The sequence below is a fragment of the Pseudomonas sp. GW821-FHT09E04 genome, assembly GCF_059416185.1.
The window spans coordinates 337,320-798,692 of sequence record NZ_JBWKOR010000001.1 but is presented as its reverse complement, the minus strand read 5'-3'; the positions used below and the strand labels follow the sequence as shown (position 1 = coordinate 798,692).

At 60.0% G+C, this 461,373-nt stretch carries 382 protein-coding genes, 4 tRNA genes, 2 pseudogenes and 2 riboswitches (2 of these 390 running past the window's edge); of the genes and pseudogenes, 177 read left to right on the top strand and 211 right to left on the bottom strand.

Annotated features, from left to right (window positions below):
- On the top strand, positions 1-6,964 hold the 3' portion of the coding sequence (locus AC07N4_RS03555) for a filamentous hemagglutinin family protein (protein ID WP_493064959.1). Its footprint begins 5,531 nt before the window's first position; only the last 6,964 of its 12,495 coding nucleotides appear in the window; its start codon lies off the left edge, out of view; its stop codon occupies positions 6,962-6,964.
- Positions 6,965-7,013: 49 nt separating this feature from the next.
- Here the strand turns inward: AC07N4_RS03555 and AC07N4_RS03550 are convergent, their stop codons facing one another.
- The 3 genes from AC07N4_RS03550 to AC07N4_RS03540 all read right to left on the bottom strand — a co-directional run bounded on the left by AC07N4_RS03550 (position 7,014) and on the right by AC07N4_RS03540 (position 8,685).
- Positions 7,014-7,355, bottom strand: a complete 342-nt coding sequence (locus tag AC07N4_RS03550) for a type II toxin-antitoxin system RelE/ParE family toxin (RefSeq protein WP_096820007.1) — start codon at positions 7,353-7,355, stop codon at positions 7,014-7,016.
- Complete coding sequence (gene relB, locus AC07N4_RS03545) at positions 7,288-7,482, bottom strand: type II toxin-antitoxin system RelB family antitoxin (RefSeq protein WP_096820227.1); 195 nt, start codon at positions 7,480-7,482, stop codon at positions 7,288-7,290. Before relB ends, AC07N4_RS03550 begins: the two co-directional genes overlap by 68 nt.
- Before the next feature lie 255 nt (positions 7,483-7,737).
- The gene (locus AC07N4_RS03540) at positions 7,738-8,685 is read right to left on the bottom strand and encodes a SphA family protein (protein WP_493064958.1); all 948 of its coding nucleotides are present in this window, start codon (positions 8,683-8,685) and stop codon (positions 7,738-7,740) included.
- 211 nt (positions 8,686-8,896) lie between these two features.
- On the opposite strand from AC07N4_RS03540, the gene AC07N4_RS03535 reads away from it, so the two are divergent.
- The 11 genes from AC07N4_RS03535 (at position 8,897) to AC07N4_RS03485 (ending at position 19,305) form a co-directional block, all read left to right on the top strand.
- Positions 8,897-9,931, top strand: coding sequence for an AraC family transcriptional regulator (locus tag AC07N4_RS03535; protein WP_192558185.1), 1,035 nt, complete (start codon positions 8,897-8,899; stop codon positions 9,929-9,931).
- Between the two features lie 57 nt (positions 9,932-9,988).
- On the top strand, positions 9,989-10,876 hold the full coding sequence (locus AC07N4_RS03530) for a Dyp-type peroxidase (protein WP_493064957.1): 888 nt from the start codon (positions 9,989-9,991) through the stop codon (positions 10,874-10,876).
- A gap of 16 nt (positions 10,877-10,892) precedes the next feature.
- Complete coding sequence (locus tag AC07N4_RS03525) at positions 10,893-11,861, top strand: Gfo/Idh/MocA family protein (RefSeq protein WP_493064956.1); 969 nt, start codon at positions 10,893-10,895, stop codon at positions 11,859-11,861.
- A 95-nt stretch (positions 11,862-11,956) separates the two neighbouring features.
- Positions 11,957-12,703: a GntR family transcriptional regulator gene (locus tag AC07N4_RS03520; protein WP_493064955.1), complete on the top strand. Its 747-nt coding sequence runs from the start codon at positions 11,957-11,959 to the stop codon at positions 12,701-12,703.
- 1 nt (position 12,704) lies between these two features.
- On the top strand, positions 12,705-14,435 hold the full coding sequence (locus tag AC07N4_RS03515) for a fumarate reductase/succinate dehydrogenase flavoprotein subunit (protein ID WP_493064954.1): 1,731 nt from the start codon (positions 12,705-12,707) through the stop codon (positions 14,433-14,435).
- Between the two features lie 25 nt (positions 14,436-14,460).
- Positions 14,461-14,706 carry a 4Fe-4S dicluster domain-containing protein gene (locus tag AC07N4_RS03510; RefSeq protein WP_007959413.1) on the top strand — a complete coding sequence of 82 codons (246 nt, stop codon included), beginning with the start codon at positions 14,461-14,463 and terminating at the stop codon, positions 14,704-14,706.
- 110 nt (positions 14,707-14,816) lie between these two features.
- Complete coding sequence (locus AC07N4_RS03505; protein ID WP_493064953.1) at positions 14,817-16,220, top strand: ABC transporter substrate-binding protein; 1,404 nt, start codon at positions 14,817-14,819, stop codon at positions 16,218-16,220.
- 220 nt (positions 16,221-16,440) lie between these two features.
- On the top strand, positions 16,441-17,223 hold the full coding sequence (locus AC07N4_RS03500; protein ID WP_493064952.1) for an ABC transporter permease: 783 nt from the start codon (positions 16,441-16,443) through the stop codon (positions 17,221-17,223).
- On the top strand, positions 17,223-18,071 hold the full coding sequence (locus AC07N4_RS03495; RefSeq protein ID WP_493064951.1) for an ABC transporter ATP-binding protein: 849 nt from the start codon (positions 17,223-17,225) through the stop codon (positions 18,069-18,071). Before AC07N4_RS03500 ends, AC07N4_RS03495 begins: the two co-directional genes overlap by 1 nt.
- Positions 18,068-19,030, top strand: a complete 963-nt coding sequence (locus AC07N4_RS03490) for a HEAT repeat domain-containing protein (RefSeq protein ID WP_493064950.1) — start codon at positions 18,068-18,070, stop codon at positions 19,028-19,030. Before AC07N4_RS03495 ends, AC07N4_RS03490 begins: the two co-directional genes overlap by 4 nt.
- Entirely contained in the window at positions 19,027-19,305 is a 279-nt protein-coding gene (locus tag AC07N4_RS03485) for a DUF971 domain-containing protein (RefSeq protein ID WP_493064949.1), read from the top strand. The genes AC07N4_RS03490 and AC07N4_RS03485 overlap by 4 nt, the downstream gene beginning before the upstream one ends.
- A gap of 22 nt (positions 19,306-19,327) precedes the next feature.
- On the opposite strand, the gene AC07N4_RS03480 is transcribed toward AC07N4_RS03485, so the two are convergent.
- Both AC07N4_RS03480 and AC07N4_RS03475 read right to left on the bottom strand, forming a co-directional pair.
- Positions 19,328-20,065: a TorF family putative porin gene (locus AC07N4_RS03480; protein WP_493064948.1), complete on the bottom strand. Its 738-nt coding sequence runs from the start codon at positions 20,063-20,065 to the stop codon at positions 19,328-19,330.
- Positions 20,066-20,167: 102 nt separating this feature from the next.
- Positions 20,168-21,922 (bottom strand): amidohydrolase, encoded by a 1,755-nt coding sequence (locus AC07N4_RS03475; protein WP_493064947.1) that lies wholly within the window; start codon positions 21,920-21,922, stop codon positions 20,168-20,170.
- Positions 21,923-22,025: 103 nt separating this feature from the next.
- Here AC07N4_RS03475 and AC07N4_RS03470 point away from each other — a divergent pair, with 103 nt between their 5' ends.
- The 8 genes from AC07N4_RS03470 (at position 22,026) to AC07N4_RS03435 (ending at position 30,882) form a co-directional block, all read left to right on the top strand.
- Positions 22,026-22,943, top strand: coding sequence for a LysR family transcriptional regulator (locus AC07N4_RS03470; RefSeq protein ID WP_493064946.1), 918 nt, complete (start codon positions 22,026-22,028; stop codon positions 22,941-22,943).
- 172 nt (positions 22,944-23,115) lie between these two features.
- On the top strand, positions 23,116-23,733 hold the full coding sequence (gene lexA / locus AC07N4_RS03465) for a transcriptional repressor LexA (protein ID WP_102621788.1): 618 nt from the start codon (positions 23,116-23,118) through the stop codon (positions 23,731-23,733).
- Positions 23,733-24,350, top strand: a complete 618-nt coding sequence (imuA, locus tag AC07N4_RS03460; RefSeq protein WP_007959433.1) for a translesion DNA synthesis-associated protein ImuA — start codon at positions 23,733-23,735, stop codon at positions 24,348-24,350. The genes lexA and imuA overlap by 1 nt, the downstream gene beginning before the upstream one ends.
- Positions 24,351-24,357: 7 nt before the next feature.
- On the top strand, positions 24,358-25,773 hold the full coding sequence (locus AC07N4_RS03455; RefSeq protein WP_493064945.1) for a Y-family DNA polymerase: 1,416 nt from the start codon (positions 24,358-24,360) through the stop codon (positions 25,771-25,773).
- A complete protein-coding gene (locus AC07N4_RS03450; RefSeq protein ID WP_493064944.1) occupies positions 25,770-28,847 on the top strand; it encodes an error-prone DNA polymerase in 3,078 nt (1,025 codons plus the stop codon). Before AC07N4_RS03455 ends, AC07N4_RS03450 begins: the two co-directional genes overlap by 4 nt.
- Before the next feature lie 294 nt (positions 28,848-29,141).
- Positions 29,142-29,828: a CsgG/HfaB family protein gene (locus AC07N4_RS03445; RefSeq protein ID WP_162130490.1), complete on the top strand. Its 687-nt coding sequence runs from the start codon at positions 29,142-29,144 to the stop codon at positions 29,826-29,828.
- Between the two features lie 29 nt (positions 29,829-29,857).
- Positions 29,858-30,226 carry a DUF4810 domain-containing protein gene (locus tag AC07N4_RS03440; RefSeq protein WP_096819990.1) on the top strand — a complete coding sequence of 123 codons (369 nt, stop codon included), beginning with the start codon at positions 29,858-29,860 and terminating at the stop codon, positions 30,224-30,226.
- Complete coding sequence (locus AC07N4_RS03435) at positions 30,223-30,882, top strand: DUF799 domain-containing protein (protein WP_493064943.1); 660 nt, start codon at positions 30,223-30,225, stop codon at positions 30,880-30,882. Before AC07N4_RS03440 ends, AC07N4_RS03435 begins: the two co-directional genes overlap by 4 nt.
- 109 nt (positions 30,883-30,991) lie before the next feature.
- Here AC07N4_RS03435 and AC07N4_RS03430 read toward each other — a convergent pair whose 3' ends face one another.
- From AC07N4_RS03430 to AC07N4_RS03400, 7 genes are all read right to left on the bottom strand, one after another.
- The gene (locus AC07N4_RS03430) at positions 30,992-31,651 is read right to left on the bottom strand and encodes a flavin reductase family protein (protein WP_493064942.1); all 660 of its coding nucleotides are present in this window, start codon (positions 31,649-31,651) and stop codon (positions 30,992-30,994) included.
- An 11-nt stretch (positions 31,652-31,662) separates the two neighbouring features.
- Positions 31,663-33,150 (bottom strand): amidohydrolase family protein, encoded by a 1,488-nt coding sequence (locus AC07N4_RS03425; RefSeq protein WP_493064941.1) that lies wholly within the window; start codon positions 33,148-33,150, stop codon positions 31,663-31,665.
- The gene (locus AC07N4_RS03420) at positions 33,147-34,343 is read right to left on the bottom strand and encodes an amidohydrolase family protein (RefSeq protein ID WP_493064940.1); all 1,197 of its coding nucleotides are present in this window, start codon (positions 34,341-34,343) and stop codon (positions 33,147-33,149) included. Before AC07N4_RS03420 ends, AC07N4_RS03425 begins: the two co-directional genes overlap by 4 nt.
- 283 nt (positions 34,344-34,626) lie before the next feature.
- Complete coding sequence (locus tag AC07N4_RS03415) at positions 34,627-35,679, bottom strand: extracellular solute-binding protein (protein ID WP_493064939.1); 1,053 nt, start codon at positions 35,677-35,679, stop codon at positions 34,627-34,629.
- Positions 35,680-35,694: 15 nt separating this feature from the next.
- Positions 35,695-36,483 carry an ABC transporter permease gene (locus AC07N4_RS03410; protein ID WP_064597101.1) on the bottom strand — a complete coding sequence of 263 codons (789 nt, stop codon included), beginning with the start codon at positions 36,481-36,483 and terminating at the stop codon, positions 35,695-35,697.
- Positions 36,480-37,397, bottom strand: coding sequence for an ABC transporter permease (locus AC07N4_RS03405; RefSeq protein WP_273537002.1), 918 nt, complete (start codon positions 37,395-37,397; stop codon positions 36,480-36,482). The genes AC07N4_RS03410 and AC07N4_RS03405 overlap by 4 nt, the downstream gene beginning before the upstream one ends.
- 1 nt (position 37,398) lies before the next feature.
- The gene (locus tag AC07N4_RS03400; RefSeq protein ID WP_096819984.1) at positions 37,399-38,484 is read right to left on the bottom strand and encodes an ABC transporter ATP-binding protein; all 1,086 of its coding nucleotides are present in this window, start codon (positions 38,482-38,484) and stop codon (positions 37,399-37,401) included.
- 151 nt (positions 38,485-38,635) lie between these two features.
- On the opposite strand from AC07N4_RS03400, the gene AC07N4_RS03395 reads away from it, so the two are divergent.
- The 4 genes from AC07N4_RS03395 to AC07N4_RS03380 all read left to right on the top strand — a co-directional run bounded on the left by AC07N4_RS03395 (position 38,636) and on the right by AC07N4_RS03380 (position 42,244).
- Positions 38,636-39,325 carry a GntR family transcriptional regulator gene (locus tag AC07N4_RS03395; protein ID WP_096819983.1) on the top strand — a complete coding sequence of 230 codons (690 nt, stop codon included), beginning with the start codon at positions 38,636-38,638 and terminating at the stop codon, positions 39,323-39,325.
- A 130-nt stretch (positions 39,326-39,455) separates the two neighbouring features.
- Entirely contained in the window at positions 39,456-41,567 is a 2,112-nt protein-coding gene (locus tag AC07N4_RS03390) for an ATP-binding protein (protein ID WP_493064938.1), read from the top strand.
- Between the two features lie 141 nt (positions 41,568-41,708).
- Positions 41,709-41,951: an HP1242/YdcH family protein gene (locus AC07N4_RS03385; RefSeq protein ID WP_096819982.1), complete on the top strand. Its 243-nt coding sequence runs from the start codon at positions 41,709-41,711 to the stop codon at positions 41,949-41,951.
- 107 nt (positions 41,952-42,058) lie between these two features.
- Positions 42,059-42,244, top strand: coding sequence for a hypothetical protein (locus AC07N4_RS03380; RefSeq protein ID WP_096819981.1), 186 nt, complete (start codon positions 42,059-42,061; stop codon positions 42,242-42,244).
- Positions 42,245-42,321: 77 nt separating this feature from the next.
- Here AC07N4_RS03380 and AC07N4_RS03375 read toward each other — a convergent pair whose 3' ends face one another.
- The 4 genes from AC07N4_RS03375 to AC07N4_RS03360 all read right to left on the bottom strand — a co-directional run bounded on the left by AC07N4_RS03375 (position 42,322) and on the right by AC07N4_RS03360 (position 47,384).
- Positions 42,322-43,338 (bottom strand): SMP-30/gluconolactonase/LRE family protein, encoded by a 1,017-nt coding sequence (locus AC07N4_RS03375; RefSeq protein ID WP_493065198.1) that lies wholly within the window; start codon positions 43,336-43,338, stop codon positions 42,322-42,324.
- Between the two features lie 56 nt (positions 43,339-43,394).
- Positions 43,395-44,540 (bottom strand): sterol desaturase/SRPBCC family protein, encoded by a 1,146-nt coding sequence (locus AC07N4_RS03370; protein WP_493064937.1) that lies wholly within the window; start codon positions 44,538-44,540, stop codon positions 43,395-43,397.
- 110 nt (positions 44,541-44,650) lie between these two features.
- The gene (locus AC07N4_RS03365) at positions 44,651-45,514 is read right to left on the bottom strand and encodes a LysR family transcriptional regulator (RefSeq protein ID WP_493065197.1); all 864 of its coding nucleotides are present in this window, start codon (positions 45,512-45,514) and stop codon (positions 44,651-44,653) included.
- Positions 45,515-45,665: 151 nt separating this feature from the next.
- Positions 45,666-47,384 carry a hydrogenase maturation protein gene (locus AC07N4_RS03360; protein WP_493064936.1) on the bottom strand — a complete coding sequence of 573 codons (1,719 nt, stop codon included), beginning with the start codon at positions 47,382-47,384 and terminating at the stop codon, positions 45,666-45,668.
- A 298-nt stretch (positions 47,385-47,682) separates the two neighbouring features.
- Here AC07N4_RS03360 and AC07N4_RS03355 point away from each other — a divergent pair, with 298 nt between their 5' ends.
- From AC07N4_RS03355 to AC07N4_RS03310, 10 genes are all read left to right on the top strand, one after another.
- A complete protein-coding gene (locus tag AC07N4_RS03355) occupies positions 47,683-48,189 on the top strand; it encodes a sigma-70 family RNA polymerase sigma factor (protein WP_096819977.1) in 507 nt (168 codons plus the stop codon).
- Positions 48,186-49,136, top strand: a complete 951-nt coding sequence (locus tag AC07N4_RS03350; protein ID WP_493064935.1) for a FecR domain-containing protein — start codon at positions 48,186-48,188, stop codon at positions 49,134-49,136. The genes AC07N4_RS03355 and AC07N4_RS03350 overlap by 4 nt, the downstream gene beginning before the upstream one ends.
- 91 nt (positions 49,137-49,227) lie before the next feature.
- Positions 49,228-52,149, top strand: a complete 2,922-nt coding sequence (locus AC07N4_RS03345) for a TonB-dependent receptor domain-containing protein (RefSeq protein ID WP_493064934.1) — start codon at positions 49,228-49,230, stop codon at positions 52,147-52,149.
- 269 nt (positions 52,150-52,418) lie between these two features.
- Entirely contained in the window at positions 52,419-52,895 is a 477-nt protein-coding gene (locus AC07N4_RS03340; protein WP_096819974.1) for an antitoxin Xre/MbcA/ParS toxin-binding domain-containing protein, read from the top strand.
- The gene (locus AC07N4_RS03335; protein WP_192558160.1) at positions 52,892-53,395 is read left to right on the top strand and encodes an RES family NAD+ phosphorylase; all 504 of its coding nucleotides are present in this window, start codon (positions 52,892-52,894) and stop codon (positions 53,393-53,395) included. The genes AC07N4_RS03340 and AC07N4_RS03335 overlap by 4 nt, the downstream gene beginning before the upstream one ends.
- A 118-nt stretch (positions 53,396-53,513) precedes the next feature.
- Positions 53,514-56,168 (top strand): TonB-dependent receptor, encoded by a 2,655-nt coding sequence (locus AC07N4_RS03330; protein ID WP_493064933.1) that lies wholly within the window; start codon positions 53,514-53,516, stop codon positions 56,166-56,168.
- A gap of 114 nt (positions 56,169-56,282) precedes the next feature.
- On the top strand, positions 56,283-58,133 hold the full coding sequence (locus AC07N4_RS03325) for an extracellular solute-binding protein (protein ID WP_493064932.1): 1,851 nt from the start codon (positions 56,283-56,285) through the stop codon (positions 58,131-58,133).
- On the top strand, positions 58,120-59,190 hold the full coding sequence (locus tag AC07N4_RS03320) for a microcin C ABC transporter permease YejB (protein ID WP_102621771.1): 1,071 nt from the start codon (positions 58,120-58,122) through the stop codon (positions 59,188-59,190). Before AC07N4_RS03325 ends, AC07N4_RS03320 begins: the two co-directional genes overlap by 14 nt.
- On the top strand, positions 59,184-60,206 hold the full coding sequence (locus AC07N4_RS03315) for an ABC transporter permease (protein ID WP_102621770.1): 1,023 nt from the start codon (positions 59,184-59,186) through the stop codon (positions 60,204-60,206). Before AC07N4_RS03320 ends, AC07N4_RS03315 begins: the two co-directional genes overlap by 7 nt.
- Position 60,207: 1 nt before the next feature.
- Entirely contained in the window at positions 60,208-61,791 is a 1,584-nt protein-coding gene (locus AC07N4_RS03310; RefSeq protein ID WP_493064931.1) for an ABC transporter ATP-binding protein, read from the top strand.
- A 52-nt stretch (positions 61,792-61,843) separates the two neighbouring features.
- Here the strand turns inward: AC07N4_RS03310 and AC07N4_RS03305 are convergent, their stop codons facing one another.
- Positions 61,844-62,161: an SCP2 sterol-binding domain-containing protein gene (locus AC07N4_RS03305; protein WP_085730743.1), complete on the bottom strand. Its 318-nt coding sequence runs from the start codon at positions 62,159-62,161 to the stop codon at positions 61,844-61,846.
- Positions 62,162-62,209: 48 nt separating this feature from the next.
- Positions 62,210-62,920: a histidine phosphatase family protein gene (locus AC07N4_RS03300; RefSeq protein ID WP_102621768.1), complete on the bottom strand. Its 711-nt coding sequence runs from the start codon at positions 62,918-62,920 to the stop codon at positions 62,210-62,212.
- Between the two features lie 205 nt (positions 62,921-63,125).
- Between AC07N4_RS03300 and sohB the strand changes: the two genes are divergently transcribed.
- Positions 63,126-64,148 carry a protease SohB gene (gene sohB / locus AC07N4_RS03295; RefSeq protein ID WP_102621767.1) on the top strand — a complete coding sequence of 341 codons (1,023 nt, stop codon included), beginning with the start codon at positions 63,126-63,128 and terminating at the stop codon, positions 64,146-64,148.
- Between the two features lie 192 nt (positions 64,149-64,340).
- Positions 64,341-69,221, top strand: coding sequence for a dermonecrotic toxin domain-containing protein (locus AC07N4_RS03290; RefSeq protein WP_493064930.1), 4,881 nt, complete (start codon positions 64,341-64,343; stop codon positions 69,219-69,221).
- Between the two features lie 42 nt (positions 69,222-69,263).
- Here the strand turns inward: AC07N4_RS03290 and AC07N4_RS03285 are convergent, their stop codons facing one another.
- Complete coding sequence (locus AC07N4_RS03285; RefSeq protein ID WP_096819964.1) at positions 69,264-69,758, bottom strand: DUF934 domain-containing protein; 495 nt, start codon at positions 69,756-69,758, stop codon at positions 69,264-69,266.
- Positions 69,742-71,400 carry a nitrite/sulfite reductase gene (locus tag AC07N4_RS03280; RefSeq protein ID WP_493064929.1) on the bottom strand — a complete coding sequence of 553 codons (1,659 nt, stop codon included), beginning with the start codon at positions 71,398-71,400 and terminating at the stop codon, positions 69,742-69,744. Before AC07N4_RS03280 ends, AC07N4_RS03285 begins: the two co-directional genes overlap by 17 nt.
- A gap of 525 nt (positions 71,401-71,925) precedes the next feature.
- On the opposite strand from AC07N4_RS03280, the gene AC07N4_RS03275 reads away from it, so the two are divergent.
- The gene (locus AC07N4_RS03275) at positions 71,926-72,999 is read left to right on the top strand and encodes an ABC transporter substrate-binding protein (RefSeq protein WP_493064928.1); all 1,074 of its coding nucleotides are present in this window, start codon (positions 71,926-71,928) and stop codon (positions 72,997-72,999) included.
- 6 nt (positions 73,000-73,005) lie between these two features.
- On the opposite strand, the gene AC07N4_RS03270 is transcribed toward AC07N4_RS03275, so the two are convergent.
- Positions 73,006-73,224, bottom strand: a complete 219-nt coding sequence (locus AC07N4_RS03270; RefSeq protein ID WP_096819961.1) for a DUF2970 domain-containing protein — start codon at positions 73,222-73,224, stop codon at positions 73,006-73,008.
- A gap of 116 nt (positions 73,225-73,340) precedes the next feature.
- Entirely contained in the window at positions 73,341-77,051 is a 3,711-nt protein-coding gene (gene metH / locus AC07N4_RS03265) for a methionine synthase (protein ID WP_096819960.1), read from the bottom strand.
- A 158-nt stretch (positions 77,052-77,209) separates the two neighbouring features.
- Between metH and AC07N4_RS03260 the strand changes: the two genes are divergently transcribed.
- The 3 genes from AC07N4_RS03260 (at position 77,210) to nfuA (ending at position 80,517) form a co-directional block, all read left to right on the top strand.
- Positions 77,210-79,504, top strand: coding sequence for a fatty acid cis/trans isomerase (locus AC07N4_RS03260; RefSeq protein ID WP_493064927.1), 2,295 nt, complete (start codon positions 77,210-77,212; stop codon positions 79,502-79,504).
- 60 nt (positions 79,505-79,564) lie between these two features.
- Positions 79,565-79,810, top strand: coding sequence for a hypothetical protein (locus AC07N4_RS03255; protein WP_493065209.1), 246 nt, complete (start codon positions 79,565-79,567; stop codon positions 79,808-79,810).
- Between the two features lie 122 nt (positions 79,811-79,932).
- Positions 79,933-80,517 (top strand): Fe-S biogenesis protein NfuA, encoded by a 585-nt coding sequence (gene nfuA, locus AC07N4_RS03250; protein ID WP_003225494.1) that lies wholly within the window; start codon positions 79,933-79,935, stop codon positions 80,515-80,517.
- Between the two features lie 48 nt (positions 80,518-80,565).
- Here nfuA and cobM read toward each other — a convergent pair whose 3' ends face one another.
- The 4 genes from cobM to AC07N4_RS03230 form a co-directional block, all read right to left on the bottom strand.
- Positions 80,566-81,312 carry a precorrin-4 C(11)-methyltransferase gene (gene cobM / locus AC07N4_RS03245; protein WP_493064926.1) on the bottom strand — a complete coding sequence of 249 codons (747 nt, stop codon included), beginning with the start codon at positions 81,310-81,312 and terminating at the stop codon, positions 80,566-80,568.
- Positions 81,313-81,403: 91 nt separating this feature from the next.
- Positions 81,404-81,817 (bottom strand): cobalamin biosynthesis protein, encoded by a 414-nt coding sequence (locus AC07N4_RS03240; protein ID WP_085730754.1) that lies wholly within the window; start codon positions 81,815-81,817, stop codon positions 81,404-81,406.
- On the bottom strand, positions 81,814-82,515 hold the full coding sequence (locus tag AC07N4_RS03235) for a CbtA family protein (RefSeq protein ID WP_192558150.1): 702 nt from the start codon (positions 82,513-82,515) through the stop codon (positions 81,814-81,816). Before AC07N4_RS03235 ends, AC07N4_RS03240 begins: the two co-directional genes overlap by 4 nt.
- A gap of 11 nt (positions 82,516-82,526) precedes the next feature.
- Positions 82,527-82,724: a CbtB domain-containing protein gene (locus AC07N4_RS03230; RefSeq protein WP_016983301.1), complete on the bottom strand. Its 198-nt coding sequence runs from the start codon at positions 82,722-82,724 to the stop codon at positions 82,527-82,529.
- 122 nt (positions 82,725-82,846) lie between these two features.
- Positions 82,847-83,067, bottom strand: a riboswitch (cobalamin riboswitch).
- Between the two features lie 730 nt (positions 83,068-83,797).
- Positions 83,798-84,007, top strand: a riboswitch (cobalamin riboswitch).
- Positions 84,008-84,106: 99 nt separating this feature from the next.
- Between AC07N4_RS03230 and cobW the strand changes: the two genes are divergently transcribed.
- The 5 genes from cobW to AC07N4_RS03205 are packed head-to-tail and all read left to right on the top strand — an operon-like array spanning position 84,107 to position 92,310.
- Positions 84,107-85,180 (top strand): cobalamin biosynthesis protein CobW, encoded by a 1,074-nt coding sequence (gene cobW, locus AC07N4_RS03225; protein ID WP_096821605.1) that lies wholly within the window; start codon positions 84,107-84,109, stop codon positions 85,178-85,180.
- A gap of 3 nt (positions 85,181-85,183) precedes the next feature.
- Positions 85,184-88,957 carry a cobaltochelatase subunit CobN gene (gene cobN / locus AC07N4_RS03220; RefSeq protein ID WP_493064925.1) on the top strand — a complete coding sequence of 1,258 codons (3,774 nt, stop codon included), beginning with the start codon at positions 85,184-85,186 and terminating at the stop codon, positions 88,955-88,957.
- 2 nt (positions 88,958-88,959) lie between these two features.
- A complete protein-coding gene (locus AC07N4_RS03215; protein ID WP_493064924.1) occupies positions 88,960-89,961 on the top strand; it encodes a magnesium chelatase ATPase subunit I in 1,002 nt (333 codons plus the stop codon).
- Positions 89,943-90,626: a vWA domain-containing protein gene (locus AC07N4_RS03210; RefSeq protein ID WP_493065196.1), complete on the top strand. Its 684-nt coding sequence runs from the start codon at positions 89,943-89,945 to the stop codon at positions 90,624-90,626. The genes AC07N4_RS03215 and AC07N4_RS03210 overlap by 19 nt, the downstream gene beginning before the upstream one ends.
- A gap of 40 nt (positions 90,627-90,666) precedes the next feature.
- On the top strand, positions 90,667-92,310 hold the full coding sequence (locus tag AC07N4_RS03205) for a phospholipase D-like domain-containing protein (protein WP_493064923.1): 1,644 nt from the start codon (positions 90,667-90,669) through the stop codon (positions 92,308-92,310).
- Positions 92,311-92,313: 3 nt separating this feature from the next.
- Here the strand turns inward: AC07N4_RS03205 and AC07N4_RS03200 are convergent, their stop codons facing one another.
- Positions 92,314-93,537 carry an NADH:flavin oxidoreductase/NADH oxidase family protein gene (locus AC07N4_RS03200; protein ID WP_102622723.1) on the bottom strand — a complete coding sequence of 408 codons (1,224 nt, stop codon included), beginning with the start codon at positions 93,535-93,537 and terminating at the stop codon, positions 92,314-92,316.
- Between the two features lie 79 nt (positions 93,538-93,616).
- Between AC07N4_RS03200 and AC07N4_RS03195 the strand changes: the two genes are divergently transcribed.
- Both AC07N4_RS03195 and AC07N4_RS03190 read left to right on the top strand, forming a co-directional pair.
- The gene (locus tag AC07N4_RS03195; protein ID WP_096821598.1) at positions 93,617-94,027 is read left to right on the top strand and encodes a MerR family transcriptional regulator; all 411 of its coding nucleotides are present in this window, start codon (positions 93,617-93,619) and stop codon (positions 94,025-94,027) included.
- Positions 94,028-94,322: 295 nt separating this feature from the next.
- On the top strand, positions 94,323-95,879 hold the full coding sequence (locus AC07N4_RS03190; RefSeq protein ID WP_493064922.1) for a TerC family protein: 1,557 nt from the start codon (positions 94,323-94,325) through the stop codon (positions 95,877-95,879).
- A 5-nt stretch (positions 95,880-95,884) separates the two neighbouring features.
- On the opposite strand, the gene AC07N4_RS03185 is transcribed toward AC07N4_RS03190, so the two are convergent.
- From AC07N4_RS03185 to AC07N4_RS03160, 6 genes are all read right to left on the bottom strand, one after another.
- Positions 95,885-96,961, bottom strand: a complete 1,077-nt coding sequence (locus AC07N4_RS03185) for a GGDEF domain-containing protein (RefSeq protein WP_493064921.1) — start codon at positions 96,959-96,961, stop codon at positions 95,885-95,887.
- Complete coding sequence (locus AC07N4_RS03180) at positions 96,945-97,823, bottom strand: DUF4434 family protein (protein WP_493064920.1); 879 nt, start codon at positions 97,821-97,823, stop codon at positions 96,945-96,947. Before AC07N4_RS03180 ends, AC07N4_RS03185 begins: the two co-directional genes overlap by 17 nt.
- Positions 97,823-100,981: an NfrA family protein gene (locus AC07N4_RS03175; protein ID WP_493064919.1), complete on the bottom strand. Its 3,159-nt coding sequence runs from the start codon at positions 100,979-100,981 to the stop codon at positions 97,823-97,825. Before AC07N4_RS03175 ends, AC07N4_RS03180 begins: the two co-directional genes overlap by 1 nt.
- On the bottom strand, positions 100,978-103,152 hold the full coding sequence (nfrB, locus tag AC07N4_RS03170) for a cyclic di-3',5'-guanylate-activated glycosyltransferase NfrB (RefSeq protein WP_096821593.1): 2,175 nt from the start codon (positions 103,150-103,152) through the stop codon (positions 100,978-100,980). The genes AC07N4_RS03175 and nfrB overlap by 4 nt, the downstream gene beginning before the upstream one ends.
- Positions 103,149-104,303, bottom strand: a complete 1,155-nt coding sequence (gene wecB / locus AC07N4_RS03165; protein ID WP_102622729.1) for a non-hydrolyzing UDP-N-acetylglucosamine 2-epimerase — start codon at positions 104,301-104,303, stop codon at positions 103,149-103,151. Before wecB ends, nfrB begins: the two co-directional genes overlap by 4 nt.
- Positions 104,304-104,477: 174 nt before the next feature.
- A complete protein-coding gene (locus tag AC07N4_RS03160; RefSeq protein ID WP_493064918.1) occupies positions 104,478-104,909 on the bottom strand; it encodes a thioredoxin family protein in 432 nt (143 codons plus the stop codon).
- A 339-nt stretch (positions 104,910-105,248) separates the two neighbouring features.
- On the opposite strand from AC07N4_RS03160, the gene AC07N4_RS03155 reads away from it, so the two are divergent.
- From AC07N4_RS03155 to AC07N4_RS03120, 8 genes are all read left to right on the top strand, one after another.
- Positions 105,249-106,097, top strand: coding sequence for a transporter substrate-binding protein (locus AC07N4_RS03155; protein WP_102622731.1), 849 nt, complete (start codon positions 105,249-105,251; stop codon positions 106,095-106,097).
- 51 nt (positions 106,098-106,148) lie between these two features.
- Complete coding sequence (locus AC07N4_RS03150; protein ID WP_059405928.1) at positions 106,149-106,811, top strand: amino acid ABC transporter permease; 663 nt, start codon at positions 106,149-106,151, stop codon at positions 106,809-106,811.
- A gap of 9 nt (positions 106,812-106,820) precedes the next feature.
- Complete coding sequence (locus tag AC07N4_RS03145) at positions 106,821-107,483, top strand: amino acid ABC transporter permease (RefSeq protein WP_007960241.1); 663 nt, start codon at positions 106,821-106,823, stop codon at positions 107,481-107,483.
- The gene (locus tag AC07N4_RS03140; RefSeq protein WP_007960239.1) at positions 107,480-108,277 is read left to right on the top strand and encodes an amino acid ABC transporter ATP-binding protein; all 798 of its coding nucleotides are present in this window, start codon (positions 107,480-107,482) and stop codon (positions 108,275-108,277) included. The genes AC07N4_RS03145 and AC07N4_RS03140 overlap by 4 nt, the downstream gene beginning before the upstream one ends.
- Positions 108,278-108,308: 31 nt before the next feature.
- The gene (locus AC07N4_RS03135; RefSeq protein ID WP_007912330.1) at positions 108,309-108,698 is read left to right on the top strand and encodes a RidA family protein; all 390 of its coding nucleotides are present in this window, start codon (positions 108,309-108,311) and stop codon (positions 108,696-108,698) included.
- A 227-nt stretch (positions 108,699-108,925) separates the two neighbouring features.
- Positions 108,926-109,690: an IclR family transcriptional regulator gene (locus AC07N4_RS03130; RefSeq protein WP_273539332.1), complete on the top strand. Its 765-nt coding sequence runs from the start codon at positions 108,926-108,928 to the stop codon at positions 109,688-109,690.
- Positions 109,691-109,729: 39 nt separating this feature from the next.
- A complete protein-coding gene (locus AC07N4_RS03125; protein WP_493064917.1) occupies positions 109,730-110,950 on the top strand; it encodes an amino acid deaminase in 1,221 nt (406 codons plus the stop codon).
- Positions 110,950-111,885, top strand: a complete 936-nt coding sequence (locus AC07N4_RS03120; protein ID WP_493064916.1) for a sugar kinase — start codon at positions 110,950-110,952, stop codon at positions 111,883-111,885. Before AC07N4_RS03125 ends, AC07N4_RS03120 begins: the two co-directional genes overlap by 1 nt.
- 49 nt (positions 111,886-111,934) lie before the next feature.
- Here AC07N4_RS03120 and AC07N4_RS03115 read toward each other — a convergent pair whose 3' ends face one another.
- Together AC07N4_RS03115 and AC07N4_RS03110 are read right to left on the bottom strand one after the other, a co-directional pair.
- Entirely contained in the window at positions 111,935-112,210 is a 276-nt protein-coding gene (locus AC07N4_RS03115; RefSeq protein WP_096821583.1) for a peptidylprolyl isomerase, read from the bottom strand.
- Positions 112,211-112,260: 50 nt separating this feature from the next.
- A complete protein-coding gene (locus tag AC07N4_RS03110) occupies positions 112,261-114,798 on the bottom strand; it encodes a PAS domain-containing hybrid sensor histidine kinase/response regulator (protein ID WP_493064915.1) in 2,538 nt (845 codons plus the stop codon).
- 126 nt (positions 114,799-114,924) lie between these two features.
- On the opposite strand from AC07N4_RS03110, the gene AC07N4_RS03105 reads away from it, so the two are divergent.
- Complete coding sequence (locus AC07N4_RS03105; RefSeq protein WP_493064914.1) at positions 114,925-116,034, top strand: PilT/PilU family type 4a pilus ATPase; 1,110 nt, start codon at positions 114,925-114,927, stop codon at positions 116,032-116,034.
- A 134-nt stretch (positions 116,035-116,168) separates the two neighbouring features.
- A complete protein-coding gene (locus tag AC07N4_RS03100) occupies positions 116,169-119,939 on the top strand; it encodes a hypothetical protein (RefSeq protein WP_493064913.1) in 3,771 nt (1,256 codons plus the stop codon).
- 38 nt (positions 119,940-119,977) lie between these two features.
- On the opposite strand, the gene AC07N4_RS03095 is transcribed toward AC07N4_RS03100, so the two are convergent.
- The 10 genes from AC07N4_RS03095 to AC07N4_RS03050 form a co-directional block, all read right to left on the bottom strand.
- On the bottom strand, positions 119,978-121,933 hold the full coding sequence (locus AC07N4_RS03095; protein WP_493064912.1) for an acetoacetate--CoA ligase: 1,956 nt from the start codon (positions 121,931-121,933) through the stop codon (positions 119,978-119,980).
- A 63-nt stretch (positions 121,934-121,996) separates the two neighbouring features.
- On the bottom strand, positions 121,997-122,770 hold the full coding sequence (gene hbdH / locus AC07N4_RS03090) for a 3-hydroxybutyrate dehydrogenase (RefSeq protein ID WP_493064911.1): 774 nt from the start codon (positions 122,768-122,770) through the stop codon (positions 121,997-121,999).
- A gap of 7 nt (positions 122,771-122,777) precedes the next feature.
- The gene (locus tag AC07N4_RS03085) at positions 122,778-124,169 is read right to left on the bottom strand and encodes a GntP family permease (protein ID WP_102622257.1); all 1,392 of its coding nucleotides are present in this window, start codon (positions 124,167-124,169) and stop codon (positions 122,778-122,780) included.
- A 273-nt stretch (positions 124,170-124,442) separates the two neighbouring features.
- Positions 124,443-125,858 (bottom strand): sigma-54 interaction domain-containing protein, encoded by a 1,416-nt coding sequence (locus AC07N4_RS03080; RefSeq protein WP_192558128.1) that lies wholly within the window; start codon positions 125,856-125,858, stop codon positions 124,443-124,445.
- Between the two features lie 40 nt (positions 125,859-125,898).
- Positions 125,899-127,473, bottom strand: coding sequence for an ABC transporter ATP-binding protein (locus tag AC07N4_RS03075; protein WP_493064910.1), 1,575 nt, complete (start codon positions 127,471-127,473; stop codon positions 125,899-125,901).
- A gap of 13 nt (positions 127,474-127,486) precedes the next feature.
- Complete coding sequence (locus tag AC07N4_RS03070) at positions 127,487-128,509, bottom strand: ABC transporter permease (RefSeq protein WP_102622254.1); 1,023 nt, start codon at positions 128,507-128,509, stop codon at positions 127,487-127,489.
- Positions 128,509-129,570 (bottom strand): microcin C ABC transporter permease YejB, encoded by a 1,062-nt coding sequence (locus tag AC07N4_RS03065; protein ID WP_096821570.1) that lies wholly within the window; start codon positions 129,568-129,570, stop codon positions 128,509-128,511. The genes AC07N4_RS03070 and AC07N4_RS03065 overlap by 1 nt, the downstream gene beginning before the upstream one ends.
- Positions 129,570-131,438, bottom strand: coding sequence for an extracellular solute-binding protein (locus AC07N4_RS03060; protein ID WP_102622253.1), 1,869 nt, complete (start codon positions 131,436-131,438; stop codon positions 129,570-129,572). Before AC07N4_RS03060 ends, AC07N4_RS03065 begins: the two co-directional genes overlap by 1 nt.
- Positions 131,439-131,573: 135 nt before the next feature.
- Positions 131,574-131,855 (bottom strand): peptidylprolyl isomerase, encoded by a 282-nt coding sequence (locus AC07N4_RS03055; protein ID WP_041478733.1) that lies wholly within the window; start codon positions 131,853-131,855, stop codon positions 131,574-131,576.
- A 97-nt stretch (positions 131,856-131,952) separates the two neighbouring features.
- On the bottom strand, positions 131,953-132,822 hold the full coding sequence (locus AC07N4_RS03050) for an esterase/lipase family protein (RefSeq protein ID WP_493064909.1): 870 nt from the start codon (positions 132,820-132,822) through the stop codon (positions 131,953-131,955).
- Positions 132,823-133,159: 337 nt separating this feature from the next.
- Between AC07N4_RS03050 and AC07N4_RS03045 the strand changes: the two genes are divergently transcribed.
- Positions 133,160-134,269: a hypothetical protein gene (locus tag AC07N4_RS03045; protein ID WP_493064908.1), complete on the top strand. Its 1,110-nt coding sequence runs from the start codon at positions 133,160-133,162 to the stop codon at positions 134,267-134,269.
- A gap of 47 nt (positions 134,270-134,316) precedes the next feature.
- On the opposite strand, the gene AC07N4_RS03040 is transcribed toward AC07N4_RS03045, so the two are convergent.
- Both AC07N4_RS03040 and AC07N4_RS03035 read right to left on the bottom strand, forming a co-directional pair.
- Complete coding sequence (locus AC07N4_RS03040) at positions 134,317-135,393, bottom strand: 3-deoxy-7-phosphoheptulonate synthase (RefSeq protein WP_493064907.1); 1,077 nt, start codon at positions 135,391-135,393, stop codon at positions 134,317-134,319.
- A 334-nt stretch (positions 135,394-135,727) separates the two neighbouring features.
- Positions 135,728-135,856: a hypothetical protein gene (locus AC07N4_RS03035; protein ID WP_255261935.1), complete on the bottom strand. Its 129-nt coding sequence runs from the start codon at positions 135,854-135,856 to the stop codon at positions 135,728-135,730.
- A gap of 184 nt (positions 135,857-136,040) precedes the next feature.
- On the opposite strand from AC07N4_RS03035, the gene AC07N4_RS03030 reads away from it, so the two are divergent.
- The 9 genes from AC07N4_RS03030 to AC07N4_RS02990 all read left to right on the top strand — a co-directional run bounded on the left by AC07N4_RS03030 (position 136,041) and on the right by AC07N4_RS02990 (position 146,687).
- On the top strand, positions 136,041-136,505 hold the full coding sequence (locus AC07N4_RS03030; RefSeq protein ID WP_273536729.1) for a GNAT family N-acetyltransferase: 465 nt from the start codon (positions 136,041-136,043) through the stop codon (positions 136,503-136,505).
- Positions 136,506-136,632: 127 nt separating this feature from the next.
- The gene (gene gacA / locus AC07N4_RS03025) at positions 136,633-137,274 is read left to right on the top strand and encodes a response regulator transcription factor GacA (RefSeq protein WP_032829778.1); all 642 of its coding nucleotides are present in this window, start codon (positions 136,633-136,635) and stop codon (positions 137,272-137,274) included.
- Between the two features lie 2 nt (positions 137,275-137,276).
- The gene (gene uvrC / locus AC07N4_RS03020; RefSeq protein ID WP_102622250.1) at positions 137,277-139,100 is read left to right on the top strand and encodes an excinuclease ABC subunit UvrC; all 1,824 of its coding nucleotides are present in this window, start codon (positions 137,277-137,279) and stop codon (positions 139,098-139,100) included.
- Positions 139,101-139,132: 32 nt separating this feature from the next.
- A complete protein-coding gene (gene pgsA / locus AC07N4_RS03015; protein WP_085730785.1) occupies positions 139,133-139,693 on the top strand; it encodes a CDP-diacylglycerol--glycerol-3-phosphate 3-phosphatidyltransferase in 561 nt (186 codons plus the stop codon).
- A gap of 60 nt (positions 139,694-139,753) precedes the next feature.
- Positions 139,754-139,829 (top strand) — tRNA-Gly (locus AC07N4_RS03010).
- A 47-nt stretch (positions 139,830-139,876) separates the two neighbouring features.
- Positions 139,877-139,950, top strand: a tRNA-Cys gene (locus AC07N4_RS03005).
- Between the two features lie 194 nt (positions 139,951-140,144).
- Positions 140,145-140,231, top strand: a tRNA-Leu gene (locus AC07N4_RS03000).
- 1,184 nt (positions 140,232-141,415) lie between these two features.
- Positions 141,416-145,663, top strand: a complete 4,248-nt coding sequence (locus tag AC07N4_RS02995; RefSeq protein ID WP_102622249.1) for a LodA/GoxA family CTQ-dependent oxidase — start codon at positions 141,416-141,418, stop codon at positions 145,661-145,663.
- Between the two features lie 7 nt (positions 145,664-145,670).
- The gene (locus AC07N4_RS02990) at positions 145,671-146,687 is read left to right on the top strand and encodes an NAD(P)/FAD-dependent oxidoreductase (protein ID WP_102622248.1); all 1,017 of its coding nucleotides are present in this window, start codon (positions 145,671-145,673) and stop codon (positions 146,685-146,687) included.
- A 109-nt stretch (positions 146,688-146,796) separates the two neighbouring features.
- Here the strand turns inward: AC07N4_RS02990 and AC07N4_RS02985 are convergent, their stop codons facing one another.
- On the bottom strand, positions 146,797-147,894 hold the full coding sequence (locus tag AC07N4_RS02985) for a zinc metalloprotease (RefSeq protein WP_173861311.1): 1,098 nt from the start codon (positions 147,892-147,894) through the stop codon (positions 146,797-146,799).
- A gap of 514 nt (positions 147,895-148,408) precedes the next feature.
- On the opposite strand from AC07N4_RS02985, the gene AC07N4_RS02980 reads away from it, so the two are divergent.
- Positions 148,409-149,032 (top strand): hypothetical protein, encoded by a 624-nt coding sequence (locus AC07N4_RS02980; protein WP_102622247.1) that lies wholly within the window; start codon positions 148,409-148,411, stop codon positions 149,030-149,032.
- Between the two features lie 275 nt (positions 149,033-149,307).
- Here the strand turns inward: AC07N4_RS02980 and AC07N4_RS02975 are convergent, their stop codons facing one another.
- From AC07N4_RS02975 to AC07N4_RS02935, 9 genes are all read right to left on the bottom strand, one after another.
- Positions 149,308-149,592 carry a hypothetical protein gene (locus AC07N4_RS02975; RefSeq protein WP_102622246.1) on the bottom strand — a complete coding sequence of 95 codons (285 nt, stop codon included), beginning with the start codon at positions 149,590-149,592 and terminating at the stop codon, positions 149,308-149,310.
- Positions 149,593-149,677: 85 nt separating this feature from the next.
- The gene (locus AC07N4_RS02970; protein WP_085730787.1) at positions 149,678-149,908 is read right to left on the bottom strand and encodes a hypothetical protein; all 231 of its coding nucleotides are present in this window, start codon (positions 149,906-149,908) and stop codon (positions 149,678-149,680) included.
- Positions 149,909-150,028: 120 nt separating this feature from the next.
- Positions 150,029-150,259 carry a hypothetical protein gene (locus tag AC07N4_RS02965; RefSeq protein WP_096821557.1) on the bottom strand — a complete coding sequence of 77 codons (231 nt, stop codon included), beginning with the start codon at positions 150,257-150,259 and terminating at the stop codon, positions 150,029-150,031.
- Between the two features lie 93 nt (positions 150,260-150,352).
- Positions 150,353-151,381: a DNA topoisomerase IB gene (locus AC07N4_RS02960; protein WP_493064906.1), complete on the bottom strand. Its 1,029-nt coding sequence runs from the start codon at positions 151,379-151,381 to the stop codon at positions 150,353-150,355.
- A gap of 72 nt (positions 151,382-151,453) precedes the next feature.
- Positions 151,454-152,533: a molybdenum ABC transporter ATP-binding protein gene (gene modC, locus AC07N4_RS02955; RefSeq protein ID WP_493064905.1), complete on the bottom strand. Its 1,080-nt coding sequence runs from the start codon at positions 152,531-152,533 to the stop codon at positions 151,454-151,456.
- A gap of 3 nt (positions 152,534-152,536) precedes the next feature.
- Positions 152,537-153,217: a molybdate ABC transporter permease subunit gene (modB, locus tag AC07N4_RS02950; RefSeq protein ID WP_096821551.1), complete on the bottom strand. Its 681-nt coding sequence runs from the start codon at positions 153,215-153,217 to the stop codon at positions 152,537-152,539.
- Positions 153,218-153,973 carry a molybdate ABC transporter substrate-binding protein gene (gene modA / locus AC07N4_RS02945; RefSeq protein ID WP_096821549.1) on the bottom strand — a complete coding sequence of 252 codons (756 nt, stop codon included), beginning with the start codon at positions 153,971-153,973 and terminating at the stop codon, positions 153,218-153,220.
- 175 nt (positions 153,974-154,148) lie between these two features.
- Positions 154,149-155,210 carry an NAD(P)H-dependent flavin oxidoreductase gene (locus AC07N4_RS02940; RefSeq protein ID WP_096821547.1) on the bottom strand — a complete coding sequence of 354 codons (1,062 nt, stop codon included), beginning with the start codon at positions 155,208-155,210 and terminating at the stop codon, positions 154,149-154,151.
- Between the two features lie 108 nt (positions 155,211-155,318).
- Positions 155,319-157,763 (bottom strand): autotransporter, encoded by a 2,445-nt coding sequence (locus tag AC07N4_RS02935; RefSeq protein ID WP_493064904.1) that lies wholly within the window; start codon positions 157,761-157,763, stop codon positions 155,319-155,321.
- A 179-nt stretch (positions 157,764-157,942) separates the two neighbouring features.
- Here AC07N4_RS02935 and acuI point away from each other — a divergent pair, with 179 nt between their 5' ends.
- Positions 157,943-158,926 carry an acrylyl-CoA reductase (NADPH) gene (gene acuI / locus AC07N4_RS02930; protein WP_493064903.1) on the top strand — a complete coding sequence of 328 codons (984 nt, stop codon included), beginning with the start codon at positions 157,943-157,945 and terminating at the stop codon, positions 158,924-158,926.
- A 61-nt stretch (positions 158,927-158,987) separates the two neighbouring features.
- Positions 158,988-159,446, top strand: coding sequence for a GyrI-like domain-containing protein (locus tag AC07N4_RS02925; RefSeq protein WP_102622239.1), 459 nt, complete (start codon positions 158,988-158,990; stop codon positions 159,444-159,446).
- Here the strand turns inward: AC07N4_RS02925 and ada are convergent.
- From ada to AC07N4_RS02900, 5 genes are all read right to left on the bottom strand, one after another.
- A complete protein-coding gene (gene ada, locus AC07N4_RS02920) occupies positions 159,443-160,510 on the bottom strand; it encodes a bifunctional DNA-binding transcriptional regulator/O6-methylguanine-DNA methyltransferase Ada (RefSeq protein ID WP_493064902.1) in 1,068 nt (355 codons plus the stop codon). The two genes, AC07N4_RS02925 and ada, sit on opposite strands and share 4 nt — an antisense overlap.
- 88 nt (positions 160,511-160,598) lie before the next feature.
- Positions 160,599-161,261, bottom strand: coding sequence for a DNA oxidative demethylase AlkB (alkB, locus tag AC07N4_RS02915; RefSeq protein ID WP_102622238.1), 663 nt, complete (start codon positions 161,259-161,261; stop codon positions 160,599-160,601).
- A gap of 5 nt (positions 161,262-161,266) precedes the next feature.
- Entirely contained in the window at positions 161,267-161,980 is a 714-nt protein-coding gene (locus AC07N4_RS02910) for a 2OG-Fe(II) oxygenase (RefSeq protein ID WP_493064901.1), read from the bottom strand.
- Between the two features lie 92 nt (positions 161,981-162,072).
- Positions 162,073-162,249, bottom strand: a complete 177-nt coding sequence (locus AC07N4_RS02905; protein WP_169430549.1) for a hypothetical protein — start codon at positions 162,247-162,249, stop codon at positions 162,073-162,075.
- Between the two features lie 28 nt (positions 162,250-162,277).
- Positions 162,278-162,580 (bottom strand): DUF1883 domain-containing protein, encoded by a 303-nt coding sequence (locus AC07N4_RS02900; protein WP_007958929.1) that lies wholly within the window; start codon positions 162,578-162,580, stop codon positions 162,278-162,280.
- 211 nt (positions 162,581-162,791) lie between these two features.
- Here AC07N4_RS02900 and AC07N4_RS02895 point away from each other — a divergent pair, with 211 nt between their 5' ends.
- Together AC07N4_RS02895 and AC07N4_RS02890 are read left to right on the top strand one after the other, a co-directional pair.
- Positions 162,792-163,148: a hypothetical protein gene (locus AC07N4_RS02895; RefSeq protein ID WP_096821537.1), complete on the top strand. Its 357-nt coding sequence runs from the start codon at positions 162,792-162,794 to the stop codon at positions 163,146-163,148.
- 72 nt (positions 163,149-163,220) lie between these two features.
- Entirely contained in the window at positions 163,221-163,451 is a 231-nt protein-coding gene (locus tag AC07N4_RS02890) for a hypothetical protein (protein ID WP_096821535.1), read from the top strand.
- Between the two features lie 3 nt (positions 163,452-163,454).
- Here the strand turns inward: AC07N4_RS02890 and AC07N4_RS02885 are convergent, their stop codons facing one another.
- Entirely contained in the window at positions 163,455-163,736 is a 282-nt protein-coding gene (locus AC07N4_RS02885; protein ID WP_176504872.1) for a hypothetical protein, read from the bottom strand.
- Positions 163,737-163,886: 150 nt separating this feature from the next.
- Positions 163,887-164,075 (bottom strand): hypothetical protein, encoded by a 189-nt coding sequence (locus AC07N4_RS02880; RefSeq protein ID WP_096821531.1) that lies wholly within the window; start codon positions 164,073-164,075, stop codon positions 163,887-163,889.
- Positions 164,076-164,322: 247 nt separating this feature from the next.
- Here AC07N4_RS02880 and galU point away from each other — a divergent pair, with 247 nt between their 5' ends.
- Both galU and gorA read left to right on the top strand, forming a co-directional pair.
- A complete protein-coding gene (gene galU, locus AC07N4_RS02875; protein ID WP_085710029.1) occupies positions 164,323-165,162 on the top strand; it encodes a UTP--glucose-1-phosphate uridylyltransferase GalU in 840 nt (279 codons plus the stop codon).
- Between the two features lie 129 nt (positions 165,163-165,291).
- On the top strand, positions 165,292-166,650 hold the full coding sequence (gene gorA / locus AC07N4_RS02870) for a glutathione-disulfide reductase (RefSeq protein ID WP_102622235.1): 1,359 nt from the start codon (positions 165,292-165,294) through the stop codon (positions 166,648-166,650).
- On the opposite strand, the gene AC07N4_RS02865 is transcribed toward gorA, so the two are convergent.
- Entirely contained in the window at positions 166,647-167,651 is a 1,005-nt protein-coding gene (locus AC07N4_RS02865; protein WP_096821528.1) for a DNA-binding protein, read from the bottom strand. The two genes, gorA and AC07N4_RS02865, sit on opposite strands and share 4 nt — an antisense overlap.
- A gap of 177 nt (positions 167,652-167,828) precedes the next feature.
- Between AC07N4_RS02865 and AC07N4_RS02860 the strand changes: the two genes are divergently transcribed.
- From AC07N4_RS02860 to ahpF, 3 genes are all read left to right on the top strand, one after another.
- Positions 167,829-168,767, top strand: a complete 939-nt coding sequence (locus tag AC07N4_RS02860; protein ID WP_192558106.1) for a site-specific integrase — start codon at positions 167,829-167,831, stop codon at positions 168,765-168,767.
- 136 nt (positions 168,768-168,903) lie between these two features.
- Complete coding sequence (gene ahpC / locus AC07N4_RS02855; RefSeq protein ID WP_003224621.1) at positions 168,904-169,467, top strand: alkyl hydroperoxide reductase subunit C; 564 nt, start codon at positions 168,904-168,906, stop codon at positions 169,465-169,467.
- A 128-nt stretch (positions 169,468-169,595) separates the two neighbouring features.
- On the top strand, positions 169,596-171,158 hold the full coding sequence (gene ahpF, locus AC07N4_RS02850; RefSeq protein WP_096821525.1) for an alkyl hydroperoxide reductase subunit F: 1,563 nt from the start codon (positions 169,596-169,598) through the stop codon (positions 171,156-171,158).
- Between the two features lie 92 nt (positions 171,159-171,250).
- On the opposite strand, the gene gloA is transcribed toward ahpF, so the two are convergent.
- Complete coding sequence (gloA, locus tag AC07N4_RS02845) at positions 171,251-171,772, bottom strand: lactoylglutathione lyase (RefSeq protein WP_065260490.1); 522 nt, start codon at positions 171,770-171,772, stop codon at positions 171,251-171,253.
- A 142-nt stretch (positions 171,773-171,914) separates the two neighbouring features.
- Between gloA and AC07N4_RS02840 the strand changes: the two genes are divergently transcribed.
- Complete coding sequence (locus tag AC07N4_RS02840; RefSeq protein ID WP_102622231.1) at positions 171,915-172,433, top strand: DUF4946 domain-containing protein; 519 nt, start codon at positions 171,915-171,917, stop codon at positions 172,431-172,433.
- A gap of 208 nt (positions 172,434-172,641) precedes the next feature.
- Here AC07N4_RS02840 and AC07N4_RS02835 read toward each other — a convergent pair whose 3' ends face one another.
- From AC07N4_RS02835 to AC07N4_RS02825, 3 genes are all read right to left on the bottom strand, one after another.
- Entirely contained in the window at positions 172,642-173,007 is a 366-nt protein-coding gene (locus tag AC07N4_RS02835; protein ID WP_096821522.1) for a histone-like nucleoid-structuring protein, MvaT/MvaU family, read from the bottom strand.
- Positions 173,008-173,242: 235 nt separating this feature from the next.
- Positions 173,243-174,778 (bottom strand): EAL domain-containing protein, encoded by a 1,536-nt coding sequence (locus AC07N4_RS02830; RefSeq protein ID WP_102622230.1) that lies wholly within the window; start codon positions 174,776-174,778, stop codon positions 173,243-173,245.
- Positions 174,779-174,893: 115 nt separating this feature from the next.
- Complete coding sequence (locus tag AC07N4_RS02825) at positions 174,894-175,766, bottom strand: LysR family transcriptional regulator (RefSeq protein ID WP_102622229.1); 873 nt, start codon at positions 175,764-175,766, stop codon at positions 174,894-174,896.
- A 77-nt stretch (positions 175,767-175,843) separates the two neighbouring features.
- On the opposite strand from AC07N4_RS02825, the gene AC07N4_RS02820 reads away from it, so the two are divergent.
- Together AC07N4_RS02820 and hppD are read left to right on the top strand one after the other, a co-directional pair.
- Complete coding sequence (locus AC07N4_RS02820; RefSeq protein WP_493064900.1) at positions 175,844-176,791, top strand: DMT family transporter; 948 nt, start codon at positions 175,844-175,846, stop codon at positions 176,789-176,791.
- A gap of 246 nt (positions 176,792-177,037) precedes the next feature.
- Positions 177,038-178,114 carry a 4-hydroxyphenylpyruvate dioxygenase gene (hppD, locus tag AC07N4_RS02815; protein WP_493064899.1) on the top strand — a complete coding sequence of 359 codons (1,077 nt, stop codon included), beginning with the start codon at positions 177,038-177,040 and terminating at the stop codon, positions 178,112-178,114.
- A 60-nt stretch (positions 178,115-178,174) separates the two neighbouring features.
- Here the strand turns inward: hppD and rarD are convergent, their stop codons facing one another.
- The 3 genes from rarD to AC07N4_RS02800 form a co-directional block, all read right to left on the bottom strand.
- On the bottom strand, positions 178,175-179,056 hold the full coding sequence (rarD, locus tag AC07N4_RS02810) for an EamA family transporter RarD (RefSeq protein ID WP_493064898.1): 882 nt from the start codon (positions 179,054-179,056) through the stop codon (positions 178,175-178,177).
- Between the two features lie 284 nt (positions 179,057-179,340).
- Positions 179,341-180,354 (bottom strand): aldo/keto reductase, encoded by a 1,014-nt coding sequence (locus tag AC07N4_RS02805; protein ID WP_493064897.1) that lies wholly within the window; start codon positions 180,352-180,354, stop codon positions 179,341-179,343.
- A 69-nt stretch (positions 180,355-180,423) separates the two neighbouring features.
- Positions 180,424-181,323, bottom strand: coding sequence for a LysR family transcriptional regulator (locus AC07N4_RS02800; protein WP_493064896.1), 900 nt, complete (start codon positions 181,321-181,323; stop codon positions 180,424-180,426).
- A gap of 97 nt (positions 181,324-181,420) precedes the next feature.
- Here AC07N4_RS02800 and AC07N4_RS02795 point away from each other — a divergent pair, with 97 nt between their 5' ends.
- Together AC07N4_RS02795 and AC07N4_RS02790 are read left to right on the top strand one after the other, a co-directional pair.
- Positions 181,421-181,786 (top strand): VOC family protein, encoded by a 366-nt coding sequence (locus AC07N4_RS02795; protein ID WP_102622225.1) that lies wholly within the window; start codon positions 181,421-181,423, stop codon positions 181,784-181,786.
- A 351-nt stretch (positions 181,787-182,137) separates the two neighbouring features.
- The gene (locus tag AC07N4_RS02790; protein WP_493064895.1) at positions 182,138-182,509 is read left to right on the top strand and encodes a DUF6124 family protein; all 372 of its coding nucleotides are present in this window, start codon (positions 182,138-182,140) and stop codon (positions 182,507-182,509) included.
- Between the two features lie 163 nt (positions 182,510-182,672).
- Here AC07N4_RS02790 and AC07N4_RS02785 read toward each other — a convergent pair whose 3' ends face one another.
- The gene (locus AC07N4_RS02785; RefSeq protein ID WP_102622673.1) at positions 182,673-183,983 is read right to left on the bottom strand and encodes an MFS transporter; all 1,311 of its coding nucleotides are present in this window, start codon (positions 183,981-183,983) and stop codon (positions 182,673-182,675) included.
- A gap of 171 nt (positions 183,984-184,154) precedes the next feature.
- Between AC07N4_RS02785 and AC07N4_RS02780 the strand changes: the two genes are divergently transcribed.
- The 4 genes from AC07N4_RS02780 to AC07N4_RS02765 all read left to right on the top strand — a co-directional run bounded on the left by AC07N4_RS02780 (position 184,155) and on the right by AC07N4_RS02765 (position 189,589).
- Complete coding sequence (locus AC07N4_RS02780; protein ID WP_102622672.1) at positions 184,155-185,279, top strand: sugar diacid recognition domain-containing protein; 1,125 nt, start codon at positions 184,155-184,157, stop codon at positions 185,277-185,279.
- 91 nt (positions 185,280-185,370) lie between these two features.
- Positions 185,371-186,510 (top strand): glycerate kinase, encoded by a 1,140-nt coding sequence (locus tag AC07N4_RS02775; protein ID WP_493064894.1) that lies wholly within the window; start codon positions 185,371-185,373, stop codon positions 186,508-186,510.
- Positions 186,511-186,734: 224 nt separating this feature from the next.
- A complete protein-coding gene (locus AC07N4_RS02770; protein ID WP_273538729.1) occupies positions 186,735-188,360 on the top strand; it encodes a HAMP domain-containing methyl-accepting chemotaxis protein in 1,626 nt (541 codons plus the stop codon).
- Between the two features lie 41 nt (positions 188,361-188,401).
- The gene (locus AC07N4_RS02765; RefSeq protein ID WP_102622669.1) at positions 188,402-189,589 is read left to right on the top strand and encodes a pyridoxal phosphate-dependent aminotransferase; all 1,188 of its coding nucleotides are present in this window, start codon (positions 188,402-188,404) and stop codon (positions 189,587-189,589) included.
- Positions 189,590-189,739: 150 nt separating this feature from the next.
- On the opposite strand, the gene AC07N4_RS02760 is transcribed toward AC07N4_RS02765, so the two are convergent.
- The 5 genes from AC07N4_RS02760 to AC07N4_RS02740 all read right to left on the bottom strand — a co-directional run bounded on the left by AC07N4_RS02760 (position 189,740) and on the right by AC07N4_RS02740 (position 194,907).
- Positions 189,740-190,708: a 2-hydroxyacid dehydrogenase gene (locus tag AC07N4_RS02760; protein WP_493064893.1), complete on the bottom strand. Its 969-nt coding sequence runs from the start codon at positions 190,706-190,708 to the stop codon at positions 189,740-189,742.
- Positions 190,709-190,729: 21 nt separating this feature from the next.
- Entirely contained in the window at positions 190,730-192,028 is a 1,299-nt protein-coding gene (locus AC07N4_RS02755; protein ID WP_493064892.1) for an MFS transporter, read from the bottom strand.
- Positions 192,029-192,092: 64 nt separating this feature from the next.
- A complete protein-coding gene (locus AC07N4_RS02750; protein WP_493064891.1) occupies positions 192,093-193,043 on the bottom strand; it encodes a sugar kinase in 951 nt (316 codons plus the stop codon).
- A complete protein-coding gene (locus AC07N4_RS02745; protein ID WP_493064890.1) occupies positions 193,036-193,818 on the bottom strand; it encodes a sugar phosphate isomerase/epimerase family protein in 783 nt (260 codons plus the stop codon). The genes AC07N4_RS02750 and AC07N4_RS02745 overlap by 8 nt, the downstream gene beginning before the upstream one ends.
- Positions 193,819-193,881: 63 nt before the next feature.
- Positions 193,882-194,907, bottom strand: a complete 1,026-nt coding sequence (locus tag AC07N4_RS02740) for a LacI family DNA-binding transcriptional regulator (RefSeq protein WP_493064889.1) — start codon at positions 194,905-194,907, stop codon at positions 193,882-193,884.
- A gap of 204 nt (positions 194,908-195,111) precedes the next feature.
- On the opposite strand from AC07N4_RS02740, the gene AC07N4_RS02735 reads away from it, so the two are divergent.
- The 3 genes from AC07N4_RS02735 to AC07N4_RS02725 all read left to right on the top strand — a co-directional run bounded on the left by AC07N4_RS02735 (position 195,112) and on the right by AC07N4_RS02725 (position 200,444).
- On the top strand, positions 195,112-195,903 hold the full coding sequence (locus AC07N4_RS02735; RefSeq protein WP_146013108.1) for a hypothetical protein: 792 nt from the start codon (positions 195,112-195,114) through the stop codon (positions 195,901-195,903).
- Positions 195,904-195,993: 90 nt separating this feature from the next.
- Positions 195,994-197,988: a hypothetical protein gene (locus AC07N4_RS02730; protein ID WP_493064888.1), complete on the top strand. Its 1,995-nt coding sequence runs from the start codon at positions 195,994-195,996 to the stop codon at positions 197,986-197,988.
- Positions 197,989-198,215: 227 nt separating this feature from the next.
- Complete coding sequence (locus tag AC07N4_RS02725) at positions 198,216-200,444, top strand: autotransporter outer membrane beta-barrel domain-containing protein (RefSeq protein ID WP_493064887.1); 2,229 nt, start codon at positions 198,216-198,218, stop codon at positions 200,442-200,444.
- An 82-nt stretch (positions 200,445-200,526) separates the two neighbouring features.
- Here AC07N4_RS02725 and AC07N4_RS02720 read toward each other — a convergent pair whose 3' ends face one another.
- The 4 genes from AC07N4_RS02720 to AC07N4_RS02705 form a co-directional block, all read right to left on the bottom strand.
- Positions 200,527-201,081 carry a hypothetical protein gene (locus tag AC07N4_RS02720; protein WP_493064886.1) on the bottom strand — a complete coding sequence of 185 codons (555 nt, stop codon included), beginning with the start codon at positions 201,079-201,081 and terminating at the stop codon, positions 200,527-200,529.
- Positions 201,082-201,263: 182 nt separating this feature from the next.
- Positions 201,264-201,905 (bottom strand): DUF1345 domain-containing protein, encoded by a 642-nt coding sequence (locus AC07N4_RS02715; RefSeq protein WP_493064885.1) that lies wholly within the window; start codon positions 201,903-201,905, stop codon positions 201,264-201,266.
- 79 nt (positions 201,906-201,984) lie between these two features.
- Positions 201,985-205,083 (bottom strand): multidrug efflux RND transporter permease subunit, encoded by a 3,099-nt coding sequence (locus tag AC07N4_RS02710; RefSeq protein ID WP_493064884.1) that lies wholly within the window; start codon positions 205,081-205,083, stop codon positions 201,985-201,987.
- Positions 205,084-205,098: 15 nt separating this feature from the next.
- Positions 205,099-206,256, bottom strand: coding sequence for an efflux RND transporter periplasmic adaptor subunit (locus tag AC07N4_RS02705; RefSeq protein WP_096821498.1), 1,158 nt, complete (start codon positions 206,254-206,256; stop codon positions 205,099-205,101).
- A gap of 220 nt (positions 206,257-206,476) precedes the next feature.
- On the opposite strand from AC07N4_RS02705, the gene AC07N4_RS02700 reads away from it, so the two are divergent.
- Both AC07N4_RS02700 and AC07N4_RS02695 read left to right on the top strand, forming a co-directional pair.
- Positions 206,477-207,178 carry a response regulator gene (locus AC07N4_RS02700; RefSeq protein ID WP_007960391.1) on the top strand — a complete coding sequence of 234 codons (702 nt, stop codon included), beginning with the start codon at positions 206,477-206,479 and terminating at the stop codon, positions 207,176-207,178.
- A 4-nt stretch (positions 207,179-207,182) separates the two neighbouring features.
- Positions 207,183-208,487, top strand: coding sequence for an ATP-binding protein (locus AC07N4_RS02695; protein ID WP_102622657.1), 1,305 nt, complete (start codon positions 207,183-207,185; stop codon positions 208,485-208,487).
- Between the two features lie 124 nt (positions 208,488-208,611).
- Here AC07N4_RS02695 and pncA read toward each other — a convergent pair whose 3' ends face one another.
- From pncA to AC07N4_RS02675, 4 genes are all read right to left on the bottom strand, one after another.
- Entirely contained in the window at positions 208,612-209,238 is a 627-nt protein-coding gene (gene pncA / locus AC07N4_RS02690) for a bifunctional nicotinamidase/pyrazinamidase (protein WP_096821496.1), read from the bottom strand.
- A 51-nt stretch (positions 209,239-209,289) separates the two neighbouring features.
- Complete coding sequence (locus AC07N4_RS02685; protein ID WP_493064883.1) at positions 209,290-210,048, bottom strand: anti-sigma factor family protein; 759 nt, start codon at positions 210,046-210,048, stop codon at positions 209,290-209,292.
- On the bottom strand, positions 210,045-210,530 hold the full coding sequence (locus AC07N4_RS02680) for an RNA polymerase sigma factor (protein WP_141401792.1): 486 nt from the start codon (positions 210,528-210,530) through the stop codon (positions 210,045-210,047). The genes AC07N4_RS02685 and AC07N4_RS02680 overlap by 4 nt, the downstream gene beginning before the upstream one ends.
- A 62-nt stretch (positions 210,531-210,592) precedes the next feature.
- Positions 210,593-211,126 (bottom strand): tetratricopeptide repeat protein, encoded by a 534-nt coding sequence (locus tag AC07N4_RS02675; RefSeq protein WP_096821494.1) that lies wholly within the window; start codon positions 211,124-211,126, stop codon positions 210,593-210,595.
- Between the two features lie 157 nt (positions 211,127-211,283).
- Here AC07N4_RS02675 and AC07N4_RS02670 point away from each other — a divergent pair, with 157 nt between their 5' ends.
- From AC07N4_RS02670 to nudC, 3 genes are all read left to right on the top strand, one after another.
- Positions 211,284-212,057, top strand: coding sequence for a class I SAM-dependent methyltransferase (locus AC07N4_RS02670; protein WP_096821608.1), 774 nt, complete (start codon positions 211,284-211,286; stop codon positions 212,055-212,057).
- An 82-nt stretch (positions 212,058-212,139) separates the two neighbouring features.
- The gene (locus tag AC07N4_RS02665; protein ID WP_085709995.1) at positions 212,140-212,952 is read left to right on the top strand and encodes a crotonase/enoyl-CoA hydratase family protein; all 813 of its coding nucleotides are present in this window, start codon (positions 212,140-212,142) and stop codon (positions 212,950-212,952) included.
- A 6-nt stretch (positions 212,953-212,958) separates the two neighbouring features.
- The gene (nudC, locus tag AC07N4_RS02660) at positions 212,959-213,789 is read left to right on the top strand and encodes an NAD(+) diphosphatase (RefSeq protein ID WP_493064882.1); all 831 of its coding nucleotides are present in this window, start codon (positions 212,959-212,961) and stop codon (positions 213,787-213,789) included.
- Here the strand turns inward: nudC and AC07N4_RS02655 are convergent.
- Complete coding sequence (locus AC07N4_RS02655; RefSeq protein ID WP_027611974.1) at positions 213,757-214,536, bottom strand: TSUP family transporter; 780 nt, start codon at positions 214,534-214,536, stop codon at positions 213,757-213,759. The two genes, nudC and AC07N4_RS02655, sit on opposite strands and share 33 nt — an antisense overlap.
- A 256-nt stretch (positions 214,537-214,792) precedes the next feature.
- Between AC07N4_RS02655 and sfnG the strand changes: the two genes are divergently transcribed.
- On the top strand, positions 214,793-215,887 hold the full coding sequence (sfnG, locus tag AC07N4_RS02650; RefSeq protein ID WP_493064881.1) for a dimethylsulfone monooxygenase SfnG: 1,095 nt from the start codon (positions 214,793-214,795) through the stop codon (positions 215,885-215,887).
- Between the two features lie 42 nt (positions 215,888-215,929).
- On the opposite strand, the gene AC07N4_RS02645 is transcribed toward sfnG, so the two are convergent.
- Together AC07N4_RS02645 and AC07N4_RS02640 are read right to left on the bottom strand one after the other, a co-directional pair.
- A complete protein-coding gene (locus AC07N4_RS02645; protein WP_096821490.1) occupies positions 215,930-216,409 on the bottom strand; it encodes a nuclear transport factor 2 family protein in 480 nt (159 codons plus the stop codon).
- A 52-nt stretch (positions 216,410-216,461) separates the two neighbouring features.
- Positions 216,462-217,028: a TetR/AcrR family transcriptional regulator gene (locus AC07N4_RS02640; RefSeq protein WP_096821489.1), complete on the bottom strand. Its 567-nt coding sequence runs from the start codon at positions 217,026-217,028 to the stop codon at positions 216,462-216,464.
- Between the two features lie 250 nt (positions 217,029-217,278).
- Between AC07N4_RS02640 and pssA the strand changes: the two genes are divergently transcribed.
- A complete protein-coding gene (pssA, locus tag AC07N4_RS02635; protein WP_096821488.1) occupies positions 217,279-218,622 on the top strand; it encodes a CDP-diacylglycerol--serine O-phosphatidyltransferase in 1,344 nt (447 codons plus the stop codon).
- A 63-nt stretch (positions 218,623-218,685) separates the two neighbouring features.
- Here the strand turns inward: pssA and efeO (AC07N4_RS02630) are convergent, their stop codons facing one another.
- The 4 genes from efeO (AC07N4_RS02630) to efeU are packed head-to-tail and all read right to left on the bottom strand — an operon-like array spanning position 218,686 to position 222,904.
- Positions 218,686-219,510 carry an iron uptake system protein EfeO gene (efeO, locus tag AC07N4_RS02630; protein ID WP_096821487.1) on the bottom strand — a complete coding sequence of 275 codons (825 nt, stop codon included), beginning with the start codon at positions 219,508-219,510 and terminating at the stop codon, positions 218,686-218,688.
- 21 nt (positions 219,511-219,531) lie between these two features.
- The gene (gene efeB / locus AC07N4_RS02625; protein ID WP_192558073.1) at positions 219,532-220,830 is read right to left on the bottom strand and encodes an iron uptake transporter deferrochelatase/peroxidase subunit; all 1,299 of its coding nucleotides are present in this window, start codon (positions 220,828-220,830) and stop codon (positions 219,532-219,534) included.
- Positions 220,831-220,847: 17 nt separating this feature from the next.
- A complete protein-coding gene (gene efeO, locus AC07N4_RS02620) occupies positions 220,848-222,047 on the bottom strand; it encodes an iron uptake system protein EfeO (protein ID WP_493064880.1) in 1,200 nt (399 codons plus the stop codon).
- Between the two features lie 8 nt (positions 222,048-222,055).
- Positions 222,056-222,904, bottom strand: coding sequence for an iron uptake transporter permease EfeU (efeU, locus tag AC07N4_RS02615; protein WP_096821484.1), 849 nt, complete (start codon positions 222,902-222,904; stop codon positions 222,056-222,058).
- Between the two features lie 220 nt (positions 222,905-223,124).
- Here efeU and AC07N4_RS02610 point away from each other — a divergent pair, with 220 nt between their 5' ends.
- The 6 genes from AC07N4_RS02610 to AC07N4_RS02585 all read left to right on the top strand — a co-directional run bounded on the left by AC07N4_RS02610 (position 223,125) and on the right by AC07N4_RS02585 (position 230,009).
- Positions 223,125-224,141, top strand: coding sequence for an AraC family transcriptional regulator (locus AC07N4_RS02610; protein ID WP_102620046.1), 1,017 nt, complete (start codon positions 223,125-223,127; stop codon positions 224,139-224,141).
- A gap of 287 nt (positions 224,142-224,428) precedes the next feature.
- Positions 224,429-226,093 carry an AMP-binding protein gene (locus AC07N4_RS02605; protein WP_096821482.1) on the top strand — a complete coding sequence of 555 codons (1,665 nt, stop codon included), beginning with the start codon at positions 224,429-224,431 and terminating at the stop codon, positions 226,091-226,093.
- A gap of 16 nt (positions 226,094-226,109) precedes the next feature.
- A complete protein-coding gene (locus AC07N4_RS02600; RefSeq protein WP_096821481.1) occupies positions 226,110-226,871 on the top strand; it encodes an SDR family NAD(P)-dependent oxidoreductase in 762 nt (253 codons plus the stop codon).
- A 12-nt stretch (positions 226,872-226,883) separates the two neighbouring features.
- Entirely contained in the window at positions 226,884-228,074 is a 1,191-nt protein-coding gene (locus tag AC07N4_RS02595; protein WP_085745585.1) for an acetyl-CoA C-acyltransferase, read from the top strand.
- Positions 228,075-228,093: 19 nt separating this feature from the next.
- Positions 228,094-229,221, top strand: a complete 1,128-nt coding sequence (locus tag AC07N4_RS02590) for an acyl-CoA dehydrogenase (RefSeq protein ID WP_493064879.1) — start codon at positions 228,094-228,096, stop codon at positions 229,219-229,221.
- Positions 229,222-229,235: 14 nt separating this feature from the next.
- Positions 229,236-230,009, top strand: a complete 774-nt coding sequence (locus AC07N4_RS02585; protein ID WP_457380034.1) for an enoyl-CoA hydratase — start codon at positions 229,236-229,238, stop codon at positions 230,007-230,009.
- Positions 230,010-230,220: 211 nt separating this feature from the next.
- On the opposite strand, the gene AC07N4_RS02580 is transcribed toward AC07N4_RS02585, so the two are convergent.
- Both AC07N4_RS02580 and AC07N4_RS02575 read right to left on the bottom strand, forming a co-directional pair.
- A complete protein-coding gene (locus tag AC07N4_RS02580) occupies positions 230,221-231,372 on the bottom strand; it encodes an acyl-CoA dehydrogenase family protein (protein ID WP_102620043.1) in 1,152 nt (383 codons plus the stop codon).
- Positions 231,373-231,375: 3 nt separating this feature from the next.
- The gene (locus AC07N4_RS02575; protein ID WP_493064878.1) at positions 231,376-232,482 is read right to left on the bottom strand and encodes an enoyl-CoA hydratase/isomerase family protein; all 1,107 of its coding nucleotides are present in this window, start codon (positions 232,480-232,482) and stop codon (positions 231,376-231,378) included.
- Positions 232,483-232,763: 281 nt separating this feature from the next.
- Here AC07N4_RS02575 and AC07N4_RS02570 point away from each other — a divergent pair, with 281 nt between their 5' ends.
- Complete coding sequence (locus AC07N4_RS02570; RefSeq protein WP_493064877.1) at positions 232,764-233,243, top strand: hypothetical protein; 480 nt, start codon at positions 232,764-232,766, stop codon at positions 233,241-233,243.
- Positions 233,244-233,276: 33 nt separating this feature from the next.
- On the opposite strand, the gene AC07N4_RS02565 is transcribed toward AC07N4_RS02570, so the two are convergent.
- From AC07N4_RS02565 to argH, 9 genes are all read right to left on the bottom strand, one after another.
- Positions 233,277-233,963: an HPP family protein gene (locus AC07N4_RS02565; protein ID WP_493064876.1), complete on the bottom strand. Its 687-nt coding sequence runs from the start codon at positions 233,961-233,963 to the stop codon at positions 233,277-233,279.
- A gap of 159 nt (positions 233,964-234,122) precedes the next feature.
- Entirely contained in the window at positions 234,123-235,301 is a 1,179-nt protein-coding gene (locus tag AC07N4_RS02560) for an MFS transporter (protein ID WP_493064875.1), read from the bottom strand.
- Positions 235,302-235,317: 16 nt separating this feature from the next.
- Positions 235,318-236,670: an MmgE/PrpD family protein gene (locus AC07N4_RS02555; protein ID WP_493064874.1), complete on the bottom strand. Its 1,353-nt coding sequence runs from the start codon at positions 236,668-236,670 to the stop codon at positions 235,318-235,320.
- On the bottom strand, positions 236,667-237,557 hold the full coding sequence (locus AC07N4_RS02550; RefSeq protein ID WP_493064873.1) for a polysaccharide deacetylase family protein: 891 nt from the start codon (positions 237,555-237,557) through the stop codon (positions 236,667-236,669). The genes AC07N4_RS02555 and AC07N4_RS02550 overlap by 4 nt, the downstream gene beginning before the upstream one ends.
- Positions 237,550-238,398, bottom strand: a complete 849-nt coding sequence (locus tag AC07N4_RS02545) for a polysaccharide deacetylase family protein (protein WP_102620037.1) — start codon at positions 238,396-238,398, stop codon at positions 237,550-237,552. Before AC07N4_RS02545 ends, AC07N4_RS02550 begins: the two co-directional genes overlap by 8 nt.
- A gap of 263 nt (positions 238,399-238,661) precedes the next feature.
- Complete coding sequence (locus AC07N4_RS02540; RefSeq protein WP_249486042.1) at positions 238,662-239,486, bottom strand: ABC transporter substrate-binding protein; 825 nt, start codon at positions 239,484-239,486, stop codon at positions 238,662-238,664.
- Positions 239,487-239,525: 39 nt separating this feature from the next.
- On the bottom strand, positions 239,526-240,290 hold the full coding sequence (locus tag AC07N4_RS02535) for an amino acid ABC transporter ATP-binding protein (RefSeq protein ID WP_096821469.1): 765 nt from the start codon (positions 240,288-240,290) through the stop codon (positions 239,526-239,528).
- Between the two features lie 20 nt (positions 240,291-240,310).
- Positions 240,311-241,189, bottom strand: coding sequence for an amino acid ABC transporter permease (locus AC07N4_RS02530; protein ID WP_096821468.1), 879 nt, complete (start codon positions 241,187-241,189; stop codon positions 240,311-240,313).
- A gap of 61 nt (positions 241,190-241,250) precedes the next feature.
- Positions 241,251-242,678 carry an argininosuccinate lyase gene (argH, locus tag AC07N4_RS02525; protein WP_493064872.1) on the bottom strand — a complete coding sequence of 476 codons (1,428 nt, stop codon included), beginning with the start codon at positions 242,676-242,678 and terminating at the stop codon, positions 241,251-241,253.
- A gap of 310 nt (positions 242,679-242,988) precedes the next feature.
- Between argH and AC07N4_RS02520 the strand changes: the two genes are divergently transcribed.
- The gene (locus AC07N4_RS02520) at positions 242,989-243,954 is read left to right on the top strand and encodes a LysR family transcriptional regulator (RefSeq protein ID WP_096821466.1); all 966 of its coding nucleotides are present in this window, start codon (positions 242,989-242,991) and stop codon (positions 243,952-243,954) included.
- Position 243,955: 1 nt separating this feature from the next.
- On the opposite strand, the gene AC07N4_RS02515 is transcribed toward AC07N4_RS02520, so the two are convergent.
- From AC07N4_RS02515 to arnB, 10 genes are all read right to left on the bottom strand, one after another.
- On the bottom strand, positions 243,956-244,474 hold the full coding sequence (locus tag AC07N4_RS02515; protein WP_102620034.1) for a GNAT family N-acetyltransferase: 519 nt from the start codon (positions 244,472-244,474) through the stop codon (positions 243,956-243,958).
- 62 nt (positions 244,475-244,536) lie between these two features.
- Positions 244,537-246,135 carry an ArnT family glycosyltransferase gene (locus tag AC07N4_RS02510; RefSeq protein ID WP_493064871.1) on the bottom strand — a complete coding sequence of 533 codons (1,599 nt, stop codon included), beginning with the start codon at positions 246,133-246,135 and terminating at the stop codon, positions 244,537-244,539.
- Positions 246,132-247,511 carry a UDP-glucose dehydrogenase family protein gene (locus AC07N4_RS02505; RefSeq protein ID WP_096821463.1) on the bottom strand — a complete coding sequence of 460 codons (1,380 nt, stop codon included), beginning with the start codon at positions 247,509-247,511 and terminating at the stop codon, positions 246,132-246,134. The genes AC07N4_RS02510 and AC07N4_RS02505 overlap by 4 nt, the downstream gene beginning before the upstream one ends.
- Positions 247,508-247,921 carry a 4-amino-4-deoxy-L-arabinose-phosphoundecaprenol flippase subunit ArnF gene (arnF, locus tag AC07N4_RS02500; protein ID WP_493064870.1) on the bottom strand — a complete coding sequence of 138 codons (414 nt, stop codon included), beginning with the start codon at positions 247,919-247,921 and terminating at the stop codon, positions 247,508-247,510. The genes AC07N4_RS02505 and arnF overlap by 4 nt, the downstream gene beginning before the upstream one ends.
- On the bottom strand, positions 247,918-248,262 hold the full coding sequence (gene arnE, locus AC07N4_RS02495) for a 4-amino-4-deoxy-L-arabinose-phosphoundecaprenol flippase subunit ArnE (RefSeq protein WP_065257283.1): 345 nt from the start codon (positions 248,260-248,262) through the stop codon (positions 247,918-247,920). Before arnE ends, arnF begins: the two co-directional genes overlap by 4 nt.
- Entirely contained in the window at positions 248,259-249,908 is a 1,650-nt protein-coding gene (arnT, locus tag AC07N4_RS02490) for a lipid IV(A) 4-amino-4-deoxy-L-arabinosyltransferase (protein WP_096821461.1), read from the bottom strand. The genes arnE and arnT (AC07N4_RS02490) overlap by 4 nt, the downstream gene beginning before the upstream one ends.
- The gene (arnD, locus tag AC07N4_RS02485) at positions 249,905-250,789 is read right to left on the bottom strand and encodes a 4-deoxy-4-formamido-L-arabinose-phosphoundecaprenol deformylase (RefSeq protein ID WP_096821460.1); all 885 of its coding nucleotides are present in this window, start codon (positions 250,787-250,789) and stop codon (positions 249,905-249,907) included. Before arnD ends, arnT (AC07N4_RS02490) begins: the two co-directional genes overlap by 4 nt.
- Positions 250,789-252,780, bottom strand: a complete 1,992-nt coding sequence (arnA, locus tag AC07N4_RS02480; protein ID WP_102620030.1) for a bifunctional UDP-4-amino-4-deoxy-L-arabinose formyltransferase/UDP-glucuronic acid oxidase ArnA — start codon at positions 252,778-252,780, stop codon at positions 250,789-250,791. The genes arnD and arnA overlap by 1 nt, the downstream gene beginning before the upstream one ends.
- On the bottom strand, positions 252,777-253,802 hold the full coding sequence (gene arnC / locus AC07N4_RS02475) for an undecaprenyl-phosphate 4-deoxy-4-formamido-L-arabinose transferase (protein WP_096821458.1): 1,026 nt from the start codon (positions 253,800-253,802) through the stop codon (positions 252,777-252,779). The genes arnA and arnC overlap by 4 nt, the downstream gene beginning before the upstream one ends.
- Positions 253,799-254,947 carry a UDP-4-amino-4-deoxy-L-arabinose aminotransferase gene (arnB, locus tag AC07N4_RS02470; RefSeq protein WP_096821457.1) on the bottom strand — a complete coding sequence of 383 codons (1,149 nt, stop codon included), beginning with the start codon at positions 254,945-254,947 and terminating at the stop codon, positions 253,799-253,801. Before arnB ends, arnC begins: the two co-directional genes overlap by 4 nt.
- Positions 254,948-255,319: 372 nt before the next feature.
- On the opposite strand from arnB, the gene AC07N4_RS02465 reads away from it, so the two are divergent.
- Positions 255,320-256,258, top strand: coding sequence for a site-specific integrase (locus AC07N4_RS02465; RefSeq protein ID WP_310650451.1), 939 nt, complete (start codon positions 255,320-255,322; stop codon positions 256,256-256,258).
- 7 nt (positions 256,259-256,265) lie between these two features.
- On the opposite strand, the gene AC07N4_RS02460 is transcribed toward AC07N4_RS02465, so the two are convergent.
- The 6 genes from AC07N4_RS02460 to pmrG all read right to left on the bottom strand — a co-directional run bounded on the left by AC07N4_RS02460 (position 256,266) and on the right by pmrG (position 264,309).
- Complete coding sequence (locus AC07N4_RS02460) at positions 256,266-257,324, bottom strand: ABC transporter ATP-binding protein (protein ID WP_493064869.1); 1,059 nt, start codon at positions 257,322-257,324, stop codon at positions 256,266-256,268.
- Complete coding sequence (locus tag AC07N4_RS02455; RefSeq protein WP_493064868.1) at positions 257,321-258,916, bottom strand: ABC transporter permease; 1,596 nt, start codon at positions 258,914-258,916, stop codon at positions 257,321-257,323. The genes AC07N4_RS02460 and AC07N4_RS02455 overlap by 4 nt, the downstream gene beginning before the upstream one ends.
- A gap of 3 nt (positions 258,917-258,919) precedes the next feature.
- Positions 258,920-259,933 (bottom strand): iron ABC transporter substrate-binding protein, encoded by a 1,014-nt coding sequence (locus AC07N4_RS02450; RefSeq protein ID WP_096821454.1) that lies wholly within the window; start codon positions 259,931-259,933, stop codon positions 258,920-258,922.
- Positions 259,934-260,135: 202 nt separating this feature from the next.
- Positions 260,136-261,665 carry an ArnT family glycosyltransferase gene (locus AC07N4_RS02445; protein ID WP_102620026.1) on the bottom strand — a complete coding sequence of 510 codons (1,530 nt, stop codon included), beginning with the start codon at positions 261,663-261,665 and terminating at the stop codon, positions 260,136-260,138.
- Positions 261,662-263,374 (bottom strand): lipid IV(A) 4-amino-4-deoxy-L-arabinosyltransferase, encoded by a 1,713-nt coding sequence (arnT, locus tag AC07N4_RS02440; RefSeq protein ID WP_493064867.1) that lies wholly within the window; start codon positions 263,372-263,374, stop codon positions 261,662-261,664. The genes AC07N4_RS02445 and arnT (AC07N4_RS02440) overlap by 4 nt, the downstream gene beginning before the upstream one ends.
- A 281-nt stretch (positions 263,375-263,655) precedes the next feature.
- Entirely contained in the window at positions 263,656-264,309 is a 654-nt protein-coding gene (pmrG, locus tag AC07N4_RS02435; RefSeq protein WP_096821451.1) for a lipopolysaccharide core heptose(II)-phosphate phosphatase PmrG, read from the bottom strand.
- Positions 264,310-264,635: 326 nt separating this feature from the next.
- Between pmrG and AC07N4_RS02430 the strand changes: the two genes are divergently transcribed.
- The gene (locus AC07N4_RS02430) at positions 264,636-265,949 is read left to right on the top strand and encodes a sensor histidine kinase (RefSeq protein ID WP_273536268.1); all 1,314 of its coding nucleotides are present in this window, start codon (positions 264,636-264,638) and stop codon (positions 265,947-265,949) included.
- Here the strand turns inward: AC07N4_RS02430 and AC07N4_RS02425 are convergent.
- From AC07N4_RS02425 to AC07N4_RS02405, 5 genes are all read right to left on the bottom strand, one after another.
- Entirely contained in the window at positions 265,907-266,458 is a 552-nt protein-coding gene (locus AC07N4_RS02425) for a PqiC family protein (RefSeq protein WP_192558054.1), read from the bottom strand. The two genes, AC07N4_RS02430 and AC07N4_RS02425, sit on opposite strands and share 43 nt — an antisense overlap.
- 16 nt (positions 266,459-266,474) lie before the next feature.
- Positions 266,475-268,130: a PqiB family protein gene (locus AC07N4_RS02420; RefSeq protein WP_102620021.1), complete on the bottom strand. Its 1,656-nt coding sequence runs from the start codon at positions 268,128-268,130 to the stop codon at positions 266,475-266,477.
- Between the two features lie 113 nt (positions 268,131-268,243).
- Positions 268,244-269,545: an NAD(P)/FAD-dependent oxidoreductase gene (locus tag AC07N4_RS02415; RefSeq protein WP_493064866.1), complete on the bottom strand. Its 1,302-nt coding sequence runs from the start codon at positions 269,543-269,545 to the stop codon at positions 268,244-268,246.
- On the bottom strand, positions 269,542-270,630 hold the full coding sequence (locus tag AC07N4_RS02410) for a polyamine ABC transporter substrate-binding protein (RefSeq protein ID WP_192558052.1): 1,089 nt from the start codon (positions 270,628-270,630) through the stop codon (positions 269,542-269,544). The genes AC07N4_RS02415 and AC07N4_RS02410 overlap by 4 nt, the downstream gene beginning before the upstream one ends.
- A gap of 137 nt (positions 270,631-270,767) precedes the next feature.
- Positions 270,768-272,126, bottom strand: a complete 1,359-nt coding sequence (locus tag AC07N4_RS02405; protein ID WP_096821445.1) for a glutamine synthetase family protein — start codon at positions 272,124-272,126, stop codon at positions 270,768-270,770.
- A 162-nt stretch (positions 272,127-272,288) separates the two neighbouring features.
- On the opposite strand from AC07N4_RS02405, the gene AC07N4_RS02400 reads away from it, so the two are divergent.
- The 3 genes from AC07N4_RS02400 (at position 272,289) to AC07N4_RS02390 (ending at position 275,736) form a co-directional block, all read left to right on the top strand.
- Positions 272,289-273,194 carry a helix-turn-helix domain-containing protein gene (locus AC07N4_RS02400; protein WP_493064865.1) on the top strand — a complete coding sequence of 302 codons (906 nt, stop codon included), beginning with the start codon at positions 272,289-272,291 and terminating at the stop codon, positions 273,192-273,194.
- Between the two features lie 270 nt (positions 273,195-273,464).
- Positions 273,465-274,664: an alpha-xenorhabdolysin family binary toxin subunit A gene (locus AC07N4_RS02395; protein ID WP_493064864.1), complete on the top strand. Its 1,200-nt coding sequence runs from the start codon at positions 273,465-273,467 to the stop codon at positions 274,662-274,664.
- 28 nt (positions 274,665-274,692) lie between these two features.
- On the top strand, positions 274,693-275,736 hold the full coding sequence (locus tag AC07N4_RS02390; RefSeq protein ID WP_493064863.1) for an alpha-xenorhabdolysin family binary toxin subunit B: 1,044 nt from the start codon (positions 274,693-274,695) through the stop codon (positions 275,734-275,736).
- 40 nt (positions 275,737-275,776) lie between these two features.
- Here AC07N4_RS02390 and AC07N4_RS02385 read toward each other — a convergent pair whose 3' ends face one another.
- Together AC07N4_RS02385 and AC07N4_RS02380 are read right to left on the bottom strand one after the other, a co-directional pair.
- The gene (locus AC07N4_RS02385) at positions 275,777-276,523 is read right to left on the bottom strand and encodes an anti-sigma factor family protein (protein WP_493064862.1); all 747 of its coding nucleotides are present in this window, start codon (positions 276,521-276,523) and stop codon (positions 275,777-275,779) included.
- On the bottom strand, positions 276,516-277,037 hold the full coding sequence (locus AC07N4_RS02380) for a sigma-70 family RNA polymerase sigma factor (RefSeq protein WP_096821442.1): 522 nt from the start codon (positions 277,035-277,037) through the stop codon (positions 276,516-276,518). The genes AC07N4_RS02385 and AC07N4_RS02380 overlap by 8 nt, the downstream gene beginning before the upstream one ends.
- Before the next feature lie 154 nt (positions 277,038-277,191).
- Here AC07N4_RS02380 and AC07N4_RS02375 point away from each other — a divergent pair, with 154 nt between their 5' ends.
- Together AC07N4_RS02375 and AC07N4_RS02370 are read left to right on the top strand one after the other, a co-directional pair.
- A complete protein-coding gene (locus AC07N4_RS02375) occupies positions 277,192-278,163 on the top strand; it encodes a metallophosphoesterase family protein (RefSeq protein ID WP_493064861.1) in 972 nt (323 codons plus the stop codon).
- Between the two features lie 14 nt (positions 278,164-278,177).
- A complete protein-coding gene (locus tag AC07N4_RS02370) occupies positions 278,178-278,486 on the top strand; it encodes a cupredoxin domain-containing protein (protein WP_493064860.1) in 309 nt (102 codons plus the stop codon).
- Between the two features lie 43 nt (positions 278,487-278,529).
- On the opposite strand, the gene AC07N4_RS02365 is transcribed toward AC07N4_RS02370, so the two are convergent.
- The 13 genes from AC07N4_RS02365 to AC07N4_RS02305 form a co-directional block, all read right to left on the bottom strand.
- The gene (locus AC07N4_RS02365; protein ID WP_493064859.1) at positions 278,530-279,579 is read right to left on the bottom strand and encodes a hypothetical protein; all 1,050 of its coding nucleotides are present in this window, start codon (positions 279,577-279,579) and stop codon (positions 278,530-278,532) included.
- A gap of 30 nt (positions 279,580-279,609) precedes the next feature.
- On the bottom strand, positions 279,610-281,427 hold the full coding sequence (locus AC07N4_RS02360) for a hypothetical protein (RefSeq protein WP_493064858.1): 1,818 nt from the start codon (positions 281,425-281,427) through the stop codon (positions 279,610-279,612).
- 3 nt (positions 281,428-281,430) lie between these two features.
- On the bottom strand, positions 281,431-282,723 hold the full coding sequence (locus tag AC07N4_RS02355) for a hypothetical protein (protein ID WP_102620011.1): 1,293 nt from the start codon (positions 282,721-282,723) through the stop codon (positions 281,431-281,433).
- Between the two features lie 19 nt (positions 282,724-282,742).
- Positions 282,743-283,663 carry a hypothetical protein gene (locus tag AC07N4_RS02350; protein WP_096821436.1) on the bottom strand — a complete coding sequence of 307 codons (921 nt, stop codon included), beginning with the start codon at positions 283,661-283,663 and terminating at the stop codon, positions 282,743-282,745.
- A 76-nt stretch (positions 283,664-283,739) separates the two neighbouring features.
- Positions 283,740-286,109 carry a hypothetical protein gene (locus AC07N4_RS02345; RefSeq protein ID WP_102620010.1) on the bottom strand — a complete coding sequence of 790 codons (2,370 nt, stop codon included), beginning with the start codon at positions 286,107-286,109 and terminating at the stop codon, positions 283,740-283,742.
- A 10-nt stretch (positions 286,110-286,119) separates the two neighbouring features.
- Positions 286,120-287,262 carry a hypothetical protein gene (locus AC07N4_RS02340; protein ID WP_493064857.1) on the bottom strand — a complete coding sequence of 381 codons (1,143 nt, stop codon included), beginning with the start codon at positions 287,260-287,262 and terminating at the stop codon, positions 286,120-286,122.
- Entirely contained in the window at positions 287,241-288,686 is a 1,446-nt protein-coding gene (locus tag AC07N4_RS02335; RefSeq protein WP_493064856.1) for an alkaline phosphatase family protein, read from the bottom strand. The genes AC07N4_RS02340 and AC07N4_RS02335 overlap by 22 nt, the downstream gene beginning before the upstream one ends.
- The gene (eboE, locus tag AC07N4_RS02330; RefSeq protein WP_102620007.1) at positions 288,676-289,908 is read right to left on the bottom strand and encodes a metabolite traffic protein EboE; all 1,233 of its coding nucleotides are present in this window, start codon (positions 289,906-289,908) and stop codon (positions 288,676-288,678) included. Before eboE ends, AC07N4_RS02335 begins: the two co-directional genes overlap by 11 nt.
- Entirely contained in the window at positions 289,905-290,789 is an 885-nt protein-coding gene (locus tag AC07N4_RS02325) for a TatD family hydrolase (protein WP_096821431.1), read from the bottom strand. Before AC07N4_RS02325 ends, eboE begins: the two co-directional genes overlap by 4 nt.
- Before the next feature lie 36 nt (positions 290,790-290,825).
- A complete protein-coding gene (locus AC07N4_RS02320) occupies positions 290,826-291,581 on the bottom strand; it encodes an EboA domain-containing protein (protein WP_493064855.1) in 756 nt (251 codons plus the stop codon).
- Entirely contained in the window at positions 291,578-292,468 is an 891-nt protein-coding gene (locus AC07N4_RS02315) for a UbiA family prenyltransferase (protein WP_273541249.1), read from the bottom strand. The genes AC07N4_RS02320 and AC07N4_RS02315 overlap by 4 nt, the downstream gene beginning before the upstream one ends.
- The gene (locus AC07N4_RS02310) at positions 292,465-294,339 is read right to left on the bottom strand and encodes a 3-dehydroquinate synthase (RefSeq protein ID WP_493064854.1); all 1,875 of its coding nucleotides are present in this window, start codon (positions 294,337-294,339) and stop codon (positions 292,465-292,467) included. Before AC07N4_RS02310 ends, AC07N4_RS02315 begins: the two co-directional genes overlap by 4 nt.
- 591 nt (positions 294,340-294,930) lie before the next feature.
- On the bottom strand, positions 294,931-295,806 hold the full coding sequence (locus AC07N4_RS02305) for a LysR family transcriptional regulator (protein ID WP_493064853.1): 876 nt from the start codon (positions 295,804-295,806) through the stop codon (positions 294,931-294,933).
- Positions 295,807-296,020: 214 nt separating this feature from the next.
- Between AC07N4_RS02305 and panB the strand changes: the two genes are divergently transcribed.
- From panB to AC07N4_RS02265, 8 genes are all read left to right on the top strand, one after another.
- Entirely contained in the window at positions 296,021-296,845 is an 825-nt protein-coding gene (panB, locus tag AC07N4_RS02300; RefSeq protein WP_493064852.1) for a 3-methyl-2-oxobutanoate hydroxymethyltransferase, read from the top strand.
- A gap of 299 nt (positions 296,846-297,144) precedes the next feature.
- The gene (locus tag AC07N4_RS02295) at positions 297,145-297,813 is read left to right on the top strand and encodes a GntR family transcriptional regulator (protein ID WP_096821385.1); all 669 of its coding nucleotides are present in this window, start codon (positions 297,145-297,147) and stop codon (positions 297,811-297,813) included.
- A gap of 79 nt (positions 297,814-297,892) precedes the next feature.
- On the top strand, positions 297,893-298,699 hold the full coding sequence (locus AC07N4_RS02290; protein WP_493064851.1) for an ABC transporter substrate-binding protein: 807 nt from the start codon (positions 297,893-297,895) through the stop codon (positions 298,697-298,699).
- An 11-nt stretch (positions 298,700-298,710) separates the two neighbouring features.
- Positions 298,711-299,487, top strand: coding sequence for an amino acid ABC transporter permease (locus AC07N4_RS02285; protein WP_085730925.1), 777 nt, complete (start codon positions 298,711-298,713; stop codon positions 299,485-299,487).
- A gap of 2 nt (positions 299,488-299,489) precedes the next feature.
- Positions 299,490-300,269, top strand: coding sequence for an amino acid ABC transporter ATP-binding protein (locus AC07N4_RS02280; protein ID WP_192557998.1), 780 nt, complete (start codon positions 299,490-299,492; stop codon positions 300,267-300,269).
- Between the two features lie 20 nt (positions 300,270-300,289).
- Positions 300,290-301,381 (top strand): polyamine ABC transporter substrate-binding protein, encoded by a 1,092-nt coding sequence (locus AC07N4_RS02275; protein ID WP_493064850.1) that lies wholly within the window; start codon positions 300,290-300,292, stop codon positions 301,379-301,381.
- Positions 301,382-301,406: 25 nt separating this feature from the next.
- A complete protein-coding gene (locus AC07N4_RS02270) occupies positions 301,407-303,017 on the top strand; it encodes a gamma-glutamyltransferase family protein (protein ID WP_493064849.1) in 1,611 nt (536 codons plus the stop codon).
- Positions 303,018-303,148: 131 nt separating this feature from the next.
- Positions 303,149-303,664 (top strand): cupin domain-containing protein, encoded by a 516-nt coding sequence (locus AC07N4_RS02265; RefSeq protein WP_102619997.1) that lies wholly within the window; start codon positions 303,149-303,151, stop codon positions 303,662-303,664.
- A gap of 337 nt (positions 303,665-304,001) precedes the next feature.
- On the opposite strand, the gene AC07N4_RS02260 is transcribed toward AC07N4_RS02265, so the two are convergent.
- The 12 genes from AC07N4_RS02260 to ectB all read right to left on the bottom strand — a co-directional run bounded on the left by AC07N4_RS02260 (position 304,002) and on the right by ectB (position 316,412).
- Entirely contained in the window at positions 304,002-304,712 is a 711-nt protein-coding gene (locus tag AC07N4_RS02260) for a ribonuclease T2 family protein (protein WP_102619884.1), read from the bottom strand.
- A gap of 46 nt (positions 304,713-304,758) precedes the next feature.
- Complete coding sequence (locus AC07N4_RS02255; RefSeq protein WP_102619883.1) at positions 304,759-305,640, bottom strand: hypothetical protein; 882 nt, start codon at positions 305,638-305,640, stop codon at positions 304,759-304,761.
- Positions 305,641-306,295: 655 nt separating this feature from the next.
- Positions 306,296-307,528, bottom strand: a complete 1,233-nt coding sequence (locus AC07N4_RS02250) for a ferritin-like domain-containing protein (protein WP_493064848.1) — start codon at positions 307,526-307,528, stop codon at positions 306,296-306,298.
- On the bottom strand, positions 307,525-309,165 hold the full coding sequence (locus AC07N4_RS02245; protein ID WP_493064847.1) for a GMC family oxidoreductase: 1,641 nt from the start codon (positions 309,163-309,165) through the stop codon (positions 307,525-307,527). The genes AC07N4_RS02250 and AC07N4_RS02245 overlap by 4 nt, the downstream gene beginning before the upstream one ends.
- On the bottom strand, positions 309,162-309,578 hold the full coding sequence (locus AC07N4_RS02240) for a TetR family transcriptional regulator C-terminal domain-containing protein (protein WP_102619880.1): 417 nt from the start codon (positions 309,576-309,578) through the stop codon (positions 309,162-309,164). The genes AC07N4_RS02245 and AC07N4_RS02240 overlap by 4 nt, the downstream gene beginning before the upstream one ends.
- A gap of 238 nt (positions 309,579-309,816) precedes the next feature.
- The gene (locus AC07N4_RS02235) at positions 309,817-310,623 is read right to left on the bottom strand and encodes a copper chaperone (protein ID WP_493064846.1); all 807 of its coding nucleotides are present in this window, start codon (positions 310,621-310,623) and stop codon (positions 309,817-309,819) included.
- Positions 310,624-310,625: 2 nt separating this feature from the next.
- Positions 310,626-312,119, bottom strand: coding sequence for a tyrosinase family protein (locus AC07N4_RS02230; RefSeq protein WP_102619878.1), 1,494 nt, complete (start codon positions 312,117-312,119; stop codon positions 310,626-310,628).
- Positions 312,120-312,393: 274 nt separating this feature from the next.
- Complete coding sequence (locus AC07N4_RS02225) at positions 312,394-312,696, bottom strand: hypothetical protein (protein ID WP_493184116.1); 303 nt, start codon at positions 312,694-312,696, stop codon at positions 312,394-312,396.
- 9 nt (positions 312,697-312,705) lie between these two features.
- Complete coding sequence (locus tag AC07N4_RS02220) at positions 312,706-313,329, bottom strand: LysE family translocator (RefSeq protein ID WP_102619876.1); 624 nt, start codon at positions 313,327-313,329, stop codon at positions 312,706-312,708.
- A gap of 50 nt (positions 313,330-313,379) precedes the next feature.
- Positions 313,380-314,684 (bottom strand): SidA/IucD/PvdA family monooxygenase, encoded by a 1,305-nt coding sequence (locus AC07N4_RS02215; protein ID WP_096820435.1) that lies wholly within the window; start codon positions 314,682-314,684, stop codon positions 313,380-313,382.
- A gap of 10 nt (positions 314,685-314,694) precedes the next feature.
- A complete protein-coding gene (locus tag AC07N4_RS02210; RefSeq protein ID WP_192557898.1) occupies positions 314,695-315,162 on the bottom strand; it encodes a GNAT family N-acetyltransferase in 468 nt (155 codons plus the stop codon).
- Positions 315,159-316,412 carry a diaminobutyrate--2-oxoglutarate transaminase gene (gene ectB, locus AC07N4_RS02205; RefSeq protein ID WP_273539711.1) on the bottom strand — a complete coding sequence of 418 codons (1,254 nt, stop codon included), beginning with the start codon at positions 316,410-316,412 and terminating at the stop codon, positions 315,159-315,161. Before ectB ends, AC07N4_RS02210 begins: the two co-directional genes overlap by 4 nt.
- Positions 316,413-316,948: 536 nt before the next feature.
- Between ectB and AC07N4_RS02200 the strand changes: the two genes are divergently transcribed.
- Entirely contained in the window at positions 316,949-317,515 is a 567-nt protein-coding gene (locus AC07N4_RS02200) for a TetR/AcrR family transcriptional regulator (protein WP_096820432.1), read from the top strand.
- 84 nt (positions 317,516-317,599) lie between these two features.
- On the opposite strand, the gene AC07N4_RS02195 is transcribed toward AC07N4_RS02200, so the two are convergent.
- From AC07N4_RS02195 to AC07N4_RS02185, 3 genes are read right to left on the bottom strand one after another with little or no spacing between them, the layout of a single operon-like run.
- Positions 317,600-319,003, bottom strand: coding sequence for an efflux transporter outer membrane subunit (locus AC07N4_RS02195; RefSeq protein WP_493064844.1), 1,404 nt, complete (start codon positions 319,001-319,003; stop codon positions 317,600-317,602).
- A gap of 4 nt (positions 319,004-319,007) precedes the next feature.
- Positions 319,008-322,139, bottom strand: a complete 3,132-nt coding sequence (locus AC07N4_RS02190) for a multidrug efflux RND transporter permease subunit (protein WP_493064843.1) — start codon at positions 322,137-322,139, stop codon at positions 319,008-319,010.
- Positions 322,140-322,166: 27 nt separating this feature from the next.
- Complete coding sequence (locus AC07N4_RS02185) at positions 322,167-323,324, bottom strand: MexC family multidrug efflux RND transporter periplasmic adaptor subunit (RefSeq protein ID WP_493064842.1); 1,158 nt, start codon at positions 323,322-323,324, stop codon at positions 322,167-322,169.
- 118 nt (positions 323,325-323,442) lie between these two features.
- Between AC07N4_RS02185 and AC07N4_RS02180 the strand changes: the two genes are divergently transcribed.
- Positions 323,443-324,009, top strand: a complete 567-nt coding sequence (locus tag AC07N4_RS02180) for a TetR/AcrR family transcriptional regulator (protein ID WP_493064841.1) — start codon at positions 323,443-323,445, stop codon at positions 324,007-324,009.
- On the opposite strand, the gene AC07N4_RS02175 is transcribed toward AC07N4_RS02180, so the two are convergent.
- Positions 324,010-324,621 carry a dTMP kinase gene (locus AC07N4_RS02175; RefSeq protein WP_493064840.1) on the bottom strand — a complete coding sequence of 204 codons (612 nt, stop codon included), beginning with the start codon at positions 324,619-324,621 and terminating at the stop codon, positions 324,010-324,012.
- Between the two features lie 148 nt (positions 324,622-324,769).
- Between AC07N4_RS02175 and AC07N4_RS02170 the strand changes: the two genes are divergently transcribed.
- The 3 genes from AC07N4_RS02170 (at position 324,770) to AC07N4_RS02160 (ending at position 329,951) form a co-directional block, all read left to right on the top strand.
- Positions 324,770-325,903 carry an aminotransferase class V-fold PLP-dependent enzyme gene (locus AC07N4_RS02170; protein WP_493064839.1) on the top strand — a complete coding sequence of 378 codons (1,134 nt, stop codon included), beginning with the start codon at positions 324,770-324,772 and terminating at the stop codon, positions 325,901-325,903.
- 271 nt (positions 325,904-326,174) lie between these two features.
- On the top strand, positions 326,175-328,580 hold the full coding sequence (locus tag AC07N4_RS02165; protein ID WP_493064838.1) for a glucose/quinate/shikimate family membrane-bound PQQ-dependent dehydrogenase: 2,406 nt from the start codon (positions 326,175-326,177) through the stop codon (positions 328,578-328,580).
- An 84-nt stretch (positions 328,581-328,664) separates the two neighbouring features.
- Positions 328,665-329,951, top strand: a complete 1,287-nt coding sequence (locus tag AC07N4_RS02160) for a carbohydrate porin (RefSeq protein ID WP_493064837.1) — start codon at positions 328,665-328,667, stop codon at positions 329,949-329,951.
- An 11-nt stretch (positions 329,952-329,962) separates the two neighbouring features.
- On the opposite strand, the gene AC07N4_RS02155 is transcribed toward AC07N4_RS02160, so the two are convergent.
- Positions 329,963-330,643, bottom strand: coding sequence for a DUF3313 domain-containing protein (locus tag AC07N4_RS02155; protein WP_493064836.1), 681 nt, complete (start codon positions 330,641-330,643; stop codon positions 329,963-329,965).
- The gene (locus AC07N4_RS02150) at positions 330,643-330,969 is read right to left on the bottom strand and encodes a hypothetical protein (RefSeq protein ID WP_096820422.1); all 327 of its coding nucleotides are present in this window, start codon (positions 330,967-330,969) and stop codon (positions 330,643-330,645) included. Before AC07N4_RS02150 ends, AC07N4_RS02155 begins: the two co-directional genes overlap by 1 nt.
- A gap of 146 nt (positions 330,970-331,115) precedes the next feature.
- Here AC07N4_RS02150 and AC07N4_RS02145 point away from each other — a divergent pair, with 146 nt between their 5' ends.
- Positions 331,116-331,841 (top strand): response regulator, encoded by a 726-nt coding sequence (locus tag AC07N4_RS02145; protein WP_102619865.1) that lies wholly within the window; start codon positions 331,116-331,118, stop codon positions 331,839-331,841.
- The gene (locus tag AC07N4_RS02140; protein ID WP_273539112.1) at positions 331,838-333,172 is read left to right on the top strand and encodes an ATP-binding protein; all 1,335 of its coding nucleotides are present in this window, start codon (positions 331,838-331,840) and stop codon (positions 333,170-333,172) included. The genes AC07N4_RS02145 and AC07N4_RS02140 overlap by 4 nt, the downstream gene beginning before the upstream one ends.
- A gap of 5 nt (positions 333,173-333,177) precedes the next feature.
- Here the strand turns inward: AC07N4_RS02140 and AC07N4_RS02135 are convergent, their stop codons facing one another.
- On the bottom strand, positions 333,178-334,788 hold the full coding sequence (locus tag AC07N4_RS02135; protein WP_493064835.1) for a mechanosensitive ion channel family protein: 1,611 nt from the start codon (positions 334,786-334,788) through the stop codon (positions 333,178-333,180).
- A 163-nt stretch (positions 334,789-334,951) separates the two neighbouring features.
- Here AC07N4_RS02135 and AC07N4_RS02130 point away from each other — a divergent pair, with 163 nt between their 5' ends.
- Positions 334,952-336,247 carry an OprD family porin gene (locus AC07N4_RS02130; RefSeq protein ID WP_493064834.1) on the top strand — a complete coding sequence of 432 codons (1,296 nt, stop codon included), beginning with the start codon at positions 334,952-334,954 and terminating at the stop codon, positions 336,245-336,247.
- Position 336,248: 1 nt separating this feature from the next.
- Here the strand turns inward: AC07N4_RS02130 and AC07N4_RS02125 are convergent, their stop codons facing one another.
- The 8 genes from AC07N4_RS02125 to fdnG form a co-directional block, all read right to left on the bottom strand.
- Positions 336,249-339,878, bottom strand: coding sequence for an AAA domain-containing protein (locus tag AC07N4_RS02125; RefSeq protein ID WP_493064833.1), 3,630 nt, complete (start codon positions 339,876-339,878; stop codon positions 336,249-336,251).
- Between the two features lie 90 nt (positions 339,879-339,968).
- Positions 339,969-340,064: transfer RNA gene (locus AC07N4_RS02120), tRNA-Sec, on the bottom strand.
- 6 nt (positions 340,065-340,070) lie between these two features.
- Entirely contained in the window at positions 340,071-341,990 is a 1,920-nt protein-coding gene (selB, locus tag AC07N4_RS02115; protein ID WP_493065195.1) for a selenocysteine-specific translation elongation factor, read from the bottom strand.
- On the bottom strand, positions 341,987-343,393 hold the full coding sequence (gene selA / locus AC07N4_RS02110) for an L-seryl-tRNA(Sec) selenium transferase (RefSeq protein ID WP_493064832.1): 1,407 nt from the start codon (positions 343,391-343,393) through the stop codon (positions 341,987-341,989). Before selA ends, selB begins: the two co-directional genes overlap by 4 nt.
- 48 nt (positions 343,394-343,441) lie before the next feature.
- Positions 343,442-344,368, bottom strand: coding sequence for a formate dehydrogenase accessory protein FdhE (fdhE, locus tag AC07N4_RS02105; protein ID WP_493064831.1), 927 nt, complete (start codon positions 344,366-344,368; stop codon positions 343,442-343,444).
- Between the two features lie 3 nt (positions 344,369-344,371).
- Positions 344,372-345,025 carry a formate dehydrogenase subunit gamma gene (locus tag AC07N4_RS02100; protein WP_249486209.1) on the bottom strand — a complete coding sequence of 218 codons (654 nt, stop codon included), beginning with the start codon at positions 345,023-345,025 and terminating at the stop codon, positions 344,372-344,374.
- Positions 345,022-345,957 carry a formate dehydrogenase subunit beta gene (fdxH, locus tag AC07N4_RS02095; RefSeq protein ID WP_096820413.1) on the bottom strand — a complete coding sequence of 312 codons (936 nt, stop codon included), beginning with the start codon at positions 345,955-345,957 and terminating at the stop codon, positions 345,022-345,024. Before fdxH ends, AC07N4_RS02100 begins: the two co-directional genes overlap by 4 nt.
- On the bottom strand, positions 345,958-349,023 hold the full coding sequence (gene fdnG / locus AC07N4_RS02090) for a formate dehydrogenase-N subunit alpha (protein WP_493064830.1): 3,066 nt from the start codon (positions 349,021-349,023) through the stop codon (positions 345,958-345,960).
- Positions 349,024-349,241: 218 nt separating this feature from the next.
- On the opposite strand from fdnG, the gene AC07N4_RS02085 reads away from it, so the two are divergent.
- Positions 349,242-350,396 carry a MalY/PatB family protein gene (locus tag AC07N4_RS02085; RefSeq protein WP_493064829.1) on the top strand — a complete coding sequence of 385 codons (1,155 nt, stop codon included), beginning with the start codon at positions 349,242-349,244 and terminating at the stop codon, positions 350,394-350,396.
- Between the two features lie 48 nt (positions 350,397-350,444).
- On the opposite strand, the gene AC07N4_RS02080 is transcribed toward AC07N4_RS02085, so the two are convergent.
- Genes AC07N4_RS02080 through AC07N4_RS02070 form a run of 3 tightly spaced genes read right to left on the bottom strand, consistent with a single transcriptional unit; the run spans position 350,445 to position 356,342 of the window.
- Positions 350,445-352,364, bottom strand: coding sequence for a hybrid sensor histidine kinase/response regulator (locus tag AC07N4_RS02080; protein ID WP_493064828.1), 1,920 nt, complete (start codon positions 352,362-352,364; stop codon positions 350,445-350,447).
- Between the two features lie 10 nt (positions 352,365-352,374).
- Positions 352,375-354,693 (bottom strand): ATP-dependent DNA helicase, encoded by a 2,319-nt coding sequence (locus tag AC07N4_RS02075; protein ID WP_493064827.1) that lies wholly within the window; start codon positions 354,691-354,693, stop codon positions 352,375-352,377.
- Positions 354,690-356,342, bottom strand: a complete 1,653-nt coding sequence (locus tag AC07N4_RS02070) for a VRR-NUC domain-containing protein (protein ID WP_493064826.1) — start codon at positions 356,340-356,342, stop codon at positions 354,690-354,692. The genes AC07N4_RS02075 and AC07N4_RS02070 overlap by 4 nt, the downstream gene beginning before the upstream one ends.
- Positions 356,343-356,539: 197 nt before the next feature.
- Between AC07N4_RS02070 and AC07N4_RS02065 the strand changes: the two genes are divergently transcribed.
- A complete protein-coding gene (locus AC07N4_RS02065; RefSeq protein ID WP_493064825.1) occupies positions 356,540-356,764 on the top strand; it encodes a YgdI/YgdR family lipoprotein in 225 nt (74 codons plus the stop codon).
- A 58-nt stretch (positions 356,765-356,822) separates the two neighbouring features.
- Here the strand turns inward: AC07N4_RS02065 and AC07N4_RS02060 are convergent, their stop codons facing one another.
- The 14 genes from AC07N4_RS02060 to AC07N4_RS01995 all read right to left on the bottom strand — a co-directional run bounded on the left by AC07N4_RS02060 (position 356,823) and on the right by AC07N4_RS01995 (position 378,269).
- Positions 356,823-357,197 (bottom strand): hypothetical protein, encoded by a 375-nt coding sequence (locus AC07N4_RS02060; protein ID WP_493064824.1) that lies wholly within the window; start codon positions 357,195-357,197, stop codon positions 356,823-356,825.
- 163 nt (positions 357,198-357,360) lie between these two features.
- Positions 357,361-359,214 (bottom strand): polyurethane esterase, encoded by a 1,854-nt coding sequence (locus tag AC07N4_RS02055; protein ID WP_493064823.1) that lies wholly within the window; start codon positions 359,212-359,214, stop codon positions 357,361-357,363.
- 151 nt (positions 359,215-359,365) lie between these two features.
- The gene (locus tag AC07N4_RS02050) at positions 359,366-361,054 is read right to left on the bottom strand and encodes a polyurethane esterase (RefSeq protein ID WP_493064822.1); all 1,689 of its coding nucleotides are present in this window, start codon (positions 361,052-361,054) and stop codon (positions 359,366-359,368) included.
- A 57-nt stretch (positions 361,055-361,111) separates the two neighbouring features.
- Positions 361,112-364,198, bottom strand: a complete 3,087-nt coding sequence (locus tag AC07N4_RS02045; protein WP_493064821.1) for an autotransporter domain-containing protein — start codon at positions 364,196-364,198, stop codon at positions 361,112-361,114.
- Positions 364,199-364,385: 187 nt separating this feature from the next.
- Positions 364,386-367,337, bottom strand: a complete 2,952-nt coding sequence (gene eprS / locus AC07N4_RS02040) for an autotransporter serine peptidase EprS (protein ID WP_493064820.1) — start codon at positions 367,335-367,337, stop codon at positions 364,386-364,388.
- A 42-nt stretch (positions 367,338-367,379) separates the two neighbouring features.
- Complete coding sequence (locus AC07N4_RS02035) at positions 367,380-368,744, bottom strand: TolC family outer membrane protein (protein WP_096820400.1); 1,365 nt, start codon at positions 368,742-368,744, stop codon at positions 367,380-367,382.
- A gap of 2 nt (positions 368,745-368,746) precedes the next feature.
- Positions 368,747-370,096: an HlyD family type I secretion periplasmic adaptor subunit gene (locus AC07N4_RS02030; RefSeq protein ID WP_096820399.1), complete on the bottom strand. Its 1,350-nt coding sequence runs from the start codon at positions 370,094-370,096 to the stop codon at positions 368,747-368,749.
- Positions 370,093-371,880 carry a type I secretion system permease/ATPase gene (locus tag AC07N4_RS02025; protein ID WP_102619847.1) on the bottom strand — a complete coding sequence of 596 codons (1,788 nt, stop codon included), beginning with the start codon at positions 371,878-371,880 and terminating at the stop codon, positions 370,093-370,095. Before AC07N4_RS02025 ends, AC07N4_RS02030 begins: the two co-directional genes overlap by 4 nt.
- Positions 371,881-372,084: 204 nt before the next feature.
- Positions 372,085-372,513, bottom strand: coding sequence for an AprI/Inh family metalloprotease inhibitor (locus AC07N4_RS02020; RefSeq protein ID WP_158243853.1), 429 nt, complete (start codon positions 372,511-372,513; stop codon positions 372,085-372,087).
- A gap of 93 nt (positions 372,514-372,606) precedes the next feature.
- Positions 372,607-374,064: a serralysin family metalloprotease gene (locus AC07N4_RS02015; protein WP_096820397.1), complete on the bottom strand. Its 1,458-nt coding sequence runs from the start codon at positions 374,062-374,064 to the stop codon at positions 372,607-372,609.
- Positions 374,065-374,467: 403 nt separating this feature from the next.
- Entirely contained in the window at positions 374,468-375,553 is a 1,086-nt protein-coding gene (locus tag AC07N4_RS02010; protein WP_102619846.1) for a polyamine ABC transporter substrate-binding protein, read from the bottom strand.
- A gap of 56 nt (positions 375,554-375,609) precedes the next feature.
- Positions 375,610-375,954: a cupin domain-containing protein gene (locus tag AC07N4_RS02005; RefSeq protein ID WP_102619845.1), complete on the bottom strand. Its 345-nt coding sequence runs from the start codon at positions 375,952-375,954 to the stop codon at positions 375,610-375,612.
- Positions 375,955-375,995: 41 nt separating this feature from the next.
- Entirely contained in the window at positions 375,996-377,402 is a 1,407-nt protein-coding gene (locus tag AC07N4_RS02000) for an NAD(P)/FAD-dependent oxidoreductase (RefSeq protein WP_493064819.1), read from the bottom strand.
- A gap of 51 nt (positions 377,403-377,453) precedes the next feature.
- Positions 377,454-378,269 carry a helix-turn-helix domain-containing protein gene (locus AC07N4_RS01995; protein ID WP_273539065.1) on the bottom strand — a complete coding sequence of 272 codons (816 nt, stop codon included), beginning with the start codon at positions 378,267-378,269 and terminating at the stop codon, positions 377,454-377,456.
- 263 nt (positions 378,270-378,532) lie between these two features.
- Between AC07N4_RS01995 and AC07N4_RS01990 the strand changes: the two genes are divergently transcribed.
- The gene (locus tag AC07N4_RS01990; protein ID WP_096820481.1) at positions 378,533-378,805 is read left to right on the top strand and encodes a DUF1652 domain-containing protein; all 273 of its coding nucleotides are present in this window, start codon (positions 378,533-378,535) and stop codon (positions 378,803-378,805) included.
- Between the two features lie 57 nt (positions 378,806-378,862).
- Here the strand turns inward: AC07N4_RS01990 and AC07N4_RS01985 are convergent, their stop codons facing one another.
- Entirely contained in the window at positions 378,863-381,337 is a 2,475-nt protein-coding gene (locus AC07N4_RS01985; RefSeq protein ID WP_493064818.1) for a UvrD-helicase domain-containing protein, read from the bottom strand.
- A gap of 279 nt (positions 381,338-381,616) precedes the next feature.
- Here AC07N4_RS01985 and AC07N4_RS01980 point away from each other — a divergent pair, with 279 nt between their 5' ends.
- Positions 381,617-382,312: a pirin family protein gene (locus AC07N4_RS01980; RefSeq protein WP_085731268.1), complete on the top strand. Its 696-nt coding sequence runs from the start codon at positions 381,617-381,619 to the stop codon at positions 382,310-382,312.
- Positions 382,313-382,375: 63 nt separating this feature from the next.
- Here the strand turns inward: AC07N4_RS01980 and pgm are convergent, their stop codons facing one another.
- The 4 genes from pgm to AC07N4_RS01960 form a co-directional block, all read right to left on the bottom strand.
- A complete protein-coding gene (gene pgm, locus AC07N4_RS01975; protein ID WP_493064817.1) occupies positions 382,376-384,022 on the bottom strand; it encodes a phosphoglucomutase (alpha-D-glucose-1,6-bisphosphate-dependent) in 1,647 nt (548 codons plus the stop codon).
- Positions 384,023-384,131: 109 nt separating this feature from the next.
- Entirely contained in the window at positions 384,132-385,532 is a 1,401-nt protein-coding gene (locus AC07N4_RS01970; RefSeq protein WP_493064816.1) for an aminotransferase-like domain-containing protein, read from the bottom strand.
- Positions 385,533-385,581: 49 nt separating this feature from the next.
- Positions 385,582-387,036: a hypothetical protein gene (locus AC07N4_RS01965; RefSeq protein ID WP_493064815.1), complete on the bottom strand. Its 1,455-nt coding sequence runs from the start codon at positions 387,034-387,036 to the stop codon at positions 385,582-385,584.
- Positions 387,037-387,582: 546 nt separating this feature from the next.
- Positions 387,583-388,605, bottom strand: coding sequence for a zinc-dependent alcohol dehydrogenase family protein (locus AC07N4_RS01960; protein ID WP_085731020.1), 1,023 nt, complete (start codon positions 388,603-388,605; stop codon positions 387,583-387,585).
- A gap of 270 nt (positions 388,606-388,875) precedes the next feature.
- On the opposite strand from AC07N4_RS01960, the gene AC07N4_RS01955 reads away from it, so the two are divergent.
- Positions 388,876-389,790: a LysR family transcriptional regulator gene (locus tag AC07N4_RS01955; protein ID WP_085709803.1), complete on the top strand. Its 915-nt coding sequence runs from the start codon at positions 388,876-388,878 to the stop codon at positions 389,788-389,790.
- Positions 389,791-389,840: 50 nt separating this feature from the next.
- Here the strand turns inward: AC07N4_RS01955 and AC07N4_RS01950 are convergent, their stop codons facing one another.
- Positions 389,841-391,025 carry a sugar transporter gene (locus AC07N4_RS01950; protein ID WP_493064814.1) on the bottom strand — a complete coding sequence of 395 codons (1,185 nt, stop codon included), beginning with the start codon at positions 391,023-391,025 and terminating at the stop codon, positions 389,841-389,843.
- A gap of 333 nt (positions 391,026-391,358) precedes the next feature.
- Between AC07N4_RS01950 and AC07N4_RS01945 the strand changes: the two genes are divergently transcribed.
- From AC07N4_RS01945 to AC07N4_RS01920, 6 genes are all read left to right on the top strand, one after another.
- A complete protein-coding gene (locus tag AC07N4_RS01945) occupies positions 391,359-392,018 on the top strand; it encodes a hypothetical protein (protein WP_102619837.1) in 660 nt (219 codons plus the stop codon).
- Between the two features lie 101 nt (positions 392,019-392,119).
- Positions 392,120-392,467 carry a DUF4190 domain-containing protein gene (locus tag AC07N4_RS01940; protein WP_096820381.1) on the top strand — a complete coding sequence of 116 codons (348 nt, stop codon included), beginning with the start codon at positions 392,120-392,122 and terminating at the stop codon, positions 392,465-392,467.
- A gap of 15 nt (positions 392,468-392,482) precedes the next feature.
- A complete protein-coding gene (locus tag AC07N4_RS01935) occupies positions 392,483-392,935 on the top strand; it encodes a DUF805 domain-containing protein (protein WP_493064813.1) in 453 nt (150 codons plus the stop codon).
- Between the two features lie 276 nt (positions 392,936-393,211).
- Positions 393,212-394,465, top strand: a complete 1,254-nt coding sequence (gene mexE, locus AC07N4_RS01930; RefSeq protein ID WP_096820379.1) for a multidrug efflux RND transporter periplasmic adaptor subunit MexE — start codon at positions 393,212-393,214, stop codon at positions 394,463-394,465.
- Positions 394,466-394,480: 15 nt separating this feature from the next.
- Positions 394,481-397,660, top strand: a complete 3,180-nt coding sequence (locus AC07N4_RS01925; protein ID WP_102619836.1) for an efflux RND transporter permease subunit — start codon at positions 394,481-394,483, stop codon at positions 397,658-397,660.
- Entirely contained in the window at positions 397,657-399,078 is a 1,422-nt protein-coding gene (locus AC07N4_RS01920; protein WP_096820377.1) for an efflux transporter outer membrane subunit, read from the top strand. The genes AC07N4_RS01925 and AC07N4_RS01920 overlap by 4 nt, the downstream gene beginning before the upstream one ends.
- 58 nt (positions 399,079-399,136) lie before the next feature.
- Here the strand turns inward: AC07N4_RS01920 and AC07N4_RS01915 are convergent, their stop codons facing one another.
- From AC07N4_RS01915 to AC07N4_RS01905, 3 genes are read right to left on the bottom strand one after another with little or no spacing between them, the layout of a single operon-like run.
- Complete coding sequence (locus AC07N4_RS01915) at positions 399,137-400,117, bottom strand: HlyD family secretion protein (protein ID WP_493064812.1); 981 nt, start codon at positions 400,115-400,117, stop codon at positions 399,137-399,139.
- A gap of 4 nt (positions 400,118-400,121) precedes the next feature.
- Positions 400,122-400,322: a DUF1656 domain-containing protein gene (locus AC07N4_RS01910; RefSeq protein WP_096820375.1), complete on the bottom strand. Its 201-nt coding sequence runs from the start codon at positions 400,320-400,322 to the stop codon at positions 400,122-400,124.
- Positions 400,312-402,447 carry an FUSC family protein gene (locus tag AC07N4_RS01905; RefSeq protein WP_493064811.1) on the bottom strand — a complete coding sequence of 712 codons (2,136 nt, stop codon included), beginning with the start codon at positions 402,445-402,447 and terminating at the stop codon, positions 400,312-400,314. Before AC07N4_RS01905 ends, AC07N4_RS01910 begins: the two co-directional genes overlap by 11 nt.
- A gap of 192 nt (positions 402,448-402,639) precedes the next feature.
- Here AC07N4_RS01905 and AC07N4_RS01900 point away from each other — a divergent pair, with 192 nt between their 5' ends.
- The 4 genes from AC07N4_RS01900 to AC07N4_RS01885 all read left to right on the top strand — a co-directional run bounded on the left by AC07N4_RS01900 (position 402,640) and on the right by AC07N4_RS01885 (position 408,076).
- Positions 402,640-403,695, top strand: a complete 1,056-nt coding sequence (locus AC07N4_RS01900) for a tetratricopeptide repeat protein (RefSeq protein ID WP_102619833.1) — start codon at positions 402,640-402,642, stop codon at positions 403,693-403,695.
- A 139-nt stretch (positions 403,696-403,834) separates the two neighbouring features.
- Complete coding sequence (locus tag AC07N4_RS01895; protein ID WP_273536772.1) at positions 403,835-405,337, top strand: ATPase domain-containing protein; 1,503 nt, start codon at positions 403,835-403,837, stop codon at positions 405,335-405,337.
- Positions 405,334-407,004, top strand: a complete 1,671-nt coding sequence (locus tag AC07N4_RS01890; protein WP_493064810.1) for an ATP-binding protein — start codon at positions 405,334-405,336, stop codon at positions 407,002-407,004. The genes AC07N4_RS01895 and AC07N4_RS01890 overlap by 4 nt, the downstream gene beginning before the upstream one ends.
- A gap of 184 nt (positions 407,005-407,188) precedes the next feature.
- Entirely contained in the window at positions 407,189-408,076 is an 888-nt protein-coding gene (locus AC07N4_RS01885; RefSeq protein WP_102619830.1) for a halovibrin HvnA, read from the top strand.
- A 39-nt stretch (positions 408,077-408,115) separates the two neighbouring features.
- Here AC07N4_RS01885 and AC07N4_RS01880 read toward each other — a convergent pair whose 3' ends face one another.
- From AC07N4_RS01880 to AC07N4_RS01860, 5 genes are read right to left on the bottom strand one after another with little or no spacing between them, the layout of a single operon-like run.
- Positions 408,116-408,493, bottom strand: a complete 378-nt coding sequence (locus tag AC07N4_RS01880) for a response regulator (protein WP_007954537.1) — start codon at positions 408,491-408,493, stop codon at positions 408,116-408,118.
- A gap of 44 nt (positions 408,494-408,537) precedes the next feature.
- Positions 408,538-409,752 carry a hybrid sensor histidine kinase/response regulator gene (locus AC07N4_RS01875; protein ID WP_102619829.1) on the bottom strand — a complete coding sequence of 405 codons (1,215 nt, stop codon included), beginning with the start codon at positions 409,750-409,752 and terminating at the stop codon, positions 408,538-408,540.
- Complete coding sequence (locus tag AC07N4_RS01870) at positions 409,746-410,339, bottom strand: chemotaxis protein CheB (RefSeq protein ID WP_102619828.1); 594 nt, start codon at positions 410,337-410,339, stop codon at positions 409,746-409,748. Before AC07N4_RS01870 ends, AC07N4_RS01875 begins: the two co-directional genes overlap by 7 nt.
- Complete coding sequence (locus tag AC07N4_RS01865) at positions 410,336-411,169, bottom strand: CheR family methyltransferase (protein WP_096820368.1); 834 nt, start codon at positions 411,167-411,169, stop codon at positions 410,336-410,338. Before AC07N4_RS01865 ends, AC07N4_RS01870 begins: the two co-directional genes overlap by 4 nt.
- Complete coding sequence (locus tag AC07N4_RS01860; protein ID WP_493064809.1) at positions 411,169-414,660, bottom strand: response regulator; 3,492 nt, start codon at positions 414,658-414,660, stop codon at positions 411,169-411,171. Before AC07N4_RS01860 ends, AC07N4_RS01865 begins: the two co-directional genes overlap by 1 nt.
- Before the next feature lie 263 nt (positions 414,661-414,923).
- Here AC07N4_RS01860 and AC07N4_RS01855 point away from each other — a divergent pair, with 263 nt between their 5' ends.
- The 12 genes from AC07N4_RS01855 to AC07N4_RS01800 all read left to right on the top strand — a co-directional run bounded on the left by AC07N4_RS01855 (position 414,924) and on the right by AC07N4_RS01800 (position 427,992).
- Positions 414,924-415,289 (top strand): response regulator, encoded by a 366-nt coding sequence (locus tag AC07N4_RS01855; protein ID WP_493064808.1) that lies wholly within the window; start codon positions 414,924-414,926, stop codon positions 415,287-415,289.
- A gap of 166 nt (positions 415,290-415,455) precedes the next feature.
- Positions 415,456-416,748, top strand: coding sequence for a glycosyltransferase (locus AC07N4_RS01850; protein ID WP_493064807.1), 1,293 nt, complete (start codon positions 415,456-415,458; stop codon positions 416,746-416,748).
- A 146-nt stretch (positions 416,749-416,894) separates the two neighbouring features.
- On the top strand, positions 416,895-417,773 hold the full coding sequence (locus AC07N4_RS01845; protein WP_493064806.1) for a PI-PLC domain-containing protein: 879 nt from the start codon (positions 416,895-416,897) through the stop codon (positions 417,771-417,773).
- A 53-nt stretch (positions 417,774-417,826) separates the two neighbouring features.
- A complete protein-coding gene (locus AC07N4_RS01840; RefSeq protein ID WP_096820362.1) occupies positions 417,827-418,732 on the top strand; it encodes an AraC family transcriptional regulator in 906 nt (301 codons plus the stop codon).
- Positions 418,733-418,959: 227 nt separating this feature from the next.
- Positions 418,960-420,270 (top strand): ABC transporter substrate-binding protein, encoded by a 1,311-nt coding sequence (locus AC07N4_RS01835; RefSeq protein ID WP_102619823.1) that lies wholly within the window; start codon positions 418,960-418,962, stop codon positions 420,268-420,270.
- Between the two features lie 80 nt (positions 420,271-420,350).
- Complete coding sequence (locus tag AC07N4_RS01830; RefSeq protein WP_096820360.1) at positions 420,351-421,277, top strand: carbohydrate ABC transporter permease; 927 nt, start codon at positions 420,351-420,353, stop codon at positions 421,275-421,277.
- Positions 421,278-421,285: 8 nt separating this feature from the next.
- The gene (locus tag AC07N4_RS01825; RefSeq protein WP_096820359.1) at positions 421,286-422,116 is read left to right on the top strand and encodes a carbohydrate ABC transporter permease; all 831 of its coding nucleotides are present in this window, start codon (positions 421,286-421,288) and stop codon (positions 422,114-422,116) included.
- A gap of 23 nt (positions 422,117-422,139) precedes the next feature.
- A complete protein-coding gene (locus AC07N4_RS01820) occupies positions 422,140-423,243 on the top strand; it encodes an ABC transporter ATP-binding protein (RefSeq protein WP_493064805.1) in 1,104 nt (367 codons plus the stop codon).
- 16 nt (positions 423,244-423,259) lie between these two features.
- Positions 423,260-424,732, top strand: a complete 1,473-nt coding sequence (locus tag AC07N4_RS01815; RefSeq protein ID WP_493064804.1) for a mannitol dehydrogenase family protein — start codon at positions 423,260-423,262, stop codon at positions 424,730-424,732.
- Positions 424,733-424,878: 146 nt separating this feature from the next.
- Positions 424,879-426,375, top strand: coding sequence for a xylulokinase (gene xylB, locus AC07N4_RS01810; RefSeq protein ID WP_493064803.1), 1,497 nt, complete (start codon positions 424,879-424,881; stop codon positions 426,373-426,375).
- Positions 426,376-426,388: 13 nt separating this feature from the next.
- Positions 426,389-427,327, top strand: a complete 939-nt coding sequence (locus tag AC07N4_RS01805) for a carbohydrate kinase family protein (RefSeq protein ID WP_493064802.1) — start codon at positions 426,389-426,391, stop codon at positions 427,325-427,327.
- Between the two features lie 44 nt (positions 427,328-427,371).
- Positions 427,372-427,992, top strand: a complete 621-nt coding sequence (locus AC07N4_RS01800; protein ID WP_273538147.1) for a transglycosylase SLT domain-containing protein — start codon at positions 427,372-427,374, stop codon at positions 427,990-427,992.
- Between the two features lie 70 nt (positions 427,993-428,062).
- Here the strand turns inward: AC07N4_RS01800 and AC07N4_RS01795 are convergent, their stop codons facing one another.
- Positions 428,063-429,364 (bottom strand): OprD family porin, encoded by a 1,302-nt coding sequence (locus AC07N4_RS01795; RefSeq protein ID WP_493064801.1) that lies wholly within the window; start codon positions 429,362-429,364, stop codon positions 428,063-428,065.
- Between the two features lie 362 nt (positions 429,365-429,726).
- On the opposite strand from AC07N4_RS01795, the gene AC07N4_RS01790 reads away from it, so the two are divergent.
- From AC07N4_RS01790 to AC07N4_RS01775, 4 genes are all read left to right on the top strand, one after another.
- Positions 429,727-431,712 carry a type VI secretion system Vgr family protein gene (locus AC07N4_RS01790; protein ID WP_493064800.1) on the top strand — a complete coding sequence of 662 codons (1,986 nt, stop codon included), beginning with the start codon at positions 429,727-429,729 and terminating at the stop codon, positions 431,710-431,712.
- The gene (locus AC07N4_RS01785) at positions 431,709-432,266 is read left to right on the top strand and encodes a hypothetical protein (protein WP_493064799.1); all 558 of its coding nucleotides are present in this window, start codon (positions 431,709-431,711) and stop codon (positions 432,264-432,266) included. The genes AC07N4_RS01790 and AC07N4_RS01785 overlap by 4 nt, the downstream gene beginning before the upstream one ends.
- A 273-nt stretch (positions 432,267-432,539) precedes the next feature.
- Complete coding sequence (locus AC07N4_RS01780) at positions 432,540-432,809, top strand: DUF2790 domain-containing protein (RefSeq protein ID WP_493064798.1); 270 nt, start codon at positions 432,540-432,542, stop codon at positions 432,807-432,809.
- 90 nt (positions 432,810-432,899) lie between these two features.
- Complete coding sequence (locus tag AC07N4_RS01775) at positions 432,900-433,298, top strand: hypothetical protein (protein ID WP_273538156.1); 399 nt, start codon at positions 432,900-432,902, stop codon at positions 433,296-433,298.
- Here the strand turns inward: AC07N4_RS01775 and AC07N4_RS01770 are convergent.
- Entirely contained in the window at positions 433,295-433,564 is a 270-nt protein-coding gene (locus AC07N4_RS01770) for a DUF1652 domain-containing protein (protein ID WP_273538158.1), read from the bottom strand. The genes AC07N4_RS01775 and AC07N4_RS01770 overlap by 4 nt on opposite strands.
- Before the next feature lie 370 nt (positions 433,565-433,934).
- Here AC07N4_RS01770 and eco point away from each other — a divergent pair, with 370 nt between their 5' ends.
- Complete coding sequence (eco, locus tag AC07N4_RS01765; protein ID WP_493064797.1) at positions 433,935-434,420, top strand: serine protease inhibitor ecotin; 486 nt, start codon at positions 433,935-433,937, stop codon at positions 434,418-434,420.
- A gap of 26 nt (positions 434,421-434,446) precedes the next feature.
- On the opposite strand, the pseudogene ilvA reads toward eco, so the two are convergent.
- Positions 434,447-435,436: pseudogene (ilvA, locus tag AC07N4_RS01760) on the bottom strand (threonine ammonia-lyase, biosynthetic); the annotation flags it as partial.
- A gap of 251 nt (positions 435,437-435,687) precedes the next feature.
- On the opposite strand from ilvA, the gene AC07N4_RS01755 reads away from it, so the two are divergent.
- On the top strand, positions 435,688-436,026 hold the full coding sequence (locus AC07N4_RS01755) for a DUF2834 domain-containing protein (protein ID WP_493064796.1): 339 nt from the start codon (positions 435,688-435,690) through the stop codon (positions 436,024-436,026).
- Here the strand turns inward: AC07N4_RS01755 and AC07N4_RS01750 are convergent.
- Both AC07N4_RS01750 and AC07N4_RS01745 read right to left on the bottom strand, forming a co-directional pair.
- Complete coding sequence (locus AC07N4_RS01750) at positions 436,007-436,930, bottom strand: magnesium transporter CorA family protein (protein ID WP_493064795.1); 924 nt, start codon at positions 436,928-436,930, stop codon at positions 436,007-436,009. The two genes, AC07N4_RS01755 and AC07N4_RS01750, sit on opposite strands and share 20 nt — an antisense overlap.
- Positions 436,931-436,937: 7 nt before the next feature.
- Positions 436,938-438,512: a RimK family ATP-grasp domain-containing protein gene (locus AC07N4_RS01745; protein WP_102619811.1), complete on the bottom strand. Its 1,575-nt coding sequence runs from the start codon at positions 438,510-438,512 to the stop codon at positions 436,938-436,940.
- A 92-nt stretch (positions 438,513-438,604) separates the two neighbouring features.
- Here AC07N4_RS01745 and rimI point away from each other — a divergent pair, with 92 nt between their 5' ends.
- Positions 438,605-439,708 (top strand): ribosomal protein S18-alanine N-acetyltransferase, encoded by a 1,104-nt coding sequence (gene rimI, locus AC07N4_RS01740; protein ID WP_493064794.1) that lies wholly within the window; start codon positions 438,605-438,607, stop codon positions 439,706-439,708.
- A gap of 5 nt (positions 439,709-439,713) precedes the next feature.
- On the opposite strand, the gene AC07N4_RS01735 is transcribed toward rimI, so the two are convergent.
- Together AC07N4_RS01735 and AC07N4_RS01730 are read right to left on the bottom strand one after the other, a co-directional pair.
- Entirely contained in the window at positions 439,714-440,859 is a 1,146-nt protein-coding gene (locus AC07N4_RS01735; protein ID WP_493064793.1) for a PQQ-dependent sugar dehydrogenase, read from the bottom strand.
- 50 nt (positions 440,860-440,909) lie between these two features.
- Entirely contained in the window at positions 440,910-441,233 is a 324-nt protein-coding gene (locus AC07N4_RS01730; RefSeq protein ID WP_493064792.1) for a hypothetical protein, read from the bottom strand.
- A 206-nt stretch (positions 441,234-441,439) separates the two neighbouring features.
- Between AC07N4_RS01730 and ku the strand changes: the two genes are divergently transcribed.
- The gene (gene ku, locus AC07N4_RS01725; RefSeq protein ID WP_493064791.1) at positions 441,440-442,300 is read left to right on the top strand and encodes a non-homologous end joining protein Ku; all 861 of its coding nucleotides are present in this window, start codon (positions 441,440-441,442) and stop codon (positions 442,298-442,300) included.
- A 40-nt stretch (positions 442,301-442,340) separates the two neighbouring features.
- Here ku and lpxO read toward each other — a convergent pair whose 3' ends face one another.
- Both lpxO and AC07N4_RS01715 read right to left on the bottom strand, forming a co-directional pair.
- On the bottom strand, positions 442,341-443,240 hold the full coding sequence (gene lpxO, locus AC07N4_RS01720; protein ID WP_096820478.1) for a lipid A hydroxylase LpxO: 900 nt from the start codon (positions 443,238-443,240) through the stop codon (positions 442,341-442,343).
- Between the two features lie 573 nt (positions 443,241-443,813).
- On the bottom strand, positions 443,814-444,305 hold the full coding sequence (locus tag AC07N4_RS01715) for a hypothetical protein (RefSeq protein WP_493064790.1): 492 nt from the start codon (positions 444,303-444,305) through the stop codon (positions 443,814-443,816).
- Positions 444,306-444,577: 272 nt separating this feature from the next.
- Between AC07N4_RS01715 and AC07N4_RS01710 the strand changes: the two genes are divergently transcribed.
- The 4 genes and pseudogenes from AC07N4_RS01710 (at position 444,578) to AC07N4_RS01695 (ending at position 448,443) form a co-directional block, all read left to right on the top strand.
- Complete coding sequence (locus AC07N4_RS01710; protein ID WP_102621326.1) at positions 444,578-444,967, top strand: hypothetical protein; 390 nt, start codon at positions 444,578-444,580, stop codon at positions 444,965-444,967.
- Positions 444,968-445,046: 79 nt separating this feature from the next.
- Positions 445,047-445,511, top strand: a pseudogene (locus tag AC07N4_RS01705) (tyrosine-type recombinase/integrase); the annotation flags it as partial.
- 12 nt (positions 445,512-445,523) lie between these two features.
- Positions 445,524-447,110: an ABC-F family ATPase gene (locus AC07N4_RS01700; protein WP_096820333.1), complete on the top strand. Its 1,587-nt coding sequence runs from the start codon at positions 445,524-445,526 to the stop codon at positions 447,108-447,110.
- Positions 447,111-447,255: 145 nt separating this feature from the next.
- Positions 447,256-448,443 carry an MFS transporter gene (locus AC07N4_RS01695; RefSeq protein ID WP_102621328.1) on the top strand — a complete coding sequence of 396 codons (1,188 nt, stop codon included), beginning with the start codon at positions 447,256-447,258 and terminating at the stop codon, positions 448,441-448,443.
- A 4-nt stretch (positions 448,444-448,447) separates the two neighbouring features.
- Here AC07N4_RS01695 and AC07N4_RS01690 read toward each other — a convergent pair whose 3' ends face one another.
- Entirely contained in the window at positions 448,448-449,485 is a 1,038-nt protein-coding gene (locus AC07N4_RS01690; RefSeq protein WP_102621329.1) for an alpha/beta hydrolase family protein, read from the bottom strand.
- A 236-nt stretch (positions 449,486-449,721) separates the two neighbouring features.
- A complete protein-coding gene (locus AC07N4_RS01685; RefSeq protein ID WP_096820330.1) occupies positions 449,722-450,333 on the bottom strand; it encodes an FMN-dependent NADH-azoreductase in 612 nt (203 codons plus the stop codon).
- A 127-nt stretch (positions 450,334-450,460) separates the two neighbouring features.
- Between AC07N4_RS01685 and AC07N4_RS01680 the strand changes: the two genes are divergently transcribed.
- On the top strand, positions 450,461-451,369 hold the full coding sequence (locus AC07N4_RS01680; protein ID WP_096820329.1) for a LysR substrate-binding domain-containing protein: 909 nt from the start codon (positions 450,461-450,463) through the stop codon (positions 451,367-451,369).
- Positions 451,366-451,725 (top strand): MmcQ/YjbR family DNA-binding protein, encoded by a 360-nt coding sequence (locus AC07N4_RS01675; protein ID WP_096820328.1) that lies wholly within the window; start codon positions 451,366-451,368, stop codon positions 451,723-451,725. Before AC07N4_RS01680 ends, AC07N4_RS01675 begins: the two co-directional genes overlap by 4 nt.
- A 2-nt stretch (positions 451,726-451,727) precedes the next feature.
- Here the strand turns inward: AC07N4_RS01675 and AC07N4_RS01670 are convergent, their stop codons facing one another.
- Positions 451,728-452,156, bottom strand: coding sequence for a DUF1294 domain-containing protein (locus AC07N4_RS01670; protein ID WP_493064789.1), 429 nt, complete (start codon positions 452,154-452,156; stop codon positions 451,728-451,730).
- Complete coding sequence (locus AC07N4_RS01665) at positions 452,153-452,983, bottom strand: undecaprenyl-diphosphate phosphatase (RefSeq protein WP_493064788.1); 831 nt, start codon at positions 452,981-452,983, stop codon at positions 452,153-452,155. The genes AC07N4_RS01670 and AC07N4_RS01665 overlap by 4 nt, the downstream gene beginning before the upstream one ends.
- Positions 452,984-453,287: 304 nt before the next feature.
- Here AC07N4_RS01665 and AC07N4_RS01660 point away from each other — a divergent pair, with 304 nt between their 5' ends.
- The 9 genes from AC07N4_RS01660 to fapF all read left to right on the top strand — a co-directional run.
- The gene (locus AC07N4_RS01660; RefSeq protein ID WP_493064787.1) at positions 453,288-454,922 is read left to right on the top strand and encodes a methyl-accepting chemotaxis protein; all 1,635 of its coding nucleotides are present in this window, start codon (positions 453,288-453,290) and stop codon (positions 454,920-454,922) included.
- An 82-nt stretch (positions 454,923-455,004) separates the two neighbouring features.
- Complete coding sequence (gene pnuC / locus AC07N4_RS01655; protein WP_493064786.1) at positions 455,005-455,568, top strand: nicotinamide riboside transporter PnuC; 564 nt, start codon at positions 455,005-455,007, stop codon at positions 455,566-455,568.
- A complete protein-coding gene (locus tag AC07N4_RS01650; protein WP_102621333.1) occupies positions 455,565-456,089 on the top strand; it encodes an AAA family ATPase in 525 nt (174 codons plus the stop codon). Before pnuC ends, AC07N4_RS01650 begins: the two co-directional genes overlap by 4 nt.
- Positions 456,090-456,435: 346 nt before the next feature.
- Positions 456,436-456,885, top strand: coding sequence for a functional amyloid chaperone FapA (gene fapA, locus AC07N4_RS01645; RefSeq protein ID WP_096820322.1), 450 nt, complete (start codon positions 456,436-456,438; stop codon positions 456,883-456,885).
- Position 456,886: 1 nt separating this feature from the next.
- Positions 456,887-457,459 (top strand): fibril amyloid subunit FapB, encoded by a 573-nt coding sequence (gene fapB, locus AC07N4_RS01640; protein WP_096820321.1) that lies wholly within the window; start codon positions 456,887-456,889, stop codon positions 457,457-457,459.
- Between the two features lie 71 nt (positions 457,460-457,530).
- The gene (gene fapC, locus AC07N4_RS01635; protein ID WP_102621334.1) at positions 457,531-458,553 is read left to right on the top strand and encodes an amyloid-like fimbrin subunit FapC; all 1,023 of its coding nucleotides are present in this window, start codon (positions 457,531-457,533) and stop codon (positions 458,551-458,553) included.
- A 63-nt stretch (positions 458,554-458,616) separates the two neighbouring features.
- Entirely contained in the window at positions 458,617-459,297 is a 681-nt protein-coding gene (gene fapD, locus AC07N4_RS01630; RefSeq protein WP_096820319.1) for a fibril amyloid maturation endopeptidase FapD, read from the top strand.
- Between the two features lie 44 nt (positions 459,298-459,341).
- Positions 459,342-460,088, top strand: coding sequence for a fibril amyloid subunit FapE (fapE, locus tag AC07N4_RS01625; RefSeq protein ID WP_096820318.1), 747 nt, complete (start codon positions 459,342-459,344; stop codon positions 460,086-460,088).
- A 45-nt stretch (positions 460,089-460,133) separates the two neighbouring features.
- A protein-coding gene (fapF, locus tag AC07N4_RS01620; RefSeq protein WP_096820317.1) for a fibril amyloid transporter FapF crosses the window boundary here: on the top strand, positions 460,134-461,373 show its 5' portion. 68 nt of this gene lie beyond the right edge of the window; only the first 1,240 of its 1,308 coding nucleotides appear in the window; its start codon is at positions 460,134-460,136; the stop codon falls past the right edge of the window.

The window sequence follows — 461,373 nt, the reverse complement described above, 5'->3', positions numbered from 1 at the left end:
CCGTGACATTGCCCTGGACTTCAACGGACAGGTGCTGTTCAAGCCGACCGAGGGCGGTGTGGCGGGTACCGCCGTTGTGCGTTCAGTCGATGGCACCATCGAGGTGTTGGGTGCGGGTCGACAGCGTACACAGGGTTTCACGGGTATTTCGCTGTACGCCGACAGCCTGAATCAAATGAATGCCGGGAGGCTGGCGATTGGCGCCTTGCCAACGGTGGACTACGGCAGTGGGGGCAATATTGTCACCTTCGCCAACAACATCGGCTCCGACAACATCACGGTGCGTGAAGGTGCCGTGCTTTCTGCGCCGGAAGTGGTTCTGCGGACTCGCAAGATCGACGGCACCATCACCCTTGAGGCCGGCGCGGGTATCAACACGCTGGGACGTGGTGACGCCCCGTTCGATTCAACCGACGGGTTTGTCTACGACCCCGGCAATGCCAGCCTGCTGCTGGTTTCCAATGGCTGGAACAGCGTGCTGGCACCGGCGAAGGCCGTGGGTATCAATGGAGCGGGCAGTATCCGTATCGGCAGCTGTTCGCTTGAGCCGTGCAGCAACCCGGCGATACTTTACTCCAACGGCAGCATCACCGCGGCGACCGACAATCAGTTTGAGCTGAGCGACGCGGTGCGTTTCGGCACACGCCACCTGGGGCTTGCGGTGGGTGCGATCAATGTCGGTAATGCGCAGGCGCTGACGGGTGCAGAAGGGCGCGTGCCAGTCGGCCTCACGCTGAGCCAGAACGTGCTTGATCGTCTGCTGCGGGGCGATACGCAATTCGGTGCTCCGGCGCTGGAGTCCTTGAGCCTGACAGCCCGTGACGCCTTCAACTTCTTCGGCAGTGTCTCGCTCGATACGCTGGACCCGCAAACTGGTCGCAGCAATTTGCAAAACCTGATCCTGACCACACCGGCGATCTACGGACAGGGTGATGCCCGGGATGTCGCAACCATCCGTACCGCCAACCTGATCTGGAATGGTGCCCCGCAAGAGCCGGGTGCAGTGGTCAAGGGCGGGGCCGGCAGCGGTCACGGGACCCTCGACATCCAGGCGCAGCGGATCGAATTGGGCTATGGGCCAAGTCCGCAACCGAGTGGACTGGATCAGAACGATCGCCTGGCGTTGGGTTTCGCCAACGTCAATCTCAGGGCCAGTGAGCGCATTACCGCCAACCACAAAGGCAGCCTGTCGGTGTACCAGGAACAGGGCGCGTATGACCCGGTCAAGGGCTACACCTACAGCGGCGGCAACCTTACGCTGCTGACGCCGTTGCTGACGGGCGAAGCAGCATCGGTCAACGCATTGAAGGCGGGCAACAATTTGACGCTCACCGGTACCGGTGGCGCTGCATTGGCCGATGCGCTGGGCGCAGAGCTGAGTCTTGAAGCGCGCAACGTCGTACTCGACGGCCGTATCGTGCTGGCCAGCGGCAAGCTGCAGGTCAAGGCAGAAGGCGACCTGAGCCTGACCGGCAACGCGCAACTGGATCTGGCCGGGCGCACCTTGCCGTTCAATGACGTGAAGAAATACAGCTGGGGCGGAGACGTGTCGCTCTATAGCCACAACGGCAACATTCGCCAGGCGGCGGGCTCACGTATCGACTTGTCGGCGCAGAACAATCAGGCCGGCAATCTCAGTGCTGTGGCACTGGCGGTGAATGCGGGGGAGGTCGATCTGCAAGGTGAAATCCTCGGTGCCAGCAGCGGCTATTACGATGCCGGCGGTACGCTGGTGCCGTACAAGGCCGCCGGTGTGGACATCCGTGCGCAACGGCTGGGTGGCGATTTGAATGAACAGTTCGCCGCACTCAATCAGCGCTTGAACGCCGGGCAGGTGTTCGGCAGTCGCAGCTTCCAGTTCAAACAGGGTGACCTGCTGATCGGCGACGGGCTCAAGGCCGGCGAAGTCAATGTGGTGGTGGACAATGGCAGCCTCACCATTGGCGGTCGTGTCGATGCCAGTGGTGAGCGGGTCGGCAGCATTCGCCTGTCCGGCAAAAACGGCCTGACCCTCTCCGGTAATGCCGTGCTCGATGCCCATGGTCGTGTGTTGCGGGTCGACAGCTACGGCAAGATCATCGACGCGCCGAACCGCGCCATGGTCGAACTCAATTCCGGTGATGGCTTGCTCACACTGGCCTCCGGTGCACGGATCGATCTGCGTCATGGCACCGATGCAGTCAATGGCAAGCTGCCAGGGCAAAACGACGGGATGCCGCGCGGTACGCTGGAGTTGAACGCGCCACGGCTTGGCGTCGGTGATATCGCCATTGATGCCAGCGGTACGCTGACCATTGAAGGGGCGCGCTCCATCGGCCTCAATGGCGTGCGACGTTATGCGGATGCCCGCGATGGTGTCGATCCGGCCGCCAGCGGCCGGCCGTATCAGGTGATCGATCAGGCCATGTTCGTTCGTATCGACGGTGACAACACCACGTTCATCGATGCGGCGCTGGCCAACAATGATCTGCTGCAACGCAAGCTCGCCGGGCTCAACAATGCGTCCTACGCCGATGCGTTCCATCTGCGACCCGGTGTCGAGATCGTCAGCAAGACGGCCGATGGCGATCTGGTGGTAGAAGGTGATATCGACCTGTCGCATTACCGCTACGCCAGCCTCAACCCGAACTCGCAGAAGACGCCGGTCTATGGCTCTGGTGAGTCCGGCAGCCTGGTGATTCGTGCCGGCGGCAATCTGGATATCTACGGCAGCATCAACGACGGTTTCGCCAAGCCCCTGGAAACCGTCGATGATGCTGGCTGGAAACTGCTGCCGGGTGTCCAGCCGTTTGGCGGCGACCTGATTGTACCGGGCAGCGGCGTGACTCTGGCCGAAGGCACTCTGTTTCCGGCGGGCACCACGCTCAATTACGACTTGCCGATTCAAGCGGCCACGCTGGCGGGCGGTACGTTGCTGCCGACCGAAGGCGTTCTGGTCAACGCCTATACGATCAGCGCCGGCACGGTATTGTCAGGCGCCGTGCATGATGCATCGGGCAACCTGTTGTACGCCGCCGGCACCTTGCTCAATGACCGCGTGACATTGCCGGCAGGCAGTCGGCTGGGGGCTGGCACTCGATTGAACGATGCCACCAGCCTGCTTGCCATGCTCTGGCCAAAAGATGTGCCGCTGCCTCGTGCGATCGGGGCGGATAACAACGCTGTGGGCGTTAAATTGCGCGGCCCGCTGGCGTTGTTGCGCGGCTCGCTGATTCCGTCCATGACCGACGTCGTGCTTGCCGATGGCACCGCATTCATTGAGCTGCGTGGTTACACAAACACAACGCAGCAGGGCAGCAACTGGGCCATCGCGAGCATGCTGGCACCGGGCAGCACGTCGTGGTCGATGCGCGTAGTGGCCGGCGCCGACCTTGAGTCCGCCGACAGCCGTGCGTTGAAGCCGCTGACGGCTGACGGCAATCTGCGTCTGGCGGATACCCATTACGGGTTGAAAGTGACCGAGAAAAAGCTCGACACCAAATGGGCTGAAGGCAACTCCAAGAACCGCCCGGCCGGTTCGGTCGTGACCGATGCCGATCTGCATTTCTGCGATGAAAATCCTGCGGACTGTGTCGCTCCCGCCAAGTTCCTGTGGGCCGAAGGCAACTGGTTGGGCAAGGAGCCGGGTACACCGATCAGTGAAGAGGATCTGTACTGGTGCGACATCGATCCGGGTGGCTGCATGCCGAACAAGGGTGGCATCGCTGTCACCACTCACTCGCAAATGTTCAGCGTGCTGCGCACCGGTACCGGCGATCTCGATCTGTTGGCGGCCGGCAACCTGAGCATGGATTCACCTTACGGTGTGTACACGGCCGGCACTCAGTCCAGCGACATCGATCAGCGATATAACCAGCCACGTGGACGTTTGACCGACGACAACTCGGTGTTGGGCAGTAAAGGGGCGGACTACGAAAAATGGGTCAATGGCGGTACCGAAAGTCTTTATCAGGCCTGGTACCCGACATTGGGTGGCAACCTGACGATCAATGCCGGCGGCTCGGTGTCCGGTGATGCGGTCGGACGTCGTGGGCCGAGCAACACGGCGGTCTATCGAGAGCAGGTGGCCAGCGCATCGGTGGGCAACTGGCTCTGGCGTCAGGGCTCGGGCAACAGCAATGTGCCGACGGCGTGGTGGATCAACTTCGGCAGCTATGCTACCCAGCCGCTGCCTGGTGCGGGCAGTGATACCGCCCCTTACCTGGTGGGCTTTACCGGTTTCGGCGCACTCGGCGGCGGCAACGTCAGCCTGCGAGCCGGAGGCGATGCCGGTATGCTCAAGCCGCTGGGCGACAGCGTGACCAACCCACGCAGTCAGGGTCTGATCGTTGCAGTGGGCAGTACCGGACGAGTGGGCAGTGATGGCAGCCTGCAATTGACCGGTGGCGGCGACATGGACATTCGCATTGGCGGCATGCTGAACCCGTCATTGCAGGCACGTGCCGGGCAAACCGGTACTGCCACGCCACGCCACGATTTGCAGGGTGCGTTGATCAACCTGCGCGGAGCGGCACAAATGTCGGCTGGCGCATCGGGTGCGATCAAGCTGCAGTATGGTGCTTACGCAACCTATCAGGACCCGCGCGAAACCCGGGCTTTCGATCCGTTTACCTCGACTCTGGGCAGTGCTTCCGGTGGGCTGGTGCTGATACCCGGCGACTCGGGCATGCGCTTGAGCACCCGTGGTGATCTGGTCCTCGGTGGCGCAGCCGACCCTGGGCGGGTCCAACTGCAGAACTCCACGCCGTTCACGGATGCAAACGGTGTTGTTCACGCAGGAGGCGGCTTGTCGGCTTTCTCGTTGTGGACCGATCACACGGCTATCGACTTGTTTTCGGCGGGGGGCAACCTGACGCCAAGTACCCAATTGGCCGAAACCGACTCGCAGGGGGCTGTCCCGAATCTCAACACGTCCCCCACTGACGGACGCTTCGTGTATCCGTCGATTTTGCGTGCCGTGGCAGGGCAAGGTTCCATCTATGCCGGTGCTTCGGCCACGTTCAGTGAAAACGGGACGCCTGCCGCAACGAACTATTCACTCTTGCTGGCGCCTTCAAGGGCGGGGCAACTGGAAATGCTGGCCGGTGACTCGATCTACGCCGGTGGCTACGCGATCAATCAGTCCGGCGCCAGCCTGTTGGCCATTGCAACGCCGTTTGCCCCTGCGTTCACGGGGTATGCGCAATACACCGACAGCAGGCCGACAACGAGTAACTACAGCAACGATGGCATAGCACCGCGTCTGAACTCGCGTTATCCATTGTTCGCTTTTGGTGCCGACACCTACTCGGGATTGAGCGGCGTACAGGCACCGGCTCGTTTTTATGCATTGTCCGGTGATCTGGTGGGTGTGCGCAGCGGCGAAACCCTGTCTTTTGCAACCACACTGCGCACCTGGTACGAAGCGGCAGCACCGGTATGGATGCTGGCGGGGCGCGATATCGTGGCGTCGGGTGCCAATCTGGGCCAGCCGACAAGGGCGCCGAAGGAAATGGGGAATAACGAAGCCATCAGTTCTTCGGGCAACCTGTTCATTCACAACAGTGCGCATGACGTGTCACGGGTTTCCGCCGGCCGCGACATCCTCTACAGCAGCTTCGACATCGCCGGTCCTGGTCTGCTGGATATGAGTGCCGGGCGCAACATCCTGATGGAGGATCGTGCCGGCATCAGCAGCATCGGGCCGCTAGTGGCCGGGGATAACCGGCCTGGCGCCAGTGTGGTCATGCAGGCGGGTGCGGGCGCGCAGGGCGTGGATTATTCGCGGTTCATTGCGCATTACCTGAACTCGCAGAACCTTGCCAATCCTGATGTGCCCCTCAGTGGTCAACCGGGCAAGGTGGTCAAAACCTACCTCGACGAACTGCAGAGCTGGCTGACCCTCGGCTACGGCTTCAGCGGCAACGCAGAACAGGCGCAAGCCTTCTTCGCTGCGCTGCCAAGCGCCGAGCAGGCGATCTTCGCCCGTCAGGTGTACTTCGCCGAACTGCGTGCCGGCGGCCTGGAATACAACGACGCCGATGGCCCACGCAAAGGCAGTTATCTGCGCGGTCGCAACGCCATTGCTGCGCTTTTCCCGACCACCGATGTGGCCGGCAACCCGATCCGTTACGACGGCGATATCACGCTTTACGGCGGCGCCGGGGTCAAGACGCTGTTCGGTGGCGACATCCAGATGCTTACGCCGGGCGGTGGTCAGGTGTTCGGCATCGAGGGCGCGGCGCCGCCGTCCACGGCGGGCATCATCACTCAGGGCTCGGGCAACATTCAGCTCTACTCCCAGGGCAGCATTCTGCTGGGGCAGAGCCGGATCATGACCACGTTTGGCGGCTCGATCCTCGGCTGGTCCGCCGAGGGCGACATCAACGCCGGTCGCGGCTCGAAAACCACCGTGGTCTACACACCGCCGAAACGCGTGTACGACACCTGGGGCAACGTGACCCTGTCGCCATCAGTGCCGAGCACCGGTGCCGGTATCGCCACGCTCAATCCGATTGCCGAAGTGGCACCGGGGGACATCGACCTGATTGCGCCGCTGGGCACCATCGATGCGGGCGAGGCGGGGATTCGCGTCTCGGGCAACGTCAACATCGCCGCGCTGACGGTGGTCAATGCCGCCAACATTGCGGTGCAGGGCAAGGCAACCGGTGTGCCGGTGGTCTCGGCCGTCAATACCGGGGCGATCACCTCGGCCAGCTCGGCTGCGTCATCGGCGACCCAGGCAGCGGAAGACGTCGCCCGTCAGCAGCAAGCCGCCTCGCGCCAGAACCAGGCTTCGGTGTTCACCGTGCAGGTACTCAGCTTCGGCAACGAACAACTGGCCCCGACCCGCGATGGCGCCAGCCGTGCACCTGCACCGGGCTACAACCCCAACAGCCCGGTGCAGGTGCTGGGCGCCGGGGCGCTGGATGAACAGGCGAAACAGCAGTTGACCGAGGAGGAGCGGGGGCAACTGACGTTGTAAAAGGACTCTCGTGTAGTACGCTTCGGGCGGCCATTTGGCCGCCCTTTTTTTATGTTGCTGAAGTTGAAGGGTATTTTTGTCGGGCGTGAAGCACCCTCAGTATTTTGATGTGGCCATTCACTCGATAGACCAGCAGATAGTTCGGATGAATCACCATTTCGCGAGTGCCAGGTACTCGGCCAGGTCGGTAGCCATAAGGTATTGATGAAAGTCGCTGTGCTGCTGCACCCACCTTGTGTCTTAGCGAAATTGAAGCATTGGTATTGTGTTGCTCGATGTATTTGAAGATGTCAGCCAGTTGACGCGAGGACTTGCTGCTCCATTCAAGCTGCAGCGCGGCGCTTCCTGCGTATCTCTTCCAGCATCTGGTCGAGCATTGCCATAACTTCATCATGAGGAATACCAGGACTAGGATCATCCAGTGCATCCTGTACCTCTGCACGAAACCAGCGATCGTAGCTCTCTGCCTCTTCTTCGGATTCGAAGTCAGAGTAAAACGGGGAATGCAATATGCTCATAGTGATCTCCGTGATCAATTTCAGCAGTCTAAGGGGGGATTGGCCCATTGTCGTCACTGGCAGACGATGCACTCCATGAGCCCTTGAAGAACCATGAAGCTGCGGGATCCAGTATCTGCAAACACCCCCTTTGAAATCTGCCGGACGTTTCTCTCCGTTGTTCGGCAATCTCGACCGCCGCTGTAGGCCTATTCCTCCTCTTTGTTTTTCAGGTTTCCAGCCTACAAATCTGCGCGCGCCTTCCTACAAATGCACTCAGAACGCATACGGAATACTCACTTTTGCCCACAACATTTCCCCCTCCGGCCGGTTCTCCACGTCGAATTCCTTGGCCCAGCGAATCTCCGCGCTGGCGTACTTGAGGAAGGTGAAGTGCAGCGCCGGGCCGATGGCGAACACCTTGCCGCGTACGCCGTCATCAACGTCCTGGCCGGCGAACTGCACGGTGTGACCGAACTGTTTGTCGTCGGTGGTTTGCTTGAGGTAGTAGCCGTTGATGCCGAGCATCAGGTCGTCGGTGATCTTGTAGCTGGCCGAGTAATCGAAATGGAAGATCTGCCCGGACTTGTAGTCGGTGTCCTTGTTCTTCTCGTTGAAGCTGTAGGTGGTCTTCATCGAGACTTCGGTCTTGTCCGTCGGCAGCCAGGTGAAGGAGAACAGCGGTTTGTAGGTGTAGAAATTGTTGCTGGTGTTGGCCAGGCGATCGACGCTGTATTCGCCGGTGGGCACGGTGATTTCCAGAGCGGCGCCGAGGGTCAGGTTCTTGCCCATGTCCCACAGGATGATCGGCGCGATGGTGGTATCGCCCATGCCTTCGCGGGTGTCGCTCAGGCCGAACACTGACACTTCCTGCTTCAGCCACGGCTGGGCGATGTAACCGGCGAGGCGTCCGCCGAACACCCGTACCGGGCTCAGGTAGTCGATACGCGGGATGACGGCGGTGGATTCGATTTCGACATTCGGCACCTTGCCGCCGAACGAGCTGATGTTGAGCTTGCTCGCCTTGTAGTGGTTGTAGTAGAGGTTGAAGGCAACCATGTTCTCGGGAAGGCTGTCGACTTCCTGCGGCAGCATGAAGAAGCCGTCGGTGCCGGTGCCGATGTTGTCGACACCGGCTTCGGTGGCCAGCGCCGGCAGGGTCACGGCGCAGCCGAGCAGGCTCAGCGCCAGTCGCACAGGGAATGTCGCGCGGTTCGGGGTCATGTCCGTCCTCATTATTATTGTGTTTGGGCGCACCGCCGGCGCGCAGGACGCCCGGCCACTATAGAAATAAGCCCTTGGCGCACAGCGGGGCAGGGTATTGGCGGACACGGAAGGGGACTTCTGCGGACAGTCCGCCAACCCTGTGCTAACTTCCTTCGACATAACCGGTTACAAAAATAACAATTCAGCGTGATCCGGAATGTCAGCCCCCATGAATGTAAAAGTCCAAGACCCCACCTTCGAACTGGCGCTGGTGTCGCCGTTTCTGCTGCAGACCCTGGCCGAAGTTGCTGCCAACAAGGGTATTGAGGCCGAAAGCCTGTGCCGTGGCCTCGGTTTCACTTTCGAAGACCTGCAGGATCCTTCGCAGCGGATTTCCTATCGCCAGGCCGTGGCCATGATTCAGCGAGCGCTGAAAGCTTTGCCCAATCAGGGGCTGGGCCTGTGGGTCGGTGCGCAGAACGTGCTCGGTACCCTCGGTCTGCTCGGGCATGTGCTGTCGCTGTGCAAGAACCTGCGCGATGCGTTCGAACTGGGGATTCGTCATCAGCACACGTCCGGCGGGATTGTCGTTTCCAGCGTCGATGTCGTGGGCGAGCAGGTGTACCTGGACGTGGAATGCCGCTTGCCGTTCGCCGAGGTGCAGGTGTTTGCGGTCGAAGAGTTTTTCGCCAGCCTCTTGGTCTACGGCCGGGCGCTGGTGGGCGAGACGTTCAAGCCGATTGCCGTGGAGTTCATGCATGCGGCGCCGGATTACGTTGATGAATACCGGCGGCTTTTGGGGCCGGACGTACGCTTCGGTTGTCTGCACAATCGCATGCTGATCGATGTGCAGTGGCTGGATGTGAACCTGCCCAATCATCATTCGCTGGCGCTGCGTCAGGCGGTCACACTGCTGGAGCTGGAAGCGGCGCAAGTCCACCAGAAACTTGATCTGATCCAGGCCGTGGAGCGCGCCATTGCCCGGGACCTGAGCCGGGGCAGCCACATCGAAAAGATCGCTGGTGACCTGAACATGAGCAGCCGCACCTTGCGTCGGCGGCTGACCGAGCACTCGCTGACCTTCGAAGCGCTGCTGGAGCAAGTGCGTCAGGCGCGCACGATGAGTCTGCTGGCCAATCCCGACATGCCCATCGAGCGCATCACCGAAGAAGTTGGCTATAGCGATGTGCGCAGTTTTCGTCGGGCGTTCAAGCGCTGGACGGGGAAGAGCCCGAGTGCGTGGCGCAACGAGTGCGTCATCTGATCCCACACAAACCCTCCGGCTACAGTTAAACTCCGCGCTCTTTCCCAAGGAGTTCACATGAGTTATTACCAGCCGGGCATCCTCGCCACCCCTGTTCCGCCGCAAGCACGTCACCTGTTTTTCGCCCTCGAATCGGTGGAAGCACTGCCGCAGGCGATCGACAACCTGCTGAACCTGGTGGACAGCAAGTCGGCGGTGGTCGGTTTCGGTGAATCCCTGGCCAAGGCCCTGAATGTGAACATCGACGGCCTGCGCAGCTTCCCGGCGCTGACCGGTGTCGGCGTGGAAAACCCGTCGACCCAGCACGCCCTGTGGGTCTGGCTGCACGGCGTCGACCGTGGCGAGCTGCTCAACTGCAGCACCGCACTTGAGGCCGCACTGGCCCCGGCGCTGCGTCTGGTTCAGATGCAGGAAGCCTTCCGTCACAAGGACGGTCATGACCTCACCGGTTATGAAGACGGCACCGAAAACCCTCACGACGAAGCCGCCATCGCCGCCGCACTACAAAGTGAAGGCGCCGAAGGTCTGGTGGGTGGCAGCTTTGCCGCGATCCAGCAATGGCAGCACGACCTCAAGGGTTTCCATGCACTGTCCGCCGAAGACAAAGACAACATCATGGGCCGTCGCCTGAGCGACAACGAAGAGATCGACGACGCCCCGGTGTCCGCCCACGTCAAGCGCACCGCCCAGGAAAGCTTCGCTCCGGAAGCCTTCGTTGTGCGCCGTTCGATGCCGTGGATCGAAGGCGACCGCGCGGGCCTGATGTTCCTGGCGTTCGGTTTCTCCCTCGACGCGTTCGAAGCGCAACTGCGCCGCATGAGCGGTCTGGAAGACGGCATCACCGACGGTTTGTACCGCATCAGCCGGCCGATCACCGGCGGTTACTACTGGTGCCCGCCGCTCAAGGACGGCCACCTCGACCTGCGCGCCTTGCGCATCGGCTAAGACACAAGGAAGAGCAATGAACGTGGTGCGCTGGGGCATGATCGGTTGCGGCAGTGTCGCTGAACGCAAGAGCGGGCCGGCCTTCTACAAGGCCCCCGGCTCGGCGTTGGTGGCAGTGATGGGGCGACGTCTCGAAGCGGTGACCGATTACGCCACGCGCCACGGCATCGCCCGGACTTACACCGACATCGATGAGCTGATCAACGACCCCGAAGTGGACGCGGTGTACATCGCCACGCCACCCGACAGCCACCATGCCTACAGCCTGAAAGTCGCCGCCGCCGGCAAGCATTGCTGCGTCGAAAAACCCATGGCGCTCAACGCCGGGCAAAGCCGCGAAATGCAGCAGGTGTTTGCCGATGCCGGTCTGCACCTGTTCGTCTCCTATTACCGCCGTTCGTTACCGCGTTTCCAGCAGGTTCGACAATGGTTGGAGCAGGGCCGCATTGGCGAAGTGCGGCACTTGAGCTGGACGCTGACCAAGGCGCCATCACCGAAGGATCTGGACGGCAGCGCCAACTGGCGCACCGATCCGGCGGTGGCCGGGGGCGGGTATTTCACGGATCTCGCCAGCCATGGTTTTGATCTGTTCCAGTACCTGCTCGGCGACATCGTTGAAGTCGCCGGATTCACGGCGCGTCAGGCCGGGTTGTACGCGGCGGAGGATGCGGTCAGCGCCAGTTGGCGGTTTGACTCGGGCGCGTTAGGCATGGGTTGCTGGAGCTTTGTTGCGGATCGGCGGGAGGATCGGGTCGAGATCATCGGCAGCCAAGGGCGAATCGGTTTTTCGGTGTTCGATGAGCATCCGGTCGAGTTGCATGCCGATGAGTCGCTCAGCCTTATCATCGACCATCACGAACACATCCAGTGGCATCACGTACTCGGCATGAACGCGCAGATTCGCGGTGAGTCCCGGCACCCGGCAGTCGCCGCCGAAGCCCTGAAGACCGATTGGGTCATGGATCAAATCCTCAAGCGCCACTGAAGGCGCGTCTAAGGTTATGCCCAAACAATATTTCTCAAGCTTGTCATAACGTCTCTAAGATCACGTCATAACTCGTTATGACAAGTGATCCCGTGATGACCGATAACGTTCTCTCCCTGGGCAGCGTCCCGCTGCACACCCAACTGCGCGACGTGCTGCGCGCCCGGATTCTCGACGGCGAATACCCGCAAGACAGCCAGATGCCGTCCGAAAGCGAGCTCGGCACGTTGTTCAAGGTCAGCCGCATCACCGTGCGCCAGGCCCTGGGCGATCTGCAGAAAGAAGGGCTGATCTTCAAGATCCATGGCAAAGGCACCTTCGTCGCCAAACCCAAGACCTTCCAGAACGTCAGCACCCTGCAAGGCCTCGCCGAGTCCATGACCGGCCGTGGCTACGAGGTGATCAACCGCCTGCGCAGCTTCAAATTCATCGCCGCCAACAAACTGGTCGCCGAGCGTTTGCAGGTCGCCGAAGGCGAAATCGTTGCGCAGATCAAACGCGTACGGCTGATCAACCGCGAGCCGATTTCGCTGGAAATCACCTACCTGCCCAAAACGGTTGGCGAACGGCTGGAGAAGGCCGATCTGGTCACCCGCGACATCTTCCTGATCCTCGAAAACGACTGCGGCATTGCCCTCGGCCACGCCGATCTGGCCATCGACGCGGTGCTGGCCGACAGCGACCTGACCCAGGCGCTGAACGTCGAGGCCGGCTCGCCGATCATGCGCATCGAACGTCTGACCCACGACGCCAACGGCCAGCCGCTGGACTTCGAACACCTTTACTACCGTGGCGATGCGTTCCAGTACCGCCTGCGGATCGACCGGCAAAAAGGGGCGTGACATGACCCGCAATACCTTAGAGCAGGAATACGACATCGTCGTGATCGGCGGTGGCACCGCTGGCCCGATGGCGGCGATCAAGGCCAAGGAAAAAAACAAGGAGCTGCGCGTGCTGCTGGTCGACAAGGCCAACGTCAAGCGCAGCGGCGCGATCAGCATGGGCATGGACGGCCTGAACAACGCGATCATTCCCGGCCACTCGACGCCGGAGCAGTACACCAAGGAAATCACCATCGCCAACGACGGCATCGTCAATCAGGCGGCGGTGTACGCCTATGCCACCCACAGTTTTGAAACCATCGAGCAGCTCGATCGCTGGGGTGTGAAGTTCGAGAAAGACGAAACCGGCGATTACGCGGTGAAAAAAGTCCACCACATGGGCGCCTACGTGCTGCCGATGCCGGAAGGGCACGACATCAAGAAAGTCCTGTATCGCCAGTTGAAGCGGGCGCGGGTGAGCATTACCAATCGTCTCGTCTGCACCCGTTTGCTGACCGACGAGGAGGGCGCCGTCAACGGTGTGATGGGGTTCGACTGCCGCACCGCCGACTTCCATGTGATCAAAGCCAAGGCAGTGATCCTCGCCTGCGGCGCCGCCGGGCGACTTGGTTTGCCGTCCTCGGGTTACCTGATGGGCACCTATGAAAACCCGACCAACGCTGGCGACGGTTATGCGATGGCGTATCACGCCGGGGCGGAACTGGCGAACCTCGAGTGCTTCCAGATCAACCCGCTGATCAAGGACTACAACGGCCCGGCCTGCGCCTACGTCACTGGCCCGCTGGGTGGCTACACCGCCAACAACAAGGGCGAACGCTTCATCGAGTGCGACTACTGGAGCGGGCAGATGATGTGGGAGTTCCACCAGGAACTGGAAAGCGGCAACGGCCCGGTGTTCCTGAAACTCGATCACCTGGCCGAGGAAACCATCCAGAACATCGAGGAAATCCTGCACAGCAACGAGCGCCCGAGTCGCGGCCAGTTCCACGCCAATCGAGGCACCGACTACCGCACGCAGATGGTCGAGATGCACATCTCGGAAATCGGTTTTTGCAGCGGTCACTCGGCGTCCGGTGTGTGGGTCAACGAGCGGGCCGAGACGTCGGTGAAAGGTCTGTACTCGGCCGGTGACATGGCCGCCGTGCCGCACAACTACATGCTCGGCGCGTTCACTTACGGCTGGTTTGCCGGCCATAACGCGGCGGAGTTTGTCGCCGGGCGTGAGTTCTCTACGCTGGATGTCGAACAGATCGCGAAGGAAAAGGCCCGGGTCTATGCACCACTGGATCGCGAGCACGGTCTGCCGCCGGCTCAGGTCGAGTACAAGCTGCGGCGCTTCGTCAACGACTACCTGCAACCGCCGAAAGTGACCAAGAAGATGGAAATCGGCCTGCAGCGTTTCAGTGACATCGAGCGCGATCTCGACGAGATGAAGGCCAACAACGCCCACGAACTGATGCGCGCCATGGAAACCAGCGTGATTCGCGACTGCGCCGAAATGGCTGCGCGCGCCTCGCTGTTCCGCGCTGAAAGCCGCTGGGGCCTGTACCACTACCGCGTCGATCACCCGCAACGGGACGACCGCGAATGGTTCTGCCATTGCCACCTGAAGAAGGGCGAAGACGGGCGCATGACCAGTTTCAAGAAAGCCGTCGAGCCTTACATCATCCCGCTCGATGCCGAGGAAATGCAGGCCTACGACCGTTTGCGGGTCGGCGCTTTCGCCGCTTGAGGCATCACTAGAGAGAGTCCGAACCATGGCCTATCAAGCCCAGGAAATCTTCTTCCGCTCCAACGCCCCCGTCACCGTGGACGAGGACAAATGCATCGCCGAAAAGGGCTGCACCGTGTGCGTCGACGTCTGCCCGATGGACCTGCTGGCGATCAACCCGGCCACGCAAAAGGCCTACATGGCTTTCGACGAATGCTGGTACTGCATGCCGTGCGAAAAGGACTGCCCGACCGGTGCGGTGAAAGTCGAAATCCCGTACCTGCTCCGCTAAAACGCTATCCGGCAACACCGGACGCCTGATTCAAGACACCCCTCGTTTCCCACCGCGCCCTGATCGCGGCGGAGACGAATATCCTATAAATGATTCGAGGGGATTCAACCATGTTGCGTGCAGCAATCGCCGGTCTGGTACTGGCTTCGTTCACCTTGTCGGCCTCGGCCGAAACCATCCGCATTGCCATCGGCACTCAGGACACCACCATCAACTGCGCCGCCGGCGGCCTGTTGATTCGCGAGTTGGGCCTGCTCGACAAATACCTGCCTCACGACGGCGCCTACAAGGACGCCAAATACGACGTGCAGTGGAAGAATTTCACCAGCGGCGCGCCACTGACCAACGAGATGGTCGCCGGCAAACTCGACTTTGGCGCCATGGCCGATTTCCCGGGTGCGTTCAATGGTGTGGCGTTCGAAACCGCTGGCAAACACAGCCTGTTCATCAGCGTGTTGTCGGGCAGCATCAAGGGCAGCGGCAATGGCATCGTGGTGCCGAGCGCGTCTGGTGTGCAGTCGCTGAGCGAACTCAAGGGCAAGACCATTTCCGTACCGTTCGCTTCCACCGCCCACGGCATGTTGCTGCGCGCCGTGGCGGAGCAGGGCTGGGATCCGCTGAAGGATGTGAACATCATCGCCCAGCCGCCAGAGGTCGCAGGCTCCGCGTTGCAGGCCGGCAAGATCGACGCCCACGCTGATTTTGTACCGTTCGCCGAACTGTTCCCGAGCCGTGGTTTCGCCCGCAAGATCTACGACGGCGCCCAGGCCAATGCGCCGACCTTCCACGGTGCGCTGGTCGATCAGGCCTATGCGAAAAAGTACCCGGAAATCGTTGTCGCCTATCTGAGGGCGAGCATCGAGGCCAATCAACTGCTGGCCGCCGAACCGGAGAAGTACAGCGAGCTGATCGCCAAAGTCACTGGCGTCGATGCCGAGGTCAATTACCTGTTCCACGGCCCGCTGGGCGTGCAGACCCGCGACCTGAGCTGGAAGCCGGAATATCGCCAGGCCGTAGGTACCGCCATCGACACGTTGAAGTTGCTGAAGAAGGCGGATCGCGGGCTCGACCTGAACACCTTTATCGACGATCAGTACATTCGTGCTGCGTTCAAGGCTTCGAATCTGGATTACACGGCGCAACTGGCCAATTACGCGCAGACGCCGTTGAAGTCTGTCGATGCGGTGACTGGGAAAGTTATTTCTGATTTCAGCCATGTTGCGGAAATCTGGGTGCGCGGTGAGGACAAGGTCCGGCGTTATGCCTCGGCTGAAGAGGCGTTTACCGCACTGGCCGGCCTGAAATCGGAAGGCAAGAACATCCGCGCGGTGTATGCGCAGGCGAGTGACAGCGGGATCAAGTTGCTGGCGGAGCAGGCGTGGTTTGCCAGTGATGGGAAGGGGCGGTTGAGTGCGTTTTTGTTGAAGGGGCAGGCGCAGCAGTTTGCTTCGGCGCAGGGGGGGAAGGTGTTTGATTTCACCGATGCCACCGCGCAGGCCGTGGCTAGCCGCTAACACCCGATCAAAGGCAGATCAAAAGCCCCTCACCCTAACCCTCTCCCGGAGGGAGAGGGGACTGACGGTGTTGTTCTGAAGAGTTACGCCGACCTGAGAAATCGAGCCGAACTCAGGTCTTGAAATGCATGAAGATCGGCTCCCTTTCCCCCTCGCCCCCTTGGGGGAGAGGGCTGGGGTGAGGGGGGGCGATCTCAGCCATCACACGGAATTCCGATCCATGAAAATCCCAAAAAATCGCTGGATATCAAGAGCAACCTCCCTATTACTCTGCCTGCTCTTCTGGCAACTAGCCGCGAGCCACCACTGGAACCTCGGCCTCGTCACCTTCGCCAACGTCCCAACCCCGCTGGCCGTCATCGAAGCCGCCCTCGGCCTGGGCGACTCCGGCAAGCTCATCCAGCACCTGAGCGCCAGCCTCGGCCGAGTCTTCGCCGGCTACCTCGCCGCGCTGGTGATCGGCATCGCCCTGGGCCTGGCCATCGGCCGCTCGAAATGGGCCGAAGACCTGCTGCTGCCTCCACTGGAAGTGCTGCGCCCAATCCCCGCCGTCGCATGGATTCCGCTGGCCATCCTGATGTTCCCGTCGTCGGAGCTGTCGATGGTGTTCATCACCTTCACCGGCGCGCTGTTCCCGATCCTGCTCAACACCGTGCATGGCGTCGAAGGTGTCGACCCGCGCCTGATCGCCTCGGCCAAAAGCCTCGGGGCCGGACGCCGGGCGATCCTGCTGGAAGTGATCCTGCCGGGCGCTGCGCCGAGCGTCATCACCGGGTTGGCGATCGGCATGGGCACCTCATGGTTCTGTCTGGTGACCGCCGAAATGATCTCCGGCCAGTTCGGCATCGGTTACTACACCTGGGAGTCCTACACCATTCAGAACTACGCCGACATCGTGGTCGGCATGTTGCTGATCGGCGTGTTGGGCATGGGCAGCAGCCTGCTGATCAAACGCCTTGGCGGTCTGTTCACGCCCTGGCACCGACCACGAGGAAAAGCCTGATGAGCGTGATGCAAACCCCGGAAGGGCGGATCGACATCCGCCAGTTATCCATCGTCCTCGGCGAGGGCCGGCAAGCGTTTGAAGCGGTGCAGGGGCTGGATTGCCAGATCGAACCGGGCCAGTTCGTGTGCATTCTTGGCCCGTCCGGTTGCGGTAAATCGACCTTGCTCGGCGCGCTGGCCGGGCATCTGCAACCCCATGGCGGGCAGTTGAAAGTCGACGGCGCCGAGGTGTCCGGCCCGTCGCCACAGCGCGGCATGGTGTTCCAGCATCACACCCTGTTCCCGTGGCGCACGGTGCGCGACAACGTCGCCTTCGGGCTGAAGATGCGCGGCATTGGCAAGACCGAACGCCATCGCGCCGCTGATGAAATCCTCAAACTGGTCGGCCTTGAAGGCTTCGCCGAACGCTGGCCGGATCAACTCTCCGGCGGCATGCAGCAACGGGTGGAAATCGCCCGGGTGCTGGTCAACCGGCCACGGCTGTTGCTGATGGATGAACCCTTCGGCGCGCTGGATGCGCTGACCCGACTGAACATGCAGGAACTGCTGCTGGACATCTGGACGCGGATTCGCACCACGGTGGTGTTCGTCACCCATGACATCGACGAAGCGCTGTTTCTCGCCGACCGTTTGCTGGTGATGAGCGCGCGGCCGGGGCGGATCATCGAAGACCTGCGCCTGGATTTCCCACGGCCACGCACCACCGAACTGGTCACCAGCAGCGATTTCTCGCGCCTCAAGCGCCACTGCCTCGACCTGCTGCGCCACGACAACGACCGACCGCTGCCGCGCCTCAATCCGCTCGGTTTGCCTCCTGAAAACGCCTTGCCGAGATTTGCCCTGTGACCTCATTTTTTGCTGTGACCGATAACGACGATATTCTTGCCCTGCAACCGCGCCTGACTGCTGATGACGCCGGAGTGCGCCGGATTGCCCTGATCGACCTTGCCGACCTCGAAGAGCCGGACGGTCTGCTCTGGTTGGTCGAGCGTCTGGCCGAAGACCCGGCCGAAGAAGTGCGTGCCGAAGCGGCACGTCTATTGGAAGCCTGGGAAGACGAACCGGTGGTAGAAGCGCTGTGCCAGGCGCTGACGGATCCGTCGCCAGCGGTGCAAGCCGCTGCGGCGCAGAGCCTGAGCCTGCTCAAAACCGAAGCGGCGGGCAGGGTGATTCTGCCGTGGACCGCCCATGCCGAAACCAGCGTGCGGATTGCCGTGTTCCGGGCGTTGCGCGAGTTGCGCTTCCCCGGCGCCGCACCCGCCGCGATTCAAGCGTTGAGTGATGCCGACGCCAGTGTCCGTCGCGAAGCCGTCGGCGTGCTCGGTTGGCTCAAACAGCTGGATGCCTTGCCGGCGCTGGCACGTTTGGCCAGCAATGATCCGGACACCGAAGTACGTCGCGCCGCCACCGGCGCTCTGGGCTTGGCAAGTGACGCCGAGGTGCTGCCCGCATTGCGTCAGGCCCTGCTGGATCAGGCCTGGCAAGTACGCGAAGAAGCCGCGACCACCCTCGGCAAGGTCGGCCACACCGACGCAGGCCCGGCGCTGATCGAAGCCTTGGCCGACGACTACTGGCAAGTGCGCCTGCGCGCCACTCGCAGCCTCGGCCGTTTGCGTTACGTGCCGGCCCTCGACGCCTTGATCGACACCCTCGGCCATCGCATCAGCAACCTGCGCAAGGAAGCGGCGCTGGCGCTGGGCGAGTTGAATGATCGCGGGGCCGTGGCGGCGTTGCAGGCCGCGCAGGATGACGGCGACCCGGAAGTGCGCAAGGCCGTGCGGATTGCCTTGAGTCAGCTGCAATGAATCCGCTGGCGATCGGCAATTCCCAAAGTGAACACCGGTTGCGGCTGAGCTGGCCGGATGGCCGCGAGCAGTTGCTCGACCATGCCGAACTGCGCCGCCAGTGCCCGTGCTCGCAGTGCCGGGCGTTTCGCCTGCGGGGTTCGGCCCCGTTGGTCGATGATCGAGTGCGTGTGATCGAGCTCAACCCCCAGGGTTACGGCCTGCAACTGGTGTTCAGCGATGGTCATCAACGCGGGATCTACCCATGGCAATACCTTGCGCAACTCTCGCCCTGAACTCACCGCAATCAACCGGGGCTCAGAAGGATTTACTGACACTGGCCACGATCGTCGCCGTGCACACATCCTTGAAGCCCCAGTTGCTCAGGCATTGGCTCTGCGAGAGGTCGGTGTCGATGTAGCTCAGACCCAGCACCACGCCGGCCAGGTTGTGGGTCAGTTTGACTTCCCACTCCCGGTAGGACTCTTCGCTGTGACCGGATGCCGAATACAGGTGCGGGTCCTTGAAGTCCATGTTGCCGTAGCGCAGCTTCAGCCCGGAATCGAACGGCAATTCGGTTTCATAGCCGATGTAGCTGTAGAGCGAACTCTGTTTGCTGTCGATGCCCGGCGCATCACTGGAGTAGTACGCCGCCAGCTTCACGCCGTAGACGCCGAGAATCCCGTAGACCTCGGTCTGATTGAACTGGCTTTCCCTGGGGTAGACGTAGCGAATGGTGCCGAGGTCCAGGCTCACCTGCTCGGTGGCCTGCCACAGCCAGCCGGCGTAGTAATCGACCTCCTGACGGGTTTTCAGGCCGCCGCCGAAATCGACGTTCGAACTCCACGCGCCGAGGTACAGACCGCTGCTGTGGGCCAGGGTCAGACCGGCCTGCACGGCCGGGTCGTTCTGGGTCTGGGAGATGCCGCGAGTGCGGTAGTCGCTGGCCAGGGTCAGGTCGACCAGCACGGCGAAATCATCGTTCAAGGGGATCGCGTGGCTGCTCAAGGGCAGCAGGCTCAAGGAAGTGAGGGCGAGCAGGGGCATGGCTTTCATGTGAAGTCCCGATGTTGTGATTGTTATGGGCAGGAAGCAGGCAAGGCTGCGCCGGACCCCGGCGGTTGGCGCGGGGTCGGGCAGGGGGTACGGCGATTGTTATTAGAGGGTCGGTGCGTAGACCTGACGGCCGGCGAACCAGGTTTGCAGAACCCGGGTGTCATGCAGGGCCTTGTCATCGACGCTGAACACGTCGCGATCGAGCACGATGAAATCGGCCTGTTTGCCGGGGCTCAGGGAACCGATCTGTCGCTCCAGGCCGATGGTCCGCGCGGCGTTGACGGTGTAGGCGTAGAACATGGTTTCGCGGTCCAGGCGTTCGTCGGCGTTGAGCACGCCCAGCGGCCCGGTGCGGGTGATGGCCTGGGCCATGGCGTTCCACGGGTTCGGTGAGGACACCGGCCAGTCGCTGGCGCCGGCAATCGTCGCGCCTTGCTTGAGCAGCGAGTGCGCCGGGTATTGATAGCGGAAGGCGAGGGCGCTGACGTAAGGCTTGATCATGTCGGTGGTGTAGTCGTCGGCGCTGGCCCAGAGCAATTGCATCGAGGCAATCACGTTCAATGGCTTGAAGCGCGCAAATTCTTTCGGATTGACCATTTGCAGGTGGGTGATCGAGTGCGTCACGCCGCTTTGTCGATCCTTGCGCGCCTGGGCGATACCGTTGAGGGATTCGCGTACCGCGCGGTCACCGATGGCGTGGATGTGCACCAGCCAGCCGCGCTGGTCGATGGCGCTGACCAGTTCGCCGAAGTGCTGCGGATCAATCAGCAGTTCGCCCTGTTTGTGGGAGTTGCTGTAGGGATCGATCATCGCCGCGCTCTGGGCCGGGTATTCGATCACGCCGTCAGCGAAGATCTTGATCCCCGGCAGCGTCAGGTTGGGGATGCCCTGGAACTGCTGGCGAACCTTGTCGAGGGTATCGAGATCGGCCGGGACGCTTTTCGGGTTGGCCACCAGCAGCGCGGCGACGTGGGCGGTCATGCCACCGCTTTCCGACAGGGCCTTGTAGGCCGGCAGCACGCCAACGGTTTTCTCGGTGGGCTTGAGGGCAAACACCGGCTCGCCCGGCGCGGCGTTGGCGGCGGGGTCCATCCACGCGGTGATGCCGAGGCTGTTGTTAAAGCGCACCGCCGATTGCGCGGCCTTGAGCATATCGGCAGGGCTCGGCACCGGCATTTTCGAGGCGACGCGATCCCAACCGGCGTCGACCACAAAGCCGTTCGGCTCACCGCTGGCCAGTTTGCCAATGGTGTCTTTTTCCGCGTCCGGCAAGTTTTTCAGCAGTGCGGCGTCGATGCCCGCGCGCTTGAGCATGACGTTGTTGGCCCACGCCGTGTGGTGATCGCTGCCGGTGAACACCACGGGTACTTCAGCCCATTCGCCGTGGTTGAAGATTTTGCCCAGGGCCTCAGCTTTGGCCCAGTACGCCGAACTCATGCCGGCCACGCTCAACACATCGCCATGCCGGGCCTTGCCGTCATCGCGCCAGCCGCGCAGGCGTTTTTCCAGTTCATCAAGACCGACCACGTCGTCTTCCATGTTCGCCGAGACCATTTCCAGCCCGCCGAAAATCGCGTGGGAATGGCTGTCGATCAGGCCGGGCATCAGCGTCTGGCCTTTGAGGTCGATCACTTGGGTGCCGGGCTCGATCAAGGCTTTGATCTGCGCATCCGTGCCGACTTTAAGCACCTTGCCGTTCTCCACGGCCAGTGCTTGAACCTGCGGTTGAGCGCGGTCGGCGGTGAAAATCTTGCCGTTGAGCAGCACCAGATCGGTGGCGGCCATGGCTTCCATCGAGGCAAAACTCATAGCGGCGATCAGTACATTTTTTGTGAAAATCGGGATGAATCTTTTCATTGAACATTTCCTTGTTATTGCGTCTGATGGCCAGATTAGTGGCTGCCAACGCCCGACAGAACGCCTCCCTCACGAAAAACGTTTTTGCCTGAATGGAAAAAGCATGGACAAGCTGGGTGCACTGAAAATGTTCGTGGTCACCGCGCAGCTCGGCAGTTTCAGCCGCGCTGCCGAGCAACTGGGCAAGACCCCGTCGGCCCTGACCAAAGCGGTCAATCATCTGGAGTCCGAACTTGGTGCGCGGCTCTTCGAGCGCAGCACGCGTCGGATTCTGCTGACCGAAATCGGCCGGCTCTATCTGGAAACCGCACGACAGGTGTTGCAGCGCCTCGATGAGGCCAGCGAGGAAATCGAGCAGTTGCAGCACGGCCTGCGCGGCAGCCTGAAAATCACCGCGCCGCTGGCTTACGGGCGGGCGTTTCTCGATCAGGTGTGTGACGGCTTTTTGCAGCAATACCCGCAGATCAGCCTGCAAGTGGATTTGTGCGACGAATTCGTCAATCTGCTGGAAAGCGGTTACGACCTGGCGCTGCGCGAAGGGCACGATGACTTGCCGGGGCTGATTGCCCGGGTGGTCGGCAGCAATCGTCTGGCGCTGTGCGGCAGCCCCGAATACCTGACGCGCAAGGGCTTGCCGGTGACGCCGCAAACCCTCGATCAACATGAATGGCTGCTGTACCGGCATCCGTTGCTCAGCCGCGAATTCTGGTGGGCCGAACGCGACGGCCAGCGCCTGAGCCTGGCGCAACCGGCGGCGCCGCTGTTGCGCAGCGACAATTACGATTTGCTGCTGGCCAGCGCTTTGGCTGGGCGCGGTTTGCTGCACACACCGCTGTGGAGCGCCGCGCCGTACATCGCCGACGGGCGACTGGTGCGGGTCATGGCTGATTACGACATCGACCCGGACAGCTTCGGCCCGCACATCCTGGCGGTGTACCCGAGCCATCGGCGGGCGACGGCCAAGGTTGTGGCGTTTATCGATTACATCGCGGGGTTTCTGGCGGAGCGCGGTTTGAGCTGATTCCGTGCTTCTGATCGTTCCCACGCTCCGCGTGGGAATGCCTCTAGGGACGCTCTGCGTCCAGTGACGCGGAGCGTCACGGGCTGCATTCCCACGCAGAGCGTGGGAACGATCAGTCACAGGATTCGAGCTGACTGGCGGTGCTTGTCAGGAAATTCCCACAGGAGTACAAATGTACTCCATGACGACTCTGACTCCCCGCCGTACCGCCATCCTGACCTTTATCCGCGAACGCATCGCCGAACACGGTCAGCCCCCAAGCCTCGCTGAAATCAGCGAGGCTTTTGGTTTTGCCTCCCGCAGCGTGGCGCGCAAGCATGTGCTGGCGCTGACCGAGGCCGGGTTTATCGAGGTCAATCCGCATCAGGCCCGGGGCATTCGTTTGCTCGGGCAACCGGCGCGACCGGAGCTGCTCGAAGTCCCGGTACTCGGCCGGGTGGCCGCCGGTGCGCCCATTGGCGCCGATGCCGACATCCACAATCGGTTGATGCTCGATCCCGCGCTGTTCTCCCGCACGCCCGACTACATGCTGCGGGTGCAGGGTGATTCGATGATCGAGGACGGGATTCTCGACGGCGATCTGGTCGGCGTACGCCGCAACCCCGAGGCGCTCAACGGCCAGATCGTGGTGGCGCGGCTCGACGGTGAGGTCACCATCAAACGCTTCGAGCGGATCGGCGATGAGGTTCGCCTGTTGCCGCGCAACCCGGCGTACCAGCCGATTGTCGTGCGGGCCGATCAGGACCTGGCCATCGAAGGGGTGTTCTGCGGTCTGGTGAGGCAAGGCTGATGGGTGCCGTCGTCGCGCTGGATACGCTGTTCAATGGCGGCCAGGTCTGGAAGGGCCGGCCTGCGCCACCGGCCGCCAGCCCGCAACCCACCGGGCACGCGGCGCTGGATGCCGCCTTGCCCAGTGGCGGCTGGCCGGAAGCGGCGCTGAGCGAAATCCTTCTGGCCGGGCCCGGTGTCGGCGAACTGCAACTGGTGTGGCCGACTCTGGCGCGGCTGTCGGCAGCGGGCGAGCGCATCGTGCTGGTGGCGCCGCCGTTCGTGCCGTATCCGCAGGCCTGGGCCAATGCCGGGGTCGATCTGCGGCAGTTGTCGGTGATCCAGGCCAGCGAGCGCGATGCGTTGTGGGCGGCGGAACAATGCCTGCGTTCGGGCAGTTGCGGTGCAGTGCTGTGCTGGCCGCACAAGGCCGATGACCGCGCCTTGCGCCGTTTGCAGGTGGCGGCGGAAACCGGCCAGACCCTGGCGTTCGCGTGGCGGCCATTGAGCGAAGCGGTCAATCCGTCGCCGGCCGCATTGCGCATTGCCATCGATGCCCGCCCGGCGCAATTGCGCGTACTCAAGTGCCGGGGCGGACTGGCGCGCAGTGCACCGATTGCCTTCGCCGTGGGGCACTGAGGTCGCCATGCGCTGGGTTTGCATTCTGTTCCCGCAATTGGCCCTCGACGCCGTGCTGCGTCAGCGCCCCGATCCCGACCAACCGTTGGCGCTGCTCAGCGGCCCGGCCCAGCGCCGGGTGCTGCAAGCGGTCAACCCGGCGGCGCGGGCGCTGGGCTTGCGTCCGGGGCAGTCGATGACCGCCGCGCAGGCCATGAGCAAAGGTTTCGCCACCGTCGATTACGACGCGGCCGAGGTCGAGCACTGGCAGCAGTTTCTCGCGGCTTGGGCCTATCGTTTCAGCGCGCAGGTCAGCGTACATTACCCGCGTACCGTGGTGTTCGAGATCGAGTCGAGCCTCGGGCTGTTCGGTTCCTGGACGCAGTTCGAGGCGCGGTTACGCACGGAACTGACGGAGCTGGGCTTTCGTCACCGCATCGTCGCCGCGCCCAACCCGGTGGCGGCGCGGGTGTTGGCCAACGCCTATGACGGATTGGTGGTGCCCGACGGTGAAGCCCTGCGCCATCACCTCGGGCAACTGCCGGTTGACCGTGTCGGGCTTGAGCCGAGCGTGGCTACGGCGTTGTCGCGCATGGGCCTTCGCAATCTCCATCAGGTGCAGAGCCTGCCGCGTCAGGCATTGGCCCGGCGTTTCGAGGCGCCGATGCTCAAGCATCTGGATACGCTGTTCGGCGCACGACCACTGGCGCTGGCGTTCTACCTGCCACCGGATCGCTTTGATGTGCGGATCGAACTCAATTTCGACGTGCAGTCTCATCAGGCGCTGCTGTTCCCGTTGCGCCGCCTGACGGGCGATCTGTCGGCGTTTCTGTGCGGGCGCGACAGCGGCGTGCAGCGCTTCGATCTGCACCTGGAGCACGCCGGGTTGCCGGACACGCTGATCAAGGTCGGCCTGCTCAGCGCTGAGCGGGATCCGGCGATGCTGTTCGAGCTGGCCCGTGGTCGACTGGAGCAGGTCCAGGTCGAAGCCCCAGTGCGCGGTTTTCGTCTGCGCGCCGAGGATCTGCCGAGTTTCGTGCCGCAGTTCCAGGAACTGTTCGACGACCGCCCGCAACAGACCTTGCCCTGGGAGCAACTGCGCGAACGCCTGCGTGCGCGGCTGGGGGATGAAGCGGTGCAGGGCCTGCGCTTCCAGGCTGATCATCGACCGGAGTGCGCGTGGCAGAACGCCGATGACAAGCAGCGTTGCGCTGCGTTGCCGGGCGTGCAGCGTCCGGGCTGGTTGTTGGGCGAGCCGCAGACTGTGCCCGAAGGTTCGGCACGCATCCTCATGGGCCCGGAACGCATCGAGTCCGGCTGGTGGGACGGTGACGACGTGCGCCGCGATTATTACCTGATCCAGAACCGCGCCGGCCAGCAAGGCTGGGCGTACCGGGCTGTGGGTGAGGGCGGTCCGTTGTGGCTGCAGGGCTGGTTCGCATGAATCAGGGTTATGCCGAGCTGCACTGCCTGTCGAACTTCAGTTTCCAGCGCGGTGCCTCCAGTGCGCTGGAGCTGTTCCAGCGGGCGAAAAAACACGGCTATCAGGCGCTGGCGATCACCGATGAATGCACCCTGGCCGGGATCGTCCGTGCCTGGCAGGCGGCGAAGTCCGTGGAGCTGCCGCTGATCATCGGCAGCGAGATCCGCATCGAGAACGGCCCGAAACTGGTGTTGCTGGTCGAGAACCTCGAGGGTTATCAGGCGCTGTGTGGCTTGATCACCCAGGCTCGACGGCGCACCCAGAAAGGCCAGTATCAAATACTGCGCGAGGATTTCAATGAACCGCTGCCGGGATTGCTGGTGCTGTGGGTACCGGATGCGGTCGACGACGTGGAAGAGGGCTGCTGGCTGAAACAGACCTTCGGCGAACGTTTGTGGCTGGCGGTGCAGTTGCATCGCGGGCAGAACGATCAACAGCGGCTGGCCGCGCTGCTGAGTCTGGCGGGTGAGTTGCAGATTCCAGCGGTGGCCAGCGGTGATGTGCACATGCATGCCCGTGGCCGGCGGGCCTTGCAGGACACCATGACTGCGATCCGTCATCACGTCCCGGTGGCTGAGGCCGGGTTGCGTCTGCATCCCAATGGCGAGCGGCATTTGCGCAGTCTCGACGCATTGAGCGAGTTGTATCCGCAGACCTTGCTGGACGAATCGGTGAGGCTGGCCCGCCGCTGCACGTTCGACCTCGGCCAGTTGCGCTATCAATACCCCAAAGAGCTGGTGCCCGAGGAACACGACGCCAGTTCCTGGCTGCGTCATTTGACCGAAGAAGGCATCGCCTGGCGCTGGCCACAAGGCGCGCAACCCAAGGTGCTCAAACAGATCGACGATGAGCTGGAGCTGATCGCCGAACTCGGTTACGAAAGCTACTTCCTCACCGTGCACGACGTGGTGCGTTACGCCCGGGAGCAGAAAATCCTCTGCCAGGGCCGAGGTTCGGCAGCCAACTCGGCGGTGTGTTTTGCCTTGGGCATCACCGAGATCGACCCGGATCGCACCACGCTGCTGTTCGAGCGCTTCATGTCGAGGGAGCGCAACGAACCGCCGGACATCGACGTGGATTTCGAACACGAGCGCCGGGAAGAAGTCCTGCAATACGTGTTCCGTCGTTATGGCCGCCGTCGTGCGGCGCTGACGGCGGTGGTCAGCACCTATCACGCCGCCGGCGCGGTGCGCGATGTGGCCAAGGCGCTGGGCCTGCCGCCGGACCAGATCAATGCGCTGGCCGACTGCTGCGGCCACTGGAGCGATGAAACGCCGCCCGTGGAGCGCCTGCGCGAAAGTGGCTTCGACCCGGACAGCCCGATCCTGCACCGGGTGCTGAGCCTGACCGGGCAACTGATCGGCTTCCCCCGGCACCTGTCGCAGCACCCCGGCGGTTTCGTGATTTCCGAGCAACCGCTGGACACGCTGGTGCCGGTGGAAAACGCCGCCATGGCCGACCGCACGATCATCCAGTGGGACAAGGACGACCTCGATGCGGTCGGGCTGCTCAAGGTAGATATCCTCGCCCTCGGCATGCTCAGTGCGATCCGCCGTTGTTTCGACCTGCTGCGTCGCCATCGCCATCAGGATCTGAGTCTGGCCACCATCCCGCCTGACGATCGCCCGACTTACGACATGATCAGCCGCGCCGACACCATCGGCGTGTTCCAGATCGAGTCCCGGGCGCAGATGTCGATGCTGCCGCGCCTGCGCCCACAGAACTTCTACGACCTGGTGATCGAGGTGGCCATCGTCCGGCCGGGGCCGATCCAGGGCGGGATGGTGCATCCGTACCTGCGCCGCCGGAACAAGGAGGAAAAGACAACCTATCCGTCGCCGGAGCTGGAAGTGGTGCTCAAACGCACCCTCGGCGTGCCGCTGTTTCAGGAGCAGGTGATGCAGATCGCCATTGTCGCCGCTGACTACAGCCCCGGCGAGGCCGATCAGTTGCGCCGCTCCATGGCCGCGTGGAAGCGCCATGGCGGGCTGGAACCGCACAAGGAGCGGCTGGCTGCCGGCATGAAGAAAAACGGCTACACCCCGGAATTCGCCGCGCAGATCTTCGAACAGATCAAAGGCTTTGGCAGTTACGGTTTCCCCGAGTCCCATGCCGCCAGTTTTGCCTTGCTGACCTATGCCAGTTGCTGGCTCAAGTGCCATGAACCGGCGGCGTTCGCCTGTGCGCTGATCAACAGCTGGCCGATGGGTTTCTACAGCCCGGATCAGATTCTTCAGGACGCGCGCCGGCATCATTTGCAGATCCGTCCGGTGGACGTGCGCGCCAGTGACTGGGATTGCAGTCTGGAGCCGATCACCGGCGAGCAACCGGCAATCCGCATGGGCCTGCGCATGATCAAGGGTTTTCGCGAGGAAGATGCGCGGAACATTGAAAACGCTCGGGCGAGGGGCGCGTTTGCCGATGTCGCCGATCTGGGCGAACGGGCCGGTCTCGACAGTCGAGCCCAGGCATTGCTGGCGGATGCCGGGGCCTTGCGCGACCTGGCCGGTCACCGCCATCGGGCGCGCTGGGAAGTGGCCGGGGTGCAGAAACAGCTCGGGTTGTTTGCCGGGTTGCCGAGTCAGGAAGAGCCCGATGTGGCGCTGCCCACGCCGAGTGTCAGCGAAGACCTGTTCACCGATTACGCCACGTTGGGCACCACGCTGGGGCCGCACCCGCTGACGTTGCTGCGCGATGAGTTGCGGGCACGACGCTGTCGCAGTTCCCGGGAGTTGCTGGAGGTCGAGCACGGGCGACCGGTCAGCGTGGCGGGGCTGGTGACCGGCCGCCAGCGACCGGCCACCGCCAGCGGCGTGACCTTCGTGACGCTGGAGGACGAGTTCGGCAACGTCAACGTGGTGGTCTGGCGTGATCTGGCCGAGCGCCAGCGTCAGGTGCTGGTCGGCTCGCAATTGCTCAAGGTCGATGGCCGCTGGGAGCGTGAAGGCGAAGTCCGGCATCTGATTGCCGGACGCTTGAGTGACCTCAGTCCGTTACTCAACGGGATTCGGGTGCAAAGCCGCGATTTCCACTGACAACCTCTGAACCTGTGTTGATCGTTAGTGATCGTTCCCACGCTCTGCGTGGGAACGCCGCCATGGACGCTCCGCGTCCACTGTGACGCAGAGCGTCACGGGATGCATTCCCACGCGGAGCGTGGGAACGATCGGCAACTGACGGCTGCTGGCCGATACGAAAGCCAATTCGCTGACGTCAAAAAAACCTGTCCTCACTGATGGCACTTTGGCATAATGCGCGCCCTTTCCCGATCCCCCACGATTTTTGCCGTGCCGGGACACATCATTTTTCAGAAGGAATGCACAGTGAGAATGATCTCCCGGATGTTGGTCTCGGGCGTTGCGATTGCCGTCCTCGGCACCCTGGCCGGCTCGCTTTCCGGTTGCGCCACCGAAAGCTCCCGCGCACTGCCGGTGGCCAAGGTGGAAAGCGCCTCTCAGGCCTGGTCCGGTGTCCGTATCCCGATGGCCGTGGGCAAGTTCGACAACCGTTCGAGCTACATGCGCGGGATCTTCTCCGACGGCGTTGACCGCCTCGGCGGTCAGGCCAAGACCATCCTGATCACTCACTTGCAGCAGACCAACCGTTTCTCCGTACTCGATCGCGACAACATGGGTGAGATACAGCAGGAAGCGGCGATCAAGGGTCAGGCCCAGCGTCTGAAAGGCGCCGATTACGTGGTGACCGGTGACGTCACCGAGTTCGGCCGCAAAGAGACCGGTGATCATCAACTGTTCGGCATTCTCGGCCGTGGCAAGACCCAAGTCGCCTACGCCAAGGTCAACCTGAACATCGTCAACATCAGCACCTCCGAAGTGGTGTATTCGACCCAGGGCGCCGGCGAATACGCCTTGTCCAACCGCGAAATCATCGGCTTCGGCGGCACTGCTGCCTACGACTCCACCCTCAACGGCAAAGTCCTCGATCTGGCCATGCGCGAGGCGATCAATCGCCTGGTCGACGGCATGAACGCCGGTGCCTGGAAACCGGGCAACTGATAGACGCCCATCGCAAGGAGCAACACACCATGAATCTGTCCCTGTCCCGGCCGTTGATGGCCTTGACACTGACCGCCAGCGCCTTGCTGGCTGGTTGCAGCAGCCCGCAAACCCTGTACCAGTGGGAAGGCTACCAGCCACAAGTCTACGAATACTTCAAAAGCGAAACGCCGAAAGAGGCCCAGGCCGAAGCGCTGGAAGCCGATCTGCAAAAGATCCGCGCCAGTGGCAAGCCCGTACCGCCGGGTTACCACGCACACCTCGGTCTGCTGTACCTGAGCATGGGCAAGGACGATCAGATGGTGCAGCAACTGCGCACCGAAAAGACCCTGTTCCCCGAGTCCGGCACGTACATGGATTTTCTGCTTAAAAACGCCAAGACCGGGGACGCCAAATGATCGCGCGCGCCCTGAAACTGCTGGCTGCGGGCCTGGCGCTGACCGTTCTCGGCGGCTGCGTTGCCCCGAAGGCCGTGGACTATTCGGCGTACAAGCAAGCGCGCCCGAAATCCATTCTGGTGCTGCCGCCGCTGAACACCTCGCCGGACGTCAAGGCGTCCTACAGCCTGTTGTCGCAAGTGACGTTCCCGCTGGCCGAAGCCGGTTACTACGTATTGCCGATCACGCTGGTCGACGAGACGTTTCGCCAGAACGGCCTGACCACGCCGGATGACATCCATCAGGCGCCGGCCAACAAGTTGCACGAAATCTTCGGTGCCGACGCGGCGCTGTACATCACCGTCAGCGAGTACGGCACACGCTACATGGTGATCAGCAGCGAAACCGCTGTCACCGCCAGCGCCAAACTGGTCGACCTGAAAACCGGCACCACCCTGTGGACCGGTGCAGCCCGGGCGTCGAGCGAAGAGGGCGGCAACAACAGTGGCGGCGGCCTGATCGGCGCACTGATCACCGCTGCGGTGAAACAGATCGTCAACAGCTCCACCGATGCCGGCTACCCGATTGCCGGTGTGGCCAGCAATCGTCTGCTGTCGGCCGGTCATCCGGCAGGCCTGCTGTACGGGCCACGGTCGCCGAAGTACGGCACTGACTGATCGACCTGTTCCGCACTGATCGTTCCCACGCAGAGCGGCTGCTCGGGATCGTTCCCACGCGGAGCGTGGGAACGATCAGCACGCGGAGCGTGGGAACGAGCAATAGCCTTCAGCGCTGTGGCCAGAACCGCTCGCCACCCCCCGGTGCCTCCGTCCACGCTTGCAACGAGCGGGTCGGCAAATCGAAGTAATCCCGGGTCCGTGCATAACCATGGCCGCCCATGCGCCCGATCGCATCCAGCCCCAGTTGATCGATGTACAGGGTTTTCGGGTCGATCAACTCGTCGCGCACATGCGCCATCAACACCTCGCCAAAAATGATCTCCCGCGACTGACCGATGTTCAGCGCCATCATCCGCCGACACTCCAGCGCCACCGGTGCTTCGCCGATTCGCGGGCATTTGACCGAGGTGCCGGGGATCGCCGTCAGGCCCGCAGCGGTCAACTCATCGAAGCCCGGCGCGAACGGCACGGCGCAGACGTTCATGGCTTCCACCAGCGCATCGTTGACGATGTTGACGGTGAATTCCTGGTTCATCTGAATGTTGCGGGTGGTGTCCTTGGGGCTCTGGTCGCCGTAGTTCTCCACGCCGAGCGCGAGAATGGGCGGGTCCGCCGACAGCGCATTGAAGAAGCTGAACGGCGCCGCATTGACCCGGCCTTCGCCGTCGATGGTGGTGACCAGGGCAATCGGGCGCGGCACCACGCTGCCGATCAGAATCTTGTACTTTTCCCGTGGGCTCAGTTGGCTGAAATCGAAGCTGTGCATGGCAGTTATCTCTAAAGAAGTGGATCGATGGCGCTCAAGGGCGCTTCGGCGCTGTAGTCATCGGCGAACGGAATGGCCGGCTGGAACAGGGTTTTCCAGTCCGGTCGGCCAAAGGCCCGGTCGCTGTGGCTGCGCATCAGTTTTTCGTATTGGCGTTGGGCCTCGCGTTGCAGAGTGGGGTAATCGACGCCGATGACCTGACCGTCGTGCATCACGCAGCGACCGTCGATGTAACTGGCGATGCAGTCGTCGCCGCGCCCGGCCAGCAGCAGGTTTTTCAGTGGGTCGAACAGCGGGCCCAGGTGCAGGCCGCGCAGATTGAACACGGTGATATCGGCCTTGGCGCCCGGTGCCAGGCGACCGAGGTCGTCACGACCCAAGGCCTTGGCGCCACCGAGGGTGGCGGCGTTGTACAGGTCGAGGCTGCTGGTCAGCGCCGAACCGCCCTCCATCAACCGTGCGATGTTCAAGCCGTGGCGCATGTTTGCCAGCAAGTCCGCCGGCCAGGTGTCGGTGCCGAGGGCGAAGTTGATGCCCTTGGCGCGATAACGTCCGAACGAATTCAGTGCCTCGCCGTCGCGGGCGAACACCAGTGGGCAGTGCACCAGACTCGCGCCGCCGTCGATGACCCGCTGCAAATCGTCATCGCCCGAGGTGTAGATACCGTGAGGTAACAGGCTGCGTGGCGTGAGCAAATCCAGTTGCTGCAACCAGCCCAGCGGCGAGGTGCCGCGTAACTGCTCGACCATCGCCACTTCACCGAGCGCCTGACAACAGTGCAGGCGCATCGGTGCGTTCAGTTCGCGGCTCAGGGCGGAGGTGCGCTGAAGCAGCGCCGGGGTGCAGGTCTGGATGCGATCCGGCAGCAGCGCACCGCGAATCAGCCCGGCGTGTGCGCCATCAAAATCCTTGAAAAACCGTTCGGCCGCGTCCAGCCCAGCCAGTCCCCGCGCCTCATCCCAGTGATGGGCGAGGGTGCCGTCGGCGCGCCAGTAACTCATGCCGCTCATGTAGCAGGGGCCAAGGTACGTGCGCAGCCCCAGCTCGCCAGCGACGTCGGCGACAGCGGCGAACTCGTCGTAGGTTTCCGCCCATTCGCGGTAGTACATCGAGGTGATCGGCATCGCCGTGGTGATGCCGTTGCGGATCAACTGGGTGAAGGCGTAGCGGTATTTGAAGACCTCTTCTTCCGGGCTGAACGACTCACGCGGGCCAGTCGCCAGATACTGTGCCGACCACATGCGGCCCATGCTGCGTTCATCGCCGTTGTCCAGAGTCAGTACGGTGGAATCGAGGTCGCCGAGGGCGTCGAGATCGATGAAGCCGGGGCCGATCAGCGCGTTACCGTAGTCGATCCACTGATCCACCGGCCCTTGATAACCACGCCCCATAAACTCGATGCGCGAGCCGGCAAACACCACTTCGCCGTCGCGCCACAGCACATGCTGCGTGCCGTCGAAACCGACCACGCAACTGGCCTTCAGGCCGATCCGTTTCACAGACGGCTGCCCAGCAAGCGACCGCCGCTGGCGATCAATTCGCCGCCGCGATACACCTGACGCACAGGGCGCGAAACCACGGCTTCACCGAGGGTTTCGACCGGCATCAACAGAAAGTCTGCCTGCTTGCCGATGTCGAAGCCGTAATCCTCGATCCCCAATGCGCGCGCACCGTTGACTGTCGCCGCTTCGAACGCCGCCGCCAATTCATCGTCCTTGCCCAGATCGAAACGAAACGCCAGCAACATCGCCCGTTCCAGCATGTCGCCATTGCCCATCGGCGACCACGCATCGCGAATGCCATCGGAGCCCAGGCACACGTTGACCCCGGTCTCGCGCAGCGCCATAAACGGCGGAACGGCGCAGTCGGCCGGCGCCGAACTCATCAGCGAAATGCCCAGCGCGGCGAGGCGTTCGGCGACCGGTTTGACCTGACTCCAGGGCAGCATGCCGAGGCAATAGGCGTGGCTGATCATCACCCGGTTCTGCAGGTTGAAACGCTCGGTGTAATCGGCGATCCGGGCGATCTGCCACAGACCCAGTTCACCCTTGTCGTGCAGGTGAATATCGACGCCACGCTGGAATTCGCGGGCCAGTTTGAACACGAATTCCAGTTGCGCGATCGGGTCGTTGTCGATGCCGCAGGGGTCGAGCCCGCCGACGTTTTCCACACCCAGGGCCATGGCTTCGCGCATCAGCTCGGCGGTGCCGGGGCGACTGATCAGGCCGGTTTGCGGGAAGACCACCAGTTGCAGGTCGATCAGGTCGCTGTAGGTTTCGCGCAGTTGTTGCATGGCTTCGACGTGACGCAGGCCGAATTCCGGGTCGATGTCGACGTGACAACGCATCGTCAACGAACCCCGGGCGATGCAGTTTTCCAGCAGGGCGCCGGCGCGTTCGGCAATCGGCGCTTTCACTTCGCGCAGGACGCGGCGCTCGTTGCTGATGTAGTCCTTGAGCGTCGGGCCGGCGCTGTTCGGGCGCCAGGGCTGGCCGTACAGGGTCTTGTCGAGGTGGACGTGGCTTTCCACCAGCGGCGCGGTGAGCAACTGGTTCTGGCCGTCGATGTCGGTGGCGGCCAACGGGGTGCTGGAGGCCGGGCGGCGTTGGCTGAACCGGCCGTTTTCGATCAGCAGGTCTTCGGCGGGGGCGCCGTAGGGGCGGATGTTTCTGAGCCAGCGGGGGTGGGACATGGGAACCTCGGTGTTCTTTGAGATTTTTTCCCTCACCCTAGCCCTCTCCCGGAGGGAGAGGGGACCGAATGGGGGATATTGAAGAGTTACGCCGACCTGAACGAACTGCTCTGAATCCATAATCGACTCGATCTCTGAATCCATAATCGACCAGGTCTTTCAGGTCGGCGGACAGCGCAAGACGACTCGGTCAGTCCCCTCTCCCTCGGGGAGAGGGCTAGGGTGAGGGGGCTCTCCAGATCGGTCTGGGTGGTCGGCGTTCAGATAAACCAGCGATCCAGGATCAACCCTTAAGCTTCGACCAAATCCGATCCTGCAGCTCCCGCGCCTTGTTGCTGCATTCCTTCTCCGGCCGCAGGCGCGAGGCGTATTCCTCGGGCATGTTGATCGCGTCCATGACCTTCCATTTCGCATCCAGCAACTGATCGCTCTGAATCCCGTTGGCATAGGCAATCGAGTTGGACACGGCCGCCGCGTTTTCCGGTTTCATCATCCAGTCGATAAAGATCTTCGCGTTGCCCGGATGCGGGGCGCTTTTCGGTACGGCGAAGTTGTCCTGGAACATCGCCAGGCCTTCTTTCGGGTACACGTATTTGATCGTGCTCTTCTGCAACGTGGCCCGGGCCGTCGAGCCGTTCCAGTTCTGCATCATGATCACTTCGCCCGAGGCCATGCGGTCGACGGTGTTGTCCGAGCTGTACATCTTCAAAAACGGTTTCTGCTTTTGCAGCAGTTCGAGGATGCGTTTGGCGTCCTGCGGGTTTTCCGTGCATTCGTCGACATTCAGGTAATGGCTGGCGGCGTTGATCACGCTGCTGGAGGTGTCGAGGGCGGCGAGCTGGCCTTGCAGTTCCTTGCGCGGTTCGAAGAACTCTTTCCACGAATCATCCAGTTTGCCGCCGGGTACGCGGGCACTGTCGTAGGAGAAACCGGTGGTGCCCCACAGGTACGGCGCCGAAAACTTGCGCCCTGGGTCGAAGCTCGGATCACGGAACGGGCCTTTGACGTACTGGAAGTTACTCAAGGTCGGGGTGTCGATTTCCAGCAGCAGGTCCTGCTTGATCAGCGTCTGCATGATCGACTGCGACGGTACGATCACGTCATACGCGGCGCCGCCGGCCTGCAATTTGGCGAGCAGGGTTTCGTTGCTGTCGTAGCCATCCATGGTGACCTTGATCCCGGTCTCCTTTTCGAACTTGGCCAGCAGGTCCACCGGGTAGTAATCGGTCCAGTTGTAGAAGAACAATTCCTTGGGCTCGGCGGCGTGGGCGCCGAACGCGGTGAAACAACTCAGGGCCAGACCGGATACTGCCAGACGCATATTTTTCAATTTCATGAGAGCGCTCCAGGTTTATTGTTGTTTGCCGCGTTGGCCAAGCCAGAAGGCCAGCACCACGAGCACGATGGAAATCACCAGCATCAGGGTCGAGATCGCGTTGATCTCGGGCGTTACGCCAGCCTTGATCGCCGAGAAGATGTACACCGGCAACGTGGTCGAACCGGGGCCGGCGACGAAGAAGGTCATGATGAAATCGTCGAGGCTGACCACGAACGCCAGCACCGAACCGGACAACACCGCCGGCCACAGCAGCGGCAAGGTCACGCGGCGGAACACCTGCCACGGGTTGGCATACAGATCGTTGGCGGCCTCGAGCAGGCTCTTGTCCAGATCGTTGAGCCGTGCGCGGATCGGCAGGTAGGCAAACGGTATGCAGAAGCCGATGTGCGCGACGATCACCGTCATCAGGCCGAGCTTGATCCCCAGCGCCATGAACAGCAGCAGGGTAGCTACGGCTGTGACGATCTCCGGCAGGATCAGCGGCAGGTTGATCCCGCCTTCGACCATTTTCTGCCCGTAGAACGGCCGGTATGTCGCCAATGCTGCGAGCAGCGCAATCGCCGTGGCGCACACGGTGGCGATGGTCGCGACGATGATCGAGTTCAGCGCCGCGGTCTGGATCGACGGGTTGGCCAGGATCCGCCCGTACCAGGCAAACGAGAACTCGGTCCACACCGTCGCCGAGCGGTTGGCGTTGAAGCTGTAGGCGATCAACACCAGGATCGGCACGTACAGGTAGGCGAGGATCAGCAGGCTGATTTCCCGGGTCGCGGGGAGTTTTTTCAGGTGCAGAGAAATCATGCTTTCGCTCCCCGGTTCAGGGTTTTCGCCGCGCTGCGGCTGTAGAGGGCGTAGAGCACCAGTGACAACAGCAGAATCCCCAGCAACAGGAACGACAGCGAACTGCCCAGCGGCCAGTTGCGCGCGGTGCCGAATTGCTGCTGGATCAGGTTGCCGATCATCAAAGTCTTGCCGCCGCCGAGGATCGCCGGGGTGATGAAGGCGCCGAGGCTCGGCACGAACACCAGCAACGCACCGGCAATCACGCCGGGCATCGACAGCGGCAGGATGATCCGGCGCAGCGCATGCCAGCGATTGGCGCCCAGGTCATAGGCGGCCTCCACCAGACGCCAGTCGAGTTTTTCCAGGGTCGAGTAGATCGGCAGAATCATGAACGGCAGGAAGCTGTAGACCAGACCGATGCTGACCGCGAAGTCGTTGTAGAGCAGGGTGATGCCGCCGGCACTCGGGAACAGCGCGTTGAGACTCTGGGCGACCCAGCCCTGTTCACGCAGGATGATCAGCCACGCGTAGTTGCGGATCAGCAGGTTGGTCCAGAACGGAATGGTGATGAGCAACACCATCAGGTTGCGCCGGCGCGGGGTCAGGCTAGACATCCATAACGCCACCGGAAACCCGAACAAAAAGCACAGCACCGTGGTGCCGCCGGCCTGGAACACCGAGCGCAACAGCGCCTGGGCGTAGACCCAGTTCAGCTCCAGTTCGCCGTCGAAACCTTCCTGGAAAAACAGCTGCACGTAACTCTGCAGTTGCCATTGGGCCTGCCAGTCGACGCCGCCGTAGGTGTTGCGCGGCAGCAGGCTGATGTAACCCATGATCCCCAGCGGAATGGCGATCAGGGCGAGCAGGGTCAACACCACCGGGCTGAGCAACAGCGCGCGGTTGAGGGAGGGGGAAGTGCTGCTGACGCTCATCTCAGGCCTCCATCAACAGGCAGGCCTGGGGCGGCAGGTGCACCGCCACGCGCTCGCCGACCGCCCGACCACGGTTCAGGCCTTCGTTGTTTTCCCGCAGCATGACTTTGATGTCGTTGTTCAAACGGCACTGGTACAGGGTCGCGGTGCCGACATACAGCACGGCCTCGATCACGCCGCGCAGATGATGCGGCTGGTCCGCCGTGACCAGTTGCGAACGCTCGGGACGAAACGCCAGTTGCACGCTGCTGCCATTGACGCCCTGCGGCGGGCAGGGGATTTCCACCGGCATGCCGTTGGGCACGAAAATGTTTTCGTTGTGCTCGCCGCGCTTGAGCTGTCCGGGAAGGAAATTGATGTCGCCAATGAACTGGGCGACGAAACGGTGCTGCGGGCGTTCATAGATGTCGGTCGGGGTGCCGATCTGCAGGATCTTGCCGGCGGACATCACCGCAATCCGGTCGGACAGGGTCAGGGCTTCTTCCTGATCGTGGGTGACGAAGATGAAGGTGATCCCGGCTTCCTGCTGCACGCGCTTGAGTTCGACCTGCATTTCCTTGCGCAGCTTCAGGTCCAGCGCCGACAGCGGCTCGTCGAGCAACAGCACTTTCGGTTTCGGCGCCAGGGCCCGGGCCAGCGCCACGCGCTGCTGCTGGCCGCCGGACAGTTCCGCCGGTTTACGTCCGGCCAGGTGCTCCATCTGCACCAGCGCGAGCATCTCGTCGACCCGTCCGGGGATCGTCTTGCGATCAAGACCCTGCATCTCGAGGCCGAAGGCGATATTCTGCGCGACACTCATGTGCGGAAACAGCGCGTAACTCTGGAACACCGTGTTGACCCGACGCTTGAACGGCGGCAGGTGGTTCACTGTTTCGCCCGCCAGACGGATCTCGCCGTCGCTGACGTGTTCGAAACCAGCGATGGTGCGCAGCAAGGTGGTTTTGCCGCAGCCCGAAGGGCCGAGGAGGGTGAAGAACTCGTTGTCGGCGATGTTCACCGACACGTTGTCGAGGGCCGGCGCGAGGCCAGGATCGTCAGAGTACCGTTTGGAGACATTACGCACTTCAATTGCTATTGGTTGACCCATAATGGTGCAATCCTCTAATTATTGTATGCAATATATGAATGCAATTTAGAAATACCCGGATTAATCTGCGGGTGCAACCCCCTTTTTCCCTGGCTGACGCTCTTGTAGGGATCGCGCCGGGAACCGTTGCCCGCACTGAAGGAGTTTTCAAATGACCGAGAAGAAACTGGAAACCACGGTCGACCGCGTCTACCAAGGGGTTTACGAGGCGATCAGCAAGCGCTCGCTGCGTCCGGGGATGAAACTGGGCGAGGCGTCACTGGCCGAATTGTTCAATGTCAGCCGCACGTCGGTTCGGGCGGCGCTCAAGCAATTGGAGGCCGACGGCCTGGTCACCACCGAGCCCAATAAAGGTGCGTCGGTGTCGCTGCCCAGCGATGAAGAGATCCGTTCGCTGTTCGAAACCCGGCGCCTGATCGAGATCGGCATCGTCACCGAGCTGTGCCGACGCAAGGACTCTGCCGCGATGCAGGACCTGCGCGAACATTTGCTGCTGGAAGATGAAGCACACGCGGCCGGCGACCACGAACGGCTGATTCACCTGCTTGGCGAGTTCCACATCAAACTGGCCCGCAGCCTGAACAACCCGGTGTTGCTCGACTGGTTCCAGAAGCTGATTTCCCGCGCCTCGCTGTATGCCGCCGCGCTGGATGACGACAGCCACGAAGCCTGCCGCGACGACGAGCATCTGCGCCTGATCGAGTACATTGAGGCCGGCAATCAGAGCGCGGCGATCGAGCTGACCTGCATGCACCTGGACGGCATCCAGAAGGCGATTCTCGACGTCGCTGCGAAGCTCAAGACCGGCTACCACCCGCTCAAACACCTGATCGAAGTCTGAGCGCCGGCCGCCAGTGAAATCGGCTATACCTCTATGAAACCATCGCTGCCCGATGCGCTCGAAACAGACGGGCGCCACGTCATCGGGCGTAGCGATCGAGCGAACCAACCACAAGGCGTTGAAGCAGTCGATGCAGTTTTTATCCGATAGCCACGGGTGTGACGGCTGGCAGGGCGAGATGGCCGGACGCATCCGCGCCTTTGACTGGAGCGGGACCGACCTGGGCCCCCTTGAAACCTGGCCGGCCAGCCTGTGCAGCACGGTGCAGTTGATGCTTGCCTCGCCGTTGCCGATGGTCATGCTCTGGGGCCATGCCGGCTACATGATCTACAACGACGCCTACTCGCGGTTCGCCGGCGGACGGCACCCTTATCTGTTGGGTGTGCCGGTGGAACTGGGCTGGCCGGAAGTCGCCGATTTCAACCGGCATGTGGTCGACACCTGTCTGGCGGGCGGCACCCTCGAATACCGCAACAAAGTGCTGGTGCTGTTGCGCGACGGCGTGCCCGAGGATGTCTGGCTCGACCTTTATTACAGCCCGGTGGCCAATGATGCCGGGGTGCCTTCGGGCGTGATGGCGATGGTGGTGGAAACCACTGAACTGGTGCTGTCCGAGCGTCTGCGCCAGGCCGCCGAAGACGCTTATCGCGCCGACAACGAACGGGTTCGACTGGCGCTGAACGCCGGGGCACTGCTCGGCTCGTTTGTCTGGGACGTGCGTAACAACGTGCTGTCCGCCGACGAGCGATTCGCCCGCACCTTTTCCTTTCCGCCGGACCAGGACCTGACCAACCTGCCGCAGCACATTGCCGAAGCGCACATTCATCCCGATGACCGCAGTTGGGTGCAGGAATGTGTCGAGAACTCGGTGCGTACCGGTGAACCGTACAACGCCGAATACCGCGTATTGCGCGCCGATGGCACTCATCTGTGGGTGCTGGCCAGCGGCGGTTGCGAATTCGATGAGCAGGGCCAGGCATTTCGATTCCCCGGTGTGTTGATCGACATTCATGAACGCAAGACCGCTGAAGAATCCCTGCTCAAATTCACCCGCAACCTCGAACAGCGTGTGGCCGATGAGGTTGAGGCGCGCCTGAGCGCCGAAGAGCAATTGCGCCAGTCGCAGAAGCTCGAAGCCATCGGCGGCCTGACCGGTGGCGTGGCCCATGACTTCAACAACCTGCTGCAAGTGATCGCCGGCAATCTGCATCTGCTGGCGCGCCACGAACCGAACAATGCCAACGTGCAACGCCGGGTCAGCGCCTCGTTGGCGGCGGTGGAGCGCGGCGCCAAGCTGTCCTCGCAACTGCTCGCGTTTGCCCGCCGCCAGCCGCTGTCGCCGGCGGTGTGTGATCCGCGGCAGATATTCGAAGGCGTCGGGGAGCTGCTGCAACGGGCGTTGGGCGAAACCATCCAGATCGATGTGCAGTTGCCCGAGGAACCGTGGCACATCAACGTCGACCGCAACCAACTGGAAAACGCCATTCTCAATCTGGCGATCAATGCCCGGGACGCCATGAAAGGCGAGGGCACCATCGTGCTCGGCGCCGCCAACACCTCGCTTGACCGGGCGTTCTGCGCCGGCAAGGGCATCGTGCCGGGGGATTTCGTGCGGGTCTCGGTCAGCGACAGCGGCGTGGGCATTGCGCCGCACATGCTGGAGCAGGTCTTCGAACCGTTCTTCACCACCAAGGCCGATGGCCAGGGCACGGGCCTCGGATTGAGCATGGTGTTCGGTTTCGTCAAACAGAGCGGCGGGCATGTCGAGATCGACAGCCAGGTCGGTGAGGGTACGCGGGTGCAGTTGTATTTCCCGCGCAGCCTGCGGCCGCTGATCGATGAGACGCCCGGTGTGCGTCGACAGCAGGCGGGCGGCAACGAAACCATTCTGGTGGTCGAGGACAACGAAGCGGTGCGTACTTCGGCGGTCGAATTGCTGCGTGAAGAAGGCTACCGCGTGCTGGTCGCCAGCAATGGCGATACGGCGATGCAGATGTTGCTGGAGGGCGCCCGGGTCAACCTGATCTTTACCGATGTGGTCATGCCCGGGCTGATCAAGAGCTCCGACCTGGCGGCGTGGGCCAAGGTGCAGATGCCGCCGGTGGCCGTGCTGTTCACGTCGGGACATACCCGGGACATCATCTCGCGCAATCATCAGCTCAGCCCCGACACCCATTTGCTCGGCAAACCTTACGGACCTGAGGCGTTGTTGCAGATGATCCGTGCGGTGCTGAGTACCTGACTGTCGCGGATCAACGAAGGGCGACGAACGGGCACCGCTGGTCTGACAGGTGGTCGACAGAACCGGTCAACCGAGGCCATTCTGATAACTGGCCAGCGCAATCGGTCGCGTTGGCTGCCGATCAACTGACGGAGGTGTTCCATGCCGGTGACCCATGATCTGTTACAGGACTTGAAGCTTACGAAGGAAGAGATCCAGCAAAAACGCACCGCGGATCCACATCTGGATGCACTGATCAACAAGTACTCCCAGGCGGACGCCGAAGTCGTCAAGGCCGAGACGGCGACCTCGGATGCGCCGAGCGACGACACGCTGAAGAAACTCAAAGAGAAACGCTTGCAGGTCAAAGACAAGATCGTTCAGCAGTTGCAGGCGCGAACCTGACCGTCAGTCGCGCCATTGATCTTCGGTGGTGCACGACTGGAACGACAGCCACGACGGCACCTCGAATGTACAGAGTCTTCACTTGGCGACTCTCTGCGAGGTGCCTCATGAACAAACCCAAGCTCCCCAATTACAAGTTCCCCAGTGAAGAGCTGGGCGCATTCGACCCGGTTCCCACGCATCCCGAGCCCAACAGCCCGGCGCATACCGTCCGCCATCCTGAGGAGGAACGGAAGATCGCGGATCTGCCGGAAGATGAAGACCCGGAAAAATTCGATCGGTCCAACAACTGACCGTCCGCCATCGCTGGATCGTCGGCCCGCCGCATCGCAGCGATGGCGCCCGCCGGTTCAACACGAATTTCAGGCCTTCATTTCAAGGCCGCATCCAGCGGCATCCGCGCCATGTGCGTGGCCTTCAGCGAGCCGAAATACAACCAGTCGCCATACTCGCGCGCCGTGGTGATCGGCGAGTAATTGCCGGCGCTGGCATCCTGCAGATTGGCGATCACCTTGCCGTCCAGATCCAGCCCCAACACGAACCCGCGTTTTTCCAGCGGTTTGGGCAGGACGGTCATTGCCCGCACCAGCATCTTGCGCACGAACGGATGGCCGGCGGTGCGATCCAGCAACGGATTGCGCGGCGTGTACAGCGCCACCCAGAAACGATCCCGCCCATTGAACGCAAGGTTGTCCGGCAGCCCCGGCAGGTTGTCGATAAACAGGTCATGGGTGCCGGCCTTGGGCCCGGTCAGCCAATAGCGGCTGATGCGGTAGGCGCCGGTTTCATTGACCAGCACATAGGCGTCTTCCGGGCCGAGGGTCACGCCGTTGGCGAATTCCAGCTTGTCGAGCAGGACGCTGGTCTTGCCGGTCTGGAAGTCATAGCGCAGCAGACGCCCGTCACCGCCGTGCTCGATGATCGCTTCGCCGTCATGGCCGTAACCCCAGCGACTGGAGGCATCGCTGAAGTAGGCGTAATGCCCGGATTTGTCGATGGCCACGTCATCGGTGAAACCGAACTTCAGGCCATTGGCTTCAGTGGTCAGCGCAGTCAGTCGGCCCTGGGCATCGAGTGACAGCAAACCCTTGACCCCGTCGGCGATCACCAGCAAGCCGTTGGGGTGCCGCGCCAGACCCAGAGGCCGGCCGCCGGTATCGGCCAGCACTTTGCGTTGCTGACCGTCGAGGCTGGTGCGGATCAGGCGCCCATCGTGCAATCCGGTGATCAGCGCATCGTTTTCCAGCAGCAGGGCTTCCGGGCCTTCGATGTCGCTGGGGCCGACCTGCGCTGCGCTTTTGAGGCGCTGATTTTCGGCGTATATCCCTTCGGTCAGCGACGGTGCCGGTTGTGGCGTCCACGCCACCGGTTCAACCTTGGTCGGCATCAGCAGCAGAAAGGCCAGGATGAGGGCAATCAGCAGCAAGATCAAATGGCGCAGCTTCACACGTGAGCTCCCACGAGTGCCAGATGCCGGGTCGCCCTGTCGCGCAGGGCCAGCATCGAGGCCGCCGATTCACGCTCGATGCGGCGCTTGAGCAGCAACTGATTGGCGATGCGCATGCCCAGGCTCTCGAAGCGATAATCCAGAGTACGCACGAAAGCCGTACCTTCGCCTGCGGCCGAGCATTCGTAGGTCAGATGCAATGACAATCCATGATCGCCCTGGGCCCGGGCACACCAGCGTCGTCCCGGCAGGTATTCGGTGACTTCCCAGCTCAAATGGCCTTCGCGGCCACCGGCATGAATGTCTTCCTCGAAACGCGCGCCGGCATGCAGCGGCCCGGCGGGGCCATCGATTTTCAGCGAGGAAGGGTGCCATTCTGGCCAGCGGCTGACGGTAGCGGCGTAGGCGAGTACGGCAATCGGGTCGCCGGCGATGTCGATCGGATGCTGCATGCGGGTCATGGGCGTTCTCGAATCGGTCAAAGGGACGGGCTCCGGCTCCCAATAGAGGGTGCCGAACAGGTAATCCATCAGGGGCAGGACGATGTTGAAATTGCGCTCCTGCATGCGCTCGCGCCGGTGATGCAACTCGTGCAGACGGCGCATCTGGCGGATCCACGGCAGGCGGCTCAGCGGGTGTTGCGCCGGCAAGTGCTCGCAGGCGTGAAACACCTCGTAGGTCAGGTAGCCCAGCACCATGCTGCCGCCGAACAGTCCGGCGACGTTGGCGTTGACCTGCGCGAACAGCCACCACAGGGGCAGGGTGATCACCAGCGTGTGCACCACGATCAACCACGCCGGAAACAGGATCACCCGCCAGTCGCGGGCGCTGTCCCAGGTCATGTGGCCGGGGGTGAAGAAGCTGTGATGGTCGCCGGCATGACGGGCATAGAACATCTTGGCGAAGGCTTTCTTGTGATGCCCGAGGTGGCGGTGCACCACGTACACACCGAAATTGAAGAACAGCAAGGTCAGCGGCAGGGCCAGCCATTCCAATGGACGCACCTGATGTGCGCTACTCCAGAACCCGCCGATGGCCAGCACTCCGAACAGCAGCACGAAGGCTCCGTGCAGCCACGGGTTGTACAGCGGATGAATCGCCGCACGATAGCGGCTGCGAAATGCCTCGGTGGTCTGCCTCACTGCGGTCACCTGCGGATATTGTCGTTATACCCGGCAGATTAGCCGATCCCGCCGTTTGTGCAGGGTCTACCTTGAGGTCACAACTGCCATGCTCCGGTGCATAGCGGTCGTCAGCTCAACGGGTTCCAGCGTTGCGACCAGTCGTCATCGGCCTTGATCACTTCGCGCAGCAGATCGAATGCCTGCTGCAGCGTCGCCGAATCGCGGTCACGGGAGTAGACGAGGTAGGTCGGGTAGCCGAATTCCGGGGCTTTGGTGACGGTTTCCAGTGCGCCGCTGTCCAGATAGGTGCGCACCACCCTCGTGCGGAAATAGCCGCTGCCGCCGTTCTCCAGAATGTATTGCAGGGCCAGCGGGCCGAGGTTGAAGCTCAGGGCCGCCTTGGCTTTTTCCGGCAGCGCAGCGTCGTGTTGACGGCGGAAGTCCTCGCCCCAATCGATGTACACGTAGGGAGCAGGGCGGTTGGGGGGTCTGACCAGAATCAGTTTCTCTTCCAGCACTTGCTCGACCTGCAATCCCGGCCAGTATTCCGGTTGGTAGACCAGCGCTGCGTCGAGCACGCCGAGTTCGAGCTGACGCAGCAGGTTCTCGCCGTCGCGGATGTCCATGCGCAGGGCATGGCTGGGAATCTTCTCGCGCAGTTCGGCAGCCCAACTGAGCATCAACGGGTTGCACAGACTGACCTCGCCGCCGATGTGCAGCACGTTGTCGTAGCCTTCGGGCAGCGGCAGGTCGCGGCGGGCGGCTTCCCAGGTCTGCACCAGTTGATTGGCGTAGACCACGAAAGCCTCGCCGTTGGCGGTCAGGCGCGCACCGGCGCGGTTGCGCAAGAACAGCGTGCTGCCCAACTGGCTTTCGAGTTTCTGCACACGGGCGGTGATGGCGGTCTGGGTGACGAACAGCTTCTCGGCCGCCGCAGCGAGACTGCCGTGGCGGACGATTTCCAGAAAGGTGCGAGCGAGGTCGATGTCCATGGGCGGGCCGGTGTCTGAGGTGCCCGCATTGTAAGTCAAAAGCCCCTCATCGGAACGCCGCCCGCCTAGCCCTCTCCCTGTATGTACCGGAGACATGGTGAACACATGTTCGGAGACATGGTGGACGGTTTTAGATCCTCTTACCCGCCGATCAACTGACCAGCTCGGTCTCAACCACCCGAGCCCAATCCTCCACCAACCGCGCCGGCGTACAGCAAGTCTTGCGCTTGTACACAAAATTCCGGCACTTCTCGGCGAACTGATTGCGGTTGTACAGCATGTCTTCCTGCATCTCTTGCAACTCGGTTTCGCGGCATTGGCGGATCAGCTCATGATCGACCCGCAGCTTGCGTTCACGCACTGGCGCATACGTCGGATCGCTCAGTACCGAATTGGCCCGTTGCAGCAGCCACAAACCAAACTCGTCCGGGCAACGCGGGCCGATTTCCTGGACCATGCCCAGTTGTAGCGCCTGCGCAGCGCTGACCGGCAGACAGGCCTGGGTCAGTTGTTCGGCCATGGCCGGGCCGACGGCGCGGGGCAGGCTGTAGGTCCAGTATTCCGAGCCGTACAGGCCCATGCTTTTGTAATGCGGGTTGAGCACGATGTCGGCGCGAGCGAACACGATGTCAGCCGCCAGGGCGAGCATCACACCGCCCGCGCCGGCATTGCCGGTGACGCCGCTGACCACCAGTTGCCGCGCGCTGAGCAATTCCTCGCACACATCGTCGATCGCCTGGATATTGGCCCAGGCTTCGGCACCCGGATCTTCGGCGGCCTGGATCACGTTCAGGTGCACACCGTTGGAAAAACTGCCGCGTCCACCCTTGATCAACAGCACCTGAGTGTCGCGGGATTTGGCCCAGCGCAGGGCCTCGACCATGCGCTGGCACTGCTCGGTGCTCATGGCGCCGTTGTAGAACTCCAGTGTCAGCTCGCCGACCTGCCCGGATTCGCGATAACGGATCGGCTGATACGCCTCGTCGCTGAACGGCGCATTGGCAATCGACCAGTCCAGCACCGGCACGTGCGCCAGTTGCCCGGCCAGCACATGCCGTGCCGGTCGCTTGAAGGTTTCTTCGCCCGGTTGCGGTTTGCGCCGCAGCGAGCCGATCCACAGGCTGTGATCACCGGTCGCCACCAGCACCGCATCGTCGTGCACCGCGAGGATCTCGCCGGGTATCCCGGTGCGCTGATCAAGGTGCGCGTCGTACACGTAATACTGGCCGCCAGCGAGGCTCGCGAGCACGCCGGGCTGACCGTCAGCCGCGTCGATGCAGCGCTTGATGAAGCGCGAGCAGTCGTGCCAACCGAAGGTGCGATCGTCCTGCTTCATGTTCGGTTGCAGGCGCCCCAGAACCTTCGGGTCGGCGTAATCCAGGTCCATCGGGACAAAACCGTCGATGAACTTCTCGACCACTTCACGGATGCAACGGATCGCTGCGTCACTGACCCGGCCGTTGTACAGCTCGGATTTGCGCAAGCCTGTCGGCAAGTTGAATTCGCAGGTAGCCCAGACCGGGCCGGCGTCCATTTCTTCCACCGCTTGCAGGGCGGTCACGCCCCAGGACGGCAGTTCGCGCATGATCGCCCAGTCCAGCGCGCTGGCGCCGCGATCGCCGACGATGCCGGGGTGGATGATCACCACCGGGCGTTGCGGGTTGCTCCACAGCGCATGGGGGACACGGTCCTTGAGAAACGGGCAGATCACCAAGTCAGCGCCGCTGTTTTCGATCTGTTCGCACACGGCGGCTTCGTCGGTGAACAGCACCACGCTGGGCGAATGGCCCGCCTGACGCAGGTCCAGCCAGGCACGTTGGGTCAGACCGTTGAACGCCGACGACAAAAGAATGATGTTGAGTGATCGCATGATTGCTCTTCCTTGAAGGGTCAGCCGCAGGCTCCCGGTGAGCCGTCCGTGGCTATCGATGGAGGCGCAAGGTTAGAGACTGGCGTGGCCGGCACCACTGATCGAGATCAACGTTGTGTCAGCCAATGTTGCCGTGGCGACGACGTGCCTTATTCTCAAAGGTTTGCTGATCCTGATTTTTTATTACTTCAAATGTCTTCGACGCTATTGCACAGTCGCTCCCCTGATCAACGCCGGACGATCCCGGCGTATCCATGGATTTTCGCAGCGGGTGGAGCCCGTTTTCAGGGAGTAAGGCATGGGGAGTCACAACCCGCATTACCAGGTCATCGGGCAAATGTTCCAAAAGGACTACCGATGGTTGTGCGCCGCAGTCAGCCGTACCCTCGGTTGCCCGCACAGCGCACAGGACATTGCTTCGGAAACCTTTCTTCGGGTGTTGGCGTTGCCCGATCCACTGGCCATACGCGAACCCCGCGCACTGTTGACCACGATTGCCCGGCGGCTGGTGTATGAAGGCTGGCGCCGGCAGGATCTTGAACGTGCCTACCTGCAAAGCCTGGCCCTGGCGCCAGAGCCGGTGCATCCGTCACCCGAAGAACGGGCGTTGGTGATCGAAGCACTGCTGGCGGTGGATCGCTTGCTCAACGGTCTGTCGGCCAAGGCCAAGGCTGCGTTTCTCTACCATCAGCTCGACGGCCTGACCTACAGTGAAATCGGCGAGCGCCTCGGCGTGTCCACCAGCCGTGTGCAGCAATACATGGTCGAGGCGTTCAAACGTTGCTATCAGGCGATGCAGGCATGAGGCCGGACGAAACGCTGATCGACGAAGCCGCGCAATGGATGGCGCTGTTGCAATCAGGGGATGTCAGCCTGCAGGAGCGCGCAGCGTTCGACGCCTGGCGTGCGGCGGATCCACGGCATCAACAGATCATCGAGCAAATGGGCGGCGGGCTGAATCTGCTGCGTCATTCGAACCTGCGCGGGTTGCCGCGTGAGAGTGTGCTGCACAGCCTGAATACGCCCTCCAGCAGTCGCCGCCGATTTATCAGCGGCAGCCTGAGTGTGCTCGGCATTGCGGTGCTGGCCGGTTTGCTTGGCCGACGTTATGGCTGGCTGCCGGAGGCCGGTGAGTTGTCGACCGGGACCGGGGAGCGCCGTCAATTCACGCTGGAGGATGGCAGCGCCCTGACGCTGAACGCCCGCAGCCGTGTGGTGCCGCGATTCGATAACGTCGAGCGCCTGCTGGGATTGCGCAGCGGTGAACTGCTGGTCGATGTGGCGAAAAATCTGGCTCGACCGTTTGTGGTCGAAACCGAGCACGGGCGGATGCGCGCACTCGGTACGAAATTCCTGGTGCAGCGTGCTGAGGATTCGACGCGGCTGGTGATGCTGCATTCGCAGGTCGAAGTGGTTACTGCTGGCGGCGCGCGGCAAGTGGTGGAGGCGGGCGAGAGTCTGCTGTTCAACGGGCAGGAAATCCTCGCGCTGGAACGCAGCAAAGGGCAGGAAAGCGCCTGGGTGCAAGGGCGACTCGAAGTGCGTGATCGTCCCTTGAGCGAAGTCATCGACAGCCTGCGCAGCTACCGTCGCGGCATTCTGCACCTGAGCCCCGACGTCGCCGGTCTGCGCCTCAGCGGCCTCTATCCGTTGGACGACAGCGACCGCACCTTGCAATTGCTCGAACGTTCGCTGCCGATCCGCGTCACCTGGCACAACCCGTACTGGGTGAGCATCGAAGCACGGTTATAAAACCATAACTTCCTGGTCTATCCGCGACCCTATAAAAAGCGCCGGCCCGCTGCTCATTCCCTGCAGACGCCTTCAACAGGGAAGCCCCTCGATGTTCTTATTCAAACAACAATTACCCCGCCTGACGCTGGCCGCCGCGCTGGCGATGGGCATCGTTCCTTCGGCCGTATTGGCGCAAGACGCCGCCACTCAGGTCTTTACCTTCGACATCGCCGCAGGAGCCCTCGACGAGGTGCTGCTGGATATCTCGCGCCAGACCGGCGTGCCGATTTCCTTCAGTCAGAATCTGGTGCAGGGCAAGCGCAGCAGTGCCGTGCGCGGTGCGTTGGGCGGCCGGCAGGCGGTGGAGAAGGCGTTGCTCGGCAGCGGTCTGCAAGTCGAGCAGGGCACTCAGGGTTTGAGCATTCGCCAGGCCGAGGTAACGAGCGCCGCACCGGTCAAGGCTGCCGTCGTGGCACCTGCCAGCAACGCCGATTACCGCATGGAAAAAGTCACCGTCACCGGTTCGCGGATCGCCCGGGCGCAGTCCGATGGCGCGACGCCGGTCAACGTCATCACCCACGAAGAAATGGAAGCGCGGGGCTACAAGAACGTCTACGACGCGCTCGCCACGCAGACGCAAAACACCGGCATGACCCAGGGCGAAGATTACGGCAACACCTGGCAACCGGCCGCCAGCGCCCTCAACCTGCGCGGCCTGGGGCCCAACCACACGCTGGTGCTGATCAATGGCCGGCGGGTCGCCGATTACCCGACGCCGTACGACGGCAAGGTCAACTTCACCAATCTTGCGAACATTCCGTCGGCGATCATCGACCGCATCGAAATCCTCAGCAGCGGCGCCTCGGCGATCTACGGTTCGGATGCGATTGCCGGGGTGGTGAACATCATCCTCAAGGACAAAATGAATGGCGTCGACGTCAACCTCAAGGGCGGCACCAGCGAGCGCGGCGGCGGTGACAATCAGCGGTTGCAGATCAGCGGCGGCGGCAGCTGGGGCGACTTCGATGGTTTGTTCGGGCTTGAGCTGACCAATCGTGATCCGATCTGGGCCGATGACCGAGGTTTCATGCAGAGCGGGCCGTTGGCGGATGTCGGTTACCGCCGCGACTTGAGCAACAACCGTTATCTGGGGCCGGGCTGCGGCGCTTATCAAGGCACGTTCGACAACAAACTGTTCAACAGCGGCGGGCGCTGCCGCACCGACCAGATGTACAACGATTACTGGACGATCCAGACGCAAAAGGAAAACTACGACGGCTACACCCGCGGCACCTGGCATTTCAGCGATAGCGGCCAGGTGTTCGCTGATCTGATGTATGGCCTCGACCACATTCAGAACAACACCCGTGGCCCGACCTTCACCTCGCCGGACTTCATCAACCAGAACAGCGGCAATCTGGAACGTTGGTATCGCCGTTTCGGTGAAGAAGAAATCGGCGGGCGCACCAGTAACAACAGCAAGTGGCGCGACACCTCGTGGACCGGCACGCTGGGGCTGTCGGACAAAATCGCCGACACCGGCTGGCACTATGATCTGGCGGCCAATCGCTCGGAATATAAAAGCGTGCGCACCACACGCTACACGCCGCTGTCGTCGATCCAGGATTTCTATCTCGGCCCGCAGCTCGGCACGCGCGGCGGCTACCTGGTATTTTCCCCGGACGCCGCGCGCCTCGACCGGCCATTGACGCCGCAGGAATGGGAGCAGTTTCGCGGCAACCTGACCCAGAGCAGCAAGTCGGTGTCCACCAGTTACAACGCCTCGGTCAATGGCGATCTGTTTGACCTGCCGGCCGGCCCGGTCGGATTTGCCGGCGTACTGGAAGCAGGCAAACAGGAATACCGGATCGACCCGGACGACAGCCTCAACGACGGCAGTTTCTATGGCGTGACGCCGGCGCAAAGCTCCGGCGGTTCGCGCAAGCGATACGCGGCGGGTGGTGAGTTCAGCATTCCGGTGACCGACACAGTGCTGGCGACGGCGGCGGGGCGCTGGGACCAATACAAATTCAGCGGGCGCAGCGAACAGCAGAAAACCTACAACCTCGGTATCGAATGGCGACCGGTCACCAGCCTGTTGTTGCGCGGCAGCTACGGCACCAGTTTCCGGGCTCCGGACTTGAACTACATCTACCAGTCCGACAGCAACGGTTACTACCCGGCGCAGATCGATTATTACGGTTGCAGCCAGGGCGTGGCGGGCGCGTGTGATCGTGGGCGGGTCGACTACACACAAAGCGGCACGGCGGATCTGGAATCCGAACGCGGCAAGTCGTGGACCTACGGTTTTGTCTGGTCGCCGTCGCGCAACTTCGATTTTTCCACCGACTTCTGGCGCGTGGAAATCGATGACCTGCTGACCACCGTCGACGAAAACCGCCTGTTGCAGCAGGAGAACGAATGCCGCAACGGCACCCAGGACATCAACTCGGCCAACTGCCAGTCGACCCTCGCGCGTGTTGACCGCAATCCCGGCAATGCCGCCATCGATCCCAACCAGTTGCAGCGGGTGCGGGTGAATGCGATCAACGCGGCCAGCGAGCGGGTCAGCGGTCTCGATTTCAAGAGCAATATTCGTTGGGGCGCGGGCCAGTACGGCGCGTTCAGTTCGGCGCTGGGCTACACCCTGGTGTTGTCGCACTTCTACAAGGAATCGGACGAAGCCCCGACCCAGGACTGGCGCACTTCGCGCACCAACTACGACTGGCGCAGCAAGGTCAACGCCAGCCTGACCTGGGACTATCAGAAGGCCACAGCGACGCTGATGGGCATTCGGTATGGCTCGGTCACCAACGGCGCGGGTGACGGGCGTCTGTCGCCGTGGACGGTGTTCAATGCCAGTGCGCGCTATCGCTTGAACGACCGGGCAAGCGTCGGGCTGACCGTGAACAACGTGCTCAATCAGGTCAAACATGACGACTCGGCAGGCTGGCCGTATTACCCGACCGGCAACTACGACCCTTACGGCCGTCAGTGGTGGCTGGATGTGAGTTATCACTTCGGGAGTTGAGCGAGGAACGCTGCTCGGCAGCGTCCTACGGAAGTTGCCGGATTTTGAGTGAAAGCAGGGATATTTCCGACGACTTTTTAAGGTTGGCCGTCGGAAGCGGGGCCTATAGCATCGGTCGTGACATGAAGTCACTGACCGGCCTGAACGCTCGGGCCCCTGACATTGGATGGATTATGCGAACCGCACATCTCGAGCACGAAAACTCTACTTATTCCCCTCGTGATTTCTGGCGTGCCGATCACGCCAGGTGCCCTACGGAGGGTGCTCCCATGCCCCAGACAAAAGCACCCCGGCTCACCGGGCTGAAGAGAGTCGAGGGCAAACCCGTGGAGTTGTTGCTGCATGGCCGGATATGGGACAGGGACACCATGTACATCATCCGTTATGCGCTGGAAGGCTTTGATCTGCGTGACGTCGTCAACATGATTTCAACGTCTGAGCTGTACCGGGAAAGCGAACTTGTGCAGCTCATCACCGGAAGGTCCGTCAGAACCGTACGGCGCTTGCTTAACAGCGACGAGCCTACGCGCCTGAGCCGCCAGCAGAGCATGATCGCCTTCCAGTATGCGCACGCTCTGGAGTCCGCCATCGAGGTGTTCCACGATCAGTCGAGCGCCGAGGAATGGTTGAACAAGGCAACCAAATGGTTAAACGGTTACAGACCCGTCGCATTGATTGAGAGCTCTTTGGGGTATCAATCGGTCGATGCTTATCTGCACCGAATCAAATACGGGGTTTATCAATGAACCCGTTGCCTTGGGACGACCGTTGGTACGCGTGGCGGCTGGACCCTGAGGTTTATCGATGCACCTGGGACAGCGGTATTGGTTCGGAACTGCAGGGTGGCCGATGGAACCGGCCCGGCCGGCGTGTCGTTTATGCCTCGATCGATCCCTCTACCGCCATTCTGGAGGTGGCAGCTCATGGGAGTTTTAACGCACTGGATAAAAGTCCCTATGTGCTGACGTGCTTTGAGGTGATCAGTGAGGCACTTGTGAAAATCGTGCAACCCGAGGAGCTGCCCAACCCTTACTGGATGAGCCCGGCACAGTCTTCGCCTAACCAGCAGGATTTTGCCGATGCATTGCTCGCCGAGCATCCGTTCGTACTGATCCCCTCGGCAGCCACCCGGCATTCGTGGAACTTGCTGGTGAGCTGCGATTTGGCGGAAGGGCAATTCAGGATGGTCTCGCAAGAGCGGTTCGGGCTGGATACACGATTGCTGAGGGATGCAGAACTGGCCTGAGCAATCCACATGCCTTTTTTTGCATAACCTCAGCACCCAACGGTCTAAATCGCGCCCTATAAATCGCCATCTGCCATCGCACATCCCTGCATAAACCAAAACGCAGGGATGGCTGTTCATGATTCGATTTTCACCCGTTAAATCCCCGTTGAGCCTGGCCTTGCTGCTGGCGATCAACACATTGCCGGCGATTGCCGCCGACAGCAGTGCTACAGAGCCGACCACCCAACTGCAACGGGTTGAAGTCACTGGTACCGCGATCCGCCGAGTCGATGCCGAAACAGCGGTACCCGTCACCATCCTCCGGGTCGAAGAATTGCAGAAGCAAGGTGTGACGACCACAGAAGAGCTGGTCAATCGCATTTCTGCCAACCAGTCTTCCGTGGGCTCCGGACGTTCGGTAGGTTCGAGCAGCGGCGGGGCGTCTTACGCTGACCTGCGAGGCATTGGCCCGAACAAGACGCTGGTGCTGCTTAACGGTCGCCGCTTGAGCAATAACGCGACCAACGCCATCAACGGCTCCGGCGTGGACCTCAATACCATCCCGTTCGCCGCCATCGACCGGGTTGAAGTGCTGCGCGACGGTGCTTCGGCGTTGTACGGCACCGATGCCATCGGCGGGGTGATCAACTTCATCACCAAGACCAGCCTCACCGAAGGTCAGATCAGCACCAACTACGACACGCCGACCCATTCCGGTGGCGGTGAAAGCCGCAACTTCAGCGGTAGTTGGGGTTTTGGAGATTTGCAGGACGATCGCTTCAACGTGTTCGGCGTTGTGAGTTACGACAAGCAGCAACGGCTGGCCGCCGAAGATCGCGCCTACACCTACAACTACCAGCCGGGGCGAGGACTTGATTACACCTCCGGTACCGCGTCACCCGCCAACTGGAGTCAGGGCAGCAACGCCACCAACCCGTTGGCCGGTTCCGGTTGCAATGCACCGGGCCTGCTGTCGCGCAACGGCATCTGCCGCCAGAGCCTGTGGAATTACCTCGATCTGGTGCCGGAAACCGAAAAGACGTCGGCCTTCGCCAAAGCCACCGGCAAGCTGTCGGACGATCACAACGTCAGCCTCGAATACTTCTGGGCGCGCAACGAAAACCGCACCCAGATCGGCCCCGGTACGTTGATGGGCAATCAGGTCAATCCTGGTACTGCGTTTTATCCGGGCAACGGCATCACCCCGGGGCCGAGCGGTTTTGCCCTTGATCCAACGCAACCGGTAGACGTGAACTGGCGCGAAACCGCTGTCGGTGCTCGCCAGCATGAGGACGACAACACGGGTCAGCGCCTGCTGCTGAGCTTCGACGGCACGCTCGTCGGTTGGGACTACAACGTCGGTGCCTCGTACAACCAGAACAAAGTGGTCAATACCATCCGTAGCGGTTATGTGAACGACCGGGCTGTCAGCCAGGGCATTGCCAATGGCGTGATCAACCCGTTCGGCCCGCAGACGGCTGCAGGTTCCGCGTTGCTGGCGGCCAACGCGGTGGACGGCGATTACGGAACAGCTGTTGGCCGGGTGAAGGCGATTGATGGCCGTGTCAGCCGCGAGATTGGTGACTGGTTTGGCGCAGGCCCTTCGGCGCTGGCACTGGGTGGCGAGTACCGAAAGGAAGACTTCCATCAGGATTTCGCCCAGTTCGCGGCTGATGTGCAGAGCCTGGGCGTTGACCCCAATGCCAGCGTCACCGGGGACCGCAGCGTCTCGGCGCAGTACGCCGAGGTCAACGTGCCGGTGCTCGACAGCCTGGAACTGTCCGCCGCCGTGCGCCACGACAAATACAGCGATTTCGGCAGCACCACCAACCCGAAATACTCGTTCCGCTTCCAGCCGTTCAAGGAGCTGGTGGTTCGCGGCGCCTATAGTGAAGGTTTCCGCGCGCCGTCGCTGTATGAGCTCTATAACCCGAACTTCACCACGTTCACCGTGGCCAATTACAACGACCCGCGGCTGTGTGCCGGTGGCAACCCGAGCAACGGCGGGATCGCCAACCGCGACTGCGCTCAGCAGTTCAACAGTCGGACCGGCGGCAACAGGGACCTGAGCCCGGAAACCGCGCGCAACGTCACCCTCGGCTTCGTGTATCAGCCGTTCGATCGCCTGACCACCGGGCTGGATTTCTGGTGGATCAATATCGCCAACCAGATCGCCGAATTCCCTGAGTCGGCGGTGTTCGAAAACCCGGAACTGTACCCGGATCGTTTAATCCGCAAGCCTGATGGCTCCATCGATCACATCGTCACGGGACTGGCCAACCTGGGCAAGATCAAGACCAACGGTGTCGACGTGAGTTTCGACTACCGCTTGCCAAGCACGGCTTACGGCGATTTCGGGATTGGTCTGCAAGGGACCTATGTCAGTCGTTACGAGTATCAGCAACAGCTCAAGGGCGACTACATCGACAAACTCGGCGATTTTCGCGGCGGCGACTTTGCTTCGGCCGGTGCCGTGGCCCGTTGGCGTCACAGCCTGACCGGCAGCTGGAACTACGGCCCGTTCGGCGCAAGCCTGACCAACCGCTACACCAGCGGTTATCACGACTCGGATCGTGAGACCCACGACTACGTTGGCTCCTACAACGTCTGGGACGTGGCCGGTACCTACACCTGGCGCAAGACCCTGGCCGTGACGCTGGGGGTGAAGAACCTGTTCGACCGCGAGCCGCCATTCAGCAACCAGACCTACACGTTCCAGAGCGGCTACGACCCGAAATACGGCGATCCGTTCGGGCGGACGCTGTTCACGCGGGTCAACTACAAGTTCTGAGAGTGACCAGTCGGTGCCGGTTTTAGTAACCGATCGTTCTAAAACCGGCCCTATAAAAAATGCCTGCCCGCTGCACATCAAAGGTAGGCAGGTACGCGGTTAAAGGATCTGCCCATGTTTTCCAGACTCACTTTGCTGGGCGTATGTCTTGTGCTGAGCCCGGCGATATTTGCGCAGCCTCAACATGCCCTCACGGTCTACGGCGAGGCCCCGAAGTACGCCCCGGACTTTCAGCACCTGGCCTACGCCAACCCCGACGCACCCAAGGGCGGCAGCCTGCGGCGTTCTTCGCTGGAAAGCGGTCCGTTCGATCACCTGATTCCCTATGTCGAAAAAGGCACCGGCGTCGCAGAGATCGATGGCTGGCTCTACGCGCCACTGGCTTATCGCAGCAAGGATGAGCCCTACAGCGTCTACGGCCTGGTGGCACAACGCATGGAACTGGACACGGATCGGCGCTGGGTGCGCTTCTATCTCAATCCAGCGGCGCGTTTCGATGACGGCACGCCGATCACCGCCGAGGACGTGCGCTACACCTTCGAGCTGTTCACCACCCAGGGCAGCCTGAAGTATCGGCAGCAGTTTCGGGATGTCGCCCAAGTGCAGGTCGAGTCGCCAACCCAGGTGCGCTTCGTGTTCAAGAACAACGACAGCCGTACGTTGCCGCTGGATCTGGCGGTGCTGCCCGTGCTGCCCGAGCATTGGTGGCGCACCCGGGACTTTGCCGAAGGCGCTGGTTTCGAGATTCCGCCCGGCAGCGGCCCCTATCGGGTCAGTGCGGTGGATGCCGGTCGCAGTGTGAAATTCCAGCGGGTTCAGGACTGGTGGGGCAAGGATCTGCCAATCAGTCGCGGGCTCTACAACTTCGATCAGTTGAGTGTGGAGTTCTTCGCCGATACCGACGTATCGCGGCAAGTGCTCAAGGCCGGCGGCTTCGATTACAACCGCGAGTTCTCCGCCACCAGTTACACCATCGGTTATGCCGGCGCAGCGCTGGAGCAGGGCAAACTGTTGCGCGAACACCTCGCTCCCGGTGCCGCTCAAGGCGCTCAGGGTTTCGTGTTCAACCTGCAGAAACCGATGTTTCAGGATCGCCGGGTGCGCCAAGCGATCGCCATGCTCTGGGATTTCGAATGGAGCAATCGGCAGATGATGCGCAGCATGTACCTGCGCCAGCGCAGTTACTTCTCCCACAGCGCGCTGTCGGCGACTGAATTGCCGGACGCCGGAGAACTGAAAATCCTAGAACCCTGGCGCGGCAAGATCCCCGATGAGGTGTTCAGTCAGGTGTTCGAGGCGCCGCGCACCGACGGCAGCGGCAACATCCGCGCACAACAGTTGCAGGCGCTGAAACTGCTGGAGGCCGCTGGTTGGAAACCCCGTGGCGATCAACTGGTGAATGCCGCCGGCGAGCCGCTGCAATTCACCTTTCTCAACGGCCAGAAAGGTTTCGAGCGCTTGTTGCTGCCGTTCAACCGCAACCTGGCGCAGATCGGCATCGGCTTCGATATTCGTCAGGTCGACACCGCGCAATACACCAACCGCGTGCGCAATCGCGACTACGACATGATCGTCGTCGGTTATCCGGTGAGTCAGGCACCAGGGCGCGAAATGTTCAATTACTTCGGCTCCGACGGCGCCGATGATCCGGGTTCCAACAACTACATGGTGCTGCGTGATCCGGCGGTGGATGCGCTGCTCGAAGGCGTGGTGCAGGCCGACAGCCGCGCGAGTCTGTTGCGCCATGCCCGTGCGCTGGACCGGGTGTTGCAGTGGGGCTACTACTGGATTCCCAACTATTACCCACCGGGTATTTCCACGGTGTGGTGGAACCGTTTCGGCCGGCCGGCGATTGCGCCGCTGTACGACGCTGGCCTGGATACCTGGTGGGAAATCAGTCCGACGGCGTTGACCGCCACTCAGGCGCAAAAACAGCAAAAGGAGTTGGCCCATGTGGGGTTATAGCCTGCGGCGTCTGCTGCTGATCGTGCCGACCTTGTTGGCGATTCTGTTGGTGAACTTCGTGATCGTGCAGGCTGCGCCCGGTGGCCCGGTCGAGCAGGCCATCGCCCGTTTGCAGGGGATCGGTGTCGGTGGGGCAGTGGGTGCAAGTCATGTCGAAACCATTGGCGGCGAGTCCCGCGCGACCCGTGGCCTGGACCCGAAACTGGTGGCCGATATCGAGCGTCAGTACGGGTTCGACAAACCCGCCAGCGAGCGCTTGTGGCTGATGCTCAAAAGCTACGCGCAACTGGACTTCGGCAAGAGTTTCTTCCGGGGCGCGACGGTGACGGAATTGATCTGGCAGAAATTGCCGGTGACCTTGTCGCTGGGTCTGTGGGCGACGTTGATCACCTATCTGGTGTCGATCCCGCTGGGCATTCGCAAGGCCGTGCACAACGGTTCGGCGTTCGATGTCTGGAGCAGCGCGGCGATCATCATCGGTTACGCGATGCCGGGCTTTCTGTTCGCCCTGTTGTTGATCGTGGTGTTTGCCGGCGGTACGGCGCTGGACTGGTTTCCGGTGCGCGGGCTGGTCTCGGACAACTTCGCCGAGCTGACGCCGTGGGGCAAGGTGGCGGACTACTTCTGGCATCTGGTGTTGCCGGTCAGCGCGCTGGTGATCGGTGGTTTCGCGACCCTGACGATCCTGACCAAGAACAGCTTCCTCAACGAGATCTCGCGGCTGTACGTGGTCACGGCCCGGGCCAAGGGGTTGAGTGAGCGACAGGTGTTGTACGGACACGTGTTTCGCAATGCGATGCTGCTGGTGGTCGCCGGGTTGCCTCAGGCGCTGGTGACCGTGTTCTTCGGCGGCTCGCTGCTGATCGAGGTGATTTTTTCCCTCGATGGTCTCGGGCGCCTGAGTTACGAGGCGGCGGTGTCGAGGGATTACCCGGTGGTGTTCGGTTCGCTGTTCATCTTCACCCTGTTCGGACTCTTGATAAAACTGCTCGGTGACTTGTGCTACACGCTGGTCGACCCGCGTATCGACTTCTCTGCGAGGGCCGCCCGATGCTGACGTTATCTCCCATCGGACAGCGCCGCTGGGCGCGGTTCAAGGCCCATCGGCGCGGCTGGTGGTCGTTGTGGCTGTTTCTTGCGCTCTTTGGTTTGAGCCTTGGCGGTGAACTGGTCGCCAACGATAAACCGCTGTTGGTGAGCTACCAGGGCGGTTGGTATTTTCCGGCGTTCAAGCGTTACACCGAACAGGATTTCGGCGGCGAGTTGCCGTTTCAGCCCGACTATCGCAGCGCCCAGGTGCGCGAGCTGATCGAGGGGCAGGGCGGGCGGATGTGGTTTGCGCCGATCCCCTTCGGTTTCGACACGGTCAATTACGACCTCACGGAACCGGCACCGAGCCCTCCCACCGGTGAGAACTGGCTGGGCACTGATGATCAGGCGCGGGATGTGCTGGCGCGGGTGATTTTCGGTACGCGGGTGTCACTGCTGTTTGCCTTGGCACTGACCGCGACCAGTGCGTTGATCGGCATCGCCGCCGGTGCGTTGCAGGGCTACTACGGCGGTTGGGTCGACTTGATCGGACAGCGTTTGCTGGAGGTCTGGTCGGGGCTGCCGGTGTTGTATCTGCTGATCATTCTGTCGGGCTTCGTCGAGCCGAATTTCTGGTGGCTGCTGGGCATCATGGCGCTGTTTTCCTGGCTGAGCCTGGTCGACGTGGTGCGCGCCGAGTTTCTGCGCAGCCGTGGGCTCGAGTACGTGAAAGCGGCGCGGGCACTGGGCGTCGGCGATGCGCAGGTGATCGTGCGGCACATCCTGCCCAATGCCATGAGCGCGACGCTGACGTACCTGCCGTTCATTCTCACCGGAGCCATCGCGACGTTGTCTGCGCTGGATTTCCTGGGTTTCGGCATGCCGGCGGGCAGTGCGTCGCTGGGTGAATTGATCGGTCAGGGCAAGACCAATCTGCAAGCGCCGTGGCTGGGCCTGACAGCGTTTTTTGCACTCGCGCTGATTCTTTCATTGCTCGTATTCATCGGCGAAGCGTGCCGTGATGCCTTCGACCCCAGGACTTGATATGCGTGAACATTTAATCGAAATACGCGACCTGCGGGTTGCCTTCAAAGGCCAGGAAGTGGTCCACGGCATCGATCTCGACATCCGTCCGGGTGAATGCCTGGCGCTGGTGGGGGAGTCCGGTTCCGGCAAGTCGGTGACGGCCCACAGCATTCTGCAACTGCTGGACCCGAACATCACGAAGATCGACGGCAGCATTCGTTATGGCGGCGAAGAGTTGCTGGGTGTGCACGAGCGCTATCTGCGGCAATTGCGCGGCAACCGCATTGCGATGATTTTTCAGGAGCCGATGAGTTCGCTCAACCCGTTGCACAGCATCGAGCGACAACTCGGCGAAAGTCTGGCGCTGCACAGAGGTCTGGCAGGCGCGGCGGCGCGCAAACGGATTCTGGAGCTGTTGGAACTGGTGGGCATTCAACGCCCAAGTGAACGTCTGAAGGCTTATCCACATCAGCTCTCCGGCGGGCAACGGCAGCGAGTGATGATCGCGATGGCGCTGGCGTGCGAGCCTCAGTTACTGATCGCCGATGAGCCGACCACTGCCCTCGATGTTACCGTGCAGCGCAAGATTCTTCTGTTGCTAAAAGAGCTGCAACAACGCCTGGGCATGGCGCTGCTGATCATCAGTCACGACTTGAATCTGGTACGCACCATCGCCCAGCGAGTCGCGGTGATGAGCGGCGGCGAGATCGTCGAACAGGCGACTTGCGAGCAACTGTTCCGGGCGCCGCAGCATCCCTACAGTATTGAATTGCTTAACGCCGAACCCGGGGGCATGGCGCTGTGTCGGGACAAGTCGGAGGAACTGTTGCAAGTGTGCGATCTCAACGTGCGCTTTCGACTCGGTGGCGGCTGGCTGCGCCCAAAGTCGTATCTGCACGCGGTCAACGGTATCGATCTGAGCCTGCAACGGGGGCGGACCTTGGGGATTGTCGGTGAGTCGGGCTCCGGCAAGTCCACCCTCGGCCAGGCGATCCTGCGGCTGATCGAGGCTGACGGCAGCATCCGTTTCGAAGGCACGGCGCTGGAAGGCCTGAGCGGAAAGCAGCTACGGCCGCTGCGCAAACGCCTGCAAGTGGTGTTTCAGGATCCGTTCGGCAGCCTCAGTCCGCGCTTGTGCGTGGAGCAGATCATCGCCGAGGGGCTGCAGGTGCACAGCGACATGAATGCGCGGGAACGTGAGCAGGCCGTGATTGATGTCTTGCGGGAGGTGGGCCTCGATCCGGCGACACGTCATCGCTATCCCCACGAGTTTTCCGGCGGGCAGCGGCAACGCATCGCCATTGCCCGGGCGTTGGTGCTCAAGCCGGATCTGATCCTGCTCGACGAGCCGACGTCGGCGCTGGATCGCACGGTGCAGAAACAGATCGTCGCGCTGTTGCGCCGGTTACAGGAGGAACACGGTCTGACGTATCTGTTCATCAGTCATGACCTGGCGGTAGTGCGGGCACTGGCCCACGACCTGATCGTGATGAAGGATGGCGAGGTGGTGGAGCGAGGGGAAACGGGCGAGTTGTTCGGCTCGGCAAAACACCCTTATACGCGGGAGTTGCTGGCGGCGTCGTTTGCCGGTTCGAGCGCCTGAAACGACAAATCCCGCCACAGGGGCGGGATTTGTTTGCAGTCTGGCTGCCGACTTATGCCGGGAACAGCTCGGACAGTTTCATCGACAGCATCATGTCGCCTTCAACGCGCAGCTTGCCGCCCATGAAGGCTTGCATGCCGTCGGTTTCGCCGCTGACGATGCCTTTCAGGGTTTCGCTGTCCAGCACGAGCGTGCAGTTGGCGTCGGCATTTTCGCCTTCCTGGATGTCGCAAGTGCCGTCTTTGACGATCAGGGCGTAGTGCTTGTCTTCGTCAGTGATGTTGAAACCGAAGATCAGATCCAGACCGGCAGCAGCGGCTGGGTTGAACTTGGCTTGCATTGCTTTTACGGCATCAGCTACGGAGGTCATGGTTCGATCCTTTTTGGTTGATTGCAGCAGGGTCACAGTAATCCGGACTCAGCGAAAAGTGATGAGTTCCGGGGCCTTCAGCAGTTGCAGGTGTGCATGACTGTTGAAGGAAGCCAGAGCCACCTCGCGACCGCGAAACTTCAGCTGGTTGAGCGAGGTGTTGACGATTTGCCAGTTCAGTTCAAAGGCCTGCCGTGCAGGCATTTGCGTAATCAGGTGGAGCAGGGCGGTGATGGTGCCACCCGAGGTGAACACTGCGATTTTCTGGGTGTTGTCGGCCTGATCGAGTAGGCGGTTCAGCCCGGCCTGGACCCGTTCGACGAAGCCCAGCCAGCTTTCCAGCCCCGGCGTGTCGTAGGTGCCGGCCAGCCAGCGTTCGATGATCAGGGCGAAGATGCGCTGGAACTCGCCACGGTTCTGTGCGGCGTTGCGCAGGATCTCCAGCGCTTCGGGTTCTTCGGGCAGCATGGCCGGGAGCAGGGCGCGGATCACGGCGTCGGCGTCGAATTCGTTGAAGGCCGAATCGATTTCCAGAGCGGGGACCGGCAGGCCCACGGCGGCGAACTGTTCCAGCGCGCTGTTGGCCGTGTGTTGCTGACGGCGCAGATCGCCCGACAGGCAGCGATCGAAGCTGACGCCGAGCTCGGCGAGGTGGCGGCCGAGGATCTCTGCCTGGCGTACACCGGTCGGCGACAGGACGTCATAGTCGTCTGCACCGAAGGAGGCCTGGCCATGTCGAATCAAGTAGATGCTGCCCACGTCCGCGTCATCCCGGTACGTTGAAGGTTGTGGCGAGGTTATGGGGATGGCGGAGAGCTGTCAATGAAAAAACATACGCTTGTTTGAAATGCCCGTTACAGGCCTGTTTCCAGAGGTTTCACGGCTGGCCGACGAAGCAGTGCATGGGTATGCTGGGGGTATCCCGCGCGTGTTAAGCAATTGCGCATCGTTTGAAGGAGTCACTGTGGAGTTTTTGACTGAATACGCCAGTTTCCTGGCCAAGACCGTGACACTGGTCATCGCGATTCTGGTGGTGCTGGCCAGTTTTGCTGCATTACGCAGCAAGGGCCGACGCAAGTCTGCGGGCCAGTTGCAGGTCAACAAGCTCAATGATTTCTATAAGGGCCTGCGTGAGCGCCTGGAACAGACCTTGCTCGACAAGGATCAGCTCAAGACCTTGCGCAAGGGCGAGGCCAAGGCCGAGAAGAAACAGAAGAAGAACCCGGACGCCAAACCGCGGGTATTCGTGCTGGATTTCGATGGCGACATCAAGGCGTCGGCCACCGAAAGCCTGCGCCACGAAATCACCGCGCTGCTGACCCTGGCTACACCGAAGGATGAAGTGGTCCTGCGTCTGGAGAGTGGCGGCGGCATGGTTCACAGCTATGGCCTGGCCTCGTCGCAACTGGCGCGCATCCGTGAAGCCGGCGTGCCGTTGACCGTGTGCATCGACAAGGTCGCGGCGAGCGGCGGCTACATGATGGCCTGTATCGGCGAGAAGATCATCAGCGCGCCGTTTGCCATTCTTGGCTCGATCGGTGTGGTTGCGCAGTTGCCGAATGTCAATCGCCTGTTGAAAAAGCATGACATCGATTTCGAAGTGCTGACCGCTGGCGAATACAAGCGCACCCTCACCGTATTTGGCGAAAACACCGAGAAAGGCCGAGAGAAATTCCAGGAAGACCTGGACATCACCCATAAACTGTTCAAGAACTTCGTCGCGCGTTATCGCCCACAGCTGGCGATCGACGAAGTGGCCACCGGTGAAGTCTGGCTCGGCATCGCAGCCCTGGAAAAACAACTGGTAGACGAACTCAAGACCAGCGACGAGTACCTGGCTGAGCGCGCTAAACAATCCGAGGTCTATCACCTGCACTATGCCGAACGCAAAAGCCTGCAGGAGCGTATCGGCATGGCGGCCAGCGGCTCGGTGGATCGCGTGTTGCTGAGCTGGTGGAGCCGGCTGACCCAGCAACGTTTCTGGTAAGTGTTGCGTACGCTCGTGAGGTTTCAGCCTCGCGAGCGTGAAGCGCTTTTATCGTAAGACAGTGCGGTATATAGATATCTTATCGTCGCATAATGTTGTTGTTTTGGTGGGTAATGCATCAACTAGTCGCACTGTATTGAACGGTGTTTCAACTTTATTCTGAATGTCCACTTCAAGATAAAGTTGTTAAACATGGATGTTGAAAAGAATAAATCAAGTTTGCCCGTCATGACGCCAGCTCAACAAGGCGTCTTCTATGAGTTATATAAAAAACAAATACCCACCTGGCTGCTTGGGTCTTCAGAGGCCGCGCGCAATGATCTCTATGAAAGTTTCAAGGCCAGTTTCAAATCACGTCATGCCGCGCTGGAAAAACTGCGGGCGCTAAAATCCCCACAGAGCTTTTGCACACCCCTTCTGGCCAAGGCCATGGCTGAGAAAATGGGCGAGCCCTTCGAAGTCGATGGGGCGATTTTTCAGCATGTACGCTCAACGTCAAGTCTGTTGGGGCTGCGCAAGAAACTGGTGTTGCCGATCAATCGCGATCTGTTGACGGCCGCCTGTGAAAATTTCGAGTTGTCTGAAACCCTGGCCAGCAGCTATCACGAGAGCTCTTTGCTCTACGTTCCGCAGAAAGTAACGGGGCGATCCAACCGGGTTTTGCCGATACAGCCCCATGAGTTCGCCAGACTTTGCCGATACCTGGATCTTGGCAAGCAATACCAGAAACATGTGGAAGGTTTCTTTGGCAGCGACACTCAAATCGCCAGTTTGCAGGAAACATCTGTCGCTTATTCCAGGGATCAATTCGATGTTGATCGGCATATCGCCTACATGCGTGGTCACATCAGCGCCGATGTTTATCAGATGCTCAAGTCGGTCAAGAACTCGGAGTCCTCGATCAAACTGGGCAAAAACACGTTCGGCTATCAAAGTCTTGAAATGCTCGGTGTGCAACTTCGAGGCGCCATGTTCATCGGCCTGATCAGCGAGCCAGAGGAAGACGATTACCGTTGTGTGATCTATATGCCGGGCGATCCTGATCATCCATTGAAAGAGTATGCGTCATTCCAGAAATTCGAGCTTGAGCTGAGCGGGCGTTTACGCAATTCCGAGTTCCGACGTTTTTTCATGCGATTTCTTCCTATGCAAGATCGCTCGCTTTTCCTGACCGGACTGAGTGTGCGGTTGTTGAATGCCAGGCCGAGCCAGTTTCCCATTACTTCGACCTATCTGTCGCTGACAGGCATCGATCTTGAAGGTGACGCAAAACGGGATCTGTTTCTGGCCATCTTCCAGCACCGCGCGGCTCAGGTGCGGGCCGACACTCGTCTGTTGGTGGTGCCCACCGACGATGAGGATGAGAAAACCCGTCTGGCCAGGCTCGACACCTACAAAGCCATCGGACTGAATACGCTGTTGTTTTTTGTCTCCTTTGTGCCGGTGCTCGGTGAAGTCCTGTGCGCCGTTGCCGGGCTGCAATTGCTCGGCGAGATTTACGAGGGCATCGACAGCTGGGCTCACGGCGATCAGGAGCATGCCGCCGATTGTCTGTTTGACACCCTTGAGAACCTGATCCTCATGGCGAGCTTCGCCGCTGGCGGTGTGGCCACCGGCGAGGCCTATAGACTCGTGCGCTCGTCGAGTTTCATGCAGAGGTTGCGGCGCGTCCCGGTTGGCGCGATGTCGCATCGACTTTGGAATCCGGACATGACGGCTTACCGTCATCGTGAATCCTTGCCGAGCAACCTTGCTGCCGACGCACAAGGGTTGGTCTGGCGCGCAGACAAGCGCTATTTGCCGCTGGGCCCCGATGCGTACGCGGTGCGTCCGGTAACCGGCACCGGCTTGTGGGAGGTGCATGACCCGCAGTTGCCCGAACGCTATTCACCTTTACTTGAGACCAACGGTGCGGGCGCCTGGCGTCACGATTCCGAGTTGCCTCACGAATGGAGCTCCTTGACCCTGTTCCGTCGTTTGGGGTTCCGGGAAGAGAAGGTTTCAGATACTCGTGCGCTGCAAATCATTGCGGCCAGTGGCATCGATGAGGCGGTTATGCGGCAGCTGTTTGTCGAGCGCGGCAAACCGATGGCGGCGCTGTCGGATTCTGTAAGGCGTTTTCGCGCAGATACCGACGTCGGGTTGTTCATGGAGCAGATGGCCTTACCGGCGTCTGCCCCCATGGCAGACGCCGATCTGCAGTTGTATTTGCTGACGGGGGAAGGGCGCTGGCCTCGAGACATGGCGATTGTTGTGGAGGACATCACCGGCGACGAAGTGACGCGCTACGGTGCAGATAATGCGGCCCGTCAGGTGAAAATCAGTGAGGACTTGCTGAGCAAGGGACAGTTCCATACGCCATTGTTGGCAGCGCTCAATGACAGTGAACGTTCGCGTTTGCTGAGTTCGGCTACCGTGGAGCGGAAAAACCAGACGGCGCTGCTGGTCAGTCACATTGCCGCGCTGGCACCGCGCATGCGCATGGCGATGATGGATCGGCTGTTCCGGCGAGCCGACATTTGCGAACTTTCCAGAAACGAGCCGATCGTCAAGGCATTTCCGGGACTTTCAGCCAGTGTTGTCGACGAACTGGTGCAACACGCCGATGCGCGCGAGTGGGAGCAGCTGGAATCCGACAGTGTACCGCTGCGCCTGGCCGAAGAGGCGCGGCGCTATCAGCCGATCCAGCGTCTGAACCGGGCCTATGAGGGGTTGTACCTGGACGCGGCCTGCGGGCGCGATCCCGACATGCTGATACTCGACACGTTGACCCATTTGCCTGGCTGGCCTGGCGATGTGTTTGTCGAAATTCTGGATTGGGGTGTGTATGCCGATCAGCGGGCAACCATCGGCCCGAGTGACGCCGCGCACAAAGTGCTGATCGAAGCCTACGCCGAGCGCTATCAGGGCCAGGACACGCGTCACACGGTCATCTCCAGTCAGCCAACGCGCACCCGGGCGAATTTTTTCCAGACATTGTGGGAAAGCTTGCCGGCCCACAGTCGCAAGGCCATCGGGGTCGACAAGGACATCGACGGCACTGGCTTGCGGCAGAAAATCACTGTATCGGCACTGCAGCGGCGCGAGGCATTCGCCAAGGTGTTGGGAATTGAACCGGTGAGCGCCGATTACCGTTCACCCATGGGCCTGGCGGATCGTCGGATCGAGCAAGCCTTCGTCCAGCAGTCGGCTCCTTCGAGTTCTGCATCGGGAACATCTCCCATGCTCATACGCCGGGCGCAGGAGCTGTATCCGGCCCAATCCCCCGCGCAGCTCAAACGTTTCGTGGCCTCGCTGGGCACCGACGAAGTCTTGGTCATCAGATCGCTGGAGCGGCTGCGCGAGCAATACAGGACGATGGTCGAAACCCTGGAGCGCTGGACTCACCGCGATACGTATTATCAGGAAGAGGAGGGACCGAGAATCAAGGTGCCTACCCATAGCAAGGCTCGGGCAATGCAAGCCATTTTGCGCGCCTGGCGCAAGGAAACCCGCCACTCCGTGCACTCGGGTCATCCGACCTACAGTCTGACATTCGATGCAGCGCCGCTGGGGGAAATGCCGACCCTCGTTGGTGATTTTGCCCACATCACCGCTTTGGAGATGAGTGGCGTCGGCGCCAGTGCGGGGTTGAACACATTTTTGCGTAACTTTTCCGGATTGCGGGTGCTGGATCTGTCAGGGAACGGGTTGACGCGCATTCCTCTTGCGATCGGCGATATGCCGGCGCTGACCGGGCTGGATCTGAGCAATAACCGCATTCGCCTGACCGAGCGATCGATGCAGGAACTGGGCGGCAAGCAGCATTTGCGCACGCTGGACCTTGGGTTCAACTCGACTTTGGGGCGGACGCCTGATGTCAGTACGATGCGCAGTTTGCGCCATCTGAACCTGCGTGACACCGGCATCAGCGAATGGCCCGGGAACACCGATGTGCTTGCGCATCTGGAGTCTCTCGATTTGCGCAACAACAAGATCGTCGATATCCCGTCGTCCGTGTTCACCTCCCGCGCGGTACTGAACCGGGGCACCACGATCGATGGCAACCCGCTGTCGGCGGCAAGCCTCAAAGACATCGCTGCGTACCAACAGTCACAAGGTATAAGCCTCGGCGTGCTCATCACCGAGTACACCCACACCGTACGATTGGCGGGTGATCGTGAGGGGGCCGGGTGGGTCAACGGTCTGCCGGCGGTGGAGATCGGCCGGGCGAAGCAGGTGCTGTCATCGCTGTCGGCTGCCCCGGACTCCCGGGATTTTTTTGAAGTGCTCATGCAACTGCGTGAAACGGCCGATTACTTCCGAACCCGCGAACAGCTCGGGCAGCGGGTGTGGAATGTGCTGGAGGCGGCCTGCGAGGATGATTCGTTGCGTCGAGCGCTGTTTCGCATGGCCCGGTCAGGTTGGGTCAGTGCCCCCAATGTTGCGGGGCTGTTCAGCGATCTGGAGGTCAGGGTGCTGTGTTATCGGGCAGCGGCAGCGGCCCGCACCGGTACACAGACACTGGAAGGCGACCTGGTCCGTCTGTTGCGCGGGTTGTTTCGTTTGCAGCAGGTGGAAAAGCAAGCGTTGCTCGATATTGCGCGACGTTCCCGCTCAGGGACCTTCACTCAACGTCAGGCGCTGGATGTCAGCCTGATTTACCGGGTGAGACTGGCACAGCGCCTGGCGTTGCCAGCACAACCCACAGAGCTGAATATGCCGCTGGATACCGAGGTGACTGACGCGCAGATCGATCACGCGTATCTGGAGGTCGTCAGGGCCGAGCAGACGGCGCAACTGACTGAGTCGGTCAGCAGGCAGGAGTTCTGGTCCGAGTATTTGCTGACGACACGTCAGGATGCATTTACCAGCGTTCTCGATCGCAGTGCACAAGCGTTTTCGCGATTGGAAGCACAGGCCGGGTTGTCTCGTGAGGCCGCCAGTCAGCAAATGACGACGATCTTCGACAACTTCAGAAATGAAAGCCTGGAACTGCGAAAACAACTGACCAGCGCGGCACTGGCGAGGCATCCGGGGCTGACTTTGCCGGTCACGCCGGGGCCCGGCAGGTTAGGAACGAGAGAGGGATAAGCAGAGCCCCCGAGCCCGCGCAGGCGGGCTCGGGGTACACGGTCAGCGGCGACGGAACAACGGCAGGGGTTCGTCAGTGGCGGCCTGATAGGTCACCGAGAAGTCCTTGAGGCTTTCCAGTGCATCGTACGGATCTTTGTCCGCGCGCAGGGCGAAGGCGTCGAAACCGCAACGGCGCATGTAGAACAACTGGTCGCGCAGCACGTCGCCAATCGCCCGCAGTTCGCCTTTGAAACCGTAACGGTCACGCAGCAGGCGGGCGTTGGAGTAGTTGCGGCCATCGGTGAACGCCGGGAAGTTCAAGGCAATTACCTGGAACTCATTCACGTCGTCACCGATTTCCTCGGCTTCTTCGTCGGCGTCCAGCCACACACCCAGACCGCCATCGCGGGCCTTGAGCATGCGGCTGTGTTCACGCCACAGTTGCAGCGGGACGATCAGGTCGTCGCAGTTGCTGATCTCGTCGATGTTGAAATCCTTCGGCAGCAGGTGCCAGGTTTCGTCGACGACCTCGTTGTTCTTAATGATTCGCTGCATAGACGCGTTCCTTGAAGAGGTCGATGCCAATACGCTGGTAGGTGTCGATGAAGCGCTCGTCTTCGGTACGTTGCTCCACGTACACGTCGATCAGCTTGGAGATCACGTCCGGCATGTCGTCCTGGGCGAAGGACGGGCCGAGGATCTTGCCCAGGCTGGCGTCGCGGCTGGCGCTGCCGCCGAGGGAGACCTGATAGAACTCCTCACCTTTCTTGTCCACCCCGAGGATGCCGATGTGGCCGACGTGGTGGTGACCGCAGGCGTTCATGCAGCCGGAGATGTTCAGGTCCAGCTCACCGATGTCGAACAGGTAGTCCAGGTCGTCGAAACGGCGCTGGATCGATTCGGCGATCGGGATCGACTTGGCGTTGGCCAGGGAGCAGAAATCACCGCCAGGGCAGCAGATGATGTCGGTCAGCAGGCCAATGTTCGGGGTGGCGAAACCTTGTTCACGCAACTCGCCCCACAGGGTGAACAACTGGCTCTGCTCGACATCGGCCAGAATGATGTTCTGCTCGTGGGAGGTGCGCAGTTGACCGAAGCTGTAGCGGTCGGCCAGGTCGGCGACGGCGTCGAGCTGCTTGTCGGTGATGTCGCCCGGTGCGACACCGGTCGGCTTCAGGGACAGGGTCACCGCCACATAGCCTGGCTTCTTGTGCGCCAGGGTGTTGCGGGTGCGCCAGCGGGCGAAACCCGGGTGTTCCTTGTCGAGGACGGCCAGTTCGGCGTCTTGATTGCTCAGCGCCTTGTAATCCGGGTCGACGAAGTGTTTGGCGACGCGATGCAGTTCGGCTTCGGTCAGCGTTGTCTGGCCGCCGCGCAGGTGTTCCATCTCGGCATCGACTTTCTGGGCGAAGACTTCTGGAGTCAGCGCTTTGACGAGGATCTTGATCCGCGCCTTGTATTTGTTGTCACGACGGCCGTAGCGGTTGTAGACCCGCAGGATCGCGTCGAGGTAGCTCAACAGATCCTGCCACGGCAGGAACTCGTTGATGAAGGCACCCACCACCGGAGTACGACCCAGACCGCCGCCGACCAGCACGCGGAAACCGAGTTCGCCAGCGGCGTTGTGGACCGGCTCAAGGCCGATGTCGTGGACTTCGATGGCCGCGCGGTCGGAGGTCGAACCGTTGACGGCGATCTTGAATTTACGTGGCAGGTAGGCGAATTCCGGGTGGAACGTGGTCCACTGACGAACGATTTCGCACCACGGACGCGGATCGATCAACTCGTCGAACGCAACACCGGCGAACTGGTCGGTGGTGACGTTGCGCAGGCAGTTGCCGCTGGTCTGGATCGCGTGCATCTGCACGGTGGCCAGTTCCGCGAGGATGTCCGGGATGTCTTCGAGTGCCGGCCAGTTGAACTGTACGTTCTGGCGGGTACTGATGTGGGCGTAGCCCTTGTCGTAGTCACGGGCAATCTTCGCCATCATGCGCATCTGACGCGAGGTCAGTTGGCCGTAAGGCACCGCCACCCGCAACATCGGCGCGAAACGCTGGATGTACAGGCCATTCTGCAGGCGCAGGGGGCGGAATTCTTCTTCGCTCAGATCACCTGCCAGATAGCGTCGGGTCTGATCACGGAACTGCTTGACGCGGTCCTCGATGATCCGCTGATCGTACTCGTCGTATACGTACATATAAGTCCTGTTCTCAGGCTTTGGGCTACTCGGAAAACGCTGCGTTTTCGCTTGCTGGAGTCCGATGGTGCCTCTGCAATTACGCGCGCACGGCCGCGCACTCCCTAATGGAGCCGGGGCAATATACCCGTTTGCAGTTATGCGCAAAAGTGATGTTTGAGTATATGGAAAGAACCAAAACGACTAACGAGAATCACTGTTAACTAACCCACATTTGTCGTGCGGACAATCATCGTCTTAACTGTGGTCGAGTCTTTCTGCAATCACCGATAAAACCGACAAGAGGCGATGCAATGAGCAACCCAACCAAGGCAAGGAAAAGCGATAGCAGTGTCGATGCGTGGGCCATTCTGTTCCTGATCATTCTGGTCGTTGGAACAGCGGTGTTCTGGGTCAGTCATCAGTAAAACGACCCCTCCGGGCCCGCTTCCGACGATTGTCGGACAAAAAGCGGGATCAGGCGCTAATGGCCGGCGATTGAATGGCTATAATGCGCGGCCATTTTTCCCCGGGCCCGGATGCTTCATGTTCAAGTTTCTCCACATCAGTCTGCTTTTGCTGGGCATGGCCTTCGGGACCAGTGCGCGGGCGGAGTCCGTGCTGTTCCTGAATCCGGGCTCGACCCAGGAAGCGTTCTGGGTCAGTTACTCGCAATTCATGCAGGCCGCCGCTCGGGATCTTGGAATCGACCTGCACATCCTCTATGCCCAGCGCCAGCCCGAACTGACCCTGGCGCAGGCGCGACTGGCGTTGCAGGGGCCTGATCGCCCGGATTATCTGGTGTTCGTCAATGAACAGTACGTCGCGCCGCAGATTCTGCGCATGGCCAATGACAGTGGCGTGAAGCTCTTTATCGTCAATTCGGCACTGACACCCAACCAGCAGGCGCTGGTGGCAGAGCACGCGGATCGTATCGGTAGCCTGGTGCCCAACGATGAGGAGGGTGGTTACCTGATGATGAAGGAGCTGATTCGCCTGCATCCACCCGTGGCCCCCGGTGAAAACATCGACCTGCTGGCGTTCTCCGGCCTGAAGATCACACCTTCGGCGCAACTGCGTGAAAAGGGCATGCAGCGGGCGCTGGCCGAGCATCCTCAGGTACGTTTGCGGCAACTGGTCTACGGCGGCTGGACGCAACAACGTGCCTACGAGCAGGCGAAGCAATTGTTGGTCCGATATCCAAAAGTGTCATTGGTGTGGGCGGCCAACGATGAAATGGCGTTCGGTGCGATGCGCGCCGTTTCAGAGGCCGGCAAAGTACCGGGCAAGGACGTGTTGTTCAGCGCGGTCAATACCTCGCCCGAAGCTTTGCAGGCGATGGTTGACGGTCGCCTGAGCGCGTTGCTCGGCGGGCATTTCACTCTCGGTGGCTGGGCGCTTGTCGAACTGCATGATCACGCGCAAGGCGTCGATCTGAATCGGTACGGCGGTCGTGACCGGCAGATTCCATTGTTGCAACTGATCGACAGAGATCATGCCCGCCGAATGCTGGCCATGGGCACTTCGCCGGACTACGGCGTGCATTTTCGCAAGCTCTCGGCGAAGGGCCGTCCGGTTTCGTATCGCTATCCGTTCAACCTGCAAACCCTGATGCACTGACGCCGGTCACGCGCCTGCCAGATGCACCACCAGTTGCACGATGCCAAACAGCGTCAGGGCGAACACCGCCGTGAACGCAATGCCCAGGAAGATGAAGTGGCTGGGCTTTCCATGGGTGAAGTCCCTTGCCCGGTTCTTGCCGCTCTGCACCCCGAACGCCGCCGCCATGACGCTTTGCAGCATCTGCCAGAAGGTCGGTGGCTTGTTGTCGACTGGATCGTCCATAAATCCCTCGTCTGCCGTGTGTGTCAGACAAGCATAGCCAACCCTTTCCGGGGCGCAGAAATACCTGTGGGAGCCAATAGGCTCCCACAGGGTGTCGCGTGTCGCGTGAAGCTGGATCAGTTGTCGTAACCCAGGTTCGGCGCCAGCCAACGCTCGGTCAGGCTCAGTTCCTGGCCTTTGCGCGAGGTGTAGCTCTGCACCTGATCCTTGTCGACCTTGCCCACGGCAAAGTACTGCGCCTGCGGATGCGCGAAGTACCAGCCGCTGACCGCTGCCGCCGGGAACATCGCGTAGTGCTCGGTGAGGAACACACCGCTGCGACCGGCGCGCATTTCCTGGGCCTCAGGGTCGAGCAGGGCGAACAGCGTGGCCTTCTCGGTGTGATCCGGGCACGCCGGGTAGCCCGGGGCAGGGCGGATGCCGGAATACTGCTCTTTGATCAGTGCTTCGTTGTCGAGAACTTCATCCTTGGCGTAACCCCAGTGCTCTTTACGTACCTGCTGGTGCAGCCATTCGGCACAGGCTTCGGCCAGGCGGTCAGCCAGGGCTTTGACCATGATCGAGTTGTAGTCGTCGCCAGCGTCCTGATAGGCCTTGGCCACTTCTTCGGCGCCGATCCCGGCGGTGGTGATGAAACCACCGACGTAGTCAGTCACTTCGCTGTCCTTCGGCGCGACGAAGTCGGCGAGCGAGAAGTTCGGCTTGCCGTCGGTCTTGATGATCTGCTGGCGCAGGTGATGCAGGCGCGCCATCGGCTTGCCGTCATCGCCGTACAGCTCGATATCGTCGTCATGCACCTGATTGGCCGGCCAGAAGCCGAACACCGCACGGGCGCTGATCAGCTTCTCGTCGATCAGCTTGGTCAGCATTTCGCGGGCATCCTTGTACAGCGAGGTTGCGGCCTCACCGACCACTTCGTCTTCGAGGATGCGCGGGAACTTGCCGGCCAGGTCCCAGGAGATGAAGAACGGCGTCCAGTCGATGTACTCGGCCAGGACGTTGAGGTCGATGTTGTCCAGCACACGGCTGCCGGTGAACGTCGGTTTGACCGGGGTGTAAGTGGCCCAGTCGAACTGCGGTTTTTTCGCGATCGATGCGGCGTAGCTCAGGCGTTCGGTACGGGCGCTGCGGTTGGCGGTGCGCTCGCGGACTTCGACGTACTCCTCGCGGGTCTTCTCGACGAAACCGGCCTTCAGCTCTTTGGACAACAACTGCGTCGCCACGCCCACGGCGCGGGAGGCGTCGGTGACGTAGACCACCGCGTCATTGCTGTACTTCGGCTCGATCTTCACCGCCGTATGTGCCTTGGAGGTGGTCGCGCCGCCGATCATCAGCGGCAGGTGGAAGTCCTGGCGCTGCATCTCGCGGGCCACGTGGACCATTTCATCCAGCGACGGGGTGATCAGGCCGGACAGGCCGATGATGTCGCACTTCTGTTCCTTGGCCACTTGCAGGATCTTCTCGGCTGGCACCATCACGCCGAGGTCGACGATGTCGTAGCCGTTGCAACCCAGTACCACGCCGACAATGTTCTTGCCGATGTCATGCACGTCACCTTTAACGGTGGCCATGAGGATCTTGCCCTTGGCTTCCGGCTTGTCGCCTTTTTCCAGTTCGATGAACGGGATCAGGTGGGCTACGGCCTGCTTCATCACGCGGGCGGATTTCACCACCTGCGGCAGGAACATTTTGCCGGCACCGAACAGGTCGCCGACGATGTTCATGCCGGACATCAGCGGGCCTTCGATCACTTCGATCGGACGGGCGAAGGACTGACGGGATTCTTCGGTGTCTTCGACGATGTGGGTGGTGATGCCCTTGACCAGTGCGTGTTCCAGACGCTTGTTGACGTCCCAGCTGCGCCATTCTTCGGTCTCGGCTTCCTTGACGCTGCCGTCGCCCTTGTACTTGTCGGCGATGGCGAGGAGGGCGTCGGTGCCTTCCGGCGTGCGGTTGAGGATCACGTCTTCAACGGCGTCGCGCAGTTCCTGCGGGATCTGGTCGTAGATTTCCAGCTGACCGGCGTTGACGATACCCATGGTCAGGCCGGCGCGGATCGCGTACAGCAGGAACACCGAGTGAATCGCCTCGCGCACCGGGTTGTTGCCACGGAACGAGAACGACACGTTGGACACACCACCGGAGGTCAGCGCATACGGCAGTTCGTCACGGATGTAGGCACAGGCGTTGATGAAGTCCACAGCGTAGTTGTTGTGTTCTTCGATACCGGTGGCCACGGCGAAGATGTTCGGGTCGAAGATGATGTCTTCCGGCGGGAAGCCGACTTCGTTGACCAGAATGTCGTAGGAGCGTTTGCAGATTTCTTTCTTGCGCGCTTCGGTGTCGGCCTGGCCGGCTTCGTCGAACGCCATCACCACCACGGCGGCGCCGTAGCGTTTGCACAGTTTGGCGTGGTGGATGAACTGCTCGACGCCTTCTTTCATGCTGATCGAGTTGACGATGCCCTTGCCCTGAATGCACTTCAGGCCCGCTTCGATCACGTCCCATTTCGAGGAGTCGATCATGATCGGTACGCGGGAGATGTCCGGCTCGCCGGCAATCAGATTGAGGAAGGTCACCATGGCCTTCTTCGAATCGAGCATCCCTTCGTCCATGTTGATGTCGATCACTTGGGCGCCGGCCTCGACCTGCTGCAGGGCGACTTCCAGGGCTTCGGTGTAGTTGTCTTCACGGATCAGACGGGCGAATTTTGCGGAACCGGTGATGTTGGTCCGCTCGCCGACGTTGACGAACAGCGAGCTGCGATCGATGGTGAACGGCTCCAGACCCGACAGGCGGCAAGCCTTGGGAATGTCCGGAATCTGCCGTGGCGCGTAACCGGCAACGGCTTTGGCGATGGCTTCGATGTGGCCCGGGGTGGTGCCGCAGCAACCGCCGACGATGTTGAGGAAACCGCTCTGGGCGAACTCTTCGATGACTTTGGCGGTGTCCACCGGCAACTCGTCGTACTCGCCGAATTCGTTCGGCAGGCCGGCGTTCGGGTGCGCCGAAACGTGGGTGCTGGCCTTGTCCGACAGCTCTTCCAGGTACGGACGCAGTTCACGGGCGCCGAGTGCGCAGTTCAGACCGACCGAAATCGGCTTGGCGTGCGCGACGGAGTTCCAGAACGCTTCAGTGGTCTGGCCCGACAGGGTACGGCCGGAGGCGTCGGTGATGGTGCCGGAAATCATGATCGGCAGTTCGATGTGCAGCTCTTCGAACACGCCTTGCACGGCGAAGATCGCGGCCTTGGCGTTGAGGGTGTCGAAGATGGTTTCGATCAGGATCAGGTCGGCGCCGCCCTCGATCAGGCCTTTGGTGGCTTCGGTGTAGTTTTCCACCAGCTCATCGAAGGTGACGTTGCGGTAGCCCGGGTTGTTGACGTCCGGCGACAGCGAGCAGGTGCGGCTGGTCGGGCCGAGCACGCCGGCGACGAAACGCGGCTTGTCCGGGTTCTCGGCGGTCTTGGCGTCGGCGACCTTGCGCGCCAGTCGTGCGCCTTCTACGTTGAGTTCGTAGGCCAGCTCTTCCATGCCGTAATCAGCCATGGAAATGCGGGTGGCGTTGAAGGTGTTGGTTTCCAGGATGTCGGCACCGGCATCCAGGTAGGCTTTCTCGATGCCGCCGATCACGTCGGGACGAGTAATCACCAGCAGGTCGTTGTTGCCCTTGACGTCGCTCGGCCAGTCGGCGAAACGCTTGCCGCGATAATCCTGCTCTTCGAGCTTGTAGCTCTGGATCATCGTGCCCATACCGCCATCGAGTATCAGGATGCGCTCTTTGAGGGCTTGCTTGAGAGCTTGAAGGCGGACGCTGCGATCGGACATTGGGACTACTCGAAAAAGACCATGACGAAGGAGCGGGATCATAACAAACCTGTGCGGATTTAGAGCATGCGGCACTTTTGCATGAATATCGCTCATGTTGGCACGGGCGTCATAACGGTAGAATCGCGGCGTTTTTATTCAGGATCAGGATCAAGGATATGTCGTACCGCGTCGTCAGCATGGTGTTGCTGTTTTTGAGCTTTGGCGCGGCGGCGCAAAGTCCTGCGATCTCGCCTTCGATTTCTTACACCCGCGACATCCAGCCGATCTTCACCGAGAAGTGCGTGGCCTGCCATGCGTGCTACGACTCCGCTTGCCAGTTGAACCTGGGCAGCGGTGAAGGCGCGGCCCGTGGCGCGAGCAAGATGCCGGTCTACGACGGCGAGCGTACTCAAGCGGCGCCGACCACGCGGCTGTTCTACGACGCTTTTGGCAAACGTGCCTGGCAGCAGAAAGACTTCTATTCGGTACTCGACGCCCAGGGCAGTCAGGCGGCACTGATGGCGCGCATGCTGGAATTGGGGCACAAAACGCCACTGACACCCAACGCCAAGCTGCCGGAAGACATCGTCCTCGGCCTGCAACGGGAAAACATGTGCGCGATGCCGGCCGAGTTCGACGGCTATGCCGGCGCCCACCCGAAAGAGGGCATGCCGCTGGCGGTCACCGGCCTGACCAACCAGCAATATCAGACGTTGCAGCGCTGGCTGGCGTCCGGCGCGCCGATCGATGAGCAGGGTCTGGCGCCGAGCGCCAAGGAAGCGCTGCAGATCGTGCAGTGGGAAAACCTGCTCAATCAGCCTGGCGCGCGGGAGAGTCTGGTCGGGCGCTGGCTGTATGAGCACTGGTTCCTGGCGCACATCTACTTCAAGGACGGCGAGCCGGGGAATTTCTTCCAGTGGGTGCGTTCGCGCACGCCGACCGGCCAGCCGATCGACCTGATTGCCACCCGTCGCCCGAACGATGATCCGGGCACCCAGGTGTATTACCGCCTCTGGCCGGTGCAGGGCGTGATCGTGCACAAGACCCACATCACTTATCCGCTGAGTGCGGCGAAGATGGCGCGGGTCAAAAGCCTGTTCTACAACGGCAACTGGCAGGTGCATGCGCTGCCGGGTTACGGGCCACAGAGCCGGGCCAACCCGTTTGCGACCTTCGAAGCGATTCCGGCGCAGGCGCGTTATCAGTTCATGCTCGATAACGCCGAATACTTCGTGCGCACGTTCATTCGCGGCCCGGTATGCCGTGGCCAGATCGCAACTGACGTGATCCGCGATAATTTCTGGGCGCTGTTCCAGGCGCCGGAACATGACCTGTACATCACCGATCCGAATTATCGCGGCCAGGCCACGCCGTTGCTGGCCATGCCGGGGCAGAACGACGATGTCGGCAGCGTCCTGAGCCTGTGGCACGACTATCGCAACAAGCGAAACAAGTACGAAGCCTTGCGCCGTGACAGCTACGCCGACCAACCGGCGCCGAGCTGGTCGACCCTGTGGGCGGGCAACGACAATGCGCTGTTGAGCATCTTCCGCCACTTCGACAGCGCGTCGGTGACCAAAGGCCTGATCGGCGAAGTGCCGCAGACCATGTGGCTGTTCGACTATCCGCTGCTGGAGCGCACCTATTACCAGTTGGCGGTCAACTTCGATGTATTCGGCAACGTCTCCCATCAGGCGCAGACCCGACTGTACTTCGACCTGATCCGCAATGGCGCCGAGCAGAACTTCCTGCGCCTGATGCCGGCCGATTCCCGCGAGGATTACCTCGACGATTGGTATCAGAGCAGCGGCCAGTTCAAGATGTGGCTGGACTATGAGTCCATCGACGACGACAAGCCAACGGCACTGAAACTCGACGGAAAAGACCCGAAGCATGACTTCGCCATGCAGTTGCTCGCCCGTTACGGCGACCTCAACGCACGGCCCGATCCGATCAATCGCTGCGTGGATGCCTACTGTTCGCGGCCGAACATCGACCCGGCGCTGCAAAATGCCGAACAGGCCCTGAGCCGCCTGACGGCGCGCCCTGCAGCCGGCCTGAAGGTGATCGATCAGTTACCGGAAGCCACCATGCTGCGCATCGAAACTGCCAGCGGCAAACGCGAGGTCTACAGCCTGCTGCGCAACCGCGCCCACAGCAACGTGGCGTTCCTGCTCGGTGAGTCACTGCGTTATCAACCGGGCCTCGACACCCTGACCATTTATCCGGGCGTGCTGAGCAGCTACCCGAACTTCATGTTCAACATCCCGGCGGATCAGGTGCCGGCGTTTGTCGATGCCATGGAAAGCGCGAAGGATGCGCCGCAGTTCGAGAAGATCGTCGAACGTTGGGGTATTCGCCGCAGCCATCCACAGTTCTGGTTCTACTTCCACGATCTGAGCCAGTACATCCATGAAACCGACCCGGTGGAAGAGGGCGTGCTGGATATGAACCGGTACGAGAATCTTTGATCGGTTTGATCGATGGCAGCTGTCCCAATCCTGTGCAGCACGGGATCGGGAGCGCCATCGATGTTGATTTCAGTGCAGGCCCTGCGAGCGCTCGCCGCGTGGGCGGTGGTCTGCCATCACTTCATGCAGATTTTCTTCGACTCGGTGTATCTGATGTACGTGCTGGTGCTGTCGGGCAGGCGCTTATCTGGCCCGACGCTATGGGATCAACCCGTATTTGATGTTATTTGTCTGTGCGCTGGCCATCAGAGACGCCTCATGGCTGAGCTGCGAATGGGTAGAAAAACACAGCTATCCGAGGCTTAAAGCACGGATTGACGGCGAACCTGGCGCTTGGCCGATTTGCGAACTATTCCTACGTAAATACTAGGACTTTGTGCCGCGCGCCGATTGGCGTAAACTCCGCCTCAAGCCTGCGAGGAGTTTCCATGACCGCTATTACCATTACCGACGCCGCCCATGATTACCTGGCCGATCTGCTTTCCAAGCAGAACACCCCGGGTATCGGCATCCGCGTCTTCATCACCCAGCCTGGCACCCAGTACGCCGAAACCTGCATTGCCTATTGCAAGCCGGGCGAAGAGAAACCTGAAGACACAGCGCTGGGGCTGAAAAGCTTCACCGCCTACATCGACTCGTTCAGCGAAGCGTTTCTCGACGATGCTGTCGTCGACTACGCCACCGACCGCATGGGCGGCCAGCTGACCATCAAGGCACCGAACGCCAAAGTACCGATGGTCAACGCCGACAGCCCGGTCAACGAGCGCATCAACTATTACCTGCAAACCGAAATCAACCCGGGGCTGGCCAGCCACGGCGGTCAGGTCAGCCTGATCGATGTCGTTGAAGACGGCATTGCCGTGCTGCAGTTCGGCGGCGGTTGCCAGGGCTGCGGCCAGGCGGACGTAACCCTGAAGGAAGGCATCGAGCGCACCTTGCTCGAGCGCATTCCGGAGCTCAAGGGCGTTCGCGACGTGACCGACCACACGCAGAAAGAAAACGCCTACTACTAAGGCGTTCGCTGCGGCATAAAAAAACGGCGCCCCGTGAGCGCCGTTTTTTTATGGTCGATACAAATGCGCATGCCCCGCGCGATACAGCGACGATTCACTGAAATGATCGCTGCCCAACACCCGCCCGACCAGAATCAGTGCCGTACGCCGAAACCCCTTGGCGGCCACCTTCGCGGCAATATCCTCCAGCGTCCCGACCACCCAGTCCTGATCCGGCCACGTCGCCCGGTGGATCACTGCGATCGGGCAGTCCGCACCATAGTGCGGCAGCAGTTCGGCGAGGATTTTCTCCAGATGATTGACCCCCAAATGAATCGCCATGGTCGCCCCGTGCTGCGCGAGGTTACCCAGTTCTTCCCCGGCGGGCATCGCGGTCTTGTCCGCGTAACGGGTCAGGATCACGCTTTGCGAGATGTCCGGCAGAGTGAGTTCGGCGCCCAACAACGCCGCGCAGGCAGCAGTGGCGGTTACGCCGGGGACAATCTCGAACGGGATGTCCAGCTCGCGCAGATAACGGATCTGCTCGCCGATGGCGCCATACAGGCTCGGATCGCCCGAATGCACCCGCGCCACGTCCTGGCCCTTGGCGTGGGCGGTCTTGATCAGATCGATGATCTGTTCCAGATGCAGTTCGGCGCTGTTGACCACGGTTTCAGCCGAATGACCGTCCAGCACCGCCGCCGGCACCAGCGAACCTGCATAGATGATCACCGGGCAGCTGCGAATCAGTCGCTGACCTTTGACAGTGATCAATTCCGGGTCGCCGGGGCCGGCGCCGATGAAGTAAACGGTCATCGTTGGATCCTGTGAAAGTAGGGCAGGTCGAGGCTTCAAGAGCAGTTCAGATGAAGAATGCTCATGATCGAAAGCGAGGATTATCGGGAATTTACGCCGCGCCGGCCAATGCCAGGGTTGCCTGGGCGTACTTTTGCCGGGAAATCAGCAGTTTTGCCGGGGCCTGGATCAGTTGTTCGGCAAGCGCCAGTGCGGCGCTTTCCGCCACCCCGTAGCAACCGGTGCGTTCGAAAGCGATCTGCGAATGGTGACTCAGGCGTTGCTGATAACTGGCCAGTTCTTCGCTGCTGAAATACAGCAGCGGCAGCGCCAGTTGTGCCGCCAGTTCCTGCAGGCCGGGTTCGTCGCGTTTCAGGTCGATACTGGCCAGGGCCTTGACCGCTTCGAGTTCGATGCGATGAGCCTGCAGGGCCTGGTCGAGCAAGGCGCGCAGCGTACTGGCCGGGCAGCCGCGCTGGCAGCCCAGGCCGACCACCAGAGTCGGCGCTGCGCTGTCATCGGTCATGCGTGGTATTGACCATCGCTTTTGCGGCGGAACAACCAGGCGCTGATCAGGCCCAGGGCCAGCCAGAACGCCACGTTGGTCAACTGCGAAGCGATTTTGAATTGAGCTTCCAGTGCTTCCGGCGCGAGCATCGAGTGCACTTCCGGTTGCGGGGCGCCGATCACGTGTGGCACAGCGAGAATCGCCACGCCGAGGATCTTCAGCAACCAGTTGCCACCGAACGCGATCAGCGCCAGGCCGACAGCGGTCGACGCGGCAGTGCCGATCCACCACATCTGGCGCGACGCCAGGTCTGCAGCGGCGGTGCCCGGCAGCTCAGGTGGCAGGCCCAGTGTCGGTGCGAGCACGAAAGTCGCGTAACCCGCCAGACCCCAGAGCAGGCCTTGCGACGTCTTGGTCGGCGCACGCAGGGTGTACAGACCGGCCAGCATCAGGGCGAAACCCACGGCCACGACCAGATTGCCGCCGGTAGTGGAAACCACGCGCTGCCAGCCGTCTTCCGGCTCCCAGGCTTCGGCATCGTGGGTGTGGGCGGCGGTGCCGGCGGCGTGTTCGTGAACGGCGGCAACCGGCTCGGCTTTCTCGAAGGTCTCTGCCTGAAGAATCAGCGGCGACACCCAGAAGCTTTGCAGCAACGTCAGGAGCAGGGCGGCCAGAAGGCCGGTGAAACCTGCGGTCTGCGCAATACGCTTGATCATGTCGTCAGGTCTCAGTGGCACGGGAACGCGGCGCTGTGGCGGGTATCGTGAGCGGCGTTGTGAACCGCTTCGATGTGCGAGAAACCGGCGAAATAGACCAGGCTGGCACCCAGGATCGACGCGAAGATCGCAGCGGTCAGGCGTTGGCTCAGGGTGGTGGTGCTGGAGATTTTGTCCGTGTTGCTGCCGGTGCTGCTGATGATCGACATGGCGCTTCCCTCTGGAGTGTCAGCGGGTGAACGGTGCGCATGAAAACCCCTGCGAGTCGGGCACGCAGAGGTTCGAACAGCGCCCGCCCACCGCGGGTTTGTTATGTTCAGTGACGCAAGATGCGTACTGTGTGTTGCGGGCCGGTCTCCGGGCTCACGAGGGGTGGCTGTCTGCCGACCTGCAAGCGTCACCTTCCCATGCCTGGGGGCACAGTGGATCTGACGCTTCGCTCGCTTACCGTTGCGGGGGCAGCACCGGACTGACATGGCTTTAGAGTAAAGCACATGATTCACCGGTTTCCCGTTTCACCCTTTGCAGGGCACCCGTAACAAGTTGTGTAGGAGACCATGGGTTGGGGAATTTAGTCAATTTTGTGGGCATATCCGTTTTTGTGGGCATATCCGTTGCTGCGGTTATGGCCACTTAGGGTTCCGCCCTTACGGCGGGTCACTTTTTCCAAACGCCCGGAGTGCCGGGGCAGGTCCACCAAAAAGGCTTTACCCTGACGTACGGCCCTCGCTGTGGCTCGGGTTCCTTCGCTCCGGGATTGATCCGGGGGCATCGCCTACGGTTTGCTTCGCTGCACCTCCTCTCGATGTGTTTGGCTTCGCCAAACGGTCGCTGCGCTCCCACCCCCGGATCAATCCCTCCACTCAGCCTGCCGACGGGCCTTGCGATCAAAAGCGGTACTTGAGCTAACGCTCATCGTGGTGAGGGGCTTTTGATCTGGCTTTTGCTCTGGCTCTGGCTTTTGATTTTTTGCCCCTTCGGCAGGCCGAGCAGAGGTGTTCATCAGGGGGTAGGCGCGTAGCGCCGTGCGGCGAAGCCGCATACATCGAGAGGAGGTGCAGCGAAGCAAACCGGAGGCGATGCCCCCTGATGGACACCGTAGCGAGGGAACACTGAGCCTAAGCGAAGTGCCGTACGCCGGGGCAAAAGCCTTTTGGTTCCTTTTTGGCGTTTGAAAAAGGGACTCGCTGTAAGAGCGAAACCGCCAGCGGCAGCACCCGAAGCAACGGATATGCTCTCGTTCCCAAACTCCACGAACCATTGACCCATCCCCACACCCTGCGTAGCCTTGCGCTTTCGAGGTTCTTCGGCCCACGCCGAAGCTAAGAAGGGAACGCGGTCCAAGCCGCGGCTGCCCCCGCAACTGTGAACGGTGCTGTTCGCTGCCACGCCACTGCCAGCTCAATCCAGAGCCAGCGGGAAGGCGCAGTAAACGCCGGGCCAAGGCCTGAACACCGTCAGCCAGGAGACCTGCCTCGTCACAGATTCTCACTTTCAACCGGGCGGGGTGATCCGGTGGCGAACTCTCCAGGCACGCACCCGTGTTGCCGGTCTCGTCCCGTATGCCCGCCACCTTGCCAAAGGGCATCCGATGAAAACACTGGCCAAACTCCCCGTCACCATCGTCACCGGCTTCCTCGGCTCGGGCAAAACCACCTTGCTGCGGCACATGCTCGACAACGCTCAGGGCCGCCGTATCGCGGTGATCGTCAACGAGTTTGGCGAGCTGGGCATCGACGGTGAAATCCTCAAGCAGTGCACCATCGGCTGCACCGAAGAAGAAGCCACCGGCCGCGTCTACGAACTGGCCAACGGCTGCCTGTGCTGCACGGTTCAGGAAGAGTTCTTCCCGGTGATGCGCGAACTGGTGGCCCGTCGCGGTGACCTCGACCACATCCTCATCGAAACTTCGGGCCTGGCTCTGCCAAAACCGCTGGTGCAAGCCTTCCAGTGGCCGGAAATCCGTAGCGCCTGCACCGTTGACGCGGTGATCACCGTGGTCGACAGCCCGGCCGTGGCCGCCGGCACCTTCGCCGCGTTCCCGGATCAGGTTGACGCCCAGCGCAAACTCGACCCGAACCTGGACCACGAATCACCACTGCACGAACTGTTCGCCGACCAACTGGCCAGCGCCGATCTGGTGATCCTCAACAAGGCCGACCAGACCAGCCCTGAAGACCTCGCTCGCGTACGCCTGGAAGTCGCCGAAGAGCTGCCGCCAGCGGTGAAAATCATCGAAGCCAGCAACGGCCGTCTGCCGCTGGACGTGCTGATCGGCCTCGGTGCCGGTTCCGAAGAGCACATCGACAGTCGCCACAGCCATCACGATCACCACCACGGTGAAGGCGATGACGATCATGACGACCACGATCACGATGCTTTCGATTCGATCTCCATCGAACTGCCGCAAGCCGACGAAAGCCTGTTGCTCGATGCGCTGACGCAACTGGTGGTTCAGCACGGCATCCTGCGGGTCAAAGGCTTCGCGGCGATCCCGAACAAGCCGATGCGCTTGCTGATCCAGGGCGTGGGCACGCGTTTCGACAAGCATTTCGACCGTCAATGGGGCGCCGATGAGGCACGTGTGACGCGTCTGGTGTTGATCGGCCAGGAACTGGACGCGGCCAAGCTCGAAGCGCAATTGCGCGCCGCGCTCAGCGTTTAAGCCATGCACCTGCTCAGGACCCAGCCCGGCGGTTTCGTGTCGGATGACAACATTGCCGATCTAGGACAAACCCCCGCCGAGCTGGTGATCCTGTGCAGCGGCGACTCCAGCCTTGCGCTGCTCGCCGAAGCCGCGCAGCAGCTGCCCGAAGATTACCCGAGCGTGCGGCTGGCCAACCCGATGCAGGTGCAGAACCATGCGTCGGTCGACCTCTACGTTGACGAAGTGCTGCGCCACGCCAAGGTCATTCTGATTTCGCTGCATGGCGGCATCGCTTATTGGCGTTATGGCGTCGAGCGGCTGGTCGAGTTGTCCGAGCGTGGCGTGCAGGTGATTCTGGTGCCGGGCGATGACCGTCCCGACCCGGAGCTCAGCGACTTGAGCACCGTGGGCGCCGAGGATCGTGACCGGCTCTGGCAGTTCCTGCGTCAGGGCGGCATGGGCAATGCGCTGGACTTCTTCCGCTGTCTGGCCAATCGCTGGCTGGCGCGGGATTACGTGTGGGGCGAGCCGCAAACGCTGCCGCGCACGGCGATTTACCACCCAAACAAAAACACCGCCGCACTGAGCGACTGGCAAACCGATTGGCTGCCCGGTCAACCGGTCGCGGCGGTGTTGTTTTATCGCTCGCATTTGCAAGCGGCCAACACGGCGTTTATCGACGTGTTCTGCCAACGGTTGCAGGCTGCCGGACTCAATCCGCTGCCGATCGCCGTTGCCAGTTTGAAAGAGCCCGGTTGCCTGTCGGTGGTCGAGGACTGGCTGGATGAGGTCGAGGCTGGGGTGATTTTGAACACCACCGGTTTCGCCCAGTCCAGCCCGGAAGCGCCACATCTGCGGCCGTTCCGTCGCAACATTCCGGTGATCCAGGCGATCTGCGCCCAGGACAACGAGCCAGGTTGGCGTGACAGCGAGCAGGGCCTCGGCCCTCGGGATCTGGCGATGCACATCGCCTTGCCGGAGCTGGACGGCCGGATCATCAGCCGACCGATCAGCTTCAAGGATCTGGCCTGGCGCAGCGAGCGCAGTCAGTCCGATGTCGTGTGTTATCGGGCGCAGCCTGAGCGCATGGATTTCGTCGCCGAACTGGCGCGGCGCTGGGTCGATCTGGCGCGGGTGCCGAACGCTGAAAAACGTATCGCGCTAATCCTCGCCAACTACCCGACCCGTGACGGGCGCATCGGCAATGGCGTCGGCCTCGACACGCCGGCCGCCGCGCTGAATATCCTGCGGGCATTGCAGGCAGAAGGTTATCCGCTGCCGGCCGAATTGCCGGACAGCGGAACCGAACTGATCCGGCAATTGCTCGGTGGCGTCAGCAACGACCTCGATACTCTGGATCAGCGCCCGTGCCAGCAAAGCCTGGCGATGAACGATTACCTGACGATGTTCAATGCACTGCCCGAAGCCAATCGCGCGGCTGTGCTGGAACGTTGGGGTTCGCCGCAACACGATCCGATGTGCCGTGACGGGCGGATGATGATCGCCGGCCTGCGGTTTGGCCTGACCTTCGTCGGCATTCAACCGGCGCGGGGATATCAGGTCGACCCGAGCGCGGTGTATCACGATCCGGATCTGGTGCCGCCGCACGCGTACCTCGCGTTCTATTTCTGGCTGCGCCAGACCTACGGCGCTCACGGCGTGATCCATGTCGGCAAGCACGGCAATCTCGAATGGTTGCCCGGCAAAGGCGTGGGTCTGTCGGAGAACTGCTGGCCGGACGCGCTGCTCGGGCCACTGCCGAATGTCTATCCGTTCATCGTCAACGACCCGGGAGAGGGCGCCCAGGCCAAGCGTCGCACCCAGGCCGTGATCATCGACCATTTGATGCCGCCGCTGACCCGCGCCGAAACTTACGGCCCGTTGCGCAATCTCGAATTGCTGGCCGACGAATATTACGAAGCGCAATTGCTTGATCCGCGCCGCGCCCGTGAATTGCAGCGCGACATTCTGCAACTGGTGCGTGACACGCAGATCGATCGCGAACTGCAACTCGACGAAGCCCTCGACAGCGACGCTGACGCGGCGATCTGGCTGCCGCGTCTGGACACTTATCTGTGTGATCTGAAGGAGTCGCAGATCCGCGATGGTCTGCACATTTTCGGTGAGTCGCCGAGCGGACGGCTGCGCATCGACACCTTGCTGGCGCTGCTGCGGATTCCCCGTGGCGATGGCAAAGGTGCTCAGTCGAGCCTGTTGCGGGCATTGGCCAAGGCGTTTCAACTGGGTTTCGATCCGCTGGATTGCGCTTTGGCTGATCCTTGGACGGGCCCGCGTCCAATGGAGCTGCTGTCGGTCAGCGATGAAGTCTGGCGTACGGCGGGGGATACCCGAGAGCGTCTAGAGCTGTTCGCGGCGCAATTGATCGAGCAGTCACTGGCGGGTGATGTGGCGCAACTGGACGCTTCTGGCTGGTCAGATGTGCAGGCGATCGTCAGTGCCCTGCGCGAAGTGATCGCCCCACGTCTGGACGCCTGCGGCCCAGCCGAAATGCAAGGTCTGCTCGACGCTCTGAGCGGTCGCTTTGTCCCGGCAGGCCCAAGCGGCGCACCGAGTCGCGGTCGCCTCGATGTATTGCCCACCGGGCGCAATTTCTATTCGGTGGACGTGCGCAACCTGCCGACCACCACCGCGTGGCGGATCGGTTTCCAGTCCGCAACCCTGATTCTCGAACGACACCTGCAGGATCACGGCGACCATCTACGCCAGCTCGGTTTGTCGGTCTGGGGCACGGCGACCATGCGCACCGGCGGTGACGACATCGCCCAGGCCATGGCGCTGATGGGCGTGCGTCCTGTGTGGGCGACGGGCAGTCAGCGCGTCGATGACTTTGAGATTCTGCCGCTGAGCCTGCTCGACCGGCCTCGGGTCGATGTCACGCTGCGGGTCTCTGGATTTTTCCGCGACGCGTTCGCCAATCTGATTCGTTTGTTCGACGCTGCCGTGCAAGCCGTGGCGGAGCTGGACGAACCGGACGACCTCAATCCGCTGGCCGCCAAAGTGCGTGCCGAACGTGAGGCCTTGCGGCAGTCAGGGCTGGACGAAGAGGCTGCCCGGCGTCAGGCCGGCTGGCGGATCTTCGGTGCCAAGCCCGGCGCTTATGGCGCGGGCGTGCAGGGCGCCATCGATGGTCGCCTGTGGCAGAGCCGCGAAGATCTGGCCGAGGTCTACCTGAACTGGGGCGCCTACGCCTATGGCGGTTCCGATGAAGGCACCGCCGCCCGCGAGCAATTCGTCCAGCGCCTGAGCCAGGTGCAGGCCGTGCTGCAAAACCAGGACAACCGCGAGCATGACTTGCTCGATTCCAACGACTACTACCAGTTCCAGGGCGGCATGCTCGCGGCCGTCGAAACCCTGCGCGGCGAAGCGGCGGCCAGTTATCACGGCGATCACAGTCAGCCGGATTTGCCGAAGATCCGCACCCTGAAAGAAGAGCTGAACCGGGTGATCCGTTCCCGGGCGGCGAATCCGAAATGGATCGACGGCGTCAAACGCCACGGCTATAAAGGCGCGTTCGAACTGGCGGCAACCATCGACAACCTGTTTGCCTTCGATGCCACCACCCAACTGATCGACGATCACCAGTACGCGTTGCTGGCCGACGCCTATCTGCTGGACCCGGCGACCCGCGAGTTCGTGCGCGAGCATAATCCCCACGCGCTGCGCGACATGACCGAGCGCATGCTCGAAGCGCAGCAGCGCGGGATGTGGCAGGAGCCGGGCGCGTACCGCGAAGCGCTGGAAAACCTGTTGTTGGATATAGAAGAAGAGAGCTGAACATGACCGATACCCCACATTTTCCGCTCTCTGCGGTGGTCGGCGCCGACGATCTGAAGCTGGCGCTGTACCTGACCGCCATCGACCCGAAGATCGGCGGCGTGCTGATCGAAGGCCCACGCGGCATGGCCAAGTCGACCCTGGCCCGGGGTCTGGCGGATTTGCTGGCCAGCGGTCAGTTCGTCACCTTGCCATTGGGTGCGACTGAGGAACGGCTGGTCGGCACCCTCGATCTGGATGCGGCACTCAGCGACGGTCGCGCGCAGTTTTCTCCCGGTGTGTTGGCCAAGGCTGACGGCGGCGTACTGTATGTCGATGAAGTGAACCTGTTGCCGGATCATCTGGTGGACCTGCTGCTCGATGTGGCCGCCAGCGGCACCAACCTGATCGAGCGCGACGGCATTTCCCATCGTCATTCGGCGAAGTTTGTATTGATCGGCACGATGAACCCGGAAGAGGGTGAGTTGCGCCCGCAACTGCTCGATCGCTTTGGTCTCAACGTCGCCCTGAGCGGTCAAACGGCACCGGCCGAGCGCGGACAGATCATTCGCCGGCGACTGGATTTCGACAGCGATCCGCAGGCCTTCTGCGGGCAGTGGGAAGCGGAGCAACAAGCCCTGCGTGAGCGCTGTGAAAACGCCCGCAATGCCTTGGCGAATATTCCCCTCGATGATGAAGCGTTGGCGCAGATTACCGAGCGTTGCTTTGCGGCCGGTGTCGATGGCCTGCGTGCCGATCTGGTCTGGCTGCGTGCGGCGCGGGCTCATGCGGCGTGGCGTGGCGCCGAAGGCATCGCCGAGCAGGACATCGATGCCGTGGCTGAATTTGCACTGCGTCATCGCCGCCGCGAACAGTCGCCATCCCATGCGCAGCAACCGGCGCAAGCGCCGTCCGGCACCCAGACTGCGCCGAGTGAAGGGCAGGGGCAGTGGGGTGAAATGCCGGCGCCGGCCCTTGCCACCGGCACGCGCCGCGAAGTCCCTGCCTGGCCAAAAAAGCCCTAGGCATTCGCCCCCGATCCGACGCGGGGGCGAATGCCAGACCCCGCGCCGGACGCCTGGACAGTGGCCGGCAAGGCAAGCGTCATGCAGCTCGCAGCGGCTCGGTGAACTGGCCGGGAACATTACTCAATGGCCGCCCGAAAGTACGCGCGGATCTGCTGTTTCAACTGCGCACCCGCACCCCTCATGAGCTGTGGCTGGTGATCGTCGACGCCTCGGCCTCGACCCGTCGTCATCAAGCGTTGAGCGATGCCAAGGGTGTGCTCGCGCAATTGTTCGATGACGCCTACCGACAACGGGCGCGTCTCGCCTTGCTGACCGCCAGCGGCGCAGCGCCGAAATGGCAGGTGCAGGGTTTGAAAGCTTCCAGCGGATTGCGTGCGTGGCTCGAGGATTTGGGCGCGGGCGGTGGCACGCCATTGCTGGCGGCGCTGACTGAGGCTGAACACTGGCTGACCGTGCGTCGCAAGCGATTCCCCGCCGAGCAACAGCGTCTGTTGGTGCTCACCGATGGACGCTTGAAAGAATGGTCAGGGTTGCCGGTGCTGGCTTGTCCGGGCCTGCTGATCGATATCGAACGCGGGCCGATCCGGTTGGGCCGGGCCAGGCAGTTGGCGACTGCACTGGAAGCGGATTACCGTCATATTGACGATCTATCGTCGATCTGAGGTCTATGCTGCAACCAGCCCATCTCACAAGGAGTGAATCATGCGCGTACTGGTTGCCAATTCTCAGGACGATTTTCGCGTAAAGGCTTACGCCGGCACCAACGGCGTGCTGCTGGCGATGGACCTCGCCGAACCCCGCCGCAAAGGCCTGCTGGGGTTTGCCATCGAGAAGCAGCAGGGCGACAAACCCTGGCAGTTCCTGTTCAACAGCCTGACTTTTCCCGGCAAGGCTCACACCTTCCCGCAGTTTCACGCCACACCGAGTGACATCGCGCCCCTGCAGAAATTTCGCTGGGCCGATTACGCGGTCTATCCCGGCACAACCATGCACTACCGCGTGCACTTGGCCTATGGCACTGCCGACGCGCCGGTGCTGGGGGAGTCGCTGGAACTGAGCATTACCTCGGATGACGGTCACCCGGCCAACCAGAGCGTGATCTTTAACCGCGCCGTGGCCGCCAGCCAGGCATTCCAGCGCAAGTTTCCCGATCTCGACGCACAGATCAGCGCCAACAAGAACATGCCTATCGAAGCCTGGCCAGACGCCGCTCGACAATGGCTGGAAAACGGCCTGCTCGGGCGCTTGCAAGGGTTTATCGAGCGCGCCGTCGACGGGCAATGGGCACTGGACATCGCGATCTACGAGTATCAACTGCAAGCCATCATCGACACGGTGAACGCCGCATTCGATCGCGGTGTGCAGGTGCGGGTGCTGTATCACGCCAAGCCCGGTGACGAAGACACCACGATGAACGAGGCCAGCCTCGCCAAATTACCGGACACCAGCAAGCGCGGCCGGGTAACCCACGATATTTTCCATGACAAGTTCATCGTTCTCAGCCACATCGCCGGTGGTGAGCGGCAGCCGCAGGCCGTGCTGTGCGGCAGCACCAATTTCACCGCCAACGGCGTGTATCGTCAGGCCAACGTGGTGCATGTGCTGGACGACACGGCCATCGCAGCCAGCTATCTGCAGACGTTCGAGCAGGTCTGGGCGACGCCGACGGATGTCGGTGCCACCCGCGACTGGATCACCCAGCACAACCCCATGAACCCGGCGCAACCGCTGTTTGCCGGGTTCTCGCCGCGCAGTGGCGGTGCCGATCTGCGGGCGTTCGTCGACATCATCAATGCGGCGAAGAAGGACGTGCTATTCGTCACGGCATTTACCTTGCCAGACGCGATTCTCAACGCACTGCTCGGACAGCCCCACGACGACATCCTGCGTTACGGCCTGCAGAACACCGTGAGTCGCATCACCGGATTCCACGCCGACCGTACGGCCGAGTTCGCTGCCACTGCGCTGCTCAACACCGGGCTGGAAGGCTGGTTGAAAGAGAACATGAAAGGCCAGAAGGGCAACCTGCTGGTGCACACCAAAGCGATCGTCACCGACTTCACCAGTGACAACCCGACCATCATCAGCGGCAGCCACAATCTCAGCGCAGCGGCCAGCAACGGCAACGACGAGAACTTCCTGATCATTCGCGGCGACACCGAATTGGCGGACCGTTATGGCCTGGAACTGTTGCGGTTCTACGAGCATTACCGCTTCCGCTATTTCGCGAAAAAACTGGCGCTGAAGCAGGTGCAGCCGCTGGCGGCGGATGACAGCTGGACCAACGACTATTACGTCGAAGGGGATTTGCGCCAGCTGTCTCGTCTGCGGTTTGCCGGGCGTTAGCGCTTATACATCCATCGCCTGGCGGTATTGACGGGTGCGGCGACTGAGGTACAAGCGGTCGCGAATCAGCGCCCAGAGTGCCGACACTTCCGGATGCGGCTTGCGACCCCGGCTCAGGCGCACCATCTGGAAGCGCACCACGGCCATGTTCGCCAGCGCCGCCAGCGGTTTGCGTTTCCAGCGGATCGGTGGCAGTTGCGGCTGACTGTGGCGGCCTTCGCGCCAGTGTTTGACCAGGTTCGGCTCAATGGCCATCGCCGTGGCGATGCCGGCCATGGCGAGGCCGCTGTCGAGCACTTGTTCGACGACTGGCAGGCGGCGGATGCCACCGGTGACCATCACCGGCATGCGCGCCACGCTGGCCAGTTCGCTGGCCATCTCCAGAAAGAATGCCTCACGGGCCAGGGTGCGCCCGTCGCGGGCTTCGCCTTGCATCGCCGGCGCTTCGTAGCTGCCGCCGGAGAGTTCAAGCAGGTCGATCGGCTGTTCGTTGAGCCATTCGATCACCTGACGGGCGTCGTCTGTGTCGAAACCGCCGCGCTGGAAGTCCGCCGAATTGAGCTTCACTGCCACGCAAAACTGTGGCGACACCGCCTGACGCACAGCCTCGATCACCGACAGCAGCAGGCGTGCACGGTTTTCCAGCGAACCACCCCAGCGATCGGTACGACGATTGGTCAGCGGCGAAAGAAACTGGCTGAGCAGATAACCGTGGGCGGCGTGGATCTGTATGCCGGTGAATCCGGCTTTCTCGGCGAGTGCTGCGCTCTTGGCAAAACGTTGAATCACATCCTCGATGTCGTCCTCGGTCATCGGTTTGGGCTCGGCGAACAGTTTCGAGAACGAACCCATGTCCAGGGCCACCGCTGACGGCGCCAGCGCTTGCTGGCCCATATTGGCGAAGGTCTGGCGACCGGGATGGTTGAGCTGCACCCAGACCTGCGCGCCGCCACTGCGGGCGATTTCGGCCCATTGGCGGAAACGGTCCAGATGCCGTTCGTCTTCGAGCACCACGCCGCCGGGGCCGGTCATCGCGCGGCGGTCGATCATCACGTTACCGGTCAGCAGCAACCCGGCACCGCCCTCGGCCCAGGCCTGGTACAGGCGGAACAATTCACGGGACGGTGCCTGGTCACGATCCGCGAGATTTTCTTCCATGGCGGCTTTGGCGATACGGTTGCCGACGGTCTGGCCGTTGGGCAGATTCAAAATCTGGAAGGGCGACATTGCTTGACTCCTCATCAGTGATGGAGAGAGGCTAAGCTTAAAGTTAACTTTAATGTCAAGCAGGCAATTCGAGGTTGGAATGAAAATTGGTGAATTGGCGCAACAGAGCGGGCTGAGCGCTTCGAGCATTCGTTTCTACGAAGCCCAGGGCCTGATTCCCAAAGTGGAAAGGCTGGGCAATGGTTATCGGCGTTACCCGCCGCAAGTGCTGCAGACCCTCAATATCATTCGCTGCGCCCAGCAGGCCGGGTTTTCCCTTGAAGAACTCAAGCAGTTGCTGCCAGCTGCCGGAACCGGAGAGTTCAAGCACGATGAACTGGTGGAAGGCCTGACGCGCAAGGTCGAGCAGATCGAAGTCATGCAACAGCATCTGGCCCAGAGCAAGGCGCGGCTGCTGGAGGTGATCGACAGCATTCAATCGAAGCCGGAAGGCATGAGCTGCGGTGCGAATGCCGAACGGGTGCTGGCCTCGATCTACCCGGAATCCTGAAGCGACGGCGAAGGCGTACAGATTTTGAAATGATTTCCAGCTGTAGGAAAAGTCATCTGAGCCTGTACGCTTCAAGGCCTATTTTCATTCAGGATTTGCATGAACACCCTCTCGGAGCCTCCCAGTTCGACTCAAAGAACCACGTTCCCTTCGCGCCATGGCGCGGTCTTGACGCACTCGCAGCATCCAGTCTTCCGACTCCCGACTATCGTTGATGGCGCAGCCTTCGAGCTTTCGCGCCGCACTTTGCCGTGTCCGGCAGCCTGAATTCACTGAAGAGAGATAGAGACAGATTATGGAATGGTTAGCGGATCCCACGGCATGGCTGGGCTTGTTGACACTGATCGTGCTGGAACTGGTGCTGGGTATCGACAACCTGGTGTTTATCGCGATTCTGGCGGACAAACTGCCGCCGCATCAGCGCGACCGTGCGCGAATCATCGGTTTGAGCCTGGCGCTGATCATGCGTCTTGGCCTGCTGGCGAGTATTTCCTGGCTGGTCACCCTCACGGCACCATTGTTCGAAGTGTTCGGCAAGAGTTTCTCCGGCCGCGACCTGATCATGCTGTTCGGTGGTGTGTTCCTGTTGTTCAAGGCGACCATGGAGTTGCACGAACGGCTGGAAGGCCATATCGGCGAGCGTTCGACCAACACGGCTTATGCGTTGTTCTGGCCGATCGTGGCGCAGATTGTCGTACTCGATGCGGTGTTCTCCCTCGATGCGGTGATTACTGCCGTGGGCATGGTCGACGAACTGGCGGTGATGATGATCGCGGTGATCGTGTCCATTGGTGTCATGATCATTGCCAGCAAACCGTTGACCCGCTTCGTCAACGCCCACCCGACGGTGATCATGCTCTGTCTGGGCTTCCTGATGATGATCGGTTTCGCCCTGACCGCCGAAGGCCTGGGCTTCCACATCCCGAAAGGTTATCTGTACGCCGCGATTGGTTTCTCGATCCTGATCGAGGTGTTCAACCAGATCGCCCGTGCTCGTCGCAAGCGCTCGATGCAGGGTTTGCGCCCGATGCGTGAGCGTACGGCCCACGCGGTGATGCGTTTGTTGGGCGGTCGCAAACTGGCGGTGGAAGAGGTGGGCGAGGAGATCTCCGACTTGCTGGACAATGGCGAGGCGCCAAGCGCGGAGCTGTTCGACCGACGTGAGCGAGTGATGATCAGCGGCGTGCTGCAACTGGCTGAACGGCCGATCCGCACCCTGATGACCGTGCGCGCGGATGTCGATCACATTGACCTCGCGGATGACGCGGGGGCAATTCGCACGCGATTGATGCATTCCTCCTACTCGCGCCTGCCGCTGATTCGCAACGGTGCGGTGGATGAACCCTTGGGCTTCGTTCACAAGAAGGAACTGCTGAAGGAGTATCTGGCCGGCAACGAGCCAAACCTCGAACACCTGGCGCGCAAGACGCTGAACCTGCTCGACAGCTATTCGATCCTTAACGCATTGGAGCAGATGCGTGCAGCATCGACCCATATCGCGTTTGTAGTAAACGAATTCGGTGATTTTGTCGGCGTGCTGACCATGACCGACATTCTCGAATCGATCGCCGGCGAGTTGCCGGACGCCAGCGAAATTGCCGGCCCGGACGTGGTCGAAGAGCAGGGCGGGTTTGTGGTGAACGGCGCTTTGAACCTGACACGTATTCGTCAGCGCACCGGCTTCACCGTCGAGCCGACCGAGGATTACCAGACGCTTGCCGGGTTGGTGATGAGCCTGCTGGATCGGTTGCCGATGAAAGGTGATCGCCTGGTACACGACGGTTGGGGCATGACCGTGATGGCGGTCGAGGAGCGGCGGGTGACGCGGGTGTTGCTGGTGCGTGAGGCCTGATGGCCTCACTGATGAAAGGTGTACCGGTCTTTCCCGGTGTGCTTTGACTCATACAACGCTTCATCAGCCTTGATCAGGGCCTGGTTGAGGGTGTCACCATCTTCGACCCGGGCCACGCCGATGCTGATGGTCACCGGGTACCGGGTGGTTTGCTCACGCACCACCCGGCACAACTCACCGGCCAATGCCTCGACGTCGTCGCGGCGTACGCCGGCCAGATAAATCGCAAACTCCTCGCCACCCAGTCGCGCGTACTCGAACGGTGCCATCACCGCTTTGATGTCTGCCGCGATCCGCTTGAGCACTTCATCGCCGATGTCGTGGCCGTGCACATCATTCACTTTCTTGAAGTTGTCGATGTCGATCATCGCCAGGTAATGGTCCTGCTCGCGGGGCACCGATTGCAGGCTCTTTTCGGCGCGGGTCATGAACGAGCGGCGGTTGGGGATTTCAGTCAGGGTGTCGTTGTAGGCCTGATCCAGCAACAGCTTGGACATGATGTAGTTGTAGAGCTTGGTCTCGCGCAGTTTGAGGAACGTGTAGATCGTCAGCGCACAGAGAAACACGCTGTAGCAGATGGTCATCACCCCTTTGAGTTCCAGCAGGCCGATACCGGTGCCCATGAACGGGTTGAGTATCAGCCAGGTGATGACCTGCGCACCGAAGAATGACCAGCGACTCAGCGGCAGCACGGAGGCGCTGTAGAGCGTGGTGGCGGCGGCAAGTACCAGCCAGATGCCATGAAACGTCGGCGGCAGGCCGTCGATCACCAGACGTATGCCCAAGGTGATGACGAACACGAAGGTCAGGTTCAGCCAGTCGAAGTGGCGGGCCTTGCGCGTGAACATCAGCACCACGGCAAGCACCGCAAACGCTGCGATGAACACCATCGAGCGCCAGGTGAAGCCCTGATCGCCGAGGAAACTGACGATCAGGTCGAAGGCCAGCCAGATGCACATGCTGGCCAGATAGATCAGCAGGCAGAACGAGTGCAGCCGCTCGAATTCATGCTGGATGAACTCGTCCCACAGCTCGGCGGGCGCGGTTCGCTTCAGGACTTCGTCTTCAATGGTTTTGTACATTGCTGCCCGGATGCTTGCGCTGGTTGTCGAGAATCACCTGTCCCCACGGTCGATAGCGCAGGGAAAACACTGCATTTTGATGGCAACCGGTCGAGGTGGCATCAGGGGTTGCCGGCTCCGCGCGGAACGGCTCACCTTCGCGACTGACCTGGCGGAACGCTTCACGCACGATTCCGACGGAGCAGGGCAGTGCACTGGCATAACCGCTGCGCACCAGCACTGGCAGGCGCCCGGTGCCAGCGCCGTCCTGCCACCAGACGTGCGCACCGGCCGCTGTAAGATCCCCCAGCCATTGGGCGTTGACTGTCGGAGCAAGCTTGCCGGCACTGAAGGCGCTGACATGCAGCGGTGCATCCAGTTTTGCCGCGAAATCCTTCAGCTGACGCTGGAGCGTTGCCCGTCGATCGGCCGCCAGAAAGTGCAAGTCATCCAGCTCCAGCGGTAGATACCAACCGCTGACCGGCAGTTTCCATTCCTGGCGCAACTTCTGTTGTTGCGCCAGCGATTGACCCAGTTGCGCCTGCCAGTAGGCACCGAGGCCGGCGCTGTCCAGTTCGTCGATGCGCTTGTAATACGCCGGGTCCATCGACAGCCCGAGCACCAGTTGCAGACCTTGTTGTTCGGCAAGTTTCAGGCTGTTGGCGAGCCAGCCATTGGCACCACCGAAGTCCGAGTCGCCATACGCGGTCCACTGCACGATCACCGTTCCCGTGCCTTGTCTGGCGGTGTCCTGCCAGACTTTCTGCCATTGCGCCTGCGTCAGGCCGGCGTCGACATTCAGCGGCTGATAGAACACCCGCTCATCGGCCCGTGCGAGCGTCGCGCCCATCAGCAGGCAGAAAAACAACATCCATCGAGCCATCAGAAATTCCACTCCACGCCCAGCAGCACACCGTTGCCGCCTTCATACAGATTGCCGCCCAGGGACTGTTGATATTCGGTGCGTACCGTCAGTTTCGACCGGTAGGCGTTGTAGCGATCTTCGTCGTACCACCACTGCCAGCGCAGACCCACGCCGGTGCGCAGATCCTGGCGCCAATCGTTGCTCGGGTCCTGGCTGGCAAATTCGAGGAAGCCGTAAGGCATGATTGTCTGGGCGCCACTGTTTGGCAGCTTCCAGGCATGCCCCTGCTGGAACCGCGACAGCCATTGATGATCGCCGGCCTTGGTCCACCAGGCGGCGTCGAGGTAGAGGAAACGCTCATCCCAATCGTTTTCATCGACGCGCCAGTCGTTGCGGTACTTGCCCTGATCGAGGAACGAGGCAGTCGCGCGCAGCAGATAGTCGGTGGTGGTGTGGCCGTCCTGGCGGTGATCGTTGACCTGATCCAGCAACTTTTCCGGCACCAGCATCTGGCCGAGGCTCAGGCTGTGGTTGTCGTCATCGTTGAACTGGCTCTGTTTGTAGATCTCACCGTAGAAGTTGATGTTCTGCGTGCCCCACGGTTTGTAGCGCAGGCCGACACCGGCAGCGAGGGATTCAGCGTAACTGGAGCGACCCTGGCCACCGAGCAGCACCCGACCGTACACCGACAGCGTGCTGCCGGCGCGGCTCGGTTCGTCGCCGAGGGCGTGGTCCCACATCGCCAGTTGCACGTTTTGCGAGTCGGCGCGGCGGCGCGAACCTTTGCTCTCGTCCGGTCGCACGAAGTCATTCGTCGATACCCCGGCCGGTGACCAGGTGCTGGCAATCGTCCGGCTGTCGCGGCGGGAGAGGGTTTCATGGGCGCGGCGCTGACGGTAACGGCGCGCTTCCATGCTGCCGTCCTCGTCGTCGACAGCCACCGGGTTCTGTTCCAGATCAATCACCCGACGCAGTTCCTTGCGGGCAGAGGCGCTGTCTTCCGCTTCGTCATAACGCCAGGCCAGGGTTTCACCCAGTCGATAGTCCTCGGGGAAATCACGGGTGGCCTGTTGCAGATAGGGGATTGCGGTGGCGCGTTCCTCGCGGGTTTCGGCACCGGCCAGACGCATGCCGTAGTCGGCGCGATAACGTGGGTTGTTCGGGTCGCGGCGTACTGCCTCGGCCAGCCATGCTGTACTTTGTGGCAGGTCGCCGGCCTTTTGCGCAGTGACCGACGCCGCGTAGAAATGCCCGGCGTCCGGTGCTTGTTGCAAGGCTTTACGCTGACGTTCAAGTGCCTGGACATGATCGCCACGAGCGTCGGCGATTGCCGCGCCGAGGGCCCATTCGTTGGCGCCGCGGGTGGTGCTTTGCTGCCAGTAGCGTTCGGCTGTCTGGCTGTCACCGGCATTCAGCGCGCTGCGGCTCGCGGTGAGGCGCGCGTTGTCGCTCAGTTCCGCTGCCGGGAGGCTGCGCCAGATGGCCAGTGCGCCAGCCGAATCACCGGCGGCTTCCAGGGCGTACGCCAACGGCAGACGACTGCCGCGGTCGCCGAGTTTTTCCGCTTGCTGGTAATAGACGACAGCCTCGCCCGGCCGATCCGGCATCGCGCAACGCCCCAGTGCCCGGTAATCGCCGGCGACCTGCGGGTGGTTGCCGATGGCATGCTGAACGGCATCGCACTGACCGTTTTCTGCCAGTTGCGCGAGTAACTGACCACGGGTGGCACCATCCACATGGGTGAGCAACGAAGCCATTCGCCGTTGTTGTTCCGGTGTTGTGGTTTTCGAAGCTGCATAAAGCCCGGCCAGACGTTGGAGTGCAGTGGCCGGCAAGCGTCCTTGATGACGGCCGAAAGCGGTTTCCAGTAACTGTTGCGCCTGTGCGCGATCGCCATTGTTTACCGCCAGATAGGTGGCCTGATTTAGCGAATTCAGGCTGCCGGTCTGCCGGTAGTGAAGCTCCCACAAGGTCTGCGCTTCGGTCATGCGGCCCATGCGTTGCGACAGTTCTGCGCGACGTTTGACGATTTCAGGTGTTTGCGTCTGGCCGGCCAGCCAGGCGTCGACCTTGTCACTGCGCCCCTGTTCCTGCCAGACACCCAGCAATTGCTCCTGACGGCGACTGTCCCACGGCTGCGGCAGTCGGGTGGTCTGCAGCAGGTCGGTGGCTTGCAGGCGTTGGGCGAGTATCAGCCAGGTTTGCGGGTCGTCGTCAGGCGTACAACCACGAAATTGCTTGAGCGCTGCTTCCGGGTCCTGGCGTGACAACCATTCAGCGGTCTCCAGGCACGGCCGTTGCAGATCGTTGCTCAAACGCTGCACGGTCGGCACATCTTCGGTCTTGCGTGCCAGCTCCCACAGGCGCTGACGTTGCGTGGGATCGGCCAGATCGGAGTCCGGCAACGACTGAATCCAGCGTTGCGCCTGTTGTTCGTGACCCATGGCAATGGCGCGGTCGACCATTGCCAGACGGACCTTGCGTGCGGCCTCCGGAGTCGGTGCCTGTTGCAGCAGTTGTTGCAGCGGTTTTTCGTCGAGGCGCTGTACATAAGCATTGGCCAAACGTTGCCAGCCTTCGGCATCCAGCTGTTTACGGGCGGCGAGCGGTGCGAGCTGATCGATGGTGCCGCTCCAGTCGCGCAGCTGTTCCGACCAGTTGGCCCGCGCCAGACGCAGGATATTGTCATCGCCCTTGGGCGACAGTTGTGCGAGCCAGTCGTGGGCTTTGGCCGCGCCGCCGAACTTGGCGAGACTCAGACTGTAGGCCTGCCACAGGCGCACGCGATCATTCAGGCTGCTGGTACCCATCCAGCTTTCAACCTGAGTGCTGGTGGGTGGATCCTGTTCGATCCAGGTCAGGCGCAGGTCGAGGAGGGCGTCGCTGTTGTCCGGCAGCGCCTGCATGGCGTCCTTGTAGCGGCGTTGTTTGGCCAGCGACTCAACCAGCAGCGCCCGGGCCTCGTCGTTTTTCGGGACCTTTTCCAGCAAGTGGCGCATCAGTCGTTCGACTTCTTTCCAGTTGCCCTTTTTCGCCTCGCGATAGCTTCGGTCCATGTAGGGATAGCTGCGAAATTGTTCGAAGTCGCTCAGCGGCGCAGCCTGTAGCGGATACGCAGTGCTCAGGCCCAGCAGCAGGCTGCCCATCAGCAGGGTGTGACGATGCACAGGCTTCATGCGACCTCCCGGACAATGCGGTAGGCGGCTTGCTGTTCGCTGGCCTGATCGGCGAGGGCCTGTTCCAGGACTTCCTGGGTGATCATGCCGCGGGAAATCAGATGCTCCCCGAGTGACATGTTTTCCGCATCGAAATCGATCAACGCCTGATTGAACAAGGTTGGCGGCACCATACCGCGAACCTGCAGCAGATTGCCCAGCAGCACCTGATGGCGGCTGACCCGCTCCAGCAAGGCTTCATCGTCCTGATGGCGCTCAAGTACTTCGAGCATATGACGCACTTCCTCATTCTGGCGGGGGCTGGCGTACCAGTAACGAATCCCCAGCGTAACGCGGCCCTGCGGTGCCAGACGGCTACGCACCGGGCGTTTCAATTGACGGCTGATCGCGCCGAGCGAGACCTGGCTGACCGGGCCTTCGGAGGCCAGAATCAGGGTGTCGCCTTCTTCGGCCACCGGCAGCACGCCGTAGTGCGATGCGACCCGGCGTGGCACGGCATCGATCAGGCGCTTGTCGAGCTTGAACGGGTTGAGTGGCGCCCACTCCAGGTCAAGCTGTTCGGCAAGTGTTTGAACCAGCTGAGTGCTGTCGATGTACTCACGCAGCAGCAGTTCGCGACCCAGTCGACGACGTACCGGACTGGTGATCGCCGCTTCCAGTTGTTCTTCGGTCAGCAGGCCTTTTTCCACCAATCGATGGCCGAGTGGGGTGCGTTGTGCCTTGGTCAGTGCCGGGAATTCGTGGGTGGTCTTGTCCCAGGCCACACGCCGTGAGTCGCCCATCTCCATCACCTGGCGCAGGGCGCGCAGGTTGGCGAAGAAATTGACGAAGTTGCTCCACATCATGCGCGGCGCCGACAACAGACCTTCGACCAGCCCGTAGTAGCGAGTGACAAACCAGCCACGCTGGAACAGGCGGTTGAACAGCATCAAACCGTTGAGCCACAGCAGCACCGACAGCAACGAGCTGTCGGCGAGGATCGAGGGATAGCGCCATGACTCTGGGGCAATCACCGTGATGGCCCACATCGCCAGCAGCACCAGGAACAGCAGGTTGACCAGAAAGCTCAGCAGGTAGGCGATCAACCCGCGACGGTCACGCCACAGGAAGTAATTGAGCAGACCCTTGCGACTCCAGCCGAGGTTCTTGGTGCCTTGAAATACGATGCCGACGATCCACCGCGACTTCTGCCGGATTGCGTGTTGCAGGTCCCGGGGGAAGTGCTCGCGTACGCAGATCACCTGGGAGAACTCGCGGTTCATCCCGAACACCCACGGTTGCTCCAGCGCCAGTTTCGGATCGCTGACCGAATAGCGGGCGAAGATGCATTTCATGCCTTTCTGCTTCAGGCGGAAACCGATGTCGTAGTCTTCGGTGAGACTCTGCACATCGAAGGCGATACCGTCGCCGTCTTCCAGCAGCGCGCTGATGGCTTTACGGCTGAAGCAGGTGCCGACGCCGGCGCTGGGCACCTGGCCGGTGAGGGCTTCGCGGACGATGACGTCCTTGCCGTGGTTCTCGGCGAACTCATCGACGTAGTGCCCGGCGGTGAAGCCTTTCCATTCCGGTGCGTAGGGGTAGACCGGAATCTGGATCAGGTCCTTGTTCGGCAGCAGGTAGTTGTAGAGGCGCAACTCCATCGGCGAAATCACGTCTTCGGCATCGTGCAGGATGAAACCGGCGAACTGGATTTTCGCTTCGCTCTCGAAACGCAGGATCGCATCGATGATGTTGTTCAGGCAGTCGGCCTTGCTAGTCGGACCCGGGCGGGCGCAGACCACTTTGTGCACGTTGGGGTAGTGCTGGCAGACCGCATCGACGTCGGCCTGGGTTTCGGCGTCGTTGGGGTAGGTGCCGACGAAAATCTGATAGTTCTCATAATCGATGGTCGAGGCAGCCAGCCGCGCCATCTCGCCGACCACGCCGACTTCGTTCCACGCCGGCACCATGATCGCCAGCGGCTTCTCGGGAATCGAATACAGGCGTTCCTCGTCAGCGCGCTTGAATTTCTCGTAGATCCGCCAGCGCCGAATTAACTTGCGGCTCCAATACACCAGATCGATGAACAGGTCATCGAGTCCGAGGATGAACATCAGCAGGGCGAGGAGGATCGCCACATACTTCAGACCAAACAGCACATACGCAAAAAAATCGACCCAGCCCAGGCTCATACCCCGTTACCCGCCGTCGAGCGTGCGCTCAGCCAGGCGTGGAGGCGTTTGGCGATACGTTCGCTGGCGTGACCGTCACCGTATGGGCTGTGGACGCGGCTCATGCGTTTGTAGGTCGCTTCGTCATCGAGCAACTGGCTGGCTTCCTTGACGATCTTTGCGGTGTCGGTGCCCACCAGCAGCACGGTGCCGCCCTCAAGTACGGAGGGGCGTTCGGTGACGTCACGCAATACCAGCAGCGGCTTGCCGATGGCCGGCGCTTCCTCCTGGACGCCGCCGGAGTCGGTCAGGATGAAGTGCGCGCGGCCCATCAGCCAGACGAAGTTCGGGTAATCCTGAGGGGCGACCAGATAGATGTTGGGTTTGTCGGCGAGCATGCCGTACACCGCGCTCTGCACCTGCGGATTGAGGTGCACCGGGTAGACGAATTGCACATCCGGGTAACGCAGGGCGAGATCGGCCAGGGCCTGGCAGATGTTCTGGAAACCGTCGCCGAGGTTTTCCCGGCGATGGCCCGTGATCAACACCATGCGACGGCTGTCGTCGAGCACCGCCAGAGGTGAATCGGCAGCCGGGCGCCAGTTGCTCTGTTGCTGGTTCGTGCGCATCCACAGCAGCGCATCGATGACGGTATTGCCGGTGATTTCGATGTTGTCCTGCGGCACGCCTTCGCGCAGCAGATTGGCTTCGGCTTTGCCGGTCGGCGGGAAGTGCAGGTCGGCGATCACGCCGGTCAGACGTCGGTTGGCTTCTTCAGGCCAGGGCGCGCGCAGGTTGCCGGTGCGCAAACCGGCCTCGACGTGGCCGATGGGCAGCTGGCGATTGAACGCGGCGAGGGCGGCGATGAAGCTGGTGGTGGTGTCGCCGTGTACCAGCACGATGTCCGGTTTGACCCGTTCGTAGGCCTGGTCGAGTTGTGCAAGCAGATGTTGCGACAGACCGTTGAGTGTCTGGCCCTGGGTCATCACTTGCAGGTCTTCATCGACCGTCAGTTCGAACGCGTCGAGTACCTGTTTGAGCATCTCCCGATGCTGGCCGGTCGAGCAGATGTTGAGTTTGATGTCGGGCCACTGACGCAGAACCCGAGCCAGCGGGGCCATTTTGATGGCCTCCGGGCGAGTACCGAAAACCATCATGACGTTAAAGGACATTGACCCCTCCTGGGACGAAGCAAGGCCGTGGCCGGATAGCCAGCAGCACCTATCTCTTTCTGAGAAATAAAGAAAAGCAGCCGGATGGGAGCTTGTCCAATCCGGCCTTGAGGCTAGTTGTTACAGATCAATTGGAACGAAAGTGCCATATCTGATGGCTCTTAGGTGGCACTTTCAGGAAAAGTTCCATCGTTTTGCGCGGGGGATGGTGCAGAGGGTACGCAGGGTGTGGCGAAGCCAGCTCAGGTCATGGACCGATTTGCGCAGCGCAGCGGGGTGTCTGGTTTTGCCGAGGAACTGGGTGAAGTCTTGCAGAAGCGATTCATCCGTTCCGATGCCTTTCAGTTTTTTGAGCAGTACGCCTTCCTTGTAGAACAACACCGTCGGCGTACCCGTGACATCAGGATGTCGACACGACTGTGCGGTATCGAGCATGAAGATATCCATCCAGGGCCGGAAGGGCTTGGCGACTTCGAGAAAAACGGGGCCGGAGAACACGCAGGCACCGCAGTGCTCGTTGAAGAAGTACAGGACGACAAGGCGCCTGGCTTTCAAGACCTTCCGGTACGTCGGGGGCAACGCTGAATATCGAGTCGGCGTCGTCATCGGAGCCTCCTTTATTCGATGCACAAGACGTCACGACGTTAAAGGAGCGGCGGTCGCTGTCGCAACTGTCAGAGTTGACAGGTGCCGAGCGCAATTTTTTGTGCGCCGCGCACCGATATGTGGCCCGAGTACCCGTCGTGTGTAGCCAACAGTAGCGCGGCCTTTCTGTCACTGCGCGTAACACCGTCCCGAACACTTTTCGCATCCCTTTGATTCAGAACGCATTTCAATCCGTTGCGGATTCCTGACGATTCCTGTGGCACACTTTCTGCTGTTCATTCCGTAGTAACAAACCGTGTTCCGGTATAGCGGAATAAACAATCCTCTGGAGTGCTTGCCATGCATCGCCGACTTTCCTTGTTCAAAGCGTGTGTTTTTGTTCTCGCGGCTTCGTCCGCTGTCATGGGTATGGCCCAGGCGGCCGACAGCAAGCTCGACAGCGTCCTGGCCCGTGGAAAACTGATCGTGGGGACCGGCAGCACCAACGCGCCGTGGCACTTCCAGGGCGCGGACGGCAAGTTGCAGGGCTTTGATATCGACATCGCCCGGATGGTGGCCAAAGGTCTGTTCAATGACCCGAGCAAGGTCGAGTTCGTGGTGCAGTCGTCCGATGCGCGGATTCCCAACCTGTTGACCGACAAGGTCGACATGAGCTGCCAGTTCATCACCGTCACGGCCAGCCGTGCGCAGCAAGTGGCGTTCACCCTGCCGTATTACCGCGAAGGCGTCGGCCTGCTGCTGCCGAACAACAGCAAATACAAGGAAATCGAAGACCTGCAAGCCGCTGGCGACAGCGTGACTGTGGCCGTGCTGCAGAACGTGTACGCCGAGGAATTGGTGCACCAGGCGCTGCCCAAGGCCAAGGTCGATCAGTACGACAGCGTCGATCTGATGTATCAGGCCGTGAACTCCGGTCGCGCCGATGCCGCTGCTACCGACCAGTCTTCAGTCAAATACCTGATGGTCCAGAACCCTGGCCGCTATCGCAGCCCGACATACGCCTGGAGCCCGCAGACCTACGCCTGCGCCGTCAAACGTGGCGATCAGGACTGGCTGAACTTCGTCAACACCACCTTGCATGAAGCCATGACCGGTGTTGAATTCCCGACCTACGCGGCATCGTTCAAGCAATGGTTCGGCGTTGATCTGCCATCGCCCGCTATCGGTTTCCCTGTCGAATTCAAATGATCCCGTGAGAGTGGGGCGCCCTGATGCGCCCCGCTCAAGGTACTGCCAACCATGAACTATCAGTTGAATTTTGCCGCCGTGTGGCGCGATTTCGACACCTTGCTGGCGGGGCTCGGTCTGGGTCTTGAGCTGGCGCTGGTGTCGATCGCCATCGGCTGCGTGATCGGCCTGTTGATGGCGTTTGCCTTGCTGTCGAAGCATCGCGCCTTGCGGGTGCTGGCATCGGTGTATGTGACGGTGATCCGTAACACGCCGATTCTGGTGTTGATTCTGTTGATCTACTTTGCGTTGCCGAGCCTGGGGATCCGGCTGGACAAGATCCCGTCGTTCATCATCACGCTGTCGCTGTATGCGGGGGCGTACCTGACCGAAGTGTTCCGGGGCGGCTTGTTGAGCATCCCCAAGGGTCAGCGTGAAGCGGGATTGGCCATCGGTCTGGGCGAGTGGCAGGTGAAGGCCTACGTCACCGTGCCGGTGATGTTGCGCAACGTGCTGCCGGCGCTGTCGAACAACTTCATTTCGCTGTTCAAGGACACCTCGCTGGCCGCCGCGATTGCGGTGCCGGAGCTGACCTACTACGCGCGCAAGATCAACGTCGAGAGCTACCGGGTGATCGAAACCTGGCTGGTGACCACGGCGTTGTATGTCGCGGCCTGTTACCTCATTGCCATGCTGCTGCGTTACCTCGAGCAGCGTCTGGCGATCCGCCGATAGGAGGCTGCGATGTACGAATCCCCCAGTTGGTTGCATGAGTTGTGGATTGCCCGCGAAGCCTTGTGGCAAGGCTTTCTGACCAGCGTGCAGGTGTCGGCGCTGGCGATTCTGTTCGGCACGGTCATCGGCGTATTCGCCGGTCTGGTGCTGACCTACGGCAAGTTCTGGATGCGCGCGCCGTTCCGCTTTTATGTCGACCTGATTCGCGGCACCCCGGTGTTTGTGCTGGTACTGGCCTGCTTCTACATGGCGCCGGCGCTCGGTTGGCAGATCAGCGCGTTTCAGGCGGGCGCCTTGGGTCTGACGCTGTTTTGCGGCTCCCACGTGGCCGAGATCGTGCGCGGTGCGTTGCAGGCATTGCCACGCGGGCAGATGGAAGCGGGCAAAGCCATCGGCCTGACGTTTTATCAATCCCTCGGCTACGTGCTGTTGCCCCAGGCGCTGCGGCAGATCCTGCCGACCTGGGTCAACTCGTCCACGGAAATTGTCAAGGCGTCGACCTTGCTGTCGGTGATCGGCGTGGCGGAGCTGTTGCTCAGCACCCAGCAGATCATCGCCCGGACGTTCATGACCCTGGAGTTTTATCTGTTCGCCGGTTTTCTGTTCTTCGTCATCAACTACGGCATCGAATTACTCGGCCGGCACATTGAAAAGCGGGTGGCCTTGCCATGACTCAAGCTCAAGTTTCCAACGTCCAGAACGGCCAGCCGCTGCTGGACATCCGTGGCCTGCACAAGCAATACGGCGCGGTCGAAGTGCTCAAGGGTGTCGACCTGAGCATGCAGCGCGGCAACGTGGTGACGCTGATCGGCTCCAGCGGCTCGGGCAAGACCACGCTGCTGCGTTGCGTGAACATGCTGGAGGAGTTCCAGGGCGGGCAGATCCTGCTCGACGGTGAATCCATCGGTTATGACGAACTCAATGGCAAGCGCGTGCGCCACCCGGAAAAAGTCATCGCGCGCCATCGGGCGATGACCGGCATGGCATTCCAGCAGTTCAACCTGTTTCCGCACCTCACCGCGTTGCAGAACGTCACCCTCGGCCTGCTCAAAGTCAAAAAGATGCACAAGGACGAAGCCGTGGTGCTGGCCGAAAAATGGCTGGAGCGGGTCGGCCTGCTGGAGCGGCGCAATCACTTTCCCGGCCAGCTGTCCGGCGGTCAGCAGCAGCGCGTGGCGATTGCCCGGGCGATTGCGATGAACCCGAGCCTGATGCTGTTCGACGAAGTCACCTCGGCCCTCGACCCGGAACTGGTCGGCGAAGTGCTGAACGTGATCAAGGGCCTGGCCGAGGACGGCATGACCATGTTGCTGGTGACCCACGAAATGCGTTTTGCGTTCGAGGTCTCGGACAAGATCGTTTTCATGAATCAGGGGCGTATCGAAGAGCAGGGGCCTCCGAAGGAGCTGTTCGAGCGTCCGCAATCACCGCGGCTGGCTGAGTTTCTCAAAAGCACGCGGTTCTGACTTTTCACTTTTTCAATCAGGAGACACATCCATGAGCATTACGCGTTACGGCACCGGCAGCACCGCCGCTGGCGGCCAGCCTCGTCCATTCGCCCGCGCAGTCGAGGCCGATGGCTGGCTGCACGTTTCCGGTCAGGTGCCGGCGGTGGATGGCGAGATCATCGTGGGCGGTATCGTCGAGCAGACTCACCAGACCATGAAGAACCTGATCGCGATTCTCGAAGAAGCCGGTTATGGCCTGGAAGATGTGGTACGTGCCGGGGTGTGGCTGGACGATCCGCGGGATTTCAGCAGTTTCAACAAGGTTTTCGGCGAATACTTCAAGCCCGAACACGCACCGGCCCGGGCCTGTGTGCAGGCGAGCATGATGGTTGACTGCAAGGTCGAGATCGACTGCATTGCGTACAAGAAGAAGGCTTGAGAGATGTGGCGTCGCTGAGGCCGTAGCCCCCTCACCCTAGCCCTCTCCCCCAGGAGAGGGGACTGATCTCTATCGATGCAGAGTCCGGCGTTTGGCAGCTAGTCATGTATCGATACGGTCAGGCTCCCTCTCCCTCCGGGAGAGGGCGGGGGGTGAGGGCTGCGATCCAACTGACACAACGCCAAGGGCCAATTACCATCCCGGCATCTTTTATGGGAACAACAGAAATGACCGAAGACACCATCAAGCGCCGGGCACGCGGTCTGGACCGGGCGTTCGATATCCTCGATTTCCTCAAGGAAATCGGCCAGCCACTGCGCCCGAACGACATCGCCAATGGCATCGGCAGCCCGAAATCCACGGTCTACGAACTGGTGGCCTCGTTGCTCGAACGGCGGATTCTCGAACCGGTGGGCAAGGACGGTCATGTCTATCTCGGTCGTCAGCTGTACTTCCTCGGCCAGGCGCATCTGCGGCATTTCGACCTCAGTCGCGAGGCCGATCACGCGTTGCAGGAGATCGTCAGCCAGACCCGGGAAACCGCGCAGATGTGCCTGCTCAACGGGCGCAAATACACGGTGGCGCTGATGAAGGAGGGCGAGCGGCATTTCCGCATTTCCTCCGATATCGGCGAGAACGCGCCAATCCCGTGGACGGCGTCCGGACGCTTGCTGCTGGCGCACTTGAGTGACCAGCAGATCAGCGACCTGATCGACCCCGACGACTTTATCCTGCCGGGTGGCGAACGACTGCCGATGGAGACATTTCTCAAGGAAATCCGCCAGGCCGGCATCGACGGTTTCTTCTCGTTCGACAGTGTCGCCGACACCTTTACCCACTGCTTCGCCGCCCCGGTCAAAGACCCTCAAGGCGTGGCCATCTGCACCCTGTGCATCGTCGCACCGCGCGCCGATGCCAAGACCAACTACAACGACTATCGCCGGGTCTTGATCGAGAGCGCCAACAGCCTCGCCCGGCGAATCAACGAATAACCGCGCCCGGCAGCGGGCGCGACTGTGAGGAGTTCGACCATGACGACTGCCAACAACACTGCTGCCGTGGAAAAAGGCGATGCCGCCCTCGGCGCGCAACTGGTGCGTGACATCAGCCTGCCGGCGCTGGTGCTGCACCGCGAGGCGCTGGAACACAACATCCGCTGGATGCAGGCATTCGTCAGCGACAGCGGCGCCGAACTCGCGCCCCATGGCAAGACCAGCATGACCCCGGCGCTGTTTCGCCGTCAGCTCGACGCCGGCGCCTGGGGCATTACGCTGGCCAGCGCCACCCAGACCCGCGCCGCATACGCCCACGGCGTGCGCCGGGTGTTGATGGCCAACCAACTGGTCGGTACGCCGAACATGGCGTTGATCGCCGATCTGTTGGCGGCCGATTCGACCTTCGACTTCTATTGCATGGTCGATCACTCGGACAACGTTGCCGATCTGGGCGCTTACTTCGCGTCCCGTGGCGTGCGCCTGAACGTGATGATCGAGTACGGCGTGGTCGGCGGCCGTTGTGGTTGCCGCAGCGAGCAGGAAGTCATCGAACTGGCCAAGGCCATCGGCGCGCAGCCGGCGCTGGCCCTGACCGGTATCGAGGGTTACGAAGGCGTGATCCATGGCGATCACGCCGTCAGCGGAATCCGAGAATTCGCGGCCTCGCTGGTGCGTCTGGCGGTGCAATTGCAGGACAGCGGCGCTTTCGCCATCGCCAAGCCGATCATCACCGCATCGGGTTCGGCCTGGTACGACTTGATCGCCGAGTCGTTCGAAGCGCAGAACGCAGGCGGGCGTTTCCTCAGCGTGTTGCGTCCCGGCAGTTACGTGGCTCACGACCATGGCATTTATAAAGAGGCGCAGTGCTGCGTGCTCGACCGTCGCAGCGACCTGCATGAAGGCCTGCGCCCGGCGCTGGAAGTCTGGGCCCACGTGCAGTCGATGCCGGAGCCGGGGTTCGCGGTGATTGCCCTGGGCAAGCGTGACGTGGCGTTTGATGCCGGGATGCCGGTTCCATTGCTGCGTTACAAGGCTGGCGTGGTGCCGGCTGTAGGCGACGATGTCGGTGCCTGCAAGGTGACGGCGGTGATGGACCAGCACGCGTTCATGACCGTGGCGCCGGGGGTGGAACTGCGCGTTGGCGACATCATTTCCTTCGGCACTTCGCACCCGTGCCTGACCTTCGACAAGTGGCGCGTAGGGCTGCTGGTGGACGAGCAGTTGTCGGTGATCGAAACCATGGAAACCTGTTTCTGATGAACACGCTCAGTCCCTTGGGTCCGAACACCCCGCGCATCGCCCTGATCGGCGAATGCATGATCGAGCTTCAACAACGTGCCGATGGCAGCCTGCAACAGAGCTTCGGTGGCGATACGCTGAACACCGCTGTGTATTTGTCCCGAGCCATGGGCGACAAGGCGCAGGTCGATTACGTCACGGCGCTGGGTGACGACAGCTTCAGTGACGCCATGTGCCGCAGTTGGGCCGCTGAAAACATTGGTCTGGATCTGGTCCAGCGCTTGCCCGGTCGTTTGCCGGGTCTGTATTGCATCCAGACTGATGCCGCCGGCGAACGGCGTTTTCTGTACTGGCGCAACGAGGCCGCTGTACGCGACTGTTTCACGACCCCGGCCGCCGCGCCGATTCTCGCGGCGTTGCCGGACTACGACGTGCTGTATTTCAGCGGTATCACGCTGGCGGTGCTCGGCGCACAGGGGCGGGAAAAGCTGATTCAGACCTTGATCGAAGCCCGTCAGCGCGATGCACGGATCGTCTTCGACAACAATTACCGGCCACGGCTGTGGGCCTCGGTAGAAGAGGCGCGGGCGGCGTATCGCAGCGTGCTGCCCCATGTCGATCTGGCGTTGCTGACGGTGGACGACGAGCAGGCGCTGTTCCATTTCGAGGACTGTGATGCGGTGTTTGAAGCGTACGCGCAGATCGGCACGCCGGAGGTAGTGCTCAAGCGTGGCGCCGAGGCGTGCCTGATTCGTTGTGACGGGGAAGCGTTCGAGGTGCCGGCGCAGAGGGTCGAGAAGGTGGTGGACACCACGGCGGCGGGGGATTCGTTCAGTGCGGCGTATCTGGCCAGTCGCTTGTCGGGCGCAAGCCCTGCGCAGGCGGCGGAGGCTGGGCACCGGTTGGCCAGTCGGGTGATTCAGGTGCCTGGCGCACTGATCCCCAAAGAATGAATCCGATCTCTGAAGGCGCTGCCGACAGCCGCGCCTTCAGGGCACCGGATCAATCGCGGAAAAACACCTGCACCAGGTGATAGCCGAACTTGCTCTTGATCGGCCCGTGCACCGTGCGCAGCGGCTTCTTGAAGATCACTGCGTCGATCACGCCGACCATCTGCCCCGGCCGCACTTCACCCAGATCGCCGCCGCGCTTGCCGGACGGGCAGGTCGAGAATTTCTTCGCCAGTACATCGAACGCTTCACCGTTGGCGATGCGTTGTTTGAGTTTTTCAGCCTCTTCGGCGGTTTTCACCAGAATGTGGCGGGCTTGGGCTTTCATCGTGCAATACCTGTAGCGGGGTGACGGCGGGGCGCGGATTATGCCTCAAGTCACGGGTTTTGGCTGATCATCGTGCGGATCTTGCCGGCCAGCAGTTCAATGGAAAACGGCTTGGCCACCATGTCCATGCCGTCCTCCAGGAAACCCTGACGCTCGGCGGCTTTCTGCGCATAACCGGTCATGAACAGTACTTTGAGCCCCGGACGATGCTGGCGGGCGATCTCCGCCAGTTGTCGGCCGTTCATGCCCGGCAACCCGACATCGGTCACCAGCAGATCAACACGCAGGTCGGATTCCAGCAGCGGCAAGGCACTTTTGGCGTCTTCGGCTTCATGGGCGCGATAGCCCAGCTCCTTGAGCAGGTCCATGACCAGCATGCGCACCGCCGGATCGTCCTCGACCACCACCACGGTTTCGCCGGTGGCGGCTGCCGGGGCCTCGGTCGTCGTTTCGATCACCGGCCGCTCCGGTTCCAGCGCGTACAAACGCGGCAAGTACAGGCGCACACAGGTGCCCTGGCCCGGCAGGCTGTCGAGGCTGACGTGCCCGCCGGTTTGCTGGGCAAAGCCGTAAATCATCGACAACCCGAGCCCCGTGCCCTGGCCGATCGGTTTGGTGGTGAAGAACGGGTCGAACGCCTTCGAACGCACCGACGGCGTCATGCCGGTGCCATTGTCGCTCACCGCGAGCATCAGGTAATCGCCGGCCTTGACCGGTTCGAGGGTGGTGATGTCGTTGCCGTCGAGGTAGACGTTGGCAGTCTCGATCAGCAGTTCGCCACCGTCCGGCATGGCATCGCGGGCGTTGATCACCAGGTTGAGCAGGGCGTTTTCCAATTGGCTGACATCGGTGCTGACGGGCCAGACACTGTCGGCCAGGCGCAGAGTCAGTTCGATCGGATCGCCCTTGGTGCGGCGGATCAGGTCTTCCAGTGAGTGGATCAGCTCGTTGACGTTCAAGGTCTTGCGATCCAGCGACTGGCGCCGCGAAAACGCCAGCAAGCGGTGGGTCAACGCCGCGGCGCGATTGGCCGAGGACACCGCGGCATCGGTGAATCGACCGATTTCATCAGTACGGCCACTGGCGATATAGCGCTGCATCAGGTCGAGGCTGCCGATGATTCCGGTCAGCATGTTGTTGAAGTCATGGGCGATGCCGCCGGTGAGCTGGCCGACCGCTTCCATTTTCTGTGCGTGACGCAGGGCGTCTTCGGCGCGTTCGCGTTCGAACATTTCGTTCTGCAAACGCTGGTTGGCCTGGGCCAGTTGCTCGGTGCGCGCACTCACGCGTTCCTCAAGGGTTTCATTGAGGTTGCGCAAGGCCTCTTCGGTCTTTTTACGTTCTGTCTCGTCGATCACGAAGATGTAAAAACCGTTCACCGCACCATCCGGGCCGTGGCGTGGCAGGTAGTTCATCAAGGCGTGGCGCTGGCTGCCATCGCGATGGGGTGTGTACAGGCTGAACGAGCAAGGGCGGCCTGCCAGTGCTTCGGCGATGTAGGGGGCACGCAGAAAGTAGGATTCTTCGCCGATCACTTCGCGGATTGTGCGTCCGTACAGCTCTTGCGGCGTCAGCCCGTACCAGTCCAGGTACGCAGCGTTGTTCAAGCGAAAGCGTTCTTCGCGGTCGACGTAGCTGATCAGGATCGGCATTGCGTTGATGATCAGTTGCAGCTCGGTCTGGCTTTGCCGCAGTGCCTGCTCGGTGTGCTTGCGTTCGGTCAGGTCCAGCGCCGCGCCGAGAAAACGCATCGGCCGTCCGTGGTGATCCTTGTAGCAACGCCCGCGAGCGAAGACCCAGCGCACTTCGCCATTGGCCTGCAACAGACGATATTCCTCGGCGTATTCGGTGCCATGGGTGATGCAGTGCTTGATGCTGCGGGCGATCAGCGCGCGGTCTTCCGGGTGCACGCCGTGCAGGTATTCACTGATGGGCAACTGACTGGCCCGCGCCGGGTCGACGCCATGCAATTGAGCAAAATGCGCATCGGCGATGAAGCGATCTTCACCAATGTCCCAGTCCCAGGTGCCGACCGCATCGGTGGCCGCCAGCGCCAGTTGCAGGCGCTCTTCGCTTTCGCGCTGGGCCTTGAGGCTGTCTTCGGAACGTTGCTGCAGTTCCAGGGCAATGCGTCGGCGTTCGTTGGTTTCGATGGCGGTGACCAGAATGCCGGCCACTTGCGCGCTTTCGTCACGAATCGGGCTGTAGGTCAGGTCCAGCCAGAAGTCGGAATCCTTGCCGTCCCGTTGCAGGGTAAAGCGTCGTTCGCTGTAGGTTCGCACCTGGCCTTGTAGGACGGCGCTGTAAATCGGGTCGGTAAAGTCTCGAAGTTCCGGCCATATCTGGTGCGCCGGCTGTCCGAAAGCGTGTGGATGCTTGCTGCCGGCCAGCAGCGCAAAGCCGTTGTTATAGATCTGGGTAAGCTGCGGGCCCCACAAGAGCAGCATCGGCATCGGCGAGTGAATCACGATGTCCACCGCGGTGCGCAGGCTCTGTGGCCAATTGTCGGCGCTGCCGAGCGGGCTGCGGCTCCAGTCGGTGCGGGCAATCAATGCCTGGGCGTCATCGGTGTGCGGTACAGCGTTCATCAAAGGGTCCTGAGCGTCGGTCGGTGAGGCGGCGTCTACTATCCTAGTGCGGTAGACGCTGTAAGGCCCGTCGCGTCACGACGCACGGTCTTAAGTTCATCGAAAGCTTCGCAGGTGCTTTTTGCCATGGAAATCGACGCACTGCTCAAACAACTGGCCAGCCGCCACGGTTCAGATCTGTTCCTGTCCACGGGGGCGCCACCCAGTGCGCGGTTCGATGGCGTGCTGACACCGTTGAGCGAGCAGCCGTTCAAGCCCGGTGAGGTGGCGGCCGTCGCTGCTTCATTGATGGACGCCGAACAACGTCGCGAGTTCGACCGGGATCTGGAAATGAACCTGGCGATTTCCCGAACCGGGATTGGCCGCTTCCGGGTCAATATCTTCAAACAGCGCAACGATGTGTCGATCGTGATCCGTAACGTAAAACTCGACATTCCGCGCTTTGAAGACCTCAAATTGCCATCGGTCCTGCTCGAAACTGTGATGCTCAAGCAAGGCCTGATCCTGTTCGTCGGCGCCACCGACTCGGGGAAGTCCACGTCGCTGGCAGCCCTGATCGACCATCGCAATCGGCACAGCAGCGGGCATATCGTCACCATTGAAGATCCGATTGAATATATTCATCGACATCAACGTTCGATCATCAATCAGCGTGAAGTCGGTGTGGACACCCGCAGTTTTCATGCAGCATTGAAGAACACCCTGCGCCAAGCGCCAGACGTCGTACTGATTGGCGAAATACGCGACCGCGAAACCATGGAACATGCGCTCGCCTTTGCCGAAACCGGCCACTTGGTGCTTTCCACATTGCACGCAAATAACGCTAATCAAGCACTGGATCGGATCATCAATATGTTTTCGGAAGAGCGACGACCGCAGTTAATGCAGGCGCTGGGAAACAATCTGAAAGCATGTATTTCGCAACGCTTGGTGCGTACGGTTGATGGACAAAGACGCGCGGCCGTGGAAGTGCTGCTGGGCACGCCGACGATAACTGATATTGTCCGGCGTGGTGAGTTCGATGAACTAAAATCCATCATGGAAAAGTCTATGGAACTTGGAATGCAAACGTTTGATGGTGCCTTGTTTAACTTGGTGGCGCAGGGGGTCGTAAATAAACAGGAAGCCTTGAGGAACGCTGATTCGGTCAATAATCTCAAGTTGCGAATCAAGCTATTTGCGGACTCGAATAACGGTCTTGATGCAACTCCGGGGGAGTGGGGTTTGATGGAGTAAATTTGCATGTTTTTTTGTGTTTTTTGGTAGCTGTTGGTAATGGTATTTAATATTTCTGAACTGGATCTTGCGCGTGGAGATAAGTAGAACGTCATCGGGCTGAGGATTCAGCACTTAACTTGATGAGGTTTTAAATGTCTGTCGCTAAAAGAAACAAGTTGTTCGGCTCATCGATCATTGCGCTTGCCGAGTGGAAAAGAAGGTCGCAGGGCGATGCAGATGAATGCCGTGAAGTATTGCAAAAACTGGAAGTCGTTCTGGCCAGTTTTTCCGACGATCAGGACATTTACTGGTTTGATTATGATGTAGAGCTAAGAGAAGGGTCGTCGCTGTTCGAGATTTATAACCCCGGCATGCTCATGTTCAATAAACTGGAGAAGCTCGGAGCAGTATTCGGAGCACTTATTCGGGAGAACGTGCGCGATCATGAGGGACTGTTTTGCGTTACTGCAGACGGCAAGATGGAGGTTTTCCACGAGGATAGAGGATGGCTGGACCTGATTGCGGCTAACCACTTTGACCATAGTGAGGAAATTCTCTCAACACTCAAGGTGATTTCAGATGTGGCTCGCACGGCTGGCGGGTACATATGGACCAATCACTCTGTAACGCTTGAGCAGTGGTTCAAGTTCCATGAAATCAACTTGCCGAGAAACAATGCGCAGGTCAGGAATCTCATTGCGCTGTTAAAGTTCGATCCGCAAGTAGAAGAGCCAGCAAACTATTGGGAGCAATTTGAGGCTGAAGGCCAGACGTTGGTCACGTTATCGGACGAGCAGTTTTCGGACATTCGTCGGATGAAACCAAAATTCTTGCCGTCGTATGCAATGTTGACCGCCTTTTATATCGAGACTGGACGCGCTCCGGTGTCCAATGAGAATGCCAGTCAGCGTATTTCCGAATATGTTCGTCACCCCTTCCCTAAGGCATATGCGGAGAAGTGTTTGCAAGAGCTGAGCTGGTTTAAAGAGCGCGAGCAGGGGGCTTTCTCCGAAACTGTTCTGCAGCAGTTCTTGATAACCGCCATATTGCTCGATATAGCCCCGTGGGTAGGCCACAGCCATAAACGCAGGCACATTCAATTGTTTGACTTGTATGCGCCTTCCTCTATTGATTGGCATCCGTCGGCTGTGCGCGTGTTGCTCACTGATTATCTTGCGGGCAATGGCTGGCTTGATCGACGTTGGAGTCCGCTGGTAACGCACCTGCTACTGTCTCGGACGGCACCGGAGTTTCTGGTCAGTGAGGTCCCGGCTTCAGTCACACTCGGATCAATTGCATGGCTAAAGTTCAGTCGTGCCGTAGCACTGGTGGAGGCGGTGAAAACCGGAGCGTCGCGAGTACTGAGTTACTCGCAGATCATGGCTTATGCGGATTTTGAGCCAGTCAGTGAGGCACAGAAACATCTATGGGATCTGGCCATGATCGACCCGATCGTCGATTGGGCACTGCTTAACCGGATTGTGACAAAAACTGAATTCGATCTAGCAGAAGAGGCGACCACCCGGCGTGCGGTTGAGGCGTTCGAACAACACTCGGAGCAACTCGCCCAGATAGCCCGTGCATTCTCGACGCCATTACCCTCCAGAGCAGATATCGCCCGAGCGGCTTTGAAAGTGGCGGCACCGGGTTGTGACACCCTGGATGAAAGAGCGCTCTCGTTGCAGGGGGGGCAGCAACTCATGTCCATGGTCGATCTGCATCAGTCGGGCGATCTTGTCACAGGCAAGTGGGACAGGCGCACCGTGCGCCTGGTGACTAACGGGATACCCAAACCGGCCATCAATTACAACCCGTCGGGTATCAGCCTGTACACGCGCTATCCAAAATTGCGGCAGCTGACTTCCTGTGACGAGGAGATGGATCGGCAGTTGGCCGTGCATTTGAACGAACTCAACAAGGCCATGTTGTCGACCGTGAAACTGGCGTTGGCACAGATGCCTGAACCCGACCTGAAAGTGTTCATGAATGCACAGATAAACTTTCTGACGGTGCGTGAATCGGCGATCTACTATGTTAAACGTCGTATCGGTGGCCCGTTCGATGTCAATCAAGAAAGAGAAACACAGGAAAGCAGAGATGCTGCAACCGGGCGCTTCGGACTTGTGATGTGTGCTTCTCACGAAGACGCCTTCATATGCTATGAACTGTTCACGTCACGTGCGGAGTTCCGAAAAAATAATGATCTGGGTAGCTTGATCATTCGTGAGCGAAAACTCGATCAGCGTTCACGGATGAGCCGTCCGGCGGATCTGACGACTCAACTGACGCTGACTTATCCGCAAAGCCTGCCGCTCAATGTGAAATGCTATACCCACGCAGCGGCTCCGGATTCTGCTATGACCACCAGCATGGCGATCATCGATAATTTTGGTGTGTTGTCGAAGCCCGCCACATCCGCAACCCCCAAGCAGGGTTTCTATCCGCGCTTCAATGATCCGAACATTGCACGTATCGCCGAGTTCATCGTCAAAAACCGTCCATTCCTGGATGCCAGGGAACTTAGAGAGCTGGTGCGAATTCCGACGCCTCTTGAGAGTTCTCAAGAGGAGGGTGAGCGACTGCTTACCTATTTCATCGACCTGGTGGTGCCGTTTAAAAAATGTATTCAGGACATTGCATCCGGCGAGCATGACAAGGTGGTAGACGGCATCTATGGCTGTTTGATGGACGGCATCGGTCTGGTGGGAACGATGGCGGGAGCCAGCTCGAAAGTGTTGACTATTTCTGCCAAGGCCATTTCCACGACATCAAAAGCTGCGCGTTTTTCCAAGTTGGCTTTTACCTCAGCGGTTTCCCTTTTCAATCCGTTCGACGGTGTGCCGTCGGGCTTGCAGTCAACTGGAAAGCTCGTGCACAAAGGCCTTTTGCGGTTCAATAAAAATACCCACGAGCTACTTGCCCTGGCGCAAAAACAACTGCGCACACACAGCGGTCGCCGAGTCGCCTTCGATTTGATCGACAACTCCAGTAGAACTCAATTTGGGCTTGGCACATGGCGGCCGCGTGGCACTACTGGCGACAACATCGCAGTGCTTGCCGCACGTGAAGATAAAAATTGGTTTGCCTTGAATCGTCGCGGCGACTTATGGGGCAAGCCGCTGGTTGGTTTTTCGTATCGAGCGCCTGTGCGGTTGCCTTACTCACCTAAAACCTTGCCAGAGAGCTACACGCGCAGGTTCATTGAACAAAGTCTGCCGCGTGCCCGAGCGAAAATTGACGATGCTATCGCAGTCCTTCAGGGGCATGACTTCAAACAAGATTGCAGCAAGGTAATGAAAATTATGTTCGGCGATACTTCGTCGGTTGCCACTAATCGTCTGGTGAACTATCTACGCTTGATCCGCTTTGACTTTGCCGGTTTTTCGATGAGTAACATTCTGCTTGATACAGTGAAGGAGCACGATGCACTCGCAGCGTTCGACGTGGGCAGTTACAAACGCTGGAAAAACACGGGATCCGGTAATGAAGCGGATATTGCTTTTGTTGAAATTTATACCAGAAATCTCAACAGGCACTTCGTAGGTCTGGGCTTCAACCATGATGTGGTTGCTGATGACCTGATTCACGAGCTGTTTCATGGGGCTGCCCAAACCGATGACATTGGCTATGCCACCGATGCAGAGTTCGAGAGTAACAGGGGGCAGAGACTCGATGTGACGGCGTTGCTGAATATCGCCCTGGGTTGTTTCCCTGTGTCGGAGGAAGGCACGGATTGCCATCAACCGGAGAGGACCTTTGCAAATGCCGATTCTCTGGCTGTGGCAACGTCGTTACTGAGTCAGCTTTACACCGATAAAGTCACGTATGACCGCAACATGGCGATTCTTTGCGATGCAGTCGACGCCAGTGACGGTGAGCCAATTGTTGCCCCGGTTGTTATCACGTTGAACACATCCATGTGACCCTATCGGTTCTCGGCTGATTCAAAACGAAAGTCCGCTCAGGTCATCAGCTCTGACCGATCCCGAAACTGCGCCAGCGCTTCGGGATTGGCCAGAGCATCAGTGTTTTTGACGGGTTCACCGTGCACCACATTGCGCACGGCCAGCTCCACCACCTTGCCGCTGATGGTGCGCGGAATGTCGGTGACCGCGACGATCTTCGCCGGTACATGGCGTGGTGTGGTGTTGGCGCGGATCACTTGGCGAATCCGCTGTTGCAGAGCGTCATCCAGTGTTACGCCCTCCTTGAGACGCACGAACAGCACCACGCGCACGTCGTCCTGCCATTGTTGGCCGATGGCAACGCTGTCCAGTACCTCAGGGACTTTCTCCACCTGCCGGTAGATTTCCGCTGTGCCGATGCGCACGCCGCCGGGGTTGAGCACTGCATCGGAGCGACCGTGGATCAGCATCCCGCCGTGAGGCAACTGTTCGGCGTAGTCCCCTTGGGCCCAGACGCCGGGGAACTGGCTGAAGTAGGATTTGCGCAGCTTTTCGCCGTCCGGGTCATTCCACAATCCAATCGGCATCGCCGGGAATGGCCGGGTACACACCAGCTCGCCTTTTTCGCCGATCACCGGTTGCCCGGCGTCGTTCCACACTTCGACCGCCATGGCCAGGCTCTTGCCCATGATCTCGCCCCGGCGTACCGCGGACAGCGGGTTGCCGTTGACGAAGCAGGACACGATGTCTGTACCACCGGACATCGAGGACAGGCAAACGTCGGGTTTGAAGTCGCGATAGACGAAGTCGTAACTCTGCGGCGACAACGCGGAACCGGTGCAGAGCAAGGTTTTCAGGTGACTCAGGTCATGGCTTTCTTGCGGCTTGATGCCACTGCTTTCCAGGGTCGCAAGGAATTTCGGGCTGGTGCCGAACACGCTGACTTGTTCGTCATCAAGCAGCTCCAGCAATCGCTGGTTGTCCGGATAAAACGGTGAGCCGTCATACAGCACCACTGCGCTGCCGACTGCCAGTGCGGACACCAGCCAGTTCCACATCATCCAGCCGCAGGTGGTGTAGTAGAACAAACGGTCGCCGGGCCCCAGATCGACATGCAACCCGTGCTCCTTGGCGTGTTGCAGCAGTACGCCGCCCGTGCTGTGGACGATGCACTTCGGCACGCCGGTAGTGCCGCTGGAATACAGCACATACAGCGGATGGTCGAACGGCACCGGGACGAACTGCGGTTCATCGCCCGGCTCATAGAAGTCGTCCCACAACGTGACGTTGGCGGGCGTCCGGTAATCCGTGGCATGGGCGTGAGGGCGTGCGTACGGCACGATGATCAGCTGCTGCAAGGTCGGCAGCTGCTCGAGGATTTCGTTGATCTTGACGGTCTGGTCGATCTCTTTGCCGGCGTAACGGTAGCCGGCGCAGGTGATCAGCACTTTCGGCTCGATCTGGCCAAAGCGGTCGATGACGCCGTGGGTGCCAAAGTCCGGTGAGGAACATGACCAGATTGCGCCGAGGCTGGTCGTCGCGAGCATGGCCACCAGGGTTTGCCAGGTGTTGGGCATGCACGCCGCGACCCGGTCGCCGAGCACGACACCGGCCGCTTGCAGGCTGGCCTGGAACCCGGCGACTTGCTGGGCCAGTTCGGCCCAGGTCAACAATTCACGCTGGCCGTTTTCCGCGATGGCAATCACGGCGACGGCATCGTCGCGCCTGCTCAACAGGTGTTCGGCGAAGTTCAGGGTGGCGCCGGGAAACCATTCGGCGCCCGGCATCTGCAGGCCCTCACGCAAAACGGCATCGGGCTGGGTGTGAAAGATGATGCCGAAGAAATCGACGATTGCCTGCCAGAAGGCTTCGCGCTGGTCGATGGACCATTGGTGCAGGGCAGGGTAGTCGTCGAGGTGCAGATGATGGCGCTGATTGATAAAGCGCCGGAAGCCGTCCATGCGGGACCGGGCAATGCGTTTGGCATCGGGCTGCCAGAGAATGTCGGACATGGTTTGCCTCTTATTGTTTGTCAGAAAGCTCCCACTGCAACGTGGGAGCGATCAGTTGAACGCTTACTGTGCGAGCCACCCGCCATCGATATTCCACGCCGCACCACGCACCTGACTGCCGGCTTCGCTGCACAGAAACAACACCAGTTCACCCAGATGCGCAGGCGTGACGAACTCCAGCGACGGCTGTTTCTCGGCGAGCAGGTCGTGCTGCGCCTGCTGCGGGTCGACACCTTTGGCCGCTCGATCATCGATCTGTTTCTGCACCAGAGGCGTCAGTACCCAGCCCGGACAGATGGCGTTGCAAGTGACATTGCTGGCGGCGGTTTCCAGGCCGACCACCTTGGTCAGGCCGATCACGCCATGCTTGGCCGCTACATACGCGGCCTTACCGGTGGAGCCCACCAGACCGTGTACCGAGGCAATGTTGACGATCCGTCCCCAGCCCTTGTCGCGCATGCCCGGCAGGCTCAGGCGGGTGCTGTGAAACACCGACGACAGGTTGATGGCGATGATCGAGTCCCAACGCTCTACCGGAAACTCTTCAACCGCCGCGACGTGCTGGATGCCGGCGTTGTTGACCAGAATGTCCACGCCACCGAACTCGCGCTCGGCGTAGGCGATCATGTCGGCGATCTGTTCAGGGCTGCTGACGTCTGCCGGGTGATGGCCGACCTTGCCGCCGAACTGCTCGATTTCGGCAATCACCTTCGAAGCATCGCCAAAGCCGTTGAGGATCAGGTTGGCGCCGGCCTTGGCCAGCGTCAGCGCAATGCCCAGTCCGATGCCGCTGGTGGAGCCGGTGACCAGTGCGGTCTTGCCAGAAAGAGTCGTCATGAATACCTCACACAATGCCAGTGGCGTAGAAAGTGCCGATTACCACAAAAACCGCCAGGGTCTTGATCAGCGTAATACAGAAAATGTCTTTGTAGGCCTCACGGTGGGTCAGGCCGGTGACCGCCAGCAACGTGATTACCGCGCCATTGTGCGGCAGGGTGTCCATGCCACCGCTGGCCATGGCGGCCACGCGGTGCAGCACTTCGAGCGGAATGTTGGCGGCGTGGGCGGCGCTGATGAACTGTTCGGACATCGCTGCCAGGGCGATGCTCATGCCACCCGAGGCGGAACCGGTGATACCGGCCAGCAGGGTCACGGTGATCGCTTCGTTGACCAGCGGATTGGGAATGCTCTTGAGCCAGTCGGCCAGCACCAGAAAACCCGGCAACGAGGCGATGACCGCACCGAAACCGTATTCCGACGCGGTGTTCATTGCCGCCAGCAGTGCACCGCTGACCGCGCTTTTGCTGCCTTCGGCAAGCTTGCTGCGAATCGCCTGAAAACCGAACGCCAACACCATCAGGATGCCCACCAGCAAGGCTGCCTGCACCGCCCAGATCGCGGTGAGTTTGGCGATTTCGGTGGTTACCGGCGCGGCCATGCCCGGCAGCGCGAGGCTGTGGGTCTTGCCGTACCACTGCGGAATCCACTGGGTGAACAGCAGGTTCATGATGCCCACCGCCAGCAGTGGCGACAGCGCCAGCCAGGGGTTTGGCAGTTTCAGATCTTCGGCAGTTTCCGGTTCATTGCGCAGTTCGGTGCCATAGCCTTCGCCGGCGTGCTGAGCCTTGTTGCGTTGACGCTGCAAGAACAGCATGCCGGCGCAGAACACGAAAATCGTGCCGATCAGGCCCAACCAGGGCGCCGCCCACGCGGTGGTGTTGAAGAAGGTGCTGGGAATGATGTTCTGGATCTGTGGTGTGCCGGGCAGGGCGTCCATGGTGAACGAGAACGCGCCGAGGGCGATGGTCGCCGGGATCAGGCGCTTGGGAATGTTGCTCTGGCGGAACATTTCCGCTGCGAACGGATAGACCGCAAACACCACCACGAACAGCGATACGCCGCCGTAGGTGAGCAGGGCGCAGACCAGCACGATCACCAGCATCGCCTGACGGGTGCCGAGCAAGCGAATGGCTGCCGCGACAATCGAACGGGAGAAACCCGACAGCTCGATCAGCTTGCCGAACACGGCGCCGAGCAGGAAGACGGGAAAGTAGAGTTTGATGAAGCCGACCATTTTCTCCATGAACACCCCGGTGAAGGCTGGGGCGACGGCGGACGGGTCGGTGAGCAGGACGGCGCCGAGGGCGGCGATCGGGGCAAAAAGGATAACGCTGTAGCCACGGTAGGCCGCGAGCATCAGCAGCGCGAGGGCTGCCAAGGCGATGATCACACTCATGGTGTGCTCCTTCGATTGTTATTTTTGTGGGTGAAACGGGTGTGGGAAGGGCTTTAGCGAGAACTGTGCCAGATGGTTAAGCTGTTGAAATATATGGATTTAATTTGATTTAAGTTGTCGATTTTGAAGATTTCGTCTCTGTTTTGAGACTTTTATGTCTGGGCGCGCGACTTCGCGGGCAAGCCCGCTCTCACAGTTGGACGTTTTTCCCTGTGGGAGTGAGCCTGCTCGCGAAGTTTTCGATCTCGTCCCTTTATGGAGATCTGTGTCTCTTTATTGAGACTCTGCAATCCCCAGCGCAATCATCTTCTTGTACAGCGTCGAACGCCCAAGCCCCAATCGCTCAGCCGCTTCAATCACCTTGCCCCCGCATTGCGCGAGGGTCGATTGAATCAACTGCCGGTCAAAACGCTCCCGAGCCTGGCTGAAGGTCTCGTTGCCTGTTGGCTCTGACACTGACGTCGATGCTCGCTCGACCGGCGTAAACGTACCAATCGCCGCGCGAATGTCGCTCGCTGTCAGCATCAAGTCATCACTGAGCAACGCCGCTCGTTCCAGCACGTTGCGCAACTCGCGAATGTTCCCCGGCCAGGCGTGCTGCCCCAGCAGCTCCAGGGCTTCGCGATTGAGTTCATGCTGGCTGCGCAGCTCTTCAAGAATCGCTTCACTTAGGGCTGGCAAATCGTCCAGCCGTTCACGCAGTGGCGGCACCTGAATCGGCAGCACATTGAGCCGGTAGTACAAGTCGGCGCGGAACTCGCCGCGCTTGATCGCCGCCTCCAGATCCGTCGAGGTCGCGGCAATCACCCGCACATCGCTCTGGATCACGTCGTTGGAGCCTACGGGTTCGAATTCTTTTTCCTGAAGCACCCGCAGCAATTTGCTTTGCAGTGGCAGCGGCATGTCGCCGATTTCGTCGAGAAACAGCGTCCCGCCCTGAGCAATCTGCAACTTGCCGGTGCGGCCCTTGCGATCGGCACCGGTGAAGGCGCCGGGCGCGGTGCCGAAGAACTCGGCTTCGAGCAGCGCTTCGGGAATCGCCGCACTGTTGATGCTTACGAACGCCTTGTGCGCTCGGGGTGAAGCGCCGTGGATCGCCTGGGCCAGCAATTCCTTGCCGCTGCCGGTCTCGCCCAGCAACAGAACCGGTGACTCCGCACTCGCGCTGCGGCGGGCACGGCGTTTGACTTCCAGGCTGGCCGCGCTGGTGCCGATGAAGTGGGCGAAGTTGTATTTGGTCTGCCGGGCGCGCAGCAGCGAACGGGTCGAGGCCAGTTCTTCCTGCATGCTCAGGTAGCGCTTGAGCATCGGCGACAGGCTGCGCAGTTCATCGAACAGGGCGAAGCCGATGGCGCCGATCACCGATCCGGCGTCGTCATGGATCGGCAGGCGCATCACCACCAGCGGTTCTTTCGGCGTGTCCTGCATGTCCAGCAGAATCGGTCGCCCGGTGCGCACCACTTCACGCAGCAGACTGCCCGGTATCACGCTTTCGCAAGGTTTGCCGATGGCGCCGGCCGCAGAGTCGAGCCCGAAGCGCCGGGCATAGCGCTCGTTCATCCAGACGATGTTCGCGTCGCGGTCGACAATCACCGTGCCCTCACTGGATTGCTCGATGATCTCGAACAACGAACGGATCGCCAGCGTGCGAACCCGTTGGTAATCCTTGAGGCTTTCAGTGGTGTTCATGGCGGCGTCCATTGGCGGAAGTCAGGTGGCGCGATTATGCCTATCCCGGATGCGCCGCCGCCAACAGCTCTTTGGTATAGGGATGCTGCGGCGAGTCGAACACGTCGTGACTGGCGCCGCGTTCGACCACTTTGCCGTCCTTGATCACGATCATGTCGTGGGCCAGTGCCCTGACCACCGCCAGGTCGTGGCTGATGAACAGGTACGTCAGGCCATGTTTTTCCTGAAGCTGGCGGAGCAGGGCGACCACCTGTTTCTGCACGGTGCGATCCAGCGCCGAAGTGGGTTCATCGAGCAGGATCAGTGCCGGTTTGAGCACCAGTGCCCGGGCAATGGCGATGCGCTGACGCTGACCACCGGAAAATTCGTGGGGGTAGCGATGACGGCTGTCGGGGTCGAGGCCGACTTCCTTGAGCACCCGAATCACCTGGGCGTCGCACTCATCGGCGGTGGACTGGCAGTGTACCTCCAGCCCTTCGCTGATGATCTGCGCCACCGACATGCGCGGGCTGAGGCTGCCGAAGGGATCTTGAAACACCACCTGCATCTGCCGGCGCCACGGGCGCATTTGCTTCTGGTTCAGGTCATCGAGGGACTGGCCCTGAAAGCGGATGCTGCCTTCGGAATCGAGTAAGCGCAGGATTGCCTGACCCAGCGTTGACTTGCCCGAGCCGGATTCACCGACGATGCCCAACGTTTTGCCACGCTGGATGTTCAGGCTGATACCGTCAACGGCACGCAGGTATTGCTTGCGCTGGAACAGCCCGCCGCCGACCGCGAAGTCGACCCGCAGATCTTCAACTTCCAGCACGTTTTCCCGTTCATCCCGGGGAAGCGCTTCACCCTCAGGTTCAGCATTGAGCAACACGCAGCTATAGGGGTGTTTCGGCTCTGTAAACAGGGTTTCGCACGGTGCCTGCTCGACGATTTCCCCGGCCTTCATCACGCACACCCGCTGGGCGATGCTGCGCACCAGATTGAGATCGTGGCTGATCAGCAGCAGCGACATCCCAAGCCGTTGTTGCAGGGATTTGAGCAGCACCAGAATCTTGCGCTGCACGGTGACGTCGAGGGCCGTGGTCGGCTCGTCGGCGATCAACAGTTCCGGTTCGCAGGCCAGGGCCATGGCGATCATGACGCGTTGTCGCTGGCCGCCGGACAATTGGTGGGGGTAAGCCTTCAACCGTTCTTTCGGTTTCTGGATGCCGACCAGTTCAAGCAGTTCGAGAATGCGTTTCTGCGCCTCTTTGCCGCCCAGGCCTCGGTGCAGCAGCAGGGTTTCGCCAATCTGCTTTTCGATGGTGTGCAGCGGGTTGAGCGAGGTCATCGGCTCCTGGAAGATCATCGCGATGCGGTTGCCCCGCAAGTCACGCAAGGTCTTGGGATCAGCTCCCAACAGCTCCTGGCCGCGATAGCGAATGCTGCCGGTGGTCTGGGCTTCGCTGTCCGGGAGCAGTTGCAGGATCGAGTGGGCTGTCACCGATTTGCCCGACCCCGACTCGCCGACCAGTGCCAGACACTCGCCGGGGCGGATGTCCAGGCACAGATTGCGCACCACGGTGTGGCCATTGAAGGCGACGCTGAGGTCACGGATTTCGATCAGGTTGTCAGTCATTTCAAGGATCCGTTCATGAGCGCGGGTCAAAGGCATCGCGCAACGCTTCGCCGATGAATACCAACAAGGACAGAATCAACGCGAGGGTGAAAAACGCCGTCAATCCCAGCCACGGTGCTTGCAGGTTCTGTTTGCCCTGGCCGATCAACTCGCCCAGCGACGCACTGCCGGCGGGCATGCCGAAACCCAGGAAATCCAGCGCGGTCAGGGTGGAAATCGCCCCGGTCAGAATGAACGGCAGGTAGCTCAACGTGGCATTCATCGCATTGGGCAGGATGTGCCGGAAGATCACCTTGCGGTCGGTCAGGCCCAGCGCCCGCGCAGCCTTGACGTATTCGAGGTTGCGCCCGCGCAGGAATTCGGCCCGCACCACATCCACCAGCGCCAGCCATGAAAACAGCGCCATGATCCCCAGCAGCCACCAGAAGTTCGGCTCGACAAACCCCGACAGAATGATCAGCAGGTACAGCACCGGCAGCCCCGACCAGACTTCGAGCAGGCGCTGACCGAGCAAGTCGATCCAGCCACCGTAATAGCCTTGCAGGGCGCCGGCCGCGATGCCGATCAGGGCGCTGACGAAGGTCAGCATCAGCGCGAACAGGATCGACACTCGCGCGCCGAAAATCACCCGTGCCAGCACGTCCCGCGCCTGATCGTCGGTGCCCAGCCAGTTGACCGAAGTCGGTGGGCTCGGCGCCGGTTTGTTGAGGTCGTAGTTCGGTGTGTCATCACTGAACGGGATCGGCGGAAACAGCAACCAGCCACCGTCCTTGCGGATCAGATTCTGGACGTAGTCGCTGCGGTAATCGGCCTGGAACGGCAACTGGCCGCCAAATTCCTGTTCGGTGTGGCGCTTGAACACCGGGAAATACCACTGGCCCTGATAGCTGACGACCAGCGGTTTGTCGTTGGCGATCAGTTCGCCACCGAGGCTGATCACGAACAGACCAATGAACAACCACAGCGACCACCAGCCCCGACGGTTTTTCTTGAAGCGTTCGAAACGGCGACGGCCCAGAGGCGAGAGCTTGAACATCAGGCATTCCTCGCGGCGAAGTCGATGCGCGGATCGACCAGCGTGTAGCACAGGTCGCCGATCAGTTTTATCAGGAGGCCGAACAGGGTGAAGATGAACAGCGAACCAAACACCACCGGATAGTCGCGGGATACGGCCGCTTCGTAGCTCATGCGCCCAAGGCCGTCGAGGGAGAAAATCACCTCGATCAGCAACGAACCGGCGAAGAACACACTGATGAACGCCTGGGGAATGCCCGACACTACCAGCAACATCGCGTTGCGAAACACATGGCCATACAGCACCCGGCGTTCGCTCAGGCCTTTGGCGCGCGCGGTGACCACGTACTGACGGGTGATTTCATTGAGGAACGAGTTCTTGGTGAGGATGGTCAGGGTCGCGAAGCCACCAATCACCAGTGCAGTGACCGGCAGAACAAGGTGCCAGAAGTAGTCGGCAACCTTGCCCAGCGTCGACAGCGACTCGAAGTTGTCCGAAACAAGCCCGCGCACCGGAAACCAGTTCAGCGACGTACCGCCGGCAAACACAACGATCAGAAACATCGCGAACAGAAACGCCGGCATCGCGTAACCGATGATGATCGCCGTACTGCTCCAGATATCGAAATGACTGCCGTGGTGCACGGCTTTGCGAATGCCCAGCGGGATCGACACCAGATAGGTGATCAGCGTCGCCCACAGCCCGAGGGAAATGGTCACCGGCATTTTCTGCAGGATCAGGTCGGTGACCGTGGCGCCCCGGAAGAAGCTCTTGCCGAAATCCAGCTGCGCGTAGTTCTTGAGCATCAGCCACAGGCGTTCATGGGCCGGTTTGTCGAAGCCGTACTGTTTTTCGATGTCCTTGATCAGCTGCGGATCAAGGCCCCGGCTGGCGCGGGAGGTGCTGCTCATGGTTTCGCTTGCACCACCGCCGACATTGGCGCCACCGATGCCTTGCAAATGAGCGATGGCCTGTTCCACCGGACCGCCAGGGGCGGCCTGGATGATCACGAAGTTGACCAGCAGAATGATCACCAGGGTCGGGATGATCAGCAGCAGACGCCGCAGTATGTAAGCCCACATCAGTGCGGCCCTCCGGGTCTGCCACGGCTGATCTTCTCGGCCGTCATCTGCTGGTTGGTCAGCGGCGTGCTGCTGATTTCCCACCAGCTCTCGATCGCTTCGTCATTGCTCGCCTGCACGGTCGGGATGCCGAAGCGGTTCCACCAGACGGTCGAGGTGCCGGGCGGGTAATAATTGGGGATCCAGTAGTAGTTCCATTGCAGCACCCGGTCCAGCGCGTGGGCGTAATGCAGCATATCTGGCTGGGTCGAGGCGCGGATCAGACCATTGATCAAGGTGTCGACTGCCGGGTTTTTCAGCACCATGTAGTTGTTGGCGCCAGGATCGTTGGCCGAAGCGGACCCGAAGTAGTTGAGCAGTTCCCCACCGGGTGAGGTGGTGACCGGGTAGCCCGTGACAATCATGTCGTAATCGCGGCTCATCAGCCGGTTGACGTATTGCGAGGAGTCGATGCGGCGGATATCGAGATTGATGCCGATTTGTTTCAACGTGCGCTTGTAGGGCAGCAGCAAGCGGTCCATGCCGTTCTGGCTGACCAGGAAGGTGAAGCTCAGCGGCTCGCCCTGCGCGTTGACCAATTGGTCGCCGTCGGGTTTCCAGCCCGCCTGTTCAAGCAGTTCGAGTGCCTGAAGCTGCTTGTCACGGATCAGTCCGCTGCCGTCGGTTTTCGGCGCCTCGAAGACCTTCGTGAATACCTCGTCGGGGATTTGTCCGCGCAGTGGTTCAAGGATCTTCAGTTCGGCGGCGTCTGGCAGTTCACTGGCAGCGAGGGCGCTGTTGGAAAAGTAACTCTGCTGGCGGATGTACATGTTGCGCATCATCTGCCGGTTGCTCCATTCGAAGTCCCAGAGCATGGCCAGGGCCTGACGTACGCGGCGGTCCTGGAACATCGGTTTTTGCAGGTTGAACACGAAGCCCTGGGCCGATTGCGGCGCCTCGGTTGCCAGGTGAGCCTTCTGCAGGCGCCCGTCGCTCAGGGCCGGGCTGTCGTAGCCGATCGAGTAGCCAGTAGCGGAAAATTCGCGGTTGTAGTCGTAGGCGCCGCCGCGCAACACCTGGCGGGCGACATCGGTGTCGCCGAAGTACTCGATGCTGAAGTGATCGAAATTGTAGAGCCCGCGGCTGACCGGCAAGTCCTTGCCCCACCAGTCGCCATTGCGCTCGAAGGTGATACTGCGTCCGGAGTCGACTTTTCCGACTCGGTACGGGCCGCTGCCCAGCGGAGGTTCATAGCCGCCACCGCCAGCGAAATCCCGGGTCTTCCACCAATGCTCGGGAAACACCGGCAGGGTTGCGATATCCAGCGGCAAGGTGCGGTTTTCATTGCTTTTGAAATCGAAGCGCACGGTGAGCGGCGCCTCGACTTCGACGCCTTTGACGTCGGCGAACTGGGTGCGATAGCGCAGGCTGCCCTGGGTCATCAGCAAGTCGTAGGTGTAGCGCACGTCTTCGGCTGTGATCGGTTTGCCGTCGGCGAAGCGTGCCTTGGGGTTGATGAAGAAGCGTAGGGACAAACCGTCCTCGGAACGCTCCATCTTTTGTGCCACCAGTCCGTAGACGGTGTAGGGCTCGTCCATCGAGCGCTGGGCCAGCGGGGAATACAGCAGGCCATCGATCTGGGTGACGCCGATGCCTTTGTCGATGTAGGGCAGGACATGGTCGAAGTGACCGATTTCGATCGCCGAGCGGCGCATCGTTCCGCCCTTGGGGGCCTGCGGATTGGTGTAGTCGAAGTGACTGAAATTGGCCGGGTACTTTGCCGGTTCGCCGTAAACGGTCAATGCATGCTGCGGTGCAGCGCTCACACCGGCGGCGCTCAGCAGCAGAGCCACGGCAGTGAACATCAAAGTGGAGAAAGCCAGTCGCATTGTCAGCCTTAGAGCCGGGTAATCGATAAGCGCAATTTGTACGCGAGCGCAGCGCTGTTCGCCAGTCGCGTGGTGTAACCAAAACACAACGGCCCGCCATCTTGCGGGCCGTTACACAGCTCAGCGGACGAAGGATCAGTCCTGACGGCTGGTGACTTCCAGCAGGTGATAACCGAACTGGGTCTTGACCGGGCCCTGGACGACATTGATCGGGGCGCTGAAAACCACGGTATCGAATTCCTTGACCATCTGGCCCGGGCCGAACGAGCCCAGATCACCGCCCTGACGGCTGGACGGGCAAGTGGAGTTGGCTTTGGCGACTTCAGCGAAATCGGCGCCGGCTTCGATCTGGGCCTTGAGTTCGTTGCACTTGTCTTCGCTGGAAACCAGGATGTGGCGGGCGGTGGCTTTAGCCATGGGAAAAATCTCCAATCAAATCAGTAAAGGGTGGAGCCTACCGGATTCAGTGGCCGATTTCTCGGCAAAGTTCCGTTCGGCTGTCTGAGGCCGGCTCTCAGAGATTAGCTGCCTGCAGGCGCAAGGCGTGCTCGACGTACAACTGGATCGAATCGGCTGAGCCGGCTGGCTCACCGGAGGCTCGACGCAAGCTGCGCAAGTGATCAAATGGGTAGTCGGAACGGATCACGGTGCCCAGATGAGAGCTGTAGCGGCCAACAAACCCGTCGTTCTGGCCGGGCTCGGTGATGAAGTACTGCGACAGCGCCCGGCAAATGCCATGAACAGGATCGAATGTTTGCAGATTCATTTCCGGCACGACGCCGCTCCAGGAATAGTAGCGGACACCATTGACCCGTTCGGCTCCCTGCGCGCCCCAGCTCTCTGGCAGGGCTTGCGGATATTTGTCATTGAAATCCCCGACCCCTACGGTCGTCAGTGCATTCAATGCGGCCAGCGCATTTTTCGGCAGGACTGTGGTTCCACCGAGCAGGCATAGAAGGTCGGAAAACAGCGTGGCCACATTCTGCGCGACGCTCTCTGGCAACCTTCCAGGAATCAGTGCCTTGCGCAAGAAATCCGCGAGCTCCGAGCCGTGGTTCGGCCCACTGACCGAAGTCACGGAAGCAACCCTTTGCGGGGCAACCGCTGCGGCATAGCGAGCCGCCAATGCGCCCTGACTATGACCGATCAGGTTGACTTTGCTCGCACCTGTGCCTCTGAGCACAGAATCAATCTGCCCGAGCAGTTGTTTGCCTCGTACTTCATTGTCATGAATGGCTGAGAGGTGCGGCACGAACACCTGTACGCCGACGGCCTTCAGCGCCTGTTTGACGTCGTGGAACAGTTCAAAAGGGCCGATCCGCTCGAATCCGAACAGACCGTGCACCAGCAGGATGGGATAAAGAGTTGTGGTATTTCGTTGCATTTTTCATCCTTGATCGCAGAACTTCATCGATATTTACACGGTGCCACTCTAAAACAGCCGTGGAGCTCACGATGTATGAAGAGTCCCGGTTCAGCACCGGAAACTGGATCAGCACCTGAACGAAACTTCCCTGATGTTTGAAGTCCAGATCGGAATGTTTGGACATCTCCTGCGTTGCCCCATGTGTTTTTCCTGCCGTTGCCTACTTCATGTGATGCACTTGCCCGCGTTCTGCACAGCGAACGGACGACATTAAATTGTTGATGAAGCGGCTTGAATAGAGGCTCTTCGACGCAGCAAGCCAGCTGCAGGGTATTTCCAGGGAATGGAGCTACGAATGAATACGCAGAACGCGCAGGAAGCAACGCAAGGCAACGCTTTGGTCGCAACAATGATCGAGTCATCCGGGCAGTCTTGCAGTCATGAGCCGGTTGACTCACTGCCCGCAGTCACCCTCGACGCTGTGGAGGATGCGGTTCTTGATCCCTCGCGGAACAAGGTCGTCGTGCGGATTGCGCCTTATCCCGATATGGCTTGCGGCGACAGGGTGGTATTGAGCTGGCACGGTCTTGATATCGAGGGCATGCCGTACCGAAACGAAGGCGTTCGATTCGTCAGCGTAGCCCAGTTGGGAAAGGAAATTGTATTTGTCGTCAGAAGCCCTCACATCGCGGCATTGGACGGCGGTTCACTGGAGGTCTTCTGGACATTGACCAGCGCTTCAAGGCCGATGCCGGTGACCTCCGCTCGAGAACGACTGGATGTCGGAGATGTTCGTTACAGTCTGCTGCCGGCCATCATTGACGATGCTGTCGGAGGGAATCTTGAGCCTGCGCGTGTCATCGATGGAACTACGGTCACCCTGCAGCCTTACGCCGGAATGGCAGCGGGAGACCGGGTGGCGTTGATCTGGCAAGGTCCCGTAGAGCACGCTTCCTTTCGGGACTGTCTGATCGTCGAATCCTTTGCTGTTGGAGAGCCGCTGGTATTCGGTGTCAACCCACAATTCATCGCCCCGCACCTGGGTGGAGAGGTGGTGGTTCAGTACTGCATAGAACAGAAAAGTGGTGCGATTCGTGAGTCAGGGGTTACGCGAGTCAACATTGCTCCGCTGGTGCGGGGCGAACTGACCGCGCCACAAGTGTTGGAGGCGGAAGGCAGGATACTCGACGTAAAGGACACCATTGACGGGGTCAGTGTGGTGATCAGCAATGCGCAACTGGAGGTTGGAGAGCTGGTTTATCTCAAGTGCGATGGAGAGTTCTTCTTTCATCGTGATGATCGGGAAATCAGCAGCGGGATGGAAGTTGAGCCAATCGTCTTTATCGTTCCCCATCGATTCTGGCGTGAACACATCAATACGGTCGTGCGTGTGTCTTATTCCGTCGAGCGACTGGACGATGTCAGCCAGGTTTCCGAGGGTGTCTTGTTGCACGTACAGGAATGATCAAACAGCCTTCCGCGCGTATCTGCTACGGAAGGCTGCTTTTGCAATCAAGGCAGAGGTTGTGTCCGAAGGCGGTCGGCTGCATTGAGCAGCAGGTGTTCCGTGGCACTGAAGCCCAGGCAGCCATCGGTCACGGAAACGCCGTAACGCAACGACTCGCTCAGAGGCTGGCATCCTTCGAACAGGTGCGACTCGATCATCATGCCGACCAGTGAGCGATCGCCTTGCAGGCGTTGTTCCAGCACATCGTTGAATACTTCCGGCTGACGCAGAGGGTCCTTGCCGCTGTTGGCGTGACTGCAATCGACCATGATCCGGCTCGGGATTTTCAGGCGGCTCAGTTCGGTATGGATTCGGGAAACGCTGGCGCGGTCGTAGTTCGGCCCGTGATGGCCGCCGCGCAGGACCAGGTGCGTGTCCGGGTTGCCCGAAGTCGGAATGATTGCCGGATGGCCCTGGCTGTCTACGCCGAAATGACGATGTGGATGAGCCGCTGAGCGCATTGCGTCGACGGCAATGGATACTCCGCCATCGGTGCCGTTCTTGAAGCCGACTGGCATGCTGAGTCCGCTGGCCATCTCGCGATGAATCTGTGATTCGGTTGTTCGCGCACCGATGGCAACCCAACTGAGCAGGTCGTCGAAGTAGCCAGCAGCCATGGGTTGCAGAAGTTCGGTGGCAACAGGCAGGCCGAGGCGGATCATTTCCAGCATCAGTTCGCGTGACAACGTCAGGCCGGCGGCCATGTCGTCGCTGCCGTCCAGATGGGGATCGTACGCGAGACCCTTCCAGCCGACGGTGGTGCGGGGTTTTTCGACGTAGGCACGCATCACGAGCAGCATTTCCTGACTGACGTCGTTGGCCAGTCGGACAAGTTTTTCGGCGTATTCGAGCGCTGATTCGGGATCGTGAATGGAGCAAGGGCCGACAACGACCAGCAAACGGTGGTCTTCGCCGTTGAGAATGGCGCGGATGGCCTGGCGGTGATTGGCAACCTGCTGGTTCAAGACATTGCTCAGGGGCAATTGCTGCTTGAGTTGCAGCGAACTGGGCAGACGCAGGGTCAATGCTTCGTTGGCCGGGTTCAGGGTGGACAGTGGCAGAGCAGAAACGGACGAGTTCATATTCGGTCTTCCTGGGCTGGTCGCGGGTCTTTCCCGCCGACTCGGCCCTATTGGGGTGTTCGACAGTTGGCCGTATTGGCTACATGTGTTGGCTTGCCACCTGTGGGTGACCGATCGGAGGCGGCAGGCTGTCCCGAGCGGAGGCTGCTAAATCGCCAGGCGGTAAAACTGTCGTAGCGGTAATAAGTGGCGTAGTTCATGTCGTGATTCCTCAAATGTCTGGTGTGTCGCTGAAAGTTCAGGGCCTGAAAAAACAAAACCCCCGGTCGGGAGGCCGACCGGGGGTTGAGAATTCTCTGGTAGGCGACCCGTCTATATGGGCGCCGTGTGGGTATCAGGCGCGCCAGTGGCTAAACCAATACCCAAAATAAAAGCTGGCTGGAGCGCAAATGTTGTTCACGCGCGCAGCCGCAACCGAGCGCTGGGCGCTGGTGGCAAGAAGCTGTGCAAGGGCGTTGAACATGATGTGTCTCCGATGAATGCGCCGAGCTTACTAGAGCCTGATGCGCGTCAGCAATCAGAAAATGCTATTGAAGGTACAAGACGTCCTCTATCGGTTGAGCCTTCGGCAAGCTATGACACACTCTGCCGTTTTCAGCGGTTCAAGGTTGAGTCGCGTCGAGGTTGGCATCAGGGGAGGGCAAGGCATGAAGGTGGTGGATGTGCAAACAAGGTTTCATTTGCGACCGGCGACGCCCGATGACCTGTCGTTTACGCGAGAAATCACTTGCCAGAATATGCTCCGCTATTACATCAGCTACGATCTGCTGTGGCAGGACGAAGCTTTCGATATCGCCTGGGCCGGGCGCGAAAACTGGATGATCGAATGCGAAGGCAGGCCAGTAGGTTATTTCAGCCTCAGTCGTGATGCCCGAGCGTTGTACATTCGCGAGTTACAGGTCTGCGGGGGATTTCAGGGACAAGGTGCAGGTTCCTGGGCGATCGATCAGGTTGTTGCAATTGCGCACCTTGAACGTCGCCCGGCATTGCGTCTGACAGTGTTCAAGAACAATCCGGCGCAAAACCTGTATCGCAGAAAGGGAATGGTTGTGCAGGGCGAGGACGAGTGTTTCCTGAGGATGCATCTCGAATTCAGTACACGTGTGCTCTGAAACGCACGGCCGGCAAGCCCTGAATGATGAATTGAAACTTTTTATATGCTGCTTGCCGCTAGGTCTGTCTGGCACTTTTTGCTAAGGTGTCCGGCATCCCAATAAGACCATATCGCGAGGTGTCTGCTTGATTAGGGTGCTAGTGGTCGATGACCATGATCTCGTTCGTACGGGCATTACACGGATGCTGGCCGATATCGATGGCCTGCAAGTGGTTGGCCAGGCCGAGTCCGGGGAAGAATCCCTTATCAAGGCCCGTGAGCTGAAGCCAGACGTGGTGCTGATGGACGTCAAGATGCCTGGCATCGGCGGCCTGGAAGCCACGCGCAAACTGTTGCGCAGCCATCCGGACATCAAGGTGGTTGCAGTCACCGTGTGCGAAGAAGATCCGTTTCCTACCCGATTGCTGCAGGCGGGAGCCGCGGGTTACCTGACCAAGGGTGCTGGATTGCCGGAAATGGTACAGGCCATCCGCCTGGTCTTTGCCGGTCAGCGCTACATCAGTCCGCAGATTGCCCAGCAACTGGCGATCAAGTCCTTCCAGCCAACCAACGACTCTCCGTTCGATGCCTTGTCGGAGCGGGAAATCCAGATTGCCTTGATGATTGTCGGGTGCCAGAAGGTGCAGATCATTTCCGACAAATTGTGCCTGTCGCCAAAAACCGTAAACACCTACCGTTATCGCATTTTCGAGAAGCTTTCGATCAGCAGTGATGTCGAGCTGACGCTTCTGGCAGTTCGTCACGGCATGGTTGATGCCAGCCTCTGACCATGACTGAAACATTCGATTCCGGCGCCTTCCTGTCGACTGTCAGCGGGCGCCCCGGCGTTTACCGCATGTTCGACAGCGATGCGCGTCTGTTGTACGTCGGCAAGGCCAAGAATCTGAAGAAGCGCCTGGCCAGTTACTTTCGAAAAACCGGACTGGCACCTAAAACCGCCGCGCTGGTCGGGCGAATCGCCCAGGTCGAAACTACCATTACCGCTAACGAAACCGAAGCCCTGCTGCTTGAGCAAACGCTGATCAAGGAGTGGCGGCCGCCGTACAACATCCTGTTGCGCGACGACAAGTCTTATCCGTATGTGTTTCTGTCTGACGGACAATTCCCTCGCCTGAGCATTCATCGCGGTGCCAAGAAGGCCAAGGGCAAGTACTTCGGGCCTTATCCGAGTGCAGGGGCAATTCGCGAAAGCCTCAGCCTTCTGCAGAAGACATTCTTTGTACGTCAGTGCGAAGACAGCTACTACAAGAACCGGACGCGTCCGTGCCTGCAGTACCAGATCAAACGCTGCAAGGCTCCCTGTGTCGGGCTGGTCGAGCCTGAGGTTTACGCCGAAGACGTGCGGCACTCGGTGATGTTCCTCGAGGGGCGCAGCCATGCGTTGACCAACGAACTGTCCACTGCGATGGAAGAGGCTGCAATCAACCTCGAGTTCGAGCGCGCTGCCGAACTGCGCGATCAGATTGCATTGCTGCGTCGGGTTCAGGATCAGCAGAGCATGGAAGGCGGGACTGGCGATATCGATGTGATCGCAGCCTTCGTCAACCCCGGTGGCGCCTGCGTGCATTTAATCAGCGTGCGGGGAGGGCGGGTTCTGGGCAGCAAGAACTTTTTCCCGCAGGTCGGGATCGAGGAAGACGTTGCCGAAGTCATGGCTGCGTTTCTTGGCCAGTATTTCATCAGCAGCCCCGAGCGGGATCTGCCAAGTGAACTGATCGTCAATGTCGTTCATGAAGACTTTCCCACATTGATCGAAGCGATCCAGGAGCTGCGCGGTCGCGAACTGTCCATCAGTCATCGGGTTCGCGGTACAAGGGCGCGCTGGCAGCAATTGGCCGTGACCAACGCCGAACAGGCGCTGGGCGCGAGGCTGGCCAATCGTCAGCACGTTGCGGCCCGTTTCGAGGCATTGGCCGAGGTGCTGAAACTGGACGAGCCACCACAGCGTCTGGAGTGCTACGACATCAGTCATTCCAGCGGCGAGGCAACCGTTGCGTCCTGTGTAGTGTTCGGGCCGGAAGGGGCAATCAAATCGGATTACCGCCGATACAACATCGAAGGCGTGACGGCGGGTGATGATTATGCCGCCATGCACCAGGCGTTGACCCGGCGCTTCAGCAAGCTGAAGGACGGTGAGGGCAAGTTGCCGGACATTCTGTTGGTGGACGGCGGCAAAGGGCAGTTGTCGATGGCGCGCGATGTGCTCAACGAACTGGCCGTGCCGGACCTGATCCTGCTGGGTGTAGCGAAAGGTGCGACGCGCAAGGCTGGGTTCGAGACTTTGTATCTGAATGATGCCGCGCACGAATTCACGTTGCGTGGCGACTCTCCGGCGTTGCACCTGATTCAGCAGATTCGTGACGAAGCTCACCGCTTTGCGATCACTGGACACCGTGCGCGCCGTGGCAAAACCCGTCGTACGTCGACGCTGGAAGGCGTGGCAGGCGTGGGGCCGACTCGGCGCAGGGACTTGTTGAAACATTTTGGTGGATTGCAGGAGCTGTCTCGTGCAAGCATCGAAGAGATCGCCAAAGCGCCGGGGATCAGCAAAAAGCTAGCAGAGTCGATTTATGCAAACCTGCATAGTGAGTAGAATGCCCATTCACCTCGTAGCCAGTTGTGCCGATGAATATCCCTAATCTGATTACCGTTCTCCGTGTCCTGCTCATCCCGATCTTCATTTTGCTGTTCTATCTGCCTTACCAGTGGAGTTATCTGGCCTCAAGTTCGGTCTTTGCCTTCGCAGCGGCAACGGACTGGCTGGATGGTTATCTGGCGCGACGCCTGGAGCAAAGCACTCCGTTTGGAGCGTTTCTGGATCCTGTCGCTGACAAACTGATGGTTGCTGTTGCACTGGTGTTGCTGGTGCAGGAACACGGCAACCTGTGGCTCACGTTGCCGGCGGCCGTCATCATCGGTCGCGAGATCGTCGTTTCGGCGTTACGTGAGTGGATGGCCGAACTTGGTGCGCGGGCTCATGTGGCTGTATCGAACCTGGGCAAATGGAAAACCGCTGCGCAAATGCTTGCACTGGTGATCCTTCTGGCCAACCCCAAGGTTTTCAGCTTCTGGGTTTTCATCGGTTACACGTTGCTGATGGTTTCTGCAGGCCTGACCTTGTGGTCGATGGTTCAATACCTTCGGGCTGCCTGGCCGCATCTGAAGACCGATGTTGAAAAGAAATAAAACTTTTTTGAATCAAGGGGTTGACGGCGCTTCTGATTTCTATAGAATGCGCCACACCAAGCGGGAATAGCTCAGTTGGTAGAGCACGACCTTGCCAAGGTCGGGGTCGCGAGTTCGAGTCTCGTTTCCCGCTCCAAGTTTTACAGCGTTTGTTGTCGCGCTACTGACAGCAAATGTTTTTGAGGCCGAGTAGCAAAATGGTTATGCAGTGGATTGCAAATCCACCTACGCCGGTTCGATTCCGACCTCGGCCTCCACTATAAATAAGCTCCGTAGATCCATGATTTACGGAGCTTTTTTTATTGCATTGCGCTGAAAGATTTAGTCTTTAAAACGGCCTTTGCCAACTTGCTTCACGGGGAAGTGATGTATATATTTCCCCCTCTGCTGTACGGGCAGCAATCTGTCAGGATTGTGAACCGGCATCAGGGCAACGCAGTACCGCGCTACCGCCCGAATGGCGAAACTGGTAGACGCATGGGACTTAAAATCCCCCGCTCGTAAGGGCGTGCCGGTTCGATTCCGGCTTCGGGCACCATCTTGAATCAAGGGTTTGCGGGCGAAAGCTGATGCAAACCCTTGTTTGTTTCTGGGTCGCAATTTTGACATTGGTCCGCAATTCACTTCGTGGGCATGATCTCTTTACTCCGGCGATTCCGAACGTACGACTCGGTTACTACTGCAGTAATATTCCTAAATTGATCCTTGGTCTGCATGATGCTGCCAGTTCGCCCCTGGCTTCGATATTTCGCTTGGCCTCCGTCTTCCCCTGCGGAACTCTAATTAGCCACGCCACGTGGAATGGGGAGTTGCTCGCAAGCCATTCAACGGCCACCTGAAGAAGCGTCTGGAGTTCGTGCCAATTGCAGTGGTGGAAGTGCATTGCTGCCAGTTGGTCTTGCTTTTGACGTCAGGGCTCACTTGTAACAAGGGGGGTATCTTCTATAGTGCGAGCGCAGAGCACACCGCGCTCGTGCATCACGAACACTCATGGCAGATTAGGTGATGGAGTGGCTCCTGGTCGTAAGGTTGCTTGCTACGCCTGGAAAGTTTTGCTCAGCGGAATCGAGTGTCTGATCTCGAAAAGGAAAAATGTTTACAGGTGTACTACTGTCTTCTACATGGATGCAGGGCCTGAATCAAATATCAGTTGGATTGGTTCATGACAGACTACGCTACAGACAGCTAACTAGCCTGCAATCAGGAAGATCACACGGTGTGCGATAAAAGGTGGAGGCATGAAAAGGACATCACGTTTTATCGCTTTGGTGGCGCTGGCGAATGCGTGCGCAGTTTCTCTGTTGAATTTGCTTGGGGCCCAGCAGTTTGCCTCCCCGCGTCGGCAATCTGGAGCGTCCTGTCGACTGATAGCGCGACCCGTTCGGCTTTTCTACGCCGCGCGAATGGAGCGATATGCAGATTATCGGCAGAGGCGACATCAGCCTTGGCCTATCCGCAGTCACTTTTGCGCGGCGCCCGACGATCCTGAGGGAGTTCGTATCCTAATTGATCACCTTGCATTCTCTGCCGTTGGGGATGAGTTCCAGCTGCCATTTAACAGATTGTGTGCCGACATGGCGCCATTGAATCCCGATAAAGGCACCGGAATAGTCTGGTCGATGTTTGTACTGACCCCGATGCCTACAGTGTCGAACTCACCACATCATCCGTCCAGCAACGCTCTGCCGTAGCTGCTGTCATCTCGTTCATGATGGAGGTTTTATGCCAATCCTTCACGATCAAATCGCGTACTGCAAGATCTATCCCCCTGTGGGCATCGCGCGCGTAGGCAACAGCATGGCCGCCGACGGCGTTTTCATTGCTCCGGAGAAACCTGGTGGCGAGCCCCATATTTTTGGTATGCCTTCAGGTACACCTTTCAGTTATAAGGACGCGTCTGGAGCCATACGCCGGCAAGCCGCGAAGTTTCATGTCTATGCCTTCGACAGTGCGGGACGGTCGCTGGGGGAGCTGTGCGGCGAAGGTGTGGAAATCACCTGGAGCGTCGAGCTCGCCAACAAGAAGGCGGCGTGGTTCAACTTCTCGGGAGCTCACGGTGCGCTTTCGGCCTTCGAGGCTGTCGGATGGCCAGAGAATAACTTGGGTCGCAAGCTAAGGCTGCGCAACTGCGAACTTGATGGCGACGACGACTCCGGGTCGGGATTAATGGCGCTCGTCGAGGGAGGACCTTGTGGGCGCAAGTGGGTGGCCAGTATGGCGCACGCCAAAGAGTTCGAAATTCATAGTCCGGAGCGTTCTGTTTGTGGCAGTAACCGGCGACATCAGCCCGACAAGCAGAACCTGAGTTTCATCGGCAAGTTCCGCCACAATCACGATGTTTATCTTGGAGAACTTGCTACAGATGAGCAGGGGTGCCTCGTTGTAATGGGCGGTCACGGTGTTTCCGCACCGGTTGATGCACACGGCAGGGCTCTTGACGATCCCTACGAGGCCTGGATTACTCACTATGCGAACAATGATTCCTGGCACGACGATACCGCGGACGGGCCTGTCAGGGCCAAAGTGGTGCTTTGCGCAGAAGATGGGGCGCGCCATTCGGTGGAGGTTCAGGGCGCAAGTTGGGTAGTTGTCACTCCGCCTGATTTCGCGCCAGACACTCGCGACTTGGTGACGTTGTTCGACGTGATGGAGGAAGTGGCACACGACCACCCCAGGCTGTGCAACAAGACCACCCCACGCTTGCGGGACCCGGACCGGCCTGATCTTCGAAAGGATGTATGGCCGATATTTGACCGCATGGGGGGATACCGGTGGGTAAGCAAGCTCGGGCTTAGGGGGCACGGTCAGGGCCGGCCTGGCGACATCCTTCGCGGTGAGTCATACGACTTCGAGCAATTCGAGAAGGCAACGTCCGGTAAAGGGCTCTCGATGATTGGTGAAGCGGTGATGAAGGTGTTGCGCAAGCCTTCTTATCGTCGCCCAGGCATCCACATACCCAGCGACGAAGAGATGGAGGCTGCTGCCCGTATGGCCACCAGCCTCTATATGCCGCCCCTGTCCGGCGACGAAGGAACGCGCAGCGATGGTGAGTCGGGAACGTGGCTTTCCCTGACCTATTTGCAGACGAGGCGTCTGCAGGCATGGGCCGCCGGGCACGCTACCACCACAGCTGAAGGTACGGCAGCTGTCTACATCTGCAAGGACGAATCGCAAGACGAGGAGGGCAACTGTCTTCCCGATGATTCAGAACCGGAGCTACTGACTAGGGCTGTGCTCGAAGGCTGCTGCGGGGGCGCCTTCTTTCCCGGTATCGAGATCACCTCGATTGTTCGCGAAAGCCGGCTCTACTGTGAGGCTTTCCGATTCGATGACCGCGTGCTCGAAGCGGGAGACATCAGCAAATATATGGCGCTGCCATGGCAGGCGGATTTTTTTGAATGTCAGCAAAACTGGTGGCCAGCGCAACGACCAGACGACGTAATCCATGAGGATACTTTCAAAAAAGTATTCCAGGAGTTTACGCGTGCTGATACGGCCGACCTTGCGAGTGCGCTGGAGAGAATGCTTGGTGAGCGCCAACGGTGGGATCGTGGCGTCGGCACGTCGCAACCTCGGCCACCCGGTGCGTTCCTACTCTCACAAATGCTTCCGGAACCCAAGGAAGGCGAGAGCTGCTTTAGTTACTTGGACAAGGTCGCAACGATCTGGGCGAAAGCGATTCTCAGCGGTGCTACCCTCGAAGATGGGGTCAATCCGTGGCGGCAAATGTACTTGTTGCAGGAAGCCTGCGACCGATTTGCAGGTAGATGCTTTTTGCCTCGGCTACCGCAGCCGGAGGCGGTTCTGACGATCAAGGATATCCGCAAGGATCACCCTGTACTCGTGCGCGCCTATGCAATCGATTCGCTTGCGGACCTTCACGCCGTGTGGAGTGACGCAGCGCAGAGTACAAAGAATAAAGTCGCTGCGAGCCTGCAAGCGATTGTGCAGTCGTACTCCGAATATGCACAGGGCAGCCTGCAGGACTATTTCAAGACTTGTGCAGTGCGCAGTGAATGCGGTGACTCGACCACAAGCCCTGCGACCGCCGTGTCCTTCAGGCAGACACTGAATAGCTTTCCCTGGTCCACAGATGAAGTCGATAAGCGGCAACGAGGCGAGGTGCTTCGCGACAGTCTCGAATATTGGCAGTATGCCCTGGTGGAGTTCAGGGACGCGGTATTTGATGCCATGTATCTCACCCACACTGGAACCAACGGCGACAATGCAATGGTGACGGCGTGGAAGGACCTCGGCTTTGTTGAAAAGCGTCACCAGGTCTTGCGTGATGGCAGCTCGTTAGTGGTGCACGTAGAAACGGGGCGCGATAAATTTCATGGTGCGAGCTTGCGAGACTGCTTTTACTGGCTGATGAACATCCACAATCATCAGGATTTCGTCTCCAGCGCGCTGGACATGGCGAACAAGTTCCTCGACTACGCGCAATCTGTTATCGATCAGACGGGTATCTTGGACGAGAGCCACCCGGAGACATTCGTTGAGTACAGTAAGGAGACGTTCCAGGCGAAGCTGGACGAGGTATACGAGATAATGCGGTTTCGGGCACAGAACACTGATATCTACTGGCTGGCTCGCACGCAAAACCGCGATACGGAACTTCAGGTACTTCGGGACAGGGGGCCGTTCAATCAGAGCGACGGTGTGTGGTTGCGCAATATTTCCGCTGCGGGGGCAGGGGACAAGGTTCGCGCACTCCTGTTCGAAGTCTGGAGCGACGAGATCGGTAATGGCAACCCCGCCTTGCACCATGGCAATCTCTACACGAGCCTAATGCGAAGCGTCGGTATCGAAACCTACCCCTTAGCTGCTCGCGAATATGCGAATGACCCGCAGTTCCACGAATCCATGTTCGCGGGGGCGGTGTTCCAACTGGCCATCTCCCAGCATGCCGATCGCTTCCTGCCCGAGCTACTGGGTATGACGCTGTTTCTGGAGTGGGAGGTGCTTAGCTTAGTACCGAGTATCAAGCGGCGTGACTACCTGGGCATCGACAGTCACTTCTGGCAGATGCACGTGGGTATCGACAATGCCTCCAACGGTCACGGTGCCAAGGCCCGGGACGCAGTCATGCTTTACCTCGACGATGTTAGCCACGACGGCGGCGATGCGGCCGTTCAGGCACAATGGAAACGCATCTGGCGCGGATACGTGGCATTTGCTGTAGCCGGAAATGACATGTTCGGCGATGACCTTGGCGTCTCTCGTCGCCGAACGGGGAGCGCGGCTGCGCGACTTGACGAGATGATCATGCGCAAAGCGACCTATGGTTCACAGAACCACATGCAGCATCGTATCGGCCAATACCGGATCAATGACCTTTTCGACGATCCGGAGCTGTTTCGCAGCGTGCTCGCTCAGTCGAAATGGCTCGTGGCGGGGCAGCCGGACGCCAGCCAGTTTCTGCAGCACCTCACCACATTTAATGGGCCGATGTACCAGGTTTTCAATGTCGAAGATCTCGCAATCTGGCGCGACTGGATTGAATGGTTGGGGCGGGAAGGGGATACACGGACCGCCAAACGCTACTTCGAAAAAGGCGAAGCGATGGAGGCCCTGCTATACGAGATGAAGTCGATCGCTGAAGGCGTTCATGCACATACGCGCTACCTCGCGGATGGGAATGGTAGTCCGAGCATCGCAAAACTCTTCGAAGGCGACGATATGCGGGAGCTGATGCGCAAGCTCGTCGGTACGTGGGTCATCCCGGGTGACCCGTCGGCTAGCCCACTCGTTGCGGACATGCTTCGAGGCGACAAGCCGATGGGTAAGGCGCTCGACCGCCGCTTCCCCCGCATTAACAATCGCATCGGCCGACAGATCGTGATTGAGTGGGTGATTGCGGGCTGTCCCATCCCTGACGAAGGGGCTCTGGGCAAAGTGGCTGCGCCGCTCAAGACTCTGGGGCCGAGGTTGTACATACACACCCACGGCATGGGTGCCGTGCACTGATGGTCCTATGCTACTGATTGTCGGGGCGGGTTTTGCGGGACTCTCGGCCGCACTGCGGGCACGCCATTTGGGCGTTGCAGTGACTGTTGTAGCCGGCCGGGAACGAGCCTTTGATGCGCCAGAGTGCCTGAGTCTGGAGGGCGTGCGGGCACTGCACGACTGCGGCCTCGACGCCCGTCAGCTCCAGCTACCGCCAGTTCGCGAGTACATCTCACGCTGGGGTGAGTCTCCCATGCTGAGTCGTGCGCCCCCTCCCGGTATTCCGAAAAACATAATGCTGGGCAGGGTGCAGCTGTTGCGGGCGTTGCGGGCTTGCGCGACGGAAGAGGGGGTTACCTTCGTCGAGGCCGACGAACTGTATCGCGTACTCCCGACGAGACAGGGGCTGCAACTTCAGTTCACCGGACCAGTGCAAGAGCTCGTGCTTGACGCCAGTTTCGCGATCGATGCATCGGGTCGAGCAGCAGTGCTTGCGCGCAAATTAGGTGTCGGCCGTCGGACGTTCGACCACCTTGTCGCCTACGGCGTGAGGGGGCCGGTTCATGGCTTGCCCGAGGGAGTTGTCCATACGTTTTCAGTCGCGGATGGTTGGGTATTCGCTGTCTCGGATTCACCCGGCCAGGCACATGTGTGTTTCTACACCAACGGCCGCCTTGCAGGTCGGGTGACCGAGGCTAAAATCATGGAGCGAGTTCCTTACCAGATCCGCTCGCTGATGTCAGATGAGGACATGTGGCTTGCCTCGGGCGTAAGCGCGGCCAATGCGTCCACATCCCTGCTGGACGTCCCCGGTGGGACATACTGGTTAGCTTGCGGTGATGCGTTGCAGACGGTGGACCCGCTTTCCTCAAGTGGCATCACGACAGCGCTTCAGCAGGGCGCGGCGGCGGTATCCGCGGCTGTCGCTTCTTTAAGTGGGAACTTGGAGCCGATGAGGGCTTACTGGCTAGAGTCCAGAGCGCACTTCGACAGTTATGTCCGCAATCGCAACAGTTTCTATGGTTTTGGAGAGTCGGCATCATGAGTACCATCCTCGATCTCTGCTTGACTGCGAATCTATTGCACTTATCCGCATCTGGTTCGCCGTTCGTTGTAAGCATCAAGGACGGTACTTTTGGCCCGATGGAATATCTTTAAAGATACATCAGCGTCAATTTTCCCGATAGTCCAGGGTAATACAGGCGAACTCTAACAATGTATTTTCGCCCTTTGAAGAGTTTGTAGGTGATCGTTGAGTTTCGATCCTCGCCGCTATCATCGTCTCCCGCTAAGTATCGTGGGTCTCCTTTAATTTCTTCGAACAAAACAAGCAGCGAATCGGAGGCGCCCTTCGTTTCGATACGGTAACTTCTGGATTCTGTAGGTTCGATGGTGTAGTCAATCTGTTTTCCGGCGGCGAGCGCAACGGTTACTGGCTCTGCATGGGCAAGTTGTTTCAGTTTTCCCGTCAATGGTGGGTACCACTTGCGAGTCCACTCCTTATCTCCATTCGAAAGCACGCCCGGAGGAGTAAGCCCGCTGATGTCGTATTGTTGCGGTTCGTCGATTAGACCTGAATCGAACTCGTACTCCATGATTGAGTCAGGGTCCCACGTTGAACCATTGACTTGCTGCGGCGTCAATTTTTCCAATATGTTGTGATACGTAGTTGCACGGTCCCAATTGTTTGGAGGGCCTCCTAATGAGTCATAAACCGCCTGCTCATGCCATTTGATTCCCGCAAAAGGGTTTTGATGTTCATGTTCCATGCCGAGCACATGCCCGAGCTCATGAAGTGCGGTTCCACGTCCGTAGGGTGTTGTGAGGTCCCATCCATACACAGTTGTTGGCTCGGTGAGCGGCACATTCAGGAGGTCGCGACCGACTGCAGAGGCAGAAACCCCGTCGGCGGTCGAATAGCCAATTCGGACTTCGGCTTCACTCAGTTGACCAACCTCCATGAACTCAAGACCTATGCCGACCGCTTTCCAAGTCTTGAATGCATCACGTATCGCATCCGCCTGAGCTTTCGGAACCGCATAGCGAGATCCTTTGTTAAAAAAACAATAGTGAAGAACCGTTCCGTTAGCCCATTTGGTGAATGTCGCCAGAATGGCAGCTTTCCTGCGCGGGTCTACAGTCACGGAGGGGGAAAGTTGTCGCGCAGTTCGGGGTAGATTTTGGCAGAGCGGTTTAGACGTGTTCTGTGTTTTTTTCGGGGTGGACGACTTGGATCTTGGTGCACGGGCCATAGGACTTTCCTTATCAAGATGATTGGGACAGGTCTGTACCGCTTTTCTGACTCCCCGACTCTCGAGGCACAGCGTCAGATTATTTAAAGGCCAGGAAAAGCCCCCAAAAAATGTGCAACTGTTGACAGGCAGGCTTGAGAAATCTCGCTTGCAAAAATAACACTTGCATTGAATCTATAGACTGGGCGGCAGAGCGGTGCTGGACATAGTTGCTATAGGAGTTATTACTGATTTTGCTAAAGGCCTTATCCAGTTGTTCGGATTAGCTGGTCTGGAATGGCTTGATTTGGCTGGATTGGCAGAGCGCGGACGTCTACCCAGGGGAGGCAATGTTGCACAATGCAGATCGGGGATGATTTATTAAGATGTCTTCGTCTTTGTCGATGCGGCGGTTGATTTTGAAAGGTAGGCTGCACTTCAGTGGGCGTTTGCCGAAGAATTTATCTTATAAATGTCTGTTGAGGCGCTGGCGTGGTCTAGAATCATTGAGTTGGATCAATTACTGGAGTGTGAAATGGATGAAGAAGTTAGTCTAAATGAGAAAGTAGTGTCGTTGGCGCGCCTTAAGATTGAGGTGGACTTGCTTAAGCGTGATGGGCGGGACCATGTCAGGTACACCCTTCTGGAGAGTAAATACAATGAAAACTATAAAGAGCTTTCTTTGGTGGTGGATTGCCTGAAAGAAAAGCTTAAGTTGGAAGTTGTCCGCATTCAAGGCGGGGTGGCCGAGGAGGAAGTGGCTGAAGGGTGTCGAAGGGATTCAGAAAAAGTATTATTGCAGGAGAACAGGTTGGCTAATGTTGAGGGTAGGCTTGATAGCATAGATGAAAGTCTTAAAAAACTGCTGGATTTGGATTCTACTGCTAAGGCTTCCGGAAAATATAAATTAAATTGGGCAGGCTGGTGGAGTTTGACTCCTGAGGATAGGTTTTTGGCATTTTTGTATTTATTGCCTGCTATTATTGTTCTTCTGCTTTTGTGTTCTGCTATTTATAGAGTGTTGCTTGCAGACTCTGTTGATATTAGTGTTGAACTAAATATTGCCGAGCTGATAGGTGGGTCGTTAGTCGGTTTGGGAGCAACACTGGCGGGTGGTGCATATGCGATGAAAGTATATAAAGACACGAAAGCTGAGTAAGTCTGACCTTGACCTCTTCTTTTTCCAAGATTTCAAAGGCTGATTTTTTTTGGGGGCGCTTGGTCTGGGAAGTCGAGCAGTTGCGGACTTATGCCGAACTGCCGTACCAGGCCCGGATGAAATATCAGCTCCGCGCGCTCGGCGACCATATGACTCATATCTCACTGAGTCCGCGCAATCACTTCAGCCCGCTGACTTCTCTAGTTTCTCACTGCTGGGGTAGTTTGTTGTCACTTACTGAAAAGGGCCGACTGAACCGGCCCATTTTTTCGTGCTCAGACAAACGCCTGCCCGGCAAATCCTCTCGGCAAGCGCTGAAGGCCAGCCATCGCGGTCAGTCGCTCGATCCACTCCGAGCGCCAACTGGATGCATGGTGCGTTGCTTTTGCATGGCGAGAGAGCCGGCGCGCAGCATTACGTTGGTCTTTGCGTGCGTTTTTATAAGCATCTGTGTTGCGGCAGCTGCGGCATTTGACGCGATTGAGCTCGGGGCTGGCACTGAGGTTGTTACCCTTGTGACCACAGGCCAGATGCCCGTCGACTTTGAAGTGAATGACCATGAGACGCCTCCTTGGTGACGTGTAGAGGGTTTGACCTCTCACCACCAAGGACGTTCTTTTTTGCAGCATTGCGCCAATCAGCGGATCACCTGAAGCGTGGCAGCGGCCGGTCGACAGGTTTGAGCGACGACAGGGTGCTGCGAATCAGCGGAGCATCCTTTTCGATGTCGTTCAAACGATCGCGAATGCGCAGGGCGGTCGGGTGCCCGCCTTGATGATCGACCCAGTCGGCGATCTCTTTGCAGGCCGCAGCGAGGCGTGCCTCCCGGGCATCGAGCAAGGTGAGGAGAGTGGTGATGGACTCTCTTTCGGACATGGAACACCTCCGTTCAACAAACCGCTCTGTGGCAGCAAAAAGCCCGCGAAGCGCGAGCTCTCTGCCGTTGGGGCGCTGCTCCTTCAGCTGGTTTGAGTATAGACCCGTAAATGACAGCTATCAGCCCGAAGACTCGCTGACCGTCACCCGCGAGCTGGCGGCGTTAAGCCGCAGGCATTCTCGCCGGGCGTCCTCTTCCAGATCGTAGCCATCCCCGATGAAGCCGCCGGTACGCGTGTCACTGATGCGGTACCAACCGGTGGCTTCGGCAGGTTCATGGAGACTTTCTCCGGCGCGGCGACCGTGAATGATGATCTTGTTGCAACGCTTCACGACGAATATGTCTTCCATGGCGTCACCGCAGTTGATTCGTGTCAGATCAACTATAGAAGGCCTGACAAATCGTGCAAAAAATAGACAGGTCAGTTCGTCGGTTGCAGACGCTCAGGTCAGGGTGGTCATCCGTTCCAGGAACATGGCCAGTGCGACTTCCTCGGCGCGCAGCCCCTTGCGCACCCGAGGTCGTGGCAGCTCGGCCAGCGCGCCCAGCATGAAATGCTCCACCACGGCCGGGTGGATATAACATTTACGGCACACCGCCGGCGTGTTGCCCAGTTGCCGCGCCACACCCTTGACCATCTCCACCACATGCCGCCTGGCTTCGGTTTCCGACTCCCATTGCAACTCCCGCAACACTGCCAGGGCGAGGGCGCTGCCGGCCCAGGTCCGGTAGTCCTTGGCGGTGAAGTCCGCACCGGTCAGAGTTTGCAGGTAGGTGTTGACGTCTGAAGAGCTGACGGTGTGCCGCTCGCCATGTTCATCCAGATACTGGAACAGATTCTGCCCCGGGATTTCCAGGCAGCGCTTGATGATCCGCGCCAGGCGTCGGTCCTTCACCGTGATCTGATGTTCGACACCGCTTTTGCCGCGAAACTGGAACAGGATCGCGCTGCCGTTGACCTCGACATGTCGGCTGCGCAGGGTGGTCAGTCCGTACGATCGGTTGTCCCGCGCGTATTGGGTATTGCCGACGCGGATCAGCGTGGCATCGAGCAAAGTGATCACCGTGGCCATGACTTTGTCGCGACTGAACCCTGGCGCCGCCAACAGTGTTTCCAGTTGTTTGCGCAACTTCGGCAGCGCGATGCCGAACTCGCGCAGTCGCGAGTATTTGTCGGCATCACGGACCTCGCGCCAGCGCGGGTGATAACGGTACTGTTTGCGCCCGCGAGCATCGCGACCGGTGGCTTGCAGGTGGCCGCGAGGGTCTGCGCAGATCCAGACATCGGTGTAGGCCGGTGGCACGGCCAGCGCATTGATGCGTTTGATTTCGTTAGGGTCACTGATGCGCTGGCCTGCTGTGTCGAAGTAACAGAACTTGCCGCGCAGCTTTTTGCGGGTGAGCCCGGGCTGGGTGTCATCGACGTAATGCAGATCCGAAGGCAACACATCGGTCAGCGCGGTATCGGGCATGGCGGGAATCCTTGGCGGCAATCGGGCTGTTACAGCGATTGACCGCATGCCATGGCAGTCGTGCCGACCGATTCAAGCCAGAACCGCGACAGCCTTGATCTGCGCCCACAATTGTTGACCCGCATGCACGCCCAACTGGTCCCGCGAATACCGGGTGATTCTTGCCAGCAGAGGCGTGCCGCCCGCATCAAGGCGGATCAGCACATGAGCGGCATTGTCGGCAGGCATTTCGCTGGCCACCGTGACCGGCAGGCGATTGAGGATGCTGCTGTGCTCAGTGTTTTGCAGGGTCAGGCTGATATCGCGAGCCTGCACTTTGCAGCGCAGCGTCTGACCGACTTCCATGGGGGAGTGGGTCACGCGAATGCTCAGTAACGTGTCGGGCAATTGCAGGCAGAGCAATTGGTAGTTGTGATCGTAGGAGATAACCTGCCCCTCGATCACCACTCCGGCGTCATCGCCCATTGCCAGTGGCAGATCCAGGCGAGCGAGGGTTTCGCCGATCGGACCGCTGGCCAGCGCTTTGCCGTTGTCGAGCAGCACCAGGTGGTCGGCCAGGCGCGCGACTTCGTCCTGGGCATGACTGACATACAGAACCGGGATATCGAGTTCGTCGTGCAGCCGTTGCAGGTAAGGCAGGATTTCGCTTTTGCGCTGACTGTCGAGGGCCGCGAGCGGCTCGTCCATCAGCAACAGTTTCGGACTGGTCAAGAGCGCCCGGGCGATGCCGACGCGCTGACGTTCACCACCGGATAAATGCTGCGGATGACGCTCCAGTAAATGGCCGATTCCCAACAGTTCGGTGGCCTGTGCCATGTCGACCCGGCGTTGATTCCTGGCAATCCGTTTGAGGCCGAATTGCAGGTTGGCCAGTACCGAGAGGTGCGGAAACAGGCTCGCTTCCTGAAAGACATAGCCGAGTGCACGTTTGTGCGGCGGGACGAAAATGCCTTTCTCGCTGTCCTGCCAGATTTCGTCGTTGATTTGCACAAAGGCGTGCGAAGCCCGTTCCAGTCCGGCAATGCAACGCAGGCAGGTGGTCTTGCCTGAGCCTGATTGTCCGAACAATGCGGTCACGCCACGACCGGGCAGGTGCAGGTCAACATCCAGGCCGAAGCCGGAGTAAGCGAGTTTCAAGCGTGCTTCAATCATCGATCAACTCCAGCCTGCGCGCGACTTGCGGCTGGAATAGAGCGCCAGCAACACCAGAAACGAAAACACCAGCATCGCACCGGCGAGCCAATGTGCTTGTGAGTATTCCATGGCTTCGACGTGGTCGTAGATTTGTACCGAGACCACCCGGGTCTTGTCGGGAATATTGCCGCCGATCATCAGTACAACGCCGAATTCGCCGACGGTATGGGCGAAACCCAGGATCGCCGCCGTAATGAAACCGGGACGTGCGAGCGGCAGGATGACGCTGAAAAAAGTGTCCCATGGATTGGCGCGCAAGGTGGCGGCCACTTCCAGGGGGCGAGTGCCGATGGCGGAAAAAGCGTTTTGCAACGGCTGCACCACAAAGGGCATGGAATAGAGCACCGAGCCGATGACCAGTCCGGTGAAACTGAACGTCAGTGTGCCGAGCCCCAGCCACTGGGTGAAATGCCCAAGAAAGCCATTGGGCCCGAGCGCGAGCAACAGATAAAAACCGATGACGGTCGGCGGCAGTACCAGAGGCAGGGCGACAATTGCCCCGATGGGGCCGCGCAACCAGGACTGGCTGCGCGACAACCACAGGGCAATCGGAGTGCCGATGACCAGCAGGATCGCGGTGGTCAGGGACGCCAGTTTCAGGGTCAGCCAGATCGCCGCGAAATCGGCACTCGTCAGCGACATTTACAGCTGATAACCGTAGGACTTGATCACCGCAGCGGCTTTCGGGCCTTTGAGGTATTCAACCAGTGCCTTGGCAGCGGCGTTGTCTTTGCCTTTGTTCAGGATGACGGCGTCCTGTTTGATCGGGTCGTGCATGCTCGCCGGAACGATCCAGGCCGAGCCGCTGCTGACCTTGCCGTCCTTGTAGATCTGCGAGAGGGCAACGAAGCCCAGTTCAGCGTTGCCGGTGGAAACGAACTGATAAGCTTGAGTGATGTTCTGGCCTTCGACGATCTTGGCTTTGGTTGCATCAGTCAGTTTCAGCTTTTCCAGCACCTGGGTGGCAGCCAGGCCGTAAGGCGCAGCTTTCGGGTTGGCGATGGACAGGTGTTGGTATTCGTTTTTCTTCAGAACGTCGCCTTTGGCGTCGACGTAACCTTCTTTGGCCGACCATAGCGCCAGGGTGCCGATGGCGTAGGTGAAGCGCGAGCCCTTGACGGTGTCGCCTTCTTTTTCCAGTTTCTCAGGGGTGGTGTCGTCAGCCGAGAGGAACACTTCGAACGGCGCGCCGTTCTTGATCTGGGTGTAGAACTGTCCGGTGGCGCCATAGGCCGCGACCAGTTTGTGCCCGGTGTCTTTTTCGAAATCGGCGGCGATCGCCTGGATCGGTGCAGTGAAGTTGGCCGCGACGGCGACTTGCACTTCGTCGGCCTGAGCGGCGCCGATGGCGAATACCGCGAGCAGGGCAGGGGCAAAACGTGAGGCACGAATGGTCATGAACAGCTCCGTTGTTGGCAAGTGCAGTGGGCAGTTATTGTTGGAGGGGTAGACTGCGCCGATGCGAGGGGGTGAATCGCTATATAGCTGAATATATAGCGAAATGCCTCTAAACGGAAAGTGCTGGTTTCAGGCGGGCAGGTGAGGGCATGAAATCCCTCAGTCTGCCGTGCTTTTACCGAGCCAGTTTCGCGAGCGCTCCTTCGGCGAGTTGGCGAGTCAATTCAGCACTGCTCAACTCCTTGCCCAGCGTAAACGCCTGACCGGCCCAGAGATTGCTGAAGTCAGCCTCATCCTTGGCGCGCAATGGCATCAGGGCCCCGCCGGCCAAGGGAAACGCCGGCGCTTTGTCCGACATCGGCCCCACTTCACGCATCACTCGATTCAGAATTCCCCGTGCCGGACGTCCGGTGAACAGGTTGGTGATAGCGGTCTCACTGTCTTTCGCCGTGCGCAGCGCCTTGTGATGAGAGGCACTGACTTTGGCCTCTGGTGTAAACAGATAAGCCGTTCCGACCTGAGCAGCAGATGCTCCGAGCATGAACGCCGCTGCAACGCCTCGCGCATCGGCGATCGCACCGGCAGCAATCACTGGCACTTTGACCGCGTCGACGATTTGCGGAACGAGGGCAAAGGTTCCGACCTGGCTGCTCAGGTCATCGCTGAGGAACATGCCCCGATGGCCTCCGGCTTCGTAGCCCATGGCGATGATTGCATCGCAACCGTTCTGTTCCAGCCAGATGGCTTCATCGACGTTGGTTGCCGAAGACAGGATTTTCGCACCGGTGGCCTTGACCCGGTTCAGCAGGGACTTTTCCGGCAGGCCGAAGTGGAAACTCACCACCTCAGGGCGAAACTCTTCCAGCACTTCGCAAGCCGCCCCATCAAATGGTGCTCGGTTGGATACCGGCGTCGGCGCATCGAAGTCGGCACCCAGTTCGCGGTAGTAGGGCTCCAGCAGATTCTTCCAGTCCCGCGCCCGCTGTTCATCGGCGGCCGGTGGCTGGTGGCAGAAGAAGTTGACGTTGAAAGGTTTGTCAGTGCCCTGGCGGATGGCCTTCAGTTCTTCGCGCAATTGCTCGATGCTCAACATCGCTGCCGGCATTGATCCCAAACCGCCCGCGTTGCACACGGCAATGACCATCGACGAGTTGGTGGCACCGGCCATCGGGCCCTGGATGATCGGCAATTCGATGCCGAGCAGGTCAAGAATGCGCGTATCTGGCCATTGGTTCATGGAAAAGACTCCGAAGGACAAAGCAGGGCAGGGAAGCTGAAGCCGGTTTTTTTACCAGCAAAACCGGGTGCAGGGCCAGCCGAGATTTGTAGCCTCGCGGGATTCGGGTCAGCGTCGATGAAGTCCACCGCCCCCTCCGCCGAATGAATGGTTCATGAACTGCGAAGAGTTGTGGAAGTTGTTCAGACGCTGATTGCCAACGTTACGCGCCGCGGAGTCGCGATTGAGGTTCTGTAACTGAGCATTGTTGTTGGCTGGTGCGTGGGTTGCGCCCCCCTTGACCATCGACTGCCAGCCGTCATCGGTTTTCTTGTAGACGTTGCCGTCATGCCCGGCGTAAACATTGTCGCCAACCCGTGCGGCGCCGCTGTTGCGCCCGTGAATCCCGCCGTATTGCGTGGTGTTGCCGGTGTTCGGGTTGTAAACGGCGCCACGGTTGGCCGTTACCTGAGTGCCATTGCGAGCGTTGCCTGCCGTCACCCGGCCCCCGGCGATTGCACCTCCGTTCGGTCCGACCACTTCACCGCTGCGGCCGGCTGCATAGTTGCCGGTGTAGACATTGTGTACCGCCCCACGCTGGCCGGCGGTCGCAATCCCGGTCCGTGAGTTGTAGGAGGAACCGACCTGGCCAGCCCAGCGGTTGCCGGTCCAGGCGTTGTAGCCTGCGCCATAGCGGCTGACGGTCGCCCGATCACCCCATTGCCGGTAGATGTTGCCGGTAGTACCGGCCCAGCCGCCCGGGCCCCAGGCCACGGCGCCGCCGTGATAGCCGTAGGCTGCGCCGCCCCAGGCCAGCGGCGCCGGATACAGGTGCGGCCCCCACGCGTAACCCCATCCGTAATTGCCCCACCATGGATAGGCGCCCCATCCCCAACCCATGGCGGCAGTGCTGCCGCCCCAGCTCCAGCCGAACCCGAAGCCGAAGGTCCAGCCAGTCCACGGCGTGTAGCGAATCGCGACGCCAAAGCCGTAAGTCACCGGCGGTCCGTACCAGACGCTGCCAACCCATGGCGTGTACGGATAGCCGGTGCCGTAGACCACAACACCGGTCGCCGGATCCAGCGTCGATCCCTGGTAGCCCGGGGTATAGCCGACGACGACCGTGTCACCACTGGACTCATAGACTTTGACGTAAGTGAGGTAGTGCATCGGCGAGTTCGGCGGTATCGAATAAATCACCGCTGGCACTGAGCTGGCGACGGTCCATGGCCCGGTCACTGCCGTGGCGATGAACCAGATGCCGTTCTCCACGGCGTACCAACTGTCGTTGTCGACCCGAATGATCGGCGTGGCGCTGTTGATCACATATTGAAGCGGGGTCCCGCTGATGGCTTTGAGTTGAGGCTCACCGTCAAATTGTGGCGCCGTCATTTTTACCGCGCTTTTCTTGATTGCCGACGTCTGCGGAATGGTGGCGGCAATGGCTGCTTCCTTGGATTGAGACGTGCCCGCGACCGAGGCTTTGACGTTTTCTTTCGGACTGTCGTCGGGGATGTTGGCGAAGTCTGCTGGCAGTTTGTCCGCCGGGGTAAATGTCCACGGGCCGTTCATGTCACCGGCGCGGAACCAGCGACCGGAGATCAGCACATAACTGTTCTGGTCGCCGATTTCCTTGAAGATGTGCCCGGTGGTGTTGCTGACATACAGCAATTGCGTTCCCTGGATCGGCTGCCACTGTGGTGCACCGTCGGTGACTATCAGTTCGGTCGGTGTCGTGGCGATGAAGATCTTTGGCTGTGGCGGTTTGGCCAGGCTCGGTACTTTGTCCTTCGGATCGCTTTGCCCGGTGAGCAGATCCACCTGCCGGCTCTCGATCGCCGCTTTCTTGGCTTTCTCCAGATCCGCTGGAGGCGATGAGAGCAGGGCGTAGGGCCCCGGCAATTGATCGGCAACCAACCAGCCATCGAACACATGCAGATAATGTTTGCCCTGGGCGTCCTTGAGCAGCAGAGGGCGGGTGTTGATCACCCGTTGCAATCCGGTGCCGTCGACCTGGCGATACGCAGCCTCACCGTCGATATAGACAAGCAAGGCCGGCACGTCCGAGCTGAGGATGGTCGGTGGCGTGTTTTCCAGGGGCGCGGTGTCGGCTTTCTGTTCGGCGGTCAGTACGCCAACGGCAGCTTCCAATTGATCGAGTGAAATGGTTTTCTTGCGCTTGGCCGCATCGTTTTGCAGTGTCGTGATCCACATCTCTGCCTGGCTGGCGTCTGCGGGGAAATCGGCTTTGATGATTTTGTACTGGTCGAGCATGACCCAGCGAGTGGCCTTGTCGACCAGCGTGTGAGCGCTGAACTGGACGATGCCATAAGTCGACTTGCCGTCGGCGCCGGTGGCCTCGACGGCGGCGCGGGCCTGCAAGGTGTAGCCATCCCAGCTGTCGAGCTGCGGCTGATACACGGTGAGTTTCGATTTGTCGCTGGTGATGACTTGCGGCCATGTCGGCTCAACGGCAGTGGCGTCTGCCGTCTTGGCCGCAGGCGCCGCCCAAGCGGTATTGAATGCCAACAGACAGAGCATCAGCCAGGCAAGAAAAGGGCGGGCGCGGGACATTGTCAGCTCCATCGACAAGGGCTTCTCGGGGATAAGTGGAAGCCGTCGAAAGAGCATAGCCGGCCGATCCGGAATCATCCGGCGGTTTCAGCGATTGGCGGAAGGTCGAGTGGGGCAAAATGTTGCGATGTGCTATTTGAATGCCACGAGACCCTGAATTCATTCCCTGAGAGGCAATCATGTTCAACGGCATTCTGATCGACAAAGACGACAGCGGTTATCGCGCCAGCCTGCAGAAAATCGACGAGCAGCAGTTGCCCGAAGGCGATGTGACGGTGCGCGTCGCGTACAGCACGCTCAACTTCAAGGACGGGCTGGCGATTACCGGCAGCAGTCCGGTGGTGCGCAAGTTTCCGATGGTACCGGGGATCGATCTGGCCGGTACGGTCGAGATCAGTTCGCATCCCGACTATAAGGCTGGCGATCAGGTGCTGCTCAACGGTTGGGGCGTGGGCGAAAACCACTGGGGTGGCCTGGCCCAAAAGGCACGGCTCAACGGCGACTGGCTGATTCCATTGCCCAAGGCGTTTTCCGCCGCGCAAGCCATGGCCATTGGCACGGCGGGCTACACGGCGATGCTGTGCATCATGGCGCTGGAGCGTAATGGCGTGACGCCGGAGCAGGGCGAAGTAATGGTCACGGGTGCCAATGGTGGGGTCGGCAGCTTTGCAATCGCCTTGTTGCACAAGCTTGGCTATCGCGTGGTGGCGTCCACCGGGCGGGTGTCGGAGCATGAATATCTGCAGCAATTGGGCGCCAGCGAAATCATTGATCGTGCGACCTTGTCCGAGCCCGGCAAGCCACTGGCGAAGGAGCGTTGGGCGGCGGTGATCGATTCGGTCGGCAGCCACACATTGGCCAACGCCTGCGCCAGCACCCGCGCCGAAGGTACTGTCGCGGCATGCGGTCTGGCTCAGGGCATGGATTTCCCGGCGTCGGTGGCCCCGTTCATCTTGAGGGGTGTGACGCTGGCCGGAATCAACAGCGTGACCCAGCCCAAAGCGCGTCGAATCGAGGCGTGGGAACGTCTGGCCAAGGATCTGGATTTTGCCCTGTTGCCCCTGATCAGCCACGAAATCGGTCTCAGCGAAGCCATCGAAGCGGCCCCAAAGTTGCTCGCCGGGCAGCTGCGCGGACGGGTTGTCGTGGACGTCAATCGCTGACACATTAAGCGCCATCGCGGACCTGCCGGGCCGCACTTCAAAAAAAGGGAGTGGCACTTCGATGGATCTACAACAACAGCACGTTGAGTCGTTCACGGTTTCAGGCTTGCGCGTTCGCACCACCAACGCCGCAGAACACAAGGCCGAGACCGCGAAAATCGGCCCGATGTGGGGGCAATTCTTCGGCAAGAACCTGGCGGAGGCCATTCCCGGCAAGCTGACCGAGTCGCCGATTTACGGGGTGTACTCGGCCTATGAATCGGATGCTTCGGGGGCATTCGATGTGACGGCGGGTGTTGCCGTCGTCAATCCGCAGACGGATTTCGAAACGATTCGGATCGAAAGCGGTGAGTATCTGGTGTTCCAGGGACATGGTGCATTGCCCGATGCGGTCATTGCCACTTGGGGCCGGATCTGGAAGCACTTCGAAGCCAATCCGCAGATTCAGCGACGTTACGCCACTGACTTCGAGGCCTATTTCGGCCCCGAGTCAGTGTCGATTTACATCGGCATCCGCTAAGGCTGCGTTTCCCGGGACAACAACTCACGCTTGCGCTCCACGCCCCAGCGATAGCCCGAAAGGTTGCCGTCGCTGCGGACCACGCGATGGCAAGGGATCGCCACCGCAAGGCTGTTGGCGCCGCAGGCCTGAGCCACGGCCCGAACCGCTTTTGGCGAGCCGATGCGCTGGGCGATGTCGGCATAACTGGCTGTGCTGCCAACCGGTATTTCGCGCAGCGCCTGCCAGACCCGTTCCTGAAACGCGGTGCCCCGTACATCCAGCGGCAGATCGAGACCGATGGCCGGTGCTTCGATGAAGCCGACGACGTGGGCGATCAGTTGTTCGAACTCGGCGTCGGCTCCGATCAGGTTGGCCCGGCGAAACTGATCCTGCAGGTCGCAGACCAGTTGATGGGGATCGTCGCCCAACAGAATCGCGCAAATTCCTCGATCACTCTGTGCCACCAGAATGGCGCCGAGCGAGCATTGGCCGACCGCAAAACGAATGTCGTTGTTTTGCCCGGCGGCCCGGAAGTCGCCGGGCTTCATGCCCAGCAACTGGTCAGCGGCTTCATAGAAACGGCTGTTGGAGTTGAAGCCGGCGTCGTACAACGCGTCGGTCACCGAGTCGCCATCCGCCAACCGTTGCCGCACTCTGCGTGAACGGTGCGCCGCGGCGTAACCCTTGGGCGTCAGGCCGGTGACGGCTTTGAATACCCGATGGAAATGGAATGAGCTCAGGCCGGCGGCATCCGCCAGTTCGTTGAGCGCTGGCAGGGTTTCCGCGGTTTCGATCTGTCGGCACGCAGCGGCTACCGTTGCGGCATGTTGCGCGGCCACGTCGCTTTGATCCTTGCTCGCCCGTTTGCTGGGGCGATAACCCGCTGCTTCGGCCTCTTCGGCGGTGTCGAAGAATTCGACATTCTGCGGCTTAGGCAAACGCGCCAGGCTGCTAGGACGGCAATAGATGCCAGTGGTTTTCACTGCGTAGACAAATTGACCGTCCGCCCGTGGGTCGCGGGCGACGACGGCAGACCAGCGTGGATCGTCTTCAATGTTCAGCGGGGTCGAAAGCGTTTTCATGATGGAGAGTCCGTTGACCTGTTGAATTTCAGGTTAACCAGTGCCGCCAACCGTAACACTCCGGCCCTTGCGGTCAAACTTTGCGCGGTTATCCGGCGGTGCGAAACGTCAGGTTGAAACGCTGTTCGCCCAACTGCGGATGCCGGCCGTACTTGATCGGCAGGACGCCGTGGTAGCGCAGCCGATCAACGCCACCCCAGATCACCATGTCGCCGTGCAGCAGTGGAATGCGCTGGCTCCTGTCGCTGCGGGCGAAACCACCGAAAAGGAACATGGCGGGCAAACCCAATGACAGAGAAACGATCGGTGCGGTGTAGGAATGTTCGTCCTTGTCCTGATGCAAAGACATTTTCGCGCCGGGGACATAACGATTGATCAGGCAGGAGTCCGGTATGAAATCGGAAAATCCGACTTGCTTCGCCGCTGTCTGCGCCAGGTCGCGAAAGACTTCGGGCATCTCCGGCCAAGGCTGGTGGCTGAGAGGGTCATCGACCGAGTAACGGTAACCGCTGCGGTCGGTAATCCAGCCAAGCGCTCCGCAACTGCTGGTGGCTACTGACATGCTGAAGCCGCCGGGCGTCATCATGTGCCGCAACGGGGCGCGTTCGATGACCGATTTCAGAGCCGGCAATAATTGTTCGATACGGGGAAGGGCGAAGCCGCGCAGCACCCAGGATTGTTCGCCGATCTGCTCAGCGCGTCGGGGCTGCTCGGATTCGGTGTCGGCGAACAGATCGAAGTGGGTGTGCATGATGGTCAAGTAGCGTCGTGAAAAATGATGCCCAGAGTATGCCGTTTTCCGCTGTGCAGGCGGCTGACGCCGTGGCGCATGGTGACCCGATAGTCGCCGCGCGCGCCTTTGACCGGGCGTTGGTTGACGGCAAAGATCAGCGCGTCGCCTTTCTTCAGGTCCATCACCAGTGGGCGAGACTGCATTCTCGGGCGTTGTTCGGTCAGGACGAACTCACCGCCGCTGAAATCCTCACCAGGTTCTGACAGAAGAATCGCCACTTGCAGCGGGAAGACGTGTTCGCCGTACAGGTCCTGATGCAAACAGTTGTAGTCCTGTGGGCCGTATTGCAGCAAGAGCGGGGTTGGCCGCAGTTGACCGGCGGCATGGCAGCGCGCAAGAAACTCGCTGTGCAGGGGTGGAAAGCGTTGCGGCAAGCCCATCCGTTCATGCCAGCGATTGGCCAGGGGAACAAGGCGCGGATAAAGCGCATTGCGCAGGCGCTCCACCAATGGAGGCAACGGGTAGCGCAGATACTTGTATTCGCCGCGACCGAAACCGTGGCGGGCCATGATCACCTGTGAGCGGAACGGTTCGCTTTGCGGGTACAGCGCACTCAGGCGATCACAGGTTTGCGGGCGCAACAGCGAACGGATGATGGCGCAGCCGTCCTGATCCAGCTGTTGTTCCAGTACGACCCAGTCGAGCGCATCGAGGGGCGATTCGGGTGACATCGGCATACTGATTCCTTGGCTTGCGTCCAGGTGATCAGTCTAGGCAGCCCGCCAGGCCGGAACACTCCGGCGCTTGCGGTCGAATTGTCACCCGCGTCTTACAACGCCTTGCTGACGCTGATGTCGCTGATCACGTCTTCGCTCTGGCCGTGCAGGGCATCCAGCGCAGCCTTGGCTTCTTCCGGCGTGCCGTTTTCCAGCTGGGCGAATTCGAAGCGGCGCTCGCCGTTCAGTTTGTACTTGATGACGTATTTGGTCGTTTGGGCCACGGTCATGCTTACCTGATTGCGTTAAGGGAGCCGATCAGCTGAGTTTCGAGCTGGAGCGACGGATGATCTTGATCGAGTGCGTCAGGGTCGGCTTGCGGGTCACGCTGATCGCACGGCGGTTGACGGTGTCGATGGTGATGTTCCAGAACCCGGTGCTCGGCGCGGTAATGCGAGCCGGAAAGGTGTCGAACGCGCCGCCGTGATAGGTATGACGGCCGCCGTTCTTGAAGCTGCGGAAGTTGGCGTCGTTCATCAGACGGATGTTGCAGGTTTGTGAGCACTGGATGACGACGATGTCGTCTTCGTTGAGGTGCTCGCGCTGGTGAATAAATTTCATGGGCGCCTCCAGAAGGGCTTTTTCTACAAAATCAAAACGATAGCAGGGTCGATTGGCGCAGTTTATCAGCCCGGACAGGTTATTATCCGGCCGTCGGGCGCCGCTTTGACAATTAAAAACAGTTATTCGCGATTTCATGTGCGTTAAATGCAATGAGCCTCGGAGAAAAACGGCATTCACGCTGTCCGAGGGTCTTTATAGGAGATTCTGTATGAAGTGGGGTGTGGTCTTTGTGCCGTTGGCATTGGCGATGGGTGGTTGCGCAAGTGTTTCGGAAATCAATGAAACACTGCCGACCATGAGCGTCATTTCCGGCAAGAAACCCCACGAGTACGCACAGTGTCTGGCCGACAAGCTGGCGCAAAGCCGCGGGGCCCTGCAAATGGAGCCGCACAAGGACGGGGTTCGGGTGATCGTGCCAGGGAAGTTGTCGTCCGGCCCGGCAGCGGTGTTTGACATTGAGGACCGCTCCGGCGGCAGCAGCATCAAGTTGCACGAGCGCATGTCCAACGTGCCGATACGTCCAAGGGATGTGCGCAATGCCGCCACGGTGTGCATTTCCGGCTGATAAACTGTCAGTCATCGGTATTGATGCCGTCCAGGTCACGCCTGGGCGGCATTGTCATTTCTGGAGATGTGCATGAAGCGAGAACAGGTGCGCGAGCGCCATAAAGAGGGGCTGATCGCGGCCACCCATGTGATTCAGAACCCGGCGAATTCGGGTGAATGGATCGTGTTTTTCAAGAAGAGCGCCGGGCGCAGTTATTTTCTGGTGGATGAAAACGACGAAGTCGAATCGTTTGGCCGTCTGGATGACCTGATTGAGGTCGTTCGCGGGCTAGGGATCAAGTTCGCCGAAATTCACATGTAAAACTTACTTGCAGACCACCACGACACTACGGTTCTTGTAGTTGCCGACATCGATACCCAGCGTTTTGTCGCTTTCCTTGGACGCCGGTGTGCCATCGGTTCCGACGATGCGATAGCCGGTGCCGGCGCAGGAGGCGTCAGCCTTTTCATAACAGGTTGCCCAGGAGTTGGCCTCGCCGGAGCAATCGATGCTCAACCCTTGCTCGCCGTTGTCCAGGTAAGTGGGTTGAGAGCTGGCGCAGCCGGCCAGGGCCAGAAGTGCTAACAGGGGCAGCATGCGGTGCAGCGTACGGGTGTTCATGGCGATGTCGTCTTCGGAAGGAGAGGGCTAGACGCTATGACAGCGCCGGCATGAAAAGGTTATAGCGATTGGCCACATCTTCATGTTCAAAAAAAGCCCCGCGCAATGGCAGGGCTCTGGATGCGTTACAGCTGATCAGTCCTGATCCTTGCCGCGACGCTTCGGTGCAGGAGGCGTGTAATCAAGCACCGCGGCTACCTCAATCGCCATCGCTTCAGTGGGCAATGGACCGGACACATCTTCGCCGTTGGCGGCGGTGATATGCCACTGGCCATCTTTTGCCTTGGCGACGGTGTACCCGTTGATGATTTTTGCTGCGGACATCTAGCGGCCTCGTTGGCTGGTTCAAAGGCGTCATGATAACGGGAAACGGGCGGACGGGCGCGGGTCGATGCGGTGTTCCTGAATCTTTGGGCTACGCTGAATGCGCAGCTTCTGCTTGCGGATTGAACTATCCGCCAGAATATTTCTCTATGTTGACATCGGTTAGCCAGTGCGGGGCATTGTAAGGTGCACGCCGCCTGATTAGACTGCGCCGAAACTCGTACACACAGCCCTTTCAAGGACTTATATGATCAAGAAATGCTTGTTCCCAGCAGCCGGTTACGGTACTCGCTTCCTTCCAGCGACTAAAGCCATGCCCAAAGAAATGCTGCCGGTGGTAAACAAGCCACTGATCCAGTACGGCGTCGAAGAAGCTCTGGATGCTGGTCTGACTGAGATCTCCATCGTGACCGGCCGTGGCAAGCGTGCCCTGGAAGACCACTTCGACATCAGCTATGAGCTGGAAAACCAGATCAAGGGCACCGACAAAGAGAAATACCTGGTCGGTATCCGCAAGCTGTTGGACGAGTGCTCGTTCTCCTACACCCGTCAGACTGAAATGAAAGGCCTGGGTCATGCGATCCTGACCGGTCGTCCGCTGATCGGCGATGAGCCGTTTGCCGTGGTGCTGGCGGACGACCTGTGCGTCAACCTCGAAGGCGACGGCGTACTGACCCAGATGGTCAAGCTGTACAAGCAGTTCCGCTGCTCGATCATCGCCATCCAGGAAGTCGATCCGGCAGAGACCAGCAAGTACGGCGTCATTGCCGGCGAGATGATCCGCGACGACATCTACCGCGTACACAGCATGGTCGAGAAGCCAAAGCCGGAAGACGCGCCGTCCAACCTGGCGATCATTGGTCGTTACATCCTGACTCCGGACATCTTCGACCTGATCGAACAGACCGAGCCAGGCAAGGGTGGTGAAATCCAGATCACCGACGCCCTGATGAAGCAAGCCCAGAACGGCTGCGTAATGGCCTACAAGTTCAAGGGCAAGCGTTTCGACTGCGGTGGTGCCGAGGGTTACATCGAGGCAACCAACTTCTGCTTCGAAAACTTCTACAAGACTGGCAAGGCCTACTGATAGCGCCTGATCTGTCTGTACGAAAAAGCCACCTTCGGGTGGCTTTTTCATTTTTCGCCCCTATATCGGCAGGAGTGCTTGCCCAGCGGACGACGCCGGGTATGCTGATCGCCTGCCGAGGAGATAGAAATGGCCTACGATTTTGACCTTTATGTGATTGGTGCCGGTTCCGGCGGTGTGCGGGCTGCGCGTTTTGCGGCCGGGTTCGGCGCGAAAGTGGCGGTGGCCGAGAGCCGTTATCTGGGCGGCACCTGCGTCAATGTCGGCTGTGTGCCGAAAAAACTGCTGGTGTACGGCGCGCATTTCGCCGAAGACTTTGAACAGTCGTCCGGTTTCGGCTGGAGCTTGGGTGAGGCGAATTTCGATTGGGCGACCCTGATCGCCAACAAGGATCGCGAGATCAATCGCCTGAACGGCATTTATCGCAATCTGCTGGTCAACAGTGGCGTGACCCTGCACGAAGCTCACGCGAAGATCGTTGGCCCGCATGAGGTCGAGGTCAATGGTGAGCGTTTCACCGCGAAAAATATTCTGATCGCCACGGGCGGCTGGCCGCAGATTCCGGAAATCCCGGGGCATGAGCATGCCATCAGCTCCAATCAGGCGTTTTTCCTGAAAGAGCTGCCCAAGCGTGTCCTGGTCGTCGGCGGCGGTTACATTGCGGTCGAATTTGCCGGAATCTTCCATGGTCTGGGTGCGGAGACCACGTTGCTGTATCGCGGTGATCTGTTCCTGCGCGGCTTCGACGGCTCGGTGCGCAAGCATCTGCAGGAAGAGTTGACCAAGCGCGGCATGAATCTGCAGTTCAATGCCGACATCGAGCGGATTGACAAGCAGGCGGATGGCAGCCTGAAGGCGACCCTCAAAGATGGTCGTGTACTGGAAGCGGACTGCGTGTTCTACGCCACCGGTCGGCGTCCGATGCTGGACAATCTCGGGCTGGAAAATACCGAGGTGCAGCTGGACGACAAGGGCTTCATCAAGGTCGACGAGCAATATCAGACCACCGAACCGTCAATTCTTGCGCTAGGCGATGTCATCGGTCGCGTTCAACTGACGCCGGTGGCGCTGGCTGAAGGCATGGCGGTGGCGCGACGTCTGTTCAAGCCAGAGCAATACCGTCCGGTGGATTACAAGATGATCCCGACGGCAGTGTTCAGTCTGCCGAACATCGGCACCGTCGGCCTGACCGAAGAAGAGGCGCGGGAGGCGGGGCACGACGTGGTGATCTACGAAAGCCGTTTCCGCCCGATGAAACTGACCCTGACCGAATGCCAGGAGCGCACGCTGATGAAGCTGGTGGTCGATGGCAAAACCGATAAGGTGCTGGGCTGCCACATGGTCGGGCCGGATGCCGGCGAGATCGTGCAGGGCCTGGCGATCGCGCTGAAGGCCGGCGCAACCAAACGTGACTTCGACGACACCATCGGGGTGCACCCGACGGCGGCCGAAGAGTTTGTCACCATGCGCACGCCGGTCGGCGCTTAATCGTCCTTTGAAGTTTTTGCGTCTGGCGCTGCCGCAGCGGTAGTGGCCAGGCGCAAACTGTCCTGAGCCTGGGTCAGTTGCTTTTCCAGTGACTGGTTGAGTTGGGCGTGCTCGTCGACGCTCTGCTTGAGTGTCTGGCTGTCCAGCAATGCCACGCGCAAACGTTCCTGGAGGAGGGTGCGTTCGCTGTCAACACGCGTCGCTTGCTCCAGCAGTTGATCCTGACGTTGATTGCTGTGTTTGAGCTGATCCTGCAGCAGGCTCAGTTCCCGCAATGTGCCGCGGTTTTCGGTCAGCAAGCGTTCGTTGTCGCGGTGCAATTGAGTGATTTCATCCTGGCGTACCAGTGCGCTTTGCTGCGCCTGACGCAATTCCATCTGCAACTGCTGAACCTGACTTTCGTGACGGCTCTGTTCCTGTTCGCGCTGCTCCTTGACGGCATTGCGGTAATGCTCAAGCGCGTCGCGAGCGTGCAGGTGCTTTTCTTCCAGCGAGCGGATCTGCTCGTCCTTGTCCTGCAAGCGTAATTCGAAATCTGCCAGCGCCTGATTCAGGCCGGCATTGCGTGTCTGTTCGGTTTGCAGCATCGAGCGGGTGTCGCTCAAGGCTTCGGACTCTTTGGCCAGCGCAGCGCCCTGGATGTCGTGCTTTTGCTCCAGTTGCGCATGGTTCTGACGGAGCTGATTCAGCTCTGCTTCCAATGCCTGCCGTTGCTGCTCGTACTGTTCGCGAGCCTGGTCAATCGGCTCCTGTGCTTGTTCTTTCAGGCGTTGCGCCAGGCGCGTGACGAGCGCCAGCAGCTCGTCATCAATCGGTTCTGCCGACGGATCAGCCGGTTCGCTGCCGTCATCCAGCTCCTTCAGATAGCGATGAATAGTGGTTTTCGATCCGGTGTTGCCCAGCTCGATGCGTACTGCGTCGATGCTTGGGTGTTCGCCACGGGCGAGGATCGCTGAGCGCGCGATCTGGACTACTGCTTTGTTAACGCCGCCACGGGCCATATGTGCTCCTACGATTACGTACTGTGGTACATGCCACCAAAGTACGCAGTGTACCATGCTGAAAATAAAGTTAAATGTTTCAAGATGAACGGGCGGGATATACTGGTATTACCCCGTGTGAAGCGCCAGAATCCGCTTTTCAATCTTCAAATCAGTACATCTGCGAGAAATCAGCCCATGAGCGATATCGATCGCTATCTGCAAGCCGCCACCCGTGACAACACCCGCCGCAGCTATCGTGCGGCCGTCGAGCATTTCGAAACGGTATGGGGCGGGTTCCTGCCCGCGACGGCTGACAGCGTCGCGCGGTATCTGGTGGCTCATGCAGGCGTGCTGTCGGTCAATACGCTGAAGTTGCGCTTGTCGGCACTCGCGCAGTGGCACAACAGTCAGGGGTTCGCCGATCCGACCAAGACGCCGGTGGTGCGCAAAGTCTTCAAGGGCATCCGTGCGCTGCATCCCGCGCAGGAAAAACAGGCCGAGCCGTTGCAACTGCGTGATCTTGAACAGACCGTGGCCTGGCTTGAACAGGAAATGAAAGAGGCCCGAGAACAACAGGACCGGCCGTTGCTACTCAGAGCATGTCGGGATCGCGCGTTGATTCTTCTGGGGTTCTGGCGGGGCTTTCGCAGTGACGAGTTGTGCCGGGTGCAGATCGAGCATGTGCAGGCCCACGCCGGCAGCGGCATCACCCTGTACCTGCCGCGCAGCAAGGGCGACCGGGAAAACCTCGGTCAGACCTATCAGGCCCCAGCGTTGCTGAAGCTGTGCCCGGTGCAGGCTTACATCGACTGGATCACCGAAGCGGCGCTCGTACGCGGCCCGGTGTTTCGCGCTGTCGATCGCTGGGGCAACCTGAGCGAGGAGGGCTTGCACGCCAACAGCGTGATTCCGCTGCTGCGACAGGCCCTGGAGCGCGCCGGGATCTCCGCCGAGCGCTACACCAGCCACTCGTTGCGGCGCGGCTTTGCCACCTGGGCCCATCAAAGCGGCTGGGATCTCAAGTCGTTGATGAGTTACGTGGGCTGGAAGGATATGAAGTCCGCCATGCGCTATGTTGAAGCGAGCCCCTTTCACGGGATGGCCCGGATTACGGATAAGCCGTTGTCGTCGTAGATATCGTTTTCTTCTATTAATACAGTCAGCTAATAGCGAAAACAAATCAGCAGCATCAGGTTTGCCAATGAGCCATCCGTCGAGTGAGTGGGTAGGATTCACCCATCGAATTCACAACCCTGACGGAGAGTCATCAATGCCTATCATCAACAGCCAAGTAAAACCGTTCAAAGCTACCGCGTTCAAAAACGGCGACTTCGTACAAGTCTCGGACGCTGACCTGAAAGGCAAATGGTCCGTAGTGTTCTTCTACCCAGCCGACTTCACCTTCGTTTGCCCAACCGAGCTGGAAGACCTGGCCGACAACTACGCTGCCTTCCAGAAACTGGGCGTAGAAATCTACAGCGTTTCGACCGACACCCACTTTGCCCACGCTGCCTGGCACAACACTTCGCCAGCCATCGGCAAAATCGAATACACCATGATCGGCGACCCGACCCACGTCATCTCCCGCAACTTCGACGTACTGATCGAAGAAGCTGGTCTGGCTGACCGTGGCACCTTCGTGATCAACCCTGAAGGCCAGATCAAAATCGTTGAACTGAACGATGGCGGCGTTGGCCGTGACGCTTCCGAGCTGCTGCGCAAGATCAAGGCTGCTCAGTACGTTGCTGCTCACCCAGGCGAAGTTTGCCCAGCCAAATGGAAAGAAGGCGAGGCCACTCTGGCTCCGTCCCTGGACCTGGTCGGCAAGATCTAAGTCTGTGACACGCAACGCAGGGCGGAACTCCGCACCTACCTAAGTAAGCTGCACCGCCCAATAGAAAAGCCCGGGCGAGATTCGCTCGGGCTTTTTTTCGCCTCAAATAAAGTCAGGAGATCGCCCGTATGTTGGACGCCAATCTTAAAGCCCAGTTGAAATCGTACCTGGAACGGGTCACCCAGCCGATCGAGATCGTTGCTTCTCTCGATGACGGTGCGAAATCCCGTGAAATGCTCGACCTGCTGAAAGACGTTGCCAGTCTTTCGCACCAGATTACTTTGATCGACAGCGGCGACGATGCACGCAAACCGTCGTTCTCGATCAACCGCCCGGGTGCCGACATCAGCCTGCGTTTCGCCGGCATCCCGATGGGCCATGAATTCACTTCGCTGGTGCTGGCCCTGCTGCAAGTCGGTGGCCACCCTTCGAAGGCCAGTGTCGAAGTGATCGAACAGATCCGCTCGCTCAAGGGCGAATTCAACTTCGAGACTTACTTCTCGCTGTCCTGCCAGAACTGCCCGGACGTGGTTCAGGCGCTGAACCTGATGGCCGTGCTGAACCCGAACATCCGCCACGTCGCCATCGACGGCGCGCTGTTCCAGGACGAAGTCAACGATCGCAAGATCATGGCCGTGCCGAGCATTTACCTGAACGGCGAAAACTTCGGCCAGGGCCGCATGGGCCTGGAAGAAATCCTCGCCAAACTCGACACCGGCGCCATCGAGCGTCAGGCCGAGAAAATCAGCGCCAAGCAGGCTTTTGATGTGTTGGTCGTCGGCGGTGGCCCGGCCGGTGCTTCGGCGGCAATCTATGCGGCACGTAAAGGTATTCGTACCGGCGTTGCGGCCGAGCGATTCGGCGGTCAGGTGCTGGACACCATGGCCATCGAAAACTTCATTTCCGTACAGGAAACCGAAGGCCCGAAACTGGCGACCGCGCTGGAAGAACACGTCAAGCAGTACGACGTCGACATCATGAACCTGCAGCGTGCCGACAAGCTGATCCCGGGCAAGAACGGTGAGTTGCACGAGGTTCGCTTTGCCAGCGGCGCAACCCTCAAAGCCAAGAGCGTGATTCTGGCGACCGGTGCGCGGTGGCGAGAAATGAACGTGCCGGGCGAGCAGGAATACCGCAACAAAGGCGTGGCGTACTGCCCGCACTGCGACGGTCCGCTGTTCAAAGGCAAGCGTGTGGCGGTGATTGGCGGCGGTAACTCCGGCGTCGAGGCGGCCATCGACCTGGCCGGTATCGTGTCCCACGTAACCTTGCTTGAGTTCGACGTACAACTGCGTGCCGACGCGGTCTTGCAACGCAAGCTGCACAGCCTGCCGAACGTCACCGTGATCACCAGTGCGTTGACCACTGAAGTCACCGGCGACGGGCAGAAGGTCAACGGCCTGCGTTACAAGGATCGCAACAGTGACGAGCTGCGCACTGTCGAGCTGGAAGGGATCTTCGTGCAGATCGGTCTGCTGCCTAACACCGATTGGCTCAAAGGCACCATCGAGCTGTCGCCGCGTGGCGAGATCATCGTCGACAACCGTGGTGAAACCTCGATCCCCGGCATCTTCGCTGCCGGTGACGTGACCACCGTGCCGTACAAGCAGATCGTGATTGCGGTAGGCGAGGGCGCCAAGGCTTCCCTCAGCGCCTTCGATCACCTGATCCGCACTTCAGCGCCGGCGTAAATCCCGGGCCTGAAAAAGAAAACCCCCATCAGCGATGATGGGGGTTTTTATTTCTTCAACATCCTCTCCCCAAGGAAGAGAGGTTTCAGCGCTTACAGCGGCGCCGGCTGAATGATTTCGACCCAGTAGCCATCCGGATCCTTGATGAACGCCAGGCTTTTCATGCGGCCATCGGTCAGGCGCTTCTGGAAGTCACAGCCCAGTTCTTCGAAACGTGCGCAGGCGGCGACGATGTCCGGCACCGAAATGCAGATGTGGCCAAAACCGCGCGGATCGGTGTTGCCGTTGTGATAAGCGAAGTCCGCGTCGTTCTCGGTGCCGTGGTTGTGGGTCAGTTCCAGAATGCCGGGAATCGACTTCATCCACTCGGTGCGCGCAGCGGCGTCGGCCGGGATCTGCGATTTGTCGACCAGCGCGAGGAAGTACAGGCTGAATTCCGCTTCCGGGAAGTCACGTTTTTCCACCAGCGAGAAGCCCAGTACGCGGGTGTAGAAATCCAGCGACTTGGTGATGTCCTTCACGCGCAGCATGGTGTGGTTGAAGACGAAATTGCGGGTTGCGCTGTCCGGGGTGGCGGTCACACCAGGGAAAGTGTTCAGTTCTTGCAGGCTCATGAGCCCTCCGTAACAAATTGGGGCGAGTGAATGGGCGCAATGATACGCATGCCTTGCGGCATCGCCAAACCGAAAGCGCGGGCTTGCCCTGCAAGCGGGCGAGCCTCAGACTTTACGGCTCAATCCGCGAGTGCCTCTGGTAATGATCCGACCGTTCAAATCGCTGTTCGTTTTCTTCGGCTTGTCCCTCATCGCGGCTGCGGCCTGCGCTGAGGCGCCGAGCATTACCTGGCCCGCCGGCTGGCAAGTCGAAGCGCTGCCCGAAACCGCACCGGAGGTTTCCCGTCAGCGGGCGGTGAAGACTGATGCCGATGGCAATCAGGTCATGGTGATGGAGTTGACGATGACGCGTGTGGAAACGGGTCATCAGGTCAATTTGCAAGGCGTGTTGCTGGAGATGCGCAAGTCGGTACAGAAAGACTTTTTCCAGGGCGGCTATCAGAGCGTTTGCAACAAGGTTCATGCAAGCACGCTCGGTTCATTGGCGGCCCTTGAGACCACTTGCACCGTCACCGAAAACGGCCGTCATGTGCTGTCACAAACATTGGTTGCCGCAGTAGAGGCAGACAAAGCCTATGTACTTTCCTATGCCGGGCAGGCCGAGGTTTACAAGGCCAGTGCGGATGAAATAGTGGCGGCGAGAAACAGCTTGAAATTTTAGTCAGCTGTTCGGTGGTCCGTGGGGCGTTAGATACCTGAAGTGATTAAATACAAAGTTGATCGCCCGGCAATGACGCAACATCCGGAAGCATAGTTCCAGTGCAAGACGGTGTTTGGCTCTCAACTTTCGCAACAAGAAATTGTTGCATTTGTTAGATATCGTCCAAAAAAAAGCCCTGCAAATGCAGGGCTTTTATGTTTGCGAGGGATTAACCGCGTAACCAGGAATCAACGGTGGCTGCACCGTATTGTTCCTTCCAGGCCTTCAGCCCGCGATGGTTGCCGCCCTTGGTCTCGATCAGCTCGCCGGTGTGCGGGTTCTGATAGACCTTGACCACGCGAGCGCGGCGGGTTTTAGGTGCCGCGGCCTGTTGCAGGCCGGATTTTGCCGGATTCGGATCGAGGATGGCGATGATGTCGCGCAGGCCTTTGCCGTAGGTTTTCATCAGCCCCTGGAGCTTTTCTTCGAATTCGATTTCTTTCTTGAGCCCGGCATCGTTCTTCAGCGACTCCAGCTGCTTGAGCTGTTCTTGAAGGGCCTTTTCGGCTGCGCGAAATTCAGCGAGTCTGGACAATATCTTTACTCCAATAGTGTGTTTGGCTGATACCAACCGCAAACAAAGCTATAAGCCAAGAGCCTTGAAGCGACTCGGTGATAGTGGCTCACCTGCCAATCTAGCAACAGGTAAGAAAAATTGTAGTAGTTAATGCGTCAAGAGTAAATCATGACTTTTTCTTTATGTAAAAACAGCGATGTCTTGTATCAATTTGGTGCGATCGCTCTGAGCCCGCCGGTTTTATCGCGTTTAGTTAATGGTGAGTTAATGCATCGATGAAGTCTGCGGCCGGCATCGGTTTGCCAAACAGATAGCCTTGCAGAAAGTTGACGTGGTGCGCGGTCAGGTAATCTGCCTGGGTCTGTGTTTCCACGCCTTCGGCTACCGTGCCAAGGTCCAGTTTGTCGGACAGTTCGATGATGCTGTCCAGAATGTGGCGGGACAGGGCGTCCTTATCAATCATGGCGACAAATGTCTGGTCGATCTTCAGGAAGTCGACATTGAATGTTCTCAAGTAACCCAGGCTCGAATGACCGGTGCCGAAGTCGTCGATGGCGATCTTCACGCCCATGGCGCGCAGTTGTGCAAACAGTTGATGGGTGATGTCGGTGGGCTCGATCAACTCGCGCTCGGTCAACTCCAGCACCAGACTGATGCTGCCGGGGGCGAAGGCCGCCAGAAACTCGCGGCAATCTTCCAGCAACTCCAGATCCTGGCAGTGACTGGCCGTAATGTTGATGCCGATGTGAAAAGGCGCCACAAAGGAAGACGACAGCGGCCCGAGTGCAACGGCGGTCTGTTGCATCAATGAACGGGTCATCGGCACGATCAGCCCGGAGTGTTCGGCAAACGGTATGAACAGGTCCGGACGCACCAGGCCTTCTTTGGGATGCTTCCAGCGCATCAACACTTCAGTGCCTGACCATTGTTTGCTGTCGCCATGCACTACCGGTTGAAAGTACGGAATGAATTCCCCCGCTTCCAGTGCGCGAAGCATTTCGTGACTCGGCGACGTAGAGCGTCTTTGCATGCTGTAGCCGATCGCGCCGGACACCGCGCCAAAAAACATCAGCAGGCTGAACAACGGCGGGTACTCGTTGCTCATGTACCGCCAGGTTTCACCTTCAGGGAAACCGGCCGACACCGTGAAAGCGTAGTGCGATGAGTTCAAGGTACTTTGCGCAACCGGCAACTCGGGCAGAGGGCCTTGGTGCACTTTGCCGTCGGCGGAAAGCCAGGTGTTGCCCACTTGCAGCAACAGCAATGTCTGCCGTCCGATCAGCCGCAGAATATTGCTCAAGTGATAACCGTCCAGCGTGGTCAGTGCGCCACCACGACCGTCGCTCAGCCGATACACCAGCAGCGCGGTGTCAGGCGTGACCGGGTTGCCGTTCATGAGCCACAACTTGCCCTGGGCATAATCGCCGGGATTGACCGCTTCTTTGAAGTCGCCGAACAGCGAACTGCAGTAGAGGTTGTTGTCCCACACCAGGTTGGTCGAGCGAACGAACGGGCGGCGGGTCACCTGTTCGCGCAAGGCCAGTTTGACGTTCTCGCACGTCTGGCCTGCCAGCGGCAGCAAATCACGCGCGGCCTGGGCGGTGTTGTCGAGCATCAGTTCGAATTGGCGCAGGGCTTCGTTGGCGGTTTCCCGGGAGCTCTGCTGGAGTGTGCGTTCGGCCTGCATGTGGAGAATGACGCTGCCGATGATGATCGGAAGCGCGCCACAAAGCAGTGTCACGATGATTCGGGTGCTGCGTTTGCGGCGGGGCCGGGCGGTCAGCGGCATGGGCGCATCCTGTCGCGATGAAATGGGATTCTCGATTGCAGACGGGGCAACGGGGCACCTTCCGGAAAGCGTTTGCTCTGTGCCCATGATAGATGGCCGATGGCGCTTGTGCCGCTCATCGGTAATCCAGCCGTGTCGCCAGCTGGATAAAGGCCAGGGCGGCGGGTGAAGCCTGACGTTGGTCAAGCACGGCCAGACCGACTTGTCGTTGCACGGTGGGTGACAGCGGTCGCTTCACGTAGCGCGGATCCGCCTCAACCGGCAGAGAACCCTCGGCCACGACCGTAATGGCATCGCCCCGGCCCACGGTGTCGAGGGTGCTCAGCAACTGCGAGCAGCGGTAGCGGATATTCGGGCTCAACTTTGCCGCGTTGAACATCCGCGACACCAACTCCGAGGAACCCGCCTCGGTCAGCACGAACGGGTCGTTGCACAGCGCCTTCAGGGTCAACGCATCACGAGTCGCCAGCGGATGATCGAGAGGGAGCAGGGCGACCATCTGATCTTCCACCAGGGCAAACGTGTCGAATCGATCTTCAGGCAGGACCACGAAACCGATATCGATCCGCCGCTCCTCAAGCCACTGGACCACTTGCCGATCCGGCCCTTCGTCGATGTGCACCTCGATGCCCGGATGCGCCTCGCGGTAATGCCGAAGAATGCTCGGCAGCAACCTGATCGATGACGTCGGGCCGAACGAGCCGATACGCAACGTGCCGCGTTTCATGCCCCGCGCATCGGCGGCTTCCTGGCGCAGTGTGTTGGCCAGCCCGAGCATGGCCCGTGCGCGCAACAGCAATTGTTCGCCAATGTCGCTGAGCTCCACGTGTGATTGATGCCGGCGCAGCAATTCGACGCCCAGTTCCTGCTCCAGCGACTTCAAGGCGTGGGACACCGCCGACTGTGAAATCCCCAAGCGATGAGCGGCGAGGGTGAAGCCGCGTAGCTCGGCCACCAGCGAAAAGATCTCGAGTTGGGTCAGGGTCATGAGTAAAGACTCATTTTACGATGATGTTGAATCAGTCGAATGATACGTCATTCGTCAGTTTCATCGTCGGGAGTGTTATGAACAGTCATGAATCCATTCGTCCGGTCGCCTCGGACATGTCGGTCTATCTGAACCTGGCCATGGTCAGCATGATCTGGGGTGGGACCTGGGTGGCCGGGCGGTTTCTGGCCGGCAGTCTGAGTCCGATCTTCGCTGCCAGTCTTCGGTTCTTGCTGGCCAGCGTCGCGCTGCTTGGATTTTTGTGGCTGGCGCGGATTCCCTTCGCACGGCCGACTGCGGGGCAATGGCTGCAACTGGCATCGCTGGGGTTCTTCGGGATTTTCTTCTACAACCTGTGCTTCTTTTACGGCTTGCAATACATCAATGCATCGCGGGCTTCGCTGATTGTTGCGTTAAATCCGGCGGTGATTGGCCTGGCGTCATGGCTGCTGTTCAAGGAGCGCCTGAGTCGATTGAAAGTCATTGGCATCCTGGTTTGCATCGCTGGTGCGGGTGTAGTGATCGTCAGCCGCAATCCGCAATTGCTGGCCGCAACGCCAGACGCCTGGATCGGCGACCTGCTGATTCTTGGCTGCGTGTTGAGCTGGGGTGTTTATTCGCTGTTCTCCCGCCGCCTCAACCAGAGCATCGGCCCATTGCAGACGGTGACCTTTTCGATTTTGCTCGGCACGCTGATGCTCTGGACACTGGCTGCCGTTCGCGGCGAAGTGAGCGGGGCGGCGGTGGCCAGTCTGGGGATGACGCAATGGCTGAGCCTGATCTATCTCGGGGTGCTGGGCTCGGCGCTGGCCTACATCGGTTACTACGATGGCATCCGCAAAATCGGCGCGACCCGCTCCGGCGTGTTCATTGCGCTCAACCCGCTGACCGCCGTGCTGGCCGGTGCAATCCTGCTGGGCGAGCAACTGACGCTGCCCATGTGCCTGGGCGGCGTGCTGATTCTGTCGGGCATCTGGCTGTGCAACAAACCCCTTGCACCGGGCGGAAAAAAGCGGATTTTATAGAGAGGGCAGACAACCCTATTTACGCTGTGTAGAATCGGGTTACGCATACAATAATAATCGTCTTCTGGCAGCAGAAGCCTCGCCCGCAAGAGCCTTGGGTCGACAATGAAGATATTCGGGTTTCAACTGATCTACGGTGACTTCCTCGCCCGCAGTGTGCGTGGCATCTCCTGTGCGCCACCCACCGGTCTCAGCATTACTGACAAATAACTTTGGTTAATTGATAAGAATGATGAGGCGCCAACCATGGCAGATTTATACGAAAACCCAATGGGCCTGATGGGCTTCGAGTTCATCGAGTTCGCATCGCCGACTCCTGGCACCCTGGAGCCGATCTTCGAGATCATGGGCTTCACCAAGGTCGCGACCCACCGTTCCAAAAACGTGCACCTGTATCGCCAGGGCGCGATCAACCTGATCCTCAACAACGAACCCCACAGCGTTGCTTCGTACTTCGCGGCTGAACACGGCCCGTCCGTGTGTGGCATGGCGTTCCGGGTCAAGGATTCGCAGAAGGCCTACAAACGCGCTCTGGAACTCGGAGCTCAGCCGATCCACATCGAAACCGGTCCGATGGAGTTGAACCTGCCGGCAATCAAAGGCATTGGCGGTGCGCCGCTGTACCTGATCGACCGTTTCGGCGAAGGCAGCTCGATCTATGACATCGACTTCGTGTTCATCGAAGGTGTTGACCGCAACCCGGTCGGCGCCGGCCTGAAGATCATCGATCACCTGACCCACAACGTGTATCGCGGTCGCATGGCCTACTGGGCGAACTTCTACGAGAAGCTGTTCAACTTCCGTGAAATCCGTTACTTCGACATCAAGGGCGAATACACCGGCCTGACCTCGAAAGCGATGACTGCGCCGGACGGCATGATCCGCATCCCGCTCAACGAAGAATCGTCGAAGGGCGCCGGGCAGATCGAAGAGTTCCTGATGCAGTTCAACGGCGAAGGCATCCAGCACGTCGCCTTCCTGACCGACGACCTGGTCAAGACCTGGGATCAGTTGAAGAAGATCGGCATGCGCTTCATGACCGTGCCGCCGGACACCTACTACGAAATGCTCGAAGGCCGCCTGCCGAACCACGGCGAGCCGGTCGATCAGTTGCAATCGCGCGGCATCCTGCTGGATGGTGCGTCGGATAAGGAAGACAAGCGTCTGCTGCTGCAAATCTTCTCGGAAACCCTGATGGGCCCGGTGTTCTTCGAATTCATCCAGCGCAAAGGCGACGATGGCTTCGGCGAAGGCAACTTCAAGGCACTGTTCGAATCGATCGAGCGCGACCAGGTGCGTCGTGGCGTACTCGCTACCGAGTAATCTGCGGATGTAAAAAAGCCCGGCCTGCAATGTTGCAGGCCGGGCTTTTTATTGCGCGTCTTACGGGCGCCGCTGGCGCATCAGATGCTTGAACCCTTCAAACACCAGCACCACCACCGCCAGCCAGATCGGGATGTAGGTCAGCCATTCACCGGGTTTGATGCTTTCGCCGAGCAGCAGCGCCACACCGAGCAGCAGCACTGGCTCCACGTAACTCAACAAACCGAACAGGCTGAACGGCAGCAAGCGGCTGGCGATGATGTACACCACCAGCGCCGACGCACTGATCAGACCGAGCAGCGGAATCAACCACGCCAGCGCCGGATACTGATCGAAAACGCCAAAACCCTGTTCGCCGCCGCGTACAAACCAGTACGCCACCGGCAGCATCAGCGTCATGTCGACCCACAAGCCGCCGAGGTTGTCGGTCTTGAGGTATTTGCGCAGCACGAAATACAACGGGTAACCGACGACCACCACCAGCGTCGCCCAGGAAAACCCGCCGACCTGATACAACTCGTTCAACACCCCGAGGCTGGCAAAAAACACCGCGACTTTTTGCAGGTACGACAGGCTTTCGCCATAAGCGATGCGCCCGGTCAGCACCATGGCCAGCGGCAGCAGGAAGTAGCCCAGCGATACATCGAGGCTGTAGCCATTGAGCGGTGCCCACATGAACAACCACAACTGCACACCCAGCAACGCAGCCGAAACGATCAGGCCAACGATCAACTTCGGCAGCGCTGGGATCCGGCGCAGCAACTCCAGCACCCGCCGCCATTCGCCGGACAGCAACATGAACACAGTCATGCAGGGCACGGTCAGCAGCATCCGCCAACCGAAGATTTCCACGCCGCTCAACGGGGTGAGCAACGAGGTGTAGTAATACATGACGGCAAACAGCGTCGATGCTGTCACCGATAGAGCAATGCCTTTAGACAAACTGTCCTCGCGGGGGTGATGGTCAAACGGGGCGCGCAGGATACGTGGTTTTTGTGCTGAATATTGGTCGAGTGCTCAATATTTCCAACAATCAAAAGATCCCTCACCCCAGCCCTCTCCCGGAGGGAGAGGGAGCCGACCGAGGTGTCTTAAGAAATCCGTCGACCTGAAAAGGCCAGTCGATTATGGATTCACCACGAAAGCTTCAGGCAAAAGCTTAGCTTCAATGTTCCCCAATCGGTTCCCTCTCCCTCCGGGAGAGGGTTAGGGTGAGGGCAGCGATCTCAAGCCTGGCGCGGTTTCCGGCCCGACACAAAATGACTCACATCATTAAACCCCGGCGTAGACGCATGCCCCGGCGTCACCAGCGAATCGATAAACGCCTCATCCTCAGCCGTGATCTTCACCGCCTGCGCCTTGGTGTACGCATCCCACTGTTCTTCAGTACGCGGCCCGACAATCGCCGAGGTCACTGCGCCGTTGTTCAGCACCCAGGCAATCGCAAACTCGACAATCCCGACCCCACGCTCTTTTGTGTATTGCTGAATCTGCTGGGCAATGCGCAACGACTCCACGCGCCATTCAGTCTCCAGAATCCGTTTGTCCTGGCGCCCGGCACGGCTGTTGGCGTCCGGGGTCACGTCCGGTGCGTACTTGCCGCTGAGCACGCCACGGGCCAGCGGGCTGTAAGGCACGACGCCGAGGCCATAAGTCTGGGCGGCGGTGATCTGTTCGGTTTCAGCCTGACGGTTGACGATGTTGTACAGCGGCTGGCTGATCACCGGGCGATCGACGCCCAGTTTGTCCGCCACGCGAATCACCTCGGCAATCCGCCAGCCGCGATAGTTCGACAGGCCCCAATAACGGATCTTGCCCTGGCGAATCAGATCGCCAATCGCCGAGATCGTCACTTCCAGTGGCGTGTTGTGGTCTTCGCGGTGCAGGTAATAGATGTCGAGGTAGTCGGTGCCGAGCCGGGTCAGGCTGGCCTCCAGACCATTGAAGATGTGCTTGCGGCTCAAACCGCTGCGGTTCGGCACACCGTCCACCGGGCCGAAACCCACCTTGGTCGCCAGCACCCATTCATGCCGATGACGGGCGATGGCTTCGCCGACGATCTCTTCCGAGCGGCCGTTGGTGTAGACGTCCGCGGTGTCGATGAAATTGATGCCCTGATCCCACGCCTTGTCGATGATGCGCAGCGACTCTTCCGCGCTGGTCTGTTCGCCGAACATCATCGTGCCGAGGGTGAGGGTGGACACCTGCAACCCCGAGTGACCCAGTGTGCGATAGCTCATGCCGAAATCCTTTTGTCGGTGGGAAAGCTTCCATCAAATACCAGAAGCGCCCGACGCGGCAAAGTGAATTTATCGGCGCAACGCCTCGCAACGCTCGCGCAAAAACGCCTGCAACACCTTGACCCGTTCCGACACCTGCACCCGGTGCGGGCACAGCAGATTAAACGGCACGCTCTCGCCGAGCCAGTCATCGAACAGCGTCAGCAGCCGCCCGGCACGCACGTCTTCGGCGACGTCGAGCCAGGCCTTGTAGGCGATGCCGTGCCCGGCGAGCGCCCAGCGGCGGGCGACTTCGCCGTCGTCGCTGAGATAGTCGCCGCGTACTTCGACCTCGACCGTTTCGTCGTCGCGATGGAAGCGCCAGGTGTTATAGGGCCGACCGTTGCGCAGGTAGAGCAGGGCGCTGTGCTCGCTCAAGTCGGCAGGATTTTGCGGTGTACCGTGGCGCTTCAGATAGGCAGGACTGGCGCAGGCGACACGACGATGCTCAGGCAGAATCGGTAACGCCACCAGCGTCGAATCACTCGGCACGCCAAAGCGCAGAGCCACATCCACTGTCTCGCGAAACAGGTCCGCATGTCGGTCGTTGAGCAGCAATTGCAGTTGAATGTACGGGTGCTCGCGCTTGAAATCGTCCAGCCACGGCAGCAGCACGTTGCGCCCGAAGTCCGACGGCGCCGCCAGTTGCAGCACGCCGCTCAGGCCTTCGGTCTGCTGCTTCAGCGCCTGCTCGCCCTCTGCCAGGGTGGCCAGCGCCAGACGCACGCTTTCCAGATAGCGCCGGCCTTCTTCGGTCAGGCGCATGCTGCGGGTCGAGCGGGCGAAGAGGCGGATGCCGAGGCGGGTTTCCAGGCGTTTCAGCGCGATGCTGGCGGCGGCCGGCGTCAGCTCAAGCGCCCGGGCGGCGGCGGAAATGCTGCCGGAGTCGGCGGTGCGGACGAAGATCTCAAGATCCAGAATCGAGCTCATTGGTAAAAATCCTTTAAAGATCCTTGGCGTTTTGCGGGATTTTTCCGGGATTGGCAAGCGCAGATACTGGAATCCTGAATAACCGCAGGAGACAGACATGACGTGGACATTCGATCATCTCGCCTTCAACACCGCTGACGGGCAGACGCTGCAGGACGCTTTCGGCGGGTTATTGGGATTGACGCCGGGGCGTCGGCCACCGTTTCCGTTTCCCGGGCGCTGGTTGTATCAGGATGGGCAGGCGTTGGTGCATGTGATTGAGCAGCCTGCGCCGGGCGAGACTGCTTTGAGTCATATTGCGTTTCGTACCGATGAAGATGCAGCGGTGATTTTGAAGCGGGTGCAAGGCAGTGGGTTGCCGTATCAGGTGGCGCAGGTGCCGGAGGATGGGATCTGGCAGATTTTTGTGCAGATGCCGGGCGGGTTGGTGCTGGAACTGGATGCGAAAACGGGGATCTTGTGAGCGCTTAATCGTGGTGTTTAAAGGACACGTCCAGACACGCACCGCAGGCTACACAACCTTGCGCCGTTGCCTACGACTAAGCCAGAATCCGCCGGCTTGTGCGCTTGGGGGCCGGGTTTTATCGTTATCCCGTCGCTGAAAAGAACAGCGATCGGGTTTGGTAGCCCGGGTCTTTAAGTGCAGAGTGCTCCATTTTGTAGAGTCTTTTGTCTCTGTTTTATGGTGGTCATTCGCAGGGCACCTTCGGGTGCGCCGTTTCTCCTAAGGCCCGGTCTACCAACCTGCGTCTGGCCACCACCATCGTTTGGTAGCGAGTGTGGTGGCTCCAATAAGCGCCTTAGGAGTTTCACCATGATCAAACCAACACCCAATCCACCCGAAGCCGATTCAACGTCCCCCTACGAAACCCTCGATTCAAAGAAATTCCACGAAGCCGCCGAACGCGCGCTCGATCACTACCTCAATCCGCTGCTCCCCAGAAAACCGCTGCTCAAGCCCAACACCCGCTACCTCATCGCCCCCGGCATCGACAGCGAAGAACTGCTGGCCGACGCCTGCGAAACCCTAACCTCCGCCAAAACCATGGCCAGCGATTTCGCCGGGATGATCGATGCGCCGCAGCGGCATGTGATGCTGGGCATTGGGCAACTGATCATGCTGGCGGAACTGGCGGTCAATCGGGTGCTGGATAATCTGGAACTGAAGACTGAAACTCCCCTTTAGCTAGATCGTTCCCACGCTCCGCGTGGGAATGCAGCCCGGGACGCTCCGCGTCCCTTCCAGAGCTGGAACGCGGAGCGTCCCTTGAGGCATTCCCACGCAGAACGTGGGAACGATCAAACGAAAAACGGCCCGAAGTGGGCCGTTTTTGTGTGTCTGCCAATAATCAGGCCCGCAACGTCCGCGTCATCCGCAACGCCAGCAGACTCCCGCCAACAATCACCCCCGCCAGAAGATACAACGCCGCATCCGTCGACCCGGTGCTGTCCTTGACCCAACCCACGAGGTAAGGGCTCAAGAACCCCGCCATCTGCCCCATCGAGTTGATCAACGCCAACCCGCCCGCCGCAGCACCCGCGCTCAGCATGGCAGTCGGCACTGGCCAGAACATCGGCAAACCGGTCAACGCACCCATGGTCGCGATGGTCAGACCGAGGATCGCAATCGCCGGATTCGCCGCGAAGTTCACCGCGATCAGCAGGCCGACAGCGCCCATCAACATCGGCACCACCAAGTGCCAGCGACGTTCTTTGCGCAAGTCCGCCGAACGCCCGACCACCAGCATGAACACCGCCGCCAGCAGATACGGAATCGCACTCAACCAGCCAATCACCAGGTTGTCACTGAAGCCGAGGTTCTTGATGATCGAGGGCAGCCAGAAGTTGATCGCGTACACGCCGCTCTGGATGCAGAAGTAGATCAAGCCAAACGCCCAGATCGCCGGGTTCTTGAACACCGCAATCAGCGAATCGGAAGTGGTTTTCGGTTTGTTCGCCAGGTCTTCCGCCTGATCCGCTTCCAGCACCGAACGCTCATGCGGGGTCAGCCATTTGGCGTTGGCGAAGTTATCGCTGAGCAGGAAGTAGGCGAGTGCGCCCAGTATCACGGTCGGAATACCTTGCAGCAGGAACATCCACTGCCAGCCAGCCAAGCCGCCCTGGCCCGCAGCGAAGTGATTCAAGATCCAGCCAGAAAACGGGCTGCCGAGCAGGCCCGACACCGGGATCGCCGACATGAACAGCGCCATGATCCGGCCACGGCGAAAGGTCGGGAACCACTGCGAGAGATAGAGCACCACGCCCGGGAAGAACCCGGCTTCGGCGGCGCCAGTGAACAGGCGCAAGGTGTAAAACTCGGTCGGCGTGGTGACGAACAGCAGGCAGGTCGACAGCGTGCCCCAGGTGATCATCATCAGCGCAATCCAGCGCCGTGGGCCGAATTTGGTCAGGGCCAGGTTGCTCGGTACGCCGCACAGCACGTAGCCGATGAAGAAGATACCGGCACCAAGGCCGTACACGGTTTCGCTGAATTTCAGCGCGTCAAGCATCTGCAGTTTGGCAAATCCAACGTTGACCCGGTCGAGGTAGTTGAACAGGTAGCAGATGAAGATGAAGGGGATCAAACGCAGGGTGACGCGTTTGTAGACGGCATTTTTATCGTCATCGATGGTCTGGGTGGCAGCGGCGCTCTGCGACATGGCGGCTCTCTCTTTATTATGATTTTTTGCGATGCAAAGGGTAACGTTGATCGCCCTGAGAGTCTCGGCCACCTTTGGCCGGATTGTCTTTGTGCCTGAGCACAGGGTTTGCCGCCAGACCCTGTGCGGGTGAACAACCGTCCGCGCCTGTTTTCAAGGATTCCAGCCCTTATGTTCGAACTCGATCACGACCTCGCCCAGGACATCGTCGACCGGGCCATGGCCATTTTGCCGTACAACGTCAACGTCATGGACAGCCAGGGGCTGATCCTCGGCAGTGGCGAGCCGGAGCGGATCAACACCCGTCACGAAGGTGCGCAACTGGTGCTGGCCAACGGGCGAGTGGTGGAGATTGACGCGCAGACGGCGGTGCATCTGAAAGGCGTGCAGCCGGGGATCAATCTGCCGTTGCTGCTCGATCAGCGTTTGATCGGTGTGCTCGGGATCACCGGTGAGCCGGAGCAATTGCGCACTTACGCCGAACTGGTGCGCATGACGGCTGAAATGCTGGTCGGCCAGCGCAATCAGCAATCCGAGCAGCAGTGGCGGCGGCAACGCTGCGATGACTTGCTCGCGTTGCTGTTGAGCGAAGCAGGGGACTCGCCGCGTTTGGTCGATGAAGCTCAGCAACTCGGGCTGAAACCGCAACTGACGCGGGTGCCCTATCTGTTTGAATTAGGTCTGGAGCATGGGCCGGGGCAGACCGTCGAGGCGCTGAGTGCCTGGTTGATGACGCGCTATCCGGACAGCTGGTGCGTGAGTTCCGCGAAGTCGTCACTGCTGTGGTGCCGGCCAGCGAGTCAGAACCTCGAGCATGATCGTTTGCTGGAAAAACTCGATGGCCTGGGCTGGAACATCCTGCGCATCGCCGTCGGTGGGCAGGCCGATGGGCTGGCCGGGTTACGCCGTTGCTATCGGCGGGTCGGCGACTTGCTCGCCTATGGCCGCGAAGTGTTGCCACGTTCACGGCTGCTGACTCTCAATCGCTATCGCTTGCCGGTCATGCTCTGGCGCCATCGCAACGATGATGCGCTGGATGAACTGCTCAAACCGTTGCGCAAGGTCATCGCCAAGGACAACAACGGCCAGTTGCTCGCGACCCTGCGCAGTTGGTGCGATCACGACGGGCAGAGCCAGGCTTGCGCGGATGCGTTGGGGATTCATCGCAACAGCCTGCGCTATCGGATGGAGCGAATTGCCGAGTTGAGCGGGGTCGATCCGCTGAGGCTCGACGGCATGTTGGCACTGTATCTCGGGGTGCAATTGCTGCCGCAGACTGACGATTTGTCGAAATGAACAATAAACGCCTATCCAACTTGTGCAGCGGACAGGCGTCAACGCGCAAAGCGACTGGCAGCATGAGGGGCATTGGAACTGGAGAATTCGCATGAAAATCGTCATCGCCCCCGATTCGTTCAAGGACAGCCTGAGTGCCCAAGGCGTTGCAGAAGCCATTGCGCTGGGTCTGGCGCAGGTCTGGCCGCAGGCGACGCTGGTCAAATGCCCGATGGCCGACGGTGGCGAAGGCACGGTGGAGTCGATTCTCGCCGCGTGTGAAGGTGAACTGCGTCGCACCCGCGTGCGTGGTCCGTTGGGTGCGGCGGTCGAAGCGGCGTGGGGCTGGTTGCCGCATAACCACACCGCGATCATCGAAATGGCCGAGGCCAGTGGTCTGCAACTGGTGCCGCCGGGGCAACGCGATGCGTGCATCAGCAGTACCTTCGGCACGGGCGAATTGATCCGCGCAGCGCTGGATGCCGGCGCACAACGGGTGATCCTCGCCATCGGCGGCAGCGCCACCAATGACGGCGGCGCTGGTGCAATGCAGGCACTGGGCGTGAAGTTGCTGGACGCTCAAGGGCAATCGCTGGTGCCGGGCGGCCTCGCGCTGGCGCAACTCGCCAAACTGGACCTCAACGAACTGGACCCGCGTCTGGCACAAGTCCGTTTCGACATCGCCGCCGACGTCAACAATCCGCTGTGTGGCCCCCACGGCGCCTCGGCGATTTTCGGTCCGCAGAAAGGCGCATCACCCGCGCAAGTGCAGCAACTGGATCAGGCGCTGGGCCACTTCGCCGAACTCTGCGCGCAAGCGTTGGATAAAGACGTTCGTGATGAGCCGGGCAGCGGTGCAGCGGGCGGACTGGGTTTTGCCGCCAAAGCGTTTCTCGGCGCGCAGTTCCAGGCCGGGGTTGAAGTGGTCGCCGAATTGGTCGGGCTGGCCGATGCAGTGAAAGGCGCAGATCTGGTAATCACCGGGGAAGGGCGCTTCGACGCGCAGACCTTGCGCGGCAAAACCCCGTTTGGCGTCGCGCGGATCGCCAAGCAACACGGCGTCCCCGTGATCGTCATCGCCGGCACCTTGGGCGAGGGCTATCAAGAACTCTACGGTCACGGCATCGACGCCGCATTCGCCGTCACCAGCGGCCCGATGACCCTCGAACAAGCCTGCGCCGAAGCGCCGCGTCTGCTGCGCGAGCGCGCTACGGACATTGCCCGCGTCTGGCGCATGGCGACTCCGGACTGACCTGTCACCCATCATCTAAAACGTCGGGTGTTTCAATAGCGAAACACTCGCAATAATTTGAAAAATATTTGTTCTTTACCTGCAAAATTCCTCAAGCCTGGCCGATATAAAGATCAGGCGCGCACAAGACTTCCACAAACAGTGACGCCGGACTGAAGCCCGCCCTCGCGGGCCAGTGATTACGGCATGGATGCTCTTAGCTTCGACTTTCCGAGAGCCTTCCTATGTCCTTGCGTAATCTGAATATCGCGCCCCGTGCCTTCCTCGGTTTTGCCTTTATTGCCCTGCTGGTGATCGTGCTCGGCGTGTTCGCCGTCAACCGCATGTCGGTCATCCGCCAGGCCTCTGTCGAAATGCAGACCAATCAGTTGCCCAGCGTCACTTACCTTGGCGTGGTGACGGAAAACGTCTTGCGCCTGCGGATCCTGTCGTTCCGCATTCTGGTCAACCGTGACGCTGCCGGCCTGCAAGAAGCACAGACTCGCATCGGCGTGCTGGTGGACAAGGTACGCAGCGCTCAGGCCGCCTACGCCGCATTGCCGGCCGAGAGTGAAGAGCGCGCGCAATACCAGGCTTTCGCGACGACCCTGGACAACTACCTGCAAGCCCAGAACCAGATGATGGACTTGTCGCGTCAGGACAAGGTCGAGGACATGCGCACCCTGATCAACACGAAGATCAAAGACGGCACCGACCAGATGGGCGAGCAGCTCAACAAACTGATTGCGATCAATGCCGCCGGTGCCAAGGACGCGTCCATTCAGGCCGGTGAACACTACGACAGCGCGATCACCGGCATTGTCATCGTGGCGGTCTTCGCAGCATTTGCCACGGTGCTGTTGGCCTGGTTGCTGACCCGCAGCATCGTCACCCCGTTGAACCGCGCCGTCGCTGCTGCGCAAACCATTGCTGGCGGCAACCTGACCAAAACCATCGAAATCGACGGCAAGGACGAACCGGCGCGTCTGCTCGAAGCCCTGGCCGCGATGCAGGCCAACCTGCGTAAAACCATCGAACAGATTGCCGGTTCCGCCACGCAACTGGGCGCCGCTGCCGAAGAACTTAGCGCCGTGACCGAAGAAGCGTCCCGTGGCCTGCAACAGCAGAACGACGAAATCGAACAGGCCGCCACCGCCGTCAACGAAATGACCGCTGCGGTGGAAGAGGTTGCACGCAACGCGGTGTCGACTTCCGAAGCGTCGAACCAGTCGACCCACGCCGCCCGCGAAGGTCGCGACCAGGTGGTGAAAACCGTCGACGCGATCCAGACCATGACCCACGACGTGCAGAACACCGCGCAAATGATCGAAGGCCTGGCGGCTCAGGGCCGCGACATCGGCAAGGTGCTGGACGTGATCCGCGCCATCGCCGAACAGACCAACCTGCTGGCGCTCAACGCCGCCATCGAAGCGGCGCGTGCCGGTGAAGCCGGACGCGGGTTCGCCGTGGTGGCGGACGAGGTTCGCGCACTGGCCCATCGCACCGCGCAATCGACCCAGGAAATCGAAAAAATGGTCGCCGGCATCCAGAACGGCACCGGTGAAGCGGTCGAGTCGATGCAGCAAAGCAACCAGCGCACCCAGTCCACTCTTGAAATGGCCCGCGCCGCTGGCGTCGCGCTGGAGCAGATCACCCAGTCGATCAACCAGATCAACGAGCGCAACCTGGTGATCGCCAGTGCCTCGGAAGAGCAGGCGCAGGTGTCCCGTGAAGTCGACCGTAACCTGGTCAACATCCGCGACCTGGCCACCCAATCGGCCGCCGGCGCCAACCAGACCAGCGCCGCGACTCACGAACTGTCGCGCCTGGCGGTGGATTTGAATGCGATGGTGGCGCGGTTTGTGATTTGACCTAGGGTGAAGGCTGGAGACCGCGCAATCAGGAGACGTACATGCGCTATTCAGCCTTGACCCAACGAATCGCCGGGGAGGGAGCAGCGGCCTGGCGGATTCACGACCGAGCGCTGGAGCTGCGCGCCGGGGGCATTGATGTCTTGCTGCTGTCTGTGGGTGATCCGGATTTCGATACGCCGCTACCGATCATCCACGGCGCCATCGACAGCCTGTTGGCAGGCGATACCCATTATTCCGAAGTGCGTGGCCGGCTGGAGCTGCGCAAGCGGATTGCCGAGCGCCATCGGCGACGCAGCGGCCAGGATGTCGATGCCGACCATGTGATCGTGCTGCCCGGCGCGCAATGCGCGGTGTATTCGGTGGCGCAGTGTCTGCTCGATCCGGGCGATGAGGTCATCGTCGCCGAACCCATGTATGTCACCTACGAAGGCGTGTTTGGCGCTTGCGGCGCGACCGTGGTGCCAGTGCCGGTTCGTCCGGAAAACGGCTTTCGAGTCGACCCGGCGGATGTCTCGGCGCGGATCACCCCCAGGACCCGAGCCATGCTGCTCAACAGTCCCAACAACCCTTCCGGCGCCAGTCTGTCGCTGCTGATCTGGCAGGAGCTGGCGGCGCTGTGCATTCGCCATGACTTGTGGCTGATCAGCGATGAGGTCTACAGCGAATTGTTATACGAAGGCGAGCACGTCAGCCCGGCGAGTCTGCCGGGGATGGCTGAGCGCACCGCGACCATCAACAGTCTGTCGAAGTCTCACGCGATGACCGGGTGGCGCATCGGCTGGATGATCGGACCGAAACCCTTGGCCGAACATCTGGTGAATCTGTCGCTGAGCATGTTGTTCGGTCTGCCGGATTTTGTGCAGAAAGCGGCGCAAGTGGCGCTGGAGAAAGATCTGCCGGAAGTGACGCAGATGCGCGAGGAATACCGTTTGCGCCGGGATCTGGTGTGCGAACGGTTGCGCGGCTGTCCGGGGTTGTACCCGATCAAACCGGATGGCGGGATGTTCGTGATGGTCGATGTGCGCCAGACCGGGATCGGCGCGCAGGACTTTGCCGAGCAATTACTGGAGGGGTATGGGGTTTCTGTGCTGGCCGGTGAGGCGTTCGGGCCGAGTGCGGCGGGGCATATTCGCATCGGGCTGGTGGTGGATCGGGTGAAACTGGCGGATGCGTGTTCAAGGATTGCCTTGTGCGCTGCGCAACTTTTGCAAGTGCGCAGCGCCTGACCGCTTACGCTGATCGTTCCCTGAGGGTTTACTCCTGATCGTTCCCACGCTCTGCGTGGGAATGCCTCAAGGGACGCTCTGCGTTCCAGCTCTGGAAGGGACGCGGAGCGTCCCGGGCTGCATTCCCACGCGGAGCGTGGGAACGATCAATCAAGGGAGGGGATTCACCAGGTTGGCGGGTTTTTCACCGGCCAACGCCGCCAACAGATTCTCCACCGCACACCGCGCCATCGCTTCACGCGTTTCGTGGGTCGCCGACCCCATGTGCGGCGTCGCCACCACATTGTTCAGCTGCAACAACGGCGAGTCATGATTCAACGGCTCACGCTCAAACACATCCAGCCCCGCCGCGCGAATCCGGTTATGCCGCAAGGTGTCGATCATCGCCGCCTCATCAACAACCTTGCCCCGTGAGATGTTGATGAAGATGCTCTCCGGCCGCATCAACGCAAACTGTTCGGCGCCGATCAAGCCTTCTGTCTGTGCAGTCAGCGGCAACGTCAGGCAGATGAAGTCCGCCTGCTGCAACAGATCCTCCAGGCTGCGGTACTGCGCATCGAACCGCGCTTCAACCGCCGGTTTGCGCGACTGACTGTGATAGATCACCGGCATGCCAAATCCGAAATGCCCACGCTGCGCCAACGCCTCGCCGATCCGACCCATGCCGATGATGCCCAGCGTCTTGCCGTGCACATCGGTACCGAAATGCGCCGGGCCGATGCTGCGATGCCAGTGGCCGCCGCGCACCATGTTCGCCAGTTCAACCACGCGCCGGGCGGTGGCCAGGATCAGCGCGAAACCGGTGTCGGCGGTGGTTTCGGTGAGGACGTCCGGGGTGTTGGTCAGCAGGATCCGGCGCCGGCTCAGGTAGTCGATGTCGTAGTTGTCGACGCCCACCGAAACGCTGGAAATTGCTTCGAGTTGCGGTGCCAGATCGAGCAGCGCCGCGTCCAGTTTGAGGCTGGCACCGAGCAAACCATGGGCGGCGGGCAGGGCGTCACGCAGTTTCATCAGACCATCCGCGTCGAGGCTGTCGATCAGCGTTACATCAACCTGTTCTTGCAGACGCGCCATCAGAGAAGGCGAAAGTTTCTTGTACAACACAACCTGCTTTTTCATCGCAGTCATCTCTCTATCAATTCAGGAGTGGGCCGGCAGCGGGCGCGGTGCGACGCGCTTGGCCGTCACCCGGTTGCTGGCGCCGGGCTTGAGAAAAATCGTCAGCACCACCGAGAGCATCAGCGCGCCGCTCATCAACAGGTACGAAGCGCCGGGCGAACCGGTGGAGCTGTTCAGGTAGCCGACCAGATAGGAACCGCCGAAGGAGCCGAGGGCGCCCATGCTGTTGATCAGCGCCATGGCGCCGCCGGCAACGTTGGCCGGCAGGATCTCCGGGACGATGGCGAAGAACGGCCCGTAGGGCGCGTACATGCAGGCGCCGGCAATCACCAGCAGCGTGTACGACCACCAGAAATGCTCAGCACCGAGGGCGTAGGAGCCGTAGAACGCCACCGAGGCAATCAGCAGCGGCGGCCAGACAAAGCGTTTGCGCTTTTGCAGCTTGTCCGAGCCCCACGACACCAGCAGCATGCCGATCACTGCCGCCAGATACGGCAATGCCGACAGCCAGCCGGCCTCGATCATGTCCATCTGCGCACCGGCCTTGAGGATCGATGGCAGCCACAGCACGAAGCCGTAGACGCCAATGCTCCAGCAGAAAAACTGCAACGCCAGAATGATCACCTTCGGCGAGCGGAAGGCTTCGGCGTAGTTCTTCACCGCTTTGATGCCGACCTGTTCGGCGGCGAGAGCGCTTTCCAGATCGTGCTTTTCCTGGTCGCTGAGCCACTTGGCCTGGGCCGGACGATCATCGGCGAGTTTCCACCAGATGAATGCCCAAAGCACCGCCGGCAACCCTTCGATGATGAACATCCAGCGCCAACTGAAATGTTGCACCAGATACCCCGAAACTACCGACATCCACAGCATGGTCACCGGGTTGCCGAGGATCAGGAAGGTGTTGGCCCGTGAGCGTTCGGCGCGGGTGAACCAGTGGCACAGGTACACCAGCATCGCCGGCATCACCGCCGCTTCGACCACGCCGAGCATGAAGCGGATGACGATCAGCCAATAGGCATTGGAGACCACGCCGGTCAACGTGGCGAGCCCGCCCCAGAGGATCAGGCTGACGAAGATCAGTTTCTTCACGCTGTGCTTTTGCGCGTAGATCGCGCCGGGCACCTGGAAGAAAAAGTACCCGAGGAAGAACAGCGCGCCGAGCAGCGAGGACAGGCCCGGCGTGATCATCAGGTCGGCGGCCATCCCGGAGGCAGCAGCGAAGCCGTAATTGGCGCGGTCCAGGTACGCCAGGCTGTAGGTGATGAACACGATCGGCATGATGTACCACCAGCGGCGGGTGGCGAGGGTTGCGGTTTTCATGGTCTTGCTCCTGAGCTTGTTGTTTTTGTCGCAGCAGGTTCAATAGATTGGTTGTTGCGTGTGCTCACGCCGCAGCGGGGGAACGATCAGCGGTGAGTTCGGATCGGGTCGGCAAACCCTCCATGTCGCCACGGCTCTGCACCGCCCGGCTGCCAATCCAGTTGGCGCGTCTGACGGCTTCGGGAAAACTCAGGTGCTCCAGCAGGGCACTGATCATCCCCACCGCAAATCCATCCCCGGCGCCGACCGTATCGACCACGGTTTCAACCGGCACACCGGCTACAAAACCCTGATCCAGATGCGTGCGGTAATACGCACCCTGCGGCCCAAGCTTGATCGCCACGGCTTCGGCACCTTGATCGAGATAGAACGCAGCGATGTCCGCCGGGTCTTCAAACCCGGTCAGCAACCGGCCTTCGCTCAACCCCGGCAACACCCAGTGGGCGAGGGCGGCGAGGCGGTTGATTTCGGTGATCATCTCCCGTTCGCTCGCCCACAGGCTCGGGCGCAGGTTCGGGTCGAACGACACGCTGCGCCCGGCGTTGCGCATGCGCGTCATCAGCTCATGGGACATTTCCCGGGCCGATGCTGACAGCGCCGGCGGAATGCCGGTGGCGTGCAGATGCCGGGCGCCGAGCAGCGTTGGGTTGATCGACTTCGGCGACAGGTGACTGGCCGCCGAGCCTCGACGGAAATACTCGACCGTCGGATCGCTGCCGTCATCGTTGCGGGATTTGAGCTGGAAACCGGTCGGGTGTGCTGGATCGACTTCAACGTGGCTGCAATCCAGACCCTCTCCGTGCAGGGTTTCGACCACGAAGCGACCCAGCGAATCGGCGCCGACCCGACTCAGCCACGCAACGTTGAAACCCAGTCGAGACAAGCCGATGGCCACATTGCTGTCGGCCCCGGCAATCCGCCTGTGGAACTGGTCGACGAATGCCAGATCGCCGCTCTGTTCGGCGACAAACATGGCCATGGTTTCGCCGAACGACAGAATATCGATCTCAGACATGAGCTGGCTCCAGGCGGGACTGGCCGAGGCGGGCGAGGGCGGCGACGTGTTCGGTAGTGAGTTGCACCAGGTCATCGCCCTGCAACGGGTATTCGACGGCGCGCATAACGCCTTGGGCCATATGCCGCAGCAGTTGTTCCCACAGATGCAGGTCAGTGGCGGCCGGAGGCACCGCTACCAGTTTGCCGTCGGCACGGCGGGCCACGGCTTTGCAATGCACATAGCCGACGTGACGGCCCAACAACCGTGCGGCGCTGCTGGCGGACTGGTCTTGCCACTGCCAGTTGCCGATATCGAAGGTCATTTTGATCGGCAGGTTGTGTTGCTCGACGGCGGCGAAGAAGCGCTGGAACGGTTCGATGCGACCGCCATGCAAGGTCTGATCGTTCTCCACCAGCAGTTGCACCGGACTTTGCGCAAGGATTTGCGCCAGCGTCTGCAGATCGTTGTTGTCGGTGAAGAAGCCCAGCGACACTTTCAGCCATTTCGAACCGAACGCTTCGGCGTTTTGCAGCGCGGTGATGAGTTCGGGATTGGGTCGCGACTGACCGGCCAGCCACAGTTCGGTGGGCGAGGAGTAGATGCTTTGCAGGCCTTCGGCTTGTGTTGCGGCGGCGAGCTGTTCGGGGACTTCGTTGGTCAGCAGCTCTTCGCGCCATTCGATGCGATTGGCGCCCGCAGCGGCCAGCACTTCGATGAACGAAGCCTGGCCATGGCGTCGGACGAGGTCAGCGCCGTAGCTGGAAAGACTGATGGAAACGTCAGGTTTATTCATTGTTATCTACCTCTGAAACCGGTTTCATTTTTGTTCAAAAAAATTTGGTGACCCCGAAGGGCCTTATTCCGCCTTACTGCGCGTCGAACCACGCTCGACCAGCACCGGCGCAAAATCCAGGGTTCGCGCCGCTTCATCATTCCCACGTAAACGCTTGAGCAAGCATTCAAATGCCTGTGCCCCAATCTCGGCGGTTGGCTGGGCGAGGGCGGTGATCCCGCTGCCTACCAGCGGATACCAATCCAGATCATCCAGCGCGATCAACCCGATATCCTCGAACAGCCGGCAGCCAATCTCGCGCAAGGCCAGAGTGCAAGCCAGCGCCGCCACGCCATTGGCGCAGAACAGGGCCTTTGGGCCGTTATCAGGTGTGTTCAAAAAGGTTTGGAGATCGTTCGCAAGGCTTGAGCCGGTTTCCAGTACCGCGCCGTTCATGCGTTGGCGCTGGCCAATCTGTTGCTGAAAACTGCTGACCCGCTCGATCCGCGAACTGGTGCCGTCATAGGGTTCCGTCACCAGCAATACATCGCGGTAGCCGCGCTGCTGAAGGTGTTCAAGTGCAATTTCGATGGCTTGCGGGTTGTTCAACCCGACCATGTCGCTGTCGAGCCCGTCGACCTTGCGATCCACCAGCACCAGCGGCATTTCCCGCTTCAACTCATCCAGTTCATCCCGGTGATGACCGAGAGTGTTCACGATCAGCCCTTCGATGTTGTACGAGCGCAGCAGCGCCAGGTGCTGGCGTTCCTGCTCGTCATCGCGATCGGTGTTGCACACCACCAGGCTGTAACCGTGTCGGCGGCAGGCGGTTTCCACCCCGTGCATCACGGCAATCGAATAAGGGTTGCGGATATCGGCCACCAGCATGCCGATCAGGCGGGTGCGGCCGCGTTTCAAACCACGGGCCATCTGATTGGGGCGATAGCCAAGTTCGGCAATGGACAGCTCGATGCGCTGGGCAATGGCATCGGAGAGCAGGGCACGGTCATCGCCGATGAAACGCGAGACGCTAGCCTTGGACACGCCAGCGTGTTCGGCGACGTCGAGCATGGTCACGCGGCTGCGCTGGGCGGCGGAGAAATCGTTCATGTAGGTGGGCCTTGTTTTTATACGTCGTGAAACCGGTTTCAGGAAACCTCATCAGCCACGCTACGTCAACCGGGATATTCAGCGAGTGATCAGAAGAAATCTGACAGACGGTAGTTTTACCTGTCAGATCTGACAGTAGGCCGATACCGAGAACTGGCGCCTAATTGATTCCAGCGCAGGCTTGGCAATCGATGGGAAATGACCATGTCCAACAACAATATTCTGGTTTACGACGCTCCAAAAATAGAAGGAATGTCCGATAACGATGTTTTGATCCCGTCTGATCTTTTGAAGAACGGCATGAATGTCGTTATTCCAGTCTGGCCACAACAGTCGCCTAACGGTCAAAAGGACACGCTGAACGTCCGGCTTACTCGAAATGGCATCGAAGAATTCAAATCTACAACTCAGTACACAACACCGATTACCTTGCCCGAGATCATTATTCACATCGGGTCTGAGTATTTAGTCAATGACGGTGATGTAGTCCTTTTATACGATACGCTTAACTATTTGAATAACCCACACCCGTCTCTACCTCGGCCCTTGACCATTGACCACACACCGGTTCCCGTGGATCTCGTGCGGCCAGGTTTCCCCAAGGCAAATATTTGGGGGGAATTTAATTGTTATACCCAGCCAGCGATATGGTTCGGTGTGGAAGTTAAAGTTCCCCCACTGCCAACGTTTAGCAAGATTGGGGATACTTGCACCGTCGAGTGGTTTGGTTATTTAAGTCCGAATGCCAGCGGAACGGTTATTCCGGGGACCTATAAAAAAATCGACAAACCAATATTGACCAATCAGGAAATCGCCCTGGGTTTCTCTGTCACGGTTGAACCGTATGTGCCTCACATAGAACCCATGGAAAAAAACGCATCGGCTATGGCCAGGTACTCAATTTATCGTGGCTCGAAGTTGATTGGCTCTTCGCTGGATGGCGTGGTCAAGATTGATCGATACCCGGCAGGTTCAAATCAACCATGCGGCCCTTGATTGTATTGGAACGAAGTTTCACCCCTATGCACCGACTTTCGCGGCGAGCTGGACGAGGTGCTTTTATGTATGAGAAATGGAGATCATGGCATGAACACCAAAGTGACAAATACGGCATTGACCAAAAAAGTTTCGCTGCAAAGCGGTGGCACTGTTTTACTGGATGGCGCCACGATTGACGGTCAGATTCCCGGTGATGGGCGCATTCGTGTTGAGAAACTTAATGCGGATTTGGCCTTTACAATTCCCAAGCCACCTTTCGAATATGACGACCCGAATGATCCAAACCGAAATGATAAATTGAGTATATTTCTGCGTGTAGAAAACAACCCGACACCAATACCACTCGTCACAGGTTTGAATTTGGGCCCGATTGCCAATCGTCAATGGCCGATGCCCTTCACCATTCCACGTGCGGAACTCAAGGAGCTGCCGACCCCAGAGCTACCTACGGTATATGAACTGGTGTATATCCTCTTTGCCCGTGGGACCAATCCAAACCCGGAGGCCATCACTGAATACCGCATCGACCGGACAGCCCCCTACCGAATCAAGACCCCTGCATCCAACCTGTCGCCGCCGGCGATATCTTTCCCCACGGACCTGCCACCTTCCCAGAAGATTGACGATACCTATCTGGGTCTACACCCAAATGGTATCGACATCACGATCACCCTGGCTGCCAACTATGACCCGACAGACGTTTGCGACATCTACTTTGGCAATCCGTCTGATCCGGCGTATGCCACGCCAGTCATGTCAAACGTAGCGATACCTGCGACCGGCATCATCAATATCCCGCTTGCCATTCTTCAGGACCTGAAAGACGGTTTGAATACGATAACCGTCATATTCAAGGACCTGGCAGGCAACATCAGCCTTCGCTCCAAACCCGAGCAGCGTACTGTCCTACGTCTGGCGGCACCTGTGGCGCTGGAACCTGTTGTGCCTTTGGCAGATGGAACCGGCGGGGATGACGTGATTGACGTTGCGGACTGCGTAACCGGGGTAACTGGCGAAGTTACAGTGCCACTCCCCAACACATCGACTGACTCCATCAGGGCTTATTGGGGGAATACCGAGATAAGGCCTGAACAACTTGTTGGCACCAACACATTATTGGTTTTTGACGTGAAGTATCTAGACATCAAGACTGAATACGGCGTGACGGACGTCGATGTTCCAACAACGTTTAGATATGAGATGTTTCGAAAAGGGGTCCTGACGCCCATTGCAACACACAGTACGTCTTTCAACGTCAATATCTACCAGCCAGGCGGCCCGAATCCGGACGAACCCAGTGACGTCAATCCGAACTTTAAAAAGGCTCGATTGGTGTCCTCCCAAGGTGTCGACAATACGTTGGACGATAACGACCACGGCAACGATGCGGATATATTCGTCGAGCTACCAGCCACACCACCAGCAGCATCCGGCCAGTTTGTCACGGTTTATTATGACGGCGTACCGCTGACTCCCGACTATTATTTGACGCCGGGAGATCAAGGGGATATCAAGATGGCCGTAGTCCCATGGAGACTCATCGAGCTGAAGCCAAACGGGCTCATTCCGATTAAATGGACGCTCTCCGAGGTGCTGGGACGTAATCCGGTTTCTTCACCGAATCAAGACGTTGATGTAAAAATCACCAAAGTCGACTTGCCGAAACCCGTGGTCGACGGTCTTGTCTTTGACAGTATCTCCTGTCCGACACTGAACTTCATACCGCCTGGAGATGGTACCAATCGACGGAATCTGAAAGTCGTAGTGCCTATCAGTCCTTCAATGGTAAGTGGGCGCACGGTAACGCTGACATGGGGAGGCTTCACTGACTCAAGCGCGGACAAGCCGATTACAGGAACCCAAGTATCGGTCCCTCTCGTAGTTCCAACGCCTGCACCCGCGGCGGGTATGGAATTCTTGATTGGTGATTATATGACCCACCTGAAACCCGTATCGAATGGATACGGAAAACTGACCTATACCATTTCAAGCGTTGTGCCTGAGTCGGATTCTGCCGTCCACTTTGTATTCCTGGAGGATAACAATGGCGACTATTGCGAAGTCGCCAATCCGCTTCCTTGATCGAATGTTCAAACGTTTTTGGGGGGTATGAATTCGATTTCATGCCCCCTGAGCGTTTGATATTTCAACGAGATCTGGCCGTTTATGCCGGGCGATTTATCGCCTTCGAAAAAAGGATAAGTCCTACATAAAAAAACGTAGTTGCTCGATAGTCTTGCGCCCCTTCAAAAACGAGATGACGACGTCTCGTAGTGCTCGATCATTCTTTCTCGAAGCAGGTGGCCTTTATGCACTTTCGTTCACTCCATCAATTTCCAATCAAAAATCTGTGCTTGCCTTTGTTGGTGATTTCTCCTTTTGCCAGCGCTGCACCTGTGGTGGGGGGAACCGCGACGGTCAACACAGGGGATGCCATTGAAAGCTGGTTTCTCAGTCAGAACGCTACATTGAATGTCAATAATGCCCAGACACTGACGATCAGTGCCGATAACTCGGCAGTGAATGTCAATGCCGGAAGCAGCACCCAGGGGATCAGTGCCTCGAACAACTCGACGGTGAGCCTGAACGGCGCCACTGTCACAGGCACGGCGGGGCAGTCGGGGTTGCAGCTTGTTTCGAGTCTGGGCAACGTCAACAACAGCACGGTCAGCGGAGATGCCTTCGGCTTGTCGGTCTTGCGTTTCTTTGGCACGCAAGACGGTTCGACGGTCAATGTTACGAACAACAGCGATATCAAGGGCGTCGATGCCGGTGCTTTCGCAACCTCCCACAGCCTGGTCAATATCACCGACTCGACACTGGAAGGCACCGCCGCCACGGGATATGGCCTCTGGCTGCAAAGCGCCAACGGCGTCGCTAAAAACAGCACGATTACCGGCGGTCAAAACGGTGTCTTCATTGATCTGGATCTGACCGGCGTTGCACCGGCAACCTTGAATCTGGACAACACCACCGTACAGGGCAAAAACGGTTCCGCCATCGTGGTGGATTTCGACAACGCCGGTACATCGACCGCCACCTTGACACTGAACAATTCGAGATTGCTCGCAAGCAATGACACGCTGCTCGAGGTCAAGGGTGGGGCGGATGTCTCGATGACCGTCAACAGCAGCACGTTGAAGGGCAACATCGTGACAGAAGCCGGCAGCACGACCGGACTGACGTTGCAGAACAACTCCACCTTGACCGGCCGTCTCGAAAACGTTGCCAGCGCAACGATCAATGACACCTCGCAGTGGGTGCTCGTGGATAACAGCCAGGTCGGAAAGCTCGCGCTCAATGGCGGTTCGGTGAGGTTTGGAGCAGATGATGCGTTCTATCAGTTGAACGTTACCGATCTGTCGGGCAACGGCCGGCTCATTATGGCAACCAATCTGGCGACCGGTCAGACCGATGTGTTGAACGTCACAGGGACGGCCAGTGGTTCTCACCAATTGCTCATCTCCAGCAGCGGCATCGAGCCGGCTGCCGGTCAGCCCGTGACCGTTGTCAAAACAAATGGCGGAACCGCCGAGTTTTCGTTGACGGGAAATGTGACCGACCAAGGGGCTTACTCCTATGCCTTGGCCAAGAGTGGCAATGACTGGATTCTTGATCCAAGTACACGCACCGTCAGCCCGGCAGCGCGGTCAGTCATGGCATTGTTCAATACTCCGTTGCCAACCTGGTATGGCGAGTTGAAATCACTGCGAACCCGGATGGGCGAATTGCGTTACAACCCGGGTCGGTCAGGGGCGTGGGGAATTGCCTATGGCAACAAGTTTCAAATTGCCGACGGTTCAGGTGTGGGCTATGAGCAAACTCAACGTGGATTCACCCTCGGTGCCGATGCTGCACTGGCAAAGGATTGGGTCGTCGGGATCATGGGCGGCCAAAGCGAATCGGATCTGAATCTGGATGCTGGCACCTCTGGCAACGTCAAGAGTGTCTACGGCGGCGCATACGCGATCTGGATGGCGCCGAAAAGTGGCTACTACGTGGATGCGGTCCTGAAAGTGAACCGTTTCAACAACGATGCCAAGGTTGGTTTGAGCGATGGCTCCCGCGCCAAAGGCGACTACGACAATACGGGCGTAGGCGGATCGGTGGAGTTCGGTCGACATATCAAATTTGACGACGGCTACTTCATTGAACCGTTCACAAAGTGGTCGGCGGTGGTGATTCAAGGCAAAAGCTTTTCACTGGACAACGACCTGCAGGCCGATGGTGGACGTGCACGATCTTTGTTGGGAGAAGCAGGCGTGACTGCGGGTCGCAACTTCAAGCTGAACAATGACTTTGAGGTTCAGCCTTACGTTCGGGTTGGCGGTGCATATGAGTTCGCCAGGAACAATGAAGTGAAGGTCAACAACAATGTATTCAAGAATGACCTCTCAGGGGCACGCGGAATGTTCGGGGCGGGTGTCGCCGCTTCTGTGACGGACAAGCTGCAGATGCATGCGGACTATGAATACAGCGACGGCAAGAACTTCCGTCAACCGGCTGGATTGACACTTGGCCTGCGATACGCGTTTTGACGACAGCTGAGAGGTGTCAGCCTATATGAAAGGGAGGCCTCGGCCTCCCTTTCGTTTTAACAAGCTGATGGCTGCTGATCGTTCAGCAAGAGCACGAGCAAGATTCAGAACCAGACTGAGAGCCAGGCTCAATACGAGGCGTTTTACCTGACGAAGGACGGCGATGAATTCGTCTCTGTGGTGGCGTAGGCATAGCCTTGAATTTGAATTTCAGATTGACCGTTTTTGAGGTGTCCTCATCCAGGTTTTCAAGTGTGACGGCGACCTCGCCGCAAAAAACCGATTGCTGTGAGTGGAAAGCAACTTTCGCGACACCTTGGCGCTGTGTATAGGCAATCGGTTTGTCGCTATCCGAACTATCCACGTAAATCACTCGGACAGTGTAGGCATCAGGGAACAGTCCATAAGAGTTGCACGGTTTGTCCACGGAAAATGAGACTTTCAGTTCCTTTGTCTTGAAATCCGGTGCCGGCCCTCGCTGAGTGGCCTGCATGACGTGTGCTTCGCCGTGCGGCAGGGGATAAGTTGCTTTTGAAAGCACCACCAGGCCCGCATCAAAAGGCTCGGTACCGTTGATTGTTCCCGTGCATGTTCCCACCATCACAGATTGTTGTGCCACTTTCGCTAATGCGTTCATTGATACAGTCTCCGCTGTCATGACAAGTGATATCTCGCCATTTGAAACAGCAGGCGGGATAGCCCATCAGATGCCAAGTAGACGGCTCTGTAAACTGTCAGAGTTGACAGGTGTACAGCACGCTTTTTATGTGATTGTTTAATGAGGGTTGCCCGTTGACCTGCGATGGGTACAAACAGCTTTTAGCCAAACAACCCGGCAGCAATATTGATCGAAAACCCCAGAATCGCCGTATTGAACACAAATCCGATCAACGACTGCGCCAACACGATCTTGCGGATCTCACGGGTCGCAACGCCCACATCCGCCGTCTGCACAGCCACACCGATGGTGAACGAGAAGTACAGAAAGTCCCAGTAGTTGGGCGTGGTCAGGCCTTCGGCAAAGCGCAGCGCCGGCTCCTTGCCGTCCCAGGTGTAAAACAGCCGGGCGTAGTGGACGCAGAAAATCACCCCGATCAGCAGCCATGAGCCGATGACCGTCAGTGCGGTAAAACCGTAATGCATCAGTTTGTGGTGGGTATCCAGATCCTTGCTGCCGGCGAGTTCCAGGGTGATGGCGGCAAGACTGGCCAGCGCCGCGATACACACCACGAACAACACCAGCCCGGCGTTTTCGTCTTCGATGACTGCGATCTGTTTCACGTCCGGTGCCTTGGACCGGGCGGTGAGCCAGAGCATCAGCGCCAGATAGGTCCAGACCCCGGCATTCCAGCCGATGAGGATCTTGCTGATGACAGATTCGGCGGGTACCAACAGGCCGACGGCAAGGCCGAGCAGCGCAGCGGCAGAGAGGCGAGGATGGGTACGGGCGAGGAAGCGCATGGGAGCTCGATGGGCCAGGGTGGTTCAGACACCTTAGCCCAGCGCGGCGACCTGTGGCCACCGCGCGGGGAGCGGACAATCAATCAGGCTTGGCGAACCTGCGCACAAGCTTGATCACCACAACGAAGAACACCGGTACAAAGATCACCGCCAGCGTCGCGGTAATCATCCCGCCGATCACCCCGGTACCAATCGCCTGCTGACTCGCCGAGCTCGCGCCCGTGGCAATCGCCAGCGGCACCACACCCAGAATGAACGCCAGCGAAGTCATGACAATCGGCCGTAGCCGCAGACGTGCCGCTTGCAGCGTGGCATCAATCAGATCGTGACCTTCGTCATACAGACTCTTGGCAAACTCGATGATCAGGATCGCGTTCTTCGCCGACAGGCCGATGATAGTGATCAGGCCAACCTTGAAGAACACATCGTTGGGCATCCCGCGCAGGGTCACTGCCAGCACCGCGCCGAGTACACCGAGCGGCACAACGAGCAGCACGGAAGTCGGAATCGACCAGCTCTCATACAACGCCGCCAGGCACAGGAACACGATCAACAGCGACAGACCCAGCAGAATCGGCGCCTGACTGCCGGACAAACGTTCCTGCAACGACAGACCGGTCCATTCCTGACCCAGGCCTTTCGGCCCCTGGGCCACCAGCCGTTCGATTTCCGCCATGGCTTCGCCGGTGCTGTGGCCGGGTTTTGGCTCGCCGGAAATCGAGATCGCCGGGTAGCCGTTGTAGCGGGTCAGCTGCGCCGGGCCTTGAGTCCATGTGGCTCTCACGAATGCCGACAACGGCACCATTTTTCCGGCGTCGTTTCGCACGTGCATTCTCAGCAGGTCATCGACCTGACTGCGGCGATCGCCTTCAGCCTGCACGACCACGCGTTGCATCCGCCCCTGATTGGGGAAGTCGTTGACGTACGAGGAACCGATGGCAGTGGACAGCACGTTGCCGACGTCAGCGAACGAAACTCCCAGGGCATTGGCCTGCTTGCGGTCCACTTCCAGCTGCACTTGTGGTGCTTCGGCCAGCGCGCTTTCACGGACGTTCATCAGGATCGGGCTTTTCTCGGCGGCGGCCAGCAGCTGGGTGCGCGCCTCCATCAAGGTCGCATGACCAAGGCCACCGCGATCCTGCAAGCGGAACTCGAAACCGCTGGACGTACCCAGACCATCCACGGGCGGTGGCAGTACGGCGAAGGCCACGGCGTCCTTGATCTGGCTGAGGGCAATGTTGGCGCGGTCGGCAATCGAGCTCGCCGAGTCGTCGTGACCACGCTGCGACCAGTCCTTGAGCGTGGTGAACGCCAGTGCGGCGTTCTGCCCGCTGCCGGAGAAACTGAAACCGAGAATCACGGTGCTGTCGCCCACGCCCGGTTCGCCGGCGTTGTGCGCTTCGATCTGCTCGACCACCTGCACCGTGCGGTTCTTGCTCGCACCGGGTGGCAGTTGAATGTCGGTGATGGTGTAACCCTGATCCTCGACCGGCAGGAACGAGGAGGGCAGGCGCGCGAAGCACAGGCCCAGACCCACCAGCAGCACAACGTAAATCAGCAGATAACGACCGGTGCGTTTCAGTGCGTAACCGACCCAGCCCTGATAACGATCCGTCAGTTGCTCGAAGCGGCGGTTGAACCAGCCGAAGAACCCGGTTTTCTCGTGATGTTCGCCCTTGGCGATCGGCTTGAGCAAGGTGGCGCACAACGCCGGGGTCAAGGTCAGGGCGAGGAATGCCGAGAACAGGATCGAAGTCGCCATCGACAGCGAGAACTGGCGATAGATGACGCCCACCGAACCTTGCATGAACGCCATCGGAATGAACACCGCCACCAGCACCAGCGTGATGCCGATGATCGCCCCGGTGATCTGGGTCATCGCCTTGCGCGTCGCCTCTTTCGGTGACAGGCCTTCGGTGGCCATGATCCGTTCGACGTTCTCCACCACCACGATGGCGTCGTCCACCAGAATGCCGATGGCCAACACCATGCCGAACATGGTCAGCACGTTGATCGAGAAACCCAGCGCCAGCATCGTCGCGAAGGTGCCCATCAGCGCCACCGGCACCACCAGCGTCGGGATCAACGTGTAGCGGATGTTCTGCAGGAACAGGAACATCACCGCAAAGACCAGCAGCATCGCCTCGCCGAGGGTGTAGACCACTTTGGTGATCGAGACCTTCACGAACGGCGAAGTGTCGTAGGGAATCTTGTATTCCACGCCCGCCGGGAAGTAGCGCGACAGTTCATCCATCTTCGCCCGGATCAAGGTCGCGGTGCTGAGGGCGTTGGCGCCCGGCGCCAGTTGCACGCCGACGGCGGTGGACGGCTTGCCGTTCAGACGGGTGCCAAACTGGTATTCCTGGCTGCCGATCTCGACCCGCGCCACATCCTTGATGCGCACGGTGGAACCGTCCGGATTGGCCTTGAGCACGATGTCGGCAAATTCTTCCGGCGTCGACAGTTGTCCCTTGACCAGAATTGTCGCGGTGATTTCCTGGGTGCTCGGGTTTGGCAGATCGCCAATGCTGCCCGCCGATACTTGAGCGTTCTGCGCGACGATGGCGGCGTTGACGTCGGCCGGCGTCAGGTTGAAACCGATCAGCTTCTGCGGATCAACCCAGATCCGCATCGCCCGTTCGGCGCCATACAACTGGGCTTTACCGACGCCGTCGATGCGCTTGATCTCGTTCATCACGTTGCGCGCCAGGTAATCGCTGAGCGCTACGTCGTCGAGTTTGCCGTCGCTGGAAGTCAGGGTGATCAGCAGCAGGAAACCGGCGGAGACTTTCTCCACCTGCAAGCCTTGCTGGTTGACCGCTTGCGGCAGACGCGACTCGACCACCTTGAGGCGGTTCTGCACATCAACCTGCGCCAGTTCCGGGTTGGTGCCCGGCTGGAACGTGGCTTTGATCGTGGCGCTGCCGAGGCTGCTCTGCGATTCGAAATACAGCAGGTGATCGGCGCCGTTGAGCTCTTCCTCGATCAGGCTGACCACGCTCTCGTCGACGGTCTGCGCCGAGGCGCCCGGGTACACGGCATAGATTTCGATCTGCGGCGGCGCGACGTCGGGGTACTGCGCCACCGGCAATTGCGGGATGGCCAGCGCGCCGGCCAACAGGATGAACAACGCGACGACCCAGGCGAACACCGGGCGGTCGATAAAGAACTGCGGCATAGAAGAGCGTCCTGCTTACTGACCAGAGGTCTGGGCAAGTGGAAGAGGGGTGTCGTCGATCTGCACCACTTCGCCCGGACGGGCGTGTTGCAGGCCTTCGATGACAATGCGGTCGCCGGGCTTGAGGCCACCGGTGACGATCCAGCGGTCGTTCTGCACGGCGCCCAGTTGCACTGGCTGCTGGGCGACGCGCATCTGGTCGTCGACGGTCAGGACTTGCGCCACACCGGCGCTGTCGCGCTGTACCGCGCGTTGTGGCACGGTCAGGCCATGCTGGATCACGCCTTGCTCAAGGCGTACACGAACGTAGCTGCCGGGCAACAGATCGAGATCCGGGTTGGGGAACTCACTGCGCAGAATGATCTGCCCGGTGCCCGGATCGACCGTGATATCGCTGAACAGCAACTTGCCCGGCAACGGATAGAGGCTGCCGTCGTCCTGGATCAGCGTGGCCTTGACCTGATCCTGGCCGACCTGTTGCAACTGGCCGGAACGGAAGGCACGGCGCAGCTCATTCAATTCACGGGTCGACTGGGTGAGGTCGGCGTGGATCGGATTCAGTTGCTGGATCAGCGCCATGGGCGTGGTTTCGTTCTGGCCGACCAGTGCGCCTTCGGTCACCAGCGCACGGCCGACGCGTCCGGAGATCGGCGCGGTGACGGTGGCGTAACCGAGGTTCAGCTTCGCTCGTTCCACGGCAGCCTTGTTGGCGGCGACGTCGGCGGCGGTCTGCCGGGCGTTGGCGCGGGCGTTGTCGTAGTCCTGAGCGCTGATGGCCTTGTCATCGATCAACTGGGCGTAGCGCTGTTCCTGCAGTTTTGCCTGGAACGCATTGGCTTCGGCTTTGCGCAGGGCAGCTTCGGCGCTGTCCAGGTCAGCCTTGAATGGCGCCGGATCGATGCGGAACAGCACGTCGCCCTTTTTCACATCGCTGCCTTCGCGGTAGGTGCGTTGCAGCACGACACCGGCCACCCGGGCGCGGACTTCGGCAATGCGCGGCGCGGCAATGCGCCCGCTCAGTTCGCTGCTGATCGACAGGGGGCGTGCCTCAAGAGTTTCGACCCGCACGGTGGCCGGTGGCGCCTGTTCCTCAGTGCTTGAGGATTTACCACAGGCACTCAGCGTCAGCGCCAATGCGATCAGGCCGAGCCCGGCCAGCAGATTCTTCGACATGTACAACCCCCAATATTGATGTGCGCATCCTACGGCCAGGCACCGAAGGTAGCGGTGAAGCTTTGTAGGTGCTGTGTGAAATTGTGTAAGGGTTTTGCTCAGGGGCGAGTGAGGGCGTATATCCTTTACGCCTTGAAATTTATTGCGACAGATATGCAGCCTTCGCGGGCAAGCCCGCGAAGAGCCCCTGCCAGTCGCCACAGCACTTTCTGGATCATCAATGCCCAACATCCTCCTGGTCGAAGACGACACCGCCCTCGCCGAACTGATTTCCAGCTACCTGGAACGCAACGGTTACTCCGTCAGCGTGATCGGTCGTGGCGACCATGTGCGCGAACGGGCGCGGCTCAATCCGCCGGACCTGGTGATTCTCGATCTGATGCTGCCGGGCCTCGACGGTTTGCAGGTCTGTCGATTGCTGCGCGCCGACTCGGCAACGCTGCCGATTCTGATGCTCACGGCCCGCGACGACAGCCACGATCAGGTACTGGGCCTGGAAATGGGCGCCGACGATTACGTCACCAAGCCCTGTGAGCCAAGGGTTTTGCTGGCGCGGGTACGCACCTTGCTGCGCCGCAGCAGCCTTGGCGAACCGATGACCGCCAACGACCGGATCCTGATGGGCAACCTGTGCATCGACCTGTCGGAGCGCACTGTGACCTGGCGCGAACAACCGGTCGAGCTGTCCAGCGGCGAATACAACCTGCTGGTGGTGCTGGCCCGTCACGCCGGTGAAGTGCTGAGCCGCGACCAGATCCTGCAACGCCTGCGCGGCATAGAGTTCAACGGCACCGACCGCTCGGTGGATGTGGCGATTTCCAAACTGCGACGCAAGTTCGACGACCACGCGGGCGAAGCGCGCAAGATCAAGACCGTGTGGGGCAAGGGTTATCTGTTCAGCCGTTCCGAGTGGGAATGCTGAGTCGATGTTCAGAATCCTGTTTCGCCTCTATCTGGTGACGATCGTTTCCTACAGCGCGGCGATCTATCTGGTGCCGGATCTGGTGGTGATGGCGTTCAGGGATCGGTTCGTCACCTACAACCTCGATTATTCCCGTGGCCTGCAATCGCTGATCACCAAGCAGTTTCGCGCGGTGCCGCAGGATCAGTGGCCGGCGGTCGCGGCGTCGATGGACAAGGATTTCCAGCCGCTGCACATCGTCCTCGCCCGCATCGATAACGCCGATTTCACCCCGATCGAGCAAGAACGCCTGCGTCGTGGCGAAAACGTGGTGCGCATCGGCGACTGGGGCTGGCGCACGCTGGCGGTGACGCCGCTGAACGACCAGGTGGCCGTGCAAATGGTGGTGCCGCCGGACCCGATGGACGTGAACTTGCTGTACTGGAGCATCAACGTCCTGATCGGCGCGAGTTTGCTGGCGTGCCTGTTGCTGTGGCTGCGGCCGCACTGGCGTGATCTTGAACGCCTGAAGGGCACCGCCGAACGCTTCGGTAAAGGCCACTTGAGCGAACGTACGCAAATCGGCTCGAGCTCGAACATCGGCAGTCTGGCCACGGTGTTCGACACCATGGCCGGCGACATCGAAAACCTGCTCAACCAGCAGCGTGACTTGCTCAACGCGGTGTCCCATGAACTGCGTACGCCGCTGACCCGTCTGGACTTCGGCCTGGCGCTGGCGTTGTCCGATGATTTGCCGCAAGCCAGCCGCGAACGCCTGCAAGGTCTGGTCGCGCACATTCGTGAACTGGATGAGTTGGTGCTGGAGTTGCTGTCCTACAGCCGCCTGCAAAACCCCGCGCGTCTGCCGGAGCAGGTCGAAGTGGCGCTGGACGAGTTCATCGACAGTATTCTGGGCAGCGTCGACGAGGAGCTGGAGTCCCCGGAAATCGTCATCGACGTGCTGCTGCACAACCAGCTGGAACGCTTCTCCCTCGACCCGCGCCTGACCGCCCGCGCGATTCAAAACCTGCTGCGAAACGCCATGCGTTACTGCGAAAAACGTATTCAGATCGGTGTTCAGGTCTGCCCGAAAGGCTGTGAGATCTGGGTGGATGACGATGGCATCGGTATCCCGGAAGACGAGCGGGAGCGGATTTTCGAACCGTTCTATCGACTGGATCGCAGCCGCGACCGGGCGACCGGCGGGTTTGGCCTGGGACTGGCGATCAGCCGTCGGGCGCTGGAAGCGCAGGGCGGGACGTTGACCGTGGAAGGTTCGCCGTTGGGCGGAGCACGGTTCAGGCTTTGGTTGCCGACCCCGACCGGATGATCGCTGATGATCGTTCCCACGCTCTGCGTGGGAATGCCGCCATGGACGCTCTGCGTCCACTGTGACGCGGAGCGTCACGGTATGCATTCCCACGCGGAGCGTGGGAACGATCATATAGCCGCAGTCAGAGCAATTCAGTGGATTGAATCAACCCGACCCCGGCCACTTGCATCCGCTCGATCGCCGACGCCAGTGATCCATTCATATCGATCGCCCGACAGGCGTCCAGCACCACAAACGTATTGAACCCCGCCGCCCGCGCATCCAGCGCGGAGAACATCACGCAGAAATCCAGCGCCAGCCCGACCATGTACACCGTGTCGACACCGCGTTCCTTGAGATAACCCGCCAGTCCTGTAGTGGTGGCACGGTCCGCTTCCAGAAACGCCGAATAACTGTCGATGTCCGGGTTGCAGCCCTTGCGGATGATCAGTTGCGCGTGGGGCAGGTTGAGACCCGAGTGAAACTCGGCACCGTGTGTGCCCTGAATGCAGTGATCCGGCCAGAGTGTCTGTTCGCCATACGGCAGTTGAATCACGTCGTAGGGCTGACGGCCGGGATGGCTTGACGCAAATGAAGCATGACCCGCCGGGTGCCAGTCCTGAGCAATGACCACTTGCTTGAACTGCTCGGCGAGACGGTTGATCAGCAGGACGATCTGGTCACCCTCGGGCACGGCCAGTTGGCCGCCGGGAGTGAAGTCGTTCTGGACGTCGATGACCAGCAATGCAGTACGCGGTGAAATCGCCATGTAAGGGTTCCTCCCTGGATAATCACTCGCCAAGCATAGTGACTGGCTGGCTCATGTGCTCAGCCGCTCTTTAAACATTTTTGCCAGACCTTCCAGCTCGGTGGCCGGGTTATGTCCGATCAGCATCCACGCGTGTTCGCGTTCGGTCCAGTACACCACGTTCATCCCGTGCCGGCGTTCATGGGCCAGCGGCTGGCTGCCGCTGTTGGAGCGCGTGACGCACAGCGCCAGCGGGCCATGGGTGGCGTCGAGCCAGGTCATCTGTGCAATCGGCACGCCGTCGTATTCAAGCAGTTGCGCGCGTTTGAACTGCGCACCGGGCAGTTTCAGTTTCGTCGGCGACAGGCTCAGGCCCAGCCGCGCGTCGACAGTTCGCAACTGCGCCAGCTCGGAGGCTTCGTCGGTGGCCAGATGTTCAAGGGTCTGCGGTACGTACAGCGCCATATAATCGCCCACCAGCTCGCGCCAGTTGTGCGATTGTTGCGCTTGCCAGCCAAGGAACAGACGGTCGGCCGCGACACCCGCGAGCACCATGCCCGCTGCCGCCGCGCCGATAAACCAGCGCCGGCTGAAACCGGGTCGCTGCGGGGAGGGTGCGGCATCCAATCGAGCTTGCAGGCGATCAAGCGGTGCCTGTCGGGCCAGTTCATCGTAGGCGTCGCGATAGGGCAGGTTGCTGCGGCTCAGCCACTGCACCCGAAGATTAAGCAGCGGATCGTCGGCGATGAGGCTGTCGAGCTGGCTGCGTTGTTCGCGGTCCAGTTCATCGTCCAGATACGCCACCAGTTGCTCGTCCGAAGGCGTATTCATTGCCGGTCTCCTGCGGGGGTGTTCGGTACCGCTTGCAGCGGCGGGTATTCGGCCAGTTTCAGGCGTGCGGTGGCGAGGCGACTCATGACCGTGCCGATCGGCACTTGCAGGATCTCGGCGACTTCGCGATAGGACAGGCCTTCGACGTAGGCGAGATACACCGTTTCGCGCTGGGTTTCCGGCAGCGCATCGACGCGGCGGATCACCTGCGCTGCCATCACGTGAGTCTGCGCAGCGTATTCGCCGTCGAACGTCAGTTGGCTGTCGGCGTCCACCACACCCTGGCCCTGGCGCACCCGGCGGGCGCGCACTTCATTGAGCCAGATCGAATGCAGAATGCTCAGCAGCCAGCGATCCATGCGCGTGCCGGCCACGTACTGGCCTGAACGTTCAAGCGCCCGCACGCAAGTGGCTTGCACCAGATCCTCGGCCACGTGCCGATTGCGCGACAGCAGCAAGCCGTAGCGCCACAGGCGCGCCAGGTGTTGTCCGAGTTCGGCTCTGAATGCCTGATCGCTGAAAATGTTCGCCTCCGCGTGTCGTGTCAGGTTTTCGATGAATCGTTGATAGCTTCGGCCAGGTCCCGGTATTCCTCGCAAGTTGTGCCGCAAATCTTCTGGATATGCTGCAACTGTTCCTGCGCCAGATCGACGCGACCCTTGATGACATAGGCCTCGCCCAGGTATTCGCGGACTTGCGCGTACTGCGGATCAAGCTTGACCGATTGCAGGTAATAACCGATGCCTTCGTCGGTTCGGCCCAGCTTGCGCGTGGCATAACCGCGATAGTTGAGCGCCTTGGCGGTGTTCGGCTGTTTCAGGGTGTCGAGCAAGGCGAGGGCTTCTTCATAGCGACCGTCCTTGGCCAGACGATAGGCGTAGTCTGTGCGATCGGCGTCCGGCACCAGGCTGCTGGTCTGCCTGACGCATTTCTGCGTCTTGCTGTCGAGCACCTGGCCTTTCGGGCAGTTGGGCTTCTGCACCGGCTCGTCTTCATCACCGTGGGCCAGGGCCAACGGGCTGGACAACATCGCGGCCATCAGCAACGGGGCGGCGAACATAACGGAACGGAAAGTCATGGGCAAGGCTCCATAGTGGGTCATGTTTCACGTTGAACACCGCAAGGTGAAGTTTTATTCATTGCTTTGTCAGGTGCCATTCAAGGAAAGCGCAAACCCGAGCGCTATGCTCCTGACGTCTGTCGTCGATCCGCCGTTCCACATTGGGAGTCGCGCCATGAAAGATCAGGTTCACCACTCGGCTGCCGCCGGTTACAAGACCGCCGCCGACACGTACATCAAAGGCCGGCCGGACTACCCGCCGGCGGTCACCGAATGGCTGACGACAACACTGGACCTGGATGGCCACAAGACTGTTATCGACCTCGGCGCCGGCACCGGCAAGTTCACCGGACGGCTGGTGGCGACCGGTGCCCAGGTGATTGCCGTGGAGCCGGTGGCGCAGATGCTGGAAAAACTGTCTGCCAACTGGCCGGAAGTGCTGGCCGTCAGCGCCATGGCGACCGATTTGCCATTGCCCGATGCCTCGGTGGACGCCGTGGTCTGCGCCCAGGCCTTTCACTGGTTCGCCAGCACCGAGGCACTGGACGAAATCGCCCGGGTGCTCAAGCCCGGCGGCAAGCTCGGGCTGATATGGAACCTGCGCGACACCAAGGTCGGCTGGGTACCGAAGCTCGATGCCATCGTCAATGCTCAGGAAGGTGACACGCCGCGCTACTACACCGGCGCCTGGCGCAAGGTGTTTCCGCACCCGGCGTTCGGGCCGTTGCAGGCTCAGCATTTTCACCATGGTCATACGGGCTCGCCGGAGGATGTGATTTTCAACCGGGTGCGTTCCACCAGTTTCATCGCGGCGCTGCCGGATGCAGAGCGAGCCCGGATCGATGAGCAGCTGCGGGCGTTGGTCGCGTCCGATCCCGAGCTGCGGGGCAGGGATGTGATGACCGTGCCTTACGAGACTGCCGCGTTCGTGGCGGTGAAGGGCGGCTAGAGTCCTGCATTTGGCCGAACCGCCGTTCTGAGGCCTTGATATAGTTCAGGCCTCATTTTCAGACCGGTAAAGGATTTCTGCCATGACTCAATACACCGCCTTCAGCGTCGAACTGGCCGACAACATCGCCCATGTGCAGATCAACCGTCCGGAAAAGATCAACTCGATGAACGCCGCGTTCTGGAGCGAAATCGTCGAGGTGTTCCAGTGGATCGACGACACCGACGAAGTGCGGGTGGTGGTGCTCAGCGGTGCCGGCAAACACTTTTCCTCGGGCATCGACCTGATGATGCTGGCCGGCGTGGCCAATGAACTGGGCAAGGACGTCGGCCGCAATGCGCGCCTGCTGCGCAAAAAGATCCTGACTCTGCAAGCCTCGTTCAATGCCGTCGACAATTGCCGTAAACCGGTGCTCGCGGCGATTCAGGGTTATTGTCTGGGCGGTGCCATCGACCTGATCGCGGCCTGCGACATGCGCTACGCCGCCGAAGATGCGCAATTCTCTATTAAAGAAATCGATATCGGCATGGCGGCTGACGTAGGCACTTTGCAACGGTTGCCACGGATCATCGGTGACGGCATGCTGCGTGAGCTGGCTTACACCGGTCGCACCTTTGGCGCCGAAGAGGCGCGCAGCATCGGGCTGGTCAACCGCGTCTACAGCGACAAGGACAGCCTGATCGAAGGCGTGATGGACATTGCCCGGGACATCGCCGGCAAGTCGCCGATCGCGGTCACCGGCACCAAGGAAATGATCAGCTACATGCGCGACCACCGTATCGACGATGGTCTGGAGTACGTTGCCACCTGGAACGCCGCCATGTTGCAATCCACCGACTTGCGCGTGGCCATGGCCGCCCACATGAGCAAACAGAAACCCGAATTTCTGGATTGAGAAACCATGACATCTCGCTGGACCACCGCAGTACTGGACACCGATCAACCGGGCGGCTGGGCCGTCGCACGCAGCCCCGAGGGTTTTCTGTTCGATGACAACGGCGTGCTGTTCCCACGGGAATGGCTCAAGCGCCAGGACTTGTCGATCCTCGCCGAGCATGGCATCGGCCATCTCGATGGCGAGCCGGTCTACCTGCTGGAACTGCGCAGCGCCAGCGAGTTGCCGGGCTGCAACTGGAAAGGCTTGCGGGCGTTCATGCTCGACGGCGATCACACGATTTACAAAGTGCTGGGCTATGCAGCGCAGATCGGGACGTGGGCCCGTGAACACCGTTTCTGCGGCAATTGCGGTCAGGCCATGACTCAAGTGCCACGGGAGCGGGCGATGTATTGCCAACCGTGCGATCTGCGCAGTTATCCGCGTATTTCGCCGAGCATGATCGTGCTGGTGACTCGTGGCGATGAAGTGCTGCTGGCGCGCTCACCGCGTTTCGTCACCGGGGTCTACAGCACGCTGGCGGGGTTTGCGGAGCCTGGGGAGTCGGCCGAGGATTGCCTGATTCGCGAAGTGCGAGAGGAAGTCAGCATCGAAGTGAAGAACATCCAGTACCTGGGTAGCCAGTGCTGGCCGTTCCCGCACTCGATGATGCTGGGTTTCCATGCCGAATACGCCGGCGGCGAAATTGTCTGTCAGGAAGACGAGATCGAGGACGCCCAGTGGTTCAACGTGCACGATCTGCCGCCGTTGCCGGCGTCAAAATCGATTGCCCGTTACCTGATCGACGTCTACGTGGCGCGGCGCTTAGGCCACGCTGAACCAGTGTTGCCAGGCTAGACGCACGGTCAACCCCAGCACCACGGTGATGAACACCGGACGAATGAACTTGGCGCCGCCGCTGATCGCGGTGCGCGCCCCGAAGAACGCGCCGACCATCACCGACAGGCCCATGCTCAGGCCGATGATCCAGTCCACCTGCCCGGAAAACACGAAGACCGACAGCGCCGCAATGTTGCTGACGAAGTTCATGCTGCGCGCCACACCGCTGGCCTTGACCAGATCGATCGGATAGAGCAGCAGGCTGCTGACGGTCCAGAACGCGCCAGTGCCGGGGCCAGCCACGCCGTCGTAGAAACCGAGGCTGAAGCCCTGGGTCGATTGCCACTTCTTCTTGATCGGTGCGTCGCTGTCCAGCGGTGCCTTCGGCGTGCCGCCAAACAACAGGTACAGGCCGCAGGCGAAGACGATCACCGGCAACATCTTGTTCAGCCACTCGGCTGGCAGATAGTGGGCGACGATGGCGCCGGTCAGTGCGCCGACCAGTGTGCCGACAATGGCGTGCATCCACTGCCGTGGGTGAAACAGCTTGCGCCGGTAGAAGGTGAAACTGGCGGTGGCCGAGCCGAAGGTCGAACTCAACTTGTTGGTGCCCAGCACCAGGTGCGGCGGCAGACCGGCGGTGAGCAACGCAGGCGTGGTCAACAGACCGCCACCGCCGGCGATGGCGTCGATGAATCCGGCAATGAAAGCGACAAGGGCCAGAACGGCCAGGGTAGTGAGGTCAACGCTGAGTTCGAAAGGCATGGAATCGGCTTATTCGGCAGGTTGCAGAGCTGGGCTGCGGGGAGGGCAGTCATGTTACTCATTTCCGGGTGTTGCGGCGACCCATAAGGCCCGGGCACCGAGGGTTCAACTGTTGCCCAGCCAACACGCACACAACAAATCACCCTCCCGTCATGCATCCCGATCACCTGAAGCCTCAATAAAACCGGGCTATCGAGGCTGGCACGCTTGCTGCTCTACCTCTCTCACCGTCATCAACTGTCCCGAGGACACGCCAATGAGTCAGCAAGCCGTGAAATTTGCCTACTGGGTGCCGAACGTCAGCGGTGGGCTGGTGGTCAGCAAGATCGAACAACGTACCGACTGGGGCATCGACTACAACCGCAAACTGGCGCAACTGGCCGAGGCGGCGGGTTTCGAATACGCCCTGACGCAGATCCGTTTCACCGCCGGCTACGGCGCCGAGTTCCAGCATGAATCGGTGGCGTTCAGCCACGCGCTGCTCGCCGCCACCAGCACGCTTAAAGTCATTGCCGCCATTCTGCCCGGCCCGTGGCAACCGGCGCTGGCGGCCAAACAGTTGGCGACCATCGATCAACTCACCAACGGCCGGATTGCGGTGAACATCGTCAGCGGCTGGTTCAAGGGCGAGTTCCAGGCCATCGGCGAACACTGGCTGGAGCACGACGAGCGCTATCGTCGCTCGGAAGAGTTCATCCGTTCATTGCGAGGGATCTGGAGTCAGGACAATTTCACCTTCCGTGGCGATTTCTATCGTTTCGATAACTACAGCCTCAAACCGAAACCGCTGGGCCGGCCGGAAATCTTTCAGGGCGGCAGCTCCCGTGCGGCGCGGGACATGGCGGCACGGGTGTCGGACTGGTATTTCACCAACGGCAACAGCGTCGAAGGCATCAAGGCCCAGGTCGATGACATTCGCGCCAAAGCGGCAGCGAACCATCATTCAGTCAAAATCGGGGTGAATGCGTTTGTCATTGCCCGGGATACCGAAGAAGAAGCCAAAGCGGTGTTGGCACAGATCATCGATCAGGCGGATCCGGAAGCGGTGAATGCCTTTGGTGATGCGGCGAAACAGGCGGGCAGGGCATCGCCGGAGGGCGAGGGCAACTGGGCGAAATCGACGTTTGAAGATCTGGTGCAGTACAACGACGGCTTCAAGACCAACCTGGTCGGCACGCCGCAGCAGATTGCCGAGCGGATCGTGGCGTTGAAAGCGGTGGGAGTGGATTTGGTGTTGGCGGGGTTCCTGCACTTTCAGGAAGAGGTGGAGTATTTCGGCAAGCGAGTGTTGCCGTTGGTGCGGGAGTTGGAAGCCAAAGCAACGCTGAAGCACAGCGCCGAAGTGGCCTGAAGACCCTTCCTGCACAATCTGCAGGAAGGATCGACGGCTTAATTACAGACCCAGCTCGGACAGCCCCGGATGATCATCCGGGCGTCGGCCCAGCGGCCAGTGGAACTTGCGCTCGCTTTCCTTGATCGGCATATCGTTGATGCAGGCATAACGCTGGAACATCAGGCCGTGCTCGTCGAACTCCCAGTTCTCGTTGCCGTAGGAACGGAACCAGTTGCCCGAGTCGTCGTGCCATTCGTAGGCGTAGCGCACGGCGATGCGGGTGTCGGAATACGCCCAGAGCTCCTTGATCAGGCGGTAATCCAGTTCCTTGGCCCATTTGCGGGTCAGGAAGCCTTTTGCTTCTTCGCGGTTGTTGGCGAATTCGGCGCGGTTGCGCCACTTTGTGTCGAGGGTATAAGCCAGCGATACGCGGTGCGGGTCGCGGGAATTCCAGCCATCCTCGGCCAGGCGAACTTTTTCAATGGCCGATTCACGGTTGAAGGGTGGCAATGGCGGACGCACTTCGGCTGCAGTAGACATGTTTGTCTCCCGATCAAATTAACGATTGAACAACTTGTCGCTTATTGAGGCTTTACAGGTCCAATAACTTTCGCGCCATGCATTGCGCATTATCGGCGGCACTGTGATCACCCATCACAAGCGCTACGGTAATGGCGCCGTCAATCAGGATCAGCAACTGTTTGGCCAGCAGTTGCGGGTCCTCGGCACCATGTTCGGTACACAGCTCGCACACGTAGTCGAGCAGCTTTTGTTTGTGGTCTTTGGCGACCAGGCGCACCGGATCCTGCGGATCGCCGGTTTCGCCACTGGTATTGATGAAGGCGCAGCCCCGGAAGCCTTCCGAGGCGAACCAGCCCTTGAGCACGGTAAACAGGTTGAGCAGGCGATCGGCCGGGGTTTCGGCCTGATCGACGGCGCTTCTGTACCAGTGCATCCAGCGCACGTCGCGGCGCTGCAGGGCGGCGACGGTCAGCTCCTCCTTGTTGGCGAAGTAGCGGTAGATACTCTTTCTGGAGACACCGGCGGTTTTCACCAGAAGATCCATTCCAGTGGCGGCGATGCCACTTTTGTAGATCAACTTTTCGGTGACATCCAGAATGATGTCGCGGGTCGTGTCGTTGCTAGTGATTTCGTTCATGTGGCGAACAGTAGAACGATCGTTCTCCTTGGTCAAATGTTTTTTATTTATCGTTCCCACGTCGAGGCGTCGAACCGTCTGCGTGGGAATGCCTCAAGGGACGCTCCGCGTTCCAGCTCTGGAAGGGACGCGGAGCGTCCCGGGCTGCATTCCCACGCAGAGCGTGGGAACGATCAATCAGGCGGGAAGACCCGAAGGAGTTGATGGTGTAAGCTCTCGGGTTCTTCGGATTCGACCCATTGCGAGCCCTATGCCGTTGCTTTTCAAACGCTCTCTGCTGCCCAAGTTGCGCAGCTTTCCGCTGACCGCCGAGGCCGTGACCATTCTGTCCGGCGCCGCCGAGTTCCGTCGTTGCCTGCTGGAGAAAATCGCCCAGGCGACCCAGCGCATCTACCTCGTCGCGCTCTATCTGCAAAATGACGAAGCCGGTCAGGAAATCCTCGATGCCTTGCACGCCGCCAAACTCAAGCGTCCCGAGCTTGAAATCGTTGTGGTCGTCGACTGGCTGCGCGCCCAGCGCGGCTTGATCGGTGCCGGCAAGCAGCCAGGCAACTCGGCCTGGTATCAGGAAATGACCCGCACTCACCAGAGCGTGGTGCCGGTCTACGGCGTGCCGGTGCAGACTCGTGAGCTGTTCGGCGTGCTGCACCTCAAAGGCTTCGTGATCGACGATTGTGTGGTCTACAGCGGTGCGAGCCTGAACAACGTCTATCTGCACAAGTTCGACAAGTACCGCTTCGACCGTTATCACGTGCTGCAGAGCCGGGAACTGGCGGATTCGATGCACCATCTGGTCAAGCACGGCCTGATCGAATCCAAAGCGGTGCATCGCCTCGACTTGCCGAACCTGCCGACCACCCGCAGCCTGCGCAACGACATCGGCGACCTGCGCAGCCGCCTCAAATACGCGACGTACGACACCAGCGCCGGCAGCACGGCGCATACCGGCCTGTCCGTCAGCCCGTTGCTCGGTGTGGGCAAGAACAACCCGCTGAACCGGGTGATTCTGGAGCTGATCGCCAGCGCCCAGAAGCAACTGACCATCTGCACGCCGTACTTCAACCTGCCACTGGGGGTGATCCGCGAGATCAACCGGGCGCTGGCTCGTGGCGTGAAGATCGACATCGTGGTCGGCGACAAAACGGCCAACGACTTCTACATTCCGCCGACCGAGCCGTTCAAGGTGATCGCCGCGCTGCCGTATCTCTACGAGATCAGCCTGCGCCGTTTCGCCAAGCGCCATCAGCGCAACATCGACAGCGGCCAGTTGAACCTGCATTTGTGGCGTGAGGGCGACAACAGCTATCACCTCAAGGGCATGTGGATCGATCAGCGCTACACCTTGCTGACCGGCAACAACCTCAACCCGCGGGCGTTCCGTCTCGATCTGGAAAACGCCTTGCTGATCGATGACCCGAAAGGCGAGTGGCTGGAGCCTCGGCGTCTGGAGCTGGAAAACATCTTCGAACACACCCAGCGAATCGCACGATTCCAGGATCTGGAAGCCTTGCCGGATTACCCGAGCGGGGTGGCCAAGTTCCTCAAACGCGTGAGCCGGGTACGGGTCGAGCGGTTGCTGTACCGGATTCTGTAAGACCGGAAAACGAAAATCCCCCGAACGCAGGACGCGTCCGGGGGATTTTTTTATGCGCCGAACTCAGTTCAGACCGAGCTTGCCACGCAAGGTCGACAGGTCTTCGGCCAGGGTATTGACCGGGCCGACCAGCGCCTTGCGGTCGTTTTCCTTCACTTTGTCATAGGTCTCGAAGCCGCCGTCCTTGGTCTTGTACTTGGCCAGGATCTTGTCCACGGTGGCGAAGTTCTTGTCGACTTTGGCCACGAAGGCTTTGTCCTGTTTTTCGATCTGCGGACGGAACAGGTCGACGATTTTCTTCGCGCCGTCGATGTTGCCCTGGAAGTCATAGAGGTCGGTGTGGCTGTAACGGTCTTCTTCACCGGAGATCTTGGTGGCAGCGACTTCTTCCAGCAGGGCGGCAGCGCCGCCCACGACTTTCTCGGGCGGGAAGGTCAGGCCGGCGACGCGGGTCTGCAGGTCCTGGACGTCTTTATCCAGTTTGTCGGCCAGATCGTTCAGGCCCTGGGTGCTCTTCTCCGAGAACAGCGAGTACTCGAGGCGGTGGAAACCGGTGAAGTCTTCAGCCTTCACACCCTTTTCGTGGTCATCGACGCGGGAGTCGATGGATGCATCGAGGTCACTGAACAGCTCGGCAATCGGCTCGATCGACTCGTAGTAGACGCGAGTCGGTGCATAGAGCTTCTGCGCGGTGGCCAGGTCGCCCTTTTTCACGGCATCGGTGAATTGCTTGGTGTGGGTGCCCAGTTGGTCCAGTTGCTCGGTGACGTAGATCTTGTAGTCCGAAACCGGCCCGACCAGATCCAGCGGTGCGGTCGCCGCGAACGCCGACAGCGGGGTGTTGAGTAGACCGAGGGTCAGCAATAACGCGATGGGCGTCTTTTTCATGGGGGCGGCTCCTGTTGAATGCTATGCAGTTGTTTTTGGTTGGGTAGCGTTGAGCAACGAGCGACCGATGAAATCCTTGTCGCCCGTAACACCCGGCAGGGTGAAGAAGTAACCGCCGCCGACCGGCTTGAGGTATTCCTCCAGCGGCTCGCCATTGAGGCGGGTCTGCACGGTGATGAAGCCTTTTTCCAGATCGGCCTGGTAGCAGATGAACAGCAGGCCCATGTCGAGCTGGCCGTTCTTGTTCACGCCGTTGGAATAGTTGAACGGCCGACGCAGGATCAGGTTGGCCTGGCTCGCGGCGGTGCGCGGGTTGGCCAGGCGGATGTGCGCGTCGAGCTTGGTCAGCTTGCCTTCCGGATCCTTGCTGTAATCGGGGACTTCGGTCTCATGGCTGGCGCCCATCGGCGCGCCGGTGGTTTTGACTCGGCCGATGATGCTTTCCTGCTCCTGCAACGGCGTGCGGTCCCAGCGCTCGACGAAGTTGCGGATGATCCGCACCGCCTGATAACTGCCGTGAACGGCCCAGGCCGGCTCGTCGCTGCCCGGTTGCACCCACACAATGCGATCCATGGCTTTGCCATCGTTGGAATCCGGGTTGGCCGAACCATCGCGAAAACCCAGGAAGTTACGCGCCGATTGCGCTGGCACACCGGGTTTCGCCGGGGCTTGCGGCGGCACGCTGCCTTCCTGTTTCCAGCGCACCAGCAGCAGGTCCGGCAGGTTCTTCACGATGTCGCGCAGGGCGTGGATGTTGGTGTCGGCGGTGTTGGAGCAGAACTGCAGGCTCAGGTCGCCGTGGCAGCAATCGGCCTCCAGCGCATCGTTGGGGAAACCGACCATGCGAATCAGGCGCTTGGGCTTGGCAGAGGCGAGGCCGAAACGCTCGTCGAACAGCGATTCGCCCACCGACACGGTGATGGTCAGGTTGTCCGGCGTGACCACCGGGCCGAGGATGCCGGAATCCGGCGGCGGCAATTTTGGATCGATCTGCGCCACCGGGCCGCCCTTCATCAGGAACGCGATGCGCTCGTTGAGGGTGCGGAACAGGCGTTCGAGGTCTTCGCGGTCGCTGGCCAGCACATCGAATGACACCAGCATGCCGGACGCCGGACGCGGGGTAACGATGCCGGTCTGGTGCGCGCCATGAAAGTCGTGGTGATCCTGGGTCTTGTCGCTGCTCGGCGCTTCGGTGACTTGCGCAGGCGCTGCGGCCATCGCCGGGCAGCTCAGGGCGGTACCGGCCAGTGCGACACCGGCGGCGCCCATGCCCATCAGTACGCGGCGACGTTGCAGGTTGAAGTGTTCGGAATCGTTCATCGGTATTCGTCTTCTACTTACAGGCCGGAGAGGCCGAGGGCGGGATCAATGGCGTCGAGGGCGTCGGCCAGAGCCTTGGCCTTGTCGGCGATCTGCTTGCGTTGCTCACCGTTGACGGTGTCGTAACTGGCGTAGCCGTCCTTGACCTTGAAGCCGTTCAGCGTGGTATCGAAATCAGCCAGCGCGCTGTCGATTTTCGGCAGCAGGTCGGCGGCGGATTTGCTCAGCATCGGGCGCAGCAATTCGACGACTTTGTGCGCCGTCTCCAGATTGGCCGCGAAGCCGTTGAGGTCGCCGTGGCTGTAGCGTTCCTCTTCGCCGCTGGCGGCGCGCACGTCGGCCAGGGTGTTGAGGTTGCGCACGAGGATTTCCACCAGTTGCTCCGGTGGCAGCGACTGGGCCAGCAACTGTTGTTTCAGCGTGGTGACGTCGCCCAACAGGCGTTCGGCAACCGGCGACAGACCGTCGAGGCTGCGTTGCTGGAACAATGCGTACTCGATGCGGTGGAAGCCGACGAAGGCCGGATCCTGCTCGCGTTTCTCGAAGTAATCGGCGCGGGCGTTGATGCTGTTGTCCAGCTCGGCCAGGCGTTGTGCGGCCGGGGCCAGACGCTGGTACGCGACACGGGCCGGCAGGTACGCCGCTTGAGCCTGGGCCAGATCGCCGCTGGTGATCGCTTGATTGAGCGCCGTGACGGCTCTGATCAGCGCGCTGCTCTGGGTGGCCAGATAGACACGGAATTCCGACAGCGGCCCGACGAAAACGACCATCGACGGCTTGGCCTTGGCGGCGGCATCGGAGGCTGCGGTCGGCGTCACATGCAGCACGCCGCGCGGGTTGCTCAGCAGGCCGCAGGTGATGGCGTAATCGCCGGGTTGCAGGTTGGCGTTGATCACCTGGCTCAGGCCCGGAGCGATGTTTTCGCGCTCTTCGATCACCAGCACGCCGTCGAGGATTTCCCATTCCACCGCCCGATCGGAGCGGTTGACGATGCGGAAACTGGCACGGCCGGCCGGCACGCTCAGCTCGTTGGGCTCGCAACTGCCGGGGTGGATGTTGACCACCACTTCGTCGTGGTTGTGCTGACGCTTGGCCGCAGCCATTTTCGAGGCGTAGTAGAACAGGCCACCGGCGGCGATCATCACGACCACCGAACCGGCCACCGCCCAGCGCAAGGCGCGGGGAGGGGAGGCCTGAGGAATATTAGGCTTTGACATGGAGGCCCTTATTGGCTGGAAGCGGAATTCGAAGCGGCGGCTTTGGGCGCAGGGGCGGAGGCCGGATAGAAGAACATCACCAGCGCCACCACCAGGTAGATCAGGTAGGCGCCGAGGGTGCTGACGGTCGGGGCATCCTGATAACCGAACATGCCGGCCAGCACCGAGCCCAGCGGGCCGTCCATTGGCAACGTCGCGCTGAAATCGAAGAGCACGGTTTGCAGGTGATTCCACACCCCGGCTTCATGCAGTGCCTGCACCGAGTTGGAGAGGATCCCGGCAGCGACCACGAGGATGAACAGCCCGGTCCAGCGGAAGAACGCCGACAGATTCAGGCGCATGCTGCCGCTGTAGATCAGGAAACCGACGACGATGGCCAGGATCAGGCCGAGCAGGGCACCGATCGGCGCGCCCGGGCCTTCGCTCTGCTGGAACACGGCGAGCAGGAAGAACACGGTTTCCAGTCCTTCCCGGGCGACGGCGAAAAACACCATGGCGATCAGCGCGATGACCTGATGCTTCGATGCGGTCAGCGCATGATCGAGGGATGCCTGCAGCGAATGCTTGATCGAACGCGCGACCTTGCGCATCCAGAACACCATGGAGCTGAGAATGCCCACGGCGACGAGGCCGACCACGCCTTCGAACAGTTCCTGCTGTTTCTGCGGGAATTCGGCGCTGACCAGTTCCAGGCCACCACCCACCAGCAGCGCCAGCGCAGCGGCGAGAAATACGCCGATCCACACCGCCGGCATCCATTGGCCACGGCCGGTCTGTTGCAGGTAGCTGGCGATAATGCCAACGATCAGCGCGGCTTCAATGCCTTCACGCAGCATGATCAGAAAGGGAACGAGCATTCGGCATCCACTGTGTAACGAAATGAGGTTACAAGTTGTAACATAATGAAAGTCATTCTCACATGGCACTCATTGACATTTACCTGAACGGTAGCTGAACAAGCTTGAAGATCAACCATTCTCAAATACGCAACGGACATTCCCGGATGGAGCGAGCCGTGCCAGGGCAGCTGCGTTAAGATGCCTGCCACCCGAACAACAACAGGATTTGCCTCGATCCATGTCGGAAAAAGACACCATCGCCATTCAACTGGTGCGCGAAGCACTGCTGCAAAGTTGTGCCCCGGGCGTGGCCACGGAAGAAGTCTTGAACAAGGTCGGCATCGATCCGGCGCTGCTGCCCACCGATGACGCCCGCGTCCCGGCCAGCCAGTACGCACGATTGTGGCGACTGCTGGCGCGGCGCGGCGATGACGAGTTCTTTGGCATGGACCCGCGCAAGCTGAAGTCCGGCAGCCTGGAGTTCCTCTGCCGCAGCGCGATGGCCCAGCCGAATCTGGCTGCCGGTTTGAGCGCCGGTTTGAATTTCCTGTCGCTGATGCTTGAGCGCATGCCGGCGCAACTGGTGCACCAGCAAAGCCTGGCGGAGATCGTCCTGCTGGAGGACGACCCCGAGCCGCGCCGGGCCTTCACCTATTTCACTTACTGGATGATCGTCCACGGCGTGGCCTGCTGGCTCGCGGGGCGGCGGATTCCGATCCTGGCCATTGAATTGCGCTGCCCGGCGCCGGACTTCTGCGACGACTACCGGGTGATGTTCTCCGAGAACCTGCGCTTCGATCGGCCACGCACGCGGATGATCTTCGCCGCCGAGGTGCTGGATCTGCCGATCAAGCGCAGCGCCGAGGAGTTGAAGCGTTTTCTGGCCCATGCCCCGGCCAACATTCTGGTGAAGTACCGCGACCCGGAAAGCCTTGCGAGCCGGATCAAGCAGGATCTGCGTCAGTTGCCCGCCGAACAGTGGCCGGAAACCGAAGCCCTGGCCCAGCAGCTGTGCATGTCGGCTTCGACCCTGCGCCGGCGCCTGGCTGAAGAAGGGCAGACGTACCAAGGCCTCAAGGACAGCGTGCGCAAGGAACTGGCGATCATCTGGCTGGCGGAACCTTCGATCAGTTTTGTCGACATCGCCACACGCCTGGGGTTTGCCGATGCGAGCTCGTTCTACAAGGCGTTTCGCAAGTGGTCAGGGACCAATCCTGGGCATTACCGCAGCCTGATTCTCAACGAAGCGGTCTGACTCGTCACCGACTCACCGACTCACCGACTCACCGCCAACTCTCGTTCCCACGCTCTGCGTGGGAATGCCTCAAGGGACGCTCCGCGTCCGCTTTTGGCTGGGACGCGGAGCGTCCCGGGCTGCATTCCCACGCAGAGCGTGGGAACGATCAGTTGTAACCGGATTCTTGGCCAAACCAGTCATCCACTTTGAGGGCTTTGACCATTGCCGCCGCCGGCGTGCGGCGCGAGTATTCCTCTGTTGTTTACGGTTCCCCAACCTAATAAAAACACAGAGGGATTCTGGCAATGCGCGATTACTTGTCTGCCACCCAGCAGTTTGATTATCAGCACACCGTGGACGCCGCACTCAGCGGCACGCTCGAGGCGCTCAACGCCTGCGTCGAATGTTGTGACCGTCACGCCTTGCCGGGGCGCATCGCGCTGTTCTGGGAAGGCCGCGACGGCGCCAGTGCGACTTACACCTTCAGCGATCTGCAGGACAAAGCCGCGCGTTTCGCCAATTTCCTTCTCGCCCAAGGCGTGCAGAAGGGCGACAAGGTCGCCGGCCTGCTGCCGCGCAATATCGAATTGCTGATCACCGTGTTCGCCACTTGGCGCATCGGCGCGGTGTATCAACCGCTGTTCACCGCGTTCGGCCCGAAAGCCCTCGAACATCGCCTGAACAGTTCCGGCGCAAAAGTGGTGGTGACCGATGCGGTCAACCGGCCGAAACTCAGTGAAGTCGCCGACTGCCCGACGCTGGTCACCGTCGGCGGTCCGAAAGGCCAGGGCATCGTCCGTGGCGACTTCAGTTTCTGGGCCGAGCTGCCCAACCATTCCAATGTCTGCGAACCGGTCATGCTGACCGGCGAAGACCCGTTCCTGCTGATGTTCACCTCGGGCACCACCGGCCCGTCGAAAGCGCTGTCGGTGCCGCTCAAGGCAGTCGTGGCGTTCCAGAGCTACACCCGCGATGCCGTGGATCTGCGCCCGGAAGATGCGTTCTGGAACGTTGCCGATCCGGGCTGGGCCTATGGCATCTATTTCGGCGTCACCGGCCCGTTGTCGATGGGCCACCCAATCACCTTCTACGATGGCCCGTTCACCCTCGAAAGCACCTGCCGGGTCATCAACAAATACGGCATCACCAACCTCACCGGGTCGCCTACGGCGTATCGCCTGTTGATTGCCGGTGGCGATGAGTTCGCCAAATCGATCAAGGGCAAGCTGCGCATCGTCAGCAGCGCCGGCGAACCGTTGAACCCGGAAGTGATCCGCTGGTTCGCCGACAACCTCGGCGTGGTCATTCATGACCACTACGGCCAGACCGAACTGGGCATGGTCCTGTGCAATCACCATGGCCTCGAACACCCGATCCACCTCGGCGCCGCCGGTTTTGCTTCGCCGGGCCATCGCATCGTGGTGCTCGACGAGCAGAACAACGAACTCGGCGTCGGTCAGCCAGGCATTCTCGCCATCGACCGCACGCAATCGCCAATGTGCTGGTTCGCCGGTTACGAAGGTGCACCGACCAAGGCCTTCGTCGGCGATTACTACCTGAGCGGCGACACCGTCGAGTGGAACCCGGACGGCAGCATCAGCTTCGTCGGTCGCAGCGATGACGTGATCACCACTTCCGGCTATCGCGTCGGCCCGTTCGACGTGGAAAGCGCACTGATCGAGCACCCGGCGGTGGTCGAAGCGGCGGTGGTCGGCAAACCCGATCCCGAGCGCACCGAACTGGTGAAAGCCTTCGTCGTGCTCAACCCGCAATACCGCGCCGAACCGGCGCTGGCTGAAGAACTGCGTCAGCACGTGCGCAAACGTCTGGCCGCGCATTCGTACCCCCGTGAAATCGAATTTGTCAGCGAGTTGCCGAAAACCCCGAGCGGCAAATTGCAGCGCTTTATCTTGCGCAACCAGGAAATCGCCAAGGCTCAAGAGGCTGCGGCGCACAACGTTTCAGCTTGAATCCAAGGAAACAGTCATGCAGATCGAGAACAAGGTTTTTATCGTCACCGGCGGTGCGTCCGGGCTGGGTGCAGCCACCGCTGAGCTGTTGGTTGCCGCCGGCGCCAAAGTGATGCTGGTGGACATGAACGCCGAAGCCGTCGCCGCTCAGGCTCAACGCCTCGGTGCGCAAAGCGTAGTGGCCGACATCAGCAACGAAACCGCCGCCGAAGCCGCCGTACAGGCTACGGTAAAAGCTTTCGGTAGCCTGAATGGTCTGGTGAACTGCGCCGGTATCGTCCGGGGCGAGAAGATCCTCGGCAAGAACGGCCCGCATGCGCTGGCGAGCTTCGCGCAGGTGATCAACGTCAACTTGATCGGTAGCTTCAACATGCTGCGCCTCGCAGCGGCAGCGATTGCCGAAAGCGAAGCCAACGCCGATGGCGAACGCGGCGTGATCATCAACACCGCGTCCGTCGCTGCGTTCGACGGCCAGATTGGCCAGGCCGCGTATTCCGCGTCCAAAGGCGCCATCGCCAGCCTGACCCTGCCTGCCGCCCGTGAACTGGCGCGCTTCGGCATCCGCGTGATGACCATCGCCCCAGGCATTTTCGAAACCCCGATGATGGCCGGCATGACCCCGGAAGTGCGCGACTCGCTGGCCGCTGGCGTGCCGTTCCCGCCGCGCCTGGGCAAACCTGCCGAGTACGCCGCGCTGGTGCGGCATATCATTGAAAACAGCATGCTCAACGGCGAGGTGATCCGTCTCGACGGTGCCTTGCGCATGGCCGCCAAATAAGGAGGATTTCTCATGACTATCTCCAACGATCCGATTGTCATTGTCAGTGCCGTTCGTACCCCGATGGGCGGCTTCCAGGGCGAACTGAAAAGCCTGACTGCGCCGCAACTGGGCGCCGCTGCAATCAAGGCTGCGGTTGAGCGTGCCGGTGTCGCCGCCGATGCGGTCGATGAAGTGTTGTTCGGCTGCGTACTACCGGCCGGTCTCGGTCAGGCGCCTGCGCGTCAGGCTGCACTGGGTGCCGGGCTGGACAAATCCACCCGCTGCACCACCGTCAACAAGATGTGCGGTTCAGGCATGGAAACCACCATCCTGGCCCACGACATGCTGCTGGCCGGCAGCGCCGATGTGGTGATCGCCGGCGGCATGGAAAGCATGTCCAACGCGCCGTACCTGCTGGACCGCGCCCGTGCCGGTTACCGCATGGGCCACGGCCGGGTGCTGGATTCGATGTTCCTCGACGGTCTCGAAGACGCCTACGACAAGGGCCGACTGATGGGCACCTTCGCCGAGGATTGCGCTGAAACCAACGACTTCAGCCGCGAGGCTCAGGACGCCTTTGCCATCGCCTCGACCACCCGCGCCCAGCAGGCGATCAAGGACGGCAGCTTCAAGGCCGAAATCGTTCCGCTGACCGTGACCGTCGGCAAGGAACAAGTGGTCATCAGCAACGACGAACAGCCGCCAAAAGCCAAACTGGACAAGATCGCTTCGCTGAAACCGGCGTTCCGCGAGGGCGGCACCGTAACCGCAGCCAACTCCAGTTCGATCTCCGACGGCGCAGCGGCACTGGTGCTGATGCGTCAGTCGCAAGCGCAGAAACAAGGACTGAAACCACTGGCGGTGATTCACGGCCACGCAGCATTCGCCGATACTCCGGGCCTGTTCCCGGTGGCACCGATCGGTGCGATCAAGAAGCTGATGAAGAAAACCGGCTGGTCGCTGGATCAGGTCGATCTGTTCGAAGTCAACGAAGCCTTTGCCGTGGTCGGCATGGCGGCGATGACCCACCTGGAAATCCCCCACGACAAGCTCAACATCCACGGCGGCGCCTGCGCCCTGGGCCACCCGATCGGTGCGTCCGGCGCGCGGATTCTGGTGACCTTGCTCTCGGCCCTGCGCCAGAAAGGCCTGAAACGTGGCGTTGCGGCGATCTGCATCGGCGGCGGCGAAGCCACGGCGATGGCCGTCGAGTGCGTTTGAACCGAGTGAAGGATTTGCCATGATTCCCAATGACGACCAACAACAAATCCGCGATATGGCCCGGCAGTTTGCCGAGGAACGGCTGAAACCGTTCGCCGCCGAGTGGGATCGCGAGCACCGCTTCCCGAAAGAAGCCATTGGCGAAATGGCCGGACTGGGCTTCTTCGGCATGCTGGTGCCGGAGCAGTGGGGCGGTTGCGACACCGGTTACCTGGCCTACGCCATGGCCCTGGAAGAAATCGCCGCTGGCGATGGCGCCTGCTCGACGATCATGAGCGTGCACAACTCAGTGGGCTGCGTGCCGATCCTCAAGTTCGGCAACGACGACCAGCGTGAACGCTTCCTCAAGCCGCTGGCCAGTGGTGCGATGCTCGGTGCATTCGCGTTGACCGAACCGCAGGCCGGCTCTGACGCCAGCAGCCTGAAAACCCGTGCACGGCTGGAAGGCGATCACTACGTGCTCAACGGCTGCAAACAGTTCATCACCTCCGGGCAGAACGCCGGGATTGTGATCGTGTTTGCGGTCACCGACCCGAGCGCCGGCAAACGCGGGATCACGGCGTTCATCGTGCCGACCGACTCGCCGGGCTACAAAGTCGCTCGCGTCGAAGACAAGCTCGGCCAGCATGCCTCGGACACCTGCCAGATTCTGTTCGAAGACGTGAAAGTGCCGGTGGCCAACCGTTTGGGTGAGGAGGGCGAGGGCTACAAGATCGCCCTGGCCAACCTCGAAGGCGGCCGCGTCGGCATCGCTTCGCAATCGGTGGGCATGGCCCGCGCCGCGTTCGAAGCGGCGCGCGATTACGCCCGCGAGCGCGACACCTTTGGCAAGTCGATCATCGAGCACCAGGCCGTGGCCTTCCGTCTCGCGGACATGGCGACCCAGATCGCCGTGGCGCGGCAGATGGTGCATTACGCCGCCGCCCTGCGCGACAGCGGTCAGCCGGCGCTGGTCGAAGCGTCGATGGCCAAGCTGTTCGCCTCGGAAATGGCCGAGAAGGTCTGCTCCATGGCGTTGCAAACCCTCGGCGGTTACGGTTACCTGAACGACTTCCCGCTGGAGCGCATCTACCGCGACGTGCGGGTCTGCCAGATTTACGAAGGCACCAGCGACATTCAGCGCATGGTCATTTCGCGCAATCTTTGAGAAGGAATCTGCACATGAGTTACGAAACGATTTTGCTGGAAACCCATGGTCGCGTCGGCGTCATCACCCTGAACCGCCCGCAGGCGCTGAACGCCCTGAACGCGCAACTGGTCAGCGAAGTGAACCGCGCCCTCGATGGCCTGGAAGCCGATGCGAACATTGGCTGCATCGTCATCACCGGTTCGAAAAAAGCTTTCGCCGCCGGCGCCGACATCAAGGAAATGGCGGATCTGACCTATCCGCAGATCTACATGGACGACCTGTTCAGCGACAGCGACCGCGTGGCCAACCGTCGCAAGCCGATCATCGCTGCGGTCAACGGCTTCGCTCTCGGCGGTGGCTGTGAACTGGCGTTGATGTGCGACTTCATCCTGGCCGGCGACAACGCCAAATTCGGCCAGCCGGAAATCAACCTTGGCGTGCTGCCGGGCATGGGCGGCACCCAGCGCCTGACCCGCGCCGTGGGCAAGGCCAAAGCGATGGAGATGTGCCTGAGCGGGCGCTTGATCGACGCGGTGGAAGCCGAGCGTTGCGGCATCGTCGCGCGGATCGTGCCGAGTGATGAACTGCTGGATGAAGCGCTGAAAGTCGCGGCGGTGATCGCCAGCAAATCGTTGCCGATTGCGATGATGGTCAAGGAAAGCGTGAATCGCGCGTTCGAAGTGAACCTGACTGAAGGCGTGCGATTCGAGCGTCGGGTGTTCCATGCGGCGTTTGCGACGCAAGATCAGAAAGAAGGGATGGCGGCGTTTGTGGCCAAGCGGCCTGCCGAGTTCCAGGGCAAATAACGCGGTGCCCTCAAGAGCCCCCTCACCCTAACCCTCTCCCAAAGGGAGAGGGGACTGACCGGGGGATATTGAAGAGATACGCCGACTTGAAAGATCGCCTGTGAATCCATAATCGACTCGATCTTTCAGGTCGATATATGACGCCAGACACCTCGGTCGGCTCCCTCTCCCTCCGGGAGAGGGCTGGGGTGAGGGGGCAGGCGTTACTCGGTTACAACTGATAGTTCTTCAACTCCCGAGCAATCACCATCCGCTGTATCTCGCTCGACCCCTCATAAATCTGGGTAATCCGCGCATCCCGGTAATATTTCTCCACCGGGTAATCCTCCAGATACCCATACCCGCCATGAATCTGAATCGCTGACGAACACACCTTCTCGGCCATTTCCGACGCAAACAGCTTGGCCTGCGAAGCTTCCGACAGACACGGTTTGCCCGCCGTGCGCAGCCGTGCCGCATGCAAGATCATCAAGCGTGCCGCGTTGATCTGCATCTGCATGTCCGCCAGCAGGTTGGCGATGCTCTGGTGCTCGATGATCGCCTTGCCGAACTGCACCCGATCACGGGCGTAACCCAGCGCCGCTTCAAACGCCGCACGGGCGATGCCCAGTGCTTGCGCCGCGATGCCGATGCGTCCGCCTTCCAGGTTGGAAAGGGCAATCGCCAGGCCTTTTCCGCGTTCACCCAACAGATTCGCTTCGGGAATGCTGCAATTGTTCAGCGTCACCGCGCAGGTGTCCGACGCGCGAATGCCCATCTTGTGTTCGGTACGGTCAACGATGAACCCCGGCGTATCAGTCGGCACCAGAAACGCCGAGATACCGCGCTTGCCCAGATCCGGATCGGTCACCGCAAACACGATCGCCAGTTTCGCCCGCTTGCCGTTGCTGACAAATTGCTTGGCGCCGTTGATCACCCATTGCCCGTCACGCAGTTCAGCGCGGGTGCGCAGGTTGTGCGCTTCGGAGCCGGCCTGGGGCTCGGTCAGGCAGAAACAGCCGATCACCGCGCCACTGGCCAGGTCCGCCAGCCAGGTCTGTTTCTGTTCTTCGCTGCCGTAGTTGAGCACCGGCCCGCAGCCCACCGAGTTGTGAATGCTCATGAACGCGCCGGTGGCGCCGTCGCCGGCGGAAATCTCTTCCACCGCCAGTGCATAGGCCACGTAGTCGACATAGGTGCCGCCCCATTCTTCCGGCACCACCATGCCCAGCAGCCCGAGTTCGCCCATCTTCGCCACCAGACCGTCATCGATCCAGCCGGCCTTTTCCCAGGCTTGGGCGTGGGGGGCGATTTCGCCACGGGCGAAGTCCCGGGCCATGTCGCGGATCATTACCTGGTCTTCAGTCAATTCGAGATCGTGCATGGCTCAGCTCCCGCTCTCAGCGAAACCGTGGAAGAAACTCGCGATGTGCTCGGCGTGCAGCGCGGCAAGGCTCGGCGGGTTCCAGCGTGGTGATTTGTCTTTGTCGATCAGCAAGGCGCGCACGCCTTCGATCAGGTCGCCGCGTTCGAACCACTGACGATCCAGATGCAGTTCGAGGGCGAAGCAGTGTTCCAGGCTCAGGTGCCGGCCGCGACGCAGCATTTCCAGGGTCACGCCCATGGCCAGCGGCGAGCGGGTTTCCAGCAGGTCGGCGGTAGTGGTCGCCCATTCATGGCTGTCGGCGACGGTCACGGCACGCAACTGCTCGACGATGCTCGGCACGTCGGGCAACGCGAAGAAGTGGTCGATGGCCGGGCGCAAGGCTTCAAGCGGCGCATCCGGCAGGGTTTGCACGGCGTGGCGGGCCAACAGGCTTTGCAGGTCTTTCAACGGCGTGTCGTGCCATTGCAACTGATCGAGTTGCTCGTCGAGGGTGCCGAGTTTGCTGCTGTCCAGATACCAGTCGGCGAGGCCGCAATACAGCGCATCCGCCGCACGAATCTGCACGCCGCTGACGCCCAGGTAAATGCCCAGTTCGCCGGGAATGCGCGGCAGGAAATAACTGCCGCCGACATCCGGGAAATACCCGATGGCCACTTCCGGCATTGCCAGTCGGCTCTTCTCGGAGACCACCCGCAGATCGGCGCCTTGCACCAGGCCCATGCCACCGCCAAGGACAAAGCCATCCATCAGCGCCAGCACCGGTTTGCGGTAGTGGTGGATCGTCAGGTCGAGGGCGTATTCCTCGACGAAGAAATCTTCGTGCAGCGTGTCGCCGCTTTTATGGCTGTCGTACAGGGAACGAATGTCGCCACCGGCACAGAAGGCTTTCTCGCCGGCACCGCGCAGCACGACCGCGTGGATATCGGCATCAGCGGCCCAAGCGTCCAGGTATTGCTGGAGCTGGCGCACCATGTCGAGGGTCAGGGCATTGAGGCCGGCGGGGCGATTGAGGGTCAGATGACCGATGTGATTGCGAACCTCGGCCAGCACTTCGTGTGGCGTGGCATCCATGGACGAAGTCCGCGGGGATGAAGCCTGAGCAGTCATCACTAACTCCCTGCTTTTATTGTCTTTATTCGAGAAGCTCGCGCGCGAGCGTTACCGGATCGTAACAGTGCAAATTTGCCGTGTACAACGGGGATATGTGCATGGGGTGTCTGCATTTTTGCCTTGACCACAAAATGAAAAATTGTGGCCGGAGCGCTGGCGCCTGCTAGGCTGCGCGGCGGTTGCGACGAGCCGGCAGACAGACCTTCGCTTCAATAGCGTCTGCAACAGAACCCCAGAGTTTTTTTTCACCAGAGCTCAACGCGCAATGGAGGCGCACCATGTCAATAACAAGGTATTCAACAGGCAGACTGATCGTTGTGTTGCTACTGCTGCTGACGGTTATCAATGTCGCAGCGTTGGCGTTTGTCCTGCGTGGCGGGCTTTCCAGGGTGTATGGCATGGAGATGATCAGGACCAAAGAACCCTTGCTGATCGCGGGGCGTGGCGATGATGAACACTATTACGTGCTGCCCGTCAGCACGACGCTTTATTACGACAAAAGCTATCCCGAAGGTTTTAGTCGTTACATGGTCTTTTTCAATCACAAGGGTGTTATTGCCGGCGATCCAGTGCCGATCAAGCCCGAGTATGGAGGGTCATTGATTGATCCTCGTTGGTTGTCGAGCGTCGATGCCGATGCGTTGAAAGACATTTTCCAACGTTTTCCTCTCTCGAAAAAAGACATCGCCGCCGCTATCAAGGCCAATGAAATCACCAAAGAGGATCTGACGGACATCATCCGGTCGATGCCGGATTGATCGCTTGCGGGGCGTTGTCGCCATATGTCGCGCTCAGGTGAACACCTGACCAATGCTCCGCCGCTTGGCATGCAGTTCACTGGCATGAATCAACCGCTCCAGATCCTCCGGCGTGACATCGATAAACGCCTCCATGTCCGCCAGCGCCAGTTTCAGGTCTTCAGCCGTGATGGCCTGCGTATCGATCGGCGCCACGGCAGGCGCGGGTTCGGCCGGGCGTTTCGGGTAACGGATCCGAGTCAGGTTGTTGTACGCCAGTGCGGCGAGCAGCAGGCAGGCGGCGCTGAGCATCACCGGTTCCAGGGCTTTCCAGTCCATGGCGATGGTCGCCGGGTCGGCCAGCACCATCGTCAATGCCACGGCGCCGGCCGGTGGGTGCAGGCAGCGCAGCCAGCACATCAGGATCAGTGCCATGCCCGCCGCCAGGCAAGCGCTGCCCAGGGTTCGGCCGAGGACGTGGGCCACCAGCAATGCCAGGACACCCGCACACAGGTAGCCGCCGATGATCGACCACGGCTGGGCGAGGGCGCCGGAGGACACGGCGAACAGCAACACCGCCGAGGCGCCCAGCGGGCCGATCAGGTGGTAGGCGACTTCGATGCCGAACACCTGACTGCACGCCCACACACTGAACAACGTGCCCAGCGCCATACCGATGGCGGCGCGGCTCCATTCGGTGGGACGGGTGTTGATGGCGGCGGGCAACCAGCGAGCGAGCATGAAGAACCGATCCTCTTGGGGAAACTGAAGGCAAAAAAAAGGACTTGTCCGTCAATCCGGAAAGTCCTTCGAAGTGTTCCAACTATTGGGGGAGGAACGTGCACAGTGTGCCAAGCAATCTCGATGCTGACAAATTCATATAAATGCATCTTCAATGCATTATTTATGAAGTAAAGCCACTCGCCGTCCGCTCATGAAGCACAGGAAACCGCCCATCGCGGTCAGCGCGCTGAGCGCGTAGAACATGGTCGGCGCCGGCGTGTGCATCAGCAGGAAACCGCAGATCACCGGACTCAATGCACCGCCCAATGCTGCGAGGTTCTGCGCGCCGTAATAACTGCCGCGCAATTCTTCCGGGGCCAGGGTGTCGACGAACAGGAACTCCGACGGATAAATGATCATCTCGCCGAGGGTGAAAATGAACATTGCGATGCACCAGCTCACCAGGCTGTCGGCGAGGCTGAAACCGATCAGGCCGAGAATGAACAGACTGGTGCCGGCGGCAATCCAGTAGCGCAGTTTTTCCCGGTTGAGAAAGCGGCCTATCTGGTACTGCAACAGGATCACCGCGATGGCGTTGCAGGCGAGCAGGGCGGCCATGGTTTGCAGGGCGCGCTGCGAGTCTTCGACCACCAGCAGGTATTGCGACAGGTACAGCGTGAAGCGCCCGTGGACCACGGTGCTGAGCAGACAGCCGCAGGTGAACATGATCAGCGTGCGGTCGTTTTTCAGGGTAATCAGGGTTTTCAGGAAGCTTTGCGGCTGACCGATGGCGGCGACCGGGCTGGCGTCCTTGGGAATGCCGATCATCAGGAAGATGCTGCCGAAAGCGATACCGGCGGCAATCAGGAACGGCGCAATCGGGTACACCCCGGCGATCACTACACCCAGCATCGGGCCGGTGGCGTAGCCGATGTTGGTCAGGGTGTAGCGCAGGGAAAACGCCTTGGCCCGCTGACCCATGGGCAGGTTTTCACTGAGGATCGCCTTGGAACCGATCAGGAACAACGCCGAGGCAGTTTCGGTGATGACCAGGGTCGCGGTGGTCAGGTACAGGTCTTTGGCGAAGGTCAGCAGCACGAAACCGATAGAGCTGGAAAGCATGGCGAGGATCAGCAACCGACGCTTTTCCAGTCGGTCGATGATGTAGCCGCCGTACAGCGCAAGCAGGGTGGCGATGAACACCGCGATGCCCAGCAACAACCCGACGTCCTGTTGGTTGAGGCCGAGCTTGTTGCTCAAAAACAAGGTGAGCAAAGGGCTGGTGATGGCGCGGCTGACGACGATGGTCAGCGAGACGATCATCAGGCGGCGGATAACGAGCGAGTAGGTGGCCACGGAAAATCAAATGTCCTTATTCGGTTAACAGGTGCTCGAGATCGCGCACGGAATCCAGCGTTTGCAGTTGCCGCAACTGCGCCAGCAGCCGTTCAGCCTTGGCTGCTGAACTCACGCGCAACGCCAGACTGAGAAACTTCTCCTCCAGCGCCGCTTCGCTCAACGGATTGCCCGGCGCGCCCAGCGGCACCTCGACACACAGGCTCGCCTGACGCCCGTCGCGGGTTCGAACAATGACCACCGGCTCGCCATCCTCCGACAGACGCTCATCCACTTCAAGGCGAATGCGCGTCAGCCATTGCGCAATGCGCGGATCGTTGCGCGGCTGTTCATCGTAAGCCTCGAGTCGACAGTGCCCGTGCACCAGTCGCGCGGCGAGCGCGTAGGGCAGACTCATCTGCGCGGCGGCCAGGCTGCGGGTGTCGCGACCACCGCACATGTCGAGCAGAAACCCGCACAGGTTCACCTGGACGTCTTCCACCTGATCGGCGCCGACCTGCAATTGCTCCAGCAACAAGCCGAGCGCATCGATCGCCGAATGAGTGCCACGGCAGGCGGCGTAGGGTTTGATCGAACAGCGCGCGAGTTTCCAGACCTGTCCCAACTCGGCGTCCAGTGCATCCGGTTGTGCGCTGCCCGACGCGAGGGTCTTGAGAAATCCACCCCAGACATCATCGAACAACACCGATGGCCCGCTGACGCCTTCGCGAGCAAAACGCGCCGCCAGCAGACCACCTTCGGCCGCACGGCCACTGTGCAGTTTCTTGCTTTGCGAACCGTCATGGATGAACGCCCACAACCCGCCGCTGAAACTGCCGGCGATGCCCAGCGCCGATACGGTTTGCCCTGCATCCAGGGCAAAGATCCGCGCACAGGCCGCCGCCGCGCCGAACACGCCGCAGGTGGCGGTGGAGTGCCAACCGGCGCCGTTGTGCGCGGAATAACTGCCGCAGGCTTCCAGAACCCGTCGACCGATTTCGTAGCCGATCACCACGGCGGTGATGAACTCGCGACCGTCCACCGGCCGATCCACCAGCGACAGCGCGGCCATCACCGCCGGCAGCACCACCGCGCCGGAATGATCGCAACCGCCGGTATCGTCCAGTTCCAGCGCATGGGCGGCGATGCCGTTGAGCAATGCTGCATGCCCGGCGCCGACACGCAGTGATGAACCCCAGACCAGTGCGGTGCCCGGTTCGGCGCCGAACACCTGCCGAGCCTGAAGCGCGACCGCACTGTCGGCCCCGGCCAGCGCGGCACCGAAGGTATCGAGAATGTGTCGCTTGGCCTGTTCCACCAACGCCGGGGGCAGATCTTCAAACCGGGTCTCGACGCAAAACTGCGCCAGCCGCTGCATGCGTTGGGTCATACGAGGTAGTCCCGATAATGGCGCTCATACACGGAGGCCGGGTGATCCTGCGCGACTGGCGCCGCCGTTTGCGACCACCATTGTGCGACTTCGGCACCGGTGGCGATCCACACGTCGTCGTGCTGCTGAATGCCTTGCAGCAATTCACGCAACACACCGATACGCCCCGGCGTGGCGATGATTTCCGGGTGCAGGCGCAGCACGTAGCTCAGGCCGAAGCGGTGGAACCCGGCGAAGTCCATTTGCAGGTTACCGAGGGTGTGGCTGTAGGAAGCGATTCGCGATTGAGCCGGCGGCACGGCCGGGCTCAGGTTGAAGGCGAAATAGGGTTCGTCTTCCAGTTCGTAATGCAGCGGCAGCTCGACCACGTCGGGCGCGGTCGGGTGACAGAACGGCAGGTCATCGCCACGCCATGAGGAAGACCAGTGAATGCCGTGATCTTTCAAGGCTTCGATGAATCCCGGTGCACCGTTGCCCGCAGGAATCCGGAAACCGGTCGGACGCACGCCGGTCAACGTTTCCAGTGCTGCACAACCCTTGGCGACTTCCGCACTCTGCGCCGCCAGATCCAGCGTGTCGTAATCCTGATGGCGGTAGCCGGCGCAGGCGATTTCATGGCCGTCAGCCTGTATCGCGGCGATGTGCTGCGGATTTTCCTCGGCGACGATGCCGGGCACGAACCAGCTGCTGCGCACCCCGAGCTCCCTGAGCAGGCCGAGCAAGCGCTCGACACCCCGTTGCGTGCCGTAGCGCCACACCGACAGCGTCTTGTCGCGCCCGGCGACTTCCGGGGCCTGGGTGAGAATACCGTGGATGTCGTTGTAATCGACGGACAGCACCACCGCGCAGCGTTTGCCGGCGGGCCAGAGGTTGTCAGCGTCAGCCATGGTGATGCTCCTTCAGCCACCAGCGAGCGACGTCACGGCAGGTGGCGAACCACACGTCATCGCGCTGGCGCATGTGTTCGAAGAGTTTCTCCAGCAACAGGATGCGCCCCGGTTTGCCGGTGATTTTCGGGTGGAACAGGGTGGTCAGGCACAGACCCTCGTCCATCGCGCCGTCGTACTCGCGTTGCCAGTTGTCGAGGGTCAGCTCATAGCTGGCGGTGCGGTCGAGCCCGGACGGGAAGTTCGGTGCGCGGGTGTAGGCGAGGGAGGCGTAGTCGTCCATTTCCCAGCGGCCGGGGATCTCCACCAGCGGGGTGTCGTGGCCGGGGACGTTGACCAGATACGGGCGATCGTCGCCGCGCATGCTGCTGGAATAGATGACGCCGTTGTCGGCCAGCATCGCCGGGGTTTCGGCACGCCAATCACCGGACGGGGTGCGAAAACCCTCGGCGCGGATGTGCAGGTATTGCCAGAAGACGTCGCGGGACTTGTTCATCACGGCCTGCTGCTGGTCCAGCGTCAGGGCGTAGAAGGATTCGTGCTTGTAGCCGTGGTAGGCGACTTCATGGCCGCGCTCGACGATGGCCTGGCACTGTTTCGGCCAGTTTTCCACGACCCACGCGGGGACAAAGAAAGTGGTCGGGATCTTGAAAGTGTCGAGCAGATCCAGCAGGCGCGGCAAGGCGCGGTAGGGGCCGTAGCCGCCGAAGCCGAAGTATTCGGGTTTGTGCCAGATCGAGCCGTTGAGCATCGCATCGCCGGTCGGGCCGTCGAGGTCGAAGGCCAGGGCGAGGCAGGCTTTGTGCTGGTCGGGCCAGGTGGGTTGTTGAGGGGCGGACATGGGTGTGGCGCTCCGATGGTATTGACAAGCTTTCCCTCACCCCAGCCCTCTCCCGGAGGGAGAGGGAGCCGATCGGGGTGATCTTGAGATGTACATCGACCTGTGCAATCGAGTCGAACTCAGGTCCTGAAAAAATCAAATCGAACTCAGGTTCTGAAAAAGCCAAGTCGAACTCAGGTTCTGAACAGCACGCAAATCGGCTCCCTTTCCCCCTCGCCCCCCTTGGGGGAGAGGGCTGGGGTGAGGGGGAGCGATCTCGAGCCTTACTTGCCGGCGTTGATGGTCACTTCCTTGATCGCACCCAGCTCCAGATCCCACTTCTTCAGAATCGCGTTGTAGCTGCCGTCATCCACCATGCTTTGCAACGCCACTTTCACCGCTTCACTCAGCTCAGGTTTCTTCTTGCTCACACCCAGCCCGGTGAACTGCACGGAGATCGGCTGGCCGACCGTCTTGTACATGTCCTTTTCCTGGGTCTTGAGGTACGACAGGGTCTCGCTGCCCTGCATCGCCGCATCAATACGGCTCTGACGCAGTTGGGCACGGGCGTCGGCCGAGCCTTCGGTGCCGATCACGTTGATCGCCGGTTTGCCTGCCGCTTCACAGTGCTCCTTGCTCCACGCGGCGATTTCCGCCGGGAACGTGGTGCGGCGGCTGGTGCCGACTTTCTTGCCGCACAGGTCGGTGATTTCGTTGGTCGCGGTGTTCTTCTGCAAGGTGTAGAACTGCGGGCCGCTGGTGAAGTAGTCGACGAAGGTCACGCTGGCCTGACGCTCGGCGGTGTCGGTCATGCCCGACAGCACGATGTCGACGCGGTCGGTGGTCAGGGCGTTGATCATTTGCTCGAAGCCGGTTTCCTGCCACTTGATCTTGATCCCGAGGCGCTCGGCCAAGGCGTTGCCCAGGTCGTAGTCAAGGCCTGTGAGCTTGTTGGTGGCCGGGTCCTTGAAATCCATCGGTGGGTAGTTGGGCATGATCGCGACGACGATCTCGCCTTTTTCCTTGATGCCGGCCGGCAATTCGGCGGCGAAGCTGACGCTGGAAGCCATCAGGCCTGCGAGTACTGCTGGGATAACGAAGTTCTTCATGGACGTTCTCTTATGAGTGTTGTGAAGGCCAAAGGGGCCTCAGGTTCGAACGGCAGAAATGAAGCTTTGGGTGCGCGGGTTTTGCGGACTTATTAGTATTTCTTCGGGGCTTCCAGCCTCCACGATCTGCCCGCCGTCCATGAACACCATGCGGTTGGAAACCTCCCGGGCGAAGCCCAGTTCATGGGTGACGACGATCATGGTCATGCCGGTCTGCGCCAGATCGCGCATCACCGACAGCACCTCACCGACCAGTTCCGGGTCGAGTGCCGAAGTGGGTTCATCGAACAGCATCAGCTTGGGTCGCATGGCCAGGGCGCGGGCAATCGCCACCCGTTGCTGCTGACCGCCCGACAACTCGATCGGGTAGCTGTCGCGTTTGTCGGCCAGGCCGACCCGGGCCAAGAGTTCCAGGGCTTCTTCGTGCGCCTCCTTGGGCGAACGCTTGAGCACCTGGCACGGGCCTTCGATGATGTTTTGCAGCACAGTCATGTGCGGAAACAGGTTGAAGCGCTGGAACACCATGCCGGTGGCCAGGCGCTGACGGGCGATCTGCGACTCGTTGAGTTCGTGCAGCTTGTGCCCGACGACGCGGTAGCCCACCAGTTCGCCATCGACCCAGAGGCCGCCCTTGTCGATCTTTTCCAGCTGATTGACGCAGCGCAGCAGGGTGCTCTTGCCCGAGCCGGACGGGCCGATGATGCACAGCACTTCGCCTTGCTCGACCTCGATGTTGATGTCCTTGAGCGCGTGGTACTGGTCGTAATATTTGTTCAGGGCCACAGCCTTGACGATGCTTCTCATGTTCGATTCTCCTGCGCGGCTTACGAGCGCTTGCCGGCGCCGCGAGCGAAACGACGCTCCAGACGGCTTTGACCAAAGGACAGGACGGTGACGGTGGCCAGGTACCAGATACCGGCGACGATCAGCAGCTCCATGACCCGGGCGTTGGCGTAGTAGATGTTCTGGGCGTTGTAGAGCAGTTCCGAGTACTGGATCACGCTCGCCAGCGAGGTCATTTTCACCATGCCGATGAACTCGTTGCCGACCGGCGGAATGATGATCCGCATGGCCTGCGGCAGGATGATCCGGCGCAGCGCTTGCAGGCGCGGCATGCCGATCGACTTGGCCGCTTCGTACTGGCCGGTGTCCACCGACAGCAGGCCGGCACGCACCACTTCAGCGGTGTAGGCGCCCTGGTTGATGCTCAAGCCGAGCAGGGCGGCCACGAACGGCGTCATCAGGCTCACGGTGTCGAGTTCGAACAGGCCGGGAATGCCGATGGTGGGGAAAATCAGCGCCAGGTTGAACCACAACAGCAGTTGCAGAATCAGCGGCGTACCGCGAAACAACCAGGTGTAGGTCAGCGCCACGTAGCGCAGGATCGGGTTGGCCGACATGCGCATGATCGCGGTGATCACCCCGAACACGATGCCCAGCGCCATGGCCAGCACGGCCATGATGATCGTGTTGAGCAGGCCCCACATGATCGCTTCGGAGGTCAGGAACTGGCCGATGTACGACCATTCGATCTTGCCTTCGGCGAAGGCCCGCACCAGACCGATGATCGCGATCACAATCAGCGTGGCGAAGAAGATCCGCCCGTAATAGCGCCGTGGCACGTGCTGGTATTGGGTGATGTCGAACTGGTTTTCCGCCAGTTTGCGCTCCGCCTGGAGTCGTTCTGCCTGAGTCTGGCTCATGGTGTTTCTCCGTACACTGTACTTTCAGATCAACCCCCTCCCGGTAGGAGGGGGATCCGGCTTAGAGGCGGAAGCCTTGGTAGTTTTCGGTCCACTGTTGCTGCGCAGCGAGGGCGGTTTTCAGTCGGCCGATCTGCTCGCGCACTTGCTGCGGCGCGGTGCCGCCCCAACCGCTGCGGGCAGCGATGGCGGCTTCCAGGGTCAGGCTGTCGCGCACGTCCGCCGTGAGGCGTGGGTCGATTTCGGCCAGCAGCGCCGGCGAGGCTTCCCACAATTCGAGGCTGTGTTTTTCACAGGCCTGCACCAGCGCCCCGGTGATTTCATGGGCTTCCTTGAACGGCACGCCGCGCACCGCCAGCCAGTCGGCAACTTCGGTGGCGAGGGTAAAACCCAGCGGCGCCTGACGACGCAGTTCCTCGACGTTGACGGTCATGGTCGCAACCATCCCGGCCATCGCCGGCAGCACCAACAACAAGGTATCGACGCTGTCGAGCACGCCGTTCTTGTCTTCGCTCAGGTCACGGTTGTACGACAGCGGCAGGGATTTGAGCGTCGACAGCAGGCCGGTCAGGTTGCCGATCAGGCGGCCTGCCTTGCCCCGCGCCAGTTCGGCGATGTCCGGGTTTTTCTTCTGCGGCATGATCGAGCTGCCGGTGGCATAGGCGTCGTCCAGATCGACCCAGCGGAACTGGCGCGACGACCACAGGCAGAACTCTTCGGCCAAGCGCGAGATGTTGATCCCGAGCATGCTGGCGATGAACAGGAATTCGGCGACGTGATCGCGGCTGGCCACGGCGTCGATGGAGTTTTCGCAGACCCCGGCGTAACCCATTTCCTTCGCTGATTGCTGCGGCTGGCGAGCGATGGCGGAACCGGCCATGGCTGCTGCACCGAGGGGCGACAGCGAAGTGCGGTTGTCCCAGTCCACCAGGCGCTGCACGTCACGCAGCATCGATTGGGCGTGGGCCAGCAAGTGATGGGCAAACACGATTGGCTGCGCCTGCTGCAGGTGGGTGAAACCCGGACAGATGCTGTCGACGTGCTGCTCGGCCTGATTCACCAGCGCCGTTTGCAGGGCCAGGACTTCCACAGCCAGGGTGCGCACGTGATCCCGCAGGAACAGGCGCAGGTCGTTGGCGGTCTGGTCGTTGCGCGAACGGCCGGCGCGCAGCTTGCCGCCCAGTGCACCGAGGCGTTCGGTCAGCAGGCGCTCGATGAAGGTGTGAACGTCTTCGTCGTCCAGCGTCGGGGCAATGCGCCCGGCAGCAAAATCGGCACCGATGCCGTCCAGGGCTTCGATCATCGTGCGGGTTTCCTGCTCGTCCAGCAGGCCGGCACGTTGCAGTTCCCCGGCGTGGGCCTTGGAGCCGGCCAGATCGTACGGCGTCAGGCGGAAATAGCGCTCGGGGCAACGGGACAGGGCCTCCAGGGCTGCGGACGGGCCGCTTTTGAAACGGGCACCCCAGAGACGGTCGGTGGTTTGAGACATTTGTTGTTTTCCTCGTCGGTAACGCGAACTGAAATCGGTGTGCTGGCCCTGAAAATCGCGCTGGCTATTTAGCGAACAGCAGCAACGGACAGAATCAGGCCAAAGCAGTTTTCAAGAGGGCAGTTGCAAAGAGACAAGAGCTGATCGAAGTGTCAGCTTTTAATGTTTGGCGATCAGTGAGTTGGCACTGATGTTCGGGAATTTTTGGCGGTTGCCAAGGCTTGTTTTCTGTGATCATTATTATTAGCCGGCGATGTTTTTGTTGTTGGACACAGATTGTTGAACATTGCGCCAGAGGTAAATCAGCATTATGGAAACCCCACTTTCCAATTCCGGAAACCCGCCGCTGAAAACGGCTCACCGAGCACCGCTGGCCCTCAGCGGACTGGATTTCAAACTGCTCAAGGTGTTCAAGGCCGTGGTCGAGGCGGGAGGCTTCAGCGCCGCGCAAAACGAGCTGAACGTGGGCCTTGCGGCCATCAGCAAGCAGATCTCCGACCTGGAAATCCGCATCGGCATGCGCCTGTGTACCCGGGGTCGCGAGGGGTTTCACCTGACCGAAGAAGGGCGCCTGGTGTATCAGGCGTCGATTGATCTGTTCGCCTCGGTCGACAACTTTCGGGATCGGCTTAGTTCAGCGCAGAACGAACTTATTGGCGACCTTGGCGTGGGGGTGATCGATAATACGATCAGTGACCTTAATTCACCGTTAGTTGCAGCGCTTAAAAGAATAAATGAAGAGTCGCCGAAAGTAAGGTTTCAACTTCAGGCCACTCAGCTGGATGAGGTGGAAAGAGGGGTGGTAGAGGGGCGCCTGGTGGCGGGAATAGTGCCGGTCTATCAAAAGCGCGAAGAGTTTGATTATTACCCGTTATATGAAGAACGTTCGGAGGTTTACTGCGCTGTCGGCCATCCGTTGTTCGACATGCCGGAAGCACAAATGAACAGCGACGTGCTGCAGGATTACGAGTGCATCAACCACCGCTACGCGATCCATCGCGACAAACTCAATTTTGCCCGCTACGACAGTTTTTCCGCCTCGGCGACCCAGGTCGAAGCCGTAGCGCTGCTGATCAAGACCGGGCGCTTCGTAGGCTTCCTGCCCCGGCATTACGCGGCCACGCTGGTGGCGGCGGGGCAGTTTCGTGCAGTGCTGCCGGAGCGAATCAACATCGCCACGCCGTTCAATCTGATCCTGCGTCACAACACCGTGCGCAGTCCGTTGGTGAAGGCGTTCGCTCAGGCGTTGGGCGTTGATCTGAAGGCGCCGCTGTAATTCAGCCGAGCATCAATCGCATCGCGCAACGTCGCTCACCGGGCAAACCGTGGGCGATTTCGTCGTTGAGTACCTCGATCAAACGGGGTCCGGCGTCCACTTCGTTCAATGGCACGAAACCCATTCGTTGATAGAACGGCGCATTCCACGGCAGGTCGCGGAAAGTGGTCAGTGTGATCGCCTCAAGTTGTTGCCGTCGCGCGTGTTCAATCACGCCCAACAGTAACTTGCGACCGATGCCTTGGCCCTGAAAGTGTTGGCTGACGGACAGTTCTTCGACGTGCAACTGGTTGTCGATTTCAACGGCCCTTAAAAAACCGGCAAGTTGTCCGACAGTATTTTCTGCGACCCATACATGTCCCTGCTCGATGGCCTGCAAATGCTGTGCGGCGTCGGGTACATTGCTGTCGGCGAGCCAGGCCAGTGTCGGGTCGAGGCGGAACAGCTCGGCGGCCGAGCGTTCGATGGCGGGGAGGGTGGCCGCGTCGGCGGGCCGGGCGAGGCGAAGCGTGAATGTCATGCGTTAACTGCCGAAGGCTGTGATCCTGGGAAAGTCCGCAAGATCGCAGCCTTCAACGAGGTCTACAAGGGTTTCAGGTACAACAGCACGTAATCGTTCTTGTCGAAACGCCCGGTCAAGACCGGTTGCAGGCCGGCCAGCGGCGTACCTTGCAGCGATTGCAGGTCCTTGCTGTCCATGATCAGCCAGGCCGGGGCATTGAGCGCTTCCAGTTGCTGAACGGTTTCGGTGAACTGCGGTTGCAGGTCCTGTTCGACGTTGACCATGAACTTGATCGCCTTGGCGTCTTTGCCCATGCCGTGCAGCACCAGCGGAGCCGGGTTCTGTTGAACCTGAGCGAACGCAGCGCGACTGAAGGCACGGGTGTCGTAGAGATCACGTTCTACCGGCTCGAACACCGCCGCATAGACCGTCCACAACGCCAGCACCGCGCTCAGGGCCAGCACTTCAGCGCGCCAGCGCGATTTCCACAGTCGGGACAACGCCAGCAGTTGCAGCACGCCCAGCACGATCAGCACCGGCATGACACCGGTCAGCACGCCCGGAAACCTGCGCTGCGCCACCAGCAACGCAACCATCAGCAGCGCCGGCGTCAGCAGCCAAAGCCCCTGAATGATCCCGCGCAACCACGCGAACACCCGACCATGAGCCACCTGAAACGGGTACGCCGCGATGATCGCCGCCATCGGCAACATCGGCAGCAGGTAACGTGCCTTCTTCGCCTGTGGAATCGACAGGCCGACCATCACGATCAACCCGGCCACCGCGCAATACTGCACCAGCCGCAACGCCGGCCCGCGCTGATGCGGTTTGCTCAGCCATGCCGCTGCCAGGACCACCAGCGCCAGTGGATAGGCCAGCGCGTAGTTGCCCAGCGAACTGGTGAAGTAATACAGCGAGCCGCTGACGCCCTCACTGCCATCCATGCGCCCCATGAACTGCATGCGGATCACGTCTTGCAGAAAGGCCTCGCCACCGCTGAGCTTGGCCAGCCACAACAGCAGACCGACGCAGGCGGCGAGCAGGATCGACGCCAGCACACCGAACACTAACAGCCGTGCCCATTGGCGGTTGAGCAGGTAATAGCTGCAGAGCATGCCGGTCGGCACCACAAGGCCGATCGGCCCGCGAATGCCGAAGCCCAGCAACAACAGGGCAAAGATCAGCGGCCAGCGTCGGCCGGAGCCGAAATGGTCGTGTGCGTAGCCCAGGTAGAACACCGACAGCGCCACGGCAGCCAGCATCAGGTCCTGCGACACCGCCCGGACTTCCGTAACGAAGGTGCTGGTGAGCATCAGCAGTGCAATGCTGATCAACGCCCAGCGTTGCGAATGCACCGCCAGCAAGCGGTACATCAACGTCACGATCACCCCGCCGGCGATGGCGCTGGGCAGCCACGCCGTCAGCGTATTGATCGCGCCGAAGGGCAACGACAACAGCCAGATGAACAGCGTCGAAACCGCCGAATAATCGGCGTACGGCTGGCCATACGTGGTCGGGAATACCGTCGGCCCGTGTCTCAGCATCTCCTGGGCAAACAGTACAAAACGTGAATCGAAGCCAATGGGTGCCTGTCCGTAAACCCCGGCGATAAACAACAACAGTGCCAGCAGCCCTGCGATCAGGGACTGCTGGCGGATGGCAGGCGACAACGGGATCAAGCGACGTCCGCAGTGTTAGGCCATTGTTGCAGCGGGATCGGCAATTTGCGCGAATCCCCACGGCCGATCGGGAAGTACTTGAAGCCGTTGCGTGCCAGGCGATCGGCGTCGTACAGGTTACGGCCGTCGAAAATCACCGGGTCCTTGAGGCGTTGCTGGATCAGGTCGAAGTCCGGGGCCTTGAACTGCTGCCATTCGGTGCAGATGATCAGCGCGTCGGAACCGGACAGTACCGATTCCGGGGTGCCCATCAGCATCAGTTTTTCTTCGTTCGGGTACAGATGCTGGGTTTCCTGCATCGCTTCCGGGTCGAAGGCGCGAACGCTGGCGCCGGCGGCAAACAGCGAATCGAGCAGCACGCGGCTAGGCGCGTCGCGCATGTCGTCGGTGTTCGGCTTGAACGCCAGGCCCCACAGGGCGAAGGTCTTGCCGCGCAGATCACCCTTGTAGAACGCATTGATGCGGTCGAACAGCTTGTGCTTCTGACGCTCGTTGATCGCTTCGACCGCTTGCAGCAGGTCGCTGGAGCAATGGGCCTGTTCGGCACTGTGGATCAGCGCGCGCATGTCTTTGGGGAAGCACGAGCCACCGTAACCGCAGCCCGGGTAGATGAAGTGGTAACCGATGCGCGTGTCGGCGCCGATGCCCTGGCGTACCGACTCGATGTCTGCGCCCAGGTGTTCGGCCAGCTCGGCGATCTGGTTGATGAAGCTGATCTTGGTCGCCAGCATGCAGTTGGCGGCGTATTTGGTCAGTTCGGCGCTGCGCAGGTCCATGAACATGATGCGGTCATGGTTGCGGTTGAACGGCGAGTACAGGTCGCGCATGACATCGCGCACGTCATCGCCTTCGCAGCCGATGACGATGCGGTCCGGACGACGGCAGTCGGAGACCGCCGAACCTTCCTTGAGGAATTCCGGGTTGGAGACGATATCGAACTGCAGTGCACGCCCGGCCTTGTCCAGCGCGGCCTGAATGTGCGCACGCAAGGTGTCGCCAGTGCCGACCGGTACGGTGGATTTCTCGACCAGGATCAGCGGCTGCTCACGATGACGAGCGACGGCATCGCCCACCGACAGGACGTATTTCAAATCGGCCGAGCCATCCTCGCTGGACGGAGTGCCCACGGCAATGAACGCTACGCGACCGTGCTGTACGGCAAACTTTTCATCGGACGTGAAGTGCAGGCGGCTGGAATCCAGGCCTTCACGGACCAGACTCGACAGCCCCGGTTCGAAAATGCTGACGTGACCCTGGCTGAGCAGTTCGACCTTCTTCTGATCGATATCCATGCACACGACATCATGGCCGACCTCGGCCAGAACCGCGGCTTGCACCAGGCCGACGTAACCGCTTCCAAATACTGTGATTTTCATGGAGCACTCCTCAAATCGGGCGCTTTTGCCGGACGAGTGTTGATAGTGATGACGCCGAGCATGACCAGTGCCACGCCCAGTGATTTGGTAAAACTGAAGGATTCGTTGAACAGCGGCAGACTGGCCGCCAGCAGATACACCAGCGCGTAGCTGATGCTCAGCAGTGAATAGGCCCGGCCCAGCGGCAGGTCGCGCAGGGCGGCGAGCCAGCAGAGCATCGACAGCGCATAGGCGAGAATGGCCGTGAACACCACCGCCAGCGCCGTCAGATTGACGTTGCCGGTGGTCAGCGCGGACAACCATTGTTCAGGCTGCGGCAGGCGCGTCATGCTCCAGCGCATGCCCAGTTGGGCGCCGCTGACCAGCAACACGCTGCCAAGGGCGAAGCCGATGCCGCGTCCCTGGTTCATGACTGTTGCCCCAGCAGTGCCACGCCGCCGATCACCAGTGCCACACCGATCCAGTGCTGGCGATCGATCGGTTCGCGAAACACGAAACGCGCGATCAGCGTAATCAGCACAAAGTTGAGGCTGAGCATCGGGTAAGCGATGCCCACTTCAAGGCGTTGCAGCACCAACAGCCAGACCAGCAGACCCGAGCCCAGTGCGAACAGGGCCAGCCACAACCACGGCGAGCGCAGTTTGTCGGCCCAGGACGAGTCGACCCCGCGCCAGCTCTCCACCGCATACTTTTGCGCGACCTGGCCCAGGCACGTCAGCAGACACGCGGTCAGCAACAGCAACCAGCTCATGACGGATCCTTGGGCAGGACCATGATCACCAGGTTGCCCTGCTCATAACGCGTGCCGTCCTTGGGCAGCAGGTCGACTTCGTGCAGCTCGTCGTCGCCCTTGACCCGCATGACCACGCCGACCGAGCCGGTGCGGCGGGCATCACGCACCCACTGCTGGACTTCATCGGTGGTGATCCGCTGTTCGGCGCCTTCAGGGTAGGACAGGCCATATTTCAGCTCGCCCACGGTGTTGTACAACGCCACCTTGGGTTGCTTCAGACGCCAGGCCAGTGCCGAGGCGGCCCCCAGATCGTTACTCAACAGGTGAGTGGTGCCGGACAGTTCGTCGAGGTGATGCAGGATGAACTGGTCCGGGGTCTTGTTGGCCACCACGGACTTCGGCAACGCGGCCGGCAGCACACCGATCAGCAGCAGGCTGCCGAGGGCCGGAGCCGCCCAGCATTGCAGTGGCAGAAACGCTTGCGCCAGGTTGGCGATGATCCAGCCGATCAGGGCGATGAACACCAGCACCATGCTGTGCAGTTCGTGGTCGTACACCGGTTTTTTCAATTGCAGGTAAACCAGTGCGATCAGCGTGATGACGCCCAGCACCAGGTTCAGCAGGCCATTGACGCTCAGTGCCCGACCTTGTTCCAGACGCAGACGGTCGGCCAGTGCATGGCCCAGCAACAGCGCCAGCGGCAGCAGGCACGGCAGGATGTAGGTCGGCAGCTTGCCGTTGGCCAGGCTGAAAAACGCCAGTGGCATCACCAGCCACAGCAGCAGGAAGGCAATGCCCGGTTGAGCACGAGTCTGCCAGGCCTGCTTGAAGGCCGGCGGCAGCATGCCGACCCATGGCAGGCTGAACGCGACCAGCAACGGCAGATAGAACCACCACGGCGCATCATGTTGAGCGTCGTCACCGGCAAAGCGGCGGATGTGTTCGTGCCAGAAGAAGAACCGCCAGTAGTCTGGCTCCTGCGCGTGAACCGCGAGGACCCAGGGCAGGCTGACGATGATTGCCACGGCAATCGCCACCGGACCGTAGATCAGCAGCTCACGCCAGCGCTTCTGCCAGAGCATCCACGGCAGGGCGATCAGCACCGGCAGCAGCCAGGCGAGAAAACCCTTGGTCATGAACCCCATGCCACAGGCCAGCCCCAACACCGCCCAACTGGCCAGACGTTGCCCGGTACTGCGGCTGTCGACGGCAAACCACAGCGCTACGAGGCTCAGGTTGACCCAGAAGGTGAACTGCGGATCGAGGTTGGCGTAACCGGCCTGGCCGGCGACGACGGTAAAGCTCATGTAGAGGAGGGCGCAGATGAAGCTTTTGCGCGGCTCGTTCCACAACCGGCGGGCGATCAGGAAACACAACAGCACACTCAATCCGGTGCTGAGGGCCGAGGCGAAACGCACACCGAACAGGTTCTGCCCGAACAATTCCTGGCCGAGCGCGATCATCCAGTAACCGGCAATCGGTTTCTCGAAATAACGCAGGCCCATGAAATGCGGGGACACCCAGTTGCCGCTCAGCAGCATGTCCTGGCTGATCTGTGCGTAACGGGTTTCATCGGGAATCCACAAGCCATGCGTGCCGAGCGGCAGCAGGTAGGCCAGCAGAAAAAGTCCGATCAGCAGCGGCAATGCCCAGCGTTTGCTCATGCGCCTTGCACTCCCAGCCAGCCTTCACGGCCTTCGAGGGCGCCACGTTGCACACGGCCGACAGGCAATGTGTTGAGAAACTCGGGCAGCAGGTCGCCCAAAGGTTTGAACTCGATGTGTCGCTGGCGTGCATCGGCCAGCAATCGACGAAACTCTTCGGCCATCAGAATCCCTTCTACTTCGGCATGAATGGTGTAGTTGTTGAGGTTGTCCGGACGGAACCGGTCAAGGATGAAGGTGTTGAAGTCCTTCGCCGCCACGGTCGGGCCGACCACTTCGTCGAAGGTTGGCATGTCCACCGGAATCTGCGGCGCACCCACCGAACCATCGGCCAACAGAGGTCGAAACACCTGTTGCCCGCGGCAGTCGCTGTTGTAGCGAAAACCGAAGGTTTCCTTGGCTTCGATCACACGTTCGTCCGCACGCCAGCCGGCGGCGGCCGAGCACTGGATCTTCTCGCCGATGATGTCGCTGAGGGTGTCGACGCCGCGACGGATCTGCTCGATCAGTTGCGCGTCGCTCCAGGTGCCGGCATTGGCCTGCCAGCCATGGTGATCCCAGGCGTGCAGGCCGACTTCATGACCGGCGTCCCGGGCCTGACGCATCAGGTGCCCGAGATCGCGACCGATCGGCTTGCCGGGCCAGGCGGTGCCGGCCAGCAGAATGTCCCAGCCGTAAAGGCCGGCAGCATTGGAACGGAGCATTTTCCAGAGGAATTGCGGGCGGATCAGGCGCCACAGATGTCGGCCCATGTTGTCCGGGCCGACACTGAAGAAAAACGTTGCCTTGACCTGCGCTTCGTCGAGGATTTCCAGCAGCCGGGGCACCCCTTCACGGGTGCCTCGGTAGGTGTCGACATCGATACGAAGACCTGCCTGCATTAACGCTTGTCCGCGATTTCGAGCATGGCTTCACGCAGGAAGAAGTCGAGCGTGTTGCCGATGGTCTCGCGCATTTCCACGGTCGGCTCCCAGTTCAGCAGGCGCTTGGCGTTGGCGATGCTTGGCTTGCGGTGTTCCACGTCCTGGTAACCGGCACCGTAGAACGCCTTGCTTTCCACGTCGCGGAAACCGGCGAATGGAGGGAAGTTGGAGCGCAGCGGGTGAGCTTCGAACTGACGCAGCAGTTCTTCGCCCAGTTGACGGATGCTGGCTTCGTTTTCCGGGTTGCCGATGTTGATGATCTGGCCGTTGCAGACATCGTTGTCGTTATCGATGATGCGTGCCAGGGCTTCAACGCCGTCAGCGATGTCGGTGAAGCAGCGTTTCTGCTCGCCGCCGTCGAACAGGCGGATCGGCGTGCCTTCCACCAGGTTCAGGATCAGCTGGGTGATGGCGCGGGAGCTGCCGATACGGGCCGAGTCCAGACGGTCCAGACGCGGACCCATCCAGTTGAACGGACGGAACAGGGTGAAGTTCAGGCCTTTGGCGCCGTAAGCCCAGATTACGCGGTCCAGCAGTTGCTTGGAGACCGAGTAGATCCAGCGCTGCTTGTTGATCGGGCCGACGATCAGGTTCGAGCTGTCTTCGTCGAAGTTCTTGTCCTGGCACATGCCATAGACTTCGGAGGTCGACGGGAAGATCACGCGCTTGTTGTACTTGACGCAGTAGCGAACCAGTTTCAGGTTCTCTTCGAAGTCCAGTTCGAACACGCGCAGCGGGTTGCGGGTGTATTCGATCGGCGTGGCGATCGCCACCAGTGGCAGGACCACGTCGCACTTCTTGATGTGGTACTCGATCCACTCGGAGTGAATGCTGATGTCGCCTTCGACGAAGTGGAAGTTCGGGTGGTCGCGCAGACGGGAGATGGCGTCGGAACCGATGTCCAGGCCATAGACTTCGTAGCGGTCGTCACGCAGCAGGCGCTCGGACAAGTGGTTGCCGATGAAGCCGTTGACGCCCAGGATCAGCACGCGGGTGCGGCGTGGTGCACGGCCGGACTCGGCGCCGCGCAGCAGCGAACCGTCCACCAGACCGAGTTCGTTGGCCAGTTGCGGGCCGCTCAGGTACAGGCCGTTGTCGTTGCGCTGACCGGCGTTGATCACCAGCGAGTCTTCACCGCAGGCAATACGCAGCGGATCGACGCTGATCACGCGGCCAGGGGCCTGACCTTCGTTGCCCTTGACGACTTCGGCGCTCCAGACGATCAGCTTGTGCTCGCCCACGGCGCAGAAGGCGCCCGGGTAGGGACGGGTCACGGCGCGAACCAGGTTGAACAGCTCTTCGGCCGGTTTTGCCCAGACCAGCTTGCCGTCAGCCGGGGTACGGCGACCAAACACGGTGGCTTTGGATTCGTCTTGCGGGGTTTCGGTGATCTTGCCTTGCAGCATGTTCGGCAGGGTGTCACGCAGCAGATCGCTGGCAGCGGTGCGCAGCTTGGCGTGCAGGCTCAGACCGGTATCGCTGCGCTCGATGGCCACGCGTTGCTGGGCGACGATGGCGCCGGCATCAGCGCGCTTGACCATGCGGTGCAGGGTAACGCCGGTTTCGGTTTCGCCGTTGACCAGCACCCAGTTGGCCGGTGCGCGACCACGGTAGCGTGGCAGCAGCGAGCCGTGCAGGTTGAACGCACCTTTTTTGGCGAGGGCCAGCAGCGGCTCGCTCAGCAGGTTGCGGTAGTAGAACGAGAAAATGTAATCCGGGTCGAGCTTGGCGATGCGCTCGATCCACAGCGGGTGGTTGGCGTCTTCCGGCGCGTGCACCGGAATGCCCTTGTTGGCGCACAGTTGCGCAACCGAGGCGTAGAAGGCGTTTTCCTTCGGATCATCGGCGTGAGTGAACACTGCTGCAATGTCGTAGCCGCTGTTCAACAGGGCTTCAATGCCGGCGCAGCCAATATCGTGGTAAGCGAAGACAACGGTTTTTGCACTCATGAGAGAACCTGATCGGAAGAAGTGGAAGTAGAAGAGAGACCATCAACGGTGACCGCAGGTGCCGGGGAGGCCGGCTGACTGCGCAACACCTTTTCAATGAAGAAACGCGGGCGAGCTCGCACGTCGCTGTACATGCGCCCCAGGTATTCACCCAGCAGGCCCATACCGATGAACTGGCCACCGGTAAACACGAACAGCACCGCAAACAGTACGAAAGTGCCGTCACCGGCCCAGCCCGCGCCGAACGCCAGGCGCAGGATGATCAGCGCAACGGCGAACAGCACACCCAGACCGGCCATGGCGAAGCCGACGATGCTCAACAGACGCAACGGCGTGGTGGTCATGCAGGTGACCAGATCGAACATCAGGTTGATCAGGCGCATCGGGCTGTATTTCGAATCACCGTGTTCACGCTCGGCGTGGGCCACGACGATTTCGGTGGTGTGACGGGCGAAGCTGTTGGCCAGGATCGGAATGAACGTGCTGCGTTCGCGGCAGGCGAGCATCGCGTCGATGATGGTGCGGCGATAGGCGCGCAGCATGCAGCCGTAGTCGCTCATGGCCACGCCGGTGGAGCGTTGCACGGCGAGGTTGATCAGCTTCGACGGATAGCGGCGCAGGGCCGAATCCTGACGGTTACCGCGCACGGTGCCGACCACGTCGTAGCCTTTTTCGGCTTCGGCCACCAGACGCGGGATTTCTTCCGGCGGGTTTTGCAGGTCGGCGTCGAGGGTAATCACCACGTCGCCCTTGCACTGTTCGAAACCGGCCATGATCGCCGCGTGCTGACCGTAGTTGCGGTTGAGGATGACCGCTACGAACGGGCTGTTTTCACGCCCGGCGGCTTCCTCGAGCATGTTGGCCGATTCATCGCGACTGCCGTCGTCGACCAGCACGATTTCGTAGTCATGTTTGAGTTGGGCGCAGGCCGCCTCTGTGCGCCGAAGCAGCTCAGGCAGACTGTCCTCTTCGTTGTAGACCGGGATGACGATCGACACGCATTTTATCGGGTAAGGTCTCACGAGCGTTTGTCCATAAGGGTGGCGATGGCACCGACAACACGATCCAGATCCTGGTCGGTCATGTCGGGGAACAGCGGAATCGAGCACAGCCGCGCCGAGTTCCATTCGGTGTTGGGCAGATACAGATCAGGGTCACGCTGGCGGTACCAGGTGTGCAGGTGGGTGGCAATGAAATGGATACCGGTGCCGATGCCTTGCTCCTGCAAACCTTTCATGAAGGCTTCGCGATCCATCCCGCAGCGCTCGCTGTCGATGCGCAGGATGAACAGGTGCCAGGCGTGCTGCTGGGCGTACTGCGGCACGGCCAGCGGTTGCACCGGCAGACCTTCGAGCTTTTGCAGGTATTGGGTGGCCAGTTCAGTACGGCGGGCGTTGATGGCGTCCAGACGCTGCAGTTGCACCAGGGCAATCGCGGCGTTGATGTCGGACAGGTTGTATTTGAAGCCCGGTTCCATGACCTGGGCCTGCGGTTTGCGGCCACCGGTCAGGCGGTCGTAGGCATCGACGCCCAGACCGTGGAACTTGAGCATGCGTACACGGGCGGCCAGGGCTTCATCGTCGGTGACGAACATCGCGCCTTCGGCGCAGGTCATGTTCTTGATCGCGTGGAACGAGAAGATCGCCGTGCCGTGTGAGCCGACGTGGCGGCCCTTGTAGCGGGTGCCGGCAGCGTGGGCGGCGTCTTCGATGACTGCGATGCCATGCTTGTCGGCCAGGGCATACAGCGGATCGAGATCGAACGCGGCGCCGGCGTAATGCACGGGAATGATGGCTTTGGTGCGCGGCGTGATGGCGGCTTCGATGCGGGCCGCGTCGGTCATCAGGGTGTCGCGGTCGACATCGACGAACACCGGCGTGGCACCGAGCAGGGAAATCATGTTGCCGGTGGAGACCCAGGTCTGCGAAGGCGTGATGACTTCATCGCCAGGGCCAATGCCCAGGGCCAGCAGGGTGATGTGCATCCCGCCGGTGGCAGACGACAGTGCAACGGCGTGCTTGCAACCCACGTACTGCGCGAACTGTTCTTCAAGTGCCTGGTTTTTCGGCCCGGTGGTGATCCAGCCTGAACGCAGTACCTGTTCGACGGCCGCAATTTCCTCATCGCCAATACTCGGGCGGGAGAAGGGGAGAAACGCCTGACTCATGGACACCTCATTGCGATAAAAATGGACAGATCCATCTGTTCATCGGATCCAATCCCAGCGTAGACGCAAAAAACGGGTTTTGCATCAACGAGTTGCTGGAGCAGCAAGACGTCGGGGGTTGGTTGACTTTTCAGGCGTTGCCCGGCAGGTTGGGCGGTACCGACTGAGGACCTATCCACCTAAGGTTATTCCCGATTTTGTGAAAGGAATATGAAAAACCGGTCGGTGAATCGTTTATCTGAAATTCATACAGCCGCTGTTCAGACTTCTGCGGTTTTATCGGAAAAGTCCTACTACAAGACTCTTCTTTACATCAAGTTCATTGCAGTTGTTAGTTGTTGTGCTGGACTGTTTTTACTCAAGGCCTTTCGTTTGAGCAGCTTATCCGTTACCCCTTCAGAATCCATCAGAAGTAACCCTTTGTCCTTGTATCTGGCGCGTTTGGCACCCTCCAGCCAACTCACCATGCGTTACGTTTTGCAGGATGCCGCCGACCGTCTCGGCTTTGAAGACATGAATGTCGAGGACATTCCGTGGCACGCCTTACAACCCGAAGATGTTGTGGCGTTAGTCGCGGCATTGCGTGCAGACAACTATGCCCCCAACACCTCTTCACTTTATGTAAATGCCATTCGCGGCGTGATGAACGAAGCCTGGCGCATGAGCCTGATCTCTCAGGATCATCTTTTGAAGATGCGTTCGGTCAAGGGCATCGCCGGCACGCGACTGTCTCAGGGGCGCAATCTGAAGCGCACGCTGATTCACGAACTGATGGAAGTCTGCGCCGCCGACCCGCGCCCGCAGGGGCTGCGTGATGCTGCCGTGATTGCGCTGTTGTACGGCACCGGAATGCGTAAATCCGAGTCAGTGGACCTGGATTTGAACCAGGTGGATTTCACTGAACGCAGCCTGTGCGTCAACGCCAAGGGCAACAAGCAACTGATCAAGTACGCACCGGCCTGGGCGTTCGCCAAACTCAATACCTGGCTGGAATTTCGCCGTTCCGAGCTCAAGGAAGGTGAAAGCGACGATGCGTTTCTGTTCAACCGCATCCGCCGTGGCAGCCACATCACCCGCGAGCGCATCACCAAACATGCGATCTATTACATCGCCCGCCAGCGCGGCACGCAGGTCGGGGTGAAGATCATGCCCCACGATTTCCGCCGTTCATTCATCACCCGGGTGATCGAGGAGCACGACCTGTCGATTGCCCAGAAACTGGCGCACCACAGCAATATCCAGACGACCGCCAACTACGACGTGCGCGACGACAACGAGCGGCGCCGCGCCGTGGATCGTTTCGATCTGTAGCTGAACGTCAGGACGCTTCGAAGACGTGGGCGGCCCCAAGTATCGACAGTTGCACGGCGCTGCCGGCCGGTGGCGCGTGCATGCCCGTGCTGCGAACCAGTAGCGAGCGGCCAGCTTCTTCGTTGACGCTGGCGCAAAGTTCGACCGTCAGGGTGCAGGTATTGCCGCCGAAGTCGCGTTCGGTGACGACGGCATTGCAGCCCTCCGAGTCGGCGGGAAGGTCGGACAGCTGAAGCTGTTCCGGGCGTAGCATGATCTGCGCCGGGCCGGAGAAACCGTTGCTGTTCACCGCGATCCGTCCCAGATCGCAATGGGCCCAGCCGGCCTCGATCCGCGCCGGCATGACCACCGCTTCACCGAGAAAACGTGCGGTCTGCTCGTCGTCCGGATAGCGGTAGAGGTCCATCGGATGCCCCGATTGCACCAGTCGTCCGTCACGCATGACGGCCAACTGGTCGGCAAACGACAGCGCTTCGCTTTGGTCGTGGGTGACCAGAATCGTGGTCACACCGGCCTCTTCGAGCAGGCGGGCGACCATTTTGCGCATGGCGCCGCGCAGGCCGGTGTCGAGGGCGGAAAAGGGTTCATCCAACAGCATCAGGCGTGGTTGCTGGGCCAGTGCCCGGGCGAGTGACACCCGTTGCTGCTGGCCACCGGACAGTTCGTGGGGCCAGCGCGCGGCCATGTTGGCGTTCAGGGCCACACTGTCCATCAGCGCCTGAATGCGCTCGGTTCTGGTGCTGCCGGTCTCGCTGAGCCCGAAACCGATGTTGTCCGCCACGGTCATGTGCGGAAACAGCGCGCCATCCTGCGGTACATAGCCGATCTGCCGCTGGTAGGCGGGCACGGCGTGGGTGCTGTCGACCAGCGTCTGGCCGTTGAGCGTCAGGCTGCCGGCATCGGGAAATTCGAACCCGGCGATCATTCGCAGCAGCGTGGTCTTGCCGGAGCCTGACGGGCCGACGATCACGGTGCGGCTGCCCGTCGGAACGGACAGGTTGATGGTGTCCAGCGCCGTTTGCGCGCCGAAGGATTTGCTGAGATTGATGATGTCGAGAGCGTTCATCGGCCGGCACTGCGCCTGGATTGGTGATAGAGGATGGCCGTGAGCGGCAGCGAAAGCACCACCATCAGCAGCGCGTAAGGCGCTGCGGCGGCGTAGTCGATTTCGCTGGTCATGGCCCAGAAACCGGTGGCCAGGGTGCGCGTGCCATTGGGCGCGAGCAACAGGGTTGCGGTCAATTCATTGGTGATCGCCAGGAACACCAGCGCTGCACCCGCTGCCGCACCGGGCGCGGCCAGGCGCAGGGTGATCAGCCACAAGGCGCGCAGGGGCGAGCGACCGAGGCTTTGCGCGATGTTTTCCAGCTCCACCGGCGCCTGGGCGAAACCGGCACGCAGGCTGACCAGCGCTCGCGGCAGGAACATCAGCAGGTACGCCAGCAGCACAGTGATGGTGGTCTGGTAGATCGGCCGGGCGAAGTGGATCGTCACGGTGACCAGCGCCAGTGCCACGACAATCCCCGGCAGAGAACTGGTGATGTAGTTACAGCCTTCAAGCAGACGCTGCAGCTTGCCGGGCGCGCGGATCGACAGCCAGGCAATCGGAATCGCGGCAAGGCTGGTCAACAACGCCCCGGCCACGCCGAACGACAGGGTCTGAAGCAGCGCCGGCAACAACTCTTCGCCTTGCCAGACCTCGGCGCCGCCCGCGATCAGCCACTTGCCCAGCGTCAGCATCGGGACGCCGAGCGCCAGCAGGCAGGTCAGGACTTGCAGGCACAGGCCCAGCGCGGCGGTGCCACGTTTGAGGCGCACGGTCCGCTGTTCGCGGGCGCTGCCGGAACCGACCCGGGCATAACGTGCCTGGCCTCGGGCGCTGGATTCAACGGTCAGCATCGCCAGACAGCACAGCGCCAATACACTGGCGAGCATATTGGCGGCCGGACCGTTAAAGGTGGATTTGAACTGATCGAAAATGGCGGTAGTGAACGTATCGAAGCGGATCATTGCGTACAGGCCGTACTCGGCCAGCAGGTGCAGACCCACCAACAGCGCACCGCCACAGATCGCCAGCCGTAATTGCGGCAAGACCACCCGGAAGAACACCGCCCACGGCTTGAGGCCGAGGGATTCGGCAACGTCTTCAATCGCTGGGTCGAGGCGACGCAATGTCGCTGCGATCGGCAGATAAAGGAACGGAAAATAGGCGATCACCGACACCAGCACGCCGGCCGGCAATCCATTGATCGACGGAATCAGACTGACCCACGCGTAACTGTGCACGAACGCCGGCACCGCCAGCGGCGCGACCGCCAGCAGTGACCACAATCGTCGCCCTGGCAGATTGGTGCGTTCGGTCAGCCAGGCGAGAGTGGTGCCGAGCACAATGCAGATTGGCAGGGTGATCAATACCAGCAATACGGTGTTGATCAGCAGTTCGGCCACCCGGGGGCGGAAGATCAAGGCTTCGATGGTCGCCCAACCGGTGTACCACGACACGCCGATGACAAAACCGATCGGCAGTAACGACAGCAGTGACACACCGATCGCCAGCACGACCACCCAAGGGCTCCCGCGACCGTTGAGGGCGCGGGTCCTGCGTGAAAGGTTGGCGGGGGAGGCCGCAGCGATCCCCGCCGGTAAAGTTTCAGGCATCAATTACAGCAGTCCTGCCTGGGTCATCAGTTCGACGGCTTTCTTGCTGTCGAGCTTCGATGCGTCGACTTTTGGCGCGTCCAGATCCTTCAACGGCACCAGTTTGGCGTTGGATGCTGCGTCCTTGCCCACGGCGTATTCAAAGGAGTTGCCGGTGCGCAAAACTTCCTGGCCCTGCTTGCCAGTGATGTACTGGAGGAATTTCTGAGCCTCGTCCTTGTGCTTGCTGGACGCCAGCACGCCACCGCCGGAAATGCTCACGAACGCGCCCGGGTCCTGATGCTTGAAGTAGTGCAGGGCGGTGTTCTTGCTGTTTTCGCCGGTCTTGGACTGATCGACGAAGTAGTAATAGTGATAGATCACGCCGCTGTCGATCTGCCCGGCATTGACCGCTTTGAGCACGGAGCTGTTGCCACGGTAGGCGGTGAAGTTGGCTTTCATGCCCTTGAGCCATTCAAGGGTGGCGGCTTCGCCTTTCTGTTCCAGCACGGCGGCAACGATGGCCTGGAAATCCGCACCGGCAGGCGAGGCGGCCCAGCGGCCTTTCCAGGCAGGGGAGGCGAGGTCCGTCAGGGATTTTGGCAGGTCTTTTTCCGCCAGTTTCGCCGGGTTATAGACGAATACGGTGGAGCGAGCGGCGATGCCGACCCATTGGCCGTGCGCCGGACGATAGGCTGCGCCCACTTGTTCAAGGGTGGCCGGTGCTACCGGGGCGAACAGCTTGGCATTGTCCACCAGCACCATCGCCGGGGAGTTTTCCGTCAGGAACACGTCTGCCGGAGAAGACGCACCTTCCTGCACGATCTGGTTGCCCATTTCCGTGTCGTCGCCGTTACGGATCGTGACCGGGATCCCGGTTTCTTCGGTGAAGCCGGCGACCCACGCCTTGGTCAGGGTTTCATGCTGGGCGTTGTAGACCACGATACCAACCGAGTCGGCGGCAAACACCTGGCCGGCAGCCAGCAGCGCCGTCGCCAGAGCAGCGTGCTTCAGAAAGGACGGAATGGATGAACTCATGACGGGGCAGCTCCTGTTTTTTAGACGTTATGGGCAACCGTTCGCGAGGAAATTTCAATGCGAATGATTTGCATATGTTGGCTGGCTGGCAATGTAGAGAGGCAAATGAGAAAAAAACGTCAAACAAACCGTTAATACATGTCATTGCCATTCAGGTTAGCAGTCACTTGGCGGGGACGCCGGGCGAACCCGGCGTTGTCTTTCAGGAGCCTTGGGGGAGGTAGGCGACGCTTTGATCTTCGCGTCCGTGGAACACTTGTTCGCCGCGGGTCGGGGTGGTGGTGATGACTTGATGGTCGCGACCGAGCTGCTCGAGCGGCACCGGATCGCCGGTGCGGTACTGGGCGACAAAGATGGTCCGTTGCGGATCCCAATGCCGGCCGCTGGTGCGCTCCAGCCACTCGAACATCGCGGCAGCATCGCCATCACGCGGGAAATCCCGGGTTTCCGGCACGTAGTAGAACGGTGCACCGCCGGTCTGCAGGTACATCGGCACTTTGTTGTCCACCTCGACCATGACCATGTGCCACTGACTCAATGGCGCCTTTTGGCTGGCTTGCAGGCGCACGGTCTCGCCGAAACGGATCGCGCCGCCGCCGCTGTTGGTCCACGGGTAAAGCACGCCGAGAATACCGAGCAGCAGGACGGTAGCCACGCCGAAACCGATTTTCAGGCCACGCCCGCCGAACGGGCTTTCGGCATTGCGCGCAGCCATGCGCCGGGTGATCCACCAGGCCCCGAGCAGTTGTGCGAACGGTACCAGCGGCAGCACGTAGTAACTGCGCCGACTGCCGCTGGCGGTGAAGAACAGCATCAACAACCCCAGGCCCTGAATCAGCCAGCGGGTGTCCGGTTCGATGTGTTTCCAGTTCCGCGCGGCAACCCACAGGGCGATGATCCAGCACGGCGCCCAGGGCAGGGTATACACCGGCAGGTACAACAAATAGGTGTAGATCGGGCCGATGTTGTCGAACGGCTGGAAGAACCGCACGACGTTTTCCCTCAGCACCAATCCCAGGCCGCTTTCCCCGTAGTTCGGCGCGCCGTAGAGATGGGACAGCAGGAATGGCGTCATATAGAACGCCCCGGCCACCAGCAGCGCCCCCAGCAGGCGCAGGTTGAGATGACGCTTCCAGCGGCCTTCATTCAGCAGGTGTGGCAACAGCACCAGCCCCGGCAGGATGAAGCCGATCAGGCCTTTGAACAGCGAGGTCAGGGCCAGCAAGCCGCAAAACACCACGTAGCGCGAAAACCGGGTGTCTTCCGGCCCGCGCCAGTACCACCAGACTGCCGCCAACACGCCGCACACGGTCAGGATGTCAGCCGTGGCGACCCGTGCCCAGAACACGAAATAGAACGTGGTCGCCAGCATCCACCCGGCGATCAGGCCGGTGCCTTTTCGAAACAGGCGCTCGCCCAGCAGGTACACCAGCCAGACGCTCAACCACGCGGACACCACCGAAGACAGGCGCAACGACCAGTGATCCAGGCCACCGGTCAGCCAGGCGGTTGCGGTGATCAGCCAATACGACAACAACGGTTTGTCGTAGTAGGGATCGCCCTTGAGGTACGGGTCGAAGTAATCGCCGCTTTGCAGCATCTGCAACGCGATGTTGGCCCAGCGGGTTTCTGCGCCCCAGAGCTCGCGGCTGCCCAGGCCGAGCAGCAACATCAGGGCGCTGGCGGCCAGCAGGAGCAGCAGGGCGCCCCGTTCATTGTTGCGCAAGGTCATGGCTGGCTCTGCGCAAAGATGAAGATCTGCAGATTGCCGCGACGGTAGTGCTTGCCGTCCACCGGCAGCAATTCGACTTCCTGCTCTTCCTGGGTACTGTTGACGCGCAAGACGACACCGACCGCGCCTTTTTTCCGCGCATCGGTCATCCATTGGCCGACGTTTTCCATGGTGACTTTACGCGCCGCCATGGCCGGGTCTTCGAGGCCGTACTTGAGTTCACCGATCGTGTTGAACAGATCCACTTGCGGCCGCTTCAAACGCCACGACAGCGCCGAGGCCGCGCCCAGGTCGTTGCTCAGCAAGGATGAGGTTTCACCCAGTTCCTGTTGATGCTCGGCAATGAACTGGTCAGGCATCTTGCTGTTGACGATCTGTGCCGGCATGGCCGCAGGCAGCAGCGCCACCAGCAGACCGATGCCCAGCGCCGGCATCGCCCATAACGTCAGTGGTCGCAACACCTGCAAGGCGTTGGCGATGATCCAGCCCACCAGCACGATGTACACCAGCGACAGGCTGAACATCTCGGTGTTTTCGTAGATTTCCTTGGTCGCTTGCAGATAAAGCAGCGCCACCAGCGCAGCGCTGGCGATGACGGTATTGATCACGCCGTTCAGGCGCAGGACGCGGCCACTGTGCTGATCCAGCCAGTTGACCACGGTCTGCCCCATCAAGAGTGCGATTGGAAGCAGGCACGGCATGATGTAGGTCGGCAGCTTGCCGCTGCTCAGGCTGAAAAAGGCCAGTGGCAACAGGAACCACAGCGCCAGGTAAGCGGTTTTCGCCTCACGCTTTTCACGCCAGGTGCGCAGGAGCGTCGAAGGCAGCAGCACGGCCCACGGCAGGGTGGAGGCAAACAGCAACGGCAGGTAGAACCACCACGGGCGAGCATGTTGCGCGGCATCGCCGGCGGCAAAGCGACGGATGTGTTCGTGCCAGAAGAAGAACCGCCAGAAGTCAGGTTCCCGGTAATGAACAGCCAACACCCACGGCAGGCTGATCAGCACGCAAACCACCACGGCGACCAGTCCGTAGCGCACCAGTTCGCCGAAGCGACGTTGCCAGATCATGTAGGGCAGGGCGATCAGTACCGGCAGCAGCAAGGCCAGAAAGCCCTTGGTCATCAGGCCCATGCCGCACGCCACACCCAGCAGCGCCCAGCCACCCAGGCGAGCGCGGGGCGTGCGGCTGTCGATGGCAAACCACACGGCAACCATGCTCAGGTTGACCCACAAGGTGAACTGCGGATCGAGGTTGGCATAACCGGCCTGACCGGCAATCAGCCCGAAACTCATATAAAGCAGGGCGCTCGCGGCGCTGATGCGCGGGTTGTTCCAGAGCCGGCGGGCCATCAGGTAGGTCAGCCAGACGCTGGCACCGGTACTCAGCGCCGAAGCGATACGCACGCCGAACAGGTTGTCACCGAAGATCGCCTGACCGATCGCAATCATCCAGTAACCGGCGATCGGCTTCTCGAAATAACGGATGCCCATGAAGTGCGGGGCCACCCAGTTGCCGCTGAGCAGCATTTCCTGGCTGATCTGGCCGTAGCGGGTTTCATCGGGGATCCACAGGCCGTGAGTCATCAACGGCAGCAGGTAAAACACCACGAAAGCCAGAATCAGGCCGGGGATGGCCAAGCGTTCGAAAGTTGTGGCGGGGGGAAAATGACGGGCAGCGTGTCGCAGCGGGTTGTTTTCAGACGTCATGACAGAGCCTTGGTACCGAACGAAGTTCTTGTGTCGATGACCTGCCCGGCGCGTTCCTGAGCGGGCGTGTCATCGTGTTGAATGAATGCAGGTGTCGGGCGTTTCCTGTATCCAGAGAACTGTCGTACCTCCAGGCCGAAGTTCTCGCGATAAAGCCAAGCTTAAAAAAAACAGTTGTCCAGTAAATCGGGGGCAGATACATGTCTCATTACAAATTAATGAAATCAGCGCTGGTTAGTTGAAAAAAAGTTCAGCCTTGCCGACCCGATCCAACTAAAGCATTAATGATTTTTGAGTTGGGACCAAGCGTCGGCATTCATGATGCCCAGCACTTTAAGTTGCCCCTTGTCATCGATGCGTACGAACAGGGTGCTGCCGTAATCGGCGGCGATTGCGTGGGGGAAACCGGTCTGTTTTTCAAAGTCGCTGATGCAGCCGCTGTGGGTGACCAGCACCAGATTGCGTTGCGCCACCTTGTGCGCCACCACGTCGTTGCGCAGTGAAGAACCACAGGACTCAAGCCAGATCTGGGCTGTGGCGTCCTGCCCGAACATGGCACGCGCCGTTTGCACGGTACGCGTCAGCGGGCTGGTGAACACCTGAGCCTGCTGCATGCCCAGTGCCACGAAGCCTTTGCCCACCAGCGCTGCAGAGTCGTTGCCGGCCTTGGTGATACCGTCGGCCGGGCCCAGGCAAAGATTGTCGGAACGGTCGCAACGTTCGGCATGACGCACCAGAGCAACGACTTCGCCGGCCTGCCAGGCCTTGGTCAAATCAGCCTTGGCCGCATGGCCGGCCTGGCCCAGATCGATGGGCGAACGGGTCATCCAGACGAAGCCGCTGACCAGCGCAATGACCAGCAACGAACCGATGATGGTCAGCAGTCTTCCAAGTCGCAGCGTCCGGCGTTGTTTATATGTCGCTGTTAATTGCATCTGTCGCTCCACGGCATGCCCCTTGACGTCGCAGGCGAGATTGGCCGGCGATTTAACCAACTTTTATAGTTGTGAACTTGAATATTGGCTGAACATTACGTTTGTGCACGTTGGGGGGCAGTGAAGAACATGTGAAAAATTTGCGAGAGTTGAAAATGCGCAATTAACCGGGTGTTTGATAACCATACTCAAATACCCTTTTTTTACCGGCCTGGCTTAACAAATGTTTATGTTTGCGGTGAAGCTGCGCAGGTTCGGTCAATGTCGCGGCGCTCGCCTGTTTTTGACCGGGAAGTCTGAAATCAGCAGTGGAGTCATCGACCCGAATGGATCTCAAGCAAAGCCTGACGAAACGGATCGTCATCGTGTTCGCTTTGATGAGCGCCCTGGTCGCCGGGGTATTCGCGCTGGGCATCGTTGCCGCCGTGCATGTGGTCGAACACAAACTGGCCACCAGCACTCTGAGTGGCGGCCTGCACCGCTTGCTGGCGATGGATGACATCAATCGCTGGAGTCATCAGCCGGAAAAGAGTGAATTGTTTTTCTTTGAAGGCGGGCCCGGGCCCATGGCACTGATTCCGTCACTGGCCGCGCTGTCACCCGGATTCCAGGAAATCATGTTCAACGGCGACGATTTTTTCGCGATGGTCGAGGTGGTCGGCGGGCGCAAATACGTGCTGCTGCGTGATCAGGAAAGCCTCGAACAACGTGAGCGGTTGCTGTTCATCGTGGTCACGGTCGGGTTTCTCCTGAGCATCCTGCTGGCGATCATGCTCGGTCGGTTGTTGGCGCGGCGGGTGATGGCGCCGGTCATTCGTCTGGCACGCCAGGTTCGCCACCGCGATCAGCTGTTGGTGCTGGCGCCCCCGCTGCACCCGGACTATGCGGCGGATGAAGTGGGAGAGCTGGCGTTGTCGTTCGATCAGACACTGGGGCGTTTGCGCGAAACCCTGAGCCGCGAAAAACTGTTCACCAGCGATGTCAGCCATGAACTGCGCACGCCGTTGATGGTGCTGGGCGGCTCCTGTGAATTGTTGCTCGCCAATCCGTCGCTGGATCCCCGTTCGACCGCACAGGTCAATCGCATCGCCCGGGCCAGCCACGAGATGCGCCAACTGGTCGATACCTTCCTGATGCTGGCTCGCGCCGAGGATGATGCCGGCAATGATATTTGCGTCACGCTCAAGGAAGTTGCCGATGCTCAGTGCGAGATCTGGGGCCGACTGATTCGCGAAAAAGGGCTGGAGTTTTTCTACGACGTGGATCAGCCCTGCATGGAACGTTTCAACCTGACGTTTCTGCAATCGGTGATGGGTAACCTGCTGCGTAATGCCTGGCATTACACCGATCGGGGTTTTGTCCGATTGACCTTAAGGGCCAACGGCTTCGTGGTGGAGGACAGTGGCATCGGCATTCCGGAAGAACAGCGTCAGGCCGTATTTCAGCCCTTCGTGCGCGGCGACGAAGGTCGGGGAGAGGGGCTTGGGCTGGGATTGTCGCTGGTGCAGCGGATCTGCAAGCGACAGCAATGGCAGGTGAACCTGAGTACGGGCGAATCCAACGGTTGCCGCTTCAGCGTGAAGTTGAGCCCTGCCACTCAGGACGCCGGCGGACAGCCCCGTCCATTACCCGCCGCCTGAGTGATCTGCGCAGCCAGTCGCTTGACGTTGTTCTGTTGTGCAATCACCAGTTCATTGATGCTCGGCCCGGACGGCGTTTGCAGGACTGAACGGCAGGTGAGCAGCCCATTGTCGGATTCACCGGTTGCGCGCAGTCGCCATTTGGCGTCGATCAGTGCGTATTGCCCGGGAAGCGAATCGAAACGTTGCACGTCGATGCGCACCGAGACTTTGCGCGACCCGCCGGCGTTGCTCAGTTGATCCACCAGGGCACTGCGCAGTTCGTCGGCCAGGCTGGCGCCCCACCATTCGGTTTCCAGAATCGCCAGGCCACTGTTGCCCTGGCGGATGACGATCTGCGGCCGGTCGACCTGCGGCGGCACGCTGATGCCTTCAATGGCAATGTCCGAGCCCGATCTGCCGGCCGCCGGTTGTGCCGGGGTCAGGGTATGAAAGCTGATCGGGTCGCTGCGACAGGCACCCAGCAGCAGGCACGCAGCGAGCACGGTGAACTTCAGCGGTAAAGCCATGGGACAGCTCCTGTGCTCAATTGCGCGGCGGTCCTTTGAGATCCAGCGGCGCGGCGTTGTCGGGGCGACCGCGAATCAGCGATTCCGGATGACGGCCCAGGTAATCCGACAGTTCACGCAACGAGCGCGACATGCGCCCGAGTTCGTCGAGGGTCTGGGTCAGTTGCTCGCGTTGCGGCGAGTCTTCGGCCAGGGTCGAGCTGGCCGATTGCAGGGTCTTGCTCACGTCCGCCAGGGTGCTCTGAACACCGGGCAGGGTCTTGGCGTTGAATTGGGTCAGGCCTTTGCGCAGCTCCACCAGATTGCTGTCGAGATTGCCGGCGATGCGTTCCACCGGCAGCTTGTTGAGTTTGTCGACCATGGCCTCGAGTTTTTCCTGCAACTGTTCGAGGCTGCCGGGGACGGTCGGAACGCTGATCGGGCGAGCGGTGGGGTCAAACGCGACTTTTTCGGCTTTGGGGAAGAAGTCCAAAGCGATGTACAGCTGACCCGTGAGAAGGTTGCCGCTGCGGGCCTGGGCGCGCAGGCCGTTGTCGATGAAGGTGCCGATCAGACGCACGCCGGCGGCTTCGTCGTCCGGGTTGTGGTTGAGCACCTTGAGCATCTTTTCGTGGGCCCGTCCCAGACGTTGCGGGTAGATCACGATGCCGACGTTGAGCGGGAAGCTGCGTTTTTTCTCGTCGAAGTCGAGGTTGATGCTGACCACCCGGCCGATCTCCATACCGAGGAATTCCACCGGAGCATCGACCTTGAGACCGCGCAGCGACTGATCGAAACGCAGGCTCAGGTACTGCGGTTTGCCGTTGGGCGGGGCGAGGGCGGTCATCTGGTCTTCGAACAGATCGAAGGACTTTTCATCCGCCGCGGCGACATCGTTGGGGCTGTAATCGGGTGCGCGGAAGGCGATGCCACCGACCAGCAAGGTCGACAACGATTCGGTTTTCACCGCAAAACCATTGGCACCGACGTTCACGTCAATGCCGCTGGCGTTCCAGAAACGGGTGTTTTCCGTGACGTAGGCATCGTTCGGCGCGTGAATGAACACTTCGATATTCACCCCTTTGCCGTCGGGGTCCAGGGCATAGGCCACCACCTGGCCGACCGGGATCTTGCGGTAGTAGACGGGGGAGCCGATGTCCAGCGAACCCAGATCCGAGGCGTGCAGGTTGAAGCGCCTGCCCGGTTCGCCATAGGTGATCGGGGGCGGGTTTTCCAGGCCTTTGAAATACTTGGCGCGATCGTTCGATTGGCCGATATCGGCACCAATGTAATCGCCAGACAGCAGGGTATCGATGCCCGACACGCCACCCGCGCCGATACGCGGGCGTACCACCCAGAATTGCGAGTCTTCGCGGGTGAAAGTTTCGGCCTGTTTGGACAGCTTGATCGTGGCGTTGACGCTCTTCTGGTCGTCGCTCAGTTCGACATCCGAGACCTGGCCGACCACCACGTTGCGGTATTTGACTTCGGTCTTGTTGGCGGTCAGACCGCTGCCGGTCTTGAAGGTGACGACGATCGTCGGGCCTTCCTGCATCAGGTTGTGCACCACCAGCGAAATGCCCACCAGCACGGCGACAATCGGCACGATCCACACCAGCGAAATGCTGAAACGCCGGGTCTTGATCGGTGCCTGGCCGGGTGCTCGCGGTTGATCGGCGGCTGACGACTCCATCCATGACCTCCAGAGTGTGTTGGGCACTGAGCGTCAGGAACGCAAAAGCACTTCATCAATATAGAAGTGCTTTGCGATAGAGCAAATGTGCAGGTCGCTTCAAGCCGCGAGGTTCAGCCGAGCATTTCCCGCAGGCGATACCAGAACATGCCCAATGCCAACAACGGCGAGCGCAGCGCCGGGCCGCCGGGGAAGGTCATGTGCGGCACGCCGCTGAACACGTCCATGCCCTGGCTGTGGCCGGCGTGAATCGCTTCGCCCAGCAATTTGGCGCACCAGTGCGTGACGTTCAGGCCATGGCCGGAATAGCCCTGGGCGTAGAACACGTTCGGGTGCTGCTTGAGGCGTCCGACCTGCGGGAAGCGGTTGGCGGTGATGCCGATCTTGCCGCCCCATTGATAGTCGATGCGCACATCCGCCAGTTGCGGGAACACCTTGAGCATCTTCGGTCGCATGTACGCGGCAATATCCGCCGGATCCTTCCCGGAGTAATGGCAGGCACCGCCAAACAGCAGACGCCGATCCGCCGAAAGCCGGTAATAGTCGAGGCCGACCTTCTGGTCGCAGAGCGCGAGATTCTGCGGGATCAGTTCGGCGGCGCGTTCCTTGGACAAGGGCTCGGTGGCGATGATGTAGCTGCCGGCGGGCAGGACTTTACCGCTGAGTTGTTGCTCGAGTTCGTCCAGGTGTGCGTTGCAACCGAGCACCAGGCTGCCGGCGCGTACCGTGCCCGAGGCGCAGCGCACTTGTACCGTCGCACCGTGGATGATTTCCAGCACCGGGCTCTGCTCGAAGATCCGCACCCCGAGCGATGCTGCCAGCCGCGCTTCGCCCTGAACCAGATCGAGCGGGTGCAGATGGCCCGAACCCATGTCGATCAGGCCACCTTTGTAGACACCGGCGTTGACCACTTGCCGACGAATGTCTTCGGGGCCGACCAGACGCGTTTCGTGGGCATAACCCGAGGTTACGAGACTGTCCTGTTCGGCCTTGAACGCTTCGAATTGCGCCGTGGTGTTGGCCAGTTCGCAGAAGCCCCAGCGCAAGTCGCACTCGATGGCGTTGTCGCCGATGCGCCGACGCACCAGTTCCACCGAGTCGACGCCGGCCTGTTGCAGGTAGCGCACGCCTTCTGCGCCGACATGGCGGGCGAAGCCCTCGACTTCATGGCCGATGCCACGGATCAACTGGCCGCCGTTGCGCCCGCTGGCGCCCCAACCGATGCGCCGGCCTTCGAGCAGCACCACCGAGAGACCGCGCTGGGCCAGCTCGATGGCGGTGTTGACGCCGGTGAAGCCGCCGCCGATCACGCAGACATCGGCGATCAGGTCGGCTTCAAGTGCAGGGTAGGGCGTGCTCGACCGGGCCGACGCGGCGTAGTAGGAGCGGGCGTGTTCCTGGGTGTACTGATTCATTTGTTCGACTTCACTTTGCTCCAGGAACGGGTCATCAGACGCATGATCGACTGGGGCGGGGTGGTGGAAATGTAGAGTTTGTCGAGCACCTCCTGAGGCGGATAAACCTCAGGATTGCTGACCAGTGCGACGTCCATGTATTGCTTGGCCGGCGGGTTCGGGTTGGCATAGCCGACCGAGGCGCTGACCTTGGCGATCACTTGCGGATCGAGCAGGTAATTGATGAAGGCGTGGGCTTCTTTGGTGTTGCCGGCATCGGCGGGAATCGCCAGCAGGTCGAACCACAGGTTCGCGCCTTCCTTGGGAATCGCATAGGCGATGTTCACGCCGTTGTTTGCTTCCTTGGCGCGGTTGGCGGCCTGGAACACGTCGCCGGAGTAACCGAAGGCCACGCAGATGTCGCCGTTGGCCAGGTCCGACACGTACTTCGAGGAGTGGAAGTAGGTGATGTACGGGCGGATGCTCAGCAGCTTGGCTTCGGCTTTCTTGAAGTCTTCCGGGTTTTCGCTGCGCGGGTCCATGCCCATGTAATTGAGGATCGCCGGGAACACTTCGTCGGCCGAGTCCATCATCGACACGCCGCACTGGGTGAGTTTTTTCAGATTCTCCGGCTCGAACAGCACGGCCCAGGAATCGATGTGGTCGATGCCCAGCACCTGTTTGACCTTGTCGACGTTGTAGCCGATGCCGTTGGTGCCCCACAGGTACGGCACCGAGTGCTCGTTACCCGGATCGTTTTTCTCGAGCAGGGCCAGCAGTTTCGGGTCGAGGTTTTTCCAGTTCGGCAGTTGCGAACGATCCAGCTTGAGGAACGCCCCGGCCTTCACCTGACGGGCCAGGAAGTGATTGGACGGCACCACCACGTCGTAACCGGTGCGACCGGCGAGCAGTTTGCCTTCGAGGGTTTCGTTGGAGTCGAAGACGTCGTAGATCACCTTGATTCCGCTGCCGGCCTGGAAGTCGGCGAGGGTGGTCGGGCCGATGTAATCGGTCCAGTTGTAGACGCTGACCTGGGGTTGGGCTTGCGCACCTGCGCTGCACGCCAGGGCCAGAGCGGCGGGGATCAGGGATTTCAACAGACGCATATCGACACCTCTTCGAATTATTGGATTTTTCAGGCGACTCTTGCTGATCGTTCCCACGCTCCGCGTGGGAATGCCTCAATGGACGCTCCGCGTCCGCTGCGTGGGAACGATCGTGGGTTTGGTTTTTGTCGTTTAAATCAGACGCTCAGCAACAGGAACTCACGCTCCCAGGAGCTGATCACGCGCTTGAAGTTTTCATGCTCGGCACGTTTCACCGCCACGTAGCCGCGCACGAACTTGCTGCCCAGATACTCGGCGACGGTGTCGCACTCTTCCATCTGGGTCAGGGCTTCTTCGATGGTGATCGGCAGGCGCAGGTTGCGGCGCTCATAGGCGCGGCCTTCGACGGCGGCACTTGGCTCGATGCCCTCGACCATGCCGATGTAACCGCACAGCAGGCTCGCGGCAATCGCCAGGTACGGATTGGCGTCAGCGCCGGGCAGGCGGTTTTCCACGCGCATCGCTTCAGGGCCGGAGGTCGGAACCCGCAGGCCGACGGTGCGGTTCTCTTCACCCCATTCGACGTTGACCGGTGCCGAGGTGTCCGGCAGGAAGCGACGGAACGAGTTCACGTTGGGCGCGAACATCGGCAGCACTTTCGGGATGAATTTCTGCAGACCGCCGATGTGATGGCGGAACAGATCGCTCATGGTGCCGTCGGCATTGGCGAAAATCGGCTTGCCGGTGGCGATTTCCACCACGCTCTGGTGCAAATGCATGGCGCTGCCGGGCTCATCGCCAATCGGCTTGGCCATGAAGGTCGCGGTGACGTTGTGCTTGAGCGCGGCTTCACGCAGGGTGCGCTTGAACACGGTGATCTGGTCGGCCAGATCCAGGGCGTCGCCGTGACGGAAGTTGATTTCCATCTGCGCCGGGCCGTCTTCGTGGATCAGCGTGTCCAGGTCCAGGCCTTGCAGTTCGCACCAGTCGTAGACGTCTTCGAACAGCGGATCGAATTCGTTGGCCGCATCGATGGAAAACGACTGCCGACCGCTTTCGGCGCGACCGGAACGGCCCAGCGGCGCCTTCAACGGCAAGTCCGGGTCTTCGCAACGCTGGGTCAGGTAGAACTCCATTTCCGGCGCGACAATCGGCTTCCAGCCCTTGTCGGTGTACAGCTGCAAGACTTTCTTCAGCACGTTGCGCGGCGACAGTTCGATCGGGTTGCCGAACTTGTCGAAGGTGTCGTGAATCACGATGGCCGTCGGTTCGATGGCCCATGGCACCACGTACACCGCATCGCTCACCGGTTTGCAGACCATGTCGATGTCGGCCGGGTCGAGCAGGTCGTAGTAGATGTCGTCGTCGACAAAATCCCCGGTTACCGTTTGCAGCAGCACACTTTCCGGCAGGCGCATGCCTCGCTCATGCAGGAACTTGTTGGTCGGTGCAATTTTGCCGCGGGCGATGCCGGTCAGGTCGCTGACCACGCATTCCACTTCGGTAATCTTGTGATCTTTCAGCCACGTGAACAGCTGATCGAAAGGGGCATTCATAAAGACCTCGTCGTTGGTTTTATTGACGCGGGGGAAGTGCGATTTCATCTTTCGCAGGCTTCCCCTGTGGCGCGTTGACGACTATCTTGGGCGGGCCTTGCCGTTCCATCTATCCACTTTAAGCAGCACCAAAGCGCACCAAAAGAGTGCGCAAGGTCTCCCATGACAACGTGTAATCCGCTACAGGTTCAAGCTTTCAACACCGCCGATGTCGCCGAACAGGTTCGCGCCACACCGGGCTGGGTCCAGCATTACCAACAGATGTCGCCGGGGCATTTTGCCGGGCGAATCCGCTATCTGGACTTGGAAGGCGTGGAGGTCTACGAAGAACAGATGAACACCCGGGTCGAGCAGAATTTCAGTGCGCCTTCGGGGTCTTTGGCGTTCTGTTTCGATCGCAGTGACAACGCGCTGTATCTGCTGAACGAAGAGAGCCGCAACATCTGGATCACCCCGGAGAACTACCAGGAAATCGCCGTGGTGTTCGGCCCCGAATTCGTGCGCCGCAACGGCCTGGACGTGGCCCGGCTGGAAGGTTTGTTCATGGCGCCGCTCAACGGCGCACAGAACGCGCTGTTCAGTCGCTGGTTAAGCTCGACCCTCACGAAGTTGTCGCAAACCCTTGATCAACCAAGCAAAGAAGCACTGACCCAACAGTTGCTGGAGGACTGCCTGTTCATCCTCGACAACGCTTGCGTGTGCCTCGACAGCGGCGGTTTGCAGCGCCGCGCGGAAGAGCGCACGACCATGAAACGGGTGGGGGAATGGGCGGCGGATTCGCCGGAGGAAACCCTCAATCTGCTGGAATTGTCCCAGGTCGCCGGCGTTTCGTTGCGGCAACTGCAGCAGACCTTCAAGGCCTACACGGGGATGTCACCGACCCAGTGGTTGCGCCTGCGCCGGCTCAACAGTGCCCGCCGGGAGTTACTCAAGGGAGCGGCTTCAGGCACCACGGTGGCCGAAGTGGCGATGAACTGGTCGTTCTGGCATCTGGGGCGGTTTTCCAACAGCTATCGGGCGCTGTTCAATGAACTTCCCAGTGAGACGCTCAAGCGTTCGAGCAAATAAAGCGCACTATGAAAAGTGCGCTTTATTGCGTTGAGTACGGATTGCCGTGTGTTTAACGGCCCGAAAGTAACCGTTGTCTGTAAGACCCTTCCGGCGTCTGTTGCTCGATGTTTCATGTGTACGACTATTCTGATTTAAATAAATAAAAATCAAAGGCTTGCGAAGGTTTTATCGAATCGTTCTGTTTCTTCTGCTCCTTCAGAAAAGTCATCTAGCGTTCTGCGGACCGGTGCAATGGTTGCACCGGCCGTATGAATAGAGGCATTCAAGATGGCTGTTCCATTGAAAGAGTCGGAAAGCAGTAACAACCTGCCGCAAGCGGTACTTCATCTTATCTCCGGGCAATATCCGGGCGTTGCACGCGATGCCGGGTTATTGACCCGAGAAGATGTGATCAAGATCAAGCAGTACGTGAAAAAGGGCCTGTCGCTGCCCGGCGACCTGCCGGAAGTCGAGTCGTACCTCAAGTACAAGAAGATCGATGTCGCAGGTCTGGAGCCGGCCGACATCCAGGTGCTGTTCAAAAAGATCCGCATTCACGCCGCCAGTTGGGATGCGGTTGAAACCAAGATCCTTCAGCAGAGCAGCGATCTGGCGGCGGCGGCGAAAAACATCGTCAGCAGCGGCGGGGAAATCATATCCGTGATCAAGGAAATGCCGATCATGGAGCGCGTCAGGACCACCTTCGGACAAATGACCGGGAATGATCTGGCCGGTATCACGTACACGTCGGACGACGGCGAAGTGGCCTCGGCAGTGACTGAAATCATCAAGCTGATGAATGTCGACATTCAGCGCCAGCAAGGTGCGACGCGGGAACTCAAGGATCGCATCTCCAACTTCAAGATCGAACTGTCCGGTGGTGATTTGTCGACCGGCAAGCGGGTGTTCGGCCTGCAGTCGGAAGTGAAGGGCAAATACGACCTGATGGAACGCAACAACCTGGTGGAGTCGATCGCCAGCACCCAACAAACCATCAAGGAAAAGAAGGAGCGGATCACCCAGCTGGACAAGGACTACGACTATTACGTCGGCATGTCGTTCTCCGGCGTGCTGCCGATCTTCTGGCCGATTTCCGGTTCGATCTTCGGCCCCAAGGCCGAGACCGCGCGCAAGGAGCGCAATGCTCTGAAGGCCGAGGTCGATGCGCTGGAAGAGAGCGCCAGCGGCAAGCAAAGCCTGCAGAGCGCCATCGAGAGTTCGATGTCGAATTTCGGTGATATCGGCATTCGCATGGCCGGCGCAGAAGCCGCGCTGAACATCCTCAACACCATGTGGCAAACCATGCTCAGCAAGATCGATGCCTCGGCGCAGCAGTTCGAGCGCATCAACGATGCCTTGCGCCTGACCACGTTCGTGGCCGAGTTCGCGCTGGTGATCGACCCGTGGCGTGATGTGAAAAGCACCGCCGGGGAGTTGCTGGCAACTTTCAATGCCGCCCTGGATGAATACAAGAAATCATTCAACTGATTGCCCATTCGCTTTGAGGATTATTGCCATGAACGGCGTTACACCCATCAATACCCCGCATATCCCGACGGTCGACGTGAAGAGCATCGTGCAGACCATTCGCGACATTTCGACCCTGGCGCGTTTTCGCAATGTTCATTCCGACGTGCTGCAAGAACGCGCGCAACAAGTCGCCGCGTATTTGAACAACACCGATCAGACCCTGCGCGAAGCGTTTCCGGTTCTGTTGACCGCATTGAGCAACGCGTCCGGGGACAGCTATTTCTCGGCGCTCGAAGAATTGCGCGACACCCTCGGCCGGGATGACCTGACGACCGAAGACCGGACCTTGCTCAACGCTGAAATCCGCAATATCAAAGGGATCGTCGAGGCGATGTTCGAACGTGTGGAGGCTCGGTTTACAGAGTGCGCGCAGCGTCTGGACAACGATGTGCGCAGTGTCTACAGCGTCGAAATCGGTGAGCGCGCCAATGAGCCGTTGAGCGTTGCCAAACAGCGCAAGGCACGGATCCTGGCGCATCTGGATGAACACTGCCGGAGCAAGGCGACCTGTGTGGAGCAACGCGACACCCTGGTCAAGGCTCAGGAGGTGATTCGCGAGTTCAATCTGGCCGAGATGTACAAGAACGCGATCCCGTCGGGCAAGGCGCTCGACAGCATCGACATGGCCAACCCGAAGAAAGAGGCGGTGAAGCAGGGCATCGAACTGGTGCGCAAAGTGCTGGGCGTGGTGTCCGATGGCATCAAGTACAGCGAGTTGGCGACTGCGCGCAACAATCTGGACAAGGAAATCCAGAGCATTTCCCAGGCAATGAATGTGCTCAATACCGATCTGCAAGCGGCTGACGATGTGCTGTCGGATGCCAGTGCGATCGTCGAGATCAGCCGTCAGCGGCGGGTCGCGGGTGAAGAGATCACCGCAGTGGCCAATGTCTGGAAAGGCTTTGCCTTGGCACTTGAGCGCCTGAAGAACAGCGACTACTCGCGCAGCGATCTGTCTTCGCTGATCAATCGGTACAAGACGCACCTGGTCACGCTGAGTGCGGATTACAACGCCCTCATGATCAACTGAGGGCCGGGCGCAGTCGGTCAAGCGATGGGCTGCGCCTGCTTCAGACCCCATTTCCGAGCAATTGGCTGAACGCCTCCAGCTCACCTTTCTCCACATCCGAAACCAGCACGAAACGCATGTGACCGGCCTGCCAGGAAATCACGTTGAAGCCGCGAATCGTCTGGCTCTGCGACGGTTTGTCGGCGTCCGTTGTCGGCAGGATAAACACATTGATGATGTGTTTGGCGCGGCCGTAACTCAGGGCTGCGGTGGTCTGGTGTTGCAGGTAATCGAGCCGTCCGCCGAGCAGTGGAAAGCCTTGCGCCGAGTAGTCGACGACGGGCGGTGAGAAGTCGAGTTTACCGGTGAACCAGGGTTTTACGGTGTGGCGATCCGACGACACCACATCGTTCAGGTGCTGGCCCATCAACGAGCGCACATGGCTGGAGACGGCTTCGTCCATCAACGGTTGTTCGCTGCCCGGTGTTGCCACGTAAAGCACCATCGCCAGGGCCAGGGCCGCTGCGGAAAATGCCGGGGCGAACCATTTTCGCCAGCGTTCGAACGGGCTCGGCGATGCAGGCGCAACGGCGGCCAACACGCTGGCCGCCAGTGATGGCGGCGCGGAGTAATACGGCGCATGGCGTTTCACGCTGACCTTCAGTAATTTGGCCTCATCATGCAGCCGCGCACAGTCAGCGCATGTGGCCAGATGCGTAGCGACATCCGCAGCCATCGCCGGATCAAGTTCCTGATCCAGGTAGCCATGCAGTTGTGTCTGGCAAACCGTGCAGTGGAGTTCATTCATGATCGTGCAACTTCAGTAGTTCCAGCTTGAGCATGGCACGCGCCCGGGCCAGTCTCGACATGACGGTGCCGATGGGAATATCGACCACCAGGGCGATGTCCTTGTAGGGCATGTCTTCGAGTTCCTTGAGCACAATGACCTCGCGAAACGCCGGCGGCAAGGCGCTCAGTGCCTGCTGGAGCAACGCCGCGTTTTCCGTGTGAATGGCCAGCAGTTCCGGGCTCTGGCTGTGGCTCAGTGCGCCGCCGCTATCGCTGCTATCGCCGGTTTCGTCATCGATAGCGACCCAGTGGCGTCCGGCCGAGGCTTTGAGCCAGGTGTAGCTTTCGTTGCGCACGATGGTCAGGAACCAGGCCTTGGCGTTGCCATCGGCAAAGCGCTGCAAAAACCTGAAGGCGCGCAGGGCGCTTTCCTGCACGACGTCCCGTGCAGCGCTGTCGTTGCCTGTGATCCAGCGCGCGAGGTTGTAAGCCGCGTCCAGGTGCGGCGCAATCAGTTCCTCAAATCGATTCATAGTGGTTTCCGCACCGTCACACCCCTATAACCGTGATGCGTCGTGTTTTATTCCCTGAAAAGAATTTGTTTTGCAGCGTGGAATAAACGTTCGCCCCGCGTGGTTCTACCTGGTGCCAGCTACATCACTGTAGTCCGCCAGCGAGGACATCCCCATGGACAATCAAGCAAAACATCCACTGCGCACCGACGGCCTGCTGCACAACCCTGACCGGCGAACGCTGCTCAAATGCTCGGCGTGGGCCGGGGCCGGAGTCCTCTGGGCATTGAGCGGCGGCATTCCCAGAGCGTTTGCGATGGATGAGGCGGGTAACGTCACCGACCCCAAGGCGTTGGCCAGCACCTTTCATTTCGTGCAGATCAGCGATTCGCACATCGGCTTCAACAAGGAAGCCAATCCGGAACCGGTGAAAACGCTGCAAGTGGCGATCGACAAGGTCATCGCACTGCCGAAACGGCCGTCGCTGATCCTGCACACCGGCGACATCACGCACCTGTCCAAGCCTGAGGAATTCGACACCGCGGCGCAGGTGCTCAAAGGCCTGCCGTCCACCGTGCATTACATCCCCGGTGAACACGACACCCTCGACGAGGGCGGCGGCAAGCTCTATCTGGAACGTTACGGCAAGGGCACCAAAGGCAACGGCTGGTACAGCTTCGATGACCATGGCGTGCATTTCATCGCGCTGGTCAATGTCTTCAACTTTCAGGCCGGCCATGAAGCCACGCTCGGCGCCGATCAACTGGCGTGGCTGGCTGATGATCTGCGCGCGGTTTCGACCAGTACGCCCGTCGTCGTGTTCACCCACATTCCGCTGTGGACGATCTATCAGCCATGGGGCTGGGGCACCGAGGATGGCGATCAGGCGATTGCGATGTTGCGCAAATACGGCTCGGTGACGGTGTTGAACGGCCACATCCATCAGGTCATCCAGAAGGTCGAAGGCAACATCACCTTCCACACCGCCCGTGGCACGGCGTATCCACAACCGGCACCGGGCGCGGCGCCGTCTCCGGGGCCGATGACCGTGGCGGCCGATCAGTTGCGCAACTATCTGGGGATCACCGATGTGCGTGCGACACAAGGCGATCATCCGCTGGCGCTGATCGATTCGACACTGGTCTAGGGGAGGGCAGCCAGATGAAAACGCGACTGTTGGCTGTGCTGTGCCTGATGCTGTCGATGCCGGCGTGGGCGCAGGAGGTGAAAGTTGATATCAAGGAGTTCATGTTCGGCCCCAAGGATCTGACCGTGGCCGTGGGCACCAAGGTGACGTGGGTGAATGACGATCAGATCCCGCACACGGTGGCAGAGACCCACAAGGTGTTTCGCTCGGGGGCGCTGGACACCAATGACAGTTTTTCCTGGGTGTTCAACACGCCGGGCGAGTTCGAGTATTTCTGCGTGCTGCATCCGCAGATGATCGGGAAGATAGTGGTGACTCAGTAAACAGAGGGCGCGGCTTCAATGAGGCCGTGCCCTTTTTCTGTTTTCAGAGCTGCACCCGGCGCAGCCTGCCGCTCAACGCAACCACCTTGTTATCCGGCGTGGGCAGCGGGCGCCCCGTCAAACCCATGCCTTCGCTCACCAGCACCGCATCCTGCACCAGGCACAGGTTGGACGGGGTATCCAGGTCCCGGGCGAGCACGGTCACTTCGCTCGTTTGCAGGTTGCAGCTCAACAGTCGCCCGCTGAATCGAGTGAAGCCGCCATGCAGGGTTTCGCCATTCCAGTCAGGCGGCAAAGGTTGTTGAAGACGACTGCAAAGCTCCAGCACCAAGACGTTTCCTTGCGGACACAGTGCCAGTCCGGTAGGCAGCTGCAGGCCGCGAATCAGCACTTCGATCCGGCCGGTGTCGGGCCAGACCCGGATCACCTGGCCGGCCTGATCATCAAAGTCGATGCCTTTGCGGCTCGGATCGCTTTGCAGCTCTCCGGAGAACAGGCTGATCAGCACGGCGTCCGTCGCCGGTTCGTGCACCAGCGTGACGGGGACGGCTTCCTGGCCCATGTCCAGATCGGGCAACTGGACCAATACCTGTTCCTCCTCGCCGGTGCTGAATTCCACCAGTTGATTGGTATCGGGTTTGACCGCCAGCCAACTGCGGCGGGTCGGGTGATAACACAGCGCATTCAGATTGCCCCGGCTATGAAACAGCGGCTCGGGCGGGGTGTATTGCAGGTCCAGCAGTTTCGAACCCTCGACATAGTCGGTCTGGCTGACCAGGCAGCGCCCGTCACCGCAGGCGATGTCCGACAGCCCCATGATTTCATCGCGCAGCATGCGGGCCTGCATGTTCATGGCGCGGAAACCTTGCGCCAGTGTTTCAGGGGCGAGATACGCGCCGGGCTTGAGCGGGTTAGGTCGCAGTCGGCTGATGCGGCCGCTGAATGTCTGGTCCGGCAGGCCTGAACCGGCTTCGACCAGCAGCAGGCTGCCGTCGGCTTGCACGCAGGCGCCGCGAGGGTTCAGCAGGCCTTCGGCGATGATGGTGCTCGGGCGCAGGGTCTCGCGGGGGCGCGCAGGAATATGAACAGTCATAGGTTTCTCTCCATGGGCTGATGGACGCGATTACTGCGGCGGTTGCCACGGCTCGCCCGTGAGATAGGCCCGCAGCAGTGCCCGCTGACAGGGCGACATCGAGCGCACCACGGGCATGAACAGCGTGGTGCCTTTGTAGGCATCCGAGGTTCGGGCGAGGATCGGGTTCTTCGCGCCCATGATCGCGTCGGGCTGGTTCAGCGGGATGTAGCGAGACATGGCCGGGAATGCCAGGTAGTGAAAGCGCAGGACGTTCGGATACATCAGTTGCCAGGTGATGGTGGTGCCCCTGGGGATGCCGAAGTCGGTCTGGGCGTATTTGCGGAAGTTGGTGAAATACGTGCCGCTTTCCTGACCGTTGACGGTGTAGGTCAGGGCGACGAAACCGGCGAAGGGAGCTGCTGCGGGTTTTACGTTGACGGAGAAAGTGACGGCTAATTGACCGGGGCTCACCGTCAACGCCGGGGGGAAATAAAGGAAGTCGCAGTACCGCTGTTGCGTGTAATACGGTCCCGAGGGCGCGGCGGTGAGATCGATTTCAGTTGTCCTGGTCACCGCAGCACCCAGATACCGGACCTGCAGCGTTATCGACAGGCCCTGTGGGTAGTCCTCGGTATAGACACTGCGTTGATCGGCATAGATCCGATAGACGGACTCTGTTGCCTGCAACGTAGTCCCGGCGACCGTGCCGGGGGCGTTGATGGCCAGCGCTGAGGATCTGACCGCAGACTGCTGAGTTGTATTGAGAGGCACATCGACAATGCCGCCATACACGTAATAGTCGAACAGGGGACTGCTGGTCGGATCGAGTGTAGTCAGGGTGGTCTCACCGGCTGCCAGGGTCACAGGACCGTAATTCCCGTTAGGTCCGATAGGGCTGGTGATGTCATCCCTGACGACTCTGAACGTCTCTTTCGGAATGATGTTGACCATGTCGACGCTCAGCATTTGCGCGTTGCTCAGGTCGGCGTAGCCGGTGCCGCCGGTGTCCTGATTGACAATCTGACGGCCCGCCTGGCAGTTCAGCGGCTCATTGGCGAACGCCGGAGCCAATGTACCGATGACCCGGCCAATGCTCGGGTTCGGGGTGTCTCTGCCGGCGGCATAATCGGCTTGCAGCTGGGGCGTGGTCATCGTCGGGCACATTTCGAACATCACGAAGCGCAGGACGATACCGGTGGCCCCCGGCGCCTGGATGATCGATCGCAAGCCGCTGCTGTTCTGGTTCCAGCTGACAATACTGCTCAGGGGAAAGGTCAGCTGGAAGGTGCCACTGATACGGCAAGAGCCGGGTGAATCCATCTCACTCGGCAGTGGCTGCAGCACCCGCATGCCGAGATCCAGACTGCTGCAAACCGTATTGGCGCGAATCAGCAATTGGATGTTGTTACTGCCACCGATTTGCAGACCACCGACAAATATCTGGGTGGTGGTGGTCGAGGTGGGGTCGAGATCCACCATCATCGGGCCCGATACCGGCCCTTGTCCGGTCACCGGGTCCACAGAACCCAGCAGATAGACCGGCTGGCCCACCATATCCCCGGTGGTACTGACGCTGCCGGGGCTGCCCTGGGAACTGATCAGCGCGTTTTGCATGTCGACGACATGCTGCCCGTAATGATTCCAGCCGCCGGCAGTGTAGTAGTCGCCCGTGGGCGCATTGATCATGTTGTTCAACTGATCGTCGGTGTAAGACTGGGCCCCCGCTGCGAGAGTCGAGGTGGTCAGGTCGAAGATCGGCCAGTTGTCATCGCCGTTATAAGGAATGGTGGGTGAATTGTTCGGCAGACTGACATCCGTGCGGATACCACCCCAGAAATTCAGTCGCGGGCCATTGAGGATACTCATGATTTATTTCCCGTCCTTGATGGTTTTGCCGAGAGGCGAATTGGCGAATTTGAACAGATAGGAGTAATCGGACTTGTAAGGACTCTTGACTGGTGTCGCCATGGAGTGACAGTTCATGCAACTGCTGTTGGGCTGGATGTAGCTTTCCATGGTCACGTTGGCCGACAGTGCCGGCGTCGGCTGACCCAGCGGGTTGCCGGGGTTGTCAGGCATCAGCGGGCGTTGGGTGGTGATGAGCTGGTAGTACTTCAACACGCTTTTTTGCAGCCCCGGGTCGGCCTGGTAACTGGCGTTGATCTGGTTGGTGATGTCGGCGATCGGGGTGACCCGGTTCAGCGGATTCGGGGTCTGGAACGTGGTGCCGGGTTTGGGCACGCAGACCTGGTGCGGGCCCTGAGTCTGCCAGTCGCACGGCGACTGGTTGAGCGTCGCGGCGGGCGCAGCGGCGTTGAAGTAGGAATAGGCCGTGCCAGACGCGGGCTGATCGACCCACTGACCGTTCACCTGCACCTTCGGCGGAACGTTGTCGACTTGCTCGAAGGTCGACCAGATCCACTGCGGATAACCGTTCGCCTTGGTGATGATGTGCAGACCCACCAGCCCCAGAAACGCCTCGCTGACCCCGATCTTCTCGCCTTGGTCATTGAACCTGGCCACGCGCGCGATCATGGTCAGGTAACGGCGGGCGTTGTCACGAGGCGTGAGAATGCGCCAGCTCGATTTGATCTCGATGACGCCCCAGGGGAATTGGATGTTGTTGGCTTTGGAAACGACGTCGGCGTTATAGAAGTTGTTGCCCACGATGTAGTTGTACGAAGTCTCGTTGGCCGAGATGTCGTAGTAGGTCGGGTTCCGGGCCTGATCGATCAACCAGCCGCCGACCGCCTGATCGACGGCGTTCACCTGAGCGCTGTTTTTCAACGAGGCGATGTTGATGATGTTGAAGCTTTTTGCGATTTGCGGGGAATTCCACGGCCCGGGATTGGCGGCATTCGGCAGAAAGATTTCGCCGACGGTCTTGTAGGTCTGCCAGACGGTGTAGCCGGCCGCACCGGGCTGTTTGGTGCAGTCGGGATTGCCGCGCTGCCCGTTCTTTGCCGGCCAGCTCAAGGCGATGAACATCTGCCAGCTGTATTGATCGAACTGATCCTGTCCGGCCGTGGCGGCCGGTGCGGTGCTGGGCGGCTGGCAGTTCAACTGGCTGGCCTGCGTCGATGTCATGGCTTGTTCCCTGGCCAGCACCGGCAGGCTGGCCAGACCCAGCAATATCACGGAATAACGGAATGTGGTTTTCATGGCGATCCTTCGTCGTTGATCACGGTTTACGCTGCATGAGTTTGTTCCACTGCGCTTTGTGGCCATTGCTCTGCGATTCCGGTGGCTCGAACAACTGGCAGGGCGGCGGGTTCGACGGGCACATGGCGGCGACCTGCGCCCAGGTCTTTGCCGGGTCCGGTTTGGCGATGTGAAAGTCGGTGTAGTTCTGGCTGACGATCGGCGCGTTGGCGACGCTGCTATCGCCGGAAAAGAAGAACGATTGCGGCGGCCGGTAGGGCGGTTGTCCCGACATTTTTTTGTAGAAGGCATAGCCGAACAGGATCGGACCTTGCGGCGAATCGAGATCCAGGGCGTAAGCCTGCACGCTGCCGTTGAGGTTTTTACTGCGCTCGGCGCTGTAAGGAAGGTGTTCGATGAAGTCCTGCCGTGGCGGATGATTCATCGGGGAAAACATGCAGCAGGCCGGCATGTCTTTCGGGCGGTCTTGCGGGTAGGTCAGGAAGTACGCCTTGTTGCCCAGGGACACGAACGAGCAGGTGTAGTTGTTGTTCTTGATCGGGAAGATCGGCAAACAGTATTTCTCGTAGTGCTCCATCATCGCGCCGAAGCCGTCGCCATCCGGCGGGATGTACGTGGTGTCGTAGTAGCTGGTTCCGCGAGAGACGGTGTAGTCCGCAGGCGTCAGGGTCGAAGGTGGGTTGCTGTAGGGCGGCGGGTTCTTTTCGTAGTTGTGCATCACCCGGTACATGGTCCAGTTGCTGATCCAGAACGCCGGGAAGAACGGATCGGAGGGCTCGCCGGGAAGACGCGTGGCGATGCAGTTGCCATTCTGCTCATTACACCCTTCGGTGTTGTGCACCCCCATGGTGAAGTACACGGCGCCGGTGTCCTGGGCAAATACAGGCGGACTGAACAGCAGGATCAGCAGCAACAGACGATTCAAGAGGCTGACTTTCATGGGTCACTCCTTGGCAAAGCGCACGGCGGGAGCGAACTCCCGCAGTGGCTCATCTTTCCTGATTGAGCAGCGTGGGTCAGAGGTTGTCGTAATCACTCATATGGAGTGGCATGGGCGGGAAGTTGCGCTTGACCAGTTTCTGCGCCCACAACTCCAGCACGGCGCGCCGGCTTTGCGACAGGTCGCGGGTGATGGGCATCGCGAGGGTGCTTTCTTCCTGGTACTCCTTGCTGATCAGCCGGATCAACTGATCGACAGCGCCTTCCACCCGCGTGCGGGAGTTGAGCGGCATGAACTTGTTCATGATCGGGTACAGGTAGTAGAAGGTCTTGAGCACCCTTGGGTAGATGAAGTCATCCCAGATCGCTTCGGGCGCATTCTTGTCCTTGTAGATGTCGTTCCAGTAATTGACGAAGTCCTGTTGCAACTGCATGTCCAGAGGCAGGACGCGTAGTGGGGTGAGGAAGTCGATCTGAGCCTTGTTGAGCGCGAAGCTGAACGGGATGACCGGGTCGCTGGTGCCTTCCTTGACGATGAAGCGCAGCGTAGGGAAACCCGGAGCCAGAGCCTTGAAACTCACCTGGGCGATGCCGTTGGCGTCGGTGGTGGTGGCGACGTAGGAGTAATCCACCGTCTGATCGTTATCCAGCGTTCCACTGACGTAGACGCCGGCGTCGAACTCCAGGCAAGGGGTCAGGGGGACCGTGATCGGTTTGCTCGGTCCATTCATGAATGACTGATAACTGACCGGAACGCCCACCGGTTTGTCTTTGGTTTCCAGATTGACCAGTCGACGACCGCTGCCGGTGGCCAGGTAGTTCGCTACAGGCGCCGCGCCCTTGAACTGTGGCAGGTGGGCGGTGTTTTTGTTGCGGTCTGCGTTGTCGTAGAACAGCGTGAAGTCGGGGTTGTTTCTGAACGTCAGGTAGTAGTCGCTGGTGGTCACGTTGTAAGGGTTGCCGTATTCCACCACCCAGAGCGTGGTGTTGGCGGCCGGTTGACCATTTTTCTGCACCATGATGTTCAGCGTCTTGCGATCGTTCACGTCGACGAAGGTGCCGCTTTCTACCACCTCGGCGGTCCAGACTTGCTGAACGGCGGCCTTCACGGATCCTGTCGAGTTCTGTTGCTGCAACTCCAGCGGACCGGATTGCAAGGTGGCCGTTTGCGTGGCGTTGAGAGGGATATCCAGCAGGCCCGAGCGCTTGTCGAATGCCGACTGTCGGTACTGATCGAAACCGATGTCGACCACCGGCACGAAATTCCCGTTCTGCGATACGCCCAGCTTATAGTCTCCGGCCTGGAACTTCTCGGCAGTCAGGACATCGGCGTTCTTGTCCAGCGGATAGAACGGAAACGTGTTGGCCAGATCCAGCGACAGCGTGTTGTTGGTGATCTGCGCCGATGTCACACCCAGATTGGTGCTTGTCGGCTGAGACATGCCGGGGCGAGTGACCATGATCTTCTGGTCGGTGACCAGACGTGGGCCGGCGGGTGCCGTGGGGTATTCGTGGTCGAACCACAGACCCAGGGTCGCTACGGTACGGTTGTAGGCGGGGTTGAAGAAAATATCGGAAACGTTGTCCAGCCCCTTTTGATACATCGCTGTCATACGGGCCAGCGCCGATGGGTCATTGTTGCGGGTGTTGATGTACGGGAAGTCGTTGAACACACCGTTCCTGTCGTAACAGGTGAGGTACGTGGCGAACCTGAACATCAGGCCCTGAGCGTTTTGAGCCTCCATCTGTTGCTGGAGATTGCTCAGCAGGACGGAATCGCCGATGACCCATTCCAGATTGTCCCGGGGAAAACAGGTCTGCCAGGTGGTGGTGACATACGCCAGACCGCCAAAGTCACCGGCCCAATTGAACGTCAGGAAGCGGTCGAGCATCCGGTATTGACGGTTCAGGGTCAGGCCACAGGTGGCATCCCCCAGCTGCAGCTTGTCGAAGTACAGCGCCGTGAAGGTGTTCTGCCACGGGCTGATATCGACGAAGCGGGCGGCCGTCGGGCTCTGACTGCCAAAGGGATTGCCGAGCAGCTGGAAGTCCCTGCCGACCAGCGCGTCCTGAGCAATGTAGGTGTTGGCCTGCAACTCGCCGCCAATAATGGTCGAGCGGGTACTCTGGTAGCTCACTGTCCCACAGGCGTTGTCGCCAAACAGGTCCCATTCGGCGGGTATGAACGGGAAGGTGTTTGGGCTTCCGTTGGTCGGAACCTGCTGCACATAGGGCGGCAGATCATTCTGCTGCACGGGTGAAATGATCCAGGGCATCAGGGTGGTGGGCGCGTTCTCCTGCGTGATGTCGTAGTAGCTGGTGAACGGCCAGTTGATATCCATCTTCACCGCGTCATAGAGCGGCAGCACATCGTTGTTGTTGGCCGTCGGCGGGTTCCAGAACATATGGCCGTTGAGGTAGATGCGGGGGAAGTTCAATACGCTCATGTCATGCTCCTTAGCGTTGCCACTGGGCGCGTTTCAGCGACCAGACAAAGTCCAGTTTTTTGTAGCCTGCGAAGTCGGAGGCCGGCAGCGGAGTGGTCGGGTAGACGATGCCGCCACCTTGCTTGAGGGCGAAATTGAAGTAGCCCTTGTCGTTCGAGTAGGCGGCGGTGCCATGGCAGGCCAGGCAGGACGAGGTGTTCTGGAACGCCGATTCCAGCTGCGAGTTGGCCAGCACCTGAGTGACGGGCTGGTACTCGACCCCGATCAATTCGTACTTCGACAGCGTCGGGTTGCTGGCCTGGAAGCTGACGTTCACCGGTTTGGCGGCCGGGGTCGGCCCGGTGGTGTTGGTCATCGGCGTCGGTGTCGGCGCGTTGGTCACCGTGTATTTGCTGTTGTTGATGTTTTCGAAGGTGGTCCAGACCCAGTTGTCATCCAGTTTGTTGACCACGTGCAGCCCGCTCAGCGCCGCATAACCGACCTGATAGGTGCCGTCGTCCTGCTGGAAATAGGCCTGGCCAATGTAGTAACCGTCGTTGGCCAGGGTTTGGCGATAGGTCGTGTCCGAACCGATCCAGAGCCACGCCGCCTTCAACTCCCACGAGGTGGCCGGGAAGTGCAGGTCACCGGCCAGGGCTGCCTGACCGTTCATGTTGTAGACCTGACGCTGCACGATGTAGTCGAAGGTGTCCTGCCCCATCAGCAGTTGAAAACGCACCGGGTTGCCTTTCTGTGACGCGGGTACGGCACCGCCCATGTGCAGCGCCAGGCCATCGACCTGTTGCGTGGCATTGATGTTGTGGAAGGTCCGGTTCAGGTCCATCCCCAGCGTTCGGGCCTGTGTTATCACCTCGGTCGGAGGCGGCACGGGACTGGCGTAGGCGCCGGGCGCAGCGCCATCGGGCAGGTAAACCTGGTCCGAAGGCTTCATGGTTTCCCACACCCGGTTGCTGGCCTGGGTGGGGCTGAATTGGTTCAGACAGACGAACCAGTTCCAGGCCATGGTCTCGGGGTTCTTTTCGAACGCTGCTTTGGTCGTGGGGATGTCATTCCCAAACTTCAGGAACTGGCTGCAATCGAAAGGGGTGGTGTCCTGTGCCTGAGCCAAACCGGCCAGTGCACTGAGAACAGTTATAGAAATGGCTCGCCGCATGGAAGCTCCTTGGCATTGGCCGAGTGGGTGTATGAGTGCCCCAGAAAATGCTGAAGGAGCAGTTGTTTCACTGCCATTGCCGCAAGGGTTTGCGGCAATGGCAGATCGCAATTGGTGATGAGCAGCGGGCCGGTTTCCTCGCGCTCGGGCAGGCGACCGTGACTGCCACGGACCAGTCCGGTGTCCAGTGGAATCAGGTCCATGTAGTAGCGAAAGCCGAGTTTCTTCTGCAGCAGGCGCCGCGCGACTCTTAATGTCGGGAAACGAATGGCCGGGTCGATGAACAGTTCCAGCGGGTCGTAGCCCGGCTTGCGGTGGATGTCGACGGTGCGGGCAAAGTCGGGCGCCTTGCGATCATCGAACCAGTAGTAGTAATCGAACCAGTAACCGGCTGCGGCCACGGCCACCAGCTCGCCGCTGCGCGGGTGATCCAGCTGAAACGCCCGCTGTTCGGCTTTATCCAGCACCTGCTCGATACCGGGCTGGCGCTGCAACAGCGCTTTGACGCGGGGTATGTCCTGGGCCCGTTTCACGTAGACATGGGCGATCTGATGATCGGCCACGGCAAACGCCGCACTGGCGCCGGGGTCGAGCAATTCCCAGGTCAGCGATTGGCGCACCTCCAGCAAACCTTCCGAACGCAACAGGCGGTTGATCGAAACCGATTGATTGACCGCTTCGATCCCGTATTCCGACAGCAGCATCACCGCCGCGCCCTGTTCCTCGGCGAAGGTCAGTAGACGACCGACTTCCTGGTCGATGGCCCGAACCTCGTCGGCAATCGACGGATGATCGGGCCCGACACGCTGAAGGCTGTAATCGAGGTGCGGCAGGTAGATCAATTGCAGGTCGGGCTGATCAATCTGAAATTCGGCGATGGCGCAATCGACGATCCAGCGGCTCGATGCAATGCCCGCCGCCGGGCCCCAGAAACCCGGAAAGGGAAACTCGCCAATCTGCCGTTCGATCGTTTCGTGCAACGAAGCCGGTGACGAATACAGACCGAACATCTTGCGGCCATCGGCCGGGTAGTGAGGGCGCGGGGTGATGGCGGCATCCACGTCCGCGTACATGTTGAACCACCAGAACAACTGGCTGCAGCGGAACCCTGGCAGCTCGCGCTTGAGCGTCTCCCAGACCTTTTCACCCTGGATCAGCGCGTTGGGTTGCAGCCAGAAACGCACTTCGGCCTGATCGCGAAAATACCAGCCATTGCCGACGATGCCGTGTTCGGACGGCGGACGCCCGGTAAGGATCGAAGCCTGCACCGACGATGTGACGGCCGGAAACACCGGTTGCAGGCTGGCCATTTTGGCGGTTTTAAGCAGGGCATTGATGTGCGGCGTCGCGTCACCCAGCAGCGATGGCGTCAGCCCGACCACATTGATCAGCAGCAGCGGTTGACGTGCATGATCAGAGCGCATCGGCGTACGCCTCCTGCGCTTGTGGTTGCAGCAATTGCCGTTGCCGCAACTGGTCCTCGACCCATTTCAGCTCTGCGGCGATTCCCTGAAGCTGGGCGGACTCGGTCGTCGGCCGCAGTTGCGCGGGCAGGACGCCCCAACTGTAGGTTTCCACTTCCAGCACCGGCCTGAAATCCTCATAGCTGGCGAGAAAATCGAAGGTCTGCGACAGGGCGATCTGGCTGCCGCTCAGCTCGGGCAACAACAGCTGTTCGCTGAACAACGGGATGTGGAAATGAATCCTCAGCTCGGGGTATCGCTGCGGGTGTTTGGCGCATTCGACGAGGGCCGCGGGCAGATCCGCCCAGGCCTGCAGCTGACCCAGTGCATCGCGCGCCTTCACTTGATGCAGGTAGGTGGTTTCGCAGAAGTCGCTCAAGGTCTTGAGGACCTGTTCGCGGCGCTTGTCGTCATCGCAAGGCAGACGACAGATCAAGGCATTGGACAACTGGATCTTGCCAATGGGCACCCGCGCCTGACGCAGCTTTTCCAGCGACTGATAGCAGTCTTCGAACATCACCGCCTGATGGCAGACGTCAAAACACAGCGCCAGGTAGGCATGGTTCGGGTCCGTGGTTTGCCAGCGGCGGAAGAAGGCGATGGCCTGGGCAGTGGTTTCCAGCACGCAGTCCGGTTCCATTTCCAGGCAGAACACGATCTTCTTGCCGGTTTCCCGATGCAGCTGGGCCAGTGAAGCCGTGAGTTCGCGAAGTTGATACTCGGCCCGTTGTTGCAGCGTTGGATTCCAGGTGGCGGCATAGCCCAGCGGCACGCTGGAAATCACGCCCTGATGACAATCGGGCGGCAAGGCCTGCGCGAGGATGTGCGCCAGATTGAGGCTGTACGCCAGGCGTTTCGGCTCGGCCCAGCTCGGCAGGTAGACCTCGGCTTTCACTGCACGGTCATGAAACTGACCGTAGGGAAACCCGTTCAGCGATGTCAGCCGTAGCCCGCTGTGTTGCAGCAGGCTGAGGAACGCCGAACGCGCCGACTTCTGTTGCAGCTTGGACTCGGCGAGGGCACTGATCCACAGCCCGCTGTCCTGCGCCGGCAGCCCGCGCAGGGTCCGCACGCCCTGAAAGTGCTGCTCGATCGAAGACTGCAACCCGGCCAGGTCGCGGGTCGGGTGCACATTGCTGCAATAGCCGATCTGCCCGGGCGTCCAGCCCATGCCGGCATTCATTTGATCACCGGTTCCTGGCCCCGCAGGGCGGAGTTTTCCTGCCACTGCCGGCGCTGATCGATGGGCAGCGGGGTGCTGATCAGGGTTTTGTCCAGTTGACCGCTCTGGGCGAAAAAATCCACCGGGTTGTGGAACAGCACTTGCTCGACCTGCGCCTCGCTGAAGCCGGCCGCCAACATCGCCTGACCGGTTTTCGGCACTTTGAGCGGGTCGCTGATGCCCCAGTCGGCGGCGCTGTTGACCACCATTTTTTCGGTGCCGTACTGCTGGAGCAGGGCGACCATGCGCTGTTCCGACATTTTGGTGTTGGGGTAGATCGAGTGACCGCGCCAGCAGTCACTGTCCAGCACCAACGGCAGGGTCAGTTCGTTGAGGTGGTCGATGATCACCAGGTTCTCATTGATCCCCACCTCGCGAATCACCGCCAGGGTGCGTTTGGTGCCGCCGATCTTGTCGCGGTGCGGCGTGTGCACCAGCACCGGCAGGTTGAACTGTCTGGCCAGTTCCAGTTGCGCGGCGAGAAAGCGGTCTTCCTCGGGCGTGATGTCGTCGTAGCCGATTTCGCCAACCGCGACGACGCCGTCCTTCACCAGATACCGCGGCAGAATCTCCAGCACCTCATTGGCCACCGACAAGTCATTGGCCTCCTTGGGATTGAGGCCGATGGTGCAGAAGTGATGGATGCCGAACATGCTGGCGCGAAAGCGCTCCCAGCCCAACAGGGTGTCGAAGTAATCGATGAAACTGCCGACACTGGTCCGGGCCTGGCCCTGCCAGAACGCGGGCTCGATCACCCCGGTGATGCCGGCGGCGGCCATGTTCTGGTAGTCGTCGGTGGTGCGGCTGACCATATGAATATGCGGGTCGAAGTACTTGGGCATGGTGAATCCTCGTCAAGGGAAAGGAATCGTTGGGCATCAGTTCAGATGGCTGCGCCATTCCGGCGGCAGGCGCTGCTGTTGGTTCAGGTCGGCCAGTCGCTGGTGTTGCGCCTGGCTGAGCTGGTCGAAGGCAATCGCCAGGGGCAATCCGGCGGACACGGTTCGATCAGCGGCGAGCTGTTCTTCCAGCAGGTCGAGGGCCAATTGATTGAGGGTGACGCTGCGTCGCTGTGGCAGATCGATCAGGCGTCGGACATCGAGCCCCATGCCCAGCGCTTTCAGCACCAGTTGGTGGAAGGCCCGTTCCGGGTAATGACGCGACGGGTAAAGGGTGTCGAGGGCGAGGGCGGCAAACACCTGGCTGTTGCTGGTACGTCCGGCCTGCAACGCCAGTTCGACGCACACCCCGTGACTGTCGAGCCAGTCGAAGGCTTTGAGGGTGGCGATCTTTTCCTGATCGTCGCCCCAGAGAAAAAGCTGGCGCAGCAGGGACAATTGTCCGCCCTCAGAGGACAGTTCAAGGACCTGCGCCAGCAACAACGCGCGAGCCAGTTGGATCAGGCTCCAGTGGCTGTCGGGCAGTGCACGGTCACGCAGATGCCGCTTGCACTGGCCGCTCAAGAGCGCCGCAGTATTGGCGTCCGGCTGCCGGGCCAGTTGCGCCTGTGCCTGACGCCACCAGTGCAGCTCGGTGTCATCGAGTTGCCGGGTCAAGACCTGAAGGTGTTCGGCGAGGCAATCGTGGCGCATGCCGAGGGCCGCCGTTGGCGGCGCAGTGACGTCCATGTTCATGTCGGTTTGATCCAGCGCTGAAAGTGTGGGAGCAGGAAAAACACCAGGACACACAGCAGGCTGCCCAACGGCTGGTTGGCCACGGCCATCACCAACGCGTCGAACAGTGGCAGCGCTGCCAGGCCGGCGCCGATAAAAGCGCGGACCTTTCGATGCTGCGGGTTGGCCAAGTTTCGCCAGTAGTGCCAGCCCAGCCAGCCGAGCCAGAGCAGCAGCACCGGCCAGAACCACAGGTTGTCGGAGTAGATCGCCAACGCGAGCGGGCTCAGCATCAGGATCAGGGGCAAGCGACTGAGCAACTCATTGTTGTGCTCATTGCGGGCCAGGTAGGTCAGCCCGCTGATATAAACGCCCAGCAACATCGCACAGAGCCAGATCGGCTCCGGTGGCACCGCCAGACTGGCCGCCGCCGTGAGGTACAGCGCCGAGCGGCAGGCGCCCATCAACCACACGCTGTGGGCGTATTTTTTGTGCAGCACGTTGTAGCCGATGATGCAGCCCACCAAGAGGGTGACGCTGGCCAGCAACCAATGCGGCTGATCAATCAATTGGCTCAGGCCCAGCACCGAGGCGGCCGCCAGTGTCAGCAACAACACGGTGGCGAGGCGCACTTGCTGGCGGCTCACCAGACCCAGGGTGATGGGCCGGGGATTGTGGTGTTGCTGGTCCCAGTCAGCGTCCAGCAGATCGTTGAGCAACATGCCGGCCAGATACAGCAGCGACAGGGTGAACAGCAGCAGAATCCACACCAGCCACGAGGGCGGCGCCAGGGCACCGGCGCTGCTGGCCAACAGGGCGGCGGCCAGGGTGTTGGTCCACACCGTGGGCAGGTTGGAGACACGGCCAAGCGTCAACCAGGTTTTGAGGCTTTGCGGGGTCTGGCTCATTTCGCAAAGCCCTCGCTCAGGTCGAGCGCCGGAGCGTTGCGGGCGGACAACTTCTGCAGCGCCTGTTCCATTTGCGCGTCGTCGATTTCATGCAGGTCCACCGACTGGCCGATTCCGCTGAGCATCGGGATCGAGAGTTGTCCGCCGAGGTGTTGGCGGAACTCCTCCAGCCCGAGCAACACTGGTGAGCGACCTTGCGCATCTTTCAGGGTCAGTTCCGGCGGGCACAGGTTGAAACCGAGCTTGGTCAACAGACTCATCACCCGCTCACTGTCGACATCGCTCAACAGCCCGAGGGCATTGGCGTAGAGCCCGTCGAGGGCCATGCCCACCGCGACCGCTTCGCCATGGCGCAACCGGTGATGGCTGAGGTTTTCCAGTTTGTGCGCGGCCCAGTGCCCGTAATCCAGAGGCCGCCCGTTGCCGCGCTCAAAGGGATCGCCGGCGCCGGTGATGTGCGCCAGGTGCAGTTCGGCGCAGCGGCGAATCGCATAACGGCTGGCCGGGTGATCGAAGCGGGCGAGGGCGTCGGCCTGTTGCTCCATCCATTCGAAGAACGCCTGGTCCTTGATCAGCGCGACTTTTACCGCCTCGGCCAGCCCGGCGATCTGGTCGCGGCGGGTCAGGCTGGTCAACAACTGGAAGTCATTGATCACGGCCGTGGCAGGGTAGAAGGCCCCGAGCAGATTTTTCTGGCCGAAGGCATTGATGCCGTTTTTCACCCCGATGCCGGCGTCGTTCTGGGCCAGAACGGTGCTTGGCACGCGGATCAGCCGGATGCCACGGTGGAAGGTAGCGCAGGCGTAGCCCACGGAATCCAGTACTGCACCGCCGCCAAGGGCCAGGACATAACAATGCCGGTCCAGTCCATGTTTCAGCATGTCAGTGTAGAGCTGCTGCAACACCTGTGAATCCTTGCTCAGCTCCCCGGCTGGAACGGCAATCGGCGGCGCCTGCAAATGCAGGTCCGACGCATGGGCGGCAAAGTAACTATCGATCTGTTCCAGCAGTTGCGGAGCGCTTTTCAGCAGTTGTTCATCGGCGAAAACCATCACCGTCACCCGGCCGTTTTGCCGGGCGGTGAGTTGTTGATGCAGACACGGGTTGAGCGGATCGAACAGGTGATCAGTGAACACCACCGGGTAGTCGTAACTGACCTCGAAACGCCCGTGCAGTGCTTGCTCGGCGCCGCGTTTGCGCAAGGTCTTGAACAGGCTGTAGCCGGCGATGAAAAGCCCCGGCAACACCATGCTGGCGAGGATGGTCACCAGCAGCGCGTTCTCTTCGACGAGGAACGTGCCGATGGCGCTGTAGGCCAGTGCCAGACCGGCGTTGGCCAGGGTAGTCACCAGCAGAAACGCCCGTAGCGGATAGCGTTGCATGCCGGCCGCCACCACAGAGGTTTCAGCCAATACCGGCACGCCGCGCAGGCAGATCAACGACAGCGTACCCAGCCGATACGCCAGTTGCCCAGGCTTGCGCTGATGCAGGCCGAGACGACTGGACAGCATCCGGAAATAACCAGCCCCCAATGCATAACCCAACCCGGCACCCAGACACAGGCCAATGAAAATCACCAGATAACCGCCGACACTGCCCAGCATGGCCACGGCCAGAAGCGCGACCACGCTGGAAGGCACGGGCAGCACAACGTCCAGCGCCAACAGGGCGATCAGCAAAAGCGCCAGGTTGAGTTGCTGGGTGGGGGAAGACGGAAGGTACAGGTCGAGATGAGTGAGGAAGTCCTGGATCTGCTGTTCGAACAACACGAAGCTGGCGATCACAAGACCCGCAAAGCAAAACAGTGACAGCCAAAAATGTTCGGCTGGCGCCTTTTTCGAGAGCGCACGATACCAACGGCTGTGCTTCATCAAGCATCCCTCTTGAATTGTTATGACTGAGTTCCGTTCAGCAACTAAAGCAGAGTCTGAATTATTTCAGGGGAATGAAATCTCCGGCCAGGTAGGCTGTTTTTATTGTTCAGTTGATCGTGCCTTTGAAGATATTCATGAACCTAGACGGTTGTTGTGGTTTTGCAAGTCGATTGAGAAAGGGGCTTTTTCAGGAGGTGTTTAGTGGGTGTGGGAGTTTCGGGAGCTGGCGGTTGTTTACTGAGAAAATATCTAATGCATTCAGGGTGATGAGTGAGTTTGTTGCAGTCGCTTAAATGCTGTTTATTCAGCGTAATGAGAAGAGTTTTCAACGGGATTAATTAGCAAGCTATTGAGATGGTGGCGATGTGGCATTATTTTTTGTTATTTGAGTTATTGCCGCTGGCTATAAGAACTTACGTTGATTGATTCGTTGGGTGAATGGGTGCGTGTCAGGGCTTTTAAGTTTTGACGAATGATTGAATGAAAGTTGCGGTACGAACAACCGATTCATTCAAACATTCGGCATCCCCATTCAGACCAGCCAAGCCTGACGATTGCGCTATGCATCGCCCAGACCAGACTCGCTATTCAAGAGGCCAACAGTTCAAGCCATTGCTGTGCCGCGATCGACAGTTGCGCGTTCTTGCGCCAGATGGCGACGAGTTGCCACTCCAGTTCCGCGCATTCGAGCGGGACGATTTCCACACCGGGCGGGATGTGGTGTTGCGCCAATAGTCGGGGCAATACCAGCAGGCCTGCGTTCGCGGCCACCAATGACAAGCAAAAAGCCAGGTTGTCGCTTTTGGCTGCCTGTAGACGACTGACGTCCACAGCAGGGCAGCAGAGCTTGATGCGGTGATTGAGAATCGAGGCACCCTGCAACTGCACCCAAGGGTGATGCGCCAAATCCGGCAGTGTCAGTCGATGGCGGTTGGCGAGTGGGTGGCGAGGTGGCAGGACGACAACCAGTGGTTCCTCACAAATCGGCAGCCAGGCCAGGTCGTTTCCGTCGGGTCGCAGACTGATCGCCAGTTCTATCTCGCCCTTGCGAACGGCCTCTTCCAGAGCCTGGCCTCCTTGCTCACGCAATTGCAGTTCCACTTGGGGAAAGCGCCGCCGAAATTCGGTCAACACGGCCGCTACTTGATCGGTACTGCCCAAGGGTGGCAGCCCCAGCTGAAGGACACCGGTGACGAGGCTGTTGAGCAAGTTCACGTCCGTCAGCATTTGCTTGCTGCGGCTCAGCAATCCCTTGGCGTGGTGGAAGACCACTTCGCCCGACGGGGTCAAGCGTGACGGCACGCCCGGACGGCTGCGAACCAATAGCGTCGCGCCCAGTTCCTCTTCGAGTAATTGAACGGCTTTGCTCAGTGCCGACTGGGTGACGTGAAGGGTGCGGGATGCCTTCGAGAAACTTCCATGCTCTGTCACTTCCACGAAATAGCGCAAGTTCTTCAGGTCCATCTTGTATTCCATTTCCGCATACGGTTCAGAAAAATTGTTCGCTCACTCCGGCTGGAGAAATGCTTCTACCATCGCCCCCGAAAAACGTCCGGATACAAGGACGGGGAACATTAAATCAGAAGTGGAGGCCAGCCTTGTTCGGAGATCGTATTTGGCGTCTGCGTCGATTCAAAAGGTCCTTCCTTTAACGCTGTTTTCGCGAGGAGCTCACGTCATGAGTACCGCAGTCAATGAAACCCGCCGTCTGACCGTACCCGACATCAGGGCTTGTAAGGGCAAACGCAAGATCGTGTCGTTGACCGCGCACAATCGATCGCTTGCTGAGATCGTTGACGAATTTGTCGACGTTATCCTGATGGGGGATTCGACCGCGATGGTTGCCTACGGGCAGCCCAACACGCTGGATTTCACACTGGATCAGACGATTCAGCACAGTCGTGCGGTGGTGCGTGCCACACAGCGCGCGTGCGTGGTGGCTGATCTGCCATTCGCCTCTTATCAGGAGTCACCGGCTCAGGCTTTTCGCAGTGCCGCGCGGTTGATGATGGAGGCCAATATTGCTGCCGTGAAGCTGGAAGGCAGTGCGGTCATGGCGCCCACTGTGCAGTTTCTGGTGGAGCGGGGCATTCCCGTGATGGCGCATATCGGGTTGATGCCCCAGTTCGTCAACACCATGGGTGGCTTCAAGGCCCAGGGCATGGACGAACGATCGGCAGACGCTATCCGTGAGGCCGCCCTGGCGATGGAAGCGGCCGGTGCGTTTTGCATTGTGCTGGAGGGCGTAGCAGAGCCGCTGGCCCGCGAGTTGACCGAAGCCTTGCGCGTGCCAACCATCGGAATCGGCGCCTCGCCTGCGTGCGATGGCCAGGTGCTGGTGATCGAAGATATCTTGGGGCTGGGGGGAGAGTTCATACCGCGTTTCGCTAAACGTTATGCCGATGTGCATGCGGTGATCCGCGATGCGGTGGGGCAGTACGCATCGGATGTGCGTGAGGGCAGTTTCCCTGAGCTTTCGCACTGCTTTGGCGTGAAGCGCTGATTGGCACTGCGCAATGTCTCATTTCACTCGCCTGCTGCGTTGGCAGGCGAGTGGGTGCCGACCGAAGTGTTTTCAAGAGGTGTTACTCAGCTACCGTTCTGCACCTTTCCGGGTCTCGCAATGAGCCATTAGGTAGCAAATCTCCAGTGTCGCACCGGCAGATCTGATCGCTGTGCGCGCTGCTATTTTTCCTTAATTCATTCGAATCAATCGCTTGGCGGGAAGATGCAGGTTTTGGCATGCATTCTGCTTTTATGTATCCGTGGATAATTGGATACAAAAAGACAAAAGGTGCCGCCATGCAATTCGCTCCCGCCTACGACCAGCGCCAACCGATGACCGCCGAGGAGGAGGCCTACAACTTTCTTCTGGAAGGCATCTGCGGCGGCCGTTATCGCAAAGGCGACCGGCTGATCGCCGAGGACATTGCCAGTGAAATCGGCATGAGCCGGATGCCCGTGCGTGAAGCCTTTCGCCGTCTCGATGCTCAGGGGCTGGTGACGCTCAGGCCCAATCGCGGCGCGATTGTCAGCGGTCTGGATGTCGAGGAAATGCACGAAGTCTTCGAGATGCGCAGCGCCCTTGAGGGACTGGCGATTCGAGTCGCGGTGCCGAAGATCAGTGAACGTCAGTTGACTGCCCTGGAACGCCTGCTCGATGAAATGGATGACTACCGCGACGAGAGTGCGGCCTGGGTCAGTCGCCACCGCAAGTTCCATGAGTACCTGTGCAGCCTCAGCGGACGACCTCGTCTGGTGAAACAGATCAGCGCGCTCTACTCGCTGATCGAAGCTCCCATGCGTCTTTGGCTGCAGCACGTTGAAAAGCCACTGAGTGCACGCCAGGAACACGTGGTGATCCTCGACGCAATTCGTGCCGGTGATGCCGCGAAGGCAGAGGCCGTGGTGCGCGAGCACATCGAAGGCACGGTCCCTGAGCTCATCAAGTTTCTGCAATCGGAACGATAACCACAGAGCGGGCACCGAGCCCGCCGATGTTTTGACTTTGAGAACTGCCCCGTTACTAACCGAACTGGAGTGTCTGGTCATGCATACGTCTCGCCTGCTGTTGGCTGCAATTTCCCTGGGGCTCTGTACGCAGTGGGCGGTTGCCGCACCCACTGTGCCGGAGCGCTTGCTCAAGGTCGACAAACTCACCTATTGCTCGGGCATGGACTCGCCGCCCCTGGTGTCCTTCGATGAGGCGCAAAAGCCCAAAGGCCTGACCGTCGACCTGGGTCTGGAAGTCGCCAAACGTCTGGGAGACAAGAAGGTTGAGTGGCGGGTGATCCCGTTTTCCGGCTTGCTGCCGGCCTTGCTGGCCAAACAGTGCGACATGATCGTCGATCAGTTGTTCGACAAACCCGAGCGCCGCGAGGTGATCGACATCGTCAACTACATGTATTCCAGTCAGGCAGTGGTGGTGCCCAAGGGCAATCCGAAGGGGCTCAAAGCGCTGCCCGATCTCAGCGGGCACAAGATCGCGGTGCTCAACGGTTCGACCATCAAGACCTTGCTCGATACCGAGAATGAAAGCCTGGCCAAGGCCGGCAAGCCACCGATGAAACTGGTGGTCTACAACACCGACACCGATGCATTCCAGGCGCTGCGCATCAGTCAGGTCGATGCTTACGGCACCACGGTGGAAACCGCCGGGTATTACGCCGCCATGGCACCGGACCTGTTCGAGGAAGGCGTTCCAGCCTTCAGCCGGATCCTCACCGGTCTGGGTATTCGCAAGGACGATCCGCAACTGAGTGCCGCGGTGCAGCAAGTGATCACCGACATGCGCAGCGATGGCAGCTACGGCCAGCTCCTGAGTAAGTGGCACGTCTCCAGCGACACTCTTGATTGAGGTAGGCGTTGATGAACTTCAATTGGGATGTGTTCTGGCAGTACCTGTTGCAGCCCAGCGGGGTCTACCTCACCGGGCTCTGGCTGACGTGCCTGATCAGTGTGCTGGCCATGTTGCTGGGGTGTGTCCTGGGATTGGCGGCGGCGTTGCTGCGATTGTCGAAGAACCCTTTGCTGCATTTGCCGGTGCGTTTTTATGTGTGGCTGATGCGCGGGACGCCCTTGCTGGTGCAGATCGTCTTCCTCTATACGGCGTTGGCGGCGGGCGGGATTTTCCGCTTTGAAGACATTGAACTGTTCGGGCTGATGATCCCCGGCAACATCCAGGCCGCGATCATTGCGTTGGGCCTTAACGAAGGCGCGTACATGGCCGAGATCATTCGCGCCGGTATCGGTGCCGTCGACAAGGGGCAGTACGAGGCGGGGCGCTCCCTGGGCATGACCTTCGCCAAGTTGATGCGCCGTATCGTCTTGCCGCAGGCGTTTCGGGTCATCGTGCCGCCGCTGGGTAACGAGTTCAACGTGATGCTTAAAAACACCACGCTGGTCAGTGTGATCGGTGTTCAGGAGTTGCTGCTCAGCACGCAGATGGTGACTTCGGCAACCTTTCGAGTGTTCGAGTTGTACCTCGTGGTGGCGATCTATTTCCTGTTGCTCACGACGCTGTGGGGGTTCTTCCAGCGCTGGCTGGAGACACGTTTCGGCCAGTCGGATCGGCCTTCGTCGCCGCCGCCGGCATCCAGTCGGATGTTCGGTCGCAGCACGCTGAAACTGCTGAGGGGACGTTAATCATGGCGCACCAAAGTGACGAACTGATCATCGAAGCGCTGAACATTCACAAGTCGTTCGGCAACCTCGAGATTCTCAAAGGGATTTCCCTGCAAGTCCGGCGCGGTGAAGTGGTGGTGCTGATCGGCGCCTCGGGGTCCGGTAAAACCACGTTTATCCGCTGCATCAATTTGCTGGAAGACATTCAGTCCGGGCAAATTCGGGTCAACGGCCAGTCCATGGGCTATCGCACGAAGGCCGATGGCAGCCTGGTGCGGGATTCGGAGCGCAACATCGCCCGTCAGCGGCGGGACATCGGCATGGTGTTTCAACGCTTCAATCTCTTCCCGCACATGACCGCGCTGGAAAACATCATCGAAGCACCGATTCAGGTGTTGGGTGTGCCGCGCAAAGCGGCGGAGGAACAAGCGCGGGCACTGCTCAAACGTGTCGGGCTGGCGGAGAAGGCCAACCATTACCCCTCGATGCTTTCCGGTGGCCAACAACAGCGGGTGGCGATAGCCCGGGCCTTGGCGATGAAACCGCAGGCGATGCTGTTCGACGAGCCCACCAGTGCCCTGGACCCGGAAACCGTCGGCGAGGTTCTGCAGGTGATGAAGGAACTGGCGGAGGAGGGCATGACGATGGTGGTGGTCACCCATGAAATGGGTTTTGCCCGAGAGGTCGCCGACCGAGTAGTGGTGCTCGATCAGGGTGAACTGATCGAACAGGGACCGCCGGAACAGATATTCAGTCGCCCCTCTCATCCCCGTACCCAAGCCTTTCTCAGCCGCGTGCTGTGAGACTCACAAGGATAATGACGATGCGTTTATCGAGCGTGTTTGCGGCCCTGTGCTGCGCTGCCGTGGTGCCCATGATCCAGGCCGCCGACGCGGTGGTGAAGGTCTACAACTGGTCCGACTATATTGGTCCCGACACCCTGAAGAACTTCGAAAAAGACAGTGCCATCAAGGTTCAGTACGACATCTTCGACACCAATGAAATGCTCGAGGCCAAGTTGCTTTCCGGACACTCGGGGTATGACGTGGTGGTGCCGTCCAGCCAATTCCTGTCGAAACAGATCCGGGCTGGTGCCTATCAACCGCTGCAACGGTCGTTGCTGGGTAACTGGAAGCACCTCGACCCGCGTTTGATGCAGCGTCTGGAAGCGGCCGATCCGGGCAACCGCTATGCCGTGCCTTATATGTGGGGCACCGTGGGCATCGGCTACAACGAGGAGAAGGTGCGCGCGGTGCTGGGCAAGGACGTGCCGCTGGACTCTTGGTCGATGGTGTTCGATCCGCAAAATCTTTCCAGACTTAAAAGCTGCGGCGTGGCCTTTCTCGATGCGCCGGTGAAGATCATTCCTCAAGCGATGCTTTATCTCGGGCTCGACCCCAACAGTGTCAAACCGGACGACTACAAGCAGGCGTCGAAACTGCTGATGACCTTGCGGCCCTCGGTGACTTACTTCAACTCATCGAAGTACACCGCCGACCTGGCCAACGGCGACATTTGCGTGGCGATCGGTTATTCCGGCGATGTGATGCAGGCCCAGACCCGGGCTCGCGAGGCCGGGAAAAACATCGATATCCGCTACCTGATTCCCAAGGAAGGCGTGAACCTGTGGTTCGACATGCTGGCGATTCCCAAGGATGCCGGCAACGTGGCCAACGCCCATGCCGTGATCAACTACTTGCTGCGGCCCGAGGTCATTGCGTCGGTCAGTGACTATGTGGGGTATGCGAATCCGAACAAGGACGCCACGCCCTTGATGGATCCCAAGGTCAGCGGCAACCCGGGAATCTACCCGGGTGACGAGGTGATCAGTCACACCTTTGTCTCTGCGGATCTGCCGGAAAACATCCAGCGCCTGATGACCCGCGAATGGAACCGGATCAAGTCCGGCCAATGAATCCTTGTTTTGAAGAGTCTTTGCCATGCTGAAATTTTCTGCTCACGAGTATCCGTATCCGTCGCAACGCCAGAGTGTTTTTGCCCGTCGTGGCATGGTGGCGGCGTCCCAGCCTTTAGCCGCCCAGGCCGGCATCGAGATGATGCAAAAGGGTGGCAATGCGATCGACGCCGCCATCGCAACCGCAGCAGCGCTGACCGTAGTCGAGCCTACAGGTTGTGGTCTTGGCGGCGATGCTTTTGCTCTGGTCTGGTTCAAGGATCAGTTGCATGGGCTCAACGCCAACGGCCATGCACCGGCTGCTTTGAGCATCGAAGCGGTCAAGGCGGCCGGCCATGAACAGATGCCGCTGTATGGCTGGACGCCGGTGACGGTGCCCGGTTGCCCTTCGGCCTGGGCCGAACTTTCGCAACGCTTTGGCGTGCTGCCGTTCGCGGATTTGTTGCAGCCGGCCATCAGCCTGGCACGGGATGGTTTTCCGCTGTCGCCCGTGGTTGCCCATCAGTGGCAAGTCGCTTTGGATGAGTTCAGTCCCCATCGCGACGAGGTGCTGGACGCCTGGTTCGATACTTTCCTGATTGAGGGGAGGGCGCCGAGGGCAGGGGAGCTGTTTCGCAATCCAGCGCAAGCGCGGACGCTTGAAGAGTTGGCGCAGAGCCGTTGCGAGAGTTTGTATCGCGGCGCTTTGGCCCAACGACTGGATGCGCATTCGCGCGCTACTGGCGGGTATCTGCGAGCTACGGATCTGGCACATTACCGTGCGCAATGGGTGGAGCCGATCCATGTCAATTATCGTGGTGTGGATGTCTGGGAAATCCCGCCAAGCGGCCAGGGTCTGATTGCGCTGATGGCGCTGAAGATTCTCGAGGGTTTCGACTTTGATCACCGTGACAGCCAGCAGACCTGGCATCGTCAGCTGGAGGCCATGAAACTGGCGTACAGCGATGGTTTGCACTACATCACCGATCCATTGCATATGCGCGTGGCGGTGGCAGATTTATTGAGTGATGGCTACAGCGCTCGGCGCCGTGGGCAGATCGGTGAGAAGGCTCAGCCACCCAAGCCAGGTGATCCTCATGTCAGCGGTACTGTGTATCTGGCCACGGCCGATGGGCAAGGCAACATGGTGTCGTTCATCCAGAGCAATTACCACGGCTTTGGTTCGGGTGTGGTGCTGCCTGACAGCGGCATTGCGCTGCAGAACAGAGGGCAAGAATTCAGCCTTGATCCGGAACATGCCAACTGTCTGGCGCCGGGCAAGAAGACGTTCCATACGATTATTCCGGGCTTCCTGACCAAGGATGGCCAGGCGCTTGGGCCGTTCGGTGTGATGGGCGGCTATATGCAGCCTCAGGGGCATGTGCAGATGGTCATGAACCTGGTGGATTTCGGATTGAACCCGCAGTCGGCGCTGGACGCTCCACGCTGGCAATGGCTGGGAGGGATGAAGGTCGGGATCGAGCAGGGGGCTTCGAGGGATTTGGCCAATGCGCTGGCGCGACGGGGACATGAGGTACAGATCGCCTCTGACCTTACGGATTACGGCAGAGGGCAGATTATTATTCGTGATCCGGTCAGTGGTGTGCTTTGTGGTGGGACTGAGCCCAGGGCGGATTCGCATATTGCGGTTTGGTAAGCACAAGCTAACGAAGAAGACGCTAAATGAGGCTAACATCTTCGAATGTGTCGACATATTAGGTTAACTACACTAAATGAGCCTTTAGTTGAGCTATGCGAAAATCTACTGTGAAATCAATGGAGAAGGCTATGTTGAAACGCCAGGCGAGCGCAAAAGACGTCATTGCAGCCCTGAAACTTGAATCTCATATTGAGGGTGGCTATTTCCGCAGGACATTTCAGGCCGACCATCGAGAAATGCTCGAAACCGAAGGCGGTTCACGTTATTTGATGACGTCCATTTATTACCTGTTGACCGAAGAATCGCCCGTGGGCCAGTTTCATTTCAATCAGTCAGACATCCTGCATTATTTCCATCTGGGCGACGCCATCGAGTACAGCCTGATTCATCCTGACGGTTCGCTACAGACATTGGTGATGGGCAGCGACATATTGGCAGGACAATATCTGCAATTGCACGTACCAGGCGGAATCTGGAAAGCCTCCAGACTATTGAATGGCGAGAATGGATTTGGCTTGATCAGCGAAGCGGTTTCGCCAGGATTTGATTTCGCGGATATGGAAATGGGGAATCGGCGGAAGCTTACGGCGCAGTATCCGCAGCATCGAGCGCTGATTGAAAAGCTGACTCGTGACGAGGATTGAGAGCAGCACATTCCAAATAGAGCGATCGCCAGGCATCAAAGGCAAGGTGCTTTGAGGAGCCATGGTGGAGATTGAAATCGGGTGTGCAACCGGGCTGATCTCGTAACATCTTGTTACGTGTAATGTATATTATGTTAAATGATGTGTCTGGGAGGAACTTTACCAGGCCCGCCTTATGTGGCTCCTGACAAAAAAGCTATGCAGTCCGGAGCAGAATTTATCATTTTTGACATGTCCGCTCTAATAATGCCCTTGAGTACTTTTTGCGACGTTTGCACCTTCATCCGAAAGCTTTTTGGGAACATACCCTTCCAAACTCGGATTCAAGGGCAATCAGTTATTTACTCACAAACGTAAAATCGTTCTTGCAATTACCAAAGCTATTCTGCCCACTTTTCGTTTTTATGGGGGCTCCTGGCGTCTGCCCCCATTCGTACAGTACATACATGCCGGTAACCAGTTTACCCTTGCAATTGAGATGGACAGCCCCGTTAAGCTCAGGAAGCTTCTGCTGCACTCTTTGCTCAAACTCCGAGCGTGTCATTTCGACATCAGGCGTTATATCGAGGCTTTCGACGATGTGCCGGGTTTCACTCAACGACCAGTCGAAATACTCTACAACGTTCATTGGGGAGCATGTGCCATGCTTGGCCCACTCATGTCGTTCGAGACATTTTTCAGTTCCAGCCATGAAATCCTTATTGGCCTTCCAGGTTTCGGACGCGATCAGCTTAGGCAATTCTGGAAACTTGCAGAATTTGCCGTCCTTAACTTTCTGCTCCTCACACTCGCCAGGACTGCAACCTCCCTCCGGGAAATTTTTTTCATAATTAGGCCAAAGTCCGTGGAGTTGTACCAGTGATTCCTTTGGAAGCTGCTTGCAACTGGGATCCTCTTGATCTGCCGACCGACAAAAAGCAGCAGGAACCGTTAGCTCAAGGCGATAAAGTTTTTTCTTTGCGGGATCCACCTTGCACGACGGCTCGGCAGTAGCAAGTACTGGAGTGAGCGAAACGAGAGTAATCGCCAGAATCCTGCGCTTATACATGCTTTCATCCTTCCGCCAATGACATGTTTACGATCCGTTTTAATGTCTACTTTGGAACGAATTCAACGGTATTCAGATCGACCTGGATTATGATTTGGTTATTGACCTGCTCTAGCACATTGCTCAGTTTGCTTTTTAGACGGCCTCCATGGGCATCCTCGACATAAAAACTGTCGTTCTCATTGGTCTTCGCCATCAAGAAGTCATCCAGATCACTTCCTGGCTTGAGTTCGCCACCTGCCCATTTCAGCGCATCAACGCACCGCCGGAAAATTTTTGGATAAATTAACGTCCCGTGCTCCGGCAGAAGGTCATCCAGGGTGCTGATTGTGAACTGACTGGTGCCGTCGGCCTCCCAGATGCCGCGTTTATCGGCCCTTGCGTTTTTATAAGTGGCGATCAGGTGAGACTTGATCTCCGCCGAGAGTCCTCCCGAATAGAGCCCCAGATATGCCAGTCCAGTTTCGACCGCGTGGTGGTTGTAGCTGCTCATCAAAAGATCATTTGTGAGCTTGATTTCGCTCCCATCCTGCAGACCTGTTTCGCGTAATACAAAAGCAACTGGCCTAGAATGAGCTTCAAATCCATCGGTCAGGATCTCGGCGGGCGTCTCCCACTCAAAACCCGCCGGAGCCACTTCCCAATGCCACGCCTCTGGATTTACCCCTAACCATCGCAACAGGCCGTCACGACATTGCACGCCATAGGGTTGCGCGGCGCCTCCATAGTGAAGCTCAGGCGTATCGATGGCCTGAAACCGTAGCTGATAGCTAGCCAAACCATCGCTACCTTTGGGTTTGGTATAGCGTGGCAGGGATTCGAACAGCGACATGTCATCCGCAATGAAGCGCATGCTATCGCCATCTGGCGACTGACGCTCCCTCACAATTAAACGGCCCTTGATCAGTTTGTAGAAACCAAGTGACATAGCAAACTCCCTGCCTGCGAAATTAAGGCATTCATGCGTGGATTGCGTGAACTTGGCTCAGTTCACGCGAGATTCTGGAAGTCCGCTGCAACTAACTCTCGACAAGACGCAATGTCTAGCGGCCAGAATGCTGCTGGTTTTTTATATCCTCTTAGCCGCCTATTGTTGAATAGGCAGCACTACTCTCATCTCTCGCTTGAGCCAGTTGACTCCCCATAAAAATACACAGCAATACGAGTTCCGCCGCAATACTCCAACAACAGTGAAGACTTAACCCTGCCATCCGGCAAGAAGCTAATGATCACATTTTGAAATAAATGCAATTAGAAAACGAGATTGTGGCTCTGTAAAAATTATACAAATCAAGAAATGACGTCGAAACATTGCAACCAGCACGCTACCTAACTTGAAGACTCGGGGGGAGTGGCCATCGGTAATCCACAAAAAAGGTAGTGTACGGCACTCCCCCCTGTGTTGTGTTTACGTAGGCGAGCAGACGGCCATACCCATCTAATGCATCTGATGCAAAGCGAAGGAATAGGTGGAAGGATTCGTTGGTTGCGCCCTGCCCCACCAGGTCGTTCCGGAGCTCCTGCTCTAGCGCTGCCTGAGCTTGTGCCCCCCACTTCGCGAGGAATGTCCTGTGAGCTTGCCGTCATTTTCCTTGATCGCCCTTGCTATCATGACCTCCCTTTTGGGTGCTTGAGTATTCACCGTGAACCACACCGAGCATCCACTCCAGCCGCCCGGCTAACCAAGAAAAGTCCTGATCGATGTCCTCGCGTTGCTGCAACTCACGGGCGGCAGCGATAAGTTCATCAATGCGTTCGCTGACGAGTCGCAGTGCGTCATCTGCGTCATGCGGTAGCGGGACATGCCTCTGCATCGCAAAAGATGCGCCGGCAGTATGCGTGCCGTCGCCAGAGGGCATCCGTGCCAAGGCTTCCCCCAGCGGCTTGAGGATCACGGGCATGGCGCCGATACTAGCGCGAGCGAACCCACGTGTTTGCGGCTGTCCTGGTGAGCCTGGCCCAAATACCCAGCCAAGAATCCGAATGGTCAACACGTAGATGTTGTTGAATAGGGTCATTGCCTGACGTGCCGCAGGATGCGTGATCAAGTTTGCGCCCGCACGCTCCCGTGTAGTTGGATTCTGAAGCGTCGGGTATGCGGGCTGGAAGTGCGGGTTCGCGCCCAGCATCCGGTTAAGTTCGATGCGCATTTCATGGAAGATCCCGAAGTGGGAGTCCTCGCGGTCGTCATGGATGCCCTCCCCCTGGAATTGAACTCGTCGAATTGCTTCTAGTGCGCTTCGCTTGTCATACACGGCCACGAGGTCCGGGAAGTCAGCCAGATCGGGGCCAATTTGCAGGTCCGGATTACCGATGAATAAGTCCGCCTCGGGCATTGCCTCTATGCCATGCGCAATCAACTCGTAAAGCTCTCCCACACTGCGGAAGGCCAGGTCCTGTTCAGTTGGAGAATGTTCCCAGTGGATAAAGCCGGGGCGCAGCGTCGACTCGACAGGTGCTTCCCACTGTAGGAAGCGTTCAACGGTCTCGAGGCAGAACGACTGCAGGGTCAGCGCAGCAGGCAGGGGCCAATAACTCTTAGGTTGCGGAAAGACTGGGTGCATGAAATAGGGTGTTCCGCCGATCGCGGCCAAAAGGTTCCATGCCTGCGCCAGATGCAGCATTTCTTGCGAGGCTACAAAATAGATCTGACCAGCCCAATACTGTGTGATTTGCTGTTCGCGCCATCTGGGCCTGTCCTCCGTTTCCTTCTTCAAGGAGAAGGCGGCGTACAGGTAGGCACACGCGAGCGAATGCTCAATCTCGCAAGCCTCTGACAGCAAACTCAAGAGCTCGTTTCGGCTGGTGGGCATCATCTGCCTTCCGGGAGTTCAGTGGCGATTACAGCGGCAAGACGCAGGGCCAGAGCTGCTGCTGTGAGGGTCGGGTTGGCGGTGCCTGCCGTTGGGAACACGCTAGCGCCGACCACGAACAAGTTCTCGTAGCCATGCACGCGACAGTCCGCGTCGACGACTGACGCAGCCGCATCGGTGCCCATGCGGCAGGTTCCAATTACGTGGCCTGATCCACCGTATGCCGCTGGGTCAGCAGATGCTTCCACATTGGTGATGCCTGCGCGCTCATAGATGGCTCGAATCAGCGAGCGTGCATGCACGAAGGAGCCAAGCGTGTATGTATCCACGCTATAGTTCAGGCGCACTTCAGGCATTCCCAGCGCGTCGTAGCTCTGAGGGATGAGCTCAACGTAGTTGCCAGCACTGGGTAGTTGTTCCGATGCCCAACTGATTCGAACCATGCGCGGTGCAACGTCCGCGATTCGCTCACGCAAGGCAGTACCGAACAGTCCCTCGTCCATCCATTTCTGCACGGTTGCTTCCGGTGTCCTGAAGCGTCCATGCCCGTCATTTCCTAAAGACATCTTCCAGGCCGCATGGTCGCCACGCCAAGGGCCATCGCGCCAATCGTCGATGCCCGAAGTCACCGGCGGTCCGCGATAGCCGTACAACGGTTCGTCTGCGATACCCACCATTTCGCCCGTAGGGTGGTCCATCAAGTTGTGGCCGACCACAGCAGGGTCACCAATTCCAGAGACCAGCAGCAGACGAGCCGATTCGATCGAGTGAGCAGCGATTACGTACTTACGGGCACGCAGAGTGGAACGCTGAACCTCGCCCGTTTCTGTCCAGGCGGCGAGTTCGATCCCATCGATGCTTCCGTTAGCAACTACCACCTTCGTGGCCACGGTGCGATCGAGCAGCTCAGCGCCTTGTGTGAGTGCTAAATTAACATGCACAGTGGCATCGTACTTGGCCTGGATCGGACATAGCGGGATGCAAATCGAGTTGCCGGCGCAAGGTGGCCGGCCTTGGTAGGGGCGAGAATTGCGGGCCTGTGGGGTCGTACGGACGCGCAACGTAGCGCCTTCAAATTCGAGGCCGTTTACCTTCGCGGCAATAACCTTATCAAGGTACGAAGGCCAGATCTGCGTCATGGGAAACGGGGTGCTGCGCCATGCGCTGTGTACACCGCTCCAGGCGTCGTGATCGCCGGAAACTCCAAGCGCCTCTTCTGCTCGCGCGTACCACGCCTCCAGATCGTCGTAGCTGATTGGCCAGTCCACTGCGACGCCGAAGGCCGAACGCATCCGGAAATCATTTGGGATCAGTCGCGGCGTGCTGCCCTGCCAGTGCCAGGTGCTGCCCCCAACACGTCGAAGGTACGTGCTCTTGAAGCTCTTCGGTGTCGCCACATATTTGTAGTCGCCGGAGCCGTCAGGAGAGAACGCGAACTTGTCCGCCTGTGACTGGCGGTACGGAGAAGACAGGGTCTTGACCGGTGCAGCAGCCCATTGCCCCAGTGCATCCTCTCGTAAAACAGATGGTCCAGCTTCAACCAGGAGCACCTTATGGCCCTGGAGCGATAGCTGCCATGCCAAGAGTGCCCCTGCAACCCCGGCCCCAACAATAAGGACATCCACGTCGGCTTCGCTCACGCTTCCCCCGGATATGACCAATGACCGAAGTAGCCTCCTGGCAAGCCTGGGGGGTGGGCTTTCGCGAGACGCCAGAACGAACCGGAGAACCACAAAGCTGTGAGTGTGTCGGGCCCAACATCGGCGCTTGCCTGCGGCTTACCATCGCGAAAGCACTGGCCGAAACACCATGACAGCACAATGTCCCGGCACACCTGCTGAGACGCCGGGTCCGTCCATAGTCGCTGCTTGATCCATTGCTGTGGATCTGCATCGGCTGGTGCCTCGGCCCATGTGCGCAGCACCTGCTCAACCAAAGCTTTGCGCCCTTCAGATATCCCCATCAACACCGTCTCACACAGTCGCTCGTCTAGTTGTGGGTCATCCATAAGCGCCTGGGACAAAGCCGAGAACGTTGCGTGCAGGAACGGCATGGAACCACCTCCATGGTCTACTATGCCTCCCCCACGGAGGCGTACTACGTGGCGAGCAAATAAGACGATAGGAGCCCTATGACTACTCCGCAAGTTTTTGCACGGGGTTGAAACTCAGCGTGAAACATTCCAGCTACGCCTTATGTTTACGGGACCCTGGCGCTGGCGACCGACAAGGAGTTTGTCACCCCCTGACTGCACAAGCGCCTGGTGCCGCTGTTTTTGGCCAGCGGACTGGTCAAGGATGTGGACGGGAATTTGCAGGTGCAGCCGCAAGCCGCTGCCTGATGGTCTTCCAACGAGGCGCAAGACCGCGACGGATTGCGCCCGTCATCTGAGAAAACGCTGGACCGTTAGTACTTGCGCGCTCATAGGCGATCAGAACGGCACCGCCCAGCATGACCGGCAAATGGGCGTAAGGCAGGCAAAGCGGAATCAACATCAGTGCCCAGCACGTCGTGACGCACCAGAACCCGTGTGTTACGCCAAAGCACAACGGATCGACCAGCGCAGCCATGCCAAAAACGGAGAGCCTGGGCTGTTGATGGCAACGCGCAAGACAGCGTGAACGCATGACGCTCAATTGCCAGATAAGCCACCCAACCACCGCCATGGCCCCGGCCACAAGCTCTGAATCCGTGAGCGAAACCAGCAGCAGTGCGATGACAAAAAGCAGCGCACAGGCCGCCAGCCACACACACAAATAGCCCAGCAGGAACAGCACGATGGCTCGCCAGCGATGGCGCGACAGCGAGCGAAACCACAGGTGCAGCGCAGGCCCCGCCAAGGCGGGCGTCATCATCGCCACCAACATCAAGGTCATGCCAGCCGCAAACGCGGCGAGGTCCAGGGTCGAGTAATAAAAATGCAGATAGCTCAGGCTCTCGGCGAACACCGGGCCGGGATTGGAACGGCACAGAAGCATCAGTTCGGCGTGGACGTTGTCACTGAGGGCAATGACGCTGAACGCGACGAGGCTGATACTCCATAACGTGCAAGCAAGCGGGTCAAGGCCTGCTTCTCGAAGCCGTGCCGACACGGACATCGTCAGGTCGACTGACGATAGATGCTGACCCGTTTGATCGATATCCCGCGCGCGTCATTGACCGGCACGATCAATACCGGCAAGGCATTCAGATTGGCCTCGCCTGTCAGATGAAGCCGGTCAATCGTATCGGTGATCTCGATCACCTTGCTCAGGCCCGATCCGCCATGGGGCTTGGCAATGTTGGTCGACTCGCTGATACCGAACAACGACACAACGCCTGCTCGGTTCTCCGGGTGATCAGCGGCAACGGCGCCTTCGGCCAAACCGACATATACATCGAAAATGGCCGCGTCGTTTTCCCCCGTGATGTTCTCCAGATTGAGAAATACGCGATCAGGTTCCGGGCTCGCGCGCAGCGCGAACGTGGACAGTTTGAAGCTGTCGGTGAGCTTGCGGACGGTGGGTTTATCGGTCCTCACAACGGTGGCCGAGGGATCGCTCCCCAGGGTAATCGCCTTGCTGTTTGCACCGAGCAGTTCAACCGTGGGCTTTTTGGGCATGGTTTCGACCTCCAGACCGTCAGTGATGCCGGGGACGTCCATGAGCGTTTTCAACAATACCAACCGAAGGTTCAGGCGCTGCTGACCACTCAGCGGATCGGAAATGTCCTCATACAAATAGTTGAGCCCGGGCGCCTTCGTGTCCAGCATATCTTTTGGGGCAAATTCCTTTCGACTGCCATCAGCTTGTGGCATCACAAAGCGCCGCTTGCCGCTCGGCCCATCGAGCCATGACTTGAGCACCGGGTTCCTGAAGTTCGAATTTCGGTTGAGCCACACCTCCCATAGCCGATCAATGTTGGCGTGATGCAGCCAGAAAATCGGATCGAGCCCGGCTGTAATTGGCATAGACATCAAGCCCAGGTTATGCCAGTCCCGGGGGTCCGTTCCGGTGAGGTAACCGCCAACAAGACCATGCACCGGATCATGTGGTCCCTGTTCAAGCAAGCCTTCATTCGGGCGCTCTGCGTTGTGCTGGAACGGTGTACGCACACCGCCGAACCCGGGAGAGCCATTTCGAACTCCTTCGAAATCGGGATCGCTCAAGGCCGCCTTCAGATCGACATCCTCCTTTCGGATGACCACCACGCCATCCCCACGGCCAAAACGCCGAGGCTCAAACAGTGGGTTGTCGCCACCATCGGGCCAGGAATTCGTCGCGAAGGCTTGCGGCAGCAGTCGCGGATTGGCGACCGCCGTGTCGTTGTAATTCCAATAGGGCAATGCCCAGTCGTCCGGTGCCCCCGGCAACGTGTGTATCGCGGCTCGCACAATCGATTCGTAAGCCGACAGATAACCCCGGTGCCACGGAAAGAAATACCAATTATGGTGCTGGCACTGATTCCGATCCTGATCGAGGTATACCGACGTGTCCGGTTCATGCTCATCCGGTGCCAACCACCCGAACTGGCGCCAGACCACCTCTTCAATGCCATGAATCGCCGCCATGTATTTCCAACTGGTGATGTCATCAAACGGGCGCGACTTCAGCACCTTGACTCCGCGGGCATACCACAGTAGTTCTGGAGCCCACGGTTGTTGCAGGCTCCAGACATTGCGTCGTATAAAAGTCACTGATCGGACCTCCCTGTCATCGAGTGTTTTTACCGGACCACGGTTCTTCCAGCTCACTGCGTTCCAAGACTATAGATCAGCTTTAGAGGCTCGTACTTTTTGCCTACGTTCACACTAAAGCTAAAGAACAGGCCTTTGGTTGTTGGCCCCCTCCTCCTCGCGTATTGCCCGAGACCTTTTTGTAGGTGGCAGATCAACACGCCCATTTGAAGTCCTGAAAAGCTCCTGCCGCCGGTAATTCAGCCACAACAGCTTGAACATATCGCCTGGCCGTTTGTAACGAGGCTGCGTAGCTGATCCCGGGGCCCAAGACATCCACGATGGAAAAGACGTCCTCAAGGCCGCAGTCGAGGATCAAAGTGACCGGGACATAATCACTTGTCAGGTTTCGCATCCGACGGTTCAGTGGCAAGCCATCACAGGGCAAATCGATCAGCAACCAACTGCGATATTTGAAGCGCACGCTTACATCCTTGAGCATATCGTTCCACTCCATGACCCGACCTCATCGACTGGCAATCAATACTGGAATTGCGTTATTGAGAGAGAACGCCACCAGAAACACGGCCAGGCCTATGTCAATCTGCCGGGTGTATTTGAGAAACAGCGCCTTTATCGGGCCCTGGCCGAAGAGCAACGACACCAGGGAATACCAGATGACTTCGAGGGTTGAGCACAACACGACCACCAGCACTTTTTCGATGTCGGTGCGTGGCGAGGACAGGAAGCCGGCGTAGATGCTGATCATGAAGGCGATCGTCTTCATGTTGCTGATGTTGGTGATGACTCCTACCCGATAAGCCTTACTGAAGCTGGTGACGCCAACAGCGGCGCTTTCGGTGGTGCCAGTATTTTTTGCCAGCACACTTTTGATGATGCTGTAGGCGATGTAGAGCAGGTACGTCGAACCACACAAGGTGGCCACTTTGGAAAAGGCCGGGTACTCATGCAGCAATGCTGCCAGTCCCAAGAGGGAAATGGTCGAGAAGAACACCCCTACAGTGCAGATGCCCAAGGTCGCGCCAAGTCCAGTGGAAACCGAGCCCAGTGAAGAGAATCGACTGACAATGATGAAATTCGGCCCAGGGCTTATTACCGCCAGTATGTAAATCAACGCCGCTGTGAACATAAAACCTCCTTGTTTGAGCAGCAGTCTTTCCAGACTGCTGCCGGGTGGCATCAAGCCAATGCTTGTACCGGGGCCTCGATTTGAGCCAATTTATTCTCCAGGGCGGAAAGAATGTGTTCCACCCGCAAGGAAATCAGGCTGAACGAGCCCGCATCGCCCAAGCCGTGGGAGCTTTCGCATAACCCATTGAGAAACACCGCGGGCAAGTCATCCAGAGGCGTCAGGCTGTAATCGCGATTGACCACCAGGGCCCCGTGAGCATCGGCGCGAAACTGGCGATGATGAGGCGCGAGCAACGGGGGGTACAGCTCACCGTTTTCCTTGGCCGCAATATCCTTGAAGCCCGTGGCGAGCACCAACGCATCCAGAGCAAGGGTTGAATGCGTCAGCTGATTGACCTCCCTGAGTGCCAGTTGTACCTGGCCCGATGTATCGATGTGTGCCTGCTCGATGGCGATGTTATTGAGGATCTTGATGCGCTGCTTGCCCTGCAGTTTTTCTTCATGGATGCGTACGTACAGCGCGTTGATGACATCTTCATCGGCAGAGCTGTAATTGGTGCCCCGCAATTGCTTGTCCAGCCGCGATTTGGCTTCTGGCGGAAGGTCAAAGTAGTAGTCGATGAATTCCGGGAAGTACACCTTGTCACTGAATGGGCTGGTGTCCTTGAGTCGAAAGCTGAAGCTTCGATGTAACGAATAAACCTCTTTGTCCGGGAACCTGGCAGTCAGATCGAGGACGATCTCCACCGCGCTCTGGCTGGAACCCACCACGCCGATACGCTGCACACTCGGTGGCAGCTTGTTGATGTGCTCCAGATAGTGATTGAGGTGGAACACTCGGGGTCCGGTCAGACCTTCGAAAACTGCCGGGATATTCGCCGTACGCCCGGTGCCCAGCACCAGGCTGCGCCCATAAACGACTCGTTGATCGTTATAGGTGACCTTCCACACCTGCTCTCCCTTGAACAGAAGCGGTTCAACCTGCTGGACGAACGCCGAAGATTCGACATCGCCGAGAAAATGGCTGGCTACCCATTTGATGTACTCGGCATATTCCCGGCGTAACGGATACGTCAGTGGCAAGTTGAGGTAGTCGAACAGGCGACCGGTTTCTTTCAGGTAATTGACGAAACCATAGCGGCTGCGTGGATTGCGTGGCGTAACCAGATCCCGTAAAGGGTTGTTCTGGATATCCGATCCGCTGAGCAGCATTTCATCCTGCCAGTCCGGCGTCTGCTTGGCGTCCAGGAAGCGATAAGTCAGCGCTGATGCTGACTCTTCGAGGCCGATCGCCAATGCAAGGTTGGAGGGGCCGAAGCCAATTCCCACAATATCGAAGACAGTATTTGACATGGAAAAGCTCCTATCCCTGGATTTGCTTTAATGGAAGATGATAATAGTGATACGCGGTGTTTTCGATAAATCCAAATCGAGTGTATAGGTTTCGTGCTCGTGGATTATCGTCTGCGCCTTCGATAAATAGTTGTTTGGCGCCTGTTGTCTGCGCAAATGTTTTTGCTGCATTCAATAACGCCAGCCCTACTCCCTTCTTGCGCTTTGACGATTCGACATATAAGTCATTGAGTATCCAGAGGCGCTCCAGTGTGACACTTGAGAAACTGGGGAATAGTTGGGTGAATCCAATGACTTCGTTATTGACCTCAGCAACAACAAAAATTGTTTCGCCCAGAAAAAAGCGCTGTTTAATAAACTCCAGTGAGCGGACCAGATCGGAGACTTCACCATAGAACTGGCGGTATTTGTCCAGCAATGGCGCAATCGCCGCAGCGTCGTCGAGGGACGCATGCCGGGTAATGATTTGATCACTCATGATGCGGTCACCTCGGCAAAGGCTTGCTCCAGTATGTGCAAACCCTGAGTGATCTGCGCGGGGGATATTGTCAGTGCCGGCAGGAACTTGAGCACCTGGTTGTCGATGCCTGAAGTTTCAATGATCAGCCCGCCCGCGTAAGCCTGTGCCGCAACTCTCTGCGCCAGGGACTTGTCCTCGAACTCAATGCCCCGGAAGAACCCGCGCCCTTTGAGGCGATTAGGCGCCTTGCTCGCAAAGTCCCGGGATAACGCCAGCAGCCCTTGATGCAGGAGGTCTGCCTTGGCGCTGAGCTCCTGGGTAAAGCGGTTATCGCTCCAATAGTGATCGATAACCGCCTTGCCCGTGACAAATGCCAGGTTGTTGCCGCGAAACGTGCCGTTGTGTTCCCCCGGCTCCCATACATCCAGATGGGGCGCCAATAAAACAAGGGACATGGGCAAGCCATAGCCGCTGATGGATTTGGACAAGGTCACGATATCCGGGGTGACACCCAGGGCCTCAAAGCTGAAGAAGTCCCCGGTGCGGCCGCAGCCTGCCTGTATATCGTCGATGATCAACAGAATGTCATGGTCATGGGCGATACGTTGCACCGCTTGTACCCAGGCGGCCGAAGCACTGTTCACACCGCCCTCACCCTGCACTGTCTCGAGTACGATGGCCGCTGGCTTATCGATGCCGCTACCGCTGCGCAACATCTTGGACAGGTACAACGAGGTGTCCAGGTCGTCGCCAAAATACTGGTCATACGGCATGAACGTCACGTTGTTCAAGGTGACCCCGGCCCCTGCTCGCTTTCGCGGGTTACTGGTCAAGGCGAGGCTGCCCAGGGACATGCCGTGGAACGCATTGGTGAATGCCACGATATTCTGGCGGCCGGTGTACTTGCGGGCCAGTTTGATGGCGGCCTCTACCGCATTGGTACCGGTAGGGCCGGGAAACTGTACTTTGTAGCGCAAGTTGCGACGGGCCAGGATCTGCTCATCGAACGCCGTCAGGAAGTTCTTCTTGGCCGTGGTTTTGAAATCCAGGCCGTGGGTAATGCCATTGCTCTCGATATAGTCGAGCAGCGCAGCTTTCAAAACCGGGTTGTTATGCCCGTAGTTCAGAGCCCCCGCGCCGCTGAAAAAGTCAATGAACACCTGACCTTGTTCACTGGTCAAGGTCGACCCTTCAGCGGTGTGAAAGGTGGCAGTGAAGTCACGACAGTAAGAACGAACGTTAGACTCTTTAAGCTCAAATATATCCAGGGACTGTGGCGTGGCAGGTGCAAGGTGGGACAGTGAGTAGTTCAGCGTAGCCGTCATGTCAGGTACCGTTTATCAATCCAATTGAATGGACTTCCAACAGGCATAGCGATTTCCCAGTGGCCATGTAGCGAATGCTGAGAGGTCTATCATCCGTGAAGTCCGTGTACAACTTTCATCCGTTGAAACATGACCCGCTCTGTTGGCCAGCAGGAACAATGACGTCTTTCGCTTATTAAACTATCAGTAATTCGTGAACAAACGACCAACTATAAATTCATATGCTTATTACTGGTTCTGTGAAATGCCCAAACATACAAATCAGTAACCGTGATGAGGCGTTTTTGGTCGGCAGAATCGCCCGTCGCTCGTTTCAGGCTTGGGATTGGCGGGAGGCAAGAGCGTTGCGCGGCGTGCCGGGGGCGTTGAGTAAAAATTGTCTCAGATGAAGTAAATTTCTCGATTTTTTTGGTTTTCGTTGCAGTAAAGAGCTTTTCCTGCACAATTCCCGACATTGAAATTCGATCCGAGATTGACTGATGTCCCTGACTCCCCAAGACGAACGACTCATCAAGGCGCTGGCTTTGGCCATCGTTGATCGCCCCCGCGCGACGCTCAAGGAGCTGGCTGAAGCCGCTGGCGTAAGCAAGGCGACGCTGCACCGCTTTTGCGGCACCCGTGACAATCTGGTACTGATGATGGAAAGCCATGGTGAGACGGTTCTCAACCAGATCACCACCTCGACCGACCTGTTGAATGGCGATCCGGTGCAAGCCCTGCGCGGTTTGGTCAATGAGCATCTGGCACATCGTGAAATGCTGGTTTTCCTGCTCTTTCAGTATCGCCCCGACACCTTCGCGAACACCGATGAAGGCAAACGCTGGCAGTTCTATCTCGATGCCCTCGATGCATTCTTTCTGCGCGGCCAGCAATTGGGTGCGTTCCGTATCGATATCACTGCCGCGGTCTTCACCGAGCTGTTCCTGACCATGATTTTCGCCATGGTCGATGCCGAACGCCGTGGGCGTGCCGCCAGTGCCAACTCGGCCAATGTCGTGGAACAGATGTTCCTGCATGGCGCTGCCAATCCCGCCCGTCCTCAGTAACGTTCCACCAAGCAAAAAAAAGCCCCGTGACCTCTCGGTTCACGGGGCTGAATGGCTGGACGTGCCAACCCAAAGGAGCTGTTGTCAGGACTTTTCTGGCGACCAGCCTCCGCCCAGCGAGCGGAACAGATCGACCAGGGCAATCTGCCGCTGGGTGCTGACCTCGATAAATGCCGTTTCGTTGACGAAGCGGGTGCGCTGGGCATCGAGGTAACGCAGGTGACTGTCGATGCCGCCTTCATAACGCGCCTTGGCCAGTTTCAACGTTTCGCTGCTGGTGTCGGCCAGCGCGCGTCGGGCCGCCTCTTCCCGGCGCAAGGTGTCGGTGGCGGCCAGTGCATCGGCGACCTCGCGAAACGCCGTCTGAATCGTGCCCTCATAAGCCGCCACCGCCGAGTCCTTACGGGCTTCGGCCAGGCTCAGGCCAGCACTGTTGCGCCCGGCATCGAACAACGGCAGCGACAGGTTCGGCACAAAACTCCAGGACCGCGAGCCTCCGTCGAACAAACCGGACATTTGTGCGCTGGATGTGCCGAAGCTGCCGGTCAGGCTGATTCGCGGAAAGAACGCCGCCCGTGCAGCGCCAATGTCGGCATTGCGCGCCTGCAATCGATGCTCGGCGGCGAGAATGTCCGGTCGGCGCTCGATCAATGTGGAGGTGGTGTCGGGCGCAATGTCCTGAACCAGCATCGGCTCCGTCGACAGCCGTTCAGGAATTGCTTTCGCTGCATCCTTGGTCCCGAGCAACAACACCAGCGCGTTAAAAGCCTGCTGTTTCTGCCGCAGATTGCTTTCCTGTTCGGCGCGCGATTGTTCCACCAGTCCCAATGCTTCCTGATAGTCCAGCGCTGTCGCCGTACCGTTTGATCGGCGCTGGCTGATCAGTGCAAACGAGTACTCGCGGCTGATCAGCGTTTGCTGAGTCAGATCCAGGCGACGCTGGGCGCCATCGTGAATCAGATAAGCCTGACTGACTTCGGCAATCAGGGCGATCTGCGCGGCGCGGGCCGCCTCTTCAGTCGCCAGATACTCTTGCAATGCAGAGTCGCTAAGGCTCTTTACCCGGCCAAACAGATCCAGCTCGTATTCCGGCAGCGACACGCCGACCTGATAGCTGCTGGCAACCCCCGCCTGGCCATTGCTGGCCAGATCCGCCGGCAGGCGCTGACGATTGCCGGATGCACCGGCATTCAGGCCCGGCACCCGGTCCGCCCGCTGGATACGGTATTGCGCCCGCGCTTGTTCGATATCCAGAAGTGTCTGGCGTAAAGAGCGGTTGTTGTCCAGCGCGATCACCACCAGGCGACGCAGTTCGGGATCGACGATAAACGTCTGCCAAGCTAGTTGGTTAATCGGACTGCCCTGCTTGGTCGACTCCCCCGCCCAGTGCTCCGCAACCGGCGCAACAGGACGCTCATAAGTCGGTGCCAGCGAGCAACCGCCCAGCAGCATGGTGATCACCAGCGTAGAGAAAGCTGAAATACGCATGGAATCACTCCTGAGCCAAAGCGGGTTGTTCGACAGGTGCGGGTTTACTGCGCAACCGCGACAGCACCCAGACAAAACAGATCGGTACGAACAGCACACCCAGCAACGTCGCGCTGAGCATCCCGCCGATCACACCGGTACCGATCGCACGCTGACTCGCGGCCCCTGCCCCGGTGGCCAATGCCAGCGGCACCACACCGAGGATGAACGCCATGGAAGTCATGACAATCGGCCGGAAACGCAGGCGCGCGGCTTCGATGGCGGCGTCACGCAGGCTGTAGCCCTTCTCCCACAGCTCCTTGGCAAACTCGACGATGAGGATCGCGTTCTTCGCCGCCAGACCGATGATGGTGATCAGGCCCACCTTGAAGTACACGTCGTTAGGCATGCCGGCGACCATCACCGCGAGCACCGCACCGATGGCACCGATTGGCACGATCAGCATCACCGTCAACGGAATCGCCCAGCTCTCGTAGAGCGCCACCAGCAACAGGAACACCACCAGGATCGCCAGCGCGAAGAGTTGCGTCGCCTGACCGCTGGAGACCTTTTCCTGATACGACAGCCCCGTCCATTCGTAGCTGAAACCCGCCGGCAATTGCGCAGCGATTCGTTCCATTTCCGCCATGGCTTCACCGGTGCTATAGCCCGGTCCGGCGTCACCGACGATGCGGATCGATGGATATCCGTTGTAACGCACCACTTGCACCGGACCTTCCTCCCAGTGAGTGTTGACGAAAGCGCCGAGCGGCACCAGATCGCCCGCGCTGTTGTGCACGTACAGCTTGAGTACGCTTTCCGGGGTCATCCGATCGCCCTGCTCGGCCTGCACCACCACACGCTGCTGACGGCCAGCGTTGGTGAAGTCGTTGATCACTTCGGAACCGAATGCGGCGGACAACGCACTGCTGATCGACTCGAAACGCACACCGAGGGTGCGAGCCTTGTCACGGTCGATCACCACCCGCAATTGCGGCGACTCGGCCAGACCTTCCATCATGGCGTAGAGGATTTTCGGGTTGCCGTTGGCCTGACCGAGCACCTGGTCACGGGCGGCGAGCAAGGCTTCACGACCCAGACCGGCACGATCCTGCAGGCGCAGCGCAAAACCACCGGAGTTGCCCAAACCGTCAATCGGTGGCGGCGGCACCGCCATCACGGCGCCGTCGTTGGTCACGGCAAACTGCTCGTTCAGCGCCATGACCTCGGCCATCGCCGATTGATCTTCGCCACGCTGCGACCAGTCCTTGAACACCGGGAACGCCAGTGCCGCGTTATCACCCATCCCGGAAAAGCTGAAACCCGAGACCAGGAACATCGACTGCACCGCATCACGAGACGCGAGATAGCGTTCCAGTTGTTCGCCGGTCGCTTCGGTGCGAGTCCGGGTCGCGCCCGGTGGCAACTGGACGTCGACGATCATGTAGCCCTGGTCTTCTACGGGCACAAACGATTCCGGCAAGCGCAGGTAGAAGAAACCGAGCATCGCGATAATGCCGACGTACACCAACATCATCCGACCGGCACGCGCGACCAGTCCGCTGTTCAGGATCGAGTAACGCTCGGTGAGCCGCGCGAAGCCACGGTTGAAGGCGCCGAAGAAACCGCGCTTTTCATGATGTCCTTGAGGAATCGGCTTGAGCAGCGTGGCACACAGCGCCGGCGTGAACGTCAGCGCGAGGAAACCCGAGAACAGAATCGACACCGCCAGCGAGACCGAGAACTGCTGATAGATCACCCCCACCGAACCGGACATGAACGCCAGCGGCATGAACACCGCCGACAGCACCAGGGTGATACCGATGATCGCGCCCGATACCTGCCCCATGGCCTTGATCGTGGCGTCGACCGGCGACAACCCTTCTTCCGCCATGATCCGCTCGACGTTCTCCACCACCACGATGGCGTCGTCCACCAGAATGCCGATGGCGAGCACCATGCCGAACATGGTCATCATGTTCACCGAGAAGCCCAGCAGGTACATCATCACCAGTGTGCCGAGCAGACACACCGGCACCACAATCGACGGAATCAAGGTGTAGCGGATGTTCTGCAGGAACAGGAACATCACCAGGAATACCAGCACCATCGCCTCGATCAGGGTGTGGATCACCTTCTCGATGGCGACATCGACGAAACGCGACGTGTCGTAGGGAACGGAATATTCCACGTCGTCCGGGAAGTACGCCGACAGTTCGGCCAGGCGTTCTTTTACGGCCGTTGCAGTCTGGATTGCGTTGGCGCCGGGCGACAACTGGATCGCCGCTGCCACGGCGGGTTTGCCGTTCAGACGCGAGTTGAAGTTGTAACTCTCCTGACCGATTTCCACTCGGGCGACGTCGCCCAGTTTGACCGTCGAGCCGTCCTCGTTGGCGCGCAGAACGATGCGTGCGAATTCTTGCGGATTGTCCAGCGTACCTTTCACTGCCAGCGTGGCGGTCAGTTCCTGTTGGCTGCTGGTTGGCGTGCTGCCGAAACTGCCGGCCGGCACCTGCACGTTCTGTCCGCGAATGGCGGTGCTCACGTCGTCGATGGACAGCCCATAACCCACCAGCTTCTGCGGGTCGAGCCAGATGCGCATCGCGGCTTCAGAGGAGAAGAATTGCAGCTTGCCGACGCCCGGCACCCGACGTAGTTCGTTGTTGATGTTGCGTGCGGCGTAGTCGCCCAGTGCGGTCGTGTCGGTGTGTTGAGTGCCTTCCTTATAGTTGAGCGCATAGATCAGCAGGAAACCGGCGCTGGCCTGCTCCACCTCCAGACCTTGGGTGAGTACCGCTTGCGGCATGCGCGATTCAGCCTTTTTCAGGCGGTTCTGCACGTCGACCTGGGCAAGCTGCGGATCAGTACCCGGCTGGAACGTCACCGCAATTTCGGCGATGCCATTGGAGTTGTTGGTCGACTCGAAATACAGCAGGTTCTTGGCACCGTTGAGCGACTCTTCGATCACGCTGGTGACCGAGTCCACCAGCACTTTCGCCGAGGCGCCGGGATAGGTCGCCGTCACCTTGATCTGCGGCGGCGCGACGTCGGGATACTGCGCCACCGGCAGCATCGGAATGACCAGCAGGCCGGCCAGAGAGATGAACAACGCCACCACCCAGGCAAAGTTCGGGCGTTTGATGAAAAACTTGGACATCGGGAAATCCTCGCGGCGACGGCGCCCTTACTGTTTCGACTCAGGGGACTGAGCCACGGCTTGGGACTGACCCGGTACGACCTTGGCCCCCGGTTGCAGACCGGCAAGGCCACCAACGATCACTTGATCGCCCGCCTTCAAGCCTTCACTGATCTGCCAGCGCGATCCCTGCATGGCACCGGTGACCACACTGCGTGATTCGACCCGGTCATCTGCGCCGACCACCATCACTTGGGCGCCGCCATCGCTGCCCCGCTGCACCGAACGTTGCGGCACGAGAATGGCCTGGCTGTCAGTGCCCTGTGGCGTACGCACACGGACATACATGCCCGGCAACAGCACGCCGTCGGTATTGGCGAACTTGCCGCGCAACGACACCTGCCCCGTGCCGCGATCCACGGCGACATCGGTAAACATCAGCGCACCCTGACGCTCGTATTGGGTGCCATCGACGCGAATCGACAGTGCCTTGTTGTCGTCGGCGGAGAGTTTTCCGTCCTTGAGCGACTCGCGCAGACGCAGTGCATCGGCGGCCGACTGAGTAAAGTCGACATACACCGGATCCAGTTGCTGAATCCGCGCCATCAACGTCGCGTCCCCCTGCCCGACCAAGGCCCCTTCCGTGACCAGTGCACGGCCGACGCGGCCGGAAATTGGCGCGGTTACCGAGGCATAACCGAGATTCAACCGGGCGCTTTGCAGATCGGCCTGGGCCGAACGGGTGGCTGCCTGAGCGCTGCGCAGGTCAGCCATGGCGCTGTCGAAATCCTGTTGGCTGACCGCCTCGATTTTCACCAACGGTTCATAGCGCTTGACCCGCGCCTGTGCCTCAAGCGCAACAGACTGAGCGCGAGCCAGCTCACCTTCGGCCCGCGACAACGCTGCCTTCAGCGGTGCCGGATCGATCTGGAACAACAGATCCCCGGCTTTGACATCAGCGCCCTCTTCAAAACGCTTCTGCATCACGATGCCCGGCACCCGAGCGCGCACTTCCGCAACGCGCATCGGCTCCACCCTGCCCGGCAGCTCCGACGTCAGCGCCAAAGGCTCGGTCTTCACGGCCACCACTTCTACCGGGCGCGCCACTTCCGCCACCGCCGCTTGTTCACTCGCCGGTCCACACCCGGCCAACGCAATGGCGACTGCCAGCGATCCCGCCATCCCTACTGCACGCAAATTGCCCATAACTCACCCAAGGCTTGATCGAATTTGGCGCGAATGCTACGTTTCAAATCTTAATGAGTCAATAATGTCTCATGTGAGTATTTTGTGAATCTTATATGAACACCGCTCAAGGCCTCTGATGAACTCGATTTCCCATGATGAACAGATGCTCAAGTCGCTGACCCTGGCCGTGGCCAACCGGCCGAGGGCGACGATGAAGGAACTGGCGCAACTGGCTGGCGTGAGCAAGGCCACCCTGCACCGCTACTGCGGAACACGGGAAAACCTGACCGCAAAACTGGAGGAGCACGCCGAGGGCACGCTAAAGCTGATCATCGACAACGCTGGCCTGCAGCACCTGGAACCGCTGGAGGCGCTGCGCCGATTGATCCGGGAACACCTCGCCCACCGCGAGTTGCTGGCCTTTCTGATGGCGCAATACCGCCCCGACTTCCTCGACCTGGAACAGGGTGGCAGACGATGGCTGTTTTATCTGGAGGCGCTGGACGGGTTCTTTTTGAAAGGCCAGCAGGCTGGGCTGTTTCGCATCGATATCACCGCGGCGATCTTTACCGAGCTGTTCATATCGCTGGTCTACGGCCTGGTGGATGCCGAACTGCGCGGGCGCGCGGCTCATGCGGATTCGGCGCGGACGCTTGAGCGGATGTTTTTGAATGGGGTGCTGGCTGCTCGGCGTCTTTCTTGATCAGCTAATCAATTTATAAATCTCGGAAACCACCTGCATCGTAGCGTCTTCGATCGTTCCTTCATTACGGCACAAAGCCCAGCCATGATCGGCAGCCGCTTGCTCGAACGTCTCTGTACACGCGACATGCTCAGCGTGCTTCTGGATCACAGTACCGCCCAGTCCTCTGGATCGTGCCTTTGCCCTGGCCCATGAAATATCCGGCGCGGTGACGACGCCGACATGCAGGTCAGGCACCTGCACGTTTCGTTCGATGTTCAACTGGAGAATCTCTGCAAACGGGACGGTTTGGCGAAACGCGGCGTCAGACGGATACCAGCGATCGATCAAGATAATGCTGCCCAACGGCTGTTCAGTCAGCACGTGCCGGGAGATCCAGCTACGGCTATCAGCAAAGCGCTGACACACCGCCCACTCCAGATCCCGGGAATGATTTCTGGCAAGTTCGTTAACGAGGGCCATGGTGGCACCCCGGTAGGGATCGCTTTTTCTCTCGCAAAGCCGGATGACTTTCTTGTTGTCGGCCCTCAGTACTGCCGTAACGGCTTCCAGTAATGTGGTTTTGCCGGTTCCTTTTGGCCCATCCAGAGAAATAAACAACGGACGATTCATTCTTCACGCAACGATTGAGACATTGATGAGCACTCTATCCTCATTTCTGCAATTCAATCAGCTCATCCCTGCCCTTTGCCTAGACTTGCTTCCCGATGATGTTCGCCAGACCTTTTGACTGCCAGGGAATCACTTAAGGAGTCACCCCATGTCAAAGCTATATCCCGGAATCGATCCTGAAGGGCTTGTCGAGTACTCGGTGGTCTACACCGATCGCTCGCTCAACCACATGTCGCAGTCATTTCAAGCAGTGATGAGGAACATTTCCCAGACCCTGAAACAGGTCTACAACGCCGAGGCGGTTGCGGTGGTTCCGGGCAGCGGCACATTCGGCATGGAAGCGGTGGCGCGACAGTTCGCCACCGGCCAGCAATGTCTGGTGATACGCAACGGCTGGTTCAGTTATCGCTGGAGCCAGATCCTTGAGACGGGCAACATCCCGGCGGCCACTACGGTACTGAAAGCCCGACCGGTCGAAACGGGTCGCCAGGCGGCCTACGCCCCGCCCCCTCTGGACGAAGTGCTGGCAGCCATTGCGGCGCAGAAGCCGCAGATTGTCTTCGCCCCCCACGTTGAAACCTCATCAGGGATTATCCTGCCCGACGAGTACCTGCGGGCCGTCGGCGACGCCGTGCATGCAGTGGGTGGCCTGTTCGTCCTGGACTGCATCGCTTCCGGCACGCTTTGGGTTGATATGCACAAATGCGCAGTCGACCTGCTGATCAGCGCACCGCAAAAAGGTTGGAGCGCCTCCCCTTGCTGCGCTCTGGTGATGTTCAGTTCTTTGGCTTTCGAGCGCATCGAGCAGACGCAAAGCAGCAGCTTCGCCTGCGACCTGAAAAAGTGGCTGCAGATCATGCAGGCCTACGAACAGGGCGGACATGCCTACCACGCGACCATGCCCAGCGATTCTCTCGCGCGGTTCAACGACGTAATGAAAGAGACGCAAGCCTACGGTTTCGAAAAGGTCCGCGACGACCAGCAGGTACTGGGCGATCGGGTGCGCGCAATGTTGACCGGCAAAGGCTTCAAAAGCGTGGCCGCAGCCGGCTTTCAGGCCCCAGGCGTCGTGGTGAGCTACACCGATGATCCCGATATCAAAACCGGTAAGAAATTTGCCAACCACGGCCTACAGATCGCCGCGGGGGTGCCGTTGCAATGCGATGAACCGGCCGACTTCCAGACCTTCCGTATCGGTCTGTTCGGACTCGAAAAACTGCACAACATCGAGCGGACGGTCAGCACCCTCGAGCAGGCACTGGATGAGGTGATGGTTAACTAAGCCCTCTTCTCGCCCACAGCAAATACCGTTCCCGCCGATCCTGTTCGGCGGGAACCACCAAGCCGCGATCAACCTGTCATAAATTCCATATCCGCTGGCAAAAATCCGACTTTCCTGGCGTTCCAATAACCCCTGAAGATCCGCGTGGACGCGCCCAGTGTCGATCCTTCGCACCATTGAGCGCCAAATCACTCTTCATTCTGAATTAGTGATTTAACTAGGTAGTTACCTATCTATATAATGCCCTCCTCATTTCAACGGGACATTCAACGTGAAGCAGAGTCAACGCCTCTCGGGCATATCAACATTCATTCTGGTCGGGCTGGGCGTGATCATCGCCCTGCTCGGCTTGGCACTGGCCGCTGGCGGTGTGAAATTGGTCAGCCTGGGAGGCTCCTGGTACTTCCTGGTGGGTGGTCTGGTCATGGCCATTTCCGGTCTGCTGATCGCCTGTCGCAAACCTGCCGGCGCCTGGTTGTTCGCAGCGTTTTTGCTGGGAACGGCAATCTGGGCCGTGAGCGATGCAGGCCTGGTGTTCTGGCCGGTGTTCTCTCGTCTGTTCATGTTCAGTGCCGTGGGCCTGGCGGTCGCGCTGGTCTACCCGATGCTCAAGCGTGCCAATGGCGGCGTTCCAGGTCGTGGCGCGTACGGCGTTGCCGCTGTTCTGGCGGTTGGACTGGCCGTGGCCGCCGGCAACATGTTCGTGGCGCACCCAACGGTCGCCCCTACCGGCACCGGCCCGGGCCTCACTCCGGTCGAACCGGAAAAGGCGCAGAAAGACTGGGCGCACTACGGTAATACCGAAGGTGGTAGCCGCTTCGCTGCGCTGGACCAGATCAACCGCACCAACGTCGACAAGTTGAAAGTCGCGTGGACCTACCACACCGGCGACATCGCCGAGAGTGACGGCAATGGCGCTGAAGACCAGCTCACCCCGCTGCAGATCGGCAACAAGGTGTTCATTTGCACCCCGCACAACAGCCTGATTGCGCTGGATGCCGACACCGGTAAAGAACTCTGGAAAAACGCCATCAACGCCCAGTCGAAAGTCTGGCAGCGCTGCCGTGGCATGGCGTATTTCGATGAGAGCGCCGCTGTCGCCAAACCAGCCAGCTCGCCTGTGACCGATACCCCGGCCGCTCCCGCCGCCAACTGCACACGCCGTCTGCTGACCAACACCATCGACGCGCGCCTGATCGCAGTCGATGCCGACACCGGCGAGTTCTGCCAGGGTTTCGGCAACAACGGCCAGGTTGATCTGAAGGCCGGTCTGGGTGATGTCCCGGACAGCTACTATCAACTCTCCTCCGCGCCACTGATGGCCGGCACCACCGTCGTCGTTGGCGGTCGCGTGGCCGACAACGTGCAGACCGACATGCCCGGCGGCGTGATCCGTGGTTTCGACGTCATGACCGGTGCGATGCGCTGGGCATTCGACCCGGGCAACCCGCAGGATCGCAAGGCGCCGGCCGATGGCAAAACCTATGTTCGCAGCACGCCGAACAGCTGGGCGCCAATGTCTTATGACCCGGCAACCAACACTGTCTTCCTGCCGATGGGCAGCTCTTCCACCGACATCTACGGCGTGGAACGCAGCAAACTCGACCACACCTACGGCGCATCGATCCTGGCGCTGGACGCTAACAGCGGCGAAGAAAAGTGGGTCTACCAGACCGTGCACAACGATCTGTGGGACTTCGACCTGCCGATGCAGCCAAGCCTGATCGACTTCAACAAGGACGGCAAAACCGTGCCGGCGCTGGTGATCGGCACCAAGGCCGGGCAGATCTACGTGCTGGATCGCGCCACCGGCAAACCACTGACCGAAGTAAAAGAAGTACCAGTCAAGGCTTCGAACATTCCGAACGAGCCCTACTCGCCAACCCAGCCAAAATCCGTGGGCATGCCGCAGATCGGTGCCCAGCACCTGACCGAGTCGGACATGTGGGGCGCCACCCCGTATGACCAGCTGCTGTGCCGGATCGATTTCAAGTCGATGCGTTACGACGGTCTGTACACCGCGCCGGGCACTGACAAGTCCCTGAGCTTCCCGGGTTCGCTGGGCGGCATGAACTGGGGCAGCATTTCCACTGACCCGGTGCATGGTTTCATCTTCGTCAACGACATGCGTCTGGGCCTGTGGATTCAGATGATCCCTTCGCAGAACAAAGGCCAGGCAACCTCCGGTGGCGAAGCGCTGAACACCGGCATGGGCGCCGTTCCGCTGAAAGGCACGCCTTACGCGGTGAACAAGAACCGCTTCCTGTCGGTGGCCGGCATTCCATGCCAGGCGCCGCCGTTCGGCACGTTGACCGCCATCGATATGAAGACCCAAAAAGTCGCCTGGCAGGTTCCGGTCGGCACCGTTGAAGACACAGGTCCCCTGGGCATCCGCATGCACCTGCCGATCAAGATCGGTCTGCCAACCCTCGGCGGCACGCTGTCGACTCAAGGTGGTTTGATCTTCATCGCCGGCACCCAGGACTTCTACCTGCGCGCCTACAACAGCGGCAACGGTGAAGAAATCTGGAAAGCACGTCTGCCGGTCGGCAGCCAGGGTGGCCCGATGACGTATGTGTCGCCGAAAACCGGCAAGCAATACGTGGTCATCACCGCTGGTGGCGCTCGTCAATCGACCGATCGTGGTGACTACGTAATGGCTTACGCCCTGCCGTAAACCGCTGCGCCCTCCTTCACTTCACTTGTGCGCGACACCTTCGGGTGTCGCGTCGTTTCATGTCCTTGGCTCTGGATTTCAGCAATGTCATTCGTTGTTCGCTTTTCCCACACTGGAGTACTGCTCGCTCTTGCCTGCAGCACCGCCCTGCCCGCCTTCGCCGACACCGATTCAAACGTGTTCACCCGCAATACCCTGACCGGCGACTGGGGCGGTCTGCGCCACCAGCTCGACGAAGACGGCATCAAGTTCACCGGTGATTACACTGGCGAAACCGCCTACAACGCTGATGGCGGCCTGCATCGCTCGGCCCGTTACTCGCAGAACATCAAGCTCGGCGCACAGTTCGACCTGAGCAAAATCTATGGTGTGGACAACGCCGGCAAGGTCCAACTGACCATCAACGACCGTCGCGGCAACAGCGCCTCGGAAGACCTGGTCGGCAACCGTCTGCCGATTCAGGAAAACTACGGCGGCCTCTACACGCGCCTGACCGAACTGAGTTACGAGCGCACCCTTTTCACCCCGGCACTGAACGTCAAACTCGGCTACATGGCCATGGGCAACGACCTCGGCGGCCTCGACAGCGGCATCCTCTGCAACTTCATGAACGCCGGTTTCTGCGGGCACCCGCTGAACATGTCCGGTGGCAGCGGCTGGACCAACTACCCCAACGCTCACCTCGGTGTGCGGGTCAAATACGACCTGTCGCCGGAATGGCAACTGCGCGTCGCCGCGTTCAACGTCGACCCCGAAAGCAACGGCAACTCCAGTCGCGCCTGGCACCTGGGCCCGAAACACACCACCGGCACCGTGGTCCCTGTCGAACTGGTCTACAAACACGCGGGCACCCTGCCCGGCGAATACAAACTCGGCTACTACTACGACAGCTCCGACGTGAAACGCATCGGCAGCGACAAGGAAGTGTCCGGTCGCGGCGGTCATTACCTGCTGATCGATCAGGCCGTCTGGAGTTCGCAGACATCTGAGGGCCGCAGCCTGCACGCCTTCGGTCAATACTCGGCGGCCAGCGAAGCGGCTTCACCGTTCAGCAAGTGGTACGGCACCGGCGTGGTCCTGTACAAACCGTTCGAAGGTCGCCCGCGTGACACCGTCGCCCTGGGTTACGGCCGGGCCGTGCAAAACCCACGCAGCCGCGACGTGCAACAAGACGCTGCGCTGGCCAACGGCACGCCGCTCTCCAATCTGGACGGTGCTGAACAGTTGATCGAACTCGATTACGGCTACCAGGCCACCCCATGGCTGACCCTGCGACCGAACGTGCAGTACATCATCGAGCCGGGCGCGTTTTCCGGGCAGGACATCGACAATGCACTGGTGTTCGGACTGCAGGTGAAAGCAAGTCTCTGACCTCGGCGCTGTCAGCGTAGCGATGCTTTGCGGGCCACGACATAAGACTGACTCAAGTCCGTGGCCCAACCATCGAGCACACCCTTGACGTTATCGGCCGTCATCACCTGCTTGTCGTTTTCCAGTGGAACGCCTGTGCCCTTGCGGACAACCTTCGCCACGACCTCGCCGGTCGAGCCATCCTCAAGGGACACTTCAGTGGCGATTTCACTGTCCTGATCACGAATGCCGGCAGCCGTGCTGACGCCGGCCGCGACCAGGGTGACGGGTAGCCATTCATAAAACCGCAGGCCCTGGGTACTGGTGGCGACCTGCGTGATGGCTGGCCTCACAACCAACGTATTCGGGCCGGGCTTCGAAGCTAATGGCAGTATTTTTCCCAGTTCTTGCCTCAGGGCCGCGTCGTAGTAGCCGGTCACACCCGACAGGGTGCTTTGCGGGATCCGTCCAGTCGGCTCAAACTTCGGATAAAACTGGCTTGGCGCCAGATAAACCCGTGTGTAACGACCACTCGCCAACGCCGGGCTGGCCCAACTCAATATCGTCTGTCCCGAGGGCGTCTGCTGCTCCTTCAGCGTGCTGTAGTCGTTGAGAAACCCGGAATACATGTCAGGCGCGACCTTTTTATTGCTGCATGCCGACAGGCTCAGGCTGGCTGCGAGCAACAGCGCCAGTGAGTGATGGTTTCTCATCAATGCGTTTCCCCTGCGGCCTGAATCTGGCTGAACGGGGTATTTTCAGAACACTCGATGCGCAACTGGCCGTGGGTCATGATCCAGTGAATGAATTCGGCGGTGGGAATCGAGTGGATGTATTCCACCCAATGACTGTCGGCCGGGCTGAAGCGCTCGAAGTAGCGGCGCATGACGAGTTGGCTCTGGTCCTGGGCGATCCCCAGACAGGTTTCCTGGAAAAAGATCGGCGCATTGAGAGCGCCGGTATTGGTGCGCTGAGTCAGGATCAGTGGACGCACCGCGCCATGCCCCTGAGTGGAATAAGCGCTTTTCATATCCTTCATATGAGCCCCCTTGGATGGAATGCCGGCAGAGTGCCCGAGGTTTTTTGCCCGAGGATGTCTGGCTGATGTCCGCAGAGAAGGAATGTTGCTCGATTGAAATATATGACCCCGCCTTCGAAATGGTTTTAGATGCCCTCTTTTGATTCATGGATCCTGCAAACGTGAGCAGACTGCTGATCGTCGATGACGACGTGGAAATTCTGTCCCTGCTGAAGAAGTTCTTCGTTCAGCACGCCTACGACGTCGACGTGGCGCCCGATGGCCAGGCCATGTGGGCCGCCATCGAACAGGCGCGGCCGGACACGATCATTCTTGACCTGATGCTGCCGGGTGAAGGTGGCTTGAGCCTGTGCCAGAAAATCCGCGCGCAGATGGGGATCCCGATCATCATGCTCACGGCCATGGCTGAACTGAGTGACCGGATCGTCGGCCTGGAGCTGGGTGCCGACGATTACCTGACCAAGCCCTTCGCGCCCCAGGAGTTGCTGGCCCGGGTGCGCGCATTGCAACGGCGCGCCGGCGAGCAAGGCCAGCGCACCAGCGAACCGGCGCGTCCGGTCATGACCTTCGCCGGTTGGCATCTGGACATCACCTGCCGGGAACTGCGCTCACCCGAGGGGGTGATGATCCCGATGTCCGGCGGTGAGTTTGATCTGCTGCTGGTCTTTCTCGAACATCCCCAGCGCATCCTGACCCGCGAGCAACTGATCGACCTGACCCACGGCCAGGGTCATGAAGCCTTTGATCGCAGCATCGATGTGCAGGTCAGCCGGCTGCGGCGCAAGATCGAACCGGACAGCAAGCGCCCGGACCTGATCCGCACTGTGCGCAATGGCGGCTATATGTTCACGGCCAAGGTCAGCCGTTCATGATCGGCCGACTCTTGCGGCGCGACACCCTCAGTCGCCGGATTGCCCTGACCATCGTTGCGGCGATGATCGCCTCGCTGATTCTCAATGCGCTGTTTGTGCAGGTCGCGGGCATCTGGGCTCGTCCACCCATCGAACGAACCGGATTGCTGGAGCGGATTGCCGCGAGCACTCGCGTGATCGAGGCGGCGCCCGCCCAATTGCGCCCGCAACTGGCGAGCGCGGCCAGCAGTTCGACGCTTGAAGTGTTATGGAATGCGCAACGCAGCCAGTTCAATCTGCCCGGGGACGGCGAACCGGTCGAGACCGGCAAGGTTCCTGCGCTGCGACAATTGCTCGGTGATGACCGGGAAATCGAAGTATTCAACCCCGACGACTGGCCGCCGGGCAGTGCGCAGGCGCATTACGTTGCCCTCGTACCTTTGGCCGATGGCAGCTGGCTGACATTCACGCCACCGGAACGAAGCTGGGGACTGAGCCTGGATGCCCGGATCGCGGTGATCATTGCTCTGGGACTCGTCGCGACCTTGCTGGTGGCCTGGATTGCCACCCGCCAACTGGCCAATCCGCTGCAACGTTTTGCCGGCGCCGCAAGGCGTTTTGGCGGTGATTTGAACGCACCGCCCATCGAGATCGAAGGGCCCCACGAAATCCGCCAGGCCATCATCGCCTTCAACACCATGCAGGCGCAGATCCAGCATTTCATTGGCGAACGCACGCACATGCTCGCTTCCATCTCCCATGACTTGCGCGCGCCATTGACCCGGATGCGCCTGCGCAGCGAGTTCATGGAAGACCTCGATCATCAGCAGAAACTGATTCGCGACATCGAAGAAATGCAATCGATGATCAACGCCGCCCTAGCGTTTTTCCGTGAAGGCACACAGCTTGAACAACCTACAGCGTTCGATCTGTCGGAGCTGCTGCAAACCGTCCTTGACGATTACCGCGACCAGAACCTGCTCATCGACTTCAGCGGTCCTGCCCACATGGTCTATGACGGTCGGCCACTGGGGATCAAACGGGTGATCGTCAACCTGCTGGAAAACGCCGTGAAATACGGCGAGCGTCCGCGTATTGCACTGAGTCGCAATGCTCGCTCGATCTGCATCGAAGTCTGCGACGAAGGGCCGGGCATTCCCGAAGAGTCGCTGCAACGGGTGTTCGATCCATTCTTTCGCCTCGAAACCTCGCGCAACCGTGAAACCGGCGGTGTCGGGCTCGGCCTCTCGGCGGCCCGGGCGATTGTTCGTGAACAGGGCGGAGAACTGACCTTGAGCAATCGCCGAGGCTCGGGACTGGTGGCGAGGGTTGAATTGCCTGTTGTCGATTGAGGCTGTCACGTATCCGTTGGCGCTTGTGCCGGGGCCGGAAACCATTTTTCCTTCGGCACGCGTTTTTCTTCTTCGGGGTCACCCAGATAGTGCGGAGACATGATCTGCACGCCGTATTCGTTGAACACATCCTGAATATTGGCGTGCAGCATGCTCAGCAACACGGCACGCGGACGAGGCTGACTGGGAATGGCCTGCGCCACCAGACGGTATTCGGGATAGAAATCGGACAACGCAGTCTGGAACACTTGTGCTGGCGGAATCTCCAGCACGCCGGGCGTCCGTCGGGCCGCCTCCAGCAACATCGCTTCCACCTGGCGCCACGGTGTGTCGTAGCCGATGGTCACCACCGTGTCGACCACATAACCAGGGCCCTGCACCGTGCGTGAGTAGTTCTTGGTGACCGTGCCGGTGATCATCGAATTGGGCAGAGTCAGCACCTCTCCCAACCCGGTGCGGATGCTGGTGGTGAACATGCCGAGCTCCGTCACCGTGCCTTCATGTTCACCGATTTTCACGAATTCACCTGGGCGCAAGGTTCGGGTGTACGTCAGGATCAGCCCGGCCGCCGCCTGCCCGACCACACTGGTGGCACCCAGCGAAATCATCAGGCCGATCAGCACCGACAACCCCTTGAAGGCGTCAGTGCCGGCCCCGGGCAAATACGGATAGGCCATCGCCAGCGCAAACAGCCAGATCGCCAGAGACGTCAGGCGCTGGGTGGGTTGCAGGGTTTCCTCGTTCAGCCAGTTGAACGTTCCCGGGGTTGCCATGCGCCGCAGCACCCGACGGCTGAACGCCGTGGCGCCTCGGGCAATGAAGAAAATCGCCAGCGCCACGCCCAGCCCGGGGATGGCGCCCACGATGGCCTGCAAGAGATAGCTGGCAACCTCGATGAGGTAGTTGTTGAGGCTCTCACCCCAAGGGCGGGTGTACGGAAATCGCGACAGGACAAAACCCAGCCATTCATACGTCAACAGCAGAATGACGAACCAGCGCAGCAGCCAGAACACGCGAATGACCAGTGGATAAAGGTAATTGGCATCCACTACCGGAATTCGTCCGACCTTCAGCGCCTGGGTATGCCGACGCATCAGCTCGGGCAATCTCTTCAGCCATCGACGCTGCAACCAGGCGATACCCCATAGCAGCACGAAATAAATGCCGGTGGCGAGCGCCGCAGCGCCGAGCGCACGTAGCATCCGATGCAGGCTCCTGGCTTCCTGCGTTTCCGCCACGACCTGACGCAACTTTTCCGCCGCGCCCTGCGCCGCCATCAGCACGGAGGGATAGTCGAGGCTGTCGACATCCTTGGGCGAGACGATAAAGGCCCGTTTGTTGCCCAGCAGCACCAGGTAGTTGTCCTGCATCGGGTCAACAGTGACGGTACGGTCATCCGACTCATCCAGGGCTTCGGCGATGACCGCTTTGGCCCGTTTGACCCGAGATGCCGGCGCCTCCCCGAGCAGCGTGGCGCGAAACACCATGATGCTGCGGTTGGCTACCTTCAACTCGACGGGCTCGTCGGCAGGTTTTGCGCTGTCTTCAGCCCACAGAAGTGTCGAGCAGAACACGCTGAAAACAACCATCAACAACGCAGGCAACCGGCTCCGCATGTGTCAGTTCCTTACGCCACAGTTATGAGTGCGGGAATACAGAACGCAGCGTAGTTCAGCGATCAAGGGTTGTCAGATAGGCAACTCAGCACACCCGCTCAATCTTCCGGAAGCAGACCACACGATTATCCGGCGACATTTCATCAACGCCGGTCACTGACACATGAAAGGTTTTCCGCCATCGCGTATCACGCTGGCCCTGCTGTTTGGCGGTCTGGCCAACTCAGCCTGCGCCAGTGGTTTTCTGGATGACGCCAAAGGCGAAGTGCTCAGCCGCAACTTCTTCCTGAGCAACGACTACCGTTCGCCCTCTCCCTCCGGGAAGAACTACAAACAGGAATGGGCTCAGGGGTTTATCGGCACTTTCGCATCCGGTTTCACCGACGGAGCGATCGGGTTCGGTCTTGATGCCCATGCCTTTTATGGGCTGAAACTGGATGGCGGCCGAGGACATTCCGGCACCGGGCTGTTACCCGTGGACAGTGACGGTCGCAGCGAAAGCGACTATTCCAGCGCGGGCGGTGCGCTGAAACTCAAGGCCTCGAAAACCACCCTTGCCTTCGGCGAAATGACGGTAGAGACGCCCGTGTTCGATACCTCGGACAAACGTCTGCAACCGGAATACGCCACCGGTTTTCTACTCAATAGCCGCGAAGTCGACAACGTGAATCTGGTGGCCGGTCATTTCACGGCGTTCAAGAATCAGGACAGTTCATCGAGCCAAGGCGATTTCCAGGGTTATGGCGCCAATACGAAGGCCGGCGGGATCAGCTTCATCGGCGCAGACCTGTTCAGTGAAAGCCCGGTAGGCGGCGCTCTGTACGCGTCTGACCTCAGCGAAACCTGGCACCAGTACTACGCCAACCTGCATTTCAAACAGTCCGGCGTATTGATCGACGCCAACATCTACCACACCCGCGATACCGGGCAGGCCCTGGCCGGCGAAATCGACAACACCGCGTTCAGCCTCTCGGGCAAATACACCTTTGGCGCCCACGCGGTGATGCTCGGCTGGCAACGCGTCAACGGTGACACACCATTCGATTTCGTCGGTGGCGACTCGATCTACCTGGCCAACTCGATCAAATACGCCGACTTCAACGGCGCCCACGAGCGCTCATGGCAAGCCCGCTACGACCTCGATCTCGGTGCGTTCGGCATTCCCGGACTGAACTTCATGACCCGCTACGTCTCCGGCAGCCACATCGACGGTACTCACGCGCCCAAGGGCGGTGCCTACAACCCGTTCGACGCAGACAGCGGCCAATACCAGCCACAGCAAGGCGACGGCGGCAAGCACTGGGAGCGTGACATCGACCTGCGCTACATCGTCCAGTCCGGCGCCGCGAAGGATCTTTCCGTGCAGCTGTCCCACGTCTCGCACCGGGCCAACAGTGCTCAGGCGGGGGATGATACTGACCGGATCTACGTGGTGATTCAGTACCCGTTGGGGTTCTGAATCAGCGCATCGGCGATTGCCCCTCATTGCGGCTTGTGATGCGCGACTTCAATTGATTAATCAATGCGGGGTCCCGCAACTCGACACTCGTTTCCCGACGTAACGCCAGCGGCGTGCCGGTGGACATTTCGCAGTAGCGATAATAACTGTGCGAAAGCCAGTTCCAGCTTCCCACCATTGCGACTTGATCATCAACCAGCAGGATTTTTTCGTGCGTACCTTCGGGAAGGCGGATGACGTTCTCGGGACCGAGCTTGTTTTGATAGGCTTTTATCAAGCCTGTTTCACCGTCATCGGCATTGGGATGCTCGATATGGTCATGCCCGTAGTAGACCTTCACTTCAACACCACGCTGTTGCGCCGCTTGCAGCAGTTTGAGCGGTGGATGGTTATGACTGACTCCCTGGCGAATCCACGGCACCACTGCAACGAAAGAGCGTTGGCTGGACGTAATAAGCGATTCGAATGCCTGGATGTGGTCGCAATCGAAGTAGTGCCTGACGCCACCAGGTGTGACACCGGCAAAGGATGGACTCTGATGCTCCATGCTGACGAAAAACGAGGCAGAGCAGACCCGCGCCATTTTTTCCAGCGATTTTCCGGCGCTTAACAAGCGGTGCTGGTTACCGACAACAATGAATTGTTGCTTGGCCCGCGATACGGCGACGTTCAACAGGTTGGGCTTGCCATTCTGGAAGTGATCGCGATCGGTCCGTTGAAAAATCACCGGTGAGTAAATGATCACCTCGAAACCGACACCCTGAAACTGGTGTACCGATCCGATTTTGAGTGCCTTTCGCTGAGCGACCCGCTCGCCATAGGCTTTGATCAACAGGTTTTTCTGATTGGAGTATGGCGTGATGATGCCAACGTCCTGGGTGAGGTCGTAACCAGCCCCCTCCAGTTTGTCCAGCAACAACCCGATTGCCTCGACTTCATCCTGATTGGTATTGGGCATCGGGCCTTTACGACCTTCGACGCCATAGAACATCAGATTGAAACCACCCATGTTGTCGCACGCTGCCTGGATTCGCGGTTCGGCAGGCTGCGTGCACACCTGTACTCCCCTATAGCCGGCGATTTGCATGAACAGTTCGGCAATGGCCGGTCGGCATCGCCGATGCTCGTCGAGCACAATGCCATCGCCCATGTCCGTGACTGCACCGGTCAAGGAACCGGCGGCGCGATGGTAGGCGGTCACCAACATCGGAGACACAGCTTCATACAAAGTATTGTCGACGAAGTATTGGTCCTTGAGCTTGCCGGCCATGGCCGAGCCAAGCGTGCGGATCGGCTCGATCTGCAGCGGGTCGCCCACGACGATGCTTCTTTCGCTGCGTGCCAGCAACGGAACCAGCGACTCTGCGGAAACCATCCCCGCCTCATCCACCAGGCTCAGTGCGTAGGGGCTGAATCCGTTGAGGTCAGCGAGTTTGTATCCTGGCAGCTTCTGCACCGATGCCAGCGTCGAGGCCATGACCGGATAAGCAAGGCTGATCAACCGATAGAACTCTTGCAGTTTGTCCTTCCATTTGTAAAAACCGCTGTCGGTCTGGCCGTCGAGCATATTGCACCAGAGAGGCAATACCTGCCCCAGCGCCTCTTTCTGTCGAAGCAGCTCCTGCCAGAGGTAGTCAATGGCGTGCTCAAACAGCGCGCGTTGCTGTGTGATGAAGCGCAGACGCAACACTTCTATCCAGTCGCCTTCCGGGAACTCAGCGTAAAAGCTGTCACGGGCCGCCTCGTAACGCCGCCAGTCGCTGGAACGTTGTTTGACCTCGTCAATGGTCTTGGCCAGTAGCTTGAGCGACACCTCCCGGGCGGTTTCCGGGGGCCCCACTCTCAAGGTCTGAAATATCTGCTCGGCATTACCGGCGCTGAATACGTCACCCCGATTGCGGGCCAGTTCCGCGAGGTGTGCATGATCGAGGCCATCGAGCCCGTAGGTCTTCATGTCCTCGGGGCAGCTCTTTTTCAGGTGGTCGAACGCACGGGTATATTTGCGGCGAGAGATCCATGCACGCAGCGATGCCATAAAACCCGTCGGGTAGTCGGCAAAATGGTGCTGGAGTGTTTCGCTGAGTGTGCTCTCGAGCCACGGCTGATACGCCGTCTCATCAAATGGAGCATCAATGAGTTTGGTGTATCTGCGAGACAAGTGGTCTTTCGCTTGCGTGTATCTGACTTTGTCGGCAGCCAGCGCATCCAGCGCACCCTTGCAGTGGCTGGTTAGAACAGCGTAATCCAGCGACTGCTCCGGTTTATCGATCAGGCCCAGCGCTTTGCTGCTTTCGCACACGCTGCGGATCGATGCGTCCAGTCGCTCGCGAAAAATTTCGGGTGAAAGATCCGAAAAGGCAGAGCGAGCCTCCCCGAAACCTGCAAGCAAACGCAGATACGTCACGTAAAAACCATCAATCGTTTGCTGGATCCCGACGATCCGGTCCGCTAAGGCGTTCTGCTTTTCCTTGTCGTAGGACTGCTCGTCGAGTTGGCGCAGAAGCGTGTGCACCCGATCAATTTCAGAGGTGACCTGTGCCTTGTCCCCGCACAGAAAATAGAACCAGCTGAAATCTTTCAGGCAAGGGTCGTCACGCAAATCGTCAATGACGTTCTCCACCGCTTTTTTGGCCGTCGATGTCACGACGACGCCCAGGTTACGGTCTTCTCCGGCGATACAGACTAATGCCCTTTCGACAATCCGGCTGGCAATCAACGACTTGAACAAGGTCGTTTTGCCTGTGCCGGGAGCGCCCTGGACTGCCACCAGCGGTACGCCGCTGGCAACCTGGGTCAACGTTTGCATTTGCCCCCTGCCCAGAGGGTATTTACGCTCGAACAGGCCATACGGAAAGCGTGAGAACTGGTTGCGCGGCGCCGGGTTGCCGAGCGAACGCTGCATTATGTAACGCTGCAGCAAAGGCGAGGCTTTCAGGTCGGGACGTTGAAGCAGGACCTTGTAGTCCTTGAGTTGCTCGCGAGAGTTGAAGTCGCTGACCACTGGATGACAGATCAGCCCGGTCACGGCTTTTTCCAGGTACACATCGGCAACATCGTTACGGATGGCTTTCAACCCTGCGAGGCGATAATTGATCCAGGCCAGAAACGACCGGAAAACCGCGACGAAGGTTTCACCCTGCTTTCCCGTACAGGCTGCGGCCAGGCTCATCATGTGACGTTCGGCGCCCAACTCTTGTAAATCGACGTCCAGGTATGCCCGAAACGCGTCGATATCGGGAACCACTTCAACCCCTTGCTTGACCGGGACGCACACACTCAATTCGGACTGGGTATGCCAGTTATCAGGCAATGAGTAACGGAAAAGCGGAACGAAAAACGTTTGTTTTCCCTCGATCACGCGCAACAGTGGAAAGCCAAGTTGCAGGGCCTCAGCCTGAGCAATGCCCTCTTCACTGACTTTGACAAAGCGTTCTTCGAGCACTTGGGTCTGATCAGCAGGCAGCGAAAAACGAAACCCGGTCGAGTCCTCTTCGACATTGTCTGCAGAGAGCCTGACGTGTTGTTCCTGATAAACATCGGTCTCTTTCACCCGGCTCTTGGCCAACCCGGTCGCTTCGACAAAAGCACACCATCCGCGAAGTACGTCCATGTCTTGCTGATTGCCTTGCATTGTTTTATCCGAGCCTGAAGCGAAAAAAGAGGCGTGATTCTACGGCAGTGGCTTATTGATGGCACCCCTCGCCCGATAAGAACAGGTAATTGGCGGAAGGCAGCCGGAGTCGAACCTGCCCGGGAACGGATGCCGTCCCCAACCGGGTTTGAAGCCCGGCCGCGCCACCGGGCGCGATTGCCTTCCTTGAACTCAGTCGGCGCCGGGGTTGGCCAGCGCGTTGTCGAAGCGGATCTGCCGGCCCTCGCCGAGACGCCGGGTCAGGCCGAGGCGGTCGAAGTATTCGAGGATCTGGATACTGCGTTTGCGTCCCAAGCCTAGCGCATCGCGGAACGCCGTGACTTGAATCGGCGGATTTTCTTCACCCAGGCGCAACAGCACGGCCGCCATTTGCCGCAGCGTGATGTCGGTGAAGAACAGGTCCCGCACCACCTGATGCATCACGCCCAGCCGCGCCAGTTTGCGCAGTAACAGCCGAACGGTGGCGTCGTCCTGGCCCACGGCTTTGGCCACGTCGCGTATCCATGGAGGGTCGAAGCCGGCCTGTTCGAACAGCGGCTGCAAGGCCTGCCACAGGGTTTCGTCGTCGGCATTCAAACGCACCTGATGATCCGGCAAATGCAGCCACGGGCCGCTGGCGGTGAGCGAGCCGGCGCTGCGCAGTTCCTCCAGCAGGCTGATGAAGGTCGAATGTTCGATGTTCAGTCCGCTGAAGCGCCGCAAACGATCACGGTCGGGGCCCATCTGGTCGGGTTCCAGTTCATGGAAACGCGCCAGTTGCTCCAGCAGCGTGAACTTCAGAATGCCCCAGCGCTGGGCATTGAACAGCCTCTGCCCCTGACGGGTTTCGATCAGACGGACGTTGTCCGGCAGCGCCCAGCCTTCACGCGGACGGTTGAACTGACGCTCCAGACGCTGCGGATCAATGCCGCTTTCGCTGTATTCCAGCAACGTCGGCAACGCTTGTTCAAGATCACTGCTGATCGCCAGCGCCCGCAATTGCGCCAGACGCCCAGGGCTGCGCCGTTGCCGGGCCGGGGCGAACGGGTCGAGCAACTGACCGCCACCGAGCGTGCGCTGGGCACTCGAGTCGCGCAGGATCAGTCTGTCGCCCTTCACGCCATGCACCGGGGTATTGGTCAGCAATTGCGCAAACATGCGCTCGCCCGGAAGCAGTCGTGGGCCTTCCAAGAGCGCCACACGGGCAATCACGTCTTGCGTGCCGAGGTGCAGGTGCACAGGCTGGAAGTGTTCGAAGGTGCGCGTCTCATCGGGCAGCAACTGGAAGTCGATATCCAGGCGTTGAGTCGGTGCGAACAGCGCTTCGGCCAGTAGCCATTGCCCGCGATGGATGTGCCCGAGCTCCAGACGATCACCGCTGATGTTCAGGGCAACACGTTGGCCGGCAAACGCCAGTTCTGCGGGTTGATTCTGGGCATGCAGCCCCCTCACCCGTACCGTTTTGCCCTGCGGCCCGAGGATCAGTTTGTCGCCCACAGCGACCATTCCCGACAGCGCCGTGCCCGTCACGACAATCCCGGCACCGGCCACGCTGAATGCCCGGTCGATGGCCAGACGAAATCCACCCTCGCGACTACGTTTCAACACTTCACTTTGCACCTGCAACAAAGCCTTCCGCAGGGCATCGACACCCTCTTCCGTCACACTTGAAACCGCCAGCATCGGCGCCCCGGCAAACGGACCGGGCGCCAACAGGTGTTCGATCTGTTGGCGAACCTCCACCACCCTGCCCGCCTCGACCCGATCAATCTTGGTGATCGCTACCAGCGCCCGTGGAATCCCCAGCAACTCGACGATCGCCAGATGCTCCCGGGTCTGCGGCATCACGCCGTCGTCCGCCGCCACCACCAGCAACACCAGATCAATGCCTTGGGCACCGGCGAGCATGTTGTGAGTGAATTTCTCGTGCCCCGGCACATCGATGAACCCGGTCAGCCCTGCTCCGGGCGCCAGTTCGGCATAGAGATAACCGAGGTCGATGGTCATGCCCCGCTCGCGCTCCTGCGGTCGGCGGTCGCCGGATTGACCGGTCAGCGCCTGAAGCAGCGAGGTCTTGCCGTGGTCGATGTGCCCGGCGGTGCCGACGATCATGTCTGCAACGGCCCGAGCTGCGCCAACCACGCCGGTTCGTCGTCGAGTTGCCGCAGATCCAGCCACAGCGCGTCATCGTCGATCCGCCCCAGCACCGGTATCGGCAACTCGCGCAACGCGGTCTGCAGATTCAACAGAGAGCGCCCACGCAGGCGTTTCGAAACCTGCGGCCGCACACACAACGCGGCACTCGGCAAACGCGCCACCGGTTGGCTGCCGCTGCCGATCATGCCCAGCGCCGCCACGACAGTGACGGTCCAGCCTTCACCGAGAACGCCGGTCAACACCGGTTGCAGGCGTTCGGCCTGAGCCAGAATGTCATCTTGCGGGCGGGTCAGCAGACGCAAGGTCGGCAAACGCTCAGCCAGGCGATCCGGATCACGATAGAGCCCGAGCACCGCTTCCAACGCAGCCAGCGTCATCTTGTCGACACGCAAGGCGCGTTTCAGCGGGTTTTTCTTGATTTTCGCGATCAGCTCCTTGCGCCCGACAATCACGCCGGCCTGCGGCCCGCCGAGCAGTTTGTCGCCACTGAAGGTGACGATATCCGCGCCATCGAGCAGCGCCTGACGCACCGTCGGCTCCGCTGGCAAACCCCAGCGGGTCAAGTCCAGCAGGCTGCCGCTGCCGAGGTCTTCGAGCAGCGGCAAACCATGACGATGGGCCAGTTCGGCCAGCTCGGAGGTGGGTACACGGGCGGTAAAACCCTCGATGCTGTAGTTGCTCGCATGCACGCGCATGATCAAGCCGCTGCGCGGGCTGATCGCCGCTTCGTAATCCCGGGCGTGGGTGCGATTGGTGGTGCCGACCTCATGCAGGCGCACACCGGCGCGGGCCATGATGTCGGGGATACGAAAGGCACCGCCGATTTCGATCAGCTCACCGCGAGAGATGATGCCTTCGTTGCGTGCGCCGAGGCTGTTGAGCGTCAGCAGCACCGCCGCAGCATTGTTGTTGACCACGGTGACGGCTTCAGCGCCGGTCAATTCGCGGATCAGGTCTTCGATCAGGTCATCGCGGTCGCCACGCTTGCCGCTGGTCAGGTCGAACTCCAGATTCAACGGATAACGCGCCGCCAGTTGCACGGCTTCGATGGCTTCTTCCGGCAACAGCGCACGTCCCAGATTGGTGTGGAGTACGGTGCCGGTCAGGTTGAACACCCGCCGCACCTGACTGCGCTGCTGTATCGACAGGCGTTCAGCGACTCTGCCGGCCAGTGCTTCTGGGCTGATTTCAACGGCGGACAACTGCCCCGCCACCACCGTCTCGCGCAAATCGTCCAGCAACTGGCGTAACGCCGCCAGCAGCGCCTCACGCCCGTGGCGTTCGGCCAATGGCTGCAAGGCGATATGACGCAACAGACTGTCGATGGATGGCAAACGCTGGGCAACACTGGCAGGCATCAGGCGCTCCGGATAAAAAGCCGTTGCGCCAGAGTGTAGACGCTCGGTTCAATCGTCTCCGGGCGCCAGCAACAGATTCGGCGCCAATCGCTGATAACCGTCCTGGGCCAGACGCATGTCCAGCAGCAGACTGCTCAAATCCGCCGACAGCGCTTCAGCGTCCGCATCGTTTTCCAGGTACAGCAATTTCAGGTAGCTGTTGCAACTCGGGCAGACCTCCGCCCGCAACGGCGCCTGATTGGCAGCGTGACGATCATCCTCGAGGCTCAGGTATTCCAGCCCTTTGCTCTGTTCGCAGTACACGCACTTGACCCGCACCGCATGCCATTCACAGGCACACAGAGAACACACCAGATAGCGCAAGCCATTGTGTTTGCCGCGATGGCGGATCACCCCGGCCATGGCCGGCGATCCGCAGGCCGGGCATTGGCTGAGGCTGTTGCCGGGCGCCAGTTGCAGATTCGGCGCACTCAACAGCCAATGGCTCCAGGCCGCTTGTAGCGCCGCTCCAAGGAACGGCACCAGCGCCGCCGGCACCAGCGAATACTGACCGCTGACCAGCGCCACGGCCCAGGCGCGCAACTGACCGGCGCTGGCAAGTCGCAACGTTGTCAGCGCTTCGGCCACGGCGGTTTGCTCCGGCGCGTTGTAGCGTTGCAGCAAGGCGTCGAGGTACGCCTGCCACGCGCCCTCACGGATCAAGGTATCGGCGGCGAACGGCGGCATGCCGTGTTGCCGGCAGACCTCAATCCGTTGCTCATCGATCGGCCCGGTCGAGGGCGGATCGTCGAGGATCTGCTGCTGCACGCGACACAATCCGGCGATCAGGCGCAGGTAGTTGGCCAGCGGATGGCCGGCCGCCAAGCGTTCCAGACGTTCGGCGCGCAGCAGGAAAAGATTGTGCGGCGGCAAATACAGAAACGGCGGCGCACTGGCCGCCGCTTCGATTTCCCCGGGTTCAAGAATGGTTGGCAAATGTCAGCCCTTTTTGGTGACCGGTCGCTCCGGTGTTTCCTTGGAAACCACCTCGCGATACCAGAGTGCGTGATGTTTCTTCGCCCAGGCGCGACTGACCCAACCGTGCAGCATCGCGTCCACCGAGCCTTTGATCCAGATGCCGGCATAGATGTGCACGATGATGCTCAGGATCAGCACAAACCCCGCCAGTGCGTGCAGCAACATCGCCCAGCGAATCGTGGTGATGCCGAAGTAATGACTGAAGTACGCGCGCCAGATCACCAGCCCCGTGAACAACAGCCCGAGCATGCACAGCAGTAAAGTCCAGAACAGCATTTTTTGCCCGGCGTTGTATTTGCCCACCGGCGGCACAGTCTCTTCGTCATTGACCAGCACCCGGTCGATGCGCCGCAGCCACTTCCAGTCGTTGTCGATGAAGAAGTTGGAACGCCAGAAACGAAACACCAGGCCAAGGAACAGCACGAACATCAGCACGCCCATGAACGGGTGCAGGATCCGCGTCCACGGCCCGCCGCCGAACAGGTTGGTCAACCAGAACATCGACGGATGAAACAGCGCCAGCCCCGAAAGCCCAGCCATGAAGAACAGAATCGCCACCAGCCAGTGGTTGGTGCGCTGGTTGGCGGTGTAGCGCAGGATCGTCTTGTTGCTCATGGCCGGTCCTCCCCGCGTGGATCGAAGGTGTGCACCGCCGGGTCGACCACGTGTACCGAGGTGTCGGGCGGTTCCGGGTGATCATCCTCTTCGGTGCGGTTCGGGCCGATCCGCACGTAATGGAAGAACCCGGCCAGCACCGCCGCCCCCATGGCCAGCAGGCCCAGGGGTTTGCTGATGCCTTTCCACAATCCTACCAAAGGACTGATCGCCGGATTCTCCGGCAGCCCGGCGTAGATCTTCGGCGTGTCGGCATGGTGCAACACGTACATCACATGCGTGCCGCCGACGCCTGCCGGGTCATACAGGCCCGCATTGTCGAAACCACGGCTCTTCAGGTCGACGATGCGTTCGGCGGCGTGGGTCTTCATGTCCTCTTTGGAGCCGAAGACAATCGCCCCGGTCGGGCAGGTTTTCACGCAGGCCGGCTCCAGCCCTACCGCCACCCGGTCCGAACACAGGGTGCATTTGTAGGCCTTGTGATCCTTCTGCGAAATGCGTGGAATGTTGAACGGGCACCCGGTGATGCAATAACCGCAACCGATGCAGTGATCCTGATCGAAGTCGACGATGCCGTTGGCGTGCTTGATGATCGCCCCCGGGCTCGGGCATGCCGCCAGACAACCAGGCTCGGCGCAGTGCATGCAGCCGTCCTTGCGGATCAGCCATTCGAGGTTGCCGGCGTCGGTTTCGTGCTCGGTAAAACGCATCAACGTCCACGATTCGGCGCTCAGATCCTGCGGGTTGTCGTAGGTGCCGTGGTTGTGGCCAACCTCGTCGCGCAACTCGTTCCATTCCGAGCACGCGACCTGGCAGGCCTTGCAGCCGATGCATTTGGTGGTGTCGATCAGCTTGGCGACTTCCTCCTGATTGCGCACCGAAGGTGCCGGGGTCGTGGTGGCCGAGCGGGCAATGATGTCTTGGCTGGCCATTTATAGTTTCTCCACGTTGACCAGGAATGACTTGGATTCCGGGGTCTGGGTATTGCCATCGCCGAGGAACGGCACCAGGGTGTTGGTCAGGTAACCGTGACGCGTCAGGCCGGTGAAACCCCAGTGCAGCGGAATGCCGATCTGGTGCACCACCTGGTTGTTGACCTGCAACGGCCGGATCCTTTTGGTCACCACCGCCACCGCTTCAATGAACCCGCGCTTGCAGCTGACCCGCACCCGGTCACCGGCAACGATGCCCTTCTCTTTGGCCAGCACTTCACCGATTTCCACGAACTGCTCCGGTTGGGCGATCGCATTGAGCCGACAGTGTTTGCTCCAGAAGTGGAAATGCTCGGTCAGCCGATAGCTGGTGGCGGCGTATGGGTAATCCTTGGCCACGCCGAGGCTGTCCCACACCGAATCGAAGATCCGCGCCGCCGGGTTGCTGGTGGCTTTCTTGTTGTCCGGGTGCAGCGGGTTGATGCCGATCGGCGTTTCGAACGGCTCGTAGTGCTCGGGGAATGGTCCTTCGTTCATCTTGTCGACGGCGAAGAACCGCGCCACGCCTTCGGGGTTCATGATGAACGGGTTCATCCCGGCTTCCGGCGGCACGTCGGCCTTGTAGTCCGGCACGTCGGTGCCGCCCCAGGCCTTGCCGTTCCACCACACGAGACGTTTTTTCGGGTCCCACGGTTTGCCCGACACATCCGCCGAGGCGCGGTTGTAGAGAATCCGCCGGTTCGCCGGCCAGGCCCACGCCCAACCCTGATGCTGATGCATGCCGTAAGGGTCGGAATTGTCGCGCCTGGCCATCTGGTTACCGGCCTCGGTCCAGCTGCCGCAGAAGATCCAGCAACCAGACGCCGTGCTGCCGTCATCCTTGAGCTGGGCGAACGCCGCCAGTTGCGAGTTGCCCTTGATCACCGCGCCCGTGGCGTCGGTGAAATCGGTGGTGGCGTAGCCGTTGACCTCCTTGGCGATTTCTTCCGGCGACGGTTCTTCCGGAATCTTGTACGGCCAGGACAGTTTGAGGATCGGATCGGGATAGGCCCCGCCCTCGGTCTGATAACGCTGACGCAGGCGCATGAACAGCTCGGTCATGATCCGCACGTCGGTGCGTGACTCGCCCGGGCCGTCGGCACCTTTCCAGTGCCATTGCAGCCAGCGGCTGCTGTTGACCAGCGAGCCGTCCTCTTCGGCAAAGCAGGTGGTCGGCAGGCGAATGACTTCGGTCTGGATATCGGCGCTCTTCACATCGTTGTACGGCCCGACGTTTTCCCAGAATTGCGAGGTTTCGGTGGCCAGCGGATCCATCACCACCAGCCATTTCAGTTTAGCCAGCGCAGCCATCACCCGGTTCTTGTCCGGCAGTGCGGCAATCGGGTTGAAACCCTGGCACATGTAGCCGTTGACCTTGCCTTGCCCCATCAGGTCGAACACTTTGAGGATGTCGTAGTTGGGGATGTCGAGTTTCGGCAGGTAGTTGTAGGCCCACTGGTTCTCGGCGGTCGCGTTGGCGCCGTACCAGGCTTTCATCAGGCTGACGTGGAACTTGCTGTAGTTCTGCCAGTAGGACAACTGCCCCGGCCGCAACGGCAATTGCGTGCGTTTTTTGATGTAGGCGGTGTAGTCCTGTTCGGCGTCGGTCGGCAGCGTCAGGTAACCCGGCAACGAGTTGGAAAGCAACCCGAGGTCCGTCAGACCCTGAATGTTCGAGTGCCCGCGCAAGGCGTTGACCCCGCCACCCGGCATGCCGACGTTGCCCAGCAACAGTTGCACCATTGCCGCGCTGCGGATGATCTGCGAGCCGATCGAGTGCTGGGTCCAGCCCAGCGCGTAGAGAATGGTCATGGTCTTGCCCGGCGTCGAGCAAGTGGCGATTTCCTCCCAGATTTTTTTCATTGCATCGACCGGCATGCCGCAGATCTGGCTCGCCAGGTCGATGTTGTAGCGGCTGTAATGCTGCTTCATCAACTGATAGACGCAGCGCGGGTCCTGCAGGGTCGGGTCGACCTTGGCAAAGCCGTCCTCGCCCAGTTCGTAGCCCCAGGAGGATTTGTCGGTGTAGGTGCGTTTGGCTGCGTCGTAACCGGTGAACAGTCCGTCCTCGAAGCCGAACCCGGCTTTGACGATGAACGACACGTCGGTGTAATTGCGCACGTATTCGTGCTGGATTTTGTCCTCGGTCAGCAGGTAATTGATCAGCCCGCCCATGAACGCGATGTCGCTGCCGGTGCGAATCGGCGCGTAGTAATCGGCCACGGAGGCGGTTCGGGTAAACCTGGGGTCGACCACAATCAGCCGCGCGGCGTTGTGCGCCTTGGCTTCGGTCACCCATTTGAAGCCGCACGGATGCGCTTCAGCGGAGTTGCCGCCCATCACCAGGATCAGATTCGCGTTGGCAATATCGGTCCAGGTGTTGGTCATGGCTCCACGGCCGTACGTCGGGGCAAGACTTGCCACCGTCGGGCCGTGTCAGACACGCGCCTGGTTATCGAACCCCAGCATGCCGAGACTGCGAACGACCTTGTGGGTGATATAGCCCGCTTCGTTGGACGCCGCCGAGGCCGCGAGGAACCCGGTAGTCAGCCAGCGATTCACCGTTTGCCCCTGGGCGTTCTTCTCGACGAAATTGGCGTCGCGGTCGGCCTTCATCAGGTCGGCGACGCGGTCGAGCGCTTCGTCCCAGGTGATCCGGGTCCATTCGCTGCTGCCGGGCTTGCGCACCTGCGGGTACTGCAAGCGGCCGGGGCTGTGAATGAAGTCCAGAAGACCCGCGCCTTTCGGGCACAGCGTGCCGCGGTTGACCGGGTGGTCGGCGTCGCCCTCGATATGGATGATGTTTTGCGCAACGTTCTTCGCCGTATCGCCCTGGCTGTACATGATCAAGCCGCAACCGACCGAGCAATACGGGCAGGTGTTGCGGGTTTCATGGGTGTGGGCAAGCTTGAAGTGGCGCACCTGCTCGGCGAAGGCCAGCGTCGGGGCCATGCCCAACGCGCCCAGGCTAGAGCCTGCAAGGCCGATACCGGCGACCTTGAAGAACTGACGACGGCTGAGATCCATCGTGCACTCCTGATCAGGTGGAACCCGGTACTTGAGCCGGGTTTTTCTGGACAAACACGGTTGCGGCAGACAAATGCCGATCCTTTCACTCTAGACAACGTGCGCTTGCCCAGTGTGAAAACCGACCGTCGGCCATTCATCGGTCACAAGTTCGCGCCTACAGGGGATGGAGGTTTATCATCCCGGGCACGACCCATCTCCGCCTTCAGAGACCGCGCATGACTTTCGATTTTGATCAGGTATTCGACCGCCACAACACCGGCAGCACCAAATGGAGCCGCTATGCGGCCGACGTGTTGCCGATGTGGGTCGCTGACATGGATTTCGCGGCCCCCCCGGTAGTCATCGAGGCGCTGCAACAGCGTCTGCTGCACCCGTTGGTGGGTTACAGCGTGGCCCAGGACAACCTGCGCGAAGCCATCGTCGCCGACCTGTGGGACAAATTCGCCTGGCGCGTGAAACCACAGGAGCTGGTGTTCCTGCCGGGTGTCGAGTCGGGTTTCAACATGGCGCTCAAAGCGTTGGTACAGCCGCAGCAGAACGTCGTGGTGCAAACTCCGAACTACCCGCCGCTGCGCCACGCGCCGGGCCATTGGGGTCTGAACCGGGTCGAGCTGAAATTCACCGCCCAGGCCGACGGCACCTACGCCACGCCGCTGGACGCCTTGCGTGAATCCCTGACCGGTGGCGGTGCCCTGTTGCTGAGCAACCCGCACAACCCGATCGGCAAGGTCTTTGGCCGTGAAGAACTGCAAGCGGTCGCGGACATCTGCGTGGCGCAGGACGCCTGGATCATCTCTGACGAGATCCATGCCGAGTTGTGCTACGACGGTCGCGTGCACATTCCGACCGCGTCCCTGAGCCCGGAGATCGCCCGTCGCACCATCACCCTGATGTCGGCGAGCAAGGCCTACAACATTGCCGGCCTCAAGACCTCGTTCATGATCATTCAGGACAGTGCCCTGCGCGAACGGGTCAACCACGCCCGCTGCGGCATGGTCGACAGCGTCAATCCGCTGGGTATGGAAGCCACTCGCGTGGCCTACAGCGAGGCCGGCCCGTGGCTGAAGGAGCTCAAACAATACCTGCAAGCCAACCGTGATTTTCTGGTTGAGGCGGTTCGCAGCCGTCTGCCGGGCGTGACGATCAATGTGCCACAGGGCACTTATCTGGCGTGGCTCGATTGCTCGGCGCTTGGGCTGGACAATCCGCAGCAGTTCTTCCTCGAACAGGCCCGCGTCGGGCTCAGCCCGGGACTGGATTTCGGTGATCACAGCCAGCAATTCGTGCGCCTGAACTTCGGTTGCCCGCGCTCGCTGCTGGAAGAAGGCATTGCACGGATGGAACGCAGTCTGGCCCAACGCAAGGCCTGACACCAACGCAAAAAAGAAGCCCGGCCTTCATGGCCGGGCTTCTTTTTGTCATTTCATCGACTGGGCGATGATCTCCACCAGATTCATCTGATTGAACGGTTTCGACAGCCGCGGCAACTCCGCCGCAAAGCCTTCAAGGCGCTCGGCATAACCGGTGGCCAGGATGATTGGCAGGTCCGGCTTGAGCAGGCGCACCGCGTGGGCCAGTTGCGCACCGCTCATCTTCGGCATGGCCATGTCGGTGATCATCAGGTCGATGACTTCCCCTTGGTCGAACAATTCCAGAGCTTGCGCACCGGATGCCGCGCCGATGACCCGGTGCCCGAGATCCTCCAGCAACAGGCTGGTACTGGTGCGCACCAGGCTGTCATCGTCCACCACCAGAACACTGAGTCGCGGCACTGACGCCGTGGATGGCCTCGGGCTCAGAGGTTTGGCCGCCACCCCGTCGACGGCGACCGGCAGCCAGAGTTCCGCACAAGTCCCCTGCCCCTTCACGCTTTTAAGAATGAAACGCCCGCCCAGCTGTTCGATGAAGCCGTGCACCATCGACAACCCCAGCCCCGTGCCCTTGCCCAGGCCTTTGGTGGTGAAGAACGGATCGGTCGCCGAGGCCAGTGTCTCGTCGTCCATGCCTTCGCCGGTGTCGGTCACGCTCAGGCAGACATAACGCCCCGCTGCCAGGCTCGACTGGCTCTGCTCCAGAACCACTTGCGGCTGCGCGCCGATGACCACGCTGCCACCCTCGGGCATCGCATCCCGCGCGTTGGTGGCCAGGTTAAGCACCGCCAGTTCGAGCTGGTTGGTATCGGCCAGCACCGTTTCGAGATTTTCGGGAAACTGCGTTTCGATGCGAATCCCCGGCCCCAGTGAACTGCGCAACAGGCCGGTGATGCCTTGCACCAGTTTCGGAATGTCCACGGCTTCGGTCTTGAGTTCCTGGCGCCGGGCGAAGGCCAGCATGCGCTGGGTCAGTGACACGCCACGCAATGCGCCCTGGGTGGCGTTTTCCAGCAGACGACTGACCTTCGGATCGTCGCCGACACGTTTGCGCACGATCTCCAGGTTACCGAGGATCACCGTCAGCAGATTGTTGAAGTCATGGGCGATACCGCCGCTGAGTTGGCCGATGGCCTGCATCTTCTGCGCCTGGAACAGCGCCTCGCGGGTTTGCTCCAGTGCCAGTTGCGCCTGGTGGGCTTCGGTCACGTCCCGGGTGATCTTGGCAAAGCCGAGCAGCGTGCCGGTTTCGCCGCGAATCGCATCGACCACCACATGCGCCAGAAACCGCGTGCCGTCCTTGCGCAGGCGCCAGCTCTTGTTCTCGAAGCGCCCTACGCGCACGGCGGTTTCCAGGGCGCGTTGCGGCTCCCCTGTCTCACGGTCTTCCGGGGTGTAGAACATCGAGAAATGTTTGCCGATGACTTCGTCCGGCGCATAACCCTTGATCCGCTGCGCGCCGGGGTTCCAGTTGGTCACGCGGCCTTCCGGGCTGAGCATGTAGATCGCGTAATCAGTGACGCCCTGCACCAGCAGCCGGAACTGCTGTTCGCTTTGCTTGAGGGTTTCCTCGGCCATCTTGCGGTCGGTGAGGTCGCGGGTGATCTTGGCAAACCCGAGCAACTGCCCGCTCGGGCTGAAAATCGGGTCGATCACTACGTGGCACCAGAAGTGCGTGCCGTCCTTGCGCACCCGCCAGCCTTCACCTTCGAACCGCCCTTCGCGGATCGCCGTATCCAGTGCGCGCTGCGGCATGCCGACGGCGCGATCTTCGTCGGTGTAGAACCGCGAAAAGTGCTCGCCGAGAATCTCGGCTTCCTCATAACCCTTGAAGCGTTTGGCCCCGGAGTTCCAGCTGGTGATGATGCCGCTGGGGTCGATCATGTAGATCGCGTAATCGACCACGGCATCGATCAGCAGGCGAAAGCGCATTTCTTCGATCGCAGCGGACTTCTTGTTCTCGCTCATCAGGCTTGGCTCAAAGCAGATTTTCAATAACAGGAGTATGCGTCAAACCGGCGGATTGGAAAGGCGCATCTGCATGGTCGAGCTGCCACCAGCGCGGCAACAACTGTTGGATCCGGCGCTCGGCGAAACGGTCGTCGATCAGCATGACCACACCGCGATCCTGCTGGGTGCGGATCACCCGCCCGGCGGCCTGCACCACTTTCTGCACGCCGGGGAACAGGTAGGTGTAGTCATAACCGGCACCGAAGATCGCCGCCATGCGCCGTTTCATCTGTTCGTTGACCGGGTTGAGCTGCGCCAGACCCAGCGTGGCGACGAAGGCACCGATCAGCCGGGCACCGGGCAGGTCGATACCTTCGCCGAACGCGCCGCCGAGTACCGCAAAACCGATGCCCTGGCTGTGCGTCGTGAACTGATCGAGAAACGCCTGCCGCTGCCCTTCGGCCATGCCCCGCGATTGCTGCCAGAGCGTGATGTGCGGATGCCGTTCAGCGAGCAGTTGCGCGACCTGTTGCAGGTAATCGAAGCTGCTGAAGAACGCCAGATAGTTGCCCGGGCGCTCGCCAAACTGGCGGGCGATCAGCTCGACAATCGGTTCGAGCGACGCCTGACGATGGGTGAATCGGGTGGAGATCTGGCTGATGATCCGCACCTGCAACTGTTCGGCGCTGAACGGCGATTCAACGTCGATCCACACCGTGTCGGCCGGGGTGCCGAGCAAGTCGGCGTAATAGTGGCGCGGGCTGAGGGTCGCGGAGAACAGCACGCTGCTGCGGGCCGCTTTCAGGCGCGGACCGAGCAGCGCGGCCGGCACCACGTTGCGCAGGCATAGTTGCGACAACGGGCGTTTGCGGTCGATGTCACGCTTGCTGATGTCGAACAGGTAGTGCGCGTCGAACAACTCCGCTACGCGACCGAATTGCAGCATTTCGAAGTAGACATTCTGCAAGCCACTGTCGAGTCCTTGCGGGTGGTCGTTGAGGTAATCGCCGATGCTCGCGCTGCACGACATGATCGCTTGCAGCAGTTTTTCCGGCGCCTTGTCGTAAGCCTGATACGGCGCCAGTTGCGCGTTGTGCAGGGCATTCCATTCACGGTTGACCCGCTGCAAAGGCTTTTTCAAAGCCTCGGGCGCGGTTTTGCGCACGCCATTGAAGATCGCCTGATCGAGGGTGGCGCTGTACATCTGCCGCCCGCGCTCGACCAGGTTGTGCGCCTCGTCCACCAGCACCGCGACCTTCCATTGATTGAGCTGGGCCAGACCGAACAGCAGCGCGCTGAAATCGAAGTAATAGTTATAGTCCGCGACCACCACATCGGCCCAGCGCGCCATTTCCTGGCTCAGGTAATACGGACACACCGAGTGTTGCGCGGCGACTTCACGGAGCGCCGCCTGATCCATCACTTGCAATTGGCTGGCCGCTTCACGTGCGGCCGGCAGTCGGTCGTAAAAGCCCTGGGCCAACGGGCAGGACTCGCCATGACAGGCCTTGTCGGGATGCTCGCAGGCTTTGTCTCGGGCGACCATTTCCAGCACCCGCAATGGCAAGGTTTCGCTGCGATCGAACAATACTTGAGCGGCGTCCAGCGCGAGTTTGCGCCCTGGGGTTTTGGCGGTGAGGAAATACACCTTGTCCAGTTGCTGCGGCGCCAGCGCCTTGAGCATCGGGAACAGCGTGCCGAGGGTCTTGCCGATGCCGGTGGGGGCCTGGGCCATCAGGCAGCGGCCGGTGCTGGTGGCTTTGAACACCGATTCGGCGAGATGACGCTGGCCGGTGCGGAACTCTGGATGGGGAAAGTTCAACTGCTGCGCCGCGTGATTGCGGGCCTCACGGTGGGCCATTTCCTGTTCGGCCCATGCCAGGAACAAGCCACATTGTTGTTCGAAAAATCCGCGCAAGGTTTCGGCGCTGAAGGCTTCGACCAGACAGGTTTCCTTTTCGCTGACGATATCGAAGTACACCAGCGCCAGATTGATCTGCTCCAGCTGCAACCGGCAACACATCAGCCAACCGTAGATCTTCGCCTGCGCCCAGTGCAGCGCGCGGTGGTTGGCCGGTTGTTTGCTCAGGTCGCCACGGTAGGTTTTGACTTCCTCCAGACAGTTCTGCGTCGGATCGTAGCCGTCCGCCCTGCCCTTGACCTTCAAAGTGCGAAATTCACCTTCCAGCGCGACTTCGCTCTGATAGGCGTCATTGCGCCGCGAGGCGACGGTGCGGTGACCGGCGATACCTTCCAGCGCGGTGGGCGACGGTGTGAAGCGCAAGTCCAGGTCGCCGCACTTGGCGGTGAACTCGCACAACGCCCGCACCGCAATGCTGTAGCTCAAGCGCCCTGCTCCGCCCATACCACGTAACACACGGCCACCGGCATCTGGTGAGTATGGCAAAACTCCAGCCAGCGAAGTTGGTTGTCCTGCAAGCGGTCGCCGGGGCCTTTGACTTCGATCATCCGGTAGGTCTTGTGCTGCGGCCAGAACTGGATCAGGTCCGGCATGCCGGCGCGGTTGGCCTTGATGTCCAGCAAAAGGCGATTGAACCAGTGCTTGAGGTGTTCGGCCGGCAGGCAGGTCAGCGCTTGCTCCAGCAGTTCTTCATTGAGCGCCCCCCAGAACACGAAAGGCGACTGAATGCCCCACTTGGTGGCAAATCGGCTGCGGATGGTGTCGGCATAACGGCCGTCGTCGAGTTCCGCCAGGCAGGCCTCGAACAGTTCGGCCCGACGGCCCTGAAAATCCTCATGAAGCAAATCTGCCGGCCCACGCTGGAACGGATTGAAAAACGCGCCCGGCAGCGGCGCGAAAATCGCCGGCCAGCACAACAGGCCGAACAGTGAATTGATCAGGCTGTTTTCCACGTAATGCACCGGGCCTGCGTCTTCATGCAGGTGCGCCTGCACGTGATATTCCACCGACAGCGCCGGATCGAGCCGTTCCAAGTGCAGATCCAGCCGTTCCACCGGTCTTGGAGCAACGCGTTTGAGCGCCGGCCCGCCGAGTTTGCGCCGCAGACGTGGCAGCGCCCGTTGCAGGCCCTGTTGTTCGGCGGCGCTTTCCGGCGCCTGTTCGGCCAGCGTGCCCAACTCCAGCGCCAGCGCATATTCGCCACAGCGCTCCAGCACCCGAATCATCCGCAACCGCGCGCCGGGATAGGCGCAGTCGCGATATAGGCTCAGGGCCAGGGCAAACTCTCCGATGCGTTCGCAATGCTGGCCGATCTGGAACAGCAACTTGCCGAGCCGACGCTGCAGCCACGGGTTGTCGAACTGCAAAGCGCTCAGCTTTTCGGCAATTGGTTCCAGCGCCTCGCCCGCTTCGAAACGTTGCTGACAATCGTGCAGGAACAGGCAGGCATCGACGTCGGCCCGGCTGCGCAGGCCCCGGGAATCGGCGCTGAATTCGACTTTTTCGTAGGTGAAGATCCCGAGATCGGCGAGGACAAACTCCGACCAATCCTGATACAGGTTGCCGAAGAACATCAGGCGAAACCGGTCGCACAAATCCATCAGCGTCAGGCTGAACAGCCGATCCGCGATTTGCGGGCACCAGTCGTGCCAGCGGCGTGATTCGGGAAACTGCCCATGCAGGACCAGCAGCCAGTCAACTTTCCGTCCCTTCGGTTCGTTGATGGCCGGGCCGAAGGCTTGCAGGACTTCGGCCTTCAAACACAGATCGAACAACTCCGGCATCGACAGCAGCGCCTGCCCGTCCAGCCACCCGTGGTCGAGCAACGGCTGCGCGGCCAACGCGATGTCGCCAATTTCCGCATAACTGAGCTTGCCCGCCCGAAAATGCACGCCCTTGCGCATCACCATCCGCACCAGCAAACCCTGGGACCCGCGAGGCAGTGCCTTGAAGTCGCGGATGAAAGCATGTTCCGTTTCGCTCATCACATCGGCATAACGAAGCTCAAGCCAGTCAAGCACTTGCCGGAAGTTGTTGAGGTAATAGAACGGATCGTCGAGGGGGCTGGAAGTCACGGTGATAAGGGGCCATGGCGAACGAATACTGGTTATGCGTACAGATACCAGTTCCGCCCCGCCGGGTGCAAACGGAAAAGGATCAGTGGCATCCGCGATTCGGGTTTTTTCGCCAGTCCATCGAACTTTTGCGGGCTATTCGGCACCAACCGCGTTAGAAGACCGGCATCGGTCGAATTGAATGAGGAACGCTGGGTATGAATTTCAGAAAAATGGCTATGCCGATGGCGGCTGTGGCTTTGCTGGCATTGGCCGGTTGCTCGACCCCGACGGTGGTGACGTTGCAGAACGGCACGCAGTATTTGACCCAGGACATGCCGAAGACCAAGTCCGACGATGGTTTTTATGAGTTTCGGGACATTTCCGGCGTGAAGATCCGCGTGAAGTCCGACGAAGTGGCCACGGTGCGCAAGGAAGATTGACGGTTACTCCATCAAAAAAGGCTGCAATCCTGTTGGAGCGCAGCCTTTTTTGCATTCTTCAGCGGGGTAATGCCATGCCCGGAAGGGTGCCGTCGCAGTTCAACGCGCGTTCACCGCGCCGGACCATTTCTTCCTGCAAGCGCTGGCAACGTTGACGCTCCTGTTGCGCCATGCGGTCGATGCTCAGGTTGCCGGTCATTTCGGGCTCATTGTTTTCGCCGATACGCACGGTCACGAACGGTTGTTCGGGCTGGATATGAAAGCGGCTTTTCTCTTCAACGGGTTTGACTTCATCGCTTTCGACCGGCTTTGGCAATTCATCGCTACTGACGCCGTAGCGGCTCAGAATCGAGCTGTGAGGCAAGTCGGCCCAGGCATTGGCCGAAAGCAGCGCCAACCCGACGATACCGATATACCCCTTGAAACCTTTCACGTTTGAATCTCCTGTACTCAATGGCGGCTTGCCTATACATGACGGTTACATCGTCATTGGCTTTAGTCCGCATTTCCTGTTGGTGCAGGGGTTTGAGTCAGGTAGTGGCCAATGAGTCACTTTTGATGTGGAGAGGGAAAGAATTCCCCCTCCACCGTCACCCTCAGGCGATCACGATGCCATCGGCACTGAGACTGCTCAGCGAAACCCCGACCAGCGTCACGGAATCACCGCCGAACTTCAGCACCGTATCCTGCCCCACCGAGGTGGCATGGGCGCGGAAGTCATCGCCCGGCAACACGCCCTGCACACCGAGGAACACCAGTTTGTCGTTGCCGGTGAATCCCACCACCCGGTCCTGGCCGAACGCGCCGTTGAACAGGAACGTATCCGCCCCGCCGCCCGACTCCATCAGGTCATTGCCGGCACCACCGACAAACACGTCGTTGCCCACGCCACCGATCAAGTGATCGTTGCCGTCCAGGCCGAACAGCCAGTCACCGCTGGCGTGGGCCTTGAGGGTGTCGACGCCAGTGGTGCCCTTCACGCTCGACTCGTACTGAGTGACGTTGTTGCCGACCTTCAGGCCATCCGCCGTGACGCTGTGGGTCACGTCGTCCTTGAACAGGCCCCAGAGGAAACCCGGCTCCTTGGTGACGATGCTGCCGATGTCGCGGGTGATGCTGATCCCGCCGTTGGCATCGCGGATGTACAGGTTGCCGGCGCCGTCGTTGGCGAAGTCGAACTTGTTCACCGACTGCTGCAAGTCGAGGGTGTTGTTGCCGGCGCCGCCAAGAATGACGTTGTAGCCGCCGCTGTCACGGAACGTGTCGTTGCCGGCGCGGCCCTCCAGGTAATCGTTGCCGCTGCCGCCCTGGATCAGGTCGTTGCCGTCGCTGCCGATGATAAAGGTGCTGCCCTTGTGGGTTTCGGCGTTGCGGTTGAGGTCCTGCACCCAGGTGTTGGCCCGCGCAGGGTCCGACAGGTTGGCGACGATGATCGTCGAGTCACGGCTGGTGAGGTCGTAGAACTTCGACTCGATCACCCGGTTCATGCCGTCGCCGTAGGCTGTCGGCAGGTGCGAGATCCAGGTCGGGACGTTGACGATCGAGAATGGCAGCACGTTCCACACGTTCGAAGCGTAGTGGTCGTTGAAGCTGACGATGTTGTCGGTCGCCGACACTTTCGACGCGTCGTGTACGCCAAGCGATGCACCGGTGAAGGTCGAGCCGTCGAGCGCGCGGAACACCGGGTCGTTCTCGTAGCCGACGTTGAGCACTTTGTCGGTGCTGCTCTGGGTCGGCGAGGCGTAGGCAATGTAATTGGAGTCCTGGAAGAACCCGCCCCATTTGCCGCCGCTCAGGTCCGCCATGCTATTGACCGCCAGCCCGCCGAGGCTGTGACCACTGACCAGCACGTCCTTGCCGGTGAGACCGTTGGCCTTGGCGAAGGCCACCACATCGTTCAGCAGGTTGCCGAAGGCTTCACCAACGTAGTTCTTGGCGTAATCCTTGGGGCCGAACGCTGCGAGCAGGTCATTGATGGCGTCGGCGATGGAGTCGCCGATCAGGATCTCCCGCGGGCCGCTGGTGCCGCGAAAGGCGATGCCGATTTCCGTGAGATGGCCCTGAGCGTCGTATTTGCCGAGGATTTCCACTTGCGCGCTGGTGTAGCCGGCCTTTTCGCCGAAAAAGGTCCCGCGAGCATCGGTCTTGCCGTCATAGCCCAGTTGCGAGGCGGTGATAGGCGTCCAACCAGCCTTTTTCACGGCGTCGAGGGCGAGTTTTTCCGAGTCGGGGTTCCACGGGAGTCCGGGAATCACACCTTGCGAATCCGTGCCGCCGATCAGCGCCGAAACCAGCGTGGCCGGCAGGCCGAGGCCGAAGCCGTTGTGCTGATACCCGACAGCGAAACCGTTGTCGAGGTTGTGATAGGAGTACAGCGTGATGGCCATGGCATCAGTGAACAACGCCTTGGAATCCGCTGAGCTGAAGTTCTTGTAGTCGTACACACCCATTGCTGTTGCCTCTCTCTTTGTTGGAATTATTCAGAGATAGCTCACAACCAAAGCGCCCCTCCCGAGGCGTTCCGGAGCATTTCAGTTACAACATTTGTGTCATGCAACCCCAATGGGAACCGCCGCAAGCCGCGGTGGTTCCCACACGGAATCAGGCGAACACGAAACTCGAGTCGGACAGGTTAGCCACACCCACCCCGATCAGGGTCACGGCATAGTCGCCAATCTTCAGCACGGTATCGGCGCCGGACTGCGAAGCGTGTTGCTTGTAGTCGTAGCCCTGCCCTGCGCCCTGAACGCCCATGAACACCAGTTTGTCGCTGCCCTGGTAGCCATTGATCGCATCGAAGCCGAAGGCGCCGCTGAACAGGAAGGTGTTGTTGCCACCCACCGCACTCATCACGTCGTTGCCGGCGCCGCCGACGAAGGTCACATGGGCTTTGTCGCTGAACAGGTGATCGTCGCCGCCCAGACCGAACAGCCAGTCGCCGTCAGCGGTGGCCTTCAGCGTGTCGCCGAGAGCACCGCCATTGAGCGAATGGTTGTACTGGGTCAGTTCACTGCCATTGGCCAGGCCTTTGCCGGTGACGGTCCAGGTGATTTCCTTGCTGCTCCACCACGACCCCGACTCCTTGCTCACCAGTGCGCCGATGTCGCGAGTCATGCTGATGCCGCCGTAGGCGTCGCGCACGTACAGGGTGCCGTCACCGTCGTTGGCGAAACTGAAGTTCTGCAACGGTTTCTGCAGGTCGAAGGTGTTATGGCCCTGGCCACCGAGCAGGATGTTGAAGCCACCGTCATCGCGGAACAGATCATCGCCGGCGCGGCCTTCGAGGAAGTCGTTGCCCGCCCCGCCCTTGAGCCAGTCGTTGCTGTCGGTGCCGATGATGAAGGTGCTGCCGGTGTGCGGCTCACCGCTGCGGCCCAGATCTTCGACCCAGGTCTTGCCCCGGGAAGATGCTTCCAGGTTGGACACGATGATGGTTGAGTCCTGGCTGGTGAGGTTGTAGAACTTCGAGTCGATCACCCGGTTCAGGCCATCGGCATACCCCAGCGAGCTGTGAGCCGACCAGTTCAGCGGATTGACGATGCTGAACGGCACCAGGTTCTGCGCGGTGGACGCGTAGTTATCGTTGAAGTTGACGATGTTGTCGGTGGTCGAGTCGTGCGGCTTGTCGTGTTTGCCCATCGAAGCCGTGCTGAACGTGGTGCCGTCGAGCACACGGAACACCGGATCGTTCTCGTAGCCGATGTTCAGCACGTTGGTGCCGGTGCTGCTCTGGGTCGGCGAGGCGAACGAAATGTAGTTGGCGTCCTTGAAGAACCCGCCCCAGTTGCTCGCGCTCAGATCCGCCACGCTGTTGACCCCGAGACCGCCGAGGCTGTGGCCGCTGATCAGCACGTCCTTGGCGGCGATGCCATGGGCCGTGGCAAACGCGGCCACGGCCTTCAGCAGGTTGTCGAAGGCGTTTTTCGCGTAGTTGGTGGCGTAATCCACTGGCCCGATGGCTGCCAGCAGGTTGTTTTTCATGTCACCGAAGGTGTCGCTGTAATCCAGCCCGCCCGTGCCGCGAAAGGCCACGCCGATACCGATCAGCTTGCCCGCCGCGTCGTATTTGCCGAGCACTTCCGCCTCGGCGCTGGTGAAGCCGTCCTTCTCGCCGAAGAACGTTCCTTTCGCGTCGGTCTTTCCTTGATAACCCAGTGCCGTGGCGCCCAGTGGCGCCCAACCGGTGCCGGGCAAAGCCTGCCCGGTCGGCGTGTAGGAATACAGCGTCAGTGCGATGGCATCGCTGTACAACGCTTTGCCGTCGGCATTTTTGTAGTCAAACAGTCCCATGTCGTGCTCTCTCTTCCTTTCAAAAACGGCAGTTCTTTGCCGAACTGCCGCTACACCTTAGAACTGCCAGTCCAGCGTCAGGCCCACACCGTGGTCCTTCTCGTTCGAACCGATCAGTCCGTTGTAGTCCAGGTTGACCCGGACATCGCGATTGAGCGCCAGGCCGGCACGAACGCCGACCACTGCCGCATCGCGATCCATCGACGCACTTTGCACCGTGAATGCACTGTTGCCATTGACGAAGGCCAAGTGGCTGTCGGAATCCACGCTGCTCAGGTTGTGCTGCCAGCCCAGAGTCGCGCCCAGTTCAAGCTGATGTTTGTCCGACAGGGCAAACGTACGCTTGGCGCGGACGCCGAGGGTCGACAGCACGGCGTCGCGGTTATCTTCACCGCCCTTCAGTGCGGCGGCATCTCCCTTCTCAGTGAAGCTGTCGCTGTTCAGGTGCACGTAAGCCAGGTTGGCGAACGGCTCCAGATTCATCGGTTGCAGACCGAGATCGTAGGCTGCTTCTGTGAACAGTTGCGCGGTGGTCGCATCGCGTTTGGTTTTCTGCTTGCCGCTGACACCGGCAAATTGCAGATCACGTTTGACGTCGATGCGATGCCAGCTGTAAGCCGCGCCGGCGGTCAGACGCAGGGCATCGATCTGATGCCCCAGGTACGCACCCAAGTGATAACTATCGGCCGATGCAGACGAATGTGTACCTTTGCCCATGTTCAAAGAGCTGTCGCTATAACCGGTAACGAAACCCAGACGCGTATCTTCAGCGATCAAACCGTCGACGCCGGCCAGCAAGCCACCAATGGAGCTGTTGGAGTCGGCGTTTTTATAGCCGCCATCGCTCTTGCCCCAGGCGCCCAGCACTTTGAGCCAGGCGTTGCTGCGGTCATCGGTCGGTGCGCCGGCGTCGAACAGATCCCGCTCGCGCAGACGTTCGCCCACGGCATCGCGCAGGTAATGGCTATCGTTGATCAGCATGGTGCCGATGGCCGGGTGAATCTCGCCGGACAGTTGCTGGAAGGCGTCCTGCGCGACAGCGGCGGTCGGCGACAGCAACAGGGTTTCGAACAACGCATTGCCCGCGCCCAGACGTTCGGCGGCTGCACCGACGGCACGCTGGTTCGGGGTCAGGCCGACACTGGCGAACGACGCACCGTTACGCCCGACGTCCAGTTGAACACCGCCCGAGGAGTAATCGAGGGTGCCGCCGAGAAACGCATAACTCGGCAAGACCTGACCGAAGCGCCCTTGAATGCCACCCGCCGCCTGCAGAATGTTGAACTGGCTGCCGAGCAGGGATTTCACCTCGCCGGTGGTCAGCAGCGTCGGGCTGTTTTCCAGGGTCAGGGCGACCGTTGCGCCCTCGATGGTTGCAGTGCCGCCAGCGACAACGCGGTCGCTGCTGGTCGGCGAGACTTCGACGGAATAGGTCGAACCCGGTTCGAAGGTCACGTCACCGGCCACGTTCAAGGTGCCGATGGAGTTGCCCGGCGCGACGATACCGCCGCTCTTCGCGGTCAGTGCCGCGATGTGCCCGTTACCGCCGAGGATGCCACCATCGTTGACCGTGACCGCCGATTGCAGCGAGCCATTGATCGCCAGTCGCCCCTGATTGACCAGGGTCGGACCGGTGTAGGTGTTGGCGCCGGTCATGACCAGGGTGCCGATCCCTTGCTTGGTCAAACCGCCGTGGCCGGAAATGTCGTTGCGCCAGGTGTCGAGACCGCAGGTGATGTCGGTGCACACGCGCTCGGTGGGTTTGCCGGCGTCGATGATCGCGCCGATGCCTGGCAGGTCGGCCACGAACTGGCCGGAGCCATAGGCACCCTGGATGCGGAATTCTTCGGGAATGTCTTGCTCGGTGACAAACATCGCCGGGCCGTCGATGGCCTTGCGCAGGTTGATCATGCCCCAGCCGTACAGGGCGTCGATGCCCGGTGCGCCAAGGTCAGTGGCCGTGGTGCGCAACACGCTGGCAACCTGATCACCGGACATGTACGGGAAGCGCTCCATCAACACCGCCATGGAACCGGCCACGTGTGGTGCGGCCATCGAGGTGCCGTTGTAGTTTTTGTAGCCGGTGGTCAGGTTGTCGGCGTTGGTGCCTTCAATGATCGAGCTGTAGATTTTCGTACCCGGTGCCGAGACGCAGAAACTCGCGGTGTAGCCGCAGCGCGAAGAGAACGTACTCATGATGTAGGGATTGGCACTGGCCAGATCCGGGTTCTTTTGCAGTGCGGCGACGGTGATCCAGTTCGGCGCGATGTCCGGCACGAAGTAACCGAGGCCGGCGATGGCGTCCGGGTTGTTCAGGTTGTAGTCGTTGCCCGCCGCGAATATCGTCACGATACCGCTGCGCGCGGCGGCGATTGCACCGTCGTAGGCGCCGCCGGGTTTGGTGCCCAGCAGTGTGCGGATCTCGTTGAACTGCAATTGCGCGTCGTTGACGGTGAAATGCGGGTACGCCGGGTCACGGCCGCCGAGATCGAAACGGTCGGTGATACCGATCCCCCAGCTATTGTTGATGATCCGCGCGCCACTGGCGATCAGGGCATCCCAGCCGGCCTTGTACACCGCGCCGTCGTTGCCGCGCACGATACCGTCTTCCGGGCCCGGGTCGCCGTTGTCGGCGCTGATGATCTGTGCACCGAACGCCACGCCGTGCATCGGCCCACCGTCACGGCTGCCGGCGGCGATGCCGCCAACGTGGGTGCCGTGGGCGCCGAGCTTGCCGTCGGAACCGACCGAGGGCGAACCGTCATAACGGAACGCGTCCCCGGCTTTGACCGGGATGTACGGGTCGGTGTATTCACGAATGCCGCTGGTGACCAGGGTCACCACTTTGTTCGGCCCGGAAAACTCCGGGTGCGCGGCGTACACCGGCTGGTCGAAGATCCCCAGCTTCACGCCTTTGCCGGTGTAACCCGCGGCGTAGGCGTAATCCGCGCCAATCGCGCCCAGGCCCCAATCCGCCTGGAATTCGGCGCTGCGCCAACTGGCGGCATCCCCTGCCCGGCCGCTTTCCACATAGGGCGCAGCGTGTGCGCTACCCCAGGTGGCCAAGGCGCAAAGCAAGGCGCGATTGAGAGTTTTCAGGCGAAAGCATCCACCCGATTTCGCGGGGGTGTTGTTATTTTTCATCCAGCGACCTTCCTTAGTGATGTTGCACAAAATCCGTCTATTGAAGTGATCGTTCCCACGCCCTCCCCGTTGATCGTTCCCACGCTCTGCGTGGGAATGCCTCTAGGGACGCTCCGCGTCCAGTGACGCGGAGCGTCACGGGCTGCATCCCCACGCGGGAGCGTGGGAACGATCATCTCTCGGTGAGTCAGAACTGCCAGTTCAGGCTCAGGCCGACGCCGTGACTCTTCTCACGGTTGGCCAGTTGTCCGGTGTAATCCAGGTTGATCCGCACGTCGCGGGTGACTGCCAGGCTGGCCTGCACGCCGACAAGCGCGGCGTCACGCACCAGCGGCGAGCTTTCGACGTTGTACGGCGCGCTGCCGCTGGCGAAACGCAAATGCTGCTCGGCCTCGATGTCCGTGAGGCTGTGCTGCCAGCCGAGATGGCCGCTGACATCGAGTTTTTGCGTGCCCGACAGGTTGATTGTCTTGATCGCCCTGACGCCGAGGGTGCTGAGCACCGCGTCACGCTGGTCGCCGCTGCTTTTCAACGCTGCAGCGTCGCCCTTCTCGGTGAAACCTTCGCTGTCCAGATGCACGTAGGCCAGATTGGCGAACGGCTCCAGGACCAGCGGTTGCAGATTCAGTCGATAGGCCGCTTCACCAAATACCTGTGTGGTGGCGGCATCGACCTTGGCTTTCTGTTTGGCGCTGACGTCGCCGTATTGCAGATCACGTTTGACGTCGGCGCGATGCCAGCTGTAGGCCGCGCCGGTGCTCAGACGCCAGTCGCCGATGTTGTGCCCGGCGTAAGCGCCGAGGTGGTAACTGTCGACCTTGGCCGAGGAATGCGTGCCAGAACCCATGCTCAACGAGCTGTCGCTGTAACCGGTGACCAGACCGATGCGGGTCTGCTCGTCCAGCGCGCCGTCGACGCCTGCCAGCAGGCCGCCGATGGATGTGCTGTAGCCGGCGGTGTCGTGTTGCGAATCGGTCGTGCCCCAGGCGCCGAGGACCTTGATCCAGCCGTTGCTTTGCGCGGCGTTTGCATCGTGCAGGCGTTCGCCGATGGCGTCGCGCAACTGACGACTGTCGTTAATCAGTACCGAACCGAGGGCCGGGTAGATTTCCCCGCTCAGTTGCTGGAAGGCTTGCTGTGCATCGCTGGCGGTGGCCGACAGCAACAGGCTTTCGTACACGGAGTTACCGGCGCCCATGCCTTCGACGGCGCTGGCCACGGCCCGCTGGTTCGGGGTCTGGCCGACGCTGGCAAAAGACCTCGCGTTGCGTTCGACATTCAGCGCGATGCCGTTGCCGCTGTACGCGAGGCTGCCGCCGATAAACAGGTAATCCGGCACCACGGCGCCGAACTGGCCCTGGATGCCACCGGCCGCTTGCAGAATGTCGTACTGATGACCGAGCAGGCTTTTCGCTTCAGCGGTGCTGAGCAAGGTCGGGCTGTTTTCCAGCGACAGACTGACGGTTGCGCCGCTGATGGACGCCGTACCGCCGGCGACGATGCGGTCACTGGCGGTCGGTGACAGCTCCACCGCGTAGGTCGAGCCTGGCGCGAAGGTCACGTCACCGGCCACATTCAAGGTGCCGATGGAATTGCCCGGTGCCACGCGACTGCCGCTGTTGGCGATCAGTGCGCCGATTCGGCCGGAACCGCCGAGGGTGCCGCCGTCATTAACCGTAACGGCGGACGTCAGCGAACCGTTGACGCTCAGCAGGCCGCCATTGACCGTGGTCGGGCCGCGATAGGTGCTGTCGCCAGTCAGAATCAATTGCCCGGCGCCGGACTTGATCAGGCTGCCCTGATACACCCGATTGGCGGCGGCCGCATCACGGGCCATGCCGACAGCGTAATCGGTCTGGTCCTGTTGGCTGGCGCCTGCCGAAATTCCGTTCTGCCAACCTTTGCTTTGCAGGGTTTGCTGCCAGGCACTGTGCTCGGCGAGGTCTTCGCTCTGACGCTGGATCAGCGCCTTGTCGGAGATGTCGTTGCTCCACACATCGCGTTGCCCGGTGGCCAGATTCGCGTCGAACGCGCCGAGCAATTGCCCCGGTCCGCCCATCGCCCGCTTCAGGTTGGCGACGCCCCAGCCGACCCGTTCGGTCGGTGCGCTTGTCACGCTGCCGTCGAGTTGAGTGGCGGTGGTCAGCAGCACTTCCAGCGCCTGCTGGTTGTTCATGTACGGGTAACGCTCCATCACCAGCGCCAAGGCGCCGGTAGCATGGGGCGCGGCCATCGAGGTGCCGGACTTGATCGCGTAACCGCCGTCGGGAATGGTGCTGTCGATCTTTGCCCCCGGCGTGGTGATGCACCAGTATTTGGCGATGCCGCACTGGTTGTACTTCTGCTGATTGCTCTGATCCAGCCCCGACACGGCCAGCCAATGGCCTTCCAGGTCCGGCTGAAAATACGGCAGCGCCGAACGCACGCTGGCGTTGGGGTAACCGCTGTTGCCGGCGCTGAACACGTTGATCACGCCGCGGCGCGAAACATCGGCGGCGGCATCGAGCCAGGTGCCTTTGTTCCAGTGTTGGGCGTAAGCCGCATGCAGGTCCGCCAGGGTTCGATAGCTGACATCCGGCGGCTGACTGCCCCAACTGTTGTTGATCGCCCGCACGCCGGCATCGGCCAGTGCGTCGTACACCGCTTTGAAATAGCGCGGGTCGGGATTGGGGCCGAACAGAAAACTGTCGTTCTTGTTGGTGTTGCCGACGTAGATCTGCGCATTGAACGCCACGCCGTGCATCCCGCTGCCATCGCGGGAGGCGCCCATGGTGCCGACCACGTGCGTGCCGTGAGAATCGTTGTTCGGGTTAAGCGTGCCGTTGACCGTGAACAGCGAGCCATCGACATAGCTGCCGCTGGCCGAGACCGGGTGATACCGGTCGCTGGCGAACTCGGGATGGGCCGCGTCGAAACCGGAGTCCAGCGCGCCGATCTTCACGCCCTTGCCGGTGATACCGGCGGCGTAGGCCTGATCGGCCTGCATCCGGTCCAGCCCCCAGTCCCGCAGGAGTTCGGCGGAGCGCCAACTGGCTGGATCGCCGGGTTTGCCCGGATCCACGTATTGCGCCTGGGCCGGGTTGATAAAAATCACAAGCAACAGGGTGCCGACCGAAGCCGGCTTGAAGCGTACGTCCATGTTCACCACTCGTTTTTGTTGTTTTGTGTAAAAACTACGGTGCTATTGCGTCCGTGGGCCTTGCCCGAATGCTTCGTCCACCCGAGCCAGATCCTGCTCGCTCAAGGTGCCCGCGTAGTAATGCAATTTGGTCCAGGCCATGAGGTAGTCATAGCGGGCCTGGGCCAGATCGCGGCGGGTGGTAAACAGTTGTTGTTCGGCGTTCAGCGCGTCCAGGTTGGTCCGCTCACCGCCAAGAATGCTTTGCTTGGTCGAGACCACCAGCGCCTCGGCCGACGTCAGGGCTTTCTGGTAGGCGCGCAGTTTGTTGACACCGGACAGGCAGGCACTGAACTGGCGACGCAGTTCGATCAGCGTTTCGCGGGTCTTGCCGTCCAGTTCGTATTCGGCCTGCTCCATGGTGCGGCTGGCCTGACGGGTCGATGCCGACACCCCGCCACCGGCGTACAACGGCACGTTGACTTCGATGCCGATGGTGTTGGTGTCGTAGCGCTGGTTATAGGTGTTGCCGCTTTCCGATTCGTTCTGGCGCATCGAGGCGTAGGCACTGACTTTCGGCAGGTGCCCGGCGCGGTTGCGCTCCACTTCATAACGGGCCACTTCCACTGCCTGGCGCTGTGACGCCAGGTTCGGGTTGTTGCTGATCGCCAGTTCGTGCCAGGTGTCGTAGTTGGCCGGCATCAACGCGAAGGTCTGGAAGTTCTGATCCAGCGGCGCCAAATCGGTGATGTCCACTGTCGGCACACCAACCAGCGCACCCAGTTCACGCAGCGCGGCATCCTGTTCGTTGCGGGCCTCGATTTCCTCGGCGGTCGCCAGTTCATAGCGCGACTCGGCTTCGAGAATGTCGGTCCGCGTGCCTTCGCCCTGCTTGAACATGTGCTCGTTCTGCTGGAACTGCTGCTCGTACGCCTTCTTCTTGGCCTGGGCGATGTCGATCTGATCCTGAGCGAACAAGGCCTTCGTGTAGTTGTCGAGCACCCGCACCAACAGTTCCTGGCTCTTGCCCCGGAAGTTCTCGTCGGCAAACAGCGACTGCGCCACACCTTTGCGATACGCGGCGTAGGCCTCGTAGTCGAGCAACGGCTGTTGCAGGGTCAAGTTGGAGCCGTAACTGTTGTAGTTGCGGTTTTCCGTAAAGTTGCCGCGATCGGTGAGCTGCGTGACCTTCGAGGTGTTGTGGCCCTTGTTGTAGTTGTAACCGACTTTCGGCAACAACCCGGCGCGGCCAATGGCCCGGTTTTCAAGGCCTGCATCACGTTCCTTGATCGCGCCGAGGAACACCGGGTCATTGCGCAACGCCTGTTCGTAGATCTCGAACGGCCCCATGGCCGCCACTGCACTGTTGCCCGCGAGCAGCGCGAACGCTGCCGCCAGCATGGAAAGCTTATTCATACAGCCGAACATCCTTATTCTTCAGTCAACGCGGAGCCGGCCCGGTCGAGCAGCGGTTTGAACAGGTAGTTGAGGAGTGAACGTTCGCCAGTGCGCACGAACATTTCCGCCGGCATGCCGGGCTTGATCACCAGGCCGTTGAGTTTCTCCATGGCCTGATCGCTGACGCTGCTGCGCAACACGTAATACGGCACGCCGGTTTTCTCATCGACCATCTGGTCGGCGGAAATCAGGCTGACTTCGCCGGGAACACGCGGTGTCTTGCTCTGGTTGAATGCGGTGAAGAGGATGTCTACCGGCAGGTGCGTGCCTACCTTGTCGATCAGGTTGATCGGCAGGTGCCCTTCCACTTCCAGGCGCGTGCCTTGCGGAACGATTTCCAGCAGGGTTTCGCCCTGACGGACCACGGCGCCTTCGGTGTGCACACCGAGGTTGACGGCCACGCCGTCCGACGTCGCCACGATCTCGCTGTGTTGCAGATCGAAACCGGCGGAGGTCAGTTGTTCGGACAGGGTGACGCTTTTCAGTTGCGCGTCGGCCAGTTGGGTGCGGACTTCCTTCTGGTATTCCTCGCCGTGCTGTTGCAGTTTCAGGCGCGACTCAAGAATGCCCTGCTCTACCCGGCCGCTTTCGCCGGTGTTCTCAGCCAGCTGCTGCTGCACTTGCGACAGTTGACGCTGATATTCCATCAAGCGGTTGCGCGGGATGTAGCCGTTGTCCGCCAGCGGTTGCAGATTGCTCAACTGCTGTTGCAGGGAGTCGGCCTGGGCGTTGAGATCGGTACGGGCGCGGCGCATGCCGGCCAGTTGCGAAGTGGCGCCTTCGATACTGGCGCGCAGTGCGGCCTGCTCGCGGGAATACGCTTCGCGGCGGCTGCTGAACAGTTGGCGCTGACCTTCCAGCACCAGGGCCAGGCGCGGGTCCGCGTTGTCGCTCAGCTCTGCCGGAAACGTCACCTGCTTGAGGTTGTCGCGCTCAGCCTGCCAGCGCGCAAGGCTGGCCCATGCCATGCGGTACTGCGCCTGCAGCGACTGCACATCGGCGGCGACCTGGGTCTGGTCGAGGCGGAACAACGGCTGACCCTGTTTTACGATCTCGCCTTCGCGCACCAGAATCCGGCTGACCACACCGCTGCTCATCGACTGCACAGCCTTGCGTTTACCGGAGACCACCACCGTGCCTTGCACCGGAATCCCTTGATCCAGCGGTGCCAGTGCGGCCCAGGCAAAGAAACTGCCAGCGCCGGCCAGTGCCAGAATCCAGCCCATGCGGGCGAAGAATTTAGCGTCGCGCTCTGGGCGTTCGGTGATGTACGCGTGTTCCATCGTTGCTTCGTTTTCAGTGTTCATGCTCGCGCTGCTCATACACCCGAATTCCTTGTCGTGGGCTGGTACTGCCGGCTCAAGCTGAGCCCGCCCGGTGCCTGCGCGGTTTTTTCAGTGGGTTGTGGCTGTTGTTGCGCCTGGTTGCCGGACAACGCCTTGAGCACATCCTGGCTCGGGCCGAAGGCTTGCAGACGGCCATCGGCGAGTACCAGCAATTTGTCGGCCTGGGCCAGTACCGAAGAACGGTGCGTCACCAGCACCACCGTGGTGCCCTGCGCCTTGAGTTGCACGATGGCGCTGGACAATGCGGCTTCGCCGACGGTGTCGAGGTTGGAGTTCGGTTCATCCAGCACCACCAGGCTCGGTGTGCCGTACAGCGCACGCGCCAGGGCTACACGTTGCTTCTGGCCGCCGGACAGACCGCTGCCATCCTCGCCCAGTTGCGTGTCATAGCCCTGCGGCATGCGCAGGATCATTTCGTGTACGCCGGCCTGTTGCGCGGCGGCCACCACCTTCTGCGGGTCAGCCTCGCTGAAACGGGCGATGTTCTCGGCGATGGTGCCGCTGAACAATTCGATGTCCTGCGGCAGGTAGCCGATGTATGGGCCGAGATCATCGCGATTCCAGCGATGAATGTCGGCACCGTCCAGGCGAACCGTGCCACCGAGGGTTGGCCACACGCCGACCAGCACCCGCGCCAGTGTCGATTTACCGGAACCGGAAGCACCCAGTACGCCCAGCACTTCACCGGCCGCCAGATTGAAATTGACCATGTGCAAGGTCGCGGTACGTTGCCCGGGTGGGCCGGCGCTGACTTGTTCGAACGTGATCTGGCCTTTTGGCGGCGGCAGCGCCATGGCGTCGTCGCTCGGCGGATAAGCCTGCAGCAAGGAGTCGAGTCGGCGGTACGCCAGCTTCGCCCCGCTCCACTGTTTCCATACGGCAATCAACTGGTCGATCGGGCTGAGCACGCGGCCCATCAGGATGGAACCGGCAATCATCATCCCGGCGGTCATGTCGCCCTTGATCACCAGCAAGGCACCCAGGCCCAGCACCAGCGATTGCAGGCACAGGCGCAAGGTCTTGCTCAGCGAGCTGATCACCGCGCCCGTGTCGCTGGCCTGGTTTTGCAGGCCGAGGAAGCGCGAATGCACCTGGAACCAGCGTTTGCGCAAGGAACCGAGCATGCCCATGGCCTGAATGGTTTCGGCGTTGTGCAGGTGGCTGGTGGCCAGCTGGCTGGATTTTTGCGAATAACCGGCGGCTTCGCCCAGCGGCTTCTTGGTCATGTATTCGTTGAGGCACGCCAGGGCGATCAACAACAGCGCGCCGGCAGTGGCGAGGACGCCGAGCCAGACGTTGAACAGATAAATCACAAACAGATAGACCGGAAACCACGGCGCATCGAAGAACGCGAACAGCGCAGGCCCGGTGACGAACTGGCGAATGTGGGTCAGGTCGCCCAGGGACTGGCCGGCATTGCCCTCGCCTTTGAACAGGTTGCGCTCGAACGCGGCCTGATAGACCCGCAGGTTGAAGCGGCGCTCCAGCTGGCTGCCGATGCGGATCACGATGAAGCTGCGCACCACTTCCAGCAGGCCGATGAACGCGAAGAATCCCACGACCATCAGCGAGAGCATCGCCAGCGTGGTTTCGTTTTGCGAAGACAGCACCCGGTCATAGACCTGAAGCATATAAATAGAGGGCACCAGCATCAGCACGTTAATCAGTGCGGTAAAGCATCCGACGCTGATCAGAATGCTTTTATAGTCACCCAATGCCTTGAATAAGGGAGCGGTGGCTGGGGCCTTCGCCATCTTCATTGATTATTCCTGAAATGATATTCCCCGCCGTGCTTGGCGAGACTTCAATTAATAGCCCGCACACGGGGCGGGACATACACCGACAGTGTCCGCTTACACTTCGATAACAACTTTCGCGATTAAAACCGGCGTCCGTGTTATTGAAGAGAGCCTTATAACTGTCACGGGGTGCCTTATATTTAAACTGTGAGTCGGTTCCGGTGATCAGGGCTGTTTGGCAGCTCGCTCAAGTGTAATCACCAGGCCTGACTTCAAAGTGCTCAGATAAAGCCCATCACGTTGTCGGCTGAAAAACTGGATTCTTGAGCCTTCCTTGCCGGTGATCGAAAGACCGTCCGGATCGGGAAACCAGCCGATGGCGCTGTCCTGCAGCCATGCGCTCAGGCAGTCGGCGCCCTTGCCCAGCGTCTGGTTGGCTTCAAGGTCGATCAGGCAGGTGTTCGACGGTTTGTCTTGCAAAGCCTGGGCTTCGGGAGCGTCGTTGCGGTCGCTCAGGGTCGCTTGCCACTGTCCGGCAAATACCGATGGGTCTTCGAGTCTCAGGCTGCTTGCCATAGTTGTTTCTCCAGAAATCATCATCAGCACCGGCAACAGGTACGCCGCCGCTTTGCGGGTAAAAGCGAATTGGATCATAGGAAATTTCACTCCGGCGCGTAGCCTTGCTTACCAGCCAAAGCGATGCAAGTGAAGAAAGCGGCGCATCACGCGCCGCTTTCCCGGTTCACATCACGCCACGATGTCGCTGAGCGCTGCCTGGCCAACGGTGCTGACCTGGAAATCAGCCACGCCGTGCCCGGAGAAGTCCACCGAGAGCAGGCTGTTGCCGCCCGAGGAAGTCAGGACTGCATCGCCCGCCGCACCGGTGAAGGCGCTGACGAAGTGCAGGCCTGCGCCTTTGGTGATACCGGTCAGGTCGATTTTGTCGAGACCGCTGACAAAGTCGAGGATCTGATCGATCGCACCTGGCTTGGAGTCGGAACTGGCTGCGAACACGAAAGTGTCCGAACCCGAGCCGCCCCACAGCTTGTCGGCGCCACCGCCGCCCCAGATGATGTCGTTGCCGGCACCGCCCTTGAGTTCGTTGGCTGCGCTGTTACCGATGATCAGGTCGTTGCCCGAGCCACCGATGGCGTTCTCGATGGTGACGCCCTTGGCGATGGACACGTTGCCCACCAGGCCGCCAACGTCGGAGAACGAGGCTTCATTGAGGTTGATCTTCTGGTTCTGGGTGAAACCCGAGAAGTCGAAGGTGTCTTTGCCGCCCGCATCCCACACCGAGAACACCAGCTTGTCCGACGAAGAGGACGCGCTGAGGAAATCGCGACCGGCGTTGGAGTTGAAGCCGTAGGTGGTGTCACCGGTACGGGTGGTCAGATTGGCGCCGTAGAGCTTCTGGATCGCGGCAATGTCGTCCATCAGCGGGCCGGAGGCATAAGCTTCCACACCACCCTTGCTGAAGTTCTGGCTGGTGTTGCTTTCACTCCAGTAACTCATGAGGCTGTAGCCGCGGGTGTCTTGCCCGTAGGTCGCGTCATTGTAGGTCGGGTTGCCGGTCCCGGCGTTGTAGTCGCCAGGGTGAGACAGGCCCAGGGTGTGGCCAATTTCGTGGGTCAGGGTCTGACGCCCGTAGTTGTTCAGGCCCGGGGTTTTGTTGACGTCGTACCCACTGCCGGTCAGGTACCAGGACTGACCGTCATAGCCTGGCTCGGTGCCTGGCAGGAAAGCAAACGCCGCCGCGCCTTCCTGGCCGCCGCTGTAGTTACCGAAGGTCATGTGACCGTCGCCACCTCTGGCTGCTTCGGTAAAGGTCACGTTGGCGACATCGGCCCAGGATTGCATGGCGAGCACGGCCTGGGTTTTCTGCAGGGCGCTGAACTGACTGAAACCGGTGACTCCCAGGCCGCTGAAGTTGGCGGTTTTGGACGTCAGAAAGGTATAGGTCAGTTCGATCTTGCCGCTGCCGTCGAGGTCGTGCCAGGAGGCACCGTCTCGCAACAGTTGGGTAGCGGCTTGATCCACCGAGAAGGAGGGTTTGCCATTGACCGTGAGGTTGCCGCCACGATCGTACTGATGGCTGAAGCTATTGATCTGGTTGAACGCCGAGCTTGGCGCGGCCAGTGGTGCCGCGTTCAGCTGGAAAGCCTGTTCGGCGGTATCAATAGCATTAGCTTTTACTTTCGACATAAACACACTTCCTTGTTTAGCAATGGAACAGTTTTTGTCCGATAGCGACAACCTCTGGCGAGATTGTCCTATCACTCGCCCAATGAAGGCGTTAGAAACCTGACACAATTTGAAATCTAACGTCTAGCGTTTTTTTGAGATCAAATTGAACTATTCCGGGAAAGTCCCGTAAACAAAGCGCGTGCGGCGGGAAGAATGTTGTAAGTGTGGTGAGTTTGCCTAATTGTCTGACGATTTCTTATTTAAATATTAAATATCGGTAAGTTACTTTTTGTTAGACGCGTCTCACTTTCCTGCACTTTATTAGTGCGGTGCCAGCGAAGTGATATCAACCAAATAAACACAAGTTGCAGGCGTCATATACCGCTGCCGGAGCGGAGGAAAACCCGCTCCGGCAGATTTTTCAGCTGCCGGTACGGATCTTGTTCCAGACGCGAGTGCGGATCCGGTCGATGTTCAGCGGCATGGCTTCCAGCGCGAACAATTTGCCCATCATTTCCGGGCTCGGATACACCTTGGTGTCGTTCTTGATGGCGGGGTCGATCAGACTGTCGGCCTGTTCGTTGCCGTTGGCGTAGTGCACGTAGTTGCTGATGCCGGCCATGACGTCGGGCTGCAGCAAGTAGTTCATGAAGGCGTAACCGGCCTTGGCGTCTGGCGCATCGGCGGGCATGGCGACCATGTCGAACCAGATGGCGGCGCCCTCCTTGGGAATCGCATAACCGATATCGACGCCGTTCTTGGCTTCCTTGGCGCGGTTCTCCGCTTGCAGGATGTCCCCGGAGAAGCCGACCGCCACACAGATATCGCCATTGGCCAGGTCGCTGGTGTACTTCGAAGAGTGGAAGTAGCTGACGTACGGCCGCACTTTCATCAGCAGGGCTTCGGCCTTTTTATAGTCTTCGGGATTCTTGCTGTGATGCGGCAGACCCAGGTAGTTGAGCGCCGCTGGCAGCAATTCCGGGCCGTTATCGAGGATTGCCACGCCGCACTTCTGCAGTTTTTCCATGTTTTCGGGCTTGAAAATCAGGTCCCAGGAATCCACCGGCGCGTTATCGCCCAGCACCGCCTTGACCTTGGCGATGTTGTAGCCGATGCCGGTGCTGCCCCACAGGTACGGGAAGCCGTGTTCGTTGCCCGGATCGTTCGTCTGCAAGGCCTTGAGCAATACCGGGTTGAGGTTCTTCCAGTTCGGCAACTGGCTCTTGTCGAGCTTCATCAGCGCGCCGCCCTGAATCTGCCGGGCCATGAAATGGTTGGACGGAAACACCACGTCGTAACCGGATTTGCCGGTCATCAACTTGCCGTCGAGGGTTTCGTTGCTGTCGTAGACGTCGTAGGTGATGCCGAGACCGGTGGCCTTTTCGAAGTTTTTCGCGGTATCCGGCGCGATGTAGTCGGACCAGTTGTAGACCTTGACCGTTTCCGCTGCCTGAGCAAGGGAAGCGGCGAGCATCAAGGGGGCGAGAGCGAGGGTCTTTCGGATCATGGATCGATTCCTGTATTGGCTATTGTTGTTGGCAGGCAATCAAAAGGATCAAAGCGTCAGAAAATCAGGACGTAGGTCTTGCGCACGGTCTCCTGGATATCCCAGATGCCGAGTGTGTTGGCCGGCAACATCAGTGCGTCGCCACCTTGTATGTGCAGGGTTTCGCTGCCGTCGTCCGGGGTGAAGGTGCAGCGCCCGGAAATGAAGTGGCAGAACTCCTGGGCGGTGATCTGCCGCCGCCAGCGCCCGGGCGTGCATTCCCAGACGCCGGTTTCGACGCCGTCGTCGCGCTCCACACTGGTGGTCGACGCAATGGCCACTGGTGTGCCGAGCGGCACGGCCACCGGATTAGATTCGTCCAGTGGCAGCGTGGCGGTGTTCTTGAATTGGGTGATGCTCATGGCGCTTCCTGTCTTAAAGGCTGTCTGGAATTAAACGACGTTTAGTGCATGAAACCTTCCATGAACCCGGCCACCCGACTGGCAAGTTTGCGCCGCCAGGGTGCGGTCGCCGGGTTGGCCAGGGTCTGGTCTTCGTGGACGAAGCTTTTGATGATCGCGTTGTAGCCGAGCCAGCGGCACGGTTCCGGCTCCCACGCCCGCAGCGCATGGATCCCCCCGTCCGGCAGCACCCAGGGCTGGTGAACCAGTTCGGTATCGCGCTCGAGAATCAGGTCAGCCAGGGTGCGACCGCCCAGGTTGGAAGCCCCCACGCCCTCCCCGCCATATCCGCCGGACAACGCAATGCCGTTGGCCCGATCACAAAGCATGTGCGGTTTGAAATGCCGCGACATGCCGAGGTTGCCGCCCCAGGCATGGGTGATTGCGGTGTTTTTCAGTTGCGGGAACAGTTCGCCAAACAGATAGCGCCGCAGTTCCACTTCGTCACGGGTCAGATCAAAGTTGTGCCGTAACTGGCCAGCGAACTGATAGCCGCCACGGGCACCGAAAATCAGCCGATTGTCGGCGCTGCGCTGGCCGTAGGTGACCTGACGGCTGAATTCACTGAAGGCCTGGCCACGATTGAGGCCGATTTCGTCCCAGGTCGCGGCAGATAACGGTTCGGTGGCGACAATCAGACTCTGCACCGGCAATTGGTAACGCCCCAGCGGCGGCAATGTCACCGAATAGCCTTCGATGGCGGGAACGACCCAACGACTGCGCACGCTGGCCTTGTCGGTGCGCAGACTGCCCGCCTGCCAATGGGTTACGGGACTGTTTTCATAGATCTTCACGCCCATGCCCTGAACGGTTCGGGCCAGGCCGCGCACCAGTTTTGCTGGCTGAATGGTCGCCACGTGCGGGGCGAAGATCCCGCCGTAAGGCTTGGCGACGCGAATCTGCTGGGCCAGTTGTTCAGGGTTGAGCCAGCGATAATCGTCGTCGGTCAGGCCCTGGGCATGCAGCTTGTTCAGATAGTCGCGCAGGCTGGCTTCCTGTTCCGGATAGCGCGCAGCGCAGTAAAGCACCCCGCCCTTGCGGTAATCGCAGTCGATGCCTTCGCGCTCGAGCACGACTTCCACTTCATCAGGAATGCTGTGCAGCAGATCGAATGAGGCGCGGCGCTGTTGTGGCGACAGGCCTGCCAGCAGGCGATCTTCGCCCAGCAGATTGCCCATCAACCAGCCGCCATTGCGACCGGACGCACCGAAACCGGCGGTTTGCGCCTCGATGATGGCGATGTCCAGGCCCGGCGCGTGTTTCTTCAGGTAGTACGCCGTCCAAAGCCCGGTGTAACCGGCGCCGATGATTGCCACGTCGACGTCAAGGTCTTGTTCCAGCGCCGGGCGCGCTGTGAGCGGCTCGTCGAGTTGGTCCATCCACAAACTGATAGTGCGCCACGCCGGCATGCAAGACTCCGCCAATCCAGGTTTCGATGGCGTCGATCCTAGTGGCTGACCTCAGTGACTGTCTTGCGCGCGTGTCCGCAAAGAAATTTGCTTGGCGTAGGCCTTGGGCGACTGGCCAGTGTGCTGGCGAAAACAGCTATAGAAAGCCGATAGCGAGTTGAACCCGGCGGCAAACGCCAGCTCATCGATGCGCAGTGGCGGCGTGGCGTTGTCCAGCGATTGCAGCAAATGCTGGAGCCGCGCCTGATTGACGTAGCGATAGAAGCTCTGTCCCAGCACCTGGTTCAGCAGATAGGAAATCTGGTTGCGGCTGTAACCGCACTCCTTCGCCACCCGCTGCAGATCCAGTTCGGGATCGAGGTACGGCTGCTGACGCTGGAAATACTGCTGCAGGTCTTCGGCCATGAAACTCAACTGGCGTGGCGACAGGCCCAGTCGGCTCGCCGCCGGACGCTGACTCGGTGCCGCAGCACTGGAGCCCTGTTCGCGCACCAGTGACGCGTATTCATTGACCCGCCAGATTTTCGCGTCCTTGACGGTAATCGCTTCGCTGGAACGGAACGACACCAGGCCATTGCCGCCGCGCAGTGTCACTTCATATTGAATGAACGCGGTGTTGCCGTCGATGCGGATCCGGTCGCAATGCTCCAGCGCTTCGTCGGATTCACGGGGCATGCTGACGCGAACGTACTCGCGCAGTTCGTCGAGGCCGAGCACGCGGTTCTGGAAGAAGTCGTTGTACTGGATGTCCGGATGGTAAAGCGCCATGACGCCATCCAGGTCCCGGTGTTTCCAGCTCAGGTGATAGCGCATGACCGTTTCGGCCGTGGCCTGGGTCTGTTGCGGGCCGTCATCATCGGCGTGCATAGGGGACTCTTGGAAAAAGAACCGAGCTTGCCCAACTTCGGGCGCGGCATCAACCAGCCGGTGGTGATGGCACTTTGGCAAGGTTTTCGTCGACCATGACTTACATCAAAAAAATCCCTGCAATCGCCAAATGGCCTGAAAATTCTCACAGGTTTTTCACATCCAGATGCTACTTTTAAGGGCAGTCACCGGTTGAGCCAATGAAGGCTCTTCCCACCTACCATGAGCAAACGGAAGCGCTCGATGAAGAAGGCGGGCAACACATGAATAAAGGGTCAAGCAAGGTTACGTTCCCCAATGCCTGCCAGCTGATGCGCTGGCATTTTCATCCCATGGGTTTCGAGGCCACGATGGACGCGCCGGGCAGCATGATCGCCCGCCTGTTCGACCGGGCCAGCGGCGAAACCCTGATCGCCATTGCCGGCATTCCTTGTGCCACGGTCATGAATGCGGCGGATGTCGAACGAATAATCGAAGCCGTGGAGGATGAGCTGGAAGCGTTTGTTCCTCCGGAATCTCTCAGGAGTTACGCCTAAGTTATTGATCTGAATTAAAAAGCCCGCTGTTTGCGGGCTTTTTTGTGGGCGTTCGCTTCAGGCGGTTTTCTTTTCCGGCCGGTGATCGACGAAGAACGGCTTGCCCTTGGCTACCCGATCGGAGGCGCGCGGCATGTTCACTGCCTGGGCGTCCTGCGGTTCGACGTACCAGTAGCAATGACTCACCGCCCGGGTGATGCCGACATAAGCCAGGCGCAGGATTTCGTCCTTCTGCGCGGTGTCGTAAGGCTCGTTGTCGCCGGCCTTGCCCAGTCCGGCCATGCGGTAGACCTGATTTTTATACGGCGAACTGGTCAGATGCTGACAGTCACCGAGCAAGAACACCGCATCGGCCTGCAAGCCTTTGGCGCTGTGATAGGTCAGTTGCTTCAAGCGTCGGGACTCGTACGGCAAGCTAGAATCAACATTAACTACAGACTGAATATGCTGTTCTATCAATGACTTATCGCTACTTTTTCGATAAAGCATCAGGATTGAATCACCGTTTCTGTAGTGCTCCGCCAGGCGCTGGCCGAGTGCTTGATCGTCGCGCTCCAGTACGTTGACCGGTTGCAGCGGCCTCTCCTCGCCGCTGGCCTTGGCTTTCTTGCCGGGAATCGCCGGCGCCGCACGGACGATGTGCTCTGCCGCGTCGATGATGTGCTGATGACTGCGATAGTTGTCGCTGAGCATCACCCGGGTGGTGCTCGGCGATGAAAACTCCTTGTTGAACTCCATGAAGTAACTCGGCGAACTGCCGCGCCAGCCGTAGATCGACTGCCAGTCATCCCCCACGCACAGCAAGGAAGAACGCTGCGCCCCGCGCCCGACGTGCATGGCCGGGCCACGGCTGCGGATTTCCGCAAGGCTGGCGCGAATCCACGAAACGATCTGCGGCGACACGTCCTGGAATTCATCGATCATCAGGTGCGACATGGGCCGCAGCAGTTCATCGCTGAGCAGTTTGAGGTTTTCCGGCGAGTGCTCGCTGAACAGCGCGAACATGCGGTTGTAGGTCATGACCGGTGGTTTCTGATCGAGCAAATGATCTTCCAGCGCGCGCCAGAACAGGCTCAGCGCTTCAAAGAAAAACCGGTCCGGATCATCCTTGGCGAAACTCATGCGGCCAACGGCGTCCGGCACATCCAGGCCCAGGTTTTCGATAAAGCCGGCGGCGGCGACAAAACAGTCCAGCAACGGCGCGGATGCGAGCTCGCCCTTGACCTTGTAATCGAAGCCCGGCCCGGCACTGGCATCACCTGCCAATGTGGCCAGGATGCGCTTTGATGACTCGTAACTATCTATCCAAATCAATGGCTTACGGCAGAAAGCTTGAAACAGCGTGCGCTTGACTGCCCACTCTGCACGGACTGTCAGCTTGGCGTTTGGGCGGCAGACTTGCGGATTTTCGCGCGGATCGAAGCCCAAAATGACCCAGGCATCGAGGCTTGGAATGTAGCCATGACAGTGGAAGTTCGCACCGTTGATCTCGAAGGTCTGGCGGTTCGGCTCGACACCCTTGATCGGCCAGGCACCGGCGCGGAACCACAAGTCTTCGATCACATCGCACAGTTCTTCGTCGCGCTTGGCGGCCAGTTCGGTCACCGCCATGCGCTTTTGCACGTCCGGGTGATCGCGTTCCAGCTCCTTGAGCTGCAAGGCATGCCGGGACAGTGGCTGGATCAATTGCCGGAAACGCTCGTCCTCGGTGTAGAGACGGTGATAACAGGCGTTGAGCTGCTGCCGCTGGGCGTCGTTGATCCGCAGATCAAACGGGTTGCTGTCGACGTCATCGTCCCCGCCCTGCGGCCGGAGGCTGAGGTTTTCAAAAGCCTGCAAACGCTCGAACCCCGGCAGGCTGCGAACCATCGGCAGAATGCGCGAGTGAAAGGTTCGCACCAGATCCCGGGCGGTTTTGTGGCTCAGGGCCTGACCCCAAAGCGCAAACAGCTCAATCAGTTTGTTGATGAAGTCCTTGCGCGACTCCCGGGTGAAGGTCACGACGGTCATCGAATCCAGCTCAAAGCCCAGATAATGCGTCAGCAGCAGAATGCGCAGCACCAGCGTGGTCGATTTGCCAGCACCCGCTCCAGCAATCACCGACGTTGACGGCGTATCACTGAAAATCATCTTCCATTGCGCAACGCTTGGCTGGGCGTGGGCCGGCAGCAAGCGGGCGACGTCAGCCTTCATGCGCTTTTTCAGCTCGGCCGTCAGTGGCAGACGCCAGTCATCGAACAGGTGGTTGTCGATGCTCGGCGCGCGATGCTCGGTGCTGCGGCTGTCGCGGATCAACAACACCTGACGGCCCTCTTCCAGGCCGTCAGCCTTGCCTTCCTTGTAACCATAATCGACCCCGGCGGTGTGACCGCTGCGAAAGCCATCGGCCTGGCCGTGCAGCCACGAAGCCCGATGCTGGGCGCGCAGTTGCGTCAGGCCGTGGCCCAGGAAACGCGCCGCCAGGCGTTTGAACCACGGCATCTCGGCCAAGGGACGAAGTTCGGGAGGAAGATCGGGGGTGTGTTGCGCCACGCTGACGGACTCCAGGAGGTGAGGCTGTTAGGGGCTATGGTGTCTGCATTTGCCCTTGAGTTCTAGCGAAATGCTTACAGGTCATCGAGTTAGGCGATGAACTGAAGGCTGCGTAAGAGCGTTTCGAGGTTTATAACATCAATCAATTCGATGGGAATGCAGCACTTTTTACGCTTTTTCTCGATTGTTGGCTGATAGATGATGCTCGCCATCAATCACCGGTCTCGCTTCGTGGCTGCGGCCGAAACGCCCCATGACGAACCTTTTGAGGAGAAGATCATGCTTGAACTCAGACCCTTCAGCTCGCTGGGCGGCGCCCATCACGGCTGGTTGGATGCCCATCACCATTTTTCGTTCGCCGAGTACTACGATCCACAGCGCATGAGCTGGGGCAATCTGCGGGTGTGGAACGACGACATCATCGCCCCGGGAACCGGTTTCCCCACTCACCCGCACCGGGACATGGAAATCATCACTTACGTGCGTGAAGGTGCGATCACCCACCAGGACAACCTGGGCAACAAGGGCCGCACTGAAGCCGGCGACGTTCAGGTGATGAGCGCCGGCACCGGGATCGCCCACAGCGAATACAACCTGGAAGCGACCGCTACCAAGATCTTTCAGATCTGGATCATGCCGACCGAAACCGGTGCACCACCTTCGTGGGGTGCCAAACCGTTTCCCAAAGGCGAGCGCGAAGGCTTTGTGACCCTCGCCAGCGGCAAGGTCGGTGACGATGAGAGTCTGCGCATTCGCGCCGATGCACGTTTGGTGGCGGCCACGATCAAGGCCGGGGAAACCGCCGAGTATCGCCTCGATGCCGGACGTCGCGCCTACCTCGTACCGGCCACCGGCGTGATTGAAGTCAACGGCTTGCGTGCGCAAGCTCGAGACGGTGTCGCGGTGAGTCATGAGCCGGTGCTGACCGTCACAGCCATTGAAGACAGTGAAATCGTGTTGGTGGATCTGGCCTGATCGGCTGAATGACGGGCAAAAAAAGGGCGACCTCTGAGGTCGCCCTTTTTTATTCAGCGCGGATTACTTCGTGGAAATGGCACCATCCACCAGGGTTTGCGCTTCGGCCACCAGTTGCTTGAGGTGGTCGTCACCGATGAAGCTTTCGGCGTAGATCTTGTAGATGTCTTCGGTGCCCGAAGGACGCGCGGCGAACCAGCCGTTCTCGGTCATCACTTTCAGGCCGCCGATGGCCTGATCGTTGCCCGGCGCCTTGCTGAGGATGCTCTGGATCTTCTCGCCCGCCAGCTCGGTCGAGGTGACTTGCTCCGGCGACAGCTTGCTCAGCAGGGCTTTCTGCTCAGGGTTGGCCTTGGCGTCGACACGCACCGAGAACGGCTCGCCCAGTTCATCGGTCAGTGCGCGGTAAGCCTGGCTTGGGTCACGGCCGGTACGGGCAGTCATTTCAGCAGCCAACAGGGCCGGGATCAGGCCGTCCTTGTCGGTGCACCAGACGCCGCCGTCCTTGCGCAGGAACGATGCGCCGGCGCTTTCTTCACCGCCGAAACCGAGCGAGCCGTCGAACAGGCCGTCGGCGAACCACTTGAAGCCGACCGGTACTTCGTACAGGCGACGTCCCAGACGCTTGGCCACGCGATCGATCAGGCCACTGCTGACCACGGTTTTACCCACGGCCGCGTCGGCGCGCCATTGCGGACGGTTCTGGAACAGGTAGTCGATCGACACGGCCAGATAGTTGTTCGGTGCCAACAGGCCACCGGACGGGGTAACGATGCCGTGACGGTCGTGATCCGGATCGCAGGCGAACGCGACGTCGAAGCGCTCCTTGAGGCCGATCAGGCCCTGCATGGCGTGGCTGGATGACGGGTCCATGCGGATCTGGCCATCCCAGTCGACGGTCATGAAGCGGAACGTCGAATCGACTTCCTTGTTCACTACATCGAGGTCCAGACGATAGTGCTCGGCAATGGCCGACCAGTAACGCACCCCTGCTCCACCCAGCGGATCGACACCCAGACGCAGTTTGGCACTGCGGATGGCATCGAAATCGATGACATTGATCAGGTCGGCAACGTAGGTATTCACGTAATCGTGACGATGCGTGGTGGCTGCTTTCAACGCCTGCTCGTAACCGATGCGTTTAACGCCTGCCAGTTTGTTGGCCAGCAGTTCGTTGGCCTTGGCTTCGATCCACTTGGTGATGTGGGTGTCGGCCGGGCCACCGTTGGTTGGGTTGTATTTGTAGCCACCGCTTTGTGGCGGGTTGTGCGACGGTGTGATGACGATGCCGTCAGCGAGGCCGGTGGTGCGGCCGCGGTTGTAGCAAAGAATGGCGTGGGACACTGCCGGTGTCGGGGTGTACTCATCGCCTTCGGCGATCATCACAGTCACACCGTTGGCTGCCAGCACTTCCAGGGCGCTGGCCCCGGCCGGCGTCGACAGCGCGTGGGTATCGATGCCGACAAACAGCGGACCGGTAATGCCCTGGGCTTCGCGGTACAGGCAGATCGCCTGGCTGATGGCCAGAACGTGCCACTCGTTGAAACTCAAGTCGAAGGAGCTGCCACGATGCCCGGAAGTACCAAACGCCACACGCTGGGTGGAAATCGAGGCGTCGGGTTGACCGGTGTAATACGCCGTTACCAGTCGCGGGATGTCGACCAACAACTCTGCCGGTGCCGGTTTGCCCGCAAAAGGACTGAGTGTCATGCAAAACCTCTGAAATAGAGTGGTTCAGGAAATTACAGCGGAGTTTACTGGCAGTTTGACCGTAGTGCGATGGGATCTATCCAGTGCATCCCCGATGTTTTTTAACAGCTCAGTCATCGGGGGCCAGTCGCAAGGCATCGCCAAGCAAACCGACGACGCCTGCCAGCTCCTGCCCGCTGCTGCCTATCGCGCTCAGACGCATGTGTTGCCCATGCATGCCTTGGGTACTGAACAGCTCTCCCGGCGCGATCAACACATGTTGCTTGAGCAGCCGTTGAAACACCGTGCCCATCGCCACCCGACGCGATGAACGCACCCAGACCGTCGCACCGCCCTGCGGCTCGGCGATGTGCAGGGCATCGCCCAGTCCTTCGCGCAGCAGTTCGATCAACTGTGTACGACGCTCCTTGAGCAGACGCTTGAGCACCGGCAGATGTTGATCGACACGACCGCTGGCATACAGTCGGGCAATGGCTTTCTGGCGAATCGGCGACAAGCGAAACGAACGCAGCAGAAAGTGCCGTTGCAGGTCGTTGCGCCATTGGCGAGCGAGCACATAGCCATAGGGCGCTTCGACACCGATGACCTTTTCGAACGTGGAAAACACCAATAGGCGATCGGGGTCCAGCAAGTCCCGCAGAGGTCGACTTGCGCAGTCATCGCCCAATTCACTGTAACTGTCGTTTTCCAGCACCCAGGTACCGTGGAGCCTGAGCAGGCGCGCGATGGCTTCGCGATTATCGGCAGGCGCCAGGCTGCCATGGGGCATGTTCAATTGCGACGACAGCAGGATCAGCCGTACCGGTTCGGTTTCCAGTAACGAGGCCAGATGCCGTGGATCGACCCCTCCGCCGGGCTGTACCGGCAGCTCGATGACCCGCACGTCGGCAGACTGAAGCAAGCGCAATATCACCCAGTCGCAGGGAGACTCGACCACCACGGTCGTGTGACGCAGCTCAAGGACCGCGATCAGGATTTCCAGCACCCCTCTTACATCGGCGCCGATATAGACATCCTCGGCATGCCAGCAATGAGTGGGTGATGAGGTATAGCGAGCGGCCAGCAGCGTGCGCAACTCCAGCTCGCCACAAGGCTGGGCCGGTGCCTGTGATGGCCGGGGATATTGGCGCATGAGCTCCCGCTCAAGCATCAGCAACGGACTGTCCAGGGGTTGAATCGAAGCCGGGTCGTCAGCACTCAATACGCGCATGCCGAGACATCTGGCGTTGACGTACACGGTTTCCAGCAGATCATTGCCTCGCCCGGGCGGCATGACCGTGGATGCCGGCTGTGCGAAATACCCGGACTTGGCCACGGAGTAGACCCGGCCTTCTCGTTCAAGCAGTGCGTAGGCGTACTGAATGGTCGATATCGACACGTTCAGCCGTTCGGCCAGTTGCCTTAACGAGGGCAGTCGGACCGCTCCTTCGCCGCCTGGCCCTTCGATCAGTTGGGTGAGATAGCGATAGACCGCCTGATAGGCGAAATCGTTTTCACGCGAGGCATTCATGAACCGGCGTCCGCAGGCATTCTCTGGTGACCGGGCGCTACGCTCACGTTCAACCTTCCGCCGTACGGTCGCCTGCGGCAACCTCGCGGTCGGCCGGACCCGGGGCGTGCGTTGCCTGATCGGCCATTTGAATGGCGTCCATGGCATACAGCCGACTGATCAGCCGCACGGGCAACCCACTGACATCGGTCATCCATTGCAGAACCTGCTCCGGCGCGTGCAATCCCTGCATCGCACGATGCAGATCCGGCATGGCCACCAGCATGCCCGGATGGCAGGTGCGCAGAAAACGTTCGAGCCCGGCTCCGCCCTCGATGAAAGGCGCGAACAAGAGACAGACCAGTTGCGCTTCATTGAGCCCGAAACTCTTTTGCAAGGATGAGGAGGCCAACGATCGATGCGCGCTGAGATCGGACAGGTTGCCGAACGTCGCCACAAACCGTTCGCAAATCTGCTCCGGCAGGTTTTTGCGACGCATCACTGCCAGGCAACGCTGCAGGTATTCCGAGACCCCGACTTCATAATCGTGACCGCCGATGTAGTTGGCTTGCAGACCGCTCAGGTAGGCCGCGACCAAGGGATCTGGCGACTCGCCGGTGCCTGGCTCGAACAACAAATCATCCGTCTGAAACCCGAGAAAGTCGCTGAGCAAGGGCCACCGCTCCTCCATCTTGCCCACCACCATGTCATCGATGCCGATGTAATGGGTGCGCCGACAGGCTTCGAACTGACCGAGAGGACGCCACGGCAGCAGATCGGACTCTGCGTGGAGCTCGCGATAGCAGTCGCCCCCCATGCCGTCGAGCAGATTGAACAGCTCTTCGAATCCGGTCCCCCGCTTCGGCAGCGCGCCGATGCCAGCCTTCTGGGCTGCGCGATCCAGTCCCTGAAGAAAATGCTCCTGGCTGCGTGCGGAGTCGCTGCTGACCAAGGCATCGACGCCGTTGTTCCAGCGTGCGACCTGCCCGTAGAACTCGGCGGTGGCCAGGTACGCGTCGTCCCAAAGCTCCAGGCTCTCTCCCCAGCGCCGGCGGTGGCCAACCATCAGCAGATTGATGCGATTCGCCTCCCGACCATCGTCGGTGAGCGGCGCCTGATGGTTAAAAGGCAAGACCTCCCGATTGTCGATCATCAGCAGTTCGACCCTTGGGTCGTCATACAGAAACAGTGCGCTGAAACTGCGGTGCATGTTGTGCAGTGCCGAGGGCGGTGTGGCGCAACCGCGCAGGGTTGCCACCCGTAACTGAAAAGTGCCCGGAGCCCGTCCGGCGATGCTCAGTTGCGCAGCGCGCATCAGGGCCAGGCTGTAACAGCAATCCCGAGTGCCCGATTGCGTCACCAGCACCTTGAATTCGCCGATTCGATCCATGCCCCCGGCAGCCACCGCCAGTCGCTGAATCAACAGCTGCAATGCCGTGCGTTCTGCACGGGAAAAGAAACTCAGCAATCGTTGCAATACTTGCTGGTAGACATAGTTCATTGCCTGGTCATGGATCGTGCTCATCAGTACTTCACCCGATATCAAAGGTTTTATATTGCGCAACCACGAACGCCGGACGCGCAATCATTCTTCATTAATTAATAGACGCTGAAATGCTAACACTTAAGGTTTTGTAGTTATTTGAAACAGTTGGGCTCGCAATAATTCATGTTTATGACTCGCACGCCGCAAGCCCCCGCCGTTACAGGGTTTTCTTGAGGAAGAAGTTTTCCTGGGAAATTTCTTACAATGGCCTGCGCATGATGAGCACAAGAAAAAAAGAAGGGATTACGCGACCGCCCTACAGCAATTAAACAAGAATCAAGATATCGACCCTCGACAATCATTTTGTATCGCGCAGAAAAAAGAGAATGCACAGCCATAGCTCATTCCTTGAGATGAAAGTAGTCATTCAATTATCAGGGTCTGGAGGGCGATTAGAAGATACAGATCAAGAGTAAAAACCAGTTCAGTTGCTGAACGTCCCCAGGCGTCGCGCCCAGGGTTTCTCTTGGTCTGAAGGATGGAACGCACAAGAGTCCGTGGGGCCACGGACTCTGATCACAACGGTCAGGCAGGTTCGACTTGCAGGGCGACCCGCTCACGGCAAGGGCATTCGTCCATGTAGCGGTGCGCTTCGACAAACTCGTTGAACGGGAACACCCGGGTCTTGAGCGGAAGCAGCACGCGGTCGGCCGTCAACTGGTTGATGTCACGCAGGGCACGTTGCAAGGCGACGTGATCCTGGACGATGCCCAGCTCCGGCTTCCCGGTGAAGTTACCGATGCAGTGCACGAAGAACTGGATGTTCTTCTGGAACGCTGCGCAGGCCGGGAATGGCGTCTGGTTGCCACCCTGCAGGCCATACAAAACCAGGCTGCCGCGAGGTGCCAGCACATCTCCAAGCAGCGACATCTGTGGGCCACCGAGACCGTCGAACACGACATTGACGCCACGGTTGTCGGTGATCTTGTTGATCCGCATCAACAGGTCTTCTTCTTCGGTGACGATGACTTTCTCGGCACCGAGGGACAGCAGGTATTCGCGCTCTTCCGCGGTTTTCGTGGCGGCAATCACTCGCACCCCCAGCGCCTTGCCCAACTGGACAAAGGACGGACCGGCGCAATGACTGGCGTCAGTGACCAGGGCAAACTGCCCGGGTTTGACGCGTGCCAGATCGACGTAACCGAAATAGGCGATCAACAGCGGCGTGTAATGCACGCTGGCTTCGATCGGGTTCAGCACGTCCGGATAACGGGTCAGCGCCGTACGCGGCAGAACGATCAGTTCGCCATAGACCGGATAGTCATTGGGACTCTCGGCCGGAAAACTCGCCACCTTGTCACCGACGATCAGGTCTTCGACGCCGTCGCCAATGGCCGTGACCACACCAGCCATTTCATGACCCAGGCCTGAAGGCAGGCGGGCCTGTGACGACGCCAGGTTCTGACGCCAGAGCGTGTCGTACCAGCTGATGCCGATCGCCTCGACACGCACCTGCACTTCGCCAGGACCTGGCTGAGCGGCCGCATGCTCTTCGCATTTGAGCACCTCGGCCGGACCAAACTTGTGAAAACGGATCGTGCGGGACATCGCAAACCTCGTCAAAGTAACCTCTAATGCCCTGAACTCTATCTGGGCTTTCCGGCCAAGACTATCAGTGGCTATTAATAGTCGACATGCCTGTCATTGATTCCGCAGTATGGCCAGCATTGAGCAAATCCATGAAAAAACTGCTGCCGCCTTCTCAGTAAAGCTGAATTACCCGGTGCAGACTACCAGCCTTTCCCCGTAAGATTCATGCCGGCCATTGTTCTCATATGGTCGCTCTCGTCAAGCTTGATGACTCTGCCAGGACTCCAGATGAATCGTAATGACCTGCGTCGTGTCGACCTGAACCTGTTGATCGTATTCGAAACGCTGATGCACGAACGCAGCGTGACCCGCGCTGCGGAGAAGCTGTTTCTCGGCCAGCCAGCGATCAGCGCGGCGCTTTCGCGCCTGCGCGGACTGTTCGACGATCCGCTATTTGTACGCACCGGGCGCAGCATGGAACCGTCTGCTCGTGCGGTGGAAATCTTCGCCCTGCTCTCGCCTGCTCTGGACTCGATTTCGACAGCGGTCAGCCGCGCAGCCGAATTCGACCCAGCCACCAGCACCTCGGTATTCCGGATCGGATTGTCGGACGACGTCGAATTCGCGTTGTTGCCGATGCTGCTCAAGCGCCTGCGGGCCGAGGCGCCCGGGATCGTGTTGGTGGTCCGTCGCGTCAACTACATCCTGATGCCGGGCTTGCTCGCCTCCGGTGAAATCTCGATCGGCGTCAGCTACACCACCGACCTGCCGGCCAACGCCAAGCGCAAAGTCTTGCGCCGCAGCCAGCCGAAACTGCTGCGCGCCGATACGGTGCCGGGACCATTGAGCCTGGATGACTATTGCGCCCGCCCGCATGCGCTGGTGTCGTTCGCCGGCGATCTCAGTGGCTTTATCGATGAAGAACTGGAAAAGCTCGGCCGCAAACGCCACGTGGTGCTGGCCGTACCGCAGTTCAACGGTTTGAGCACGTTGCTGGCCGGGACCGACATTGTCGCGACGGTGCCGGATTACACGGCTGATGCGCTGACGTCTGCGGGCGGTGTGCGCGCGGAAGACCCGCCGTTGCCGACACGTACGTTTGAACTGCACATGGCCTGGCGTGGGTCGCAGGATAACGATCCTGGGGAGCGTTGGTTGCGGTCGCGGATTCAGATGTTTTTTGGGGATCCGGACAGCCTCTGAGAAGCCTTTCCGAAACCGCTTTGCTTTCGCTAGCAAAGCGGTTCAAAAACTCAAACAGAAGCCCCGGGCCGAGCCAGACGATAGACCGACAGGCAATAAAGCAACAGCGCCAACGCCGCCAGCATCCCGCCAACAACCCCGACATAAGCAAAACCAAACTGGCTCCCCACCCAGCTCCCCATCAGTGCCCCGCCACCAATGCCGATGTTGTAGATCCCCGAAAACAACGCCATCGCCACATCGGTCGCATCAGGCGCCAGCACCAGAACCTTGGACTGCAACGCCAGACCGAACCCCATGATCGCCATTCCCCAGAACAGGCTCAGCGTGCACAGGTAAGAGACCTTGCCACTCAAGGGCAGCAGCAACGCCAGGCACAACGCGAGCAACGACACGGCGACAATCAGAAAACGCTGCGGGCTATACCGATGCAGCCAACTGAACAGCAGGGATCCGAAAATCCCCGCACCGCCGAATAACAGCAGGATGAGCGTTACCGTCTCGCCACTCATGCCCGCCACGACCTGAACGAACGGTTCCACGTAGCTGTAAGCGGTGAAGTGAGCCGTCACGACCATCGCGGTCAGGATATAGATCGCTACGAGTGCAGGTCGCTTCAACAATAAAGGCAAACTTTTGAGCGACCCCGAGTTCTGGCTGGGCAGCAACGGCAAGACCCTGGCCAGCCAGAACACCAACGTAGCCGCCAGCACCGCGATCGCGATAAAGGTGGTTCGCCAGCCCATCGCCTCGCCCAATATCCGGCCGAGGGGAATGCCCAGCACCATCGCCAGGGAAGTGCCGGTTGCCAGCAAGCCCAAGGCCTGAACCTGCTTGCCCGGTGGCGCCAGACGCACGGCCAGAGAAGCCGTGATCGACCAGAACAGCGCATGCGACAACGCCACGCCGATCCGGCTCAGCAGCAGGACAGCGAAGCTGGTCGCCAGACTCGACAGGATATGACTGACGATGAACATCGCAAACAGCACGATCAACAGCTTGCGCCGCTCGACGTTGCGCGTCAGCAGCATGATCGGCAGCGAGGTCAGCGACACCACCCACGCATAGATGGTCAACATCAAACCGACCTGAGCCGACGTCATGTCGAAGCTGCTGCCGATCGAACTCAACAGCCCGACTGGGACGAACTCGGTGGTGTTGAAGACAAACGCAGCCAGTGCCAGTGCAATGACCGCATACCAATTGCCGCTGGTTGTAGTCGTGGAGTTGTTCATTTATAAGTCGTGCCCATCTGTCGTTTTTACGTACACCAATTGCCGAAAAGCCTCAGACGACAGGTGGTTCGCTGGCGACTTTACTATAAAGAAACGGCGACTTGTCCGCCGGGTGGGAAACTCTCGGCGCACACTTTCGAGTACACCCCGCTGCCCTGAACCGCAGCGCGCTTCATTGGCCTGCGTAGCGCAATCAATTGCCATACGGATATCAAGCTCCCGCATTTCTTACTCGCGAGCAATGTTGCAGTTGACCTGACATTCAGCCATGTGGATCTTCCGGCAAACCATTGAAAGCCAGAAATGCCCCCAAGACGTTACAAGGAAGTACTGATGCCCTCGCAACAAAACCACTTCACCAACCGTGCTTTTCGCTCCGTTCGTACCCTGCTTGTCGCCAGTTCCATGCTGCTGGGCAGCGGCTGCGCGATGCTCTCGAACACATTCACGCTCAAGACTGAAATGCCTGCACAATTCAATGTCTACACCACCGCGTATTACAGCGAGCTGTTCGGAGGGATATGCATATTGCCCGACGATTACGCGGGCGATCCGCAGCCTGATAGAAAAGAGTTCTATGCCGATGCCCACGCCACGCCTTTCACTTCCGAGTTCGAGATAGCGGTGAGTCGCAAGGTCGGAGATTGTTTCTTGGTGCTCAGTGGCATTGATTTCAATATTGCTGGTCACTCTGCGACAGTCGAAAAAACGATCGACACGTCCTCGGTCGGCCTCAAGGTTGAAACGTTCCTTGGGGAGAATGAAAAACCGGCGACACGAATCGATGAGCAAATACTCGCCGTGCGTTGCCATTGGCAAGATCCATCGTCTGATCGTTCCCTCAAGTCCAGTCTCCAGTGCCGAGGGTTGGACGCCAATGGCAACGAACGCAAGGGGCCGGAACTGGGCATGTTGAAAAACAGACAGCTTCAAGGTCTGACGTTGCGCTTGAAGGTCAGTGTGGACGATGAGCCCAGAAACCCTGGCTCATGAGTAATGGCAAAGTGCTTAATGACAAATCCGGTAATAAAGTTTAACTTACCGCCGCCCCGACCGATGGAAGGTCGGGCACTCGCACTCAGTTAAGGAAAACGATGGCAATGGTCTATTGTCGTGCATGCGCCAAGGAGCTACACGAAACGGCGCTCACCTGCCCCCAATGCGGGGCCGCCCAACAGGCCTCAGTGCCGCAAACGCAAGCCGAAATGCCTTGGCTGGCCATCGTTTCGTTGATCCTCGGAATTATCAGCGCACTCACCCTGTTTGATGACTCCGAATGGGACAGGGACGCGATTGTCGGTGTGGGAACTCTCAGCCTCGCGGGCCTCATTTGCGGCATCGTCTGTATCAACCAAAAACACTCAGGAAGAAACCTCGCGATTGCCGGCATTGTTTTGTCAGGTATTGCCGCGTTTGTGTTGTCCTGTTTATCGATTGAATAATTTTAGGGAAAAAATATGAGCATGGTTTTCTGCCGCGGTTGCGCCAAGGAAATTAGCAGTCTGGCCGTGGCTTGCCCGCAGTGCGGGGCGCCTCAAGCAACACAACAAGTCTATGCAAATGGCCCCGCCATCACGACGGGTAACCCATACCTCGAAGCATTAAAGAACTACGTAGTGTTTCAGGGCCGCGCCACTCGCCGTGAATACTGGATGTTCATTCTGATCAACCTTGGGGTTTCCATTGTCATCGGCGTTCTCGATGCCATGCTGAACACCAAAGGCATCCTGTACAACCTTTATAGTCTGGCAGTGTTCCTGCCGGCGCTCGCGGTAGGCGTACGCCGCATGCACGACACCGACCGCAGCGGCTGGTGGTTGTTGCTGCCAATCGTCAACATCGTGTTCCTTGCACAAGACAGCCAGCCGGGCCCGAATCGTTTTGGTCCAAACCGCAAGGGCGTCAACTGAAACACGTCGACACCTAGCTGATCGAGACGGCCCACGTGGCCGTCTCTTTGTTTCTGCAATTCACCTTTGAAAAGGTGTTGCTGCTTTTTTACTTGCCACGCAACACAGTTTTGTCATCATTTCATTTGATAGCCCCCTAACGAAAGGTGCATGCTAGAGGGCTTCGCTCGGTCTTATATCATTCCGAATGATAGTTACCTTCGTGTCATTCGATTCGTTTGCTATCAACCCGCCGAGCATCATCCGCCCATCTTCAATACATTGGCGGATGCATCCATGGAACAATCACTCAAACATTTGCGCTTCCCGTTGGCTCTGTTGGCCGTGATGGTGATGAGCGCCTGCGGCAAAGCTCCAGAGACCGCCGCCGCCATGCCTGCTGCCAAGGTCAGTGTGGCCAAGGTGCTGGAACAACCGGTCAACGAGTGGGACGAATTCACCGGGCGCCTCGAGGCGCCGGAAACCGTTGAAATCCGTCCGCGGGTCTCCGGCCAGATCGACGAAGTCGCCTTCACCGAAGGTGCACTGGTCAAGAAAGGCGACCTGCTGTTCCAGATCGACCCGCGTCCGTTCCAGGCTGAGGTTCGCCGCCTCGAAGCCCTGGTCGCCCAATCCCGCGCCAACGCCACCCGCAGTGAAAACGAAGCCGGCCGTGGCGAGCGCCTGCGTGCCAGCAACGCCATCTCCGCCGAACTGGCTGACTCGCGCACCAGCGCTGCACAAGAAGCACGTGCCGCTGTCGGCGCCCTGCAAGCGCAGCTGGATCTGGCCAAGCTGAACCTGAGCTTCACCCGTGTAACCTCCCCAATCAGCGGTCGCGTCAGCCGTGCCGAGATCACCGCCGGCAACCTGGTGACTGCCGACACCACTCCGCTGACCAGCGTGGTTTCCACCGACAAGGTCTACGCCTACTTTGACGCCGACGAGCGTGTGTTCCTCAAATACACCCAACTCGCCCGTCAGGGTCAGCGTGGCGCGACCACGCCGGTGTACATGGGTCTGTCCAATGAAGACGGCAACCCGCACCAGGGTCAGATGAACTTCGTCGATAACCAGGTCAACCCAAAGACCGGCACCATCCGTGGTCGCGCCGTGTTCGACAACAGCGACGGCACCTACACCCCGGGCCTGTACGCACGACTGAAACTGGTCGGCAGCGGCACTTACAACGCCATGTTGATCAACGATGAAGCGGTCGGCACCGACCTCGGCAAGAAGTTCGTGCTGGTGATGGATGGCGACAACAAAACCGCCTACCGCGCCGTTGAACTCGGTCCGAAGATCGAAGGCCTGCGCATCGTGCGCAGCGGCTTGAACAAGGACGACACGATCATCGTCAAGGGTCTGCAACGGGTTCGCCCTGGTTCTCCGGTCACGCCTGAAGTGATCCCGATGGCCAGCGAGCAGACCATTGCTGCACTGGCTCAACAACGACAAGCGCTGGAAGCCAGCAACCTGCCCAAAGTCGCACCTGCCAAAGGCGCGTCGGGATCGGTTGTGAAACTGGCTGCTGCGACCCCACGCGGTTAAGGGACGACAACTCCGATGAATTTTTCCCAATTCTTCATTTCACGGCCGATCTTCGCAGCGGTGCTTTCGCTGTTGATCCTGATCGCCGGTGCGATCTCGCTGTTCCAGTTGCCGATCAGCGAATACCCGGAAGTCGTGCCACCGACCGTGGTGGTGCGTGCCAACTTCCCGGGTGCCAACCCTAAAGTCATCGGTGAAACCGTGGCGGCTCCACTGGAGCAGGCCATCACCGGCGTTGAGAACATGCTGTACATGTCCTCGCAGTCGACCGCTGACGGCAAGATCACCCTGACCATCACCTTCGCCCTGGGCACTGACCTGGACAACGCGCAGGTGCAGGTGCAGAACCGCGTGACCCGGACCGAGCCGAAACTTCCAGAAGAAGTGACGCGCATCGGTATCACCGTCGACAAGGCCTCGCCCGACCTGACCATGGTTGTGCACTTGACCTCGCCGGATAAACGCTACGACATGCTGTACCTGTCCAACTACGCAATCCTCAACATCAAGGATGAGCTCGCTCGCCTTGGTGGTGTCGGTGATGTGCAGCTGTTCGGTATGGGCGATTACTCGCTGCGTGTATGGCTCGATCCGAACAAGACCGCTTCGCGCAATCTGACTGCCACTGATGTCGTGACCGCCATTCGCGAGCAGAACCGTCAGGTCGCCGCCGGCCAACTGGGCGCCCCCCCTGCCCCGAATGCCCAGAGCTTCCAGTTGTCGGTCAACACTCAGGGCCGTCTGGTCTCCGAGGAAGAGTTCGAGAACATCATCATTCGCGCAGGCGACAACGGTGAAATCACGCGTCTGAAAGACATCGCCCGCGTTGAACTGGGTTCGAGCCAATACGCCCTGCGTTCGTTGCTGAACAACCAGCCTGCCGTAGCGATCCCGATCTTCCAGCGCCCGGGCTCCAACGCCATCGAAATCTCGAACGAAGTTCGCGGCAAGATGGAAGAACTGAAGAAAAGCTTCCCGCAAGGCATGGACTACAGCATCGTCTATGACCCGACGATCTTCGTGCGTGGCTCCATCGAGGCGGTGGTTCACACCCTCTTCGAAGCGCTGATCCTCGTGGTTCTGGTGGTGATCCTGTTCCTGCAGACCTGGCGTGCCTCGATCATTCCGTTGGTGGCGGTGCCGGTATCGTTGATCGGTACGTTTGCGGTGATGCACCTGTTCGGCTTCTCGCTCAACGCGCTGTCACTTTTCGGCCTGGTACTGGCGATCGGTATCGTTGTGGACGACGCCATCGTGGTGGTGGAGAACGTCGAGCGGAACATTGAACTGGGACTCAACCCCTTCGATGCGACCAAAAAGGCCATGGGTGAAGTGACCGGTCCGATCATTGCCACGGCGCTGGTGCTGTGTGCGGTGTTCGTACCCGCTGCATTCATCTCGGGCCTCACCGGTCAGTTCTACAAGCAGTTCGCCTTGACCATCGCGATCTCGACAGTGATCTCGGCCTTCAACTCGCTGACCCTGTCGCCAGCGCTGGCCGCTGTGTTGCTCAAAGGTCACGACGCACCGAAAGACCGCTTCTCCAAAGTGCTGGACAAGATCTTCGGTGGCTGGCTGTTCCGTCCGTTCAACCGCTTCTTCGACCGCGCCAGCCATGGCTACGTCGGCACCGTGCGCCGGGTTATCCGTGGCAGCGGCATCGCCCTCTTCCTGTACGCAGGCCTGATGGTGCTGACCTTCTTCGGTTTCTCCAGCACCCCGACCGGTTTCGTGCCCGGCCAGGACAAGCAATACCTGGTGGCCTTCGCGCAACTGCCGGACGCCGCGAGCCTGGACCGCACCGAAGACGTGATCAAGCGCATGTCCGACCTGGCCCTGAAACAGCCGGGCGTGGAAAGCGCCGTAGCGTTCCCGGGTCTGTCGATCAACGGCTTCACCAACAGCCCGAACGCCGGCATCGTGTTCGTGACCCTCAAACCGTTCGACGAGCGTAAAGACCCGAGCATGTCCGCCGGTGCGATTGCCGGTGCCTTGAACGGCCAGTACGCCGGGATCCAGGAAGCCTACATGGCGATCTTCCCGCCGCCGCCGGTACAAGGTCTGGGCACCATCGGTGGTTTCCGCCTGCAAATCGAAGACCGGGGCAACCTTGGCTACGACGAGCTGTACAAGGAAACCATGAACATCATCACCAAGAGCCACAGCGTGCCTGAACTGGCCGGGCTGTTCACCAGCTACACCGTGAACGTGCCACAGGTCGATGCTGCCATCGACCGCGAAAAAGCCAAGACCCACGGCGTGGCCGTCAGCGACATCTTCGACACCCTGCAGATCTACCTGGGTTCGCTGTATGCCAACGACTTCAACCGCTTCGGTCGCACCTATCAGGTCAACGTTCAGGCTGAACAGCAGTTCCGCCTCGAATCCGACCAGATCGGCCAGCTGAAAGTACGCAACAACAAGGGCGAAATGATCCCGTTGGCGACCTTCATCAAGGTCAGCGACACCTCGGGTCCGGATCGCGTGATGCACTACAACGGCTTCATCACCGCTGAAATCAACGGTGCAGCAGCCCCAGGCTACAGCTCCGGCCAGGCCGAAAAAGCCATCGAAAAACTGCTCAAGGATGAACTTCCGAACGGCATGACCTACGAGTGGACCGACCTGACCTACCAGCAGATTCTGTCCGGCAACACCGCGCTGTTCGTGTTCCCGCTCTGCGTACTGCTGGCGTTCCTGGTGCTCGCGGCTCAATACGAAAGCTGGAGCCTGCCACTGGCAGTGATCCTGATCGTACCGATGACCCTGCTGTCGGCCATTACCGGTGTGATCATCTCCGGCGGTGACAACAACATCTTCACCCAAATCGGCCTGATCGTACTGGTGGGCCTGGCGTGCAAGAACGCGATTCTGATCGTCGAGTTCGCCAAGGACAAACAGCAAGAAGGTCTCGACCCGCTGGCCGCTGTACTGGAAGCCTGCCGTCTGCGTCTGCGTCCGATCCTGATGACCTCGTTCGCGTTCATCATGGGTGTGGTGCCACTGGTGTTCTCCAGCGGTGCCGGTGCCGAGATGCGTCATGCCATGGGTGTGGCGGTGTTCTCCGGGATGCTCGGCGTGACCTTTTTCGGTCTGCTGCTGACGCCGGTGTTCTATGTGCTGATCCGCAACTTCGTGGAACGCGGTGAGGCTCGCAAAGCGGCCAAGTCCCTGAAACTGGAGGCGCAACAATGAGTCTGAAAGTCTTCCTGCCGAGCCTGCTGGTACTGGCCTTGAGCGCCTGTGCAGTCGGTCCCGACTACAAGACCCCAGCCACGGAGGCGGCCAACATCACGGCCGCCACCGACGGCGCCGCCGGCCAGAAGAACTTTGACCGTTCGAAGTTCGAAGGCATCTGGTGGCAGCAGTTCGACGATCCGACCCTCAACCAGTTGGTGACTCAATCGCTGCAAGGCAACCGCCAACTGCGCGTGGCGTTCGCCCGCTGGAAAGCTGCACGGGCGATCCGCGACGACGTCAGCAACGACGCCATGCCGACCATCACCAGCCGCGCCAGCAGCGATCTGGCCAAGGGTCAGATTCCCGGCCAGACCACCAAACGGGTCAACAGCGAACGCTATGACCTGGGTCTGGACATGGCCTGGGAAATCGATCTGTTTGGCCGCATCCAGCGCAATCTGGAAGCCAGCGACGCTGACCAGCAGGCTGCCGAAGCCGATCTGTACCAGCTGCAAGTCACCATGATTGCCGAACTGGTGGACGCTTACGGTCAACTGCGCGGTGCACAACTGCGGGAAAAGATCGCCGTGGCCAACCTGGAGAACCAACAGGAGTCGCGCAAGATCACCATCAGCCTGCGTGACGCCGGCGTTGGCGACCAGCTCGATGTCGAACGTGCCGATGCGCGTCTGGCATCGGTCGAAGCCAGCGTGCCGCAATTGCAGGCCGAACAGGTTCGCCAGAAAAACCGCATCGCTACCCTGTTGGGCGAGCGTCCGGACAAGCTGACCGTCGACCTGAGCCCGAAAGACTTGCCAGCCATCGCCAAGGCATTGCCGATCGGCAATCCAGGCGAACTGCTGCAACGTCGTCCGGACATTCTCAGCGCCGAACGCAAACTGGCTTCCGCCACGGCGCGTATCGGTGTGGCCAAGGCCGACCTGTTCCCACGGGTCAGCCTCAGCGGCTTCCTCGGCTGGACGGCCGGGCGTGGTTCGCAGATCGGTTCCTCGGCGGCCAACGCCTGGGCACTGGGCCCGAGCATCACTTGGGCGGCGTTCGACCTTGGCAGCGTGCGGGCCCGTTTGCGCGGTGCCGACGCCGATGCCGAAGGCGCACTGGCGACCTACGAGCAGCAAGTGCTGCTGGCTCTGGAAGAATCGGAGAATGCCTTCAGCGATTACGGCAAACGCCAGCAACGGTTGATCTCGCTGATCCGCCAGAGCGAATCAAGCCGCAAGGCTGCCGATCTGGCTGAAATCCGCTATCGCGAAGGCACCACGGATTTCCTCGTGCTGCTCGACGCCCAGCGTGAGCGTTTGAACGCCGAAGACAGTCAGGCCCAGGCCGAAGTCGATCTGTATCGCGGCATCGTCGCGATCTACAAGGCCCTCGGCGGCGGCTGGCAGCCAGAAACGGTCGCCAGCAAGTAACAGTTTTTAAAGAGCTCCTTTGGTTGGCCGCAACCAACCAAATTCTTTGCCCCGCGTATCATTCGGTCGCGGGGCTTTTTTGTGCCTGTCTTTCATGGTTCTCCAGCACCGTGACGGTGGCGGTGGTGCCTGCCCTCAATCGGTCCTTGCCCGCGTAATCCGGGTCGATGCCGATCCGCACCGGCACCCGCTGTGCAAGCTTCACCCAGGTGTAGCTGGGGTTGATGTTGGCCAGCAATCGACTGCCTGGTGCATTTTCCCGATCGGCAATGGCGAAGGCGATGCTTTGCACAGTGCCGCCAAATTTTTCGCCACTCATCAATTCAATTCGCACGCGGTCGCCCTCCTCGATCCTTGGCAATTTGGTTTCCTCGAAATAGCCACTGACATAGAACGAATCGCTATCGACCAGTGCCAGCAACGCACCGCCAGCCACCGCGTAATCCCCCTGACGGGTCAACAGGTTGGTGACATAGCCGCTGACCGGCGATTCGACACGGGTGCGCTGCAAGTCCAGATCGGCCTGAGTCAGTGCTGCAATCGCCAATTGCACGTTGGCTTGCGCCAGACCCAGATTGGCCTGGTTGCGCAGCAGATCAGCCTGGGCCACGGCCACTTCGGTACTGGACTTTTCCCATTCTTCCCCGGAGATCGCAAAGCCCTGCTTGAGCGTGCGTCTGCGCCGTTCTTCGCTCTCGCGTTGCTTGAGCAACGCCTCGCTGGCAACGATGGCGGCCCGGGATTGGCCGAGCGTGGCCCTGGCCACTTCGACTGAACGCCTGGCATGTTCAACCGCCAGGCTGTAGCGAGCCGGATCGATCTCCAGCAGCAATTGGCCCTTGTCGACATGCTGGTTGTCCTGCACCGCCAGACTGACGATACGCCCCGAGACATCCGCCGACAGGGTCACGACATCCGCCCTCACCCGCGCATCCCGTGTCCATGGGGCTCGGGTGTAATGCTCCCAGGCGAACCAGCCGAGCACGATTGCCAGCAACACCACTGCCAATGTCGTCAATCGAGTGAGCAACGTCTTCAAGGCATCAGGCTCCCATCAACAAAATCAATGTGGCGCAAACACAGGCGTACAACGCCCCTTCGAACAGCGCTTCATGCCAGACCAGACGCAGCACGCCGAGGCGGCGCAATACCCAGTCCAGCAATAGAAAGACCGGGATGGCCAGAATCAGGGCCTGGGCGATTGGCGGCAAATAGACGCCGCCGACCTCGAAATCAATGGGCAAGGGCCGGTTCTCCTTCAGGGGCGTTGTGTTGCAGATACTCACCGTGACGCTCAAGAAACGAGACGACGATCAACAAAGCAACGCGCATACGAAACACGGACCACAGGTGTTCATGCGTCGCGGCATGCAGGTCATCCAACTGATCACCGAGCGCGTGCAGCATAGTCAGCAAGGCTGGCAGGTGCACATCCGGACGGCCAGCGACGAAGCGGCCGGTCTGGCGCAAAGCGGTCATCAGTTGCTGGCCGAAAGCGTCCGTGAGCAAGGCGTTGCCCTGCACCTGTTGCCTGAGCTGGTGGATGGCCACGCCGAGTGCCACACAGGCAAGACTGATTTCATATCGTCGTTGCATGTCCGGATCATTGGCTGCCGGCAACAGCCCCAGCATGGTTGTCAGGCGATCGACCATGCGGCTTTCGAACGTGAATTGCTGTTCGTCTGTAGCGGGCACTTTCGTCAGTTGATACACCTGCTCCCGCGCTTCGTTGTAGAACCGGCGGATTCGCAACACCGGGCGGAACGGAAAAATCCAGGCATAGACGATCAGGGCCAGCATCGCCGCACTGACGTAGGCACCGGCAAACTCGAACCATTGGATAGCGGTGTTCTGCCCGATGCCGACGTTCTGCGGACCGAGCATCAGGAAACTCGACAATCCCAGCCCCATGCCGATGCCCGCCGTGGCCGGACTGGCCAGTCCGACCGCAATCACATAGAGCAGAGGCGCCAGCAACAGCGCCAGCCATTCGAAGTCGTTGACCGCCGGCACCAGCATGAACTGATACAGCGCCGAAACCACCAGTGCCAGGCCCAATCCCCGGGCGTAGCTCTGTGCGGCGATCAAGGGGCGCGGGAACGTTGCCATCAGTGAACACAGAATTCCCACCAGAATCATTCCGCCACGTGCACCGTCCCACGCCGTTTCTATCCAGATCAGCCCGGCCACCAGCAGTGCGCTGAAGGCCCGGATGGCGTTCATGGCTGCCAGGGTGAAATCCAGGTGCAGCGGACTGGACTGGCCGCGAAACATGCAACTGGCCTCCCGTCCTTCCTGTATCGCTTCGCTCAGTTCGAGGATCTGCTCCAGTTGTTGCAACAGCCGCGCCTGCTCCCAACGCAGCGCCCATGCCAGCGAACGCAAGGTGGCGCTCATGTCTTCGGTCAACTGTTCGGCCCTGTAGGCCAGCGCTTCGAATTGTTGCTGAAGGACAACCAGTTGGTGCCGCATGTCTTCCGGCAGTGAACGCCCGTACTGTGCCAATTGATCGAGAAACGCCAGCTCATCGGCACGCAAGCGCTGGACCTCGAGCGGCAGATCGCCGTCCCAGCGCGCGGTCAGCAACTGGCGCTGATGACGCAGGGCTGTCAGGCGCGATGTCAGCAGCATCAGTTGATTGCCCAGCATCAACACCAGGTTGTTGGCACTGCGCAGGCGCGGGGCATCGAAATACAGATGGCGACGCAAGCCTTCCAGGGCGCTGATTTCTCCGAGCAACTGCATTTGCCGGCGCTGGAATTCGGCTTCGCTTTCTTCGGTACGAATCACTGCGGCGGCATGGGTGGCAACCAGTTTGATGACCTGATCGACTTTGGCGAAGTAGTTGCGCGAAACCGCCTCGGGGCGGGCCGTGAGCAGGCTGACAACACAGACGCAGGCCACCGCGAGCAAGGTTTCAGTGACCCGGGTGACCGCCAGCAGAAAGGTGCCGTCCTGATCCGGGATTGCCAGCAGCGCCACCACCACGGCGGTGTAGCCACTGAGCACGAACGCCTGGGAACTGGTGTAGCGCAGCAACGTGCCGCCAGCCGTGCACAGGGCCAGCCACAGCGCCAGGGTTGTGATGAATGGCAAAGGCGCCTGAGGAAAAATCGCCATGATCAGCACCGCCACCGCAGCGCCGAGCGTGGTGCCGATGACCTGGCCGAAACTGCGGGCCAACGCCATCCCGGCCAGTGGCTGACTGATGATGACCACGGCCATGATCGACCACTTGGGTTGATCCAGATCGAACAGGAACGCCAGGTATAACGTCAGCAGTCCGGCCGCAATGGTGCGCAGACCAAACAACAACACTGCCTGACCGGGGTGGATCACGGCCTTGAAATAATTGAACAGGGCTTGCATGAGCGCACTCGCCAAAGGAACTTCACCAAGCGTAGTCACTGCATCGAGAGCTGGCCGGCTTCCGGGGTCGACAGATGTTGTAGGGCTATTCATCAATGGTGGTCGGTCATATCGGGCACAGTGTTTGACTCACGGCTTCAGCTGACCGAAGCTTGCCCCCTCTGCGTCAATATAAAAGCTTCGGATACCTGCATGCCTCAGTCCCGCCGCTACTTGTTCATCAGTCTTGGCCTCGTGCTTGTCCTCCTGGTTGGATGGCTGTCCCTGCGCAGCACCGCGCCCGTGGTGCCGGAGGCCATCAAGCATGGTTTCAGTGAAGCGCTGGCCGCCGCACGAGCCGGTCAACCGGGCGCGGCGCGGGTTTTGTACCAACAGCTGGGGCGTCCGGACCTGTCGGTCAAGCGGCGTGTCTGGCTGCACGCCGAACTGCCGAACTACCCGAGCCCGCAAGCGTTGAAACTGGCCGATGCCGATCTGCAGAACGAATCCCCGGATGTACGAATGGCGGCGATCAGGAGCGTGACCGGCCTGGTGCCGGGCGGCCAGCGCAGTCTGTTGCTCGGCCCGTTGCTCGACGATGAGGATCAGGACGTTCGATTTACCGCGATCAACGCTCTGCTCGGCTTGTCCCCCGATCAGTTGGGCCTGTATTTCGCGCCGTTGCAGCAAGGCATCGACGTGTGGGAGCAGGCACTCAAGAGCCAGCCGGAAAGCGCCGCCAACTACGCGCAACTGGCACGTCTGTATCTGCACAATGCCGAGCTCAAGCAGGCACAGGATGCTCTTGAGCAAACCCTGCGCCTGGATCCCGCCAACCTGCCGGCGCTGGTGATGCAGATCGAAGTGCTTGACCGTCAGGGCCAGAGTGACGCCGCCCGACAACTGCTGGCCCAACAATTGAAGGCTCAGCCGGATTCCGCCTATCTGCAACATGCACTGGGCCTGTGGTTGCTACATCACGATCAACGCGAATTCGCCCTGCTCGGCCTGTCCAAAGCCGTGGAGCTGGAGCCCGACAACAAGGACTATCGCTACGACCTCGCCACCACCCTGCACAGCGCCGAGGAACTGGAAGCGGCGCAGAAACAGTTGCAGGAAATCGTCCAGCGTCATCCGGCCGACCGCAAGGCGCGAGTGCTGCTGATCAATTACTGGAAGGAAAGTGGCCAATTGCAGAACGTGCAGGTTCTGCTGGCCCAACTCGAACAGATGAATCCGGACGATCCGTCTCTGCAGCAAGGTCTCTGAGCGACGTCTGACAGCATCCTCGACACATCTCGCAAGAAATTCGGAACCGCCCTCTCGGCAAAGGGTCAAGTAAACAGGCAGCCCGCAAAGGCGTATCCCGCCCGCTGTCTCGTTTCCCTTAGTCATGAGAGGGCATTTTTTGTCTACATCGAACGAGTTGATCAGCGCAAAAGCCGCCACAGGCATCGAAGGGCTGGACGACATTCTGGCCGGTGGTTTGTCTCGCGGTCATGTGTTCCTGCTGGAGGGCGAGCCCGGTACCGGTAAAACCACGGTGGCGTTGCATTTTCTTCTGGCCGGCGCCCGGGCCGGCGAGCGCTCGCTGTACATCACGCTGTCCGAAACCGAGCGCGAACTGCGCCAGGGTGCGCTCTCCCACGGCTGGGACCTGAACGAAAACATCGAGATTTTCGAGCTGACACCGCCGGAAAGCCTGCTCAACGCCGAGCATCAGCAGAGCCTGCTGTATTCCTCTGATCTTGAGCTGGGCGAAGCCACCAAACAGATTTTCGAAGTGGTCGAGCGCTTCAAACCGACCCGCGTGGTGCTCGACAGCCTGTCGGAGATCCGTCTGCTGGCGCAAAGCTCCCTGCGTTATCGCCGCCAGATCCTGGCGATCAAGCACTACTTCGTGCGGTATGACGCGACGGTATTGTTGCTGGACGACCTGACGACAGAGTCCCTCGATAAAACCGTGCACAGCGTGGCCCACGGTGTCATCCGCCTCGAAGAGTTGACCCCCAATTACGGCGCCGAACGCCGACGTGTGCGGGTGATCAAGTACCGCGGCCAGAAATATCGCGGCGGTTTTCACGACTTCACCATCATGGGCGATGGCGTGCATGTCTTTCCGCGTCTGGTGGCGGCCGAACATCGGGGCGATTACCCGCGTCTGCAATTGACCAGTGGCATCTACGAAATGGACGCGCTGCTGGGCGGCGGGATCGAAACCGGCTCCAGCACGTTGATTCTCGGCCCGGCCGGTACTGGCAAATCGCTGATTTCGATGATCTTCGCTGCCGCTGCGGTCACGCGTGGCGAGAAGGCGGCACTGTTCATTTTCGATGAAGAACTGGGGCTGCTGTTCGAGCGCATGAAGAACATCGGCATCGACCTCAAGGCCCTGCAAGCCACCGGCAATCTGCTGATCGAGCAAGTCGACGCCGCCGAACTGTCCCCCGGCGAGTTCTCTCACCGGGTACGACGCTGCGTTGATGAAGCCGACATCAAGACCGTGGTGATCGACAGCATCAACGGCTATCAGGCCGCGATGCCGGAAGAAAACGCGCTGGTCCTGCACATGCACGAACTGCTGCTGTACCTGAACCGCAAAGGCGCCGCGACCTTCATGACCGTCGCCCAGCACGGTCTGGTCGGCGACATGCAGGCGCCGGTGGACATCACGTATCTGGCCGACACCGTGATCCTGTTGCGCTACTTCGAAGCCCTCGGCAAGGTGCGTCGGGCGATTTCGATCATCAAGAAACGCACCGGCAGCCACGAATCGACCATCCGTGAATACCGTATTTCCGCCCAGGGCATGACCATCGGCGAGCCACTGGAAGCCTTCCAGGGGGTGCTGCGCGGTGTGCCCACGTACCTCGGCGCGAGCAATCCGCTGCTCAAGGAAGACAACTTGTGACCGTCACCGTCCCGCTGTCCGAACGGGCGCTGATCCTCGCGCCCCTGGGTCGCGACAGCCAGATTGCGCTGATGATCCTCAACGAGGCCGGTTACGGCGGTCTCATCACGTCCGGCCTGGGGCATCTGTGCGCCGAACTGGAACCCGGCGCCGGTCTGCTGCTGATCGCCGCCGAGGCCCTGAATGGCCCGGACCTGGAAGGCCTGCTGGCCTACCTGAAGCAACAACCGGCGTGGTCGGATCTGCCGATCGTCCTGCTCACCCATCACGGTGGGTCCGAACAAGGCCCCTCCTCGCGACTCAGTGAATTGCTGGGCAACGTGACATTCCTTGAACGCCCTTTCCATCCGGCGACCTTGATCAGTCTGGTCACGACTGCCCTGCGCGGGCGACGACGACAGTACGAAGCCCGCGACCGTCTGATTGATCTGAGCGAAAGCGAGCGACGCCTGCAATCGACCCTCGAAACCCTTGAGCAACAAGTCGAGGAACGCACGGCGCAACTGCGGCACAACGAAGAAGCCCTGCGCCAGTCGCAGAAGATGGAAGCGGTCGGCCAGCTCACCGGCGGTATCGCTCACGACTTCAACAATATGCTGACCGGGATTATCGGCAGTCTCGAATTGCTGCGCCGGCGACTGGCTCGTGGACGGACTGAAGATCTCGACAGCCTGATCGATCTCGGCGTGACATCAGCCAACCGTGCCGCCGGCCTGACTCACCGTTTGCTGGCGTTTTCCCGGCGACAGTCGCTGGACTCCAAAGCGGTGCAGATGAATGACCTGGTGCAATCGATGGGCGAATTGCTGCAACGCAGCCTCAACGAAAGCATCCAGCTGGATATGCGTCTACATGAACAATTGTGGGTGGCCGAAGCCGACCCCAATCAACTGGAAAGCGCCCTGCTCAACCTGGTGATCAACGCTCGGGATGCGATGCCCGACGGCGGCAATCTGGTAGTCGAAACCGGTAATCAGGTGTTGGATCGCGACTACACCGCGACCTATAGCAATCTTGAGCCCGGTGATTACGTCGTCTTGAGCGTGACCGACAATGGTTGCGGCATGCCGGAAAGTGTCATCAATCGCGCATTCGACCCGTTTTTCACCACCAAGCCGATCGGCCAGGGCACGGGGTTGGGCCTGTCGATGATCTATGGCTTCAGCAAGCAATCCGGTGGACATGTGTCGATCGACAGCAAGATCGATCAAGGCACCACGGTCAAACTTTATCTGCCGCGTTTCCAGGGCGAGTCACTGCCTCACGCGCCAGCAGACACGGAGCAGGCGCCGAACGCCGTGGAAGGCGAAACCGTCTTGATCGTCGAAGACGACCCGGCCGTGCGCGTGCTGGTCAGCGCGGTGTTGAGTGAATTGGGTTACGGGTTTGTCGAAGCCGGCGATGCTGACGGCGCCATGCCGATTCTGGATTCGGAGCAACGTATCGATCTGCTGATCAGCGACGTCGGCCTGCCGGGCATGAACGGACGGCAACTGGCGGAAATCGGCCGGCAATACCGGCCAGAGCTGAAAGTCCTGTTCATCACCGGTTACGCCGAGCACGCTGCAGTACGCGGCGGGTTTCTCGACCCGGGCATGCAGATGATCACCAAGCCGTTCACCTTCGATCTGTTGACGGCGAAGGTGCGGGAGATGATTCGCGGGTAGCGCTTTGCTCCTTGTCCATCCTGACAGACGGTAACTTTCCATAAGCGGCCAACTGTGCAGCATAGGCCGCTTTTTCATGCTTGAAACCTGTCAACTCTGACAGCTATTCATCAAGATTTTTTTGTTGCTTCATACCCGCCGGAGCGCAAGGTTTTTGAGCCATACATCAATCGGGTAAAGAACAATGAAAAGAATCTTCTCGCTGCTATTGATGCTGGTGATGACCGGGTGTCAATTCAACGATCAATCCTCGACGCAATCAATCAGTGTCGCCCAGAGCGTTCAGCAGACGGGCCCACAAGTAGTTGCAGATTTGATCGCCCGGTACAACGACCTCCGTCAGAACTGCGGAAAACCTTCAATGCCAGCGTTTTTGTGCCGGGGGATTATCCTTCGCGCAACGACTCCCTCAACCAATTACAAATCGTGGAATCCAAGCCCGCATTCGCAATCGAGTGGTGGCGTTTCATTTTCGTTTCTGAGCCAGGATTCGAAATTCACCACGCTTGTATACCGGAAGACAAACGGGTTTATTTTCTATCCGATTTTCAACTCCCCTCCGGACAAGCGAGACATCGATATCCTCTGCTCCTTTCCCAAGGATGGAGCTACAACACTAAGAGAAAAGCCCGGTTGCGGGGCTCATCCTTATGCACCGGATCGCAGCCGGCTCTGCAAGGTCCTCGGAATAACCACCGCAGAGCAATGGATCGCCAACTACAACAGCTACACGTGGAATCAATGTGCCTTTGACGTCAGCGACTCGATGAATCACCTAGCCGCGGATGCCTTTTACCAAACGATAAGGGCTCATCAACTGGCGAACTTCTTTGCAGGTGTCCATGACTATATCGAACTTATTCTCGCGACCTGGCCACAGGACATTCCGAAAGAACTGCCCTTGCAGGCTTTTTTCTATATGGAAGGTGGGCTGGCAGGTGCGCAATTCGATCAAGTCGACTTTTTCAATTCGACTGGCGGACTAGTCCTTCCCATCATAAAAATCATATTGCCGACTACACCTACGGCGAATGCTCAGTTCATATTCAATCAAGCTGATCAGGTGAAGTAGTGCTCAGTGCGCTGCGTCGATATTCAACCGACGCATGCGTCAGGCCAGCAATTCCTGAATCTTCTCCTGCAACACATCCAGATCGAACGGTTTTTCCAGGATCGGCGCCCGGCGGGTAATAGGGCTGCCGGTCTCGCGGATTTCCTGGGGATAGCCGCTGATAAAGATCACCTTCAGATCCGGGCGCAATTTGACGGCGGGTTCGGCGATCTGCACGCCGGAGATCCCGCCTGGTAAGCGGAAATCGGTAATCAACATGTCGAGATGCGGCTTGCTCGCCAGAATCTCGAACGCCTGCTCGCCGTTTTCGGCCTGCAATACGCGATATCCCTGCCCTGACAGATAGTCTGTCAGCACCATCAGGATCACCGGTTCGTCCTCGACGACGAGTACAACATCTTGTGCATCTACGCTCATGGGAAGCCTTTGTTCGGTCAATAGCTGCTGATACGACCGTGTGGTCACTCAGAGGTTGCGTTTGTTTCGCCGTTTTCCTGGAGCGGCAGACAAACGCGAAACAGGGCGCCTTCGTTGATCTTGCTCTCGACGACGATGGAACCGCCATGGGCGGCGACGATCTGCTCGGAAATGAACAGACCCAGCCCGAGGCCGGCCACCACCGTCTTGGCGGAAACCCGTTCGAACTGTTGAAAAATGCGTTTCTGATTCTCCTCGCTGATACCGATGCCCTGATCCGCGACTTCGACCCGAGCCTCATTGCCTTCGCGATAAACCCGCACCTGCACCGGGCTCTTGCCGCCATAACGCAAGGCGTTGGTCAGCAGGTTCGACACCACTTGCTCGATGCGGAACTCGTCCCACTGCCCTTGCACCGGTTCGGCGGCGGTGAAGCTGACTTCGGTCTCGGCCGCTTCGATCTGCTGGGCGAAATTTTGCAGCAGGTTGCCGACCAGTTGCGCCAGATCGAAACGGCTCGGTCGGATCGACAGCTTGCCGGTGCGGATCCGCGACACGTCGAGCATGTCTTCGATCAGGCGGATCAGGCTTTTGATCTGGCGCTCGTCGCGGTCGACCATCGCGTGCATCTTGTCGAGGGTGAACGCGGCGGCGTTGTCCCGGGCCAGGTGCATCTTGCGCAGCTGGGTTTCGAGGATAAGGCCGTTGAGCGGCGTGCGCACTTCGTGGGCGACGATCGACATGAAATCGTCACGCATGCGCACCGCCTGCTCCAGTTCGCCTTGGGTGCTCTGCAACTGTTGAAGCAGCGCTTCCTGTTCGCGGCGGCTCTGTTCGAGGGCTTCGACCTGTTGCTTCATCGCCTTGCTCTGGCGGTACAGGTCGACAAATACATTGACCTTGCTCTTCACCGCGTGGATATCCAGCGGCTTGTGCAGGAAGTCCACCGCCCCGCTTTCATAACCCTTGAACGCGTAATTCAGTTCACGGCCGGCAGCGCTGACGAAGATGATCGGGATGTTCTTGGTTTTCTCGGTGCCGCGCATCAGCTCGGCCAGTTCAAAGCCATTCATGCCGGGCATCTGCACGTCGAGGATGGCCATGGCGAATTCGTGTTGCAGCAGCAGCGACAGCGCTTCGTCCGCCGACAGCGCTTTGTAGACGGTGCGGTCTTCGCGTTTGATCAGCGCTTCGAGAGCCAGCAGGTTCTCGGGCAGATCGTCGACGATCAGCAGTTTTGCCTGGATATTACTCAGCATGCGATTCGTTCCAGCTCGACAAGCAGACGGCCGATGCCGCGTATGGGAAGTATGTGATCCGGTTGATGGAGCTTCAGTGCCGCCTGGGGCATGGTCGCGATCTGCGCATCGTCCGGATCCTGAACGATGGTCAGCCCGCCATGGCGTTTGACCTGCGCCAGGCCCCGCGCGCCATCGTGGTTGGCCCCGGTCAACAGCACCGCGGCCAGCGCCGGGCCGTAGACATCGGCGGCGGACTCGAACAGGAAATCGATCGAAGGCCGCGAATGATGCAAGCGGTCTTCCAGGCTCAACGACAGGCTGCGGTCCTGCTCCACCGACAGGTGATAGCCCGGTGTGGCGAAATACACGGTGCCGGGCTGAATGTCCTGTTTATCGATGGCTTCGGCGACCGGTAACGCCACTCGCCGGGCAAACACGTCGGCGAGCTGGCTGCGCCGCTCTTCCGGCAGGTGCAGGACGATGATGATCGGCAGCCCGAACCCTGACCGCAGCGAACCGAGCATCGTCAGCAAGGCCTCGACGCCACCGGCGGAAGCCCCGACCACAATCGCCTCGACCCGAGGCAAATCCGCTGCACTGTTCATGATTTGCGGTAGATCCGTTCTTGTTTCACCAAGGGCTCGAACTGGTTGGAATAGCCGGAAAAATCCAGCGTTTCCTTGCTGCCCAACACCAGGAAGCCTCGGTGGCACAACGACTCATGGAACAATCCGAATGCTCGATCCTGAAGTTTTTTATTGAAATAAATCAACACGTTACGACATGAAATTAATTGAGTTTCAGAGAATACGCTGTCCGTCGCCAGGCTGTGATCGGCGAAGGTTACGTTCTCGCACAGGCTCTTGTCGAAAATCGCGTAGCCATACGCAGCAGTGTAGTAGTCGGCGAACGAGCGCTGACCGCCGGCCTGCTGATAGTTGGCGGTGTAGGCGCGCACGTTTTCCATCGAAAAGATCCCCTGCTTGGCCTTGTCCAGCGAGCGCGGGTTGATGTCGGTGGCGTAGATGATCGTGCGGTCGAGCAGACCTTCTTCGCGCAACAGAATCGCCATCGAATAGACCTCCTCACCGGTGCTGCACCCGGCGATCCAGATCTTGATCGACGGATAGGTCTTGAGCAGCGGCACCACCTCCTGACGGATCGCCAGGAAGTGCGACGGATCGCGGAACATCTCGCTGACCGGAATCGTCAGCAATTGCAGCAATTGCATGAACGCCGTCGGGTCGTGCAGGACCTTCTCCTGCAACGCCGAAATCGTCGCGCATTCGAACTGGCTCAACGCATGTTGCACCCGGCGCTTGATCGACGCGCCGGAGTAGTCACGAAAGTCATAGCTGTACTTGAGGTAGATCGCCTCGATCAGCAAGCGTAATTCGATTTCGCTGTTTCGTTCTGCTGAGTAACTACGTTCCACTAAATGCGTTCCATCTTCGGCAACCACACGCGAATCAGCGAGAACAGGCGATCCAGGTCGATGGGCTTGGCCAGGTAATCATTGGCGCCCGCCTGCAGGCAGCGCTCCTGATCATCCTTCATGGCCTTGGCCGTTACCGCAATGATCGGCAGCTTGCGCCAGCGCGGATCCTTGCGGATTTCCATGGTGGCTTCAAAACCATCCATTTCCGGCATCATCACGTCCATCAGCACCAGGTCGATGTCCTCGACTTCATTCAGTTTTTCAATCGCTTCGCGACCGTTACGGCCGATCACCACGACTGCACCCTTGGTTTCCAGCGCGCTGGTCAGGGCGAAGATGTTGCGTACATCGTCGTCCACCAGCAGCACTTTGCGACCCTCGAAGACCTTGTCGCGGCTGCGCGCGGTCTTGAGCATCTTCTGCCGTTCATGGGACAACTGCGATTCGACTTTGTGCAGAAAGAGTGTGACCTCATCCAGCAGACGCTCCGGCGAGCGCGCGCCCTTGATGATGATCGAACGCGAATACTTGCGCAGATCGGCCTCTTCATCGCGGGTCAGGTTGCGTCCGGTGTAGACGATGACCGGCGGGAACGAGCAGATGTCTTCGGTGGACATGCGCTTGAGCAGATCGTTGCCAAGCATGTCCGGCAGCTTCAGGTCGATGACCATGCAATCGAAGATCGTCGTGCGCAGCAGCTCCAGCGCGTCCTGTGCTAGGCCGACGGCGGTGATTTCAATGTCGTCATCACCGATCAGGCGGGCGATGCTTTCCCGTTGCAAATCATCGTCCTCGACCAGCAGCACGCGTTTGACCTTCTGGGTCAGCTTGGCTTCAAGGCGCGCGAACACGTCCTTGAGTTCTTCGCGGGTGGTCGGTTTGACGGCGTAACCGATAGCGCCCATGTGCATGGCCGCTTCGGCGCGGTCTTCCACGGAAATCACGTGCACCGGGATGTGCCGGGTTTCGGCGTGTTCTTTCAGGCGTTGCAGAACGGTCAGGCCCGAGTGATCCGGCAGGCGCATGTCCAGCAGGATTGCGTCTGGCACGAACTCTTTCGCCAGGTCATAACCTTCATCCGCGCCGTGAGCAACCAGGCACTGATAGCCCAGTTCGTGGGCCAGGTCGTAGAGGATGTGGGCAAAATTCGGCTCGTCTTCCACCACCAGAATGCAGCGGGTATCGAACGGTGCCTTGTTGCGGTCGTCGTTGAAACGCGGGATGTCGACGGACGCCAGCGGCGACACCGCGACGGCAGGTGTAATGACCGGTGCGGACGCCGGCGGACTGAAGGTCAGCGGTGCAACCGGCGTATCACCCGGTTCGCTGTATTGCTGCGGTAACACCAGCGTAAAGGCACTGCCCTGCCCCGGCGCGCTGCTGACGCTGATCGAGCCGCCCAGCAAGGTCGCCAGATCCCGGGAGATCGACAGGCCCAACCCGGTGCCGCCGTATTTGCGGTTGGTGGTGCCGTCGGCCTGGCGGAAGGCTTCGAAAATGCTTTCCTGCTGGTCCTGGGCAATCCCGATCCCTGAGTCGCGCACGATAAAGGCAATGCGATCGTCCGGTTGTCCGGCGATGGTCAGGCTGACTGTGCCGTGTTCGGTGAATTTCACGGCGTTGGACAGCAGGTTCTTGATGACCTGCTCCAGACGCTGGCGATCGGTGAACAGCGTAATCGGTGCGTCCGGCTGCAACTCGACGCTGAACGCCAGTTTCTTGTCTGCCGCCAGTGGTTCGAATACACCACGCAGGCCTTCGGCCAGACGCGCCACGCTGGTGTTTTCCGGGACCACTTCGAGTTTGCCGGCTTCAACCTTGGAAATGTCGAGAATGTCGTTGATCAGGTTGAGCAGATCGTTGCCGGCGGAATAGATCGACTCGGCAAACTTCACCTGCTCTGCACTGAGGTTGTCCTGCGGGTTTTCCGCCAGCAGCTTGGCCAGGATCAGCGAACTGTTCAGCGGCGTGCGCAGTTCGTGGGACATGTTGGCGAGGAATTCGGATTTGTATTTGCTCGAACGCTGCAACTCTTCGGCGCGCTCTTCCAGTTGCACCTGAGCCTGATTGAGCTCGGTGTTCTTCTGGTCCATGGCATCGCGTTGCTCGGCCAGGGTCTGGGCCTGTTCGGCCAGTTGCTCGTTGGTCTGCTCCAGCTCGACTTGCTGGGTTTCCAGATGCGCCTGGGACTCCTTGAGAATCCGCGACTGTTCTTCCAGTTCTTCGTTGGCGGTTTTCAGTTCTTCCTGCTGCACCTGCAACTCTTCGTTGAGCTGCTGGGTTTCGGCCAGCACTTCCTGTAGACGCTGGCGGTAACGCGCCGCTTCAATGGATGTGCCGATGTTGCCGGCAATCCGTTCCAGAAGCGCCACATCACGCTCGGTGAGCGGACGCAGGAAGCCGAGCTCGATCACGCCGTTGACCCGGTCGTCATCGCTGGTCGGTACCACCAGCACGCTGTGTGGCAGGCCTTCGCCCAATCCGGAGCTGACCTTGAAGTAGTCGGCCGGCACCGAATCAAGACGAATCAGCCGCGCCTGCTGCGCGACCTGGCCGACAATGCCTTCACCGCTGTAGATTGATTGTTCCTGCTCTTCCTGCTCGCGGGAGAAACCATAACTAGCCACGCGTTTCAGCCCGCCATGCTCTTCGCGTACATACAACGCAGCCACGGCAGTGCCAAGGTACTGGGCACAGAATTGCAGAATGTTGCGGCCCAGCAGATTGAGCGTCAGTTGCCCCAGGACTTGTTCGGCCAGCTCGGTCTGGCCCGTGCGCAGCCAGGCCTGCTGCTCCAGGCGTTCTGCGCTGGCCCTTTGCGCAGCGAGGTTGGCGCCATAACTACTGGAAAGGCTGAGCAGATCGCGACGACCAATATAAGCCAGCAAACCGCTGATACCGGCGATGAACAGCAGGTACAGGCTGATGCTCCAGATGGTGGTGCGGCGCACGTCTTCGTTGCGCGTGGTGCGCAGCGTCTGCTCGGTATCGATTACGTCCTCGAATTGCTTGCGGATCTCGTCAGTGAGGCGTTTGCCGCGCCCGGCCTTGACCGCGGCCTTGTAGTCGCCGCTGGCGCGCTGCAGGTCGATCATCGATTGCGCGTAGGTCGCCCACTCGGTTTGCAAGGCTTGCAGGCGACGCAGGCGGTCGGTCTGCACCGGGTTGTCGGCGGTCAGTTCAAGCAAGGTATTGAGCGCCACGGAGATACGCGGCTTCGCCGTTTCATACGGGTCGAGGAAGTGTTCATCGCCACTGAGCAGGAAACCGCGCATGCCGGTTTCCAGGTCGACGGTGAGTTTCACCGCTTCATTGGCGTTATTGATCACCCGGTCGGTGTGTTCCACCCACTGGATCACCGACAACAGATAGGTGATCAGGGAAACGAAGAACACCGCGCTGATTGCGCCCACACCCAAAGGCAGGCTGACGTTGCGACTCAGTAGTTTGCGAAACCGTTGCTCATCAACCGAAGACGGAGAGGACATGTGGCAGCCTTGTCGAACTGTTGAAAACCAAGGAGTTTGCCCCAAAACGGCGGCATGGATCCATTTTTCTCACAGTGTTAGCACTGTTTTCCCACATTTGCCTGCGCCGATTCACAGGCCAACGGTTATCCTTGCCCGCCCGTTTGCGCCTATTCTTTTTTGTATCCATTCGGGAACTTGTGGCTATGCGCCACTTACTCATGCAAGAGCCCGGCAATTTTGATCGACCGGCGCCACCCTCCCCATTCTTGAGAGCCGCCACTATGTCCAGCACTGCGTCCACCATCCTTGTAGTAGAAGACGATGCCATCGTGCGCATGCTGATCGTCGACGTACTGGAGGAATTGGAGTTCAAGGTTCTGGAAGCGGACGGCAGCGAGCAGGCGCTGGAGATTATCAAGGATGTGAATCAACACATCGACCTGATGATGACCGACGTCGGCTTGCCGATCATGGATGGCCGTCAATTGGCTACTGAAGCGCGCAACTTGCGCCCTGCTCTACCCATTCTGTTTGCCAGCGGTTATGCCGAGACCATTGAAGTGCCGGCGGACATGCATGTGATCGGCAAACCGTTTTCCATTGATCAATTGCGCGACAAGGTCAAAGGGGTTCTCGGTCAGTCCTGAGCCACCCGACTTCAATTCCTGGATAAAACTGTCACGCGCCCTGCCAGTAGGCTTTGCGCTTGGTCTTGTCCGATGTCCACCCAAGAAAAACGGATCCCGCGACACCCGGGTTGTGGTCTAATTCGCGCGCCTTTTTTTCGTCTCTTCGTCCCAGGAATCGTTTCTCATGAGTCAGCCCGCAACCAAAGTCCTCGTCATTGGTTACGTCTGGCCTGAACCCCGCTCCTCCGCCGCGAGCGGGCATGTGATGCAGATTCTTGAAACTTTCCTGCAACAGGGCTGGCAAATCACCTTTGCCAGCCCGGCCGGCACCGGTGAACATCGCGCCGACCTGACCGCATTGGGCATCCGCGAAGTCCCGATCGAGCTGAACAACAGCAGTTTCGACACCTTCATCAGCGAACTCGCCCCGGATATCGTGCTGTTCGACCAGTTCATGATCGAAGAACAGTTCGGCTGGCGCGTAGAGAAGCACTGTCCCGACGCGCTGCGTATTCTGGAAACCTCGGATCTGCAAAGCCTGCGACATGCCCGGCACCAGCGGTTGAAGGACCGGCTGAAACTCAGCGATGACGCCAACGACTTCGATCAGCTGTTTGCCCCGGCGCTGGCCGAAGAGTTCGACCTGATGGCCGACACCGACCTGGCCAAGCGCGAGATCGCCGCGCTCTACCGCTGCGATCTGAACCTGATGATTTCGCAGGTGGAAATCGAGTTGCTGGTGCAGCAGTTCAAGCTGCCACCCGAGTTGCTGCACTGGTGTCCGTTGATGGTCGAACCGCCCAGCGCACCGGCGAAACCTTTCGAGGAGCGCGCGCACTTCCTCAGTATTGGCAATTTCCGTCACGCGCCAAACTGGGACGCGGTTTTATGGATGAAGTCGAGCGTCTGGCCACTGATCCGTGAACAACTGCCCAAAGCACAATTGCACATCTACGGCGCCTACACGCCGCCCAAGGCTGCAGCCTTGCACAACGCCGCACAGGGTTTTCACATCATGAACTGGGCCGAGGATGCGTTGCAGGTCATGTCCGATGCGCGCATCTGCCTGGCGCCCCTGCGTTTTGGCGCCGGCATCAAAGGCAAGCTGATCGATGCCATGCTTTGCGGCACGCCGAGTGTCACCACGCCGATTGGCGCTGAAGGCATGCATACCGACCAACCCTGGCCGGGCGCTGTCTGCCGTACGGCGCAGGATCTGGCCAATGCCGCGGTCGAGCTTTATCGCGACGAGGTGCGTTGGCAAGCGGCCCAATCCCAGGGGCACGCGCTACTCCAGGAGGTTTATCAGCAGGCCATACATGGGCCGGCGCTGATCAATAAGCTGCTGGACTGTCGCGCAAACATTGCCCAACTAAGACGCAACAACTTCACCGGCAGCATGTTGCGACATCACTCGCACAAGAGCACGCAATACATGGCGCAGTGGATTGAAGCAAAGAATGCAAACAAACAATAAAGCCCTGAAATTTATAAACACAACAACCAACAACCTGTATCAATCGATAGATAGCCATCTGAAAAGCTAAACACTATAAACATCCTGCCCGCGCCACTTTCGTTATTAAAGAGTGGCGCCTCAATCAACTTATGCAGGATGCATGCATGACCGACATCAATAACTACGCCTCCTATAACTGGATGGCGGCGACACCGTCCATCGATTCACTTTCGATATCCGAACTGACCCTGCCGGGAACCCACAACGCTGGCAGCGACTGGCGCGCCAGTTATCCAGTGTTCGGCCCACCCCGTCATTGGCTGGCTTGCCAGCATGACTCGTTTCACGCCCAACTTCACCATGGCGCACGGGTGCTGGACATTCGCCTGGCTTACGAGCCAAAGGCCGAAGGCGTCAGCAGATTCCGTGCTCACCATGGCGGACACCGCAACTCCCGAACCCTGGGCAACTTGATCACCGACGTAGAAAACTTTCTGAAGCAAAACCCGGACGAGTTCATTGTTCTGGACTTCCACAGTCTCGACGGTAACGACTTCGATTATGACTACTTCAATAAAATGATGATTCACCTGCTCGGACATCGCTTGATCCCGAGCAGAAACCTGAGCGCCGGCCTTGGGCAACTCAAACACATCAGCAAGGAGCAACGTGTATTTGCGGCCGCTCGGTCACACTGGCAACTTGATCGCCATGTGTTCATCGATTACATCAACCATGAATGGTCGGGCAGCAATCGGACCGACTCGGCGGAGTTGAAACAGTTCATCGGCAACGTCATGAAATCCCCACCTGGCTCGTGGAAACCCTGGTCGTTGTCCGCCACCTGTTACACCGCACTGGGCGGCCCGGTGGATATTCATAAAGAACTGAACGAGTGGTTCGATCCAGACAACAGTGATTGGGCAATGAAGTGCAACGTCATCAACGTCGACTTCATCGAAGAGAGCAACATCGTGTCGTTTTGCCGTGCCGTGAATCAAACCAAGGCCCACCAGCGCCCCGCTGATCGCCTGCTGGCGTAACGGGCGCGCAAAGAGGCATGATCGCCGGGCGATAACAAAAAAAGCGTCCGACCATGACCCGAACCGCCCGCGTGACCGACCCCTCCTACGAGTTGATGGATGACCACAACGGGTTGTCCATCATTTATCGCCAGCACGGCTTCCCCTGCCCGCTGGTGCGCTGGCATTTCCACAAGGAATACGAACTGCACCTGATCGTGGCCAGTTCGGGCAAGGTATTCATCGGCGACTACATCGGCAACTTCTACCCGCAGACGCTGTTCCTCACCGGCCCCAACCTGCCGCACAACTGGATCAGCCAGGTGGCCGAAGACGAAGTGGTCGAGAAGCGTGACATGCTGGTCAACTTCACCGATGAGCTGTTCGAAAGCGGCCATCAGGTGTTCGCCGAGCTGAAGACTCTGGCGCCACTGCTGGAACGCGCGCAGTACGGCATCGAATTCCGCTCACCGCAGACAATTCGTCAGGCCATGACGCTGATGCAACGCATCGCCGATTCCAGCGGGATCACCCGTCTCGGGCACTTTTTCATCCTGATGGAATTGCTCGCTGCCTCCGACGACTACCAACTGCTGTCCGGCGCAACCACGCCTCAACTGGCCGACGAACACAACATCGACCGCACCAACCGCGCGGTGGATTACATCTTCGCCCACTACGCCCGTGAACTGCCGCTGGAGGAAGTCGCCGAGCACCTGGGCATGAAACCGACCTATTTCAGCCGCGTGTTCAAGCAGGCCACGGGGCGCAATTTCATCGAATTCGTCAACCGTCTGCGCATCAGCAAATCCTGCGAACTGCTGGCGGACGGTGACAAACCGGTGACCGAGGTGTGTTTCGAGTCGGGCTTCAACAACATCTCCAATTTCAATCGGCGCTTTCAGCAGCTCAAAGGCATGACGCCCTCGCATTATCGGCGGCTGGTGGTGCAGCGTCTGACCGAGCAAAACCACGGCTGACGCCCGAAAACCTGTACGGATTCATTGCCCTCGCTGTCCTGAAACGCCCTTCCCTGTGTTTGTCGCCTCAATCGAGAGTGCAAAAAAGTATCGATTCAAGTGCTAGGGATGATTTGTCAGCCCTGCGATTGAAGGCTGTAATCAGTGCACATTCTTCCTGCAGCCGGAAGACACAAAAACAATAACTGTCCTTCTGTCCCCCACCGGGTGCAGAAAAGGAGTGCACGATGCAACCCACTGCAAAAGCTCTGCTTGCCCTCACCTGCATGACCCTCAGCAGCGTCAGCCTTGGCGCCCAGACCCTGACCATCGCCACTGTCAACAACAGCGACATGATCCGCATGCAAAAGCTCTCGAAAACCTTCGAGACCGAGCACCCGGACATCAAGTTGAACTGGGTCGTGCTGGAAGAAAACGTCCTGCGTCAGCGCCTGACCACCGACATTGCCACCCAGGGCGGTCAGTTCGACGTGTTGACCATCGGCATGTACGAAGCCGCACTCTGGGGTGCAAAAGGATGGCTGGAACCGATGAAGGATCTGCCGGCCAGTTACGCCCTCGACGATGTGTTCCCGTCGGTGCGTGAAGGCCTGTCGGTCAAGGGTTCGCTGTACGCCTTGCCGTTCTACGCCGAAAGCTCGATCACCTATTACCGCACCGACCTGTTCAAGGACGCCGGCCTGACCATGCCGGAGCGTCCGACCTGGGAGCAGATCGCAGGCTTCGCCGAAAAACTCACCAACAAGGACAAGGAGCAATACGGCATCTGCCTGCGCGGCAAGGCCGGTTGGGGCGAGAACATGGCGCTGATCACCACCGTGGCGAATGCCTATGGTGCGCGCTGGTTCGATGAGCAGTGGAAACCCGAATTCAGTGGCCCGGAATGGAAGAACGCGCTGAACTTCTACGTCGACACCATGAAGAAGTCCGGCCCGCCGGGTGCCTCCAGCAACGGTTTCAACGAAAACCTCGCGCTGTTCAACAGCGGCAAGTGCGCGATCTGGGTCGATGCCAGCGTCGCCGGCTCGTTCGTCACCGACAAGACCCAAAGCAAGGTCGCCGACCACGTCGGCTTCACCTTTGCGCCGCATCAGGTCACCGATAAAGGCTCGGCATGGCTGTACTCGTGGGCGCTGGCGATTCCGACCAGTTCCAAGGCCAAGGACGCCGCCAAAGAATTCAGTGCCTGGGCCACCTCAAAAGAGTACGGCGAACTGGTCGCCAAGACCGACGGCATCGCCAACGTACCGCCGGGCACTCGTGCCTCGACCTACAGCGACGCCTACATGAGCGCCGCACCGTTTGCCAAGGTCACGCTGGAGTCGCTGAAAGCGGCTGACCCGAGCAAACCGACCCTCAAGCCTGTGCCTTACATCGGCATTCAACTGGTGACCATTCCTGAGTTCCAGGGTGTGGGCACCCAGGTCGGCAAGCTGTTCTCGGCGGCACTGATCGGCCAGACCACGGTCGACCAGGCGCTGACCGCCGCCCAGCAAACCACCGAACGCGAGATGAAGCGCGCGGGTTACCCCAAGTAACCACTGCCCTCTTCAATTGAAGGAAGGGAGCTTGCTCCCTCCCTGCAAAGAACTCGCTGTATCTCGAGTACGTGATCGCCATGAATACTTCAACTGCCAAAGCCCACATCGACCTGTCGCAACCCCAGCGCAAAAACCGCGTGGCCAATCCCGGCTGGTTTCTGGTCAGCCCTTCGGTGGCCCTGTTGCTGCTGTGGATGATCGTGCCGCTGGGCATGACCGTCTATTTCTCGATGATCCGCTACAACCTGCTCGACCCGGGCATCAATGAATTCGTCGGGCTGGATAACTTCACCTACTTTCTGACCGACTCCGGGTTCCTGCCCGGCGCCACCAACACCTTGCTGCTGGTGGGTAGCGTGTTGCTGATCAGCGTGGTGTTCGGTGTGTTGATCAGTGCGCTGCTGGAGGCCAGCGAGTTCTTCGGCCGCGGCATCGTGCGGGTGATGCTGATTTCACCGTTCTTCATCATGCCCACGGTCGGTGCGCTGATCTGGAAGAACCTGATCTTCCACCCGGTGTCCGGGATCCTCGCCTACCTCTGGAAGCTGTTCGGCGCGCAACCGGTGGACTGGCTGGCGCACTACCCGCTGCTGTCGATCATCATCATTGTTTCCTGGCAATGGCTGCCCTTCGCGATCCTGATCCTGATGACCGCCATGCAGTCCCTCGACCAAGAACAGAAAGAAGCCGCCCGCCTCGACGGCGCCGGCCCTGTCGCGATCTTCTGGCACCTGACCCTGCCGCATCTGGCGCGGCCGATTGCGGTGGTCGTAATGATCGAAACTATCTTCCTGCTGTCGGTGTTCGCCGAAATCTTCACCACCACCAACGGCGGCCCCGGCTACGCGTCGACCAACCTCGCCTACCTGATCTACAACCAGGCGCTGGTGCAGTTCGACGTCGGCATGGCCTCGGCCGGCGGCCTGATCGCCGTGGTCATCGCCAACATCGCCGCGATCATTCTGGTGCGGATGATCGGCAAAAACCTGACTGACAAAGCCTGAGGCCTGCCATGACTCTTCAACAATCCCGCCGGCTGCAAAGCCTGCTGCTCGGCACGCTGGCCTGGGCCATCGCGATCATCATTTTCTTCCCGATCTTCTGGATGGTGCTGACCAGTTTCAAGACCGAAATCGACGCCTTCGCCACGCCGCCGCAGTTCATCTTCACGCCGACGCTGGAGAACTACCTGCACATCAACGAGCGCAGTGATTACTTCAGCTTTGCCTGGAACTCGGTGGTGATCTCCTTCAGCGCCACGGCTCTTTGCCTGCTGATCGCGGTGCCGGCGGCCTACTCGATGGCGTTCTACGAAACCCAGCGCACCAAGGGCACGCTGCTGTGGATGCTCTCCACCAAGATGCTGCCGCCGGTAGGCGTGCTGATGCCGATCTACCTGCTGGCCAAGAGTTTCGGCCTGCTCGACACGCGCATTGCGCTGATCGTGATCTACACGCTGATCAACCTGCCGATCGTGGTCTGGATGATTTACACCTACTTCAAGGACATCCCCAAAGACATCCTCGAAGCCGCCCGCCTCGACGGCGCCACGCTGATGCAGGAAATGCTTCGGGTGCTGCTGCCGATCGCCAAGGGCGGGCTGGCCTCGACCGTGCTGCTGTCGCTGATCCTGTGCTGGAACGAGGCGTTCTGGTCGCTGAACCTGACCTCGTCCAAAGCCGCGCCGCTGACCGCGCTGATCGCCTCCTACTCAAGCCCCGAAGGATTGTTCTGGGCCAAGTTGTCGGCCGTCTCGACGCTTGCCTGCGCGCCGATCCTGATCTTCGGCTGGATCAGCCAGAAACAACTGGTGCGCGGCCTGTCGTTCGGCGCCGTGAAATAAGAATTCGTATGAGGAGCGCCACCATGGCCAACCTGAAAATCAAGAATCTGCAAAAAGGCTTCGAAGGCTTTTCCATCATCAAGGGCATCGACCTTGAAGTTAACGACAAGGAATTCGTGGTGTTCGTCGGCCCGTCGGGCTGCGGCAAATCCACCCTGCTGCGACTGATCGCCGGCCTGGAAGAAGTCAGCGGCGGCACCATCGAACTGGACGGGCGCGACATCACCGAAGTCAGCCCGGCCAAGCGTGATCTGGCGATGGTGTTCCAGACCTACGCGCTGTATCCGCACATGACCGTGAAAAAGAACATGTCGTTCGCCCTCGATCTGGCCGGTGTGCCGAAAGCTGAAGTCGAGAAGAAAGTCGGTGAAGCGGCGCGGATTCTCGAACTCGGCCCGATGCTGGAACGCAAACCGAAGCAACTGTCCGGCGGTCAGCGTCAGCGCGTGGCCATCGGCCGGGCGATCGTGCGCAACCCGAAAATCTTCCTGTTCGACGAACCGCTGTCCAACCTCGACGCCGCCCTGCGGGTGCAAATGCGCCTGGAGCTGCTGCGCCTGCACAAGGACCTCAAGGCAACGATGATCTACGTGACCCACGATCAGGTCGAAGCCATGACCATGGCCGACAAAGTCGTGGTACTCAATGGCGGCAAGATCGAACAGGTCGGCTCGCCGCTGGACCTGTATCACAACCCCGCCAACCTGTTCGTCGCCGGGTTCCTCGGCACGCCGAAAATGGGCTTCCTCAAGGGCAAGATCGCCCGGGTCGACGGCCAGAGCTGCGAAGTTTCGCTGGACGCCGGCACGCGCATCACCCTGCCGTTCAACGCGGCAAACCTGAGCGTCGGCAGCGTCGTGACCCTGGGCATTCGCCCGGAACATCTGGAGCTGGCGCAACCGGGCGACTGCACCCTGCAAGTCACCGCCGACGTCAGCGAACGGCTGGGCAGCGACACCTTCTGCCACGTCAAGACCAACGCCGGCGAAGCCCTGACCATGCGCGTGCGCGGTGATCTGGCGAGTCGTTACGGCGAACAACTGAACCTGCACCTGGACGCCTCCCACTGCCATCTGTTCGATGCCGACGGCGTGGCGTTGACCCGCCCGTTGCGCGCCGCCGCCTGATTTCGAGACTGACCCGATGAAACTCAACAAACAGAACCTCAATCGCCTCGCCGCCGAAGTGCGGCTTCCGGCCTACAGCCTCAGCGACACGCGCCAGGGCATCGCCCACATTGGTGTCGGCGGTTTCCATCGCGCGCATCAGGCGTATTACACCGATGCGCTGATGAACACCGGCGAAGCGCTGGACTGGGCGATCTGCGGCGTCGGCCTGCGCGCCGAAGACCGCCGCGCCCGTGACGACCTCAAGGAACAGGACTACCTGTTCACCCTGTTCGAACTGGGCGACAGCGACGATACCGAAGTCCGCGTCATCGGTTCGATCCGCGACATGCTACTGGCCAGCGACAGCGCCCAGGTGCTGATCGACAAACTCGCCGACCCGCAGATCCGCATCGTCTCGCTGACCATCACCGAGGGTGGCTATTGCATCGATGACAGCAACGGCGAGTTCATGACGCACCTGCCACAGATTCAGCACGACCTGACTTACCCGCAACAGCCGCAAACCGTGTTCGGTTTCCTCTGCGCGGCGCTGGCCCGGCGGCGTGCGGCGGGCATTCCGGCGTTTACCGTGATGTCCTGCGATAACCTGCCACACAACGGCGCCGTCACCCGCAAGGCACTGCTGGCCTTCACCGCGCTGCTTGATCCGGACTTGCGTGACTGGATCGACGCCAACGTCAGCTTCCCCAACGCCATGGTCGACCGCATCACCCCGATGACCAGCACCGCGCATCGCCTGCAACTGGCGGACAAACACGCCGTCGACGACGCCTGGCCAGTGGTGTGCGAACCGTTTGTGCAATGGGTGCTGGAAGACAAGTTCGTCAACGGCCGCCCGGCCTGGGAAAAGGTCGGCGTGCAGTTCACCGACGACGTTTCGCCCTACGAAGAGATGAAGATCAAACTGCTCAACGGCAGTCATCTGGCCCTGACCTATCTGGGCTTTCTGAAGGGTTACCGCTTCGTCCACGACACCATGAATGACCCACTGTTCGTGCGCTACATGCGCGCCTACATGGACCTGGACGTGACCCCGCAACTGGCGCCGGTGCCGGGCATCGACCTGACCGAGTACAAGAACACGCTGGTGGCGCGGTTCTCCAATCAGGCGATTGCCGATCAGCTTGAACGTGTTTGCTCCGATGGTTCGTCGAAGTTTCCCAAGTTCACCATTCCGACGATCAATCGGTTGATTGCGGATGGCCGCGAGACCAAACGGGCGGCATTGGTCGTTGCAGCTTGGGCGTTGTATCTGAAAGGCGTGGATGAGAATGGCGACACTTATTCGATTCCGGATCCTCGGGCGGCGTTTTGTCAGGCGTTGGTGGCGGATGATGCCTTGATCACTGAGCGGTTGCTGGGGGTTGAGGAGATTTTCGGGGTCGCGATACCGCGTTCGAAGGAGTTTGTGACGGCGTTTGAGTGGTGCCTGAACAGTTTGCGCGAAGAAGGCGTGACACGGACGCTGGAACACCTGTTGACCTGATCGTTCCCACGTCGAGGCGTCGAACCGTCCGCGTGGGAATGCAGCCCGGGACGCTCCGCGTCCCACTCAACAGCGGACGCAGAGCGTCCATTGAGGCATTCCCACGCAGAGCGTGGGAACGATCTGTCGATCTTTGTGGAGCGCACATGACAACCCAACAACTCTTCCTGGGCATCGACTGCGGCACTCAAGGCACCAAAGCCATCATCCTCGACGCCACCAGCGGCCAGGTTCTCGGCCAGGGTGCCGCCGCCCACACGATGATCAGCGGTGCCAACGGTCGCCGTGAGCAAGACACGCACCAATGGCTGGACGCTTTCGCCCTCGCCACGCGCCGCGCCTTGCTGGCGGCAAATGTCGACGGCCAGTCGATCCTCGGCATCGGCGTTTCCGGCCAGCAACACGGTCTGGTGCTGCTCGATGACCAAGGCCAGGTCCTGCGCCCGGCCAAGCTCTGGTGCGACACCGAAACCACCGCAGAAAACGATCGGCTACTGACTTACCTGGGCGGCGAAAGAGGCTCGCTGGAACGCCTCGGCGTGGTCATCGCGCCGGGTTACACCGTCTCCAAACTGATATGGACCAAGGAACAACATCCCGCTGTTTTCTCACGGATCGCAAAGATTCTGTTGCCACACGACTACCTGAATTTCTGGCTCACCGGCCGTAGTTGCAGCGAATACGGCGACGCATCCGGCACCGGTTATTTCAACGTGCGCACCCGCCAATGGGATTTGCAGTTGCTGCGCGACATCGACGCCAGCGGCCGTCTGCAAGCAGCGCTGCCGGAGCTGATCGACGCCCATCAAGCGGTCGGCACGATCCTGCCGGCGATTGCCGAACAACTGGGTATCAACCCCAACGCATTGGTATCCAGCGGTGGCGGCGACAACATGATGGGCGCCATCGGCACCGGCAATATTCAGCCGGGCGCGATCACCATGAGTCTCGGCTCCTCCGGCACGGTGTACGCCTACGCTGAAGCGCCAAAGGTCAGCCCGGATGCTTCGGTCGCCACGTTCTGCTCGTCCAGCGGCGGCTGGTTGCCGTTGATCTGCACCATGAACCTGACCAACGCTACCGGCGCGATCCGCGAGTTGTTCGAGCTCGATCTCGACGCTTTCAACGCCTTGGTGGCCCAGGCGCCGATCGGCGCTGATGGCGTGAGCATGCTGCCGTTCCTCAACGGCGAGCGCGTGCCTCCCCTGCCCCACGCCACTGGCAGCCTGCATGGCCTGACGATCGATAACCTGACCCGGGCCAATCTGTGCCGCGCCGCCGTCGAGGGCACCACCTTCGGCTTGCGATTCGGACTGGATCTGCTGCGCCAGAATGGTTTACAAAGCCGCAGCATTTGCCTGATCGGCGGCGGCTCGAAAAGTGCGGTGTGGCGGCAGATCGTCGCCGACATCATGAACACCCCGGTGATCTGCACCGAGCAAAGCGAAGCCGCCGCCCTGGGCGCGGCGATTCAGGCGGCGTGGTGCAAGTCGTGGTCCAACGGCCACGAAGACACCCTGGCCGACCTGTGCGAACGCTGCGTGAAGCTTGACCTGAACAGTGAAACCCTGCCGATTGCCGCGAATGTCGCAGCCTTCCAGCAGGCCTATGAACGCTATCGACTGCATGTCGCAACCTTATAAAGAGCAAACAACTATGTACCTGGTGTGTGGCGAAGCGCTGTTCGATTTCTTCAGCGAAGACGATGCCGGCGGGCAGGCGTCGAAAGTCAATTTCAAGGCGATTGCCGGTGGCTCGCCGTTCAACGTGGCCGTGGGTTTGCGCCGACTGGGCGTGGACTCGGCGCTGTTCGCCGGGTTGTCCACCGACTACCTCGGCCGTCGTTTGCAGCAAGTTCTGAAAGATGAAGGTGTACGCCCGGATTATCTGGTGGACTTCGCCGCGCCGACCACGCTGGCCATGGTCGCGGTGGGCGCCAATGGCTCGCCGCATTACAGCTTCCGGGGTGAAGGCTGCGCTGACCGCCAGTTGAGCCTGGCGCATCTGCCAACGCTGGGGTCTGAAGTGCGCGGTCTGCACTTCGGTTCGTTCTCGCTGGTGGTGCAACCAGTTGCCGATACATTGCTTGCGCTGATACAGCGTGAAAGCGGCAAACGCCTGATCACCCTCGACCCGAACGTGCGCCTCAATCCCGAACCGAACATCGAGCTGTGGCGCGAGCGAATAGCCACGCTGGTGCAACTGGCGGACCTGATCAAGGTCAGCGACGAAGACTTGAGCCTGCTGTACCCCGAGCAGGATCCGCAGCGCGTCATCGAAGGCTGGCTGCAGCATCGCTGCCAGGTGGTGTTCCTGACCCGTGGCGGTGAAGGCGCGACCGTGTTCAGTCGTGCTCACGGTTCATGGTCGGTGCCGGCCTCTGCAGTGAAGATCGCCGATACCGTTGGCGCCGGCGATACCTTCCAGGCCGCGTTGATCACCTGGCTGACCGAGCAGGAACTGGATTCGGTGGAAGGCGTACAGCATCTGCAACGCGATCAGATCGACGCCATGCTCAGGTTTGCCGTACAGGCGGCCGCCCTGACGTGCAGCAAGACAGGTCCGGATTTGCCTTATCGCCATCAGTTGACCTGACCGCGTAGACTGGCGCCCTTTTTTGCACGACGGGATGACGGCTTTTGAATTCGGGGCGTACGGTTGGACTTTTGGTATTGGCGGCACTGCTGACCGGTTGCGGAACATCGCCACCGCGTTCGCCGGAAAACCTCTGCGAGATTTTTCGGGAAAAGAGTGATTGGTACGACGCGGCGCAAGTCACGCAAAAGCGCTGGGGCGTACCGATCCAGGTGCCGTTCGCGATCATGTATCAGGAATCCGGCTACCGCTACGACGCCAAGACCCCGCGCAAATACCTGCTGTGGGTGATTCCGTGGGGTCGCGTCACAACGGCATCGGGTTATGCGCAGGCCAAGGACGAAGTCTGGTCCGACTACCAGAAAAGCACCGGCCGACACGGCGCCGACCGCGAAGACTTCGACGACGCCATCGACTTTGTCGGCTGGTACATGGACAAGACCACCTCGGTCAACGGCGTGTACAAGTACGACGCCTACAACCAGTACCTCAATTACCACGAAGGCTGGGGCGGGTTTCGCCAGAAGACCTATGCCAGCAAGGCGTGGCTGCCGCCGGTGGCGCGCAAGGTACAGAACCGCTCGGACATGTACGGTCAACAATACGCGGCGTGCAAGGATGATTTGAATCGCGGGTTCTGGAGCCGGTTCTGGCACTGGCTCTGATCGCAGGTCAAAAAAAAACCATCACGAGTTAACTCGCGATGGTTTTTTTCGGTCAATGAACTGACCGGACTTACAGCACCGAAAAGTTGTAACTCACAATCAACCGGGTCTCATCCACGTCCCGGGCGAACTTCTCGTAGTTGGTGCGATACGTCGCATTACGCAAACGCAGGCTGACGTCCTTGAACGTGCCGCTCTGGATCACGTACTTCAACTCGCTGTCGCGTTCCCACTCTTTGCCTTCCTGATCGCTGCCCGGAACCTTGATGTGGTCGCCGTTCACGTAACGGGTCAGGAAGCTCAGGCCGTTGATGCCGATCGCTTTGAAGTCGTAGTCGTAACGCAGCTGCCAGGAACGTTCCTGTGCGGCGGCGAAGTCGTTGACCTGCACGTAGTTCACCAGGTACGGGTTGCTGCCATCCAGATACGGCATCGAATTGTCACCGTTCATGCGCTGCCAGCCGGCGCTGAAGGTGTGGCCGCTGATGCCGTAGGACAGCATGCCGCTCAAGGCACGGTTGTCGATGGAACCGGCTTTCGCATCGCCGCTGTCGGCGCTTTTCAGTAGTCGCAGATCGGCTTTCAGCACGCCGTCACCCAGCGGCTGGTTGCCCAGCAGACCGACGAAGTGTTGGCGATAGATGTCTTCCAGCTCGGCGTAGTGATACTGCGCGGTCAGGCGATCGTTGATCTTGTAATCGAAGCCGTACATGTCGAAATGATCGGCGGTGACGTTGCAGGCGTAGCGCTTGTTCTTGCAGTGCACGCGAATGTCCTGGGAGTCGGTCGAGTCCCGGGCGGTGTACTTGTCCAGGCGCGCGGCCATGAAAGTCAGGTCCTTCACTTCCTTGGACGTCAGCATCGCACCGTTGAACATGGTCGGCAGCAGACGGCCGTCGTTGTACTTGAGCAGCGGCAGATCCGGCAGCAGCGCGCCGTATTTCAGCACGGTGTCCGAGACTTTCACCTTGGCCGTCAGGCCCATCTTCGCGTACTGACCTTTCGAACCACGCGGGTTATCGCCGCTGGACGGCAGCAAGCCGCTGTTGCTGCGGTCGGGGCTGGAATCGAGCTGGAAACCCGCCATGCCCAGCGCATCGATGCCGAAACCGACGGTGCCTTCGGTATAGCCCGATTGCAGGTTGAGAATGAAACCCTGCGCCGACTCTTCGCGCTTGGATGCGCCCTGATCACTGGAGGTGTGCCCATCACGGAAATCGCGGTTGAAGTACACCGTGCGCGACTCGATCTTCGCCGTGGTGTCTTCGAAAAAACCGCTGGCCTGGACCTGCGCGGTAAAACCGGCGCACAGCACAAAGGCTCCGAAGCCAAGCGACTGGCGCGGGGTGATGAGGGGAAATGGGGGACGCATTGAAAACTCCAACAGAACAACGATTGCGCAGGGGCGCAAACAAACCAGAAATAGCTCCCGTCCCGAAACAGTAAAGAACCGGAAGGAAGTGAACACGCGGGGGTGAGCGCCCATGATGGCAGATGGCTTTGACGTGCCACAGGCGACTTTAGTCTGAAACTGACTGATTGTTCTTGAAGGCCGTCGTTGGCGATTGCGCTGGATCAGTCGCCCGCAAGTACCGGTTTCACAAGGCGAAACAACCGGTCTAAGGGTTTTCCCTATGCCTTCGGGCCGGTGCTTCTACGGCATTTGCGCCTTGAACGAGGCCGTTTAATCCTGCACCATCCGCCCACGCTAATCCAAAGGACGGAAATCAAGGCATGCTGGACGCCAACGCTACCCACATTACCCTCACGCTCGAGGGCGCTTCCGCCGATCTGCAAGTCCTCAGCTTCACCGGTCGCGAAGCCCTCAACGAACCGTTCCGTTTCGACCTCGAACTGGTCAGCGCCCGTCCCGACCTCAAGCTCGAAGAACTCCTGCACAAGCCCGGCTGCCTGACGTTCGGCGCCACCGGCGAGGGCAAGATTCATGGCCTGGTGTATCGCATCGAGCAAGGTGACTCCGGCAAGACCCTGACCCGTTACAGCATCAGTCTGGTGCCGCAACTGGCCTACCTGCGGCACAACCATGACCAGCAGATTTTCCAGCAACTGACGGTACCGAAGATCATCGCTCAAGTCCTGGAAGATCGCGGCATCCTGGCCGACGCCTACAGCTTCCAGCTCAGCGCCGAGTACCCGGAACGCGACTACTGCGTGCAGTACGACGAGTCCGACCTGCATTTCATCCAGCGCCTGTGCGAAGAGGAAGGCATCCACTTCCACTTCCAGCACAGCAGCAGCGGCCACAAACTGGTGTTCGGTGATGACCAGACCGTGTTCCGCAAACTGAAACCGGTGAACTACCAGCAAGACTCCGGCATGACCGCCGACAAACCGGTGATCAAGCGCTTCAACCTGCGCCTGGAAACCCGCACCAGCCGTGTCAGCCGTCGCGATTACGATTTCGAGAAACCGAAGATCCTGCCTGAAGGCGCCGCCAAATCCGCGTTCATGCCGGACCTTGAGGACTACGACTATCCCGGCCGTTTCACCACCCGTGAGCGCGGCAAGTTCCTCTCGACCCGAGCGCTGGAGCGCCATCGCAGCGACTACAAACTCGCCGAAGGCAAGGGTGACGAGCCGACACTGACGACCGGCCATTTCATGTCCCTGGCCGAACACCCGCGCGCCGAGTGGAACGACCTGTGGCTGCTGCTGGAAATCTTCCACGAAGGCAAGCAACCGCAAGTGCTGGGCGAAAACGTCACCAGCGACGTCACCGACAACAAGAGCGATTTCCACCAGGGCTACCGCAACAGCTTCGTCGCCACCCCGTGGGACGCGCACTACCGCCCTGCCCTCGAACACCCGAAACCGAAAGTCCTCGGCAGCCAGACCGCCATCGTCACCGGCCCCGCCGGCGAAGAGATCCACTGCGATCAGTACGGCCGCGTGAAAGTGCAATTCCACTGGGATCGCGACGGCCAGGCTGACGACAAGACCACTTGCTGGATGCGCGTCGCCAGCGGCTGGGCCGGCGCGGCCTACGGCGGCATCGCCATCCCGCGCATCGGCATGGAAGTGCTGGTGACCTTCCTTGAAGGTGACCCCGACCAGCCGCTGGTGACCGGTTGCCTGTACCACAAGGAAAACGTCGTCCCTTACGACCTGCCGGCGAACAAGACCCGCAGCACCTTCAAAACCCTGAGCTCACCGGGCGGCAAGGGCTACAACGAGTTCCGCATCGAAGACAAGAAAGGCGTGGAGCAGATCTACATCCACGCCCAGCGCGACTGGGACGAAAACATCGAGCACGACCAGAAGATTCGGGTTGGCAACGAACGGCACGACACCGTCGAAGCCAATACCCTGAGCGAATTCAAGGTCGAGGAACACCGCATCACTCATCTGGATCGCAAGAGCGAAATGCGCGCCAACGATCACCTGACCGTGGGCGTGACTCAGCACGTGAAGGTCGGCACCGGGCAGTTCGTGGAAGCAGGCACGGAGATTCACTACCACGCTGGCGACAAAGTTGTGATCGAGGGCGGGATGGAGCTGACGGCCAAGGCTGGCGGCAGCTTCGTCAAGGTCGATGCCGGTGGCGTGACCATCAGCGGTGCCGAGGTGAAAGCCAATACCGGTGGTGCGCCGGGCGCGGGCACCGGGATCGCGATTCTGCCGCCGGTCATTCCGGCCCCGGCCGCTAACGACAAGCCAGGCACCGTCGTGTCGCCAAAGCAGGTTGTGAAGTCTGCGTGATACGCAATGTAGTCTTCGCGGCTGGACTCATCGCATCAAGCCTTCACGCCTTTGCCGCTCAGCCGCCGTTCACGACGGTGGCTGAGTGTGATCTGGCCGGCTCCGACAGCAGACTATCCTTGCTGCGGGGCCATCCCCTCTCCGACGCTCACGTTTACAAGATCCGTCAGGAGCAAGAAACCGGATTCTTGTATGCAGATGCCGATAAGTCTTTCGGCAGTCGTGTTGATTGGCAATGCGTGCCCACAGGCAAAGGCGTGAATGTCTTTCTGATCACTGGCGAGTTCAGCTCCAACTACCAACAAGGCATCCTGTTCTTTCGGGATACAACTGACAGGTGGGTACACCGTGTGGAATTTGCGGAAAGGAACCGCCCTCGTTGGATATTGAGCGGCTCGAAAGGCCCTCAAGTGATATTCGAGAACGTCGGGCATGAAAGCGTCCACAAGTACCTGATTTACGGTCCGGCGGACGCCTATCTGGAAACGGACGAGCTGCCGGCTTCCGCAACCGTCGAAGGTGAAGCGCTGATTGAGCTGAAACCTTATCCGTAGACGCTGAGATTCTTTGTTCAACAGGGGACCATTGCGCCCCCCTTGAACCGCCGAAAGCAGACAAGGCATCCACCCTTGTAGGAATCCGCCGAGACTCTCCCACGAAACAATCCCCCCGCCAGACAGCTGGCATTCAGCCGGGTTAACCCCCAGTTAACGCCGCGGTCAAAGACTCTACTGAACCGCACGCTCTCAGCCCGATGCTGACGCCCAGTGCGGCAGGCCTGGCGTGTTTCACGCCGGGCTTTCTTTCCGTCGCACGGGAGTCCCTCCATGAACATTCGTCCGTTTCTGCTCACCACCGCCCTCGCCTGCACCGCGTTTACCGGGCTGGCCCAGGCCAATGACACCGCCGCAACAACCAAAGCCGTGCCTTACACCTACGGCATGCCTTTGAATGTGGCCAAAGTGGTATCGATGACCGAGCAGCCCGCAAAGACTTGCAAGGTGATTGATGCCGATATGAAGTACATCGACACCACCGGTAAACCCGAAGAAATCACTTACCGGAAAATGTCTGACGCCTGCGACTTCCAGAACTGACAGAAAGCTCTGAATTGCGGCTTTGCGGTAGGCGAGCAAGGGTCTCGAAGGTTATCCTCGGATCACTTCTCACTGCCGCAAGGATTCGCCATGCAGTTGTCGTTTCGCACGTTGTCGACCCTCACCTTTTGTCTGTGTTTTCTACTGGCGCTGGCCTGGGGGCTGGTGCCGCAGGTGTTGCTTTCGATCTGGAGCATTGAATATTCAGAAGCAGCAGGTTTTGTAGCGCGACGCATGGCGGTGCTGTTTGCAGCGTTGGGGGTGATGTTTTATCTGGTGCGCAATGCGCCGGTGTCGATCGCGCGCAATGCGCTGAGCAACGGCTTTATCGTCGGCTGTTTTGGTTTGGCAGTACTGGGATTCTCAGAATGGCTCAACGGCCACGCCGGCCCCGGGATTCTGCTCGCGGTGCTGGTCGAGTTCGCGCTGGGCCTCGGTTTTGTCCAGGCCCGGCGCGTGACGATCGAACTGGGTGAAACGGTCGGTTAAACGACTCTGGATCGCGGCAATGAATGATGGGTTGCCGTGTGTTGCGCCAGATCCGAGCGCAACCCGGCGATCAGGCCGTTGATTTCGCGACAGCTGTTCAAGTGACTGGCATCGATGCCACTCACCAGCAAATCAACCTGATCGGTCTGGTGATCGCCATACACCTTGACGGTCATCGACAGATCCGGGGACAGCGTGCATTGGCAGCGTTTCGGCAGAAAGCTGCTTTCAATGATATTGCGTAGTTCCAAGGCAGACAGAAACATGGCGAACCCTCTCCTTACTGTGAGACTGCCAATCAAGTATTCACATGACCGTTACCACGCCTCCCCACGGGTGTATCCCCGCTGAATCCCTGGGTGTGGCAAGCGGCTGTACTGCGAAATGCCCATTGGAGTGTAGGCGCACAAACTCGGTGCGCCGCACCAAATCAACGCATAAACCGTGCCTTTCATCGGGTCGATTTCTCCTCCTTCAAAATCAATGGTTTGGCAAAAAAACAGGCAACTGGCCAGTTGCAGAATGCAAGATCCGATCGTGCAGGCACTGCAATTTGCAAGTGGCTGGCGGTTTGCATTCACCGCCCATGACAGTGAGAATGCCCGTCTACCAACGTACACCCGCCAGGAGGCTTCAATGGGAAATTTCACTGTTTACGCGACCGCCGGCCTGATGCTCGCCAGCCTGTCTACCCTCACCCACGCCGCCAAACTCGAAGACACGGCGCCCTACCCCAAAGCCGAAGCGGGCTTCACTCGTCAGGTCATCCATTTGCCGCAGCAGGCACAGGAAGACAACTTCAAAGTCGAAATCCTCGCCGGCAAGACCCTTGAGGTGGACTGCAACCGCCAGCGTCTGGGCGGCACCCTTGAAGAGAAAAACCTCGAAGGCTGGGGCTATCCGTTCTACCGCCTGGAAAAAGTCAGCGGCCCGATGAGCACGCTGATGGCCTGCCCGCCCGGCACCCAGAAAAAACGCGCCTTCGTACCGGTGATCGGTGACGGCTTCACGGTGCGCTACAACAGCAAGCTGCCAATCGTGGTTTACGCACCGACGGATGTCGAAGTGCGCTATCGCATCTGGTCGGCTTCGGACAAGGTCGGCGTCGCCATTCCCGAGTAATCTCAAGCCACAACACCACACGCCGCCGCTCGCTCGGCGACGTGACGCAAACTGTCGAAGTTGATATTGGCGCCGGAATCGATGGCGATCAGCGTCTGATTCCGTGCGCCGGTTTGCGCCACGTACTGTTTGATGCCCGCGACCGCCAGCGCCCCGGAAGGCTCGGTGATCGAGCGGGTATCGTCGTAGATATTCTTGATCGCTGCGCAGAGTTCGTCGTTGCTGACGCTGATCACTTCATCCACGCAGAAACGGCAAACCTCGAACCCGTAGGCGCCAATCTGCGCCACCGCTACGCCATCGGCGAAAGTGCCCACACTCGGCAGCACCACCCGCTCATCTGCCTGCAAAGCAGCCTTCAGGCAGGCCGAGTGCTCCGACTCCACGCCAATGATCCGCACCTCCGGCCGCAAGTATTTGACGTATGCCGCGATGCCGGCGATCAACCCGCCACCGCCCACCGGGACAAAGATCGCATCAAGCGCGCCCTGATGTTCGCGCAGGATTTCCATGGCAACCGTACCTTGGCCAGCGATTACATCAGGATCGTCGAACGGCGAGACAAACGTTCGCCCGGTCTGCTCAGCCAGTTGCAGCGCGTGGGCCAGGGCAACCGGAAAGCTTTCGCCATGCAGCAATGCCTCGGCGCCGCGACTACTGACGCCCAGCACTTTCAACTCAGGTGTTGTGGCCGGCATGACGATAGTCGCAGCAATGCCCAATTCACGCGCCGCCAACGCTACGCCTTGAGCGTGATTGCCCGCCGACGCCGTGATCACCCCGCGCGCCTTTTGCTCGTCGCTCAGTTGCACGAGTTTGTTGTAGGCACCACGGATCTTGAAGGAGAACGTCGGTTGCAGGTCTTCGCGCTTGAGCAGGATCCGGTTGCCCAGCGCTTCGGACAAGGCCGGCGCCAGTTGCAACGGCGTGCGCACCGCCAGCTCATACACCGGCGCGGCGAGGATCTTTTTCACGTACTGCTCAAGCAGGGCTTGCTGGGCGGGGCTGTGGCGCATGGTCGTCTCCTGACGTTTGATTCAGAACCCCGGAGACAGAAAGTAAAAACCCGCCTCTAGGGCGGGTTGGGTGCTGCAGTCGTGAGCTAGCCCGCCAAATGAGGAATGGCGGTAATAATGCTTGGCTGGCAGCGCAGTACGGTGGAAGTCATGGGCTCGAAATTAGCCCGGGCGTTGCTGGCAAGTCAATGGCGATTTTTGCGGCGGGTCTGTAGGCTGGCCTTTCGCTCATCTGCCCAAGGAAGGAATACATGATGTCCATCGCCCTGCCCCTCGCCGCGTTGATTGCCTTCAGCGGCTACACCGTTGGCGTGATGCTGCAAGCCGAACAATCGCTGATCGACTTCGGCATCAGCCTGATGTCGCGGCCAGACACTGCGCAGGTGGTGATCGATCTTTATCTGCTGGCGACCCTGGCCGGCATCTGGATGTTCAAGGATGCGCGCAAGCGTGGGCAATCGGGCTGGTCGGTAGTGCCGTACCTGTTGCTGACGGCGGTGTTTGTTTCGGTCGGGCCGTTGTTGTACCTGGTGGTCCGGGGCCTGCAGGATCGCAAACGCCCGGCCGCCGTCATTTCGCCAGACGCCTGAGCCCGAACAGCATCCCGCCGGCCCCCAACAGCATCGCCGCCAGGAATATCGGGTACGACACCCACCACGGTGTCCCGGCGGTCATCATGCTGAACTCCGACATGCCGCCGATGCTCGCAATCAGGTTGAGCGGCAAAAACACCACGTTGATCAGCGTCAGCTTGCGCAGCAGGTTGTTCATGCTGTTGTTCATCAGGTTGCCCCGGGCGTCGATCAGCCCGGAGAACACCGTCGAGTAGATTTCCGCCTGCTTGTAGCATTGGTTGTTTTCGATGATCAGGTCGTCGATCAGGCCAATGGCTTCGCTGCCGAAATGCTGCTTTTCCGCGTGGTTGCGCAGTCGCGTGAGCACCGCGCCATTGCTGTGCAGCGCGTTGATGTAATAGATCAGGCTTTCGCTGAGGTTGAACATCTGCACCAGATGCTGGTTTTGCATCGAAGCGTTGAATTTCTGCTGCAACTCCCGGGCGACCAGTTTGATCACCTTCAGGTGCCCGAGGTAGTGATGGATGTTGTTGAACAGCAGGTCCAGCAACACATCCAGCGGTGTATTGAGTGGCCGGCGCGTGCCGAGACCGTGCAACGGCGTCTCATCGGTGGCGATCACCAACAGTTGGCCCGGCGAAAACAGCAAACCGCAGGACGACACCTCGAACGCCAGGCTGCCGCCGCCGGAATAGTTCTCCGGACGCTTCCAGATCAGGAACAGATGGTCGGGGTGAAACTCGATCCGCGACACCTCGTCCGGGTCCAGCGCCGAGGCCAACGCGTGTTCGTCCAATTTGAAATGACTGTGAAGCACGTCGCGCTCGCCAGCGTCGGGGTTGCTGAACAGCATCACCTCAGCGTCCAGCCGCTCGACCCGCTGCAAGGCGCCGTGGCTCAGTGCAAAGCTGTTGATCATCGGCCGGTCACCAGGCCTGACCGCGGCGTTTGAGTTCCAGGCGCCTCACGAACTCTTCCAGCACCAGTGAATACAGATCGTCCTGCAAGTAAGCGTCTTCGATGCCGGCGTCGAGGTTTGGGTTGTCGTTGACCTCGATCACTACGACCTTGTCACCGGCCTGTTTCAGGTCCACGCCATACAGTCCGTCGCCGATCAGGTTGGCGGTCTTCACCGCCAGTTCCACCACGGCACGCGGCGCTTCGTGGATCGCCAGCGTGCGGCACTCGCCGTTGACGTCCTGGCCCTTGGCTTTGTGGTTGTAGATCTGCCAGTGCCCCTTGGACATGAAGTACTGACAGGCAAAGATCGGTTTGCGGTTGAGTACGCCGATGCGCCAGTCGTACTCGGTGTAGAAAAACTCCTGGGCCAGCAACAGCACCGAGTGTTCGAACAGCTCGGCGGTAGCTTCGAGCAATGCCTGTTGGCTCTCGACCTTGATCACGCCCCGGGAGAAGCAGCCGTCGGGGATTTTCAGCACCAACGGAAAGCCGAGACGCTCGCCGACCCGTTCGAAGTCTTCGGGTCGTTCCTTGTAGAGAATTTCCGTGGCCGGCATGCCCAGTTGGTGGCTGTTGAGCAGGTCAGTGAGATAGACCTTGTTGGTGCAGCGCAGGATCGACGTCGGGTCGTCCATCACCACCAGCCCTTCGCTTTCTGCCTTCTTGGCGAAGCGGTAGGTGTGGTTGTCGACGCTGGTGGTCTCGCGGATCAGCAAGCCGTCGTATTCGGCCAGCCGTGCGTAGTCCTTGCGTTCGATCAGTTCGACATCGATACCCATGCCTTTGCCGACTCGCACGAAGTTTTCCAGCGCACGGGCGTTGGACGGCGGCAAGGCTTCCTGCGGATCGTGCAGGATCGCCAGGTCATAACGCGCCACTTGCGGCGAGCGCGGTACACGCCAGATCTTGCGGCTGAAACCGTCCAGCGCGTTGGCGAACTGATCTTCCTGATCATCGCGCAACTTGTGCAGGGCACCGGACTTGATGCCTTCGATGTGCCAACCGTTAGTTCTACGGAATTCAACTAACAGAATCGGACACGGAAACACTTCAAACAATTGTCGGGCCAGATCCTGCAACGGCTCGATATGCGTTCTGCCGAAATAAAGTGTCAGCGTAAAACCTTCAGTATCACTGTAGAGGTGATGGCTGAGGGCTTTTTCCAGGGTTTTATCCAGGTCATCCAAAGCCAGGCCATAAAGGGATTTCCGGGTCAGTTCGCTGATGGTGCGTACCGACGGAATCACCTTGTGGCCCCGAGCCTCGGCCAGCAACGAGCAGTAGTAGCCGTGGCCCAGATACTTGTAGCTGCGGCACAGGTTGATCACCTGCACCCGTTTTCCCGGCTCATTGTCGGGGGGTTGTTCGAGGTATTCCTGCGCCGTCAGGATGTCTTCGCTGGGAAAGTAGGAGGCCCAGTCCTCCTTGCGTTCGACGATGATCAACACTTGACTTGAAGTTCTTATTTGCGGTTTTAAATAAGTTGCCGGTGGCAAGCTTTGCTTGGATACTTCGCGCCAATGACCCTGTACCGCTGACATAGAAATTGATCCGTTGGAGAACAAGACCTTTTCTATTAAGCACGAACTTTTTCGAAAGTCCCGTTTCGTTACGCAACTTTTACGGCGGTCATATGAACACTGTTTTTCGCTTGGCGACAGTTGATGATTTACCGGCGCTGCTGGCGCTGGAAATGCACTGCTTCACCACGGACCGGCTCACCCGCCGCAGCTTTCAATGGATGATTACCCGAGCCCACGGCCAGTTGCTGGTGGCCGAACGCGAGGGTCAGCTGCTGGGTTATGCGCTGGTGCTGTTCCATCGCGGCACGTCGCTTGCGCGGTTGTATTCCATCGCCATTTCCCCCGAAGCCCGGGGCGGTGGTCTGGGCAAGCAATTGCTGCAACGCATCGAGTCGTGCGCCCTTGAGCACGACTGCGCTTACCTGCGACTGGAGGTGCGCACCGACAACCCCGCCGCCATCGCGCTGTACGAACGCAGTGGCTATCGGCGCTTTGCGCTGATTCACGACTACTACGAAGACCACGCGGACGCCTTGCGCCTGGAAAAACGCATCCTTCAACACCACGACTCACGCAGCATCAAGGTGCCCTATTACCGGCAAACCACCGATTTCACCTGTGGTCCGGCGTGTTTGTTGATGGCCATGGGCGCGTTGCAGGCTCATCGCTTGCTGGAGCGCCGCGAGGAGTTGCAGCTCTGGCGTGAAGCGACCACCGTGTTCATGACCGCCGGCCATGGCGGTTGCAGCCCTCAAGGGTTGGCATTGGCGGCATGGCGTCGAGGGTTTCGCGTGCGTTTGCAACTGAGCATGACCGGGCCGCTGTTTCTCGACGGCGTGCGCGACGCGCATAAAAAAGACGTCATGCGCCTGGTGCATGACGAGTTCATGGCACAACTGAACGACACCGACGTAGATCAAATCATCGGCACGACACTGAATTTACCCCGACTGCTAAACGCCGGCGGGCAACCATTGGTGCTGATCAGCAGCTATCGTCTGACCCGCTCCAAATCGCCGCATTGGGTGATCGTCACCGATTGCGACGAAGATTTCGTCTACCTGCATGACCCGGATGTCGACCACAGCCAGCATCGCCAGCCCATGGACTGCCAGCATGTGCCGGTCAGCCATGGAGAGTTCGAAAAAATGTGCCGCTTCGGGCGCGGCAAGCTGCGGGCGGCGGTAGTGCTCTACGCTCGCTCACCCGCATGAAGTGCTCATTTGAGTCCGACCTTGTACAGCGAGCCGTCGGACTCATCTGTCAGCACATACAGGTAACCATCCGGCCCCTGGCGTACATCACGGATACGTTGTTTCAGATCGCCCAGCAAACGCTCCTCATGCACCACCTTGTCACCGTCGAATTGCAGGCGGATCAGCTCCTGAGTGGCCAGTGCGCCGATGAATACGTTGTGCTGCCAGGGTTTGAAACGATCGGCATCGTAGAACGCCATGCCGGTGACGCCGGGTGACTTTTCCCAGACGTGATGCGGTGAGACAGTACCTTCGACGATTTTACCCTGGGCTTCCGGGATGGGCTGCATCGAATAGTTGATGCCGTGGGTTGCCAGCGGCCAGCCGTAGTTTTCCCCGCGCTCGATGATGTTCACCTCGTCGCCACCGCGCGGGCCGTGTTCGTTCTCCCACAACGTGCCGGTCCATGGATTGAGCGCTGCACCCTGCGGGTTGCGATGGCCATAGGACCAGATCTCCGGACGCACACCGGACTGGCCGACAAACGGGTTGTCATCCGGCACCTTGCCGTCCGGATAGATCCGCACGACTTTACCCTGCAATTTGTCCAGATCCTGCGCAGTTGGCCGGTCGTTGTTTTCGCCGAGGGTGATGAATAGATAACCGTCACGGTCGAACACCAGCCGCGAGCCAAAGTGATTGCCGACCGACAGCTTCGGTTCCTGACGGAAAATAACAGTGAAGTCCTTGAGGGTTTTCAGGTCATCCGACAGGCGTCCGCGTCCGACCGCAGTCCCCGCCTTGTCACCGGCGCCACCGCCCTCGGCATACGACAGGTACACCATCCGATCCTGTTTGAAGTCTGGCGACAGCACCACGTCCAGCAATCCGCCCTGCCCCTTGGCCCAGACCTTCGGAACGCCCTCGATGGGCGCCGATCGTTTGCCGTCCATGCCCACTACCCGCAGGTTACCAGGGCGCTCTGTCACCAGCATGCCCTGACGATCCGGCAAGAACGCCAAGGCCCATGGATGCTCAAGACCCTGCGTAATGGTGGTGACTTCGAGGGTGCCCTGTTCGCTTTGCAGTTCCTTCGAGGCGGCAGCGAATGCCGGGCTGCAGATCACTGCGCTGGCACACAGGCCGGCTAAAAGGGTTTTACGCAACATGCACGATTCCTTTTGTTCGATTGAAGGGCTGACAGAAACGGTTCTGCCATTCAACGGTTGCTCTCGCCATCACGGGCGGGTGGGTTGGGAATGAATTTCGGCGGTGTACTCGGCACCGACCGCAGAGGCTGGCCATTGCCGATGCCGCCGTTTTCCACCGTGGGCGGTCGAGGGACGGGGACGGTATTTGGCCCGCGGATCACCGGATTGGCAGGCTGCGTGCCCTGCATGCTGTTGGGGTTGGCCCTGTGAATCGGGCTGTTGTAAGGATTATTGCTGTTGCCGGTCGGGCTTTGCGCCAGTAACAGGGTATCGGCATGAACCGCCCCGCCACTGAGGGTCAGCAATGCGATGCCAAGCAGAAAACGGTTCATGAACGGCCTCTCTCGATGCGCGTGTTTTGATGCATGTGGCTTAGAGCCTTCGAGTCCACGCTACGCCCAGGGTTCGGATTTGTTAACCCGTCACCGATAAACAAGGTGTAACACGGTTTGACCTGCCTCCCGCCTTCCCCCCGAAGACAGTGGAAACTTTTGCGCCGGGCCACGGGTCACCCGAATATCACTCGGAGAACGTCACCATGGCTCGGGCAATCTGGAAAGGCGCAATCAGTTTCGGTCTGGTGCACATCCCCGTGGCGCTGGTCTCGGCAACCTCATCCCGGGGCGTGGATTTCGACTGGCTGGACAGCCGCAGCATGGACCCGGTCGGCTATAAACGGGTCAACAAGGTCACCGGCAAGGAAGTCACCAAGGAGCACATCGTCAAAGGCGTGCAGTTCGAAAAAGGTCGGTATGTGGTGCTCAGCGAGGAGGAAATCCGTTCGGCGCACCCGGTTTCGACCCAAACCATCGACATCTTCGCCTTCGTCGACAGCGAGCAGATCCCGCTGCAAAACATCGACACCCCCTACTACCTGGCCCCGGACAAACGCGGTGGCAAGGTCTACGCGTTATTGCGCGAAACCCTGAGCAAAACCCAAAAGGTCGCCCTCGCCCGCGTGGTTCTACACACACGCCAGTATCTGGCGGCGTTGATGCCATTGGAGTCGGCACTGGTGTTGGTGAAATTGCGTTGGCCACAGGAAGTGCGCAGCCTCGATGAACTGGCGCTGGGCAGCGAGGTGACCAAACCGCAACTGGCCAAAGCCGAGCTGGACATGGCCAAACGGCTTGTTGAAGACATGAGCGCCGACTGGAAACCCGAAGATTACACCGACGCGTTCGAAGACAAGATCATGGCGCTGGTGGACAAGAAGGCCCATGAAGGCAAGATCGAGGACGTTGAGACCGTTGACGGCGAAGAAGAGCGCAAATCTGCTGATGTGATCGATCTGACGGAGCTGCTCAAGCGCAGCCTGGGTGGCAAGACTACCGCCAAATCGAAGGCCAAGGCAGCCAGCAAGACAACGACGGCCAAAAAAACCAAAAAGGCCTCGTAAATAAAATCGGGCGACTGTCTTTCAACAGTCGCCCGATTCATCAGATCAGAATGAAGATCGCCAGCAGACCGCCGAAGATCGCCCACTTTTCCAGGTAGTAGAGCTTACGATTGCGCTTTTTCAGCTCTTTGCCGCGCAGGCGAATCTTGTAGATCTTGGTAAACAAGCGGTTGATACCGCCGGTGCGGTCGCCCGCATCGTTCGGCGCACCGGCGGCCGACATCACGGTACGGCTGAACCAGCCGTTGAACGCGGCCGCCCAGCGGTACTTCATTGGACGCTCGACATCGCAGAACAGAATGATGCGGTTCTTGTCGGTGGTGTTTTCCGCGTAGTGAATGTAGGTCTCGTCGAACATCACCGCCTCGCCGTCGCGCCAGTGATAGTTCTCGCCATCGACGTTGATGTAGCAACCGGCGTCGTTCGGCGTTTCCAGGCCCAGGTGATAACGGTAGGAACCGGCATACGGGTCGCGGTGACGCACCAGTTTCGAGCCGGGCGGCAGTTCAGCGAACATCGCCGCCTTGATCGAACCGATGCTCTGCACCAGTTCAGTGGTGCGCGGGCACAGTTGCAACGCCGACGGGTGGCTGTCGCCGTACCATTTCAGGTAGAAGCGCTTCCAGCCGGTCTTGAAAAAGGAGTTGAAACCGACATCGTCGTACTGGTTGGAACGCTTGATCTCGCCGGCACGCAGCAGCTTCTGCCCTTCCTCACGGATTTCCTCCCAATGAGCCTGCAACGGGCTCAGATCCGGGAAATCCTTCGGATCGAGGTAGGGTTTGTTCGGATTCTTCGAAAACAGATAAAGGAAGCAGTTGATCGGGGCCAGGAACGTCGAGTGATCGCTCAGCTGGCGGCCCAGTTTGTGGCGCACACGACCACGCAGGTGAACGTATGCAATGGAAATGACATAAATAGCAGCAATGATGAGTTTCACGGAAATCGTCACACGTCAAAAGTGAACAAACTGCGCGCCTGCCGGCCGGTGGCCCAGGGTCTGATGCAGTGGCATGAATACAAATACTATCCCGGTGGCACTTCCTTGAGCCCATGCCGTTAGCGGCTATTGGGTGATCGGATGGCATTTTAGCCATACTTTGTAACCAAAGGTGAACCTCATCTGTGAAAAACTGTCCGCTGAATCTGCCAAATGGCGACCACGTCGGCTTCACACGGGTGAGCCGCGCCTGTCGCATCAGCGCTACAGCAGATCGAGATTGACGAGAGGACGTGGAGACAGCGGGCCAGATGCGGCACCTGACTGAAACTTGAGGATTGGATCTCCTGGAACGATATCGAGGAAATCAGAGAGGCGCTGCAGAGTTTGCCTCTGAGCATTCAGGCGCTGGACTCATCGTTTTTTTACCAGACGAGCGAAAACCCGCGCCACAACGTATAGATGGCGCGGGTGCCTGGACAAGAGTGCTGGAAAGGAAGACGCGCGATCAGGGTGTACCGCCAGGCCAAACGCTCAACGTAGTACGAAGGCCTGGTGAGTAGCGAACCGCGTTTATTTGGAGGTTGAAAGGCTGGCCTTGCTCAATCCCTTGGTGTTGTGATCGCCCGGTGTTGTGGCCGAGATCGCCGTGGCCTTCGACAAGCCCCGTGTGGCTTTAGAGTGCGCGACACCCGAGGTCGCTGTTCCGTGCCCACGGTCAGTGTTGTGATCACGTCCGGTGTGTTGGCCACTCACGCCGTGATCGCGAACGGCCCTGCCGGCATGGTCCGCCTCCTGGCCTTCGGCGCGGCCATTGCTGGAGGCGCTGGCTGAGTGCCCGGCACTGTCGCCTCCATGTCCAGCACCGCCAACACCGCCGCCGTGACTGCCACCGCCACCTGCTCCGCCACCGCCACCGCCACCGCCACCACCACCGCCATGACCACCACCATCCTTGGCAAAGGCAGAAGCCACGATGGACAGTTCAGCAGGCAATAACGGCGCCGCCGCAAACATCATTACGCACGACATGACGACAACGAGGTTTTTCTTTTTTAAACGCATGATGGCATCCACAAGGGTTGATTTTACTGCCCTCTAGGACTCGCGCAGTGACATCCAGTTCAACCACAAGCGACAAGCGGAGACAGCAACACCTCACATATAAAGTGGGTGAGAATGCATTGCTTTTACATCCCTTGAAAGGGTCAAGCAAGTTGTCGCGACGTATGCCTGACATCACGTTATGATGCCCACCGGAAAGCATCCTGACCGCATGAAAGCGGGGATGCGAAATATTAATACGCTAGAAACATCGCTCAAGGAGTGGGCATTAAATGAATCAAGAAGTCGGGTCACTCACAGGCAAGATTAACTTAACCAATAACGCAGCAACCGCAGATATTTTACAACCCGAATCCGTTGTCGCTTTCGCCTCTTCGATCGCTCTGGATGAAAGCGCCCCGCTGTCCATTCGCCAAAGAGCAAAGGCGGCATTAATCCACGATGTTACTCCAGCCAAAAATCAGGCAGCCATTCTTGAGAAAATCCAGGAAAAGCTAAACCTGACATCTATCAAAACAAATGAAGCCACAGAAAAAGCAAATTCAATTCTCCTGCAAATGGTTACAAAAGATGATCTCAAAAAAGCTCAGCACTCCATCTTTTACTACTCACTAACAGCATACGCTGCCACCATCGCATCTATTGCGTATCTGCTGGCCTGACAACCGAAGCCGAAACACAACATCCCTGACTGCCCCTTTCTGTGGGCAGTTATTTTTGCTATTTGCCTTCAGGGTTTCCTTGGGCTACGGCATGCTCGAGGAACGAATCAAAACCGGCAAGGATCGGTTTGTGCTACTGAACGAACGCGCACCCCACGCGCTCGAGCTTGCCCGCCAGAACACCCACCGACGCGCCAAGGGGATTGGCAAGGTCGAGACTAAGCTCTGCGTGTTCCGGCCTTCCAGGAAGAGTGAAGACATCAAGCAGACGTCGGATCTGTACAAACGATGGGGCCCTGCGCTGGAAAGGCTGAAGGTTCGTTATCGGCCGCCGTACAACTGCCGTCATACTTATGCGACAATATGCGTAATGTCTGGCATGAATCCCGCCTTTATAGCCCAACAGCTTGGACACAGCGTCCAGATGCTGCTCTCGACCTATGCCCGCTGGCTCAATTCCAGTGGCGACCGGGGAGAGATGGAAAAGCTCCAAAATGCCCCAGGAATGGCCCAAGCGCCAGATGTGCGGCTCGCAACCCATTGATAGGTAAAGCAATTGATCTCCACAGCTAACATCACGATGCAGTTCGGCGCCAAGCCGCTATTCGAAAACGTTTCGGTCAAATTCGGCGCGGGTAACCGTTACGGCCTCATCGGCGCCAACGGTTGCGGCAAGTCGACCTTCATGAAAATCCTCGGCGGCGATCTCGATCCGTCCGGCGGTCAGGTCATGCTCGAGCCGAACGTGCGTCTGGGTAAGCTGCGCCAGGACCAGTTCGCCTACGAAGAATTCACCGTGATCGACACCGTGATCATGGGTCACGAAGAGCTGTGGAAGGTCAAGGCCGAGCGCGATCGCATCTACTCGCTGCCGGAAATGAGCGAAGAAGACGGCATGGCCGTGGCCGAACTGGAAACCGAATTCGCTGAAATGGACGGCTACACCGCCGAATCCCGTGCCGGCGAATTGTTGCTGGGCCTGGGGATCGGCATCGAGCAACACTTCGGCCCGATGAGCGAAGTGTCGCCGGGCTGGAAACTGCGCGTGTTGCTGGCGCAGGCACTGTTTTCCGATCCGGAAGTGCTGTTGCTCGACGAACCGACCAACCACCTGGACATCAACACCATTCGCTGGCTGGAAAACGTTCTGACCCAGCGTAACAGCCTGATGATCATCATCTCCCACGACCGTCACTTCCTGAACAGCGTGTGCACTCACATGGCTGACCTGGACTACGGTGAGCTGCGCCTGTTCCCGGGCAACTACGACGAATACATGACCGTGGCGACCCAGTCCCGCGAGCAGTTGCTGTCGGACAACGCCAAGAAGAAAGCGCAGATCTCGGAACTGCAATCGTTCGTCAGCCGCTTCTCGGCCAACGCCTCGAAAGCCAAGCAGGCCACTTCCCGCGCCAAGGCGATCGACAAGATCCAGCTGGCCGAAGTCAAGCCTTCGAGCCGGGTGAGCCCGTTCATCCGCTTCGACCAGAACAAGAAGCTGCACCGCCAGGCGGTCATCGTCGAGCACATGGCCAAAGGCTTCGACGGCAAGCCGCTGTTCAAGGACTTCAGCTTCCAGGTTGAAGCTGGCGAGCGCGTTGCGATCATCGGCCCGAACGGTATCGGCAAGACCACCCTGCTGCGCACCCTGGTCAACGAACTGACGCCGGATGCCGGTAGCATCAAGTGGACCGACGCCGCCGAACTGGGCTACTACGCTCAGGACCACGCTCACGACTTCGAAGACGACGTCACCCTGTTCGACTGGATGGGTCAGTGGACTCAGGGCGAGCAAATGATTCGCGGCACTTTGGGCCGGATGCTGTTCTCCAACGACGAGATCCTCAAGTCGGTGAAGGTGATCTCCGGTGGTGAGCAAGGTCGCATGCTGTTCGGCAAGCTGATCCTGCAAAAGCCGAACGTGCTGATCATGGACGAACCGACCAACCACCTGGACATGGAATCGATCGAGGCGCTGAACCTGGCGCTGGAAAACTACCCGGGCACGCTGATTTTCGTCAGCCACGACCGTGAGTTCGTATCGTCCCTGGCCACGCGCATCATCGAGCTGAGCCCGAACGGCGTGACCGACTTCAGCGGCACCTACGACGATTACCTGCGCAGCCAAGGCGTAGTGTTCTGAGTCGATTCGAGCTGTAAACGGAAAGCCCTGTCCTTGTGACAGGGCTTTTTTTTTGCGCCGAGGAAAAATAGTTAGCCTGCTTCCTTTTATTTCAGCACCACGCCATGATGCGGACTCTCCCACCGCCGCCCGCGAACGAGTCCTCATGTCTGCGCAGCAACAGCCACCGCAAAGCTCCATGGCGATCACCCTGCAGATCGTCTCCATCGTTTTCTATACCTTTATTGCCTTCCTCTGCATCGGTCTGCCGATTGCGGTGTTGCCCGGCTATGTACATGAGCAATTGGGTTTCAGCGCTATCGTTGCGGGGCTGGTGATTGGCTCGCAGTACCTGGCCACCCTGCTCAGCCGGCCGATGGCCGGGCGCATGTCAGATACCGTCGGGACCAAACGGGCGATCGTTTATGGCTTGTCGGGGATTGTGCTCAGCGGCTTGCTGACACTGATTTCCACACTGCTGCAGGACTTCCCGCTCGCGAGCCTGATCATTTTGATCGCCGGGCGTTTGCTGCTCGGCATTGCGCAGGGTTTGATTGGTGTCGGCACCATCAGTTGGTGCATGGGCCAGGTGGGCGCGGAACACACCGCCCGCTCCATCGGCTGGAACGGCATTGCCTCGTACGGCGCCATTGCGATCGGCGCACCGCTGGGCGTGCTGATGGTGGCCGATTACGGTTTTACCAGCCTGGGGATCGCATTATCGGTACTGGCGGCCGGTGCCCTGCTGTTGATCCGCAACAAACCTTCGGTGCCGGTGGTGCGTGGCGAGCGTTTGCCATTCTGGGCGGTGTTCGGGCGGATAGCGCCATTTGGCGCCAGTTTGAGCCTGGCCTCGATCGGTTACGGCACCCTGACCACCTTCATCACCCTTTATTACCTCAATCGCGGCTGGACCGGTGCGGCGTACTGCCTGACGGTGTTCGGCGTGTGCTTCATCCTGTCGCGGCTGCTATTCATTTCCGCCATCGCTCGATTTGGCGGCTTTGCTTCAGCCATCGCCTGCATGGGCATCGAGACCGTCGGCCTGTTGCTGCTGTGGCTCGCACCGTCGACCGGGTATGCACTGATTGGCGCTGGCCTGGCCGGGTTTGGCCTGTCGCTGGTGTATCCGGCGCTGGGGGTTGAAGCGATCAAGCAAGTGCCGAACTCCAGCCGCGGGGCCGGGCTGAGTGCCTACGCGGTGTTTTTCGATCTGGCGCTGGCGATTGCCGGGCCGTTGATGGGCGCGGTGGCGTTGAATCTGGGGTATTCGTGGATTTTCCTGATCGCAGCGCTGCTGTCCGTGACCGGACTGGCGTTGACGTTGTGGCTCAAGCGTCGGGCGATGGCCTGAGCCTTTACTGATCCGCCGTCTGCATCCCCGCCCGATCCGGTTTGCCCAGCGCATGGGAGAAGAACCGCCCGGCCTCGGAAATCAGGTTGCGGTGAATGTCTTCGCGATCCACGCCATCGGCATCAGTGCAAAGGGCCGGCATCGCACGAATCTGCTCTTCATTGCACGGCGCCATGAACACGAAGTGCCCTGCCCCGGCCAGTAACTTGAAGTCCGGCGCAGTCGGCAGTTTGCGCGCCAGGGCGGCGGCGTTCTTGTCGAAGGCCACCAGTTTGTCGCCGTCGCCGCTGTACAGCAGCACCGGCACATGCACGTCGGCCAGGGTGTGACGACCAAACTTGAGGCTCAGCGGCGCCATCAGCAGCAACGCATGCACGCGCGGATCGGCCACCGGCTGCAAGTCATCGCGATCAACGATCAGCTCGCCCTGGGTGTTGCAGGCGTCGCGGTCGTCCGGACGTTCCTGGCAGTAACGGCGCAGGCGATCCAGGTCAGGCTGCGCGCCGGAAAGAATCAACGCGGTCTCGCCCCCCGCCGAATAACCGATCACGCCGACCTGATCGGCGTTCACGAACGGTGCAAGCATGCGGTCGCCGAGGGTGGCGGTAATGGCTTCGGAAATCTGGATCGGGCGCCCATAGAGGTTGCTCAAGGTACCGAGGCGGCTGTGATCCTTGGAGTTGTCGCCGGGATGAATCACCGCGACCACCACAAAGCCCTTGCGGGCCAGCGACGTGGCGAGGTCGTGTAGCGCCAGTGGCGTGCCGGTATTGCCGTGGGACAGCATCAGCATCGGAAAGCGGCCGAGGGCGACCTTGGTGTCTTCGCCGGCTTCGACCGAGTAACCCTCAAGCAGGCTCATGTGTTCGCGGTCGGTGGAGGGGTAGAACGCGATGGCGCGCATCGGTTGCAGGTCGAGCGGGTCGAGGAACGTCATCTCGTGATAACCGACGCTCCAGCGCGGGTGCTGGCCGGGGGCTGCGTGCACTGAATTCAGGCTGCCGAGCAGGCAAATCAGTAACGTTGCACAAAGACGCATCATGGGATGCCCCACCCTGTTGTTACTCAATCGAAAGATCCGTTGTGTTACGACGCCCGAAACTCCGAGGTTCGGTGATCCGGCGCGGCGTTGCACTCAGACGTTGATCATCAGACTGCATAACCCGGGCCAGATTATGTAACAGTCGGAAACAAAAAACTCCGTATCTGGCCCTTGCAGAACCAGAATACAGAGTTTTTTGGGTATTGCCTGAACGAGAGCTGTTCTTTACGAAAGCCTTACGCAGCGGCGAACAGTTGCTCGCTGATACGGGTGTGAGCCGCGCTCATGGCGTTGTTGCGAACTTCTTCGCCGTAGGCCAGGCCTTCGGCACGGACGATTTCGATGTCGGTGATGCCGAGGAAGCCGAACACCAGTTTCAGGTAGTCTTCGTGAGCAACGCCCGAAGCCTGACCGGCGTGAATGCCGCCCGAGGTGGAGACGATCACGACTTTCTTGCCACCGCACAGGCCTTCAGGGCCGGCTTCGGTGTAGCGGAAGGTCTGGCCGGCGACGGCGATGCGGTCGATCCAGGCCTTGAGCTGGGTTGGAACGGTGAAGTTGTACATCGGCGCGGCAACGACGATGGCGTCAGCGGCGATGAATTCGGCCAGGGTGGTGGCGCTCAGCTCGGCTTCGTGCTGTTGTGCGGCGTTGCGCAGTTCAGCGGTGGTGCCGGCGGCGACCAGAGTGGTCGACGAAAAGTGGCTGATGGCGTCTGCAGCCAGGTCGCGATAGGTCACGACAGCAGCTGGCTCAGCGGCTTGCCAGGCTTTGACAACTTCGGTGCTCAGCTGACGGGAAGCGGAGTTGTCGCCCAGAATGCTCGAATCGATGTGCAGCAGTTTCATTTGGAATCTCCTGGAAAGAATCGCCGGTGGCGACGGAATGGAGACAATCCTACCTACGAAACCAATAGCTGATTAGACGGCAACAATGCGATAGTTTGTCCCACTGATAGAACAGTCGGATTTCCCCATGCAAGACCTCAACGATCTCTACTATTTTGCCAAAGTGGTCGAGGCCGGCGGATTCGCCGCTGCCGGCCGTTTGCTGGGCATTCCCAAGTCGCGACTCTCGCGGCGGATCGCCGAACTGGAAGAACGCCTCGGCGCGCGCTTGCTGCAACGCACCACCCGCCAACTGAAGCTGACTGCGGTTGGCGAGCGCTATTTGCGCCACTGTCAGGCGATGCTGCTGGAAGCGGAAATGGCTGATGAGACGGTGGCCAGTATGTCCAGCGAGCCCCGTGGACGTCTGCGGGTTTCGAGCCCGACGGGGCTTGCCCATGAAATGCTGCCGATGGTGATCAGCAACTTCCTGGGCAAGTACCCTCAGGTGCAACTGGAAGTCACCCTGATCAATCGCCGGGTCGATCTGATCACCGAAGGCATCGACGTGGCCCTGCGCGTGCGCGAGCACGGCACCGAAGAGCCGATGCTGGTCACCCGCCGTTTGCGCCAGGCGCAAATGGTGGTCGTGGCAAGCCCCTCTTTTATAGAGGGTCTGGAAATCAATCACCCGCAGGATCTGAAAAACCTGCCGGTGCTGGGCGCACTGGAAGCCGATCGCATGGTGCATGTGCGCCTGCTCGATCAGCACGGCAAGAGTTGCGATCTGGCGCTGGAAGCCCGGCTGGGGATCGACGATTTTATCGTGCGCAAGGCCTGCGTGCTGGCCGGCCAGGGTTTCACCCTGCTGCCGATGATGTATTGCGAAGCGGAACTGAACAACGGCACGCTGGTGCAGTTGCTGCCGGAATGGTCATTGCCCGGCGGCTGGTTGCAAGCGGTGTATCCGCACCGGCGAGGAGTGATGCCGGCGGTGCGTGCCTGGATCGATCATCTGGTTGAGTCGTTTAATGCCTGTGGAGAGCGATTGTTATGAAACAAGGAAAGTTGAGCGAAGCGGACGTCGCGGATTTTTGCCTGGCATTGCCCGGCGCTCAAGAAGACTACAAATGGGGCGGCGTGCGGGTGTTTTCGATTGCCGGCAACAAGATGTTCGCCCTGCAGGGGCTGCGCGGTGAGTCGCTGGCGTTCAAGGTCGACAAGGATCTGTTTCTCGGTCATTGCGACCGGCCGGGCATTCACCCGGCGCCGTATCTGGCACGGGCGCAGTGGATCATCATGCACCCGCCCTACCCTTTGGGCGCCGAGGAACTGCGAGGGTTGCTGCAACGTTCCCACCAGTTGGTGGTGAGCAAGCTGCCGAAGAAAACCCAGGTGGGTTTGCTGCTGTAGCCCTAACCCAGCGCCAACAGGTTCGAGCCGAGGAACAACTGATCGATCCAGAACACCTGGTGCAGCGCGACAATCACCCAGAACAGAATCTGAAACGACACCTTGCGCGTCTTGTGCCGGAATACTTGCTGGGCGATCAACGCACCCGGCCAGCCGCCCGCCAGTTCCACGGCGTGCAGGACGTTCTCCGGGGTGCGCCAGGCCTCGGCGCGAGCTTTGCGCTTGTCGGCCCAGTACAGGAAGAACGCCAGCACGCTGACAATTCCGTAGGCCGTCAGCGGTACCAGTGAGATTCCGCGCAGCCACATCGACAGCGAACCGAACAGCGGCAACGCACAGACGATCAGCAACACCATCAGCTTCAACTTCAGATGCTGGATGCTGCCACCGGAAGGACCGCGATCCGGCCGGCGCGCGCGGGAGTCACTCATGCCTTGGCCGCCGCCCAGTCCACCCAGCCGAATTGCCAGGTCGCCAGAATCAACAGGCCGAAAACGATCCGGTACCAGGCGAAGGCCGCGTAGCTGTGGCTGGCGATGAACTTCAGCAAGCCGCGAACAGCGATCATGGCGAAAATGAACGCCGTGACAAAACCGATGGCAAACACCGGGAAGTCAGCCGGCACGAACAGCTGGCGGTACTTGTAGCCCGAGTACACCGCCGCACCGACCATGGTCGGCATCGCCAGGAAGAACGAGAACTCGGTGGCGGTCTTGCGTGACAGGCCGAACAACAGGCCGCCGATGATGGTCGAGCCGGAGCGCGAGGTGCCCGGGATCATCGCCAGGCATTGGGCAAAGCCGACCTTCAGTGCATCTTTCCAGGTGATCTCGTCCACGGTTTCGGCGTGCACTTCATGCTGCCGACGCTCGGCCCACAACATGATGATGCCGCCCACCACCAGCGCCGTCGCCACGGTGACCGGGTTGAACAGGTACTTGTGAATCAGATCGGCAAAGATCACGCCCAGCACCACGGCGGGCAGGAAGGCGATCAGCAGGTTGGCGGTAAAGCGTCGCGCACTCGGCTGAGTCGGCAAACCGATGACCACGTCGAGAATCTTGCGGCGAAACTCCCAGACCACCGCGAGAATCGCGCCGAGCTGGATGATGATGTTGAACGCCATGGCGCGTTCGCCACCGAAGTTCAGCAGGTCGGCGACAATGATCTGGTGTCCGGTACTGGAAATGGGCAAAAACTCCGTCAGCCCTTCTACAACTCCAAGAATCAGTGCCTGCAAGGCGGTCCAAAGATCCATCAATCCCCCAAAGAGCGATGCTCAGCGGCATGCCCCGATAGTATTTTTTTACGTTCACTGCGTTCAGCGTAGCTGTTTGTTGCTGTACCGATTCCGCGCGCAAAGGATCCACACGAAACAGTCAAAATTCCGTGAAATGGCAACTTGGGTTCAGGTTTTCACGCGCGGGGCCGAAATCCTATCAGACAAGCCGTAATAGCGCTGCCGCGTTCTACGACTTGGGTCGCGTATGCCCGGCCATGGAAACGTGGTTGGATGCTGGCGGTGATTTATTACAAGAAAAAGAAATCGGAGTGACAGCGTTATGAACAGCTTGCGCAGTGTGTCGATCAGCCGACGCTTGTGGCTCATCTTGATTGTGGCGGTGGTCATGCTGCTGACCCTGGGCCTGTTGATGCTCAAGCAGATCCACGATGACCTGTATCACGCCAAGGCCCAGAAAACCCAGCATGTGGTGCAGACCGCCAGCGGTTTGCTGACCTATTACCAGGGCCTGGAAGCGGCCGGAACCCTGACCCGCGACGCCGCCCAGAAGCAGGCACTGACCGCGATTCGCGGCCTGCGTTATGACCAGAACGATTACTTCTGGATCAACGACCTCACACCCGTGATGGTCATGCACCCGACCAATCCCAAGCTTGAAGGCCAGAACCTCTCGGCGATCCGCGATCCGGACGGTTTTGCGGTGTTCAACGAGATGGTTGCCATCGCCAAGTCCAAGGGCGCCGGCATGGTCGACTACCGTTGGCCGAAACCCGGTGCCAGTGAACCGGTGGCCAAGACCTCCTACGTGAAACTGTTCGAGCCATGGGGCTGGGTACTGGGTTCCGGCGTGTACGTCGACGATGTACAGGCCGAGTTTCAGGGCCAGGTGATCAAGGCTTCCGTCGTCGGCCTGGTGATCGCACTGATCATGGGCGTGCTGGTGATCCTGATTGCCCGCAGCATCGTCCGCCCGTTGCAGGAAACCGTGAACGCCATGGCCAACATCGCCAGCGGCGAAAGCGACCTGACCCGCAGCCTCGACACCCACGGTCAGGACGAAGTCACGCAGTTGGCGCATCACTTCAATGCCTTCACCGCCAAGCTGCGCCGGGTGATCGGCGATTTGCAGGTGTCGGCCAGCGCGCTGGGCCAGTCCTCCACTGAACTGGGCAATGACGCGAACCAGGCTCAGCAGCGCAGCCAGCAACAGTCGCAGCAGATGGAACTGGTGGCGACCGCCATCAATGAAGTCACTTACGGCGTGCAGGATGTGGCGAAGAACGCCGAGCATGCCGCCAACGAAATGCGCGATGCCGAGGCTCAGGCGCAACAGGGCCAGATCAACATCGACGGCAGCCTGCAACAGATCGACAAACTGTCCGGCACCATCGATCAGGCGGTCGAGGTGATTCGTACGCTGGCGACCGAAAGCACGCAGATCGGCAGCGTTCTGGAGGTAATCCGCTCGATTGCCGAACAGACCAATCTGCTGGCGCTCAACGCGGCCATCGAAGCCGCCCGCGCCGGCGAACAGGGGCGAGGTTTTGCGGTGGTGGCCGATGAGGTCCGCCTGCTGGCGCAACGCACGCAGAAATCCACGGCGGAAATCCAGTCGATGATCGAGCGTCTGCAAAACCATTCCGAAGCCGCCGTGAAAGTGATCGGTGACAGCAGCAAGGCTTCACAACTGACCATCGAGCAGGCCGGACTGGCCGGTGCGAGCCTGAATGCCATCGGCCAGGCGCTGCGCAACCTCAACGGCCTGAACGCGTCGATCGCCAGTGCGACCCTGCAACAGGCGCACGTGGTCGAGGACATCAACCAGAACGTCACCCAGGCCGCCGGCCTGTCCCACAGCACCGCAATGGCCGCTGAGCAGTCGAGTGCCGCCAGTGTGCGGCTGGGCCAGTTGAGCGAGCAGTTGAACGGATTGCTGCGCCAGTTCCGCGTCTGACGTTGTTGCCCTGTGGGAGGCTCACTCCCACAGGTTTTTGGGTACAATCCGCCCCCTCTTTTATTCCCTCCAAGGATCTTGCATGTCCGGGCTCGAACTGTTTGCCGCCGCCCTCGGTGTGATCGCCGTCTGGCTGACGGTCAAACAGAATCCCTGGTGCTGGCCGATCGGGCTGGTCATGGTGTTGCTCTACAGCTGGGTCTTCTTCGAGGTGAAGCTGTATTCGGACATGTTGCTGCAGGTGGTTTACGCCGCCCTGCAAGTCTACGGCTGGTGGCAATGGACCCGGGCCGGGACGATGCATGACGGCCGTCAGGTCAGCCGGCTCGACACGCCTTCAATCCTCAAAGGGCTGGCCATCGGCAGCGTCGGCAGTCTGCTGCTGGGCGCCGCCATGGCGCACTGGACCGATGCCGCGCAACCCTGGCTCGACGCCGTACTGACCGGTTTCAGCCTCGTCGCGCAATTCTGGATGGCCCACAAGCGCCTGCAATGCTGGGCATTGTGGTTCGTGCTGGATGTGATCTTCGTCGGCCTGTTCCTTTATAAGGCGCTTTACCTCACCGCTGCGTTGTACGCCTTGTTCACCCTGATCGCGGTGCTGGGCTGGCGGGAATGGCGCGCCGATCCGGCGTTGCGCACATGAAAGTCGTCGTCCTCACCGGGCCGGAGTCCAGCGGCAAGAGCTGGCTGGCGGCCGGTCTTCAGCAACAGTTCGGCGGCCTGCAGGTGGACGAGTACGTGCGCTGGTTCATCGAGCAGAATCCACGGGACACCTGCCTCGCCGATATCCCCGAGATCGCTCGCGGCCAGTTGCTATGGGAAGACGACGCACGAGCGCAACAACCGCCGCTGCTGATCCTCGACACGCACCTGCTGAGCAATATGCTGTGGAGCCAGACATTGTTCGGCGAGTGCCCGGCCTGGTTGGAAACAGAGCTTTTGGCCCGCCATTACGACCTGCACCTGTTGCTCTCCCCGGAGCAGATCGACTGGACTGACGATGGCCAACGCTGCCAGCCGCAACTGAGTGAACGACTGGCGTTCTACAACGCCACAAAGGCCTGGCTGGAGCAGCATCGCCAACCGGTCCGGATCATTCAGGGCGACTGGGCCGCACGGCAGATTCAAGCTTTCGACGCCGTGCGAAACCTGCTGCAAGGCTGACCCCGTTTCCCGGGTCGGTTTCCCCTGCTTTGGGGGCAAAGTGTCCGATCCTGAAACACTCCCTCGGGTGCAAAGTGCCCGTCTCAACGGCCTTCATCGCTTTGTCACCCGACTTGTTACGCCTGTGAAACACATGCTCGCAAACCCTTGTTCCAGAGCTTTGCAACGACTATAGCCACCCGCACCGACAGAGGGTTGTTTCAATCGTGAAACAGCTTTTGTATCAAGGCTGCACGCCATCCATCCAACCCATTGAGATCCTTGAATATTTAAAAAGCGGCACAGCTTTCGCTCTCTCCTTCACAACGCTGACCAGGCCCAGCCCACTGAAGAAGGAATTGCCGCCGTGGGAAATTTCAATAAAGCCTTCACTTGCCTTCTGCTGATCGGATCAGCTGCCAGCACTTTCCTCAGTTTCAACGTTCAGGCCGAAGGCAATGGCGTGATCGTGCTCAATCGCGACGTCCAGCCCATCCCCATCGGACGCAGCGCTCCCGGCAAAGACCCTTACCCGACCACCGTGAATGCCAACCCATCGGGTCGTATCGACCAGGCAATGACCAGCACCGAACTCAGTGACGGTGAATTTGCCAGTGTAGCCAGTGGCGCATCCATTCGCGGAAACATGGCCGTAGGGTCAAGCCTGCCCGGCACCAACGTCTTGACCAATCCAAACGGTCTGCCCGGCATGGGAGCCGGTCATGGCGGCGGTAGCGGTGGCACGATTTCCAACACCATCAACCGCTCCCTCAGCACCGGTCTGGCTCCGCTGACCCGCATGGCCGGAGGCCAATAAGATGAATCGTTCCCTGCTCCTGCTTGCTCTGCTTGGCTGCACCAGCGTCATGGCCGATCCGAGCGCCGTGGACAGCGCCAACATTCAGAACTCCGGCGTGCAGTACAACGGCAACTTCAACGTCAACCAGGCCGCCGGCGACCAACAGCAACAGACCAACGTCAAGTCGATTGCCATCGGCACGTCGGCCAGCGCCACCACCACCATTCACCAGAAACTCGATACCCCCGCCGACCGCTCGATCAACGCGAGCTCCACCATCGGCGGTACCTCATTCAGTAACGGCAACGGTGCACTGGGCGTGAACCAGGGTTCCGGGGCCAACAACCAGATGGCCAACGCCATGCGCATCAGCATCAGTGCTGCGCCGCAGAGCGTTGACGATAGCGCCCTTTCCCAACAGAACGTGGCGTTGTTACCGAGCTCAGGAGCAACTGGTACCTCACCCGGCAGTCGCCAGGTCACGACAAGTGATCAGGCCTTCACCGGCAGCCGAGGGGTAATCCAGGTGAACCAGAGTGCCGGGGTGGGGAACCGAATGGCTAACACCCTGAGCATCCGGGTCGCTGACTGACCCAAACAAGAAGCAGTGCAATTAGAAAGTACCAACACTTAACCAACTAATAAGCACGACGGAGAAACACCATGAAACCTACAATGGCCCTCAAACCACTGGTTTTCGCTCTCGCAGCAGTGATGGCAATCGCAGCACAGGCAGGCGGTCGTGATGATAACAATCACGGTCATGGTAACGGGCACGGCAATGGGCATGGTCATGACCATGATCCAAAAGGCCCAACCCTGGAAGAACTGCTGCAAATCGGCGCAGGCGCCGGTGCCGCAGTGCTTGATGTGCAAAACAACAGCGGTAACACCGTGTTGAACCAGGGCACCCAAAACAACGCTGGCGTGAGTAATGCCGTCAATGGCGCCAACGGCAACATCGGGGTGAACAACGCCGCTGGCGATGGCAACCAACAAGACAACGCCGCTGCTCTGGCAACCGCTGACGAAAGCTTCATCTTCGGCTCCGCCGTATCCGCCTCCAGCGCGACTCAAGTCAACACCAACAACGGTGTCGCCAACTACTCCAGCACTGCCAACGCCAGCCTGAACAACGTCGGCAACAGCGGCTCGGGTAACATTGGCGTGAACAACGCTGCCGGCAACTTCAACCAACAGAAAAACAACCTGGCAATCGCTGTGTCCGGTGGTCGTGTAGCGCAAGCCGCTGCCGCCGCCAACCAAAGCACCACCGGTCTTCAAGTGGCCAACAACGGCACCCAGACCTACAAAAAAGATACGCTCACTGGCACATTTACCGCAGGCGGCGTATTCGTGGCCGCAGGCACCGCAACCACCAAAGACGATGATCATGGTCATGGTCACGGCGGTTATGGCAACGACGACAGAGGCCACGGCGGCAACGGCGGCGGCAAAGATCAGAAATCTGACTTCGTTGCTGTGGGTGTCTTCGGTCTGGCTGGCGTAACCACTCAACAAGTGATGACCCCAGACGGCTGGAAAAACCCTGTCACCAACAATGCCAGCATGACCAACGTTGGCAATGGCTGGTCGGGTAACGGTGGCTTCAACAACGCTGCTGGCGTTGGCAACCAACAAAGCAACTCGCTGTCCATCGCTGCAGGTTGCAAAGCCTGCATGTAATCGCGATCGAAACGAAAGCCCCGGAAACGGGGCTTTTCCTCAGTCCGCAAAGGCGTATCGATCATGCGTAAGACTGCCCTCCTCGCCCTGCTTTGCCTCTCTGGTCTGACCCAGGCTGCCCAGATGCCCGTGGCTGCCCTGCCCGGTGGCGTACTGGTCTACAAAAACGTGCAAAGCATTCGTGAGCGCAAGTTTTCCGACATCGTCGAACAAAAAACCGATTTCAGCTGCGGCGCCGCCGCACTGGCTACGGTACTGCGCCAGGCTTATTGGCTCGACGTCGATGAAGAGCACATCATCAAAGGCATGCTGGTCAACGCTGACCAGGACCTTGTCCGTACTCAAGGTTTTTCCATGCTGGACATGAAGCGCTACATAGAAAGCATCGGCATGCGCGCCAGGGGCTACAAGATTCCACCGGAAAAACTCGACGCGGTCACTATCCCGGTGGTGGTACTGATGGAAATTCGCGGCTACAAGCATTTCGTCGTGCTGCAGCGAGCGGACAAGGATTGGGTTTACATCGGAGACCCGGTTCTCGGCCATAAACGCTACAAACATGATGACTTTGTCAAAGGTTGGAACGGCATTGTCTTTGCCATCGTCGGCCCCGGATACGACAAGACCAATGCATTACGCAGTCCTCCGGCACCGCTGACCGCCAAGAACAAGCTGGATAACTTCAACCCCGTCAAAGATGCTGAATTGATGGACTTCGGGTTCATACAGAGCGACTTCTTTTAATCGCCGATTATAAAGAATGGGGCTGGATGTCCCGGGAGCAGCAGATGAAAACCTCATACTGGCTGGCCGCTGCCTGCCTGGCAGCGAGTGCTTCAGGCTATGCCAATGCAGGATTCAAACCCATCGAAATCCAGGATTCGGAGCTGTCACAGCTTCGCGGTCGTTATGTCATGCCGGGGCGGATCATCAGCTTCGGCATCGTCATGAGCAGTACCTGGCGCAACGCCAGCGGAGATCTGATCGGGGCCTCAACCGCGATGCAACTACAGGCAGCAACCGTAAAACCCGAATTCTATGTCTCGACCATCAAGGAAACCGGTAACGGCAGCACCCTGCAAACGGGTACCGGCTCAGTCATTGGTGGCGCAGGACTCAACAGTTCCCAAGGCGTGACACAAAGCGTTCGCGCCGCCGGCGACGGCAACTCGGCCTACAACAACGTTGCGATCAACGTTTCGGAAGCCAACCAGGCACCGGCGCTGATACCGGCTCAAGGGCAAGCCTTGATGGCCGGACAAACGATTTCCGGCAGTAATGCCGCCGGCAGCGTCGCTGTTTCGGCCACCGGTGGTGGCGTGCAAATGGCCATCCAGGCCGCAGGCAATCAGGGCACAGCCCTGCAACAGGTAGCCCAGGGCGGGCTGCTGCAAAACACCCGTTTGCTCGGTAATGCAAACGTCGTCAACAACCTGACGCAACTCAATGTTGTCCTTAGTAATAACGGCATGAGCGCCGGCGCGCTTGACTGCAATTTGAGTCAACTCAGAGCACTACGCAATATCGGATATTGAACTACGCTGAGTCTCGATCATTGGGCTTAAAGGGACGGCTTATTCATGTATCGATCAGTATCACTGCGTGCCGCTGTATGTTTGAGTACTCTTCTACCCGCGGCGATGCTGCAAGCAGCACCCGATGCGGATGTGGAGACCCTGAAACAGGAACTTCTGGAGCTGAAGCAACGATACGAAGTACAACAAAAAGCCCTGGCGGTACTCGAGCAACGGGTCCGCCAGGTCGAAGATCAACCGGCTTCCCCACCACCGAAACGCCTGGCCAAATCGCCAGCCGACATGAAAGGCAATCCGAAAGTGGCCACAGGTACCGGGGCCGCAGCAGCGTCGGGGGGCGCCGCCGGGGGCAGTGGCGCTTCTTACGGCCAGTCGCTTGCCGACGATTCGCAACCTGCACAGAGTGTGTCCAACCTGTACGACGAGGCCAGCGGCTTCTTTGGCGGCGGCAAGTTCAGCTTTGAAACCGGCATAACCTATTCGCGTTATGACACTCGCCAGCTGATTCTCAACGGCTTCCTGGCACTGGACTCGATCTTTCTGGGCAACATCAACCTCGACCGGATCAAGGCCGATACCTGGACCCTCGACCTGACGGGCCGCTACAACTTCGATAACCGCTGGCAGTTCGACGTGAACGTGCCGGTCGTGTATCGCGATTCGACTTATCAGTCGGGCGGCGGCAATCAGGGCGCAGCCAACGTCACCACGGAACAGGATGTTTCGCGGGATCCGACCATTGGCGACGTCAACTTCGGCATCGCCTATAAGTTCCTGGACGAGTCGGCCAACACCCCGGACGCGGTGGTCACCCTGCGGGTGAAAGCCCCGACCGGCAAGGACCCGTTCGGTATCAAGCTGCGTCAGACCGACGCCAACACCAACCTGTTCGTGCCTGACACCCTGCCGACCGGCAACGGCGTCTGGTCGATCACCCCGGGTGTTTCGCTGGTCAAGACGTTTGACCCGGCCGTGTTGTTCGGCAGCTTGTCCTACACCCACAACCTGGAGGAATCGTTTGACGACATCAGTTCCACGGTCAACCAGAAAACCCCGGGCAAGGTCCGTATCGGCGACAGCTTCCAGATCGGCGCAGGCATAGCCTTCGCACTGAACGAAAAAATGAGTATGTCGTTCTCGGTCTCTGACCTTGTACAACGCAAGAGCAAGCTGAAACAGGATGGCGCGGACTGGGAATCGGTGGTGTCCAGTGACGCCAACGCCGGTTACTTCAACGTCGGCATGACCATTGCGGCCACCGACAACCTGACCATCGTACCCAACC

Excerpts from the sequence above, each read along its gene's own strand:
- AC07N4_RS01965 (WP_493064815.1), bottom strand. The coding sequence starts at position 387,036 with ATGAGCACGATCCATGACCAGGCAATGAACTATGTCTACCAGCAAGTA.
- AC07N4_RS03500 (WP_493064952.1), top strand. The coding sequence starts at position 16,441 with ATGAAAATCCCAAAAAATCGCTGGATATCAAGAGCAACCTCCCTATTA.
- AC07N4_RS02760 (WP_493064893.1), bottom strand. The coding sequence starts at position 190,708 with ATGAAAAAGCAGGTTGTGTTGTACAAGAAACTTTCGCCTTCTCTGATG.
- AC07N4_RS03440 (WP_096819990.1), top strand. The coding sequence starts at position 29,858 with ATGAATCTGTCCCTGTCCCGGCCGTTGATGGCCTTGACACTGACCGCC.
- AC07N4_RS01715 (WP_493064790.1), bottom strand. The coding sequence starts at position 444,305 with ATGCGTTTAAAAAAGAAAAACCTCGTTGTCGTCATGTCGTGCGTAATG.
- AC07N4_RS01875 (WP_102619829.1), bottom strand. The coding sequence starts at position 409,752 with ATGCTGAGTAATATCCAGGCAAAACTGCTGATCGTCGACGATCTGCCC.
- sfnG (WP_493064881.1), top strand. The coding sequence starts at position 214,793 with ATGAGTCAGCAAGCCGTGAAATTTGCCTACTGGGTGCCGAACGTCAGC.
- AC07N4_RS02350 (WP_096821436.1), bottom strand. The coding sequence starts at position 283,663 with ATGAAAGTCAGCCTCTTGAATCGTCTGTTGCTGCTGATCCTGCTGTTC.
- AC07N4_RS02080 (WP_493064828.1), bottom strand. The coding sequence starts at position 352,364 with ATGAGCGAGAACAAGAAGTCCGCTGCGATCGAAGAAATGCGCTTTCGC.
- AC07N4_RS03140 (WP_007960239.1), top strand. The coding sequence starts at position 107,480 with ATGACTCAAGCTCAAGTTTCCAACGTCCAGAACGGCCAGCCGCTGCTG.
- AC07N4_RS03470 (WP_493064946.1), top strand. The coding sequence starts at position 22,026 with ATGGACAAGCTGGGTGCACTGAAAATGTTCGTGGTCACCGCGCAGCTC.
- AC07N4_RS02600 (WP_096821481.1), top strand. The coding sequence starts at position 226,110 with ATGCAGATCGAGAACAAGGTTTTTATCGTCACCGGCGGTGCGTCCGGG.
- AC07N4_RS01995 (WP_273539065.1), bottom strand. The coding sequence starts at position 378,269 with ATGCACGCCGATGATGACGGCCCGCAACAGACCCAGGCCACGGCCGAA.
- AC07N4_RS01850 (WP_493064807.1), top strand. The coding sequence starts at position 415,456 with ATGAGTCAGCCCGCAACCAAAGTCCTCGTCATTGGTTACGTCTGGCCT.
- AC07N4_RS02155 (WP_493064836.1), bottom strand. The coding sequence starts at position 330,643 with ATGAGAAACCATCACTCACTGGCGCTGTTGCTCGCAGCCAGCCTGAGC.
- AC07N4_RS03405 (WP_273537002.1), bottom strand. The coding sequence starts at position 37,397 with ATGAGCGTCAGCAGCACTTCCCCCTCCCTCAACCGCGCGCTGTTGCTC.
- efeO (WP_096821487.1), bottom strand. The coding sequence starts at position 219,510 with ATGAAAAAGACGCCCATCGCGTTATTGCTGACCCTCGGTCTACTCAAC.
- AC07N4_RS02800 (WP_493064896.1), bottom strand. The coding sequence starts at position 181,323 with ATGAGCTCGATTCTGGATCTTGAGATCTTCGTCCGCACCGCCGACTCC.
- AC07N4_RS01790 (WP_493064800.1), top strand. The coding sequence starts at position 429,727 with ATGCTGGACGCCAACGCTACCCACATTACCCTCACGCTCGAGGGCGCT.
- AC07N4_RS02385 (WP_493064862.1), bottom strand. The coding sequence starts at position 276,523 with ATGAATGAACTCCACTGCACGGTTTGCCAGACACAACTGCATGGCTAC.
- modB (WP_096821551.1), bottom strand. The coding sequence starts at position 153,217 with ATGTCGCTGACGAGTGCCGATTTCGCGGCGATCTGGCTGACCCTGAAA.
- AC07N4_RS03520 (WP_493064955.1), top strand. The coding sequence starts at position 11,957 with ATGACCGATAACGTTCTCTCCCTGGGCAGCGTCCCGCTGCACACCCAA.
- AC07N4_RS02400 (WP_493064865.1), top strand. The coding sequence starts at position 272,289 with ATGACAACGTGTAATCCGCTACAGGTTCAAGCTTTCAACACCGCCGAT.
- AC07N4_RS02215 (WP_096820435.1), bottom strand. The coding sequence starts at position 314,684 with ATGTCAAATACTGTCTTCGATATTGTGGGAATTGGCTTCGGCCCCTCC.
- AC07N4_RS03550 (WP_096820007.1), bottom strand. The coding sequence starts at position 7,355 with ATGAAGTTATGGCAATGCTCGACCAGATGCTGGAAGAGATACGCAGGA.
- pgsA (WP_085730785.1), top strand. The coding sequence starts at position 139,133 with ATGAATATCCCTAATCTGATTACCGTTCTCCGTGTCCTGCTCATCCCG.
- AC07N4_RS03230 (WP_016983301.1), bottom strand. The coding sequence starts at position 82,724 with ATGTCGATCATCAGCAGCACCGGCAGCAACACGGACAAAATCTCCAGC.
- AC07N4_RS02000 (WP_493064819.1), bottom strand. The coding sequence starts at position 377,402 with ATGCCGGCGTGGCGCACTATCAGTTTGTGGATGGACCAACTCGACGAG.
- AC07N4_RS01745 (WP_102619811.1), bottom strand. The coding sequence starts at position 438,512 with ATGTCAGCGGTACAGGGTCATTGGCGCGAAGTATCCAAGCAAAGCTTG.
- AC07N4_RS03350 (WP_493064935.1), top strand. The coding sequence starts at position 48,186 with ATGAGGCCGGACGAAACGCTGATCGACGAAGCCGCGCAATGGATGGCG.
- AC07N4_RS01960 (WP_085731020.1), bottom strand. The coding sequence starts at position 388,605 with ATGTCCCGCACGATCCGTTTTCACAAGTTTGGTCCGGCCGAGGTGCTC.
- AC07N4_RS01735 (WP_493064793.1), bottom strand. The coding sequence starts at position 440,859 with ATGTTGCGTAAAACCCTTTTAGCCGGCCTGTGTGCCAGCGCAGTGATC.
- AC07N4_RS03255 (WP_493065209.1), top strand. The coding sequence starts at position 79,565 with ATGTTGATTTCAGTGCAGGCCCTGCGAGCGCTCGCCGCGTGGGCGGTG.
- arnA (WP_102620030.1), bottom strand. The coding sequence starts at position 252,780 with ATGAGTGCAAAAACCGTTGTCTTCGCTTACCACGATATTGGCTGCGCC.
- AC07N4_RS03330 (WP_493064933.1), top strand. The coding sequence starts at position 53,514 with ATGATTCGATTTTCACCCGTTAAATCCCCGTTGAGCCTGGCCTTGCTG.
- AC07N4_RS03215 (WP_493064924.1), top strand. The coding sequence starts at position 88,960 with ATGACCGATACCCCACATTTTCCGCTCTCTGCGGTGGTCGGCGCCGAC.
- AC07N4_RS03075 (WP_493064910.1), bottom strand. The coding sequence starts at position 127,473 with ATGACTGACAACCTGATCGAAATCCGTGACCTCAGCGTCGCCTTCAAT.
- AC07N4_RS01885 (WP_102619830.1), top strand. The coding sequence starts at position 407,189 with ATGAAAAGAATCTTCTCGCTGCTATTGATGCTGGTGATGACCGGGTGT.
- AC07N4_RS01940 (WP_096820381.1), top strand. The coding sequence starts at position 392,120 with ATGGCAATGGTCTATTGTCGTGCATGCGCCAAGGAGCTACACGAAACG.
- AC07N4_RS02605 (WP_096821482.1), top strand. The coding sequence starts at position 224,429 with ATGCGCGATTACTTGTCTGCCACCCAGCAGTTTGATTATCAGCACACC.
- eprS (WP_493064820.1), bottom strand. The coding sequence starts at position 367,337 with ATGGACGTACGCTTCAAGCCGGCTTCGGTCGGCACCCTGTTGCTTGTG.
- AC07N4_RS01695 (WP_102621328.1), top strand. The coding sequence starts at position 447,256 with ATGTCTGCGCAGCAACAGCCACCGCAAAGCTCCATGGCGATCACCCTG.
- AC07N4_RS02365 (WP_493064859.1), bottom strand. The coding sequence starts at position 279,579 with ATGACTGTTCATATTCCTGCGCGCCCCCGCGAGACCCTGCGCCCGAGC.
- AC07N4_RS02320 (WP_493064855.1), bottom strand. The coding sequence starts at position 291,581 with ATGAACATGGACGTCACTGCGCCGCCAACGGCGGCCCTCGGCATGCGC.
- AC07N4_RS01945 (WP_102619837.1), top strand. The coding sequence starts at position 391,359 with ATGCCCTCGCAACAAAACCACTTCACCAACCGTGCTTTTCGCTCCGTT.
- AC07N4_RS01880 (WP_007954537.1), bottom strand. The coding sequence starts at position 408,493 with ATGAGCGTAGATGCACAAGATGTTGTACTCGTCGTCGAGGACGAACCG.
- AC07N4_RS02450 (WP_096821454.1), bottom strand. The coding sequence starts at position 259,933 with ATGAGTTCATCCATTCCGTCCTTTCTGAAGCACGCTGCTCTGGCGACG.
- AC07N4_RS02795 (WP_102622225.1), top strand. The coding sequence starts at position 181,421 with ATGACGTGGACATTCGATCATCTCGCCTTCAACACCGCTGACGGGCAG.
- AC07N4_RS02710 (WP_493064884.1), bottom strand. The coding sequence starts at position 205,083 with ATGCCGCAGTTCTTTATCGACCGCCCGGTGTTCGCCTGGGTCGTCGCG.
- alkB (WP_102622238.1), bottom strand. The coding sequence starts at position 161,261 with ATGCACACCCACTTCGATCTGTTCGCCGACACCGAATCCGAGCAGCCC.
- AC07N4_RS01860 (WP_493064809.1), bottom strand. The coding sequence starts at position 414,660 with ATGTCCTCTCCGTCTTCGGTTGATGAGCAACGGTTTCGCAAACTACTG.
- AC07N4_RS03190 (WP_493064922.1), top strand. The coding sequence starts at position 94,323 with ATGGAATGGTTAGCGGATCCCACGGCATGGCTGGGCTTGTTGACACTG.
- AC07N4_RS01750 (WP_493064795.1), bottom strand. The coding sequence starts at position 436,930 with ATGATCAACAGCTTTGCACTGAGCCACGGCGCCTTGCAGCGGGTCGAG.
- AC07N4_RS02585 (WP_457380034.1), top strand. The coding sequence starts at position 229,236 with ATGAGTTACGAAACGATTTTGCTGGAAACCCATGGTCGCGTCGGCGTC.
- AC07N4_RS02315 (WP_273541249.1), bottom strand. The coding sequence starts at position 292,468 with ATGAGCCAGACCCCGCAAAGCCTCAAAACCTGGTTGACGCTTGGCCGT.
- AC07N4_RS01685 (WP_096820330.1), bottom strand. The coding sequence starts at position 450,333 with ATGAAACTGCTGCACATCGATTCGAGCATTCTGGGCGACAACTCCGCT.
- AC07N4_RS02395 (WP_493064864.1), top strand. The coding sequence starts at position 273,465 with ATGGCTGTTCCATTGAAAGAGTCGGAAAGCAGTAACAACCTGCCGCAA.
- efeU (WP_096821484.1), bottom strand. The coding sequence starts at position 222,904 with ATGCTCGTTCCCTTTCTGATCATGCTGCGTGAAGGCATTGAAGCCGCG.
- AC07N4_RS03280 (WP_493064929.1), bottom strand. The coding sequence starts at position 71,400 with ATGTACGTATACGACGAGTACGATCAGCGGATCATCGAGGACCGCGTC.
- AC07N4_RS02805 (WP_493064897.1), bottom strand. The coding sequence starts at position 180,354 with ATGAGCTATCGCACACTGGGTCACTCGGGGTTGCAGGTGTCCACCCTC.
- AC07N4_RS02055 (WP_493064823.1), bottom strand. The coding sequence starts at position 359,214 with ATGGGTGTGTACGACTACAAGAACTTCAGCTCAGCGGATTCCAAGGCG.
- AC07N4_RS01675 (WP_096820328.1), top strand. The coding sequence starts at position 451,366 with ATGAAACAAGGAAAGTTGAGCGAAGCGGACGTCGCGGATTTTTGCCTG.
- AC07N4_RS02965 (WP_096821557.1), bottom strand. The coding sequence starts at position 150,259 with ATGGAAGACATATTCGTCGTGAAGCGTTGCAACAAGATCATCATTCAC.
- AC07N4_RS02745 (WP_493064890.1), bottom strand. The coding sequence starts at position 193,818 with ATGAATAAACCTGACGTTTCCATCAGTCTTTCCAGCTACGGCGCTGAC.
- AC07N4_RS02405 (WP_096821445.1), bottom strand. The coding sequence starts at position 272,126 with ATGAATGCCCCTTTCGATCAGCTGTTCACGTGGCTGAAAGATCACAAG.
- AC07N4_RS03175 (WP_493064919.1), bottom strand. The coding sequence starts at position 100,981 with ATGAAGCCTGTGCATCGTCACACCCTGCTGATGGGCAGCCTGCTGCTG.
- AC07N4_RS03095 (WP_493064912.1), bottom strand. The coding sequence starts at position 121,933 with ATGTCCGACATTCTCTGGCAGCCCGATGCCAAACGCATTGCCCGGTCC.
- AC07N4_RS03535 (WP_192558185.1), top strand. The coding sequence starts at position 8,897 with ATGAATGTAAAAGTCCAAGACCCCACCTTCGAACTGGCGCTGGTGTCG.
- AC07N4_RS02250 (WP_493064848.1), bottom strand. The coding sequence starts at position 307,528 with ATGATGCCCACCAGCCGAAACGAGCTCTTGAGTTTGCTGTCAGAGGCT.
- arnT (WP_493064867.1), bottom strand. The coding sequence starts at position 263,374 with ATGACGTCTGAAAACAACCCGCTGCGACACGCTGCCCGTCATTTTCCC.
- AC07N4_RS03385 (WP_096819982.1), top strand. The coding sequence starts at position 41,709 with ATGCCGGTGACCCATGATCTGTTACAGGACTTGAAGCTTACGAAGGAA.
- AC07N4_RS02580 (WP_102620043.1), bottom strand. The coding sequence starts at position 231,372 with ATGCACGATCTCGAATTGACTGAAGACCAGGTAATGATCCGCGACATG.
- AC07N4_RS02975 (WP_102622246.1), bottom strand. The coding sequence starts at position 149,592 with ATGGTCATTCACTTCAAAGTCGACGGGCATCTGGCCTGTGGTCACAAG.
- AC07N4_RS03355 (WP_096819977.1), top strand. The coding sequence starts at position 47,683 with ATGGGGAGTCACAACCCGCATTACCAGGTCATCGGGCAAATGTTCCAA.
- AC07N4_RS02935 (WP_493064904.1), bottom strand. The coding sequence starts at position 157,763 with ATGTCCCGCGCCCGCCCTTTTCTTGCCTGGCTGATGCTCTGTCTGTTG.
- AC07N4_RS03525 (WP_493064956.1), top strand. The coding sequence starts at position 10,893 with ATGAACGTGGTGCGCTGGGGCATGATCGGTTGCGGCAGTGTCGCTGAA.
- AC07N4_RS03100 (WP_493064913.1), top strand. The coding sequence starts at position 116,169 with ATGTCTGTCGCTAAAAGAAACAAGTTGTTCGGCTCATCGATCATTGCG.
- lexA (WP_102621788.1), top strand. The coding sequence starts at position 23,116 with ATGTACTCCATGACGACTCTGACTCCCCGCCGTACCGCCATCCTGACC.
- AC07N4_RS03065 (WP_096821570.1), bottom strand. The coding sequence starts at position 129,570 with ATGTGGGCTTACATACTGCGGCGTCTGCTGCTGATCATCCCGACCCTG.
- AC07N4_RS02065 (WP_493064825.1), top strand. The coding sequence starts at position 356,540 with ATGAATTTCAGAAAAATGGCTATGCCGATGGCGGCTGTGGCTTTGCTG.
- AC07N4_RS02305 (WP_493064853.1), bottom strand. The coding sequence starts at position 295,806 with ATGGACCTGAAGAACTTGCGCTATTTCGTGGAAGTGACAGAGCATGGA.
- modC (WP_493064905.1), bottom strand. The coding sequence starts at position 152,533 with ATGATTGAAGCACGCTTGAAACTCGCTTACTCCGGCTTCGGCCTGGAT.
- AC07N4_RS03510 (WP_007959413.1), top strand. The coding sequence starts at position 14,461 with ATGGCCTATCAAGCCCAGGAAATCTTCTTCCGCTCCAACGCCCCCGTC.
- AC07N4_RS02085 (WP_493064829.1), top strand. The coding sequence starts at position 349,242 with ATGACTTTCGATTTTGATCAGGTATTCGACCGCCACAACACCGGCAGC.
- AC07N4_RS03085 (WP_102622257.1), bottom strand. The coding sequence starts at position 124,169 with ATGAGTGTGATCATCGCCTTGGCAGCCCTCGCGCTGCTGATGCTCGCG.
- AC07N4_RS01925 (WP_102619836.1), top strand. The coding sequence starts at position 394,481 with ATGAATTTTTCCCAATTCTTCATTTCACGGCCGATCTTCGCAGCGGTG.
- AC07N4_RS02770 (WP_273538729.1), top strand. The coding sequence starts at position 186,735 with ATGTCCTTGCGTAATCTGAATATCGCGCCCCGTGCCTTCCTCGGTTTT.
- AC07N4_RS02970 (WP_085730787.1), bottom strand. The coding sequence starts at position 149,908 with ATGTCCGAAAGAGAGTCCATCACCACTCTCCTCACCTTGCTCGATGCC.
- AC07N4_RS02430 (WP_273536268.1), top strand. The coding sequence starts at position 264,636 with ATGGATCTCAAGCAAAGCCTGACGAAACGGATCGTCATCGTGTTCGCT.
- AC07N4_RS01805 (WP_493064802.1), top strand. The coding sequence starts at position 426,389 with ATGTACCTGGTGTGTGGCGAAGCGCTGTTCGATTTCTTCAGCGAAGAC.
- AC07N4_RS02890 (WP_096821535.1), top strand. The coding sequence starts at position 163,221 with ATGAAGCGAGAACAGGTGCGCGAGCGCCATAAAGAGGGGCTGATCGCG.
- AC07N4_RS02280 (WP_192557998.1), top strand. The coding sequence starts at position 299,490 with ATGGCGCACCAAAGTGACGAACTGATCATCGAAGCGCTGAACATTCAC.
- AC07N4_RS02345 (WP_102620010.1), bottom strand. The coding sequence starts at position 286,109 with ATGAGCGTATTGAACTTCCCCCGCATCTACCTCAACGGCCATATGTTC.
- AC07N4_RS02325 (WP_096821431.1), bottom strand. The coding sequence starts at position 290,789 with ATGCCCAAGTACTTCGACCCGCATATTCATATGGTCAGCCGCACCACC.
- AC07N4_RS03340 (WP_096819974.1), top strand. The coding sequence starts at position 52,419 with ATGCCCCAGACAAAAGCACCCCGGCTCACCGGGCTGAAGAGAGTCGAG.
- AC07N4_RS03115 (WP_096821583.1), bottom strand. The coding sequence starts at position 112,210 with ATGAAAGCCCAAGCCCGCCACATTCTGGTGAAAACCGCCGAAGAGGCT.
- hppD (WP_493064899.1), top strand. The coding sequence starts at position 177,038 with ATGGCAGATTTATACGAAAACCCAATGGGCCTGATGGGCTTCGAGTTC.
- AC07N4_RS02170 (WP_493064839.1), top strand. The coding sequence starts at position 324,770 with ATGTCAAAGCTATATCCCGGAATCGATCCTGAAGGGCTTGTCGAGTAC.
- AC07N4_RS02775 (WP_493064894.1), top strand. The coding sequence starts at position 185,371 with ATGAAAATCGTCATCGCCCCCGATTCGTTCAAGGACAGCCTGAGTGCC.
- AC07N4_RS02685 (WP_493064883.1), bottom strand. The coding sequence starts at position 210,048 with ATGAATACGCCTTCGGACGAGCAACTGGTGGCGTATCTGGACGATGAA.
- AC07N4_RS03445 (WP_162130490.1), top strand. The coding sequence starts at position 29,142 with ATGATCTCCCGGATGTTGGTCTCGGGCGTTGCGATTGCCGTCCTCGGC.
- AC07N4_RS01680 (WP_096820329.1), top strand. The coding sequence starts at position 450,461 with ATGCAAGACCTCAACGATCTCTACTATTTTGCCAAAGTGGTCGAGGCC.
- AC07N4_RS03485 (WP_493064949.1), top strand. The coding sequence starts at position 19,027 with ATGAATCCGCTGGCGATCGGCAATTCCCAAAGTGAACACCGGTTGCGG.
- cobW (WP_096821605.1), top strand. The coding sequence starts at position 84,107 with ATGAAAACACTGGCCAAACTCCCCGTCACCATCGTCACCGGCTTCCTC.
- AC07N4_RS02035 (WP_096820400.1), bottom strand. The coding sequence starts at position 368,744 with ATGTTCGGCTGTATGAATAAGCTTTCCATGCTGGCGGCAGCGTTCGCG.
- AC07N4_RS02010 (WP_102619846.1), bottom strand. The coding sequence starts at position 375,553 with ATGATCCGAAAGACCCTCGCTCTCGCCCCCTTGATGCTCGCCGCTTCC.
- AC07N4_RS02740 (WP_493064889.1), bottom strand. The coding sequence starts at position 194,907 with ATGAACGATTTCTCCGCCGCCCAGCGCAGCCGCGTGACCATGCTCGAC.
- AC07N4_RS02990 (WP_102622248.1), top strand. The coding sequence starts at position 145,671 with ATGCTACTGATTGTCGGGGCGGGTTTTGCGGGACTCTCGGCCGCACTG.
- AC07N4_RS03110 (WP_493064915.1), bottom strand. The coding sequence starts at position 114,798 with ATGAACGCTGTACCGCACACCGATGACGCCCAGGCATTGATTGCCCGC.
- AC07N4_RS02700 (WP_007960391.1), top strand. The coding sequence starts at position 206,477 with ATGCCCAACATCCTCCTGGTCGAAGACGACACCGCCCTCGCCGAACTG.
- pgm (WP_493064817.1), bottom strand. The coding sequence starts at position 384,022 with ATGACACTCAGTCCTTTTGCGGGCAAACCGGCACCGGCAGAGTTGTTG.
- AC07N4_RS02895 (WP_096821537.1), top strand. The coding sequence starts at position 162,792 with ATGAAGTGGGGTGTGGTCTTTGTGCCGTTGGCATTGGCGATGGGTGGT.
- nfrB (WP_096821593.1), bottom strand. The coding sequence starts at position 103,152 with ATGAGCCTGGGCTGGGTCGATTTTTTTGCGTATGTGCTGTTTGGTCTG.
- AC07N4_RS03040 (WP_493064907.1), bottom strand. The coding sequence starts at position 135,393 with ATGAACTCGTCCGTTTCTGCTCTGCCACTGTCCACCCTGAACCCGGCC.
- relB (WP_096820227.1), bottom strand. The coding sequence starts at position 7,482 with ATGAGCATATTGCATTCCCCGTTTTACTCTGACTTCGAATCCGAAGAA.
- AC07N4_RS03395 (WP_096819983.1), top strand. The coding sequence starts at position 38,636 with ATGACCGAGAAGAAACTGGAAACCACGGTCGACCGCGTCTACCAAGGG.
- AC07N4_RS02050 (WP_493064822.1), bottom strand. The coding sequence starts at position 361,054 with ATGGGACTGTTTGACTACAAAAATGCCGACGGCAAAGCGTTGTACAGC.
- AC07N4_RS03400 (WP_096819984.1), bottom strand. The coding sequence starts at position 38,484 with ATGGGTCAACCAATAGCAATTGAAGTGCGTAATGTCTCCAAACGGTAC.
- AC07N4_RS02045 (WP_493064821.1), bottom strand. The coding sequence starts at position 364,198 with ATGAAAAATAACAACACCCCCGCGAAATCGGGTGGATGCTTTCGCCTG.
- AC07N4_RS03060 (WP_102622253.1), bottom strand. The coding sequence starts at position 131,438 with ATGCGACTGGCTTTCTCCACTTTGATGTTCACTGCCGTGGCTCTGCTG.
- wecB (WP_102622729.1), bottom strand. The coding sequence starts at position 104,303 with ATGTCCTTTAACGTCATGATGGTTTTCGGTACTCGCCCGGAGGCCATC.
- gorA (WP_102622235.1), top strand. The coding sequence starts at position 165,292 with ATGGCCTACGATTTTGACCTTTATGTGATTGGTGCCGGTTCCGGCGGT.
- AC07N4_RS02750 (WP_493064891.1), bottom strand. The coding sequence starts at position 193,043 with ATGTCTGAGATCGATATTCTGTCGTTCGGCGAAACCATGGCCATGTTT.
- eboE (WP_102620007.1), bottom strand. The coding sequence starts at position 289,908 with ATGAATGCCGGCATGGGCTGGACGCCCGGGCAGATCGGCTATTGCAGC.
- AC07N4_RS02410 (WP_192558052.1), bottom strand. The coding sequence starts at position 270,630 with ATGCGTCTGTTGAAATCCCTGATCCCCGCCGCTCTGGCCCTGGCGTGC.
- AC07N4_RS03200 (WP_102622723.1), bottom strand. The coding sequence starts at position 93,537 with ATGTCGCCCTTCCAGATTTTGAATCTGCCCAACGGCCAGACCGTCGGC.
- AC07N4_RS02515 (WP_102620034.1), bottom strand. The coding sequence starts at position 244,474 with ATGACATTCACGCTTCGCCTCGCCCGGCCCGCCGACGCGGCCACCCTC.
- AC07N4_RS03185 (WP_493064921.1), bottom strand. The coding sequence starts at position 96,961 with ATGTACAAAACCATTGAAGACGAAGTCCTGAAGCGAACCGCGCCCGCC.
- AC07N4_RS01650 (WP_102621333.1), top strand. The coding sequence starts at position 455,565 with ATGAAAGTCGTCGTCCTCACCGGGCCGGAGTCCAGCGGCAAGAGCTGG.
- acuI (WP_493064903.1), top strand. The coding sequence starts at position 157,943 with ATGTTCAACGGCATTCTGATCGACAAAGACGACAGCGGTTATCGCGCC.
- AC07N4_RS03160 (WP_493064918.1), bottom strand. The coding sequence starts at position 104,909 with ATGACGACGCCGACTCGATATTCAGCGTTGCCCCCGACGTACCGGAAG.
- AC07N4_RS01730 (WP_493064792.1), bottom strand. The coding sequence starts at position 441,233 with ATGAACCGTTTTCTGCTTGGCATCGCATTGCTGACCCTCAGTGGCGGG.
- AC07N4_RS02295 (WP_096821385.1), top strand. The coding sequence starts at position 297,145 with ATGCAATTCGCTCCCGCCTACGACCAGCGCCAACCGATGACCGCCGAG.
- nfuA (WP_003225494.1), top strand. The coding sequence starts at position 79,933 with ATGACCGCTATTACCATTACCGACGCCGCCCATGATTACCTGGCCGAT.
- AC07N4_RS02825 (WP_102622229.1), bottom strand. The coding sequence starts at position 175,766 with ATGACCCTGACCCAACTCGAGATCTTTTCGCTGGTGGCCGAGCTACGC.
- selB (WP_493065195.1), bottom strand. The coding sequence starts at position 341,990 with ATGATCGTCGGCACCGCCGGGCACATCGACCACGGCAAGACCTCGCTG.
- AC07N4_RS02100 (WP_249486209.1), bottom strand. The coding sequence starts at position 345,025 with ATGAGCAACAAGACGATCCTGCGCTACACCGCCAACCAGCGCACCAAC.
- AC07N4_RS02140 (WP_273539112.1), top strand. The coding sequence starts at position 331,838 with ATGATCGGCCGACTCTTGCGGCGCGACACCCTCAGTCGCCGGATTGCC.
- AC07N4_RS01840 (WP_096820362.1), top strand. The coding sequence starts at position 417,827 with ATGACCCGAACCGCCCGCGTGACCGACCCCTCCTACGAGTTGATGGAT.
- AC07N4_RS02175 (WP_493064840.1), bottom strand. The coding sequence starts at position 324,621 with ATGAATCGTCCGTTGTTTATTTCTCTGGATGGGCCAAAAGGAACCGGC.
- AC07N4_RS03515 (WP_493064954.1), top strand. The coding sequence starts at position 12,705 with ATGACCCGCAATACCTTAGAGCAGGAATACGACATCGTCGTGATCGGC.
- ku (WP_493064791.1), top strand. The coding sequence starts at position 441,440 with ATGGCTCGGGCAATCTGGAAAGGCGCAATCAGTTTCGGTCTGGTGCAC.
- AC07N4_RS02415 (WP_493064866.1), bottom strand. The coding sequence starts at position 269,545 with ATGAATCAGTACACCCAGGAACACGCCCGCTCCTACTACGCCGCGTCG.
- AC07N4_RS03155 (WP_102622731.1), top strand. The coding sequence starts at position 105,249 with ATGCATCGCCGACTTTCCTTGTTCAAAGCGTGTGTTTTTGTTCTCGCG.
- AC07N4_RS02425 (WP_192558054.1), bottom strand. The coding sequence starts at position 266,458 with ATGGCTTTACCGCTGAAGTTCACCGTGCTCGCTGCGTGCCTGCTGCTG.
- AC07N4_RS02015 (WP_096820397.1), bottom strand. The coding sequence starts at position 374,064 with ATGTCGAAAGTAAAAGCTAATGCTATTGATACCGCCGAACAGGCTTTC.
- AC07N4_RS03530 (WP_493064957.1), top strand. The coding sequence starts at position 9,989 with ATGAGTTATTACCAGCCGGGCATCCTCGCCACCCCTGTTCCGCCGCAA.
- uvrC (WP_102622250.1), top strand. The coding sequence starts at position 137,277 with ATGACTGAAACATTCGATTCCGGCGCCTTCCTGTCGACTGTCAGCGGG.
- AC07N4_RS03335 (WP_192558160.1), top strand. The coding sequence starts at position 52,892 with ATGAACCCGTTGCCTTGGGACGACCGTTGGTACGCGTGGCGGCTGGAC.
- AC07N4_RS03235 (WP_192558150.1), bottom strand. The coding sequence starts at position 82,515 with ATGATCAAGCGTATTGCGCAGACCGCAGGTTTCACCGGCCTTCTGGCC.
- AC07N4_RS01710 (WP_102621326.1), top strand. The coding sequence starts at position 444,578 with ATGAATCAAGAAGTCGGGTCACTCACAGGCAAGATTAACTTAACCAAT.
- AC07N4_RS03435 (WP_493064943.1), top strand. The coding sequence starts at position 30,223 with ATGATCGCGCGCGCCCTGAAACTGCTGGCTGCGGGCCTGGCGCTGACC.
- AC07N4_RS02720 (WP_493064886.1), bottom strand. The coding sequence starts at position 201,081 with ATGAACGCATTAGCGAAAGTGGCACAACAATCTGTGATGGTGGGAACA.
- AC07N4_RS03180 (WP_493064920.1), bottom strand. The coding sequence starts at position 97,823 with ATGGCTCGATGGATGTTGTTTTTCTGCCTGCTGATGGGCGCGACGCTC.
- cobN (WP_493064925.1), top strand. The coding sequence starts at position 85,184 with ATGCACCTGCTCAGGACCCAGCCCGGCGGTTTCGTGTCGGATGACAAC.
- AC07N4_RS03475 (WP_493064947.1), bottom strand. The coding sequence starts at position 21,922 with ATGAAAAGATTCATCCCGATTTTCACAAAAAATGTACTGATCGCCGCT.
- arnE (WP_065257283.1), bottom strand. The coding sequence starts at position 248,262 with ATGAGCTGGTTGCTGTTGCTGACCGCGTGTCTGCTGACGTGCCTGGGC.
- AC07N4_RS02150 (WP_096820422.1), bottom strand. The coding sequence starts at position 330,969 with ATGAAGGATATGAAAAGCGCTTATTCCACTCAGGGGCATGGCGCGGTG.
- AC07N4_RS02530 (WP_096821468.1), bottom strand. The coding sequence starts at position 241,189 with ATGAGCCAGACTCAGGCAGAACGACTCCAGGCGGAGCGCAAACTGGCG.
- AC07N4_RS01755 (WP_493064796.1), top strand. The coding sequence starts at position 435,688 with ATGATGTCCATCGCCCTGCCCCTCGCCGCGTTGATTGCCTTCAGCGGC.
- AC07N4_RS02145 (WP_102619865.1), top strand. The coding sequence starts at position 331,116 with ATGGATCCTGCAAACGTGAGCAGACTGCTGATCGTCGATGACGACGTG.
- AC07N4_RS02570 (WP_493064877.1), top strand. The coding sequence starts at position 232,764 with ATGTCAATAACAAGGTATTCAACAGGCAGACTGATCGTTGTGTTGCTA.
- AC07N4_RS03505 (WP_493064953.1), top strand. The coding sequence starts at position 14,817 with ATGTTGCGTGCAGCAATCGCCGGTCTGGTACTGGCTTCGTTCACCTTG.
- AC07N4_RS02310 (WP_493064854.1), bottom strand. The coding sequence starts at position 294,339 with ATGAAGCACAGCCGTTGGTATCGTGCGCTCTCGAAAAAGGCGCCAGCC.
- AC07N4_RS02925 (WP_102622239.1), top strand. The coding sequence starts at position 158,988 with ATGGATCTACAACAACAGCACGTTGAGTCGTTCACGGTTTCAGGCTTG.
- AC07N4_RS02755 (WP_493064892.1), bottom strand. The coding sequence starts at position 192,028 with ATGAAAACCGCAACCCTCGCCACCCGCCGCTGGTGGTACATCATGCCG.
- AC07N4_RS01855 (WP_493064808.1), top strand. The coding sequence starts at position 414,924 with ATGTCCAGCACTGCGTCCACCATCCTTGTAGTAGAAGACGATGCCATC.
- AC07N4_RS02265 (WP_102619997.1), top strand. The coding sequence starts at position 303,149 with ATGTTGAAACGCCAGGCGAGCGCAAAAGACGTCATTGCAGCCCTGAAA.
- AC07N4_RS01970 (WP_493064816.1), bottom strand. The coding sequence starts at position 385,532 with ATGAATGCCTCGCGTGAAAACGATTTCGCCTATCAGGCGGTCTATCGC.
- AC07N4_RS03070 (WP_102622254.1), bottom strand. The coding sequence starts at position 128,509 with ATGTTCAAGCTCTCGCCTCTGGGCCGTCGCCGTTTCGAACGCTTCAAG.
- AC07N4_RS01835 (WP_102619823.1), top strand. The coding sequence starts at position 418,960 with ATGCAACCCACTGCAAAAGCTCTGCTTGCCCTCACCTGCATGACCCTC.
- fapB (WP_096820321.1), top strand. The coding sequence starts at position 456,887 with ATGAATCGTTCCCTGCTCCTGCTTGCTCTGCTTGGCTGCACCAGCGTC.
- AC07N4_RS02505 (WP_096821463.1), bottom strand. The coding sequence starts at position 247,511 with ATGAAAATCACAGTATTTGGAAGCGGTTACGTCGGCCTGGTGCAAGCC.
- AC07N4_RS03055 (WP_041478733.1), bottom strand. The coding sequence starts at position 131,855 with ATGGCTAAAGCCACCGCCCGCCACATCCTGGTTTCCAGCGAAGACAAG.
- AC07N4_RS02735 (WP_146013108.1), top strand. The coding sequence starts at position 195,112 with ATGTCCAACAACAATATTCTGGTTTACGACGCTCCAAAAATAGAAGGA.
- AC07N4_RS01690 (WP_102621329.1), bottom strand. The coding sequence starts at position 449,485 with ATGATGCGTCTTTGTGCAACGTTACTGATTTGCCTGCTCGGCAGCCTG.
- AC07N4_RS02985 (WP_173861311.1), bottom strand. The coding sequence starts at position 147,894 with ATGGCCCGTGCACCAAGATCCAAGTCGTCCACCCCGAAAAAAACACAG.
- AC07N4_RS02830 (WP_102622230.1), bottom strand. The coding sequence starts at position 174,778 with ATGCCGCTGACCGCCCGGCCCCGCCGCAAACGCAGCACCCGAATCATC.
- AC07N4_RS02905 (WP_169430549.1), bottom strand. The coding sequence starts at position 162,249 with ATGACCGTGGCCCAAACGACCAAATACGTCATCAAGTACAAACTGAAC.
- arnB (WP_096821457.1), bottom strand. The coding sequence starts at position 254,947 with ATGAGTCAGGCGTTTCTCCCCTTCTCCCGCCCGAGTATTGGCGATGAG.
- AC07N4_RS01780 (WP_493064798.1), top strand. The coding sequence starts at position 432,540 with ATGAACATTCGTCCGTTTCTGCTCACCACCGCCCTCGCCTGCACCGCG.
- AC07N4_RS02640 (WP_096821489.1), bottom strand. The coding sequence starts at position 217,028 with ATGAACGAAATCACTAGCAACGACACGACCCGCGACATCATTCTGGAT.
- AC07N4_RS01670 (WP_493064789.1), bottom strand. The coding sequence starts at position 452,156 with ATGAGTGACTCCCGCGCGCGCCGGCCGGATCGCGGTCCTTCCGGTGGC.
- AC07N4_RS01905 (WP_493064811.1), bottom strand. The coding sequence starts at position 402,447 with ATGCAAGCCCTGTTCAATTATTTCAAGGCCGTGATCCACCCCGGTCAG.
- AC07N4_RS01660 (WP_493064787.1), top strand. The coding sequence starts at position 453,288 with ATGAACAGCTTGCGCAGTGTGTCGATCAGCCGACGCTTGTGGCTCATC.
- AC07N4_RS03120 (WP_493064916.1), top strand. The coding sequence starts at position 110,950 with ATGAACACGCTCAGTCCCTTGGGTCCGAACACCCCGCGCATCGCCCTG.
- AC07N4_RS02455 (WP_493064868.1), bottom strand. The coding sequence starts at position 258,916 with ATGCCTGAAACTTTACCGGCGGGGATCGCTGCGGCCTCCCCCGCCAAC.
- AC07N4_RS01900 (WP_102619833.1), top strand. The coding sequence starts at position 402,640 with ATGCCTCAGTCCCGCCGCTACTTGTTCATCAGTCTTGGCCTCGTGCTT.
- AC07N4_RS02285 (WP_085730925.1), top strand. The coding sequence starts at position 298,711 with ATGAACTTCAATTGGGATGTGTTCTGGCAGTACCTGTTGCAGCCCAGC.
- AC07N4_RS02005 (WP_102619845.1), bottom strand. The coding sequence starts at position 375,954 with ATGAGCATCACCCAATTCAAGAACACCGCCACGCTGCCACTGGACGAA.
- AC07N4_RS01825 (WP_096820359.1), top strand. The coding sequence starts at position 421,286 with ATGACTCTTCAACAATCCCGCCGGCTGCAAAGCCTGCTGCTCGGCACG.
- ada (WP_493064902.1), bottom strand. The coding sequence starts at position 160,510 with ATGAAAACGCTTTCGACCCCGCTGAACATTGAAGACGATCCACGCTGG.
- arnF (WP_493064870.1), bottom strand. The coding sequence starts at position 247,921 with ATGAACCAGGGACGCGGCATCGGCTTCGCCCTTGGCAGCGTGTTGCTG.
- AC07N4_RS01815 (WP_493064804.1), top strand. The coding sequence starts at position 423,260 with ATGAAACTCAACAAACAGAACCTCAATCGCCTCGCCGCCGAAGTGCGG.
- AC07N4_RS02260 (WP_102619884.1), bottom strand. The coding sequence starts at position 304,712 with ATGTATAAGCGCAGGATTCTGGCGATTACTCTCGTTTCGCTCACTCCA.
- AC07N4_RS02255 (WP_102619883.1), bottom strand. The coding sequence starts at position 305,640 with ATGTCACTTGGTTTCTACAAACTGATCAAGGGCCGTTTAATTGTGAGG.
- gloA (WP_065260490.1), bottom strand. The coding sequence starts at position 171,772 with ATGAGCCTGCAAGAACTGAACACTTTCCCTGGTGTGACCGCCACCCCG.
- AC07N4_RS03080 (WP_192558128.1), bottom strand. The coding sequence starts at position 125,858 with ATGAACACCACTGAAAGCCTCAAGGATTACCAACGGGTTCGCACGCTG.
- AC07N4_RS02840 (WP_102622231.1), top strand. The coding sequence starts at position 171,915 with ATGATCCGACCGTTCAAATCGCTGTTCGTTTTCTTCGGCTTGTCCCTC.
- AC07N4_RS02910 (WP_493064901.1), bottom strand. The coding sequence starts at position 161,980 with ATGCCGATGTCACCCGAATCGCCCCTCGATGCGCTCGACTGGGTCGTA.
- AC07N4_RS02135 (WP_493064835.1), bottom strand. The coding sequence starts at position 334,788 with ATGCGGAGCCGGTTGCCTGCGTTGTTGATGGTTGTTTTCAGCGTGTTC.
- AC07N4_RS02340 (WP_493064857.1), bottom strand. The coding sequence starts at position 287,262 with ATGCGGCGAGCCATTTCTATAACTGTTCTCAGTGCACTGGCCGGTTTG.
- AC07N4_RS02225 (WP_493184116.1), bottom strand. The coding sequence starts at position 312,696 with ATGGAGTGGAACGATATGCTCAAGGATGTAAGCGTGCGCTTCAAATAT.
- AC07N4_RS03270 (WP_096819961.1), bottom strand. The coding sequence starts at position 73,224 with ATGGACGATCCAGTCGACAACAAGCCACCGACCTTCTGGCAGATGCTG.
- fapD (WP_096820319.1), top strand. The coding sequence starts at position 458,617 with ATGCGTAAGACTGCCCTCCTCGCCCTGCTTTGCCTCTCTGGTCTGACC.
- galU (WP_085710029.1), top strand. The coding sequence starts at position 164,323 with ATGATCAAGAAATGCTTGTTCCCAGCAGCCGGTTACGGTACTCGCTTC.
- AC07N4_RS02335 (WP_493064856.1), bottom strand. The coding sequence starts at position 288,686 with ATGCGCTCTGATCATGCACGTCAACCGCTGCTGCTGATCAATGTGGTC.
- cobM (WP_493064926.1), bottom strand. The coding sequence starts at position 81,312 with ATGACCGTTTACTTCATCGGCGCCGGCCCCGGCGACCCGGAATTGATC.
- AC07N4_RS02880 (WP_096821531.1), bottom strand. The coding sequence starts at position 164,075 with ATGTCCGCAGCAAAAATCATCAACGGGTACACCGTCGCCAAGGCAAAA.
- AC07N4_RS02645 (WP_096821490.1), bottom strand. The coding sequence starts at position 216,409 with ATGTCTACTGCAGCCGAAGTGCGTCCGCCATTGCCACCCTTCAACCGT.
- AC07N4_RS01935 (WP_493064813.1), top strand. The coding sequence starts at position 392,483 with ATGAGCATGGTTTTCTGCCGCGGTTGCGCCAAGGAAATTAGCAGTCTG.
- AC07N4_RS03145 (WP_007960241.1), top strand. The coding sequence starts at position 106,821 with ATGTACGAATCCCCCAGTTGGTTGCATGAGTTGTGGATTGCCCGCGAA.
- AC07N4_RS02960 (WP_493064906.1), bottom strand. The coding sequence starts at position 151,381 with ATGCCCGATACCGCGCTGACCGATGTGTTGCCTTCGGATCTGCATTAC.
- AC07N4_RS02865 (WP_096821528.1), bottom strand. The coding sequence starts at position 167,651 with ATGGCCCGTGGCGGCGTTAACAAAGCAGTAGTCCAGATCGCGCGCTCA.
- AC07N4_RS02190 (WP_493064843.1), bottom strand. The coding sequence starts at position 322,139 with ATGTCCAAGTTTTTCATCAAACGCCCGAACTTTGCCTGGGTGGTGGCG.
- pssA (WP_096821488.1), top strand. The coding sequence starts at position 217,279 with ATGCCGTTGCTTTTCAAACGCTCTCTGCTGCCCAAGTTGCGCAGCTTT.
- AC07N4_RS03050 (WP_493064909.1), bottom strand. The coding sequence starts at position 132,822 with ATGCAACGAAATACCACAACTCTTTATCCCATCCTGCTGGTGCACGGT.
- ahpF (WP_096821525.1), top strand. The coding sequence starts at position 169,596 with ATGTTGGACGCCAATCTTAAAGCCCAGTTGAAATCGTACCTGGAACGG.
- AC07N4_RS02555 (WP_493064874.1), bottom strand. The coding sequence starts at position 236,670 with ATGACCCAACGCATGCAGCGGCTGGCGCAGTTTTGCGTCGAGACCCGG.
- AC07N4_RS01775 (WP_273538156.1), top strand. The coding sequence starts at position 432,900 with ATGCAGTTGTCGTTTCGCACGTTGTCGACCCTCACCTTTTGTCTGTGT.
- AC07N4_RS01870 (WP_102619828.1), bottom strand. The coding sequence starts at position 410,339 with ATGAACAGTGCAGCGGATTTGCCTCGGGTCGAGGCGATTGTGGTCGGG.
- AC07N4_RS03130 (WP_273539332.1), top strand. The coding sequence starts at position 108,926 with ATGACCGAAGACACCATCAAGCGCCGGGCACGCGGTCTGGACCGGGCG.
- ahpC (WP_003224621.1), top strand. The coding sequence starts at position 168,904 with ATGCCTATCATCAACAGCCAAGTAAAACCGTTCAAAGCTACCGCGTTC.
- AC07N4_RS02375 (WP_493064861.1), top strand. The coding sequence starts at position 277,192 with ATGGACAATCAAGCAAAACATCCACTGCGCACCGACGGCCTGCTGCAC.
- argH (WP_493064872.1), bottom strand. The coding sequence starts at position 242,678 with ATGTCTCAAACCACCGACCGTCTCTGGGGTGCCCGTTTCAAAAGCGGC.
- AC07N4_RS03315 (WP_102621770.1), top strand. The coding sequence starts at position 59,184 with ATGCTGACGTTATCTCCCATCGGACAGCGCCGCTGGGCGCGGTTCAAG.
- AC07N4_RS03380 (WP_096819981.1), top strand. The coding sequence starts at position 42,059 with ATGAACAAACCCAAGCTCCCCAATTACAAGTTCCCCAGTGAAGAGCTG.
- AC07N4_RS03365 (WP_493065197.1), bottom strand. The coding sequence starts at position 45,514 with ATGGACATCGACCTCGCTCGCACCTTTCTGGAAATCGTCCGCCACGGC.
- pmrG (WP_096821451.1), bottom strand. The coding sequence starts at position 264,309 with ATGCAATTAACAGCGACATATAAACAACGCCGGACGCTGCGACTTGGA.
- AC07N4_RS02790 (WP_493064895.1), top strand. The coding sequence starts at position 182,138 with ATGATCAAACCAACACCCAATCCACCCGAAGCCGATTCAACGTCCCCC.
- fapC (WP_102621334.1), top strand. The coding sequence starts at position 457,531 with ATGAAACCTACAATGGCCCTCAAACCACTGGTTTTCGCTCTCGCAGCA.
- nudC (WP_493064882.1), top strand. The coding sequence starts at position 212,959 with ATGACATCTCGCTGGACCACCGCAGTACTGGACACCGATCAACCGGGC.
- AC07N4_RS01920 (WP_096820377.1), top strand. The coding sequence starts at position 397,657 with ATGAGTCTGAAAGTCTTCCTGCCGAGCCTGCTGGTACTGGCCTTGAGC.
- AC07N4_RS02020 (WP_158243853.1), bottom strand. The coding sequence starts at position 372,513 with ATGATCCAATTCGCTTTTACCCGCAAAGCGGCGGCGTACCTGTTGCCG.
- AC07N4_RS03540 (WP_493064958.1), bottom strand. The coding sequence starts at position 8,685 with ATGACCCCGAACCGCGCGACATTCCCTGTGCGACTGGCGCTGAGCCTG.
- hbdH (WP_493064911.1), bottom strand. The coding sequence starts at position 122,770 with ATGACGACTCTTTCTGGCAAGACCGCACTGGTCACCGGCTCCACCAGC.
- AC07N4_RS03480 (WP_493064948.1), bottom strand. The coding sequence starts at position 20,065 with ATGAAAGCCATGCCCCTGCTCGCCCTCACTTCCTTGAGCCTGCTGCCC.
- AC07N4_RS02355 (WP_102620011.1), bottom strand. The coding sequence starts at position 282,723 with ATGAAAACCACATTCCGTTATTCCGTGATATTGCTGGGTCTGGCCAGC.
- AC07N4_RS02675 (WP_096821494.1), bottom strand. The coding sequence starts at position 211,126 with ATGACTTTCCGTTCCGTTATGTTCGCCGCCCCGTTGCTGATGGCCGCG.
- rimI (WP_493064794.1), top strand. The coding sequence starts at position 438,605 with ATGAACACTGTTTTTCGCTTGGCGACAGTTGATGATTTACCGGCGCTG.
- efeB (WP_192558073.1), bottom strand. The coding sequence starts at position 220,830 with ATGAACGATTCCGAACACTTCAACCTGCAACGTCGCCGCGTACTGATG.
- AC07N4_RS02565 (WP_493064876.1), bottom strand. The coding sequence starts at position 233,963 with ATGCTCGCTCGCTGGTTGCCCGCCGCCATCAACACCCGTCCCACCGAA.
- AC07N4_RS03310 (WP_493064931.1), top strand. The coding sequence starts at position 60,208 with ATGCGTGAACATTTAATCGAAATACGCGACCTGCGGGTTGCCTTCAAA.
- modA (WP_096821549.1), bottom strand. The coding sequence starts at position 153,973 with ATGACCATTCGTGCCTCACGTTTTGCCCCTGCCCTGCTCGCGGTATTC.
- AC07N4_RS02380 (WP_096821442.1), bottom strand. The coding sequence starts at position 277,037 with ATGAATCGATTTGAGGAACTGATTGCGCCGCACCTGGACGCGGCTTAC.
- AC07N4_RS03415 (WP_493064939.1), bottom strand. The coding sequence starts at position 35,679 with ATGAAATTGAAAAATATGCGTCTGGCAGTATCCGGTCTGGCCCTGAGT.
- AC07N4_RS03390 (WP_493064938.1), top strand. The coding sequence starts at position 39,456 with ATGCAGTTTTTATCCGATAGCCACGGGTGTGACGGCTGGCAGGGCGAG.
- eco (WP_493064797.1), top strand. The coding sequence starts at position 433,935 with ATGGGAAATTTCACTGTTTACGCGACCGCCGGCCTGATGCTCGCCAGC.
- AC07N4_RS02240 (WP_102619880.1), bottom strand. The coding sequence starts at position 309,578 with ATGCCGTTCCTGCACGCAACGTTCTCGGCTTTGTCCCAGGCGCTTATG.
- AC07N4_RS01980 (WP_085731268.1), top strand. The coding sequence starts at position 381,617 with ATGCTTGAACTCAGACCCTTCAGCTCGCTGGGCGGCGCCCATCACGGC.
- AC07N4_RS01770 (WP_273538158.1), bottom strand. The coding sequence starts at position 433,564 with ATGTTTCTGTCTGCCTTGGAACTACGCAATATCATTGAAAGCAGCTTT.
- AC07N4_RS02705 (WP_096821498.1), bottom strand. The coding sequence starts at position 206,256 with ATGTCGAAGAATCTGCTGGCCGGGCTCGGCCTGATCGCATTGGCGCTG.
- AC07N4_RS03150 (WP_059405928.1), top strand. The coding sequence starts at position 106,149 with ATGAACTATCAGTTGAATTTTGCCGCCGTGTGGCGCGATTTCGACACC.
- AC07N4_RS03205 (WP_493064923.1), top strand. The coding sequence starts at position 90,667 with ATGCGCGTACTGGTTGCCAATTCTCAGGACGATTTTCGCGTAAAGGCT.
- AC07N4_RS01795 (WP_493064801.1), bottom strand. The coding sequence starts at position 429,364 with ATGCGTCCCCCATTTCCCCTCATCACCCCGCGCCAGTCGCTTGGCTTC.
- AC07N4_RS02785 (WP_102622673.1), bottom strand. The coding sequence starts at position 183,983 with ATGTCGCAGAGCGCCGCTGCCACCCAGACCATCGATGACGATAAAAAT.
- selA (WP_493064832.1), bottom strand. The coding sequence starts at position 343,393 with ATGCCTGCCAGTGTTGCCCAGCGTTTGCCATCCATCGACAGTCTGTTG.
- AC07N4_RS03455 (WP_493064945.1), top strand. The coding sequence starts at position 24,358 with ATGCGCTGGGTTTGCATTCTGTTCCCGCAATTGGCCCTCGACGCCGTG.
- AC07N4_RS02820 (WP_493064900.1), top strand. The coding sequence starts at position 175,844 with ATGAACAGTCATGAATCCATTCGTCCGGTCGCCTCGGACATGTCGGTC.
- imuA (WP_007959433.1), top strand. The coding sequence starts at position 23,733 with ATGGGTGCCGTCGTCGCGCTGGATACGCTGTTCAATGGCGGCCAGGTC.
- AC07N4_RS01830 (WP_096820360.1), top strand. The coding sequence starts at position 420,351 with ATGAATACTTCAACTGCCAAAGCCCACATCGACCTGTCGCAACCCCAG.
- AC07N4_RS03360 (WP_493064936.1), bottom strand. The coding sequence starts at position 47,384 with ATGCGATCACTCAACATCATTCTTTTGTCGTCGGCGTTCAACGGTCTG.
- AC07N4_RS03320 (WP_102621771.1), top strand. The coding sequence starts at position 58,120 with ATGTGGGGTTATAGCCTGCGGCGTCTGCTGCTGATCGTGCCGACCTTG.
- AC07N4_RS03305 (WP_085730743.1), bottom strand. The coding sequence starts at position 62,161 with ATGACCTCCGTAGCTGATGCCGTAAAAGCAATGCAAGCCAAGTTCAAC.
- AC07N4_RS02195 (WP_493064844.1), bottom strand. The coding sequence starts at position 319,003 with ATGCGTATTTCAGCTTTCTCTACGCTGGTGATCACCATGCTGCTGGGC.
- AC07N4_RS03345 (WP_493064934.1), top strand. The coding sequence starts at position 49,228 with ATGTTCTTATTCAAACAACAATTACCCCGCCTGACGCTGGCCGCCGCG.
- AC07N4_RS02185 (WP_493064842.1), bottom strand. The coding sequence starts at position 323,324 with ATGGGCAATTTGCGTGCAGTAGGGATGGCGGGATCGCTGGCAGTCGCC.
- AC07N4_RS02460 (WP_493064869.1), bottom strand. The coding sequence starts at position 257,324 with ATGAACGCTCTCGACATCATCAATCTCAGCAAATCCTTCGGCGCGCAA.
- AC07N4_RS02390 (WP_493064863.1), top strand. The coding sequence starts at position 274,693 with ATGAACGGCGTTACACCCATCAATACCCCGCATATCCCGACGGTCGAC.
- AC07N4_RS03450 (WP_493064944.1), top strand. The coding sequence starts at position 25,770 with ATGAATCAGGGTTATGCCGAGCTGCACTGCCTGTCGAACTTCAGTTTC.
- AC07N4_RS01950 (WP_493064814.1), bottom strand. The coding sequence starts at position 391,025 with ATGAACAACTCCACGACTACAACCAGCGGCAATTGGTATGCGGTCATT.
- AC07N4_RS02445 (WP_102620026.1), bottom strand. The coding sequence starts at position 261,665 with ATGACCTTGCGCAACAATGAACGGGGCGCCCTGCTGCTCCTGCTGGCC.
- AC07N4_RS03260 (WP_493064927.1), top strand. The coding sequence starts at position 77,210 with ATGTCGTACCGCGTCGTCAGCATGGTGTTGCTGTTTTTGAGCTTTGGC.
- metH (WP_096819960.1), bottom strand. The coding sequence starts at position 77,051 with ATGTCCGATCGCAGCGTCCGCCTTCAAGCTCTCAAGCAAGCCCTCAAA.
- AC07N4_RS02730 (WP_493064888.1), top strand. The coding sequence starts at position 195,994 with ATGAACACCAAAGTGACAAATACGGCATTGACCAAAAAAGTTTCGCTG.
- AC07N4_RS01990 (WP_096820481.1), top strand. The coding sequence starts at position 378,533 with ATGAATAAAGGGTCAAGCAAGGTTACGTTCCCCAATGCCTGCCAGCTG.
- AC07N4_RS02270 (WP_493064849.1), top strand. The coding sequence starts at position 301,407 with ATGCTGAAATTTTCTGCTCACGAGTATCCGTATCCGTCGCAACGCCAG.
- AC07N4_RS01955 (WP_085709803.1), top strand. The coding sequence starts at position 388,876 with ATGAATCGTAATGACCTGCGTCGTGTCGACCTGAACCTGTTGATCGTA.
- AC07N4_RS02360 (WP_493064858.1), bottom strand. The coding sequence starts at position 281,427 with ATGAGTATCCTCAATGGCCCGCGACTGAATTTCTGGGGTGGTATCCGC.
- AC07N4_RS02180 (WP_493064841.1), top strand. The coding sequence starts at position 323,443 with ATGAACTCGATTTCCCATGATGAACAGATGCTCAAGTCGCTGACCCTG.
- AC07N4_RS02610 (WP_102620046.1), top strand. The coding sequence starts at position 223,125 with ATGTCGGAAAAAGACACCATCGCCATTCAACTGGTGCGCGAAGCACTG.
- AC07N4_RS03410 (WP_064597101.1), bottom strand. The coding sequence starts at position 36,483 with ATGATTTCTCTGCACCTGAAAAAACTCCCCGCGACCCGGGAAATCAGC.
- AC07N4_RS03240 (WP_085730754.1), bottom strand. The coding sequence starts at position 81,817 with ATGACCGATGACAGCGCAGCGCCGACTCTGGTGGTCGGCCTGGGCTGC.
- AC07N4_RS03430 (WP_493064942.1), bottom strand. The coding sequence starts at position 31,651 with ATGCACAGCTTCGATTTCAGCCAACTGAGCCCACGGGAAAAGTACAAG.
- AC07N4_RS03375 (WP_493065198.1), bottom strand. The coding sequence starts at position 43,338 with ATGCCGACCAAGGTTGAACCGGTGGCGTGGACGCCACAACCGGCACCG.
- AC07N4_RS03275 (WP_493064928.1), top strand. The coding sequence starts at position 71,926 with ATGTTCAAGTTTCTCCACATCAGTCTGCTTTTGCTGGGCATGGCCTTC.
- AC07N4_RS01820 (WP_493064805.1), top strand. The coding sequence starts at position 422,140 with ATGGCCAACCTGAAAATCAAGAATCTGCAAAAAGGCTTCGAAGGCTTT.
- AC07N4_RS02670 (WP_096821608.1), top strand. The coding sequence starts at position 211,284 with ATGAAAGATCAGGTTCACCACTCGGCTGCCGCCGGTTACAAGACCGCC.
- AC07N4_RS02420 (WP_102620021.1), bottom strand. The coding sequence starts at position 268,130 with ATGGAGTCGTCAGCCGCCGATCAACCGCGAGCACCCGGCCAGGCACCG.
- AC07N4_RS02290 (WP_493064851.1), top strand. The coding sequence starts at position 297,893 with ATGCATACGTCTCGCCTGCTGTTGGCTGCAATTTCCCTGGGGCTCTGT.
- AC07N4_RS02980 (WP_102622247.1), top strand. The coding sequence starts at position 148,409 with ATGGATGAAGAAGTTAGTCTAAATGAGAAAGTAGTGTCGTTGGCGCGC.
- AC07N4_RS02860 (WP_192558106.1), top strand. The coding sequence starts at position 167,829 with ATGAGCGATATCGATCGCTATCTGCAAGCCGCCACCCGTGACAACACC.
- AC07N4_RS02765 (WP_102622669.1), top strand. The coding sequence starts at position 188,402 with ATGCGCTATTCAGCCTTGACCCAACGAATCGCCGGGGAGGGAGCAGCG.
- AC07N4_RS02695 (WP_102622657.1), top strand. The coding sequence starts at position 207,183 with ATGTTCAGAATCCTGTTTCGCCTCTATCTGGTGACGATCGTTTCCTAC.
- AC07N4_RS02130 (WP_493064834.1), top strand. The coding sequence starts at position 334,952 with ATGAAAGGTTTTCCGCCATCGCGTATCACGCTGGCCCTGCTGTTTGGC.
- AC07N4_RS02595 (WP_085745585.1), top strand. The coding sequence starts at position 226,884 with ATGACTATCTCCAACGATCCGATTGTCATTGTCAGTGCCGTTCGTACC.
- AC07N4_RS02725 (WP_493064887.1), top strand. The coding sequence starts at position 198,216 with ATGCACTTTCGTTCACTCCATCAATTTCCAATCAAAAATCTGTGCTTG.
- AC07N4_RS03105 (WP_493064914.1), top strand. The coding sequence starts at position 114,925 with ATGGAAATCGACGCACTGCTCAAACAACTGGCCAGCCGCCACGGTTCA.
- AC07N4_RS02550 (WP_493064873.1), bottom strand. The coding sequence starts at position 237,557 with ATGGCTGACGCTGACAACCTCTGGCCCGCCGGCAAACGCTGCGCGGTG.
- AC07N4_RS02030 (WP_096820399.1), bottom strand. The coding sequence starts at position 370,096 with ATGAGCAGCGCGAGCATGAACACTGAAAACGAAGCAACGATGGAACAC.
- AC07N4_RS03420 (WP_493064940.1), bottom strand. The coding sequence starts at position 34,343 with ATGTCCCACCCCCGCTGGCTCAGAAACATCCGCCCCTACGGCGCCCCC.
- AC07N4_RS03125 (WP_493064917.1), top strand. The coding sequence starts at position 109,730 with ATGACGACTGCCAACAACACTGCTGCCGTGGAAAAAGGCGATGCCGCC.
- AC07N4_RS02900 (WP_007958929.1), bottom strand. The coding sequence starts at position 162,580 with ATGAAATTTATTCACCAGCGCGAGCACCTCAACGAAGACGACATCGTC.
- AC07N4_RS02940 (WP_096821547.1), bottom strand. The coding sequence starts at position 155,210 with ATGAACCAATGGCCAGATACGCGCATTCTTGACCTGCTCGGCATCGAA.
- AC07N4_RS01665 (WP_493064788.1), bottom strand. The coding sequence starts at position 452,983 with ATGGATCTTTGGACCGCCTTGCAGGCACTGATTCTTGGAGTTGTAGAA.
- AC07N4_RS02655 (WP_027611974.1), bottom strand. The coding sequence starts at position 214,536 with ATGCCTTTCGAACTCAGCGTTGACCTCACTACCCTGGCCGTTCTGGCC.
- efeO (WP_493064880.1), bottom strand. The coding sequence starts at position 222,047 with ATGTCAAAGCCTAATATTCCTCAGGCCTCCCCTCCCCGCGCCTTGCGC.
- AC07N4_RS02995 (WP_102622249.1), top strand. The coding sequence starts at position 141,416 with ATGCCAATCCTTCACGATCAAATCGCGTACTGCAAGATCTATCCCCCT.
- AC07N4_RS03195 (WP_096821598.1), top strand. The coding sequence starts at position 93,617 with ATGAAAATTGGTGAATTGGCGCAACAGAGCGGGCTGAGCGCTTCGAGC.
- AC07N4_RS03325 (WP_493064932.1), top strand. The coding sequence starts at position 56,283 with ATGTTTTCCAGACTCACTTTGCTGGGCGTATGTCTTGTGCTGAGCCCG.
- AC07N4_RS02370 (WP_493064860.1), top strand. The coding sequence starts at position 278,178 with ATGAAAACGCGACTGTTGGCTGTGCTGTGCCTGATGCTGTCGATGCCG.
- AC07N4_RS02520 (WP_096821466.1), top strand. The coding sequence starts at position 242,989 with ATGGAAACCCCACTTTCCAATTCCGGAAACCCGCCGCTGAAAACGGCT.
- pnuC (WP_493064786.1), top strand. The coding sequence starts at position 455,005 with ATGTCCGGGCTCGAACTGTTTGCCGCCGCCCTCGGTGTGATCGCCGTC.
- AC07N4_RS02540 (WP_249486042.1), bottom strand. The coding sequence starts at position 239,486 with ATGAAGAACTTCGTTATCCCAGCAGTACTCGCAGGCCTGATGGCTTCC.
- AC07N4_RS02780 (WP_102622672.1), top strand. The coding sequence starts at position 184,155 with ATGTTCGAACTCGATCACGACCTCGCCCAGGACATCGTCGACCGGGCC.
- AC07N4_RS02575 (WP_493064878.1), bottom strand. The coding sequence starts at position 232,482 with ATGACTGCTCAGGCTTCATCCCCGCGGACTTCGTCCATGGATGCCACG.
- AC07N4_RS02025 (WP_102619847.1), bottom strand. The coding sequence starts at position 371,880 with ATGAAGATGGCGAAGGCCCCAGCCACCGCTCCCTTATTCAAGGCATTG.
- AC07N4_RS03030 (WP_273536729.1), top strand. The coding sequence starts at position 136,041 with ATGAAGGTGGTGGATGTGCAAACAAGGTTTCATTTGCGACCGGCGACG.
- AC07N4_RS02125 (WP_493064833.1), bottom strand. The coding sequence starts at position 339,878 with ATGCAAGGCAATCAGCAAGACATGGACGTACTTCGCGGATGGTGTGCT.
- AC07N4_RS02200 (WP_096820432.1), top strand. The coding sequence starts at position 316,949 with ATGTCCCTGACTCCCCAAGACGAACGACTCATCAAGGCGCTGGCTTTG.
- mexE (WP_096820379.1), top strand. The coding sequence starts at position 393,212 with ATGGAACAATCACTCAAACATTTGCGCTTCCCGTTGGCTCTGTTGGCC.
- fapE (WP_096820318.1), top strand. The coding sequence starts at position 459,342 with ATGAAAACCTCATACTGGCTGGCCGCTGCCTGCCTGGCAGCGAGTGCT.
- AC07N4_RS02235 (WP_493064846.1), bottom strand. The coding sequence starts at position 310,623 with ATGTCCGTGTCGGCACGGCTTCGAGAAGCAGGCCTTGACCCGCTTGCT.
- AC07N4_RS03135 (WP_007912330.1), top strand. The coding sequence starts at position 108,309 with ATGAGCATTACGCGTTACGGCACCGGCAGCACCGCCGCTGGCGGCCAG.
- AC07N4_RS02535 (WP_096821469.1), bottom strand. The coding sequence starts at position 240,290 with ATGAGAAGCATCGTCAAGGCTGTGGCCCTGAACAAATATTACGACCAG.
- xylB (WP_493064803.1), top strand. The coding sequence starts at position 424,879 with ATGACAACCCAACAACTCTTCCTGGGCATCGACTGCGGCACTCAAGGC.
- AC07N4_RS02210 (WP_192557898.1), bottom strand. The coding sequence starts at position 315,162 with ATGAGTGATCAAATCATTACCCGGCATGCGTCCCTCGACGACGCTGCG.
- AC07N4_RS02665 (WP_085709995.1), top strand. The coding sequence starts at position 212,140 with ATGACTCAATACACCGCCTTCAGCGTCGAACTGGCCGACAACATCGCC.
- AC07N4_RS02715 (WP_493064885.1), bottom strand. The coding sequence starts at position 201,905 with ATGCGCTTCCTCGCCCGTACCCATCCTCGCCTCTCTGCCGCTGCGCTG.
- AC07N4_RS02590 (WP_493064879.1), top strand. The coding sequence starts at position 228,094 with ATGATTCCCAATGACGACCAACAACAAATCCGCGATATGGCCCGGCAG.
- AC07N4_RS03045 (WP_493064908.1), top strand. The coding sequence starts at position 133,160 with ATGAATACGCAGAACGCGCAGGAAGCAACGCAAGGCAACGCTTTGGTC.
- AC07N4_RS01845 (WP_493064806.1), top strand. The coding sequence starts at position 416,895 with ATGACCGACATCAATAACTACGCCTCCTATAACTGGATGGCGGCGACA.
- AC07N4_RS02220 (WP_102619876.1), bottom strand. The coding sequence starts at position 313,329 with ATGTTCACAGCGGCGTTGATTTACATACTGGCGGTAATAAGCCCTGGG.
- AC07N4_RS03035 (WP_255261935.1), bottom strand. The coding sequence starts at position 135,856 with ATGTTCAACGCCCTTGCACAGCTTCTTGCCACCAGCGCCCAGCGCTCG.
- AC07N4_RS03495 (WP_493064951.1), top strand. The coding sequence starts at position 17,223 with ATGAGCGTGATGCAAACCCCGGAAGGGCGGATCGACATCCGCCAGTTA.
- AC07N4_RS03290 (WP_493064930.1), top strand. The coding sequence starts at position 64,341 with ATGGATGTTGAAAAGAATAAATCAAGTTTGCCCGTCATGACGCCAGCT.
- AC07N4_RS02160 (WP_493064837.1), top strand. The coding sequence starts at position 328,665 with ATGTCATTCGTTGTTCGCTTTTCCCACACTGGAGTACTGCTCGCTCTT.
- AC07N4_RS03285 (WP_096819964.1), bottom strand. The coding sequence starts at position 69,758 with ATGCAGCGAATCATTAAGAACAACGAGGTCGTCGACGAAACCTGGCAC.
- fdxH (WP_096820413.1), bottom strand. The coding sequence starts at position 345,957 with ATGGCCAGCCAAGACATCATTGCCCGCTCGGCCACCACGACCCCGGCA.
- AC07N4_RS02545 (WP_102620037.1), bottom strand. The coding sequence starts at position 238,398 with ATGTCCGCCCCTCAACAACCCACCTGGCCCGACCAGCACAAAGCCTGC.
- pncA (WP_096821496.1), bottom strand. The coding sequence starts at position 209,238 with ATGGCGATTTCACCGCGTACTGCATTGCTGGTCATCGACGTCCAGAAC.
- arnD (WP_096821460.1), bottom strand. The coding sequence starts at position 250,789 with ATGCAGGCAGGTCTTCGTATCGATGTCGACACCTACCGAGGCACCCGT.
- AC07N4_RS02275 (WP_493064850.1), top strand. The coding sequence starts at position 300,290 with ATGCGTTTATCGAGCGTGTTTGCGGCCCTGTGCTGCGCTGCCGTGGTG.
- panB (WP_493064852.1), top strand. The coding sequence starts at position 296,021 with ATGAGTACCGCAGTCAATGAAACCCGCCGTCTGACCGTACCCGACATC.
- arnT (WP_096821461.1), bottom strand. The coding sequence starts at position 249,908 with ATGAGCAAACGCTGGGCATTGCCGCTGCTGATCGGACTTTTTCTGCTG.